At 60.0% G+C, this 459,674-nt stretch carries 409 protein-coding genes, 7 tRNA genes, 3 rRNA genes, 2 pseudogenes and 1 riboswitch (1 of these 422 running past the window's edge); of the genes and pseudogenes, 189 read left to right on the forward strand and 232 right to left on the reverse strand.

From position 1 onward, the window contains the following. The 5 genes from E4T63_RS24080 to E4T63_RS24100 form a co-directional block, all read left to right on the forward strand. Positions 1-2,970, forward strand: partial view of a sensor domain-containing protein gene (locus E4T63_RS24080; protein WP_135296600.1) — the 3' portion only. The gene continues 879 nt to the left of window position 1, outside the view; 2,970 of the gene's 3,849 nt are visible here — the last part of the coding sequence; the start codon falls outside the window, past its left edge; it ends in the stop codon at positions 2,968-2,970. Between the two features lie 350 nt (positions 2,971-3,320). Then, positions 3,321-4,574 carry a serine hydroxymethyltransferase gene (glyA, locus tag E4T63_RS24085; protein ID WP_003228394.1) on the forward strand — a complete coding sequence of 418 codons (1,254 nt, stop codon included), beginning with the start codon at positions 3,321-3,323 and terminating at the stop codon, positions 4,572-4,574. A 281-nt stretch (positions 4,575-4,855) separates the two neighbouring features. Beyond that, on the forward strand, positions 4,856-6,169 hold the full coding sequence (locus E4T63_RS24090; protein WP_007963773.1) for a C4-dicarboxylate transporter DctA: 1,314 nt from the start codon (positions 4,856-4,858) through the stop codon (positions 6,167-6,169). 84 nt (positions 6,170-6,253) lie between these two features. Continuing rightward, on the forward strand, positions 6,254-6,958 hold the full coding sequence (locus tag E4T63_RS24095) for a FadR/GntR family transcriptional regulator (RefSeq protein ID WP_135296601.1): 705 nt from the start codon (positions 6,254-6,256) through the stop codon (positions 6,956-6,958). 23 nt (positions 6,959-6,981) lie between these two features. Next, positions 6,982-7,692: a GntR family transcriptional regulator gene (locus E4T63_RS24100; RefSeq protein ID WP_135296602.1), complete on the forward strand. Its 711-nt coding sequence runs from the start codon at positions 6,982-6,984 to the stop codon at positions 7,690-7,692. Positions 7,693-7,808: 116 nt separating this feature from the next. Here E4T63_RS24100 and yjiA read toward each other — a convergent pair whose 3' ends face one another. The 3 genes from yjiA to E4T63_RS24120 all read right to left on the reverse strand — a co-directional run bounded on the left by yjiA (position 7,809) and on the right by E4T63_RS24120 (position 11,212). Further along, positions 7,809-8,780 carry a GTPase gene (gene yjiA / locus E4T63_RS24105; protein WP_135296603.1) on the reverse strand — a complete coding sequence of 324 codons (972 nt, stop codon included), beginning with the start codon at positions 8,778-8,780 and terminating at the stop codon, positions 7,809-7,811. Between the two features lie 152 nt (positions 8,781-8,932). Beyond that, positions 8,933-9,130: a YbdD/YjiX family protein gene (locus E4T63_RS24115; protein WP_003228401.1), complete on the reverse strand. Its 198-nt coding sequence runs from the start codon at positions 9,128-9,130 to the stop codon at positions 8,933-8,935. 15 nt (positions 9,131-9,145) lie between these two features. Then, a complete protein-coding gene (locus E4T63_RS24120; protein WP_007963766.1) occupies positions 9,146-11,212 on the reverse strand; it encodes a carbon starvation CstA family protein in 2,067 nt (688 codons plus the stop codon). Between the two features lie 159 nt (positions 11,213-11,371). On the opposite strand from E4T63_RS24120, the gene E4T63_RS24125 reads away from it, so the two are divergent. Continuing rightward, positions 11,372-11,740, forward strand: coding sequence for a PilZ domain-containing protein (locus E4T63_RS24125; RefSeq protein WP_098965715.1), 369 nt, complete (start codon positions 11,372-11,374; stop codon positions 11,738-11,740). Positions 11,741-11,889: 149 nt separating this feature from the next. Here the strand turns inward: E4T63_RS24125 and radA are convergent, their stop codons facing one another. The 3 genes from radA to katB are packed head-to-tail and all read right to left on the reverse strand — an operon-like array spanning position 11,890 to position 15,439. After that, complete coding sequence (gene radA, locus E4T63_RS24130) at positions 11,890-13,257, reverse strand: DNA repair protein RadA (protein WP_007963764.1); 1,368 nt, start codon at positions 13,255-13,257, stop codon at positions 11,890-11,892. Positions 13,258-13,300: 43 nt separating this feature from the next. Then, positions 13,301-13,837 (reverse strand): ankyrin repeat domain-containing protein, encoded by a 537-nt coding sequence (locus E4T63_RS24135; RefSeq protein ID WP_135296604.1) that lies wholly within the window; start codon positions 13,835-13,837, stop codon positions 13,301-13,303. A 60-nt stretch (positions 13,838-13,897) separates the two neighbouring features. Further along, positions 13,898-15,439, reverse strand: a complete 1,542-nt coding sequence (gene katB, locus E4T63_RS24140) for a catalase KatB (RefSeq protein WP_098965718.1) — start codon at positions 15,437-15,439, stop codon at positions 13,898-13,900. A 285-nt stretch (positions 15,440-15,724) separates the two neighbouring features. Here katB and mscL point away from each other — a divergent pair, with 285 nt between their 5' ends. Further along, complete coding sequence (gene mscL / locus E4T63_RS24145; protein ID WP_135296605.1) at positions 15,725-16,138, forward strand: large-conductance mechanosensitive channel protein MscL; 414 nt, start codon at positions 15,725-15,727, stop codon at positions 16,136-16,138. A gap of 42 nt (positions 16,139-16,180) precedes the next feature. On the opposite strand, the gene E4T63_RS24150 is transcribed toward mscL, so the two are convergent. Continuing rightward, positions 16,181-16,957, reverse strand: a complete 777-nt coding sequence (locus E4T63_RS24150; RefSeq protein ID WP_135296606.1) for a ferredoxin--NADP reductase — start codon at positions 16,955-16,957, stop codon at positions 16,181-16,183. Positions 16,958-17,289: 332 nt separating this feature from the next. On the opposite strand from E4T63_RS24150, the gene E4T63_RS24155 reads away from it, so the two are divergent. Then, entirely contained in the window at positions 17,290-18,018 is a 729-nt protein-coding gene (locus E4T63_RS24155) for a helix-turn-helix transcriptional regulator (protein ID WP_135296607.1), read from the forward strand. A gap of 151 nt (positions 18,019-18,169) precedes the next feature. Next, positions 18,170-19,294 carry a methyltransferase gene (locus E4T63_RS24160; RefSeq protein WP_135296608.1) on the forward strand — a complete coding sequence of 375 codons (1,125 nt, stop codon included), beginning with the start codon at positions 18,170-18,172 and terminating at the stop codon, positions 19,292-19,294. Between the two features lie 75 nt (positions 19,295-19,369). Here the strand turns inward: E4T63_RS24160 and E4T63_RS24165 are convergent, their stop codons facing one another. The 3 genes from E4T63_RS24165 to E4T63_RS24175 form a co-directional block, all read right to left on the reverse strand. Further along, a complete protein-coding gene (locus E4T63_RS24165; protein WP_135296609.1) occupies positions 19,370-19,537 on the reverse strand; it encodes a DUF2474 domain-containing protein in 168 nt (55 codons plus the stop codon). Positions 19,538-19,620: 83 nt separating this feature from the next. Further along, entirely contained in the window at positions 19,621-20,628 is a 1,008-nt protein-coding gene (gene cydB / locus E4T63_RS24170) for a cytochrome d ubiquinol oxidase subunit II (protein WP_007963753.1), read from the reverse strand. A gap of 3 nt (positions 20,629-20,631) precedes the next feature. After that, the gene (locus tag E4T63_RS24175) at positions 20,632-22,074 is read right to left on the reverse strand and encodes a cytochrome ubiquinol oxidase subunit I (RefSeq protein ID WP_027612845.1); all 1,443 of its coding nucleotides are present in this window, start codon (positions 22,072-22,074) and stop codon (positions 20,632-20,634) included. Between the two features lie 539 nt (positions 22,075-22,613). Between E4T63_RS24175 and E4T63_RS24180 the strand changes: the two genes are divergently transcribed. Continuing rightward, positions 22,614-23,852 (forward strand): MFS transporter, encoded by a 1,239-nt coding sequence (locus tag E4T63_RS24180; protein WP_007963751.1) that lies wholly within the window; start codon positions 22,614-22,616, stop codon positions 23,850-23,852. A 6-nt stretch (positions 23,853-23,858) separates the two neighbouring features. Here the strand turns inward: E4T63_RS24180 and E4T63_RS24185 are convergent, their stop codons facing one another. Together E4T63_RS24185 and E4T63_RS24190 are read right to left on the reverse strand one after the other, a co-directional pair. Further along, entirely contained in the window at positions 23,859-24,410 is a 552-nt protein-coding gene (locus E4T63_RS24185; RefSeq protein WP_135296610.1) for a DJ-1 family glyoxalase III, read from the reverse strand. Between the two features lie 66 nt (positions 24,411-24,476). Continuing rightward, positions 24,477-24,926 carry a DUF4879 domain-containing protein gene (locus E4T63_RS24190; protein ID WP_135296611.1) on the reverse strand — a complete coding sequence of 150 codons (450 nt, stop codon included), beginning with the start codon at positions 24,924-24,926 and terminating at the stop codon, positions 24,477-24,479. Between the two features lie 224 nt (positions 24,927-25,150). Between E4T63_RS24190 and E4T63_RS24195 the strand changes: the two genes are divergently transcribed. The 4 genes from E4T63_RS24195 to E4T63_RS24210 all read left to right on the forward strand — a co-directional run bounded on the left by E4T63_RS24195 (position 25,151) and on the right by E4T63_RS24210 (position 29,019). After that, entirely contained in the window at positions 25,151-26,446 is a 1,296-nt protein-coding gene (locus tag E4T63_RS24195) for an NCS2 family permease (protein ID WP_003228434.1), read from the forward strand. Then, complete coding sequence (gene trmA, locus E4T63_RS24200; protein ID WP_098965728.1) at positions 26,443-27,522, forward strand: tRNA (uridine(54)-C5)-methyltransferase TrmA; 1,080 nt, start codon at positions 26,443-26,445, stop codon at positions 27,520-27,522. Before E4T63_RS24195 ends, trmA begins: the two co-directional genes overlap by 4 nt. A 196-nt stretch (positions 27,523-27,718) precedes the next feature. Further along, positions 27,719-28,168, forward strand: coding sequence for a type II 3-dehydroquinate dehydratase (aroQ, locus tag E4T63_RS24205; protein WP_025108744.1), 450 nt, complete (start codon positions 27,719-27,721; stop codon positions 28,166-28,168). Further along, the gene (locus E4T63_RS24210) at positions 28,165-29,019 is read left to right on the forward strand and encodes a shikimate dehydrogenase (protein ID WP_135296612.1); all 855 of its coding nucleotides are present in this window, start codon (positions 28,165-28,167) and stop codon (positions 29,017-29,019) included. The genes aroQ and E4T63_RS24210 overlap by 4 nt, the downstream gene beginning before the upstream one ends. A gap of 117 nt (positions 29,020-29,136) precedes the next feature. Here the strand turns inward: E4T63_RS24210 and E4T63_RS24215 are convergent, their stop codons facing one another. Further along, positions 29,137-29,814, reverse strand: coding sequence for a TetR family transcriptional regulator (locus tag E4T63_RS24215; RefSeq protein ID WP_027612854.1), 678 nt, complete (start codon positions 29,812-29,814; stop codon positions 29,137-29,139). A gap of 102 nt (positions 29,815-29,916) precedes the next feature. Next, complete coding sequence (quiC, locus tag E4T63_RS24220; protein ID WP_098965733.1) at positions 29,917-31,818, reverse strand: 3-dehydroshikimate dehydratase QuiC; 1,902 nt, start codon at positions 31,816-31,818, stop codon at positions 29,917-29,919. Positions 31,819-32,087: 269 nt separating this feature from the next. Here quiC and E4T63_RS24225 point away from each other — a divergent pair, with 269 nt between their 5' ends. Continuing rightward, complete coding sequence (locus E4T63_RS24225; RefSeq protein ID WP_123588933.1) at positions 32,088-33,425, forward strand: MFS transporter; 1,338 nt, start codon at positions 32,088-32,090, stop codon at positions 33,423-33,425. 127 nt (positions 33,426-33,552) lie between these two features. On the opposite strand, the gene E4T63_RS24230 is transcribed toward E4T63_RS24225, so the two are convergent. The 4 genes from E4T63_RS24230 to E4T63_RS24245 all read right to left on the reverse strand — a co-directional run bounded on the left by E4T63_RS24230 (position 33,553) and on the right by E4T63_RS24245 (position 37,375). Continuing rightward, positions 33,553-34,431, reverse strand: a complete 879-nt coding sequence (locus E4T63_RS24230) for a DMT family transporter (RefSeq protein ID WP_134787382.1) — start codon at positions 34,429-34,431, stop codon at positions 33,553-33,555. Between the two features lie 64 nt (positions 34,432-34,495). Further along, complete coding sequence (locus E4T63_RS24235) at positions 34,496-35,311, reverse strand: sugar phosphate isomerase/epimerase family protein (RefSeq protein WP_135296613.1); 816 nt, start codon at positions 35,309-35,311, stop codon at positions 34,496-34,498. A gap of 2 nt (positions 35,312-35,313) precedes the next feature. Beyond that, positions 35,314-36,375 (reverse strand): Gfo/Idh/MocA family protein, encoded by a 1,062-nt coding sequence (locus E4T63_RS24240; RefSeq protein WP_135296614.1) that lies wholly within the window; start codon positions 36,373-36,375, stop codon positions 35,314-35,316. 223 nt (positions 36,376-36,598) lie between these two features. Next, entirely contained in the window at positions 36,599-37,375 is a 777-nt protein-coding gene (locus E4T63_RS24245; protein WP_135296615.1) for an IclR family transcriptional regulator, read from the reverse strand. Between the two features lie 176 nt (positions 37,376-37,551). Between E4T63_RS24245 and E4T63_RS24250 the strand changes: the two genes are divergently transcribed. The 4 genes from E4T63_RS24250 to E4T63_RS24265 all read left to right on the forward strand — a co-directional run bounded on the left by E4T63_RS24250 (position 37,552) and on the right by E4T63_RS24265 (position 42,139). Next, positions 37,552-39,291, forward strand: a complete 1,740-nt coding sequence (locus E4T63_RS24250; protein WP_135296616.1) for an FAD-dependent oxidoreductase — start codon at positions 37,552-37,554, stop codon at positions 39,289-39,291. Next, positions 39,275-40,108 carry an aldo/keto reductase gene (locus tag E4T63_RS24255; RefSeq protein WP_135296617.1) on the forward strand — a complete coding sequence of 278 codons (834 nt, stop codon included), beginning with the start codon at positions 39,275-39,277 and terminating at the stop codon, positions 40,106-40,108. Before E4T63_RS24250 ends, E4T63_RS24255 begins: the two co-directional genes overlap by 17 nt. Positions 40,109-40,297: 189 nt before the next feature. Continuing rightward, a complete protein-coding gene (gene ypfJ / locus E4T63_RS24260; RefSeq protein ID WP_135296618.1) occupies positions 40,298-41,188 on the forward strand; it encodes a KPN_02809 family neutral zinc metallopeptidase in 891 nt (296 codons plus the stop codon). After that, a complete protein-coding gene (locus E4T63_RS24265) occupies positions 41,189-42,139 on the forward strand; it encodes an alpha/beta fold hydrolase (protein WP_135296619.1) in 951 nt (316 codons plus the stop codon). Positions 42,140-42,256: 117 nt separating this feature from the next. Here the strand turns inward: E4T63_RS24265 and E4T63_RS24270 are convergent, their stop codons facing one another. From E4T63_RS24270 to E4T63_RS24280, 3 genes are all read right to left on the reverse strand, one after another. Beyond that, positions 42,257-42,850: an HAD family hydrolase gene (locus E4T63_RS24270; RefSeq protein ID WP_135296620.1), complete on the reverse strand. Its 594-nt coding sequence runs from the start codon at positions 42,848-42,850 to the stop codon at positions 42,257-42,259. Further along, entirely contained in the window at positions 42,847-43,716 is an 870-nt protein-coding gene (gene tesB, locus E4T63_RS24275; RefSeq protein WP_003228466.1) for an acyl-CoA thioesterase II, read from the reverse strand. The genes E4T63_RS24270 and tesB overlap by 4 nt, the downstream gene beginning before the upstream one ends. A 105-nt stretch (positions 43,717-43,821) precedes the next feature. Further along, positions 43,822-44,391 carry a GNAT family N-acetyltransferase gene (locus E4T63_RS24280; RefSeq protein ID WP_027612866.1) on the reverse strand — a complete coding sequence of 190 codons (570 nt, stop codon included), beginning with the start codon at positions 44,389-44,391 and terminating at the stop codon, positions 43,822-43,824. Between the two features lie 82 nt (positions 44,392-44,473). Here E4T63_RS24280 and E4T63_RS24285 point away from each other — a divergent pair, with 82 nt between their 5' ends. After that, positions 44,474-45,394 carry a histone deacetylase family protein gene (locus tag E4T63_RS24285; RefSeq protein ID WP_135296621.1) on the forward strand — a complete coding sequence of 307 codons (921 nt, stop codon included), beginning with the start codon at positions 44,474-44,476 and terminating at the stop codon, positions 45,392-45,394. Positions 45,395-45,675: 281 nt separating this feature from the next. Then, positions 45,676-46,923, forward strand: coding sequence for a TIGR03862 family flavoprotein (locus E4T63_RS24290; RefSeq protein WP_135296622.1), 1,248 nt, complete (start codon positions 45,676-45,678; stop codon positions 46,921-46,923). 187 nt (positions 46,924-47,110) lie between these two features. Here E4T63_RS24290 and E4T63_RS24295 read toward each other — a convergent pair whose 3' ends face one another. Continuing rightward, on the reverse strand, positions 47,111-48,448 hold the full coding sequence (locus tag E4T63_RS24295) for a DEAD/DEAH box helicase (protein WP_135296623.1): 1,338 nt from the start codon (positions 48,446-48,448) through the stop codon (positions 47,111-47,113). A 65-nt stretch (positions 48,449-48,513) separates the two neighbouring features. Continuing rightward, a complete protein-coding gene (gene yedA / locus E4T63_RS24300) occupies positions 48,514-49,455 on the reverse strand; it encodes a drug/metabolite exporter YedA (RefSeq protein ID WP_134787391.1) in 942 nt (313 codons plus the stop codon). Between the two features lie 163 nt (positions 49,456-49,618). Here yedA and E4T63_RS24305 point away from each other — a divergent pair, with 163 nt between their 5' ends. Next, on the forward strand, positions 49,619-50,071 hold the full coding sequence (locus tag E4T63_RS24305) for an Lrp/AsnC family transcriptional regulator (RefSeq protein WP_095139246.1): 453 nt from the start codon (positions 49,619-49,621) through the stop codon (positions 50,069-50,071). Between the two features lie 135 nt (positions 50,072-50,206). Here the strand turns inward: E4T63_RS24305 and E4T63_RS24315 are convergent, their stop codons facing one another. From E4T63_RS24315 to E4T63_RS24325, 3 genes are all read right to left on the reverse strand, one after another. After that, positions 50,207-50,812 carry a 3'-5' exonuclease gene (locus E4T63_RS24315; RefSeq protein ID WP_027612872.1) on the reverse strand — a complete coding sequence of 202 codons (606 nt, stop codon included), beginning with the start codon at positions 50,810-50,812 and terminating at the stop codon, positions 50,207-50,209. Between the two features lie 40 nt (positions 50,813-50,852). Beyond that, complete coding sequence (locus tag E4T63_RS24320) at positions 50,853-51,332, reverse strand: NYN domain-containing protein (protein ID WP_007963710.1); 480 nt, start codon at positions 51,330-51,332, stop codon at positions 50,853-50,855. 244 nt (positions 51,333-51,576) lie between these two features. Beyond that, positions 51,577-52,341, reverse strand: coding sequence for a DUF2076 domain-containing protein (locus E4T63_RS24325; protein ID WP_135296624.1), 765 nt, complete (start codon positions 52,339-52,341; stop codon positions 51,577-51,579). Positions 52,342-52,519: 178 nt separating this feature from the next. On the opposite strand from E4T63_RS24325, the gene E4T63_RS24330 reads away from it, so the two are divergent. Both E4T63_RS24330 and E4T63_RS24335 read left to right on the forward strand, forming a co-directional pair. After that, on the forward strand, positions 52,520-53,194 hold the full coding sequence (locus E4T63_RS24330) for a YciC family protein (RefSeq protein ID WP_098965757.1): 675 nt from the start codon (positions 52,520-52,522) through the stop codon (positions 53,192-53,194). A gap of 74 nt (positions 53,195-53,268) precedes the next feature. After that, a complete protein-coding gene (locus E4T63_RS24335; RefSeq protein WP_135296625.1) occupies positions 53,269-54,348 on the forward strand; it encodes an endonuclease/exonuclease/phosphatase family protein in 1,080 nt (359 codons plus the stop codon). Positions 54,349-54,509: 161 nt separating this feature from the next. Here E4T63_RS24335 and hrpB read toward each other — a convergent pair whose 3' ends face one another. Continuing rightward, positions 54,510-57,029: an ATP-dependent helicase HrpB gene (gene hrpB, locus E4T63_RS24340; protein WP_135296626.1), complete on the reverse strand. Its 2,520-nt coding sequence runs from the start codon at positions 57,027-57,029 to the stop codon at positions 54,510-54,512. Between the two features lie 363 nt (positions 57,030-57,392). Between hrpB and E4T63_RS24345 the strand changes: the two genes are divergently transcribed. Both E4T63_RS24345 and E4T63_RS24350 read left to right on the forward strand, forming a co-directional pair. Next, positions 57,393-57,812 (forward strand): hypothetical protein, encoded by a 420-nt coding sequence (locus E4T63_RS24345; protein WP_003228492.1) that lies wholly within the window; start codon positions 57,393-57,395, stop codon positions 57,810-57,812. Between the two features lie 9 nt (positions 57,813-57,821). Next, positions 57,822-58,730 carry a cation diffusion facilitator family transporter gene (locus E4T63_RS24350; RefSeq protein WP_134787396.1) on the forward strand — a complete coding sequence of 303 codons (909 nt, stop codon included), beginning with the start codon at positions 57,822-57,824 and terminating at the stop codon, positions 58,728-58,730. Here the strand turns inward: E4T63_RS24350 and E4T63_RS24355 are convergent. Then, positions 58,724-59,764 (reverse strand): DUF6515 family protein, encoded by a 1,041-nt coding sequence (locus E4T63_RS24355; RefSeq protein ID WP_135296627.1) that lies wholly within the window; start codon positions 59,762-59,764, stop codon positions 58,724-58,726. The two genes, E4T63_RS24350 and E4T63_RS24355, sit on opposite strands and share 7 nt — an antisense overlap. Before the next feature lie 454 nt (positions 59,765-60,218). Between E4T63_RS24355 and E4T63_RS24360 the strand changes: the two genes are divergently transcribed. Both E4T63_RS24360 and E4T63_RS24365 read left to right on the forward strand, forming a co-directional pair. After that, the gene (locus E4T63_RS24360; RefSeq protein WP_007909658.1) at positions 60,219-60,698 is read left to right on the forward strand and encodes an Lrp/AsnC family transcriptional regulator; all 480 of its coding nucleotides are present in this window, start codon (positions 60,219-60,221) and stop codon (positions 60,696-60,698) included. A 189-nt stretch (positions 60,699-60,887) separates the two neighbouring features. Beyond that, a complete protein-coding gene (locus E4T63_RS24365; protein ID WP_003228500.1) occupies positions 60,888-61,097 on the forward strand; it encodes a DUF2788 domain-containing protein in 210 nt (69 codons plus the stop codon). Here E4T63_RS24365 and E4T63_RS24370 read toward each other — a convergent pair. The 4 genes from E4T63_RS24370 to E4T63_RS24390 form a co-directional block, all read right to left on the reverse strand. Beyond that, complete coding sequence (locus E4T63_RS24370) at positions 61,092-61,727, reverse strand: pseudouridine synthase (protein WP_135296628.1); 636 nt, start codon at positions 61,725-61,727, stop codon at positions 61,092-61,094. The two genes, E4T63_RS24365 and E4T63_RS24370, sit on opposite strands and share 6 nt — an antisense overlap. 72 nt (positions 61,728-61,799) lie before the next feature. Next, positions 61,800-63,299, reverse strand: coding sequence for an AMP nucleosidase (gene amn, locus E4T63_RS24375; protein WP_167734182.1), 1,500 nt, complete (start codon positions 63,297-63,299; stop codon positions 61,800-61,802). 182 nt (positions 63,300-63,481) lie between these two features. Beyond that, complete coding sequence (locus tag E4T63_RS24385; RefSeq protein ID WP_115988826.1) at positions 63,482-65,131, reverse strand: acyl-CoA dehydrogenase family protein; 1,650 nt, start codon at positions 65,129-65,131, stop codon at positions 63,482-63,484. Positions 65,132-65,228: 97 nt separating this feature from the next. After that, the gene (locus E4T63_RS24390) at positions 65,229-67,583 is read right to left on the reverse strand and encodes a hybrid sensor histidine kinase/response regulator (RefSeq protein ID WP_135296629.1); all 2,355 of its coding nucleotides are present in this window, start codon (positions 67,581-67,583) and stop codon (positions 65,229-65,231) included. Between the two features lie 441 nt (positions 67,584-68,024). Between E4T63_RS24390 and E4T63_RS24395 the strand changes: the two genes are divergently transcribed. From E4T63_RS24395 to E4T63_RS24410, 4 genes are all read left to right on the forward strand, one after another. After that, complete coding sequence (locus tag E4T63_RS24395) at positions 68,025-68,822, forward strand: hydroxymethylpyrimidine/phosphomethylpyrimidine kinase (RefSeq protein ID WP_003228511.1); 798 nt, start codon at positions 68,025-68,027, stop codon at positions 68,820-68,822. Positions 68,823-68,840: 18 nt separating this feature from the next. Next, positions 68,841-69,464 carry a thiamine phosphate synthase gene (gene thiE / locus E4T63_RS24400; protein WP_007960555.1) on the forward strand — a complete coding sequence of 208 codons (624 nt, stop codon included), beginning with the start codon at positions 68,841-68,843 and terminating at the stop codon, positions 69,462-69,464. Between the two features lie 15 nt (positions 69,465-69,479). Next, positions 69,480-70,763 carry a glutamate-1-semialdehyde 2,1-aminomutase gene (gene hemL, locus E4T63_RS24405; protein ID WP_098965768.1) on the forward strand — a complete coding sequence of 428 codons (1,284 nt, stop codon included), beginning with the start codon at positions 69,480-69,482 and terminating at the stop codon, positions 70,761-70,763. A 225-nt stretch (positions 70,764-70,988) separates the two neighbouring features. Then, positions 70,989-71,543, forward strand: coding sequence for a tetratricopeptide repeat protein (locus E4T63_RS24410; protein ID WP_003228518.1), 555 nt, complete (start codon positions 70,989-70,991; stop codon positions 71,541-71,543). 166 nt (positions 71,544-71,709) lie between these two features. On the opposite strand, the gene E4T63_RS24415 is transcribed toward E4T63_RS24410, so the two are convergent. After that, complete coding sequence (locus tag E4T63_RS24415) at positions 71,710-72,039, reverse strand: DUF1820 family protein (protein WP_003185742.1); 330 nt, start codon at positions 72,037-72,039, stop codon at positions 71,710-71,712. 132 nt (positions 72,040-72,171) lie between these two features. On the opposite strand from E4T63_RS24415, the gene miaB reads away from it, so the two are divergent. From miaB to lnt, 5 genes are all read left to right on the forward strand, one after another. After that, positions 72,172-73,500: a tRNA (N6-isopentenyl adenosine(37)-C2)-methylthiotransferase MiaB gene (gene miaB / locus E4T63_RS24420; protein WP_064589373.1), complete on the forward strand. Its 1,329-nt coding sequence runs from the start codon at positions 72,172-72,174 to the stop codon at positions 73,498-73,500. Positions 73,501-73,784: 284 nt separating this feature from the next. Then, complete coding sequence (locus E4T63_RS24425; RefSeq protein WP_007960560.1) at positions 73,785-74,783, forward strand: PhoH family protein; 999 nt, start codon at positions 73,785-73,787, stop codon at positions 74,781-74,783. Continuing rightward, positions 74,776-75,270 carry an rRNA maturation RNase YbeY gene (ybeY, locus tag E4T63_RS24430; protein WP_135296630.1) on the forward strand — a complete coding sequence of 165 codons (495 nt, stop codon included), beginning with the start codon at positions 74,776-74,778 and terminating at the stop codon, positions 75,268-75,270. Before E4T63_RS24425 ends, ybeY begins: the two co-directional genes overlap by 8 nt. Before the next feature lie 5 nt (positions 75,271-75,275). Next, the gene (locus tag E4T63_RS24435; protein ID WP_027612886.1) at positions 75,276-76,115 is read left to right on the forward strand and encodes an HlyC/CorC family transporter; all 840 of its coding nucleotides are present in this window, start codon (positions 75,276-75,278) and stop codon (positions 76,113-76,115) included. Between the two features lie 17 nt (positions 76,116-76,132). Continuing rightward, positions 76,133-77,656, forward strand: coding sequence for an apolipoprotein N-acyltransferase (lnt, locus tag E4T63_RS24440; protein WP_096795276.1), 1,524 nt, complete (start codon positions 76,133-76,135; stop codon positions 77,654-77,656). 91 nt (positions 77,657-77,747) lie between these two features. Here the strand turns inward: lnt and E4T63_RS24445 are convergent, their stop codons facing one another. Further along, positions 77,748-78,527, reverse strand: a complete 780-nt coding sequence (locus E4T63_RS24445) for a YdcF family protein (protein ID WP_115988823.1) — start codon at positions 78,525-78,527, stop codon at positions 77,748-77,750. A gap of 105 nt (positions 78,528-78,632) precedes the next feature. Further along, positions 78,633-78,956, reverse strand: a complete 324-nt coding sequence (locus E4T63_RS24450) for a hypothetical protein (RefSeq protein WP_096796296.1) — start codon at positions 78,954-78,956, stop codon at positions 78,633-78,635. Positions 78,957-79,212: 256 nt separating this feature from the next. Here E4T63_RS24450 and leuS point away from each other — a divergent pair, with 256 nt between their 5' ends. The 5 genes from leuS (at position 79,213) to E4T63_RS24475 (ending at position 85,338) form a co-directional block, all read left to right on the forward strand. Further along, positions 79,213-81,819, forward strand: coding sequence for a leucine--tRNA ligase (leuS, locus tag E4T63_RS24455; protein WP_108183903.1), 2,607 nt, complete (start codon positions 79,213-79,215; stop codon positions 81,817-81,819). 88 nt (positions 81,820-81,907) lie between these two features. Continuing rightward, positions 81,908-82,513, forward strand: coding sequence for an LPS assembly lipoprotein LptE (lptE, locus tag E4T63_RS24460; RefSeq protein ID WP_007960576.1), 606 nt, complete (start codon positions 81,908-81,910; stop codon positions 82,511-82,513). 39 nt (positions 82,514-82,552) lie between these two features. Next, on the forward strand, positions 82,553-83,590 hold the full coding sequence (holA, locus tag E4T63_RS24465; protein ID WP_097089332.1) for a DNA polymerase III subunit delta: 1,038 nt from the start codon (positions 82,553-82,555) through the stop codon (positions 83,588-83,590). A gap of 199 nt (positions 83,591-83,789) precedes the next feature. Next, positions 83,790-83,954, forward strand: coding sequence for an alternative ribosome rescue factor ArfA (gene arfA, locus E4T63_RS24470; RefSeq protein ID WP_027612891.1), 165 nt, complete (start codon positions 83,790-83,792; stop codon positions 83,952-83,954). A gap of 61 nt (positions 83,955-84,015) precedes the next feature. Beyond that, positions 84,016-85,338, forward strand: coding sequence for a lytic murein transglycosylase (locus tag E4T63_RS24475; protein ID WP_135296631.1), 1,323 nt, complete (start codon positions 84,016-84,018; stop codon positions 85,336-85,338). A gap of 126 nt (positions 85,339-85,464) precedes the next feature. On the opposite strand, the gene E4T63_RS24480 is transcribed toward E4T63_RS24475, so the two are convergent. The 13 genes from E4T63_RS24480 to E4T63_RS24540 form a co-directional block, all read right to left on the reverse strand. Beyond that, positions 85,465-86,415, reverse strand: coding sequence for a S66 peptidase family protein (locus tag E4T63_RS24480; protein ID WP_135296632.1), 951 nt, complete (start codon positions 86,413-86,415; stop codon positions 85,465-85,467). A gap of 127 nt (positions 86,416-86,542) precedes the next feature. Beyond that, on the reverse strand, positions 86,543-87,541 hold the full coding sequence (lipA, locus tag E4T63_RS24485) for a lipoyl synthase (RefSeq protein ID WP_160768663.1): 999 nt from the start codon (positions 87,539-87,541) through the stop codon (positions 86,543-86,545). Between the two features lie 25 nt (positions 87,542-87,566). Further along, on the reverse strand, positions 87,567-88,214 hold the full coding sequence (lipB, locus tag E4T63_RS24490; RefSeq protein ID WP_098965778.1) for a lipoyl(octanoyl) transferase LipB: 648 nt from the start codon (positions 88,212-88,214) through the stop codon (positions 87,567-87,569). Next, positions 88,214-88,489, reverse strand: coding sequence for a DUF493 domain-containing protein (locus tag E4T63_RS24495; RefSeq protein ID WP_003215438.1), 276 nt, complete (start codon positions 88,487-88,489; stop codon positions 88,214-88,216). Before E4T63_RS24495 ends, lipB begins: the two co-directional genes overlap by 1 nt. Before the next feature lie 87 nt (positions 88,490-88,576). Next, positions 88,577-89,734: a D-alanyl-D-alanine carboxypeptidase family protein gene (locus E4T63_RS24500; RefSeq protein WP_003228546.1), complete on the reverse strand. Its 1,158-nt coding sequence runs from the start codon at positions 89,732-89,734 to the stop codon at positions 88,577-88,579. Positions 89,735-89,921: 187 nt separating this feature from the next. Further along, the gene (locus E4T63_RS24505; protein ID WP_007960588.1) at positions 89,922-90,932 is read right to left on the reverse strand and encodes a septal ring lytic transglycosylase RlpA family protein; all 1,011 of its coding nucleotides are present in this window, start codon (positions 90,930-90,932) and stop codon (positions 89,922-89,924) included. Next, complete coding sequence (gene mltB, locus E4T63_RS24510) at positions 90,932-91,942, reverse strand: lytic murein transglycosylase B (RefSeq protein ID WP_007960589.1); 1,011 nt, start codon at positions 91,940-91,942, stop codon at positions 90,932-90,934. The genes E4T63_RS24505 and mltB overlap by 1 nt, the downstream gene beginning before the upstream one ends. Before the next feature lie 17 nt (positions 91,943-91,959). Further along, on the reverse strand, positions 91,960-93,063 hold the full coding sequence (rodA, locus tag E4T63_RS24515) for a rod shape-determining protein RodA (RefSeq protein WP_166497270.1): 1,104 nt from the start codon (positions 93,061-93,063) through the stop codon (positions 91,960-91,962). A 31-nt stretch (positions 93,064-93,094) separates the two neighbouring features. Continuing rightward, positions 93,095-94,990: a penicillin-binding protein 2 gene (mrdA, locus tag E4T63_RS24520; RefSeq protein WP_096796302.1), complete on the reverse strand. Its 1,896-nt coding sequence runs from the start codon at positions 94,988-94,990 to the stop codon at positions 93,095-93,097. Between the two features lie 10 nt (positions 94,991-95,000). Next, on the reverse strand, positions 95,001-95,468 hold the full coding sequence (rlmH, locus tag E4T63_RS24525) for a 23S rRNA (pseudouridine(1915)-N(3))-methyltransferase RlmH (RefSeq protein WP_003185785.1): 468 nt from the start codon (positions 95,466-95,468) through the stop codon (positions 95,001-95,003). Positions 95,469-95,477: 9 nt separating this feature from the next. Next, positions 95,478-95,972: a ribosome silencing factor gene (gene rsfS / locus E4T63_RS24530; RefSeq protein ID WP_007960601.1), complete on the reverse strand. Its 495-nt coding sequence runs from the start codon at positions 95,970-95,972 to the stop codon at positions 95,478-95,480. A 72-nt stretch (positions 95,973-96,044) separates the two neighbouring features. Then, positions 96,045-96,767 (reverse strand): nicotinate-nucleotide adenylyltransferase, encoded by a 723-nt coding sequence (gene nadD / locus E4T63_RS24535; RefSeq protein ID WP_049827899.1) that lies wholly within the window; start codon positions 96,765-96,767, stop codon positions 96,045-96,047. After that, positions 96,736-98,007: a glutamate-5-semialdehyde dehydrogenase gene (locus E4T63_RS24540; RefSeq protein ID WP_095139181.1), complete on the reverse strand. Its 1,272-nt coding sequence runs from the start codon at positions 98,005-98,007 to the stop codon at positions 96,736-96,738. The genes nadD and E4T63_RS24540 overlap by 32 nt, the downstream gene beginning before the upstream one ends. Positions 98,008-98,184: 177 nt before the next feature. Here E4T63_RS24540 and E4T63_RS24545 point away from each other — a divergent pair, with 177 nt between their 5' ends. After that, a complete protein-coding gene (locus tag E4T63_RS24545; protein WP_096796304.1) occupies positions 98,185-98,883 on the forward strand; it encodes a DNA-3-methyladenine glycosylase in 699 nt (232 codons plus the stop codon). 189 nt (positions 98,884-99,072) lie between these two features. Beyond that, positions 99,073-100,389: a bifunctional DedA family/phosphatase PAP2 family protein gene (locus E4T63_RS24550; RefSeq protein WP_135296633.1), complete on the forward strand. Its 1,317-nt coding sequence runs from the start codon at positions 99,073-99,075 to the stop codon at positions 100,387-100,389. 3 nt (positions 100,390-100,392) lie between these two features. Here E4T63_RS24550 and E4T63_RS24555 read toward each other — a convergent pair whose 3' ends face one another. From E4T63_RS24555 to E4T63_RS24565, 3 genes are read right to left on the reverse strand one after another with little or no spacing between them, the layout of a single operon-like run. Further along, positions 100,393-100,983: an LON peptidase substrate-binding domain-containing protein gene (locus E4T63_RS24555; RefSeq protein WP_135296634.1), complete on the reverse strand. Its 591-nt coding sequence runs from the start codon at positions 100,981-100,983 to the stop codon at positions 100,393-100,395. A 10-nt stretch (positions 100,984-100,993) separates the two neighbouring features. After that, positions 100,994-101,710 (reverse strand): LrgB family protein, encoded by a 717-nt coding sequence (locus E4T63_RS24560; RefSeq protein WP_027612903.1) that lies wholly within the window; start codon positions 101,708-101,710, stop codon positions 100,994-100,996. Then, positions 101,710-102,072, reverse strand: a complete 363-nt coding sequence (locus tag E4T63_RS24565) for a CidA/LrgA family protein (RefSeq protein ID WP_095139173.1) — start codon at positions 102,070-102,072, stop codon at positions 101,710-101,712. Before E4T63_RS24565 ends, E4T63_RS24560 begins: the two co-directional genes overlap by 1 nt. A gap of 180 nt (positions 102,073-102,252) precedes the next feature. Here E4T63_RS24565 and E4T63_RS24570 point away from each other — a divergent pair, with 180 nt between their 5' ends. The 3 genes from E4T63_RS24570 (at position 102,253) to E4T63_RS24580 (ending at position 105,215) form a co-directional block, all read left to right on the forward strand. Continuing rightward, positions 102,253-102,708, forward strand: coding sequence for a MaoC family dehydratase (locus tag E4T63_RS24570; protein WP_003228575.1), 456 nt, complete (start codon positions 102,253-102,255; stop codon positions 102,706-102,708). Positions 102,709-102,818: 110 nt separating this feature from the next. Beyond that, positions 102,819-104,546, forward strand: coding sequence for a C13 family peptidase (locus tag E4T63_RS24575; RefSeq protein WP_135296635.1), 1,728 nt, complete (start codon positions 102,819-102,821; stop codon positions 104,544-104,546). Between the two features lie 27 nt (positions 104,547-104,573). Further along, positions 104,574-105,215, forward strand: a complete 642-nt coding sequence (locus tag E4T63_RS24580) for an oxidoreductase (RefSeq protein ID WP_007968134.1) — start codon at positions 104,574-104,576, stop codon at positions 105,213-105,215. 132 nt (positions 105,216-105,347) lie between these two features. Here E4T63_RS24580 and E4T63_RS24585 read toward each other — a convergent pair whose 3' ends face one another. From E4T63_RS24585 to E4T63_RS24600, 4 genes are all read right to left on the reverse strand, one after another. Beyond that, a complete protein-coding gene (locus tag E4T63_RS24585; protein ID WP_096796309.1) occupies positions 105,348-105,632 on the reverse strand; it encodes a YceK/YidQ family lipoprotein in 285 nt (94 codons plus the stop codon). After that, positions 105,625-106,272, reverse strand: a complete 648-nt coding sequence (ubiX, locus tag E4T63_RS24590) for a flavin prenyltransferase UbiX (protein WP_007968137.1) — start codon at positions 106,270-106,272, stop codon at positions 105,625-105,627. Before ubiX ends, E4T63_RS24585 begins: the two co-directional genes overlap by 8 nt. Further along, a complete protein-coding gene (gene mpl / locus E4T63_RS24595; protein ID WP_135296636.1) occupies positions 106,269-107,618 on the reverse strand; it encodes a UDP-N-acetylmuramate:L-alanyl-gamma-D-glutamyl-meso-diaminopimelate ligase in 1,350 nt (449 codons plus the stop codon). Before mpl ends, ubiX begins: the two co-directional genes overlap by 4 nt. Positions 107,619-107,775: 157 nt before the next feature. Further along, complete coding sequence (locus tag E4T63_RS24600; RefSeq protein ID WP_135296637.1) at positions 107,776-109,683, reverse strand: sigma-54-dependent Fis family transcriptional regulator; 1,908 nt, start codon at positions 109,681-109,683, stop codon at positions 107,776-107,778. A 479-nt stretch (positions 109,684-110,162) separates the two neighbouring features. Here E4T63_RS24600 and exaC point away from each other — a divergent pair, with 479 nt between their 5' ends. From exaC to E4T63_RS24650, 9 genes are all read left to right on the forward strand, one after another. Next, positions 110,163-111,683, forward strand: coding sequence for an acetaldehyde dehydrogenase ExaC (gene exaC, locus E4T63_RS24605; RefSeq protein WP_025108675.1), 1,521 nt, complete (start codon positions 110,163-110,165; stop codon positions 111,681-111,683). A 303-nt stretch (positions 111,684-111,986) separates the two neighbouring features. Beyond that, positions 111,987-113,357, forward strand: a complete 1,371-nt coding sequence (gene eat, locus E4T63_RS24610) for an ethanolamine permease (RefSeq protein ID WP_098965792.1) — start codon at positions 111,987-111,989, stop codon at positions 113,355-113,357. Between the two features lie 192 nt (positions 113,358-113,549). Next, positions 113,550-114,944, forward strand: a complete 1,395-nt coding sequence (locus tag E4T63_RS24620) for an ethanolamine ammonia-lyase subunit EutB (protein ID WP_096796313.1) — start codon at positions 113,550-113,552, stop codon at positions 114,942-114,944. 5 nt (positions 114,945-114,949) lie between these two features. After that, on the forward strand, positions 114,950-115,774 hold the full coding sequence (eutC, locus tag E4T63_RS24625; protein WP_098965793.1) for an ethanolamine ammonia-lyase subunit EutC: 825 nt from the start codon (positions 114,950-114,952) through the stop codon (positions 115,772-115,774). Between the two features lie 114 nt (positions 115,775-115,888). After that, positions 115,889-116,350 (forward strand): GNAT family N-acetyltransferase, encoded by a 462-nt coding sequence (locus E4T63_RS24630; protein ID WP_003228592.1) that lies wholly within the window; start codon positions 115,889-115,891, stop codon positions 116,348-116,350. Between the two features lie 346 nt (positions 116,351-116,696). Further along, positions 116,697-117,347 carry a DedA family protein gene (locus E4T63_RS24635; protein ID WP_003228594.1) on the forward strand — a complete coding sequence of 217 codons (651 nt, stop codon included), beginning with the start codon at positions 116,697-116,699 and terminating at the stop codon, positions 117,345-117,347. Positions 117,348-117,351: 4 nt separating this feature from the next. Beyond that, positions 117,352-118,164 (forward strand): zinc-dependent peptidase, encoded by an 813-nt coding sequence (locus tag E4T63_RS24640; protein ID WP_027612913.1) that lies wholly within the window; start codon positions 117,352-117,354, stop codon positions 118,162-118,164. Between the two features lie 112 nt (positions 118,165-118,276). After that, entirely contained in the window at positions 118,277-118,804 is a 528-nt protein-coding gene (gene ppa / locus E4T63_RS24645) for an inorganic diphosphatase (RefSeq protein ID WP_008052339.1), read from the forward strand. A gap of 223 nt (positions 118,805-119,027) precedes the next feature. Next, a complete protein-coding gene (locus E4T63_RS24650; RefSeq protein WP_027612915.1) occupies positions 119,028-119,774 on the forward strand; it encodes a S24 family peptidase in 747 nt (248 codons plus the stop codon). A 358-nt stretch (positions 119,775-120,132) separates the two neighbouring features. On the opposite strand, the gene E4T63_RS24655 is transcribed toward E4T63_RS24650, so the two are convergent. From E4T63_RS24655 to E4T63_RS24680, 6 genes are read right to left on the reverse strand one after another with little or no spacing between them, the layout of a single operon-like run. Continuing rightward, positions 120,133-121,056, reverse strand: a complete 924-nt coding sequence (locus tag E4T63_RS24655) for a hypothetical protein (protein WP_135296638.1) — start codon at positions 121,054-121,056, stop codon at positions 120,133-120,135. Further along, the gene (locus E4T63_RS24660; protein ID WP_135296639.1) at positions 121,049-121,813 is read right to left on the reverse strand and encodes a YaaW family protein; all 765 of its coding nucleotides are present in this window, start codon (positions 121,811-121,813) and stop codon (positions 121,049-121,051) included. Before E4T63_RS24660 ends, E4T63_RS24655 begins: the two co-directional genes overlap by 8 nt. A 54-nt stretch (positions 121,814-121,867) precedes the next feature. Beyond that, positions 121,868-125,278, reverse strand: coding sequence for a DEAD/DEAH box helicase family protein (locus E4T63_RS24665; protein ID WP_135296640.1), 3,411 nt, complete (start codon positions 125,276-125,278; stop codon positions 121,868-121,870). Between the two features lies 1 nt (position 125,279). After that, positions 125,280-126,110, reverse strand: a complete 831-nt coding sequence (locus E4T63_RS24670; protein ID WP_167797086.1) for a hypothetical protein — start codon at positions 126,108-126,110, stop codon at positions 125,280-125,282. A 3-nt stretch (positions 126,111-126,113) separates the two neighbouring features. Beyond that, complete coding sequence (locus tag E4T63_RS24675; protein WP_135296641.1) at positions 126,114-127,319, reverse strand: restriction endonuclease subunit S; 1,206 nt, start codon at positions 127,317-127,319, stop codon at positions 126,114-126,116. Next, the gene (locus E4T63_RS24680; RefSeq protein ID WP_135296642.1) at positions 127,316-128,854 is read right to left on the reverse strand and encodes a type I restriction-modification system subunit M; all 1,539 of its coding nucleotides are present in this window, start codon (positions 128,852-128,854) and stop codon (positions 127,316-127,318) included. Before E4T63_RS24680 ends, E4T63_RS24675 begins: the two co-directional genes overlap by 4 nt. Positions 128,855-129,141: 287 nt before the next feature. On the opposite strand from E4T63_RS24680, the gene E4T63_RS24685 reads away from it, so the two are divergent. The 6 genes from E4T63_RS24685 (at position 129,142) to E4T63_RS24710 (ending at position 133,736) form a co-directional block, all read left to right on the forward strand. After that, positions 129,142-130,062 (forward strand): restriction endonuclease, encoded by a 921-nt coding sequence (locus E4T63_RS24685; RefSeq protein WP_135296643.1) that lies wholly within the window; start codon positions 129,142-129,144, stop codon positions 130,060-130,062. Positions 130,063-130,247: 185 nt separating this feature from the next. Beyond that, the gene (locus E4T63_RS24690; protein ID WP_098965796.1) at positions 130,248-130,829 is read left to right on the forward strand and encodes a DarT ssDNA thymidine ADP-ribosyltransferase family protein; all 582 of its coding nucleotides are present in this window, start codon (positions 130,248-130,250) and stop codon (positions 130,827-130,829) included. Next, on the forward strand, positions 130,826-131,470 hold the full coding sequence (gene darT / locus E4T63_RS24695) for a type II toxin-antitoxin system toxin DNA ADP-ribosyl transferase DarT (protein WP_096796317.1): 645 nt from the start codon (positions 130,826-130,828) through the stop codon (positions 131,468-131,470). The genes E4T63_RS24690 and darT overlap by 4 nt, the downstream gene beginning before the upstream one ends. Continuing rightward, on the forward strand, positions 131,467-132,552 hold the full coding sequence (darG, locus tag E4T63_RS24700; RefSeq protein ID WP_135296644.1) for a type II toxin-antitoxin system antitoxin DNA ADP-ribosyl glycohydrolase DarG: 1,086 nt from the start codon (positions 131,467-131,469) through the stop codon (positions 132,550-132,552). Before darT ends, darG begins: the two co-directional genes overlap by 4 nt. A gap of 173 nt (positions 132,553-132,725) precedes the next feature. After that, positions 132,726-133,286, forward strand: a complete 561-nt coding sequence (locus E4T63_RS24705) for a hypothetical protein (RefSeq protein ID WP_135296645.1) — start codon at positions 132,726-132,728, stop codon at positions 133,284-133,286. Positions 133,287-133,301: 15 nt separating this feature from the next. Further along, the gene (locus E4T63_RS24710; RefSeq protein WP_135296646.1) at positions 133,302-133,736 is read left to right on the forward strand and encodes a hypothetical protein; all 435 of its coding nucleotides are present in this window, start codon (positions 133,302-133,304) and stop codon (positions 133,734-133,736) included. Positions 133,737-133,759: 23 nt separating this feature from the next. On the opposite strand, the gene E4T63_RS24715 is transcribed toward E4T63_RS24710, so the two are convergent. Genes E4T63_RS24715 through E4T63_RS24740 form a run of 6 tightly spaced genes read right to left on the reverse strand, consistent with a single transcriptional unit; the run spans position 133,760 to position 143,945 of the window. After that, a complete protein-coding gene (locus tag E4T63_RS24715) occupies positions 133,760-134,572 on the reverse strand; it encodes a YfaP family protein (RefSeq protein WP_041064922.1) in 813 nt (270 codons plus the stop codon). 3 nt (positions 134,573-134,575) lie between these two features. Further along, positions 134,576-136,195 (reverse strand): DUF2300 domain-containing protein, encoded by a 1,620-nt coding sequence (locus tag E4T63_RS24720; RefSeq protein WP_135296647.1) that lies wholly within the window; start codon positions 136,193-136,195, stop codon positions 134,576-134,578. 1 nt (position 136,196) lies between these two features. Next, positions 136,197-140,771, reverse strand: a complete 4,575-nt coding sequence (locus tag E4T63_RS24725; RefSeq protein WP_135296648.1) for an alpha-2-macroglobulin family protein — start codon at positions 140,769-140,771, stop codon at positions 136,197-136,199. Beyond that, positions 140,768-141,418 (reverse strand): DUF1175 domain-containing protein, encoded by a 651-nt coding sequence (locus tag E4T63_RS24730; RefSeq protein WP_135296953.1) that lies wholly within the window; start codon positions 141,416-141,418, stop codon positions 140,768-140,770. The genes E4T63_RS24725 and E4T63_RS24730 overlap by 4 nt, the downstream gene beginning before the upstream one ends. Further along, positions 141,403-143,115: a DUF2138 domain-containing protein gene (locus E4T63_RS24735; protein WP_135296649.1), complete on the reverse strand. Its 1,713-nt coding sequence runs from the start codon at positions 143,113-143,115 to the stop codon at positions 141,403-141,405. The genes E4T63_RS24730 and E4T63_RS24735 overlap by 16 nt, the downstream gene beginning before the upstream one ends. Before the next feature lie 38 nt (positions 143,116-143,153). Continuing rightward, positions 143,154-143,945: a YfaP family protein gene (locus E4T63_RS24740; RefSeq protein WP_135296650.1), complete on the reverse strand. Its 792-nt coding sequence runs from the start codon at positions 143,943-143,945 to the stop codon at positions 143,154-143,156. 281 nt (positions 143,946-144,226) lie between these two features. On the opposite strand from E4T63_RS24740, the gene E4T63_RS24745 reads away from it, so the two are divergent. The 5 genes and pseudogenes from E4T63_RS24745 to E4T63_RS24765 all read left to right on the forward strand — a co-directional run bounded on the left by E4T63_RS24745 (position 144,227) and on the right by E4T63_RS24765 (position 150,625). Beyond that, complete coding sequence (locus E4T63_RS24745) at positions 144,227-145,372, forward strand: Fic family protein (RefSeq protein ID WP_135296651.1); 1,146 nt, start codon at positions 144,227-144,229, stop codon at positions 145,370-145,372. 112 nt (positions 145,373-145,484) lie between these two features. Beyond that, entirely contained in the window at positions 145,485-145,727 is a 243-nt protein-coding gene (locus E4T63_RS24750; protein WP_003228627.1) for an exodeoxyribonuclease VII small subunit, read from the forward strand. Further along, positions 145,724-146,611: a (2E,6E)-farnesyl diphosphate synthase gene (gene ispA / locus E4T63_RS24755; RefSeq protein ID WP_135296652.1), complete on the forward strand. Its 888-nt coding sequence runs from the start codon at positions 145,724-145,726 to the stop codon at positions 146,609-146,611. Before E4T63_RS24750 ends, ispA begins: the two co-directional genes overlap by 4 nt. 91 nt (positions 146,612-146,702) lie before the next feature. Next, positions 146,703-148,601, forward strand: coding sequence for a 1-deoxy-D-xylulose-5-phosphate synthase (gene dxs, locus E4T63_RS24760; protein WP_135296653.1), 1,899 nt, complete (start codon positions 146,703-146,705; stop codon positions 148,599-148,601). 141 nt (positions 148,602-148,742) lie between these two features. Beyond that, positions 148,743-150,625 (forward strand): annotated as a pseudogene (locus tag E4T63_RS24765) (TonB-dependent receptor domain-containing protein). Positions 150,626-150,736: 111 nt separating this feature from the next. On the opposite strand, the gene E4T63_RS24770 reads toward E4T63_RS24765, so the two are convergent. The 12 genes from E4T63_RS24770 to nrdR form a co-directional block, all read right to left on the reverse strand. Next, a complete protein-coding gene (locus E4T63_RS24770) occupies positions 150,737-151,537 on the reverse strand; it encodes a cobalamin-binding protein (protein WP_135296654.1) in 801 nt (266 codons plus the stop codon). Next, on the reverse strand, positions 151,537-151,956 hold the full coding sequence (locus tag E4T63_RS24775; protein WP_135296655.1) for an MFS transporter: 420 nt from the start codon (positions 151,954-151,956) through the stop codon (positions 151,537-151,539). Before E4T63_RS24775 ends, E4T63_RS24770 begins: the two co-directional genes overlap by 1 nt. Continuing rightward, positions 151,953-152,570, reverse strand: a complete 618-nt coding sequence (gene ribA, locus E4T63_RS24780) for a GTP cyclohydrolase II (protein WP_027612931.1) — start codon at positions 152,568-152,570, stop codon at positions 151,953-151,955. Before ribA ends, E4T63_RS24775 begins: the two co-directional genes overlap by 4 nt. A gap of 238 nt (positions 152,571-152,808) precedes the next feature. Next, complete coding sequence (locus tag E4T63_RS24785; RefSeq protein ID WP_134787430.1) at positions 152,809-153,546, reverse strand: substrate-binding periplasmic protein; 738 nt, start codon at positions 153,544-153,546, stop codon at positions 152,809-152,811. A gap of 34 nt (positions 153,547-153,580) precedes the next feature. Continuing rightward, a complete protein-coding gene (locus tag E4T63_RS24790) occupies positions 153,581-154,084 on the reverse strand; it encodes a phosphatidylglycerophosphatase A family protein (RefSeq protein ID WP_007910933.1) in 504 nt (167 codons plus the stop codon). Then, positions 154,081-155,046 carry a thiamine-phosphate kinase gene (thiL, locus tag E4T63_RS24795; RefSeq protein WP_135296656.1) on the reverse strand — a complete coding sequence of 322 codons (966 nt, stop codon included), beginning with the start codon at positions 155,044-155,046 and terminating at the stop codon, positions 154,081-154,083. Before thiL ends, E4T63_RS24790 begins: the two co-directional genes overlap by 4 nt. 17 nt (positions 155,047-155,063) lie before the next feature. Further along, positions 155,064-155,564: a transcription antitermination factor NusB gene (gene nusB / locus E4T63_RS24800; protein WP_123588845.1), complete on the reverse strand. Its 501-nt coding sequence runs from the start codon at positions 155,562-155,564 to the stop codon at positions 155,064-155,066. Beyond that, a complete protein-coding gene (gene ribH, locus E4T63_RS24805) occupies positions 155,561-156,037 on the reverse strand; it encodes a 6,7-dimethyl-8-ribityllumazine synthase (protein ID WP_003228649.1) in 477 nt (158 codons plus the stop codon). Before ribH ends, nusB begins: the two co-directional genes overlap by 4 nt. A gap of 236 nt (positions 156,038-156,273) precedes the next feature. Next, positions 156,274-157,365: a bifunctional 3,4-dihydroxy-2-butanone-4-phosphate synthase/GTP cyclohydrolase II gene (ribBA, locus tag E4T63_RS24810; protein WP_003228650.1), complete on the reverse strand. Its 1,092-nt coding sequence runs from the start codon at positions 157,363-157,365 to the stop codon at positions 156,274-156,276. A 16-nt stretch (positions 157,366-157,381) separates the two neighbouring features. Further along, the gene (locus E4T63_RS24815; protein ID WP_098965821.1) at positions 157,382-158,047 is read right to left on the reverse strand and encodes a riboflavin synthase; all 666 of its coding nucleotides are present in this window, start codon (positions 158,045-158,047) and stop codon (positions 157,382-157,384) included. Positions 158,048-158,094: 47 nt separating this feature from the next. Further along, a complete protein-coding gene (ribD, locus tag E4T63_RS24820; protein ID WP_135296657.1) occupies positions 158,095-159,228 on the reverse strand; it encodes a bifunctional diaminohydroxyphosphoribosylaminopyrimidine deaminase/5-amino-6-(5-phosphoribosylamino)uracil reductase RibD in 1,134 nt (377 codons plus the stop codon). Beyond that, entirely contained in the window at positions 159,225-159,689 is a 465-nt protein-coding gene (nrdR, locus tag E4T63_RS24825) for a transcriptional regulator NrdR (protein ID WP_003228656.1), read from the reverse strand. Before nrdR ends, ribD begins: the two co-directional genes overlap by 4 nt. 127 nt (positions 159,690-159,816) lie before the next feature. On the opposite strand from nrdR, the gene E4T63_RS24830 reads away from it, so the two are divergent. From E4T63_RS24830 to trxA, 3 genes are all read left to right on the forward strand, one after another. Then, positions 159,817-160,281: a YbaY family lipoprotein gene (locus E4T63_RS24830; protein ID WP_098965824.1), complete on the forward strand. Its 465-nt coding sequence runs from the start codon at positions 159,817-159,819 to the stop codon at positions 160,279-160,281. Next, a complete protein-coding gene (locus tag E4T63_RS24835) occupies positions 160,278-160,934 on the forward strand; it encodes a class I SAM-dependent methyltransferase (RefSeq protein ID WP_135296658.1) in 657 nt (218 codons plus the stop codon). The genes E4T63_RS24830 and E4T63_RS24835 overlap by 4 nt, the downstream gene beginning before the upstream one ends. 185 nt (positions 160,935-161,119) lie before the next feature. Beyond that, a complete protein-coding gene (gene trxA / locus E4T63_RS24840) occupies positions 161,120-161,992 on the forward strand; it encodes a thioredoxin (protein ID WP_134787435.1) in 873 nt (290 codons plus the stop codon). A 4-nt stretch (positions 161,993-161,996) separates the two neighbouring features. On the opposite strand, the gene E4T63_RS24845 is transcribed toward trxA, so the two are convergent. Beyond that, positions 161,997-162,356, reverse strand: a complete 360-nt coding sequence (locus E4T63_RS24845) for a hypothetical protein (protein WP_115988796.1) — start codon at positions 162,354-162,356, stop codon at positions 161,997-161,999. A 135-nt stretch (positions 162,357-162,491) separates the two neighbouring features. On the opposite strand from E4T63_RS24845, the gene E4T63_RS24850 reads away from it, so the two are divergent. From E4T63_RS24850 to E4T63_RS24875, 5 genes are all read left to right on the forward strand, one after another. Further along, a complete protein-coding gene (locus E4T63_RS24850) occupies positions 162,492-163,094 on the forward strand; it encodes a DUF2796 domain-containing protein (RefSeq protein ID WP_134787437.1) in 603 nt (200 codons plus the stop codon). Positions 163,095-163,232: 138 nt separating this feature from the next. Further along, positions 163,233-163,943, forward strand: coding sequence for an ABC transporter ATP-binding protein (locus tag E4T63_RS24855; RefSeq protein ID WP_003228669.1), 711 nt, complete (start codon positions 163,233-163,235; stop codon positions 163,941-163,943). A gap of 1 nt (position 163,944) precedes the next feature. Continuing rightward, a complete protein-coding gene (locus E4T63_RS24860; RefSeq protein ID WP_027612941.1) occupies positions 163,945-165,210 on the forward strand; it encodes an ABC transporter permease in 1,266 nt (421 codons plus the stop codon). Positions 165,211-165,221: 11 nt separating this feature from the next. Then, positions 165,222-165,740 (forward strand): DUF3299 domain-containing protein, encoded by a 519-nt coding sequence (locus tag E4T63_RS24865; protein WP_003228673.1) that lies wholly within the window; start codon positions 165,222-165,224, stop codon positions 165,738-165,740. A gap of 224 nt (positions 165,741-165,964) precedes the next feature. Then, positions 165,965-166,663 (forward strand): OmpW/AlkL family protein, encoded by a 699-nt coding sequence (locus tag E4T63_RS24875; RefSeq protein WP_027612943.1) that lies wholly within the window; start codon positions 165,965-165,967, stop codon positions 166,661-166,663. A 183-nt stretch (positions 166,664-166,846) separates the two neighbouring features. On the opposite strand, the gene E4T63_RS24880 is transcribed toward E4T63_RS24875, so the two are convergent. Further along, positions 166,847-167,776 carry an NAD-dependent epimerase/dehydratase family protein gene (locus E4T63_RS24880; protein ID WP_134787439.1) on the reverse strand — a complete coding sequence of 310 codons (930 nt, stop codon included), beginning with the start codon at positions 167,774-167,776 and terminating at the stop codon, positions 166,847-166,849. Then, positions 167,769-168,653, reverse strand: coding sequence for a sugar nucleotide-binding protein (locus tag E4T63_RS24885; protein ID WP_041074483.1), 885 nt, complete (start codon positions 168,651-168,653; stop codon positions 167,769-167,771). The genes E4T63_RS24880 and E4T63_RS24885 overlap by 8 nt, the downstream gene beginning before the upstream one ends. Positions 168,654-168,950: 297 nt before the next feature. Between E4T63_RS24885 and E4T63_RS24890 the strand changes: the two genes are divergently transcribed. After that, on the forward strand, positions 168,951-173,252 hold the full coding sequence (locus E4T63_RS24890; protein ID WP_135296659.1) for a DEAD/DEAH box helicase: 4,302 nt from the start codon (positions 168,951-168,953) through the stop codon (positions 173,250-173,252). A 126-nt stretch (positions 173,253-173,378) separates the two neighbouring features. On the opposite strand, the gene E4T63_RS24895 is transcribed toward E4T63_RS24890, so the two are convergent. Continuing rightward, positions 173,379-175,472, reverse strand: a complete 2,094-nt coding sequence (locus E4T63_RS24895) for a mechanosensitive ion channel family protein (protein WP_135296660.1) — start codon at positions 175,470-175,472, stop codon at positions 173,379-173,381. Positions 175,473-175,811: 339 nt separating this feature from the next. On the opposite strand from E4T63_RS24895, the gene E4T63_RS24900 reads away from it, so the two are divergent. From E4T63_RS24900 to E4T63_RS24925, 5 genes are all read left to right on the forward strand, one after another. Beyond that, positions 175,812-177,017, forward strand: coding sequence for an MFS transporter (locus E4T63_RS24900; protein ID WP_134787442.1), 1,206 nt, complete (start codon positions 175,812-175,814; stop codon positions 177,015-177,017). 213 nt (positions 177,018-177,230) lie between these two features. Then, a complete protein-coding gene (locus E4T63_RS24910) occupies positions 177,231-178,157 on the forward strand; it encodes a DUF72 domain-containing protein (RefSeq protein ID WP_135296661.1) in 927 nt (308 codons plus the stop codon). Beyond that, positions 178,154-178,951, forward strand: a complete 798-nt coding sequence (locus tag E4T63_RS24915; RefSeq protein WP_134787445.1) for an endonuclease/exonuclease/phosphatase family protein — start codon at positions 178,154-178,156, stop codon at positions 178,949-178,951. The genes E4T63_RS24910 and E4T63_RS24915 overlap by 4 nt, the downstream gene beginning before the upstream one ends. Continuing rightward, entirely contained in the window at positions 178,948-180,222 is a 1,275-nt protein-coding gene (gene clsB, locus E4T63_RS24920; RefSeq protein ID WP_134787446.1) for a cardiolipin synthase ClsB, read from the forward strand. The genes E4T63_RS24915 and clsB overlap by 4 nt, the downstream gene beginning before the upstream one ends. Beyond that, positions 180,219-181,193 carry a lysylphosphatidylglycerol synthase domain-containing protein gene (locus E4T63_RS24925; RefSeq protein ID WP_027612952.1) on the forward strand — a complete coding sequence of 325 codons (975 nt, stop codon included), beginning with the start codon at positions 180,219-180,221 and terminating at the stop codon, positions 181,191-181,193. The genes clsB and E4T63_RS24925 overlap by 4 nt, the downstream gene beginning before the upstream one ends. A gap of 114 nt (positions 181,194-181,307) precedes the next feature. Here E4T63_RS24925 and E4T63_RS24930 read toward each other — a convergent pair whose 3' ends face one another. The 5 genes from E4T63_RS24930 to E4T63_RS24950 all read right to left on the reverse strand — a co-directional run bounded on the left by E4T63_RS24930 (position 181,308) and on the right by E4T63_RS24950 (position 186,496). Next, complete coding sequence (locus tag E4T63_RS24930; protein ID WP_027614239.1) at positions 181,308-182,066, reverse strand: alpha/beta hydrolase family protein; 759 nt, start codon at positions 182,064-182,066, stop codon at positions 181,308-181,310. Beyond that, positions 182,056-183,165 (reverse strand): DUF3182 family protein, encoded by a 1,110-nt coding sequence (locus E4T63_RS24935; protein ID WP_135296662.1) that lies wholly within the window; start codon positions 183,163-183,165, stop codon positions 182,056-182,058. Before E4T63_RS24935 ends, E4T63_RS24930 begins: the two co-directional genes overlap by 11 nt. Before the next feature lie 181 nt (positions 183,166-183,346). After that, positions 183,347-184,081 carry a TenA family transcriptional regulator gene (locus E4T63_RS24940; RefSeq protein WP_098965848.1) on the reverse strand — a complete coding sequence of 245 codons (735 nt, stop codon included), beginning with the start codon at positions 184,079-184,081 and terminating at the stop codon, positions 183,347-183,349. Positions 184,082-184,171: 90 nt separating this feature from the next. Beyond that, complete coding sequence (locus E4T63_RS24945) at positions 184,172-185,365, reverse strand: MFS transporter (protein ID WP_135296663.1); 1,194 nt, start codon at positions 185,363-185,365, stop codon at positions 184,172-184,174. Continuing rightward, positions 185,366-186,496, reverse strand: coding sequence for a ThiF family adenylyltransferase (locus E4T63_RS24950; protein WP_135296664.1), 1,131 nt, complete (start codon positions 186,494-186,496; stop codon positions 185,366-185,368). Positions 186,497-187,069: 573 nt separating this feature from the next. Here E4T63_RS24950 and E4T63_RS24955 point away from each other — a divergent pair. From E4T63_RS24955 to E4T63_RS24985, 6 genes are all read left to right on the forward strand, one after another. Then, positions 187,070-187,738 (forward strand): YjfI family protein, encoded by a 669-nt coding sequence (locus E4T63_RS24955; protein WP_098965854.1) that lies wholly within the window; start codon positions 187,070-187,072, stop codon positions 187,736-187,738. A 17-nt stretch (positions 187,739-187,755) separates the two neighbouring features. Next, complete coding sequence (locus E4T63_RS24960; RefSeq protein WP_007966153.1) at positions 187,756-188,454, forward strand: PspA/IM30 family protein; 699 nt, start codon at positions 187,756-187,758, stop codon at positions 188,452-188,454. Positions 188,455-188,649: 195 nt separating this feature from the next. After that, positions 188,650-189,300, forward strand: a complete 651-nt coding sequence (locus tag E4T63_RS24970; RefSeq protein ID WP_095139068.1) for a DUF2491 family protein — start codon at positions 188,650-188,652, stop codon at positions 189,298-189,300. A gap of 15 nt (positions 189,301-189,315) precedes the next feature. Beyond that, complete coding sequence (locus tag E4T63_RS24975) at positions 189,316-189,741, forward strand: DUF350 domain-containing protein (protein ID WP_027614247.1); 426 nt, start codon at positions 189,316-189,318, stop codon at positions 189,739-189,741. A 17-nt stretch (positions 189,742-189,758) separates the two neighbouring features. Further along, positions 189,759-190,430: a DUF1190 domain-containing protein gene (locus E4T63_RS24980; RefSeq protein ID WP_135296665.1), complete on the forward strand. Its 672-nt coding sequence runs from the start codon at positions 189,759-189,761 to the stop codon at positions 190,428-190,430. 2 nt (positions 190,431-190,432) lie between these two features. Continuing rightward, entirely contained in the window at positions 190,433-191,590 is a 1,158-nt protein-coding gene (locus E4T63_RS24985) for a glutathionylspermidine synthase family protein (protein ID WP_135296666.1), read from the forward strand. Positions 191,591-191,704: 114 nt separating this feature from the next. Here the strand turns inward: E4T63_RS24985 and E4T63_RS24990 are convergent, their stop codons facing one another. Continuing rightward, positions 191,705-192,223, reverse strand: coding sequence for a single-stranded DNA-binding protein (locus E4T63_RS24990; RefSeq protein ID WP_007966163.1), 519 nt, complete (start codon positions 192,221-192,223; stop codon positions 191,705-191,707). Between the two features lie 9 nt (positions 192,224-192,232). After that, complete coding sequence (locus E4T63_RS24995; RefSeq protein WP_135296667.1) at positions 192,233-193,630, reverse strand: MFS transporter; 1,398 nt, start codon at positions 193,628-193,630, stop codon at positions 192,233-192,235. Positions 193,631-193,821: 191 nt separating this feature from the next. Here E4T63_RS24995 and uvrA point away from each other — a divergent pair, with 191 nt between their 5' ends. Further along, the gene (gene uvrA / locus E4T63_RS25000; RefSeq protein ID WP_027614251.1) at positions 193,822-196,656 is read left to right on the forward strand and encodes an excinuclease ABC subunit UvrA; all 2,835 of its coding nucleotides are present in this window, start codon (positions 193,822-193,824) and stop codon (positions 196,654-196,656) included. A gap of 63 nt (positions 196,657-196,719) precedes the next feature. Here uvrA and bfr read toward each other — a convergent pair whose 3' ends face one another. From bfr to tyrS, 56 genes are all read right to left on the reverse strand, one after another. Then, positions 196,720-197,184, reverse strand: a complete 465-nt coding sequence (bfr, locus tag E4T63_RS25005; RefSeq protein WP_003228714.1) for a bacterioferritin — start codon at positions 197,182-197,184, stop codon at positions 196,720-196,722. A gap of 150 nt (positions 197,185-197,334) precedes the next feature. Beyond that, positions 197,335-198,789 carry a catalase gene (locus tag E4T63_RS25010; protein ID WP_098965863.1) on the reverse strand — a complete coding sequence of 485 codons (1,455 nt, stop codon included), beginning with the start codon at positions 198,787-198,789 and terminating at the stop codon, positions 197,335-197,337. A 239-nt stretch (positions 198,790-199,028) separates the two neighbouring features. Next, complete coding sequence (rplQ, locus tag E4T63_RS25015) at positions 199,029-199,415, reverse strand: 50S ribosomal protein L17 (RefSeq protein ID WP_003176402.1); 387 nt, start codon at positions 199,413-199,415, stop codon at positions 199,029-199,031. 42 nt (positions 199,416-199,457) lie between these two features. Beyond that, a complete protein-coding gene (locus E4T63_RS25020; protein WP_003186012.1) occupies positions 199,458-200,459 on the reverse strand; it encodes a DNA-directed RNA polymerase subunit alpha in 1,002 nt (333 codons plus the stop codon). 22 nt (positions 200,460-200,481) lie between these two features. After that, positions 200,482-201,102, reverse strand: a complete 621-nt coding sequence (gene rpsD / locus E4T63_RS25025) for a 30S ribosomal protein S4 (protein ID WP_003176404.1) — start codon at positions 201,100-201,102, stop codon at positions 200,482-200,484. Positions 201,103-201,120: 18 nt separating this feature from the next. Continuing rightward, entirely contained in the window at positions 201,121-201,510 is a 390-nt protein-coding gene (rpsK, locus tag E4T63_RS25030) for a 30S ribosomal protein S11 (RefSeq protein ID WP_002555466.1), read from the reverse strand. 30 nt (positions 201,511-201,540) lie between these two features. After that, positions 201,541-201,897 carry a 30S ribosomal protein S13 gene (gene rpsM / locus E4T63_RS25035; RefSeq protein WP_008374135.1) on the reverse strand — a complete coding sequence of 119 codons (357 nt, stop codon included), beginning with the start codon at positions 201,895-201,897 and terminating at the stop codon, positions 201,541-201,543. A gap of 130 nt (positions 201,898-202,027) precedes the next feature. Further along, positions 202,028-202,144 (reverse strand): 50S ribosomal protein L36, encoded by a 117-nt coding sequence (rpmJ, locus tag E4T63_RS25040; protein WP_002555468.1) that lies wholly within the window; start codon positions 202,142-202,144, stop codon positions 202,028-202,030. A gap of 27 nt (positions 202,145-202,171) precedes the next feature. After that, the gene (gene secY, locus E4T63_RS25045; protein WP_003228718.1) at positions 202,172-203,500 is read right to left on the reverse strand and encodes a preprotein translocase subunit SecY; all 1,329 of its coding nucleotides are present in this window, start codon (positions 203,498-203,500) and stop codon (positions 202,172-202,174) included. Continuing rightward, complete coding sequence (rplO, locus tag E4T63_RS25050) at positions 203,501-203,938, reverse strand: 50S ribosomal protein L15 (RefSeq protein WP_003228720.1); 438 nt, start codon at positions 203,936-203,938, stop codon at positions 203,501-203,503. 3 nt (positions 203,939-203,941) lie between these two features. Further along, positions 203,942-204,118: a 50S ribosomal protein L30 gene (rpmD, locus tag E4T63_RS25055; protein WP_003176408.1), complete on the reverse strand. Its 177-nt coding sequence runs from the start codon at positions 204,116-204,118 to the stop codon at positions 203,942-203,944. Between the two features lie 2 nt (positions 204,119-204,120). Next, on the reverse strand, positions 204,121-204,621 hold the full coding sequence (rpsE, locus tag E4T63_RS25060) for a 30S ribosomal protein S5 (RefSeq protein WP_003176409.1): 501 nt from the start codon (positions 204,619-204,621) through the stop codon (positions 204,121-204,123). A gap of 3 nt (positions 204,622-204,624) precedes the next feature. Next, the gene (gene rplR, locus E4T63_RS25065) at positions 204,625-204,975 is read right to left on the reverse strand and encodes a 50S ribosomal protein L18 (RefSeq protein WP_003186037.1); all 351 of its coding nucleotides are present in this window, start codon (positions 204,973-204,975) and stop codon (positions 204,625-204,627) included. Positions 204,976-204,985: 10 nt separating this feature from the next. After that, positions 204,986-205,519: a 50S ribosomal protein L6 gene (gene rplF, locus E4T63_RS25070; RefSeq protein ID WP_007966176.1), complete on the reverse strand. Its 534-nt coding sequence runs from the start codon at positions 205,517-205,519 to the stop codon at positions 204,986-204,988. Positions 205,520-205,531: 12 nt separating this feature from the next. Then, on the reverse strand, positions 205,532-205,924 hold the full coding sequence (gene rpsH, locus E4T63_RS25075) for a 30S ribosomal protein S8 (RefSeq protein ID WP_007966178.1): 393 nt from the start codon (positions 205,922-205,924) through the stop codon (positions 205,532-205,534). A gap of 209 nt (positions 205,925-206,133) precedes the next feature. Continuing rightward, positions 206,134-206,439 carry a 30S ribosomal protein S14 gene (gene rpsN / locus E4T63_RS25080; protein WP_003228726.1) on the reverse strand — a complete coding sequence of 102 codons (306 nt, stop codon included), beginning with the start codon at positions 206,437-206,439 and terminating at the stop codon, positions 206,134-206,136. A 13-nt stretch (positions 206,440-206,452) separates the two neighbouring features. After that, positions 206,453-206,992 carry a 50S ribosomal protein L5 gene (gene rplE, locus E4T63_RS25085; RefSeq protein WP_003210069.1) on the reverse strand — a complete coding sequence of 180 codons (540 nt, stop codon included), beginning with the start codon at positions 206,990-206,992 and terminating at the stop codon, positions 206,453-206,455. A 20-nt stretch (positions 206,993-207,012) separates the two neighbouring features. Further along, on the reverse strand, positions 207,013-207,327 hold the full coding sequence (gene rplX / locus E4T63_RS25090) for a 50S ribosomal protein L24 (protein WP_003186046.1): 315 nt from the start codon (positions 207,325-207,327) through the stop codon (positions 207,013-207,015). A gap of 11 nt (positions 207,328-207,338) precedes the next feature. After that, positions 207,339-207,707 carry a 50S ribosomal protein L14 gene (rplN, locus tag E4T63_RS25095; RefSeq protein ID WP_002555479.1) on the reverse strand — a complete coding sequence of 123 codons (369 nt, stop codon included), beginning with the start codon at positions 207,705-207,707 and terminating at the stop codon, positions 207,339-207,341. 23 nt (positions 207,708-207,730) lie between these two features. Continuing rightward, positions 207,731-207,997 carry a 30S ribosomal protein S17 gene (gene rpsQ, locus E4T63_RS25100; protein WP_003194644.1) on the reverse strand — a complete coding sequence of 89 codons (267 nt, stop codon included), beginning with the start codon at positions 207,995-207,997 and terminating at the stop codon, positions 207,731-207,733. 2 nt (positions 207,998-207,999) lie between these two features. Next, complete coding sequence (gene rpmC / locus E4T63_RS25105; RefSeq protein WP_002555481.1) at positions 208,000-208,191, reverse strand: 50S ribosomal protein L29; 192 nt, start codon at positions 208,189-208,191, stop codon at positions 208,000-208,002. Then, the gene (rplP, locus tag E4T63_RS25110; RefSeq protein ID WP_003228729.1) at positions 208,191-208,604 is read right to left on the reverse strand and encodes a 50S ribosomal protein L16; all 414 of its coding nucleotides are present in this window, start codon (positions 208,602-208,604) and stop codon (positions 208,191-208,193) included. Before rplP ends, rpmC begins: the two co-directional genes overlap by 1 nt. 12 nt (positions 208,605-208,616) lie before the next feature. Next, positions 208,617-209,303 (reverse strand): 30S ribosomal protein S3, encoded by a 687-nt coding sequence (gene rpsC / locus E4T63_RS25115; protein WP_003176422.1) that lies wholly within the window; start codon positions 209,301-209,303, stop codon positions 208,617-208,619. A 13-nt stretch (positions 209,304-209,316) separates the two neighbouring features. Then, a complete protein-coding gene (gene rplV / locus E4T63_RS25120; RefSeq protein WP_003103908.1) occupies positions 209,317-209,649 on the reverse strand; it encodes a 50S ribosomal protein L22 in 333 nt (110 codons plus the stop codon). 11 nt (positions 209,650-209,660) lie between these two features. Beyond that, a complete protein-coding gene (rpsS, locus tag E4T63_RS25125; RefSeq protein ID WP_003228731.1) occupies positions 209,661-209,936 on the reverse strand; it encodes a 30S ribosomal protein S19 in 276 nt (91 codons plus the stop codon). 16 nt (positions 209,937-209,952) lie between these two features. Continuing rightward, positions 209,953-210,777, reverse strand: coding sequence for a 50S ribosomal protein L2 (gene rplB / locus E4T63_RS25130; protein ID WP_003228734.1), 825 nt, complete (start codon positions 210,775-210,777; stop codon positions 209,953-209,955). Between the two features lie 14 nt (positions 210,778-210,791). After that, positions 210,792-211,091, reverse strand: a complete 300-nt coding sequence (gene rplW, locus E4T63_RS25135; protein WP_002555488.1) for a 50S ribosomal protein L23 — start codon at positions 211,089-211,091, stop codon at positions 210,792-210,794. Next, positions 211,088-211,690: a 50S ribosomal protein L4 gene (gene rplD, locus E4T63_RS25140; protein ID WP_135296668.1), complete on the reverse strand. Its 603-nt coding sequence runs from the start codon at positions 211,688-211,690 to the stop codon at positions 211,088-211,090. The genes rplW and rplD overlap by 4 nt, the downstream gene beginning before the upstream one ends. A gap of 12 nt (positions 211,691-211,702) precedes the next feature. Beyond that, positions 211,703-212,338, reverse strand: a complete 636-nt coding sequence (gene rplC, locus E4T63_RS25145; protein WP_003228738.1) for a 50S ribosomal protein L3 — start codon at positions 212,336-212,338, stop codon at positions 211,703-211,705. An 80-nt stretch (positions 212,339-212,418) separates the two neighbouring features. Beyond that, positions 212,419-212,730 carry a 30S ribosomal protein S10 gene (gene rpsJ / locus E4T63_RS25150; protein WP_003186070.1) on the reverse strand — a complete coding sequence of 104 codons (312 nt, stop codon included), beginning with the start codon at positions 212,728-212,730 and terminating at the stop codon, positions 212,419-212,421. A gap of 158 nt (positions 212,731-212,888) precedes the next feature. Next, positions 212,889-214,082: an elongation factor Tu gene (gene tuf / locus E4T63_RS25155; RefSeq protein WP_024014521.1), complete on the reverse strand. Its 1,194-nt coding sequence runs from the start codon at positions 214,080-214,082 to the stop codon at positions 212,889-212,891. Positions 214,083-214,113: 31 nt separating this feature from the next. Then, the gene (gene fusA / locus E4T63_RS25160) at positions 214,114-216,219 is read right to left on the reverse strand and encodes an elongation factor G (RefSeq protein ID WP_007962223.1); all 2,106 of its coding nucleotides are present in this window, start codon (positions 216,217-216,219) and stop codon (positions 214,114-214,116) included. A 30-nt stretch (positions 216,220-216,249) separates the two neighbouring features. Beyond that, positions 216,250-216,723: a 30S ribosomal protein S7 gene (gene rpsG, locus E4T63_RS25165; protein ID WP_003228745.1), complete on the reverse strand. Its 474-nt coding sequence runs from the start codon at positions 216,721-216,723 to the stop codon at positions 216,250-216,252. A 107-nt stretch (positions 216,724-216,830) separates the two neighbouring features. Next, positions 216,831-217,202: a 30S ribosomal protein S12 gene (gene rpsL / locus E4T63_RS25170; RefSeq protein ID WP_003186084.1), complete on the reverse strand. Its 372-nt coding sequence runs from the start codon at positions 217,200-217,202 to the stop codon at positions 216,831-216,833. Positions 217,203-217,417: 215 nt separating this feature from the next. Beyond that, the gene (gene rpoC, locus E4T63_RS25175; RefSeq protein WP_027614261.1) at positions 217,418-221,617 is read right to left on the reverse strand and encodes a DNA-directed RNA polymerase subunit beta'; all 4,200 of its coding nucleotides are present in this window, start codon (positions 221,615-221,617) and stop codon (positions 217,418-217,420) included. A gap of 63 nt (positions 221,618-221,680) precedes the next feature. After that, positions 221,681-225,754: a DNA-directed RNA polymerase subunit beta gene (gene rpoB, locus E4T63_RS25180; protein WP_098965865.1), complete on the reverse strand. Its 4,074-nt coding sequence runs from the start codon at positions 225,752-225,754 to the stop codon at positions 221,681-221,683. Between the two features lie 221 nt (positions 225,755-225,975). Further along, on the reverse strand, positions 225,976-226,341 hold the full coding sequence (gene rplL, locus E4T63_RS25185) for a 50S ribosomal protein L7/L12 (RefSeq protein ID WP_007962228.1): 366 nt from the start codon (positions 226,339-226,341) through the stop codon (positions 225,976-225,978). Between the two features lie 74 nt (positions 226,342-226,415). Continuing rightward, positions 226,416-226,916, reverse strand: a complete 501-nt coding sequence (rplJ, locus tag E4T63_RS25190) for a 50S ribosomal protein L10 (RefSeq protein WP_003228752.1) — start codon at positions 226,914-226,916, stop codon at positions 226,416-226,418. Between the two features lie 198 nt (positions 226,917-227,114). Next, complete coding sequence (rplA, locus tag E4T63_RS25195) at positions 227,115-227,810, reverse strand: 50S ribosomal protein L1 (RefSeq protein ID WP_003228754.1); 696 nt, start codon at positions 227,808-227,810, stop codon at positions 227,115-227,117. Continuing rightward, positions 227,810-228,241: a 50S ribosomal protein L11 gene (rplK, locus tag E4T63_RS25200; RefSeq protein WP_003228756.1), complete on the reverse strand. Its 432-nt coding sequence runs from the start codon at positions 228,239-228,241 to the stop codon at positions 227,810-227,812. Before rplK ends, rplA begins: the two co-directional genes overlap by 1 nt. Positions 228,242-228,358: 117 nt before the next feature. Further along, positions 228,359-228,892, reverse strand: coding sequence for a transcription termination/antitermination protein NusG (gene nusG / locus E4T63_RS25205; protein ID WP_025113545.1), 534 nt, complete (start codon positions 228,890-228,892; stop codon positions 228,359-228,361). A gap of 9 nt (positions 228,893-228,901) precedes the next feature. Next, the gene (secE, locus tag E4T63_RS25210) at positions 228,902-229,270 is read right to left on the reverse strand and encodes a preprotein translocase subunit SecE (RefSeq protein WP_041074957.1); all 369 of its coding nucleotides are present in this window, start codon (positions 229,268-229,270) and stop codon (positions 228,902-228,904) included. A gap of 45 nt (positions 229,271-229,315) precedes the next feature. Further along, positions 229,316-229,391: transfer RNA gene (locus tag E4T63_RS25215), tRNA-Trp, on the reverse strand. 53 nt (positions 229,392-229,444) lie between these two features. Then, positions 229,445-230,638 carry an elongation factor Tu gene (gene tuf / locus E4T63_RS25220; protein ID WP_135296669.1) on the reverse strand — a complete coding sequence of 398 codons (1,194 nt, stop codon included), beginning with the start codon at positions 230,636-230,638 and terminating at the stop codon, positions 229,445-229,447. Between the two features lie 84 nt (positions 230,639-230,722). Further along, positions 230,723-230,798 (reverse strand) — tRNA-Thr (locus E4T63_RS25225). 26 nt (positions 230,799-230,824) lie between these two features. Then, positions 230,825-230,898, reverse strand: a tRNA-Gly gene (locus tag E4T63_RS25230). A gap of 24 nt (positions 230,899-230,922) precedes the next feature. Beyond that, positions 230,923-231,007 (reverse strand) — tRNA-Tyr (locus E4T63_RS25235). 142 nt (positions 231,008-231,149) lie between these two features. Then, positions 231,150-231,587, reverse strand: coding sequence for a hypothetical protein (locus E4T63_RS25240; protein ID WP_027614313.1), 438 nt, complete (start codon positions 231,585-231,587; stop codon positions 231,150-231,152). A 7-nt stretch (positions 231,588-231,594) separates the two neighbouring features. After that, on the reverse strand, positions 231,595-232,344 hold the full coding sequence (locus E4T63_RS25245) for a pantothenate kinase (RefSeq protein WP_098965871.1): 750 nt from the start codon (positions 232,342-232,344) through the stop codon (positions 231,595-231,597). Further along, the gene (gene birA / locus E4T63_RS25250) at positions 232,334-233,287 is read right to left on the reverse strand and encodes a bifunctional biotin--[acetyl-CoA-carboxylase] ligase/biotin operon repressor BirA (protein ID WP_135296670.1); all 954 of its coding nucleotides are present in this window, start codon (positions 233,285-233,287) and stop codon (positions 232,334-232,336) included. Before birA ends, E4T63_RS25245 begins: the two co-directional genes overlap by 11 nt. A 132-nt stretch (positions 233,288-233,419) precedes the next feature. Continuing rightward, a 5S ribosomal RNA gene (gene rrf / locus E4T63_RS25255) occupies positions 233,420-233,535 on the reverse strand. A 154-nt stretch (positions 233,536-233,689) separates the two neighbouring features. Then, a 23S ribosomal RNA gene (locus E4T63_RS25260) occupies positions 233,690-236,581 on the reverse strand. A 247-nt stretch (positions 236,582-236,828) separates the two neighbouring features. After that, a tRNA-Ala gene (locus tag E4T63_RS25265) sits at positions 236,829-236,904 on the reverse strand. Positions 236,905-236,933: 29 nt separating this feature from the next. Continuing rightward, a tRNA-Ile gene (locus tag E4T63_RS25270) sits at positions 236,934-237,010 on the reverse strand. A gap of 81 nt (positions 237,011-237,091) precedes the next feature. After that, positions 237,092-238,628, reverse strand: a 16S ribosomal RNA gene (locus E4T63_RS25275). Together the 16S, 23S and 5S rRNA genes with 2 tRNA genes alongside form the textbook arrangement of a ribosomal RNA operon. 552 nt (positions 238,629-239,180) lie before the next feature. Continuing rightward, positions 239,181-240,380: a tyrosine--tRNA ligase gene (gene tyrS / locus E4T63_RS25285; protein ID WP_098965875.1), complete on the reverse strand. Its 1,200-nt coding sequence runs from the start codon at positions 240,378-240,380 to the stop codon at positions 239,181-239,183. A 212-nt stretch (positions 240,381-240,592) separates the two neighbouring features. On the opposite strand from tyrS, the gene E4T63_RS25295 reads away from it, so the two are divergent. Then, positions 240,593-242,017 carry a peptidoglycan DD-metalloendopeptidase family protein gene (locus E4T63_RS25295; protein ID WP_135296671.1) on the forward strand — a complete coding sequence of 475 codons (1,425 nt, stop codon included), beginning with the start codon at positions 240,593-240,595 and terminating at the stop codon, positions 242,015-242,017. Between the two features lie 3 nt (positions 242,018-242,020). After that, positions 242,021-243,112 carry an anhydro-N-acetylmuramic acid kinase gene (locus tag E4T63_RS25300; RefSeq protein WP_135296672.1) on the forward strand — a complete coding sequence of 364 codons (1,092 nt, stop codon included), beginning with the start codon at positions 242,021-242,023 and terminating at the stop codon, positions 243,110-243,112. Positions 243,113-243,187: 75 nt separating this feature from the next. On the opposite strand, the gene erpA is transcribed toward E4T63_RS25300, so the two are convergent. Both erpA and argC read right to left on the reverse strand, forming a co-directional pair. Beyond that, a complete protein-coding gene (erpA, locus tag E4T63_RS25305) occupies positions 243,188-243,538 on the reverse strand; it encodes an iron-sulfur cluster insertion protein ErpA (RefSeq protein WP_003228776.1) in 351 nt (116 codons plus the stop codon). A gap of 168 nt (positions 243,539-243,706) precedes the next feature. After that, positions 243,707-244,741, reverse strand: coding sequence for an N-acetyl-gamma-glutamyl-phosphate reductase (gene argC / locus E4T63_RS25310; protein WP_007966420.1), 1,035 nt, complete (start codon positions 244,739-244,741; stop codon positions 243,707-243,709). Between the two features lie 134 nt (positions 244,742-244,875). Here argC and hemJ point away from each other — a divergent pair, with 134 nt between their 5' ends. From hemJ to coq7, 6 genes are all read left to right on the forward strand, one after another. After that, on the forward strand, positions 244,876-245,304 hold the full coding sequence (gene hemJ / locus E4T63_RS25315; RefSeq protein WP_098965883.1) for a protoporphyrinogen oxidase HemJ: 429 nt from the start codon (positions 244,876-244,878) through the stop codon (positions 245,302-245,304). A 34-nt stretch (positions 245,305-245,338) separates the two neighbouring features. Continuing rightward, on the forward strand, positions 245,339-246,307 hold the full coding sequence (locus E4T63_RS25320; protein ID WP_135296673.1) for an NAD(P)H-dependent flavin oxidoreductase: 969 nt from the start codon (positions 245,339-245,341) through the stop codon (positions 246,305-246,307). A gap of 79 nt (positions 246,308-246,386) precedes the next feature. After that, on the forward strand, positions 246,387-247,334 hold the full coding sequence (locus E4T63_RS25325) for a DUF805 domain-containing protein (protein WP_135296674.1): 948 nt from the start codon (positions 246,387-246,389) through the stop codon (positions 247,332-247,334). A 61-nt stretch (positions 247,335-247,395) separates the two neighbouring features. Next, positions 247,396-248,184 (forward strand): SDR family NAD(P)-dependent oxidoreductase, encoded by a 789-nt coding sequence (locus E4T63_RS25330; RefSeq protein ID WP_027610739.1) that lies wholly within the window; start codon positions 247,396-247,398, stop codon positions 248,182-248,184. Positions 248,185-248,264: 80 nt separating this feature from the next. Beyond that, positions 248,265-248,603, forward strand: coding sequence for a histidine triad nucleotide-binding protein (locus tag E4T63_RS25335; RefSeq protein ID WP_003228789.1), 339 nt, complete (start codon positions 248,265-248,267; stop codon positions 248,601-248,603). 197 nt (positions 248,604-248,800) lie between these two features. Beyond that, positions 248,801-249,448: a 2-polyprenyl-3-methyl-6-methoxy-1,4-benzoquinone monooxygenase gene (gene coq7 / locus E4T63_RS25340; protein ID WP_027610738.1), complete on the forward strand. Its 648-nt coding sequence runs from the start codon at positions 248,801-248,803 to the stop codon at positions 249,446-249,448. Between the two features lie 116 nt (positions 249,449-249,564). On the opposite strand, the gene speD is transcribed toward coq7, so the two are convergent. Continuing rightward, positions 249,565-250,359, reverse strand: coding sequence for an adenosylmethionine decarboxylase (gene speD / locus E4T63_RS25345; RefSeq protein ID WP_027610737.1), 795 nt, complete (start codon positions 250,357-250,359; stop codon positions 249,565-249,567). A 237-nt stretch (positions 250,360-250,596) separates the two neighbouring features. Then, on the reverse strand, positions 250,597-251,019 hold the full coding sequence (locus E4T63_RS25350; RefSeq protein ID WP_003228794.1) for an OsmC family protein: 423 nt from the start codon (positions 251,017-251,019) through the stop codon (positions 250,597-250,599). A gap of 239 nt (positions 251,020-251,258) precedes the next feature. On the opposite strand from E4T63_RS25350, the gene crp reads away from it, so the two are divergent. After that, entirely contained in the window at positions 251,259-251,903 is a 645-nt protein-coding gene (gene crp, locus E4T63_RS25355; RefSeq protein WP_007966430.1) for a cAMP-activated global transcriptional regulator CRP, read from the forward strand. Between the two features lie 10 nt (positions 251,904-251,913). Here the strand turns inward: crp and E4T63_RS25360 are convergent, their stop codons facing one another. From E4T63_RS25360 to E4T63_RS25375, 4 genes are all read right to left on the reverse strand, one after another. Next, on the reverse strand, positions 251,914-252,615 hold the full coding sequence (locus E4T63_RS25360; RefSeq protein WP_098965890.1) for a lipoate--protein ligase family protein: 702 nt from the start codon (positions 252,613-252,615) through the stop codon (positions 251,914-251,916). 137 nt (positions 252,616-252,752) lie between these two features. Continuing rightward, positions 252,753-253,589 (reverse strand): indole-3-glycerol phosphate synthase TrpC, encoded by an 837-nt coding sequence (trpC, locus tag E4T63_RS25365; RefSeq protein WP_097089157.1) that lies wholly within the window; start codon positions 253,587-253,589, stop codon positions 252,753-252,755. Beyond that, entirely contained in the window at positions 253,586-254,635 is a 1,050-nt protein-coding gene (gene trpD / locus E4T63_RS25370) for an anthranilate phosphoribosyltransferase (protein ID WP_135296675.1), read from the reverse strand. Before trpD ends, trpC begins: the two co-directional genes overlap by 4 nt. 9 nt (positions 254,636-254,644) lie before the next feature. Further along, positions 254,645-255,238: an aminodeoxychorismate/anthranilate synthase component II gene (locus tag E4T63_RS25375; protein ID WP_047596412.1), complete on the reverse strand. Its 594-nt coding sequence runs from the start codon at positions 255,236-255,238 to the stop codon at positions 254,645-254,647. A gap of 407 nt (positions 255,239-255,645) precedes the next feature. Between E4T63_RS25375 and estP the strand changes: the two genes are divergently transcribed. Beyond that, positions 255,646-257,556, forward strand: coding sequence for an esterase EstP (estP, locus tag E4T63_RS25380; protein ID WP_134787463.1), 1,911 nt, complete (start codon positions 255,646-255,648; stop codon positions 257,554-257,556). Between the two features lie 173 nt (positions 257,557-257,729). On the opposite strand, the gene trpE is transcribed toward estP, so the two are convergent. The 10 genes from trpE to E4T63_RS25435 form a co-directional block, all read right to left on the reverse strand. Further along, positions 257,730-259,211 (reverse strand): anthranilate synthase component I, encoded by a 1,482-nt coding sequence (trpE, locus tag E4T63_RS25390; protein WP_098965895.1) that lies wholly within the window; start codon positions 259,209-259,211, stop codon positions 257,730-257,732. 71 nt (positions 259,212-259,282) lie between these two features. Further along, positions 259,283-260,101 carry a phosphoglycolate phosphatase gene (locus E4T63_RS25395; protein WP_095137402.1) on the reverse strand — a complete coding sequence of 273 codons (819 nt, stop codon included), beginning with the start codon at positions 260,099-260,101 and terminating at the stop codon, positions 259,283-259,285. Next, positions 260,098-260,772 (reverse strand): ribulose-phosphate 3-epimerase, encoded by a 675-nt coding sequence (gene rpe, locus E4T63_RS25400; protein WP_003228808.1) that lies wholly within the window; start codon positions 260,770-260,772, stop codon positions 260,098-260,100. The genes E4T63_RS25395 and rpe overlap by 4 nt, the downstream gene beginning before the upstream one ends. A gap of 80 nt (positions 260,773-260,852) precedes the next feature. After that, entirely contained in the window at positions 260,853-262,001 is a 1,149-nt protein-coding gene (locus E4T63_RS25405; protein WP_135296676.1) for an iron-containing alcohol dehydrogenase, read from the reverse strand. A 277-nt stretch (positions 262,002-262,278) separates the two neighbouring features. Continuing rightward, positions 262,279-263,103 (reverse strand): ABC transporter permease, encoded by an 825-nt coding sequence (locus E4T63_RS25410; protein WP_041070101.1) that lies wholly within the window; start codon positions 263,101-263,103, stop codon positions 262,279-262,281. 12 nt (positions 263,104-263,115) lie between these two features. After that, positions 263,116-264,363 carry an ABC transporter permease gene (locus E4T63_RS25415; protein WP_098965898.1) on the reverse strand — a complete coding sequence of 416 codons (1,248 nt, stop codon included), beginning with the start codon at positions 264,361-264,363 and terminating at the stop codon, positions 263,116-263,118. A 258-nt stretch (positions 264,364-264,621) separates the two neighbouring features. Beyond that, positions 264,622-265,665 carry an ABC transporter substrate-binding protein gene (locus E4T63_RS25420; RefSeq protein WP_027610727.1) on the reverse strand — a complete coding sequence of 348 codons (1,044 nt, stop codon included), beginning with the start codon at positions 265,663-265,665 and terminating at the stop codon, positions 264,622-264,624. A 48-nt stretch (positions 265,666-265,713) separates the two neighbouring features. Continuing rightward, positions 265,714-266,838, reverse strand: a complete 1,125-nt coding sequence (locus E4T63_RS25425) for an ABC transporter ATP-binding protein (RefSeq protein WP_007966453.1) — start codon at positions 266,836-266,838, stop codon at positions 265,714-265,716. Between the two features lie 349 nt (positions 266,839-267,187). Continuing rightward, on the reverse strand, positions 267,188-267,817 hold the full coding sequence (locus E4T63_RS25430) for a response regulator (RefSeq protein ID WP_003228820.1): 630 nt from the start codon (positions 267,815-267,817) through the stop codon (positions 267,188-267,190). A gap of 85 nt (positions 267,818-267,902) precedes the next feature. After that, positions 267,903-270,299: a PAS domain-containing sensor histidine kinase gene (locus E4T63_RS25435; RefSeq protein ID WP_135296677.1), complete on the reverse strand. Its 2,397-nt coding sequence runs from the start codon at positions 270,297-270,299 to the stop codon at positions 267,903-267,905. A 74-nt stretch (positions 270,300-270,373) separates the two neighbouring features. Here E4T63_RS25435 and E4T63_RS25440 point away from each other — a divergent pair, with 74 nt between their 5' ends. Then, positions 270,374-271,363: an alpha/beta hydrolase family protein gene (locus E4T63_RS25440; RefSeq protein WP_135296678.1), complete on the forward strand. Its 990-nt coding sequence runs from the start codon at positions 270,374-270,376 to the stop codon at positions 271,361-271,363. A 129-nt stretch (positions 271,364-271,492) separates the two neighbouring features. On the opposite strand, the gene E4T63_RS25445 is transcribed toward E4T63_RS25440, so the two are convergent. The 3 genes from E4T63_RS25445 to E4T63_RS25455 are packed head-to-tail and all read right to left on the reverse strand — an operon-like array spanning position 271,493 to position 273,949. Further along, entirely contained in the window at positions 271,493-272,260 is a 768-nt protein-coding gene (locus tag E4T63_RS25445; protein WP_135296679.1) for a TerB family tellurite resistance protein, read from the reverse strand. 1 nt (position 272,261) lies between these two features. Then, on the reverse strand, positions 272,262-272,933 hold the full coding sequence (gene murU, locus E4T63_RS25450) for an N-acetylmuramate alpha-1-phosphate uridylyltransferase MurU (protein ID WP_135296680.1): 672 nt from the start codon (positions 272,931-272,933) through the stop codon (positions 272,262-272,264). Further along, entirely contained in the window at positions 272,930-273,949 is a 1,020-nt protein-coding gene (locus E4T63_RS25455; RefSeq protein ID WP_135296681.1) for an aminoglycoside phosphotransferase family protein, read from the reverse strand. Before E4T63_RS25455 ends, murU begins: the two co-directional genes overlap by 4 nt. A 130-nt stretch (positions 273,950-274,079) precedes the next feature. Between E4T63_RS25455 and E4T63_RS25460 the strand changes: the two genes are divergently transcribed. The 11 genes from E4T63_RS25460 (at position 274,080) to E4T63_RS25510 (ending at position 288,167) form a co-directional block, all read left to right on the forward strand. Continuing rightward, positions 274,080-276,881: an LPS-assembly protein LptD gene (locus E4T63_RS25460; protein WP_135296682.1), complete on the forward strand. Its 2,802-nt coding sequence runs from the start codon at positions 274,080-274,082 to the stop codon at positions 276,879-276,881. Then, entirely contained in the window at positions 276,862-278,178 is a 1,317-nt protein-coding gene (locus E4T63_RS25465; protein WP_134787469.1) for a peptidylprolyl isomerase, read from the forward strand. The genes E4T63_RS25460 and E4T63_RS25465 overlap by 20 nt, the downstream gene beginning before the upstream one ends. Next, complete coding sequence (gene pdxA, locus E4T63_RS25470) at positions 278,175-279,164, forward strand: 4-hydroxythreonine-4-phosphate dehydrogenase PdxA (protein WP_135296683.1); 990 nt, start codon at positions 278,175-278,177, stop codon at positions 279,162-279,164. The genes E4T63_RS25465 and pdxA overlap by 4 nt, the downstream gene beginning before the upstream one ends. Continuing rightward, entirely contained in the window at positions 279,161-279,979 is an 819-nt protein-coding gene (gene rsmA / locus E4T63_RS25475; RefSeq protein ID WP_027610718.1) for a 16S rRNA (adenine(1518)-N(6)/adenine(1519)-N(6))-dimethyltransferase RsmA, read from the forward strand. The genes pdxA and rsmA overlap by 4 nt, the downstream gene beginning before the upstream one ends. 114 nt (positions 279,980-280,093) lie before the next feature. Beyond that, positions 280,094-280,474, forward strand: coding sequence for a Co2+/Mg2+ efflux protein ApaG (apaG, locus tag E4T63_RS25480; protein WP_134787470.1), 381 nt, complete (start codon positions 280,094-280,096; stop codon positions 280,472-280,474). Then, positions 280,474-281,355: a symmetrical bis(5'-nucleosyl)-tetraphosphatase gene (locus E4T63_RS25485; protein ID WP_135296684.1), complete on the forward strand. Its 882-nt coding sequence runs from the start codon at positions 280,474-280,476 to the stop codon at positions 281,353-281,355. The genes apaG and E4T63_RS25485 overlap by 1 nt, the downstream gene beginning before the upstream one ends. 33 nt (positions 281,356-281,388) lie before the next feature. Further along, positions 281,389-281,718 (forward strand): thiosulfate sulfurtransferase GlpE, encoded by a 330-nt coding sequence (gene glpE, locus E4T63_RS25490; protein WP_135296685.1) that lies wholly within the window; start codon positions 281,389-281,391, stop codon positions 281,716-281,718. Between the two features lie 294 nt (positions 281,719-282,012). Continuing rightward, positions 282,013-283,935 (forward strand): PrkA family serine protein kinase, encoded by a 1,923-nt coding sequence (locus E4T63_RS25495; RefSeq protein WP_003228848.1) that lies wholly within the window; start codon positions 282,013-282,015, stop codon positions 283,933-283,935. A 107-nt stretch (positions 283,936-284,042) separates the two neighbouring features. After that, positions 284,043-285,314: a YeaH/YhbH family protein gene (locus tag E4T63_RS25500; protein WP_003228849.1), complete on the forward strand. Its 1,272-nt coding sequence runs from the start codon at positions 284,043-284,045 to the stop codon at positions 285,312-285,314. Next, the gene (locus E4T63_RS25505) at positions 285,311-286,873 is read left to right on the forward strand and encodes a SpoVR family protein (RefSeq protein ID WP_027610714.1); all 1,563 of its coding nucleotides are present in this window, start codon (positions 285,311-285,313) and stop codon (positions 286,871-286,873) included. The genes E4T63_RS25500 and E4T63_RS25505 overlap by 4 nt, the downstream gene beginning before the upstream one ends. 64 nt (positions 286,874-286,937) lie before the next feature. Next, positions 286,938-288,167, forward strand: a complete 1,230-nt coding sequence (locus E4T63_RS25510; protein WP_135296686.1) for a multifunctional CCA addition/repair protein — start codon at positions 286,938-286,940, stop codon at positions 288,165-288,167. A gap of 80 nt (positions 288,168-288,247) precedes the next feature. On the opposite strand, the gene folK is transcribed toward E4T63_RS25510, so the two are convergent. Together folK and folB are read right to left on the reverse strand one after the other, a co-directional pair. Then, positions 288,248-288,766 carry a 2-amino-4-hydroxy-6-hydroxymethyldihydropteridine diphosphokinase gene (gene folK, locus E4T63_RS25515; RefSeq protein WP_097089125.1) on the reverse strand — a complete coding sequence of 173 codons (519 nt, stop codon included), beginning with the start codon at positions 288,764-288,766 and terminating at the stop codon, positions 288,248-288,250. Then, the gene (gene folB / locus E4T63_RS25520; protein WP_003228857.1) at positions 288,757-289,113 is read right to left on the reverse strand and encodes a dihydroneopterin aldolase; all 357 of its coding nucleotides are present in this window, start codon (positions 289,111-289,113) and stop codon (positions 288,757-288,759) included. The genes folK and folB overlap by 10 nt, the downstream gene beginning before the upstream one ends. Before the next feature lie 74 nt (positions 289,114-289,187). Between folB and plsY the strand changes: the two genes are divergently transcribed. After that, on the forward strand, positions 289,188-289,757 hold the full coding sequence (gene plsY / locus E4T63_RS25525) for a glycerol-3-phosphate 1-O-acyltransferase PlsY (protein WP_027610711.1): 570 nt from the start codon (positions 289,188-289,190) through the stop codon (positions 289,755-289,757). A gap of 35 nt (positions 289,758-289,792) precedes the next feature. Here plsY and tsaD read toward each other — a convergent pair whose 3' ends face one another. After that, positions 289,793-290,818, reverse strand: a complete 1,026-nt coding sequence (tsaD, locus tag E4T63_RS25530) for a tRNA (adenosine(37)-N6)-threonylcarbamoyltransferase complex transferase subunit TsaD (RefSeq protein ID WP_135296687.1) — start codon at positions 290,816-290,818, stop codon at positions 289,793-289,795. Positions 290,819-291,017: 199 nt separating this feature from the next. Here tsaD and rpsU point away from each other — a divergent pair, with 199 nt between their 5' ends. From rpsU to E4T63_RS25580, 9 genes and pseudogenes are all read left to right on the forward strand, one after another. Next, positions 291,018-291,233 (forward strand): 30S ribosomal protein S21, encoded by a 216-nt coding sequence (gene rpsU, locus E4T63_RS25535; RefSeq protein WP_002551877.1) that lies wholly within the window; start codon positions 291,018-291,020, stop codon positions 291,231-291,233. Positions 291,234-291,714: 481 nt separating this feature from the next. After that, complete coding sequence (gene dnaG, locus E4T63_RS25540) at positions 291,715-293,679, forward strand: DNA primase (protein ID WP_135296688.1); 1,965 nt, start codon at positions 291,715-291,717, stop codon at positions 293,677-293,679. Between the two features lie 67 nt (positions 293,680-293,746). Then, entirely contained in the window at positions 293,747-295,594 is a 1,848-nt protein-coding gene (gene rpoD / locus E4T63_RS25545; RefSeq protein WP_027610709.1) for an RNA polymerase sigma factor RpoD, read from the forward strand. Between the two features lie 126 nt (positions 295,595-295,720). Further along, complete coding sequence (locus tag E4T63_RS25550) at positions 295,721-299,467, forward strand: bifunctional diguanylate cyclase/phosphodiesterase (protein ID WP_135296689.1); 3,747 nt, start codon at positions 295,721-295,723, stop codon at positions 299,465-299,467. 15 nt (positions 299,468-299,482) lie between these two features. Next, positions 299,483-299,559 (forward strand) — tRNA-Ile (locus E4T63_RS25555). A gap of 126 nt (positions 299,560-299,685) precedes the next feature. Then, positions 299,686-300,388: pseudogene (locus E4T63_RS28580) on the forward strand (tyrosine-type recombinase/integrase); the annotation flags it as partial. A 383-nt stretch (positions 300,389-300,771) separates the two neighbouring features. Next, entirely contained in the window at positions 300,772-301,875 is a 1,104-nt protein-coding gene (locus E4T63_RS25570) for a DUF262 domain-containing protein (RefSeq protein WP_135296690.1), read from the forward strand. After that, the gene (locus tag E4T63_RS25575; RefSeq protein ID WP_135296691.1) at positions 301,862-302,599 is read left to right on the forward strand and encodes an MAE_28990/MAE_18760 family HEPN-like nuclease; all 738 of its coding nucleotides are present in this window, start codon (positions 301,862-301,864) and stop codon (positions 302,597-302,599) included. Before E4T63_RS25570 ends, E4T63_RS25575 begins: the two co-directional genes overlap by 14 nt. 51 nt (positions 302,600-302,650) lie before the next feature. Further along, a complete protein-coding gene (locus tag E4T63_RS25580; protein WP_245223406.1) occupies positions 302,651-303,064 on the forward strand; it encodes a very short patch repair endonuclease in 414 nt (137 codons plus the stop codon). Here the strand turns inward: E4T63_RS25580 and E4T63_RS25585 are convergent. Then, positions 303,000-304,070 (reverse strand): DNA cytosine methyltransferase, encoded by a 1,071-nt coding sequence (locus tag E4T63_RS25585; protein ID WP_135296692.1) that lies wholly within the window; start codon positions 304,068-304,070, stop codon positions 303,000-303,002. The two genes, E4T63_RS25580 and E4T63_RS25585, sit on opposite strands and share 65 nt — an antisense overlap. A 340-nt stretch (positions 304,071-304,410) precedes the next feature. Next, positions 304,411-304,971: an HNH endonuclease gene (locus tag E4T63_RS29115; protein WP_412103641.1), complete on the reverse strand. Its 561-nt coding sequence runs from the start codon at positions 304,969-304,971 to the stop codon at positions 304,411-304,413. A 475-nt stretch (positions 304,972-305,446) separates the two neighbouring features. Between E4T63_RS29115 and E4T63_RS25595 the strand changes: the two genes are divergently transcribed. The 11 genes from E4T63_RS25595 (at position 305,447) to E4T63_RS25645 (ending at position 317,276) form a co-directional block, all read left to right on the forward strand. Then, positions 305,447-306,187, forward strand: a complete 741-nt coding sequence (locus E4T63_RS25595) for a hypothetical protein (protein WP_135296694.1) — start codon at positions 305,447-305,449, stop codon at positions 306,185-306,187. 157 nt (positions 306,188-306,344) lie between these two features. Beyond that, the gene (locus tag E4T63_RS25600; RefSeq protein WP_025108603.1) at positions 306,345-306,806 is read left to right on the forward strand and encodes an Lrp/AsnC family transcriptional regulator; all 462 of its coding nucleotides are present in this window, start codon (positions 306,345-306,347) and stop codon (positions 306,804-306,806) included. A 207-nt stretch (positions 306,807-307,013) separates the two neighbouring features. Next, a complete protein-coding gene (locus E4T63_RS25605; RefSeq protein WP_098965925.1) occupies positions 307,014-308,696 on the forward strand; it encodes a flavin monoamine oxidase family protein in 1,683 nt (560 codons plus the stop codon). 12 nt (positions 308,697-308,708) lie between these two features. Next, positions 308,709-309,503: a carbon-nitrogen hydrolase family protein gene (locus E4T63_RS25610; RefSeq protein ID WP_041070017.1), complete on the forward strand. Its 795-nt coding sequence runs from the start codon at positions 308,709-308,711 to the stop codon at positions 309,501-309,503. Positions 309,504-309,551: 48 nt separating this feature from the next. Beyond that, positions 309,552-311,969, forward strand: a complete 2,418-nt coding sequence (gene pqqF / locus E4T63_RS25615) for a pyrroloquinoline quinone biosynthesis protein PqqF (protein WP_135296695.1) — start codon at positions 309,552-309,554, stop codon at positions 311,967-311,969. A 158-nt stretch (positions 311,970-312,127) separates the two neighbouring features. After that, a complete protein-coding gene (pqqA, locus tag E4T63_RS25620; RefSeq protein ID WP_003422658.1) occupies positions 312,128-312,202 on the forward strand; it encodes a pyrroloquinoline quinone precursor peptide PqqA in 75 nt (24 codons plus the stop codon). Positions 312,203-312,283: 81 nt separating this feature from the next. Then, positions 312,284-313,195, forward strand: coding sequence for a pyrroloquinoline quinone biosynthesis protein PqqB (gene pqqB / locus E4T63_RS25625; RefSeq protein ID WP_135296696.1), 912 nt, complete (start codon positions 312,284-312,286; stop codon positions 313,193-313,195). A 135-nt stretch (positions 313,196-313,330) separates the two neighbouring features. After that, complete coding sequence (gene pqqC / locus E4T63_RS25630; RefSeq protein WP_096796665.1) at positions 313,331-314,083, forward strand: pyrroloquinoline-quinone synthase PqqC; 753 nt, start codon at positions 313,331-313,333, stop codon at positions 314,081-314,083. Then, positions 314,080-314,355, forward strand: coding sequence for a pyrroloquinoline quinone biosynthesis peptide chaperone PqqD (gene pqqD / locus E4T63_RS25635; RefSeq protein WP_003228880.1), 276 nt, complete (start codon positions 314,080-314,082; stop codon positions 314,353-314,355). Before pqqC ends, pqqD begins: the two co-directional genes overlap by 4 nt. Further along, positions 314,327-315,499, forward strand: coding sequence for a pyrroloquinoline quinone biosynthesis protein PqqE (pqqE, locus tag E4T63_RS25640; protein ID WP_097089108.1), 1,173 nt, complete (start codon positions 314,327-314,329; stop codon positions 315,497-315,499). The genes pqqD and pqqE overlap by 29 nt, the downstream gene beginning before the upstream one ends. Then, the gene (locus tag E4T63_RS25645) at positions 315,465-317,276 is read left to right on the forward strand and encodes an alpha/beta hydrolase family protein (protein WP_135296697.1); all 1,812 of its coding nucleotides are present in this window, start codon (positions 315,465-315,467) and stop codon (positions 317,274-317,276) included. Before pqqE ends, E4T63_RS25645 begins: the two co-directional genes overlap by 35 nt. Before the next feature lie 136 nt (positions 317,277-317,412). Here the strand turns inward: E4T63_RS25645 and E4T63_RS25655 are convergent, their stop codons facing one another. Together E4T63_RS25655 and E4T63_RS25660 are read right to left on the reverse strand one after the other, a co-directional pair. Beyond that, complete coding sequence (locus E4T63_RS25655; RefSeq protein ID WP_003228885.1) at positions 317,413-317,571, reverse strand: YqaE/Pmp3 family membrane protein; 159 nt, start codon at positions 317,569-317,571, stop codon at positions 317,413-317,415. 196 nt (positions 317,572-317,767) lie between these two features. Then, entirely contained in the window at positions 317,768-319,051 is a 1,284-nt protein-coding gene (locus E4T63_RS25660; protein ID WP_135296699.1) for an aspartate aminotransferase family protein, read from the reverse strand. Positions 319,052-319,220: 169 nt separating this feature from the next. Here E4T63_RS25660 and E4T63_RS25665 point away from each other — a divergent pair, with 169 nt between their 5' ends. Next, complete coding sequence (locus E4T63_RS25665; protein WP_135296700.1) at positions 319,221-320,150, forward strand: LysR family transcriptional regulator; 930 nt, start codon at positions 319,221-319,223, stop codon at positions 320,148-320,150. A gap of 226 nt (positions 320,151-320,376) precedes the next feature. Here the strand turns inward: E4T63_RS25665 and E4T63_RS25670 are convergent, their stop codons facing one another. The 9 genes from E4T63_RS25670 to bioB all read right to left on the reverse strand — a co-directional run bounded on the left by E4T63_RS25670 (position 320,377) and on the right by bioB (position 330,914). Then, positions 320,377-322,155 carry an acyl-CoA dehydrogenase C-terminal domain-containing protein gene (locus E4T63_RS25670; protein WP_135296701.1) on the reverse strand — a complete coding sequence of 593 codons (1,779 nt, stop codon included), beginning with the start codon at positions 322,153-322,155 and terminating at the stop codon, positions 320,377-320,379. Between the two features lie 189 nt (positions 322,156-322,344). After that, positions 322,345-323,634: a GGDEF domain-containing protein gene (locus E4T63_RS25675; RefSeq protein ID WP_098965935.1), complete on the reverse strand. Its 1,290-nt coding sequence runs from the start codon at positions 323,632-323,634 to the stop codon at positions 322,345-322,347. A 193-nt stretch (positions 323,635-323,827) separates the two neighbouring features. Beyond that, positions 323,828-325,633 (reverse strand): phenylacyl-CoA dehydrogenase, encoded by a 1,806-nt coding sequence (locus E4T63_RS25680; RefSeq protein WP_095137437.1) that lies wholly within the window; start codon positions 325,631-325,633, stop codon positions 323,828-323,830. Positions 325,634-325,909: 276 nt separating this feature from the next. Further along, entirely contained in the window at positions 325,910-326,206 is a 297-nt protein-coding gene (locus tag E4T63_RS25685; protein ID WP_003228898.1) for a hypothetical protein, read from the reverse strand. Between the two features lie 109 nt (positions 326,207-326,315). Beyond that, on the reverse strand, positions 326,316-326,996 hold the full coding sequence (gene bioD / locus E4T63_RS25690; protein ID WP_135296702.1) for a dethiobiotin synthase: 681 nt from the start codon (positions 326,994-326,996) through the stop codon (positions 326,316-326,318). Continuing rightward, on the reverse strand, positions 326,993-327,805 hold the full coding sequence (gene bioC, locus E4T63_RS25695; RefSeq protein ID WP_098965937.1) for a malonyl-ACP O-methyltransferase BioC: 813 nt from the start codon (positions 327,803-327,805) through the stop codon (positions 326,993-326,995). The genes bioD and bioC overlap by 4 nt, the downstream gene beginning before the upstream one ends. Continuing rightward, positions 327,798-328,529: an alpha/beta fold hydrolase gene (locus E4T63_RS25700; RefSeq protein ID WP_135296703.1), complete on the reverse strand. Its 732-nt coding sequence runs from the start codon at positions 328,527-328,529 to the stop codon at positions 327,798-327,800. Before E4T63_RS25700 ends, bioC begins: the two co-directional genes overlap by 8 nt. Then, a complete protein-coding gene (gene bioF / locus E4T63_RS25705) occupies positions 328,522-329,700 on the reverse strand; it encodes an 8-amino-7-oxononanoate synthase (protein ID WP_135296704.1) in 1,179 nt (392 codons plus the stop codon). Before bioF ends, E4T63_RS25700 begins: the two co-directional genes overlap by 8 nt. 158 nt (positions 329,701-329,858) lie before the next feature. Then, entirely contained in the window at positions 329,859-330,914 is a 1,056-nt protein-coding gene (gene bioB / locus E4T63_RS25710; RefSeq protein WP_095137442.1) for a biotin synthase BioB, read from the reverse strand. Positions 330,915-331,005: 91 nt separating this feature from the next. Here bioB and E4T63_RS25715 point away from each other — a divergent pair, with 91 nt between their 5' ends. The 5 genes from E4T63_RS25715 to rarD all read left to right on the forward strand — a co-directional run bounded on the left by E4T63_RS25715 (position 331,006) and on the right by rarD (position 336,929). Next, a complete protein-coding gene (locus E4T63_RS25715; protein WP_135296705.1) occupies positions 331,006-331,740 on the forward strand; it encodes a ComF family protein in 735 nt (244 codons plus the stop codon). A 187-nt stretch (positions 331,741-331,927) separates the two neighbouring features. Then, entirely contained in the window at positions 331,928-332,692 is a 765-nt protein-coding gene (locus E4T63_RS25720; RefSeq protein WP_135296706.1) for a TOBE domain-containing protein, read from the forward strand. Between the two features lie 70 nt (positions 332,693-332,762). Continuing rightward, positions 332,763-334,664, forward strand: a complete 1,902-nt coding sequence (locus tag E4T63_RS25725; protein ID WP_135296707.1) for a PhoX family protein — start codon at positions 332,763-332,765, stop codon at positions 334,662-334,664. 209 nt (positions 334,665-334,873) lie between these two features. Further along, on the forward strand, positions 334,874-335,848 hold the full coding sequence (locus E4T63_RS25730; protein ID WP_135296708.1) for a serine/threonine protein kinase: 975 nt from the start codon (positions 334,874-334,876) through the stop codon (positions 335,846-335,848). Between the two features lie 193 nt (positions 335,849-336,041). Beyond that, positions 336,042-336,929, forward strand: coding sequence for an EamA family transporter RarD (gene rarD, locus E4T63_RS25735; protein WP_095137447.1), 888 nt, complete (start codon positions 336,042-336,044; stop codon positions 336,927-336,929). Between the two features lie 223 nt (positions 336,930-337,152). Here rarD and E4T63_RS25740 read toward each other — a convergent pair whose 3' ends face one another. Beyond that, positions 337,153-337,671: a glycine cleavage system protein R gene (locus E4T63_RS25740; RefSeq protein ID WP_095137448.1), complete on the reverse strand. Its 519-nt coding sequence runs from the start codon at positions 337,669-337,671 to the stop codon at positions 337,153-337,155. 649 nt (positions 337,672-338,320) lie between these two features. Between E4T63_RS25740 and E4T63_RS25745 the strand changes: the two genes are divergently transcribed. Beyond that, positions 338,321-340,498 carry a malate synthase G gene (locus tag E4T63_RS25745; protein ID WP_098965942.1) on the forward strand — a complete coding sequence of 726 codons (2,178 nt, stop codon included), beginning with the start codon at positions 338,321-338,323 and terminating at the stop codon, positions 340,496-340,498. 206 nt (positions 340,499-340,704) lie between these two features. On the opposite strand, the gene E4T63_RS25750 is transcribed toward E4T63_RS25745, so the two are convergent. After that, a complete protein-coding gene (locus E4T63_RS25750) occupies positions 340,705-341,151 on the reverse strand; it encodes a response regulator (protein WP_098965943.1) in 447 nt (148 codons plus the stop codon). Positions 341,152-341,410: 259 nt separating this feature from the next. Here E4T63_RS25750 and E4T63_RS25755 point away from each other — a divergent pair, with 259 nt between their 5' ends. The 8 genes from E4T63_RS25755 to E4T63_RS25790 all read left to right on the forward strand — a co-directional run bounded on the left by E4T63_RS25755 (position 341,411) and on the right by E4T63_RS25790 (position 350,695). Further along, a complete protein-coding gene (locus tag E4T63_RS25755) occupies positions 341,411-343,345 on the forward strand; it encodes a putative nucleotidyltransferase substrate binding domain-containing protein (protein ID WP_348631546.1) in 1,935 nt (644 codons plus the stop codon). Then, complete coding sequence (locus E4T63_RS25760; RefSeq protein WP_135296710.1) at positions 343,342-344,049, forward strand: 3'-5' exonuclease; 708 nt, start codon at positions 343,342-343,344, stop codon at positions 344,047-344,049. The genes E4T63_RS25755 and E4T63_RS25760 overlap by 4 nt, the downstream gene beginning before the upstream one ends. Before the next feature lie 288 nt (positions 344,050-344,337). Then, the gene (locus E4T63_RS25765) at positions 344,338-344,856 is read left to right on the forward strand and encodes an RNA polymerase sigma factor (RefSeq protein WP_096797587.1); all 519 of its coding nucleotides are present in this window, start codon (positions 344,338-344,340) and stop codon (positions 344,854-344,856) included. Further along, entirely contained in the window at positions 344,853-345,824 is a 972-nt protein-coding gene (locus E4T63_RS25770) for a FecR domain-containing protein (protein WP_135296711.1), read from the forward strand. The genes E4T63_RS25765 and E4T63_RS25770 overlap by 4 nt, the downstream gene beginning before the upstream one ends. A gap of 234 nt (positions 345,825-346,058) precedes the next feature. After that, entirely contained in the window at positions 346,059-348,497 is a 2,439-nt protein-coding gene (locus E4T63_RS25775; protein ID WP_098965950.1) for a TonB-dependent siderophore receptor, read from the forward strand. Positions 348,498-348,571: 74 nt separating this feature from the next. Next, positions 348,572-349,696, forward strand: coding sequence for a PepSY-associated TM helix domain-containing protein (locus tag E4T63_RS25780; protein WP_135296712.1), 1,125 nt, complete (start codon positions 348,572-348,574; stop codon positions 349,694-349,696). Further along, on the forward strand, positions 349,693-349,872 hold the full coding sequence (locus E4T63_RS25785; RefSeq protein ID WP_098965951.1) for a hypothetical protein: 180 nt from the start codon (positions 349,693-349,695) through the stop codon (positions 349,870-349,872). The genes E4T63_RS25780 and E4T63_RS25785 overlap by 4 nt, the downstream gene beginning before the upstream one ends. A 193-nt stretch (positions 349,873-350,065) precedes the next feature. Then, positions 350,066-350,695 (forward strand): glutathione S-transferase, encoded by a 630-nt coding sequence (locus E4T63_RS25790; RefSeq protein WP_135296713.1) that lies wholly within the window; start codon positions 350,066-350,068, stop codon positions 350,693-350,695. Positions 350,696-350,867: 172 nt separating this feature from the next. On the opposite strand, the gene creD is transcribed toward E4T63_RS25790, so the two are convergent. The 4 genes from creD to E4T63_RS25815 form a co-directional block, all read right to left on the reverse strand. Then, positions 350,868-352,238: a cell envelope integrity protein CreD gene (creD, locus tag E4T63_RS25800; RefSeq protein ID WP_135296715.1), complete on the reverse strand. Its 1,371-nt coding sequence runs from the start codon at positions 352,236-352,238 to the stop codon at positions 350,868-350,870. A 201-nt stretch (positions 352,239-352,439) separates the two neighbouring features. Then, complete coding sequence (gene creC, locus E4T63_RS25805) at positions 352,440-353,858, reverse strand: two-component system sensor histidine kinase CreC (protein ID WP_135296716.1); 1,419 nt, start codon at positions 353,856-353,858, stop codon at positions 352,440-352,442. Beyond that, on the reverse strand, positions 353,858-354,538 hold the full coding sequence (gene creB / locus E4T63_RS25810; protein WP_135296717.1) for a two-component system response regulator CreB: 681 nt from the start codon (positions 354,536-354,538) through the stop codon (positions 353,858-353,860). The genes creC and creB overlap by 1 nt, the downstream gene beginning before the upstream one ends. A 68-nt stretch (positions 354,539-354,606) precedes the next feature. Continuing rightward, a complete protein-coding gene (locus E4T63_RS25815) occupies positions 354,607-355,110 on the reverse strand; it encodes an ATP-dependent zinc protease family protein (protein ID WP_007962587.1) in 504 nt (167 codons plus the stop codon). Between the two features lie 309 nt (positions 355,111-355,419). Between E4T63_RS25815 and E4T63_RS25820 the strand changes: the two genes are divergently transcribed. Further along, the gene (locus tag E4T63_RS25820) at positions 355,420-356,307 is read left to right on the forward strand and encodes an acyltransferase (RefSeq protein ID WP_135296718.1); all 888 of its coding nucleotides are present in this window, start codon (positions 355,420-355,422) and stop codon (positions 356,305-356,307) included. Between the two features lies 1 nt (position 356,308). Here the strand turns inward: E4T63_RS25820 and E4T63_RS25825 are convergent, their stop codons facing one another. Continuing rightward, positions 356,309-356,866 (reverse strand): DUF2780 domain-containing protein, encoded by a 558-nt coding sequence (locus tag E4T63_RS25825; protein WP_135296719.1) that lies wholly within the window; start codon positions 356,864-356,866, stop codon positions 356,309-356,311. A gap of 148 nt (positions 356,867-357,014) precedes the next feature. Between E4T63_RS25825 and E4T63_RS25830 the strand changes: the two genes are divergently transcribed. Together E4T63_RS25830 and E4T63_RS25835 are read left to right on the forward strand one after the other, a co-directional pair. Next, complete coding sequence (locus E4T63_RS25830) at positions 357,015-357,650, forward strand: RNA polymerase sigma factor (protein WP_098965966.1); 636 nt, start codon at positions 357,015-357,017, stop codon at positions 357,648-357,650. Beyond that, positions 357,647-358,321, forward strand: a complete 675-nt coding sequence (locus E4T63_RS25835; protein WP_135296720.1) for an anti-sigma factor — start codon at positions 357,647-357,649, stop codon at positions 358,319-358,321. Before E4T63_RS25830 ends, E4T63_RS25835 begins: the two co-directional genes overlap by 4 nt. Positions 358,322-358,537: 216 nt before the next feature. Here the strand turns inward: E4T63_RS25835 and fdhA are convergent, their stop codons facing one another. The 8 genes from fdhA to E4T63_RS25880 form a co-directional block, all read right to left on the reverse strand. Further along, the gene (gene fdhA, locus E4T63_RS25840; protein WP_027610665.1) at positions 358,538-359,737 is read right to left on the reverse strand and encodes a formaldehyde dehydrogenase, glutathione-independent; all 1,200 of its coding nucleotides are present in this window, start codon (positions 359,735-359,737) and stop codon (positions 358,538-358,540) included. 204 nt (positions 359,738-359,941) lie between these two features. After that, positions 359,942-360,799, reverse strand: a complete 858-nt coding sequence (gene purU / locus E4T63_RS25845; protein WP_003228959.1) for a formyltetrahydrofolate deformylase — start codon at positions 360,797-360,799, stop codon at positions 359,942-359,944. A 216-nt stretch (positions 360,800-361,015) separates the two neighbouring features. Then, positions 361,016-361,648 carry a sarcosine oxidase subunit gamma gene (locus tag E4T63_RS25850; protein ID WP_134787505.1) on the reverse strand — a complete coding sequence of 211 codons (633 nt, stop codon included), beginning with the start codon at positions 361,646-361,648 and terminating at the stop codon, positions 361,016-361,018. Between the two features lie 160 nt (positions 361,649-361,808). Beyond that, positions 361,809-364,826, reverse strand: coding sequence for a sarcosine oxidase subunit alpha (locus tag E4T63_RS25855; protein ID WP_135296721.1), 3,018 nt, complete (start codon positions 364,824-364,826; stop codon positions 361,809-361,811). Further along, positions 364,823-365,152: a sarcosine oxidase subunit delta gene (locus tag E4T63_RS25860; protein ID WP_047596487.1), complete on the reverse strand. Its 330-nt coding sequence runs from the start codon at positions 365,150-365,152 to the stop codon at positions 364,823-364,825. The genes E4T63_RS25855 and E4T63_RS25860 overlap by 4 nt, the downstream gene beginning before the upstream one ends. A 14-nt stretch (positions 365,153-365,166) precedes the next feature. Further along, the gene (locus E4T63_RS25865; protein WP_003206307.1) at positions 365,167-366,417 is read right to left on the reverse strand and encodes a sarcosine oxidase subunit beta; all 1,251 of its coding nucleotides are present in this window, start codon (positions 366,415-366,417) and stop codon (positions 365,167-365,169) included. 20 nt (positions 366,418-366,437) lie between these two features. Next, complete coding sequence (glyA, locus tag E4T63_RS25870; RefSeq protein WP_135296722.1) at positions 366,438-367,691, reverse strand: serine hydroxymethyltransferase; 1,254 nt, start codon at positions 367,689-367,691, stop codon at positions 366,438-366,440. Positions 367,692-367,977: 286 nt separating this feature from the next. Further along, positions 367,978-368,688, reverse strand: coding sequence for a TraX family protein (locus E4T63_RS25880; RefSeq protein ID WP_135296723.1), 711 nt, complete (start codon positions 368,686-368,688; stop codon positions 367,978-367,980). Positions 368,689-368,814: 126 nt separating this feature from the next. Here E4T63_RS25880 and E4T63_RS25885 point away from each other — a divergent pair, with 126 nt between their 5' ends. Together E4T63_RS25885 and E4T63_RS25890 are read left to right on the forward strand one after the other, a co-directional pair. Beyond that, the gene (locus E4T63_RS25885; RefSeq protein ID WP_016772826.1) at positions 368,815-369,855 is read left to right on the forward strand and encodes a low specificity L-threonine aldolase; all 1,041 of its coding nucleotides are present in this window, start codon (positions 368,815-368,817) and stop codon (positions 369,853-369,855) included. A 164-nt stretch (positions 369,856-370,019) separates the two neighbouring features. After that, a complete protein-coding gene (locus E4T63_RS25890; protein ID WP_134787507.1) occupies positions 370,020-370,844 on the forward strand; it encodes an SDR family oxidoreductase in 825 nt (274 codons plus the stop codon). Between the two features lie 210 nt (positions 370,845-371,054). Here E4T63_RS25890 and gbcB read toward each other — a convergent pair whose 3' ends face one another. Next, positions 371,055-372,155: a glycine-betaine demethylase subunit GbcB gene (gene gbcB / locus E4T63_RS25895; protein ID WP_135296724.1), complete on the reverse strand. Its 1,101-nt coding sequence runs from the start codon at positions 372,153-372,155 to the stop codon at positions 371,055-371,057. 281 nt (positions 372,156-372,436) lie between these two features. Here gbcB and gbcA point away from each other — a divergent pair, with 281 nt between their 5' ends. After that, a complete protein-coding gene (gene gbcA / locus E4T63_RS25905) occupies positions 372,437-373,732 on the forward strand; it encodes a glycine-betaine demethylase subunit GbcA (RefSeq protein ID WP_135296725.1) in 1,296 nt (431 codons plus the stop codon). 122 nt (positions 373,733-373,854) lie between these two features. Here gbcA and E4T63_RS25910 read toward each other — a convergent pair whose 3' ends face one another. The 9 genes from E4T63_RS25910 to E4T63_RS25950 all read right to left on the reverse strand — a co-directional run bounded on the left by E4T63_RS25910 (position 373,855) and on the right by E4T63_RS25950 (position 389,580). Continuing rightward, on the reverse strand, positions 373,855-375,099 hold the full coding sequence (locus E4T63_RS25910) for a metallophosphoesterase family protein (protein WP_123588992.1): 1,245 nt from the start codon (positions 375,097-375,099) through the stop codon (positions 373,855-373,857). 25 nt (positions 375,100-375,124) lie between these two features. Then, positions 375,125-376,993: a hypothetical protein gene (locus tag E4T63_RS25915; protein WP_135296726.1), complete on the reverse strand. Its 1,869-nt coding sequence runs from the start codon at positions 376,991-376,993 to the stop codon at positions 375,125-375,127. 208 nt (positions 376,994-377,201) lie between these two features. Then, positions 377,202-380,654 (reverse strand): alpha/beta fold hydrolase, encoded by a 3,453-nt coding sequence (locus E4T63_RS25920; RefSeq protein ID WP_135296727.1) that lies wholly within the window; start codon positions 380,652-380,654, stop codon positions 377,202-377,204. A gap of 1,122 nt (positions 380,655-381,776) precedes the next feature. Continuing rightward, a complete protein-coding gene (locus tag E4T63_RS25925) occupies positions 381,777-382,547 on the reverse strand; it encodes an electron transfer flavoprotein subunit beta (protein ID WP_135296728.1) in 771 nt (256 codons plus the stop codon). 10 nt (positions 382,548-382,557) lie between these two features. Beyond that, positions 382,558-383,778, reverse strand: coding sequence for an electron transfer flavoprotein subunit alpha/FixB family protein (locus E4T63_RS25930; protein WP_135296729.1), 1,221 nt, complete (start codon positions 383,776-383,778; stop codon positions 382,558-382,560). Next, positions 383,778-385,727 (reverse strand): dimethylglycine demethylation protein DgcB, encoded by a 1,950-nt coding sequence (gene dgcB / locus E4T63_RS25935; protein ID WP_135296730.1) that lies wholly within the window; start codon positions 385,725-385,727, stop codon positions 383,778-383,780. Before dgcB ends, E4T63_RS25930 begins: the two co-directional genes overlap by 1 nt. A gap of 162 nt (positions 385,728-385,889) precedes the next feature. Next, entirely contained in the window at positions 385,890-387,950 is a 2,061-nt protein-coding gene (gene dgcA, locus E4T63_RS25940; protein ID WP_047596497.1) for a dimethylglycine demethylation protein DgcA, read from the reverse strand. Positions 387,951-387,965: 15 nt separating this feature from the next. Further along, a complete protein-coding gene (locus E4T63_RS25945) occupies positions 387,966-388,496 on the reverse strand; it encodes a DUF5943 domain-containing protein (protein ID WP_008083165.1) in 531 nt (176 codons plus the stop codon). Positions 388,497-388,602: 106 nt separating this feature from the next. Further along, positions 388,603-389,580, reverse strand: a complete 978-nt coding sequence (locus E4T63_RS25950; protein WP_007962626.1) for a dipeptidase — start codon at positions 389,578-389,580, stop codon at positions 388,603-388,605. Between the two features lie 234 nt (positions 389,581-389,814). Between E4T63_RS25950 and E4T63_RS25955 the strand changes: the two genes are divergently transcribed. The 4 genes from E4T63_RS25955 to E4T63_RS25970 all read left to right on the forward strand — a co-directional run bounded on the left by E4T63_RS25955 (position 389,815) and on the right by E4T63_RS25970 (position 391,435). Beyond that, a complete protein-coding gene (locus E4T63_RS25955) occupies positions 389,815-390,216 on the forward strand; it encodes a lysozyme inhibitor LprI family protein (RefSeq protein ID WP_098968461.1) in 402 nt (133 codons plus the stop codon). 212 nt (positions 390,217-390,428) lie between these two features. Further along, positions 390,429-390,683 (forward strand): type II toxin-antitoxin system RelE family toxin, encoded by a 255-nt coding sequence (locus E4T63_RS25960; protein WP_096795711.1) that lies wholly within the window; start codon positions 390,429-390,431, stop codon positions 390,681-390,683. Continuing rightward, the gene (locus E4T63_RS25965; RefSeq protein WP_096795712.1) at positions 390,667-390,990 is read left to right on the forward strand and encodes a helix-turn-helix domain-containing protein; all 324 of its coding nucleotides are present in this window, start codon (positions 390,667-390,669) and stop codon (positions 390,988-390,990) included. The genes E4T63_RS25960 and E4T63_RS25965 overlap by 17 nt, the downstream gene beginning before the upstream one ends. 28 nt (positions 390,991-391,018) lie before the next feature. After that, on the forward strand, positions 391,019-391,435 hold the full coding sequence (locus tag E4T63_RS25970) for a DUF3010 family protein (RefSeq protein ID WP_064589572.1): 417 nt from the start codon (positions 391,019-391,021) through the stop codon (positions 391,433-391,435). A 139-nt stretch (positions 391,436-391,574) separates the two neighbouring features. Here the strand turns inward: E4T63_RS25970 and E4T63_RS25975 are convergent, their stop codons facing one another. Continuing rightward, on the reverse strand, positions 391,575-392,519 hold the full coding sequence (locus tag E4T63_RS25975; RefSeq protein WP_095121415.1) for a GlxA family transcriptional regulator: 945 nt from the start codon (positions 392,517-392,519) through the stop codon (positions 391,575-391,577). A gap of 192 nt (positions 392,520-392,711) precedes the next feature. Here E4T63_RS25975 and E4T63_RS25980 point away from each other — a divergent pair, with 192 nt between their 5' ends. The 6 genes from E4T63_RS25980 (at position 392,712) to E4T63_RS26005 (ending at position 398,194) form a co-directional block, all read left to right on the forward strand. Continuing rightward, on the forward strand, positions 392,712-393,656 hold the full coding sequence (locus tag E4T63_RS25980) for a choline ABC transporter substrate-binding protein (RefSeq protein WP_027610646.1): 945 nt from the start codon (positions 392,712-392,714) through the stop codon (positions 393,654-393,656). Positions 393,657-393,774: 118 nt separating this feature from the next. After that, positions 393,775-394,662 carry a 3-keto-5-aminohexanoate cleavage protein gene (locus E4T63_RS25985; protein ID WP_086793588.1) on the forward strand — a complete coding sequence of 296 codons (888 nt, stop codon included), beginning with the start codon at positions 393,775-393,777 and terminating at the stop codon, positions 394,660-394,662. A gap of 142 nt (positions 394,663-394,804) precedes the next feature. Further along, positions 394,805-395,770, forward strand: a complete 966-nt coding sequence (locus E4T63_RS25990) for an L-carnitine dehydrogenase (protein WP_098965998.1) — start codon at positions 394,805-394,807, stop codon at positions 395,768-395,770. A gap of 127 nt (positions 395,771-395,897) precedes the next feature. After that, positions 395,898-396,374: a thioesterase family protein gene (locus tag E4T63_RS25995; RefSeq protein WP_135296731.1), complete on the forward strand. Its 477-nt coding sequence runs from the start codon at positions 395,898-395,900 to the stop codon at positions 396,372-396,374. A gap of 23 nt (positions 396,375-396,397) precedes the next feature. After that, positions 396,398-397,561 (forward strand): gamma-butyrobetaine dioxygenase, encoded by a 1,164-nt coding sequence (locus tag E4T63_RS26000; protein ID WP_135296732.1) that lies wholly within the window; start codon positions 396,398-396,400, stop codon positions 397,559-397,561. A 369-nt stretch (positions 397,562-397,930) separates the two neighbouring features. After that, positions 397,931-398,194 carry a hypothetical protein gene (locus tag E4T63_RS26005; RefSeq protein ID WP_103304375.1) on the forward strand — a complete coding sequence of 88 codons (264 nt, stop codon included), beginning with the start codon at positions 397,931-397,933 and terminating at the stop codon, positions 398,192-398,194. A gap of 153 nt (positions 398,195-398,347) precedes the next feature. Here E4T63_RS26005 and E4T63_RS26010 read toward each other — a convergent pair whose 3' ends face one another. After that, positions 398,348-399,451, reverse strand: a complete 1,104-nt coding sequence (locus tag E4T63_RS26010) for a GlxA family transcriptional regulator (RefSeq protein WP_007949927.1) — start codon at positions 399,449-399,451, stop codon at positions 398,348-398,350. Between the two features lie 550 nt (positions 399,452-400,001). Next, positions 400,002-401,378, reverse strand: coding sequence for an L-serine ammonia-lyase (locus E4T63_RS26015; RefSeq protein ID WP_103368833.1), 1,377 nt, complete (start codon positions 401,376-401,378; stop codon positions 400,002-400,004). Between the two features lie 436 nt (positions 401,379-401,814). On the opposite strand from E4T63_RS26015, the gene E4T63_RS26020 reads away from it, so the two are divergent. From E4T63_RS26020 to choV, 3 genes are all read left to right on the forward strand, one after another. Beyond that, positions 401,815-402,762, forward strand: a complete 948-nt coding sequence (locus E4T63_RS26020; protein WP_027610641.1) for a choline ABC transporter substrate-binding protein — start codon at positions 401,815-401,817, stop codon at positions 402,760-402,762. Between the two features lie 66 nt (positions 402,763-402,828). Continuing rightward, entirely contained in the window at positions 402,829-403,674 is an 846-nt protein-coding gene (choW, locus tag E4T63_RS26025; protein ID WP_007962645.1) for a choline ABC transporter permease subunit, read from the forward strand. Next, a complete protein-coding gene (choV, locus tag E4T63_RS26030; protein ID WP_007962646.1) occupies positions 403,671-404,849 on the forward strand; it encodes a choline ABC transporter ATP-binding protein in 1,179 nt (392 codons plus the stop codon). Before choW ends, choV begins: the two co-directional genes overlap by 4 nt. Before the next feature lie 199 nt (positions 404,850-405,048). On the opposite strand, the gene E4T63_RS26035 is transcribed toward choV, so the two are convergent. Beyond that, complete coding sequence (locus E4T63_RS26035) at positions 405,049-406,989, reverse strand: BCCT family transporter (protein ID WP_245223475.1); 1,941 nt, start codon at positions 406,987-406,989, stop codon at positions 405,049-405,051. Between the two features lie 485 nt (positions 406,990-407,474). Here E4T63_RS26035 and betI point away from each other — a divergent pair, with 485 nt between their 5' ends. From betI to yccS, 9 genes are all read left to right on the forward strand, one after another. Continuing rightward, on the forward strand, positions 407,475-408,068 hold the full coding sequence (betI, locus tag E4T63_RS26040) for a transcriptional regulator BetI (protein ID WP_025108530.1): 594 nt from the start codon (positions 407,475-407,477) through the stop codon (positions 408,066-408,068). 89 nt (positions 408,069-408,157) lie between these two features. After that, entirely contained in the window at positions 408,158-409,630 is a 1,473-nt protein-coding gene (gene betB / locus E4T63_RS26045) for a betaine-aldehyde dehydrogenase (protein ID WP_027610639.1), read from the forward strand. A gap of 236 nt (positions 409,631-409,866) precedes the next feature. After that, positions 409,867-411,570 (forward strand): choline dehydrogenase, encoded by a 1,704-nt coding sequence (gene betA, locus E4T63_RS26050; RefSeq protein ID WP_135296733.1) that lies wholly within the window; start codon positions 409,867-409,869, stop codon positions 411,568-411,570. Between the two features lie 271 nt (positions 411,571-411,841). Further along, a complete protein-coding gene (locus E4T63_RS26055) occupies positions 411,842-413,284 on the forward strand; it encodes a TldD/PmbA family protein (protein WP_135296734.1) in 1,443 nt (480 codons plus the stop codon). Then, positions 413,284-414,621, forward strand: a complete 1,338-nt coding sequence (locus E4T63_RS26060) for a TldD/PmbA family protein (RefSeq protein ID WP_134787519.1) — start codon at positions 413,284-413,286, stop codon at positions 414,619-414,621. The genes E4T63_RS26055 and E4T63_RS26060 overlap by 1 nt, the downstream gene beginning before the upstream one ends. A 202-nt stretch (positions 414,622-414,823) precedes the next feature. After that, on the forward strand, positions 414,824-416,263 hold the full coding sequence (mdtD, locus tag E4T63_RS26065) for a multidrug transporter subunit MdtD (protein ID WP_047596520.1): 1,440 nt from the start codon (positions 414,824-414,826) through the stop codon (positions 416,261-416,263). Between the two features lie 299 nt (positions 416,264-416,562). Then, positions 416,563-417,948, forward strand: a complete 1,386-nt coding sequence (gene dbpA / locus E4T63_RS26070) for an ATP-dependent RNA helicase DbpA (protein WP_007962660.1) — start codon at positions 416,563-416,565, stop codon at positions 417,946-417,948. Positions 417,949-418,100: 152 nt separating this feature from the next. Further along, a complete protein-coding gene (locus E4T63_RS26080) occupies positions 418,101-419,279 on the forward strand; it encodes an NAD(P)/FAD-dependent oxidoreductase (protein WP_135296735.1) in 1,179 nt (392 codons plus the stop codon). A 227-nt stretch (positions 419,280-419,506) separates the two neighbouring features. Beyond that, positions 419,507-421,699 carry a YccS family putative transporter gene (yccS, locus tag E4T63_RS26085; RefSeq protein WP_135296736.1) on the forward strand — a complete coding sequence of 731 codons (2,193 nt, stop codon included), beginning with the start codon at positions 419,507-419,509 and terminating at the stop codon, positions 421,697-421,699. Positions 421,700-421,811: 112 nt separating this feature from the next. Here yccS and E4T63_RS26090 read toward each other — a convergent pair whose 3' ends face one another. Next, positions 421,812-422,549, reverse strand: coding sequence for a substrate-binding periplasmic protein (locus E4T63_RS26090; protein WP_027610632.1), 738 nt, complete (start codon positions 422,547-422,549; stop codon positions 421,812-421,814). 256 nt (positions 422,550-422,805) lie between these two features. On the opposite strand from E4T63_RS26090, the gene E4T63_RS26095 reads away from it, so the two are divergent. After that, entirely contained in the window at positions 422,806-423,258 is a 453-nt protein-coding gene (locus E4T63_RS26095) for a GNAT family N-acetyltransferase (protein WP_135296737.1), read from the forward strand. A 116-nt stretch (positions 423,259-423,374) separates the two neighbouring features. Here E4T63_RS26095 and E4T63_RS26100 read toward each other — a convergent pair whose 3' ends face one another. From E4T63_RS26100 to E4T63_RS26110, 3 genes are read right to left on the reverse strand one after another with little or no spacing between them, the layout of a single operon-like run. Continuing rightward, complete coding sequence (locus E4T63_RS26100; protein ID WP_003229005.1) at positions 423,375-423,671, reverse strand: winged helix-turn-helix domain-containing protein; 297 nt, start codon at positions 423,669-423,671, stop codon at positions 423,375-423,377. A gap of 51 nt (positions 423,672-423,722) precedes the next feature. Continuing rightward, complete coding sequence (locus E4T63_RS26105) at positions 423,723-424,211, reverse strand: M48 metallopeptidase family protein (RefSeq protein ID WP_098966017.1); 489 nt, start codon at positions 424,209-424,211, stop codon at positions 423,723-423,725. Between the two features lie 43 nt (positions 424,212-424,254). Then, the gene (locus E4T63_RS26110) at positions 424,255-426,378 is read right to left on the reverse strand and encodes a putative bifunctional diguanylate cyclase/phosphodiesterase (RefSeq protein WP_135296738.1); all 2,124 of its coding nucleotides are present in this window, start codon (positions 426,376-426,378) and stop codon (positions 424,255-424,257) included. A gap of 335 nt (positions 426,379-426,713) precedes the next feature. Here E4T63_RS26110 and E4T63_RS26115 point away from each other — a divergent pair, with 335 nt between their 5' ends. Further along, positions 426,714-427,382, forward strand: a complete 669-nt coding sequence (locus tag E4T63_RS26115; protein WP_096795728.1) for a polysaccharide lyase family 7 protein — start codon at positions 426,714-426,716, stop codon at positions 427,380-427,382. Between the two features lie 219 nt (positions 427,383-427,601). On the opposite strand, the gene E4T63_RS26120 is transcribed toward E4T63_RS26115, so the two are convergent. The 7 genes from E4T63_RS26120 to tkt all read right to left on the reverse strand — a co-directional run bounded on the left by E4T63_RS26120 (position 427,602) and on the right by tkt (position 434,844). Beyond that, the gene (locus E4T63_RS26120) at positions 427,602-428,048 is read right to left on the reverse strand and encodes a hypothetical protein (RefSeq protein WP_127646195.1); all 447 of its coding nucleotides are present in this window, start codon (positions 428,046-428,048) and stop codon (positions 427,602-427,604) included. Between the two features lie 394 nt (positions 428,049-428,442). Beyond that, positions 428,443-429,507: a class II fructose-bisphosphate aldolase gene (gene fba, locus E4T63_RS26125; protein WP_003229012.1), complete on the reverse strand. Its 1,065-nt coding sequence runs from the start codon at positions 429,505-429,507 to the stop codon at positions 428,443-428,445. Positions 429,508-429,771: 264 nt separating this feature from the next. Then, a complete protein-coding gene (locus tag E4T63_RS26130; RefSeq protein ID WP_135296739.1) occupies positions 429,772-430,104 on the reverse strand; it encodes an MliC family protein in 333 nt (110 codons plus the stop codon). A gap of 57 nt (positions 430,105-430,161) precedes the next feature. Continuing rightward, the gene (locus tag E4T63_RS26135; protein ID WP_007961876.1) at positions 430,162-430,383 is read right to left on the reverse strand and encodes a hypothetical protein; all 222 of its coding nucleotides are present in this window, start codon (positions 430,381-430,383) and stop codon (positions 430,162-430,164) included. A gap of 34 nt (positions 430,384-430,417) precedes the next feature. Then, positions 430,418-431,581 (reverse strand): phosphoglycerate kinase, encoded by a 1,164-nt coding sequence (locus E4T63_RS26140; RefSeq protein ID WP_027610625.1) that lies wholly within the window; start codon positions 431,579-431,581, stop codon positions 430,418-430,420. Positions 431,582-431,607: 26 nt separating this feature from the next. Then, positions 431,608-432,666: an erythrose-4-phosphate dehydrogenase gene (gene epd / locus E4T63_RS26145; protein ID WP_135296740.1), complete on the reverse strand. Its 1,059-nt coding sequence runs from the start codon at positions 432,664-432,666 to the stop codon at positions 431,608-431,610. A 180-nt stretch (positions 432,667-432,846) separates the two neighbouring features. Continuing rightward, on the reverse strand, positions 432,847-434,844 hold the full coding sequence (tkt, locus tag E4T63_RS26150; RefSeq protein WP_135296741.1) for a transketolase: 1,998 nt from the start codon (positions 434,842-434,844) through the stop codon (positions 432,847-432,849). Positions 434,845-435,102: 258 nt separating this feature from the next. On the opposite strand from tkt, the gene E4T63_RS26155 reads away from it, so the two are divergent. The 4 genes from E4T63_RS26155 (at position 435,103) to E4T63_RS26170 (ending at position 439,710) form a co-directional block, all read left to right on the forward strand. Further along, positions 435,103-436,098: an ArsR/SmtB family transcription factor gene (locus E4T63_RS26155; RefSeq protein ID WP_047596542.1), complete on the forward strand. Its 996-nt coding sequence runs from the start codon at positions 435,103-435,105 to the stop codon at positions 436,096-436,098. Between the two features lie 18 nt (positions 436,099-436,116). Then, the gene (gene metK / locus E4T63_RS26160) at positions 436,117-437,307 is read left to right on the forward strand and encodes a methionine adenosyltransferase (RefSeq protein WP_027610621.1); all 1,191 of its coding nucleotides are present in this window, start codon (positions 436,117-436,119) and stop codon (positions 437,305-437,307) included. Between the two features lie 235 nt (positions 437,308-437,542). Then, complete coding sequence (ligB, locus tag E4T63_RS26165; protein WP_135296742.1) at positions 437,543-439,219, forward strand: NAD-dependent DNA ligase LigB; 1,677 nt, start codon at positions 437,543-437,545, stop codon at positions 439,217-439,219. A 95-nt stretch (positions 439,220-439,314) separates the two neighbouring features. Continuing rightward, the gene (locus E4T63_RS26170; protein ID WP_007961884.1) at positions 439,315-439,710 is read left to right on the forward strand and encodes a DUF1090 domain-containing protein; all 396 of its coding nucleotides are present in this window, start codon (positions 439,315-439,317) and stop codon (positions 439,708-439,710) included. Between the two features lie 126 nt (positions 439,711-439,836). Here the strand turns inward: E4T63_RS26170 and E4T63_RS26175 are convergent, their stop codons facing one another. Further along, complete coding sequence (locus E4T63_RS26175) at positions 439,837-440,286, reverse strand: c-type cytochrome (RefSeq protein WP_027610619.1); 450 nt, start codon at positions 440,284-440,286, stop codon at positions 439,837-439,839. 128 nt (positions 440,287-440,414) lie between these two features. Here E4T63_RS26175 and mltA point away from each other — a divergent pair, with 128 nt between their 5' ends. Continuing rightward, the gene (gene mltA / locus E4T63_RS26180; RefSeq protein WP_134784850.1) at positions 440,415-441,599 is read left to right on the forward strand and encodes a murein transglycosylase A; all 1,185 of its coding nucleotides are present in this window, start codon (positions 440,415-440,417) and stop codon (positions 441,597-441,599) included. A 140-nt stretch (positions 441,600-441,739) separates the two neighbouring features. Here the strand turns inward: mltA and E4T63_RS26185 are convergent, their stop codons facing one another. Both E4T63_RS26185 and E4T63_RS26190 read right to left on the reverse strand, forming a co-directional pair. Beyond that, positions 441,740-442,123, reverse strand: a complete 384-nt coding sequence (locus tag E4T63_RS26185; RefSeq protein WP_027610617.1) for an MAPEG family protein — start codon at positions 442,121-442,123, stop codon at positions 441,740-441,742. A 39-nt stretch (positions 442,124-442,162) separates the two neighbouring features. Continuing rightward, on the reverse strand, positions 442,163-442,996 hold the full coding sequence (locus tag E4T63_RS26190) for an EamA family transporter (protein ID WP_134784851.1): 834 nt from the start codon (positions 442,994-442,996) through the stop codon (positions 442,163-442,165). Between the two features lie 156 nt (positions 442,997-443,152). Here E4T63_RS26190 and E4T63_RS26195 point away from each other — a divergent pair, with 156 nt between their 5' ends. Continuing rightward, on the forward strand, positions 443,153-444,415 hold the full coding sequence (locus tag E4T63_RS26195) for a cation:proton antiporter (protein ID WP_135296743.1): 1,263 nt from the start codon (positions 443,153-443,155) through the stop codon (positions 444,413-444,415). 30 nt (positions 444,416-444,445) lie between these two features. On the opposite strand, the gene E4T63_RS26200 is transcribed toward E4T63_RS26195, so the two are convergent. Continuing rightward, positions 444,446-445,309 carry a LysR family transcriptional regulator gene (locus E4T63_RS26200; RefSeq protein ID WP_135296744.1) on the reverse strand — a complete coding sequence of 288 codons (864 nt, stop codon included), beginning with the start codon at positions 445,307-445,309 and terminating at the stop codon, positions 444,446-444,448. A 91-nt stretch (positions 445,310-445,400) separates the two neighbouring features. Here E4T63_RS26200 and E4T63_RS26205 point away from each other — a divergent pair, with 91 nt between their 5' ends. Together E4T63_RS26205 and E4T63_RS26210 are read left to right on the forward strand one after the other, a co-directional pair. Then, the gene (locus E4T63_RS26205) at positions 445,401-445,814 is read left to right on the forward strand and encodes a VOC family protein (protein WP_027610613.1); all 414 of its coding nucleotides are present in this window, start codon (positions 445,401-445,403) and stop codon (positions 445,812-445,814) included. Between the two features lie 39 nt (positions 445,815-445,853). Further along, on the forward strand, positions 445,854-447,143 hold the full coding sequence (locus E4T63_RS26210; protein WP_245223408.1) for a cation:dicarboxylate symporter family transporter: 1,290 nt from the start codon (positions 445,854-445,856) through the stop codon (positions 447,141-447,143). A gap of 2 nt (positions 447,144-447,145) precedes the next feature. Here the strand turns inward: E4T63_RS26210 and E4T63_RS26215 are convergent, their stop codons facing one another. Next, positions 447,146-448,042, reverse strand: a complete 897-nt coding sequence (locus E4T63_RS26215) for a formate/nitrite transporter family protein (RefSeq protein WP_134784854.1) — start codon at positions 448,040-448,042, stop codon at positions 447,146-447,148. A gap of 175 nt (positions 448,043-448,217) precedes the next feature. Continuing rightward, positions 448,218-448,625 (reverse strand): acyl-CoA thioesterase, encoded by a 408-nt coding sequence (locus E4T63_RS26220; RefSeq protein WP_095137509.1) that lies wholly within the window; start codon positions 448,623-448,625, stop codon positions 448,218-448,220. 196 nt (positions 448,626-448,821) lie between these two features. Then, positions 448,822-448,920, forward strand: a riboswitch (S-adenosyl-L-homocysteine riboswitch). 23 nt (positions 448,921-448,943) lie between these two features. Here E4T63_RS26220 and ahcY point away from each other — a divergent pair. The 4 genes from ahcY (at position 448,944) to E4T63_RS26245 (ending at position 454,408) form a co-directional block, all read left to right on the forward strand. Continuing rightward, positions 448,944-450,353 carry an adenosylhomocysteinase gene (ahcY, locus tag E4T63_RS26225; RefSeq protein ID WP_007959684.1) on the forward strand — a complete coding sequence of 470 codons (1,410 nt, stop codon included), beginning with the start codon at positions 448,944-448,946 and terminating at the stop codon, positions 450,351-450,353. A gap of 160 nt (positions 450,354-450,513) precedes the next feature. After that, positions 450,514-451,359, forward strand: a complete 846-nt coding sequence (gene metF / locus E4T63_RS26235) for a methylenetetrahydrofolate reductase [NAD(P)H] (protein WP_003229047.1) — start codon at positions 450,514-450,516, stop codon at positions 451,357-451,359. Positions 451,360-451,505: 146 nt separating this feature from the next. Then, a complete protein-coding gene (locus E4T63_RS26240; RefSeq protein ID WP_115988717.1) occupies positions 451,506-452,318 on the forward strand; it encodes a substrate-binding periplasmic protein in 813 nt (270 codons plus the stop codon). A 221-nt stretch (positions 452,319-452,539) separates the two neighbouring features. After that, on the forward strand, positions 452,540-454,408 hold the full coding sequence (locus tag E4T63_RS26245; protein ID WP_135296746.1) for a DEAD/DEAH box helicase: 1,869 nt from the start codon (positions 452,540-452,542) through the stop codon (positions 454,406-454,408). A 267-nt stretch (positions 454,409-454,675) separates the two neighbouring features. Here the strand turns inward: E4T63_RS26245 and E4T63_RS26250 are convergent, their stop codons facing one another. The 3 genes from E4T63_RS26250 to E4T63_RS26260 all read right to left on the reverse strand — a co-directional run bounded on the left by E4T63_RS26250 (position 454,676) and on the right by E4T63_RS26260 (position 457,985). Beyond that, on the reverse strand, positions 454,676-455,269 hold the full coding sequence (locus E4T63_RS26250) for a YceI family protein (protein WP_096795740.1): 594 nt from the start codon (positions 455,267-455,269) through the stop codon (positions 454,676-454,678). Between the two features lie 31 nt (positions 455,270-455,300). Next, positions 455,301-455,852 (reverse strand): cytochrome b, encoded by a 552-nt coding sequence (locus E4T63_RS26255; protein WP_047596555.1) that lies wholly within the window; start codon positions 455,850-455,852, stop codon positions 455,301-455,303. 345 nt (positions 455,853-456,197) lie between these two features. Continuing rightward, complete coding sequence (locus E4T63_RS26260; protein ID WP_098966037.1) at positions 456,198-457,985, reverse strand: flavin monoamine oxidase family protein; 1,788 nt, start codon at positions 457,983-457,985, stop codon at positions 456,198-456,200. Between the two features lie 224 nt (positions 457,986-458,209). Between E4T63_RS26260 and E4T63_RS26265 the strand changes: the two genes are divergently transcribed. After that, complete coding sequence (locus E4T63_RS26265; RefSeq protein WP_135296747.1) at positions 458,210-459,616, forward strand: adenosylmethionine--8-amino-7-oxononanoate transaminase; 1,407 nt, start codon at positions 458,210-458,212, stop codon at positions 459,614-459,616. Positions 459,617-459,674 lie beyond the last annotated feature (58 nt).

Consider the following 459,674-nt stretch of genomic DNA (forward strand, 5'->3'; position numbering starts at 1 on the left):
CGCCGGCGCTATCAGGACATTTTCGAAGGCACTGGCGTTGCGTTGTGCGTGCTCGACCTGTCCGGCCTCAAGCAGGTGTTCGACAAAGCACAGATCCAGACCAGCGACCAGCTCAAGGCCTGGCTCGACCAACCGGCCCAGCGCCAGCAACTGCTGCAGGAACTGCGCGTCACCGAGGTCAATCAGGTGGCGCTGCAACTGCTCAATGTCAATTCCTGCGAGCACGCCTGGCAGTTGCTGATCGATGGCCATCCGCACAGCCAGTGCGCCATCGGCAACCAGGTGCTCGACGCAGTTTTGCAGCAACAGAATCAACTGGAACTGGAAATCAGACTGCCGGACATCAACGGCCGCGATCAGCACCTGTGGATGGTCCTGCGCCTGCCCGAGGAGCTGCACGACTATAAAGCGGTGATTCTGAGCATCAACGACATCACCAGCCGCAAGCTGATCGAACTGTCGCTGCTGGAACGCGAAGGCTTCTGGTCGGACGTGGTGCGCACCGTGCCGGATCATCTGTACGTGCAGGACGTGATCAGCCAGCGGATGATTTTCAGCAACCACCACCTCGGCCAGACCCTCGGGTACAACCGCACCGAACTGCACCAGATGGGCGAGTATTTCTGGGAAATCCTCCTGCACCCGGAGGACGCCGACTATTACCACCGCTCGCGGCAGATGCAGCGGCACGCTGGGTACAGCCAGCTGTTGCAGTGCCAATTGCGCTTCCGCCATCGCGACGGCAAATGGCGGCGCTTCGATATTCGTGAGCAGGCGCTGGCCCGTGACAAACATGATCAGGTCACGCGGATCATCGGCGTGGCCAAGGACATCACCGAGCAGATCGAGGCCAGCGAATCGCTGCGCGACAGCGAGCAGCGCTACCGCATGCTCGCCGAAAGCATCAGCGATGTGATTTTCTCCACCGACAGCAAGCTGTCGTTGAACTACGTCAGCCCGTCGGTGCAGGCGGTGCTGGGTTACGACGCCGAGTGGATCTTCCAGAATGGCTGGCAATCGACGATCGCCAACCCGCAGCAGCTATCCGGCATCTACACCTTGATGGATCGGGTCAGCAAAGCACTCGACAAGCCTGAGCAACTCGCGCAACTGCGAAGCCAGGTACAGACGCAGATGTTCCTGTTCGACTGCCTGCGCGCCGACGGCCGCAAGATCCCGATCGAGCTGCGGCTGGTGCTGGTGTGGGACGAACACGGCGCGTTCGAAGGCGTGCTCGGCGTCGGTCGCGACATCAGCCAGCAGCGCCGCGCCGAGAAAGACTTGCGCATGGCCGCCACGGTATTCGAGCACTCGACCTCGGCGATCCTGATCACCGACCCGGCCGGTTACATCGTGCAGGCCAACGAAGCCTTCAGCCGGGTCAGCGGTTACGCGGTGTCGGAGGTGCTCGATCAGTTGCCGAACATGCTCACCGTCGACGAGCAACAGGACGCGCACCTGCGCTACGTGCTCAAGCAATTGCATCAGCACAGCACCTGGGAAGGCGAAGTCTGGCTCAAGCGCCGTAACGGCGAGCATTACCCGGCGTGGGTCGGCATCACGGCGGTACTCGACGATGAAGGCGATCTGGCCAGTTACGTGTGCTTCTTCAGCGACATCAGCGAGCGCAAGGCCAGCGAACAACGCATCCATCGTCTCGCTTACTACGACGCCCTGACCCACCTGCCGAACCGCACGCTGTTCCAGGATCGTCTGCACACCGCGCTGCAATCGGCCGAACGGCAGAAGTCGTGGGTGGTGCTGATGTTCCTCGACCTCGACCGCTTCAAACCGATCAACGACTCCCTCGGCCACGCGGCTGGCGACCGCATGTTGAAAGACATGGCCACGCGGTTGCTGGCCTGCGTCGACGATGACGACACCGTGGCGCGCATGGGCGGTGACGAGTTCACCTTGCTCCTGCAACACCGCTCCAGCCGCGAAATGGCGCTGAACCGAGCGATTCATGTGGCCGAGCAGATTCTCGCCAGCCTGGTGCGTCCATTTGTGCTGGAAGGTCGCGAGTTCTTCGTCACCGCCAGTATCGGCATCGCCCTGAGCCCGCAGGACGGCAACGAACTCAGCCAGTTGATGAAGAACGCCGACACCGCGATGTACCACGCCAAGGAGCGCGGCAAGAACAACTTCCAGTTTTATCAGGCCGACATGAACGCCAGTGCGCTGGAACGTCTGGAGCTGGAAAGCGACCTGCGTCATGCGCTGGAGCAGAACGAATTTGTCCTGTACTACCAGCCGCAATTCAGCGGCGACGGCAAACGCCTGACTGGCGCCGAAGCGCTGCTGCGTTGGCGTCATCCGCGTCGCGGGCTGGTGCCGCCGGGGGATTTCATTCCGGTGCTGGAAGAGCTGGGTCTGGTGGTCGACGTTGGCGACTGGGTCATCAGCGAAGCCTGCCGTCAGCTCAAGACCTGGCACCAGAACCGCGTGCGCGTGCCGAAGGTCTCGGTGAACATTTCGGCGCGGCAGTTCTCCGATGGCCAGCTCGGTACGCGCATCGCCACGATCCTGCGCGAAACCGGGCTGCCACCGGCGTGTCTGGAGCTGGAGCTGACCGAAAGTATCCTGATGCGCGAAGTCAGCGAAGCAATGCAGATTCTGGCCGGGCTGAAAAACCTGGGCCTGAGCATTGCGGTCGACGACTTCGGCACCGGTTATTCGTCGCTGAACTACCTCAAGCAATTTCCGATCGATGTGCTGAAGATCGACCGTACCTTCGTCGACGGCCTGCCGTCAGGCGAACAGGATGCGCAGATCGCTCGGGCGATCATCGCCATGGCCCACAGCCTCAATCTGGCGGTAATCGCCGAAGGCGTGGAAACCCATGAGCAACTGGACTTCCTGCGCGAACATGGCTGCGATGAGGTTCAGGGCTATCTGTTCGGACGGCCAATGCCGGCGAGCCGGTTTGAAGCGCAGTTCAGCAATGATGCGCTATTCATGTTCGACTGATTTTTTGCGGCACCGCCAATGACGCCTTCGCGAGCAAGCCCGCTCCCACATTTGACCCGGTTTCTTCAGGATATACGCGGTCCACTGTGGGAGCGGGCTTGCTCGCGAAAGGGTCGGTACAGACGCCGGAAAAATCTGCGGTGCAGCCATCCCCAGCAGGCTGGCTGTCACAGGGACTTGCCGTGGATCAGTATTCTCCGGTTGAAACGCGGCCATTGTGGAGCCAGCAAAAGCACCGCACATCTGTCATGAACGCCACTTGTCTGCGACATGATGTCGTTTCATATGCCATCCAAAACCCATTGGGTTAGAATGCCCCCCTTTTCTGCCCCCGATCCTTGAGGACCGCCATGTTCAGCCGTGATTTGACTATTGCCAAGTACGACGCCGATCTCTTTGCCGCCATGGAGCAAGAAGCTCAGCGCCAGGAAGAGCACATTGAGCTGATCGCTTCGGAAAACTACACCAGCCCTGCGGTGATGGAAGCTCAAGGCTCGGTACTGACCAACAAGTACGCTGAAGGCTACCCGGGCAAGCGCTACTACGGTGGTTGCGAGTACGTCGACGTTGTTGAACAACTGGCCATCGACCGCGCCAAAGAGCTGTTCGGCGCCGATTACGCCAACGTTCAGCCGCACGCCGGTTCCCAAGCCAACGCCGCTGTTTACCTGGCCCTGCTGCAAGGTGGTGACACCATCCTGGGCATGAGCCTGGCCCACGGTGGTCACCTGACTCACGGTGCCAGCGTTTCGTCCTCCGGCAAGCTGTACAACGCCGTGCAGTACGGCATCGACGCCAACGGCCTGATCGACTACGACGAAGTCGAGCGTCTGGCGGTTGAGCACAAGCCGAAAATGATCGTGGCCGGTTTCTCTGCCTACTCGCAGATCCTCGACTTCCCACGCTTCCGCGCCATCGCTGACAAAGTCGGTGCCTACCTGTTCGTCGACATGGCTCACGTGGCCGGTCTGGTCGCCGCTGGCGTCTACCCGAACCCGGTGCCATTCGCTGACGTGGTCACCACCACCACCCACAAGACCCTGCGCGGTCCTCGTGGCGGTCTGATCCTGGCGCGCGCCAACGCCGAGATCGAGAAGAAGCTGAACTCCGCGGTATTCCCGGGCGCCCAAGGTGGCCCGCTGGAGCACGTGATCGCCGCTAAAGCGATCTGCTTCAAGGAAGCGCTGCAGCCTGAGTTCAAGGCTTACCAGGAACAAGTGGTGAAGAACGCCCAGGCCATGGCCGAAGTGTTCATCGAGCGCGGTTTCGACGTGGTGTCCGGCGGTACCAAGAACCACCTGTTCCTGCTGTCGCTGATCAAGCAGGACATCTCCGGTAAAGACGCCGACGCCGCTCTGGGCAAAGCGTTCATCACCGTGAACAAGAACTCCGTGCCTAACGACCCACGCTCGCCATTCGTCACCTCCGGCCTGCGCTTCGGCACCCCGGCTGTGACCACTCGCGGCTTCAAAGAAGCAGAGTGCAAAGAGCTGGCCGGCTGGATCTGCGACATCCTGGCTGACCTGAACAACGAAGCGGTGATCGACGCCGTTCGTGAGAAAGTCAAAGCCATCTGCAAGAAACTGCCGGTGTACGGCGCGTAATCGCGACGTTAAATCCGCAGCATGAAAAACCGGCCAAGTGATTGGCCGGTTTTTTTTGTGCCCACATTTTTTTCAAACGCCTGAACCGCTCAAGAATGGGACTCACCGCACAACTGGTCAGACCGGTCATGCCAATTCGTCAATTTTCACTTGCGATCCGCAAAAATCCGCGCCTAGACTGCACCCGCACTGGACATACCGGTAAGACCACAATAATTAAGTTCTGAATCTGATGCGCCCAAAGGCGCACGGCAGCCAGGACACCGACCAGGATTCCTCCCATGCTCAGATGGTGCTCGCGTTCAATCTTCCTCCAAGTGGTTCTCGGACTGGTGCTCGGCATCGTCTGCGGGCTGACCCTTCCCGAATATTCCGCTCAGCTCAAACCACTGGGTGACGGCTTCATCAAACTGATCAAGATGCTTATCGGCCTGATCGTGTTCTGCGTGGTGGTCAGCGGCATCAGCGGCGCAGGTGATCTGAAGAAGGTCGGGCGCATCGGCCTCAAGTCGGTGATCTACTTTGAAGTGCTGACCACCATCGCGCTGGTGATCGGTCTGGTATTCGCCTTCAGCACCGGCATCGGCAGTGGCGCGAATATCCATCTGGAGCAGTTGTCCGCCGCCGACATGGGCGACATCGCCGAACGCGGCCAGCATATGCACACCACCACGCAGTTCCTGATGGACCTGATTCCGACCTCGGTGCTCGGAGCCTTCGCCGACAACAACATCCTGCAGGTACTGCTGTTCTCGGTGCTGTTCGGCAGCGCGCTGAATCTGGTGGGCGAAGCGGCTTCCGGGATCTCACGGCTGATCAACGAGCTGAGCCATGTGATCTTCCGGATCATGGGCATGATCGTACGCCTGGCGCCGATCGGCGTGTTCGGCGCCATCGCCTTCACCACCAGCAAGTACGGCCTCGATTCGCTGCAACACCTGGGCAGTCTGGTGGGCTTGTTTTACCTGACCTGCATGGCGTTCGTCAGCGTGATCCTCGGCGTGGTAATGCGCGCCTCGGGCCTGCGTCTGTGGCCCCTGCTCAAGTACCTGCGCGAAGAATTGCTGATCGTCATGGGCACCGCTTCTTCCGACGCCGTGCTGCCACAGATCATGCGCAAACTTGAACACCTGGGGATTGGCAGCTCGACCGTCGGGCTGGTGATTCCCACCGGCTATTCGTTCAACCTCGACGGTTTCTCGATCTACCTGACCCTGGCCATCGTGTTCATCGCCAACGCCACCGGCACGCCACTGGCGATGACCGATCTGCTGACGATTCTGCTGGTGTCGCTGATCACTTCCAAGGGCGCCCACGGCATTCCCGGCTCGGCGCTGGTGATTCTGGCGGCGACGCTGACGGCGATCCCGGCGATTCCGGTCGTGGGTCTGGTGCTGGTACTGGCGGTGGACTGGTTCATGGGCATCGGTCGGGCGCTGACCAACCTGATCGGCAACTGCGTCGCTACCGTGGCCATCGCCCGTTGGGAAAAGGACATCGACGTACAACGCGCAAACAAAGTACTCAGCGGTCAGCAGGGCTACACCTTTCAACCGCGTAAAACCGGAACTCCGGCGCACCAGCAAGAGTTCTGATTTTCAACCCCGCAGGAGCTGCCGCAGGCTGCGATCTTTTGATCCTGTTTGCGGCAGCCCCAACGGGCTTACGGAGCAAGACAAGTGATCACCACATCAACCGTCGTCAACTCAGTCGTAGAAAAACTGCGCGCCGCCCTCGCCCGTGGTCAGTGGCGCTCCGGCGACATGCTGCCGGGTCAGCGCGAACTGGCCGAACAACTGGGCATCAGCCGCCCAAGCCTGCGCGAAGCGGTGATCGTCCTGGAAACCCTTGGCCTGGTGCGTTCGATGCCGGGCAAAGGCGTGGTGGTGCTCGACGCCCAGCTCAGTGACAGCCAGAGTCACGACAGCGCGGTGGCCGGCGCCAGCCTCGAAGACGTGCTGCAACTGCGCTACACCCTAGAGCCATTCATCGTCGGTCTGGTCGCGCAGTCGATCAGCAGCAAGGAAGTCGGGCAATTGCGTCTGACCCTGATGGACATGCGCGAAGCCCTTGAAGCCGGTAACAGTGAAGCCGGGGTCAGCGCCTACATCGCCTTCCACGAGGAGCTGTTCACCCTGACCTCGAACCCGATCTTCCAGAGTGTGGTGCAGCAAACGAGCAATGCCCTCAAGCAAAGCGCCGAAGTGCTGCGCAATTCGCCTGAGCATCTGGCCGAACGCCTGGAAGAAAACGAAGCGGTGGTGCGCGCAATCCGCAGCAAGAACAGCGCTCAGGCCAGCGCCGAAATGCGTCGGCACATTCTGCGTGAAGGCCAGCGCATGGGCGTTGAATTGAACATTCCGGATGACAACCTCAGCCACTGATTGATTCACACTGGAGACCGGCCATGAACAGCCTTGCCACGTCGCCGCACACTCGTCAGATGTCGGCCCCCCTGCCCTTCTCCCACCTGCAGGCGTCGGCAGACGATCTGTACCCGCGGCTGTTCGACGCGATTCTGGACCGGCGAATCGACCCGGCCAGCCGCTTCACCGAAGACAGTCTCAAGCAGATGTTTGGCGTCAGCCGCGCCGATGTGCGCCGGGTGCTGACGCAGTTGTCCCATGAGCAGGTGATTGTGCTGCGCGCCAACCATCGGCCACGGGTCGCCACACCGGATGCCGAGCAGACCCGGCAAACCCTGCACGCCCGGCGCCTGACCGAAGTGACGCTGGTGCGTCTGGCTTGTCAGAATACGTCAGCGGAGGGTTTGAAACGGTTGCGCACGCTGGTCGAGCGTGAACGTCTGGCCGTGACACAGGAACGCCGTGCGGCGGCGATTCGTTTGTCCGGCGAGTTTCATCTGCAGTTGGCACAAATGGCGGGGAATGCACCGTTGGCGCATTTTCTTGGCAGTCTGGTGCCGTTGACGTCGCTGGCGATTGCGCGGTGTGATGGATCAACGCCCGGTTGCTGCGCGTGGCAGGAGCATCTGGCGATTGTCGAGGCGGTCGCGTCTGGGGATATGTCCATGGCTGAGCGACTGATGAATCAACACCTGGATCATCTTGAGCAGACCTTGCTGGGTACAGCCCTTGAGCATCGTGTCGCCGGTTAGATCGCCTTCGCGAGCAAGCCCGCTCCCACAGTGAATTGCATTCCTCCTGACAGAATGCGGCCTACTGTGGGAGCGGGCTTGCTCGCGAAGGCGTCAGCCCTGGCGCCGAAGAATCATCAGGCAGAAGTCACTCTGGCAAACCCGGCCCGGATCTTCTCTTCCGGCAAATCATCGGCAATAAACACAATCACACTTTCCCGCGCCTCACCCTCGGCCCACTCGGTGTCCCAGTCGAATCCGTAAAGTTTCAGTACGCCCTGAAACACCAAGCGCCGATCTTCACCCGCAATGTTCAGAACACCTTTGTAACGCAGCAATTGCTTGCCGTGCTCTTCCAGCAGCTCGTTCATGAACTCGCTGAGTTGATCGATATCCAGTGGCTGGTCTGTGCGCAGCACCAGGCTGGAGATACGGTCGATGGACGGCGCCTTGCTCACCGGACGCAGACTCACCCCGCCGCCGAGATCGGCATTGAGATTGAAGCCACGCACGTCGAGCAGTTCGGCCAGATCGATGTTGCCATGCTCGACCACGCGGATCGGCGCGCGACGATTGATCCGCGTCAGGCGTTCGCCCAGCGCGGTGAACGTGGCCTCATCCACCAGATCGGTCTTGCTCACCAGCAAGCGGTCGGCGAAACCGATCTGCGCCTGAGCAATGGTCTGGGTCAGGTGCTGGTCGGCATGGGCGGCATCCACGAGGGTGATGATGCCGTCGAGCAGATAACGCTCGCGCAGTTCCTCATCGATGAAAAAGGTCTGCGCCACCGGGGCCGGGTCGGCCAGACCGGTGCACTCGATCACCAAGCGATCGAAGGCGATTTCGCCGTTGTCCAGGCGTTCGAGCAGCAGGTACAAGGCCTTGGTCAGGTCAGTGTGGATGGTGCAGCAGACGCAGCCGTTGGCCAGGGTCATGACTTGCACCGGTTCGTCGCCGAGCAACTGGGTGTCGATGCCGGCGTCGCTGAATTCGTTCTCGATCACGGCGATCTTCAGGCCATGCTCGGCTTTGAGCAGATGGCGCAACAAGGTGGTCTTGCCGGCACCGAGGAAACCGCTGAGTACCGTTACGGGTATGGGAGAAGACAAAACACGATCTCCTGAAACAAACACAAAACAAATGTGGGAGCGAGCTTGCTCGCGAAGGGGTCGTGTCAGTCGACATCATTGCTCGATGACACACCGCTTTCGCGAGCAAGCCCGCTCCCACCGGGGGATTACCTCAACCGCAGGCTGTCAGCTCAACAGCACTTCGGCCCACCCTTGCCACCGTAACGCGCTTCCTGACGTTCGCGGAAGAACATCTCGTAGCTCATTACCGGTTTGTCCGGGTGTTTGGTTTGCATATGCTCGACGTAGGTGTCGTAGTCGGGCATGCCGACCATCAGGCGTGCGGCCTGACCGAGGTATTTGCCGAGGCGACTCAGGTCATTGAACATGGTGCAATCCTCTGGTTACGCGTCCGGCAGGGCCTGGAATGGCGATTCTTTATCCGTACGCTCTTTTTTGCCCCAGGCGGCGATGCCGACCTTGAGCGCATAGAACAGGATGCTGAAGACCACGAACAGGAACAGCGCAGTGAGCGTTGCGTTGGTGTAGGCGTTGAAGATCACGTGCTGCATCTGCTCGATACTCTTGGCCGGGGCAATGACTTGGCCGGCGGCCAAGGCATCGCTGTACTTCTTGGCCAGCGACAGGAAGCCGATCGCCGGGTTGGCGTCGAACAGCTTGATGAAGCCTGCAGTGGTGGTGCAGATCAGCAGCCAAGCGGCTGGCAGCAGGGTGACCCAGATGTAGCGCTGGCGCTTCATCTTGATCAGGACCACGGTGCCGAGCATCAGCGCGATACCGGCCAGCATCTGGTTGGAGATACCGAACAGCGGCCACAGGGTGTTGATGCCGCCCAGCGGATCGATCACGCCCTGATACAGCAACCAGCCCCACATCGCCACACAACCGGCGGTGGCGATCAGGTTGGCGGTCCACGATTCGGTACGTTTCAGCGCCGGAACGAAGGAGCCGAGCAGGTCCTGCAGCATGAAGCGCCCGGCACGGGTGCCGGCGTCTACAGCAGTCAGAATGAACAACGCTTCGAACAGGATCGCGAAGTGGTACCAGAACGCCATGGTGTTTTCACCCGGCAGGACACTGTGCAGGATCTGCGCGATGCCGACCGCCAGGGTCGGCGCGCCGCCGGCACGGGCGAGGATGGTGGTTTCGCCGATGTCGTGAGCCACGGCTTGCAGCGCCTCCGGCGTGATCGCGAAGCCCCAGCTGCTGACCATCTGCGCCACCGATGCGACGTCACCGCCGACCACGGCGGCCGGGCTGTTCATGGCGAAGTACACGCCCGGCTCGATCACCGAAGCGGCAACCATGGCCATGATCGCCACAAACGATTCCATCAGCATGCCGCCGTAACCGATGTAACGCGCGTTGGTTTCGTTATCCAGCAACTTCGGCGTGGTGCCCGAAGAGATCAGTGCGTGGAACCCGGACACCGCACCGCAAGCGATGGTGATGAACAGGAACGGGAACAGACCGCCCTTCCACACCGGCCCGGTGCCGTCGACGAACTGGGTCAGCGCCGGCATTTTCAGCTCGGGCATGGTTACCAGAATGCCGATCGCCAGAGCGATGATGGTGCCGATCTTGAGGAACGTCGACAGGTAGTCGCGCGGCGCCAGAATCAGCCACACCGGCAACACGGCGGCAACGAAGCCGTAACCGATCAGCATCCAGGTGATTTGCACACCGGTGAAGCTGAAGGCCTTGGCCCACACCGGATCAGCGGCAATCTGCCCACCGAGCCAGATCGAACCGAGCAGCAGCAACACGCCGATGACCGAGATCTCGCCGATGCGGCCCGGGCGGATGTAGCGCATGTAGATGCCCATGAACATCGCGATCGGGATGGTCGCCATCACGGTGAAGATGCCCCATGGGCTCTCCGCCAGTGCCTTGACCACGATCAGCGCCAGCACCGCGAGGATGATGATCATGATCAGGAAGCAGCCGAACAGGGCGATGGTGCCGGGGATGCGGCCCATTTCTTCACGCACCATGTCGCCCAGGGAACGGCCGTTGCGCCGGGTCGACATGAACAGGACCATGAAGTCCTGCACCGCGCCCGCCAGCACCACCCCGGCAATCAGCCACAGCGTGCCGGGCAGATAACCCATCTGCGCCGCCAGTACCGGGCCGACCAGAGGTCCTGCGCCGGCGATGGCCGCGAAGTGGTGACCGAAAAGAATGTGTTTGTTGGTCGGCACGTAGTCCAGGCCGTCGTTGTTGAGCACGGCGGGGGTGGCCCGACGCGGATCCAGTTGCATCACATTGTTGGCGATGAACAGGCTGTAGTAACGGTACGCAACCAGATAAATGGCCACGGCCGCGACCACGATCCACAAGGCGTTGATCGCCTCTCCTCGGCGCAATGCCACTACGCCCAGGGCGCACGCTCCTACGATTGCCAGCACTAGCCAGGGTAAGTGGCGTAGCAGGCTATTATTATTTTTCATTTTATTATTCCAGCCAGGGTGGACAAGAAAGACAGCCACCCCGAGTTTAGCGCTTACGGCGCCAAAGGCCATACCCCGACGTTGGTCTAGACGGCTCGTTGATTGGCAGCCACCCGCGAGTCGGGTCTATAGTCAGCGAACTCTCCCGAGGATTGCGCCATGAGCGAACACCCAGCCAATCGCCGTCGCTTCAAACGTATTGCGTTCGATGCCAGAACCGAGCTGAGTCAGGGCCACTTCATCTGGCCGGTGAAGTTGATCGACCTGTCGCTCAAGGGCTTGCTGATCGAGAAGCCGGAGCCGTGGCTGGGGGACAAGGAGCAGGATTTCTTCGTCGACATTCATCTGAGCGATGACGTGAATATTCAGATGGATGTGCATCTGGCCCACGAGGATCACGGGCAACTGGGGTTTAAATGCCGGCATATCAGTCTGGAATCGATCCAGCGCTTGCGGCGGTTGATCGAGCTGAATCTGGCGGATGAAACCGAGCTTGAGCGCGAATTGGGTGCCTTGATCGAAATCTAGCCGCCAAATCAACGTGGGAACACTCTTGTGGTGAGGGGATTTATCCCCGATGGGGCGCGGAGCGGCCCTGATAAATCTGGGTCTGCTGCGCAGCCCATCGGGGATAAATCCCCTCACTACAGGATTTCATTCAAACAAGGGAACGGCGTTTACTCGAATAATGCGTCGAGCGCCTGCTCCAGGCGGGTCACGGCAATGATCTGTAACCCCGGCGGCGCCTCCTTCGGCGCATTGCCCTTGGGCACGATCGCCCGTTTGAAGCCATGCTTGGCCGCTTCCTTCAAACGCTCCTGCCCACTCGGCACCGGACGCACTTCGCCGGACAAGCCCACTTCACCAAACACCAGCAGGTCATGCGGCAAAGGCCGGTTGCGCAGGCTCGACATCACCGCCGCCATCAATGCCAGATCCGATGCGGTCTCCAACACCTTCACCCCGCCGACCACGTTGAGGAACACGTCCTGGTCGTGAGTCGGAATACCACCGTGACGGTGCAATACCGCCAACAACATCGCCAATCGGTTCTGATCAAGGCCCAACGTCACGCGCCGTGGATTGGCCAGATGACTGTCATCCACCAGCGCCTGCACTTCCACCAGCATCGGCCGGGTGCCTTCCCAGGTGGCCATGACCACACTGCCCGGGACTTCTTCCTGGGCACGGGTGAGAAAAATCGCCGAAGGGTTGGAGACTTCTTTCAGGCCCTTGTCGGTCATGCCGAACACACCGAGTTCGTTGACCGCACCGAAACGGTTTTTCACCGCCCGCAACAGACGCAAACGGCCATCGGATTCGCCTTCGAAATACAGCACGGTATCGACCATGTGCTCCAGCACCCGCGGGCCGGCGAGCGCGCCTTCCTTGGTGACGTGACCGACGAGGAAGATCGCCGTGCCACTCTGCTTGGCATAACGCACCAGCAACGCCGCGCTCTCACGTACCTGCGAGACGCCACCCGGCGCTGATTGCAGCTGTTCGGTGAAAATGGTCTGGATCGAGTCGATCACCATCACCTTGGGTTTTTCCTGACGGGCGGTGGCAATGATGGTTTCGATGCAGGTTTCGGTCATCACCCGCAGTTGATCCTGGGGCAGCCCCAGACGCCGGGCGCGCATCGCCACCTGCTGCTGGGATTCTTCGCCGGTGACGTACAGCGCCGGCATGCTCTTGGCGAGGTTGCACAGGGTCTGTAACAGAATCGTCGACTTGCCGATGCCCGGGTCACCACCGATCAGCACCACCGAGCCGTCGACCAGACCGCCACCCAAAACCCGATCCAGCTCACCGGACGCGGTGGAGAAGCGCGGAATCTCCTCGATGCTGACTTCGGCCAGGGTCTTGATCTGCGCCTGCTGCCCGGCCCAGCCGGTACGCCCGGTGGGCGCCGTGGCCCCGCCGCTTTCGATCATGGTTTCGGTCAGGGTGTTCCAGGCGCCGCACTCGCCGCACTGGCCTGCCCACTTGGGAAAGGTTGCGCCGCACTCGGTGCAGCCGTACATGCGCTTGGCCTTGGCCATCTGGATCCCCCGGCAAAAACCGCGATGATAACGCAGCCACCGCTCAGCGCGGCGCGGCGGTGCGGATTTCGCCGTTGGCCAGACGCGCGGCGCTATTGCCCAGCGGGTCTTCGGCATTGAGATCGGCGCCTTTGGCCTTGAGCGCATCGAGCAGTTCGACACGCTTGAACAACCCGGCGTACATCGCCGCAGTCTGGCCTGCGCCGTTGCGCTGATCGGGGCTGCAATCGGTGGCCATCAGCCTTCGAGCAATCTGCATCTCGCCTTTGAAAATCGCGCCCATCAGCGCTGTGTTGCCACGTTGGTCCTGCGCGCAGGCATCAGCGCCCGCCGCCAGTAACCGGTCAACTGCTGCGCCCTGGCCGTGATACGCCGCCAGAATCAAAGCCGTGTAGCCCTTGCTGTCGCGGGTATCGAGGGAATAACCGGACTCGATAAAGGTCTCGAGCATCGGCACATCACCACGCCGGGCGGCATCGAAATAGTAATCCTGCAACTGCGCCTTGATCGCCTCGGGGTTCTGTTCGGCCAGCGCTGCAAATGACAGGCAACCGAGCAACAGTAAAAGAAAGGCACGCATAAACGCTCTCCTTGGGCAGAACGGGGCCTGAATCAGGCCCCGCGTTGCATGGCGTCGAGATCAGTCGACCAGTTTCGCTGCCAGCGCCTTGACCCGGCTCAGGTCACCCTTGGCCACTTTGGTCACACCGGTGCCGTATTCCGGATCTGCCTTATAAAGAAAGGACAGGATGATGTGCTTGCTCTCGTCATCGGTGGTCGCCAGCGAACCGCCGAAGCTGGCGATCAGGTCCTGACGCTCCTGCTGGCTGAACGAGCGATACAGATCCCCGGCCTGTTTGAAGTTCTGCTCACGCTGAATCTTCGCCTGCTGGGTGCTGCCCGACAGTGCCAGCTGGCTGTAACGCGCGCTTTGCGGCTCTTCACGCGGTTGCAGGCGGCTTGGCTGATAGTTCACGCCAGACTGCGTGGCTGCAAAGTTCATCGCACCGTCCTGATTGCCATTGTTGACCGCAACTTTTGGCGCGTTGATCGGCAACTGCAGGGCATTGGCTCCCAGACGATACATCTGCGTATCGGCATAAGAAAACACTCGACCTTGCAACAGACGATCTTCTGAAGGTTCGATACCCGGCACAACATTGGCCGGGGCCATGGCAACTTGTTCGGTTTCCTGGAACACATTGGCCGGATTACGGTTCAACACCATTTGTCCAACTTTTCGCTCAGGAACATTCGGCCAGATCTTGGTAGCGTCCAATGGATCGAAATCAAACTTGGACAAATCTTGCGGATTCAGCACTTGGATGTACAAGTCCCATTTCGGGAAATCACCCTTATTGATATGACTGACCAGATCATTAGTCATATGACTGTAATCTTTGCCCTGAACTTTCTCGACTTGTTCAGGTGTCAGGTTTTTGATGCCCTGCAAACTTTTCCAGTGGAACTTCACATAGTGCACTTCGCCTTTGGCGTTAACCAACTTGTAGGCATGCACGCCATTACCGTCCATTTCCCGATAACTGGCTGGAGTACCCGAATTGGAATACAGCTCGGTCAGCGTGCGAGTGGCTTCCGGCACGTGGGAGAAGAAGTCGAAACGACGCGAGTCATCGTCAAGGTTGGTGCGTGGATCGGGTTTGAACGCATGGACCATGTCCGGAAACTTGATCGCGTCGCGAATGAAGAAGGTCGGGAAGTTGTTGCCGACCAGGTCCCAGTTGCCATCAGCGGTGTAGAACTTGGTGGCAAAGCCCCGTGGATCGCGCAGGGTTTCCGGGGAGTGGTTACCGTGAACCACTGCGGAGAAGCGCACGAACACTGGCGTCACCTGCCCGGCAGCGAATACCTTGGCCTTGCTCAGGTCGCTGAGGTCGTTGGTCACGGTGAACGTGCCATGGGCACCGGTACCGCGGGCATGCACCACACGCTCGGGAATGCGCTCACGGTCGAAACGCTGGAGTTTCTGGATCAGTTGCACGTCTTGCAGCAGCACCGGGCCGTTGGCGCCGGCGGTTTGCGAGTTCTGATTGTCGCCCACCGCTGCACCATTATCCCGGGTCAGGGGCGCGGCGTGCACGGAGAAGGTCAACAGGCTGGCGGTGAGTACGCCGAGCGTACGGCGATGGGGAAAAGCCCCCAGTCCAAGGGTGGAATTCATATCAGGTTCCTCTGGTTCTTTTGGGCGCATCCAGGTGCGCCAACCAGAGGCTAGAGGGCTAAGTCCGCGAACATAAATAGAAAGTTCGTAACCCGACGATTGAAAATTTTGGCTTCCCGATCAGCGTGTTACGGCGTATTTCGCGCGCGATTAGTGGCACTTTGCAAACTAATTGCAGATTTATCGGTCGATAAAAACGGGCATTGTAAGAAGGTGTTTCGCGCAGGACGCGTTTGCTGATTTACACTGCGTACACCAACCTCATCTGTAACAAGGAAATAACCTATGGGCGTGCTTAGTGAGTTCAAGGCCTTCGCGGTCAAAGGCAATGTGGTCGACATGGCCGTCGGTATCATCATCGGTGCCGCCTTTGGCAAAATTGTTTCGTCGTTTGTCGGCGACGTGATCATGCCGCCAATCGGCCTGTTGATCGGAGGGGTGGACTTCAGTGATCTGGCCATCACGCTTAAAGCCGCCGGGGGCAACGCCCCTGCCGTGGTCATGGCTTACGGTAAATTCATCCAGAGCATTCTGGACTTCGTGATCGTCGCCTTCGCGATCTTCATGGGTGTCAAAGCCATCAACCGCCTTAAACGCGAAGAAGCCGTAGCCCCTTCCCTGCCACCGGTTCCGACCAAGGAAGAAGAGTTGCTCGGTGAGATCCGCGATCTGCTCAAGGCCCAGAACAACCGGCCTTGACTGCTTGATGAATAAAGAACGGCGCCTGATGGCGCCGTTTTTTTACCAGTAGTTTTCCACCGCCACCTGTCCCGGCCGCCGCGTCAGGCTCAGGCTCATGTGGCGTTTCTTCAGCAGTGCCCGGGTGTCGTCGATCATCTGCGGATTGCCGCACAGCATGACGCGCGAGTGCTCGGGGGCCAGTTCAACGCCGGCTTCATGCTCCAGCTCGCCGCTATCAATCAGGCTGGTAATACGGCCATGCAAGGCACCAGGAACCTTTTCTCGGGTAACGGTGGGAATGAACTGCAGTTTATGGGCGTGTTCTGCCAGGTACTCACGCTCGGACAGTTCTGCAATCAACGACTGATAGGCCAGTTCCCGCGCTTCGCGCACGCTGTACACCAGAATGATCCGCTCGAATCGCTCCCACACTTCGAAGTCCTGCAGAATCGACAGAAACGGCGCAACCCCGGTCCCGGTGGATAACAGCCACAAATCCCGACCGTCGACAAACCGATCCAGCGTCAGGTAACCAAAGGCCTGGCGTTCCACCAGCAGGGTATCGCCGACCTGCAAGCGACTAAGTTCACTGGTGAATTCGCCACCTGGCACCACGATGGAGAAGAACTCGAGAAACTCGTCGAAGGGTGAAGAGACCATCGAGTAAGCACGCCAGACCGTGCTGCCATCAGCCTTTGTCACCCCCAGGCGAGCGAATTGTCCCGCGCGAAACCTGAAGCCCGTATCGCGCGTGGTGCGCAGGGTAAACAGACTGGGGGTCAAAGGCTGCACGTCGAGCAAGGTCTGGGCAGTAAATTTATCTGCGCTGACAGTCATGGGGGCACTCCACGGAAAAGACCCTGACAGTCTCGCGCAAACTCAGAGCATAAACACCACTGCTTTTGTAGTGGTTTACCGTTCAGACCGCCCGAAAAAAATGAGAATTAAACCCAAATGCCGCTAATACAGTTTTATTCAAAGTCCGATTGAATGACAGGTTAAATCCAACGCGTTATTGATGACTAATAACCTTTCCAGCAACTAACCGCCCCCTCCAAGAGCAAAAAAATTCAACGCCATTTGTAAGACCTGTCCTACACTCGGTTGCGTGCAGGATCCGATTGGATCCATAAAAAAGCACCCTACGAACGACTCATGGAGAGTGAGTGATGGAAATGTGGAAGGAGTCGCAATTAAAGCAACTGACTTTCGCAAGAGAAATAGAGACCGCTTATCCGATCTTGCTGCGATTCGCTCAAAATATTGGCTTCAATTTTTGTGCCATCTCATTGACATCAAACAATCGGAACGCTGACTTAAAGACCTTGCAAATCAATAACTATCCGAAAGAGTGGAACCAACTTTATGAAAGACAAAACTACCGGAAAATCGATCCGGTAATAGCACACTGCAGTCGTTCAATGCTGCCGATTGTCTGGACCGAGGACGTGTTTTCGCAAACCTTGTCGCTGTGGGACGCCCAACAGAAACATGGATTGCGACACGGTTGGTCGCAGTCGTTCCACCACGAAGACAGCGGGCTGTGCAGCACCCTGAGCCTCGCCAGGAAAAACGGTCCATTAAGTCCGCTCGAGTTGTACGAGCATTTTGGCTATATGTTTTACGCGACCAGCCACCTGAGTGACCTGTTCGCCAAAACCTTGCCCAAACCGGTCAAAAAGCCCGCCCCCCCACGCCTTTCACCGCGAGAACTGGAAGTGCTCAAGCTATCGGCGCTCGGCAAGACGGCCTATGAGATTGCCAGGATCCTCTGCCTGAGCGAGCGGATGGTGAATTACCACGTGCAAAACGTGATTCTCAAACTGAACGTCTGCAACAAGATTTCTGCGGTCATTGCTGCCAAGAGTTGCGGCCTTCTCGACATGCCTGCCCACTAAAAGCTGCGAGTATTTCAACGGAAAAAAACGTACCATCTGCGACCTTCCTGAGTGATGACGTGAACCTTGACGTTGTATTTCACTCGGACGGTACCGCTGCGCGATGCCCTGGGCTGCGGGCCACCCGTTGAATAACCAGAGTTCCCGTACCATGCCCTTGCTCGAAACGCCCTTTGCCCAACTCGACCTGATCCGCCAGCCCGAGCAGCAGAATGAACCGCTGCAAGCGTTCGATGCGGCTGACGAATACCTGCTCAATCATCTGGCCGCGCAACAACCGACGGCAGACACTCGGGTATTGGTACTCAATGACAGCTTCGGAGCGCTGGCGGCGAGTCTGGCGGGCAAGGTTCAGGTCAGCAGCAGTGGCGACTCGTTTCTCGCATTCCAGGGCCTGGAAAAGAACCTGGTACGCAACGGCCTGGCATTTGATGCCGTGCGCGGAATTGCGGCCAGTGAGCCGTTGGTCGGGCCGTTCGACCGAGTGCTGATCCGCGTGCCCAAGACGCTGGCATTGCTGGAAGAGCAACTGATCCGCCTGCAAGGGCTACTGGCACCCGGCGCCGAAGTGGTGGCAGCGGCCATGGTCAAGCATTTGCCGCGCGCAGCCGGTGATCTGCTGGAGCGTTACATTGGCCCGGTACAGGCTTCACTGGCGGTGAAGAAAGCTCGCCTGTTGATCGCAACGCCTGAAGCCAAAGCTCCGGCGACCTCGCCCTACCCTTCGCGTTATCAACTGGACGAGCCGGCCATCGAATTGCTCAACCACGCCAACGTGTTTTGCCGTGAGGGCCTGGACATCGGCACCCGAGCTTTTCTCCCGCACCTGCCCAAGAACCTCGGCAGCGCCCGCGTCGCCGACCTCGGCTGCGGTAACGGCGTACTGGCCATCGCCAGCGCCCTGCACAACCCCGACGCGCACTACACGCTGGTCGACGAATCGTTCATGGCCGTGCAATCGGCCGCCGAGAACTGGCGCGCCGCGCTGGGCGAGCGCGAAGTGCTCGTGCGCGCTGGCGATGGTCTGGCCGGCCAGGCGCCGCAATCGCTGGACGTAGTGCTGTGCAATCCGCCGTTCCATCAACAACAGGTGGTCGGCGATTTCCTCGCCTGGCGCATGTTCCAGCAGGCCCGCGAGGCGCTGGTGGTGGGCGGTGCTTTGTACATCGTCGGCAACCGGCACCTGGGCTATCACAGCAAGCTGGCGCGGCTGTTCCGTGGCGTCGAGCAAGTGGCAGCCACACCGAAATTCGTGATTCTCAAAGCCCGCAAGTAAAGCGTCAGGCAAAAAAAACCCTCCGCAATGCGGAGGGTCATAAAACCGTGCCCAAGGGCAGCGGGACGGGATGTTTCAGTGTGTGGTCAGGCCGGCCGCGCTCATGAACAGGCGCATCAGGCTGGCGGCAATGAACAGCGCGCCGACGCTACCGATCCAGATCAGGGCCAACCAGCCGAGCCGCTGCCACAGCGGCTTTTTTTCGGCTTCTTCAATCTCGTGCAGGGAATGTTTGCTGTTCATTGCATCGTTCCTCTTGGGCGATGGCGTCGCTGAGGACGCCACCGCGAGCCGGCTTGCTCTCACAGGGTGAGCAAAGCGAGAGATCAGTGGTAACCGTCTTCATGGGTGACCTTGCCGCGGAACACGTAGTAGCTCCAGAAGGTGTAACCCAGGATGAACGGGATGATGAACAGCGTACCGACCAGCATGAAGCCCTGGCTTTGCGGCGGTGCGGCGGCGTCCCAGATCGAGATCGACGGCGGCACGATGTTCGGCCACAGGCTGATGCCCAGACCGCTGTAGCCGAGGAATATCAGCACCAGGGTCAGCAGGAACGGCATGTAGTTGGCATTGCGCGCCACCGCGCGGATCAGCCCGTACAGCGTCACCAGCACCAGAATCGGCACCGGCATGAACCAGAACAGGTTCGGCATGCTGAACCAGCGTGTCGCGATCTCGGGGTGAGCCAGCGGCGTCCACAGACTGACGATGCCGATCACCGCCAACAGCACGAACGCCAAGGGCCGCGCGAGGTTGTGCATCTGCTCCTGCAACTTGCCTTCGGTCTTCATGATCAGCCAGGTGCAACCGAGCAAGGCATAGGCCACCACCAGCGCGGCGCCGCAGAACAGGGTGAACGGTGTCAGCCAGTCCAGTGAACCGCCGGCGTATTGCCGATTGACCACCGGCAAACCGTCGATGAAGGCCCCGAGTGCCACGCCCTGGAAGAACGTCGCCGCCACCGAACCGCCGATGAACGCCTTGTCCCACAGGTGGCGCTTGTCGTCCTTGGCCTTGAAGCGGAACTCGAACGCAACACCGCGAAAAATCAGGCCGATCAGCATGAAGATCAACGGCAGGTACAGCGCCGACAGCACCACCGAATAGGCCAGCGGGAACGCGCCGAACAACGCCGCGCCGCCCAGTACCAGCCAGGTTTCATTGCCATCCCAAACCGGGGCGACGGTGTTCATCATTACATCACGGTCGGTCTTGCCCGGGATGAACGGGAAGAGAATCCCGATCCCCAGGTCGAAGCCGTCCATGACCACGTACATCATGATGCCGAAGATGATGATCACGGCCCAGATCAGCGGAAGATCAATACCCATGAGTCAAATCTCCTTTTCCAGGCTACGCTGCGAGTCGGCGTCGGTACCTTCATCATCGGCTGCGGACAACGGCCGAGCCGGAGTGCGTTTCTGGCCAGGACCACCTTCGTTGGTTTCCTTGCCTTCGTCGGTTTTCGGCCCTTTGCGCACCAGGCGCATCATGTAGCCAAGCCCCGCACCGAACAGCGCGAAATACACCACGACGAACATGATCAGGGTGATGCTCATCTGCATGAAACTGTGATTGGACGAGGCATCCGCCGTGCGCATCAGCCCGTAGACCACCCACGGCTGCCGACCGATTTCAGTGGTGAACCAGCCAGCGAGGATCGCGATCAGGCCGGACGGCCCCATCCACAACGCCAGATACAGGAACGGCCGCGACGTGTAGAGCGAATCGCGCTTGCGCAGCCACAGGCTCCACAGACCGGTGAAGATCATCAGGAAGCCGAGACCGACCATGACCCGGAACGACCAGAACACGATGGTCGAGTTCGGCCGGTCTTCAGGCGGGAACTCCTTGAGCGCCGGTACTTGCTTGTCCAGCGAGTGGGTCAGGATCAGGCTGCCGAGATACGGAATCTCCACGGCGAATTTGGTTTTCTCTTCCTTCATGTCCGGCCAGCCGAACAGGATCAACGGCGTCGCTTCGTTGCCTTTGTTTTCCCAGTGGCCTTCGATCGCGGCGATTTTTGCCGGCTGATGCTCAAGGGTGTTCAGCCCGTGGAAGTCACCGATAACCGCCTGGATTGGCGCGACGATCAGCGCCATCCACATTGCCATCGACAGCATGGTGCGGATCGCCGGGTTGTCCTTGCCGCGAAGCAGGTGCCAGGCCGCCGACGAGCCAACGAAGAACGCCGTGGCCACGAACGCAGCGGTCGCCATGTGCATCAGGCGATACGGGAACGACGGGTTGAACACGATGGCCAGCCAGTCGGTCGGGATCACCTGACCGTTGACGATCTCGAAGCCTTGCGGCGTCTGCATCCAGCTGTTGGAAGCGAGGATCCAGAATGTCGAGATCAGCGTGCCGATCGCCACCATTACCGTGGAGAAGAAGTGCAGTTTGCGTCCGACCTTGTTCCAGCCGAACAGCATCACCCCGAGGAAACCGGCCTCAAGGAAGAATGCCGTGAGCACCTCGTAGGTCAGCAACGGTCCGGTGACGGAACCGGCGAAGTCCGAGAAACGGCTCCAGTTGGTGCCGAACTGGTAAGCCATGACCAGACCGGAGACCACACCCATGCCGAAGTTGACGGCAAAGATTTTCGACCAGAAGTGGTAGAGATCCCGGTAAGTGTCGTTATGGGTTTTCAACCACAACCCTTCAAGCACCGCCAGGTAGCTCGCCAGACCAATGGTGATGGCCGGGAACAGGATGTGGAACGAGATGGTGAACGCGAACTGAATTCGGGCGAGATCGAGTGCCTCTAAACCGAACATAAGTCTTCCTCTGTCAGGTAATACCGGCATTGGGGCTTGTGGCCCCTGCCTACTGCCCCCACGGATATGGAGTGCGGCGAATTCTGATTCGTTCTTTTTTAACAGCCATCGCAACGCAGGGAGTCTGGCCAACGGGCCACCAGAGCATGGCCCGGGAGGGTCTTGATCTGGATCAAGCAACGTTAAAAGAGTAGTCCCATTTCCGACGAAGAACGGCGTGGTCGTTTGCCGCGTGACAAGTTGCCTCATTGCCTGGGCAACGTTCTGAAAGACACTCCTCAGAGCTGCACGACCTGTAGTGAGGGGATTCATCCCCGATGGGCGGCGAAGCAGCCCCACAGACATCCTGCCTTTTGGTGCATCGTCAATTTTTTACGACTGCTGCGCAGCCGATCGGGGATAAATCCCCTCACCACATTGGGGTGAGAGGTGCCAGGGAACGATAGATGTCTGGCTAACTAAATTTTTTGTCATAGCAACTTCCTGTTACAGACTGGTGATAACCTCGCGGTTCCCCCAAGAGCCAGACCTGCCTTCAGATGCCCAGCCAAGAGCCCCTGCTGTTACGTCACCATCGTCCTTTTCTTGCGTTCTGGTTCGCCCGAATCTTCACCGCCAGTGGCTTTCAGATGCTCACGGTGGCGATCGGCTGGAATCTGTATCAGTTGACCGGCAACGTGCTCGACCTGGGTCTGGTCGGTCTGGTCGAGTTCGCGCCTCGGGTGCTGTTCATGCTGCACACCGGGCATGTCGCCGACCGTTATGACCGGCGTCGGGTCGCGGCGATCTGTCAGTCGTTGCAGGCGTTGATTGCCCTGGCACTGGCCATCGGCAGTGCGACCGACCACGTCACCCGGGAAATGATCTTTATCCTCGCCTTCCTGCTCGGTGCGGCGCGCTCCTTCGAAATGCCGACGACCCAGGCGCTGCTGCCGAGCATCGTGCCCAGCGCCCTGTTTCCACGGGCGGTCGCCGCAGCACAGTCGGCTCAACAGTCAGCCACCATTGTCGCTCCGGCCCTCGGTGGCTTGCTTTACGCGTTTGGCAGTGTCTGGGTCTACGGCCCGACGGTATTGCTCTATGTCATCGCCTGCACCTTGATGCTCAACCTGCCCGCGCGACAGACGCCACTGAACAAAGGCAAAGCCACGCTGGATTCGTTGCTGGCGGGTATCCGCTTCATTCGCAGCCGCCCGGACATCCTCGGGGCGATCTCGCTGGATCTGTTCGCCGTGCTGCTCGGTGGTGCCACCGCGTTGCTGCCGGTGTTCGCCAAGGACATCCTGCTCACCGGCCCATGGGGCCTGGGCCTGCTGCGTTCGGCGCCGGCGGTTGGTGCGTTGGGGATGTCACTGTTTCTGGCGCGATTTGCCGTCGAGCGCAATGTTGGCCGGGTGATGTTCACCGCCGTTGGCGTGTTCGGCGTCGCAACCATCGCCTTCGGTCTGTCGACCTCGTTCTGGTTCTCGCTGGCGGTGCTGGTGGTGCTCGGCGCGGCGGACATGATCAGCATGGTGATCCGCGCCTCCTTCGTGCAGCTGGAAACTCCGGACGAAATGCGCGGCCGGGTCAGCGCAGTGAACGGCCTATTCATCGGCGCCTCGAACCAGTTGGGCGAATTCGAATCCGGCCTCACCGCGCACTGGTTCGGCACCGTCCCGGCGGTGGTGATGGGCGGAATCGGAACGCTGGTGGTCACCGGAACGTGGATCAAACTGTTCCCGACCCTGGCCAACCGCGACCGGATGCATGTGCCGGTGGAAGAGGCGAAGGTCTGACTCTCGTCAAACCAACATCTCCCCCGCCACTTTCGCCCGCAACGCCTTGCCGCCAAGCTGCTCCACCAGCGTCAGGGCAAACGCCAGTGCGCCACCGGAGCCTTGGGCGGTGATGCAATTGCCGTCGACCACCACCGGCTGATCAACAAACGTACAGCCCGACAATTGATGACTGGCACTCGGCAGGCAGGTCATGCGCCGCTGGCGTAATACGCCTGAGGCTTGCAGGGCGATGGCCGGGGCTTCGCCGATGGCGGCGAACAGGCGGCCGGCGCTGGCCTGGTCCCTGAGCAATTGCTGCAGCGGCTGATGCGCCGCGAGATGTTGGGCGCCGACGGCACCACCGGGCAGGACGATCAGGTCGAAGGTCTGCGCCAATACATCAACCAGCATGCCGTCCGCTGTCAGGCGCGTACCGCGCGTGCAGGTCAGCATGCGCCGGCCTTCGATGCTGGCCGCCACGACTTCGACGCCGGCGCGGCGCAGCACGTCGACCAGGGTCACGCTTTGCAGATCATCGATGCCCTCGGCGAGGGTAATCAGGGCTCTAAAGGTCATGGGCGCTATCCGCTGGGTGATCTTTAAAGCGTAGTCAGCTTTGCCCTGCCTGTTCGATGACAGCCGTTACTTGATGTAAAGCTGGGCCGACAGGGTGTTGCGTGGCGCGTTGATCGAGGTGTTACTGAAGGTGAAGGTGCCTTCCTGCTTGCCCGCCAGATCAAAGGTATACAGTGAGCCGACGGTGTTGCTGCCGGGCTTGCACTCAGTCAGGTTGCCGTTATCAAAGGCGCACACCGGCGCCCGGGTGCCGTTGACTTCAAAACCGTCCAGCGTGGCATGCGGCTGGTTCTGACCATAGCCGATTTCCAGCACGAACACCTTGATGCTCGGGCCGCTGTGATCGCATTGGGTTTGCGGCTGGTTATCGCCGATGTCTTCGAGGCCGCAAGCCGGCGACTGAACCTTGATCACCTTCACTTCAGTCAACGGTGGCGCCGAGGCTGCCAGCGCCGCCGTCGACCCGACCATCAGCCCGGCCATTACCCCCAAAGCCTTTATCCAGCGCTTGCCCATGTGATCGTATTTCCCCAAAAAATTCAGCGCGCAGTATGGCGCAGTTGGCCCTGTGGCAAAACTTCGACGACGTTCGGCACCAACAACCGCCATATTCCTCACGCTGCTGGTATGATGCGCGGCTTTTTCCGGCCCACCACAAATTCCCAGGCGCTTGCGACGGTCTGTGCTTTGCTGTTGAGGTCGATACATTCACGGCGCCGCGCGCGCCACGGGGAGCAGACATGCTGGAAAGGCTGTTTCAACTCAAGGCACACAACACCAACGTGCGTACCGAGATTCTGGCGGGCGTCACGACCTTCCTGGCCATGGCCTACATTCTGTTCGTCAACCCGAGCATCCTCGGCGAGACCGGCATGGACAAGGGCGCGGTGTTCGTCGCCACCTGTCTGGCAGCCGCCATCGGCTCGACCATCATGGGCCTGATCGCCAACTACCCGATCGCCCTCGCGCCTGGCATGGGCCTGAACGCCTTCTTCACTTACACCGTGGTCCTGCACATGGGCCACACCTGGCAAGTGGCGCTGGGCGCGGTGTTCATCTCGGCAGTGTGCTTCTTCCTGCTGTCGATCTTCCGCATCCGCGAATGGATCATCAACAGCATCCCGCTGCCCCTGCGCTCGGCGATTGCCGCCGGTATCGGCCTGTTCCTGGCGCTGATTGCCCTGCATAACGCGGGCATCGTGGTCAGCAACCCGGCGACCATGGTCGGCCTCGGTGACCTGAAAGCCCCGGCGCCGATCCTCGCCACCCTCGGCTTCGCCCTGATCGTCGCCCTCGAAGCACTGAAAGTGCGCGGCGCAGTGCTGATCGGCATTCTGGCGGTGACCATCATTTCCATCGCCATGGGCTTCACCCCGTTCGGCGGCGTGACCTCGATGCCACCTTCGCTGGCCCCGACCTTCATGCAACTGGACATCAAGGGCGCGCTGGATATCGGTCTGGTCAGCGTGATCTTCGCCTTCCTGTTCGTCGACCTGTTCGACAACTCCGGCACCCTGATCGGCGTCGCCAAGCGTGCCGGCCTGATGGGCAAGGACGGCCACATGCCGAAAATGGGTCGCGCACTGATCGCCGACAGCACCGCGGCGATGGCCGGCTCGCTGCTGGGTACTTCGACCACCACCAGCTACATCGAATCCGCGGCTGGCGTGAGCGCTGGCGGGCGTACCGGTCTGACGGCTGTAGTGGTAGCTATCCTGTTCCTGCTGGCGCTGTTCTTCTCGCCACTGGCGGCCAGCGTGCCAGCCTTCGCCACCGCACCAGCGCTGCTGTTCGTCGCCGTGCTGATGACTTCGGGCCTGGCGGAAATAGACTGGGAAGACATCACCGTCGCCGCACCGGTCGTGGTCACCGCGCTGGCCATGCCGTTCACCTACTCGATCGCCAACGGCATCGCCTTCGGTTTCATCTCCTGGACCGTGATCAAGCTGCTGTCGGGCCGCGCCCGTGAGCTGAACCCGGCGCTGGTGATTCTGTCGATTCTGTTTGTGATCAAGTTGGGTTGGTTCAACGCATGACTTTCGATTCCCAGGCCTACGCCACTCAGCTCGAAGACAAGGTCACGCGTTTGCGTGACCTGCTGGCCCCGTTCGATGCACCAGAGCCGACCGTGTTCGACTCGCCGCTGCAGAACTTCCGCCTGCGTGCGGAATTTCGCCTGTGGCGCGAGGCCGGCGAACGGCACTACGCGATGTTTTCTCAGGACGACAAACGCACGCCGATCCTCATCGAAGAGTTCCCGATTGCCAGCCTGCGCATCAACCAGTTGATGCCGCAGCTCAAGGCGGCATGGCAGGCCAGTTCGGCGCTGAGCCACAAGCTGTTCCAGGTGGAGTTCCTGACCACGTTGGCTGGCGATGCGATGATCACCCTGTGCTACCACCGTCCGCTGGACGAGCACTGGCATGCGGCCGCGTCGAAGTTGGCGGCTGATCTCAACGTCAGCGTCATCGGGCGTTCCAAGGGCAAGCGCGAAGTCATCGGCCACGATTACGTGGTGGAGAAACTCGAAGTCGGTGGTCGCACCTTCAGCTACCGCCAGCCGGAAGGCGCATTCACCCAGCCCAATGGCACGGTGAACCAGAAGATGCTGAACTGGGCATTCGAAGCGCTGGGCGATCGCAGCGATGATCTGCTGGAGCTGTACTGCGGCAACGGCAACTTCACCCTGCCGCTCGCCACCCGTGTGCGCAAAGTGCTGGCCACCGAGATCAGCAAGACCTCGGTCAACGCCGCACTGAGCAACCTCAGCGAAAACGCTGTGGATAACGTCACGCTGGTGCGCCTGTCCGCCGAAGAGCTGACCGAAGCGCTTAACGAAGTGCGCCCGTTCCGTCGCCTGCAAGGCATCGACCTGAAGAGCTACGAGTTCGGCAGCGTATTCGTCGACCCGCCGCGCGCCGGCATGGACCCGGACACCTGCGAGCTGACGCGGCGCTTCGACAATATCCTGTACATCTCCTGCAACCCGGAAACCCTGGCGGCCAACATCGCCCAACTGCACGACACGCACCGCATCACCCGCTGCGCGATGTTCGACCAGTTCCCGTGGACACATCACATGGAGTCGGGGGTGTTGCTGACCCGGCGTTGATGGCGAATGCCGGATACGAGAAAGCCGTCGTGATTGACGGCTTTTTTGTGGGTGATGTTTTGTTTTGTGCGATTAACGAACACTAAGCGCCAAGCGCAACGTTGCTCAATTGACCATGGTAACCATCTGGTACATTTTACCTCCACAGGCTGAAACCTTCGGCCCAAGCCAAAAACAATAAGTGGAGTTTGCCCCCATGCCCCCTATCGTTCTGGTGCTCAACGGCCCGAACCTGAACCTGCTCGGCACTCGTGAACCGGCGACCTACGGTCACGAAACCCTGGCTGATATTTCTGCTCTGTGCGGCCGCGCTGCCGAAGAATTCGGCCTGGCCGTGGAGTTTCGCCAGACCAATCACGAAGGCGAATTGCTCGACTGGATTCATGCGGCACGCGGCCGTTGCGCCGGGATCGTGATCAACCCGGCGGCGTGGACGCACACCTCGGTGGCGATCCGCGACGCGCTGGTGGCCAGTGAGTTGCCGGTGATCGAAGTGCACCTGTCCAACGTGCATGCGCGTGAGCCATTCCGCCACCACTCGTTTGTCTCGGCCATCGCCACGGCGGTGATGTGCGGCTTCGGCAGCCATGGCTATCGCCTGGCCCTGGAGCATTTCAGTCAGCGACTGAAGGGGCGCGCAGCATGACCCGTAAACCGGTAATACTGGCTGGCCTGATCGGTGCGGGTATTCAAGCCTCGCGCACGCCAGCACTGCATGAACACGAAGGCGATGCCCAAGGCCTGCGTTACCTCTATCGACTGATCGACCTCGATCAGTTGCAACTCGACAGCAACGCGCTGCCCGACTTGCTGCTGGCCGCCGAGCGTATGCACTACACCGGCCTGAACATCACCTTCCCGTGCAAGCAGGCGATCATCCCGTTGCTCGATGAATTGTCGCCGGAAGCCCGGGGCATCGGCGCGGTCAACACGGTGGTGCTCAAGGATGGCAAGCGCATCGGCCACAACACCGATTGCCTGGGTTTTGCCGAAGGTTTTCGTCGGGGCCTGAAGGATGCTGCGCGTGAACGTGTCGTCCAGATGGGCGCCGGCGGTGCGGGAGCGGCAGTGGCCCACGCGTTGTTGAGCGAAGGCGTACAGCAGCTGAGTATTTTCGATGTCGACCGCGAGCGCGCCGAGAGTCTGGCGAACAACCTCAACCAGCATTTCGGCGTCGGTCGCGCCGTCGCCGGGCGAGATCTGCCGGGCACGCTGAATCAGGCCGATGGTCTGGTGAATACCACGCCGATGGGCATGGCCAAACTGCCGGGGATGCCAGTGCCGGTGGAGTTGCTGCGCAAGGAATTGTGGGTGGCGGAGATCGTTTACTTCCCGCTGGAAACCGAACTGCTGCGCAACGCCCGCGCGCTGGGTTGCCGCACGCTGGACGGCGGCAACATGGCGGTGTTTCAAGCGGTGAAGGCGTTTGAATTGTTCAGCGGCGTGGTGCCGGATGCGCAGCGGATGCTTGCGCATTTTCAAAGCATGAACGGCTGAAGATAAACATCGATCCTGTGGGAGCGGGCTTGCTCGCGAAGGCTGTGTGTCAGGCGCTAGATGTATAGGCTGACACGCCGCTTTCGCGAGCAAGCCCGCTCCCACATTGGATAGGTGTCACGGCTGCAAGTAGCGCAACACCGACTCGCAGATCATCTCGCGATGACGCTGCTTGATGCTTTCGTCCGGCAAATCGATCTGAAAAATCTCCCCGAACGTATGGCGGTTCGAGACGCGGTAGAAACAGAACGAACTGATCAGCAAGTGCACATCCAGCGCGTCCAGCCCGGCGCGGAAGACACCCTCCTCGGCACCGCGACGCAAAATCTCGCCCAGTGAATCGAGGATCGTATTGTTCATCGCCTTGATCGTGTCCGAACGCTTCACGAACTCGGCGTTGTGGATATTTTCGATACAGACGATGCGCACGAAATCGACGTTGCGGTCGTGGTGATCAAAGGTGAACTCCACCAGTCGGCGGATCGCCACCACCGGCGGCAACTCGGCCAGGTGCAGGCGGTTTTCGGTGCTGCGGATGTCGCCGTAAAGTTTCTCCAGTACCTCGACGTACAACTGCTCCTTACTGCCGAAGTAGTAATAGATCATGCGTTTGGAGGTGTGGATACGCTCGGCGATCGCGTCGACGCGGGCGCCGGACAAGCCCTGCTGGACGAACTCGACGATCGCCTCCTGCAGGATGTTCTCGCGGGTTTTTTCCGGGTTGTTCTTGCGACTCTTGCGCGGCTCGATACCGGATTCGACGGGAGCGGCGGGGAGTTCTGAAGTCATTGTCATTGCGGGCTCACGGCCATCACTGCACAGGTTGGCGATTATGGGCCGCGCTGCACAGTGAAGGAAGCCACGCGGCTCGTGTTTAATCCCGCGTTTACGAAATTCCTACAACTTCGCCTGACGCACCGCACCGCTGCGTGATTTGGCCATCGCCGCCAGACGGACCGCAACGTTCGCCGCACCATAACCGGCATAGCCGTTTTTACGCTGGATGATCTCGAAGAAGAAGCGCCCCTCGAACGGCTCGGTGTACACGTGGAACAACTCGCCGCCCTGCGCGTCGCGGTCGTAGAGCACGTTGTAGTACGCCAGCTCGCTGAGGAACTCGTCGTCGAAATCGAAGCGCGCGGCGAGGTCGTCGTAATAGTTGAGCGGGATATCCAGCAACGGCACACCGGCTTCTTTGGCGCGGCTGACTTCGGCGAAGATGTCATCACAATCGAAGGCGATGTGATGCACACCGGAGCCGCGATAACTCGACAGCGCGTGGGAGATCGCGGTGTTGCGATTCTCGGAGATGTTCAGCGGTAGACGGATCGAGCTGTCGCGGCTGCGCAACGCCCGGCTTTTCACCAGACCGTACGGATCGGGCAGCACCACTTCATCGTCGGCCTCGAAATCCAGCAGGCTCTTGTAGAACAGCACCCAGCTGTCGAGGCTGTCGGCCGGCAGCGCCATGGCCATGTGATCGATGCGCTTGAGGCCGCCACGGGCCTGAGCGTTCGGCAGCAGATTGAAGTCGGTGCCATAAACGTCCGCCGCCTCATCCACCAGATAAATCAGGCTGCCGTCCGGCGCACGCACCGCTGCCAGTTCCAGTTCGTTGGGGCCGACCAGGCCGCGATAGGGCTGGCCCTTGTAGGCGACGGCGCGGGCCAGGGCGCTGGCGCTGTCCTTGACCCGCACGGCGGTGGCGCACAGCGACGGGCCGTGGGCTTCGAAGAAACTGTGGCCAAACGAATACGGTTCGGCGTTGAGGATCAGGTTGATATCGCCTTGGCGCAACAGGCTCACACTCTTGGAGCGGTGCTGCCCGGCCTTGACGAAGCCCAGGCGCTCCAGCCAGTTGCTCAGTTTGGCGCCGAGGCTTTCGTCGACGGCGAACTCGAGAAACTCGATGCCGTTGTACTCGCTGGCCGGCGGCGTTTCGAAGAGGATTTCACGGTTGGCCACTGGCGTTGCTTGCTGTTCCAGGCGCTGACGGGTTTTCTCTTCCAGATACAGCAGCGAACGCAGACCATCGGCGGCGTTGGCCCGTGGTGGCGCGGCGCGGAAGCCATCGTTGAAGATCTCCAGCGACAACGGCCCGGTGTAACCGCTCTGGATGATTGGCGCGAGGAACCCCGGCAGATCGAATTCGCCCTGCCCCGGGAAGCAACGGAAATGCCGGCTCCACTCCAGGACGTCCATGGCGAGGATCGGCGCGTCGGCCATTTGCACAAAGAAGATCTTGTCGCCAGGAATGTCGGCAATCGCGCTTGGATCACCTTTCAGCGACAAGGTGTGAAAGCTGTCGAGCAGCACGCCGAGTGCCGGGTGGTCGGCCTGGCGAACAATGTCCCAGACCTGTTGATAAGTATTGACGTGCCGGCCCCAGGCCAGCGCTTCATAGCCGATACGCAACCCGCGAGCGCCGGCACGTTCGGCCAGCAGCCGCAGATCATCGACGAGAATCTGCCGGTCGCCGACGCTGTCCGCCGAGGCGTTGCTGCAGACCAGCACCAGATCGGTGCCCAGCTCCTGCATCAGGTCGAATTTGCGCTCGGCCCGCTCCAGATTGCGCGCCAGCCGATCACGGCGGCAGCCTTCAAAATCGCGGAACGGCTGGAACAGGGTGATGGCGATCCCCAGGTCAGCGCACATCTGCCTGATTTCCCGCGGGCTGCCGTCGTAATACAGAAGATCGTTCTCGAAGATCTCGACGCCGTCGAACCCGGCGGCGGCAATGGCTTCGAGCTTTTCCGGCAGGGTGCCGCTCAGGGAAACGGTGGCAATGGAACGCTGCATGTTGCTACTCCCGGACTGCGCTGCAGTTTTTTTTACAGGGGATCATTTTTTATCGTGAGGAAATTATTGGCTGCATCGTCTTCAGCAGCAATTTAAAGTGTACCAGCCGGTTAGTTTTGCGTGCGATTATCGAACACTATGGCGTTTCGGCGAATTGACGATTTTTCGTCCACTGCCCACCATCGACTTCACATTGAGTCCGGAAATGAACCTTCGGTCGCAGTGCGTGCAAACAACACCACATAACAAATTCAAAAACGGGTGGAACAATGATTCCTTCACAGACTTCCCGCATGGCCCCGGCCATGAGCACTGCCACGGGTGGCATCGGCGACAAGATCCGCGGCGCCATGGCTGTCGGCAAGACCCGTTGGGGCATGCTGGCGCTGGTGTTTTTCGCCACGACCCTGAACTACATCGACCGCGCAGCCCTCGGCGTCATGCAGCCGATCCTCGCCAAGGAAATGAGCTGGACGGCGATGGATTACGCCAACATCAACTTCTGGTTTCAGGTCGGCTACGCGATTGGTTTCGTCCTGCAGGGACGCCTGATCGACCGGGTCGGCGTGAAACGCGTGTTCTTCTGCGCAGTGCTGCTCTGGAGCCTGGCTACCGGCGCCCACGGTCTGGCGACTTCGGCCGTCGGCTTCATGGTCTGCCGCTTCATCCTCGGCCTGACCGAAGCGGCCAACTACCCGGCCTGCGTGAAAACCACGCGCCTGTGGTTCCCCGCCGGTGAACGCGCCGTGGCCACCGGCATCTTCAACGCCGGGACCAACGTCGGCGCCATGTTCACGCCGATGCTGCTGCCGCTGATTCTGCACGTGTGGGGCTGGCAGGCGGCGTTCCTGTGCATGTCGGCACTGGGCGGGATCTGGTTGCTGTTCTGGGGCCTGAAGTACTTCAACCCGGAAGACCATCCAAGCGTTAAACAGTCCGAGCTTGAGTACATCCAGCAGGAAGTCGAACCGGAACAGGCCCGCGTACCGTTTTCACGCATCCTGCGCATGCGCGGCACCTGGGCGTTCGCCCTCGCCTATTCGCTGACCGCGCCGGTGTTCTGGTTCTACCTGTACTGGCTGCCGCCGTTTCTCAATCAGCAATACAACCTGGGTATCAACGTCACCCAGATGGGCATTCCGCTGATCATCATTTACGTCACCGCTGACTTCGGCAGCGTGGGCGGCGGGATTCTGTCTTCGTTCCTGATCGGTCGCGGCATGAACTCGATCAAAGCGCGGCTGCTGTCGATGTTCCTGTTCGCATGCTGCATCATCGGCGTGATCATGGCCGCCGGTTCGAGCAATCTGTGGGTCGCCGTCGCGGCAATCTCCCTGGCCATCGGCGCGCATCAGGCCTGGACCGCGAACATCTGGAGCCTGGTGATGGACTACACGCCCAAGCACATGATGAGCACGGTGTTCGGTTTCGGCGGTATGTGCGCAGCGATCGGCGGGATGTTCATGACCCAGATCGTCGGCCACATCCTGACCGTCACCCATAACAACTACACGGTGCTGTTCACGCTGATCCCGGCGATGTACTTCATTGCCCTGACCTGGATGTACTTCATGGCACCGCGCAAGATTCCAGACGTCACCGAATAACCTGCCTGCACCCCTCCCCCCTGTGGGAGCGGGCTTGCTCGCGAAAGCATTTAGTCAGTCACTGAAGATGTCGACTGATCCACCGCCTTCGCGAGCAAGCCCGCTCCCACAGGGTTATTTATCTCTCTCATCTGCGGCTCTGCTGCCAAGCCGCCGCCAGGCCGCTGCAGCAGATCACCGCAATGCCGATCACCGTCAACAGACTCGGCGTGTGGTTGAACACCACCCACCCCAACAACCCGGCAAACACGATCTGGCAATAACCGAACGGCGCCAGCAATGCCGGCGCGGCATGGCGGAACGCCTGGGTCAGAAACAGGTGCGCGGTCATCCCGCAGCTGCCCAGCGCCAGCATCAACACGGCGTGAGACAACGTTGGCACTTGCCAGAAGAACGGCACCAGCGCGCTCATCACCAAGGTGTTGCACAACCCGGCGAAGAAGTTGCTGGTGGTCGGGCTGTCGATTTCCGCGAGCTTGCGCGTCAGCAGTTGATAGAAGCAGAAAAACAACGCCGAGCAGAATGGCAGCAGCACCGCCGGAGTGAACAATTCACCTCCCGGATGGACGATGATCAGCACCCCGATAAAACCGCAGATCACCGCGATCCACTGCCCGCGCGTCACCCGCTCCTTGAGCAACGGCACCGACAGCGCCGTCACCAGCACCGGCGCGAGAAAGTTGACCGCCGTGGCCTCGGCCAGCGGGATATACAGCAGCGCCGTGGTGAAAAACAGACTGGTGCCGAGCAGGCACAGCGCCCGCGCCAACTGCCACAACGGCCGTTTGGTGCGCAGCACGCGCAACCCCGACTGTGGCAGGAAAATCCCCGCCATCAGCAAGGTGTGCACCAGATACCGCGCCCAGACCACCATGATGATCGGGTAGAAACCCGAGAGGTATTTCGACAGCGCATCGTGGCTGGAGAACAGGAAAGTCGCCACGACAATCAGCAAGATCCCCTTGAAGGGTTGGTTGACACCGGAGAGCGGGGTGCTGACGGTCATTGGATATCTCTGAAGGAAAAATGAACAGTGGCGGGGACGCTGGCGCTCCGCCACAAAAACTGACTTATAACTGCGCCAACAATTCCCGCGTCCTGTCGAGCGCCATCTGCGCTCGTTGCAATCCGCTGACGCCCTGCTCCAGCAGTTTTACCGTGGGGATCTCCAGGCTCAGTGGAATATTAGCTGGCAGACTGCGCAACAAACCGTGCAGGTCACAATCGCCCTCGCCGGGAAACCGCCGCTCATTGCGCGCCTGACGCAAGATCTCGGCCATGTCCGCCGGTCTCGGTCCCGCCACATCACACAATTGCGCATAACGCAGGCGCGCAGGTGCGACGTGGGCCAGATCCTCCAGCCGTGAACCGGAGCGATCGAAATGAAAGGCATCGACCAGCACCGCGGCGTTTTCCCGGTCGGCATTGGCAACGATGCGCAACGCCTGTTCGAGGTTGCACGCATCGGTCCAGGGCATGAACTCCAGATGCGGATGCAAACCGTAAGGCGCCGCCAGATCACATAGCGCGGCAAAGTTGTCGGTGAGCCGTTGCTCGTCAGGATCATTGCCGGCGACCAGTAATTCACTGGCGCCAAACTCCGCGCCGACGGCCAGCAGCTTCTCGAAATCGGCAACCACGGTGTGCGGTTTCAGACGCAGGATTTCCACATCGAGCACAGCGATGCCAGTGTCGCGCAAACGCGCCAACGTCTGACGCCGTAAGCCGCCATCGGCCACCAATGGAAAGTGATATTCCTCCGCCGTCGCCGGCTCCAGGCGCAGACCGACATGGCTGTAACCGGCACGCGCCGCCACCTCGACCATTTGCGGTGGCGACAATTCGAGTACGGTGAGACTGGCCAGAGACAGGATTCGTTCGTTCATGCTCAAGCCTCGACCGCTGCCGGGGAACAGGCACGGCCGCTGGCCGCCGCTTCACGAATCGCCTCGACCAGCGCCAGGGTTCGCGCGGCATCGGCGGCACTGACCAAGGGTTCGACCTCACGCCGCGCGACCTGCACAAAATGCTGCAGCTGCAACCGCAACGCGTCCCCTGCCTCACACTGTTCTTGCTGCGCGATCAGCGGTTCGTGCCAACCGGCATCGACTTGATCGGCAGCGTAATGCCAACGCTTGAGTTGCGGAATGCTCAGCGCCCCGGCGGTGCCCGCCAGCAGATAACACGGCTGATCGTCCTGACGCGGATAGACCGGGTTCTCCCCGGAGTTCAGCTCCCAACTCCACGGCGCGGCAACTGCATCGGAACCGCTCAGCGTGCCCAGTGCACCGCCGGCAAATTGCAATAACACCGCGACACTGTCTTCGTTGGCAAAACCCCGCACCGCGTTGTCGGTGACGGCCTGCACCGATTGCACTTCACCGCACAGATGACGCAGCAGATCGAGGTCGTGAATCAGATTGGTCAGCAACAGGCCCGCCCCCGGTTCACGGCGCCACGGGATCTCGAAATAACGGTCGGGTTTGCGTAACTGGAACAGTGCGGTAACCGTGGTCAGCCGCCCGAGCGCGCCGCTGCGCAACAACTCATGGGCGCGCACGATCAGCGGATTGTGCCGCCGATGATGGCCGACCAGCACCGGCACGCCACAGCGTTTGACCGCCGCCACCAGCTCACGCACCTCATCCAGGTGCACGCCGACCGGTTTCTCCAGCAACACCGGAACCCCGGCGGCGAGGCAATCCAGCGCCGTGCTGACGTGCTGATTATTCGGATTGGCCACGATCACCGCATCGGGCCGTACCTGCTCCAGCATCTGCCGGTGATCGGCGAAATACGCCACGCCCCACTGCGCCGCCAGCGCGGGAGCCTGCGGACCGGGATCGGCCACTGCGCACAACCGGGCTTCTTCTAGGGTTTGCAGGTGCTGGTAATGCTGCTGGCCCATGTTGCCAGCGCCAATCAGGGCGATACGAAGGGGCGAAGTCAAGGGGCGATCCTCTTGTGATTGTTGTTGGAAATGTCACTCCAGCAACAATTTAGAACCGCGTTCCACAATCAAACACCCAGTGATGGGAAAACCGTGCGGACACCGCACAACTTCGTACTTGATGCTCAACCTGTAGAGCTGCCGAAGGCTGCGATCTTTTGACTTTGATTTTCAAGATCAAAAGATCGCAGCCTGCGGCAGCTCCTACAGGGATCGGTGCGAGTCAGACGAACAATTCGGACGCCAGGCTCGCCGCCGACAATTCCTCCGTGAACTTCATCAGCAGCGGCGCCAATTCATGCAGCCGCGCGACGGGCATCCGTGCGCTCGGCCCGGCAATGCTCAGTACGCCGATTACTCGCCCGTCAACCGGATGCTTGACCACCGCGGCAATCGCCGAGGTGCCCACCGCCGAACTTTCCTCGACACAGGCATAACCCTGTTCCCGCGCCAGGCGCAGGCGCTCCAGCAGTTCGATATTGGAGCGCGGCGCATTCGGCCCGACGCCCACCGGTACTTCCGCGCCCTGGCGCTCGACCAGCGACAACGCCTCGGCATCGCTCATGCACGCCAGCCACGCGTGCCCGGAAGCGGTGTAGAACAGCGGCGCATCGCGACCCATATCCGGGTCATAACGCAGGCCCGTCCGTGCGCCCTGCGCCTTGGCGATCCAGGTCTGGCGCTCGCCATCAATCACCCCCAGACGCACCAGTTCGCCGGTTTCCTGCGCCAGTCGATCCAGCACCGGCTGCACGATGTCAGCACCGCTGCTCGACAGGTACTGAAACCCCATCGCCACCAGTTTGGTCGACAGGTGATAGCGCAGAGTGTCGGCATTCTGCCGCACGTAGCCCAGCCGAATCAGCTCCGCGAGCATCCGGTGCGTGGCACTTTTCGGGATGTCCAGTTGCTCGGCCAGGGTCTGCATCGGCAGCCCGCGCGGCTCACTGGTGAGGCTTTCCAGCACGCTGAAAACCCGTTCGATCTGACTGCCGGCCATGGGAAGGTCCAAGTGAAATTTTGCCGATTCTAGAAGACATCCGAGACAAAGCGAAATCCGGAACTGACTGTGCGATAACCGCCCACTTTACTGAACCATGCCTTGTTGCAGCTGCACATCATTGGTTAATTTCCGGAACCTGATTCCAATAAAACCCAGCTGCGGAGCTTTGCCTGATGCCTGCCGAACTTCCCGAAATCGACTGTGACGTTCTGGTCGTCGGCTCCGGTGCCGCCGGTTTATCCACAGCGGTCACTGCCGCATGGCACGGCCTGAAGGTCATCGTGGTTGAAAAAGATCCGGTGTTCGGCGGTGCCACCGCGTGGTCCGGCGGCTGGGCATGGGTGCCGTGCAATCCGCTGGCCCGACGCGCCGGCATTATCGAAGACGTCGAGCAGCCGCGCACGTACCTGCGCCATGAACTCGGCGAGCATTACGACCCGGCAATGGTCGACGCTTTCCTCACCGCCGGGCCGCACATGGTCGCGTTCTTCGAACAGCACACCGCTCTGCAATTTGCCGACGGCAACGCCATTGCCGACATTCATGGCGATACGCCCGGCGCGGGCACGGGCGGTCGCTCGGTGATCGCGGCGCCTTACGACGGACGAACAGTCGGACGCCTGCTCAGGCGCCTGCGTACAACAATGCGCGAAACGTCCTTCATGGGCATGCCGATCATGGCCGGCGCCGACCTTTCGGCGTTCCTCAATCTCACCCGTTCGCTGAAAGCCGCGTGGCATGTAACCCGTCGTTTTACCCGACACTTGCTCGATCTGGCGGTACACGGCCGGGCCATGCAATTGGTCAACGGGGTGGCATTGGTCGCAAGGCTGGCGAAGTCCGCCGAGGACCTTGGCGTTTTGTTATGGGAGTCGGCACCCGTGACCGAGCTGCTGCGTGATGAAGCAGGGGTTTGCGGCGCAGTGGTCAGCAGCGCCAAAGGCCCGATCCGCATTCATGCACGTAAAGCCGTGGTGCTGGCCGCCGGCGGATTCGCCAACGACGTCGAACGGCGCAAGGCCTTGTTTCCGCGCACGCCCACGGGTCATGAACACTGGGCACTGCCGCCGCTGGCGGTGAATGGCGATGGCCTGCGTCTGGGCGAAAGCGTCGGTGCCACGGTCAATACCGAGCTGGCGTCGCCCGTGGCCTGGGCGCCGGTCTCGCAAGTGCCGCATGCTGACGGCAGCATCGGCCATTTCCCACACATCATCGAACGCGGCAAACCGGGAATCATCGGCGTACTGCGCAACGGCCAGCGCTTCGTCAACGAGGCCAACGGTTACTACGACTACGTCAGCGCCATGGTTGCCGCCACGCCTGAAGGCGAAGAAGTCGCCTCGTGGCTGATCTGCAGCCGTGCCTTTCAACGGTGTTATGGCTTGGGCATGTCGCGGCCATTTCCCCTGCCGGTGTCAGGATTTATCCGCAGCGGCTATCTGAAAACCGGCAACACCCTTGAAGAATTGGCCAGCGCCTGCGGCATCGACCCCAGCGGGTTGCGCCAGACGGTGGAGGACTACAACCGCCATGCACGCCACGGCGAGGACCCGTCGTTCGGTCGCGGCGCAACGCCCTATAACCGCAAACAGGGCGATCCGGCGAACCTTCCCAACCCTTGCGTTGCCCCAATAGAGACAGGCCCCTTCTATGCCGTGAAAATCCAACCGGGCTGCTTCGGCACCTTTGCCGGGCTCAAGGTCAACCCGCAGGCGCAAGTGCTCGATGCCCATGCCCAGCCCATCGCCGGGCTCTACGCCGCCGGTGGCGACATGGCCAGCATCATGGGCGGGCACTATCCGGCAGGCGGGATCAACCTCGGCCCGGCGCTGACTTTCGGCTACATCGCCGCTCGGCATATCGCCGGCATCACTGCTTTCGAACAGGAGATCGACCATGCAGCACATCGTTAACGCCCAGGGTTTGAACATGCCGAAACTCGGCCTCGGCACCTGGCCGATGCTCGGCGACGAATGCACCCGTGCCGTCGAGCAGGCCCTGGAACTCGGCTACCGGCACATCGACACGGCAGCGGCCTACAACAACGAAGACGCGGTCGGACAAGCATTGGCGAATACACCGACACCCCGCGAGCAGATTCATGTCACCACCAAGGTCTGGTGGGATCAGTTGCAACCCGACGCCATGCGCCACTCGATGGAACGAAGCCTCAAGGCCTTGCGCAGCGAGTACGTCGACCTGTTCATGATCCATTGGCCGAGCACTGACTGGGACTTGCCGCGCACGCTTGAAACCCTCGCATCCTTCAAGGAGCAAGGTCTGGCTCGCAACATCGGCGTGGCGAATTTTCCGCTGCCGCTGCTGCGCACAGTCGTCGAGGAATACGGCATCCCTCTGTCAGCGATCCAGCTCGAGTACCACGTCCTGCTCGGCCAGAACGCCCTGCTCGACTATGCCCGCCAACACGATCTGGCACTGACGGCCTACACGCCATTGGCGCGTAACAAGGTCTCGGAGATTCCACAGATTCAGCAGATTGCCGAAAAACACGGTGTGCTGCCGACTCAGGTGGCATTGAAATGGCTGCTGGATCAGCCCAACGTCGCGGCGATTCCCAAAGCCAGCAGCCGGGCCAATCAACTGGCGAACCTGGCTTCGCTGCAGGTTGAGCTGGACGCTGAAGACCGCGCACTGATCGCCGCACTGCCGAAAAACCAGCGTCAGGTCAGCCCGGATTTCGCCCCGGTGTGGGATGCCTTTGATCGCTGACTTACAGTCCGAAAGGAGAAATCCGCCAACGGATTGAATTAGTCGCCCACGCGCTCGTCAATAACAGGCCCGCCCTCTCGACCCGAGGCCGGGCCTGTTTGCGTGTACGCCAATAGACGGACGACCGGACTGGCGCCACACTCTCACACCAGCAACACTCATCACCACGTACAGAAAGAGGATTACCACATGCTATGGAAAAAAGGCCGACGCAGTGACAACGTCGTCGATGCCCGTGGCGATGATAGCGGCGGCGGTGGTGGCATGCGGTTCGGTGGCGGCAAAGGCCTGAGCCTGGGGGCGATCCTGCTGATCGTCGGCATCGGCTGGATCACCGGACAGGATCCGTTGCAGATCCTCGGCCAGCTCACTGGGCAAATGACCGAGCAATCGGCACCGGCCTCGACGCAAACCCGCCAGGCGCCACCGGCCAACGACCAGCAAGCCGAATTCGTGCGTTCGATCCTTGGTGATACCGAAGACACCTGGGGCGCCATCTTCCAGCAGGCCGGGCGCCAATATAAGGACCCGACCCTGGTGCTGTTCAGCAACCGGGTGAATTCCGCTTGCGGGCTGGCGACTTCGGCGACCGGCCCGTTCTACTGCCCGGCGGATCAGAAAGTCTATCTGGACATGGCCTTCTTCCAGGAAATGGCCCAGCGCTTCAAGGCCGCCGGTGACTTCGCCCAGGCCTACGTGATCGCGCACGAAGTCGGCCACCATGTGCAGACGCTGCTCGGCGTCTCGGCAAAAATTCAGACGGCCCGTCAGCAGGGCCGGCAGATGCAGGGCGACGGCGGTTTGCTGGTGCGTCAGGAATTGCAGGCCGACTGCCTGGCCGGCGTCTGGGCCTACAACGCGCAGAAGCGTTTGAACTGGCTGGAGCCGGGCGATATCGAAGAGGCCTTGAATGCGGCCAACGCCATCGGTGATGATCGCCTGCAACAACAGGGTCAGGGCCGTGTGGTGCCGGACTCGTTTACCCATGGCACGTCGGCGCAAAGGGTGCGCTGGTTCAAAACCGGTTTCGCCCAGGGCCAAGTCGGCCAGTGCGATACCTTCGCGGCGAAAAACCTGTAAATGCGCAAATGGCTTCTGGCTTTACTGATCATCGGCGGTAACGCGCACGCGGCGGGCGTCGATGCCATCAGCCCCGGGCGCCTGCAATTCGAGGCCGGCGAAATGGCCGTCGGCATCAGCCCGGCACCGGAAAAAATCGAGCGGGTGCTGATCGTCATTCACGGTCGGCTGCGCAATGCCGAGACCTATCGCAAGAGTGCCGAGCGCGCCACCGAACTGGCCGGGCAAACCGCGCACACACTGGTGATCGCGCCGCAGTTTCTCAACGAAAGCGACGTCGCGCTGTACTCCCTGCCCAACACATTGCTGCGCTGGAAAGGCAACGAGTGGATGGGCGGCGGGTTATCCACAGGACCGAAGCCGCTGAGTTCCTACGCGGCACTTGACGCCATCGTTGCCCGGGTCAGCGACCGCAAGCAGTTTCCGGATGTGCAGCAGATCGTGATTTTCGGCCATTCCGGCGGCGGGCAAGTGGTGCAGCGCTACGCCCTGCTGGCCAAGGAGCAACCGGCGCTGAAGGCCAACGGCATTCGCCTGCGCTATGTGGTGGCCAATCCGTCGTCGTACGCGTATTTCAACGAACAGCGGCCGATGGCGTTCGATCACGCACAGTGCCCGGGTTTCAATCGCTGGAAGTACGGGTTGACCGACATGCCGGTGTACGCCGGTGGGCAAACGCCGATGCAGCTTGAGAGCAGCTACATCAAACGCGAGGTGATTTATCTGCTGGGGCAGCAGGACATAGACCCGCAACATCCGGCGCTGGACAAGAGTTGCGCCGCCGAGGCACAAGGCGCGTATCGGCTGGAACGCGGCAAGCTGTTTTTCGGCTACCTGCTGCGCCGGCATCCGGAAGGGGTCAATCAGCGGCTGGTTGAAGTGCCCGGGGTCGGGCATAACGGCGATGGGATGTTGACGTCGCCGGAGGGGCTGAAAGCGCTGTTTGATTAATGACTTGTGGTGACTGTTGAGGCGCCATCGCGAGCAGGCTCACTCCTACAGGGGAAACGCATTCCAATTGTAGGAGTGAGCCTGCTCGCGATGAGGCCAGATCAGACAATAAAGATCTCAGACCGAAAGCATCCGCCGCAACTCGACACAATCCTGCGCATGCCAATCCGTCAGCTCCGGCCACGGGTTGTCCGGCAGATTCACCAGCACCGTACGCGCCCCGGCCGCCCGCCCGCAATCCAGGTCAAAACGGTAATCCCCGACCATCACCATTTCGCTGGCCGGTACGTTCCAGGCTTCGGCCAGTTTCAGCAACCCGCCGGGATGCGGCTTGGGTGGCGCTTCATCGCGGCCCAGCACATCTTCCACGGCGAAGCAGTCGGCCAGGCCAATCGCTTCAAGTGTCACATGCGCCAGCTCGCGCGCATTGCGCGTCAGGATGCCGAGCCGATAACCGCGCCCGTGCAGGTCACGCACCAGCTCCACCGCACCGGCAGCCGGTTTCGAACCCAGCGCCAGATCGCGCTCATGCTCCAGCAACCACGCGTGTTTCGCCGCGGCTTCATCGGCGGGAAGCGCCGCGAGGTGGGTGAGAATGTCGTCCTCGGGCGGAATCGCCAGCGCCACGCGGATCGCCGCAAAGTCATGCACGGCGACGGTCAGGGTGCCGTCCATGTCGAACACCCAGTGCTTCACATCGCTCAGGCTCATGCCCAATCCTTGCGGTGACGAATCAGGCCTTCCTGGGTCACCGACGCCACCAGTTGCCCGGCGCGGTTGTACACGCTGCCACGGGAGAACCCCCGGGAATTGCCGGCCCACGGGCTGTCCATCGCGTAGAGCAACCAGTCATCGGCGCGCAGATCGTTGTGGAACCACAGCGCGTGATCGAGGCTGGCGACCTGCATGTCTTTCTGCCAGACCGACTTGCCGTGCGGCAGCATCGAGGTGGTCAGCAGACCGAAGTCCGAGGCGTAGGCCAGCAGGTACTTGTGCAGCGCCGGAATATCCGCCAGCGCACCGTCGGCACGGAACCACACGTATTTCACCGGATCGGCCGGCTGCGGGTTGTACGGATCCTTTTCGGTGACCGGGCGCACTTCGATCGGTTTCGGGCAAAGCAATTTTTCGCGCATGTGCTCGGGGATCAGGTGCGCGCGTTGCTGGGTCAGTTCCAGCTCCGACGGCAGGTTTTCCGGGCCGACCACCACCGGCATCTGGCTCTGGTGCTCAAAGCCTGCCTCGTCGTATTGAAACGAAGCGCTGCAGGTGAAGATCGGGTGGCCCTTCTGGATCGCTGTGACCCGTCGGGTGCTGAAGCTGCCGCCGTCACGCACGCGATCCACCGAATACACCACCGGCAACTTGGCATCGCCCGGACGCAGGAAATAACCGTGCATCGAATGCACGTGGCGCGCCTCTTCAACCGTCTGACTGGCCGCCGACAGCGACTGACCGAGTACCTGACCACCGAACAACTGACGGAAACCCAAGTCCTGGCTGCGGCCACGGAACAGGTTTTCCTCGATTGGCTCCAGGGTCAGCAGGTCGACCAGATCTTCCAACACTTGGCTCATTCAGACTCTCCTCACACAACGCTATGCCGCGCAGTCTTGGCTGCGGCGGCCCATTCAGGTTCTGGCGCGAGCCACTGTCGCGCCATTGTAAACGTCCGTGTCGGCTTAGCCATGCAGGGTTTGCAGCCATTGCTCCCTGGTAATTCGGTACAACAGATGCCGCCGCAACGGGTGATCGACGGCAAGTTTGGGGTGATCGAAATCATCGGCCGGATCGTGCTGCATGCCAATCGCCTGCATGACTTTCTCCGACGGCAGATTGCTCTGGGCGGTGAAAGACACGATTTCCTTCAGCCCCAGCCGATCAAAACCTGCGCGCAATGCCGTCCACGCCGCCTCACTGGCATAGCCCAGCCCCCAATGCTCGCGGGCCAGACGCCAGCCGATTTCCACCGCCGGGGTGAACGGCGCATCGAAACCGACCACACCCAGGCCAGTGAAACCGATGAACTCACCGCTGTCCTTGCGCTCCAGCGCCCACAGACCGAAACCGTGCTCGGCAAAATGCCCGCGCACCCGGCCGATCATCGACGCACTTTCGAGACGGCTGAGCGGGGCCGGAAAGTAACGCATCACCTGAGGATCGGCGCACATCGCCGCAAATTCCGGCAAATCCTCGTCGCGCCACTGACGCATCAGCAGGCGTGCGCTTTCGAGTTGCTGAATCGGCTCCATCATGCCCCTCCATTTCCATGCCGCAAGTCTACATCGCTGGTAGGATCGTTCACTCTTTCCATCGTTCCTACATGAAGTTGCCATGCCCCTGCCGCTGATCTACCACGAAGACTACAGCCCCGAGTTTCCGGCGGATCACCGCTTTCCGATGGACAAATTCCGCTTGCTGCGCGACCACCTGGTCGACAGCGGCCTGACCCGCGACGCCGACCTGCTGCGTCCCGAGATCTGCCCCAACGACATCCTCGCCTTGGCCCATGACCGTAGCTATATCGAACGCTACATGAGCGGCGAGTTGTCTCGCGAAGACCAGCGGCGCCTCGGCCTGCCGTGGAACGAAGCCTTGGCGCGGCGCACGGTGCGGGCGGTCGGCGGCTCGATTCTGGCGGCGAAAAAAGCCCTCGAGCATGGTCTGGCCTGTCACCTCGCCGGCGGCACCCATCACGCTCACTACGACTACCCGGCCGGGTTCTGCATCTTCAACGACCTGGCGATCATCAGCCATTACCTGCTGCAAAGCGGTCGGGTGAACCGTGTGCTGATCTTCGATTGCGACGTGCATCAGGGCGACGGCACCGCGCGGATCCTCCACGACACCCCGGAGGCAGTTACCGTTTCCCTGCACTGCGAAAAGAATTTTCCGGCACGCAAGGCCGAAAGCGACTGGGACATCCCACTGCCCAACGGCATGGGCGATGCCGACTATCTGCAGGTGGTGGATGACACCCTCAACTACCTGCTGCCGCTGTATCAACCGGACCTGGTGCTGTACGACGCCGGGGTCGATGTGCACAAGGACGACGCCCTCGGTTATCTGCAGCTGACAGACGAAGGCGTCGCCGCCCGCGATGAAAGCGTGATGCGCCATTGCCTGGGCCGCGACATCCCGGTAGTCGGCGTGATCGGCGGCGGCTACAGCAAGGATCGCCACGCCCTCGCCCGCCGCCACGGCATCCTGCATCACAGCGCGCAACGGGTCTGGACGTCACACGGTTGTCACTAAGCTGTGCTGCGTTACCCACAATCGCTGTGGAACGGCCTGTGGATAACCTGAGCGAAAGGGACTACAGCCCACAGCGAACATGGCGTACAGCGCGATGGTTATTTTTTGACCACATACTGAATTCACTTCGATCTCCTTGTAGGAGTGAGCCTGCTCGCGATGGCGGACCGACATTCAGCACTTATGTCGCCTGATCAACCGCCATCGCGAGCAGGCTCACTCCTACAAAGGTCTGCGCTGTTAGAATGCGCGCCTTATCCCGCCATACCGCAGCGCACGCCATGACCCAGAACTCCTCCTCCCACCCCGCTCACGTCGCCATCATCGGCGGTGGCCCCGCCGGCCTGATGGCCGCCGAAGTGCTGAGCCAGGCCGGCGTGCGCGTCGATCTGTACGACGGCATGCCCTCGGTGGGGCGCAAGTTCCTGCTGGCCGGGGTCGGCGGCATGAACATCACCCACTCCGAGCCTTACCCGGCATTCCTCGCGCGCTACGCCGAACGCGCGCCGCAGATCGCGCCGTTACTGCGCGGTTTCGACGCCGACGCGTTGTGCCGCTGGATTCATGAACTGGGCATCGAAACCTTTATCGGCAGCTCCGGCCGAGTGTTCCCCACCGACATGAAAGCCGCGCCGCTGCTGCGCGCCTGGCTCAAACGCCTGCGCGACAGCGGCGTGGTTATCCACACCCGCCATCGCTGGCTCGGCTGGGATGAACACGATGCGCTGCGCATCGCCAGCCCCGACGGCGAAATCACCGTCAAACCCGACGCCACCCTGCTCGCCCTCGGCGGTGGCAGTTGGTCGCGGCTGGGTTCGGATGGCGCGTGGATGCTGCCCCTGGAGCAAAAAGGCGTAGGACTGGCGCCGTTGCAGCCGAGCAATTGCGGATTCGAGGTGCAGGCCTGGAGCGAGTTCCTTGTCAGCAAATTCGCCGGCGCACCGCTGAAAAATGTCGCCATCGGTTTGAACGACGACGTGCCACGCTTGGGCGAATGCGTGATTACCGCAACCGGGGTCGAAGGCAGCCTGATCTATGCGCTGTCGGCACCGATTCGCGAGGCGATCAATACGCAGGGTTCAGCCACCGTGCGCATTGATCTGTTGCCCGGCCGACCTGTGGATAAATTGCAGGCAGCGTTGAGCAAGCCACGCGGTTCACGCTCGATGGCCAAGCATCTGCACAGTCAGGTCGGAATTGATGGGGTGAAAGCGGCGTTGTTGCGCGAGCTGACCGACGCAGCAACCTTCGCTGATCCGGCGTTGTTGGCGCGGGCGATCAAGGCGTTGCCGCTGACCTTGGTGAAAACCCGTCCGCTTGACGAAGCGATCAGCAGTGCCGGTGGCGTGACGTTCGAAGCGCTGGATGAACGTTTGATGCTCAAGGCGTTGCCGGGCGTATTTTGCGCGGGGGAAATGCTGGATTGGGAAGCGCCGACGGGCGGGTATCTGCTGACCGGGTGTTTTGCCAGCGGGCGGGCGGCGGGGATTGGAATGTTGCAGTGGCTCAAGTCCGAGGTGCCTGCCTGAACCCTCACCCCAACCCTCTCCCCGAGGGAGAGGGAGCCGACCGAGGTGTCTGGCGTAACACATCGACCTGAAAGACCGAGTCGATTGTGGATTCACAGCAGCAGAATCAGGTCGGCGTAGAATTCAAGCATCCTCCAATCAGTCCCCTCTCCCTCCGGGAGAGGGTTAGGATGAGGGGCTTTTGGCTTTAAGGCTTGCGCTTACGCGGCCCGGTATTGAACACCGGCACTTTACGCACAGGCTTGATCGACGGCTCCGGCGCCTGGGTGTCGCCACTGTCGACCCACTTGCCCAGATTGCGCTTGCCACCGCCGCCGGATGCTTTCGGCTTTTTCGGTTTCTTCGGCTTCTTGATCACCTGACCGCTGGCATCGGTATCCGGCACGCGGTGCTCAGGTTCGAAATCCGGCTCGTTCTGACGCTTCAAGGTCTGGCGGGTGAGCATCTCGATTGCCGAGAGCATGTTTACTTCATCCGCGCACACCAGCGAGATCGCCTCGCCCGTCGCGCCCGCACGGCCAGTACGACCGATGCGGTGGATGTAATCCTCGGCGACGATCGGCAGGTCGAAGTTGACCACCAGCGGCAAATCTTCGATATCCAGACCACGGGCAGCGACGTCGGTGGCCACCAGAATCTGCACTTCGCTGAGCTTGAAACGATCCAGCGCACGTTGACGGGTCGCCTGCGGTTTGTCGCCGTGGATACCGTCGGCGTTCACACCCAGGCCCTGGAGTTTTTCCACCAGCGCGTCCACTCCATTGCGGGTCTTGGCAAACACCAGCACCTGCTTCCACTTGTTCTTGCGCATCAGGTGCACGAACAGTTCCGGCTTGCGCTTCTTGTCCACCGTCACCACCCACTGCTTGACGGTGTTGGCCGCGACGTTGCGCGGGCTGACTTCGATGCTCAGCGGATCGTTGAGCATCTGCCCGGCCAGCAGGCGGATGTCGTCGGAGAAGGTCGCGGAGAACAGTAGCGTCTGGCGCTTCTTCGGCAACATGCGGTAAATGTTCGCCAGTTCTTCGGAGAAGCCCAGGTCGAGCATGCGGTCGGCTTCATCGAGCACCAGGGTTTGCAACTGATCGAGTTTCAACGCGTTCTGGCGGAACAGGTCGATCAGGCGACCAGGCGTGGCGACCAGCACATCAACGCCGCCGCGCAGCTTCATCATCTGCGGGTTGATGCTGACGCCGCCGTACACCGCATACGTGCGCAATGGCAGGTTTTCAGCGTATTGGCGCACCGACTCATGAACCTGCTCCGCCAGCTCGCGGGTCGGCACCAGAATCAGTGCACGCGCCGAATTGGCGGCCACTTTCGGTCCTTCCATGGCCAGCAACTGCAGCAGCGGCAAGGCGAAACCGGCGGTCTTGCCGGTGCCGGTCTGGGCCGCAGCCATCAGGTCGCGACCGGCCAGAACGGCCGGAATGGCTTGCGCCTGGACCGGCGTTGGAGTCTGGTAGCCGAGCTTCTCGAGGGAGCGCAGCAAGGGTTCGATCAGGCCAAGGGTGGCGAAAGTCATGGGAGTACCGTAGGAAAATTCAGCGCAATTGTGCGACACGAGTGTGCAATGGCGCGCAGTTTACCCTAATTCACACGTTGCTCTGCTGGAATGGCGGTCTTCGGCGGCTCCGCGACGAGCGGCTGCGCCGGCCGCCGCCACTGCGGCAGACCGATCAGCACCACGGCACTGATGATCACCAGCATCGCCAGCGCTTCTTCCATGCCGATGGTCTCGCCGACAAACACGATCCCCAGCAACACCGCCACCGCCGGGTTGACGTAGGCATAACTGGTGGCCGCCGCCGGACGCACGTGCTTGAGCAGGTACATGTAGGAATTGAAGGCGATGATCGAGCCGAAGAAGATCAGATAACCCAAGGCCAGCCAGCCTTCCATCGGCGGCAAGGCTTGCAGGTGTTCGCCGCTCACTGCGCTGCCGATCAACAGCACCACGCCACCCACCAGCATCTCCACGGCACTGGCCATTGCCCCTTGCGGCAGCGGCAGGTGTTTGCTCCACACCGAGCCGAACGCCCAAGTCGCCGCCGCAAAAATCAGCAGCGCCGCGCCCAGCGGGCTCGATTGCAGGTTGGAACCCATGTTGAGCATGGCGATGCCGACAATTCCCAACGCCACCCCGGCCCATTCGAGGCGCGTATTGCGCGCGCCCCAGAAATAGCCGCAGAGCAAGGTGAACAACGGCACCGTCGCCACCGCCAGTGCCGCCACGCCGGAAGCCACGCCAGTATGCTCGGCGACACTGACCGCGCCGTTACCGAAACTGAGCAGCAGAATCCCGATGATCCCCGCCGCTTTCCATTGCGCCCAGGTCGGCGCCGGTGCCCCGCGCCAGCGCAGGAAGGCGTACATCAGGCTGCCGGCAATCACGAAGCGCACCCCGCCGAGCATCAGTGGTGGCCAGTATTCGACGCCGAGGCGGATCACCAGATAGGTTGATCCCCAAATCACATACAGCGCGAAAAACGCGGCGATCAACGGCAAGGAAAAACGGCGCAAGGCAGGCATGGGCAGCTCGACAGTCAGAGGCAGGGTGTGAATTATTCTAGAAAGGCCCGCGAGCAAAAATAAGCTACAAAACCTGTTTATCGCGCCGGTACACTTTTGAAACAACGGAGATCGACGGGATAAACCACGATTTCGAAAGTCTGGCAATTTCAGGAGTCCGGCCTTGGACAAATACGACCGCATGCTGCTCAGCGCCCTGTTGGAAAACGGGCGTGCGTCCTACGCCGATCTGGCGCGCAAAGTGAACCTGTCCGCCCCGGCAGTGGCCGAGCGCGTGGCCAAGCTTGAAGCCGCCGGCGTGATCACCGGGTATCAGGCGAACATCGACCTGTCGAAAATCGGCTTGCCGATTCAGTGCATGATCGAATTGCGCCTGCACCAGAACGGCAGCCAGAAGGTCTACGACGAACTGGTGAAAATCCCGCAGCTGACCGAGTGCTTTCGGGTGACGGGCGATCCGTGCGTGATGATGAAAGGCGCGGTGGGCTCGATGACGGAGCTGGAAGAGTTGATCAATCGCGTGGCGAAGTTCGGCTTCAGCAAGACTTCGATTGTGTTGTCGAGCGCGATCGAGAAGCGGGTGCCGTTGAGTCATATAGAAGGCAACGGTAAGTAATCAGCAACTCAGAAGATCCAAATGTGGGAGCGGGCTTGCTCGCGAAGAGGGAGTGTCAGACAACATAGTTGCCGAATGACACACCGCTTTCGCGAGCAAGCCCGCTCCCACAGGGGATTTTGGGTGACTTCAAGATCAGCGGTAGCGCTGCAAGTGCTCGCTGACTTTGGCCGCCGGGACTTTCTGCAGCTTGCACAACAGGTCGTGATTCAGCTCACGCACCCCATGCTTGTGCCGCAGTTCTTCAGCCAGATGCGCCATCAGGTTGGCCGCCATCTCGGCATCCGCCATTGCCCTGTGCGCCTGGCCGGTGTGTGGCAGGCGGGCGAAAGTGGTGAGCGTGCCGAGCTTGTGATTCGGTGCCGCCGGCATCAGGCGGCGGGCCAGCAATAGCGAGCAGGCGAAATTCTGCAGACGGGTGCGTTTGATCCGCCCAAGCTCGAAGTCCCAGAACTTCTGGTCGAACGAGGCGTTGTGCGCGACCAGTGGCGTGCAACCGACGAATTCGTTGACCTCTTCCATGACCCGCTCGGCCGAGGGCGCGCTGCGCAGCATGGCGTTGCTGATGCCGGTCAGTTGTTCGATGAACGCAGGAACGCGCACGCCGGCGTTCATCAGGCTCTGGTAACGCTCGACGATACGGCCGTTTTCCAGCATGACCACGGCGATTTCCGTGGCGCGACAGCTGCTGTTCGGCGACAGGCCGGTGGTTTCAAAGTCGATGACTGCAATGCGTTCCAAACCGGGTTCAACTCCGTACAAATCAATTCTTGAGCAACGCTCAGTTTTTCAACAGCAGTGCGCCTTCAATCGGCACATAACGGCTGGCGGCGCGGATCAGCGAGTTGGCGGTCAGACCCGGCACGCCATAGGCCACTGCCTGTACGCCGTGCTTGCTGATGATGCGTTCGAGCAGCATGTCGAAGTCGCCGTCACCGGAGGCCAGGACGATTTCGTCGACGTGGTCGGCGGCGTCCATGATGTCGAGGGTGATGCCCACGTCCCAGTCGCCCTTGGCCGAGCCGTCGCTGCGCTGGATATAGGGTTTGAGCTTCACGGTGAAACCGAGGTTGCGCAGGATCTGCTGGAACTGCTGCTGCTTGCTGTCGCCACGGTCGATGGCGTAGGCATAGGCCTCGACGATCTGCCCTTGCTTGCTAATGTCAGCCCACAGCGCGGCGTAGTTGAAATGGCAACCATAGGCCTGACGCACGGTGTAGTAGAGGTTCTGCACATCGGCGAACACTGCGATTTTTTTCACCGGGATTCCTGTGAGCGCATAGCGCACGAAGCGGGATCAGGCGCCGGGCCCGAAAAAGGCGCTCAGTATGCCAGTCCACAGGAAGGTGGCGCGAATAATCAACCCACCACTCCGGACGGATGGTGGACTGTGGTGAGGGGATTTATCCCCGATGGAGTGCGCAGCAGTCCCATTTTCGGGGCCGCTGCGCTGCCCATCGGGGATAAATCCCCTCACCACAGGTTTGATACTGGCGACTGATCCGTCAGACGAACGAATCGTCGTCATCGAAGAACGACGAGTTGTCATCGCTGTAATCAGTATCAGTGAATCCGCCCTGGTCATTGCCAGAGAAACCGTTATCGGCCACACGCTGGTCATTGCCCCAATCGTTGCCGCTCTGGTCAGCCACTTGCGCCGGCTCTTCCTTGATCACTTCAACAATTTCTTCAGGCTGCTGGTTGTGATGGAACAGGCTGCTGATGCCCTGCGCCAGCATCACGCCACCGGCCACGCCAGCGGCGGTTTTCAGAGCGCCGCCGAGGAAGCTGCTGCCCGCAGCCGGAGCTGCTTGCTGCGCGTAGTTGGGCGGTGGTGCGGCATAGTTCTGTTGTGGCGCTGGCGCAGCGTAGTTCTGCTGCGGTGCCGGCTCACGCCAGCCGCCGGTAGAAGCCGGAGCGCTCTGGGTCGACGCTGGACGCGAGCTGCCGCCGCCGAAGATGCTCGACAGGAAACCACCGCCGCCGCTTGGCGCCGGGGCCGGGGCCGCACTCTGGGACTTGGCCGCTTGCAGTTCAGCCTGCAATTGCTGGACTTGCTGGGTCAGCTGCTTGTTCTGTTCGTCGAGGCTCTTGATGGCCGCCTCTTGCACCAGAATCGCCTGGGTCATGAAATAACCTGCCGCCGGCTGGCGGGTCAGGTGTTCCTTGATCCGCGCCTCGGCCTGGGCGTCGCGCGGGGCTGCCTCCGTTTCGGCCTGTTGCAGCCGGGAAAACAGTCCATCGATCAGGGTTTGCTCTTCGCTGTTCATGGCGACCTCGTAGATTGCCGGGGATAACGTTGCCCGTGTCCACTGTGGACATGGCGCACCTCTGTAATGGAGGCAGTGACAGGATGTTTCAACGACCTTTACCGAATGTTTACGTTTGTGTCCGCCCGCCCATCATCGGTTAAAGTGAGCCACTGTTTTCGACCTGCGATACCGACTGATGAATGCCTTCGATGTACTGCGCGACTCTCTGTATTTTTTCAAACGCCATCTGGCCAGCATCGTGCAGTTATGCCTGCCGCTGGTGATCTTCGAGGCGGCGCTGCAACAAGTGGTGGATCACGTCACCGACCCGGACAGTTTCTCCGCCGCCAGCGTGGTCGTCGGTCTGCTGGTGTATCCGCTGTACACCGCCGCGCTGATTCTGTTCCTCGATGCTCGCACCCGTGGCGAAGCCCCGCGCCATCTCGATCTGCTGGCGATGTCCGCGCGCCTGTGGCCGCGTTTCGCCTTGCTCACCGCGCTCAATACCTTGCTGATTCTGCTGGGGCTGTCGCTGTATTTCCTGCCGGGGCTGATGCTGATGGTCATGCTCGCATTCGCTGAATACCTGCTGGTGTTGCGCGGTATGGGGCCGTTGCAGGCGATGAAGGAAAGTCTGCGCCTGACCCGTGGGCATTTCTGGCGGATCCTGCTGTGCATTCTGTGTGTGATGGGGCCGTTGTGGCTGCTCAAGGGCGCGACCCTGGCGGCGTACCCCGACCCGCAGAATCCGCTGATCGCGGTAATGATCGACAGCGCGCACAGTTTCCTGCAACTGTTCACCAGTGTGGTGCTGTTCCGTCTGTTCATGCTGATCAGCGAATTGCCTGACAAACGTACCGGAGCGGTCTGACTTCGCGACCCTTGGGCCAAGGCTCTGCGGTCAGGTATGCTCGGAGCCACTTTTGTAACGCGATAAGCCGAGCCATGCCCCGTCTGCTGCGCTACACCCTGTTGCTGATTGTGCTCGCCGTCGCCCTGATCGGCGGGCTGCTCTACAACCTGACCTGGCGCCCCGGTGCGCGGGAGACCCTGCCCGTTACCTGCACCGGTACGCCGCCGACCCTGGTGCCGGGGCAAGCGCTGAAAGTCATGACCTGGAACGTGCAGTACCTCGCGGGCAAGCGCTACGTGTTCTGGAACGATCTCGCCCAAGGCTCCGATGAAGCGCCGTCCCCGGAAGACATGGCCTTCAGTCTCGACGAAGTGGCACGGGTGATCCGCGACGAACAACCCGACGTGGTGCTGCTGCAGGAACTGGATGACGGCGCCAAGGCCAGTGATTACCAGAATCAGCTCAAGCTGCTGCGGGAACGGGTCACCGACCTTTACCCGTGCAGCGCTCACGCCTTCGACTGGAAGGCCGATTTTGTCCCCGATCCGCACATCTTCGGCAGCGTTGGCCGGCAACTGGCGACCCTGAGCCGTTATCGCATCGAACACGCCGAGCGTCTGCAATTGCCGGTGCCGTCAGCGAATTTCATCTCCCGCCAGTTCGAACCCAAGGACGCCCTGCTCGCCACCAAACTGCCGCTGAGCGACGGCGGGCAACTGACGGTGTTCAACACCCATCTGGATCGCGCCCGCCAACCGGACGAGACCTTGCAGGCGCAAGTGACAGCGGTGACCAAGGTACTCGACAAGTACGAAAGCCAGGGCCTGCCGTGGCTGATCGGCGGTGATTTCAATCTGTTGCCGCTGGGCCAGTATCAACGCCTGCCCGCCGAGCAGCGCACGCCTTACTCGATCGACAGCGCCCTGCATCTGTTGTGGGACAAGTACCCGATGATCCCGACCAATAACGAAGCCAGCGGCATCGACCGCGCCCACTGGCTGACCCACTACCCCAACGACCCCGGCCTGAATGGCCCGGACCGCACGGTCGACTATCTCTTCTACAGCCCGAAGATCAAACGGGTCGAAGCGCGGGTGCGCCAGGACGATACGTTGCGCATTTCCGATCACTTGCCGGTGATTGCGCGGTTCCTGCTGCCCGCAGCCCCGTAGCCAGTTAACACGATATCCCCCTGTGGGAGCGGGCTTGCTCGTGAAAGCGCCGTGTCAGTTGATGCATCCGTGCCTGGCGCACCGCCTTCGCGAGCAAGCCCGCTCCCACAATAGATTGATGTCGTACCGTGATTGGTTGGCAGGCTGCGATGTTTTGCTCTTCAGGTGCCGCGCGGCTTGGCCCGCGCGGTCGCCTCGGCCACCAACGGATCATCCGGCCAATAATGCTTCGGATAGCGCCCCTTGAGATCCTTCTTCACCTCGGCATAGGTGCTGCGCCAGAAGTTGGCCAGATCCTGCGTCACCTGCACCGGCCGCCGTGCCGGGGACAACAGGTGCAGCTTGACCACTTGCCGGCCGCCGGCAATTCGTGGCGTCTCGGCGAGGCCGAACAGCTCCTGCAAACGCACCGCGAGAATCGGCGGAAATTCGCTGTAATCCAGACGAATCGATGAACCCGACGGCACACTGATGTGATGTGGCGCCAGCTCATCAAGCTTCTGCGGCAGCGGCCACGCCAGCAGATTGCGGACGATGCTCGACAGGTCCAGATTGGCGAAATGACTCAGTCGCGAGACCTTGCCCAAATAAGGCATTAACCAATGCTCGAGGGTTTTCAGCAACGTTGCGTCGCTGACATCCGGCCACTGGCTTTCGGCCTGAGCGTTCAGTTCCAGTTGCCGCAGCAACGCAACCCGCGCCTGCCACTGCCGTAGCTCCGGCGTCCACGGCAACAACTCCAGTCCCTTGCGCCGCACCAGATTGACCAGCGCCTGACTGCGCGCCGCTTCGTCGAGACCGGTCAACGGTTCGCGGCTGAGGATCAGTTCGCCAACCTTGAGCTGACGCTCGGCGCGCAGCACGCCTTCGCGCTCATCCCAGTCCAGTTGATCGACAGCGCGCACTTGCTCGGCGAGCACCGAATCGAACAGCGCCGGATCAAAATCCGCCGCCAGGTAAATCCGTTCCTCACGCTGGCCCTGACGACTGCCGAGATCGGCGATCACAATCCACGGCTCCTTCATCAGGCTGTCGGCTTCGGCGAACAGCGCAGCGCGACCATTGGCCAGACGATATTCGGCGCCACCGGCACGCCGCTGTTGGGCGACGCGATCCGGGTAGGCCAGCGCCAGCAGCGCACCGAGCCAGCGCGGGTGATCGGGATCGCTGACCGGCGCGCTGGCCTTGCCGCGCAGGTAACCGCGATATTGCCGCGCCAGTTGCCGCGCACGCTGCACGCCGCCCTGAGCACCGCGTGCCGCGCGTTCTTCGCCGGAGAGCAGCACCAAGCGGCTGTGCAGATCGGCCCCGGCGCCGCGCAAAATATCGCGCTCGCCGAGCAGTGCCGCTACGTCACAGGCCATGTGCGCCAGCCCCAGGGCCTGACCGCGCAGTAACAGATGGGCGATGCGCGGATGCGCAGGCAACTCGGCCATGGCCTGACCGTGGGACGTCAGCGCCTCGCCTTCGAGTGCGCCCAGGCGCTGCAACAAATCCTGCGCCTGGGCGTAGGCTGCTGCCGGCGGAATATCGAGCCAGACCAGTTCGCCCGGAGTCACGCCCCAGCGTCCAAGTTGCAGCGCCAGACTCGCCAGATCCGCCGACAGTATTTCCGCACTGCCGTAAGCGGCGAGCTGCTCGTGCTGATCCTGCGACCACAGGCGATAACACACCCCCGGCTCCAGACGTCCGGCCCGCCCCGCACGCTGGGTGGCGCTGGCCCTGGAAATGCGCTGAGTATCGAGGCGGGTCATGCCGCTGCCTGGGTCGAAACGCGGCACCCGCGCCAGCCCGGCGTCGATCACCACGCGCACGCCGTTGATGGTCAGGCTGGTCTCGGCGATGTTGGTCGCCAGCACCACTTTGCGCTGGCCGGCCGGCGCCGGGTCGATGGCAGCGCGTTGGGCATTCAGGTCCAGTTCACCGTGCAATGGGCAGAGCAATACGTCTTTACGCTCGCCGATGGCATCGCTCAGTTGCTGATGCACCCGACGGATTTCCGCCTGCCCCGGCAAAAACACCAGCAGGCTGCCAGTTTCATCGTGCAGGGCTTCGAGGACGGTCTGGGTCACGCGCTGGTCGATGTATTCGCCGGGCTGGAACGGCCGCCCCCAGCGCATCGTCACCGGGTACATGCGCCCTTCGCTGCGCAGGATCGGCGCGTCATCCAGCAACCCGGCCAGACGCTCGCCTTCCAGCGTGGCGGACATCAGCAAAATCTTCAGCGGCTGTTCAGCTCGGAACAGTTCACGACCGTTCAAACTCAGGGCCAAGGCCAGATCGGCATCAAGACTGCGTTCGTGAAATTCGTCGAAGATCAGCAGACCGACGCCTTCCAGCGCCGGATCATCCTGCAGACGCCGGGTGAGAATCCCCTCGGTGACCACTTCGATACGGGTATTGGGGCCGACCTTGCTGTCGAGACGGATGCGATAACCGACGGTTTCACCGACCTTCTCACCCAGTTCGCTGGCCAACCGTTCGGCAGCGGCTCGCGCGGCGAGACGCCGCGGTTCGAGCATCAGAATGGTCTGCCCGGCCAGCCACGCTTCATCGAGCAAGGCTAAAGGCACGCGGGTGGTTTTACCGGCGCCGGGCGGTGCTTCGAGCACGGCTTCGTGGCGTGTCGCCAAGGCTTCACGCAGGGCGGGTAAAACTTCATCGATCGGCAAAGAAATCATGCTGGCTCCCCAGGGCGTGCCCACAGTAAATTGCGAGTCGCGTTAAAGCTGTGAGCGTGCCAGGCAAGGCGCGGGACGCAGGTAAGGGTCGTTTCCTTGCCAAGTTCCGCAACGCAGCATGGCGCGTTCACAGCTTTAGCCCGGAGGGCCGAACCCCGCCAGGATTCATCAACCTTCACGAGGTGTCGATCTGGAGAAAACAACTTCAATCCTCAACATATTTCGGTAGGGGTGAGACGAGGCCGCAATTTACTGTGGGCGCGCCCTGCCGAGGGCGAGTATAACGGCGAACTGCCGGGCGTTTGTCAGGGTCTTAATTTCAAATGACGACGCTTCGTTTTCAAATGACTCAGGAGATTTTCCATGCGCTTACCTTCTCGCCTGATCGGCGGTGTACTGGTCGCCACCCTGCTCACGCAACTCACGGCTTGCGGTTCGATTTTCTACCCGGATCGTCGCGGTCAGATCGATGGCAAGATCGACCCGGCGATTGCCGTGCTCGACGCCGTGGGCCTGCTGTTCTACGTGATTCCAGGGCTGATCGCGTTCGCGGTCGACTTCACCACCGGCGCGATCTATTTCGAACCGGGCCACACCGCTCAGGTCGATCCGGCCAAGCTCAAACAGGCGGTCGGCCCGGACGGTCAGGTCGATAACCTCAAGTTGCAGGCTATTCTCGAAACAGAACTGGGCCGCAACCTGCCGCTGGACGATCCGCGCCTGATCCAGCACAAGGGCAGCACGCAACAACTGGCGATGTTTGGCCTGCAACCCGCCGCATAAGGAAATCACATGACCACCAGCCCCGAACACGCCCGCCTGCTGCGGCTGGCAACCCGCGCTTCGGTGGCGGTGGCCTGCACGCTGATCATCGCCAAAGCCATCGCCTGGTGGCTGAGCGGCTCGGTGAGCATGCTCGCCGGCCTCACCGACTCGGCGCTGGATGGCGTCACTTCGCTGCTCAATCTGCTGGCGGTGCATTACGCGCTGCGTCCGGCCGATGACGATCACCGTTACGGCCACGGCAAGGCCGAATCGCTGGCGGGCATGGCGCAAGCGCTGTTCATCGGCGGCAGTGCGGTGCTGATTGCGTTCCAGGCGTATGAACGCATCAAGCAACCGGAGCCGTTGGGCGCGCCTTGGCTGAGCATCGGCGTGATCGTGTTCTCGCTGCTGCTGACCGCCGCGTTGCTGACGCTGCAACATCGGGTGATCAAGCAGACCGGCTCCAACGCCGTGCGCGCCGACTCGCTGCATTACCGCTCGGACATGCTGCTCAACGGCAGCATTCTGATCGCGCTGATTCTCGCCGGCATGGGCTTTCATCAGCTCGATGCATGGTTCGGTCTGGGGATTGCCGGGTACATTTTGTGGAGTGCGATCCAGATCGCCCGGGAAAGTTTTTCGGTGCTGATGGATGAAGAGTTGCCGGCGGACGTCAGTCAGCACATGCTCGAACTGGCCTGCGGCGTACCCGGCGTACTGGGCGCGCATGATTTGCGCACGCGGATTTCAGGCAACCACTGGTTTGTGCAGTTGCATCTGGAGTTGCCAGGAGAGCTGACCTTGTCAGTGGCTCACGGCATCAGCGATCAGGCGGCGGATGCGATTCACGCCGCCTACCCACGAGCCGAAGTGCTGGTGCACGCCGACCCGCAGGAAGTGGTCAAGACCGAACGGGCGCAAACCCGGATTCAGTAAGACACCTGATAACCGCGACTGCTCAGGCAATTGCCCTGCGCCTGACGGTAAGCCTGCACCACTTCAGGCGCTGGTTGATAGGTCGCGGTACGCGGGTCGAAACCGCTCTGCTGCACAGCATATTGGTAGCACTGATAACCGTCCTGCTGCACCTGTTCCGGCGATTGACCGTTGGCCGGATAGGCCTCGACGTCATAGCCCTGGGATTGCGGCTGCGGTTGCGGCGGTTGCTGCGCCGGGGGTTCGACTACGACGTAATCCTGAGTGGCTTCCTGATACGCATAGTAGGAACCGGCAGCGAGGAACAGCAGCGCACCGCCGATCCACACTTCACGGGCATAGTCCGGCAGATACTGGGTGCGAATCCCTCGTGGCGGCTGCACGACGATGTAGCGCGGGCCTTGCGGGCGATACCAGTAGCCACCGGAATAGAAGTAGTCCTGACCACGATACGGCACGCGGTATTCGCGATCCGGGAAACGGTCGATCACATGCCCCGGGCGGTATTGCGGGCCTGGACCCCAACCGTTGCCATGCCCGTCCGGGCGACCCGGCCAGCGATTGTCATTGGGCCGGTTGCCGGTTTGCCATTGCTGGTTGTGGTAACCATTCTGCGGCCGCTCGTCGCGGTAGTAACCCTGACGCGGCTCCTGAGTCTGGCGCACGGTGTCGGGCCGTGGCTGGATCGGCAGGTTGTTCGACGGTGGCGCCTGATGCACCGGAGCAGGCTGATTGGGCGCGCGGTTCTGGTTCTGCCACTGGCCATTGTTGTGCTGCTGGCCGTTGTGCTCGAACTGACGGCTGTTGTCGCCCCGAATGATTTCATTGTTCTGCGGCCGCGGCTGATTTTGCGGCGGCGGATTGTTCTGCCCGTGGGGCTGATGATCGCCCCCATGGCCCTGGTTGTTTCCCTGATGCTCAGGGCCGCGTCCCCCATTAGGGCTGCGGCTCTCCGGATCGTCGGCGAGCGCTTGCGCACTGACGCTCACACACAGCAAACCAACACCGGCCAGACGCCAGATGCGCGACTTCATGCTTTTCCTCACTGCGGGTATTAAGAGGGCTTGTAGCTAAGACCGGGAATACGCACACCGGGTTCTGCGACAGGTTATCAGTCACGAAACTTATTTATTGAGGAAGGCTGTGCATCGAGGCACAAAAATCGCAGGCAAGAAAAAGGGAGACCCGTCGGCCTCCCTTTAGAGAACTTCGTCCTGGCTCGACGCTTTTGACGTCGGCTCACCTCACGCCGTCTTCTGGACAGTGTGCAGCTCGGGGGCCGGCCCAGCCCCGGTGGGGGTGGCGGCCGCGGCGGGCCTGATTGGGCGGGCCGCAGTGGACTGTGTTACCGAGCAGTGATTCTGGTGATAAGAATAGGCCGGGAGGCGCGACAGAGGATTGCTAAGATTGCTCAAATAAACACTGCTTGCGCAATTTTTAACCCTGGATAGATAATCCGCCGCAATAGTTACAACCAAGGACTGATTCATGAGCAAACTCGACCGTTACGACCTGAGTATTTTGGCGGAATTGCAGCGCGACGCCCGCATCTCCAACCAGGAACTGGCCGAGCGCATCGGTCTGTCACCCTCCCCCTGCTCGCGCCGGGTCAAGCAACTGGAGGACGACGGCTACATCTCGCGCCAGGTCGCCCTGCTCGATCGCAAGATGCTCGGCCTGAGCCTGACCGCCTACGTGCTGATCGGCATGGACCGGCACACACCGGAGCGTTTCGAGAATTTCGAAGCGGCGATCCGCACCCTGCCGCAAGTGCTGGAATGCAGCCTGGTGACGGGCGTGGATGCCGACTATCAGTTGAAAGTGGTGGTGCCGGACATGGACCACTATCAGAAGCTGTTGCTGGGGCATCTGACCCGGATTGAAGGGGTGACCAGCGTGCGTTCGAGTTTTGTGCTGAATCAGGTGCTCAACAGCACTGAACTGCCGCTGACCCATCTGCGCAGCTGACATCGCCTTCGCGAGCAAGCCCGCTCCCACAGGGAAATGCATTCCAAATGTGGGAGCGGGCTTGCTCGCGAAGAGGCCGGTACAGGCACCCCATAACCGCGGCACACCGACACAGGTCAATGCGCCCACAATCCCCCTCGGCGTATAATCGCCCAGCCCTTTCAGCCCTGTGCGCGCCGGAGATGCCCGATGGATCCTGCAGTATTCGAAGAGTGGATGATGACTGGCCTGGTCAGCATCCTGATCATTTTCATGGGTTTCATCGTCTGGGATCTGGCGAAGAAGTCCAAGGCCGGGCGTTTCGGCTCGTTCATTCTGTTCTTCGTGCTGGGCCTGGGCGTGGCCGCGTTCATCATCAAGAGTGTGGTGATCGGCCTGATCGAATCCGGCGCTCTATAACCGCGCCGGCACTTCCTTCCACTGGCCCTGATCGAGCCCTTCGAGCGTCCAATCGCCAATCCTGACCCGCACCAGCCGTAACGTCGGCAGCCCCACCGCTGCGGTCATACGTCGTACCTGACGGTTGCGCCCTTCACGAATCACCAACTCCAGCCAACTGGTCGGCACACTTTTGCGAAAGCGTACCGGCGGATTGCGTGGCCACAGTTCAGGTTCCTCCAGTTGCCGCGCCTCGGCAGGCAAAGTCTTGCCGTCATTCAGCTCGACACCTTCGCGCAGACGCTGCAACTGCTCGCCTGTCGGCACGCCTTCGACCTGCACCCAGTAAGTCTTCGCCAGTTTGTGTTTCGGATCAGCGATGCGCGCCTGCAACTGGCCGTCATTAGTCAGCAACAACAAGCCTTCGCTGTCGCGATCAAGGCGTCCGGCCGGATAGATACCGGGCACGTCAATGTAATCCTTGAGCGTCGCCCGCCCGCCTTCGTCGCTGAACTGCGTCAGCACATCGAATGGCTTGTTGAACAGGATCAGCTTCGGCTCGACCGGCGGCGCTTTGGCGACACGACGTGGAGCCGAGGAGGATGGCTTCGCACCGGGACGGCGGGAAGGTGGGCGCGGGGGACGGGACATGGGCAAAACAACATCTGGCGATCTGGGCTGACAATGCTAGTGCCCCGACCGCCAAATGACCACGACTAACCGTTAACGGAACGGCGGCTCGTCGAAGCTGCGCAGTTTGCGCGAGTGCAGCGAGTTGAGTTCGGTGCGCAGCAGATCCACCGCCGCGATGCCGATCTTCAAGTGTTGGCTGACCGCGCGCTCGTAGAACGCGTTGGCCGAACCCGGCAGCTTGATTTCACTGTGCAGCGGTTTGTCCGAAACGCACAGCAACGTGCCGTACGGCACCCGCAAGCGATAACCCTGGGCGGCGATGGTGCCGCTTTCCATGTCCACCGCCACGGCGCGGGACAGGTTGATCAGCGGACGTTCCTGCGCCCAGCGCAGTTCCCAGTTGCGGTCGTCGTAGGTCAGCACGGTGCCGGTGCGCAGGCGTTTTTTCAGCTCCTCGCCCTTCTCGCCGGTGATATTGGCCGCGGCTTGCTGCAGCGCCAGTTGCACTTCGGCCAGTGCCGGGATCGGAATGTTCGGCGGCACCACGCGGTCGAGAATCCCGTCGCGACGCATGTAGGCGTGAGCCAGCACGTAGTCGCCGATGGTCTGCGACTGCCGCAGCCCGCCGCAGTGACCGATCATCAGCCAGCAATGCGGGCGCAGCACCGCCAGGTGGTCGGTGATGTTCTTGGCGTTGGACGGGCCGACGCCGATGTTGACCAGGGTCACGCCATGGCCGTCGTTGGCGATCAGGTGATAGGCCGGCATCTGGTAGCGGTGCCAGACCACGCCGGCGGCAATCGCCGACGCTTCGCCGTGATCCATGCCCTTCTCGATGATCACGTTGCCCGGCAGGACCATGCGCACGAAACGCGGGTCGTTGCGCAGTTGTTCCAGGCCATGAACGATGAACTGGTCGACGTAGCGGTGATAGTTGGTCAGCAGAATCCACGGCTGCACATGGCGCCAGTCGCTGCCGGTGTAGTGCACCAGGCGACGCAGGGAAAAGTCGACGCGCGCGGCATCGAACAGCGCCAGTGGCAGCGGATCGGTGTTTTCCCAGTCGTAGAGACCGTCGGCAATGCCATCGGTGGCGGCGGACAGATCGGTACTCGGGAACACCCGCGCCAGCACCGCAGCGGTGACGCCGGAGCCGGCCAGTTCATCGCCCTGCTCGACTACGTACGGGTACGGAATATTCTGTTGGCTGACACCGACTTCCACGGTCACGGTGAAGTCGTGCATCAACGGCACCAGTTGTTCCAGCAGGTATTTGCGGAACGCCTTGGGATGGGTGACGGTGACGCTGTAGGTGCCCGGCAGTTGCACCTTGGCGTAGGCGCGGGTGGTCTGTGGGACTTCGCCCTGACACAGGTAGGTCAGACGCAGCTCGGGATAACGAAACAGGGCACGCTGTTCGGCGTCAGGCTCGACGCGATCCTTGAGGTAACGCTTGAGCGCCGAGTTCAGCGCAGTGGTGGCCCGCTCATGCAGCTCGGCCAGACGATCCACGGCTTGTTCGGCGGTTTGAACGACAATAAACGCTTCGGTCACGATCAGCTTCCTGTGTTCTGACTTGCAGAGCTTCATCTTGCCTGCAACATCGCGTCACGGGAACAGTGGCGTTGTGGCTGTACCCAAATCTTCCTGTCAATGGAGATCCCCTGTGGGAGCGGGCTTGCTCGCGAATGCGCTGTGTCAGTCGACCTATCCATTGACTGACACACCGCATTCGCGAGCAAGCCCGCTCCCACAAGGGGATTTGTGTTGGGTCAGAAACCCTGGGGGGTTGCGCGAGCGACGATGGCTTCGACGTCCAGCCCACGCGGCAATGCACCGTAGACCCGGCCGCCACCACTCAGGCGGCTGGCAATGAACGCGTCGCTGACCGCCGAATTACCGGCTTCCAGCAATAGCTTGGCCTGCAAACCGAGCGCGATGTCTTCGGTGAGTTGCCGCGCCCGATACTGAATATCGCTGGTGTCCTTGAACTGCGCCTGCAACTGCTGGATATGCGCAGCCAGACGTTTGTCGCCATGGCCATCGCCCAATTCGCTGAACAACACATCGAGCACACCCGGTTCTTTCGACAGCGCACGCAATACGTCCAGGCACTGCACATTGCCCGAGCCTTCCCACGTCGAGTTGACCGGCGCTTCGCGATACAGGCGCGGCAGAATGCTCTCCTCGACATACCCGGCACCGCCCATGCACTCGGCGGCTTCGTTGATCATTCCGGGGGCACGTTTGCAGATCCAGTATTTGCCCACCGCCGTCACCAGCCGGGCGAATTGCGCTTCATGGCGATCATCCAGATGATCCAGCGCCTTGCCCATGCGCAGGCTCAGCGCCAGTGCGGCCTCGCTTTCCAGCGCCAGATCGGCCAGCACGTTCTGCATCAACGGCTGTTCGCTGAGCAGTTTGCCGCCGACCTTGCGGTGCGCGCAGTGGTGGCTGGCCTGGGTCAGCGCCTGACGCATCAGCGAGCTGGAGCCGACCATGCAATCGAAACGGGTCATCGCCACCATCTCGATGATGGTCGGCACGCCGCGCCCCTCTTCGCCGACCATCCACGCCAAAGCGCCACGGAATTCCACTTCACTGGAGGCATTGGACTGGTTGCCGAGTTTGTTTTTCAGGCGCTGGATGTAGAACTGATTGCGCGTGTCGTCGGGGCGATGGCGCGGCAGCAGGAAGCAGGTCAGGCCCTTGTCGGTCTGCGCCAGCGTCAGGAACGCATCGCACATCGGCGCCGAGCAGAACCACTTGTGCCCGACCAGTTCATAGGCCTGCCCCGGGCCACTGGCACCCACCGGATAGGCCTTGGTGGTGTTGGCCCGCACATCGGTGCCGCCCTGTTTCTCGGTCATCGCCATGCCGATGGTCACGCCGGCCTTGTGCGCCATGCCGACGTTGCGCGGGTCATATTCGGTGGCGAGGATTTTCGGCAACCACTGTTCGGCCAGATCCGGCTGCAAGCGCATGGCCGGGACGCTGGCGAAGGTCATGGTCAACGGGCAACCGCTGCCTGCCTCGGCCTGGCTGTGCAGATAGCTCATCGAGGCGCGGGCGACATGTGCGCCGTCCTGCGGATGAGTCCAGGGTGATGAAGTCAGGCCATGTTCGATCGCGGTGCGCATCAGCTCGTGATAGGCCGGATGGAATTCCACCAGATCGATGCGATGACCGTAGCGGTCATGACTGACGAACACCGGTTTGTTCTGATTGGCAAGGAACCCGGCCGCCATCAGCGGCCCACCGGCCAGCGCACCGTAGGCATCGATCCGCGACTCGGCCCACCCAGCACCAAAGCGGCGCGACCACTCCTGCAATGGCAGGTCGATGCGGTAAAGGTTGGCGCCATCCAGCGACGGTGGCTGGTTGGTGACTTCGTGGGTTTCGGCGAACTGATGCAGGTTCATGACGGGGCTCCTTTGGTCAGCCAAGGGATTCAGTTAAGCACCGGCCCGTGGCTGATCAAAGTGTCATATGCGCCGAACTGTCGGCGCTTTCACCCTATTACGCGCTGAGCACCCGACGCTCCAGCGCCGTTTGCAGGTCTTCGAATTTCACCGGTTTGTTCAGGTAATCGATGCGCGTGCCCGGTGCGCAATGCTCGCGATCCGTGCCCATGGCCAGCATGAACACCGGCAGATTGGCGCAGCCGGGCAACGCATGAATCTGGCAGCACAACGACGCGCCTTCATGATTGGGCAACTGGCAATCAATCAGCACCGCGTCGAAGGTTTCCCGTTGCAGACAGTCCAGCGCCGCCGCGCCGTTGTCCGCCGTGCGTACGCGGAACCCCAATTTGAGCAGCATGCCGCGCATCACCAGTTGGTTGACGCTGTTGTCATCCACCAGCAACACCGTGCAATCCTGCGGCGCACGGCTGCGCTCGTGCAGCGCGTCCGCGGTTGGTGCCGCTTCGACTTCCGGCAGCTCGAACTCGACATCCAGTTGAAAACGGCTGCCGCTGCCAGGCTGGGAGCGGTGAGTCAGCTTGCCGCCGAGCAGTTCCACCAGTTGCCGACAGATCGCCAGCCCCACGCCCAGCCCGCCGTATTCGCGGGTCATCGAGCCATCAAGCTGGAAGAAGCGCTGATACATCGTCGCCTCGCCCAGATCGGTGAAACCGATGCCGGTGTCGATCACCGCAAACGACAACGCCAAGCGATTGCCCGCCGACGGTTTGCCGGTCACTCGCAGCGCCAGACCACCGACCCGGGTGAACTTGATCGCGTTGTCCAGCAGGCACTCCAGGCATTGCGCCAGTTTTGCGCTGTCGCCGTGCAAGCGATCCGGCAGGGTCGGCAGCACCTCGACTTTGAAGTCCAGCGACTTGCTCGCCGCGTTGCCGTCGAACTGCACGCGCAAGGCCTCGACCACCGCGCGCAGGCTGAAGCTGCCCGGCGTCGCCTTGAGCTTGCCGGCCTGCAGTTCGGTGAGGGTGAGGATGCCGTTGACCATGCGCATCATGTCCCGGGCGGAGCCGGCGGCGGTTTGCTGGTATTGCTCCAGTTCAGGCTCCAGCTCGACGGTCTGCATCAGTTCCAGCGAACCGATCACACCGTTCATCGGCGTGCGCAATTCGTGGGTCAGGGTCGCGAGGAATTCATCCTTGAGCTTGTTGCTGTGGGCCAGTTGCTGGTTGAGCACTTCGAGCTTCTGCCCGGCGTCGAACAGGGTCTGCGCCTGTTGCTCGCGCATCGCGTTGATGCGGTCGGCCAGCGCCAGCGACAGTAGCGCAACTTCGATCGCCGAACCGATCTGACTGGCGTACATGGTCAGGAACACGTTCGGCAGCAGGCCCAGCACCATCAGCGTATTGACGATGCCGCCGAGCAGGAATGCCGACCAGGCAATGATGAAATAACGCGCCACCCGCAAGCCGCCCCACCAGGCGAGAATCCCGGCGGCGAAGATCACCACGGTGAACACCAGCGCCAACAGGGTCGCCAGGCGCAGCGACAATGCGTAACTGGTCATCAGCGACAACCCGACCACCAGCGCGCCGAACGCGATCAGGCCGATCAGCAGATAGTCGAGCCAGCGGCTGTGGGTTCTGGTCTGCAGGAAACTGCGGGCGAACTGGCTGCCGAACAACCCGGCGCAACCGATGAAAAACGGTGTGGCGGCGTTGGCCCACCACGGATTGTCCGGCCAGAAATACTCGACCGCCGCGCCGTTTACCGACAGTTGATAAAGGCCGAACGAGGCGATGTAGAAGATGTAATAGAGGTAGCTGGTGTCGCGCACGCTCAGGTAGATGAACAGGTTGTAGACCAGCATCCCCAGAAGCACGCCATAGATGATCCCCAGCACATACAGGCGCACCGGCTGGTCTTCGAGATACGCGGTGCTCGACCATAACGTCACTGGTGCCTGGATCGAGCCTTCACTGGCCAGGCGCAGGTACACGGTGCGTTGTTGATCCGGCTTGAACTCAAGGTCGAACAGGTAGTTGTTCTGCCGGATCTCGCGACTGGCGAACGGCAAGGCGTCGCCGGTCTGCCGGATCAGGCGGTAGTCGCCATTGGCATCGGCCATATAAAGGTCGAGATGATCGAGCGGCGGATACGCCAGCTCCAGCAGCCAGGTGCGTTGGGCGGCCGGATTGTTCGGACGGTAATGCAGATCGATCTTCAGCCAGAACGCCGAGCGCGAGTAACCGGCGTTGAGCGTGGCTTTGTCGTGGGGTTTGAAATTGCCCGCCGCCGCTTGAGCACGGACGTCGGCGATGTTCGCCTGACCGCTCGGGTCTTCGAACACTTGCAAGGAGCGACCCAGGGGAAGGCTCTGGGTATTTTCGTCGAACTCGACGGCGCTTGCGAGGAGGGGCAAGCAGAACAGCAACATCAGCAAATAGCGCATTGAAGCCCCAGCGTGGCTCGTCCGGTTGTGTCAGGAAGCCCCCCATTCCCTTTGAGTAGACGTAAAACCGGTATTACCTGTTATTGGTTTGGATCCAGACTAGCATAGCCGTTGATGGCCATTGAGCACCATCGAAATTTTTCCTACAAAGGCTCTAGAACGGGCGTTTCAGAGCAAAGCAGCGGGCTAGAGCTGTTGAGTTGGTCAACTCAATCATTGCGATCCGCTTTTGTGGCGAGGGAGCTTGCTCCCGCTCGGCTGCGCAGCAGTCGTAAAACCTGTAAATGCGCGGTGCCTGAATAAATGCAGGGGGCTGCTTCGCAACCCAGCGGGAGCAAGCTCCCTCGCCACAATGGTGGCTGCAGTGTTGTCCGACAATCTGCTCGCAAACACCGTCAGGACTGAACCCCAAAATCAGGTTTGGTGGTAAGCTCGCGCACCATGAATATCTACAGCTCCCGCCCCGTTGTCCTCTGTCTCTCCGGCCACGACCCCAGTGGTGGCGCCGGCTTGCAGGCAGATATCGAAGCCCTGCTCGCGCAGGGTTGCCATGCGGCTCCGGCCGTCACCGCCCTGACCGTGCAAGACACCGTCAACGTCACTGACTTCCGCGTCCTCGACCGTGAGTGGGTACTGGCCCAGGCCAATGCCGTGCTCAACGACTCCGAAGTCGCTGCGGTCAAACTGGGCATGCTCGGCTCGCTGGAAATGGTCGACACCGTGGTCGAACTGCTCTCTGCGCACCCGCACTTGCCAGTGGTCTGCGACCCGGTGCTGCGTGCCGGCGGCGGCGGACGCCTGGGCAAGGACGAAGTCGGTTATGCGATGCGCGAGCGTCTGCTGCCGCTGTCGATAATTGCCACCCCCAACCTTCCCGAAGCGCGGATTCTCGCCGAACTGCCCGAAGGCACTGCGGACGAGTGCGCGGAAAAGCTCTTGCCGTTCGTCAAACACCTGCTGATCACCGGCGGCCATGGCGACGAAACTGAAATCCACAATCGCCTGTACAGCCGTGACGGCCTGCGTGAAACCTTCTATTGCCAGCGTTTGCCGGGCAGTTATCACGGTTCCGGCTGCACATTGGCCAGCGCCCTCGCCGGTCGGCTGGCCCAGGGTGAAAACCTCGCCAGCGCCGTGCGTACTGCACTGGATTACACCTGGCGCACCCTGCGCGATGCCGAACAACTGGGCAAAGGCCAGTTCGTGCCGCGTCGCCTGCCGCTGGATTTTTGCTCGTAACGTCGTGAGGTCTGCCTGATGAAACTCCGTGGCCTGTACGCCATCACCGATAGCCAATTGCTGGCGGGCAAGTTTCTGTCGTATGTGGAGGCGGCGCTGGAAGGCGGCGTCACCCTGCTGCAATACCGCGACAAAAGCAGCGACGAGGCCCGCCGTCTGCGCGAGGCCGAAGCGCTACGCGATCTGTGCGAACGCTACAAGACGCAGTTGATCATCAACGATGACGCCGAATTGGCCGCACGCCTCAACGTCGGCGTGCACCTGGGGCAGACCGACGGCCCGCTGTCGCCGACCCGCGCCCTGCTCGGCTCCAAAGCCATCATCGGTTCGACCTGCCACGCGCAACTCGAACTGGCCGAGCAAGCCGCCAAAGAAGGCGCGAGCTATGTCGCCTTCGGTCGCTTCTTCAATTCCAACACCAAACCCGGCGCGCCAAGCTGCAGCCTCGATCTGCTCGACGAGGCCAAACGCAAGCTGCATCTGCCGGTCTGCGCGATTGGCGGCATCACCCTCGACAACGCCGCGCCACTGGTGGCCCACGGGGTCGACCTGCTGGCGGTGGTCCACGGCTTGTTCGGTGCAGAGAGCACCGCCGAAGTGACCCGCCGCGCCCGCGCCTTCAACGAACTTCTGAAAATCTGATTTGAGAGTCCGAACATGTCTCGTTCCGAAACCCTGTTTGCCAATGCCCAGAAACACATTCCCGGTGGTGTGAACTCGCCGGTTCGCGCCTTCAAGAGCGTGGGCGGCACACCGCTGTTCTTCAAGCATGCCGAAGGCGCCTACGTCACCGACGAAGACGACAAGCGTTATGTGGATTACGTCGGTTCGTGGGGGCCGATGATCCTCGGCCACAGCCACCCGGACGTGCTCGATGCGGTGCGCAATCAACTGCAGCACGGCCTGTCCTACGGCGCGCCGACCGCGATGGAAACCGAGATGGCCGACCTGGTCTGCTCGCTGGTGCCGTCGATGGACATGGTGCGCATGGTCAGCTCCGGCACCGAAGCGACCATGAGTGCGATTCGTCTGGCCCGTGGTTACACCGGTCGTGACAGCATCATCAAGTTCGAAGGTTGCTACCACGGTCACTCCGACAGCCTGCTGGTCAAGGCCGGCTCCGGCGCTTTGACTCAAGGCGTGCCAAGCTCCGCCGGTGTACCGGCAGCGTTCGCCAAACACACCCTGACCCTGCCGTTCAACGACATCGACGCTGTGGAGAAGATGCTCGCCGAAGTTGGTCAGGACGTCGCCTGCATCATCGTCGAGCCAGTCGCTGGCAACATGAACTGCGTGCCGCCGGCACCGGGTTTTCTCGAAGGCCTGCGTTCGCTGTGCGACAAGCATGGCGTGGTGCTGATTTTCGACGAAGTGATGACCGGTTTCCGCGTTGCCCTCGGCGGCGCCCAGGCGCACTACGGCGTGACCCCGGATCTGACCACCTTCGGCAAGATCATCGGCGGCGGCATGCCGGTCGGCTGCTTCGGCGGCAAGCGTGAAATCATGGAGCGCATCGCGCCGCTGGGCCCGGTGTATCAGGCCGGCACCCTGTCGGGTAACCCACTGGCGATGGCCGCCGGTCTGACCACGCTGCGTCTGATCAGCCGTCCGGGTTTCCACGCCGAGCTGACCGACTACACCACGCGCCTGCTCGACGGTCTGCAACAACGCGCCGATGCCGCGGGCATTCCGTTCGTGACCACGCAAGCGGGTGGCATGTTCGGCCTGTATTTCAGCGGCGCCGACGACATCGTCACCTTTGAAGACGTGATGGCCAGCGACGCAGCACTGTTCGGTCGCTTCTTCCACCTGATGCTGGAAGGTGGCGTGTACCTGGCACCGAGTGCATTCGAAGCCGGTTTCACCTCGATCGCCCACGGCGAAACCGAGCTGAAAATCACTCTGGACGCTGCCGAACGTGCCTTCGCTGCACTGAAGTAATCGCCGTACCGCTGACGTTGGCCATGGCCAGCGTCAGCTTTCACCTACACCCAAGCTCTTTTTCCCACGCCTCTGCTAAAAATCCGCCAGAAAGTGGCCGATATATTCCCCGCGCAGCAGAAAAACGAGTAAAGACTTTGTAAGGTTGGCCCTGCTTATTTCATAATGCGCGCTTATTGGATCCCTCGATGGGTCCGCGTGCCCTTCAGAGGTAAGTCGATTCCCATGAACCGCACCGGCCGCACCCTTGCCTTGGGCTGCCTGTTGCTCCTTCAGCCCTTGCTCGCGCATGCACAAGCAGGCGGCAACTCGTTGTTGATCCCGGCGATGGGTCGTTGCACCCTCAATACTCAGCCGCAAGACGTCACGCAGGCACTGGCTGCCTGCCAGAAAGCGGCGGATGAAGGGGATGCGCAAGCGCAATACGAGTTGGGTGAGTTCTACTACGACGGCAAGAATGCGCCGCGCGACCTCAATCAAGCCCTGAGCTATTTCGAAAAGGCCTCGTTGCAAGGCCATGCTCAGGCACAGTTCAAGCTCGGCACCATGTTCTTCCACGGCGAAGGCGTGCAGGCCAACAACATTCAGGCGTACATCGTGCTGAAGATGGCCGCGGTCAACGGCGCCGAAGATGCGCTGGACACCGCCGACGAAGTCTCGGAAAAAATGTCCCGCGAAGACCTCGAAACCGCGACCCAGGTGCTCGGGCAAATTTTCCGTAAATACCTGATGGAACTGCAGAGCGCCGACGGGCGTACGCCGTTCTCGCCATTGCCATAAGCGCTTTTGTGGCGAGGGGATTTATCCCCGATGGGTTGCGTAGCAGCCCCAAAACCCTGCAATCAAGTTCCTTCTGACATACCTTGCTGAATGGACTTGCGCCTGCTTCGCAGTCGATCGGGGATAAATCCCCTCGCTACAAATCATTTCAAATCCAGATCCGGGCTTACTTCTCAGGCATCGGCATCGGAAACGGCATCACATTGCCGACCGCGCCACGGGCTTCGCTGATTTTCGGGGTGCCCAGACGCTCCACCTCGTCGATGCGCACGATCGAATGCATCGGCACAAAGCTGCGCACCACGCCTTCGAACTGCGCCTTGAGCTTCTCTTCGCTCGGATCGACGACCACTTGCGTGCGCTCGCCAAAGACGAACTCTTCCACTTCCAGAAAACCCCACAGATCACTTTGATAGATCTGCTTGGCGTACATTTCGAACACCTGGCCCTGGTTGAGGAAAATCACCTTATAGATTGGAGCTTCGCGTTTGGTCATGGCGGGGGATAACATCGGGGATAAAAATGAGGGCGCAAACTATAGCATAGCCACCGGACGCACAGCGGTAGGAACCTGAGGGCTTGTTCCCTATAATGCGCGGTTCTTTGAATCACGTGACGACCAAAATCCATGGCCAAGAAGCTTTACATCGAAACCCACGGTTGCCAGATGAACGAGTACGACAGCTCGCGCATGGTCGATCTGCTGGGCGAACATCAGGCCCTGGAAGTCACCGCCCGTGCCGAAGACGCCGACGTGATTCTGCTCAACACCTGTTCGATCCGCGAGCGTGCCCAGGATCGGGTGTACTCGCAGCTCGGCCGCTGGCGCGAACTGAAACTGGCCAACCCGGACATGGTGATCGCCGTCGGTGGTTGCGTGGCCAGCCAGGAAGGTGCGGCGATCCGTGATCGCGCGCCGTATGTCGACGTGGTCTTCGGCCCGCAGACCCTTCACCGTCTGCCGGAAATGATCGACGCCGCACGCAGCAGCAAGTTGCCGCAGGTCGACGTCTCGTTCCCGGAAATCGAAAAATTCGACCACCTGCCCGAGCCGCGCATCGACGGCCCGAGCGCCTACGTGTCGGTGATGGAAGGTTGCAGCAAGTACTGCACGTTCTGCGTGGTGCCCTACACCCGTGGCGAAGAAGTCAGCCGGCCGTTCGATGACGTGATTGCCGAGATCATTCACCTCGCCGAGAACGGCGTGCGTGAAGTGACCTTGCTCGGGCAGAACGTCAACGGTTATCGCGGTACGACTCATGACGGTCGCCTGGCCGATTTGGCCGAGCTGATCCGCGTGGTCGCCGCTGTCGACGGCATCGACCGCATCCGTTACACCACTTCGCACCCGCTGGAGTTCTCCGACAGCCTGATCCAGGCCCACGCCGAAGTGCCGGAGCTGGTCAAACACCTGCACTTGCCGGTGCAGTCGGGTTCCGACCGGATCCTCGCGGCGATGAAGCGCAACCACACCGCGCTGGAGTACAAATCCAAGCTGCGTAAACTGCGCGCTGCCGTGCCGGGGATCTGCATCAGTTCGGACTTCATCGTCGGCTTCCCCGGCGAAACCGAGAAAGACTTCGAACAGACCATGAAGCTGATTGCCGACGTCGGTTTCGACTTCTCCTACTCGTTCGTCTATAGCCAGCGCCCGGGCACCCCGGCGGCTGATCTGGCCGATGACACCCCGGAGGAGCTGAAGAAAGAACGCTTGAACGCCTTGCAGCATCGTTTGAATCAGCAAGGGTTCGAGATCAGCCGACAAATGGTCGGTTCGATCCAGCGCATTCTGGTCACCGACTACTCGAAGAAAGACCCGGGCGAGCTGCAAGGGCGTACCGAGAATAATCGTATCGTCAACTTCCGCTGCGATAATCCGACCCTGATCGGCCAGTTCGCCGACGTGCACATCGACGCGGCGCAACCGCACTCGCTGCGCGGCTCGCTGATCCAATAACACCGCGCGTCTTCTGTAGTAGGGCTGTTGTGGTGAGGGGATTTATCCCCGATGGTTGGCGCAGCCGACCCAAAGCTGAAGTTGTGGTGAATCTGCCATACCGAAAGCTCTGGTTTTGGGGCCGCTCCGCGGCCCATCGGGGATGAATCCCCTCGCCACAGATAACTCCACCCGCCACAGAAAGGCTTTCCAGACTCGCATCGATATTTAAGAGCTTTCGCACCCACGCCACTGGCGTTATCCTTGATTTCATCTTAATTGCCCCAGGGCGGCTAAATACGACCTTGAACGCACCCATAGAACCACATCGTTTTATCCTCGAGCCCTTTGAGGCTCGCCGCTTCGCCAATCTGTGCGGGCAATTCGACGAGCATCTGCGCTTGATCGAACAGCGCCTGGCCATCGAGATCCGCAACCGCGGAAACCAGTTCGAGCTGATCGGCGACCCCAAGCACACCACGTCTGCGGAAAACCTGCTGCGCCGCCTGTACCGCGAAACCAAGGGTACCGAGCTGTCGCCGGACATGGTGCACCTGTTCCTCCAGGAATCGGCCGTCGTCGAACTGGACAACCACGCCCCCGCCGAAGCCTCCGTCGCCCTGCGCACCAAGAAAGGCATGATTCGCCCACGCGGCTTGAATCAGCTGCGCTACGTGAAGGAAATCCTCGGCAACGACATCAACTTCGGCATCGGTCCGGCCGGTACCGGCAAGACCTATCTGGCTGTGGCTTGCGCCGTCGATGCCCTGGAGCGCGAGCAGATCCGCCGCATCCTGCTGGTACGTCCGGCGGTTGAAGCCGGTGAAAAACTCGGCTTCCTGCCCGGCGACCTGAGCCAGAAGATCGACCCGTACCTGCGCCCGCTGTACGACGCCCTCTACGAAATGCTCGGCTTCGAATACGTGGCCAAGCTGATCGAGCGCCAGGTGATCGAAGTCGCGCCGCTGGCCTACATGCGCGGTCGGACGCTGAACAACAGCTTCATCATTCTCGACGAAAGCCAGAACACCACCGTCGAGCAGATGAAAATGTTCCTGACCCGGATCGGCTTCGGCTCCACCGCGGTCATCACCGGCGACATCACCCAAGTCGACCTGCCGCGCGGCACCAAGTCCGGGCTGCATCATGTGATCGAAGTGCTCAAGGACGTTCCTGGCATCAGCTTCACCCACTTCCAGCCCAAAGACGTCGTGCGCCATCCGTTGGTGCAGCGGATCGTCGAGGCCTACGAGCGCTTCGAGACCCGTGCCGAAGCCGCCAGGGAAACCTCGCGCGATGCTTGAGCTGGATCTGCAAATCGCTACCGAAGCGAACGCCCCGAGTGAGGCCGACTTCCGCCAATGGTGCGAACTGGCCCTGCGCCAGCGCAGCGCCGACTCGGAAATGACCATTCGTCTGGTTGACGAGGAAGAAGGTCGTGAGCTGAATCACACCTGGCGCCATAAGGATTACGCGACCAACGTCCTGTCGTTCCCGGCCGAAGTCCCGGACGAGTTTCTCGACATCCCGCTGCTCGGCGATCTGGTGATCTGCGTGGCCGTGGTCGAGCGCGAAGCTGCCGAACAAGGCAAGGAACTCCAGGCCCATTGGGCACATCTAGTCATTCACGGCTGCTTGCATCTGCTCGGTTACGACCATATAGATGACGACGAAGCCGAAGAAATGGAAGCACTGGAACGCGAGTTGCTTGCCGAACTGGGCTATCCCGATCCGTACGCGGACGACGAAGCCGAAACATCCCCTATCGTTACAACAAAGGATTCAGAGTAATCGCTATGAGCGAAGATCGATCGAGCAACGGGCAGAAGTCATGGCTGGGTAAACTGACCCAGGCTTTTGCCCACGAGCCGAAGAACCGTCAGGAGCTGCTTGAGCTGCTGCGTGATGCACATCAGAACAAACTGCTGGACAGCGAAGCGCTGGCCATCGTCGAAGGCGCCATTCAAGTGGCTGACCTGCAAGTACGCGACATCATGGTGCCGCGCTCGCAGATGATCAGCATCAAGGCGAACCAGACACCCCGTGAATTCCTCCCGGCCGTGGTCGACTCGGCCCACTCGCGCTATCCGGTCATCGGCGAAAGCCACGACGACGTGATGGGCGTGCTGCTGGCCAAGGATCTGCTGCCGCTGATCCTCAAGGAGAACGGCGACAGCTTCAACATCAAGGACCTGCTGCGCCCGGCCACCTTCGTGCCGGAGTCCAAGCGTCTGAACGTGTTGCTGCGTGAATTCCGCGCCAACCACAACCACATGGCCATCGTCATCGACGAGTACGGCGGCGTGGCCGGTCTGGTGACGATTGAAGACGTGCTGGAACAGATCGTCGGCGACATCGAAGACGAGCACGACGTCGAAGAAGACAGCTACATCAAGCCGCTGCCCAGCGGTGACTTCCTGATCAAGGCCCTGACACCGATCGAGAACTTCAACGAGTTCTTCGACAGCGAATTCTCCGACGACGAGTTCGACACCGTCGGCGGTCTGGTGATGAGCGCGTTCGGGCACTTGCCAAAACGCAACGAAATCACTGAAATCGGCGCCTATCGTTTCCGCATCCTGAACGCCGACAGCCGTCGGATTCATTTGCTGCGACTGACCCCTATCGCCCGGTAAGAAATCTAAGGACTGAAATGCGCTGGACAACCCGCCCCGGCTGGCCCGGTAACCTGCTGGCCGTGGCGGCCGGTGCAATCACCACCTTCGCCCTCGCCCCGTTCAACATCTGGCCGCTGGCTTTGCTCGCGGTTGGGCTGTTCTACGCCGGCCTGCGCGAGCTGAAACCGCGTCAGGCGCTGGGCCGTGGCTGGTGTTTCGGTTTCGGCCTGTTCGGCGCCGGCACCAGTTGGATCTACTACAGCATCCACCACTTCGGTGGTGCCTCGGTGCTGCTGGCCGGGTTCCTGATGCTGCTGTTCACCGCAGCGATCGCCTTTTTCTTCGCCCTGCCCGCGTGGGTCTGGGCGCGCTGGTTGCGCCGCAACGAGGCACCGTTGGCCGATGCGCTGGCGTTTGCCGCGCTGTGGGTCGGCCAGGAAGCGTTTCGTGGCTGGTTCCTCACTGGTTTTCCGTGGCTCTACTCCGGCTACAGCCAGCTCGACGGCCCATTGGCCGGGCTCGCGCCGGTGGGCGGCATGTGGTTGGTGTCGTTCGTTCTGGCGCTGACTGCGGCGCTGATCTACAACGCACCGCGCCTGCTGCAAACCGGTCGTAAAGGCTTTATCGCGGCCGGTTTGCTGTTGCTGGTCGGGCCATGGGTGGCGGGTATTGCGCTCAAGGGCCACGCCTGGACCAGTCCGTCCGGCCCGGCACTGAGCGTCGCAGCGATTCAGGGCAACGTCGAACAAAGCATGAAATGGGATCCGGCGCAGCTCAACGCGCAACTGGCGCTGTATCGCGACCTGAGTTTTCGCTCGAAGCCGGTGGACCTGCTGATCTGGCCGGAAACCGCGGTACCGGTGCTCAAGGAGTCCGCCGAGGGCTACTTGAACATGATGGGCAACTTCGCCGCCGAGCGTAAATCGGCGCTGATCACCGGCGTGCCGATCCGCGAGACGGTCCGCCACGAAAAACGCTTCTTCAACGGCATTACCGTGGTCGGCGAAGGCGATGGTACCTACCTCAAGCAGAAATTGGTGCCGTTCGGCGAATACGTGCCGTTGCAGGATCTGCTGCGCGGGTTGATCGCGTTCTTTGACTTGCCGATGTCCGACTTCGCTCGCGGTCCGGCGGATCAGCCGTTGCTGCAGGCCAAGGGTTATCAGATCGCGCCATTCATCTGCTACGAAGTGGTGTATCCGGAATTCGCCGCTGGGCTGTCGGCACGCAGCGATCTGCTGCTGACGATCAGCAACGACACCTGGTTCGGCACCTCGATCGGCCCGCTGCAGCACCTGCAAATGGCGCAAATGCGCGCACTTGAGGCAGGCCGCTGGATGATCCGCGCTACAAACAACGGCGTGACCGGACTGATCAACCCGTTCGGGCAGATCACCGAGCAGATCCCGCAGTTCGAACAGGGCATTCTGTATGGCGAAGTGGTGCCGATGCACAACCTGACGCCGTACCTGCAATGGCGTTCATGGCCGCTGATCATCGTCTGTGTGCTGCTGTTTGGCTGGGCGCTGATGGCGAGCCGGATGTCGAAAACCCTTTAAAAAGCTTCGCGAGCAAGCCCGCTCCCACATTTGGAATGCAATTCAAATGTGGGAGCGGGCTTGCTCGCGAATGGACATCAGCAGCACCCAATCAATCAGGGTTGGCATCACCCCGGTAAAACAACGAATACCCCACCTGCCCCACCGCCTCATTCAGCAACTGCCCGCTCTGCCAGATCGACTTGAACTCCGGCAGCCAGCCACCAAACGGGCGCGCATTATCGGTCCCGAGAAACCCGACGGGCGCCGGCACCACTTCGAATCCTGCCTGCTGGAAACACCACACGGCGCGCGGCATGTGCCAGGCCTGCGTGACCACCACGACGCGCTTGATGCCTTGTGGCAACAAGATGTCGGCGCTGAATTTGGCGTTTTCCCAGGTGGTACGGCTCTCGCCTTCCTGCCAGCGCGTGGTCACGCCGAAATCATCGCGCAACGAATCGGCCATCAGCTTCGCCTCGGTCGGCGGCGTGCCGTAATGCAGGCCACCGCTGGTCAGAATCGGCAGCCCGGAGGCCTTGGCCAGTCGCGCGGCATAGCGCTGACGCTCCAGCCCCACGCCGGTTGGCTGGTCCTCGCCCCAGGCCAGATCGCCGCGCTCGCGCCCGGAACCCAGCACCACGATGGCATCAGCGCGCTGCGCCAATATCGACCACGACTCACGGGGCAGCGGCGGCTCACGCTCCAGCGCTTTGGCGCCCCATTGCACCACCACCGGCAGGCTCATCAGCCAGAAACCACCCAGGCCAAGGGCAAAACACAGGCCAGCCAGCCGTGGCCGGGAGCGACGCAGCCACCAGGCGAGCAGCAACAGCAGCAAAAGAATGCCGGGCGGCAAGAGCAGTTGTTTGATGAAATAACGAAAAGGCATCAGGGCATCTCCAGAGATGCCCGAAGCCTAAGAGTGTTAATGAAACGTTACAACCGATAGGTAGGATCCTGTTGGAAAAGATCCGTTACTTGACCTGCCATGCGATTACTTGGCCTGCACAGAACGAACCTTTACGGTGTCTCTGCCGGGCGCCTTGTCCTTGAGCCAGATGACCTTGGCTGAATGTGCTGCATCGAGCTGTTTCACTGCCTGCGACAGGTATCCATGCGATTCACGCTCACTGCGATCCAGATAGGCCTTGACCAGTTTGAACTCGGCGGGGCTCAAGCCACGCAATTCCAGTTCCACGGGGCGCTCATCGCGCAGCCGGCCAGCGGTTTTTGCAGCGTCGAGCGCCATGCCCAGACGATCCATCAACCGTTCATACAACTCGGGTTTCGTCACGTTTTTTTGCCGTTGCTCCACCATCCCTCACCTCATTGAAGATAAGACTCACTCCCCAATAAGAGCTTAGCTTCGCTGCACAAACCGGCTGAACGCCGCGACCAACGGCCCTCGCCACGGTTTTCCGGGGCCAGACAGCTGTAATCAGGGTTTCCCTAGGCCAAGCGCGGTCATGTATGCTACGGCGCTTCCTGTCATTCCACTTCCAGCCTGTCCGGAGCATCCCCCGGAGGGCGCGTTGAAGAGGATTAGGCCACCCCTATCCAGTACAAAAGTAGCCATGCACGAACAATATCAGCCCCGTGAAATCGAAGCCGCCGCCCAGTCGTTCTGGGACGAGCAAAAGTCCTTTGAAGTCAGTGAACAGCCAGGCAAGGAAACCTACTACTGCCTGTCGATGTTCCCTTACCCCAGCGGCAAGCTACACATGGGGCACGTGCGCAACTACACCATCGGCGACGTGATCTCCCGCTACCAGCGCATGCAAGGCAAGAACGTTCTGCAACCGATGGGTTGGGACGCCTTCGGCATGCCGGCGGAAAACGCCGCGATGAAGAACAACGTGGCACCCGCCAAGTGGACCTACGAAAACATCGCCTACATGAAGTCCCAGCTGCGCAGCCTGGGCCTGGCGGTGGACTGGTCCCGTGAAGTGACCACCTGCAAGCCGGATTACTACCGCTGGGAACAATGGCTGTTCACTCGCCTGTTCGAAAAAGGCGTGATCTACCGCAAGAACGGCACCGTGAACTGGGACCCGGTCGACCAGACCGTGCTGGCCAACGAACAGGTGATCGACGGGCGCGGCTGGCGCTCCGGCGCGCTGATCGAAAAGCGCGAAATCCCGATGTACTACTTCAAGATCACCGCTTACGCGGATGAACTGCTGGAGAGCCTCGACGAACTGACTGGCTGGCCGGAACAGGTCAAGACCATGCAGCGCAACTGGATCGGCAAGTCCCGCGGCATGGAAGTGCAGTTTCCGTACAACGTCGACTCGATCGGCGAAGCCGGCACCCTCAAGGTCTTCACCACCCGCCCGGACACCCTGATGGGCGCGACCTACGTTGCCGTGGCTGCCGAGCACCCGCTGGCGACCCAGGCCGCGCAGAACAACCCTGAGCTGCAAGCGTTCATCGCCGAATGCAAGGGCGGCAGCGTCGCTGAAGCCGACGTCGCCACTCAAGAGAAGAAAGGCCTGCCGACCGGCCTGTTCGTCGAGCACCCGCTGACCGGTGAAAAACTCCCGGTATGGGTCGCCAACTACGTGCTGATGCACTACGGCGACGGCGCCGTGATGGCAGTTCCGGCGCACGACGAGCGCGATTTCGAATTCGCCCACAAGTACAACCTGCCGGTGAAATCGGTGGTACGCACCAGCTCCGGCGACACCAACCCGGCTCCGTGGCAAGACGCCTACGGCGAGCACGGCACGCTGATCAACTCCGGCGAGTTCGACGGCCTGGACTTCACCGGCGCGTTCGACGCCATGGAAGTCGCCCTGATCAAGAAAAACCTCGGTGCCTCGCGCACTCAATTCCGCCTGCGCGACTGGGGCATCAGCCGTCAGCGCTACTGGGGCTGCCCGATCCCGATCATCCACTGCGCCACTTGCGGTGACGTGCCGGTCCCGGAAGACCAGTTGCCGGTGGTGCTGCCGGAAGACGTGGTGCCGGACGGCGCCGGTTCGCCGCTGGCGCGCATGCCGGAATTCTACGAGTGCAGCTGCCCGAAATGCGGCCAGCCTGCCAAGCGTGAAACCGACACCATGGACACCTTCGTCGAGTCCTCGTGGTACTACGCCCGTTACGCCTCGCCGCACTTCGAAGGTGGCCTGGTGGAAAAATCCGCGGCCGACCACTGGCTGCCGGTGGATCAGTACATCGGCGGTATCGAACACGCCATTCTTCACCTGCTGTACGCGCGCTTCTTCCACAAGCTGATGCGCGACGAAGGCCTGGTCAGTTCCAACGAGCCGTTCAAGAACCTGCTGACCCAGGGCATGGTGATCGCCGAGACTTACTACCGTCGCGAAGCCAACGGTGCCTACACCTGGTTCAATCCGGCGGACGTGGAACTGGAGCGTGACAGCAAGGCCAAGGTCATCAGCGCCAAACTGAAATCCGACGGCTTGCCGGTGGAAATCGGTGGCACCGAGAAAATGGCCAAGTCGAAGAACAACGGTGTCGACCCACAGTCGATGATCGATCAGTTTGGCGCCGACACCTGCCGCCTGTTCATGATGTTCGCTTCGCCGCCGGACATGAGCGCCGAATGGTCGGACTCCGGCGTTGAAGGCTCGCACCGCTTCCTCAAGCGCGTCTGGCGTCTGGCGCAGGCCCACGTCACTCAGGGCCTGCCGGGCAAGCTGGACATCGCCGGCCTGAACGACGAGCAGAAAGCCGTGCGCCGCGCCATCCACCTGGCCATCAAACAGGCCAGCCATGACGTCGGCCAGAACCACAAATTCAACACCGCCATCGCTCAGGTGATGACGCTGATGAACGTGCTGGAAAAAGCTGCGCAAGGCACCGAACAGGACCGCGCGCTGATTCACGAAGGTCTGGAAGCTGTCACGTTGTTGCTGGCTCCGATCACGCCGCACATCAGCCATGAGCTGTGGAATCAACTGGGCCACGCTGACCCGGTGATCGATGCCGGCTGGCCTGCGGTCGATGAAAGCGCACTGGTGCAGGACAGCCTGCAACTGGTCATTCAAGTGAACGGCAAGCTGCGTGGCCAGATCGAAATGCCGGCCAGCGCCACCCGCGAAGAAGTTGAAGCGGCGGCCCGCGCCAACGAAAACGTGCTGCGTTTCGTCGACGGTCTGACCATTCGCAAAGTGATCGTTGTACCAGGGAAACTGGTTAACATCGTCGCCAGCTAAATTGGATTGGGCGTCAGGTTCGCCTGACGCACTGTAAAACCTTTCGGGCCGCAGGGTCGGCCCACATGGTTTCAAGGGGAGCAACACAATGATCAAACGCAATCTGCTGGTGATGGGCCTCGCCGTTCTGCTGAGCGCCTGCGGTTTCCAGCTGCGTGGCACCGGCACCAACGAACTGTCGATCAAGGAGCTCGATCTGAGCGCCCGTAACGCGTATGGCGAGACCGTCACCCAGCTGCGTCAGGTGCTCGAGTCCAGCGGCGTCAAGGTCTACAGCGGTGCACCGTACAAGCTGTATCTGGCTGACGAACAGGAAAACCAGCGTATCCTCAGCTACGCCGGTGCCGGTCGTACGGGTGAGTACCAAGTGACCACCGTGCTGAACTACGACATCGTAGGCGAACACAATCTGAACCTGCTGAGCGACAAGCTTGAAGTGCAGAAAGTGTTCATCCACGACGGCAACAACCTCGTCGGCTCCGATCAGGAAGCCAACGACGCCCGTCGCGAAACCCGTCGCGAACTGGTTCAGCGCATGATGCTGCGCCTGCAACAGCTGACGCCGGGCCAACTGCAGCAATTACAGCAAGCGGCCAACGACCGTGCCCGGGCTGAAGCCGACGCGCTGAAGGCGGCACAGAAAGCTGAAGCGGAAACCCCGCGTCAGTCGCCGCTCGAACTGCCGCAGCAGTAAGACGTACGGGGCGCTCAGGCGCCCCGTTCGCCCTCTCTTATGAAGCTCGCTCCCGCTCAACTCGGCAAACACCTGCAAGGCGCGCTCGCGCCCGTCTATATCATCAGCGGCGATGACCCGCTGTTGTGCCAGGAAGCCGCCGACGCCATTCGCAGTGCTGCCCGCCAGCAAGGTTTCGACGAACGCCAGGTGTTCGCCGCCGACGCCAATTTCGATTGGGGGACCTTGTTGCAGGCCGGCGCCAGCATGTCGCTGTTCGCCGAAAAACGCCTACTGGAACTGCGCCTGCCTTCGGGCAAGCCCGGTGATAAGGGCGCTGCCGCGCTGATCGAATACTGCTCGCGCCCCGCTGAAGACACGGTGCTGCTGATCAGCTTGCCCAAGCTCGATGGCAGTGCGCAGAAAACCAAGTGGGGCAAGGCCCTGGTCGAAGGCCAGCAGACCCAGTTCATCCAGATCTGGCCGGTGGATGCCAACCAGTTGCCGAGCTGGATTCGCCAGCGTCTGTCGCAAGCCGGTTTGTCGGCCAGCCAGGACGCGGTCGAACTGATCGCCGCACGCGTCGAGGGCAACCTGCTCGCCGCCGCGCAGGAAATCGAAAAGCTCAAGTTGATGGCCGAAGGTGGGCAGATCACCGTCGAAACCGTGCAGGCCGCGGTGGCCGACAGTGCGCGCTTCGACGTGTTTGGCCTGACCGACGCCGTACTCAACGGCGAACCGGCCCACGCCTTGCGCATGCTTGAAGGCCTGCGCGGTGAAGGCGTCGAGCCACCGGTGATTCTCTGGGCACTGGCGCGGGAGTTGCGCCTGCTGGCCAATATTTCGCTGCAGTACAGCCAGGGCACGCCGCTGGACAAGTGCTTCAGCCAGGCGAAACCGCCAGTCTGGGACAAGCGCAAACCGCTGATGAGCAAAGCCCTGCAACGCTACTCGGCGCAACGCTGGGCGCAGTTGTTGCTCGAAGCCCAGCGCATCGATGCGCAGATCAAGGGTCAGGCCGCCGGTTCGCCGTGGATGAGCCTGAGCCGGTTGGCGCTGTTGATGTCCGGCCAGCGTCTGACTCTTCCCGCCGAATAAGACGTTCAACCGCATAACGCCCTTTCGCGAGCAAGCCCGCTCCCACAGTCGATCGCATTCACATGATAGAACTCGGTCGACTGTGGGAGCGGGCTTGCTCGCGAAGGCGTCAGAATATTCCTACGCAATAGAGGCTGGACAGACGCGCGGCTTCGGCAGATTATTCGCCCCGCAGCACCCACCTACCGAGAGAACCCTCATGAGCAAAAAGCCATCGAAACATGGCCCGAACAAGGCCAAATCCATCATCGCCCAACCCCTGTTCCGCAGTCGCCAGGAACGACCAACCAAGGGTAAAGGCAGCTACCGCCGCGAAGCCTTCCAGTCTAATAGCTGGGAGGCTTCTTACTTTCTGGCTGCCTGAAGCACAGCACCCCCTGGTCATGTTAAGGTCTGCACCTGATTCGTATCCCCTGGAACTGTGCATGCCCTTCAGTCTTTCCCGTCGTTGGCCCGTTCGCCAACTGATCGCTGCCTCCAGCTTCATTCTGCTTGTCGCCTGCGCGGAAAAACCTACCGCCGCCGATGCGCAACCCCTTCAAGCCGCCCCTGTCGCAACAGCCCCGGCAATCATCCCGCCGGTAGTGCCGTCCGCTGACCCGCTTGATCTTCAGCCAACCCAGACCTTTGCCGAATGGCAGGCGGGTTTCCGCAAGGATGCCTTGGCAGCCGGGATCCGCGCCGATCTGTTCGACCGCGCGTTTGCCAATGTCAGCTTCGATGCCAGTGTGATCAAAGCCGACCGCAGCCAGCCGGAGTTCTCTCGTCCGGTATGGGAATACCTCGACGGCGCCCTGTCGCCGCTGCGGGTGAGCAAGGGGCAGGCGCTGATCAGTCAGTACGCCGACATCCTGCAAAGCATCGAACAGCGTTATGGCGTGGATCGCCAGGCACTGGTGTCGGTATGGGGCATGGAAAGCAACTTCGGTCAGTTCCAGGGCAGCAAATCGGTGATCAACTCGCTGGCGACCCTGGCCTACGAAGGCCGTCGCCCGGGCTTCGCCCATGCGCAACTGATCGCTGCGCTGCAGATCCTGCAACAGGGCGACATCACGCCAGAAAAGATGCTTGGCTCGTGGGCGGGTGCGATGGGCCAGACCCAGTTCATTCCGACCACCTACAACACCCACGCCGTGGATTTCGACGGTGACGGCCGCCGCGACATCTGGGGCAGCCCGGCCGATGCCCTGGCCTCCACAGCGCATTACCTGCAAAGCTCCGGCTGGCAGCGTGGTCAGCCATGGGGCTTCGAGGTGCAACTGCCGAGTGGATTCAACTACACCCTGGCCGATGGCGCGATGCGCAAGACCGTTGCCGAATGGCGGCAACTGGGCGTGATCCTGCCTAATGGCGGTCAGGCCCCGGCCGGCTCGGAACAGCTGTCTGCCGCCCTGCTGCTGCCGGCCGGCTACCGTGGCCCGGCGTTCCTGATCCTCGATAACTTCCGGGCGATCCTCAAGTACAACAACTCATCGTCCTATGCACTGGCGGTCAGTCTGTTGTCCGAGCGCTTCAATGGCGCAGGCCTGATCAACGGCACCTGGCCGAAAGATGATCTGCCATTGAGCCGTACCGAGCGTATCGAATTGCAGAACCTGCTGAGCGCGCGCAATTACGATGCGGGCACGGCGGACGGGATTATCGGCGCCAATACCCGCAAGGCGATCCGCAGTGCCCAGCAGTCGTTTGGCTGGCCGGCGGACGGGTATCCGACGCATAAGCTGCTTGAGAGCCTGCGCAGCCAATAGAACGATAATCGTATGGCTGATGCCGCCTTCGCGAGCAAGCTCGCTCCCACATTTGATTTGTGTCTTACACAGAACCAGTGTGGGAGCGGGCTTGCTCGCGAAGACTGACTCACTGGCAACCAAACCCTAGCGTTTGATCACTACATCCTGTTCCAACATCAATTCCTTCTTCCCGGCATCCAAGCGAACCAGCGCCCCCATCGGCAGCGTCAGGTTCGGATCACAATGCCCGCTGCGCCACCCCGACAGCACCGGAATCCGTAACGGCTCGAAGGTCTGCTTGAGCAAGCGATTCAACGCCTCGACATCCACCCCGGCGACATCCCCCACCAGCACACCGCGCAATCTGGCCAGCTTGCCAGCCAGGCGCATCTGCGTGAGCAAACGGTCAATCCGATATAGCGGCTCGTTGACGTCTTCGATCAGCAGAATCACGCCCTCGACGTCAATCTCATAAGGTGTGCCCAGCGTCGAGGCAATCATCGCCAGATTGCCGCCAAGCAAACGCCCGTGAGCGATGCCAGGTTCGACCGTGGTCAATGGATAAGCCACCGGATGGCTCAACACACTCCCCGCCTTCAACTGACCGCGCAACATGGCGAAGAATGAGGTGACGGTAGGTGGCTCCTTGTCGCCCAGCAGGTCGGCATTGAGCAGCGGGCCATGGAAGGTCACGAACCCTGCGTAGCGACTGATCGCCAGATGCAGTGCGGTGATGTCGCTGTAGCCGACAAACGGCTTGGCGTGACGACTCAGCAAGTCGTAATCGATCCGGTCCAGCAGGCGCGGCGTGCCGTAACCACCGCGCAGGCAAATGATCGCGTCGACTTCAGGGTCGACGAAAGCGGCGTGCAGGTCGTTGAGGCGCACGTCATCGCTGCCGGCCAGATAGCCGTCCTTCTCGTAGACACCGGGGAACACCTTCAGTGCATAGCCGCGGGCACGCATCCACTGCACAGCCTTGTCAGTGTCCAGTGCACCGGGGCCGGCGGGGGCAATCACACCGATCAGTCCTTCGGACGGCAGCGCCGGCACAGGCTTATGCGGAAAAAGGGTGTGAGTCGGTCGAACGGTCATCCATGGGTCTCCCTGTGAATTCATGAACACACAGTAGTCAGGTACAGAGACAAACAAAAGAGTGCGCGGCAGGCCCAAACAAAAATACCCGCCGAAGCGGGTATTTTTCGAGGCTATCAGCGCCGGATCAGGAACCGAGCAGTTCAGCCTTGACCAGTTTCGCCTGCTCGTCGGCGTGATACGAGGAACGTACCAGCGGGCCGGAAGCAACGTTCTTGAAGCCCATCTTGTAACCTTCCTCGGCGAACCAGGCGAAGGTGTCCGGGTGCACGAAACGCTGCACCGGCAAGTGGCTGCGCGACGGTTGCAGGTACTGGCCGAGGGTCAGCATGTCAATGTCGTGTTCGCGCATGCGCTTCATGACTTCGATGACTTCTTCGTCGGTCTCGCCCAGACCCAGCATCAGGCCGGATTTGGTCGGGATGTGCGGCATCATCTGCTTGAAGCGTTGCAGCAGGGTCAGCGACCACTGGTAATCCGAACCCGGACGCGCAGCCTTGTACAGGCGCGGCACGGTTTCCAGGTTGTGGTTGAACACATCCGGCGGCTCGGCAGCGGTGATTTCCAAGGCGATGTCCATGCGGCCACGGTAGTCCGGGACCAGGGTTTCCAGCTGCACGTTCGGCGACAGCTTGCGGATCTCGCGGATGCAATCAGCAAAGTGCTGGGCACCGCCGTCACGCAGGTCGTCGCGGTCAACCGAGGTGATCACCACGTACTTGAGCTTGAGGTCGGCAATGGCGATCGCCAGGCTCTCCGGCTCGTTGACGTCCAGTGGTTTCGGACGACCGTGGCCAACGTCGCAGAACGGGCAACGACGGGTGCAGATGTCGCCCATGATCATGAAGGTCGCGGTGCCGCCGGAGAAGCACTCGCCCAGGTTCGGGCAGGAGGCTTCTTCGCAGACGCTGTGCAGCTTGTGCTTGCGCAGCAGACTCTTGATCCGGTCGACTTCCGGCGAAACCGGGATGCGCACGCGAATCCAGTCGGGTTTCTTCGGCAGTTCGGTGGTCGGAATGATCTTTACCGGGATGCGTGCAACCTTCTCGGCGCCGCGCAGCTTGACGCCGGCTTCAACCTTGGGACGCGGGGCCGGGCGCTCGGTCACGTCGAGCGTCGGGATCATGGTTTGCACTGCATCAGTAGTCATATCAGTCGATTCCGCCCGTCAGGGTCGTCTGCTCAGCATAGTCGAGGTGTTTGACGAGCTGCGCGCGCAGCCGGGCACTTACCTCGGCAAATTCAATCGATCCTGCGTGGTCGCTCAGCTGGGTCATTGCCAGCCCGGCATAGCCGCAGGGATTAATCCGTCGAAACGGCTCCAGGTTCATATCCACGTTCAGGGCCAGGCCATGAAAGGAGCAACCGTGGCGAATCCGCAAACCCAGAGAAGCGATTTTCGCTCCGTCGACGTAGACGCCGGGAGCATCTGGCTTGGCTACAGCGGTCACGCCGTAGCTGTCCAGCAATTCGATCAGGCAGTGTTCCATGCGCGTGACCAGATCACGTACGCCAAAGCCCAGCTTGCGCACGTCCAGCAACAGGTAGGCGACCAACTGGCCCGGGCCATGATAAGTCACCTGCCCGCCGCGATCGACCTGTACCACCGGGATATCGCCCGGCAGCAACAGGTGTTCGGCCTTGCCGGCCTGGCCCTGGGTGAACACCGGAGGGTGCTCGACCAGCCAGATTTCGTCGGCGGCATCGCTGCCGCGTTCGTTGGTGAAGCGTTGCATGGCGTGCCAGACCGGCTCGTAAGCCATCTGGCCGAGCTCGCGAAAGCCCAACGTGCCCGGCATCACAGCACCATGTGCACGAAGCCGGTAGCCCGCAGTTCGCTGTTGATGTTGTACAGCTGGTCCTGGTCGGTGGCGACGATGTGCAACTGAATCGTGGTGTATTTGCCGTTTGTGCTCTGGCGCTCATCCACACGGTCATGGTTGATCGTCGCGTGTTTCTTGACGATCTCGATGATCTTGTCCTTGTTGCCCACACCGGTGTCGCTGATCACCTTAACCGGGTAATCAACGTTGGGGAATTCGATCTTTGGCGCCTTTACTTCGGTATCGGTCATGGCGTAACGGCCTCGTAAGCGTAAGCCGTGGCGACGGGCATGCCCCCGCGCCGGATCAGCGCGGGGGCATGCAGGTGCACACTAAATTCAGTTGAACAAGCCGTAGAAGAATAGACGGATGCTATCCCACATGCGGCGGAAGATACCACCCTCCTCGACAGCGTCCAGAGCGATCAGGTCAGCGCTGTGCACTACCTTGTCGTCCAGTTTCACTTCGACTTTACCGATCACGTCGCCCTTGGCGATTGGCGCGGTCAGTTGCGGGTTCATGGTCATGCTGGCAGCGAGCTTTTTCAGCTGGCCTTTTGGCAGGGTCATGGTCAGGTCTTCAGCCAGGCCGGCCTTGACTTGACTGGTGGTGCCTTTCCACACCGGGGCCTGAGCCAGTTCGGTGCCCTTCTGGTAGAAGGTCTGGGTTTCGAAGAAACGGAAACCGTAGGTCAGCAGCTTCTGGGTTTCAGCGGCACGCGCCACTTCGCTGTTGGTGCCGAACACCACGGCGATCAGACGCTGGCCATCACGTACAGCCGAGGACACCATGCAGTAGCCGGCTTCGTCGGTGTGACCGGTTTTCAGACCGTCAACGGTCTTGTCGCGCCACAGCAGCAGGTTGCGGTTAGGCTGCTTGATGCCGTTCCAGAAGAACTCTTTCTGCGAGTAGATCGCGTAGTGAGCCGGGTCTTCATGGATGATCGCACGGGCCAGGATCGCCATGTCGTGAGCCGACGAGTAGTGCTCAGGGTTCGGCAGACCGGTCGGGTTCATGAAGTGCGAGTTGGTCATGCCCAGATCGGCGACCGTCTTGTTCATCAGGTCGGCGAACGCGTCTTCGCTGCCGGCGATGTGCTCGGACAGCGCCACGCTGGCGTCGTTGCCGGACTGGATGATGATGCCGTGCAGCAGGTCGCTGACGGTCACTTGCGAGCCGACTTTGATGAACATCCGCGAGCCGCCGGTACGCCAGGCGTTTTCGCTGACGGTCACCGGGTCGTTCTCACCGATCTGGCCACGACGGATTTCCAGCGTAGCGATGTACGCGGTCATCAGTTTGGTCAGGCTGGCTGGCGGCAGACGCTGGTCACCGTTGTTCTCCACCAGCACGTTGCCGCTGCTGGCGTCCATGAGCACGTAGGCTTTTGCAGCCAGTTGAGGTGGCGACGGCATCATCTCGGCCGCGAAAGCGGCTGGCGAGAGGAGCAGCGGGACTAGCAGACACAGGCGTTTGGCAAAGGTGGTGATGTTCATCCGTCTCTCGAAATCGCTAATGGAAACTTGCCCGAAGGCAAAACTATTCAGACAGCCTTCTAACGGGCCATCGCGTGTTCAGTTGCTCACTCCAGTCACCCTTGCCGGGCTTTTGTTCTTCGACGAGCCAACAACCTGGTTCACCCCCCAAAACCGCAAGTGAACCGTCAATCAAGTGCTACGTTTCTTACTCGGTGACCACGCTCGGCGAGCCGAGATTGGCCAGGCGCACGCTGTTCTGCACCTGCGCGATCTCACCCGGCGACCCGATCGGCCCCAGGCGTACCCGGTGCAGGGTCTGCTGATTGCGCACGATCGAGCTGATGAACACCGGAGCGCTCACCATCCCGCTGAGCTTCGACCTCAGGAGTTCTGCAGCGTCCGGGTTGGCGAACGCGCCCACCTGCAGATACTGGCCAGACGCTGGTGCAGAAGCGTTTTTTTTTGCGCTGATCTGTACAGGGACAGTATCAGAGGCATGTTGCTGCGGCGGCGGGGTCCACTGCTCGATGGTACCGGCCGACGCCGTGATCACCGGGGCGCTATTCTGCGCGACTTGCGGCTCGTTGAGCATCAGCGGCGCCGGACGGCCCTTGGCGGCCCACCATTGCTGCGGATCGATGCCCTCGACCTTGACCCGCGCGGTGCCGATTTCGGCATAACCGAGCTTCTTCGCGGCCGCGTAGGACAAGTCGATGATCCGGTCCGAATAGAACGGCCCGCGATCGTTGACCCGCAGGATCACGCTCTTGTTGTTGTCCAGGTTGGTCACCCGAACGTAACTTGGCAGTGGCAGAGTCTTGTGAGCGGCACTCATGCCGTACAGGTCATACACTTCGCCGTTGGCGGTGTTCTGCCCGTGGAACTTGGTGCCGTACCAGGACGCCGTGCCCGAGGCGACGTAGGTCTTGGATTCCTGCAACGGGAAATAGGTCTTGCCCAGCACGGTGTACGGGTTGGCCTTGTACGGGCCGGTGTGCAGGGTCGGCGTGGCGTCCGGGATCCGCGAAACATCGACATCCCACCACGGCGCGCCGTCTTTGTGCGCGCGGTTGATGTCCAGCCCCGGCTGCGCGCGTACGGCGGTGGACGAAGTCTTCTGGGTCGGCGCGCGGCTGGTCGAACAGCTGGCGACCAGCACCGCCAACGCAGCGAAAGCCACCAGCTTCAGGGGTTTATTGATAGGCAATGCCCGCATTACTTGACGCCCCGTGCTTTTACCAGCTCTTCAGACAGTTGATGTACGGCCATGGCGTACATCACGCTGCGGTTATAACGCGTGATCGCGTAGAAATTCTTCAGGCCCATCCAGTATTCAGGGCCGTTGTCGCCTTCGAGGCGAAATGCAGTAACCGGCATATCATCGCGCAGCGCATCATGACTTGACCAGCCCAACGCCCGCAACTCTCCGACCGTTTTCGTCGGCTCGATGCCGGTGGTCAGGCCTTCATCGACCTGCTCGCCGCGCACATCGGCGCGACTGACCACTGGTTCCCCGGCGACCCAGCCATGCCGTTTGAAGTAACTGGCCACGCTGCCGATCGCATCGTCCGGATTGGTCCAGATATTGATGTGACCGTCACCGTCGAAATCCACCGCATAGGCGCGAAAGCTGCTCGGCATGAATTGCGGCAGGCCCATCGCCCCGGCGTACGAGCCTTTGAGGGTCAATGGATCGACCTGTTCTTCACGGGCCAGCAGCAGGAACTCACGCAATTCCTTGCGGAAAAATTCGGCACGGGGAGGATAGTCGAAACCGAGCGTGGACAACGCATCAATCACCCGGTAATTGCCGGTATTACGTCCGAAAAAGGTCTCGACGCCAATGATCGACACGATGACTTGTGCCGGTACACCGTACTCCTGCTCGGCACGGGCCAGCACGGCCTCGTGCTGGCGCCAGAAGTCCACACCACGGGCGATGCGCGCGTCGGTGATGAACATCGGGCGATATTCTTTCCACTGCTTGACCCGCTCGGCGGGTTTGGAGATGGCGTCGAGAATCGCCTGCTTGCGCTGCGCCTCGCGGAACACCGCCATCAGTTGCTCGCCGGCAAAACCGTAGTCGCGGGTCATTTCACCGACGAATTCGGCCACCTGCGGTGAGCCTTCGTAATCGCCGGCCAGCGCTTCCTGCGCGCTGCCAAGGATGCCGACCAGGCCGACCCACGGCGCGTAACGAGTCGCCCAGCTGCGCATGACTTGCATTGAACTCTTCACCTTATTCAAACCTGTGCGATCCACTTGCGATGCGTATGAATCGACATCAAAACCCCAAACGCTGACAGCAGTGTCACCAGCGAAGTTCCTCCGTAGCTAATGAAGGGCAACGGCACCCCCACCACCGGCAACAGGCCACTGACCATACCGATGTTGACGAAAACATAAACAAAAAACGTCATGGTCAGCGCGCCGGCGAGCAATTTGCCAAACAGCGTCTGCGCCTGGGCGGTAATCACCAGGCCGCGACCGATTAGCAGCAGATAGATCAGCAGCAGCGCGCAGATGCCCACCAGACCGAACTCCTCGCCCAGTACGGCGATGATGAAGTCGGTGTGGCTTTCCGGCAAAAAGTCCAGGTGCGACTGGGTGCCCAGCAGCCAACCCTTGCCGAACACACCGCCGGAACCGATCGCGGCTTTCGACTGGATGATGTTCCAGCCGGTGCCGAGCGGATCGCTTTCCGGGTCGAGGAAGGTCAGGATCCGCTGCTTCTGGTAGTCGTGCATGATGAAGAACCACATGGCGATCGCCACCGGTACGGCGGCGGCCAGCACGCTGAGGATCCAGCGCCAGCGCAGCCCGCCCATGAACAGCACGAACGCGCCGCCGGCCAGAATCAGCAGTGACGTACCAAGGTCAGGCTGGCGCACGATCAGAATGAACGGCACGCCGATCAGCATCAGGCTGATGCCGACATGCTTGAGTTGCGGCGGTAGCGTGCGTTTGGACAGATACCAGGCAATCGTCGCCGGCATCAGAATCTTCATGAACTCCGAGGGCTGGAAGCGGATCACCCCGGGGATGTTGATCCAGCGCGTCGCGCCCATGGCGTTGTGGCCCATGATGTCCACCACCAACAGCAGCACCACGCCGATCACGTAACCGAGCGGTACCCAACGCGCCATGAACCGTGGTTCGAACTGGGCGATGACAATCATCGACACCAGGCCGATGCCGAACGAAGTGGCTTGTTTGCCCAGCAGATCCCAGCTTTTGCCACTGGCCGAATACAGCACGAACAGACTGCCCGCAGCGAGGATCAGCAGCAGGATCAACAGCGGGCCATCGATATGCAGGCGTTGCAGCAGCGTCGCCCGGCGACGCATCACATCCTCGCTAGAGAGCATGCGATCAAAATTATTCATCACGGGCCGTAGCCTCCGCACTGATAGGACCGGCGTATTCGGCCTTCAATCGACCCTCCTGATCCAGAAGCCAGGCATCCATGACCTGACGCACCACTGGCGCGGCGACACCGGAGCCGGACTCACCGTTCTCGACCATCACCGAAACCACTATTTTCGGGTTGTCGGCCGGGGCGAAACCAACGAACAAGGCGTGGTCGCGGTGGCGTTCCTGAACCTTGGAGCGGTCGTATTTTTCACCTTGTTTGATCGCGACGACCTGAGCGGTACCGGACTTGCCGGCGATGCGGTATTGCGCACCGATTGCTGCCTTGCGCGCAGTACCCCGGGCGCCGTGCATCACCTGCTGCATGCCGTGGTTGACCTTGGTCCAGTCCGACGGATCGCGCAGGACGATGTCCGGCATCGGGTTCTCGTCTACCGGTTTGGCGCCCTCAATGGTCTTGGCCAGGTGCGGCCGGTTCCAGATGCCTTTGTTGGCGACCAGCGCCGTGGCCTGTGCCAGTTGCAACGGTGTGGACTGCATATAACCCTGGCCAATCCCCAGAATCAGGGTTTCACCCGGGAACCACGCCTGCTTGCGCGTCGCACGCTTCCACTCGCGGGACGGCATCAGGCCGGGGGATTCTTCGAACATGTCCAGCGAGACCTTCTGGCCGATGCCGAACTTGTTCATGTAGGCCGACAACCGATCGATGCCCAGCTTGTGCGCCAGGTCATAGAAGTAGGTGTCGTTGGAACGCATGATCGCCGTGTCGAGATCGACGAAGCCGTCACCGGTGCGGTTCCAGTTGCGGTACTTGTGATCGTAGTTGGGCAGCATGTAGTAACCGGGGTCGAACACCCGGCTCGACGCTGTCACTACGCCAGAATCGAGACCGGCAATCGCCACCGCCGGCTTGATCGTCGAACCCGGCGGGTACAGGCCGCGCAGCACGCGGTTGAACAGCGGCCGGTCGATGGAATCGCGCAGTTCGGCATAGGCCTTGAAGCTGATGCCGGTGACGAACAGGTTCGGGTCGAAACTCGGCTGGCTGACCATCGCCAGCACTTCGCCAGTCTTCGGATCGAGCGCCACCACCGCGCCGCGACGCCCGCCCAGCGCGGCTTCGGCCGCTTCCTGCAGTTTGATGTCCAGGCTCAGGACGATGTCCTTGCCGGGAATCGGATCGGTACGCTTGAGCACGCGCAATACGCGGCCCCGAGCGTTGGTTTCGACTTCCTCGTAACCCACCTGGCCGTGCAGTTCCGGCTCGTAGAAACGCTCGATGCCGGTCTTGCCGATGTGGTGGGTGCCGCTGTAGTTGACCGGGTCGAGGGTCTTCAGCTCTTTCTCGTTGATGCGCCCCATGTAACCCACCGAGTGCGCAAAATGCGCGCCCTGCGGGTAGTGGCGCACCAGCTGCGCGACCACTTCCACCCCTGGCAGGCGGAACTGGTTCACCGCGATCCGGGCGATCTGCTCTTCGGTCAACTCGAACAGGATCGGCACCGGCTCGAATGGCCGACGCCCCTGACGCATGCGTTTCTCGAAGATCACCCGGTCCTCGGGCGTCAGCTGCAGCACTTCGACGATCACGTCGAGCACTTGCTGCCAGTCGCCGGAACGTTCGCGGGTCATGCTCAGGCTGAAGCTCGGGCGGTTGTCCGCCACCACCACGCCGTTGCGGTCGAAGATCAAGCCGCGGGTCGGCGGAATCGGCTGCACATGGACGCGGTTGTTTTCCGAGAGCGTCGAGTGGTACTCGTACTGGATCACCTGCAAGTAGTACAGCCGCGCAATCAGCACGCAGATCAACAGCATGACCGCAATGGCCCCGAACACGACGCGGCTACGCACCAGGCGGGCGTCCTTTTCGTGGTCCTTGATGCGGATCGGCTGAGACATGAGAGCAGGACTACTTGTGGTAAGGGTGACCGGACAGCACGGTCCAGGCACGGTACAGCTGTTCGCCGATCAGGATCCGCACCAGCGGGTGCGGCAAGGTCAGCGGCGACAACGACCAGCGCTGATCGGCGCGGGCGCAGACTTCCGGCGCCAGCCCTTCGGGGCCACCGACCATGAAATTGACCGTGCGCGAATCCAGCCGCCAACGGTCGAGTTCGACCGCCAGTTGCTCGGTGCTCCAGGGCTTGCCGTGGACTTCCAGCGTGACGATCCGCTCGTTCGGCCCGACCTTGGCCAGCATGGCTTCGCCTTCCTGGCGGATGAAACGGGCCACGTCGGCGTTCTTGCCACGGGTATTGAGCGGAATTTCCACCAGTTCCAGCGCCAGTTCGGACGGAAGACGCTTGGCATATTCATGCCAGCCTTCTTCCACCCACTTGGGCATGCGTGAACCGACGGCGATCAGTCGCAGTCGCACAGCAATCCCTTACAGCTGGTCTTTGTTGAGCTTGGTGAAATGCTCGTGGGTGTTTTCCGGGCTGTGGTGCTTGGCGTCTGCCGCACGGCTTTGCTCGGCACCGGCCCACAGGCGTTCCAGGTCGTAGAACTGACGCGCCGAGGCAGTCATCATGTGCACGATCACCAGGTCGAGGTCGAGCAGCACCCAGTCGCTGTCGCCCTTGCCTTCTTCGCCCAGCGGCTTGGCGCCCTGCTTTTTGACTTCTTCACGGACCTTGTCCAGCATCGCGTTGATCTGGCGATTGGACGTACCGGTGGCGATGATCATGTAGTCGGTGATGCTCTGCTTGTCGCGCACATCGATGATCTGGATGTCTTGTGCCTTGACGTCTTCCAGGGCTGCCACGGCAACCTTGACCAGCTCGTCGCCCTTGAGCGGCTCGTTGGTGTTGGCGACTTCCGGCAGCGGTGCGCTCTTGAACGTGCCTTTGCGCTTAACTTTGCTTACGTCTTTGTCAGTCATATAAAACTCGTTTTGCTCGTATATTCGGCGGCTTGGCGATACGTGGATTCGTATCAGTGAAGCACGCCTTGTTCAGTTCGACGCACGGTAAAGACCGTGCGCATCGATGTAGGCCAGGACCGCGTCGGGCACCAGGAAACGTACCGACTTACCGCTGGCCAGCAGTTGACGGATCTGGGTGGCGGAAACCGCGAGCGGTGTCTGCCAGACGAATGCAATCTGTCCGCTCGGCCCTTTCAGGGCCAGCGGGTCGCTCACCGAACGCGCTGCCAGCAGGTTGCGCAAGGCATCCGGCGGTTCGCTGTCGGCGTCCGGGCGCTGTAGCACCAGGATGTGGCAATGCTGGAGCAACTCTTCCCAGCGATGCCAAGTGGGCAGGCCGCAAAATGCGTCCCAGCCCAAAAGCAGAAAAACCTGGGTCTCGGCGGCCATTTCGGCACGCATCAACTCCAGGGTATCAATGGTGTAAGACGGCTTGTCCCGCTGCAATTCGCGGGCGTCCACCACCAGCGGCGGCACTCCGGCCACCGCGCACTCAACCATTGCCAACCGATCCTGCGCCGACACCTGCGGCGTATCGCGGTGCGGCGGCCGGGCGCTGGGCATCATGCGCAGCTCGTCGAGCAGCAGCGCTTCGGCGACTTCCAGCGCACCGCGCAAATGGCCGATGTGCACCGGGTCGAACGTGCCGCCCAGTACGCCGATGCGCCGGGGTCGGAGTTCGCCGTCAGGCAGCGGCGCTGTCAGGTCGAGGTCGGTCAAGTCAGACCGTCGCCTGGCCGCGCAACTGGCCATCACCGACCACGATGTACTTCTCGCAGGTCAGTCCTTCGAGGCCCACCGGGCCGCGGGCGTGCAGCTTATCAGTAGAAATGCCGATCTCGGCACCCAATCCGTATTCGAATCCATCGGCGAAGCAGGTCGGGGTGTTGATCATCACCGACGCCGAGTCGACTTCCGCGACGAAACGCCGGGTGTCGGCGAGGTTTTCACTGACGATCGAGTCGGTGTGATGCGAGCCGTAATGGTTGATGTGTTCGATGGCCTGATCCAGTCCGTCGACCACACGGATCGACAGGATCGGCGCCAGATACTCGGTGCTCCAGTCGTCTTCGCTGGCCGCCACCGCGTCGATGATCGCCCGGGTGCGTTCGCAGCCACGCAGCTCGACGCCTTTCTCGCGGAACTGGGCAGCCATCGACGGCAGGAAATCCTTCGCAACACTTTGATCAACCAGCAAGGTCTCCATCGCGCCGCAGATGCCATAACGGTAAGTCTTGGCATTGAAGGCGATGCGCTGGGCTTTGGCCAGATCGGCGTGCTCGCTGACAAATACGTGGCAGATGCCGTCCAGGTGTTTGATCACCGGCACCCGGGCATCACGGCTGATACGTTCGATCAGGCCACGGCCACCGCGCGGCACGATCACGTCGACATACTCGGGCATGCTGATCATCGCGCCGACGGCGGCACGGTCGGTGGTTTCGACCACTTGCACCACGGCTGCCGGCAATTCGGCCTCGGCCAGACCGCGCTGAATGCACGCGGCAATCGCCCGATTGGAATGAATCGCCTCGGAGCCACCGCGCAGGATGGTCGCGTTACCGGACTTCAGGCACAGGCTGGCGGCGTCGATGGTCACATTGGGCCGGGATTCGTAGATGATCCCGATCACACCCAGCGGTACGCGCATCTTGCCGACCTGAATCCCGGACGGGCGGAAGCTCATGTCACGGATCGCACCGACCGGATCGGGCAATGCTGCCACCTGACGCAGGCCGACGATCATGCCGTCGATGCGCGCCGGGGTCAGTTCCAGACGCTCCAGCAGTGCCGGCTCCAGACCGTTGGCGCGACCGGCGGCCAGATCCTGTTCATTGGCTGCGGCCAGCTCGGCGCGAGCAGCGTCCAGCGCATTGGCAGCAGCCTGCAAGGCGCGGTTTTTCTGCGCGGTGCTGGCACGGCCGATGACCCGGGAAGCTTCGCGGGCGGCGCGACCCAATCGGGTCATGTAGTCAAGAACGGACTCAGTCATGGTCTGCTGGGGTCTTGGCAAAGAGGAAAGCGGCAGATTATAGCTGTCGCGTCCCGGGACTAACAGCGGTGACAGGCGGATGGTCGAAATGGACTGCAATTTGCCGACGTTCAGCCGTAATTAAGCCGCGGATTGTTATCATCACGACCTCCTTCGCCTGGATAAACACCGTTTGCCATGTCCAACCTGACCGATCGCGCCATCGCCGAGCGCCTGCCACTGGGCCTCCCGGACGCTTTTTTCGACCGTGACGCGCAAGTGCTGGCCCGCGATCTGCTCGGCAAAGTCATCCGCCACCGGGTCGGCGATCTGTGGCTCAGCGCCCGGATCATCGAAACCGAAGCCTATTACTGCGCGGAAAAAGGCAGTCATGCATCGCTCGGCTACACGGAAAAACGTAAGGCTTTGTTTCTGGATGGCGGGCACATCTATATGTATTACGCCCGCGGTGGCGATTCGCTGAACTTCAGCGCTCAGGGGCCCGGCAATGCGGTGCTGATCAAGTCCGCTTACCCGTGGGTCGATGAGGTCAGCGGGCCGGCGAGTCTGGCGCAGATGCTGCTGAACAATCCCGATGCCCAAGGCCGGCCGCGTCCTTCGCAAAAGCTTTGCGCCGGGCAGACGCTGCTGTGCAAGGCGCTCGGGCTGAAGGTGCCGATGTGGGACGCCAAGCGTTTCGATCACGAGCTGATGCTGGTGGAAGACACAGGGCCGGCGCCGACCCAGATTATCCAGACCACCCGCCTGGGCATCCCCCATGGCCGCGACGAACACCTGATGTACCGCTTCGTCGACGCCGCGTATGCCCAGTGGTGCACGCGGAACCCGCTGCGCCGGGGCCAGGTCGAAGGTCGCGATTATTTTTTGCTGTCCTGAAGTGACACAGGTTTTGAACCTAATGCGCCCTTGTGGGAGCGGCTTGCTCGCGAAGAGGGCGTGTCAGATACGAGCTCGTTGATGACACACCGCATTCGCGAGCAAGCCCGCTCCCACAGGGGTACTGAGTGATTGCTGAAATTTTGTGCAGCCTTCGGGACTTATTGAAGATTTGATGGAGTTGTGTGTATGGGCCCATGGCTCGATAGCGTGACCGGGTGGCTCGCCGCCAATCCGCAGTGGCTGGCCGCTGCGGTATTTATCGTCGCTTGCGTAGAGTGCCTGGCAATTGCCGGGCTGATCGTGCCCGGCACGGTGTTGCTGTTTGCCGTGGCCGTACTCGCCGGTAGCGGCGCACTGTCGTTGAGTGAAACCCTGCTGCTGGGCTTTCTCGGCGGGATACTCGGCGATGTGATCTCGTACTTCCTCGGCCGCCATTTCCATCAGAACATCCGCCGCCTGCCGGGACTGCGCCACCATCCGGAATGGATGGCCGGGGCCGAAACCTACTTCCAGCGTTACGGCATCGCCAGCCTGCTGGTAGGGCGCTTCATCGGCCCGTTGCGGCCGATGTTGCCGATGGTTGCCGGGATGTGCGACATGCCCTTCCCGCGTTTCGCCGCCGTCAGCCTGCTGGCCGCCGCCGGCTGGAGCGTCGCCTACCTGCTGCCGGGTTGGGCCACCGGCGCGGCGATCCGTCTGCCGCTGCCGGAAGGTTTCTGGCTGCAGGCCGGCATCGTTGCCGCCAGTATTGCGGTGATGGTCGGCATGAGCGTCAACAGCAGCTTGCGCCAGCATCGCCGGGCGACGATCTGGATCAGCAGCATGAGCCTGTTGATTCTGATCGGCCTGTTTATTGGCTATCCGTATCTGCACGCCCTCGACCAGGGCGTGATGAGCCTGGTGCAGGAACATCGGCAGCCGATGCTCGATGAAATCGCAGTGACCTTCACCCTGATCGGTGAATTCCGCAATATGTTGATGTTCAGCGCCCTGCTCACCGGTCTGTTGCTGCTGTGCCGGCAATGGCGCCAGGCAATCTTTGCCGGTGGCGTGCTGCTGTGCACCGCGCTCCTCAATACCGTCACCAAACAGTTTTTCGCCCGGGTCCGCCCGGAAGTGCTGACCGATCCGCTGACCAGCTACAGCATGCCCAGCGGTCATGCCTCCGGTTCGTTCGCGCTGTTTCTGGTGCTGGCGGTTCTCGCCGGTCGCGGCCAACCGCCGCGCATGCGCCTGACCTGGCTGCTGCTCGGCTGTATTCCGGCGCTGTCGATTGCTTTGTCACGGGTTTATCTGGGGGCGCACTGGCCGACGGATATTCTGGCCGGCGCAATGCTGGCGGCATGCGTATGTGCGGCGGGCTTGTGGCTGAGTCAGCGCAAGGCGCCGCTCAATGCCATGCCGTTCAAGGTCTGGTGGCTGATTCTGCCGGCACTGCTGGTGCTGTTCAGCCTGTTCGTTCTGCGGCATCTGCCGGACACGATGTTGCGTTACGCCTACTGATACTCAGGCGAACAGCTCGCCCTGCAGCTCATCGAGCAGCGCCTGGATCGCATCCAGTCGCTGCTGCGGATCGTCGAGTTGCAGCAGATCGATCTTGTCTTCTTCGGCGAACGGCAGCAGATACGCCAGTTGATTGGCCAGCGACTGCTGCCCCAACGCTTCGGTGCCCATGTTCAACGCCTCGACCATCGGGTGCTCGGCCAAGGCCTTGAGCAGCGCCACCAGATCGGCGTCTTCGTCCTGCAGCGGTTGCTCCGGCTCATCGTCCAGCCACTCGACGTCGGCGAGGATCAACTGATCGCGCTGCACTTCCGTGCGCAACACCTGAAAACGCCGCCCACCCTGCACCCGGATCCCGAGCAGACCGTTGTCCTGTTGCTGGAAATCGGTGATCCGCGCTTCGCAGCCGACCAGGGCAAAGCCCTCTGGCGCAACGCCGACTTCATGGCCATCGAGGATGCACACCACGCCGAAACCGCCGGCCTGTTTCATGCAGCGGCCGATCATGTCCAGGTAGCGCGCCTCGAAGATCTGCAAGTCGAGGTTGCAGCCGGGGAACAGCACTGTGTTGAGCGGAAAAAGCGGCAGACTCATAGACATTTCCTTACACCACCATCGACACCGCCAACGGCAGGAACACCGCCGTGGCCACGCCCATCAGACTCATCGCCAGCGCCGCGAAGGCGCCGCACTCATCGCTTTCCTGCAACGCCACCGAAGTGCCGACCGCGTGTGCGGTCATGCCCAGCGCCATGCCACGCGCCTCAGGGCTGTGCACGCCGAGCCGGGTCAGCAACGCCGGACCGAAGATCGCGCCGATCACCCCAGTGATCAGCACGAACACCGCCGCCAGCGCCGCCACGCCACCGATCTGCTCGGCCACCAGCATGGCAATTGGCGAGGTCACCGACTTCGGCGCCATGGTCATCAGAATCATGTGCTCGGCACCGAACCACCAGCCGAGCAACACGCCCATGCCCGTGGCGACGACGCCGCCTATCACCAGCGTAGTAAAAATCGGCCAGAACAATTGGCGGATGCGTTTGAGGTTGAGATACAGCGGCACCGCCAGCGCCACCGTCGCCGGGCCCAGCAGAATGCTGAGGATTTCGGTGCTCTTGCGGTACTCGGCGTAGGTCAGGCCGCAGCCGACCAGCACGCCGATCACCACCAGCATCGAGACCAGCACCGGTTGCAGAAAGATCCAGCGGGTTTTCTCGAACGCCGCCAGTACCAGTTGATAGGCACCGAGGGTGATGCCGATGCCGAACAGCGGATGATGGATCACCGAAGCCCAGGCGCCTTGCCAATCGAAGAGCATCACGACTCCTCCGAGTGCGGCGCATGGCGCTTGACCAGGCGTTGCATCAGCACCCCGGCGAAGGCCATCGACAGGATCAACGACAACACCAGCGCGCCGACAATGGCCCAGAAGTCAGCGGCAATGTCGCTCGCATAAACCATCACGCCCACCGCCGGCGGCACCAGCAGCAGCGGCAGATAACGCAACAGACTGCCGGCCGCGAGGTTCAGCGGCTCGCCGACTTCACCGCGAATGATCAGGAACACCAGCAACAGCAGCAGACCGATGATCGGCCCCGGCAGCACCGGCAACAGCAAATGGTTGAGTGCCGTGCCGAGCAATTGGAACAGCACCAGCATGGTCAGGCCACGTAACAACATCAGACATCTCCCCCCGCAAGTCCTCGGCATTATAAGCACGGCAGCGCTATGGATCGGCATTCGCCAAAAGCATGGTCGGTTGACCGGAGCAAATCGCCATGTTGATCTACAGTGGTTCGCAGGGCGGTCAAATCCCCCACCTGAAAAACTATAAAACCGATGAACCCAAGGAGAGTCTCAATGCCCTATGTTCCCGTTGCAGAGCTCAAAGATTATGTCGGCAAGGAACTCGGACGTTCCGAATGGCTCACCATCGATCAGGAGCGCATCAACCTGTTCGCCGAAGCCACCGGGGATTATCAGTTCATCCATGTCGATCCGGTCAAAGCCGCGCAAACGCCTTTTGGCAGCACCATTGCCCACGGTTTCCTGTCGTTGTCGCTGATCCCGAAACTGATGGAAGACATCCTCGTGCTGCCGCAAGGCCTGAAGATGGTGGTCAATTACGGTCTGGACAGCGTGCGTTTCATCCAGCCGGTGAAGGTCAATTCAAAAGTGCGCCTGAAAGTCGATCTGGCCGAAGTGACCGAGAAAAAACCCGGTCAATGGCTGCTCAAGGCCACCGCGACGCTTGAGATAGAAGGCTCGGACAAACCGGCCTATATCGCCGAACCGTTGTCGCTCTGCTTCGTTTAAGTCACGGGATGCGAAACAGCGCACGCTGTTTCGCATCAGCGCTGTTTTCCCGGCTGTATAAGGTCACATAGCTGCGGCATACTCGGTCGCCTAATTGCCCGGATCCCGCTATGCGCCCACTCGCTTCTCTTGCACCCCTTGCCCTGACCCTGATGCTCACCGCGTGCGGCGACGGCGAATCGCTGTTGCCCCCGGATGCACGGCTGCCGGACGGCGGACGCTATCGCGGTGAACTGGTGAACGGCTTGCTGCAAGGCCAGGGCCGGGTCGACTACCCCAACGGCAGTTGGTACGCCGGGCAGTTCGACAAGGGCCAATGGCATGGCCAGGGCGAGTGGCACGGCAGCAACGGCGAGGTCTATCGCGGTCAGTTTCAGCAGGGTCTGTTCGATGGCCAGGGCAGCCTGACCACCAACGCCAGCAGTTACACCGGCGGTTTCAAGCAGGGCCGCCGCGATGGCGAAGGCACCCTCAAAGAAAACGCCATGACCTACCGTGGCGAGTTCAAGGCTGACCAGTATTCCGGGCTGGGCCGTCTGGAAATGGACGACGGCAGCTCCTATCAAGGCCAGTTCGCCCACGGCAAACCCAACGGCGAAGGCCAGCGCGGCGACTCTAGCGGCAATACCTTCAGCGGCCATTTCGTCAACGGCCAGCTCGAAGGCAATGGCACATTCAACAGTGCCGATGGCGACATCTATGTCGGCGGCTTCAAGAACAGCCAGCTGCACGGCAAGGGCCGCTACGAGAACGCCGACGGCGACGTGTGGCTCGGCCAGTTCAAGGAAGGCGCGCTGACCGGCAAGGGCGAACTGATCGGCGCCGACGGCAGCCATTACATCGGCTTCTTCAACGACTGGCGCTTCAGCGGTCAGGGCCGCTTGAACCTGTCTGACGGCAGCTTCTACATCGGCGGGTTCGACGGCGACAGCTACGCCGGACGCGGCACTCTGGTGCTGACTGACGGCACCGTGCTCAGCGGTACCTGGATCAACGGCCAGCGCGTACGTGACGCCGACGGCAAGCTGTTGCCCGACACCCTCGAACTCGGCCTTCTGGCCCAGGGCCGCCTACTCGATAACGCGCTGGCCGCCGTGCCCGCCTCGACGCCGGCAGTCGAGCTGTACACCCTGACCCTCGGTGGCGACGGCAAGCAAAGCGTGTTCCTGCGCGAGTCCGACTACGTCGCCAACATGCTCACCACACGTTTCGGTGCCTACGGCCAGATTCGTCTGGTCAACCACCGCGACCACCTCGTCGACCGGCCGATGGCCACTCGCGAGAACCTGCGCCGCGCCGCGCAGACTTTGGCTGAACGCAGCGGCCCGGAAGACCTGGTGTTCATCTACCTGACCAGCCACGGCACCGCCGAACACGAGCTGGTGCTCGATCAGCCGCGCATGGAGCTGGCCGATCTGCCCGCCGACGAACTCGCCGCCGTGCTCGCGCCACTGAAAAATCGCGACAAGGTGATCGTGATTTCATCGTGCTATTCCGGCGGTTTCATCCCCGCGCTGAAAGATGAGCGCACACTGATCATGACCGCCTCGCGTGCCGATCGCGTGTCGTTCGGTTGCTCGGAAGAAGCCAACTTCACCTACTTCGGCGACGCCCTGTTCGCTCAGGCCCTGAACCAGACCGACGATCTAGAGCAGGCTTTCAAACTGGCCAAGGCCACCGTCGCCGAGCGCGAACTGGCGGATAACTTCGAAGCCTCGGAGCCACAGATCTGGGCACCGAAAACCGTGCTGGCACACTGGCAACTGCTGCGTAAACAGCAGGCCAGAAAAGCGTTGCAGAGTGCTGCATTGAACGACGGAGCAACAAACAGCAACTAAGCTGAACAGTATCAAGGGAGAAACACTATGTACTTGACGCCTCAGCACGTATTGCTTGCCGGAGCCACCGGACTGACCGGTGAACATCTGCTCGACCGTTTGCTCAACGAGCCGACGATCACCCGCGTGCTCGCCCCGTCCCGTCGTCCATTGGCGGAGCATCCGCACCTGGAAAACCCGGTGGGCGACCCACAAGCGTTTCTGCCGCAACTCAGTGGTCGCGTCGATATCGCCTATTGCTGCCTCGGCACCACCATCAAACAGGCGGGTTCCGAAGCCGCGTTCCGCGCGGTGGATCTGGACATGGTGGTGGCCTTCGCCAAACGTGCGCGGGAGATGGGCGCGCGGCACCTGATCGTGATCAGCGCGCTGGGCGCCGATCCGAAATCGTCGATTTTCTACAACCGGGTCAAAGGCGAGATGGAGCAGGCGTTGCGCGCGCAGGACTGGCCGCAACTGACCATCTGCCGGCCATCGCTGTTGCTGGGTGATCGTACCGAACCGCGCTTGGGCGAACAGCTGGCGGCGCCGTTTTCCAAACTGATTCCCGGCAAGTACCGCGGCATCGAAGCCTGCCAACTGGCCCGGGCGATGTGGCGCCTGGCGCTGGAAGAACAGGATGGGGTGCGGATCGTCGAGTCGGATGAGTTGCGCAAGCTCGGCAAGTAAACACCGTACTTTGTGGCGAGGGGATTTAGCGAAACGTCGCACCGCCCCGATCGGCTGCGCAGCAGTCGTCGTTTTTCAGATTTTGGGGGCGCTGCGCACCCCATCGGGGATAAATCCCCTCGCCACACTCCCCTACAATCCGCCAGTCGCCTGAAACCCCACGCCAATCACCGTGAGCAACGACAACGGCAACAACAGCGTATCGAGCAACGCACTCGCCGGCAGGTCCACTCCCGGATAACTCGGCGCTTCAGCCCCGAAGCGATCCATCGCGCAGCACCCGCCATTCATCGCGTACAAATCCAGGCGTGTCCCGGAATACACCACCGGCGCCCCCGGCTTGGCGGCATCCAGCGTGCGCGCGGTGGCGCAGCCGGCCAGTTGCAGCGCCAGCGCAATCATCAACAGCTTATTCATCGCTGCTCAGATGATGCTCGCCCCAACGCGGCAGCATGTCCTGTGGAATGCCCAGCAGATTGAGAATCCGCGCCACGACGAAATCGATCAGGTCGTCGATGGTCTGCGGCTGGTGATAGAAACCCGGCGAGGCCGGCAGGATGGTCACGCCCATGTTCGACAACTTGAGCATGTGCTCCAGATGAATGCTCGAATACGGTGCCTCGCGCGGCACCAGAATCAACTGGCGCCGCTCCTTCAAGGTGACGTCCGCCGCGCGCTCGATCAAGTTGTTGCACGCGCCCGTGGCAATCGCCGACAAGGTACCCGTGGAACACGGCACCACGACCATCGCCGCCGGTGCGCCGGAGCCCGAAGCTACCGGCGACATCCAGTCTTCCTTGCCGTACACGCGGATCTGCCCGGCGGCCGCCCCGGTGTATTCGGTGAGGAACGCCTGCATCATCTGCGGCTTGGGCGGCAGCGTGACATCGGTCTCGGTGGCCATCACCAGTTGCGCAGCCTTGGAGATCAGGAAGTGCACTTCGCGATCTTCCCGTACCAGGCAGTCGAGAAGGCGCAATCCATACTGCGCGCCGGACGCGCCGGTCATCGCCAGCGTGATGCGTTCCGGGCCGCCGCTCTGGGCAAAAGTGTTCATTGCAGCGCCTCGGCGAGTTTGCCGTGCAGGCCGCCGAAACCGCCGTTGCTCATGATCACCACGTGAGTACCGGGCTGGGCCTGGCTCTTCACGCGTTCGATGATACCTTCCAGCGAATCGCTGACAATCGATGGCACGCTGCACAGCGCGGCGGTGGCGCCCAGATCCCAACCGAGGTTGGCCGGGGCGTACCAGATCACTTGATCGGCATCGACCACGCTGTCCGGCAGACCGTCACGGTGTGCGCCGAGCTTCATCGAGTTGGAGCGCGGCTCGATGATCGCGATCAGCGGTGCGTCGCCGATGCGCTTGCGCAAGCCATCAAGGGTGGTGGCGATCGCGGTCGGGTGGTGGGCGAAGTCGTCGTAGATGGTGATGCCGCGTACTTCGGCGACTTTCTCCATCCGGCGTTTGACGTTCTTGAATGCGCTCAAGCCGGCGATGCCCATCGACGGCACCACACCGACATGCCGCGCCGCAGCCAGCGCAGCCAGGGCGTTGGCGACGTTGTGCTGACCAGTCAGCTCCCATTCGACCGCGCCCTGGGACACGCCTTCGAACATTACTTCGAACGCCGAGCCATCGTCTTTCAGCAACTTGACCTGCCACTGACCGCCGACGCCGGTGGTCTGCACCGGGGTCCAGCAGCCCATTTCGATCACGCGCTGCAAGGCCGGTTCGGTGGTCGGGTGGATCACCAGACCTTCGCTCGGAATGGTCCGCACCAAGTGGTGGAACTGCCGCTCGATCGCCGGCAAATCGGGGAAGATGTCGGCGTGATCGAACTCAAGGTTGTTGAGGATCGCGGTGCGCGGGCGGTAGTGGACGAACTTCGAACGCTTGTCGAAAAACGCGCTGTCGTACTCGTCGGCCTCGATCACGAAGAAAGGCGTGCCGCCCAGACGTGCGGACACCGAGAAGTTCTGCGGCACGCCGCCGATCAGGAACCCCGGGCTCATGCCGGCATGTTCCAGCACCCAGGCGAGCATGCTGCTGGTGGTGGTCTTGCCGTGCGTGCCGGCAACCGCCAGCACCCAGCGCCCTTGCAGCACGTGATCGGCCAGCCACTGCGGGCCGGAGACGTACGGCAGGCCTTTGTTCAGCACATATTCCACCGCCGGGTTGCCGCGGGACATGGCGTTGCCGATCACCACCAGATCCGGTGCCGGATCGAGCTGGGCCGGGTCGTAGCCCTGGGTCAACTGAATGCCCTGGGCCTCAAGCTGCGTGCTCATCGGCGGATAGACGTTGGCGTCGGAGCCGGTCACGTGATGGCCCAGCTCTTTGGCCAGAACCGCCATCGAGCCCATGAAAGTCCCGCAGATACCCAGAATATGAATGTGCATAGTCGACCTCGTAAAACATGGCCGCAGGTTAGCGTAGGGTGGGAAAAATCGCACCTGGTGTTTCGCCTGCGCCGACGCCTTCGCGAGCAAGCCCGCTCCCACAAGGTTGGCGCTGATCCTGTGGGAGCGGGCTTGCTCGCGAATGGCGCGACGCGGTTTAACGGGAGATCGCGTGCTTACGAAGCTTTCTATAGAGGGTATTACGGCTGACCCCGAGCTGCTGCGCGGTCTGGGTCATGTGCCAGCGCGTTTGCTCCAGCACATCGAGCAACGCCAGACGTTCGGCATCTTCCAGCGGATGCTCGGATTCAACCGACTTCAGTTCCAGCGTTGGCCGCCCCTGCCGAATCATCGCCGGCAGATCCTCCAACCCGATTCGCCCTTCATCACACAATGCCGCCAATGTGCGCAGAACATTGCGCAACTGCCGAACGTTGCCCGGCCAGGTGAAGGCCAGCAACGCCTGGCGCGCCGGGTCGTCGATCACGATTGTTTCGCCGCCGGCCTCCTCGGCCAGCAGGAAATCCAGCAACTGCGATTTATCACTGCGTTCCCGCAACGCCGGTAGCGCAACTTCGAGGCCATTGAGCCGGTAATACAGATCTTCGCGGAAGCTGCCGCCTTCGACCCGTTCCAGCAGATTGCGGTGAGTGGCGCTGATGATCCGCACGTTGACCGCCTCAGGCTCGCCGCCGATCGGCACCACCTGCCGGTCTTCCAGCACTCGCAACAACCGGGTTTGCAGCGCCAGCGGCATGTCACCGATTTCATCGAGAAACAACGTGCCGCCATCGGCCTGCTGCAGCTTGCCGCGCATGCCGTCCTTGCGCGCGCCGGTGAAACTGCCGCCGCGATAACCGAACAGCTCGCTCTCGATCAGGCTTTCCGGGATCGCCGCGCAGTTGAGGGCGACGAAGGCTTTATTGGCGCGCTGGCTGGCGTGATGCACAGCCTTGGCAAAGGCTTCCTTGCCCGAGCCGGTTTCGCCATTGATCAGCAGCGGCACGTCGCGTTCGAATACCCGCAGCGCCTTGCGGAAATCCGCTTGCAGCGCCGCGTCGCCGAGGCAAATGCCCGCCAGCGCTTGCGGCTTGGCCACGACCGGAGCCGGCAGGATCGGCGCCGGCTTGCGCGATTCGCCGCGCAACAAGGCAAACAGATGCCGCCCGTCGCGGGTGCGCAGCGGCCAACTGGCGCTGGCATTGGCGCTGGCCCGACCGAGCAACTCGTCCAGCGAACAATCGAAAAATGCTTCCACCGGTTTGCCGAGCAAACCACCGCGAATATGCCCGAGCAGGTTCAGCGCGCTCTGGTTGACCGCGCTGATCCGCCCTTCCCCGTCAAACGCCAGCAGCCCTTCGCTGAACAAGCCGACGGATTCGGCCTGAAGATGGAAACGCAGCAGCCACTGGTTATCGAAGCAACGCAGGAAATAGCAGCTCTCGATCATCTTCGCCGACAGATTGACCAGCGCCATGGTGTGGAACTGGCTCTGCCGCGAAACGTCGTGGCGCGCCGAGGACACGTCGAGCACCGCCAGCAGTTCGCCGTGCGGGTCGAACACCGGGCTCGCCGAGCAGGTCAGGCCGGTGTGGCGGCCGCGAAAGTGTTCGTCCTGATGGATGGTCAGTGCCTGGCGCTCGACCAGACAGGTGCCAATGCCGTTGGTGCCTTCGCAGGCTTCGCTCCAGTCGGCGCCGAGCCAGAGGCCGGCACGTTCGAATATTTTGCGCTCGGCCGGTGCGGTGACGCAGTTGAGGATCACCCCGCGCGCGTCGGTCAACAGCACCGCATGACCGGCGCCCGACAGTTGTTGATGCAGGCTGCTCATTTCATTGCCGGCGATCTGCAACACCTGTTGCAGACGTTCGCGGCTTTCAAGCACGCGCCCGTGTTCGAGCACGGTGGGCGCCATGGTCAGGGCCGGATCGAGGTGATAGTCCTCAAGACAGCGCAGCCACGAGCGGGCAATCGACGGATCGGCCCCGGGCCCGTGCAGGTGCGGCTTGCCCTGACTGACGGTGAGCACCTGCTGGGCATGGCGACTCAAATGGTTATCGTGCATTTCTTATTATTCTCCCCGAGATCAGTGCCGCCTCTTTATTGGCTGGCACATACCTTGTGGTGAGGGGATTTATCCCCGATGGGTTGCGAAGCAGCCCCAATCAAACCAACGTGGCTTCTTAGATTCACCGCGTACACCGGATTTACGACTGCTGCGCAGCCGATCGGGGCGGTGCGACGTTTCGCTAAATCCCCTCGCCACAAGGGGTGCATCTGGGCGATTGGCAGTCAGCATCCTCCAGCCATCGGCGCATTGCAATGCTGGCAAGACCAGCCGGTCACTGGCTGTGCCAAAAGCGGTACAAACTGTCACCCCCTCTGTACCGAAACCATCACAGGCGCCGCCCGCCCGTCCGACAAAAAATACGCAAAGCCTTGATTTGCCTGCCCTGCACGGCAGTGGCCCGACCTTTGCTCTACGCTTATAGCAAGCGCACTTGCGCGTTTCTCTAATAAGTACAAAGCCAAGGAGAACAAATCATGCGTTACGCTCACCCCGGTACTGAAGGCGCCAAAGTCTCGTTCAAGAGCAAGTACGGTAACTACATCGGCGGCGAGTTCGTCGCGCCTGTCAAAGGTCAGTACTTCACCAACACCTCGCCAGTGAATGGCCAACCGATTGCCGAATTTCCTCGCTCCACTGCCGAAGACATCGACAAGGCACTGGACGCCGCCCACGCCGCTGCCGATGCGTGGGGCGCGACCTCCGTGCAGGCGCGCTCGCTGATCCTGCTGAAAATCGCCGACCGCATCGAACAGAACCTCGAACTGCTGGCGATCACCGAAACCTGGGACAACGGCAAAGCCATCCGCGAAACCCTCAACGCCGACATCCCGCTGGCAGCCGACCATTTCCGCTACTTCGCCGGTTGCCTGCGCGCGCAGGAAGGCAGCGCTGCCGAAATCGACGGCAACACCGTGGCCTATCACATCCATGAACCGCTGGGCGTGGTCGGGCAGATCATCCCGTGGAATTTCCCGCTGCTGATGGCCGCGTGGAAACTCGCTCCGGCACTGGCCGCCGGTAACTGCGTGGTGCTCAAGCCTGCCGAGCAGACTCCGCTGGGCATCTGCGTGCTGATGGAGCTGATCGGTGATCTGCTGCCACCGGGCGTGCTCAACGTGGTGCAAGGTTTCGGCAAAGAAGCCGGCGAAGCCCTGGCCACCAGCAAACGCATCGCCAAGATCGCCTTCACCGGCTCGACCCCGGTCGGCTCGCACATCATGAAATGCGCCGCCGAGAACATCATTCCATCGACCGTGGAACTGGGCGGCAAGTCGCCGAACATCTTCTTCGAAGACATCATGCAGGCCGAACCGACCTTCATCGAAAAAGCTGCCGAAGGCCTGGTGCTGGCGTTCTTCAACCAGGGCGAAGTCTGCACCTGCCCGTCCCGCGCGCTGGTGCAGGAGTCGATCTACGACGAATTCATGCAAGTGGTGATGAAGAAAGTCCTGCAAATCAAACGTGGCGATCCGCTGGACACCGACACCATGGTTGGCGCGCAGGCGTCCGAGCAGCAATTCGACAAGATTCTTTCGTACCTGGAAATCGCCAAGGGTGAAGGCGCTGAGCTGCTGACCGGCGGCAAGGTGGAAAAACTCGAGGGCAATCTGGCGACCGGCTATTACATCCAGCCAACCCTGCTCAAGGGCACCAACAAAATGCGCGTGTTCCAGGAAGAAATCTTCGGCCCGGTGGTGAGCATCACCACCTTCAAGGACGAAGCCGAAGCCCTGGCGATCGCCAACGACACCGAGTTCGGCCTCGGTGCCGGCCTGTGGACCCGCGACATCAACCGCGCCTACCGCATGGGCCGCGCGATCAAGGCCGGTCGTGTGTGGACCAACTGCTACCACCTGTACCCGGCGCACGCCGCGTTCGGCGGGTACAAGAAGTCCGGCGTCGGCCGTGAAACCCACAAGATGATGCTCGATCACTATCAGCAGACCAAAAACCTGCTGGTGAGCTACGACATCAATCCGTTGGGCTTCTTCTAAAACCCGGGGCGATACAGATATTTCTGTGTCGCCTGTTCAACCGCCTTCGCGAGCAAGCTCGCTCCCACAGGGATCTGAATTCGATCTCAATAATGGGTTCACCACATAAACCTGTGGGAGCTGGCTTGCCAGCGATGGCGTCCTAAATGACACGACACAAGGCCTGGCCGCTCTGGCACGGCCCTTGCGTACCCGTCATTCAGGTTTTGCACAAAAACTGCCGCTGCGTGAACAGCATCCATCCACCTCAACCACTGCACCCGAAAGTCCAACAGATCGAACAATAAAAAACAGAGAGGACTTATGACTTCCACCACACAGCTCAAACCCACACTCGGCACCCTGCATTTGTGGGGTATTGCCGTCGGCCTGGTGATTTCCGGCGAATACTTCGGCTGGAGTTACGGCTGGGGCACCGCGGGCACCCTCGGATTTCTGGTCACGGCGCTAATGGTCGCGACCATGTACACCTGCTTCATCTTCAGCTTCACCGAACTGACCACCGCGATTCCCCACGCGGGCGGACCGTTTGCCTACAGCCGCCGGGCGTTCGGCGAAAAAGGCGGGTTGATTGCCGGCATCGCCACGCTGATCGAATTCGTTTTTGCCCCACCGGCGATCGCCATGGCCATCGGCGCCTACCTCAACGTGCAGTACCCGGAGCTTGATCCGAAGGTCGCGGCGGTCGGCGCGTATTTCGTGTTCATGACCCTGAACATCCTAGGCGTCAGCATTGCCGCGACTTTTGAGCTGGTGGTCACTGTGCTGGCGGTCGCCGAACTGCTGGTATTCATGGGCGTGGTCGCGCCGGGCTTCAGCTTCAGCAACTTCGTGCTCAACGGCTGGTCGGGTGCCAACGAGTTCACCCTGGGCTCGATCCCCGGAATCTTTGCCGCGATCCCGTTCGCGATCTGGTTCTTCCTCGCCATCGAAGGCGCGGCCATGGCCGCCGAAGAAGCCAAGGACCCGAAACGCACGATTCCCAAGGCTTATGTCAGCGGCATTCTGACCCTGGTGTTCCTCGCCATCGGCGTGATGGTGATGGCCGGCGGCGTCGGCGACTGGCGTCAACTGTCGAACATCAATGACCCGCTGCCGCAGGCGATGAAAGCGGTGGTCGGCAACAACTCATCGTGGATGCACATGCTGGTGTGGATCGGCCTGTTCGGCCTGGTGGCGAGTTTCCACGGGATTATCCTCGGTTACTCGCGGCAGTTCTTCGCCCTCGCCCGCGCCGGTTATCTGCCGAAGAGCCTGGCCAAGCTGTCGCGCTTCCAGACCCCGCACCGGGCGATTCTCGCCGGTGGTGTGATCGGCATCGCGGCGATCTACAGCGACGGTCTGGTCAATCTGCAAGGCATGACCCTGACCGCAGCGATGATCACCATGTCGGTGTTCGGCGCGATCGTGATGTACATCATCAGCATGCTCAGCCTGTTCAAACTGCGCAAAACCGAACCGAACCTGGAACGCACCTTCCGCGCCCCGGGCTACCCGGTGGTGCCAGCAATTGCGCTGTTTCTGGCGGTGGTGTGCCTGGTGGCGATGGCGTGGTTCAACACGCTGATCGGCTGTGTGTTCCTTGGCTTCATGGCCGCTGGTTATCTGTACTTTCAGCTCACCGCCAAGCAACGCGCCGAAGCCCCGGCAGACGCTATGCTCGAAGGTATCTAGTTGCACCGGCACCGGGCCTGTCGCCCGGTGCCCGCTATATAGAAGTGCATGAAAATCCCCCTGTGGGAGCGGGCTTGCTCGCGAAGGCGTCGTGTCATCCAACAACGATGTCGTCTGACACGACGCTTTCGCGAGCAAGCCCGCTCCCACAGGGAGACCGAGTTACCCACAGAATCAGGAGGACACCGCCCCATGGCCGCATTTGCCCATTCCGTCGGCGCCCAGACCTACCGCTTCGACAGCCTCAAGGACGTCATGGCCAAGGCCAGCCCGGCGCGCTCCGGTGACTTTCTGGCCGGCGTTGCCGCGCTCAATGACGGCGAACGCGTGGCTGCACAAATGGCGCTGGCCGACATCCCGCTCACGCATTTTCTGCAGGAAGCGCTGATTCCCTACGAAGCCGATGAAGTCACCCGACTGATCATCGACACCCACGACAAACAAGCCTTCGCCGTGGTCAGCCACCTCACCGTCGGTGGTTTCCGCGACTGGCTGCTCAGCGACGCGGCAGACGAAACCAGCCTGCGCGCCCTCGCCCCCGGTCTGACCCCGGAAATGGTCGCCGCCGTGTCGAAAATCATGCGCGTGCAGGATCTGGTGCTGGTGGCGCAGAAGATCCGCGTGGTCACAAAATTTCGCGGCACCCTCGGCCTGCGCGGGCGCTTGTCGACCCGGCTGCAACCGAACCATCCGACCGACGAGCCCTCCGGCATCGCCGCGAGCATTCTCGACGGTCTGCTGTACGGCAATGGCGACGCGATGATCGGGATCAACCCGGCCACCGACAGCATCGCCTCGATCTGCGCGATGCTGGAAATGCTTGACGCGATCATCCAGCGCTACGACATCCCGACCCAGGCTTGCGTGCTGACCCACGTCACCACCTCGATCGAGGCGATCAACCGGGGTGTGCCGCTGGACCTGGTGTTCCAGTCGATCGCCGGCACCGAAGCGGCCAACGCCAGTTTCGGCATCAACCTCAATGTATTGCAGGAAGGCTATGACGCGGGGCTGAGCCTGAAGCGCGGCACCCTCGGGCAGAACCTGATGTATTTCGAAACCGGTCAGGGCAGCGCGCTGTCGGCCAACGCCCACCACGGTGTCGACCAGCAGACCTGCGAAACCCGGGCCTACGCCGTGGCGCGGCATTTCAAGCCGTTTCTGGTGAATACCGTGGTCGGCTTCATCGGCCCGGAATACCTCTATAATGGCAAACAGATCATCCGCGCCGGCCTCGAAGACCACTTCTGCGGCAAGTTACTCGGCGTGCCGATGGGCTGCGACATCTGCTACACCAACCATGCCGAAGCCGATCAGGACGACATGGACACCCTGCTGACCCTGCTCGGTGTGGCCGGAATCAACTTCATCATGGGCATCCCCGGCTCCGACGACATCATGCTCAACTACCAGACCACCTCGTTTCACGACGCGCTCTACGCGCGCCAGACCCTGGGCCTGAAACCGGCGCCGGAGTTCGAGCAATGGCTGGCGAACATGGGCATTTTCACCCAGGCGGACGGCAAGGTTCGCTTTGGCAACAACCTGCCGCCGGCCTTCCGCCAGGCGCTGGCGCAACTGGGATGAGTGTTATGGAAAAACCGCCTGTCGACCCGCAAAACCCGTGGCTGGAACTGCGCCGCCTGACCCCGGCGCGCATCGCTCTGGGCCGTACCGGCACCAGCCTGCCAACCAGCGCCCAGCTGGATTTCCAGTTCGCCCACGCCCAGGCGCGGGATGCGGTGCATCTGCCGTTCGATCATGCCGGGCTCAGCGCGCAACTGAGCGAGCGCGGGCGTGACAGTTTGTTGCTGCACAGCGCGGCGACCGATCGCAACAGCTACCTGCAACGCCCGGATCTGGGGCGCAAGCTCAGCGACACCTCGGCGCAGAGCCTGCGGGATTACGCGCAGGCCAACCCCGGCGGGGTCGATCTGGCGATTGTGGTGGCGGACGGCCTGTCGGCACTGGCGGTGCATCGGCATACCCTGCCGTTTCTGACCCGCCTGGAGGAGCAGATGAGCGCCGACGGCTGGTCGCTTGCCCCCGTGGTGTTGGTGGAGCAGGGTCGAGTGGCCATCGGTGACGAGATCGGTCAGTTGCTGGGTGCAAAAATGGTCGTGATGCTGATCGGAGAGCGCCCGGGCCTCAGCTCGCCCGACAGCCTGGGGTTATATTTCACCTACAATCCAAAGATCGGGCTGACCGACGCCTACCGCAATTGCATCTCCAACGTGCGGCTTGAGGGCTTGAGCTACGGCATGGCGGCGCATCGCTTGCTGTATCTGATGCGCGAAGCCTGCCGGCGGCAGCTGTCGGGGGTCAATCTGAAGGACGAAGCACAGGTGCAGACGCTGGAGTCGGACGCCGGTGCGGACATGAAGGGAAACTTCCTACTCGATCCGCCCACAACCTGAACCGTTTCCGCATTGCGTTTCTGCGCTGCTTTCAGGCAGGATCGATGCACGGCCGCAGGGTTTCCCATCGCCGTCAGAGCAGTTGAAGACAGCCACTTGAAGACGAGACCTATCATGCGGATTATTCAAGCGACCCTCGAACACCTGGATTTGCTGACCCCGTTGTTCGTCAAATATCGCGAGTTCTACGGTTCCCTGCCCTACCCGGATTCCTCCCGCGCGTTTCTCGAAAAACGTCTGCGTCGCAAGGAGTCGGTGATTTATCTGGCCCTGGCCGATGATGACGACAAGAAGCTCATGGGTTTCTGCCAGCTGTATCCAAGCTTTTCCTCGCTGTCGCTCAAGCGCGTGTGGATCCTCAACGACATCTATGTCGCCGAAGACGCCCGCCGCCAACTGGTGGCCGACAACCTGATCCGCACCGCGAAGAAAATGGCCAAGGAAACCCAGGCTGTGCGCATGCGCGTTTCCACCAGCAGCAACAACGAGGTGGCGCAGAAAACCTACGAATCCATTGGCTTCAAGGAAGACACCGAGTTCAAGAACTACGTGCTGCCGATCAGCGACGAGCTCTAGCACTCATCAAGGGCCTGTTGTGGCGAGGGAGCTTGCTCCCGCCGGGCTGCGAAGCGGCCCCACCTCAGTCATCTCAACAGGTCAGGCAAATCAAGGCTTGGGAGTGCTTCGCCCTCCAGCGGGAGCAAGCTCCCTCGCCACACCAACCTTGCCGCCACCATCAATGCCTGCCTGACATTTGTTCACACCCCGACATCCCTCGCTACAAAACCAACGCGCTTTTCACCTCTCAGACCGTATAATCCCGAGCTTTCCGGCTTGTAAGAAAAACTACACCTCGCTGTAGGCTTACACCCGAATCATCCGCACAGGCCTGCCGAGTCGGGCCGTCACCACAGGTGCCCCCATGGATTTCAACCCGCTCGACCTTATCCTGCATCTCGATGTGTACCTCGATTTGCTGGTCACCAACTACGGGCCGTGGATCTACGCGATTCTGTTCGCTGTCATCTTCTGTGAAACCGGTCTGGTGGTGATGCCGTTCCTGCCGGGTGATTCGCTGTTGTTCATCGCCGGTGCCGTGGCGGCGGGCGGTGGCATGGATCCGGTGCTGTTGGGCGGGCTGCTGATGCTCGCGGCGATCCTCGGCGACAGCACCAACTATGTGATTGGCCGAACGGCGGGCGAAAAACTCTTCAGCAACCCGAACTCGAAAATCTTCCGTCGCGACTACCTGCAAAAAACCCACGATTTCTACGACAAGCACGGCGGCAAAACCGTGACCCTGGCGCGCTTCCTGCCAATCATCCGTACATTTGCCCCGTTCGTCGCCGGCGTCGGGAAGATGCCCTACCCGCGTTTCTTCGCGTTCAGCGTGTTCGGCACCATCCTCTGGGTCGGCGGCCTGGTGACCCTGGGTTACTTCTTCGGCAACGTGCCGTTCATCAAGAAGAACCTGTCGTTGCTGGTGGTCGGCATCATCCTGCTGTCGCTGGTGCCGATGATCATCGGTGTGGTGCGCAGCCGTTTCGGCGGCGCGAAAGCCGAAACCCACTGATCCGATGTGGTCACTGAGCGCCTGGCGTCGCCGGCGCATTCTGGCCAGGCACCCGATTGCCGACGACCTATGGCAACGGGTGCGCCATCACCTGAGCTTTCTCGACGGCATCAGCGCCGCCGAAGACCAATGGTTGCGTGAAGCCAGCGTGCTGTTTCTCGAAGAAAAACACCTGACCGCCCTGCCCGGTGTCGAACTGCATCAGGAACAACGCCTGCTGCTCGCCGCCCAGGCCCAGTTGCCGTTGCTCAATCTGGGCGATTTGAACTGGTATCAGGGTTTCCACGAAATCGTCCTCTACCCCGACGACTTCCTCAGCCCGCAACGGCATCGCGATGCCAGCGGCGTCGAGCACGAGTGGGACGGCGAGCACAGCGGCGAAGCCTGGCAACAGGGGCCGATCATCCTCGCCTGGCCGGGGGTGATGGCCAGTGGTGGCTGGGAAGGCTACAACCTGGTGATCCACGAACTGGCGCACAAACTCGACATGCTCAACGGCGACGCCAACGGCCTGCCGCCGCTGCACGCCGACATGCGCGTCAGCGACTGGGCCGAGGTCATGCAACACGCCTACGATGACCTCAACCGCCAGCTCGACCGCAATCCCGATGCCGAAACCGCCATCGACCCGTACGCCGCGGAAAACCCGGCGGAGTTCTTTGCGGTCACCAGCGAATACTTCTTCAGCGCTCCGGATCTGCTGCACGCGGCTTATCCACAGGTCTACTTGCAACTGCAGCTTTTCTACCGGCAGGATCCGTTGGGCAGGCTGCGGCAACTTCAGGCCACAGACCCGGTCTATCAGGCGCACGAGTAAGCGCTGCACGACTTCTGGTACGTGGCGTCGACGTAGGAATATGCCTATAATCGCCGCCACTTTTTGGTCAATCCGGCCAAGTGTTTTTGGTCAACTACGGGGGCAACGCCCAATGAGCTACAGCAAGATTCCGGCTGGCAAAGACCTGCCGAACGACATCTACGTCGCGATCGAGATCCCGGCCAACCACGCGCCGATCAAATACGAAATCGACAAAGACAGCGATTGCCTGTTCGTTGACCGTTTCATGGCCACACCAATGTTCTACCCGGCCAACTACGGTTACATCCCGAACACCCTGGCTGACGACGGTGATCCCCTCGACGTGCTGGTCGTGACACCTTACCCGGTTGCTCCAGGCTCGGTGATTCGCGCACGTCCAGTCGGCATCCTGAACATGACCGACGACGGCGGCGGCGATGCCAAAGTCATCGCAGTCCCACACGACAAGCTGTCCCAGCTGTACGTCGACGTGAAGGAATACACCGACCTGCCACCGCTGCTGATCCAGCAGATCGAGCACTTCTTCGCGAACTACAAAGATCTCGAAAAAGGCAAGTGGGTCAAGATCGAAGGCTGGGCTGGCGCTGATGCCGCTCGCGACGCGATCACCAAGTCGGTTGCTGCCTACAAGGGCTAAGGGCCGGCTGGCTGCATGACGCTTGAAGAAAACCCCGGTTGATCCGGGGTTTTTTGTGCCTGAGAAACGCCGCTTTAAACAGTGTGTTTATTGCGGACTACAGAAAAGTTTCGAAGTGAGTGATTTCCCACAAGCACGTCTTACATCCAGTCGCAAAATACAGGCTTTTTTTGAACAGCCGGTTTATTCAAACCGCTCTGGCACGGCCGTAGACTCGGTGTTTATGAGAAAGAACACTAGCGGTCCAAGATTCAAGGCACTCCTGGAAGCAGCGAACATCACCACCACGGGATTCGCAAAGTTCTGGGGCACGGAAGCCCAAAACATTCATAACTGGTACACCCGGGGCGTCCCGGCGTATCGCATGGAGGAAGTTTCACGCCTGCTCTCGGTCAACAGCGAGTGGCTGAAAACCGGCGAAGGCAGCAAAGAGTCACCCCGCCTGCAAACGCCTGCCAGCAACGGCGACACCTTCGACGCGCAGTCCGTCAACGGCGTCTATTCCATCATCAACCCCAACGACATCGAACTGCCGTTTTTCAAGGAAACACCTCTCAGCGCCGGCGCCGACAAAACCCACGTCATCCTCGACCCCGAGCAGACCGTCCGCCTGCCCCGGGCCCATCTCGCCCAACTGGAAATCCGCCCAAGCGACGCCATCTGCGCGCACATGATCGGCAACAGCATGGCCGAGCGCATCGAAGACGGCTCCATCGTCGGCATCGACCGCGGCCTGACCCAGGTGGTCGACGGCGAAATCTACGCCATCGAACACGACGGCATGCTGCGCATCAAATACCTGCACCGCATGCCCGGCAACGCCCTGCGCCTGCGCAGCCACAACAGCGCCGAATACCCGGACGAAATCTTCCGCGCAGCGCAGATCGATGAGCAGCGCATACACATTCTGGGCTGGGTATTCTGGTGGTCGACCCTGGGTAAACGCCGGCCGGTGGTGCCGTTTCTCTGATCGGATACGGATCTTCAACCCTGCACCAAACCCTGTGGGAGCGAGCCTGCTCGCGAAGAGGCCCCGAAAATCAGTACAAATTACGAATTTTGCCCCCCGCGGTGGCTCTATTCCGCAGTTGAGGCTGGGAATCCCCGACAAAACTCAGTATCCTGCGCCCCACATTTGCGCATCGACCCGCTCCCGCGGCTCAGATGACGCCTGACGCGGCAGACCAACGTCTGACCAAGTCCCACAGCCGGACGCAGATCCGGGTGTACGTTTTGAAGGCTGACGCGGTTTACCAAAAATAAACCAAGCCAGTCCCCGAGAAGCCGGCCACAAGCCGGCTTTTTAATGCCTGCCTGAAAGCCCCCCCTCAGCGATTAGCGAGGTAGATCAACATTCCTTGCTGATCCAACTCTTCAGCCGATGGCAAATCAGACGGCAGCAGCTTGTTCTCGTGCATGAAATCAAGCTGCAGCACGTTCCCCTTCAATACTTGATGCACGTGTGTTGCCTGACTGGCTAGGTCGATCAAACTGGCGCTGGCCTGCTGGTCGTAGTTTCCGGGAACGAAACGTCGCAATGGATCGCTCAAAATCGCCGTAAGGGTCTTCCCAAACTCAGCGTGATCAGTGGTGAGTTTCTGAGCGACAGTGAGAGCAGCTTTTTGCTCACCCAGTTCCGACAGCGCCTGAATTCGACCCTGCCCTGAAGCCAACCATGAGCGATAGCTCATCGAAAGCTCAAAGGCACGTAGATACTCCTTGTTATCGGCTGTGAGCTTGCGAACCACACCATGAAAATAATTCTGGCCAACAGCGCATTGAGTTTCAGCTGTGGATAACTTCTCATGAACAAGTTTGGGCGAAACGTAATGCTGAAGATCAGCCAGCGTATTCATCGCTGCACTCACAGGTGCAAAGTTGGCGATCCACTGCTTGTCATCAAACCACTTCTGATTTCCCTTTACCTCATTTACAGCATCGCCAATAACGGAAAGTTGCCGCTCAATTCCCTGTAGCTTTCGATAAATCATGGCAAAGCCGACAGCACTCACAACCAGGTTGGCGACCTGAAGTCCCATCAACACTTGGCCTTGCATCATCAACTTCGACAACTGCCCATTGAGCACTTCTGATGGCGGCTCAGTACTGACAGAATCACCCTCTCTCAACCAGGCAACGACCTTTTTCGTGACCTTATCCCGGATCACACCGCCGACACGCTCAAGCTCACCAGACTGAAGTCCAGCCGCGAGCCACTCCGGCACTTTAAATACAACGCTCAAATCAATCATCGAAAGCGCCCTCAAATACCGAGCTCATCTGAGCACACATCATTTTCTGCCTGAGCATCGCGATATGCAGAACGCAGGGCACAGTCACTCGGAACGCGGGGCCAGCCAAATCAATGGCAGTCCAGATGCCGGTGAGGATCCATCCGATTGGCCCCATGAAAACAGCTAAACCACGGCCGAGCGCAGCGCTAGCTGCACCACCGGCCGCCAATGTGATGCCATAGCCCAAAAGCTGTTTGGCCATCGCACTGGCAATGATTGCCGACAATTGGTAGGTGACTACGCCTGCTGCCCTGGCTCCCAATAGAGTCAGGAGAGACGCGCCAGAGAGCAACGCACTCAGATCACTTTTACCAAGACCTGCCTCTTTGAGAATAGCTTCCATGTCCGCACGCTCTTGCCCTTCAGCTTTTTTCAGCGCGTCACGCAAAATTTTCTGAATCAGTTCTTCCTCGAGTTGAACCAGACTAAAGGAATCGATTTCTTTTACGCCAAATTTGCTGGCTACATCCTTCACAACCTCATGGTATTCCGGCCCCTCGCTGCGGAAGAGATTGACGAAACTATTGCCTCCGAACAAACGGATCTCATTGAGTATCAGACCGGTATAGCGTTGATGATTGGGGTTATGCGCTTTATAGAGTTCTTTCCCAGACAAGCTTTCGGTCGTACTGGCTTTAAGAATGTATTCGACCAGAGGTTTTAGATCCTCATTCGAAGCTTTTGCCATCACGTCTTTGGTTGAAATTGAAGTCATCGTGCAGCTCCTTTTAATCCTTTTAATCCATTTCTATAAATGCAGTGATGAGCCTTAAGCTACGCGGGCACCTGCCTCAATCTTTTGAAGCGCCGCAAACAACTCATCCACCTGTTTTGAGTCGAACAAGTCATCTGGCCCTTTAGGGGTGATATCGGTGAACGGCGATTTATAGAGCAGATTCGCATCCATCGCCCCATGTTCCGTGAGGTGCTGTATCACCAAATTGCTGAACTCGATCTGGCTGGCATTCAGTGCTCTTCCTGCCAAAAAAGCCGATAGCGCATCAGTTGCCGCGTCGCGATCCAATCCAACCAAGGAGCGAATGAACAGACCCAAGCCTTTAGCTTGTTCACGCGCTCGACTGATCTCGCCTGCACCCGCCCCGCTTTCAACCAACATCTGCTCAAGCGCTTCAAGATCCAGCGCAGTTAGCGGCTGATTCCGTCGCAGCTTCTGCAAGGACAAATGATCCTGATGCGCCCTCAGAAACGCACGGGCCTTGTCACGAAAACGCTCGAAACTTGCCGGGTTCACCATCGAAGGCATGATCACTTCGTCGATTTGGCCCAGCTCATCTTCAAAATCGGTATAGACGCGAACACCTCGTCCCTTTTCCAGCAACTTGATCAAGCTCCGTAGTTTGCGACGTGCCTGCTCGAGCATAGAAACCGTTACGTCTTCCCACCATTCCTGACTCGCCACGGCCTCGACCATCAGCAAATGCTCAGCAATTGCCGGGATGTTGCTTTGGCCCAACAGCGCCTCAGCCAGCTCCCGAACCTTTTCGCTCAAGTTGGCGAAGCCTGGCTCGGCATTGAGAACGCAAAGCTGCAGTCTCAGTAGCAAAAGGTCGAAACGTTTGGCTTCCTCATCCTCCTCCGCCAACTGAGTCGGTAGCCCGGACAGATGCTCGGCAAGCTCCTGCAGTTGGGTGTCACCGAGATCCTTCCAGATACTGGCAGCGGAGAACCGCTCAACCCAGTAACGCTTTGGTCGAACCACAAAGTTATCCAGCGTCATGGCACTGACTCGCTCGTGTAAACCACGGGCAATGTCATCACGCAGTTCATCGTCGCTATAGATGATGGAGTAGGTGCCGCAAGACTCTCTGGCATCAACACTCTTTCGGCGTCGATCCAGCGCCGCCAACACCTGCAAACGCGCTTTGAACAAACGCTGCCCCAGTGGCTCGCTCAACGTGCCCTCAGTTGGCTCAGGGTTCTGGTTGAAATATTCCAGGTTCTGGCAGAAATCAAAGATGAAGAAATCTTCTTTGTCCTGATCTGGCCCGAACAAGTCATCGCATAATCGCGTACCACGTCCAACCATTTGCCAGAACTTGGCTTTAGAGCGAACGATCTTGAAGAACACCAGATTGACCACTTCCGGCACATCAATCCCGGTGTCGAGCATGTCCACCGAAATGGCAATGTGCGGAGCTTTGTCCTTGATCGAGAAATCATCAATCAGGGATTGTGCGTAATCGGTTTTATAAGTCACCACCCGAGCGAAAGCACCCTTCTTGTCCGGATAGCTCGCGTCGAACCGCTCGGCAATAAACTGAGCATGAGCATCGTTCTTGGCGAAAATAATGGTCTTGCCCAACCGGTCGCCGCCCGCCACTTTGTGGCCACGCTCCATCAACGTTTGCAACACTTTGTCGACCGTGTCGGTATTGAACAACCAGCGGTTGACTGCATCAGCACTGACCTCGTCGGGGACTTCTTGCTCTTCGCCCCATTCGAGTTCGTCCCATTGATCCTTCTCGTCTTCAGGCAGCTCGTCGTAGCGGATCCCTTCGCGCTGGAACTTTAGCGGCACCGAAACCCCACGCGGCCTGACCAAATAGCGCTCGGCAATCGCGTCATCCAACGTGTATGCATCGGTCGGTACACCGCTTTCGAGGTTGAACAGGCTGTAGGTATTGCGGTCGATTTCATCTTTAGGCGTTGCGGTCAGTCCCACCAGCAACGCGTCGAAGTAGGAAAAAATCGCGCCGTACTTTTGGTACACCGAACGGTGCGCCTCATCGATGATGATCAGATCGAAATGACCGACACCGAAGCGCCGCTGCCCTTCCTGCTTCTCATCGATCAGGCCCATCATCGTTGGGTAGGTCGAGACGTAGACTCGTCCCTCGGTGTTCTTCTCAGTCACCAGATTGACCGGCGCCGCGTTGGGCAAAAATTTCTTGAACGCATTCGCAGCCTGATTGACCAAGGCCACTCGGTCTGCCAGAAACAGAATGCGTTTGGCCCAATTACAGCGCATCAGCAAATCGCTCAAAGCGATGACTGTCCGGGTCTTGCCGGCCCCGGTCGCCATGACCACCAACGCTTTGCGCTGGTGATCCTGCTCGAAGGTTTCACCAATACGGCGAATGGCCCGTTGCTGGTAGTGCCGCTCGACAATGAGCGGATCAATCGTCGCCTCGCCCAACTTCTTGCGGCTGCTACGACGTTGAATCAGCAGCGCCAATTCGGCCTTCTTGTGGAAGCCCTGAATGAGGCGTGGCGGGTAAAGCAAGTCATCCCACAGCCAGTGTTCGTAGCCATTGGTAAAATAGATCAGCGGGCGCTGGCCGAACATCGCCTCCAGGCAATCGGCGTACAACTTGGCCTGTTGCTGCCCCTTGCGGGCATCGTGCTGCGTACGCTTGGCTTCTATCAACGCCAGCGGTTTGCCGTCGTCACCCCACAGCACGTAATCGACAAAACCTTGTTCTTTGCTATTTGGCATACCCGCGACTTCGAACTCGCGATCACGGGCGGCATTCAGTGGCCAGCCTGCCTCGTGCAGCAACTGATCGATAAACAGGTCACGGGTTTGTGCTTCGTTGTAATCGTGGTTATCCGGCTGACTGGCGTTGGCGGCTTTTGCAGCGGCCACATCAGCACGTAGCTGGGCCAGTTCTTGATCCAGCGCGGCATTTTTCTTCTGTGCTTGCGCCAGCGCGGCGTCTCGTTGAGCCAGTTCGCGTTCAAGCTTTTGCAGTTGCGCCTGAGTTTGCGTGGCGGCGATTTGCGGCGGCTTGGGCAATAGCGCCGAGTCGAACTTTAATGCGCCATCCGGTTTGCCCGCCGCGCTGCGTGCGTAATGCCGTCCCAACCAATAAGCCACATGAAACAGTTCGCTCAGCACCGCTTTGGCGTCTTGCTCGCGCACTTGCCGGGCGCTGTGCACGGCATCGTTACCGCGCTTGCGGATGACTTCCATTTTGGCGTGGAGCATCGGCCCGGTCAGGGTCTTGAATGTTGGCTCAAACAGGAACGCCGACAAGTCGCTTTTGTACGGCTGTTTCAGGCTGCGATCAGCCTGAAACAGCCACGCCACCAGCAACTCCAGCGTGCGCCGGGCATAGAAGCAGGACGTGCGCGGATCCGCCAGCACATTGGCTTCAGCCTTCAGCGCCTCGGCATGCAGCCCGGGCCATTCAGCGCGCAAGAAGGCAAAGTTACTCATATCAACGTCCTTGAAATATGGCGGCAACGTCCAGCCGATCGGTCAGGTAGGGGGTGAATCCGGTGAATAGGATACAAAGTGCCAGCATATCGCGCATCTCTATATTGCCTTCAACGCTACCGGGCTTACCGCCATGGCGGATGCCGGGATAGTCGCAGGTGAAACCATAGAGGCTTTTCAGCGCTTGGCGAACCTTGGCGTGGGGCCAATGCGGGAGTTGGTCGCAGATGCTCGACAGTGCGTATTCATTGACCTGCGGATTGCTGCGGCCGAGGGCTTCCAGCAGATTGATCTGTTTTTGCAGGCAGGTTTTGATTCGCCCTTCACCGCCCCTGTCGTGCAGGTCGCGGAAGGCTTCGTCAAAATCTCTTTGCAGGGTATGCAGGTGCGGATGCTCAGCGTTGCTGTTGCGCAGGCCTTGAACCAGATTGGCGAACAGGCCGGGGACTGTCGGATACAACCGACAGGGGCGGCGCAGTTCGTAGTTGAGGTTGTAGGTGACGATGAAGTTGGCGAGGCGATTGAAATACGCATTGGCCAGTGCATCGCCGGCCAGTTCGTCGAGCACTTCATAGGCGGTTTGCAGGAAGCTCAGCAGGGATGATTCGTCGATCAGGTCATCGCCGCTGATCTGCCGGAAGGCTCGAACGCTTTGAGGTGGGTCATCGATGATCTCGGCCAGAGCGGCCATGGATGGGGGCGTTTTTAAGGCAGACATCAACGCCCGATACAACTCGCAGAACAGATCGGCCGGCGCCGATCCGTGCCGCGCCAAGGGGCTCCAGAGCTCGCGCCAGGTTCGGGACCAGACGGGGAGCGGGGAGACGCGCATGGGTTAGAGTTCGCCTCGGAAGGCGCGGTGTTGGAGAGAAGAATACAAAATATCGAGCTCAGATAACCGACGCATCTGAAGTTCTCTTAACTCCTTAATACTGATGACTTGCTGAGCGAATTTTTTCTGCAGCTCAACAGGAGGAACTAACACGCGAAATATTTCCGCAGTAGGAAAGTAAATAGTTTTATGCGTAGAACCGGTGCTGAGCAACCGAAGCCTCGAACGAGACATGAAAAGCGCATACATCAAGTAGAGAGGCTCTAAATTGCTGCCGCAGACCCAATTAAAAAAATCTTGAGATGTCGCCATCTCACACCCCATGACAGTGATAAAACCAATAGATGCCGTGCGAGAAAAACAAACAGTTCCCACTGGGAGCTTAACGGAGGAGGAATTATCTATTCCGAGTTGTGTGACCCGCTCGCTCGTTTCTCGGGCAACCGTTAAATCAAGCCTCCTAATATCCGTTAATGACAACCATGGTATATCACCACCCCAGTATTCTTCATTCTGCCGATCGGGAGTATGACCTGTCGCCAATCGTGCAACATCTGTCAATAACTCCCATTTCCAGCCATTAGGGTGCGCCTCAAGAGAATCCCCAATAGTTACAGGAGCTTGCTGCCCCCACCCGAACAACTCCACAAACGTGGAACTTATTAGAGCATCCAGCTCCGCGACAGAATTTTGAAGTTTCTCCCTAAGTAAATCGGCGCAATCAAGAACAGACGCGACTTCCCTCTGACCCATAAACTCCAAGTAAGGAATTTTTGAATTAAGCACGATACGATCGCTTATAGCCGGGTAACTAGCGCCACTCGCTTGCCTGACCATACTCTGGACAAATAGCTTTGTCTTTACCCAATGAAAGAGATATTGAGAATCGAGCACGCCTGGAATTGGACGCAAAACACAAAACCCGGTTGAGACAGTGGCCCCTGAGAGCTCTTCCGGAACAATCGCAACTGCATTTAAGTTTGGTCGAACCGTTGCAACTAGAACATCACCCGCTTTTACAACCTGTCTTGCTCGGCTAGGCGCCTCTCTGCAGGAAATTTCTTTTTGACCAACTATTTTTTTGCACTTTTGATCTATAGCGCCCAAATCAACATATACAAATTTATCTACATCCTTGGCAGTTTTTGGATTCCATGTCTTGACAGGTTCAAGCAAGCTCTCCAACTCAATTGACGGCAAGCCACTCATCTAAAAATCTCCCGCAAACTATGCATTCCTTGACTAATCTCAACTTCCAAGGCACTCAATCGCTCCAAAATCTCGTCTGGACTACGATGGACTATTTCCTCGCATTCAACTTCTTTATAGCGACTCAGACTTAAATCATACTTTTGAGAAACTATTTCCGATTTGGGGACGCAGAAGCTTTGGGCCGTTCGCGGACGTAGGAGTTCCTCTCCTTTCCGTTCACGCCAATGAACGAGAACATCAGGCAAGTTATTCTTAGCGCGCTCTTCATCAGTCAGCACAGCACTAGGCGAAACTCCTAACTTGTCATCAGTTAGAAGTGGAAGTCTTTTGTCATCAAGACTCATCCCATCAGCCTGCAGGTCGTAAAACCAGACGTTATCAGTACCGCCAGAGTTAGTTTTTGTAAATAGAAGAATAGAGGTCGCAACGCCAGCATAAGGTTTGAACACCCCACTGGGAAGTTTTACAATCCCATCCAGCTTATGATCTTCAATGATCATACGACGCAACTCTTTATGCGCCTTACTCGACCCGAACATCACACCATCAGGAACAATCACAGCCGCACGACCACCTGGCTTAAGCAATCGTAAAAACAACGCCAAAAACAGCAACTCGGTTTTCTTGGTTTTAACTATTTTCTGCAGGTCTTTCGCCGTGCTTTCGTAATCCAAACTTCCGGCAAACGGCGGGTTAGCAAGAATCAGACTGTAATGCTCGGCCTCCCCTGCCGTATTCTCCGCCAGAGAGTCGCGATAACGAATATCCGGGTTCTCCACCCCGTGCAACATCATGTTCATGCTGCCAATCCGCAACATGGTGTTATCGAAGTCGAAGCCATGGAACATGCCATGGTGGAAATGCTCACGCTGTGCAGCATCCAGCAGCAGGCTCGGATTCTTCTCACGCAAATATTCACCCGCCGCGACCAAAAAGCCGCAAGTACCACTGGCCGGATCGCAGATCACGTCGTTCGGCTGCGGCGCGGTGAGTTCAACCATCAACTGAATGATGTGTCGTGGTGTGCGGAACTGACCGTTCTGCCCGGCGCTGGCGATTTTGCCGAGCATGTATTCGTAGACGTCGCCCTTGGTGTCGCGATCATCCATCGGGATGTCGTCGAGCAAGTCCACCACTTTGGCTAGTAGTCCCGGCGTCGGAATGGTGAAGCGCGCATCACGCATGTGATGGCTGTAGGTGGAGTCATCGCTGCCGATGGTTTTCAGGAACGGGAACACGTGATCGGCGATGACTTCAAACATGTCCGCCGGGGCCAGGTTCTTGAAGTGCGACCAGCGGTAATCGTTGTAATTGCAGCCCCGCGCGTCGAGGCCTTCAGGGAAGATACGGCGCTCCATCGGCTGTTTCAGACGATTGGACTTGTTCTCTTCCAGGGTGTGCAACTCATCCAGACGACGCAGGAACAGCAAATAGGTCAGCTGCTCCATGACCTCCATCGGGTTGGAGATACCGCCCGACCAGAAGGCATTCCAGATAGCGTCGATTTTGCTTTTGAGTTCGCCGGTAATCACCGTGTGTTGCTCCATAGCTCACGCGCCCGATCAGCAGGCGCTAAAAAGTGGGGGATGATAGCGCCTGGGCAAAGCTTGCGTATGCCAGACGACGGAATTTATTGCGCAGGGATGTTCTGTAGGACAAAACCCTTTCCGGTCAGTCATTCAATGTGTGAGTGTGCTGGGACACAGCGGCTTACGCTTTCACGGCATCACCGCTTACTCTCGAAGGCATCCTCAGCGAGCGTTAATTTATACTCGCCCGCCGGTCAGTTCAAAAACACCCATCAGCACAGGGATGCGCCATGTCCGTTCCAACCTACGATCAGTTCATTGAGCCGATCCTGCGTTTTCTCGCCACAAAACCCGAGGGTGCAATTGCTCGGGACGCTCACGAAGCGGCAGCCAAAATGCTGCAACTAACAGAAGCGCAGCGTGAAGAGCTGATCGCGAGTGGTCAGGCCACCTACAAGAACCGATCAGGCTGGGCGCACGACCGTCTCAAGCGTGCCGGTCTTTCCAGCAGTGCCAAACGCGGCTACTGGAAATTGACCGATGCAGGCGTGCAGTACGCCAAGGAGCATGTATTTCCGCTGTCGGCCAAGGATGTGGAGCATTTAGCAATCGGCTACATGAATGTGAAGCTGAAAGTCGCGCCTGATGCCGAGCCACTCGATGACCAACCAAATGTGGAGCCAGATCTGGCCTCCGCCACCGAAAGCCCCGACGACCGACTGGAGCGAGCGCTAAAGGAATTGCGCGATGCCACGGCGGTCGACCTTTTGGATAACTTGCTGCAAGTCAGCCCCAACCGCTTCGAAGTGATCGTGCTGGATGTGCTTCATCGCCTGGGTTACGGCGCCAGTCGTAATGATCTGCAACGTGTCGGCGGTTCCGGTGATGCCGGCATCGACGGCATTATTTCGCTCGATAAATTGGGGCTGGAAAAAGTTTACGTTCAGGCCAAGCGCTGGCAGAACACGGTTGGCCGGCCTGAACTGCAGGCGTTCTACGGAGCGCTCGCGGGGCAAAAAGCCAAGCGAGGCGTTTTCATCACAACGTCCGGCTTCACGGCGCACGCTGTCGACTTCGCCAAATCGGTGGACGGGATTGTGTTGGTAGACGGCACGCGGCTGGTGCATCTGATGATGGATCATGAGGTGGGCGTGACATCGCGCTTGTTGCGGCTGCCGACGCTGGACCGCGATTACTTTGATGACGAGTGAGATCAACGGTCTTGCTGACGGATCCTGCTAACCAATTTCCATGTTGAGCTTGTGGCCAAAAATGATGGCACACTAGAATCACACCAACTGTTCTACCAACCCCCACGGATCGAGGGTTACATCAGCACGGGGCGAGGCCGGGACTGAATTCAGTTTAGGTTGATGTGCAGGTCAAGGAGACCACTATGTCGGACGTTAAAAGCATCAAGGATCAGAAGCTTCTCTACCATCTCACTTCAGTTGAAAACCTGGATGGGATTTTCAGGGATGGCTTGAAACCTCGCGCCGGCCTCTCGGGTTTCAAAGACGTCGCAGATGCTGAAATCCTGAAAAAGCGGCAGGCTCTGCAGCTCGACAACTACGTCCCCTTCCACTGGTTTGCGAAGAATCCATTTGACGGAAGCGTTCAGCGCAATAGGCCAGAGGCACAATTTGTGTTGATCTCGGTCTACAGATCAACAGCCAAGCAATACGGCTGGAAAGTCATTCCACGCCACCCGTTAGCGGGCGACTCAATACAGCTACTTGATTACGAACAGGGTTTCGAAGCCATCGAGTGGGATGTCATGAGCAGTCGCGATTACCTGGATCCTCATTGCAAAAGCATCTGCATGGCAGAGTGTCTCGCACCGGGGATTGTTAAACCTGATGCCTTCTTCAAAATCTTCACCCCCAGCGAAGAAGTTGATGCACTTTGCGTAGCTAAATTACAGGCGGCCGATGTTAATGTGCAGACCAGCGTGAACCAGAGAATGTTTTATCAATGATCTATACCAACCTGAATCCAGAGAAAGCTCTGATTTGGCGTATCGTCCATCGCGATAACCTGCCCTGGATTCTGGACAACGGTCTGCATTGCGCAAACTCGGAAGCAAAGGCACCTCAGTACGTGAATATCGGCAACGTCGACTTGATCGACAAACGCCGTTTCCGTCAGGTGCCTATCGCACCCGAAGGCGTACTGGCCGACTACGTGCCCTTCTATTTCACACCCTTCTCGGTGATGATGCAGAACATTCACTCTGGCTGGAGTGTTCAACAACGCGGCAATGACGAGATCGTGATTCTGGTCTCAAGCCTCTATCGCGTTGAAGAGCTTGGCCTACCGTTTGTCTTCACAAACGCTCATGCCTACCCGAGTTGGACAAACTACTACAGCGATCTGGCGAATCTCGACCAGATCGATTGGTCTATCCTTCAACGGCGCGACTTCAAGCGCGATCCTGACGACCCTCGCAAAATGGAGCGTTATCAGGCTGAGGCGCTGATCCACCAACATTTACCGATTACGGGACTACTGGGCATCATGTGCCACACCGATGCAATGAAAGTACGCATAGAAGCAGACGTGGCCGTTAGAGGCTTGACGTTGCCGGTCCATGCGCGTCCCAAATGGTATTTCCAATGATCAGATTCACCCAAGGCAACCTGCTGGAAGCCAAAACTGAAGCGCTCGTCAATACGGTGAATACCGTGGGCGTGATGGGTAAGGGCATCGCGCTGATGTTCAAAGAGCGCTTTGCGCAAAATTACCGCGTGTATGCAGCGGCATGTAAGGCCGGGGAAGTAGAAACCGGCAAGATGCACGTGACGGCCACCAATGAACTCGATGGCCCACGCTGGATCGTGAACTTCCCTACCAAACGCCATTGGCGTTCACCGTCGCAAATGGCGTGGATAACTGAAGGCTTGCATGATCTGCGTCGGTTTCTGCTTGAGAACGACGTGAAATCTGTCGCCGTCCCACCTCTCGGTGCTGGTAACGGCGGTTTGAAGTGGCCTGAAGTACGCGAGCAGATTATAGAAGTGCTGGGTGACCTGGATGTCGATGTATTAGTGTTCGAACCCTCTAATCAGTATCTGAATGTCGCTAAGCGCGATGGCGTTGAGCAACTCACTCCGGCACGCGCACTGATTGCTGAGTTGGTCCGGCGTTATTGGGTTCTGGGCATGGAATGCAGCCTGCTCGAAATTCAGAAACTGGCTTGGTTTCTTGAGCGTGCCATCGAGAAAATTCCAGGTACCGAGAATCCGCTAAACCTCAAATTTGTCGCTCATAAATTCGGTCCGTATGCCAATCGATTGGAGCATCTGCTCAACAATCTGGATGGCAGCTATCTACATTGCGACAAGCGCATCAGTGATGCAGGAATCACCGATGTCATTTGGTTTGATCAAGATCGCAAAGCCTTTTTGCAAACCTACCTCAAGACTGAAGCCAAGGAATACTCCCAGGCTTTAGAGCGAACGGCTGAATTGATCGACGGTTTTGAGTCACCTTTCGGCATGGAGTTGCTGGCCACCGTTGATTGGTTGCTGATTCGGGAAAGGATTGCTCCAACCGTTCCTGCGGTACGTAAAGCACTGAAGAACTGGGACGGTGGGTCAGGAGCTGCGGTGCGTAAAAACAAGTTATTCGATGATCAGGCACTGGGAATCGCGATCACTCGTCTGACATCCAGCAGTTTCAGCCCGGAACTAGCGGCCTGATATCGTTATGAAAGGGGGCAAGAAGTACTTGCCCCCTTACCGTCCCCAGACTGAAACGGACATTGCAATAAGCCATTAGCACATCCGCCCTAATTGCCCCGCGCCCAACCTCACCACTAAATTTCCATTCTGTTTTTGTGCATTACAAAAGCGCCAAGGAATGGAGCAACACCATGTCGTCTTTTTTCAAACTCAATCAATCCGCTGTTCTACTGACCGCACTCCTGACCGCTACCTCTTCAGCCTTGGCAGAGGAGCAGAAGCTCGTTGGTGACTGGTGGATCATTTACGGCAACGGCGTTCCCCACAAGAACATCATGTATGTGGCCGACAGCACTTCAGTCGTGCCGTCGAAACACACCAAGGGGGCCAAGTTGGTCGCCGTGACGCTGGTGTATGAGGAACCCGGCAAACCGATGATCGATGCCTACAACCTCGAAGTTCAGTGTTCGACGAACAAGGTCCGAATGCTCAATGGCCAGTCGGTTGATCGCATCGCCTACATGATGCGTAACCTCAAAGTTAACGACCAATGGCAGCAGCCGAAGGAGTTCTGGGTGCAGCGCACCAGCGAGTTTGTTTGCTCACCTGCCAAAAAGGACATGATCGCGCTGGGCAAGATGGAGTACCTGCAGATGATTCAGGGTCTGCAGCAGATGTTCTTCAAACTGGCGCCGATTCAGGAGAAAGGCCAGATGATGGACCACCTCGACTCGATCCTGGGCAACAAGTAAGCGGCGGGAATCACGATGAACCCATGGACTAAATCGTTATTGGCGCTGCTGATAACGCCCGCTGTTTTGCTGATCAATGGTTGCCACTTGATTGCCCAGTCGCGCTGGGAAGGACGCGATGTGCAGGAAGCGCTCGATCTGTTTGGCAAACCCGACTCGATGAAAAAACAGACCGGGGCCAACGGCGAGAATCTGGCTGTGCTCACCTGGTACAAATCGTCCAACTGGACTACCACGGAAGCGGCCGGTACCTCAATGAATCACACCGGCAACGGCATGGTTTACACCGAATACTACGAGACGGTCGGCCACAGCTCGGATTGCAAGCTCGAAGCCACCGTCAACAAGGCGAAAAAGATCGTGCTGTTCAGGATCGAGGACGGAAAGATCATCCACGGCAAGTGCATCAACGTGCCGTTCGTGCCTGGTTACATTCCGCCCGGTTTCTAGTGCAACCCTGAGCAGGCTGCTGCTCAGGGATAGCTGAACGATTTCACCAACGTCAGTTCACCCACCGCCCGCATCGGCACCACAAACGTCTCCATTTTCTCGCTCGGCGTGCCTTCCTCGGTAATCACCGTCACCTGCGCCGTGGTCAGCGGCTGCACCGCCTCCTCCCCGCCTTCATCATCCCCCCGATAACCTCCGCCGAAGTAGTTCACATACACCAGATATTGGCCCTTGATCGGTGCCGGCATGGCGAAGATTTCCGGGCCATAGCCGGTGGTGACGTCGACGTCGAGCGCGGCGCCATTGGGTGCGACGCGGTCGCCGTACCAGATGTGCGCGCCGTCGGGGGTGATCAGGTGCAGATCGAGGTCGGTGCCGTCGCTGTCCCAGGACAGCAGCACGCGCAGTTTGGCCGGGGTGGCGCCGCCGCTGGCGTTGAGGAACTGCGTGCGATGGCGTTGCTGGCCGTCGGGGCTGCGCACTTCGACGCTGTTGCTGCCGTTGGGGAAGGAGAACGGGCGGTCGAAGCGGCCACTGTCGTCGATTTTCAGCGGCATGCTGACGCCGTTGACGATCAGTCGGCCCGGTTCCTTGTTCTTGGGGGTGGCTTTGATTTCGCCGCTGATGCGCGCGGTGTTGGCCTGGCCGACCGGGGTGTTGACCGAAGAGGCTGGGTAGTTGACGGTCTGGCGGAAGTTTTCGCCTTCGCCCTCGGGCGCGCCGGTGCGCCAGCCGCCGACCGGGGTGTCGAGTTTGACGCTGTCAGCGGCCATTGCCATCGGCCATGCATTGAACGCGCAGAGCAACAGCAAGACCTGTGGATAACGGAGTGTCATGGTCTATTCCAGCAAGAGGTGACGGGCGAGCCCTTCGATGTAGGTTTCATCCTGGCCATTGGGATGTGCTTCAAAGGCCAGGTGCAGGTATTCGTGAGTCAGGTCGAGGCGATCCTGCAGCGTGAGCACGCCGCGCACGTAAATGCGCTGGCGTTCGCGATCGACAAACGGGCGGCCGAACGCCAGTTTGCACACGGCGAACGAGCTGACTTCGTTGTAGCCGGTTTCGCTTTCCAGCGTCGGACGCCAGCCGCGGCGCTGCTTTTGCAGCCAGTCCTGTGCGGCGGGCAGTGCTTCGCAGGAAGCAACCGGGTTGTCCCAACGGCTGAGGCTCGCGCGCGGATAGGCGTGCAGCAGAATCGCGTCGTAGCGCTGGCCGGCGTTGGCCTGCTCGACGGCTTGTTGCCAAGCGAGTTTGTCCGGGCCGGGTTGATCGGAGTGATAGGTGACGGTGCTGCCGGCCAGCACCAGATCCGCTGTCCATGCGGCGATGTTGCGCGACTCGGCGGAGGCCGGACGCGGAGCGACGCGCTGACGGTTGCTGCTGTCGTCGATGCTCAGGCAATCGCCGTTGCGCGTGGCGTTTTGCAGCAGATAGGTGCGGATCGCCACGGCCAAGGCTTTGGCCGCTTCGGCAGGTTCAGGTTTGGCTTCGCGTTCAAGAACACGGGCAACGTATTCTTCGCGATCAAGCCGGGCGACCAGTTTCTCGTTGAGCAGAAACAGTTCGCCGGCGCTGTGAATATCCAGCGCATTGCCGTTGGCGAACTCGACGCGGTAGTCGCCTTGCAACGGGCCGGAAGACACCACCCGATCCCCTGCCAGAACACGCGTCAGCGGATAGCGCGAGAACAGTCCGACCTCTACACAACGCCCTGCTTCCGCCGGCCACGAAGCAGGCAGGACCGTCGCCAGCGCCTGACCGTAATGGCGCAAAACCATCTGACTGGTGCCACGCCCACCGGCCCAGATCGGCGAGCCGTCCGCCGTCCAACCGGCGAAACCGCCCTGCCGCGATTGCGGATCCTGATCGCCGAGCCAGCTCCAGGTTTTCACCCGCAGGCGACCACCCAGTTCGCCGACGACATTGCCGTCCGCCGCATTCAGCACGACGTCGAGCAACACGCGGCGCATCTGCTCCTGCGCTGGCAGCACCGACAACACCTTCAGCAAGTCAGTCACGGAAACCCGAGTAGCCGGTTGCACGGTCGGCAAATCCAGCAACCACGACGGCGCCTGCCGCGCCTGCCAATAGGTGCGCCAATCGGCGGCAGTAATGCCCAATCTCGCCGGCTCAAAGTACAACCCGCAGGATTTGACCAACGCCTGATCACGCTCGATCTTGCCGCCCGCCGAGCAGCAATAAACCTCCTCCTTCGATTGCCCGCGACATTCATACGCTGGCTCGCGCGCGCCGGTATCCACCAGCCACGCGTAGACGAACAATTTCCAAAGACTGCCCAGCGGCGTATCCAGCGTCGACGGCAACGGCTCGCGGGCGATCAGTTGCGTGTGATTCAACGACAGCAACTCGCCCTTGTACGCCAGCCGCAGCGGCTCATCCTGCGCCGTCGCCAGCGCAGGCATCACACACATCAGCAGCCACAGCAGCGGCCGGTTCATGTCAGTTGACCGTGACCTGACCGAGGGCGGCTTTCGCTTCCCGGGCCTGATGCTGCGGCGCGTAGACCTGAGTGAAACGCACCGGCGGCAGGTTGAACTGACCCTTCTGCGAGAAGCGCACCAGATGGCGCAGGCGCAATTCGCCGCTCAGCGCATCCACCGGCACCGCGTAGGCCAATTGCCCCGGTTCGAAGCGCGCCTTTTCCAGCGCGGTCGGCTCGGTGCCGTCCTTGCCCTGCAACTTGATGCCCCAGGTGGTGCGCTCGACATCGGCGCCCGGTGGCAGCGGCACTTCGAGCATGCCGTAGCGCAGCGGTTTCGGCGCCTTGCTGGTGAGGATCACTTCGTCCAGATACAGGCTGTCGCTGGACAGCGGTTTGCTGCCGACCGGCTCCAATTTGAAAGTGAACGCTTCGTCGCCCGGCACCAGCCGCGACAAACGGCGGGTGATAGTCACGGCCATTGGATCGACGGCCGGTTGCTGGGTCTGGAAGCTCAGTGCCGCCCGCAGCGGTCGCTCCTGAGTACCGGACACCGACAACACATTCGGCACTGGCGTCGCACCCTGCCAGGTCCAGTAAATCTCGCCGGTGGCGCCGTAGTTTTTCTTCCAGCCTTCACCCGGCAGCAGCGCGATGGTCGGCGAGGCCTGAGCGATGCTGCGTTGCAACCAGCTCAGCGCCAGGGCGCGTTCGAGGGTCGATTGCTGTGGCAGCAGACGTTGCAGCAACGCTGTCGCACGGGCCTGATCGAACGCTTGCAGCGACAGGTTCAGCGCTTCGACAAACGGCTGCGAACTGACCGCCAGACGCTGTTGTGCCGCAGCGACCTGGCGATTGAACGCGTCGGGCAACGCAACTTTCGACTGAGTCGCCAGCGCCGCGGTCAATACCCGCGCCGCCGCCAGACCGAGCGCCGAATCCGGGTCGCTCATCACCAGGCTGTCTTCGCCGTCGTCCATCAGGGTTTCGGCATTGCCTTCACCAGCCTTCGCCAGATCGTCCATCAAGCCGCTGAGCAAAGTGTTCACCGGCAGATGCATCTGCTTGGCGAACGACAGGATCAGCGCCCGCTGCAGCAGTGGCGTGTTCGGCGCTTGCTTGGCGTAGACCTCCAGCACTCGCTGCCAGTGCTCCGGTGGCAAGGTCAGTTCCAGCACCTGACTGGCGTTCCAGTCGGCGTAGTAGGCGTAAGCGGTGAGGAACGCGTCCGGCTCGCCGTCGAAGCCCCACCAGGTGAAGCTCGCCGACGGCCCGGCCATTTGCACCAGACGCAGACGGCTGTTCTGCATGATCAGGCGCAGGCGATCGCGGATCTGTGGGCTCGACGCCAGCGACGGATAAGCGATGCTCAGCGGCAGCAAACGGCTGGCCGTCTGCTCGACGCCGCCGTACGGGTAGCTCAGCAGATCATCGAGCGCGGAACGGAACAGCGCTTGCGGACTGTCATCCAGACGCAGACGAATGTCGGTGGCGTCGGCCGGCAGGCTCAACGGGGTGTCGCCGCTGGCCACGTCGAGGCTCTGGGTTTGCGTGACTTGCCAGCCGTCACCGGTCGCGCTCAGGCGCACAGCCAGGGAGTCCGCGGTTTTGCCATCCTGCACCAGCTCGGCAGTCCACTCACCGGTCGCCAGCGCAAACGCTGGCAGCGGCACGTAGTTGATGCCGTTATTCAGGGTCACCGGCAGGCGTTGTTCGGCGCCAGCGTAATGGGTGACCAGCTCAGCCTTGACCGGTTTTTCCGCCTGGCTGAAGGCAAACACACCGAGTTGCGGCTGATCGCCCTTGCGGAATTTGCTCGGCCCGCTCCACTTCAGGTACAGCGGTTTTTCCGAACGGACGAACTGTTTTTTCTGCCCGACCTGGCCGTCGTCGGCGATGGCCCGGGCGGTAATGCGCCAGCGGGTCAGCGAGTCCGGCATCTTGAAGGTGAAACGGGTTTTGCCGTCGGCACCGGTGAGCAATTCCGGCTGCCACGCGGCGGTGTCGACGTCTTCACGACGTGGGCGCTCCAGCACTTTCACCCCACGTTCGCTGCGGTTGGCCTTGCCCGGCGCGCCGGGGCTGCCCGGCAACGCCACGTCGTAACTGATGAACGACAGGCTGGCGCTGGTGCGCACATTATTGCGACGCGGGTGGTAGAAGAACTGGTCGATGGTCGGCGCGACTTCCGGTTGCAGCGCGTAGACCATTTCATCGACAACACTCACCGTCAGATGCGCCGGAACTGCTTTACCGGCGAACTGCGTAGTCAGGTCGACGGTCACCGTGTCGCCCGGCAGATACACCTGTTTGTCGGTGCTGATCGCCACGTCGATTTGCGGGGCAATCACTTTGATCCCGGCGTTCTGGAAGCTGTACTGCCCGCCCTTGGTGTACAGCACCGAGAAGGTCAGGTTCGGCGCGAAATTGTCCTTCACCGGGATGCGTGCGCGGTATTGGGTGTCGCTGAGTTTTTCCAGTTTCAGCCAGTCGCCGCCCTTGGCCAGCAGCGCGGTGGCTTCGACCTTGTCGCGCTCCAGCGACAGCAATGCATCGCTGACCGGCTCAGGGAAGGTGATCAGTGCCAGCGCTTCATCGCCGGCCTTGTACTCGGGCTTGTCGAGGACGATTTCCACAGTGCCCGGCACCGCTTTGACACCGTCGCCGGTGACCGAATGGCCGGTGGCGCCGAGGACGCGACCGTGTTGATCTTTCAGCGTCAGGTTGTAAGTACCCGGACGCTCGAAGGCCAGACTAAAGCCTTTGTCAGTCGCCGCGAGTTTGCCTTCGCCAGTGCTCTGGTCTTCCAGACGCACCCAGCTGTAGCTGCTTGGGGTCACGGCTTTGCTCTGCTCGCTGCCGCCCTCGTTGGCGTAGCTGAACGCGACTTTGTCGTTGACTGCGCTGAAACGTTGCGGCGCACTCAGGCGGAAGCTCGCGGCGCCACGGTCGATGAGGATTTCCTTGGTGGTCTTGACCCGATACGCCGCGCCATCGCTGGCAAACACGGTGAGCATGTAACGGCTCGGTTTGTCGGCGGCCGGCAGGTCGAGGGTCGCGTTGCCCTTGCTGTCAGTGGTCAGTTCGGTGCTGGTCAACTCCACCGGGAATTGCCCGAGGTATTGCAGCTCATTGTCGACCATCGACAGTTGCTGGGCACGCAGGCTCAGGCTCAGTTTGGCGTTGGCCACCGGTTTGCCGTCCGGGTACAGCAGCACCAGACTGCCCTTCACCGGCTCGCCGGTGCGGTAATCCTGCTTGGCCAGATTCAGCGAAATTTCGAAGTGCGGCTTGATGTACTCGGCCACACGGAAAGCGCTGCTGTAGGCCTGATCCTTGTAGTTGAAGCGGATCTCGTAACCACCGGCCACAGCGTTATCCGGCAACTGGAAGCGGCCCTGGGTACCGGCCTTGGAATCGAGTTTCAGGTCGAGGCGTTGCAGCTCGGTGCCGGTGGCATCAAGCACACTGACGTTGACGTCAGCAGCGCCCGGCAGCACCGAATCCCGCGCATTCTTGAACTCGCGACCGACGATTTTCAGCGACACCCAATCCCCCGGGCGATACAGCGGTCGGTCGGTGAACGCATAGAGTTTGGTGTCGTAGATTTCGCTGTCGTAATAGAAGTTTTCCGAGACGAATACCCCGCCCTCTTCGTCCTCGCCAATGACGAACGAACGCTCGGGGCTGACGTGTTTCAGGCGCAGCAAACCATCGGCATCAGTGGCACCGCTGCTCATCACGCCGAGGCCGTCAGTCCACAGCACATTGACCTTCGGCACCGAACTGCCTTCGTGTTTGCGTGCGGCCCAGACCAGCAATTCATCGCCGGCAATTTTGCTCACCGCCACGGTGTTGGAAACGAACACCATGGTGGTCGCGCGGTACTTGCCGATCAGCGCTTCGACCAGGTACAGGCCCGGTTTCAGGTTGCCCAACGGGATGTACACGTTACCCGGCGCAACGCTGACGAACTCGCTGGAAGACCCGGCCAGGTTGACCCCGGCCGGCGGCTGAATCGGCTTGGCTTGCCACAGCGGATAACGGAACTGGCTGACCACCGGCAGACCCGGAATCAGCGCGAATTGCGGCTGCGCGTCGTACGGCGTCGGCGCGGTGATGGCGTTGCCCATCTTCAGTTCCGGCACTTCCTCGGTGACCTGCTTGCGCGACTCGTAGGAGAACGCGCGCTGCATCACCCGCCGCGATTTGCGGTACCAGTTGTCCCAGAGGTACGCGAGGGTGTTGGACAAGCCCTCGCCCTTGAACTGACCGTCGCTGACAACGCGGTGCAGGTTCTTCTGACGCTTGAGGAAATCCAGCGGCTTGTCGATGCGGTACACGCGAATGTCGGCGCCACCGTACGGCTCCATGCGGAAACGGCGGTAGTCGCGGCCCGGTGCTTCGAGACGCACCATCGCCTGCTCGTCGGCGGCGAAACTGCTGTCGGCCAGCAGGAAGAAGCTTTCACCGGCGACCGGCGTGTAGCCACTCGGCTCCACCGAATCTTCAGCGTTGACGGTCGCCAATGGCAGCAACAGCGCCAGCAGCAGGGGAATTCGAGCGCAGAGTCGCAGCATGCGGGCACCGGTCATTGGGAGAGAAAGTTCAGTCGATAGACGCCGATGAAGTTGGGGTTGGCTGCGTCGGGTATCCATCGGGTGTCCTTCCATGTCATGAGTTGCTGCAGGCTTGCCGAACGCATGCCGTTGTCAGTGGGGGTGGTCGTGCCGGTGTGATAGGCGATGTAGCGGCCCATCCAGATCATCAGGTGCTGGTCGTCGCCCTGATCGAAAAACATCAGGTCGCCGGGGCGTGCCTGGGACACGTCGCGGCTGACCAGATGGCTGTTGAACTGAATCAGTTTGATCGCGTTGACGTACGGCCCGACCTTGCCGCCGCCCTGCTGCCATTGCTGGGCGAGCTTGCGCTGCTCGTCGCTGAGCGTCAGCTCCGGCGGCAGGTAGCGATTGGACAGGCCATTGCTGCGCAGCCACTTGTCGTCGTGGACTTTCAGCGCTTCGTTGGCGGCGAAACGCACAAGGCCTGCGCAGTCCTGCTGATACCAGCGCGGGCTCGGGCCCTGGCTCAGTTGTTCCTGAGCGATGCGCACGAACCAGGCGCGGAACACCTGGGACTGCGCCGGATCCAGCGCCGGCGTTTCGACGGCTCGGGCGCCCGCGCTGAGCAGTAGCGCGAGCAGGCCGAGGCTGCGGATCAGTGTCGTCACAGCGCTTTCCATTCCAGCGGCAGCCATTGCCAGTGGCCGTCAGGCTCGCTGCCTTCGGGCAGGGTCAGGGCGTATTTGCCGTAGCCGCCGAGGGTGCGCAGTTTCGGAATCAGGTACGTTTGCGCGGCGTTGTAGAACACCGGCTCCATGTCCTGCGGCAGGCTGTCGAGGGTTTCCTGCTGCATCAGTTGCGCCATCGAATCCGGACCGAAGTAGATCGGCATCAGCACATCTTTCGGCAGCACGTCGGCCATCGGCGGGAAGCGCTTGTCGAGAGTACCGAGAGCCTTGTCCACCAGTTTGTCGTCGAGGGAAAACAGCAGCGTCGAACCGTGACGGGCGAGGCTGACTTTCATGAACGCTTTACCGCTGATCGCATCCGGATTCTCGGCAGTCTTGGCGGCGTACGGGCCGAAATTGGAGCTGACCTGACGCTGCCAGACATGACTCTGGCCTTCCTGTTTCTCGACCACCGGGAATGCGTGTTCATCGACATTCGTCTCGTAGGCGCCCACCATCGAACCGAACAACGTGCCCAGGTCGCCATCGAGCTTGCCGCTGTCCTCGTCCTTCAGGCTGGCAACCAGCAACGGCGTGTACAACCGCGAATCGGCGTACCAGCACAGGCCCGCCGCGCCAGCCACGTGTTCGGTGAGTTTCTGCGCCACCGCTTCGTCGGCGCCGAGTTTCACCAGCAGCGGTTTCTGCGGTTCGGCCGCTACCGGCAAGGTCACGCAGGCACTGGCGCCCAGCGGCATGGCTTGCCACACCGGTTTGAAATCGAAGTCCGGCTGGTTATCCAGTTCATCCATGGCCAGGTAGCTGTGCCAGCCCTTGTCGTCCATGTCGAAACGCAGCCCGGCGAAGTTCGGGATGAAGCGCTGATAGCCCATCGCAAGGACGCTGGAATTGACCGACAGACGCTGTTTGATCTCCGGCGCCTTGGCCGGCAGACCGAAAGCCTCGGGGAACAGTTTGTCGCCGTTGAGCAGCGCTGCCAGCGCTTGCGGCGAGACATGCCCGGACTCTTCCGATTCGCCACTGGCCGGGTCGTAATATTTGTTCGGGTTGGACAGCACCACCAGTTTGTCGCCGCGCGACGCGAACAGCAGCGATTTGCTGGCGTTGTAGCTGAGCTGGTACAGCGGTACTTCGTCACCGCCGACCTTGAGGCTGCCGAAGACGCTGAGTTGCGAATCGTCCAACGCCACTTTCGCCAACGGTTCGAGCAGTTTCGCCAGGCCGCCGCGGTCCATCACCAGCAGGAAATCCTTGAGCCGGCCATCCGCACCGCGCCACAACGCCACATCTGCCGGTTGATCGAAAAGCTGCTCGATCAGGCTGTCCTGCAGCTTCAGATCGTGTTCGTAGATGATCCGCCGCAGGCTACCGATCAGCCCCAGGCGGTCTGCGTGGGTTTCGTAATAGAAGACGAAATCCTCGGTGAGCGTGGCCTTGAGGAACGGCACCGTCAGCAGGTCCTTGGGCAACTGGCTCAAGGAGCGGGTTTCCAGCAGCGCATCCGGACGACTCAGGCCGAGCTTGTCGCTGGCAAGTGCCGCCGCCGGCACCTTGGGCTTGTGCAGCAGCCAGCCAAGACCACCGGCCACCCCGGCCACCAGGACCAGGCCGATCAGCAGCGCCGGCCAGCGCCGGGAAGGTTGGCCGGCAGGTGTCGGGACGGCCGGAGAAGCAGCGTTATCACTCATGTTCACAAAACCCGAAGTTCATCCGTGGTGCGGGATGCTTAATAGTTGAAAGTCTTGACCAGCAGCAGATCACCGATCGCCCGCAGGGGCACGATGAATGTTTCGCGTTTTTCGTCGACCGTGTTTTCGTTGAGCACCAGCGTGATTTGCGAGGTGATGACCTCGTTCTGATTGCTGGCCTCCTCGAAGTTATAGCCGCCGTCGCCGAAGTTGCCCCAATAGTTGACGTAAACCAGATAGGTGCCATGCAGCGGCGCGGTCATGGTGAACATTTCCGGGCCGGGGCCATCGACACCATCCGGGTCCAGACCGCCACCGTTGGTCAACGCCGTATGGGCGAAAAACGCGTGCTGGCCGTCCGGGGTGATGATGTGCAGGTCGAGCTCGGCCTTGGGATCGTCCCAGCCGAGCACCACTCGGATCTTCGCCGGGGTGCGCAGGTTGTTCGCTTCATAGAACTGCACGCGCTTGAGCGACTGCCCCTCGGCACTGCGCACTTCGACACTGTTGGAACCGGCGCCGAACGCATACGGCCGGGCGAATCGCCCGTCATCGTCGGTGTACAGATTCAATGGATTGCCGTTGACCGCCAGCGTGTGCGGCCCGCGCTGATTGCCAATGGCCTTGAGCTGGCCCTGAATCATCGTGCGATTGCGCTGAATGCCGCGATCGATCGGCGGCGTGGGATAGGCGACTTGCGGGTTTTCACTGCGGTCGAGCAGACCGTTATAACGCCAGCCACCGGATGGCTCAGACAGCTCGGCAGTCGGCGCCGCCCACAGCGCAGGCGCGCAAGCCAGACCGATCAGCAGCCAAAGAAATGAACGCATGTAATGCCTCCTGCCATGCCTGAACGAAACCTTGCACCCGATCCTCGGTACTTCACAGCGGTGGAAACTGCGTTTCGTCTGAAAGACCCCGTGACTAGCGGGTCGTAGAAGGCGCGAAGATTAGCGATTCGGCAGTTTTTTAACAATCGGATACATCTGGATTTGCGGTGGGAATCACGCCGTAAAGTAGACGGTGAGCCGAATAGCCGTCATATTCGGCTCACTAAATGAGCCGAATAGCATTTCTATTCGGCTCACGGCCCTATTACAGGCAGTAACCGATGACCACTCAATGGATCTGGCAGCAACCGAATTGGCCCGACTTCAACTGGCAGGCAGAACGTCTGGCGCCGCTGCTGCGTGAATGCGTTCAGGCACAAGGCCAATTGATGGGCATGGCTGGATCCGTGGGCAACTCCCTGAGCGCTCAGACCGAACTCGACGCACTGTTGCAAAACATCGTGACCTCTTCGGCCATTGAGGGTGAACAGTTGAATGTCGGCTCGGTGCGCTCGTCATTGGCTCGACGCCTGGGGCTGGAGTTGCCCGATAGCGATAAAGTCAGTCAACGGAGCGAAGGCCTGGCCCAACTGATGCTCGACGCCACCCGGCGCTTCGCTGAACCACTGACGCTGGAGCGATTACTGGAATGGCATCGATGGCTGTTTCCGGATCAGGAAAGCGACTTCACCGCAAGGTCGATGCATGTCGGTGCGCTTCGCGGTGACGAACCGATGCAGGTAGTTTCCGGTCGTCTCGACCGTCCCACTGTGCATTTCGAGGCCCCTGCGCGCCAAGGTCTCGAACGGCAGGTGGATAAATTTCTCACTTGGTTCGAGGCCAGCCAGCATCAAACAGCGCTGGATCCGTTGCTGCGTGCTGGCATTGCGCATTTCTGGTTTGTCACGCTGCATCCGTTTGATGACGGCAACGGTCGCCTGACTCGGACCATCACCGATCTGGCGCTGGCGCAAGGTGAAGCCCAGGCGATCCGCTTTTACGCGATGTCGGCCAGCATCCTCGATGACCGCAACGGCTACTACCGAGTACTCGAGGCCAGCCAAAAGGCGACGCTGGACGTCACCCAATGGCTCACCTGGTTTCTGCAGACTCTTTTACGCAGTCTGCAGCAAGCCATCGCGCGTATCGAAAGTGTGCTGGGTAAAACCCGCTTCTGGCAGGCGCACCGTGAATCCGAGCTTTCGGTGGAGCAGAGTACAGTGCTCAATCGCCTGCTCGACGGTGGAGAACGAGGCTTCGAGCACGGCATCAGCGCGGCACAGTATCAAGCGGTGGCCAAGGTCTCGAAAGCCACGGCAACCCGCCATCTGGCGGAACTGCTGGAAAAGGGCTGCCTGCAAAGAATGCCGGGGGGGGGACGGAGTACCCGCTACAAAATCAATTACCCGGGCGATTCCTCAAACTGACCACTGGCGTCTGTAGTGAGGGGATAAGGGTCGGCCGCGCCCCGCTCATTTGCCCATAAACCCCCTATCTGCTAGTGTCGCGCCGGTTTAACGTCAACCGGAAATCGCCGCCATGGCCCGCAAAAAAGCTGCACTGGATTTCGAACAGTCCCTCGCCGACCTGCAAACACTGGTCGAGCGTCTGGAGAACGGGGAATTGTCGCTGGAAGACTCGCTGACCGCTTTCGAGCAGGGCATCGGCCTGACCCGTGACTGCCAGGCAGCGCTGGCCCAGGCCGAGCAGAAGGTGCAAGTGCTGCTGGAGCGCGATGGCGAACTCGCCGAGGAACCCTTCGACGCGGAACAGCCAGAATGATTGCGGCGTATTCGGAGACCAGCCAGGCGCGGGTCAATGCAGCACTGGAAATCCTCTTCAAGGCTCCGCTGCCGGAGCTGTCGCGCCTGTATGAGGCGATGCACTACAGTGTGATGATCGGCGGCAAACGCGTACGTCCGCTACTCGCCTACGCTGCGTGCGAAGCGCTGGGCGGCAAGGCTGAGCAAGCCAACGGTGCGGCTTGCGCGGTGGAGCTGATCCACGCTTATTCGCTGGTGCACGACGATTTGCCGGCGATGGACGACGACGATCTGCGTCGCGGCCAGCCCACCACCCACAAGAAATTCGACGAAGCCTGCGCGATTCTCGCCGGTGACGGCTTGCAGAGCCTGGCCTTCAGCGCCCTGCTCGACCCGCGCCTGAGCAGCCTCGACGCTGACATCCGTCTGCAACAGGTCACGGCGCTGGCGCACGCGGCAGGCCCGGCGGGTATGGTCGGCGGTCAGGCCATCGACCTCGGCTCGGTCGGCCTGAAGCTGGATCAGCAAGCGCTGGAGCAAATGCACCGGCACAAGACCGGCGCGTTGATCGAAGTCAGCGTCAAGCTCGGCGCCCTGGCCAGCGGCCGCGCCGAGCAGGATCAACTCAAAGCCCTGCAGGCTTATGCACAGGCCATCGGTCTGGCCTTTCAGGTGCAGGACGACATTCTCGACGTCGAAAGCGATACCGAAACCCTCGGCAAACGCCAGGGCGCCGACATCGCCCGCGACAAACCGACCTACCCGGCCTTGCTGGGGCTGGACGCCGCCAAAGCCTACGCTCTGGAACTGCGCGATCAGGCCCTGCACGCGCTGCGACCGTTTGACGCGGCAGCCGAGCCTTTGCGCGACCTGGCCCGGTATATCGTCGAGCGGCGCAACTGAACGCCAACCTGCCAAAAAAGACCAACGCGTGGGCAGGGGGCGATGCATCAGGTAAACTGCCGCATCTTTTATACCTATAACGATTCGCCTGATGCCCACGACGTTTCATGAGATTCCCCGCAAGCGCCCGACCACGCCCCTGCTCGACCGCGCGAACACGCCGGACGGCCTGCGCCGGTTAGGCGAAGCCGAGCTGGAAACCCTGGCCGATGAGTTGCGCCTGGAATTGCTCTACACGGTCGGTCAGACCGGTGGGCATTTCGGGGCCGGCCTGGGCGTCATCGAGCTGACCATCGCGTTGCATTACGTCTTCGACACCCCGGATGACCGGTTGGTGTGGGACGTCGGTCATCAGGCGTATCCGCACAAGATCCTCACTGGTCGCCGCCAGCGCATGGAAACCCTGCGTCAGAAGGACGGCATCGCCGCCTTCCCGCGTCGCGCCGAGAGCGAGTACGACACCTTTGGCGTCGGCCACTCCAGCACCTCGATCAGCGCAGCGCTGGGCATGGCAATTGCCGCCCGCCTGCAAAACAGCGATCGCAAGGCGATTGCGGTGATCGGTGACGGCGCGCTGACTGCCGGCATGGCCTTCGAGGCGCTGAACCACGCGCCGGAAGTCAACGCCAACATGCTTGTGATCCTCAACGACAACGACATGTCGATCTCGCGCAACGTCGGTGGCCTGTCTAATTATCTGGCGAAGATTCTTTCCAGCCGTACTTACGCGAGCATGCGTGAGGGCAGCAAGAAAGTCCTGTCGCGCCTGCCCGGCGCCTGGGAAATCGCCCGTCGCACCGAAGAATATGCCAAAGGCATGCTGGTTCCCGGCACCCTGTTCGAAGAGCTGGGCTGGAACTACATCGGCCCGATCGACGGCCACGACCTGCCGACCCTGATCGCCACCCTGCGCAACATGCGCGATCTGAAGGGCCCGCAGTTCCTGCACATCGTCACCAAGAAAGGCAAAGGCTTCGCCCCGGCGGAAGTCGACCCGATCGGTTACCACGCGATCACCAAGCTCGAACCGCTCGACGCCCCGGCCGCTGCGCCGAAAAAGGCCGGCGGGCCGAAGTATTCGGCGGTGTTCGGCGAATGGCTGTGCGACATGGCCGCGGCTGATCCGCGCCTGGTCGGGATCACCCCGGCGATGAAGGAAGGCTCGGACCTGGTGGCGTTCAGCGAACGTTTCCCGCTGCGCTACTTCGACGTGGCGATTGCCGAACAGCACGCGGTGACGTTCGCCGCCGGCATGGCCTGCGAAGGCGCCAAACCGGTGGTGGCGATCTACTCGACGTTCCTGCAACGCGGTTACGACCAGTTGGTGCATGACGTCGCGGTGCAGAACCTCGACGTGCTGTTCGCCATCGACCGCGCCGGTCTGGTGGGCGAAGACGGCCCGACCCACGCCGGCAGCTTCGATCTGTCTTACCTGCGCTGCATTCCGGGCATGGTCATCATGACCCCAAGCGATGAAAACGAACTGCGCAAGATGCTCACCACCGGCCACCTGTACAACGGCCCGGCGGCGGTGCGCTACCCGCGTGGCACCGGCCCGAACGCGACCATCGACAAGGATCTCGAGCCGATCGAAATCGGCAAGGGCATCGTCCGCCGCCAGGGCAGCAAAGTCGCTTTGCTGGTGTTCGGCGTGCAACTGACCGAAGCGCTGAAAGTCGCCAAGAAGCTGGATGCGACCGTGGTCGACATGCGCTTCGTCAAGCCGCTGGATGAGGCACTGGTGCGCGAAATCGCCGGCAACCACGAATTGCTGGTGACGATCGAAGAGAACGCGGTCATGGGCGGTGCCGGTGGCGCGGTCAGCGAATTCCTGGCGCGCGAGAACATTCTCAAGTCGATGCTGCATCTGGGCTTGCCGGACATTTACGTCGAGCACGCGAAACCGGCGCAGATGCTGGCCGAGTGCGGGCTGGACGAAGCGGGAATCGAAGCTTCGATTCGTGAGCGTCTGGAACTGCTCAACAAGTAACACGCAATACCCATGTGGGAGCGGGCTTGCTCGCGAAGGCGCCGGTTCAGTCGATGATGAGTTGACTGAACCGGCGCCTTCGCGAGCAAGCCCGCTCCCACATTTGATTTGTGTACATCAGAAATATCCACTGGAACACCGATGAACCTCTCGCGCCTCGCCCTGCCCTTCTTCTGCTGCCAGCCACCAGCACCCTCGCCGACAGCTTCGAACGCGATCAGGCCCTGAAGCTGCCCGACACGCTGATCAGCGCCAACCGCCAGGTCGAAGCGCGCAACGACAGCAGCGCCGCCAACACCGTGTTCACCCGCGAAGACATCGACCGCCTGCAACCGGGCAGCGTCACCGATCTGCTGCAGCGGGTGCCGGGTGTGCAAGTAGCGCAGGCCGGTGGGCGCGGTAGCCTGCCGGGGATCTACATTCGCGGCACGCAATCGGCGCAGAGTCTGGTGCTGGTCGACGGCCAGCGCATCGGCAGTTCGACCTCCGGCGACAGCAACCTGCAGCACCTGAACATCGACCAGATCGAACGCGTGGAAGTGTTGCGCGGTTCGCGCTCGGTGATTTACGGCAGCGATGCGATTGGCGGGGTGATTCAGATTTTCACCCGGCGCGGCAACGAGCAAGGCCTGCAGCCGCGCTTGCACGTCGGCTTCGGCAGCAACCAGACCTGGGAACGCGGCCTCGGCCTGTCCGGTGGCGATGACAAGACCCGCTTCAACCTGGGCGCCAGCCTCGATGACACCGCTGGCCTCGACCGCACTCACGAGTCCTATCCCAGCGACGGCGATCACGATGCCTACCGCAATAAATCCGTCAGCCTGAGCCTCAGCCATGCGCTGACCGATGACATCGAGGTCGGCGCCAACCTGCTGGATAACCGCGGCAAAAGCGAGTTTGACAACCCGTTCGGCCGCTTCGACACGAGCACCTTCGAGTCGGTGCAACAGCAGCCCTACAGCGACTTCAACGTCAGCAGTGTCAGCGGCTACGTCGATGCGCGGGCCAACGAAATCTGGAAAACCCGCATCGAATTCGGTCACACCGAGAACCGCGAGAAGACCCTCGACAAGCTCAGCGACGAGCGCACGGTGTTCAACACCTATCGCGACTCGGTGAACTGGCAGAACGACCTGACCCTGGATGCGCGCAACAGCCTGATTCTCGGCGGCGACTGGTACGAAGACCGGGTCAACAGCAGCACCGCATTCAACGAAGACAGCCGCTGGAACCGCGCCGCGTTCATCCAGCATCGTTATCAGGCCGACAGCTTCTCCACCGAACTGGGCCTGCGTCACGACGACAACCAGCAGTTCGGCAGCCAGAACACCTGGAGCGGCACTTTTAGCCTGCCGCTGAACCCGGACAACGATCTGTTGCTGAGCTACAGCGAAGGCTTCCGCGCGCCGACCTTCAACGACCTGTACTACCCGGACTTCAGCAACCCGGATCTGAAGCCGGAAACCTCGAAAAGCTACGAGCTGCAATGGCGCAGTCAGTTGAGCGATTGCAGTCGGCTGGAGGCGTCGATTTACCGCACGGATCTGCAAGACGCGATCATCTTCGGCAGCAACTCACGCCCGGAGAACGTGGCCTCGGCGCGGATCAATGGCTTTGAAGCGGCGCTGAAACAGGAACTGTTCGGCTGGCAGAGCAATCTCGGTGTGGCGATTATCGACCCGCGTGATCGCGATACCGGGCACACCCTGGCGCGTCGTGCGCGGCGCACGATGAGTTGGGATCTGGATCGACAGTTTGACCGGTTGGGCGTCGGCGCGAGCTGGCAATTGGTCAGCGGCAGTTACGACGATCTGAACAACACCCAGCCGTTGGGTGGCTACGGCACGCTTGGACTGCGCAGCAACTGGGCGCTGAATCGCGAGATCAAACTGGATCTGAAGGTCGAGAATCTGCTGGACAAGAGTTACAGCCGTGCGCTGTACAGCTATGACGGCAACCAGTATGGCTATCGCGAGGAAGGTCGGGCGTGGGTGTTTGGGGTGACCTGGACACCGGGGCTTTGATCCGGAATTGACGCTGTTTTGACTGGCCTCTTCGCGAGCAAGCCCGCTCCCACAGGGGTAACGCATTCCAACTGTGGGAGCGGGCTTGCTCGCGAAGAATTCACCTCGGTCTCAGCGCTCAGGCGCGATCAATTGGCAGAGTTTGGCAGTGGCATCAATCATTTGGCCGCTTGGGCGCTCAAGGCCTTTATCGGTAACCAACAGTAGTTTCCCTTGCTTCACTGCGGCTACCTGCGGCCAGGCCTTCCACGCATCGAGCTGGGCCTGATCACCGGCCAGAATCACCTGCGGATTGCGCTGCAACACGGCTTCGATGCTGACCTGCGGCGCCGGCAAACTCAGATCGGCAAACACATTGCGTGCGCCGCAGACTTCGAGCGCATCGCTGATGATCTGCCCGCCACCGACGGTGTACAGCGGCTTGTCCCAGACTTGATAGAACACGGTCAGCGGCGTGTCCCGGCGATAGCGTTGGCGCAGGTCATCGAGCTTCTGGCGCAGATCCGCCGCCAGTGTCACACCACGTTCAGGCCGGCCGAGTTGCGCGGCAATGGCTTCGATCTGTGCAGAAAGCTGTTCGAGATTGTGCGGTTCGGCGACGTAGGTCGGGATGTTCAGGCGTTTGAGCTGATCGCGTTGCGCCGGGCCGACACTGCCGGGCCACAACAGCAACAAATCGGGCTTCAAACTGAGCAGACGCTCCATGTCCAGCTGACCGTAGCGGCCCACTGACGGGACATCCTTGAGCGCGGCAGGACGCTCGCCAGCATCGAGCACGCCAACCAGCAGATCAGCCGAGCCCAGCTCGATAACGATTTCAGACAGAGAAGGCGCGAGACTGACCACTCGCAGACTCGCCAGCACCGGGCCGGCGCAGGCCAGCAGCAGAACCGCCAGCCACAGACGACGCATCAGCCGAGTTGACGCGGGATGCGATAGAGGTAGAACAGCACCGCCGTGGACAGCGCCAGCAGCATCAGCGGTACGGCTTCGAGGCCGACGAACACCGCCAGCGCACCGATCCATGCCGGCAACGATGCCGCGAGCAATGCAATACGGCGCTGAGTGGCCAAAGCAATCCAGGCCGCCGGTTCATCAGGGGTGTCGAGGGCTTTCTGCGTGGCGATCAACGCGTGCTTGTAGCGGCCGAAAAACTTCAGACTGACAAACATCGAGGCCACGCCGGCAATGAACAACGGCATGGCCAGCACCGGCAGAATGCCTTCGCCCTGGCCGAACAGGCCATTCAGGACAAACAGGGGTACCAGCGCCAGCGCCAGGTATTTCCACCAGTCGACCGCCAGACGGCGGCGCACCTGACCGCGGGTCACGCGCGGTCGACCTCGCCCTGATGCTCGTTGCCCATCATGTGGTCGAGCTTGCTGGCCTTGGTCGCCAGGTACAGTTTGTTGTGCGGGTTGTGGCCGGTGTGCAGCGGCACGCGCTCGGCGACGACGATGCCCATGTCGGTCAGGGCTTTGACCTTGCGCGGGTTGTTGGTCATCAGACGCAGCGACTTCACACCCAGATGCTCGAGCATCGGCAGGCACATGGCGTAGTCACGCTGATCGGCGGCAAAGCCCAGACGCTCGTTGGCTTCAACGGTGTCGGCGCCGCCGTCCTGCAACTCGTAGGCGCGGATCTTGTTCAGCAGACCGATGCCGCGACCTTCCTGACGCAGGTACAGCAGCACGCCACGGCCTTCACGGGCGATGGCCTTGAGCGCCGCTTCGAGTTGCGAGCCGCAGTCGCAGCGCTGGCTGAACAGCGCATCACCGGTCAGGCACTCGGAGTGCAACCGGCCGAGAACCGGGGCACCGTCGGCGAAATCACCCAGGCTCAGCACAACGTGCTCGCGGCCGGTAGCCTCATCGAGAAAACCGTGCATGGTGAATTGCGCAAAAGGCGTTGGCAGCTTGGAAGCGGCGACAAAAACGACAGGCACCGGTGTGCTCCTGATCTAAAAGTCTGAAAATTCGCAGGCCGGCATTGTAACAGCAGGTTCCTGCAGACGCTTAGGCTGAATTATCGGGCATAACGATCAAAAAGTTTGATAACACCCGACTTGCCTGGCCCCCCTGTGGGAGCGGGCTTGCTCGCGAAGGCGTCGTGTCAGTCGGCAATAGGCTGGCGGAACCACCGTATTCGCGAGCAAGCCCGCTCCCACAGGGGGGACGGCCCTGTCAGTTCGGCTCGAACGGATACGGCTGCTTCCACTGTTCGAAAATTGGCTTCAGCTCGCCGCTCTTGACCAACTGCTCCATGCGCCGGTCGAACACTGCCATCAACATGCGCGCTTGCGGTGTGTTGGCGAAGCACAGGTACAGCGGCAGTTCGGCGATATGCGTCTTGCGAAACTGCGTCGGTTCCCTGGCCCGGCCAAGCACGTAATCGATTTCGGTCAAAGCATCGATGTAATAGTCGGCGCGGTTGTGGGTGAGCATCGAGAGGATCCCGGTACGTCGCACGACCTCGTTGAAGTTGCGCACGCCGGGTAGATAATTCTGATAGTCGTAACCACGAACCCAGGCCAGCCGATATTGACCGAGGGTTTCCGGGGTCGGTGCTGGATTACTCGCCAGGCCCAGGGCGTAGATGTGGTCGGTGTCGAAATTCCAGCGCGGATAGAGCAGGTCGCTGAATTCTTCATGATAAGAACCGACACAAGCATCGACCTCGCCACGCTGGGCCAGCCCAACTGAACGAGTGTACGGTTCGCTGCGAATGTCGAGTTTCACTCCCGCCGGTTCGAACACCTTGCGCAGCACGTCCCAGCCCAGGCCGTGGCCGTCGGCGGCGGTGTAGTCTTCCCAGTCTTCGCTGGCCAGATGGATGACCGACGGCGCGTGCGCGGTTTCCTGCGCACTGGCGACAGTGCCCAGCAAAGTCAGAAACACCAGCGCCAGCCAGCGTCGAGCCATCCCTAGTCTCCTCACTGAACCCGGACAATCCGGATCAGGCGAAAATCCACACCAGTCCCTGCATCGCCAGCCAGGCGAACACGCCGGCCAGCACGTCGTCGAGCATGATGCCGACGCCGCCATGGACATGCCGGTCGATCCAGCGAATCGGCCACGGCTTGAGAATGTCGAAGAAACGGAACACCAGAAAACCCGCGAGCAACCAGTACCAGCCCTCCGGCACCAGCCACAGGGTGATCCACATCCCGACCATTTCGTCCCAGACGATGCCTTCATGGTCGTGGACCCGCAGATCGTCGGCGACCTTGCCGCACAGCCAGAAGCCGAACAGCATGGTGATTCCGAGCATCAGCCAGTAACCCCAGTCGGGCAACATCTGCCACAACGGGATAAAGGGTAGCGCAACTAACGAACCCCACGTGCCCGGCGCTTTCGGCAAGGTGCCGGAGCCGAAGCCGAACGCGAGGAAATGCCAGGGATTGCGCCAGACCGACGGCGGAACGAATTCGGCCGGAACCTGTTTCGGGTGATCTGTCACGGTGTCTCCTGAAAATGTTGATAACCCCGGATTTGCGGGGTGATGTCGTGTCCTTCGCGATCCAGCAGGACCACACCCTGGCCCTGCGCCACACGCCCGATCACATGGATCGGCCAGCCATCGGCCAGCAGCGCCGGCAACTCGACGGACGGTAGCGTGAAGGCCAGCACATAGTCATCGCCGCCGCTCAACGCCGCCCGTTCGGCACCGCGCTGACCGAGAAACGCCACTAAAGCATCGGACAACGGTACGCGCTCGCGTTCAACCTCAAGCCGCACCTGCGAAGCCAGAGCGATATGGCCGCAATCGGCAAGCAGGCCATCGGAGATATCCAGGGCCGAGGTGGCCTTGCCGCGCAAGGCCTGACCGAGCCCGAGTTGCGGTTGCGGCGCCCAGTAATGACTGAGCAGCGGCTCGGCAATATCAGTGTCGGCTTCACGCTGGCCAAGCACCAGCGGCAAGGCACCGGCGGCATTGCCCAGTTCGCCGCCAACACAAAGCAGATCACCCGGTTGTGCGCCGCTGCGGGTCAAGGCCTGCCCGGCCGGCACCCGACCGAACACCGTGACCGTCAGGCTCAACGGCCCACGCGTGGTGTCGCCGCCGACCAGCGCGACGCTGCAGCACTGCGCCATGCGGTTCAAACCGCGGGCATAGGCTTGCAGCCAATCGGCGGTCACCGTCGGCACAGTCAGGGCAAGGGTAAAGGCAACGGGCGTGGCGCCCATGGCGGCCAGGTCGCTGACCGCAACGGCCAGCGAGCGCTGACCGAGCAGAAATGGATCGCAGGGATCGGCGAAGTGCACGCCGGCCACCAGCGTATCGGTGGAAATCGCCAGCTGTTCCCCGGGGGGAACCGCCAGCAAGGCGCAGTCGTCGCCGATCCCCAGGGCAACGCCCTCGCCGCCCTGCGCACAAGGCGCGACGGCGAAGAAATTGCGGATCAGCTCAAACTCGCCCATGAGGTCTCAAGCGCGTATCAGCGCTTGAACGCCTTCACTTCAGCTTCACGCAGGCGCGGAGCCAGCTTGTCGAGTACGCCGTTGACGAACTTGTGGCCGTCGGTCGAACCGAAGACTTTCGCCAGCTCGATACCTTCGTTGATCACAACGCGGTACGGCACATCGACGCGCTTGAGCAGCTCCCAGGTGGACAGGCGCAGAACCGCCAGTTCAACCGGGTCCAGCTCTTCGATTTCGATGTCCAGGCACGGCTTGAGCGCGGTGTCGATTTCAGTCTTGAACTGCGGAACCCCGTGCAGGATCTCGCGGAAGTAAGCGCCATCGACATCGGTGAAATCGTTATCAACGCGGAACTGCGCTTCGATCTCGTTCAGCGAAGCCTTGGCCATGTGCCACTGATACAGGGCCTGAGTCGCGAGCTGACGGGCTTCGCGACGCTTGACGCTTTTCGATGGCTTGCCGGCATCCGCAGGTTTCGGATCGCGCGGGTTGAAACGATCGCTATCGTCGCTAATCACTTGGCCTCCAACTGCGCCAGCAGGCTGACCATTTCCAGAGCGGACAGGGCAGCTTCAGCACCTTTGTTGCCGGCCTTGGTGCCGGAACGTTCGATGGCTTGCTCGATGGAATCAACGGTCAGGACGCCGAACGCGACCGGTACGCCGAACTCCATGGACACCTGGGCCAGACCCTTGGTGCACTCGCCTGCCACGTATTCGAAGTGTGGAGTGCCGCCACGAATGACCGCGCCGAGGGCGATGATGGCTGCGAACTCGCCTTTCTGGGCGACTTTCTGCGCAACCAGCGGGATTTCGAAGGCGCCAGGCGCGCGGATGATGGTGATGTCGCTTTCGCTCACGCCGTGGCGAACCAGGGCATCAACTGCACCGCTGACCAGGCTTTCAACCACGAAGCTGTTGAAACGGCCCACTACCAGAGCGTAGCGGCCTTTAGGGGCGATGAAGGTACCTTCGATGGTCTTCAGGGTCATTCGTCAGATCTCTTAAAGAGCCGGGACACGTTTCGTACGCATCCCTCAGTGATATTAGCCACAAATTCATGACCGGAAACACCGCATTGCTGTTCGACTACACCCCTGTGGCGAGGGGATTCATCCCCGATGGACTGCGCAGCAGTCCCAACCAAATAGGGCCGCTACGCAGCCCGTCGGGGATGAATCCCCTCACCACAAGGATCTACATCAACAATGCCGAATTCACCGGGTCATTATTCGGAGGGCACGTATTCTACAACTTCCAGATCGAAACCGGATATCGCATTAAATTTCATTGGCGCCGACATCAGGCGCATTTTGCGTACACCGAGGTCACGCAGGATCTGCGAGCCGGCACCGACGATGCTGTAAGTGGTCGGTTTTTTCACCGCCGCCTGCTCACCGGTTTCGCGGATATGCGCCAGCAGCACATCGCCGTCCAGCGGGTGACCGAGCAACAGCACCACACCGCTGCCGGCCTCGGCCACCGCAGCCATCGCGGCGCGCAGGCTCCAGCGGCCCGGTTGCTTGACCATCAGCAGGTCGCGCAGCGGATCCATGTTGTGCACTCGAACCAGGGTCGGTTCCTCGGCGCAAACAGTGCCCAGCGTGAGGGCCATGTGCACGTCGCCTTCCACCGAATCACGATAGGTCACCAGGTTGAATTGGCCCAGTTCGCTGTCCAGCGGCTGCTCGGCAATCCGCTGAACGGTACGTTCGTGGATCATCCGGTAGTGAATCAGGTCGGCGATGGTGCCGATCTTGATGTTGTGTTCGGCGGCGAACGCTTCCAGCTCGGCGCGACGGGACATGGTGCCGTCGTCGTTCATCACTTCGCAGATCACGCCGCTTGGCTCGAAACCGGCCATGCGCGCCAGGTCGCAGGCGGCTTCGGTGTGACCGGCACGGGCCAGCGTACCGCCAGCCTGGGCCATCAGCGGGAAGATGTGGCCCGGGCTGACGATGTCTTCAGCCTTGGCGTCTTTGGCCGCCGCCGCTTGCACGGTGCGCGCACGGTCGGCGGCGGAGATACCGGTGGTCACGCCTTCGGCAGCTTCGATCGACACGGTGAACTTGGTGCCGAAACCGGAACCGTTGCGCGGGGCCATCAACGGCAGCTTCAACAGCTCGCAACGCTCGCGGCTCATCGGCATGCAGATCAGGCCACGGGCGTGCTTGGCCATGAAGTTGATGTGCTCGGCCTTGCAGCATTCGGCGGCCATGATCAGGTCGCCTTCGTTCTCGCGGTCTTCGTCATCCATGAGGATGACCATCTTGCCTTGGCGGATGTCTTCAACCAGTTCTTCGATGCTATTGAGCGCCACAAGGCACCCCCTTCAGTCAGGATTTGAGATAGCCGTTGGCGGCCAGAAAGCTTTCAGTGATCGTGCCACCGGCGGTCGGCTCTGCCGCCTTGTCGCCCAGCAACAAACGCTCCAGATAACGCGCCAGCAGGTCGACTTCCAGGTTCACCCGGCGGCCTGGCTTGTAGGACGCCATGATGGTTTCGCTCAGGGTGTGCGGAATGATCGTCAGCATGAATTCGGCGCCATCGACCGCGTTCACGGTCAGGCTGGTGCCGTCGACGGTGATCGAGCCTTTATGGGCGATGTACTTGGCCAGCTCTTTTGGTGCGCGAATGCGAAATTCCACCGCACGAGCGTTGTCGCTGCGCGACACCACTTCGCCGACACCGTCGACGTGACCGCTGACCAGATGGCCGCCGAGACGGGTGGTCGGGGTCAGGGCTTTTTCCAGATTGACCGGGCTGCCGCTTTTCAGGTCATTCATGGCGGTGCAGTCGAGGGTTTCGCGGCTGACGTCGGCGGCAAAGCCGTTGCCCGGCAGCTCAACCGCCGTCAGGCACACGCCGTTGACCGCGATGCTGTCGCCGAGTTTGACGTCGCTCAGGTCGAGCTTGCCGGTTTCGACATGCACCCGCACATCACCGCCCTTTGGGGTCAGTGCGCGGATACTGCCGATGGATTCGATGATGCCGGTAAACATGGGGTTCTCCTTGAGAACGAAGCCAGCGCTAACGCGATGGCCGGGAATTATACGCTCGCCGAAACGACTGGCGTCGCAGTGACTCGCCAGTCATCGCCAACCGCGCGGATTTCAGTGATTTTCAGCTCGGGAGCGTCCTTCATATAGGTCAGCGGCCAGTCCAGCAACGGCCGCGCCGTGGAGCCGAGAAACTTGCCGGCAATGAAGATCACGAACTCATCGACCAGACCGAGCTGGGCGAACGCGCCAGCCAGACGCGGGCCGGCCTCGACCAGCACTTCGTTGACGCCACGGTTGGCCAGTTCGATCAGCAGTTGATGCAGATCGACCTGACCGTCGTCACCCGGCACGATCAGGCATTCCGGGCCATTGGCGTATTGTTCTTCGACTGCCATACAGGTCGCGACCAGCGCCGGGCCGGCCTTGAAGAACGGCGCGTCCAGCGGCACCCGCAGGCGCCCGTCGATCAGCACCCGCAGCGGCGGACGGCTCATGGCCCGTGCAGTTTGCTCGGCATCCAGACCCAGTTCGTCGGCGCGTACGGTCAGGCGAGCGCCGTCAGCCAGTACGGTGTCGGCGCCGGTCAGCACCACGGCCACCTGCGCGCGCAAACGCTGCACAGCGGAACGCGCAGCCGGGCCGGTGATCCATTGGCTCTCGCCGCTGTCCATCGCCGTGCGGCCGTCGAGGCTCATCGCCAGCTTGACCCGCACGAACGGCAAGCCGTGTTCCATGCGTTTCAGGAAACCTTGATTGAGCTGGCGCGCCTCGGCTTCGAGCACGCCGCTTTCGGTGGCGATCCCGGCATCGGTCAGACGCTGCAAGCCACGCCCGGCGACCTGCGGATTCGGATCGCGCATCGCAGCGACCACCCGAGCCACCCCGGCAGTCACCAGCGCATCGGCGCACGGCGGTGTGCGGCCATGGTGACTGCACGGCTCAAGGGTCACGTAAGCCGTGGCGCCCCGGGCCCGTTCACCGGCAGCGCGCAGGGCGTGGACCTCGGCGTGGGGTTCGCCGGCGCGCTCGTGAAAGCCTTCGCCGACAATCTGCCCGTCACGCACGATCACGCAGCCAACCCGTGGATTGGGGTGGGTGGTGTAGTGGCCCTTGCGCGCCAGTTCCAGCGCGCGCGCCATGAAGTGGGCGTCGAGGATCGCCTGCTCGGCGGCGCTGGTCATTCTTTCACCGGTTCGCGCGCGAGGCGGTCGATCTCTTCGCGGAACTCATTGAGATCCTGGAAGCGCCGGTACACCGAGGCGAAACGGATGTAGGCCACTTCATCGAGCTTTTGCAGCTCGGCCATCACCAGCTCGCCGACCACGAGGGATTTGACCTCGCGCTCGCCGGTGGCGCGCAGCTTGTGCTTGATGTGAACCAGAGAGGATTCGAGGCGCTCGACGCTCACCGGACGTTTCTCCAGCGCGCGTTGCATGCCGGCGCGGAGTTTTTCTTCGTCGAACGGTTGGCGGCTGCCGTCGGTTTTGATCAGGCGCGGCAACACCAGTTCGGCCGTCTCGAATGTCGTGAAACGTTCGCCGCAGGCCAGGCATTCACGCCGGCGGCGCACCTGTTCGCCCTCGGCGACCAGACGCGAGTCGATGACCTTGGTGTCGTTGGCACCGCAGAAGGGACAGTGCATGGTGGCTGGCAACAAAAAAAGGGAGGGCCATGGTAGCGCATCCCGGTGGCAAGACAAGCCATAGGGTTTGCGGTATACAGACTGCCATGATCGTTTGATCCACGGATTTCATTTTCTGGAGCTGCCAATGTCGCTACGACCGCTCGTTTTGCTCAGTCTTTTCGCCCTGCTGGTGGCCTGCGGCAGCGACAAGCCCAAACCGCAACCGCCAACACCGGGACCTGCACCACAACAGGCGCAGAAAAAAGCCCGCGAGGCCGCTGATCTTGGTCCGCTGCCGGCCTATCAACGGGAACTGAGCGGCACCCTGCAAGGCGTGCCGGCCGGGGCCGAAGTCGAACTGGCGCTGCTGGTGATCGATGAAAAGTCGCGCCCGCAACAACTGCTCGCCAGTTCCAGCCTGATCGGCAACAACCAGATTCTGCCGTTTCGCCTGCGCTTCAATCCGGAGTCATTTCCGGCCGGCGCACGGGTTGAGCTGCGCGGTCGTGCCACGCAGTCGGGCCAGTTGATCCTGCACCTGCCGTCGCAAACCATTACCCAGCCGACCACCCAGGCGCTGGGCCAGCTGCAATTTGTCAAAGCACCATGACCGTACCGCTCGACCTGCAACAGGCGTTGGGTGAATTGCTCGGTGATGCGCGGCTCAAGGCCTGTGCTTTACCGGGCACCGATTTGCAGCTTTGGCTGATCGACGGCGACAACATGGATCGTGAATTCAGCCCGGATGAAACCCGACGCATTCTCCACGAGCCGCCCTATTGGAGTTTCTGCTGGGCCAGCGGTCTGGCGGTGGCGCGTTATCTCGCGGAGTTCCCCGAGTGGGTGCGCGGCAAGCGGGTGCTGGATTTCGGCGCCGGCTCCGGCATCGCCGCGATTGCTGCAGTCAAGGCCGGGGCTTTGGAGGTGGTGGCCTGTGATCTGGATCCGCTGGCGATTGCTGCGTGCCGGGCCAACGCTGAACTCAATGATGTGCAGATGAGTTATTCGACGGACTTCTTTACCGAGGCTGATCGCTTCGATCTGATCCTGGTGGCGGACGTGCTCTACGACCGCGAGAACCTGCCGCTGCTCGACGCGTTTCTCAGCCGTGGCCGCGAGGCGCTGGTGGCGGATTCGCGGGTTCGGGATTTTCGCCATCCGTTGTATGAGCGAATCGAAATGCTTGAGGCAATGACCTTGCCGGATCTGGCGGAGCCGGAAGAATTTCGGCATGTGAGCCTGTACCACGCGCGGCGGAGCTAAAAAGCTTCGTCGGATCGCCGCCCGGAGCAAGCCCGCTCCCACATTTGGATTGCGTTCCCCCTGTGGGAGCGAGCTTGCTCGCGAAGGCGTCCTATCAGGCAACACATCTCTAAACCTGCCCCCGCTTCCGGCAACACCCCGCCAAGCCGTATAGTTGCCCCATCCACGCTTTTACGAGATCCCCCATGAGTCAGCAAACGCCGTACATCTTCGACGCCACGACTGCCGATTTCGACCAGTCGGTGATCGAAGCCTCCTTCAACAAACCGGTGCTGGTGGATTTCTGGGCCGAGTGGTGTGCGCCGTGCAAGGCGTTGATGCCGATGCTGCAAGGCATTGCCGAGAGCTATCAGGGTGAACTGCTGCTGGCCAAGGTCAACTGCGACATCGAGCAGGACATCGTCGCCCGCTTCGGTATCCGCAGCCTGCCGACTGTGGTGCTGTTCAAGGACGGTCAACCGGTGGACGGTTTTGCCGGTGCGCAACCGGAATCCGCAGTGCGCGCGTTGCTTGAGCCGCATGTGCAAATGCCGCCGCCGGCCGCCGCCGATCCGTTCGAACAGGCGCAGGCGCTGTTCGATGAAGGGCGTTTCGCTGACGCGGAAGCGGCGCTGGTGGTCATGCTCACCGAAGACAACAGCAACGCCAAGGCGCTGATCCTCTACGCCCGCTGCCTGACCGAACGCGGCGAACTGGGCGAGGCACAAACCGTGCTCGACGCGGTCAAGAGCGATGAGCACAAGGCTGCACTGGCCGGGGCCAAGGCGCAGATCAAGTTCCTGGGACTTGCCCGTGATCTGCCGGATGCTGCCGACCTCAAGGCGCGTCTGGCCAAAGATCCACAAGACGACGAAGCGGTGTATCACCTGGCGATCCAGCAACTGGCGCGTCAGCAATACGAGGCGGCGCTGGAGGCGTTGCTCAAGCTGTTCATCCGTAACCGTAGCTACGGCGAAGGGTTGCCGCACAAGACGTTGCTGCAGGTGTTCGAACTGCTGGGCAACGATCATCCGCTGGTGACCGCTTACCGGCGCAAGGTCTTCGCTGCGCTGTACTAAGCGCTCACTCGACCCAGCTATAGAGCGGCGTATCGCCGCCGCTCGCCACTTTCACCTGTGAACTGTGGCGCAAGCGCACCAGCAGGCGTTTGCCTGCGGCCGCGCTGCCGGTCAATCCCTCAAGCTGCTCCAGAAGATCCGGCCCGCTGAGCTGCCCGGCTTTGCGCAGCAGATCCTGCGCGACCTGCCACAACGCATCGTCCTGGTTCAGTGGCTTCACTGCCGGCGTGCTCAACGCCGCTTCAGGCTGATCACCCTGCGGCTGCGCGCCAAGGGCTGCGCCGAGCTTCACCCAATCGCTGTCATCCAGCTCCACCGTCAAATCCACCGGCGTCGCGCCAACGGTTCCGCGTATCCGCAACATCTGCTTCGCTCCTGCACATTTCTGACCTGCATGCTCCCACGGGACTTGTGCAACGCCAAGCGCACGGGCAAACTCTGCGGACTTTCGTTATAAGATTACATAACAAACTCTTCACTTTACTTTCCGGAGACCGCCATGCGTCGTCTGCTGCTCGCTTTGCCGTTTGCCCTGTTGCCGCTGGCCATCGCCCATGCCGCCGATGAACACGATCATGACCATGAGCACGGCAGCCTCGGCGCCCACGAACATGGCGTCGGCCGCTTGAACGCCGCACTCGACGGCCAGACCCTGGAGCTGGAACTGGAAAGCCCGGCGATGAACCTGGTGGGCTTCGAACACGCTGCCGCCAGCGACGCCGACAAGGCCAAAGTCGTGGCCGCACGTACCAAATTGGAAAACCCGCTGGCGCTGTTCAGCCTGCCAGCAGCCGCTGGTTGCAAAGTCACCAGCCAGGAACTGGAAAGCCCGCTGTTCGGCGACAAACCGGCTGCCGACGAGCATGACGATGATGACCACGACGAAGATGCCAAGGGTGGTGAAGCGCATCACCATGAACACAGCGAAATCCACGCGCACTATCAATTCAGTTGCGCTGCACCGGGGGCCTTGAAGACTCTGGATCTGGCGAACCTCTTCAATACCTTCCCGGCCACCCAGAAAATTCAGGTACAACTGATCGGCCCGAACGGCCAGCAAGGTACGGAAGTGACGGCCAAGGCTGCTGCCCTGAAATTCTGATCACACCGACAATCCCCTGTGGGAGCGGGCTTGCTCGCGAATGCGGTGGGTCAGTCAACATGGATTTGGCTGATCCACCGTATTCGCGAGCAAGCCCGCTCCCACAGGGTTAAGTGTTCACTCCTTGAAACTGGTGCCATGACCCAAGCACTCATCGAACTGTCCGACCTGGGCTTCAACTGGCCAGGTCACCCGCCGCTGCTGGACATCCCGGCGTTTCGCCTGGAACCGGGTGAAACCCTGTTCCTCAAGGGCCCCAGCGGCAGCGGCAAGACCACCCTGCTCGGCCTGCTGGGCGGGGTGCAGAAGCCCGGTCGCGGCAGCATTCGTCTACTCGGCCAGGAGCTGACCGAACTCGGTGCCGGCGCCCGCGACCGCTTTCGCGTCGATCACACCGGCTACATCTTCCAGCAGTTCAACCTGCTGCCGTTTCTTTCGGTACGCGAGAACGTCGAGTTGCCGTGCCACTTCTCCAGATTGCGTGCCGAGCGGGCGAAACAGCGTCACGGCAGCGTCGATCAGGCCGCCGCCACCCTGCTCGCCCACTTGGGCCTGAAAGATGAAAGCATCCTCGGTCGTCGCGCCGATTCGCTGTCGATCGGTCAGCAGCAACGGGTCGCCGCCGCTCGTGCCTTGATCGGCCAACCGGAACTGGTGATCGCCGACGAACCGACCTCGGCGCTGGATTACGACGCCCGGGAAAACTTCATTCGTCTGCTGTTCGCCGAATGCCGCGAAGCCGGCTCGAGCCTGTTGTTCGTCAGCCACGACCAGAGCCTGGCGCCGCTGTTCGACCGTCACCTGTCCCTGGCCGAGCTCAATCGCGCCGCCACGTCTGCCGAGGTCTGAGATGTATCTGTTTCGTCTGGCCATGGCCAGCCTGGCCAACCGCCGCTTTACCGCCCTGCTCACCGCGTTCGCCATTGCCCTGTCGGTGTGCCTGTTGCTCGCCGTCGAGCGCGTACGCACCGAGGCCAAGGCCAGTTTCGCCAGCACCATCAGCGGCACCGACCTGATCGTCGGCGCCCGCTCCGGTTCGGTGAACCTGCTGCTGTACTCGGTGTTCCGCATCGGCAACGCCACCAACAACATCCGTTGGGACAGCTTCGAACATTTCGCCAGCAACCCGAAAGTGAAGTGGGCGATCCCGATGTCCCTCGGCGACTCCCATCGCGGCTACCGGGTGATGGGCACCACCGAAGCCTATTTCGAGCATTACCAGTACGGGCGCCAGCAGCATCTGCAACTGGCTGATGGCCGGGCATTTGCCACCGACCCGTTCGAAGTGGTGCTCGGCGCCGAAGTGGCCGAGGCGCTGCATTACAAGCTCGGCGACCAACTGGTGCTGGCCCACGGGGTGGCGGCGATCAGTCTGGTCAAACACGACGACAAACCGTTCACTGTGGTCGGCATTCTCAAGCGCACCGGCACGCCGGTAGACCGCACGTTGCACATCAGCCTCGGCGGCATGGAGGCGATTCACATCGACTGGCACAACGGCGTGCCGGCGCGGGGCAACGGGCGGATCACCGCAGATCAGGCGCGCAACATGGACCTGACGCCCCAGGCGATCACCGCGTTCATGCTCGGCCTCAACAGCAAGATTTCCACCTTCGCCCTGCAACGCGAGATCAACGAATACCGTGGCGAGCCAATGCTGGCGATCCTGCCGGGCGTGGCGTTGCAGGAGTTGTGGAGCCTGATGAGCACTGCGGAAAAAGCCTTGTTCGTGGTCTCGCTGTTCGTGGTGCTGACCGGGTTGATCGGCATGCTCACGGCGATTCTCACCAGCCTCAACGAGCGTCGCCGCGAGATGGCGATTCTGCGTTCGGTCGGTGCGCGGCCGTGGCACATCGCAAGCCTGCTGGTGCTGGAAGCTTTCGCGCTGGCGCTGACCGGAGTGATCGCAGGACTGGCCTTGCTGTACATCGGCATCGCCGCCGCGCAGGGTTATGTGCAGGCCAATTACGGTTTGTATCTGCCGCTGGCGTGGCCGAGCGAGTATGAATGGACGCTGCTCGGTGGCATTCTGGCTGCCGCGCTGCTGATGGGCAGCGTGCCGGCCTGGCGCGCGTATCGCCAATCCCTGGCCGATGGCCTGTCGATCCGTTTATGAGGATGTTCACCATGCCCCGCGCCGTACTCGCGCTGCTGTTGCTGGTTGCCCTGCCCGTGTGGGCAGCGGCGCCGAAAGACCTGACCTGGTCGGAGATGATCCCGCCGGACGCCGCGCCGGAAGTGCCGAACATGACGCCGTTGCACGACATGTCGAAGATGAGTGACGCGCTGTCCGCCGAGTCGGCGCCGGCGGCGAAACAGGACATGCCCAACGCGCCGGTGGTGCAGAGTCTCGACGGGCAGAACATCCGCCTGCCGGGCTACATCGTGCCGCTGGAAGTCAACGAAGAGGGGCGCACCACCGATTTCCTGCTGGTGCCGTACTTCGGCGCCTGCATCCATGTGCCGCCACCGCCGTCGAACCAGATCGTGCATGTGAAAAGCGAGTTGGGCGTGAAGCTCGACGAGCTGTATCAGCCGTACTGGGTCGAGGGACCGTTGCAGGTCAAGGCTTCCACCAGCGAACTGGCCGATGCCGGGTATCAGATGGCGGCGGACAAGATTTATGTGTATGAGCTGCCGGAGTGAATCCCGGTAGTTTTTGTATTGTTTGATCCGGCCTCTTCGCGAGCAAGCCCGCTCCCACAGGTGACCGCGTTCCAAAGTGGGAGCGGGCTTGCTCGCGAAGGGGCCGGCCAAGGTTCCACAAAAAACCGCGGCATCACTGTTTCATTGAGCTGAGTCAAAAGACCGTATCAGTTGGCTTCATACCATAGGACATCAGAAACTTTTAACGTCCTTTTGGAGCCCCCATGAACAAGTCCTTGCTCAGCGCCTCGCTGTTTGCCCTCGCGCTCGCAGCCCCGCTCGCCCACGCTCACGAAGCCGGCGACATCATCGTTCGCGCCGGTGCGATCACCGTCAACCCGAAGGCCGACAGCTCCAATGTCAAGGTCGATCAGGGTCCGTTGAGCGGCACCAACCTGGGCGGCAAGGCGACCATGAGCAGCGACACCCAACTGGGTCTGAACTTCGCCTACATGCTGACCAACAACATCGGTATCGAGTTGCTGGCCGCCTCGCCGTTCGAGCATGACGTGAAAATCAAAGGCACTGCGCTGCCAGCCGCCAACGGCAAACTCGGCACCCTGAAACACCTGCCGCCCACCCTCAGCGTCGTGTACTACCCGCTGGATGCGAAATCGCCATTCCAGCCGTACATCGGCGGCGGCATCAACTACACCTGGATCTACGACGAGCACGTCGGCAGCGAAGCCCAGTCCAATGGCTTCAGCAACTTCAAGGCGAAAAACTCCTGGGGCCTGGCCTGGCAGGTCGGCGCCGACTACATGCTGACCGACAACATCATGCTCAACGCCCAGGTGCGCTACATCGACATCGATACTCGAGCCACCGTCGAGAACAACGCGGTGGCACCGGGCACCCGTGCCAAGGTCAATGTTGATGTCGATCCGTTTGTGTACATGGTGGGTCTGGGCTACAAGTTCTAAGGCAGATTCAACCAGGAACGTTCACGTGGTGGTGAATGAGGCTTTGGGTGAGCAGGCTTAGAACTGACGACGATCACTTCGTGATCGATCGGGGATAAATCCCCTCGCCACAGGATTAGCGACAAATTCCGGCCGTGAAAAAGGCGCCTGTAAAAAGGCGCCTTTTTCATGTCTGCGATAAACCTACTTGCCGAGCAACCGCGCCAGCCCCACACGCATCGGCGTCGGCTCTGGCAGCTTGAAGCGTTGCAGCAAACGCGCGTTATTCGCCCGCGAGTGACGGATGTCGCCGGAGCGCGCCGGGCCGTAGCTGACCGGGGGCAGTTCGCCGACCACTTCCTGCAGCGCTTGCAGCATCTGCTTGAGGTTCATCGCCTGATTCCAGCCGACGTTCATCGCCCCCACTTCCACTTCAGGCTTGTCGATTGCCTGCACCAGCACGTCGACCAGATCCTCGACATAGAGGAAATCACGGGTCTGCTCGCCATCGCCGAACACGGTGATCGGCAGGCCTTTCTGTGCCCGCTCGCTGAAAATGCTGATGACCCCGGAGTACGGCGAGGACGGATCCTGGCGCGGGCCGAAGATGTTGAAGAAGCGGAAGATCACCGGCTCCAGACCATGCTGACGACGGTAGAAATCGAAGTAGTGCTCGCCGGCCAGTTTGTCCGAGGCATATGGCGTCAGCGGGGCTTTTGGCGTCTCTTCGTCAATCGACTCGCCTTCACCGTTGTTGCCGTACACCGCTGCGCTCGAGGCGTAGAGCACGCGCTTGACCCCGGCCTGGCGCATGGCTTCGCAGACATTCAGGGTGCCGATGAAATTGCTCTGGTGCGTCTTCACCGGATCGTCCACCGACGCCTGCACCGAGGCCACCGCCGCCAGATGCGCGACGGCGCTGCAGCCTTGCATGACCTGCGCGACCAGCGCGGCATCGGCGACGTCACCGACGATCAGTTCGACCTTCGGGTTGTCCAGCGGCAGGTTGCCGCGTTTGCCGGTCGACAGATCATCGAGAATCCGCACCGAGTGGCCGGTGGCGAGCAACGCGTCAGTCAGGTGCGAGCCGATGAAACCGGCGCCGCCGGTGATTAAAACAGGGCCTTCAGCCATGACGATAAAACCTATCCAGTAAAGCCGGGAGTGCGGCGCGCCAGGCGCGGGGCTTGATCCCGAAAGTGTGCAGAATTTTCTTGCAGGCGAGTACCGCGTGTTGCGGCTCCTCGGCGGCGTCCGGCCGCGCGGCGTGGGCCTGAGCGGTCGGTGCTTCGATTGCCAGCGGATGCAGGCTGCGCGCTTCGGTCAGAATCGCCTGACCGAGCGCCAGCGGCGTGGTCGCTTCGTGGCCGGCGTAATGGTAAGTGCCCCACAGCGGCGCTGCGCAATCGAGTTGCTTGAGCACCGAAATGATCACCCGTGCCGCGTCATCCACCGGGGTCGGATTGCCCCGGCGGTCATCGGCCATGAGCAATTCGTCCGGTTGTTCGGCGCGGGCGAGGAAGCGCCCGAGGGTGCCTTCAGGACTGTCATCGAGCAGCCAGCCGAAGCGCAGCAACACGTGTTGCGGGCAAGTGGCGCGAACACTTTGCTCGATGCGCCACAGCGCCTGGCCGCGCAGGCCCAGCGGCACCGGCTCGTCCTTTTCGCTGTAGGCAGTCGCCCGCGAACCGTCGAACACCCGATAGCTGGAAGGCTGCACGAGGATGATGTTGTGGTGCTGGCACAGCTCGGCCAGCCGTTCGATGGCGCGTTCCTGCCCGGCCAGACGGCTTTCGCTGACGGTCTCGGCCTGGAACCAGTCGAAATAGTAGGCGAGGTTGATCAACGCATCCGGACGGGTATCGTCGAGCAGTTGCGTCAGGCTCGCGGCATCCCAGCCGTCTTCTGGCGGGCGGGGGGCGAGGAAACCGATGTCTTCTTCCGCACCGAGGCGAATCAGCGCCTGCCCAAGGGCATTTCCGCCGCCCAGTAACATAAGGCGCATTCGCATAGAGTCAGCAGGCCCAGTCTGATTGGAACGATGGCTTTAGCGACGGTGCTTGTGACACCCGTCGTCGATAATTGCCGGAATCGTTGCATTTTGCGGGTTTAGTGCGCAACCGTCACCCGTAAAGTGTAGATCCCTGGCATTTGTGGCGTTGCAGCAGGCCTCTTCGCGAGCAAGCCCGCTCCCACAGGGGAATGCGGTCAACTGTGGGAGCGGGCTTGCTCGCGAAGAGGCCCGGCCAAAAGCTGAATATCCCAGCGGTACTTGCATCTTGCCGCCCCCACCCGCATAACTTGAGCCATGAATCTGCCCATCCCCAAGGACGCCGCCCTGGCAGGCTTTCACCCCGCCGTCAGCGCCTGGTTCAGCAGCACTTTCCCGACGGTCACCGCCGCCCAGGCCCGCGCATGGCCGTTGATCCGCCAGCGCCGCTCGACGCTGATCGCCGCGCCCACCGGCTCCGGTAAAACCCTTACCGCGTTTCTCGCCGTGCTCGACGACCTCGTCCACCGGGGTCTGGAAAACCCCGAAGGCCTGCCCGACGCAACCCTCGTCGTCTACGTATCGCCGCTCAAGGCGTTGTCCAACGACATCCGCATCAACCTGCAGAACCCGCTGGCGGGAATCACCGAACAATTACGCCAGATGGGCCTGCCCGAACTGCAAATCACCACCGCTGTGCGCACCGGCGACACCCCGCAAAAAGACCGCGCCGCCATGCGCAAGCGCGCGCCGCACATTCTGGTGACCACCCCGGAATCGCTGTACGTGCTGCTTGGCTCCGAGTCCGGACGCAAAATGCTCGGCAGCACGCGCACGGTGATCATCGACGAGATTCACGCCATCGCTGCTGGCAAACGCGGCAGTCATCTGGCGCTGAGCCTCGAACGCCTGCAGGCGCTGTGTGCCGAACCCTTGACCCGCATCGGCTTGTCCGCCACGCAAAAGCCGATCGATGCCGTGGCACGGTTTCTGGTCGGCACCGATCGCCCCTGCGAAATCATCGACATCGGCCACGCCCGGCCACGGGATCTGGGCATCGAGGTGCCGCCGGTGCCGTTGTCGGCAGTGATGGCTAACGACGTCTGGGAGCTGGTTTATGACCGGCTCGCCGAACTGGCCCGCGAACACCGCACCACGCTGATTTTCGTCAATACCCGGCGCCTCGCCGAACGCCTGAGCCGACACCTCAGCGAACGTCTGGGCAAACACGCCGTCGCCGCGCACCACGGCAGTCTGGCCAAGGAATTCCGCCTCGACGCCGAACAGCGACTCAAGCGCGGCGAACTGCAAGTGCTGATCGCCACCGCTTCGCTGGAATTGGGCATCGATATCGGCGAAGTCGATCTGGTCTGCCAAATATCCTCGCCGCGTTCGATTGCCGGGTTTCTGCAAAGGGTCGGACGCTCCGGGCACCAAGTCGGCGGCACACCCAAGGGCCGCTTGTTCGCCACCACCCGCGACGACCTGATCGAGTGCGCCGCCCTGCTCGACTGCGTGCGCCGTGGCGAACTCGACACCCTGCACATCCCACAAGCGCCGCTGGATGTGCTGGCGCAGCAGATCATCGCCGAAGTCAGTTGCCGGGAATGGGCGGAAGACGCGCTGCTGGCGCTGTTCCGCAAAGCCTCGCCCTACCGCGATCTCGACGAAAAACACTATCAGGCGCTGCTGACGATGCTCGCCGAAGGCTACAACGGTCGTCAGGGCATTCGCAGCGCCTATCTGCATCGCGACGCCGTCAGCCGCACTCTGCGTGGCCGCCGTGGCGCGCAACTGACCGCCGTGACCAGTGGCGGCACCATCCCCGACAACGCCGACTACAGCGTGCTGCTCGAACCGCAGGGCCTGAACATCGGCAGCGTCAACGAAGACTTTGCCGTGGAAAGTATCGCGGGTGATGTGTTCCAGCTCGGCAACACCTCCTACCGCATCCTGCGGGTTGAAACCGGCAAGGTGCGGGTCGAGGATGCTCAGGGCCAGCCGCCGACCATTCCGTTCTGGCTCGGCGAAGCCCCGGGGCGCAGCGATGAATTGTCGGCGGCGGTGGCGCGGCTGCAAGCGACTCTCGACCTGTTGCTCGGCGCCAGCCCCGGCGATCTGCAACCGGCGCTCGACTGGCTGACCGCAACCCTCGGCCTGAACCGCGCCAGCGCCGAACAGCTGGTGGACTATCTCGCCCGCGCTCGCCTGACCCTCGGCGCCCTGCCCTCGCAGGACACGCTGCTGATGGAGCGTTTTTTCGACGAATCCGGCGGCACCCAGTTGATCATCCATTCACCGTTCGGCAGCCGCATCAACCGCGCTTGGGGCCTGGCCTTGCGCAAGCGTTTCTGCCGCACGTTCAACTTCGAATTGCAGGCTGCCGCCAGCGAAGACGCGATTGTCCTGTCGCTGTCCACCAGCCACAGTTTCGAACTGGATGACGTCTGGCGGTACCTGCACAGCAACAGCGCCGAGCACATCCTGATTCAGGCGATTCTCGACGCGCCATTGTTCGGTGTGCGCTGGCGCTGGAATGCCGGGGTGGCGCTGGCGCTGCCGCGTTTTACCGGCGGGCGCAAAGTCGCGCCGCAGTTGCAGCGGATGAAAAGCGAGGACCTGATTGCCAGCGTGTTCCCCGACCAGATCGCATGCCTGGAAAACCTCGCCGGCGAACGGGAGGTTCCCGAACATCCGCTGGTGGAACAGACCCTCGACGATTGCCTGCACGAGGCCATGGACAGCGACGGCTGGCTCAATCTGCTGCGGCGCATGGAGAGTGGCGAGGTGCGGTTGCTCAGCCGCGATCTGCCTGCGCCGTCACCGCTGGCGGCAGAAATTCTCAGCGCGCGGCCGTACAGCTTTCTCGACGATGCGCCGTTGGAAGAACGCCGCACCCAAGCGGTGATCAACCGGCGCTGGAGCGATCCGCAGTCCACTGATGATCTCGGTGCGCTGGACGCCGACGCCATCAACGCGGTGCGCGAAGAAGCATGGCCGACGCCGGCCAACGTCGATGAAATGCACGAGGCGCTGATGAGTCTGGCGTGCGTCAGCGAGGCCGAAGTGCAGGCCCACGAGCCTTGGCGCGAATGGCTGGATACCCTGACAGACAGTGGCCGCGCCTGCCGCCTGATGATCGATCCACAGCGCTGTTTGTGGCTGGCACGCGAACGCCTGATCTGCCTGTTGGCGCTTTATCCACAGGCCACGCTGCAACCGCAGCAAGAGGCCTTGCCCGGTTTCAACGAACCTTGGACGTTAGAGGAAGCGCTGGTCGAAGTGCTCCGCGCGCGACTGGGCGCATTTGGCCCGCTGCCGTTAGCCGCCATTGCCGAACCACTCGCGTTGCCGATACCGCAGGTCAATCAGGCCCTCGCGCAACTGGAGCGCGAAGGCTACGTGCTGCGCGGTAAATTCACCCCGGGCGCGACGGTTGAGGAATGGTGCGAACGGCATCTGCTGGCGCGCATTCATCGCTACACGGTCAAGCGTCTGCGCCGGGAAATCGAGCCAGTAGCACTGCAGGATTTCATGCGTTTTCTGTTCGACTGGCAGCATCTGTCCTCCGCTACGCGCGCTCAGGGCAACGTGGTGTTGCCGGCGATTGTCGGCCAGTTCGAAGGTTACCCGGCAGCGGCCTCCGCGTGGGACAGCGACATTCTCCCGGCACGCCTGAAAGACTATTCGCCGAGCTGGCTGGATGACCTGTGCCGCAACGGCAAACTGGTGTGGACGCGCCTCAGTGCCCGACAGAAAGTCAGCGGCACGGCGTTGCGCAGTACGCCGATTGTGCTGCTGCCGCGCAGTCAGGTCGGACTGTGGAGTGGATTGACCGAGCAAACGCCGGTCAGCGAACTGTCAGCGAAAACGCAAAAGGTTTATGAGGCGCTGAGTCAGCACGGCGCGCTGTTTTTCGATGAGCTGATCCATGAAGCGCACCTATTGCGCACCGAGCTGGAAATCGCCTTGCAGGAACTGGTCGGCGCCGGCCTGGTAAACGCTGACAGCTTCGCCGGTCTGCGCGCGCTGATCACCCCGGCGAGCAAGCGCCAACAACGCAGCAGTCGTCGCGGACGTGGAGCGTTTATCGGCGGCATGGACGATGCCGGGCGCTGGGCGTTGTTGCGGCGCGGGCCGCTCATGGAGAACAGCCAGAGCGCTTCGCCGGAAACCCTCGAACATGTCGCCATGACCTTGCTGCGCCGCTACGGCGTGGTGTTCTGGCGTCTGCTGGAGCGCGAAGCGGACTGGCTGCCGAGCTGGCGCGAATTGCTGCGCACGTTTCATCGGCTGGAGGCCCGTGGCGAGATTCGCGGCGGGCGCTTTGTCAGTGGTCTGGCGGGGGAACAGTTTGCCTTGCCGGAGGCGATTCCGTTGCTGCGCGAAGTTCGGCGGCGGGCGCATGACGGCAGTTTGATCGCGGTGTGCGGGGTGGATCCGTTGAATCTGGCGGGGACGTTGCTGCCGGGGGCGAAGGTGCCAGCGTTGGTGAGTAATCGGTTGGTGTATCGGGATGGCTTGCCGGTGGCAGCCGAGATTGCCGGCAAGCAGGTCTTCTGGACTGAGCTGGATCAGGTGGTCATGGAGCAGGTGCGTAGCAAGCTGATCCGGCATTGATGTCGACAGTTCCGGCCCTTTCGCGAGCAAGCTCGCTCCCACAGGGGATCTGCGTCGTTCACAAATCCAATGTGGGAGCGGGCTTGCCCGCGAAGAAGCCGGCAATCCCAGCACAAAATCCGGCGGTCAAGTACTCGACTTCTGCGGCACCTCGCTCGCCACCAACTCCCCCTCACCCTGTCGCTTGGGCAACAAAACCTGCTGTGGATAAGTTTGCGCGAAATGCACCTCGGGACTGTTATCCACAAGCTTTTTCAAACGCTGGTTGAACGCCCGGCTCACCGCATATTGCCCGCCCGACACGGTACGGAACTGCGCCGTGAGCACTACGCCGTTCAAGTCCATCCTGTCCACCCCGAACACATCCAGCGGCCCCTGCAGGTTGTACTTGAGGAACGGGTCTTCGCGGATCGAATCACCGGTCTCGCGGATCAGCTCGATGGCCTTGTCGACGTCGGTGTCGTAGGTGAACTGCACCGAGAAAAATGCATAGGCGAACTGCCGTGATTGATTGGTCACAGCCTTGATCTGGCCGAACGGCACCGAGTGCACAAACCCCTTGCCGTCACGCAGGCGCAGGGTGCGGATGGTCAGGCCCTCGACCGTACCGGCATGCCCGGAATCAAGCACCACCCAGTCGCCGATCGACAGCGTGTCCTCGATGATGATGAACAGCCCGGTGATCACGTCCTGCACCAGTTGCTGCGAACCGAAACCGATCGCCAGGCCGACCACCCCGGCACCGGCCAGCAGCGGCGCAACGTTGATCCCGAGGTTAGCCATGGTGGTGATCGCGCAGATCACCACCAGGATGATTTTGATCGCATTGCGCAGCAGCGGCAGGATGGTTTTCACCCGGGTGCTGGGCTGGCGCGATGAGCGCTTGCTGACTGGCGGTTTCAACGCTTCCTGAATCGCCGTGTCGAGCACCACCCACAGCAGCCAGGTGACGAGGAAGATCAGGCCGATGCTGCTCAACGCGTTGCTGATCGCGCGGCCGATCGTGCTGCTCTGGGCGAAATCGAGCAGTGAAACGCCCCAGATCCGCCCGAGAATGTCGATAAAGGCAATCGCAATGACGATCCGCAGCAGCGCGTGCAACAGGCTGAGAAAGCGCTCCTTGTAGGCGCTGCTGCGTTGGATCGCTTCGGCTTTGCGCGACTTGAACAGGTGCTGGAGGATGGTGCTGAGGAACACCGTGCCGATCAGCAGCACCGTGGTGAACAGCGCACAGCGCAGGGCCTTCTGATTGTCCTCACCGATGCCGATCAGATTGACCGCCGAAACCAGCACCATCAGCACGATCGGCCAGTACCAGAGCCCGGAAAAAATCCGCAGCGACTCCTGTAACGAAGGCTGTTTAAGACGTTGCGCCAGTGGCCGATTACGGATCAGGTGCGCCACCGGCCGGCGCAGGCGAATCACCAGCAGACCGAAGATGATCGAGGCTATCAACCCAGTGAACACCGCGACGCTGCTGGTGATGTTGCCACCCAACTGACGGGCGATCTGTGGGCTGGTCAACGCGTCACTGAGGGCGGCGAGAAAGCCAATCAGGAACAGCGGCTTCGGGCAGTAGTCGCGGATAATCCGCGCGGCCGGTCGTTTGTGCCCGACGTTGAACATCACCACCACGCACAACAGCATCGAGGTGGAGAAAATCCCGCTGCTGGTGGCATACGCCAGACACAACGCCAGCGCCCGACCCACCGAGGCTTGCAGAAAGTGGCTGACGTACAGCGTCAGCGGCAGACAGATCAGCGCCGGCACGGTGTACGGCAGCAGGTAACCCGCCAGATCCTGACTGCGCTGGCGGGTGCGCAGCCAACGACCCTGACTCAGCCGCTTGGCCAGCAGGCTGCCGAGCACCGTAAGCAACGCGAAGGCGCCAAGCCACACGCCGGACAGAGTCAGGAAATCCCCGGCGACGCTCCAGCCGGATCGGTTCGACGGCTGGTTAACCAGCTTGTCGACCTCATCCGCCGCGCGATCGGCACGCAGGCGCCAGGCGTCGACCAGATGCTCGTTGAGATCGAGTTTGTCCTGCACGTCGTCGATGCTCGAACTGATTGCGCCGAGCAGACCGCCCTGCACAATCGGCTCGGGTTTGGCCGGTTCTTCAGCAGCGGCCGGAACACCCGGCAGCGTGGCGGCTTCGAGTTCGCTGGCGCCGAGAAACAGCAGCGCTCCCAGCAAAATGGCGATCCTGAACTTGATCAAAACTCCGATCCCTCTTGGCTGAACCTGTAAGGAACTGATCGGTAATTGTCTGGCAAGTTCAAGAGCACCCTCACCCCAGCCCTCTCCCCGAGGGAGAGGGAGCCGACCGAGTTGTGCTCTCGAGCTACATCGACCTGAAATATCCAGCCGAACTCAATATTGAGTGCAACCGAGATCCGCTCCCTTCCCCCTCCCCCCCTTGGGGGAGAGGGTTGGGGTGAGGGGGAGCGCTTTTGACCTTTGCGTCCAAGGCAAATATCAAATGCCCAACCCTGTATTTTTCCGCACAACCCAAACCCCGACACTGCGCTCCATTCAAACCTCTACCGGAGTGCTGTCATGCCCATTGCCTTGCTCGCGCTGACCCTCAGCGCATTCGCCATCGGGACGACCGAGTTCGTCATCGTCGGCCTGTTACCCACCATTGGCGCCAATCTCGGCGTCAGCCTGCCGTCCGCCGGGCTGCTGGTCAGTCTGTATGCACTGGGCGTCGCCATTGGCGCGCCGGTGCTGACCGCCCTCACCGGCAAAGTCCCGCGCAAATTGTTGCTGCTGTCGCTGATGGTGTTGTTCACCCTCGGCAACCTGCTGGCCTGGCTGGCGCCGGGTTATGAATCGCTGGTGCTGGCGCGGATCGTCACGGGTCTGGCCCACGGGGTGTTCTTCTCCATCGGCTCGACCATCGCCACCAGCCTGGTGCCCAAGGAAAAGGCTGCCAGCGCGATTGCGATCATGTTCACCGGCCTCACTGTGGCGTTGGTCACCGGCGTACCGCTGGGCACATTCATCGGCCAGCATTTCGGCTGGCGCGAAACCTTCCTCGCCGTCTCGGCGTTGGGTGTGATCGCCTTCATTGGCAGCCTGCTGTATGTGCCGAACAACATCGCCCACAGCAAACCGGCGTCCTTGCTGCAGCAACTGCAAGTGCTGAAAAAACCGCGTCTGCTGCTGGTGTACGCCATGACCGCGATTGGTTACGGCGGCTCGTTCATCGCCTTCACCTTCCTCGCGCCGATCCTGCAGGACCTCTCCGGCTTCAGCGCCAGCACCGTCAGCCTGGTGTTGCTGGTGTACGGCGTGTCGGTGGCGGTCGGCAATATCTGGGGCGGCAAACTGGCAGACAAACGCGGGCCGATCAGCGCCCTGAAAATCATCTTCGCCCTGCTCGCGGCCGTGTTGTTCGTGCTGACCTTCACCGCCGCCAATCCATGGCTGGCGTTGGCGACAGTGCTGGTGTGGGGCGCGGTGGCGTTTGGCAACGTGCCGGGGTTGCAGGTGTATGTGGTGCGTCAGGCTGAACATCACACACCGCAGGCAGTGGACGTGGCATCGGGGCTGAACATTGCTGCGTTCAACCTCGGGATTGCCGGTGGGGCGTGGGGCGGCGGGTTGATCGTCGAACATCTGGGCCTGATTCACACGGCGTGGATCGGTGGGTTGGTGGTGTTGCTGGCGCTGGCGCTGACCGCGTGGAGCGGGCGACTGGATCGCCTCGGTCCGGCCTATGCCGAACCGGCTCAAGGCCGAGTATTCACGGGCCACTGAGTAACCCTGTGGGAGGGGGCTTGCTCCCGAAGTCGGTGTATCAGTCGCCATTGATGTTGACTGAACGACCGCCTTCGGGACCAAGCCCCCTCCCACATTAGCTTTGTGTTGCTCTCAGGGATGTACCGTCCGTAACGCCACCGAAACTTTCCCGAACCGCCCGCAGTCATCAACAGACACAGGCTGTACGAGGACTGACAACGGGAGGGCGGCATGGCAACGATTCACATCGGTATTTCCGGCTGGCGCTACGTTCCGTGGCGAGGGGATTTCTACCCGAAAGGACTGACGCAGAAGCGCGAATTGCAGTTCGCTTCGCGGGCGGTCAACAGCATCGAAATCAATGGATCGTTCTACGCCCTGCAACGGCCCGAACGTTATGCCCGGTGGTACAGCGAAACGCCCGACGACTTCGTGTTCAGCGTCAAGGCGCCGCGTTTCATCACCCACGTCCGGCGCTTGCGCGAGATCGAAAAACCGCTGGCGAATTTCTTCGCCTCCGGGGTGCTGGAGCTTAAGGAAAAGCTCGGGCCGATCCTCTGGCAGTTTCCGCCGAACTTCAAATTCGATCCTGAGCGCTTCGAACACTTCCTCTCATTGTTGCCCCACGATACTGCAGCGGCCGCCGCCCTCGCCCGCCAACACGATTCACATCTTCACGGCCACGCCAGCCTCAAAGCCTGGCGCAAAAAACCGCTGCGCCATGCCGTGGAAGTGCGCAATGACACGTTCATCGACCCCGACTTCGTGCGCTTGTTGAAACGCTACAACACCGCCCTGGTGATCGCCGACACCGCCGGCAAATGGCCGTACCGCGAAGACCTCACCAGCGATTTCGTCTACCTGCGCCTGCACGGTGCCGAAGAGCTGTACGCCAGCGGTTACACCGACGCCGCGTTGAACAAATGGGCTGAACGCATCGACGCCTGGCATCACGGCCGGCAACCCGGCGATGCGCATCTGATCGCGCCGCGCCTCAAGCCGCGGGCGCGTACATCCCGCGAAGTGTTCTGCTATTTCGACAACGACATCAAAGTCCGCGCGCCCTACGACGCGCGCAGTTTGCTCCACCGATTCGAGCTGGATAAAACGCTCGCCACCACCCCCGGTGAACCGGCTGCCGAAGGGGTGCTGGCATGAGTATTCCAGAGCCGGTCGGGTTCACCGACGAGCAGACCAGCGTTGAAGTGTCGGTGCGTCGTTTCACCGTGCTGACGGTCAACACACACAAGGGTTTCACTGCGCTCAACCGACGTTTCATCCTCCCGGAGTTGCGCGAAGCGGTGCGCAGCGTGGCCGCCGACGTGGTGTTTTTGCAGGAAGTCCACGGCACCCACGAGCATCATCCCAAGCGCTACAGCAACTGGCCGACGATGCCGCAATACGAGTTCCTCGCCGACAGTCTGTGGCCGCAGTTCGCCTACGGGCGCAACGCGGTGTACCCGGAGGGCGATCACGGCAATGCGTTGCTGTCGAAATTCCAGATCATCCGCCACGACAACCTCGACGTCTCGATCAGCGGCCACGAGAACCGCGGGCTGCTGCATTGCGTGCTGCGCCTGCCCGGCGATGGCGTCGAAGTGCATGCGATCTGCGTGCATCTGGGTCTGCGCGAAAGCCATCGTAATGCGCAATTGAAACTGCTCGGCGAGCGTCTGGCGGAGCTGCCGGTTGACGCGCCGGTGATCGTCGCCGGTGACTTCAACGACTGGCGCCAGCGCGCCGACGCGCTGCTTGAACCCTGCGGTCTGCGCGAGGTGTTCGCCGAGCATCACGGCAAACCGGCGCGCAGCTTTCCGGCGCGTCTGCCGACGCTGCGGCTCGATCGTATTTACGTACGCAACCTCAAGGCCAGCCAACCGAAAGTCCTGGCCAACCGGCCCTGGTCACACCTTTCCGACCACGTCCCGTTATCGGTGGAGATCGAACTATGAGCAGCGCACCGCTGGAGAAATCCGCCGTGGAACCGATCAGCATCAACCCGCCGGTACGCGAGCCCGGGCATGTCGATGTCGAGTACGGCTGGCAGGGCAATAACCGCGTCGAGTTGCTGGAAAACGGCGAGGAATATTTCCCACGGGTGTTCGACGCCATGCGTGCGGCGAAGAGTGAAATTCTGCTGGAGACTTTCATCGTTTTCGAAGATAAGGTCGGCGCAGAGTTGCAGCAGATCCTGATCGACGCCGCGCGGCGTGGCGTGCGCACCACTGTCAGCCTCGACGGTTTTGGTTGCGGCGAGTTGACCACCGGTTATCTCGCGGCACTGAGCGAAGCGGGCGTGCATCTGCAAATGTTTGACCCGGCGCCCAAGCACCTGGGCATTCGCACCAACTGGTTCCGCCGCCTGCACCGCAAGATTGTGGTGGTCGACGGACTGATCGCGTTCATTGGCGGGATCAACTTTTCCGGCGATCACCTGGCCGATTTCGGCCCCGAGGCGAAACAGGATTATGCGGTGCAGATTCAAGGGCCAGCGGTCGCTGACATCCATCATTTCGCCCTGCTGCAAAGTGGTCGTCCGGGACGCGCACGGTTCTGGTGGCAGCGCCGGCGTCAGCGCCGGGCGGACATGGCTTTCAACGATCACGACGGTCAGGTACGTCTGGTGTTTCGCGACAACGATCAGCATCACACCGACATCGAAGATGTGTACTTGCACGCATTGCGCCGGGCCAAACGCCGGGTGGTGATCGCCAACGCCTATTTCTTCCCCGGCTACCGCCTGCTGCGCGAGATCCGCAACGCCGCGCGCCGTGGCGTCGAGGTGCGGCTGATCCTGCAAGGTCAACCGGACATGCTGGTGGCCAAACTGGCGGCGCGCATGACCTACGACTACCTGCTCAAGGCCGGCGTGCAGATCCACGAATATTGCCAGCGCCCGCTGCACGGCAAAGTCGCGTTGGTGGATGAGGAATGGAGCACCGTCGGCTCGAGCAATCTCGACCCGCTGAGCCTGTCGCTGAACCTGGAAGCCAACGTGCTGATCCGCGATCGCGGGTTCAATCAGCATTTGTTTCAGCGCCTCGAAGACCTGAGCCAGAATCACTGCAAGGCCATGGACGCCAGCATGTCCCCGCGAGGACGGATCTGGCACATGACCGTGGGATTTCTGGTGTTTCACTTCCTGCGGCATTTCCCGTCAATGGCCGGTTGGTTGCCGGCGCACAAACCGCGGCTCAAGCCGTTTCGGGGGCGCACGTCATGAGCCATTCCCACGCACAGTCTGCGCCCGCCACTCACTCTCGCTGGAGTCGCTGGAAACGCCCACTAACGTTGCTGTTCTTCCTCGCGCTGATCGTGTTGCTGACGATGTTCGCCACCCGTATCGAATGGGCGGAAGTTCTGCAAACCCTGGCTGACTTCAAGGTGCGCACGCTGATCATTGCCGCCAGCCTGACCCTGCTGAGCTTTCTCACCTACGCCAGTTTCGACCTGATCGGCCGCACCTACATTCGCCAGGACCTGACCTGGAAACAGATCCTCCCGGTGGGGATCATCAGTTATGCGTTCAACCTCAATCTCAGCGCCTGGGTCGGCGGGATTGCCATGCGCTATCGGCTGTATTCGCGCCTGGGGGTGAGCAAAAGCAACATCGCCAAGATTCTCGGTCTGAGCCTGGCCACCAACTGGTTCGGTTACATGACGATTGCCGGCGTGGTGTTCAGCAGCGGCCTGGTGAGCATGCCGCCGGGCTGGAAAATCAGCAGCGCCGCGTTGCAGGGCATTGGCGTGCTGCTGTTGTTATTGAGTGCCGGTTACCTCGCCGCGTGCCAGTTCTCCAAGCGCCGCGAGTGGTCGATTCGCGGGGTGGAAATCAACCTGCCATCACTTCGCATGGCCGTGCTGCAGTTGCTGCTCGGTGCATTGAACTGGTCGCTGATGGCGGCAGTGATTTTCACTCTGCTGCCGAGCAAACTGGATTATCCGTTGGTGCTCGGCGTGCTGTTGATCAGCGCGATTGCCGGAGTCATCACGCACATTCCGGCGGGGCTTGGAGTGTTGGAAGCGGTGTTTGTCGCGCTGCTGCAGCACGAGGCTTCGCGGGGCAGTCTGGTGGCGGGGTTGCTGGCGTATCGGGCGATTTATTTTCTGTTGCCGTTGTTGATTACGGTGGTGATGTATTTGCTGGTGGAAGCCAAGGCCAAGGCGTTGCGGATCGAGAAGAAACCGTCCTGATTTTGTGGCTATGGCTGATGGCCCCTTCGCGAGCGAGCCCGCTCCCACAGGTAGAACGCATTCCAAATGTGGGAGCGGGCTTGCTCGCGAAGGCGTCCGAAGAGCCACAACAAATCATGTGGACTGGATGATGCTCAACCGCTCACCCACCACCATCTCGGTAATCCAGTCCACCAGAATCGAAGTATAGGCCTGCTGCGAAACCGGCTCGCTCAAGGCATGGTCGGCGCCATCGATGATCCGGTGCGTCAGCGAATGCGTCTGCTGACAGGCGGCACGGTAGCTCATGATCGTCGCGTGGGGCACGTAGTCGTCGGTTTCCGATTCCACCAGCAACACATCCCCGGTGAACTGCGAACAGGCGTGCAGCGCACGGTTGCTGTCTGCACGGACCAACGTCGCCCGGTAGTCGCGCAGGTCGGCCTTGTCCAGTTCACGCTTGGGCGTGTGCCATTGCTCGTCGCGATACAGCGCCGGTACCCGCAGCGCCAGCCAGCGCACCGGACGCAACGAGGTGAGGATCGAAGCCAGGTAACCGCCATAACTGGTGCCAACCACCGCAATCGCCGAGGTGTCGAGCGCCGGATGCGCCAGCAGGCGGTCGTAGGCTGCGAGCAGGTCACGCAGGTTGTCTTCGCGCGTCACCCGCGTCAGCGGAATGCCGGTGCCACCGGTGTGGCCGCGCAGGTCGAAGGTCAGGCATACACAACCAAGCCCGGCGATGCCCTTGGCGCGTTCAAGATCACGCTCCTGGCTACCGCCCCAGCCGTGCACAAACAACACGCCGGGGACTTTCGATTTGGGGCTGAGAAACGTCCCGCTCATCTGTTCATCATCAATGTCGATCTGAATGCTTTCGCTTCTAGCCGTCATAAGATTTGACCGTTACGTATTTGAGAAGGAAGTCGCTGTTCTCCGCTGGCCCGCGATAGATTTCGATGGCGTCCGCCGGCAGGCTTTGATCGCTATAGGATTCTACGGTCGACACGCGGATCGCGGGCATCTGCGGATCATTGACGAAGCTTTGCAACGCGGCCAATTCAGCGCTGCTGGCACCGCCCATGCGCCAGGATTGTTCGAGCACCCCGCTGCGGGGTTTGCCATTGCTGTCCAGGCCTTGGGCAATGTCATAGTTGCAGCGTGAGGCGTAGAAATCTGGATAAGCCTCATCCGCCGCCCGGTCGAAAATCTGCGCCTGCTTGATGGCCAGTCGCACGTCATCCGGCAAGTCCAGCGCCAGCAGATCTGCGTAGCCGCCCTGCACTACCAACAGATTCGAACCACCATAGACTTCTTCGCCATGGGCATCCTTGGTCAAGTATTGATCACCGCAGTAGCTAAGCACTTTGTCGCCGATGAATGACTGGCCAACGCTGTGGGTGAACACATTGCTCAAGTCCTGTTCGAGCACCACGCCATCGCGAAACAACGCTTCCGCTTCTGCACGGGCCAGTACTTCATCGAACGCGTCGAGGCTGTTGATAACTTCCTGGCCACGACCGGCACAGGCGTGAATCGGCTTCAGGCGGATCGGCCCGCTGTACAGCAAATGCTCGGCGGCGGGCCGCGCGTCTTCCAAGGCAAACACCGTCAAGCCATCAAGCACCACATCGCGCACGCGCTCGGAAAACAGCGGCGCCCAGCCTTGTGGCGCATGAGCCAGATGACTGCGCAAGCCGTGGCTGATGGCTTTGGTGCAAATGAAATCGTGTTCGACGTACCCGCCCCACAAATCGCCGGGACCCCTGATCCCCAGATTACGCGCGCTGGCCGGGCCAACAATGGTCTGGGTCGGCAGCCAATACAAATCGCGACCGCGATGTTTCTGCGGGTCAAAACTTCCGCCGAAGCTGAGTCCCAGAATCTGCGCCAGCCAGCGGGCAAGTGCCTTGTTGGTCTGCACTTCATGTTGCGGCGCCCCGGCCCGAACCGAATGGGCGACGACCACTTTCCTGCTCGACATCGGGGTCATGCGTCCCCCTTCAAGCCAATTGATGAATGTAATAAGAGAAGTGCAGAGATCAGGCCAATCGCCTGGGGCCAGGAATACCCTATGAATCAATCGCTTGGACCTAGGGTGGTGGCATCAGGCCTGTTTCAATCTGCACGACTGCCAGCGAATCCGCGGCAATTTGCACGAAACGGGTCGCCAGCTACTGCTGACTGACTTCCTTCCAGATGGCATCGAACATGACACAACGTTTGAGCATAGCCTGACGCCCGATTTGAATCGCAAGCCGCTTGGCTTCAGGCGTCTGGTGAGTCAGGCGTTGCAGAATTCCCAGCATGGTAATCGCGTGGTCCTCATCCTCTTCGATATGCAGACGAAAGAACTCCAGGCCTTCCTCACTGACATTCAGTCCCTCCAGTGCCAGCAGAATCGGTTTGTAAATCAGCGGCACAATGGCTTCGGCTCCCAGGCAGAGTGCTGCGAGGCCCTCGACAGGATTTTCACTGCGGCAAAGCTGCATGATGCAGTGGGTGAAATCCACTGTCTGAGGTAAAGGCGATTCTGCCAAGGGATGGGTGCCCAGGATCCGCAGCGACCTTTGAAACAACTCGGCATGCGTGAGCTTGTTGTCACCATCTATGCCCATTTCCTCTTGCATGTTTTCCAACAGTAATTTGATGTCGCCAAGGGACTCGAGGCGATTGAGGATTGCGCATAGAAAGCGGGTAAAGTTTCGCGAGTAGTAATGATGCTGGATCAGAAAGTAACGCATCCCCTTCAGGGAAACATGACCGTTTTGCATTGCTAGCAACAGTTCATGATTAACCAATCTATCTAACGCATCAGCGTCCAGCCATTGGTCCCATAATGTGCCTCCGGTCATGAAATTAATGACCTTCGCCCCATCGCCGCAATTCAACTCTTTATCTACTTCCAACTTTAAATTCCTTTTAATTCTTTATCAGCCATCCAGCCGATCGCAACTTTCCAGTTATTCCGAAACCCCGAAAAACTTACAAAACCGTATTCATTGTGCGTCGCTGTAAATGACCGGGCGCTCAAACCTGGCCAGAAAGTAAGCACATAGAGAGGCGAAAATGATGCACAGACCGCCTGACGCAAGAATCACAGCGCTGCTTGAGAAATGCAGTAACAGCCATCCACTTAGCAGGCTCGCCGGCGGAATCGCGAGGTAGGCAATGAGCCGTGTAACTCCTACCGTTCGCCCAAGAATGGTTTGCGGAACCACTTGCTGGCGATAGGTGAAAAAAGCGATGACCACCACGGATTGGCAACCGGTAGAAAGCGCCCAAAGTGCCGAAAGCGACCACGGATCGTTGGCCATCGCCCCCATCAGCGTGAACACCCCGGCCAGCAAACAGCTTCGACGGATAAGAATGCCGGCCGGATATCTCTTCACCAGAAACGCCCCCATAGCTGATCCGGCGACGGCACCTGCACCGATGAGCCCGTAGTAATAGCCCACATCACTCAATGGCACGGCCAGTAGCGTGGTGTAGACATAGACAAGGCTGGCACCGATCAAGGCAAAACCGAAATTGCAGAAAAAGAACAGCATGACAAACGAACACAGTTCTCGCTGCTGGATGACATACAACAGTCCGGCTTTGATTTCCGTGAATACCCGCGTGGTGGCCGGCGCAGGCTTACCCTGCTCTTTCAGCAAGAAGCAAAGCGGCAGGGATAGCGCAAATCCGACAATGCTGCCAATCAGCAACTGCTCCTTGGTACTGAAGGCCAGCAAGGCTGCAACGCCGATTGGTGCAACGATGCGAATGATGTTGTCACTGGCATTGACGATTGCATTGAATCGATGGAGTTTGGGCCCCTCGATCAGCGCAGGCGCAATACTCTGGAAGACCGGGTGGTGGGTGGCACCGACGCTTGCCAACAGAAAGCTCAGCAGTAACAGAGTAATACTCAAGCTGCTCCCGGACAGCGTAATCACGGCAGCATATATAAGGCAGCCGGTGACGATGTTGATCAGATCACCACCGATCAAAAAACGCCGTTTGCTGTAGCGATCACTCCACACACCGGCGAAGGGCGTGACCAGTATGTAGGGCGCCATCGCGGCGAAAAAAGCCAGCGACGTCCAGACTGGGGAGCCGGTCTGCTCATAAACATACAGCGGGATCAGAAACGCTATGGCCCATGAGCAGATGGACGTGATGGCATAGGACGCCAGGAGATTGAACATCTAGACAGTCTCCGCCTGCGCCGACCGTTGCGCGTCCGCGAGATGTCCACACACCGTGCAGTCCGGATTCTGTTGCCAGACTTCGGCGACGCTGACGTCCAGGTCGTCGAATGTGAATTCCTTTAGCTTGTTGGTCAATTGTGGCGGTTGGCAGCCGGTGATGATCTTGACCGTTTCGCTGACCATCATCCCGGCGGTGACAGCCACCAAAGTCACAAGAGCCGGGCCGGGATGCTCATAAGTGATGTCGTGCTGTTTGGCCATGGTCGAAACGCTGTTCACCAGGCTGCTCTTGTTACGCGCCGACGTCAGCCAGCAAGCGCCGCAGCCCGAGGAGCCAGGCACCACCGAATAAAACACCGAGCGCCGTACATCAAGCCCGCCTGAAATGAAGGGTACGCCCTGTTCAACACAGGCCTCATTCAGCCAGTCGGCCATGTAGTTCGCGGGTTTATCAGCGACACAAATCACAATATCGTGGCCGCGTACGATGCCGGCGACGTCTTGCGCCGACTGGAGGCGGGTTTCGTGAGCAGTAATGTCGAGGTGACTGTTGAATTCAAGCAACCTGCGCCTGGCCGTTGCAACCTTCGGCATGCCAACGTCGGTTTCCTTGTAAAGGATCTGCCGGTTCAAATTGCTCAACTCGATCGTGTCAAAATCGAGGATCGTCAGATGGTGGACACCCAGCGCTACCAGGTCGAACAGGATATGGGTGCCCAGACCGCCGCAGCCCAGTACGCAGACCCTGGCCGTGCGCAGTTTTTCCTGGTGGGTGAACTTGTTCTCGCCCACAGCCGCTATCGACCCGAAAAAGTCGATGTTGCGGGAAAATCTGATGCGATCATGATCCGAAAGAGAAGTAGTCTCAAAGGCATCCGGACTCTCGACCAGCCGGTATTTGATCAGATCTTGCGCGACGCTTCGGATTTCGTCCTGATCCACTGCGGGGTAACGGTCTGCCACTTGGGTAATCAACTCCTCAAAGGGTGTACGGCCATCAAGTGCCTTGATGAACTCCCAGACAGCACCGTGTAGGTCGGGGATTTTTGCGTATTGACCGTTAAAACGCAGAACTACCTGACCATCAAGTTTGAACGGAATAATCGTCGGTTTAAGACAAAGCTTCATATTCGAGCCTCGATCGCTATTAAAACAAGTTAGTAAAAGAACCAGGGCCGCGAAGGCCCCGGCTCTTACTGATCAGATCAGCCGATCTGAGAATCGCCAGCGGAAGATGCTTTTTCGAAAGTCATAATGATTTCCTCAAAAGTTGAAGGGCCGGTAGTCCAAGCTGTGTTCCACCGGAGTGAAGGTGTGCACACCCCAAAACTAGAATAAGTTCTTAGTGGTTGCGAACCGACCTTGTTTCTTAATATTACTCACAAAAAACAAACTTCCTACGCTCTTACGAAGGGCCGCTATTACTTCTTACGGAAACATGCAAAAACAATGTAGGAATTATCTTCAATATTTAAACAATAAAAAATCACAGCGAGAGAATTGAGAAACAAACTCGCCTTCCAGACAATAAACATCAGTGATTAATCAGAAACACACTCCCCACCCGGGACAACGCTTGCGACCACCACCTCATCGGCGATGTCGACATGCCGAAAAAATCTCACGCGTGAGCCATTGATGGCATTTTGAATTGGTTGTAGTGTGGCTCACGCGTGAGATGTTCATAACGGAGTCATTGCCATGAAAAGTCGCTCCCCCACCGTTGCATCAGAGAGCCCACAGGGAGAGCGCTCGAAACCGTCCGCGAAAAAGCCGTCGAGCTTCTACATGAAGCAGATGCGCGCGGGCCTGGCTGCCGCCGGTTATGTGAAACACGAAACTTGGGTACTTCCGGAAAACCGAAGCTTGCTCAAGCAGATGGAGCAACAGCTACGCCAACCGATTCTGGCTGGCTCATTCATGTCGGAGAATTACATGAGCGCAGGCAACAACTGGAACATCGATAGCCTCTTCAACGCCCTCAAGGCACTGGACGAGGTGGCTTCGCAGGAGATCACGCTGTCTCTGATCCAGAGCTCCGAACCCAGCATCAAGCTGGAAATGAACGAATTCGGCGGTCTGCCGATTCACATCGCCGTGGCCGGTCAGCAGATCATCGTCGACACCGTGCTGGTGGACATCGATTCGATCACTGACGTGCGCGCCTTCAACGACGCCGTGCTGCGCAGCCGGGAAATGTTCCCGCTGTCGTCGATCGGCATCGAGTCGATGCCCAATGGTCAGACCGTTTACAACATGTTTGGCGCCCTCAGCGCCGACTCGAGCCTGACAAACGTCGTCACCGAGGTGAAAACCCTGGTCGACAACGTGCAGCGCGCGAGCGAAGCCTTCGAACACTTCTTCAAGTAATCAACAGGGAATATCCAATGACTCAGTCCATCTGGAGCAAGTTGTTCACCGCGCTGCGCGGTGGCGCCAATGAAGTCGGCGAAGCGATCGTCGACCAACAGGCCCTGCGCATCCTCGACCAGGAAATCCGCGACGCCGACACCGCGCTGTCGAATGCCCGCCGTGAGCTGGTCACCATCATGGCCAAGCACAAGCTGGCCGCTGATCGCGTGAGCGAGTACGACGCCAAGATCAAGGACCTGGAGGCCAAGGCGGTTTCCGCGCTGAACGCCGGCCGTGAAGACCTGGCGATGGAAGTGGCCGAAGCGATTTCGACCCTGACCAACGACCTGACCGCCGAGAAAGCCCAGAGCGACGAGTTCGGCACCTACGCCGAAAACATGCGCAAGGACATCAGCAAGGCCGAGTCGCGGATCAAGAGCCTGCGCCAGCAAGTGGACATGGCCAAGGCCCGTGAAAGTGTGCAAAAGGCGCAGGTCAGCGCGTCCATCGCCAGCGGCGGTGCCAACGGCAAGCTGGAAACCGCCGTCGGCACGCTGAACCGTCTGCAGGCCAAGCAGCAGCAACGCGCTGCCGAGCTGAGCGCGGCGGACGAACTGGCTGACGCTTCGACCGGCAATGACCTGGAACGCAAACTGCGCGACGCCGGCATCACGCCGAACGAAGGCAGCGCCAATGCGATCCTCGAGCGTCTGAAGCAGAAGTCCGCGCAGTAAGCGTTTGCACAAAACCTGTGGGAGCGGTCTTGCTCGCGAAAGCGGTGTGTCAGTCGGTACCTTAGCTGCCTGACACACCGCCTTCGCGAGCAAACCGCTCCCACATGGTTTACGGCGTGTCGTTCGTCGCCCGGCCCGGTACACTGGCGGCGTTTTTTACGACGAACACCTCCACCCGCCTCAAGGAATGTACCCATGGGATGGTTCAAAGACTTGCTGGGCACCAGCAACTGGCAGACCGCTGCGCCAACGCCAACCGTTGCCAGTGGCCCACTCGGGATGGCACAAGGCAAAGGCGTGCGATTCGATTCGACTCTGGCCTTGCTGCTCGATGGCAGCACCTCGGTGCAGGTTCCGGCTGCAGAGGCAATCTGGAGCGCCGGCTGGATCGACCTCGGCCAATCCAACAAGCTGCATCGCTACTACCTCAATAACGAAGACTTCTGGCTGCAGATCCACGTCACCGGTGACGACCAGATCGAGTCGGTCACCCTGTTCAACTACCTCAGCTACGTGACCGTCAACAGTGACGCCGAGCTGCAGCGCCTCGCCGGCCCCGCAAGCCCGATCGGCCTGCCGATCTATACCCACGACGGCGTCCAGTACAGCCGCGAATGGGGCACCGAACAAGGCCAGACCGAACTCGTACCGATGACCGAACATGTGGTCAACCCGGACGAGAGCTACACCATCGAACACCACTCCATGCTTTACGCGCGCGAGACCGGCCTGACCGATCGCCGCGAACTGCTGCTGTTCTCCGTCGAACAGGACGAGGAAGGCACCGTCAGCCTGAGTACCTCGCTGGGCATTTCGCTGTACACGACTGATTTGAGCACCATTTAAAAAAGGAAGTTTTCCATGCTGGAAGTGCTGGCCGTTTCCCTGAACAAGACCGCACTGGTCGGTTTCGTCGTCTACCTGATCGGCGCCGTGCTGCTGTTCATGCTGTTTCAGTTCGTCTACACCCGCATCACGCCACACAAGGAGTTCGAGCTGATTCGCTCCGGCAACATCGCTGCCGCCATCGCTCTGGCGGGCGCGATCATCGGCTTCGCGATTCCGGCCAGCAACGTGATCGCGTTTTCGGTCAACGTTCTCGATTTCGTGCTGTGGGCGGTGATTGCTGCGGTGGTGCAGCTGCTGGCCTTTCTCGCCACGGGGCTGGTGCTCAAGGGCACGTCGCAGCGTATCGCCAACGGTGAAATCGCTTCGGGTATCTATGTGGCCGCAGTAGCCATCAGCGTCGGCATGCTTAACGCCGCGTGCATGACCCCGTCCAACTGATCGGCAGGAAGCCTTCGATGAAACGCAGCAAGTACGTTCAACTGTCCCTCGCCGCTTCGGTGGCGCTGGCGATTTCCGGCGAAGTTGCCGCGCAGGAGCAGCAACGCTTCCAATCTGTCGAGGAGTGCGTCGGCGCCGAAGTGGCCGCCGACGTCTGCTCCAACGCCTACGTCGCGGCATTGACCGAACATCGACGTATTGCGCCGGCCTACGATGACAAGGCCAAGTGCGACGCAGACTTTGCCGCCGACTGGTGCCAGAAAAACTCCGATGGCCGCTTCGTGCCGAAGCTCGGCGGTTTCAAGGTGCCGCAGAACGACGAGGCGCCACAGGACCTGAATGCGCTTGCCAATGCGCAGATGCCTGCCGGTGAAGCCGCCGCCCAGAACGTACAAAGCACTTCGCACTCGTCCGGCGGCAACGGTTGGCTGACGGGCTGGCTGATCGGCAATGCGATGAGCAACAACGCCAATCGCACGGTCTATCGCGATCGCGATACGCGCCAGACCTACAACACCTCGGCGCAGTACCGCAAAATCGAATCGGCACCGGCTACCCGCACCGACACCCGCTACGACAGCACCCGGAGCAAACCGGTCAACGTCGCTTCGTCGACGTCCCGCGGCGGCTTCGGCAGCCAGTCTTCCGCGCGCAGCGGTTGGGGCGGCTGGGGCAGTTCGAGCAGCTGACCATGAAGAAGATCCACTGCGCCGAGCGCCCCGACTGGAAACAGACGGCCGAAAGCCTCGGCTTTCTGTTCCACACCATCGACAACGAGCCGTACTGGGACGAAAGCGCCTACTACCAGTTCACGCTCGCGCAGATTGAAAACGATCTGGAGGATCCGACCACCGAACTGCACGAGATGTGCATGGACCTGGTCGACCGCGTGGTGCACAGCGAAGAGCTGCTGGATCGCCTGAGCATCCCGGCGCCGTACTACGACATGATCCGCACGTCCTGGCTGGAAGGTCATCCGCATCTGTACGGGCGTATGGACTTTTCCTACAGCGGCAACGGCCCGGCAAAGCTGCTGGAACTCAACTACGACACGCCGACCAGCCTTTATGAGGCAGCGGCGTTTCAGTGGGGCTGGCTGGAGCAGTGCATCGAGCGCGGGATGCTGCCGCGCCATGCCGACCAGTTCAACAGCATCGATACCAAGCTGCACCAGGCGTTTGCCGAGTTGCAGCTCAAGCGGCCGTTCTACTTTGCGTCGATGAAAGACTCGGTCGAGGACAAAGGCACGACTGACTACCTGCGCCTGATCGCGGAAAAGGTCGGCATCGAATCCCGGCACATCGACATCGAAGACATCGGCCTGACCGCCGAGGGTCGCTTCGTCGACCTTGAGGATCGCTGGATCCCGCACCTGTTCAAGCTGCATGCCTGGGAATTTATTTTCCACGAGCCATTCGGTGCAGCAATCGCCGAAAGCGATACGCAGTTCTTCGAACCGGCGTGGAAGTCGATCCTGTCGAACAAAGGCGCGCTGCCTTTGCTGTGGGAGCTACACAAGGGGCATCCGAATCTGCTCGCGGCGCACCTTGATACGAATCCGGCCAGTGCGGTGCCCAAGGGCTGGGTACGCAAACCGTACTTCTCCCGCGAAGGCGCCAACATTGAACTGCAAACGGCGGAAGGTCTGATCGTCAAAGAGGACGGGCCCTACACCGATGCGCCATTCATCCTGCAGGAATTTGCGCCATTGCCGAAGTTCGACGACAGCTACACGCTGATCGGCTCGTGGGTGATTGGTGATCAGGCGGCGGGGATCGGCGTGCGCGAAGACAACAGTCTGATCACCAAGGATTCAAGCCGGTTTCTGCCGCACCTGATCCTCGACTGAAACACACACCCGCTCCCACAGGAGATCAGTGGTAATCGCGGACCTTGCGCCACAAAAAAGGCCCGTCGTGTTGAACGACGGGCCTTTTTTATTCAGCGTGGATGCAGCAGCGAATCAGAACGGGATATCGTCATCGAAGCTGTCGAAATCCGGAGCCGGTTGCGGTGCAGCCTGCTGTGGAGCCGGGGCTGGACGCTGTTGCGGAGCCGACTGCTGCGGACGCGGAGCCTGTTGGCGTGGCGCCTGCTGCTGGTAGTTGTTGCCACCGCCTTGTTGGTCGCCCTGTTGTGGACGGCCGCCGAGCAGTTGCATGGTGCCTTGCATGTCGACCACGATTTCTGTGGTGTAACGCTTGATACCGTCTTTTTCCCACTCGCGGGTCTGCAGCTTGCCTTCGATGTACACCTGCGAACCTTTACGCAGGTACTCGCCGGCGATTTCCGCAACCTTGCCGAACATCGAAACACGGTGCCATTCGGTCTTCTCGACCTTTTGACCGGTTTGCTTGTCGGTCCACTGTTCGCTGGTTGCCAGACTCAGGTTGGTCACGGCGTTACCGTTAGGCAGGTAGCGAACTTCGGGATCCTGGCCGCAAGTGCCGACCAATATGACTTTGTTAACCCCACGGGCCATAACGTTCTCCTAGGCTTCGCAAGCAGCCCCGGCCGGGTTGTTCACCAGGCGTTCGAGGGTGTCGCGATCCACTAATTCTTTGTCCAGTTTGATGTAAACAGCCGCTTCATCAGCAACTATCACTGCATCTGTTACCCCTACGAGGGCCTTGAGGCGCTCGACCAGACCCGCTTCGCGGATCGCCTCGGGCGACAACGGCAAGCGCAGGCTCGTCACGTAGGGAGGTTCGCGCATGGTAACAGCAAAGGCCAGCCAGATGGCAGCCAGACCCGCACATCCAAGGAACACAACCGACAGACCGCCATGCTGAAACAGCCAGCCGCCAAGTATCCCGCCGAGCGCCGAACCGAGGAACTGGCTGGTGGAATACACGCCCATGGCCGTGCCCTTCCCGCCTGCCGGTGAAACCTTGCTGATCAGCGACGGCAACGAAGCTTCCAGCAGATTGAACGCGGTGAAGAACACCACCGTACCGATCACCAGAGCCCGCAAACTGTCACCGAACTGCCAGAAGAATAGCTCAGTGAGCATCAGCGTCAGGACGGCGCCGAGCAAAATTCGTTTCATTTTGCGTTTCTTCTCGCCATAGATGATGAACGGGATCATGGCGAAGAAAGAGATCAGTAGCGCAGTCAGATAAACCCACCAGTGCTGCTCCTTGGGCAGCCCGGCCTTTTCCACCAGCGCCAGCGGCAGGGCGACGAAGCTCGACATCAGCATCGCGTGCAACACAAAAATGCTCAAGTCCAGGCGCAGCAGATCCGGATGTTTGAGCGTCGGCATCAAGGCCTGACGCGCCACGCCAGACTCTCGATGGCTCAGCGGCCCGGTGGATTTCGGCACCATGAACATCACGATGACGATGCCGAACAGGGCCATGCCGCCAGTGGCGAGGAACAGTCCGGACAGGCCGAACGCGCGGGTCAGCAACGGCCCGACCACCATGGCCACGGCGAACGACAGACCGATGGTCATGCCGATCATGGCCATGGCTTTGGTACGGTGTTGTTCACGGGTCAGGTCGGAAAGCAGTGCCATGACCGCAGCGGAAATCGCCCCGGCGCCCTGCAGGATGCGTCCGGCAATCACGCCCCAGATCGAATCGGCCTGAGCCGCCAGCACACTGCCAAGGGCGAAGACCACCAGCCCGAGGAAAATCACCGGCCGCCGGCCGATACGGTCGGAAATGATCCCGAACGGAATCTGGAAAATCGCCTGGGTCAGGCCGTAAGCGCCAATCGCCAGCCCGATCAGGGCCGGGGTCGCTCCCGCCAGGTCCATGCCGTAGGTCGCCAGTACCGGCAACACCATGAACATGCCAAGCATACGGAAGGCGAACACCAGGGCCAGACCGCTCGCTGCGCGGGTCTCGCTGCCACTCATGCGTTCGCTGTGGGGATCGTGCATGGAAAAACCTCGTGTGAACCGGCGGCGATTCTACCAGTCCCATCGAAAGACGGGGTATATCGCGACGCTATGACGCGTATAGATGAAACTCTCTTCATGCAAGGTAAAAAACCCTTCGTTTGATAGTGTGCATCCATCCAGTATTTGCCCGTATACTCCTACGTTTTCGACGCCCGCCGAGCGAGGCCACTTTGGACAAGATCCTGATACGTGGGGCCCGTACCCACAACCTGAAGAACATCGACCTGACCCTGCCACGGGACAAACTGATCGTCATCACCGGCCTGTCCGGATCCGGCAAGTCGTCCCTGGCCTTCGACACGCTGTACGCCGAAGGTCAGCGCCGCTATGTCGAATCCCTGTCGGCCTACGCCCGACAGTTCCTGTCGATGATGGAAAAACCCGACGTCGACACCATTGAAGGTTTGTCGCCGGCGATCTCCATCGAACAGAAGTCGACCTCGCACAACCCGCGTTCCACGGTCGGCACCATCACCGAAATCTACGACTACCTCCGTCTGCTGTATGCACGCGTCGGTACGCCGCGCTGCCCGGATCACGATATTCCACTGGAGGCGCAGACCGTCAGCCAGATGGTCGATCTGGTGCTGGCACAACCGGAAGGCAGCAAGCTGATGTTGCTGGCGCCGGTTATTCGCGAACGCAAAGGTGAACACCTTTCGGTTTTTGAAGAGCTGCGTGCCCAAGGCTTCGTCCGCGCCCGGGTCAACGGCCGCATTTGCGAACTCGATGAACTGCCGAAACTGGATAAACAGAAGAAGCACTCGATCGATGTGATCGTCGACCGTTTCAAGGTCCGCGCCGACCTGCAGCAGCGTCTGGCCGAATCGTTCGAAACCGCACTGAAGCTGGCGGACGGCATTGCCTTGGTCGCGCCGATGGACGATGAGCCAGGTGAAGAGATGATCTTCTCCGCGCGCTTTGCCTGCCCGATCTGCGGCCATGCCATCAGCGAGCTTGAGCCGAAGCTGTTCTCCTTCAACAACCCGGCCGGTGCCTGCCCGACTTGTGATGGTCTGGGTGTGAAGCAGTTCTTCGACATCAAGCGTCTGGTCAATGGTGAACTGACTCTTGCCGAGGGCGCGATTCGCGGCTGGGACCGGCGCAACGTCTATTACTTCCAGATGCTCGGCTCACTGGCCTCGCACTACAAGTTCAGTCTTGAGAAGCCGTTCAACGAGCTGACCGCCGAACAGCAGAAACAGATCCTGCACGGCAGCGGCTCGCAGAATGTCGACTTCAAGTACCTCAATGACCGCGGCGACATCGTCAAACGTTCGCACCCGTTCGAAGGTATCGTGCCGAACCTTGAGCGTCGCTACCGCGAAACCGAATCGGCCAGCGTGCGCGAAGAGCTGGCCAAGTTTCTCAGCACCCAGGCTTGCCCGGATTGCCGCGGCACTCGTCTGCGCCGTGAAGCGCGGCACGTGTGGGTTGGCGAGAAAACCCTGCCGGCAGTGACCAACCTGCCGATTGGCGATGCCTGCGAATACTTCGGCGAGTTGAAGATGACAGGTCGGCGTGGCGAGATCGCCGACAAGATCCTCAAGGAGATCCGCGAGCGCCTGCAATTTCTGGTCAATGTCGGCCTCGACTATCTGTCGCTGGATCGCAGCGCCGACACCCTGTCCGGCGGCGAGGCGCAGCGCATTCGTCTGGCCAGCCAGATCGGCGCAGGTCTGGTCGGGGTGCTGTACATCCTCGACGAGCCGTCCATCGGCCTGCATCAGCGCGATAACGACCGGTTGCTCGGCACCCTCAAGCACCTGCGCGACATCGGCAACACGGTGATCGTGGTCGAGCACGACGAAGACGCGATTCGTCTGGCCGACTATGTGGTGGATATCGGGCCGGGCGCCGGGGTGCACGGCGGGCAGATCGTGGCTGAAGGCACGCCGGCCGAAGTCATGGCGCACCCGGATTCCCTGACCGGTAAATACCTGTCGGGGCGGGTGAAGATCGAAGTGCCGGCCAAACGCACGCCGCGTAACAAGAAGCTGACGCTGTCGCTCAAGGGCGCGCGCGGCAACAACCTGCGCAACGTCGATCTGGAAATCCCGATCGGTCTGCTGACCTGCGTGACCGGCGTTTCCGGCTCCGGCAAGTCGACGCTGATCAACAACACGCTGTTCCCATTGAGCGCTACTGCACTCAATGGTGCGACCACGCTGGAAGCGGCCGCACATGACAGCATCAAGGGCCTGGAACATCTCGACAAAGTCGTCGATATCGACCAAAGCCCGATCGGCCGCACGCCGCGTTCCAACCCGGCGACCTACACCGGGCTGTTCACGCCGATCCGCGAACTGTTCGCCGGCGTGCCCGAGTCACGCTCCCGAGGTTACGGCCCGGGGCGCTTCTCGTTCAACGTCAAGGGCGGTCGCTGCGAGGCGTGCCAGGGCGACGGCCTGATCAAAGTGGAAATGCACTTCCTGCCGGACATTTACGTGCCGTGCGATGTGTGCAAGAGCAAGCGCTACAACCGCGAAACCCTTGAGATCAAATACAAGGGCAAGAGCATCCACGAAACCCTCGAGATGACCATCGAGGAAGCCCGGGAGTTCTTCGACGCGGTACCGGCGCTGGCGCGCAAGCTGCAGACGTTGATGGATGTGGGCCTGTCGTACATCAAGCTCGGGCAGTCGGCAACCACGCTGTCCGGTGGTGAAGCGCAGCGGGTCAAGCTGTCACGCGAGCTGTCCAAGCGCGACACCGGCAAAACTCTGTATATCCTCGATGAGCCGACCACCGGCCTGCACTTTGCGGATATCCAGCAATTGCTCGACGTGCTGCATCGCTTGCGCGACCACGGCAATACCGTGGTGGTGATCGAGCACAACCTTGACGTGATCAAGACCGCCGACTGGCTGGTGGATCTGGGGCCGGAGGGCGGCTCCAAGGGTGGTCAGATCATCGCCACCGGTACGCCGGAGGAAGTGGCCGAGATGAAGCAATCTCACACTGGTCATTACCTCAAGCCATTGCTGATTCGCGATCGGGCTTGATCTCCGGGCATGAAAAAGCCCCTGTCACTTCAACCGTGACAGGGGCTTTTTTGTATCTGGCAATCAGGTGTGAGATTGCAGGTAATTCTCGAGACCGATGAGCTTGATCAGGCCCAACTGCTTTTCCAGCCAGTAGGTGTGATCTTCTTCAGTGTCGTTGAGCTGAACACGCAGGATTTCGCGACTGACATAATCCTTGTGCTGCTCGCACAACTCAATGCCTTTGCACAGAGCGGCGCGGACTTTGTACTCGAGACGCAGATCTGCTTCGAGCATCTCCGGGACGGTGGTGCCGACGTCGAGATCGTCCGGGCGCATGCGCGGTGTGCCTTCGAGCATCAGGATCCGGCGCATCAGTGCGTCGGCGTGACCGGCCTCTTCTTCCATCTCGTGGTTGATTCGTTCGTAGAGCTTGGTGAAACCCCAGTCCTCATACATCCGCGAGTGAACAAAATATTGGTCACGCGCGGCCAGTTCGCCGGTCAGCAACGTGTTGAGGTAATCGATTACGTCTGGGTGGCCTTGCATCGCCCTACATCTCCCTGCTTGAAAGTCTGTAGTTTGAACCAAGCTGACCGGAAGGTCACCCCGTTTCGCGCAATAAAAGCGAAGATATTCTGAGAAAACCAGCCTAAATAACGCAAAAACCGCCCCAATGAGGGCGGTTCTGCTTCTCGTTTAGACTTCGTTAAGCTGTACGTCGAGCAGCTTTGCGATTGCTTCTCCATACGCCGGATCGGCCTTATAGAAATGCTGCAACTGACGATCAACCACATCAGGTGAAACACCGCTCATGGCGCCTGCGATATTGCTGACCAGCAAGGCTTTCTGCTCGTCGCTCATCAGACGGAACAGCGCACCGGCGTGGCTGTAGTAATCGGTGTCTTCGCGATGATCGTAACGGTCAGCAGCACCGCTCAATGCCAGTGCAGGCTCGGCGTAGTGCGGAGCTTGCTTCGGTGATTCAATGTAGCTGTTCGGTTCGTAGTTAGGTGCTGCACCACCATTGCTGCCGAAGGCCATCGAGCCGTCGCGCTGGTACGTATTCACCGGGCTGCGCGGCGCATTCACCGGTAATTGTTGGTGGTTTGTGCCCACCCGATAGCGATGTGCATCGGCGTAGGCGAACACGCGGCCTTGCAGCATGCGATCCGGCGACAGACCGACACCTGGCACCATGTTGCTCGGACCGAATGCGGCTTGCTCGACCTCGGCAAAGTAGTTCAGCGGGTTGCGGTTCAGCTCCAGTTCGCCGACTTCGATCAGCGGAAACTCCTTTTGCGACCAGGTCTTGGTCACGTCGAACGGGTTCTCGTAGTGCGCTGCAGCCTGAGCCTCGGTCATGATCTGAATGCATACGCGCCATTTCGGGAAATCGCCACGCTCGATGGCTTCGAACAGATCACGCTGAGCGTAATCCGGATCGGTACCCGCCAGGCGCGCAGCATCGGCTGGTGCCAGGTTCTTGACGCCCTGCTTGGTTTTGTAGTGCCACTTCACCCAGTGACGCTCACCTTTGGCATTGATCAGGCTGTAGGTGTGGCTGCCGAAGCCGTGCATATGGCGATAGCCGTCGGGAATGCCACGATCCGAGAACAGAATGGTCACTTGATGCAGTGCTTCCGGCGAATGCGACCAGAAGTCCCACATCATCTGGGCGCTTTTCAGGTTGCTCTGCGGCAGACGTTTCTGCGTGTGGATAAAGTCGGGAAACTTCAGTGGATCACGAATGAAGAAAACAGGGGTGTTGTTGCCAACGATGTCCCAGTTGCCCTCTTCGGTGTAGAACTTGAGGGCGAACCCACGTGGATCACGTTCAGTGTCAGCCGAGCCACGTTCGCCGCCTACAGTGGAGAAGCGCAAGAACGTTGGCGTTTGCTTGCCCACGGCCTCAAACAGTTTGGCGCTGGTGTATTCGGTGATATCACGGGTCACGGTGAACGTACCGTAAGCACCCGAGCCCTTGGCGTGCACGCGGCGCTCAGGAATGTTTTCACGGTTGAAATGGGCAAGCTTCTCGATCAGATGAAAATCGTCGAGCAGCAGCGGGCCACGGGGGCCGGCGGAGCGAGAATTCTGGTTATCGGCGACAGGTGCGCCACTGGCGGTCGTAAGCGTTTTGATCTGGCTCATACGGTCTTCTTCCTCTGTCAGTCTTGAAACTGCCGGCTAATCGGCTTGCTGGGAAGTATTGATCATCGATGAGACACCTACAAATTCATTAACTTGCAGTCATCGATAGATAATTACTAATTATGTTTCCCTGCACATAGTGGCAACACAACAATGTCAGAAGCTTGTACGAACAGCGCATTTCTTGCGGGCACAAAAAACCGGGCACTAGGCCCGGTTTTTCGTTTCAGACTGACGTCTTACTCGGCGGATACAGCTTCGCCAGCAGTAGCACGATCAACCAACTCGACGTACGCCATAGGCGCGTTGTCGCCAGCGCGGAAGCCGCACTTGAGGATGCGCAGGTAGCCACCCTCACGGGTAGCGTAACGCTTGCCCAGGTCGTTGAAGAGCTTACCAACGATAGCTTTCGAACGAGTACGGTCGAAAGCCAGACGGCGGTTAGCCAGGCTGTCTGTCTTGGCCAGAGTGATCAGCGGCTCGGCAACGCGGCGCAGTTCTTTGGCTTTTGGCAGAGTAGTCTTGATCAGCTCGTGCTCGAACAACGACACCGCCATGTTCTGGAACATGGCCTTGCGGTGCGAGCTGGTGCGGCTCAGGTGACGCCCACTTTTACGATGACGCATGGTTCATTCCTTACCAAACACTACGTTCGGTGATTACGACGATCAGGCAGTCGCCTTGTCGTCCTTCTTAAGACTTGCAGGCGGCCAGTTGTCGAGGCGCATGCCGAGGGACAGACCGCGGGAGGCCAGAACGTCCTTGATTTCAGTCAAGGATTTCTTGCCCAGGTTCGGAGTCTTCAACAGCTCTACTTCGGTACGCTGAATCAGGTCGCCGATGTAGTAGATGTTTTCCGCCTTAAGGCAGTTAGCCGAACGTACAGTCAGTTCCAGATCGTCAACCGGGCGAAGCAGGATCGGATCGATCTCGTCTTCCTGCTCGACAACCACTGGCTCACTGTCACCTTTGAGGTCGACGAACGCAGCCAACTGCTGTTGCAGGATGGTTGCAGCGCGGCGGATAGCCTCTTCAGGATCCAGAGTACCGTTGGTTTCCAGATCAATAACCAGCTTGTCCAGGTTGGTACGCTGCTCGACACGGGCGTTTTCCACCACGTATGCGATACGGCGAACCGGGCTGAACGAAGAGTCGAGCTGCAAGCGACCAATGCTGCGGCTTTCGTCTTCATCGCTCTGACGCGAGTCGGCTGGTTCATAACCACGACCACGAGCTACGGTGAGCTTCATGTTCAGGGCGCCGTTAGACGCCAGGTTAGCGATTACGTGATCGGGGTTAACGATCTCGACATCATGATCCAGCTGAATATCGGCAGCGGTAACCACCCCCGAACCCTTCTTCGACAAGGTCAGCGTAACTTCGTCACGACCGTGCAGCTTGATGGCCAGACCTTTAAGGTTCAACAGGATTTCAATTACGTCTTCCTGTACACCTTCGATGGCGCTGTACTCGTGGAGCACACCGTCAATCTCGGCCTCGACTACTGCGCAGCCGGGCATTGAGGACAACAGGATGCGGCGCAGCGCGTTGCCCAGGGTGTGGCCAAAACCACGCTCGAGAGGCTCGAGAGTGATCTTGGCGCGGGTTGGACTGACAACCTGCACATCAATGTGGCGGGGTGTCAGGAACTCATTTACCGAAATCTGCATGGATGCACCTATTTTCTAGCCCTTACTTGGAGTAGAGCTCGACAATCAGGCTTTCGTTGATGTCGGCGGACAGATCACTGCGAGCAGGAACGTTCTTGAAAACGCCCGACTTCTTCTCAGTGTCTACTTCTACCCATTCTACGCGGCCACGTTGGGCACACAGATCGAGAGCTTGGACAATGCGAAGTTGGTTTTTTGCTTTCTCGCGAACTGCGACCACGTCACCAGCACGAACCTGATACGACGGAACGTTTACGGTCTGACCGTTAACGCTGATCGACTTGTGCGATACCAGCTGACGGGATTCGGCACGAGTCGAACCAAAGCCCATACGGTATACAACGTTGTCCAGACGGCATTCGAGCAGTTGCAGCAGGTTTTCACCGGTTGCACCTTTCTTGCCAGCAGCTTCTTTGTAGTAGCCGCTGAACTGACGCTCGAGAACGCCGTAGATACGACGGACCTTCTGCTTTTCACGCAGTTGGGTGCCGTAGTCGGACTGGCGACCGCGGCGTTGGCCGTGGATACCAGGTGCTGCTTCAATGTTGCACTTCGATTCGATCGCGCGCACGCCGCTCTTCAGGAAGAGATCGGTGCCTTCGCGACGAGCGAGTTTGCATTTTGGACCAATGTAACGAGCCATTCTTTACAATCTCCTGGATTACACGCGGCGCTTCTTCGGCGGACGGCACCCGTTGTGCGGGATTGGCGTCACGTCGGTGATGCTGGCGATCTTGTAGCCACAGCCGTTCAAAGCGCGGACTGCGGATTCACGACCTGGACCTGGACCCTTGACGTTAACGTCGAGGTTTTTCAGGCCGTATTCCAGCGCAGCTTGACCAGCACGCTCAGCAGCTACTTGAGCAGCGAACGGGGTGGACTTGCGGGAACCGCGGAAACCCGAACCACCGGAGGTAGCCCAGGAAAGAGCGTTACCTTGACGGTCGGTAATGGTCACGATGGTGTTGTTAAAAGAAGCATGGATGTGGGCGATGCCATCAACCACTGTCTTTTTAACTTTTTTACGAGGACGAGCAGCAGGTTTTGCCATGATTAAATTCCTGTCGATTCGCTGGGGCGATTACTTGCGGATCGGCTTACGCGGACCTTTACGGGTACGCGCGTTGGTCTTGGTACGCTGACCGCGTACTGGAAGACCGCGACGATGACGCAGACCGCGATAGCAACCGAGGTCCATCAAGCGCTTGATTTTCATGTTGATTTCGCGACGCAGGTCACCTTCAGTGGTGAACTTCGCCACTTCGCCACGCAGCTGTTCAATTTGCTCGTCGCTCAGATCTTTGATCTTTGCTGCTGGGTTTACCCCAGTGTCTGCACAGATTTTCTGCGCAGTAGTGCGACCGACACCATAGATGTAGGTCAGCGAGATAACAGTATGCTTGTTATCTGGAATGTTAACGCCTGCAATACGGGCCATTCAGTGGGACTCCAATTGACAGCTACCTACGCCCCGGAAGCCAAGAAATAGGGCGCGAGATAATATCGCTGTAATAACAAATAATCAACCCGGCAGCGCACTAGCTGCCGGGCTTGAAGCACAATCACACTCAGCCTTGGCGCTGTTTGTGACGCGGTTCCGCGCTGCAAATTACTCGAACAACACCTTCGCGGCGAATAATCTTGCAGTTACGGCACAGCTTTTTCACCGATGCACGAACTTTCATCACCAACTCCTCGAACCTTATGGGTACTCAGCGCAACATGCCGCTGCCGTAACCCTTCAGGTTGGCTTTCTTCATCAGGGATTCGTACTGGTGCGAAACGAGGTGCGATTGTACTTGGGACATGAAGTCCATCACAACCACGACCACGATCAGCAACGAGGTCCCGCCAAGGTAGAACGGAACGTTTGCTGCAACCACCAGGAATTGGGGCAACAGGCACACGGCCGTCATGTAAAGAGCACCGAACATGGTCAAGCGAGTCAGAACGCCATCAATATAGCGTGCAGACTGCTCACCTGGACGGATGCCCGGAATAAAGGCACCGGACTTCTTCAGGTTTTCCGCTACGTCTTTCGGATTGAACATCAACGCCGTATAGAAGAAGCAGAAGAAAATAATCCCTGCACTAAACAGCAGAATATTCAACGGCTGACCAGGAGCGATCGACTGCGAGATGTCCTGCAACCAGCCCATACCTTCAGACTGACCAAACCAGGCACCCAACGAAGCCGGGAACAGCAAAATGCTGCTCGCGAAAATAGCCGGAATAACACCGGCCATGTTCACCTTCAGCGGCAAGTGGCTTGTCTGCGCAGCAAAAACCTTGCGGCCCTGCTGACGCTTGGCGTAGTGAACAGCGATACGACGCTGGCCACGCTCAATGAACACCACGAAACCGATAATCGCTACTGCCAGCAAACCGATGGCAACCAAGGCGAAGATATTGATATCACCCTGACGCGCAGACTCGAAAGACTGCCCGATTGCTCTCGGAAGACCGGCGACGATACCCGAAAAAATCAACATCGAGATACCGTTGCCTACACCACGCTCAGTAATCTGCTCACCCAGCCACATCATGAACATCGCACCAGCCACAAAAGTGGATACCGCGACGAAATGGAAGCCAAAGTCACCAGTGAACGCAACGCCCTGCCCCGCCAGACCAATGGACATGCCAATAGCCTGAACGAGAGCGAGGACGACGGTGCCGTAGCGGGTGTACTGGCTGATCTTGCGACGGCCAGCTTCACCTTCCTTCTTCAACTGCTCCAGCTGCGGGCTGACGGCGGTCATCAGTTGCATGATGATCGATGCCGAAATGTACGGCATGATCCCCAGTGCAAAGATGCTCATCCGTTCCAGCGCGCCGCCGGAGAACATGTTGAACAAGCTAAGAATGGTCCCCTCATTCTGTCGAAACAGGTCTGCGAGTCGGTCCGGGTTGATACCTGGAACCGGGATGTGTGCGCCTATTCGGTAGACGATAATCGCCAGGAACAGAAAACGCAGACGAGCCCAGAGTTCAGACATACCGCCTTTGCCGAGCGCAGAGAGAGCACCTTGCTTAGCCATTTATTCCTCGAACTTGCCGCCAGCTGCTTCGATAGCCGCACGCGCACCTTTGGTGGCGCCGATTCCCTTGCCGATAGTGACAGCGCGAGTCACTTCACCGGACAGCATGATTTTCACACGCTGTACGTTGACGTTGATCACGTTGGCATCTTTCAGGGACTGCACGGTGACGATGTCGCCTTCCACTTTGGCCAGCTCGGACAGACGCACTTCTGCGCGGTCCATGGCTTTCAGGGAAACGAAACCGAACTTCGGCAGGCGACGATGCAGCGGCTGTTGACCGCCTTCAAAGCCTGGAGCAATAGTGCCACCGGAGCGGGAGGTTTGACCTTTGTGGCCACGGCCACCAGTCTTACCCAAACCGCTACCGATACCACGGCCCGGACGATGCTTTTCGCGACGGGAACCCGGCGCTGGACTCAGATCATTGAGTTTCATCGATTAACCCTCGACACGCAGCATGTAGTAAGCCTTGTTGATCATCCCGCGATTCTCGGGAGTATCCTGGACTTCTACAGTGTGACCGATGCGACGCAGACCCAGACCCTTAACGCACAGTTTGTGGTTAGGGATGCGGCCGGTCATGCTTTTGATCAGCGTAACTTTAACGGTAGCCATGATCAGAAGATCTCCTTGACAGTCAGACCACGCTTGGCAGCGATGGACTCAGGAGATTGCATGGCTTTCAGACCTTTGAAAGTGGCGTGAACCACGTTTACCGGGTTAGTCGAGCCGTAGCACTTGGCCAGAACGTTCTGAACGCCAGCAACTTCGAGGACAGCACGCATAGCGCCGCCAGCGATGATACCGGTACCTTCAGAAGCAGGCTGCATGTACACCTTCGAAGCGCCGTGAGCGGACTTCATTGCGTACTGCAGGGTAGTGCCGTTCAGGTCAACTTGAATCATGTTGCGGCGAGCAGCTTCCATTGCCTTCTGGATCGCAGCAGGCACTTCACGCGACTTGCCACGGCCGAAGCCAACACGCCCTTTACCATCACCAACCACGGTCAACGCGGTGAAAGTGAAGATACGGCCGCCTTTAACGGTTTTGGCTACGCGGTTAACTTGAACCAGCTTCTCAATGTAGCCTTCGTCGCGCTTTTGGTCGTTATTTGACATAACTTAGAACTCCAGCCCAGCTTCACGAGCAGCATCAGCCAGCGCTTTAACGCGGCCATGGTACTTGAAGCCAGAGCGGTCGAAAGCCACTTGCGAGACGCCAGCGGCCTTAGCACGCGTAGCGACCAGCTGGCCAACCTTTGTGGCCGCGTCGATGTTGCCAGTGGCGCCATCACGCAGTTCTTTATCCAAAGTCGAGGCGCTTGCCAGGACTTTGTTGCCGTCGGCCGAGATGACCTGGGCGTAGATGTGCTGCGACGAGCGGAACACGCAGAGACGCACGACTTCGAGTTCGTGCATTTTCAGGCGTGCTTTGCGAGCGCGACGCAGTCGAGTAACTTTTTTGTCGGTCATTTGCTATGCCCTACTTCTTCTTGGCTTCTTTACGACGGACGACTTCGTCCGCGTAGCGCACACCTTTGCCTTTGTACGGCTCTGGTGGACGGAAGTCGCGGATCTCAGCGGCCACTTGACCTACCAGCTGTTTATCGATGCCCTTGATCAGGATATCGGTCTGGCTAGGAGTCTCAGCGGTGATGCCTTGCGGCAGTTCGTAATCCACTGGGTGCGAGAAGCCAAGAGCCAGGTTCAGCACCTGACCTTTTGCTTGCGCTTTGTAACCAACACCGACCAGCTGGAGCTTGCGCTCGAAGCCTTGGCTTACGCCTTGGACCATGTTGTTTACCAACGCACGCGTGGTACCGGCCATTGCGCGAGTCTGTTGATCGCCATTGCGAGCAGCGAAACGCAGCTCACCGGCTTCTTCAACGATCTCAACGGACGAATGGATGTTCAGTTCAAGAGTACCCTTGGCACCCTTCACCGAAAGCTGTTGGCCTGCGAATTTTACTTCGACACCGGCTGGCAGCTTAACGGGGTTCTTAGCGACGCGAGACATGCTTATCCCCCCTTAGAACACAGTGCAAAGAACTTCGCCGCCGACACCGGCAGCGCGCGCAGCACGATCCGTCATCACACCTTTGTTGGTGGAGACGATAGACACGCCAAGACCGCCACGAACCTTCGGCAGATCTTCAACGGACTTGTACTGACGCAGGCCTGGACGACTAACGCGCTTCACTTCCTCGATGACCGGACGGCCTTCGAAGTATTTCAGCGAGATGGACAGCGACGGCTTAGCGTCGGTGGTGATCTGAAAATCCGCGATGTAACCTTCGTCCTTCAGGACTTTTGCTACAGCCACCTTCAACGTGGAAGACGGCATGCTTACGACAGACTTTTCAGCCATCTGGGCATTACGGATTCGAGTTAGCATGTCCGCTAACGGGTCCTGCATACTCATGGGCTAGACGCTCCTAATACAGAAAAATTAGCCTTGCGGCTACTACATGTCGCCGAGAAACTCCGGGCATGAAAAACACGGGCTCAGGCGAGCCGGTCATTCTAGACACACCCCAGAAATGAATCAAGCCCCAAAAGGGGCTTGATTCAGATTCAAGGCCACCGATGGTCAGGTTCTTGCGAACCCGACCATCAAGGCTTTGACTGCGATTACCAGCTGGCTTTAACCAGACCTGGAACGTCACCACGCATTGCCGCTTCACGCAGTTTGTTACGGCCCAGGCCGAACTTGCGGTAAACGCCGTGCGGACGACCAGTCAGGCGGCAACGGTTACGCATGCGCGAAGCGCTTGCGTCACGTGGTTGCTTCTGCAGAGCTACGGTAGCTTCCCAACGCGCTTCTGGACTTGCGTTCAGATCAACGATGATAGCTTTCAGCGCTGCACGCTTGGTGGCGTACTTGGCAACAGTGAGCTGACGCTTCAGCTCACGGTTTTTCATGCTCTTCTTGGCCATTTTCCTACTCCAATCAGTTGCGGAACGGGAATTTGAAAGCACGCAGCAGAGCGCGGCCTTCATCATCGTTCTTGGCAGTGGTGGTCAGGGTAATGTCCAGACCGCGGAGAGCATCGATCTTGTCGTAGTCGATTTCCGGGAAAATGATCTGCTCTTTCACGCCCATGCTGTAGTTGCCACGACCATCGAAGGACTTGGCATTCAGGCCGCGGAAGTCGCGAACCCGAGGCAGGGAGATCGACAGCAGACGATCCAGGAACTCGTACATACGCTCACGGCGCAGAGTCACTTTGACGCCGATCGGCCATCCTTCACGGACTTTAAAGCCAGCGATGGATTTACGAGCGTAGGTCACAACGACTTTTTGGCCGGTGATCTTTTCCAGGTCAGCAACAGCGTGCTCGATGACTTTTTTGTCGCCGATCGCTTCGCCCAGACCCATGTTCAGGGTGATTTTGGTAACGCGCGGAACTTCCATCACGTTCGAAAGCTTAAGTTCTTCCTTAAGTTTCGGAGCGATTTCCTTCCGGTAAATCTCTTTTAGTCGTGCCATGGTCTTCTACCTAGCAGTGTTCAAGCATCAACCGCTTTTTGGGTCGACTTGAAGACACGAATTTTCTTACCGTCTTCTACTTTGAAACCAACGCGGTCAGCCTTGTTGGTTTCGCCGTTGAAGATGGCGACGTTGGAAGCGTGCAGTGGCGCTTCTTTCTCGACGATACCGCCCTGTACGCCCGACATCGGGTTAGGCTTGGTATGACGCTTGACCAGGTTCAGACCACCAACAACCAGACGGTTGTCAGCAAGAACCTTCAGCACCTTACCGCGCTTACCTTTGTCTTTGCCGGCGATCACGATGATCTCGTCGTCACGACGAATCTTTTGCATGTCGGATCTCCTTACAGCACTTCTGGGGCGAGCGAGACGATCTTCATGAACTTCTCAGTACGAAGTTCACGGGTCACTGGCCCAAAGATACGGGTGCCGATCGGCTCTTGCTTGTTGTTCAGAAGAACAGCAGCGTTGCCATCAAAGCGGATAATGGAGCCATCAGCACGACGTACGCCGTGACGAGTGCGGACTACAACAGCAGTCATCACTTGGCCTTTTTTCACTTTACCGCGAGGAATTGCTTCCTTGACGGTAACTTTGATGATGTCACCGATACCAGCGTAACGACGATGGGAGCCACCCAGCACCTTGATGCACATAACGCGGCGAGCGCCGCTGTTATCGGCCACATCGAGCATGGATTGAGTCTGAATCATATAATTTCTCCGACCCCTAGCCCTTAGACTTCCACAGCGCGTTCGAGAACATCAACCAGCGCCCAAGACTTGGTCTTGGCCATCGGACGAGTTTCACGAATAGTGACTTTGTCGCCGATGTGGCACTGATTGGTTTCGTCGTGCGCGTGCAGCTTAGTCGAACGCTTAACGTATTTACCGTAGATCGGGTGCTTAACGCGACGCTCGATCAGAACGGTGATGGTTTTGTCCATCTTGTCGCTGACAACACGGCCAGTCAGCGTACGGACAGTTTTTTCGGCTTCAGCCATGATCACTTACCTGCCTGCTGGTTGAGCACAGTCTTCACGCGAGCGATGTCACGCTTAACTTGCGAGAGCAGATGAGACTGCCCCAACTGGCCAGTTGCTTTCTGCATACGCAGATTGAACTGGTCGCGCAGCAAGCCGAGCAGTTGCTCGTTCAACTGCTGTGCGGATTTTTCACGAAGTTCATTCGCTTTCATCACATCACCGTCCGTTTAACAAAGGAGGTGGCGAGCGGCAGCTTTGCAGCAGCCAGGGCGAAAGCCTCACGCGCCAGCTCTTCAGAAACACCCTCGATTTCATACAGGACTTTGCCTGGCTGAATCTGGGCAACCCAGTACTCCACGTTACCCTTACCTTTACCCATACGAACCTCGAGAGGTTTCTTGGAGATCGGCTTGTCCGGGAATACACGGATCCAGATCTTGCCACCACGTTTTACGTGACGGGTCAGAGCACGACGCGCTGACTCGATCTGACGAGCGGTGAGACGACCACGAGCAACAGACTTCAGCGCGAACTCGCCGAAGCTGACTTTGCTACCGCGCAGTGCCAGACCACGGTTGTGGCCGGTCATCTGCTTGCGGAACTTCGTACGCTTTGGTTGCAACATTTGGCGTACCCCTTACTTAGCAGCTTTTTTACGAGGCGCTGGTGCTTGTGGTTTCAGCTCTTCTTGGCGACCACCAATTACTTCGCCTTTGAAGATCCAAACCTTTACACCGATCACACCGTAGGTGGTGTGAGCTTCGTAGTTGGCATAGTCGATGTCGGCACGCAGGGTGTGCAGTGGCACACGACCTTCGCGATACCATTCAGTACGTGCGATTTCAGCACCGCCGAGACGACCGCTCACTTGGATTTTGATGCCTTTGGCACCAATGCGCATGGCGTTCTGTACTGCGCGCTTCATAGCGCGACGGAACATTACACGACGCTCCAGCTGCTGAGCTACGCTCTGCGCAACCAGCATACCGTCGAGCTCCGGCTTGCGGATCTCTTCGATATTGATGTGCACAGGCACACCCATTTGCTTGGTCAGGTCCTGACGCAGTTTCTCAACATCTTCACCTTTCTTCCCGATAACGATACCTGGACGAGCGGTGTGGATGGTGATGCGTGCAGTTTGGGCCGGACGATGGATATCGATACGGCTTACGGACGCGCTTTTTAGTTTGTCTTGGAGATACTCACGCACTTTCAGATCTGCGAACAAGTAGTCCGCATAAGTCCGACCGTCTGCGTACCAGACGGAGGTGTGCTCCTTGACGATTCCCAGGCGAATGCCAATGGGATGTACTTTCTGACCCATCTCTTCGACTCCGTTACTTGTCAGCAACCTTGACAGTGATATGGCAAGACCGCTTGACGATGCGATCAGCACGGCCTTTGGCACGTGGCATGATGCGCTTCAGCGAACGCCCTTCGTTGACGAAAACGGTGCTGACCTTCAGGTCATCAACGTCTGCGCCTTCGTTATGCTCGGCGTTGGCTACGGCCGACTCCAGCACTTTCTTCATGATCTCGGCGGCTTTCTTACTGCTGAAAGCCAACAGGTTGAGCGCTTCGCCCACCTTCTTCCCGCGGATCTGGTCGGCGACCAAGCGGGCTTTCTGGGCGGAGATTCGAGCGCCCGACAACTTAGCGGCTACTTCCATTTCCTTACCCCTTAACGCTTGGCTTTCTTGTCAGCCACGTGCCCACGATAAGTGCGGGTACCGGCGAACTCGCCCAGTTTATGGCCAACCATGTCTTCGTTCACGAGAACTGGGACGTGCTGACGGCCGTTGTGTACTGCGATGGTCAGACCGACCATTTGTGGCAGGATCATCGAACGACGCGACCAAGTCTTAATTGGTTTGCGATCGTTCTTTTCCGCCGCCACTTCGATCTTCTTCAGTAGGTGAAGATCAATAAAAGGACCTTTTTTCAGAGAACGTGGCACTGTCGTATCCCTCTATTTACTTGCGACGACGGACGATCATTTTGTCGGTACGCTTATTACCACGAGTCTTCGCGCCCTTAGTCGGGAAGCCCCATGGCGATACCGGATGACGACCACCAGAGGTACGACCTTCACCACCACCATGTGGGTGGTCAACCGGGTTCATGGCAACACCACGAACGGTTGGGCGAACGCCACGCCAGCGTTTGGCACCAGCTTTACCCAGCGAACGCAGGCTGTGCTCGGAGTTCGAGACTTCGCCCAGGGTCGCACGGCATTCAGCCAGGACTTTACGCATTTCACCGGAACGCAGACGCAGGGTAACGTACACGCCTTCACGAGCGATCAGCTGAGCCGAAGCACCAGCGGAACGAGCGATCTGCGCGCCTTTACCTGGCTTCAGTTCGATGCCGTGTACGGTAGAACCGACTGGAATGTTGCGCAGTTGCAGAGCGTTGCCTGGCTTGATTGGAGCCAGAGCGCCTGCGATCAGTTGGTCGCCAGCACTCACGCCTTTAGGGGCGATGATGTAGCGACGCTCGCCGTCTGCGTAGCAGAGCAGTGCGATGTGAGCAGTACGGTTTGGATCGTATTCGATACGCTCGACAGTGGCGACGATGCCATCTTTGTCGTTGCGACGGAAATCGACCATACGGTAATGCTGCTTATGACCACCACCGATGTGACGAGTGGTAATACGGCCATTGTTGTTACGACCACCAGTCTTCGATTTTTTCTCGAGCAGCGGTGCGTGAGGAGCGCCTTTATGCAGCTCCTGGTTGACCACCTTGACCACAAAACGGCGGCCAGGGGAAGTCGGTTTGCATTTAACGATTGCCATGATGCACCCCTTCCTTACTCAGCACTGCTGCTGAAATCGAGATCTTGGCCTGGCTGAAGGGAGATAACTGCCTTCTTCCAGTCATTACGCTTGCCCAGACCGCGAGCAGTGCGCTTGCTCTTACCCAGAACGTTCAGGGTAGTGACGCGCTCTACTTTCACGCTGAACAGGCTTTCGACGGCCTTCTTGATTTCCAGCTTGGTTGCATCAGTAGCAACCTTGAAAACGAACTGGCCTTTCTTGTCTGCCAGAACCGTAGCCTTCTCGGAAACGTGCGGGCCAAGCAGAACTTTAAATACGCGTTCCTGGTTCATCCCAGCAGCTCCTCGAATTTCTTCACGGCCGACACGGTGATCAACACCTTGTCGTATGCGATCAGACTAACTGGATCGGAACCTTGCACGTCACGTACATCTACGTGTGGCAGGTTACGAGCAGCCAGGTACAGGTTCTGATCAACAGCGTCCGACACGATGAGAACATCGGTCAGGCTCATGTTGTTCAGCTTGCCCAGCAGATCTTTGGTTTTCGGAGTTTCAACAGCGAAATCCTGAACCACGACCAGACGATCAGTACGCACCAGCTCAGCAAGGATGGAACGCATTGCTGCGCGATACATCTTCTTGTTCAGCTTCTGGGAGTGATCCTGTGGACGAGCTGCGAAAGTGGTACCGCCGCCACGCCAGATTGGGCTACGGATAGTACCGGCACGAGCACGGCCAGTACCTTTCTGACGCCATGGGCGCTTACCGCCACCACGAACGTCGGAACGGGTCTTTTGCTGCTTGCTACCTTGACGGCCGCCGGCCATGTAGGCCACGACTGCTTGGTGAACCAGCGCCTCGTTGAACTCGCCGCCAAATGTCAGTTCGGAAACTTCGATCGCTTGAGCGTCATTTACATTTAATTGCATGTCAGCTTCCCCTTAACCGCGAGCCTTGGCTGCTGGACGTACAACCAGGTTGCCGCCAGTAGCGCCAGGAACAGCGCCCTTGACCAACAACAGATTGCGTTCAGCGTCCACGCGCACTACTTCCAGGGACTGCACGGTCACGCGCTCAGCGCCCATATGACCGGACATTTTTTTGCCCTTGAATACACGACCAGGAGTCTGGCACTGGCCGATAGAGCCTGGGACGCGGTGGGATACGGAGTTACCGTGGGTGTTATCTTGCCCGCGGAAATTCCAACGCTTGATCGTACCCTGGAAGCCTTTACCCTTGGACTGACCGGTTACATCAACCAGTTGACCAGCGGCGAAGATTTCAGCGTTGATCAGATCGCCAGCCTGGTACTCGCCTTCTTCAAGACGGAATTCCATGGTGGTACGACCAGCGGCAACGTTCGCTTTAGCGAAGTGACCAGCTTGAGCTGCTGTTACACGCGAAGCACGACGCTCGCCGACAGTGACTTGCACTGCACGATAGCCATCGGTCTCTTCAGTTTTGAACTGGGTGACGCGATTCGGCTCGATCTCAATGACCGTGACCGGAATGGAGACACCTTCTTCGGTGAAAATACGGGTCATACCGCATTTACGACCGACTACACCAATAGTCATGTTGTAAACCTCATGAGTGTACGGGGCTTTCACCCGCTATGGCCGCCCATTTCAGAGCGTTACACGACCAAGACCGAGTCTTAGCCGAGGCTGATCTGCACTTCCACACCGGCCGCAAGATCAAGCTTCATAAGAGCATCAACGGTTTTATCCGTTGGCTGGACGATGTCCAGAACGCGCTTATGAGTGCGGATTTCGTACTGGTCACGCGCGTCTTTGTTGACGTGCGGGGAAACCAGAACGGTGAACCGCTCTTTACGGGTAGGCAGTGGAATTGGACCACGCACTTGAGCACCAGTACGTTTCGCGGTTTCCACGATTTCCTGGGTTGATTGGTCGATCAGGCGATGGTCGAAAGCCTTCAACCTGATACGGATTTGCTGATTTTGCATTGGATTTCAGACTCCGGCTGCTATTCCCACCGGGCGCAATACGCCCGTTAAAAGGAGGCGCAATTCTATAGACGCCCCAGATAGGTGTCAACCCAATAAAAAAGCCCCCGCTGAGCGGGGGCTTTTTCAATTCATCAAGCAGACTCTATAAAAGAGAATTACTCGATGATTTTGGCTACGACGCCAGCGCCGACGGTACGACCGCCTTCACGGATAGCGAAACGCAGACCATCTTCCATCGCGATGGTTTTGATCAGGGTAACAGTCATCTGAATGTTGTCACCTGGCATTACCATTTCAACGCCTTCTGGCAGTTCGCAGTTACCAGTCACGTCAGTAGTACGGAAGTAGAACTGTGGACGGTAGCCTTTGAAGAACGGAGTGTGACGACCGCCTTCTTCCTTGCTCAGAACGTAAACTTCTGCGGTGAACTTGGTGTGCGGCTTAACCGAACCCGGCTTAACCAGAACCTGACCACGCTCAACGTCGTCACGCTTGGTACCACGCAGCAGAACGCCGCAGTTCTCGCCAGCACGACCTTCGTCGAGCAGCTTGCGGAACATCTCAACACCGGTGCAGGTGGTGGTGGTGGTGTCACGCAGACCAACGATTTCCAGTGCATCTTGAACGCGAACGATACCGCGCTCGATACGACCAGTCACAACAGTACCGCGACCCGAGATCGAGAATACGTCTTCGATTGGCATCAGGAATGGCTTGTCGATCATACGAACTGGTTCTGGGATGTAGGTATCCAGAGTTTCAACCAGCTTACGAACGGCAGTGGTGCCCATTTCGTTGTCGTCTTTGCCTTCCAGCGCCATACGAGCCGAACCGATGATGATCGGAGTGTCGTCGCCTGGGAAGTCATAAGTGGACAGCAGGTCGCGAACTTCCATCTCAACCAGTTCCAGCAGCTCAGCGTCGTCTACCAGGTCAGCCTTGTTCAGGAAAACCACGATGTACGGAACGCCTACCTGACGGGACAGCAGGATGTGCTCACGGGTTTGTGGCATCGGACCATCAGCGGCCGAGCAAACCAGGATCGCGCCATCCATCTGGGCAGCACCGGTGATCATGTTCTTCACGTAGTCAGCGTGACCTGGGCAGTCAACGTGAGCGTAGTGACGAATAGTCGAGTTGTACTCAACGTGAGCGGTGTTGATGGTGATACCGCGAGCTTTTTCTTCTGGAGCGCTGTCGATCTTGTCGAATTCAACTACGGCCGAACCGAAAACTTCGGAGCAGACGCGAGTCAGAGCAGCGGTCAGAGTGGTTTTACCGTGGTCAACGTGACCGATGGTGCCAACGTTGACGTGCGGTAGGGAACGATCAAATTTTTCTTTAGCCACGACAATTAACTCCTAGCCTAAAGGGGCTGAATCAGCCTTGTTTTTTGGTTACGGATTCGACGATGTGCGACGGAGCCGTATCGTATTTTTTGAATTCCATAGAGTAGCTTGCGCGACCCTGAGACATGGAACGAACGTCGGTCGCATAACCGAACATCTCACCCAGTGGAACCTCGGCACGGATAACCTTGCCGGACACTGTGTCTTCCATACCCTGGATCATGCCGCGACGACGGTTAAGGTCGCCCATTACATCACCCATATAGTCTTCAGGCGTAACAACCTCTACCGCCATGATCGGCTCGAGCAACTCACCACCACCCTTCTGGGCCAGTTGCTTGGTCGCCATGGAAGCAGCCACTTTAAACGCCATCTCGTTGGAGTCGACGTCGTGGTAAGAACCATCGAACACGGTTGCCTTCAGGCCGATCAGCGGATAGCCGGCAACAACGCCGTTCTTCATCTGCTCTTCGATACCCTTCTGGATAGCCGGGATGTATTCCTTAGGAACCACACCACCTACAACTTCGTTCACGAATTGCAGACCTTCCTGACCTTCATCAGCAGGAGCAAAACGGATCCAGCAGTGACCGAACTGGCCGCGACCACCGGACTGACGAACGAACTTGCCTTCGATTTCACAATTCTTCGTGATGCGCTCACGATACGAAACCTGAGGCTTGCCGATGTTGGCTTCGACGTTGAACTCACGGCGCATCCGGTCAACCAGGATGTCCAGGTGCAGCTCGCCCATGCCGGAGATGATCGTTTGACCAGTCTCTTCATCAGTTTTAACACGGAAAGACGGGTCTTCCTGAGCCAGCTTGCCCAGTGCGATACCCATTTTTTCCTGGTCATCCTTGGTCTTAGGCTCTACGGCAACCGAAATAACCGGCTCCGGGAAGTCCATGCGAACCAGGATGATTGGCTTGTCAGCGTTGCAGAGGGTTTCACCAGTGGTGACGTCCTTCATGCCGATCAGGGCCGCGATGTCGCCAGCGCGCACTTCCTTGATCTCTTCACGGGCGTTTGCGTGCATTTGCACCATACGACCCACGCGCTCTTTCTTGCCTTTAACCGAGTTGATCACGCCGTCGCCGGAGTTCAACACGCCCGAGTAAACACGGACGAAGGTCAAGGTACCCACGAATGGGTCGGTAGCGATTTTGAACGCCAGTGCCGCGAACGGCTCGTCGTCACTTGCGTGACGCTCCATTTCCTCTTCCTCGTTATCAGGGTTCGAGCCCTTGATAGCTGGAATGTCGGTTGGAGCAGGCAGGAAGTCGATAACGGCGTCGAGAACCAGGGGAACGCCCTTGTTCTTGAACGACGAACCGCAAACTGCCAGAACGATTTCGCCAGCGATAGTGCGCTGACGCAGAGCGGCCTTGATCTCTTCGATCGACAGCTCTTCGCCTTCCAGGTACTTGTTCATCAGCTCTTCACTGGCTTCGGCCGCAGCCTCAACCATGTTGCTGCGCCACTCAGTAGCCAGCTCGAGCATGTCCGCAGGGATTTCCTTGCGAACAGGAACCATACCCTTGTCAGAGTCGTTCCAGTAAACAGCCTGCATGTTGATCAGGTCGATCTGGCCCTGGAAGTTGTCTTCCGAACCGATAGCCAGCTGAATCGGCACCGGAGTGTGACCCAGACGCTGTTTGATCTGACCGATCACGCGCAGGAAGTTGGCACCAGCACGGTCCATCTTGTTTACGTAAACAAGACGTGGAACGCCGTATTTGTTGGCTTGACGCCATACGGTTTCCGACTGCGGCTCAACACCCGAAGTACCGCAGAATACAACCACAGCGCCGTCGAGTACGCGCAGGGAACGTTCAACTTCAATGGTGAAGTCTACGTGGCCCGGGGTATCGATGACGTTGAAACGGTGCTCGTGCGGGTACTGCTTCTCGGAACCTTTCCAGAAGGCGGTAATGGCAGCAGAAGTAATGGTAATACCACGCTCCTGCTCCTGAACCATCCAGTCTGTGGTCGCGGCGCCGTCATGCACCTCGCCCATTTTGTGACTTTTGCCAGTGTAAAAAAGGACGCGCTCGGTGGTGGTGGTTTTACCAGCATCCACGTGAGCGACGATACCGATGTTACGGTAGCGACTAATCGGAGTAGTACGAGCCATAAAGCCCTCGCAAAATTAGTGAAGCTAAAATTAGAAGCGGTAGTGCGAGAAAGCTTTGTTGGCTTCGGCCATACGGTGCACGTCTTCACGCTTCTTAACAGCAGCACCTTTACCTTCAGCAGCATCCAGCAGTTCGCCAGCCAAGCGCAGAGCCATAGACTTCTCGCCACGCTTACGGGCGAAGTCTACCAACCAGCGCATTGCCAGAGCGTTACGGCGGGAAGGACGAACCTCGACCGGAACCTGGTAAGTAGCACCACCAACGCGGCGCGACTTCACTTCGACCAGCGGAGCGATGGCGTCGAGTGCTTTTTCGAAGAGTTCCAGGGGATCGGTGCCGGCCTTACGAGCCTTCACGGTTTCCAGGGCACCATAAACGATACGCTCGGCAACGGCTTTCTTGCCGCTTTCCATAACGTGGTTCATGAATTTGGCGAGGATCTGGCTTCCGTATTTCGGATCGTCCAGAATCTCACGCTTTGCTGCTACGCGACGTCTTGGCATGATAAGCCCTCAAGCGGTCTTCAGGTTAGTTCGGGACAGATCCAGTGGATGCAAGCCCGACCTTACTCTTATCGACTCAATAAAATGAAAATCTGCAAAACGACCGATTACTTCGGACGCTTGGTACCGTACTTCGAACGACCCTGGTTACGGCCTTTAACGCCGGAAGTATCCAAGGAGCCGCGAACGGTGTGGTAACGAACACCTGGCAAGTCTTTTACACGACCGCCGCGGATCAGTACCACGCTGTGCTCTTGCAGGTTGTGGCCTTCACCACCGATGTACGAGGAAACCTCGAAACCGTTGGTCAGACGCACACGGCATACTTTACGCAGTGCCGAGTTAGGTTTTTTCGGCGTAGTGGTGTACACACGGGTGCACACGCCACGACGTTGCGGGCAGTTCTGCAGCGCAGGTACGTCGGATTTCTCGACGATACGCTTACGCGGCTGACGTACCAGCTGGTTGATAGTTGCCATCTACTAGCTCCACTGTTGTCTTGCGACGCTATTGTCTTGCAAGAAAAGCAAAATGACAGGAACGGATTCCCGCCAAATTTAGGGGATCAAGAGTCTAAAGAGGATCTTGTCCCCAGTCAAGGCAAGGCCCCGACCTCCCCGCCCGTCGAACCTTGACAATTTGTCTCGATTCGACGAACGGAGCGATCAGGGCCTCAGCTTAGTTACCGCAGAACTCAGTTACCGCTCGAGTTCAGCGCTTCGGTCAGTGCAGCTTCCACTTCACTGGCGCTTACGCGCAACGGCTTGTCTGCATCACGACGACGCTTGCGCTCGCTGTGGTACGCCAGACCGGTACCGGCCGGGATCAGACGACCCACAACCACGTTTTCTTTCAGGCCGCGCAGGTAGTCGCGCTTGCCGGTGACTGCCGCTTCGGTCAGTACGCGAGTGGTTTCCTGGAAGGAAGCCGCCGAGATGAACGATTCGGTGGACAACGACGCCTTGGTGATACCCAGCAGAACGCGGGTGAACTTGGAGACAAACTTGTCTTCCGCGCTCAGACGCTCGTTCTCTACCAGAACGTGAGTCAGTTCCATCTGGTCGCCCTTGATGAAACTGGAATCGCCGGACTCGGAGATCTCAACTTTACGCAGCATCTGACGCAGGATGGTCTCGATGTGCTTGTCGTTGATCTTCACGCCTTGCAGACGGTAAACGTCCTGGATCTCGTTCACGATGTACTTGGCCAGCGCGCTCACACCCAGCAGACGCAGAATGTCGTGCGGATCGCTCGGACCGTCGGAGATAACTTCGCCGCGGTTTACCTGTTCGCCTTCGAACACGTTCAGGTGACGCCACTTCGGAATCAGCTCTTCGTACGGATCGCTACCGTCGTTCGGGGTAATGACCAGACGGCGCTTGCCTTTGGTCTCTTTACCGAACGCGATGGTGCCGCTGACTTCAGCCAGAATCGACGCTTCCTTCGGACGACGAGCTTCGAACAGGTCGGCAACACGCGGCAGACCACCGGTGATGTCGCGAGTTTTCGAAGTTTCTTGCGGGATACGAGCGATAACGTCACCGATCGCGATCTTCGCACCGTCCGCAACACCGACCAGGGCGTTGGCTGGCAGGAAGTACTGAGCGATAACGTCAGTGCCTGGCAGCAACAGATCCTTGCCGTTGTCGTCGACCATCTTCACTGCTGGACGGATTTCTTTGCCCGCAGCTGGACGATCTTTCGCGTCGAGTACTTCAATGTTGGTCATACCGGTCAATTCGTCAGTCTGACGCTTGATCGTGATGCCTTCTTCCATGCCCACGTAGGTCACGGTACCTTTCATTTCGGTAACGATCGGGTGAGTGTGCGGATCCCACTTGGCCACGATTGCGCCAGCGTCGACCTTGTCACCTTCTTTAACCGAAATCACAGCACCGTACGGCAGCTTGTAACGCTCACGCTCACGACCGAAGTCATCAGCGATTGCCAGCTCACCGGAGCGGGACACGGCAACCAGGTGGCCATCCACTCGCTCAACGTGTTTCAGGTTGTGCAGACGGACAGTACCGCCATTCTTCACCTGAACGCTGTCGGCTGCGGAAGTACGGCTTGCCGCACCACCGATGTGGAACGTACGCATCGTCAGCTGGGTACCCGGCTCACCGATGGACTGGGCAGCAATAACGCCGACCGCTTCACCGATGTTCACCTGGTGACCACGAGCCAGATCACGGCCGTAGCACTTGGCGCAAATGCCATAGCGGGTTTCGCAGCTGATCGGCGAACGCACGATCACTTCGTCGATGCTGTTCAGCTCGATGAACTCGACCCACTTCTCGTCTACCAGGGTACCGGCAGGAACGATAACGTCCTCGGTGCCTGGCTTGAATACGTCACGGGCAATAACACGACCCAATACGCGCTCACCCAACGGCTCTACAACGTCACCGCCTTCAATGTGCGGAGTCATCAACAGACCGTGTTCGGTGCCGCAATCGATCTCGGTTACAACCAGATCCTGCGCCACGTCTACCAGACGACGAGTCAGGTAACCGGAGTTCGCAGTTTTCAACGCGGTATCCGCCAGACCTTTACGAGCACCGTGAGTCGAGATGAAGTACTGAAGTACGCTCAGACCTTCACGGAAGTTCGCAGTAATCGGCGTTTCAATGATGGAACCGTCCGGCTTGGCCATCAGACCACGCATACCGGCCAGCTGACGAATCTGTGCTGCGGAACCCCGCGCACCCGAGTCGGCCATCATGTACATCGAGTTGAAGGACTCTTGGTCAACTTCATCGCCATGACGGTCGATGACTTTCTCTTTCGAGAGGTTGGCCATCATCGCCTTGGAAACTTCGTCGTTCGCCTTCGACCAAAGGTCGATCACTTTGTTGTACTTCTCGCCCTGGGTTACCAGGCCGGAGGCGTACTGGCTCTCGATCTCTTTCACTTCGTCGGTGGCTGCACCGATGATGCGGGCTTTTTCGTCCGGGATAACGAAGTCGTTAACGCCGATGGAAACGCCGGAGATGGTCGAGTAAGCGAAACCGGTGTACATCAACTGGTCAGCGAAGATCACGGTCTCTTTCAGACCAACCACGCGGTAGCACTGGTTGATCAGCTTGGAGATCGCCTTTTTCTTCATCGGCAGGTTGACGACATCGTACGACAGACCTTTTGGCACAACCTGGAACAGCAGCGCACGGCCGACAGTGGTGTCGACGATACGAGTGTTGCTCACGCTGTTGCCGTCACGGTCGTTGACGGTTTCGTTGATACGAACCTTGACCTTGGCGTGCAGTGCGGCTTCGCCGGCACGGAACACACGGTCAACTTCCTGCAGATCCGCGAACACACGACCTTCGCCCTTGGCGTTGATCGCTTCACGAGTCATGTAGTACAGACCCAATACAACGTCCTGCGACGGAACGATGATTGGCTCACCGTTGGCTGGCGACAGAATGTTGTTGGTCGACATCATCAACGCACGCGCTTCGAGCTGGGCTTCCAGCGTCAGCGGTACGTGCACGGCCATTTGGTCGCCGTCGAAGTCGGCGTTGTACGCGGCGCAGACCAGCGGGTGCAGCTGGATAGCCTTACCTTCGATCAGGACCGGTTCAAACGCCTGGATACCCAGACGGTGAAGGGTCGGTGCACGGTTGAGAAGAACCGGGTGTTCGCGAATCACTTCAGCGAGAACGTCCCAAACCTCTGGCAGTTCGCGCTCGACCATTTTCTTGGCCGCTTTGATGGTGGTCGCGAGACCACGCATTTCCAGCTTGCCGAAAATGAACGGTTTGAACAGCTCGAGAGCCATCTTCTTCGGCAGACCGCACTGGTGCAAACGCAGGGTCGGACCTACGGTAATTACCGAACGACCGGAGTAGTCAACGCGCTTACCGAGCAAGTTCTGACGGAAGCGACCCTGCTTACCCTTGATCATGTCAGCCAGGGATTTCAGAGGACGCTTGTTCGAACCGGTGATAGCGCGGCCACGACGACCGTTGTCGAGCAGTGCATCGACAGCTTCCTGCAACATACGCTTTTCGTTGCGCACGATGATGTCCGGAGCGGACAGATCCAGCAGGCGCTTCAAACGGTTGTTACGGTTAATCACTCGACGATACAGATCGTTGAGGTCGGAAGTCGCGAAACGACCGCCATCCAGCGGGACCAGTGGACGCAGATCTGGCGGCAGAACCGGCAGAACGGTCAGCACCATCCACTCTGGCAGGTTGCCGGAACCCTGGAAGGCTTCCATCAACTTCAGACGCTTGGACAGCTTCTTGATCTTGGTTTCCGAGTTGGTTTGCGGAATTTCTTCGCGCAGACGACCAATCTCGTGCTCCAGGTCGATAGCGTGCAGCAGTTCACGGACAGCTTCAGCACCCATGCGGGCGTCGAAGTCGTCACCGAACTCTTCCAGCGCTTCGAAGTACTGTTCGTCGTTCAGCAACTGACCTTTTTCAAGGGTGGTCATGCCTGGATCGATAACGACGTAGCTCTCGAAGTAGAGAACGCGTTCGATATCACGCAGGGTCATGTCCATCAGCAGGCCGATACGGGACGGCAGCGATTTCAGGAACCAGATGTGGGCAACCGGCGAAGCCAGTTCGATGTGCGCCATGCGCTCACGACGAACCTTGGCCAGCGCAACTTCAACGCCGCACTTCTCACAGATCACACCACGGTGCTTCAAGCGCTTGTACTTACCGCACAGGCACTCGTAATCCTTTACCGGGCCAAAGATCTTGGCGCAGAACAGACCGTCACGCTCAGGTTTGAACGTACGGTAGTTGATGGTTTCCGGCTTTTTAACTTCGCCGAACGACCACGAGCGGATCATCTCAGGCGAGGCCAATCCGATACGGATGGCGTCGAACTCTTCGACTTGACCCTGGTTTTTCAGCAAATTCAGTAGGTCTTTCAAGGCCTTTCCTCCTGGCGGAGCAGAGAGCGGGCAGTCCTGCCCCGCTCTCGATCGCGTCACGTGTTATTCGGTTTCCAGATCGATATCGATGCCGAGGGAACGAATTTCCTTGATCAACACGTTGAAGGACTCGGGCATGCCCGGCTCCATACGGTGATCGCCATCCACGATGTTTTTGTACATCTTGGTACGGCCGTTCACATCGTCCGACTTCACTGTGAGCATTTCTTGCAGAGTGTAAGCGGCACCGTATGCTTCCAGTGCCCAGACCTCCATCTCCCCGAAACGCTGACCACCGAACTGCGCCTTACCACCCAGCGGCTGCTGGGTAACCAGGCTGTACGAACCGGTAGAACGCGCGTGCATCTTGTCGTCTACCAAGTGGTTCAGCTTCAGCATGTACATGTAGCCAACGGTAACTGGACGCTCGAACTTGTTGCCGGTACGGCCGTCAGTCAGCTGCATCTGGCCGCTTTCCGGCAGGTCTGCCAGTTTCAGCATGGCCTTGATTTCGCTTTCCTTGGCACCGTCGAACACTGGAGTGGCCATTGGAACGCCGCCACGCAGGTTCTTCGCCAGATCCAGGATTTCCTGATCGGAGAAGCTATCCAGATCTTCGTTACGACCGCCGATCTGGTTGTAGATCTCGTCGAGGAAGGTACGCAGTTCAGCGACTTTACGCTGCTCTTCGACCATCCGGTTGATCTTCTCGCCCAGACCTTTGGCCGCGAGGCCCAGGTGGGTTTCAAGGATCTGACCAACGTTCATACGCGAAGGTACGCCCAACGGGTTGAGGACGACGTCGACCGGGGTGCCATTGGCATCGTGCGGCATGTCTTCAACCGGCATGATCACGGAGACCACACCTTTGTTACCGTGACGACCGGCCATCTTGTCGCCCGGCTGGATGCGACGACGGATTGCCAGGTAAACCTTGACGATTTTCAGCACGCCTGGAGCCAGGTCATCGCCCTGCTGCAGTTTGCGCTTCTTGTCTTCGAACTTGTCGTCCAGCAGACGGCGGCGATCAACGATGTAGGCCTGAGCCTTCTCGAGCTGCTCGTTCAGAGCATCTTCAGCCATGCGCAGTTTGAACCACTGACCATGCTCAAGACCGTCGAGAACTTCGTCGGTGATGTCCTGACCTTTCTTCAGACCGGCGCCGCCTTCAGCCTTGTGGCCTACCAGAGCGGAGCGCAGACGTTCGAAGGTCGCGCCTTCAACGATACGGAACTCTTCGTTCAGATCCTTGCGGATCTCGTCCAGCTGGGACTTCTCGATCGACAGTGCACGAGCATCACGCTCAACGCCGTCGCGGGTGAAGACCTGTACGTCGATGACAGTACCTTTGGTACCTGTAGGTACACGCAGGGAGGTGTCTTTAACGTCGCTGGCTTTTTCACCGAAGATCGCACGCAGCAGTTTTTCTTCCGGAGTCAGTTGGGTCTCGCCTTTCGGAGTGACCTTACCCACCAGGATGTCGCCTGCGCCGACTTCAGCACCTACGTAAACGATACCGGCTTCGTCCAGCTTGTTCAGTGCAGCTTCACCCACGTTCGGGATGTCTGCAGTGATTTCCTCTGGGCCAAGCTTGGTGTCACGGGCCACACAGGTCAGTTCCTGAATGTGGATCGTGGTGAAGCGATCTTCCTGAACCACACGCTCGGACAGGCAGATGGAGTCTTCGAAGTTGAAGCCGTTCCATGCCATGAACGCGATGCGCATGTTCTGACCCAGTGCCAGTTCACCCATGTCGGTGGACGGGCCGTCGGCCATGATGTCGCTACGCTGAACGCGATCACCCTTTCTCACCAGCGGACGCTGGTTGATGCAGGTGTTCTGGTTCGAGCGGGTGTATTTGGTCAGGTTGTAGATGTCGACACCAGCTTCACCGGTTTCAACTTCGTCATCGGCAACACGAACCACGATACGGCTGGCATCAACAGAGTCGATCACGCCGCCACGACGAGCCACGACGCAAACGCCGGAGTCGCGAGCCACGTTACGCTCCATGCCGGTACCTACCAGCGGCTTGTCAGCACGCAGGGTTGGTACAGCTTGACGCTGCATGTTCGAACCCATCAACGCACGGTTGGCGTCGTCGTGCTCGAGGAACGGAATCAGCGACGCTGCAACCGAAACTACCTGCTTCGGCGAAACGTCCATCAGGGTGACGTCTTCCGGCGCCTTGACGGTGAATTCGTTCAGGTGACGTACGGCTACCAGCTCGTCGATCAGGACTTTCTGGTCGTTCATGGTCGCCGAAGCCTGCGCGATCACGTGATCGGCTTCTTCAATGGCGGACAGGAACACGATCTCGTCAGTGACCACACCCTCTTTCACCACGCGGTACGGGCTTTCCAGGAAGCCGTACTGGTTGGTGCGGGCATAAGCAGCCAAGGAGTTGATCAGACCGATGTTCGGACCTTCCGGCGTTTCAATCGGGCATACACGACCGTAGTGAGTCGGGTGTACGTCACGAACTTCAAAGCCTGCGCGCTCACGAGTCAGACCGCCAGGGCCGAGTGCAGAGACACGACGCTTGTGGGTGATCTCGGACAGCGGGTTGTTCTGGTCCATGAACTGCGAGAGCTGGCTGGAACCGAAGAACTCTTTCACCGCCGCAGCCACTGGCTTGGCGTTGATCAGGTCTTGCGGCATCAGGCCTTCGCTTTCAGCCATCGACAGACGCTCTTTGACCGCACGCTCAACACGTACCAGGCCAACGCGGAACTGGTTCTCGGCCATTTCGCCTACGCAGCGAACACGACGGTTACCCAGGTGGTCGATGTCATCGACGATGCCTTTACCGTTACGGATGTCGACCAGAGTCTTCAGTACCGCGACGATGTCTTCCTTGCACAGCACGCCCGAACCTTCGATCTCGGTACGACCGATACGACGGTTGAACTTCATCCGGCCGACCGCAGACAGGTCATAGCGCTCAGGGCTGAAGAACAGGTTGTTGAACAGGGTTTCGGCAGCGTCTTTGGTTGGCGGCTCGCCTGGACGCATCATGCGATAGATCTCGACCAGCGCTTCCAATTGGTTGCTGGTGGAGTCGATCTTCAGCGTGTCGGAGATGAACGGACCGCAGTCGATGTCGTTGGTGTACAGAGTTTCGATGCGAACAACGCCGGCCTTGGCGATTTTCGCCAGGACTTCGGTCGACAGCTCGGTGTTGCACTCTGCCAGGATTTCGCCGGTAGCCGGATGCACGATGACCTTGGCGGTGGTGCGACCCAGGACGTAGTCCAGAGGCACGTCCAGCTCTTTGATCCCGGCCTTTTCCAACTGGTTGATGTGGCGGGCAGTAATACGACGGCCCTGCTCGACAATAACCTTGCCTTTATCGTCCTGGATATCGAGGACAGCCACTTCACCGCGCAGACGCTGAGGCACCAGTTCCAGGCTCAGGCCTTCGCCTTTAACGTGGAATACGTTGGTGGTGTAGAAAGCGTCCAGCACTTCTTCGGTGGTGTAGCCGAGCGCGCGCAGCAGCACCGAGGCCGGCAGCTTGCGACGACGGTCGATACGCACGAACACGCAGTCTTTCGGGTCGAACTCGAAGTCCAGCCACGAACCGCGGTAAGGAATGATGCGCGCGGAGTACAGCAGTTTACCGGAACTGTGCGTCTTGCCGCGGTCGTGGTCAAAGAACACGCCCGGGGAACGGTGCAGCTGGGAAACGATAACACGCTCGGTACCGTTGATTACGAAGGTACCGTTCTCAGTCATCAATGGGATTTCGCCCATGTAGACTTCTTGCTCTTTGATGTCCTTGATCGCTTTGTTCGACGACTCTTTGTCGAAAATGATCAGGCGCACTTTTACCCGCAAAGGTACGGCGAAAGTTACACCGCGCAATACGCATTCTTTGACATCAAATGCCGGTTCGCCCAGGCGATAACCGACGTACTCCAGCGCAGCATTGCCGGAGTAGCTGATGATCGGGAAAACGGATTTGAAGGCCGCATGCAGGCCCACGTCGCGGAACTGATCTTTAGTCGCTCCCGCTTGCAAGAATTCACGATACGAATCCAGCTGGATGGCCAGGAGGTACGGCACATCCATGACGTCCGGCAACTTGCTAAAGTCCTTGCGGATACGTTTTTTCTCAGTATATGAGTAAGCCATCAGCGTTCCCCAGCTTGGTCACCTGCTTGTTTGGCCCCTCCCGACGGGAGCAGCCAGAAAATCGTGCAAACCCCATGGTTTGCGCCACCGCATCGGGTGGTTACAGCGCCTTTATCAGCACCGACCCAGTCGGCTGCCAATAACGGAAAAAGGCCGGTGGCAAGAGCCACCAGCCATCAGCCTGTCGCTTGACGCTCGGGCTGGAGGAGCAAAGTCGATACTTATTTCAGCTCGACTTTAGCGCCTGCTTCTTCCAGCTTCTTCTTAGCGTCTTCAGCAGCTTCTTTCGAAACGCCTTCAGCTACAACCTGAGGAGCGCCGTCTACTTTCTCTTTGGCTTCTTTCAGGCCCAGACCGGTCAGTTCACGAACTGCCTTGATCACGTTAACCTTCTTCTCGCCAGCTTCCAGCAGAACAACGTTGAACTCGGTTTGCTCTTCAACAGCAGCAGCAGCTACAGCTGGGCCAGCCGAAGCAGCAGCAGCGGTAACACCGAAGGTTTCTTCCATCGCTTTGATCAGCTCAACGATTTCCACTACGGATTTCTGGCCGATTGCTTCGATGATTTGTTCGTTAGTCAGAGACATGACTCAATTCCTGAATTGGGGGACGGCCTACGCGACCATCGAAATAAACAAAAAACGCGAGAAGTTGACGAGCCTTAGGCTGCGGCAGCTTCTTTCTGGTCGCGAATTGCCGCCAGAGTACGAGCCAACTTGCTGGTAGCGCCTTGAATCACGCTCATCAGCTGAGAAATTGCTTCGTCACGGGTCGGCAGAGTTGCCAGTACGTCGATCTGATTAGCTGCGAGGAACTTGCCCTCGAACGCAGCTGCCTTGATCTCGAACTTGTCCTGACCCTTGGCAAACTCTTTGAAGATACGGGCAGCAGCGCCCGGATGTTCGTTCGAGAATGCAATCAGGGTCGGGCCGGTGAACACGTCGTTGAGAACACTGTATTCAGTGTCAGCAACAGCGCGCTTGAGCAGGGTGTTACGTACAACACGTACGTAAACGCCAGCTTCACGAGCCTCTTTACGGAGTCCGGTCATTGCGCCTACTGTTACGCCACGGGCATCAACCACGACAGCGGACAGAGCGACTTTGGCAGCCTCGTTGACTTCAGCGACGATGGCCTTCTTGTCTTCGAGATTAATTGCCACGGGTTTAACTCCTGCTTGTTACCGTTTCACTCGGTCGAAACCGAATGTCGTTTTGGTGTCTGATTCGGTAAGGAACCGGGAGCACCATCTGCGTAGGCTTGTGGTTTAAGGCTTGCGCCGCCTACGGTCTTGGATAGCCCCCGCCAGGCAGGGACCCCAATCTTTCAATTGGCGCGAATAATCGCACCAACCTTTGTCTTACGCGTCCAGCGAGCTCTGGTCGATAACCAGACCTGGGCCCATAGTGGTGCTCAGGGTAACGCGCTTGACGTAAATACCTTTCGAGGAAGCTGGTTTGATACGCTTCAGATCAGCGATCAGGGCTTCAACGTTTTCCTTCAGCTTGACGGCATCGAAGCCGATCTTGCCAACGGAGGTGTGGATGATGCCGTTTTTGTCGGTGCGATAACGAACCTGACCAGCCTTGGCGTTTTTAACCGCGGTAGCTACGTCTGGAGTTACGGTGCCGACTTTCGGGTTAGGCATCAGGCCACGTGGACCGAGGATCTGACCCAGTTGACCTACAACGCGCATGGCATCCGGGGATGCGATCACTACGTCGTAGTTCAGGTCGCCGCCTTTCATTTCGGCAGCCAGGTCGTCCATACCTACACGGTCAGCGCCGGCAGCCAGAGCGGCCTCAGCAGCTGGACCCTGGGTGAACACAGCAACGCGAACGGTCTTGCCAGTGCCGTGTGGCAGCACAGTAGCGCTACGAACAACCTGGTCGGATTTACGCGGGTCTACACCCAGGTTTACAGCAACGTCGAACGACTCGCTGAACTTGACAGTCGACAGCTCAGCCAGCAGAGCAGCAGCGTCTACAATGTTGTAGGCCTTGCCTGCTTCGATTTTGCCGGCGATAGCCTTTTGACGCTTGGTCAGCTTAGCCATTACACACCCTCCACGTTAAGGCCCATGCTACGAGCAGAACCGGCGATAGTACGCACGGCTGCATCCATATCAGCTGCAGTCAGATCCGCGTTTTTGGTTTTCGCGATTTCTTCCAGCTGAGCACGGGTAACAGTGCCAACCTTAACGGTGTTCGGACGAGCGGAACCGCTGGTCAGACCGGCCGCCTTCTTCAGCAGAACCGAAGCAGGGGTGGATTTGGTTTCGAAAGTGAAGCTACGGTCGCTGTAAACAGTGATGATCACTGGAGTCGGCAGACCTGCTTCAAGACCCTGAGTACGGGCGTTGAAAGCCTTGCAGAATTCCATGATGTTCACGCCGTGCTGACCCAGAGCAGGACCAACAGGTGGGCTTGGGTTAGCCTGAGCGGCCTTCACTTGCAGCTTGATGTAAGCGGTAATCTTCTTGGCCATGAGGCACTCCAATTACGGGTTCGAACGCCTCGAAAGGCTCCCCGGTTACTTGCGCGTTTATCCCAGTGACGACAAAACCCCACAGCCTAGGGCTGCGGGGTTGGGATGCTTGTTCAGCTAGACCTTTTCGACCTGACTGAACTCCAACTCTACCGGAGTAGAGCGACCGAAAATAAGCACTGCCACCTGGACACGGCTCTTTTCGTAGTTAACTTCTTCGACTGTGCCGTTAAAGTCAGCGAATGGACCGTCAGTAACGCGAACTACCTCACCCGGCTCAAACAGAGTCTTCGGCTTCGGCTTATCGCTACCATCAGCCACGCGACGCAGAATGGCTTCCGCCTCTTTGTCGGTGATTGGAGCAGGCTTGTCGGCGGTACCGCCAATGAATCCCATCACCCGAGGAGTATCCTTGACCAAGTGCCAAGTACCCTCATTCATATCCATCTGTACCAGCACATAGCCTGGGAAGAACTTGCGTTCGCTTTTGCGCTTCTGGCCATTACGCATTTCAACCACTTCTTCAGTGGGAACCAGAATTTCGCCGAAGCCATCTTCCATGCCAGCCAGCTTAACGCGCTCAATCAGCGAGCGCATGACATGCTTCTCGTAACCCGAGTAAGCATGCACAACGTACCAACGCTTAGCCACGGGACACCCTTAGCCGACAATCAAGGAAACAAGCCAACCGAGCAGGGAATCAACACCCCACAACAGCAACGCCATAACGATAACCACAGCAACAACGATCAACGTTGTCTGCGTGGTTTCCTGGCGAGTTGGCCATACGACTTTACGAATCTCGGTGCGCGCTTCCTTAACCAGTACAAAGAACGACTTGCCCTTTGCAGTCTGCAGGCCTACAAAGGCAGCTACAGCAGCAATTACGAGCAAAGCGAGTACACGGTACAGGATCGGCGAAGCAGCGTAATACTGATTGCCAACTACACCCACAACCACCAAAGCGGCTACCACAAGCCACTTGAGCAGATCGAAGCGAGAGCCTTGAGCTTCAGCCTTAGGAGTCATCTATGAAGATCCTGTGAAAAGAAAGCCAGACACACCGAGTGAATCTGGCAGGTCAGGAGGGAATCGAACCCCCAACCTACGGTTTTGGAGACCGTCGCTCTGCCAATTGAGCTACTGACCTAAAACAAAATCAGGCCGACCATTATGCCGGCCCGAAAAATACATTACAACCGCTTATTCGATGATTTTAGCTACGACGCCAGCGCCGACGGTACGACCGCCTTCACGGATAGCGAAACGCAGACCATCTTCCATCGCGATGGTTTTGATCAGGGTAACAGTCATCTGAATGTTGTCACCTGGCATTACCATTTCAATGCCTTCTGGCAGTTCGCAGTTACCAGTCACGTCAGTAGTACGGAAGTAGAACTGTGGACGGTAGCCTTTGAAGAACGGAGTGTGACGACCGCCTTCTTCCTTGCTCAGAACGTAAACTTCTGCGGTGAACTTGGTGTGCGGCTTAACCGAACCCGGCTTAACCAGAACCTGACCACGCTCAACGTCGTCACGCTTGGTACCACGCAGCAGAACGCCGCAGTTCTCGCCAGCACGACCTTCGTCGAGCAGCTTGCGGAACATCTCAACACCGGTGCAGGTTGTGGTAGTGGTGTCACGCAGACCAACGATTTCCAGTGCATCTTGAACGCGAACGATACCGCGCTCGATACGACCAGTCACAACAGTACCGCGACCCGAGATCGAGAATACGTCTTCGATTGGCATCAGGAATGGCTTGTCGATCATACGAACTGGTTCTGGGATGTAGCTGTCCAGAGTTTCAACCAGTTTCTTGACGGCAGTGGTGCCCATCTCGTTGTCGTCTTTGCCTTCCAGCGCCATACGAGCCGAACCGATGATGATTGGAGTGTCATCGCCCGGGAAGTCGTAGGTGGACAGCAGGTCGCGAACTTCCATCTCAACCAGTTCCAGCAGCTCAGCGTCGTCTACCAGGTCAGCCTTGTTCAGGAAAACCACGATGTACGGAACGCCTACCTGACGGGACAGCAGGATGTGCTCACGGGTTTGTGGCATCGGACCATCAGCGGCCGAGCAAACCAGGATAGCGCCGTCCATTTGAGCAGCACCGGTGATCATGTTCTTCACATAGTCAGCGTGACCTGGGCAGTCAACGTGAGCGTAGTGACGGATCAGCGAGTTGTACTCAACGTGTGCGGTGTTGATGGTGATACCGCGAGCTTTTTCTTCTGGAGCGCTGTCGATCTTGTCGAATTCAACTACGGCCGAACCGAAAACTTCGGAGCAGACGCGAGTCAGAGCAGCGGTCAGAGTGGTTTTACCGTGGTCAACGTGACCAATGGTCCCTACGTTGACGTGGGGCAGGGAACGATCAAATTTTTCCTTAGCCATCGATAACACCCTCAACAGAAGAATTAGACGAACGATATCTACCATTAAAACAAAGGCAGATATTTTCATATCTGCCTTGTTATATGGAGCTCTTGAGCGGATTTGAACCGCTGACCTCACCCTTACCAAGGGTGTGCTCTACCAACTGAGCTACAAGAGCGTAACACTTTGCACAACCTGCAAACTTGGAGCGGGTAGCGGGAATCGAACCCGCATCATCAGCTTGGAAGGCTGAGGTTCTACCACTAAACTATACCCGCGGAGCTTGCAGCTCACGCTAAAAATGGTGGAGGGGGAAGGATTCGAACCTTCGAAGTCGTAGACGTCAGATTTACAGTCTGATCCCTTTGGCCGCTCGGGAACCCCTCCTAAGCGAGCCGGCATTCTATACTATGCCGACCTTCTGTCAAGCATTTTCTCATTAAAAACCTGAGGTTAGCTGCGTTGACACCGCTCTACTTGGACAACCTGTTTAGGTGTTCGCTGTGGAGCGGGCGCCATTCTATGCAAACTATTCCAGCGGTGCAACCCCCTCACACAGCATTATTTTATGTTTTAACTCATTGAATTCCTTGGAAAGGTTCTGCAACTGCACATCCCCCAATAAACGCTGGCTCTCGGGCGCAATGCGTAACCAATATCCAGGCTCGGGAAGATCCTTTTGCGATGCCTGAACCTTCACACTCATGCCCGCTAGACGCATCTGTAGCGCGGAAAGGCTGCTTTCTTGAGTCAAACCACCCAAAAACAGACACTCCTGTCCGGCATGGCGCGCGCCTTGCACTCCCGCCGAGTCACCAGTCGCCTCACTCAATAAGCGAATATCTTGCTGGGACCCGCGGTACATGCTGAGAGGAGTGACATCTTTTGCACGCAAGGGCGCCTCCTGCTGATGCCAGACGTAATAGAACACATTGAGAACAACGAGCAGCAGGAACAACCAACGCATACAAACCTCAAGTTAAAGGACACGCCATCGCCAACCCTACAAATACCAGGTCAGGGACGATCCGAGCATCAGGCACGACGTCCGCCACCAATCCAGCATCGCCACCGGTAATAAAGACAGCAAAGCGCTCCCCCCAATAGGATCGAGCCATTTCCATCTGGGTCAGAACGAAACCTCTCAACATTAAAGAGCACCCTCGCTCCACCGCCTCGACGGTACTGCGCCCCGGAGCATGGCTCGTCAACGCTTTTTCGGCAGCCAAGTCCCCATAACGGATTTTCCGGGTATGCGTACGTAACTGGTTACGCATCAAGGGCATTCCTGGGCAAATGAATCCCCCAAGGTGCTCACCTTCGGCATTAATAAAGTCGGCCGTCACAGCAGTGCCAAAATCCAGAATCAGACAGGCGCCGGCAGCCAGATGAAAGCCACCGAGCATCGCCAACCAGCGATCCAGTCCCAAGCGTTCATAGTCGTCATAGCCATTCCTGACACCAGACATTTCACTGGCCGACTTGGCGCACACGACCGAGATGCAGAACGTCTGCTCGAGAATTCGGGTGAGCGCAGCAGTTTCTTCGCTGGTTCTTACGCTGACCAACCGACATTTGCGCAACGACAGGTTCTCAAATGCGCACAAGCTATCCACCAGAGCTTGATCCGAGTCGACAACACCTTCCGCGAAAAGACCGCCAGCAGCCGTATTCAATACGCGCCACTTGATAAAGCTATTCCCACAGTCGAGCTCAAGAATCATCACGCAACCTCAGACTGAGCTCACCACCACTAAATACTTTTTCCACGCCGCCCACCTTCAAGCGCAGCGCACCCTGGCTATCAATACCAAGCACTACGCCTTCTATATGACTAACGCCCGCAACCAAAGAAACCGGGCGACCTTGCCACATGTGATCCTTTTCCCATTCCTCCTGGAACGCAGAGAAACCATGGACCTGATGACGCTGGATATAACCGCGCAGTTGGTCGCTCAGCTCAGCCACCAAGACGTTGCGATCGCAGGCTTGACCCGTCTCGAGTCGAATTGACGTCCATTGCTGGTCAACTTCCTCAGCAACCTGCATGTTCACATTAATGCCTATACCCAGCACCACATGGCAAACATCTGCCGGATCCCCTACTAGCTCAAGAAGAATACCGGCGATTTTCTTGTTCCCGACCAGCACATCGTTGGGCCACTTCAATCCTGCGCCCGCCACCCCCAGCTTTCGCAGGGCATGCATAACAGCCAAACCGACCACCAGACTCAAGCCCTCAAGCTGGCGCATGCCACCTTCAATGCGCAGGACCAGGCTGTAGTAGAGATTTTCAGCAAAAGGGCTTACCCATTTGCGGCCTCGGCGACCGCGACCGGAAATCTGTCGTTCGGCCAATACCAGAAACGGCGCCGCTCGACCCTGATTGATCGCGCGAAGCGCCTCTGCGTTAGTGGAATCGATGGAATCAAAGACTGTAATCGGCCAAACCGCTGCTAAGGCACTAATCTTCAGGGGGTCGAGGAGCGTCAAGGGTGCAGCCAGTTGATAGCCTCTGCCCCGGACTTTGTTTATGGACAACCCGAGCTCAGCCTCAAGATGCTGAAGCTGCTTCCACACCGCACTTCGACTGATTCCCAGGGTAACCCCCAGAGCCTCGCCGGAATGGAATCGACCATCCTTTAATAGATTCAACAACGTCAGCATGCAGGTCTCGCCTCACAATGAGGTCCGAATAATAGCCATGAGCCGGGCGATTGCATAGAAATCAAGCGCACCACTTTCCTGCGGGCAAAACAAAACCCCAACTGCTTTCGCAATTGGGGTTTCGGAATTTAATCTTGACGATGACCTACTCTCACATGGGGAAACCCCACACTACCATCGGCGATGCATCGTTTCACTTCTGAGTTCGGGATGGGATCAGGTGGTTCCAACGCTCTATGGTCGTCAAGAAATTCGGGTACTGACTCGTGACCGGTTGGCCTCGCTTCAGCAAATCGGGTATGTGATACAGGTGTTTTGTGAGCATCGCGAACTTTCGGTTCATTGCGTCTTCACACACCGCAATCTGGTCTCTTTCGAGCATGCAGATTGCTTGGGTGTTATATGGTCAAGCCTCACGGGCAATTAGTATTGGTTAGCTCAACGCCTCACAGCGCTTACACACCCAACCTATCAACGTCGTAGTCTTCGACGGCCCTTCAGGGAACTCAAGGTTCCAGTGAGATCTCATCTTGAGGCAAGTTTCCCGCTTAGATGCTTTCAGCGGTTATCTTTCCCGAACATAGCTACCCGGCAATGCCACTGGCGTGACAACCGGAACACCAGAGGTTCGTCCACTCCGGTCCTCTCGTACTAGGAGCAGCCCCTCTCAAATCTCAAACGTCCACGGCAGATAGGGACCGAACTGTCTCACGACGTTCTAAACCCAGCTCGCGTACCACTTTAAATGGCGAACAGCCATACCCTTGGGACCGGCTTCAGCCCCAGGATGTGATGAGCCGACATCGAGGTGCCAAACACCGCCGTCGATATGAACTCTTGGGCGGTATCAGCCTGTTATCCCCGGAGTACCTTTTATCCGTTGAGCGATGGCCCTTCCATACAGAACCACCGGATCACTAAGACCTACTTTCGTACCTGCTCGACGTGTCTGTCTCGCAGTCAAGCGCGCTTTTGCCTTTATACTCTACGACCGATTTCCGACCGGTCTGAGCGCACCTTCGTACTCCTCCGTTACTCTTTAGGAGGAGACCGCCCCAGTCAAACTACCCACCATACACTGTCCTCGATCCGGATAACGGACCTGAGTTAGAACCTCAAAGTTGCCAGGGTGGTATTTCAAGGATGGCTCCACGCGAACTGGCGTCCACGCTTCAAAGCCTCCCACCTATCCTACACAAGCAAATTCAAAGTCCAGTGCAAAGCTATAGTAAAGGTTCACGGGGTCTTTCCGTCTAGCCGCGGATACACTGCATCTTCACAGCGATTTCAATTTCACTGAGTCTCGGGTGGAGACAGCGCCGCCATCGTTACGCCATTCGTGCAGGTCGGAACTTACCCGACAAGGAATTTCGCTACCTTAGGACCGTTATAGTTACGGCCGCCGTTTACCGGGGCTTCGATCAAGAGCTTCGCGTTAGCTAACCCCATCAATTAACCTTCCGGCACCGGGCAGGCGTCACACCCTATACGTCCACTTTCGTGTTTGCAGAGTGCTGTGTTTTTAATAAACAGTCGCAGCGGCCTGGTATCTTCGACCGGCATGAGCTTACGGAGCAAGTCCTTCACCCTCACCGGCGCACCTTCTCCCGAAGTTACGGTGCCATTTTGCCTAGTTCCTTCACCCGAGTTCTCTCAAGCGCCTTGGTATTCTCTACCCAACCACCTGTGTCGGTTTGGGGTACGGTTCCTGGTTATCTGAAGCTTAGAAGCTTTTCTTGGAAGCATGGCATCAACCACTTCGTCACCTAAAAGGTAACTCGTCATCAGCTCTCGGCCTTAAGATCCCGGATTTACCTAAGATCTCAGCCTACCACCTTAAACTTGGACAACCAACGCCAAGCTGGCCTAGCCTTCTCCGTCCCTCCATCGCAATAACCAGAAGTACAGGAATATTAACCTGTTTTCCATCGACTACGCTTTTCAGCCTCGCCTTAGGGACCGACTAACCCTGCGTCGATTAACGTTGCGCAGGAAACCTTGGTCTTTCGGCGTGGGTGTTTTTCACACCCATTGTCGTTACTCATGTCAGCATTCGCACTTCTGATACCTCCAGCAAGCTTCTCAACTCACCTTCACAGGCTTACAGAACGCTCCTCTACCGCATCACTTGCGTGATACCCGTAGCTTCGGTGTATGGTTTGAGCCCCGTTACATCTTCCGCGCAGGCCGACTCGACTAGTGAGCTATTACGCTTTCTTTAAAGGGTGGCTGCTTCTAAGCCAACCTCCTAGCTGTCTAAGCCTTCCCACATCGTTTCCCACTTAACCATAACTTTGGGACCTTAGCTGACGGTCTGGGTTGTTTCCCTTTTCACGACGGACGTTAGCACCCGCCGTGTGTCTCCCATGCTCGGCACTTGTAGGTATTCGGAGTTTGCATCGGTTTGGTAAGTCGGGATGACCCCCTAGCCGAAACAGTGCTCTACCCCCTACAGTGATACATGAGGCGCTACCTAAATAGCTTTCGAGGAGAACCAGCTATCTCCGAGCTTGATTAGCCTTTCACTCCGATCCACAGGTCATCCGCTAACTTTTCAACGGTAGTCGGTTCGGTCCTCCAGTCAGTGTTACCTAACCTTCAACCTGCCCATGGATAGATCGCCCGGTTTCGGGTCTATTCCCAGCGACTAGACGCCCTATTAAGACTCGCTTTCGCTACGCCTCCCCTATTCGGTTAAGCTCGCCACTGAAAATAAGTCGCTGACCCATTATACAAAAGGTACGCAGTCACCCAACAAAGTGGGCTCCCACTGCTTGTACGCATACGGTTTCAGGATCTATTTCACTCCCCTCTCCGGGGTTCTTTTCGCCTTTCCCTCACGGTACTAGTTCACTATCGGTCAGTCAGTAGTATTTAGCCTTGGAGGATGGTCCCCCCATATTCAGACAAAGTTTCTCGTGCTCCGTCCTACTCGATTTCATGACTAAGAGACTTTCGCGTACAGGGCTATCACCCACTATGGCCGCACTTTCCAGAGCGTTCCGCTAATCTCAAAGCCACTTAAGGGCTAGTCCCCGTTCGCTCGCCACTACTAAGGGAATCTCGGTTGATTTCTTTTCCTCAGGGTACTTAGATGTTTCAGTTCCCCTGGTTCGCCTCTTGCACCTATGTATTCAGTACAAGATAACCATCTTATGATGGCTGGGTTCCCCCATTCAGACATCTCCGGATCAAAGTCTGTTTGCCGACTCCCCGAAGCTTTTCGCAGGCTACCACGTCTTTCATCGCCTCTGACTGCCAAGGCATCCACCGTATGCGCTTCTTCACTTGACCATATAACCCCAAGCAATCTGGTTATACTGTGAAGACGACATTCGCCGAAAATTCGCAAAACTCTTAAGAGTCACTCACAAATTTTACCTTAGCCTGATCCGTTACCAGTGAAAGTAACGTTCAGTCTATCTTTCTATCACATACCCAAATTTTTAAAGAACGATCTAATCAAAAGACTAGAAATCAGCATTCACCATCACAGCGATGGAATGCTCATTTCTAAGCTTTCAAACTTCAGAAGCAGTGGTGGTGGAGCCAAGCGGGATCGAACCGCTGACCTCCTGCGTGCAAGGCAGGCGCTCTCCCAGCTGAGCTATGGCCCCGTATTTCTACAGGTTTCCCACACAAAAATTGGTGGGTCTGGGCAGATTCGAACTGCCGACCTCACCCTTATCAGGGGTGCGCTCTAACCAACTGAGCTACAGACCCAATTTCGGGCTGCTTCTATCGTCTTCTTCAATGAATCAAGCAATTCGTGTGGGAACTTATGGAGCAGCTGATGTCGTCGATTAAGGAGGTGATCCAGCCGCAGGTTCCCCTACGGCTACCTTGTTACGACTTCACCCCAGTCATGAATCACACCGTGGTAACCGTCCTCCCGAAGGTTAGACTAGCTACTTCTGGTGCAACCCACTCCCATGGTGTGACGGGCGGTGTGTACAAGGCCCGGGAACGTATTCACCGCGACATTCTGATTCGCGATTACTAGCGATTCCGACTTCACGCAGTCGAGTTGCAGACTGCGATCCGGACTACGATCGGTTTTGTGGGATTAGCTCCACCTCGCGGCTTGGCAACCCTCTGTACCGACCATTGTAGCACGTGTGTAGCCCAGGCCGTAAGGGCCATGATGACTTGACGTCATCCCCACCTTCCTCCGGTTTGTCACCGGCAGTCTCCTTAGAGTGCCCACCATTACGTGCTGGTAACTAAGGACAAGGGTTGCGCTCGTTACGGGACTTAACCCAACATCTCACGACACGAGCTGACGACAGCCATGCAGCACCTGTCTCAATGTTCCCGAAGGCACCAATCCATCTCTGGAAAGTTCATTGGATGTCAAGGCCTGGTAAGGTTCTTCGCGTTGCTTCGAATTAAACCACATGCTCCACCGCTTGTGCGGGCCCCCGTCAATTCATTTGAGTTTTAACCTTGCGGCCGTACTCCCCAGGCGGTCAACTTAATGCGTTAGCTGCGCCACTAAGAGCTCAAGGCTCCCAACGGCTAGTTGACATCGTTTACGGCGTGGACTACCAGGGTATCTAATCCTGTTTGCTCCCCACGCTTTCGCACCTCAGTGTCAGTATCAGTCCAGGTGGTCGCCTTCGCCACTGGTGTTCCTTCCTATATCTACGCATTTCACCGCTACACAGGAAATTCCACCACCCTCTACCATACTCTAGCTTGCCAGTTTTGGATGCAGTTCCCAGGTTGAGCCCGGGGATTTCACATCCAACTTAACAAACCACCTACGCGCGCTTTACGCCCAGTAATTCCGATTAACGCTTGCACCCTCTGTATTACCGCGGCTGCTGGCACAGAGTTAGCCGGTGCTTATTCTGTCGGTAACGTCAAAATTGCAGAGTATTAATCTACAACCCTTCCTCCCAACTTAAAGTGCTTTACAATCCGAAGACCTTCTTCACACACGCGGCATGGCTGGATCAGGCTTTCGCCCATTGTCCAATATTCCCCACTGCTGCCTCCCGTAGGAGTCTGGACCGTGTCTCAGTTCCAGTGTGACTGATCATCCTCTCAGACCAGTTACGGATCGTCGCCTTGGTGAGCCATTACCTCACCAACTAGCTAATCCGACCTAGGCTCATCTGATAGCGCAAGGCCCGAAGGTCCCCTGCTTTCTCCCGTAGGACGTATGCGGTATTAGCGTTCCTTTCGAAACGTTGTCCCCCACTACCAGGCAGATTCCTAGGCATTACTCACCCGTCCGCCGCTGAATCCAGGAGCAAGCTCCTTTCATCCGCTCGACTTGCATGTGTTAGGCCTGCCGCCAGCGTTCAATCTGAGCCATGATCAAACTCTTCAGTTCAAACATCTTTGGGTTTTTAAGAAACCCTAAACTTGGCTCAGCAATCGTTGGTTACATCTTTGATTTCTCGCGGAGTAACTTGTGATGCTGATAATCTTGTTGACTATCAGTCTGACTCCACAAGCACCCACACGAATTGCTTGATTCAGTTGTTAAAGAGCGGTTGGTTAAGATCTTTCATCTCAACCGAGGCGCGCATTCTACAGCAGCCTCATTTGCTGTCAAGTGATTATTTTCAGAAATTTTCGAAGTTTTCTTCAACAACTTCAACCACTTGCGCTTCCGATCTCTCGTTAGCGGGAGGCGAATTCTACAGCGTTACACGCTGCTGTCAACACCTGCTTTCTCCGCTTTCGACCGAGAAGATCGAACCGTCAAAAGAGCCAAACATCACCGCTCTTTCAACTCCTTCCAGGCTTCGATGAACTGAAGCAAGCCGCTGCCGAAAACTGCGTAACTCGTTGAATCTCAAGGAGTTTTCCGTTTCGACTGCGCCGGAAGTGGGGCGAATTATAGACTTCTAAAATTCGCCGTCAACCCCTAAATCCAACTTTATTCAGATTTCAACGTGATGCGTGCAAATGCCTTCTTGCCCGCCTGGCAAACGTGGGTCGCGCCCAGCACATATATAAAGGAGCGATCAACCACCTCACCATCCACACGCACACCACCGGAAGCCAACAAATCACGCGCAGCCGCCGAGTTCTTCACCAGCCCTGCCTTATTAAGGACGGCCGCAATCGGCATATCTTCAGCAGAGACCAGTTCGATCTCCGGCAGATCATCCGGCAGCTCACCATCCTTCATACGGTTACCAGCAGCGCGATGCGCATTGGCGGCAGCCTCCTCACCGTGGAAGCGCGCGACAATCTCTTCTGCCAGCTTGATCTTGATATCGCGCGGGTTAGCCCCTGCCTCTACATCCGCACGGAAGGCATCGATCTCATCCATCGAACGGAAGCTGAGCAGCTCAAAGTAACGCCACATCAGCGCATCCGGAATCGAAACCAGCTTGCCGTACATCACACCTGGCGCTTCCTGGATACCCACGTAGTTGCCCAACGACTTGGACATCTTCTTCACGCCATCCAGGCCCTCGAGCAACGGCATGGTCAGAATGCACTGAGCTTCCTGACCATAACCACGCTGCAGCTCACGCCCCATCAGCAAGTTGAACTTCTGATCGGTACCGCCCAGTTCGACATCCGCGCGCAGAGCAACCGAGTCATAACCCTGAACCAGCGGATAGAGGAACTCATGAATAGCGATCGGCTGATTGGTGGTGTAACGCTTATCGAAGTCATCACGCTCAAGCATACGTGCGACAGTGTATTGCGAAGTCAGACGAATAAAGTCCGCCGGCCCCATCTGATCCATCCAGGTGGAGTTGAACGCAACTTCGGTTTTCGCCGGATCCAGAATCTTGAACACCTGAGACTTGTAGGTCTCGGCGTTTTCCAAAACCTGCTCGCGAGTCAAAGGAGGACGCGTAGCGCTCTTGCCGCTTGGATCACCGATCATCCCGGTGAAGTCACCAATCAGGAAGATCACCTGATGCCCCAATTCCTGGAACTGGCGCAGCTTATTAATAAGCACGGTGTGACCCAAGTGCAGATCCGGGGCGGTTGGATCGAAACCAGCCTTGATACGCAGCGGCTGGCCGCGCTTGAGCTTCTCGATCAGCTCGGACTCGACCAATAGTTCTTCCGCACCACGTTTAATCAGCGCTAGCTGCTCTTCAACCGACTTCATAACAGACCCGCAAGGCTCAGATTCAAAGGGAACCAACCATACAAGATCGTGCACCAATTACAAGTTTTGCCCGGCGCACGGACACCAATCTGCAGACAGGGTGTCTGTAGACTTGCTTCGGGGATGATTTGGTTATATTTTATACAGTTATTTCATCTTCATCATGTCATTCATCTTTTCCAATTCATCTTTTTTCAAAGTCAAAATTACTTATGACCACTGAACCGTCTAAAGCGCCACCGCTTTACCCGAAGACCCACCTGCTTGCCGCAAGTGGAATCGCCGCCCTTCTCAGCCTGGCGCTCCTGGTATTTCCTTCCAGTGATGTTGAAGCAAAAAAGACGACCCTGAGCCTGGAACTGGAAAGTCCTGCTGAACAACTGACACAAGATCAAGACGCTGCTGACGCGATTCAAGCCACAAATGAGCCAGCAGTCTCACCTTTCGCCCAGATCGAAAACAGCACCGAAGAAACCCCGAAAACCGCTGAAGCCGCACCTGCCCCAGCTCCGGCTGCAGAGAAATCAAAAGCCCCGGGGCACCGCGAAGTCGTCGTCTCCAAAGGCGATACGCTCTCTACATTGTTCGAGAAAGTCGGTCTGCCAGCCGCTGCTGTGCACGAAGTGCTGGCCAGCGACAAACAAGCCAAACAGTTCAGCCAGCTCAAGCACGGCCAGAAGCTGGAGTTCGAATTGAACCCGGAAGGCCAACTGACCAGCCTGCACAGCAAGGTAAGCGACGTCGAAACCATTACCCTGACCAAGAATGACAAGGGCTACGCATTCAACCGCGTAACAGCCAAGCCGACCGTTCGCACGGCTTACGTGCACGGCGTGATCAATAGCTCCCTGTCACAATCCGCTGCCCGTGCAGGCCTGTCCCATAGCCTGACCATGGATATGGCCAGCGTCTTCGGCTACGACGTCGACTTCGCTCAGGACATCCGTCAAGGTGACGAATTCGACGTGATCTACGAGCAGAAAGTGGTCAACGGCAAGGCAGTGGGCACCGGCCCGATTCTGTCTGCACGCTTCACCAACCGCGGCAAGACCTACACCGCCGTGCGTTACACCAACAAACAAGGCAACAGCAGCTATTACACCGCTGATGGCAACAGCATGCGTAAGGCGTTCATCCGTACCCCGGTGGACTTCGCCCGCATCAGTTCGAAATTCTCCATGGGCCGCAAACACCCGATCCTCAACAAGATCCGCGCCCACAAAGGCGTCGATTACGCAGCGCCACGCGGTACGCCAATCAAGGCTGCCGGTGACGGTAAAGTGCTGCTGGCTGGTCGCCGCGGTGGCTACGGCAACACGGTGATCATCCAGCACGGCAACACCTACCGCACGCTGTATGGCCACATGCAAGGCTTCGCCAAAGGCGTGAAAACCGGCGGCAGCGTCAAGCAGGGCCAAGTGATCGGTTACATTGGTACCACCGGCCTGTCCACTGGACCGCACTTGCACTATGAGTTCCAGGTCAACGGCGTTCACGTCGACCCGCTGGGCCAGAAGCTGCCGATGGCAGATCCGATCGCCAAGTCCGAGCGCGCACGTTTCCTTGCGCAGAGCCAGCCGCTGATGGCGCGCATGGATCAAGAGAAGGCCACCATGCTGGCTTCGAGCAAGCGCTAAGCCATGGCTCTTTATATCGGCGTGATGTCCGGCACCAGTCTCGATGGGCTGGACATCGCCCTGATCGAGCAGACCTCGGCGATCAAACTGATCGCCACGCATTACATCCCCATGCCTGAAACCCTGCGCGCCGAGCTGCTTGGCTTGTGCGCCAGCGGCCCCGACGAGATTGCCCGCTCGGCGATCGCCCAGCAGCACTGGGTCAAACTCGCGGCACAGGGCATCCATACCCTCCTCGATCAGCAGCAACTAAAGCCTGAGGCCATTCGTGCAATCGGCAGCCATGGCCAGACCATTCGTCATGAGCCTGCTCGTGGCTTCACTGTGCAAATCGGCAATCCCGCACTCCTGACCGAGCTGACCGGCATTACCGTGGTCAGCGACTTCCGCAGCCGCGATGTGGCTGCTGGCGGTCAGGGTGCCCCGCTGGTACCAGCCTTCCATGAGGCTTTGTTCGAAGAGCGTAACGGTAACCGCGCAGTCCTGAATGTCGGCGGTTTCAGCAATCTCAGTCTGATAGAACCGACCAGGCCTGTAGCCGGTTTCGACTGCGGCCCTGGGAATGTGCTGATGGATGCCTGGATTCATCAGCAACGCGGCGAGAACTATGATCGCAACGGCCAGTGGGCAGCCACCGGCACGGTCGAGCCAGTCTTGCTGAAAGCTCTGCTCGGCGACCCGTTCTTCGTGACCAAAGGCCCGAAGAGCACTGGCCGGGAAGTGTTCAACCTGCCGTGGCTGGAGCACCACCTCTCAAGTTTGCCGAGCTTCGCTGCTGAAAACGTTCAGGCAACGCTGCTCGAACTGACGGCGCAGACCATCGTCGAGTCGCTGCAAAGCGCTCAATCCGATACGCGGGAAATGTTGGTCTGCGGCGGCGGCGCTCACAACGCTACGCTGATGAAACGCCTTGCCGACCTGCTGCCTAACGCCACCGTCGCCAGCACCGCCACTCACGGCGTCGATCCGGACTGGGTCGAGGCAATGGCCTTCGCCTGGCTAGCCCATTGCTGCCTCGAAGGCATTGCCGCCAATCGCCCGAGCGTCACCGGCGCCAAAGGCCTGCGGGTACTCGGCGCCATCTATCCCAACTGAATAAAACGCCAGCAACAAAAAACGCCGCAGAACCGTAAGGCTCTGCGGCGTTTTGTTGTGCGCAGCGGGGTGCGATCAGATCGAGAACGAAGAGCCGCAACCACAGGTCGTGGTGGCGTTCGGGTTCTTGATCACGAAGCGCGAACCTTCCAGACCTTCCTGATAGTCCACTTCGGCACCCGCCAGGTACTGGAAACTCATCGGATCGACCACCAGACTCACGCCTTCGCGCTCGACGATGGTGTCGTCCTCGGCCACATCCTCATCGAAGGTGAAGCCGTACTGAAACCCTGAACAACCGCCGCCCGTAACGAATACGCGCAGCTTCAAGCGATCATTCCCCTCTTCATCGACCAGGCTCTTCACCTTGTGCGCAGCACCTTGGGTGAATTGCAAAGCCGTGGGGGTGAAGGATTCGACGCTCATGCTGACTATCTCCCGGCGTTACGCCGCCATAATGCGTGATGACGCGCATTATCCGCTTGTCCTAGAAAATCGGTCAACTATTGTTACGGTATATCAATAAACCCGACCAACTGCCCAGAATGCAAAAAGGCCCGTTTGACGGGCCTTTTTGCTGTGTTGCCGAACGTGTTACGGCAGCATACCGGCGTGGGAGAGGCCGAAGCGCTCATCCAGGCCGAACAGAATGTTCATGTTCTGCACCGCCTGACCCGACGCGCCTTTGACCAGGTTGTCGATCACCGACAGCACCACCACCAGATCACCATCCTGCGGACGATGTACAGCGATGCGGCAGACGTTTGCGCCACGCACGCTGCGGGTTTCCGGATGGCTGCCGGCCGGCATCACGTCGACGAACGGCTCGTTGGCATAACGCTTTTCGAACAGTGCCTGCAGATCCACCGAACGATCAACCACGGTCGCGTAGAGCGTGGAATGAATGCCACGAATCATCGGGGTCAGGTGCGGGACGAAGGTCAGACCGACATCCTTACCGGCAGCGCGACGCAGACCCTGGCGAATTTCCGGCAGATGACGGTGACCTTTCACCGCATAAGCCTTCATGCTTTCCGACGTCTCGGAGTACAGCGAGCCTACAGACGCGCCGCGACCGGCACCGCTGACGCCGGATTTGCAGTCAGCGATCAGACGCGAAGTGTCAGCCAGACCCGCCTCAAGCAGCGGCAGGAAACCCAACTGCGTAGCGGTTGGATAGCAGCCGGGAACGGCGATCAGACGCGCCTTCTTGATCTGCTCGCGATTGACTTCCGGCAGGCCGTAGACCGCCTCGTCCAGCAACGCCGGCGCACCGTGTGGCTGGCCGTACCACTTGGCCCATTCTTCAGCGTCCTGCAGACGGAAGTCCGCGGACAGGTCGATAACCTTGGTGCCCGCAGCCAGCAGTTCACCGGCCAACGCATGGGCAACGCCGTGCGGTGTGGCGAAAAACACAACGTCGCACGCACCCAGGGTTTTGATGTCCGGCACGCTGAACGCCAGACCGTCGTAGTGGCCGCGCAGGTTCGGGTACATGTCAGCCACGGCCAGACCGGCCTCGGATCGGGAAGTGATCACCACCACTTCTGCCTGCGGATGCTGTGCCAACAGACGCAGCAGTTCGACACCGGTGTAACCCGTGCCGCCGACGATACCGACCTTGACCATAAACCTGCCCTCAACGAACCCACTGGAAAGCCGTCGATAATAGGGGCCGCGCGCCCCTGCGACAACCATCAAGGTGACGTGCGGACGCTCGAGCCTCTACTATCCCGGCTACCGTGAACCTGGGAATAACCAAAATGCTCTATCTGTGGATCAAAGCGTTTCACATCGTCAGTGTCGTGTGCTGGTTTGCCGGGCTGTTCTATCTGCCCCGGCTGTTCGTTTATCACGCGCAAAGTGAAGACGCGATCAGCAAGGAACGCTTCAGCGTCATGGAGCGCAAGCTGTATCGCGGCATCATGGGCCCGGCGATGATCGCCACGCTGATTTTCGGCGGCTGGCTCATCTACCTCAATCCGGGCATCTTCAGCATGGGCGGCTGGATTCACGCCAAGCTGACCCTGGTGGTGCTGCTGATCGGCTACCACCACATGTGCGGCGCGCAGGTAAAACGCTTCGCCCGTGGCGAGAACACCCGCAGCCATGTCTTTTATCGCTGGTTCAATGAAGTGCCGGTTCTGATATTGCTGGCTATCGTAATTCTGGTCGTGGTCAAGCCGTTCTAACTTCATAACAGCATCACACCTCGGGGGATTTCCAATGTCGTTGCCCGCTCTGCTCGAACAACGTCTGCGCTTGCCGGTAGTGGCGGCGCCGATGTTCCTGATCTCCAACCCGGAGCTGGTGCTCGCCTGCTGCCGTAACGGCGTGGTTGGCAGCTTCCCGGCGCTGAACCAGCGTGAAAGCAGCGGCTTCAAGGCCTGGCTGGAGCAGATTGAAGCGGGCCTGGCGACACTGGACAACCCGGCGCCGTATGCAGTGAACCTGATCGTGCACAACAGCAATCCACGCCTGCAGGCGGATCTGAACATCTGCGTCGAGCACAAGGTGCCGATTGTCATCACCAGCCTCGGCGCAGTGAAGGAACTGGTCGATGCCGTGCACAGCTATGGTGGACTGGTGTTCCACGACGTGACCACGCGCCGGCATGCCGAGAAAGCCGCCGAAGCCGGAGTCGACGGCTTGATCGCCGTCGCGGCGGGCGCCGGCGGCCATGCCGGCACCTGGAGTCCGTTTGCACTGATCGCCGAGATCCGTGAATTCTTCGATAAAACCCTGTTGCTTGCCGGATGTCTTAACCACGGCCATGAGATTTTGGCCGCACAGCTGCTCGGCGCGGATTTGGCCTACTTCGGTACGCGATTTATCGGCACCACCGAAAGTCATGCGCCTGACGCCTATAAGGACATGCTGCTGACGGCCAAGGCGGCGGACATCATTCATACTCCTGCAGTCTCCGGAGTACCGGCCAGCTTCATGCGTCAAAGCCTGGAGGCGGCGGGTTTCGACATGGCCGCGCTGCAAGGCAAGGGCGAGGTCAATTTCGGTGACAAGCTCAAACCGATCAACGATGAAGCCAAGGCCTGGAAGACCGTGTGGTCGGCCGGCCAGGGCGTGGGCCAGATCGACGACCTGCCGAGCGTCGACCAGTTGATCGCCCGGCTCGACGCGGAATATCGTCAGGCGCAGGAACGCGCGGCGCAATTGCCCAAACGCTGGCCGCGCTGAGAAAAATCAGGCCAGTGATCGACCGACTGGCCTTACACTTGCTGACTTTCAATTGATTCGCGACAAGGATGCCCCGACCATGAGCGAACCTCGTTACAAGATCGTTTTCGACGGTGCTCTGCAGCCCGGCGTCGATCTCACCACCGCCAAGCCCAATCTGGCGGCCCTGTTCAAAAGCGATGTTGCCGCCATCGAGCGCCTGTTCAACGGCAGCACCGTCGCCCTCAAACGCGACCTGACCCACAGCGATGCGCAGACTTATCTGCAAGCACTGAGCAAGACCGGGATCGATGCACGGATCGAAAGCGAAACGGCGATCGAACTGAGTCTGTCGGACGTGCATGAACAACCGGCGACTTTCAACGAACCCGCATCACCCTATGCGCCACCTCGGGCCAATGTCGGCGAAAACCTACCAGCATTCGCAGTGCTCAAGCCCTTCAGCGTCGAAGGCCGGATCGGTCGCCTGCGGTTTCTAGCCTGGACGATGGTACTGAGCCTGGTGACCCTGCCGATCGTGGGCATATTCGCCCTGCTCGCTCTCGGACTGGTCAGTGGCGACTCCACCACCGGCCTGATCATTGGCGGGATATTCGCGTTCTTCCTGTTCCTCGGCTTCATCATTGTCAGCATTCTGTTCAGCGTACAGCGCCTGCACGATATCGGCTGGTCCGGCTGGCTCTGGCTGCTGAACCTGGTGCCGTTCGTGGGCAGCTTCTTCCCGCTGGTGATCATGGTCGTGCCGGGCAACACCGGCGCCAACCGTTACGGCCCGCCACCGCCACCCAACAGCACCGCGGTCAAGGTGTTGTGCTCGCTGTGGATCGTGTTCTTTGCACTGGTATTTGCCGGCGGCATGCTGGGCGGCATCTCGGCCATTCAGCAGGAATACGAAAGCAACCTCGAGAGCAGCTATGAAAGCGGCTCGGTCACCACCGATGAAGTCGAGGTCGAGACTGAACCGGCGAATTCCGTGGACGATGCAGCCGAAGCGGCCCCGGCCCCTGTAGACTCTGCGAAAGAATGAACAACGCTCCCCGCCGTGACACCTGCGTCGCTGGCGCGGAGCTGTTGCGATGGAGAATTGCATGACCCGTTACGCTCTGATCACCGGCGCCTCCAGCGGCATCGGCCTGGCCATGGCCGAAGCGCTGGCCCGGCGCGGTCGCAGCCTGATTCTGGTGGCCCGCCAGCGTGATCAGCTGGAAAGTATCGCGATCGAACTGACCCAGCGCTTTGGCGTGGAGGTGTTGTTCCGCGCCTGCGACCTCGGCGAGCCATTGCGCTTGTCCGGCTTCCTGCTGGAACTGGAAGAAGGCGACCGGCAGATCGATCTGCTGGTCAATTGCGCCGGCATCGGCACCTGCGGCCCGTTCCTCGCCCAGGACTGGATGACCGAGCAGGACCTGATCGAAGTCAACATCCTCGCCCTCACCCGCCTGTGCCACGCCATTGGCAACAGCATGGCGCTGCAGGGCGGCGGACAGATCCTCAACGTCGCCTCGGTGGCGGCGTTCAATCCCGGCCCGTGGATGAGCACTTACTACGCCAGCAAGGCTTACGTATTGCACTTCTCCGAAGCGCTGCGGGTTGAACTGAAACAGAGCGCGGTCAAAGTCTCGGTACTTTGCCCCGGCCCGACCCGCACCGCATTCTTCCGCACCGCGCAGCTCAACAGCGACAAACTCAAGGACAGCAAACTGCTGATGAGTCCCGAGGAAGTCGCGCTGTACACCGTGCGTGCACTGGAGAAAAACCGCGCCATCATCATTCCGGGACGACGCAACCGCTGGCTGGCCTTCCTGCCACGCCTCGGCTCGCGCTGGCTCAATCGCACCATCGTCGGCATGGTCAACAAGGCTTACTGTCCGCGCTGAACTGTCCTACGGCAAAACACTGGGCGCGGTCATTTCCCATGAGTACACTCAGGCCAGCCCCCACAACGGAGAAAACAGCAGTGGATACTCTGTTCACCAAGATCATCAACCGGGAGATCCCGGCCAAGATCATTTACGAGGACGACCAGGTTCTGGCGTTCCACGACATCGCCCCTCAGGCACCGGTGCATTTTCTGGTGATCCCGAAGAAACCGGTGCGCACCCTCAACGACCTGACCGAAGACGACAAGGCACTGGCCGGGCACATTCTGTTCACTGCCCAGCGTCTGGCGCTGGAGCTGGGCTGCGAGGAAGGCTTCCGGGTGGTGATGAACTGCAATGAAAAAGGTGGCCAGACCGTCTATCACATTCATATGCACGTACTTGGTCAGCGCCAGATGAACTGGCCGCCGGGCTGATTCACTGCATCCGCCCCTGTAGGAGCGGGCTTGCTCGCGAAAGCGGAGTGTCTGACATTGATATTCTGAAGGTGCCGACGCCTTCGCGAGCAAGCCCGCTCCCACCAAAAGCATGACCGCGTGGCAAATGACCCAGCGCAAACCTTCCCCGGCCGATTCGGTTAAACTGGCGGTCGAGATTTTTCCCGGAGGTCAGCATGACTACCCAACGTCACTACTCGCCGATTGACCGTCTTCTGCTGCAAGCCGATGCCGCGATGCGTACCCTGCTGCCTTTCAGCGGCCAGCCGTACCGTCCGTCGCCTGCCATCGTGCAGCCGGATGTGCAGATGAGCGATGAAGACACCCGCCACGTCGCCGGCCTGATGCGCATCAACCACACCGGTGAAGTCTGCGCCCAGGCGCTGTATCAGGGGCAGGCGCTGACCGCCAAGTTGCCGCAGGTGCGTGCTGCCATGGAGCACGCCGCCGAAGAAGAAATCGATCACCTGGTGTGGTGCGAACAGCGCATCCATCAACTGGGCAGCCATACCAGCGTGCTCAATCCGCTGTTCTATGGAATGTCGTTCGGCATCGGCGCTGTAGCTGGTCTGATCAGTGACAAGGTCAGCCTTGGCTTCGTCGCGGCCACCGAGCATCAGGTGTGCAAACACTTGAACGAGCACCTGGAACAATTGCCGGCCGAGGACGAAAAGTCCCGGGCGATTCTGGAACAGATGCGCATTGATGAAGAGCATCACGCGGAGAGTGCACTGGATGCGGGTGGTTTCCGTTTTCCGGCGCCGGTGAAGTTCGGGATGAGTCTGTTGGCGAAGGTGATGACCAAGAGTACCTACAGGATCTGACTTCAGTGTTGTCTGGCAGGGCCCCTTCGCGAGCAAGCTCGCTCCCACAGGGTTCTGTTTCGGTAATAAAAAAGGCGACTACCGCACGGTAGTCGCCTTTTTTGTGCCCGGGAATCTTACGCCGGCATGTTGCGCGCGTAGAAGATTTCCAGCATTTCGTGTTTCACACGCTCGGTCACCTGAGCACGCTGCTCGGAGGACAGGTTGCTGGTGGCGTCGCCGAACAGGTAGTTATCCAGTTCGAAGTTCTTCAGCAGCATTTTGGTGTGGAACAGGTTTTCCTGGTACACGTTCACGTCGGTCATCTGGTACGCGTCGCGAGTGTCTTCGGAAAGGTAGTTCTGGATCGAGTTGATCTCGTGGTCGATGAAGTGCTTGTTGCCTTCAACGTCACGGGTGAAGCCGCGCACACGGTAATCCACAGTCACGATGTCCGAATCGAACTGGTGAATGAGGAAGTTGAGCGCTTTAAGCGGTGAAATGACACCACAGGTCGACACGTCGATGTCCACACGGAACGTCGCAATACCGGCGTCCGGATGGATTTCCGGATAGGTATGCACCGTGATGTGACTCTTGTCGAGGTGGGCAAGGATGATTTCGGGCAATGGACCCGGGGACTCTTCGATCTGGCTGTCAGTCGGGGTCACCGGCTCTTCCGAGATCAGAATCGTGACGCTGGCACCCTGAGGCTCATAGTTCTGACTCGCGATGTTCAGAATGTTGGCACCAATGATTTCGACAACTTCCGTGAGGATCTGCGTCAGGCGTTCGGCGTTGTACTCTTGATTGATGTACTCGACGTAAGCCTGCTGGTCTTGCGGGGTTTCCGCGTAGCAGATGTCATAGATGTTGAAGCTCAAGGTCTTTGTCAGGTTATTGAACCCGTGGAGCTTGAGTTTGCTTTTCACCGTTAAAAACTCTCTATGTATGCGGCGCAGCCGCGTGATCAAGCATGCCCGTCAAGTGCGAACAACGCACCTGCGTAGGACGGTTAACACCTCTTCGCGATGGCGATTTTGGTTATCTGTTCAGGCGGACGATCCGTCGGTTGACCGATCACTGCCCTGAAAAAAGTGGCGCATTATGCAGACGTCAGCGAGGGATCGCCAGAGTCTGCACTGCTTTTATGATAGTTGAATGTCGATTCAACCGAGCTCGACGATTTCATAATCGTGAGTGATCGCCACGCCGGCCGCGCCGAGCATGATCGAGGCCGAGCAATACTTCTCGGCAGACAGTTCGATGGCGCGCTTGACCTGGGCTTCTTTCAGGCCACGGCCCTTGACCACGAAGTGCATGTGGATCTTGGTGAACACCTTCGGATCTTCGGTCGCGCGCTCGGCTTCGAGGAACGCTTCGCAGCTTTCAACCGCCTGACGCGACTTCTTCAGGATGCTGACCACGTCGAAGTTGCTGCAACCGCCAACGCCCAGCAGGAGCATTTCCATCGGGCGAACACCCAGATTACGACCACCGGCGTCCGGCGGTCCGTCCATGACCACAACATGTCCGCTACCGGATTCGCCGAGGAACATGGCTTCGCCAGCCCATTGGATGCGTGCCTTCATCGCCAAGACTCCACTGTAGAAAAAAGGGTCGCCAGCTTAGCACAGGCCTTTGCTCTGGCAGCGCCCGGCGTTCCTAGGACGGATGCCTCAGCTGCGTAGGTAATTTCTCGAATTTTCGACGAAGTGTCTGGTAAGCTGGCGCCAATTCGCTGGCGCCAATTGTCAGCCTGTGTAGCGACCGCCTTCAACGCCTCATAAAAAAATCAAACATCACCGTGCAGTCTTTTCGGGATACAACCATGGTTGCTATTACCCCCACACCCAAAATCAAGAACCTCGACAAGCTGTTGATGCATTGCCAGCGCCGTCGCCATGCGGCCAAGAGCAACATCATCTGCGCCGGCGATCGCTCGGACACGCTGTACTTCATCATCAAAGGTTCGGTCACCATCTTGATCGAAGATGACGACGGCCGCGAAATGATCATCGCCTACCTCAACGCCGGGGACTTCTTCGGCGAGCTGGGTCTGTTCGAACAGGCAGGCCAGGAACAGCAACGCAGCGCATGGGTGCGGGCCAAGGTCGAATGCGAAATCGCCGAAATCAGCTACGTGAAGTTCCGCGAACTGTCGCAGCAGGATCCAGACATTCTTTACGTCCTCAGCGGACAAATCGCCCAACGTCTGCGCAATACCACGCGCAAGGTCGGCGACCTGGCGTTCTTCGACGTTACCGGTCGCGTGGCCCGCTGCCTGCTGGAGCTGTGTAAGCAGCCCGACGCGATGACCCACCCGGACGGCATGCAGATCAAGGTGACCCGTCAGGAAATCGGCCGGATTGTCGGTTGTTCGCGGGAGATGGTCGGTCGCGTGCTCAAGGATCTTGAAGAACGCAACCTGGTCGATGTGAAAGGCAAGACCATGGTGGTCTTCGGCACGCGCTAAGCGCACAAAATCAGGCGCTGTAGACCTGCGCCAGCATCAGACGAAACAGCTCATCCAGACGCGCCAAAGCCGTTGGCGCGACGAACTTCTCATGCAGGGCGATGTGGCTTTCGGCGCGCACCCGCTGCTCCAGACCGCAAGCCTCGTTGAAGCGATTGACCGCTGCAACCATCGACTCGCGCTCGTTATCCATCAGCATCGCCCCGTGCACCAGCCCCACCGGACGCTGCCCGCCCTGACTCTGGCGCCAGCGCTGAGCGGTGCCGACCATCTTGCGGCCGTCGAGATTGACGTTGAAACGACCGTCGCAGAACGCGCCGTCGATTTCGCCCAACGACGACACACCACCCAACTCATCGAGCAATTCACAGATCGGATCACACAGGCGCCGGTAACCGGTTTCGATGCGGTTCAGATCGCCCTCGCTGCGGGGCGGGGCGTAAACCAATGCGATGTTGATGGTTGAAGCGGATTGCGGGACCGGTTCACCGCCGGTTTCCCGCAGCAAGACTGGCCAGCCGGCAGCAGCGGAGACTTCACAGGCGTGGTCAAAACCGGGCAGACGATTGAGCCGGCGCGGCATGACCAGAGCGCAATCGCTCGGTTGCCAGAACAGCAGGCCGAATTCGGCGTCGCCGGCGCAGATCGAGGCCAACAGGTCTTGCTCGGCCTTGAGGCCGGCTTCGATGGTCAGGGGGGTTGGCAGCGACATGGAGAACTCCGGCAGATCGTAAATCTTCGGGAAATTTGAAGGCCCTTTCGCGAGCAAGCCCGCTCCCACAGGGGGAAATGCATTCCAAATGTGGGAGCGGGCTTGCTCGCGAAGGGGTCGACTCGGTCTAACGGCAATCAGTCGAGAGTCGAACCACTGACCGGAACGCCACGCTCCGGGAAGAACAGGCGCTGCAGTTCGGTGCCCGGGCTTTCCGCGCGCATGAACGCTTCGCCCACCAGGAACGCATAAACGTCGCTGATTTCCATCAACTCGACATCGGCACGGTTGAGGATGCCGCTCTCGGTAATCACCATACGGTCGCGCGGGATGCGCGGCAGCAGGTCGAGGGTGGTTTCCAGGCTGACGTCGAAGGTGTGCAGGTTGCGGTTGTTGACCCCGACCAGCGGCGTGTCGAGGGTTTTCAGTGCGCGTTCCAGCTCATCGCCATCGTGCACTTCCACCAGCACATCGAGACCCACGCCTTTGGCCACCGAGGCCAGCTCAGCCATTTTCACGTCGTCCAGTGCGGAGACGATCAACAGCACGCAGTCGGCGCCCAGCGCGCGGGCTTCGACGATCTGGTACGGATCGATCATGAAGTCCTTGCGGATCACCGGCAATTTGCACGCGGCGCGGGCCTGTTGCAGGTAGGCATCGGCGCCCTGGAAGTAGTCGATATCAGTCAGTACGGACAGACAGGTCGCACCGCCCTTCTCGTAGCTCTTGGCAATGTCGGCAGGCACGAAGTTCTCGCGGATCACGCCTTTGCTCGGCGAAGCCTTTTTGATTTCGGCGATCACCGCCGGTTGCTTCTTCTTGGCCTGCGCCAGCAATGCCTGGGCAAAACCACGGGGTGCATCGGCCGCCTTGGCCAGACTTTCCAGCTCGCTCAGGCTGACGCGAGCGCTACGCTCGGCGACTTCCTGGACTTTGCGCGCCAGAATGTTTTCCAGAACCGTCGGTACACTCATCCCTCATTCTCCACTTTGAATACCGCGGTAAAGGCACCCAACTCCTCGAGTTTTTCCCGAGCAAGACCGGTGTGCAGAGCATCGTGCGCAAGTGCCACGCCTTCTTTGAGACTGGTCGACAGGTCAGCCGCGTACAGCGCCGCACCGGCATTGAGCACAATCATTTCGGCAGCTTTCTGGCCGTTCTCGGTCTTGCGCTTGCCCAGCGCATCGCGAATCAGCGCCAACGACGCTTCCGGGCCTTCGACCGAGAGGCCGTGCAGGCTCTGGCTCTTCATGCCCAGATCTTCCGGCTCGACCCAATATTCGGTGATTTCGTTGTTCTTCAGTTCAGCGACGAAGGTCGGCGCGGCGAGACTGAACTCGTCCAGACCGTCCTTCGAATGCACCACCAGTACGTGCTTGCTGCCCAGGCGCTGCAAGACTTCGGCCAATGGCCGGCACAGCGCGGGCGTAAACACGCCCACCACCTGATGTTTGACACCGGCCGGATTCGTAAGCGGGCCGAGCATGTTGAACAGCGTACGCAGGCCGAGATCGCGACGCGGGCCAGCGGCGTACTTCATGGCTTTGTGATGAGTCTGGGCAAACATGAAACCGATGCCGACGTTGTCGATGCAACGGGCGACCTGTACCGGCGTCAGGTTCAGGTAGATGCCGGCTGCTTCGAGCAAGTCGGCGCTGCCGCTCTTGCCCGATACCGCGCGGTTGCCGTGCTTGGCCACGGTACAACCGGCTGCCGCGACGACAAACGCGGACGCCGTCGACACGTTGAAAATGTTCGCACCGTCACCGCCAGTGCCGACCACATCGACCACGCCGTCGAGGGTCTTGAGTTCGACCTGATCGGCCAGCTCACGCATCACCGAAACGGCGCCGACGATTTCATCGATGCTCTCGCTCTTCATGCGCATGGCCATCATGAATGCGCCGATCTGCGCCTCGGTGCATTGACCGGTCATGATTTCGCGCATCACGTCGCGCATTTCTTCGGTGCTGAGGTCGAGGTGTTCGACGATACGGCTCAGGGCTGTCTTGATATTCATGGGAAGTCCTTAGCGCGTGCCGCCGGTTTGTTTGAGGAAGTTGGCAAACAGTTCATGGCCCTGCTCGGTCAGGATCGACTCAGGGTGGAACTGTACGCCCTCAATGTTCAGGGTCTTGTGCCGCAGGCCCATGATTTCGTCGACTGAACCATCATCGTGCTGCGTCCACGCGGTCAGCTCAAGGCACTCGGGCAAAGTATCGTGCTTGACGATCAGCGAGTGGTAGCGGGTAACCGTCAGCGGATGATTCAGACCGGCGAAAACGCCCTTGTCCTCATGGAATACCGGGCTAGTCTTACCGTGCATCACCTGACGGGCACGCACGACATCGCCGCCGAACGCTTGGCCAATCGATTGATGGCCGAGGCAGACGCCGAGGATCGGCAGTTTGCCGGCGAAATGCTTGATGGCTTCGATGGAAATGCCGGCTTCGGTCGGCGTGCACGGGCCTGGCGAGACCACGATGCGCTCGGGGTTGAGCGCTTCGATTTCGGCGACGGTCAGTTCGTCGTTGCGCACGACTTTGACCTCGGCACCCAGCTCGCCGAGGTACTGCACAACGTTGTAAGTAAAGGAGTCGTAGTTGTCGATCATCAGCAACATGGCGTTTCGAACCTCTTGAATTCTGACTTGAAGACAGCCTTCGAATGACTTGCCCGCAGGGCGCTGCACGATGTCGGACGCGCAGGTGGCGTCGGCACAGCGGCATTTCAAACGGGCAAGGAAGGCAAAGCGATACAGATCCGGCCGGGCCGGCAGAAAAGATTCAGGCGCGCCAACGCCAACGGGCGTGTGCCTTGATGACTTGATCCAGAAGTTTGCTGACGATCAACACGGGGAAGGTCTCGTTCATACGTTCCGGCACAGTAACTTAGCTGGACGGAGCGTGCAATATGGCGGGGCTGACGGGGGACAAAACTAAGGGAGGCTTCGCGACCGATGGCAAAACGCCGGGAGTTTTTGGTACTGTCGTTTCGTTCACCTACAACAATAAATAAACGGACTTGCTCATGATCAAACAGACGTTGTTTGTACCGCTCGCCGGTTGCCTGCTCGCCATGGCTTGCGCCCAGGCGTACGCAGCACCCGCGCCCTACTCTAACTTCATCGTCTTCGGCGACAGCCTGAACGATGCCGGGACCTTCAAGGACAGCGGCGGCCCGGCCGGCGCCACGCAGCGCTACACCAACCGCACCGGTCCGCTGTACAAGGACGGTACCGGAGAAAACCGTGACCTCAACGCCACCCAGATCATCGGCGGCAAACTCGGTTTCAACCCCGACCAGACCGCCTCCTCGTCCTCGGCCGTGCGCGCCGGTGAAGGTCTGGCCGATGGCAACAACTGGGCGGTGGGCGGTTACCGTACCGACCAGATCCTCGACTCGATCACCACCCAGTCCGCCACCGGCGAACGCACCCGCAGCGGTTACCTGCCGTCGAACGGCTTCCGTGCCGACCCGAACGCGCTGTATTACCTGTCGGGGGGCGGCAACGATTTCCTTCAAGGCCGCGTACTCAGTCTCGATCAGGCCAGCGCCGCAGCCGATCGCCTGGCCGACAGCGCCCGCACGCTGCAAGGCGCCGGCGCCAAATACATCATGGTCTGGCTGCTGCCGGACATCGGCCTGACCCCGGCCATCAACGGCTCGCCGCTGCAGGGTTTCACCTCGCAGCTCAGCGCCCAGTTCAACACCGAGCTGGTCAAGCAGTTGCAGGGCATCAACGCCGAAATCATCCCGCTGAACATCCCGGTGCTGCTCAAAGAAGCGTTCGCCAACCCGGCGCAGTTCGGCCTCGCGACCGACCAGAACCTGACGGCCACCTGCTTCAGCGGCAACAGTTGCACCGAGAACGCCCGATACGGCATCAACAGCGCTACGCCGGATCCGACCAAGCTGATCTACAACGACGCAGTGCACCCGACCGAAGCCGGCCAGCGCTTGATTGCCGACTACGCCTACTCGCTGCTCGCCGCCCCTTGGGAGCTGACCCTGCTGCCGGAAATGGCCCAGGGTTCGTTGCGCGCGCATCAGGATGAACTGCGCAATCAATGGCTGGCCGATTGGGAAAACTGGCAAGCCGTGGGCCAATGGCGCGCCATCGTTGCCGGCGGCGGTCAACATCAGGACTTCGACGGCCAACACAGCGCCGCCAGTGCCGACGGCAACGGCTACAACCTGAACATCGGCGGCAGCTATCGCGTCAACGAAGCCTGGCGCGTCGGTTTGGCCGCAGGTTTCTATAACCAGAAACTCGAAGCCGGCGACGCCGACTCGGAATACAAACTCAACTCCTACATGGGCACCGCGTTCGCCCAGTATCAGCAAAACCGCTGGTGGGGCGATCTGGCGATGACCGCCGGCAAACTCGACTACGACAGCCTCAAGCGTAAATTCCAGCTTGGGGTCAACGAGCGCGGAGAGAAAGGCGATACCGACGGTTACGTGCTGGCGATCAGCGGCCGCCTCGGCTACGACATCGCGCAGCAGGCCAGCAGCCCGTGGCACCTGTCGCCGTTCGTCAGCGCCGACTTTGGCAAGACCGAAGTCGATGGCTACTCGGAAAAAGGCGCGGATTCCACAGCGCTGACCTTCGATGACCAGTCGCGCAACTCGCGGCGTCTGGGCGTGGGTATCCAGGGCAAGTACCAGATCACCGCGCAGACTGAAGTGTTCGGTGAGTTCGCTCACGAACGTGAGTACAACGACGACCGCCAGGATCTGACCATCAACCTCAACAGCCTGCCGGGCAACCGTTTCACGCTCGAAGGCTACGAGCCGCAGACCAACCTCAATCGCCTGAACCTGGGCGTGAGCCATAAGCTCACGCAGGATTTGGCGTTGCGCGCCAGCTACAACGTGCGCAAGGATGATGACTTTACCCAGCAGGGGGTGAACGTCGGGGTCAGTCTCGATTTCTGATCTGCTGGCATAAAAAACGCGGCGCCCTCACAGGCGCCGCGTTTTTTTATGGCTGATCACAACACAATGTGGGAGCGGGCTTGCTCGCGAAAGCGGTGTATCAGCCGACATCCATTTTGAATGCCAGCCCGTATTCGCGAGCAAGCCCGCTCCCACAGGGGGATTGTGTGGACTCAGCTTTCCGGAGTCTGCTCAGCCAGGGCCACGGCGCGGAACATCGCGCGGCGTTTGTTCAGGGTTTCTTCCCATTCCAGCGCCGGCACCGAGTCGGCAACAATACCGCCACCGGCCTGCACGTGCAGTTCGCCGTTTTTGATCACCGCGGTACGAATCGCAATCGCGGTGTCCATGTTGCCGTTCCAGGCGAAGTAACCGACCGCACCGCCATATACGCCACGCTTGACCGGCTCCAGTTCGTCGATGATTTCCATCGCACGGATCTTCGGCGCGCCGGACAAGGTGCCCGCCGGCAGAATCGCCCGCAGCGCGTCCATCGCGGTCAGCCCGGCCTTCAACTGGCCGGTGACGTTGGAGACGATGTGCATCACGTTGGAATAACGCTCGATGACCATTTTCTCGGTGAGCTTCACCGAACCGATTTCCGAAACCCGGCCAGTGTCGTTACGACCCAGATCGATCAGCATCAAGTGCTCGGCGATCTCCTTGTCGTCCGACAGCAGATCCTCTTCCAGCGCCAGATCCGCCTCTTCGGTGGCTCCGCGTGGACGAGTGCCGGCAATCGGGCGCACGGTGATCAAATTGTCTTCGACCCGCACCAGCACTTCCGGCGAACTGCCGACGACGTGGAAGTCGCCGAAGTTGAAGAAGTACATGTACGGCGTCGGGTTGAAGCAACGCAGGGCACGATACAGATCGATCGGCGCCGCCTTGAAGTCGATCGACATGCGCTGCGACGGCACGACCTGCATGCAATCGCCCGCGAGGATGTACTCCTTGATGGTGTCGACGGCTTTTTCGTAGTCGCTCTGGGTGAAACTGGAGCGAAACAGCGGATCAGCCGCTTGTTGCTTGCTGAAATCCAGGCCACGGCGCGGGGTGATCGGCTGGCGCAGTTTCTCCAGCAGTGCCTGCAATTGCGCCTGGCCTTGCTCGTAAGCATCGGCTTGCGCCGGGTCGGCCAGAACAATCGCGTGCATCTTGCCGGCGAGGTTGTCGAACACCACCACGGCATCGGAAACCATCAGCAGAATGTCCGGCACGCCCAGTGGATCCGGGTTCGGGCATTTGCCCAGACGTTTCTCGACATAGCGCACGCAGTCGTAACCGAAGTAGCCGACCAGCCCCCCATTGAAACGCGGCAGACCGGCGATGGTCGGCACGTTGTAGCGGGCCTTGAAGGTTTCGACGAAAGCCAGCGGGTCTTCGACGTCATGGCTTTCGGTCTCGACGCCATCGACGGTGATGCTCACGTGATGGTCGTGCACCCGCAGCACAGTGCGGCACGGCAGGCCGATGATCGAGTAACGACCCCATTTCTCGCCGCCCTGCACCGATTCGAGCAGGTAGGAGTTTGGCTGGTCGGCCAGTTTCAGGTAGATCGACAGCGGGGTGTCGAAGTCGGCCAGGGTTTCGCAGGCCAACGGAATGCGGTTGTAGCCGTCAGCGGCCAGGCGCAGGAATTCTTCGCGGATCATGGGGTGCCTCGTGGTGTGAGGGGCAAATCAGTCAGGTGTGCAAACGCGCCGGCAAGCCGGCCAGGCATCAGTCAGGCGCGCCAACGCCAGCGGGCCAGGGCCTTGATGACTTTCATCCAGAGTTTGCGGGTGACCACCACGATGGCGTTTCCAGAATGGGATTGAGCAGCGTCGGGCAACGTTATCTCAGCGGCTGTACCGAGGCAACCGGGAATTAGCTTGCGCAGATCGTCGATCACCAGTGCCGGGGATTCCTCGGCAATCGGTCGACCGTGGTTGTAGCCGTAGCTCAGCGCCACGCACTTGACCCCCGCCGCTTTCGCCGCCAGCACGTCGCTGCGCGAATCGCCGACGAACAGCGATTGCGAGGCCGGGATGTTGGCCATTTTCATCACGAAGAACAGTGCCGCCGGGTCGGGTTTCTTTTGCGGTAGCGTATCGCCACCGATGATCCACTTGAAGTAGCGGCCGATCTTCATCTGATCCAGCAGCGGCGCGACAAAACGCTCCGGCTTGTTGGTGATCAATGCCATGGCCACGCCCTGTTTGTGCAGCCATTTGAGAGTGTCGCGTACGCCGGGATAGACCACGGTCAGCTCATGACTGGCGCCATAGGCCTCCATGAACACTTCCAGCGCGTGCTCGGCCTCGACGTCATCCACCGCCGAATGATCGATGCCACCGGCCAGCGCCCGGCGCACCAGCACCGGTGCGCCATTGCCGACCCACTCGCGTACCGCCTCGATACCGGCAGGCTTGCGGCCGAGGGAGAGCAGCATGGTGTCCACCGCCGCCGCCAGGTCGGGAACCGAGTCGATCAACGTGCCATCCAGATCGAACATCACCAACCGTGGCAGTTGCCCCGGGAACAGCTGCTCAAAACCGCTCATGGGCGCGCCAGCGCCAGTTCGGAACGCATCTTGTCGATGACTTCCTGATAGTTCGGTGCATTGAAGATCGCCGAACCGGCCACAAAGGTGTCAGCGCCAGCGGCCGCGATTTCACGGATGTTGTTGACGTTGACGCCGCCGTCGATTTCCAGACGAATGTCGCGGCCCGAGGCATCGATGATCGCCCGCGCTTCGCGCAGTTTGTCGAGGGTGCCAGGAATGAACTTCTGCCCGCCGAAGCCCGGGTTGACGCTCATCAGCAAGACCATGTCGACCTTGTCGATCACGTACTTGAGCACGTCCAGCGGGGTCGCCGGGTTGAACACCAAGCCGGATTTGCAGCCGCCTTCACGGATCAGTTGCAGCGAACGATCGACGTGCAGCGTGGCTTCCGGGTGGAAAGTGATGTAGGTCGCGCCGGCCTCGATGAAGTCGCCAACGATGCGATCCACCGGGCTGACCATCAGGTGCGCGTCGATCGGCGCGGTGATGCCGTACTTGCGCAGTGCCGCGCAAACCATCGGGCCGATGGTCAGGTTCGGCACGTAGTGGTTGTCCATGACATCGAAGTGGACGAAGTCGGCACCGGCGGCCAGAACGTTGTCCACTTCCTCGCCGAGGCGGGCGAAGTCGGCGGAGAGAATCGACGGAGCAATTACGAAGGGCTGCATGACGCACCTTTTCTGAGCTAAATCACGATGGCGCGCATTGTATACCTCAAGTTTCCGTGCGCGCACCGTGACCGCGATGATCAGTACGCCGCTCGGTAGATCTTCTCGATATCCGCAGCGCTGAGCTTGCGCGGGTTGTTGCGCATCAAACGCTCGATTCCCGCGGCCTCCACGGCCATGGCCGGGATCGCCTCTTCCGGCACACCGAAACTGCGCAGCCCGCCAGGAATTTCCACCGCAGCGCACAGGTCGGTCATCGCCTGCACGGCTTTGTCCGCCGCCTCGGTGACGCTCAGATGAACGGTCTTCACCCCCATGGCTTCGGCGATATCCTGCATGCGCTCGACGCAGGCCATCTTGTTCCAGGTCATGACATACGGCAGCAACAACGCGTTACTGACGCCATGGGCGATGTTGAAGCGCCCGCCCAACGGATAGGCCAACGCATGCACCGCGCCGACTCCGGCATTGCCGAACGCCATCCCGGCCATCAGGCTGGCGGTGGCCATGTCCTCACGGGCCTGCAGATTGGCGCCATTGGCATAGGCCTTGGGCAGCGACTTGGCAATCAACCTGATTGCGCCGAGCGCCAGCGAATCGGTGATCGGCGAAGCGTTGACCGACAGATAGGATTCGATGGCATGCACCAGCGCATCAACACCACTGGCGGCGGTGACGCTGCGCGGGCAGGTCAGGGTCATTTGCGGGCTGACCAGCGCCACGTCCGGCAACAGGTAGTCGCTGACGATGCCTTTCTTCAGTTGCGCGACCTTGTCGGAGAGGATGGCGACGTTGGTCACTTCCGAGCCGGTGCCGGCGGTGGTCGGGATGGCGATCAGCGGCGGGCCTTTGCGCGGCACCTGATCGACGCCGAACAGGTCTTCCAGCGCGCCGTGATAGCCGGCGTACGCGGCAACGCTCTTGGCGATGTCGATGGCACTGCCGCCGCCCAGGCCGATCAAGCCGTCATGCCCGCCCTCGCGATACACGCGCATGCAATCTTCGACGATGGCGATTTCCGGGTCCGGTAGCACCCGGTCGAAGATCTCGTACTCGCGCCCGCCCAATTGGCACAGCGCCAGCTCCACGGTGCCGGACTTGACCAGCGCGGCGTCGGTGACAATCAGCGGGTTGTCGATATCGAGGCGGGTGAGTTCGGCGGCCAGTTGCTCGATGGCCCCGGCGCCGGTGATCAGTTTGTGAGCGATTTTGAACTGGGACAGACTCATCGTGCGCAGCCTCTTATAGATGTGGGAGCTGAGCACAAGCGTAGCTGAGGGTTTGGGGTTGTCTGGTATTCAGTTGGTGAATAATCAAGAGCAAAAGCCCCTCACCCTAACCCTCTCCCGGAGGGAGAGGGGACTGACCGAGCTGCACTCTCGAAGTCCATCGACGTGCAATACCGAGTCGAACTCAGATTCTGAACAGCATGAAGATCTGCTCCCTTCCCCCCTCGCCCCCTTGGGGGAGAGGGCTGGGGTGAGGGGGTGGCTTTTGATCTGGGCGTCAGACCTGCGCGGTACGCAGTTTCTCGCTACGGCCACGCAGCCATTCCAGCGTCAGTAACAAAATCACCGAAAAAGCGATCAGCAAGGTGGCCGCCGCCGCAATCGTCGGGCTGAGGTTCTCGCGGATCCCGCTGAACATCTGCCGTGGCAAGGTCGCTTGCTCGGGGCCGGCGAGGAACAGCGTCACCACCACTTCATCGAACGAAGTGGCAAAGGCAAACAGCGCCCCGGAAATCACCCCCGGCGCAATTAACGGCAGAGTCACCCGACGGAACGTGGTCAATGGCGAAGCGCCAAGGCTGGCCGCCGCCCGCACCAGATTGTGGTTGAACCCCTGCAACGTCGCCGACACGGTGATGATCACGAACGGCACACCGAGCACCGCGTGCACCACGATCAACGAGAAGAAGCTATTGCCCAGTCCCAGCGGTGCGAAGAACAGATAACTCGCCACACCAATGATCACCACCGGCACCACCATCGGCGAAATCACCAGCGCCATCACCAACGCCTTGCCGGGGAAGTCGCCACGGGTCAGGCCGATCGCGGCCAGCGTACCGAAGACCATCGCCAGCACGGTCGCCGCGGGGGCGACGATGATGCTGTTCTTCAGCGAACGCATCCATTCCGCCGAGGCGAAGAAGTCCTGGTACCAATGCAGGGAAAAGCCCTGCAGCGGATACACCAGGAAACTGCCCGAGTTGAACGACAGCGGCACGATGACCAGCACCGGCAGAATCAGGAACAGCAGGATCAGGCCGCAGAGGATCCGCAAGCTGTAGAACCACACCCGTTCGATGGGCGACATGTAAGGACTCAGCATTTCAAATTCCCCTTAGCTCAGACGCAGGCGACTGGCGCCCACCAGCCAGCTGTAGATCAGATAAAGCACCACGGTCGCCAGCAGCAACAGGCCGCCCAGTGCAGTGGCCATGCCCCAGTTGATGCTGGTGTTGGTGTAGAACGCGACGAAGTAACTGACCATCTGATCGTTCGGGCTGCCGAGCAGCGCCGGGGTGATGTAGTAGCCGATGGCGAGGATGAACACCAACAGGCAACCGGCACCGACGCCGGCATAAGTCTGCGGGAAATATACCCGCCAGAAACTGGCGAACGGATGGCAGCCCAACGAGATGGCGGCGCGCATGTAGGTTGGCGAGATGCCTTTCATCACGCTGTAGATCGGCAGGATCATGAACGGCAGCAGGATGTGCACCATCGAGATGTAGACCCCGGTGCGGTTGAACACCAGCTCCAGCGGCTTATCAATGATGCCCATCGCCATCAGTGCGCTGTTGATCAGTCCACCCGATTGCAGCAACACGATCCACGCCGCGACCCGCACCAGAATCGAGGTCCAGAACGGCAGCAGCACCAGAATCATCAGCAGGTTGCTCTGCCGCGATGGCAGGTTCGCCAGCAGGTAAGCCAGTGGATAGGCGAGGAACAGGCAGATCACGGTGATGATCAGGCCCATCCAGAACGTGCGGGCGAAGATGTCGAGGTAGATCGCCTGATCCGGGGTGGCCGGGGCCAGTTCGCCGAGATCATCGATACGGTGATCCACCGCCGCCAGCAGGTAGTAAGGCGTGATGCTGCTGGTGTTGCGTTTGACCGCTTGCCAGTAGGCCGGATCGCCCCAACGCTCATCGAGCGCTTCGAGGGCTTCTTTATAGGAGGCCGGTTCGCTGGCGAAGGGCAGCGCCCGGGCGGTTTTGGTCAGCAGGCTGCGATAGCCGGCCAACTCCATGTTCAAGCGCTTGGACAGATCGCCCAGCGTCTGGTTTTTGCGGGCTTCGGCGAGATCTTCGCCGGCCGCTTTGTACACCGGTTCAGCCGGCAAGCCGCGGCCGTCCCAACTGGCGATGGCCGCCACGGTGCGCGGCATGCCGCCGACCACTTCCGGGTTGCCGACGCTTTTGTAGAGCAGCGCCACGATCGGCACCAGAAACACCAGCAACAGAAACAGTACCAGCGGCGCAATCAACGCCTGGGCCTTCCAGCGGTTGACCCGCTCGGCGCGCTTGAGCTTCTGCTTCAAGGTGGGGCTGGCGCCCTCGTTCAGGGGAACGGCGATGGCCATGACGTACTCCGCAAATCTTTGATCGTTACAGAGGTGGCGAACCACCTCTGTTGTGTTGAAACACCACAGGTCTCAGAGGAGTTTTTGTGGCGAGGGGATTTATCCCCGATCGGCTGCGCAGCAGTCGTAAAACCTGAGAATCCGGTTTATCTGACACACCGAGCGGGTATGGCTTCGGGGGCTGCTTCGCAACCCATCGGGGATAAATCCCCTCACCACACAAGCTCCTTCGCCACAAAGTCTTCCTTCAGACTGTGGTTATTTCGCAGCCCAGGAATTGAAGCGCTGCTCCAGTTGCTCGCCGTTATCAGCCCAGAAGCTGACGTCGATCTGCACCTGGTTGGCGATGTTTTCCGGGGTGGTCGGCATGTCTTTCAGCACGTCCTTGCTCAGCAGCGGTACGGCTTGGGTGTTGGCCGGGCCGTAGGCGATGTTTTCCGAGTAGGTCTTCTGTTGCTGCGGCTGAACCGAGTAGGCGATGAATTTCTTCGCCGCTTCGGCGCGCTTGGCGTCCAGACCTTTCGGGATGGCCCACGCATCGAAGTCGTAGATGCCGCCATTCCACACCACTTTCAGGTTGGATTCTTTCTGCACGGCGGCGATGCGACCGTTGTAGGCCGAGCTCATGACCACGTCACCGGAAGCAAGGTATTGCGGCGGTTGTGCACCGGCCTCCCACCACTGAATGCTTGGCTTGAGTTCATCGAGTTTCTTGAACGCGCGATCCTGCCCTCCCTTGCTCGCCAGCTCTTTATAAACGTCCTTCGGTGCAACACCGTCGGCCATCAGCGCGAATTCCAGGGTGTACTTGGCGCCTTTGCGCAGGCCACGCTTGCCCGGGAATTTCTTGGTGTCCCAGAAATCGGCCCAACTGGTTGGCGCGGTTTTCAGCTTGTCGGCGTTGTACGCGAGCACGGTCGACCAGACGAAGAAGCCCACGCCGCATGGCTGAATCGCGCCTTTGACGTAGTCTTCAGTCTTGCCGAACAGCGCCGGGTCGAGCTGTTCGAACATGTCTTCATCGCAACCACGGGACAGCTCTGGCGATTCAACTTCCACCAGATCCCACGACACGCTCTTGGTGTCGACCATGGCTTTGACCTTGGCCATTTCGCCGTTGTACTCGCCGGCAACGATCTTGCCGTTGCCCGCCGCTTCCCATGGTGCGTAGAAGGCTTTGACTTGCGCCGCCTTGTTCGCCCCGCCAAACGACACCACAGTCAGATCGGGACCGGCGGCCATTGCGCTGGCCGCACCCATCAGGCCCAGGGTCAGGGCGGTGAACTTCAGGGATCTCAACATTTATTGTTCTCTCCACGTGCAGGGTTGGTGTTGGTATTGCCGGGGCGCTTAGTGCGCCTCTAGAAGAGGATCGAGTGCGCGAACGTGCTCGACCTGCCAGCCAAGCGGAACCACGTCGCCGACCGCGAGCGCTGGATCGAGCTCGGCAATCGGTTGTTTCACGAAGAAGTCGGTCTTGCCGCAGACTTCCAGGCGAACCCGGACGTGGTCGCCCAGATAGATGAATTCCGCCACCCTCCCTGAGAAGCGGTTGACGCATTGGTCGCTCGAACCATTGAGGCTGACGCGCTCCGGGCGGATCGACAGGGTCACCGGTTCGCCGGTCTGGCCGACGTTGACCGCCAGCGCCTCGACCTTCTCGCCCCGGCCCAACTCGACCACGCAACGCTCGCCGCTCTGGCTGAGCAGTCGGCCGTTGAGGCGGTTGTTCTCGCCGATGAAGTTGGCGACGAAGGTGTTTTTCGGTTCTTCGTAAAGCGTGCGCGGCGGGGCGATCTGCTGGATCTCGCCCTGATGAAACACGGCGACGCGGTCGGACATGGTCAGCGCTTCACCCTGGTCGTGGGTCACGTAGACCACGGTCACGCCGAGGCGCTGGTGCAGGTGCTTGATCTCCATCTGCATGTGTTCGCGCAGTTGCTTGTCGAGTGCGCCCAGCGGTTCGTCCATCAGCACCAGTTGCGGTTCGAACACCAGCGCCCGCGCCAGCGCCACACGCTGCTGCTGACCGCCGGAGAGTTGTGCCGGATAGCGCGAAGCGAACGCGTCAAGCTGGACCATGCTCAGGACCTTCTTGACCTTGTCGCTGACGTCGCTCTTGTTCAGGCCACGTACGGTCAGCGGAAAGGCCAGGTTCTCGGCCACGGTCATGTGCGGGAACAGCGCGTAGTTCTGGAACACCATGCCGATGTCACGCTTGTGCGGCGGCACGTTGTTGATTGCACGGCCGGCCAGGAGGATTTCGCCAGCGGTCGGGGTTTCGAACCCGGCGAGCATCATCAGGCTGGTGGTCTTGCCCGAGCCGGACGGTCCGAGCAGGGTCAGGAACTCGCCTTTGCGAATGTCCAGGTTGAGGTCTTTGACGATCAGGTTCTCGCCGTCGTAGCTCTTCTGCACTCCACGAAAGCTGACCAGCACGTCACTGGCCCCTGCGTTTGAATCGACCTGGCTCATACCCACACCTTTGTTATTGGTAACTGCTGTGGATTAAGCCTAGTGGCTGGCGCCAGCCACGCAAATCGGGGCGCAGGAGAGAATCGCCTCAGCCGGATGGAAGGTTGGGGGTAGGGATTGCCCTACAAGGATGGCGCGTTTTGGCAAGCGAGCGACGAGCGCCATGCTGCGAGCCGCAAGAACAAGCAAAAGCGCGTGTCGCTGATGGATATGCCCACAATGGCAGGCCAGATGGAGATTCCCTGTGGGAGCGGGCTTGCTCGCGAATGCGGTATGTCAGTCAATGAATGATTGGATGACCCACCGCATTCGCGAGCAAGCCCGCTCCCACATTAGAAATATGGCGTTCTCAGAGGAGTTTGTGCTCCATCGCGTATTTGACCAGCTCGGCCAGCGAGGTGATGTTGAGCTTCTGCATCAGCCGCGCCTTGTGGGTGCTGATGGTCTTGCTGCTCAGCGCCAGTTGTTGGGCGATGTCGTTGACGTTGGCGCCTTGGGCCAGGCGCTCGAACACCGAGAACTCACGCTCGGACAGCAGCGAATGCAACGGACGCGTGTCGGTCAGGCCGACTTCGAAGACCATGCGGTCGGCCAGTTCCGGGTCGATGTAGCGCCCGCCGGCCGCCACCTTGCGAATCGCCGTCAGCAGCAATGCCGGATCGCTGTCCTTGGTCGCATAGCCGGCGGCGCCGACCTTCAGTGCACGGGCGGCCATTTGCGCCTCGTCGTGCATCGACAGCACCAAAATCGCCGGTGGATTGTTCAGCGCGCGAATCCGCGGAATCGCCTCCAACCCATTGACGCCAGGCATCGAGATGTCCAGCAACACCACTTCACACGGCACGCTGCGTAGGGTTTCGAGCAACTGCTCGCCATTGCTCGCCTCCCCCACCACTTGCAGATCCTTGGCCAGGCCGATCAATTGCTTGATGCCTTCACGGACGATGGTGTGGTCTTCGGCTACCAGTACACGGATCAAATTTTTTCTCCAGATTTCAGGTACACACCAAACCCTGTGGGAGCGAGCCTGCTCGCGATAGCGTCAGCGCAAACACCACAAACCTTCAAACCTCATTCACCGGCACCCACACATGCAGACTGGTGCCCTCCCCCGGCTCACTCTCCAGTACCAGCCGCCCTCCCATGATCAAAACCCGCTCGCGCATACCGACCAAACCAAAGGACGTCGGCCGATCCGCCGCAGCGACAAAGCCTACGCCATCGTCGCTGACCGTCAGACACAACTCATCGCCTTCCAGCGCCAGTGTCAGCTCCACAGTATGCGCCTGAGCATGGCGCATGACGTTGGTCAGCGCCTCCTGCAGGATTCGGAACAGCCCGATCGCCTTGGCATCGCTGAGCGCCGGCAGATTGTCCGGCACCTGCACCAGACACGGAATCTGCGTACGCGCCTCGAAGCGCCGCGCCTGCCACTCGATCGCCGAGGCGATCCCGGCATCGAGGATCGGCGGGCGCAGCGCCGTCGCCACATCGCGCACCAACTGGAACAACTGGGCGATCAGGCGCTTCATGCTGTTCAAGCGCTCGTGCAGCCCCGGGTCGAGCTGCGCATAGGCCAGCTCGCACATCGAGGTTTCCAGCTTCAGCACCGTGAGCATCTGCCCCAGTTCATCGTGCACTTCCCGGGCGATCCGCGCCTTCTCTTCTTCGCGCACGCTTTCCAGGTGCGCCGACAATTCGCGCAGTTGCTCGCGGGAGGCGGCCAGCTCCAGCTCGATGCGCTTGCTTTCGCTGATGTCCCAGACGATGCCGTCCCAGACATAGGCGCCATCCTCCAGCTGTCGGGTGATTGCCTTGATCTCGGCCCAGCGCTGCTCGCCCTGACGGGTGAGGATGCGACCCTGCCACGACCAGTCACTGTCAGTGTCCAGCGCTTGATCCTGAGTCTGGTGGTAACTGGCCCTGTCGTCCGGGTGCACCAGACTGCGCAAGCCCATGTCGCGATGGGCGATGGCGGCCGGCGCATAGCCGACCAGACTCTCGCTGCCCTCGCTGATGTAGGCGAAATCGATCTGACCGGTCACCGGCGCCCGCTCCAGGCGGAACACCAGCCCCGGAACGTTGGCGGCGATGCCTTGCAGGCGCGCTTCACTTTCCTGCAACGCGGCCAGGGCGCGGCGGCGCTCGGTGACGTCGGTGAGATAAACCACCAGATACTCGCTGTCGCGAAAACGCAGAAAACTCAGCGAGACGTCCGCCGGCAGGATGCCGCCATCGGCGCGCACGCAACTGGTTTCAAAACTCAGCGGCCCTTCTTCACTGGCCCGCGCGCGTTTCCACAGGTTGAGCCAGCGATCCATGTGCAGGCCGGGTTCGAAGTCGATCAGCGGCCGTTCGATCAGCGCGCCCTGTGGATAACCGAGCATGTGTTCCGCAGCGCGGTTGGCGTAGCGCACATGGCTATCCCAGTTGACCCAGAGAATGCCGACGGTGCTTTGATCGATGGAAAACTGGGTCAGGCGCAAGGCTTCTTCGCTGGCCGCGCGCAGGGCGATGTCTTCACGTGCAGCCAGCAGACGCTGTTCGAGGCTGTGTTGCTGGCGTCGTTGCCAGAACACGATGGCCAGGCAACTGAGCAGCAACACCGCGAACAGCAGACTGAGGTTCTGCCAGAACCCCGGCGATTCCGTCAGCCGTGGGTACTTGGGTTGCAGCCATTGGTTGTGCAGGCGCTCCAGATCCTTGGCCGGGATCGCTCGCAAGGCGCTTTCGATGATCCCGGCCAATTGCGGCCAGTCGCGCCGCGTGGCAACCCGCAACAGCTGCGGCAAGCCGATATCGCCGACCACCACCAGCCCGGCGAACTCAGGTTCGGCGGACAACCGCCCGAGTTGCGCTTCATCTATCACGGCGTAGGACGCTTGTTGAGTCAGCAACAGTTGCAGCGCCTGACGCTCCAGCGGCACGCCTTGCAGATTCAGGTGCGGATAATTGCTGCGCAAATAATCGGCGGTGACGCTGGGCATGCGCACCGCGACGCGGGACAGGCTGTCGAGCTTTTCCAGCTCGACCACGCCGCCGCTCTTCTGGTCGCTGACCACCAGTTGCGGCACACGCATGTAAGGATCGGAAAACAGCCACAGGCGCAGCGCACCCGGGGTCTGGGTCAGGCCCGGGGCGATGTCGATTTCACCTTCGCGGGCGGCCTCCTCCAGTTGCGCCAGGTCCTGAAAATTGCGCCAGCTCAGCTCGACGTTCAGCGTCTTGGCCAGCGCCTTCATCAATTCGACATTGGCCCCGGACAGTCGCTGCAAGCGCCGGTCGTATTGCGCGTACGGCGCCTGCAATACCAGGCCAACGCGCAGCTCACGGTGTTGCGCCAGCCATTGCTGCTCGCAGGGCGTCAACAGCGCTGCATGCGCCGCCGGCGCAGACGCCGCCCAGCCCATCAAGGGAAAACACAACCAGCCGATAACCCACAGGCAGCAAAAACGCATCATTGAAGTCTCTTGCACTGACAAATTCTGACCAACCCATTAGGCTGCCGGGATACTTTTCTGGCCTGGAATAACCGATGCCCTCTGTCTACCGCCTGGCAATGCCAGCATTGTGCCTGTCGCTGATCCTGCCTTGTGCGTTTTCCGTCGAGGCCGCCGATCCGGCGCCCGCCTCCACCGCCGAGCAACCGGCCGCCGAAAAACCGGCCGAACGCCAGCCACTGCTTGAGCGTAGTCAGGAAGAAGCCGCGGCACTCGAACGCAAAGTCCCGGCACAAGAACAGCAGCAATTGCAGGCCGGCGCCGATACTTTCCTCGCCCTGTGGAAACCGGCCAACACTGCCGAGCCCAAAGGTGCGGTGATTATCGTCCCCGGCGCCGGCGAAACCGCTGACTGGCCGCAAGTGATCGGCCCACTGCGCAGCAAATTGCCCGATGTCGAGTGGAGCAGCCTGAGTATCACCCTGCCGGATCTGCAAAGCGATGTCATCGCACCGCGGGTGATTGCGCCCTCTGCCGCGCCGAAAGCCCCGGAAAGTGGCAGCAAGGATTCCACCACTGCGCAACCGATCGAACAGGCGGCGGGCGGTGAAGCGGAAGTGGCGGATCAGGTGGTCGCCGAAACGACTGAAGAACAATCCAAGGCTGATGCCGAGCGGATCTTTGCGCGGATCGATGCGGCGATCGCCTACGCCGAGCAGCAAAGCGCACGCCGGGTCGTGGTCCTCGGTCACGGTACGGGCGCGTACTGGGCAGCGCGCTTTCTCAGCGAGCGGCAGAGTTCCCAGGTCGAGAAACTGGTGATGGTCGATGCGCAAACGCCGAGCAAGGCCAAGCCACAGCTGGCCGAGCTGACGCCGACCCTGAAGTTGCCGACCGCCGACATTTTCTACATGGACAAGGCTCTGGATCGCAACGCGGCGCTGGAGCGCATGCAGGCCAGCAAGCGTTTGAAGACTTCGACCTTCAGCCAGGTGGCGCTCAAGGCGTTACCGGATAAAAAGGCTGAGCAGGAACAAATGTTCCGGCGGGTGCGTGGCTGGTTGAATCCGCAGAAGACTGACTGATAGATCGAGTGGCCCCATTCGCGAGCAAGCCCGCTCCCACCCTGATCGCATTCCATCTGTAGGAATGCGATCAGGGTGGGAGCGGGCTTGCTCGCGAAGAGGCCCTCATCAACAACTCACCTCTAACGATCAGCGAAAATCCCGTCGCGCTCGAATCAACGTAAACGCGTTGTGCAGCTCGCGGGTTTTCTCGGTCGCGTCACGCACCTGCTCCGGCGTTGCGCCGCTGCCGGCGATCTTGTCCGGGTGATGACGGCTGAGCAGCCGGCGATAGGCACGCTTGATCTGCGCCGGCTCGCTGGTCGCCGACACCCCGAGCAGGCGCATCGCTTCCTGATAACTCACCGCCGCACTGACAATCGGCCGTTTATTGGGCTCGTAATCATTGGCCAGCGCCTGAATCTGGTGGGTTGTCCAACCCAGCCACTTGCCCCACTGCGCCAACAATTCACGCTCACTGACGCCCGCACGACCGTCGGCCCAGACCATCCGCCAGCAGGCGCGCAACACGCCCTCGGCGGCATGCGGCTGAGTACTCAGGCGGCGCAGATAACCGCGCAGGCGGTCGCAGCCGGACTTGCCGCGATTGAACGCAGCAATCGCCCGCCGCCGCGCCGGCTCGCTCATTTCCAGGGCGTTCATTTCATGGCGCGCCTGCTGGATATGGCCGTCCGTCACTCGCCCGTCACTCTTGGCCAGACGCCCGAGCAACACGAACAGCAATTCGTCGTTGCGCAACATCGGCCGTCCGCCGAGTTTTTCCCGCAAGTGCCCCCAGCTTTGCAGATGCAGGCGCCGATCCAGCGCCTGTCCCAACAATGCCCCAAGCATGGCCCCCGGAATGCTGGCAATCGCAAAACCCGCTCCGGCTCCAATCAGAGTCCCTGGCCACAACATATCAACGACTCGCTTCTATCAATGCTTCAGCTTCGGCCAGACGCTCATGCGTACCGACATCCACCCAGTGACCTTTCAGACGCTCACCGCTGACCTGTCCGTCAGCCATGGCTTTGCGCAGCAGTGGTGCGAGCTTGAATGCGCCGTCCGCGCAGCCATCGAACAACTGCGGATGGAGCACGGCGATGCCGCTGTAGGTCAGGGTTTGCGCGCCTTGCTGGCCATCCTGTACCCGGCCGTCAGTCAGAGTGAAATCGCCCGTCGGATGATGAGCCGGGTTGTCCGCCAGTACGAGATGCGCCAGACCGTTGATCGGTTGATGCAGCACGCTGAAGTCGTAATCGGTCCAGATATCGCCGTTGACCACCAGGAACGCATCGTCACCGAGTAACGGCAAGGCGCGGAAAATGCCGCCGCCGGTTTCCAGCGGCTCACCTTCCGGCGAGTACTGGATGCTCAAACCGAACTGCGAACCGTCGCCCAGGTAATCCTCGATCTGCTGACCGAGCCAGGCATGGTTGATCACGATCTCGCTGAAACCAGCCGCCGCCAGCGCGCGCAGGTGATATTCGATCAACGGCACGCCGCCGGCACGCACCAGCGGTTTGGGGGTGGTCAGGGTCAGCGGGCGCATACGCTCGCCCTTGCCTGCCGCCAGAATCATCGCTTTCATGCGCTCACTCCGCCACGCAGACTGGCGAGCAATGCCTGCAGGTCAGCCAGTTCAGGACGGCGCGCGATCACCGCTTCTATATAGGCGAAGAAACGCGGCACGTCGGCCAGGTAGCGCGGCTTGCCATCGCGATGGCAGATCCGCGCAAAAATGCCGATGACTTTCAGGTGGCGTTGTACGCCCATCAGGTCGCTGGCGCGCAGGAAGTCTTCGAAGTCAGCCTGCACCGGGATGTCCAGCGCCGCGGCTTGCTGCCAGTAACTTTCCAGCCAGCCGCGCACGCGTTCTTCAGGCCAGCTGAGGAAAGCGTCCTTGAACAGGCAGGTCACGTCGTAGGTGACCGGGCCGTAGACCGCATCCTGAAAATCCAGTACGCCCGGATTCGGCTCGCTGAGCATCAGATTGCGCGGCATGTAGTCGCGGTGCACCAGCACTTTCGGCTGGGCCAGGGCGCTGTCGATCAGCAGATCGCTGACGGCTTGCCATTGTTGCTGCTGTGCCGCGTCGAACTCGATGCCGAGTTCGCGCTTTACGTACCACTCGGGGAACAGTTCCAGCTCGCGGCGCAGCAGCGCCACGTCGTAACTCGGCAGCGGTGCGACCATCGGCAATTGCTGAAAAGCCAACAGTGCCTGCAGGGCATCGCTGAACAAAGCGTCGGCATTTTCGCTGTCGATCACGTCCAGATAGGTCTTGTTGCCCAGGTCATTGAGCAAAAGAAATCCGCGTTCGAGGTCTTCTGCATAAATTTTCGGCACGTTAATTCCGGATTTCGCCAGCAAAAAGGCGATATCCACGAACGGTTTGCAGTTTTCCTGGGGTGGCGGCGCGTCCATCACGACGAAGCTGCGCCCCTCTCCTTCCCAGCGGAAATAACGGCGGAAACTCGCGTCACTGCTGGCCGCGGTCAACGTGGCCGGGGGCACGGCGCCCCAGCCCTGATCTGCAAACAGGATTGCCAACTGCTCATCGAGCCAAACTTTCAGGTGTTGCAAGCGTACATCTTGGTCAGGCATTGCAAGGGTCTCCGACGGCGCTAGCCGTCAAGCGGGTCATGCTTTATTATCCAGCATCTTTTTCAGACCATCGAGAGGCGTGCGGCCCACACCGCGGGCAGATGGCACGCAGGAAGCCCGGACTAATAAGATGGCATTGAAATCCCCCGCGTTTCGTAAAAAATTTCCGTTGTTGGTAACCGGCAGTCTGCTGGCTATGCAACCTCTGGCCAGTCAATTCGTTGTTGCCGCCGAGCAGTATGACTGCGCCGTCTCGGCAACGGGTGGCTGGGCGTGTGCGCCCAAGACGCCGGCAGCTGCATTGCCGCCGCGTCCGGTGCATGACGGCAGCGCTGTCAGCGCCGCCGGCGAAGCCCCGGCCCAGAACGGTTCCACATCCGACACCGGCGCCAAGCCTGTGCTGGTCACCGAAGCCAAGGGCCGCGGTCTGAAATCCCGTAGCGAAGACTACAGTCACCTCGACTGGGTTCCGCGCGAGAAGCTCACCGCCGCCCAATTGGCCGAGACCGGTCCTTACTGCTCTGGTTCCTATATCGAACCAATTCGTCCTGGCATGAATGACAAGACGAATAAAAGTGACGCACCGACCTTTATCGGCGCCAAGGCCTCGCGCTACAACACCGAAGATCAGGTGGGTACGCTGGCCGGCGACGTGGTCCTGCGTCAGGGCAGCATGCAGGTCGAGTCCGACGAGGCCAGCCTGTACCAGGCCGAGAGCCGCGCCGAACTCAACGGCGACGTGCGCATCCGCGACAATGGCGCGCTGATCGTCGGCGACCACGCCGATGTACAGCTCGACACCGGTGAAGCCAAGGTCGACAACGCCGAATACGTGATGCACAAATCGCGCATCCGCGGTAACGCGCTGTACGCCAAGCGCGCCGAGAACGCGATCATTCGCTTGAAGGACGGCACGTACACCACGTGCGAACCGAACAGCAACGCCTGGCAGCTCAAGGGCAACAACATCACCCTGAACCCTGCCACCGGCTTCGGTACCGCGACCAATGTGACACTGCGGGTCAAGGACATTCCGATCCTGTACACGCCGTACATCTACTTCCCGATCGACGACCGTCGCCAATCGGGCTTCCTGCCGCCGACCATCGGCACCGGCAGCGATACCGGCTTCATGCTGGTCACTCCGTACTACTTCAACCTGGCGCCGAACTACGATGCCACGTTGTACCCGCGTTACATGAGCAAACGCGGCATGCTGGTCGAAGGCGAGTTCCGTTACCTGACCAAGTCCAGCGAAGGCCAGTTTGGTGCGGCGTATCTGAACGACGAAGATACCGATCGCAGCAAGCAGACCGACTACGAAAAAAATCGCTACATGTACAACTGGCAGCACAAGGGCGGTCTCGACTCCCGTGTGATGACTCAGGTCGACTACACCAAGATCAGCGATCCGTATTACTTCCAGGATCTGACCACTGATCAGATCGGCGTGAAGAGCGCTGACTTCGTGAACCAGCAGGGTTCGGTGACTTACCGAGGCGACAGCTATACCGCGCGCCTGAACGCTCAGCAGTACCAACTGGCTACTGTTTCGAACATCACGCCGTACGGCCGTCTGCCGCAGATCACTTTCAACGGGCAACTGCCGTATCACCCGGAAGGTTTGAACTTCGATTACGAGACCGAGATTGTTCGGTTTGATCGTGATCTGAAAACCGGAACCTTCACTCAGGAAGACGGGATAACGACAGAGAGACGACTGGATACCAATATATTCGGCCTTGCTCGTGCAAACGGCGACCGATTGAATCTGAAACCAGGCGTCAGCCTGCCAATGAACTGGACCTATGGCTTCCTGAAACCATCGCTAAAGTATCAGTACACTCAGTATCAGTTGGATCTGGATGGTCAGGGCAAACGAGACATTGCGACACAAAACGCCGAGCAAGACAAACTCAACGGCACCTTCGACAGCAACCAGAACCGTGGCGTACCGATCGCCAGCGTCGACAGCGGTCTGTACTTCGACCGCAACACGTCGTACTTCGGCAAGAACTATCGCCAGACCCTGGAACCGCGGCTGTTCTACCTGTATGTACCCAAGGTTGATCAGGAAGACATTCCGGTATTCGACACCAGTGAATACACCTTCAACTACGCGTCGCTGTTCCGTGACAACCGCTTCTCCGGCTCCGACCGCGTCGGCGACGAGAACAAGCTGTCGCTGGGTGTGACCAGCCGCTGGATCGAAGACAACGGTTTCGAGCGTCAGCGTATCAGCGTCGGTCAGGCCTACTACTTCAAGGATCGTGAAGTACAACTGCCAGGCATCGCGTTCAACGATCGTAAAGATGCCCAGTCCGACGTATCGCCATACGCGCTGGAATACGAATACCGCTGGAACCGCGATTGGCGCACCACTGCCGACTACAACTGGGATCCGGACAGCCGCAGCCCGCGTTCCGGCAGCGCGATGTTCCATTACCAGCCTGAAGACAACCCGAACAAGGTGGTCAACGTCGGTTATCGCTATCGCAACGACCAGGTTCGTTACGACCAGAACACCGGTAAATGGTCGGTGGGTGGTGGCGACTACGGCACGCCGGGCCAGCCTGGCTACGTGAAGGACTACTACAAGATCCAGCAGCATGACTTCTCGGTCATCTGGCCGATCGTTCCGCAGTGGAGCGCGATCAGCCGCTGGCAGTACGACTACAACCGCAACCGTACGCTGGAAGCCTTCGGTGGTTTCGAATACGACAACTGCTGCTGGAAACTGCGCCTGATCAACCGTTACTGGGTTTCCTACGACGAATTCAGTCAGGAAGCTCCGCAAAACGAAAAAGGCGACCACGGCGTCTTCCTCCAAATTGTTCTGAAGGGACTCGGCGGCCTGACTGGCGCCAAGGTAGAGAGCTTCCTCGACAAAGGCATCCAAGGTTATCGTCAACGTGAAGACCAAGCTTTCTGATTCTCTGCGCCCGCTGCTGCTGGGCGCGCTGTTCCTGGGTACTGCGGCCAACGCCGCAGTACAGTCCATCGATAAAGTGGTCGCGATCGTTGATAACGACGTGGTCATGCAGAGCCAACTGGACCAGCGCGTCCACGAAGTTCAGCAGACCATCGCCAAGCGTGGCGGCGGCATGCCGCCTCCAGGCGTGCTGGATCAGCAGGTGCTCGAGCGCCTGATCGTCGAAAACCTGCAACTGCAGATCGGCGAGCGTTCCGGCATCCGCATTACCGATGAAGAGCTGAACCAGGCGGTCGGTACGATTGCCCAGCGCAACAACATGACCGTGGATCAATTCCGCGCCGCCCTGGCACACGACGGTTTGTCCTATGACGACGCCCGTGACCAGATCAAGCGCGAGATGATCATCAGCCGTGTGCGTCAGCGTCGTGTGGCAGAGCGCATTCAGGTCTCCGAGCAGGAAGTGAAGAACTTCCTCGCCTCCGACCTGGGCAAGATGCAGCTGTCCGAAGAATTGCACCTGGCCAACATCCTGATCCCGACGCCGGAAAGCGCCAACTCTGATGCGATTCAGAGCGCTTACCGTCAGGCGATGGACGTTTACCAGAAGCTCAAGCAAGGCGCTGACTTCGGTCAGATGGCCGTTGCCAAATCCGGCAGCGACAACGCCCTGGAAGGCGGCGACATGGGCTGGCGTAAAGCTGCGCAACTGCCACCGCCGTTCGATCGTGAGCTGAGCAGCATGGCCGTTGGCGACATCACTCAGCCTGCACGTACCCCGGGTGGTTTCATCATCCTCAAGTTGCTGGCCAAACGTGGTGGCGAAGCGCAGATGCGTGATGAGGTGCATGTGCGCCACATCCTGGTCAAGCCAAGCCCGATCCGTGACGAAGCCAAGACCAAGGCCCTGGTGCAGTCGCTGTACGAGCGCATCCTGGCCGGTGAAGACTTCGCTGAACTGGCGAAGAACTACTCCGAAGACCCGGGTTCGGCACTCAACGGTGGCGACCTGAACTGGATCGACCCGAACGCACTGGTACCGGAATTCCGCGAAGTGATGGCCAAGACCCCACAAGGTCAGCTGTCCAAGCCGTTCCAGACCCAGTACGGCTGGCACGTACTGGAAGTCCTTGGCCGCCGCGCCACCGACAGCACCGCACAGGCCCGCGAGCAACAAGCGATGACCGTTCTGCGTAACAAAAAGTACGATGAAGAGCTGCAAAACTGGCTGCGTCAGATTCGTGAAGAAGCCTACGTAGAAATCAAACTCCCTGGTGCAGACCAGGCAGCGCAGTGAAACCCAAGCGTTTCGCGCTGACACCCGGCGAACCAGCCGGCATCGGTCCCGACCTGTGCCTGCTGCTCGCCTCGCAAGCCCAGCCACACCCCCTGATTGCCATCACCAGCCGCGACCTGCTCACCGAGCGGGCCGCGCAGCTGGGGCTGGCCGTCACTTTGCTGGAAGTGGCACCCGGTCAATGGCCGGATGCGCCAGCAGCGGCTGGCAGCCTGTACGTCTGGGACACCCCGCTGAGCGCTCCCGTGGTTGCCGGGCAACTGGACCAGGCTAATGCTGCCTTCGTTCTGGAAACCCTGACCCGCGCCGGCAACGGCTGCCTGAACGGCGACTTCGCCGGGATGATCACCGCCCCTGTACACAAGGGCGTGATCAACGAATCCGGCATCCCGTTCTCCGGACACACGGAATTTCTCGCCGACCTGACCCACACCGCCCAAGTGGTGATGATGCTCGCTACTCGCGGTTTGCGCGTAGCCCTGGTCACCACTCACCTGCCCCTGCGCGAGATTGCCGATGCAATTACGCCGGAACGGCTGGAGCGGGTCACGCGGATTCTGCACGCCGACCTGCAAGACAAATTCGGCATCGCCCGGCCACGCATCCTGGTCTGTGGGCTCAACCCGCACGCCGGTGAAGGCGGACACCTGGGCCATGAAGAAATCGACATCATCGAACCTACCTTAGAGCGCCTGCGCGGCGAGGGCATGGACCTTCGTGGCCCGCTGCCTGCCGACACTCTGTTTACCCCCAAATATCTGGAGCACTGCGACGCAGTGCTGGCGATGTACCACGACCAGGGCCTGCCCGTGCTGAAGTACAAAGGCTTCGGCGCCGCAGTCAACATTACCCTTGGCCTGCCGATCATCCGCACCTCGGTCGATCACGGCACCGCCCTGGATCTGGCCGGCAGCGGCAAGATCGACACCGGCAGCCTGCAGGTCGCCCTGGAAACCGCCTACCAGATGGCCGAGACCCGTTTATGACCGAGCAATACCAACACAAGGCGCGCAAACGCTTTGGCCAGAACTTCCTGCACGATGCCGGCGTCATCGACCGCATCCTGCGCTCCATCAGCGCCAAATCCGGCGACCGCATGCTGGAAATCGGCCCGGGCCAGGGCGCGCTGACCGCTGGCCTGCTCAACTCCGGTGCGCAGCTCGACGTGGTGGAACTGGACAAGGACCTGATCCCGATCCTCAACCAGCAGTTTGCCGGCAAGAGCAACTTCAACCTGCATCAGGGCGATGCGCTGAAGTTCGACTTCAACACCCTCAACGCTGCGCCGAACAGCCTGCGCGTGGTCGGCAACCTGCCGTACAACATCTCAACGCCGCTGATTTTCCACCTGCTGAACAACGCCGGCATCATTCGCGACATGCACTTCATGCTGCAGAAGGAAGTGGTCGAGCGCCTGGCCGCAGGCCCGGGTGGCGGGGACTGGGGTCGTCTGTCGATCATGGTTCAGTATCACTGCCGTGTGGAACACCTGTTCAACGTCGGCCCGGGCGCTTTCAACCCGCCGCCAAAGGTCGACTCGGCCATCGTCCGCCTGGTGCCGCATGCGGTACTGCCGCACCCGGCCAAGGATCATCGCCTGCTTGAGCGTGTCGTTCGCGAAGCCTTCAACCAGCGTCGCAAGACCCTGCGCAACACCCTCAAGCAATTGATGACCGCTGCCGAGATCGAAGCCGCCGGTGTCGATGGCAGCCTGCGCCCCGAGCAACTGGACCTGGCCGCATTCGTGCGCCTGGCCGACAAGCTCGCCGAGCAGGTTCCTGCCGCCCCCGCCGCCGACTGACTGGCGATGTACGCTATCGGGCAGGACGCCACTCTGGTTTACTGCCCGATACTTGCCTAGACTGATTCCCCATCAGCTACGCCTCGCGTTCCGCTTTGCTTAAGGCCCTTTTGCATGTCCGATTCTCGTTATCAGGTCGACGTCAGTGTCGTTACCCGCTACCTGGCAGACCAATCGCAACCCGAGCACAACCGCTTCGCCTTCGCCTACACCATCACCGTGCAAAACAATGGCGCGCTCCCGGCCAAGCTGTTGTCGCGGCATTGGGTGATCACCGACGGTGACGGGCATGTCGAAGAAGTGCGCGGCGCCGGTGTCGTCGGCCAGCAACCGCTGATCGACACAGGCAAGAGCCACACTTACAGCAGCGGCACAGTGATGACCACCAAGGTCGGCACCATGCAGGGCTCTTATGAAATGGTCGCCGACGACGGCAAGCATTTCGACGCGATCATCAAGCCTTTCCGCCTCGCTGTACCCGGAGCCTTGCACTGATGACGACGTACGCCGTCGGCGACCTGCAAGGCTGCCTCGAACCGCTCAAATGTCTGCTCAAGCAAGTGGCTTTCGACCCGAAGCTCGATCGGCTGTGGCTGGTCGGCGACCTGGTCAACCGCGGCCCGCAATCGCTGGAGACCCTGCGTTTTCTCTACGGCATGCGCGATTCGCTGGTTTGCGTACTGGGTAACCATGACCTGCACCTGCTCGCTGCGGCCAACAACATTGAGCGCCTGAAGAAGTCCGATACCCTGCGCGAGATCATTGAAGCCCCCGACGCAGCCAATCTGCTCGAGTGGCTGCGCCAGCAGAAACTCATGCACTACGACGAACAACGCGAAGTAGCCATGGTGCACGCAGGCATCCCACCGCAGTGGTCCTTGCGCAAGGCCCTGAAGTACGCGGCCGAGGCCGAAGCGGCACTGCGTGACGACAACCTGTTTCCGCTTTACCTGGACGGCATGTACGGCAATGAGCCGGCAAAATGGCACAGCGAGCTCACGGGCGTGACCCGCCTGCGCGTCATCACCAACTATTTCACCCGCATGCGCTTCTGCACCGCCGAGGGCAAGCTCGACCTCAAGAGCAAGGAAGGCCTGGATACTGCCCCGCCGGGCTATAAGCCATGGTTCCAGCACAAAGAGCGCAAGACCCGCGGCCTGCGCATCATTTTCGGCCACTGGGCCGCGCTGGAAGGCGATGTCCGTGAACCGGGCATCTCGGCACTGGACACCGGTTGTGTCTGGGGCGGCAGCCTGACCCTGATGAACGTCGACAGCGGCGAGCGCGTGTCATGCAAATGCGATGAACACGGCGGGCTTGCGCCATCAGTCGCACCACTTATCCCCGAAACTCCGCCAGTCAGCGCCCCGCGTTAGACTGCGCACTCTGCCGAGCTACAGGAACCCGCCATGAGCGAATTCAAACGAATCCCCCCGGAACAGGCCCATGCCCTGCGTGAGCAAGGCGCAGTCGTGGTCGATGTCCGTGATCCTGCAACTTTTGCCGCCCTGCATATCAGCGGTTCGAAGCATCTGGACAACCACTCGCTGCACGCCTTCATTCAAGGCGCCGACCTCGATGCACCGACCGTTGTCGTCTGCTACCACGGCAATTCCAGCCAGGGCGCGGCCGCCTACCTGATCAGTCAGGGTTTCTCCGACGTCTACAGCATGGACGGTGGCTTTGAGTTGTGGCGTACGACTTATCCGTCGGAAACCGCGCAAGGCACCGCCGAATAATTTTTTTGTCACGTGCAGGCCCCGGCTGCCGTGGGCCTGCGCGGGGCAGACGAACGGTCTGCCACAACTAATTACGTATCTCGCCTTTACCTCCCGAATTCCCAACTATCCTTAAGCCCAGGCCATCCAAAACAGGGGAGAGCCGGTACACCGGCGCACGGGTCATCGGGAGTGACTTTCAAGGTTGTCGACCGCGAAAGTGTTCTGGGGGGTAAACAGGCAGCCACCACGGCTGCTTGCCAGCATCGACTGAGTGATCCGGCGTCGGCTCCACGTATCGAGCGAGGTGACGTCATGAGTATCTTTAGCCACTTCCAACAACGCTTCGAGTCCACACGCCAGGAAGAACTCTCGCTGCAGGAGTACCTGGAGCTGTGCAAAAAGGACCGCAGCGCTTACGTTTCCGCCGCCGAGCGTCTATTGATGGCCATCGGCGAACCCGAGCTGCTCGACACGTCGACCAACTCGCGGCTGTCGCGGATCTTCTCCAACAAGGTGATTCGTCGCTATCCGGCCTTTGAAGACTTCCACGGGATGGAAGAATGCATCGACCAGATCGTCTCGTATTTCCGCCATGCCGCCCAAGGCCTGGAAGAGAAGAAACAGATCCTCTACCTGCTCGGCCCCGTCGGTGGCGGTAAATCGTCCCTGGCCGAGAAGCTGAAACAGCTGATGGAAAAAGTGCCCTTCTACGCGATCAAGGGCTCGCCGGTATTCGAATCCCCGCTGGGTCTGTTCAACGCCACCGAAGATGGCGCGATCCTCGAGGAAGACTTCGGCATCCCGCGGCGCTACCTGAACACCATCATGTCGCCGTGGGCGACCAAACGCCTGGCCGAATTCGGTGGCGACATCAGCCAGTTCCGTGTGGTCAAACTGTATCCGTCGATCCTCAACCAGATCGCCGTGGCCAAGACCGAACCGGGTGACGAGAACAACCAGGACATCTCGGCGCTGGTCGGTAAGGTCGACATCCGCAAACTCGAGGAATACCCACAGAACGACGCCGACGCCTACAGCTACTCCGGTGCGCTGTGCCGGGCCAACCAGGGCCTGATGGAATTCGTCGAAATGTTCAAGGCACCGATCAAGGTGCTGCACCCATTGCTGACCGCCACGCAGGAAGGCAACTACAACAGTACCGAAGGGCTGGGGGCGATTCCGTTCACCGGGATCCTGCTCGCGCACTCCAACGAATCGGAGTGGCACACCTTCCGCAACAACAAGAACAACGAAGCGTTCATCGACCGGATCTACATCGTCAAAGTGCCGTACTGCCTGCGGGTCAGCGACGAGGTGAAGATTTACGACAAATTGCTGTTCAACAGTTCGCTGGCCAAAGCCCACTGCGCCCCCGACACTCTGAAGATGCTGGCGCAGTTCACCGTGCTGTCGCGCCTCAAGGAACCGGAAAACTCCAACATCTATTCGAAGATGCGCGTCTACGACGGGGAAAACCTGAAAGACACCGATCCGAAGGCCAAGTCGATTCAGGAATACCGCGACTCGGCGGGCGTCGACGAAGGCATGAACGGTCTCTCGACCCGTTTCGCGTTCAAGATTCTGTCCAAGGTGTTCAACTTCGATCCGCATGAAATCGCCGCCAACCCGGTGCACCTGTTGTATGTGCTGGAACAACAGATCGAGCAGGAACAGTTCCAGGCCGAGACCCGCGAGCGCTATCTACGCTACCTCAAGGAATACCTCGCGCCGCGTTATATCGAGTTCATCGGCAAGGAGATCCAGACCGCTTATCTGGAGTCTTACAGCGAATACGGGCAGAACATCTTCGACCGCTACGTGCTGTATGCGGACTTCTGGATCCAGGATCAGGAATACCGCGATCCGGAGACCGGCGAGATTCTCAACCGTGTCGCCCTGAACGAAGAGCTGGAGAAAATCGAGAAACCGGCGGGCATCAGCAATCCGAAGGATTTCCGCAACGAAATCGTCAACTTCGTGTTGCGCGCCCGAGCCAACAACAACGGCAAGAACCCGACCTGGCTCAGCTACGAGAAACTGCGGGTGGTCATCGAGAAGAAAATGTTCTCGAACACCGAAGACCTGCTGCCAGTCATCAGCTTCAATGCCAAGGCGAGCAAAGAGGATCAACAGAAACACAACGACTTCGTTACTCGAATGGTCGAACGCGGCTACACCGACAAACAGGTAAGACTTCTGTCCGAATGGTACCTACGGGTCCGGAAATCGCAGTAAAACAGCTACAAGCTTCAAGCTACGAGCTGCAAGAAAAAAGCATGTGAACGCTGTGCTTCTACTTGCGGCTCGCAGCTCACAACTTGAAGCTGCCCGGAGGGCCACGTATGAGCTATGTGATCGACCGACGTCTCAATGGCAAGAACAAGAGCACGGTGAACCGCCAGCGCTTCCTGCGGCGTTACCGTGATCACATCAAGAAGGCTGTCGAAGAGGCAGTCAGCCGCCGTTCCATCACTGACATGGAACACGGCGAACAGATCAGCATTCCCGGTCGCGATATCGACGAACCGGTGCTTCACCACGGTCGCGGCGGCAAGCAGACCGTGGTTCATCCCGGCAACAAGGAATTCACTGCCGGCGAACACATCGCCAGGCCTCCGGGGGGCGGCGGTGGACGCGGTCCCGGCAAGGCTGGCAATTCCGGCGAGGGCATGGACGAATTCGTTTTCCAGATCACCCAGGAAGAATTCCTCGAGTTCATGTTCGAGGACCTTGAACTGCCGAATCTGGTCAAGCGCAACCTCAGTGGTACCGACACCTTCAAGACCGTGCGCGCGGGGATCAGTAACGAAGGCAACCCGTCGCGGATCAATATCATCCGCACCCTGCGCTCGGCCCACGCCCGGCGCATTGCGCTGTCCGGCAGCAGCCGTGCCAAACTGCGCGAGGCCAAAGAGGAACTGGCGCGATTAAAGCGCGAAGAGCCGGACAACTTCGGCGATATTCAGGAACTCGAAGCGGAAATCGAGAAACTCAGCGCGCGCATTCACCGCGTGCCGTTCCTCGATACTTTCGACTTGAAATACAACCTGCTGATCAAGCAACCCAACCCCAGCTCGAAAGCGGTGATGTTCTGCCTGATGGACGTGTCCGGCTCGATGACCCAGGCGACCAAGGACATCGCCAAACGCTTTTTCATCCTGCTGTACCTGTTCCTCAAGCGGAACTACGACAAGATCGACGTAGTGTTCATCCGCCATCACACCAGCGCCCGGGAAGTGGACGAGGAAGAGTTCTTCTACTCGCGGGAAACCGGCGGCACCATCGTCTCCAGCGCCCTGAAGCTGATGCAGGAGATCATGGCCGAGCGCTACCCGAGCAACGAATGGAACATCTACGCCGCGCAGGCTTCCGACGGCGACAACTGGAACGATGACTCGCCGATCTGCCGCGACATCCTGATCAATCAGATCATGCCGTTTGTGCAGTACTACACTTATGTGGAGATCACCCCGCGCGAACACCAGGCCCTCTGGTACGAATACGAACGCATCGCCGAAGCCTTTTCCGACACGTTTGCCCAGCAGCAACTGGTCTCGGCCGGGGATATCTATCCGGTCTTCCGTGAACTCTTCCAGCGCAGGTTAGTGACATGACCGCCAAAGAGCAGAAACGCCAACCCATTTCCACCGGCTCCGAATGGACGTTCGAGCTGATCCAGGCCTACGACCGCGAAATCGCCCGGATTGCGGCCGGCTATGCCCTGGACACCTATCCCAACCAGATCGAAGTGATCACCGCCGAACAGATGATGGACGCCTATGCCTCGGTCGGCATGCCACTGGGCTATCACCACTGGTCCTACGGCAAACACTTCCTCAGCACCGAGAAATCCTACAGCCGCGGCCAGATGGGGCTGGCCTACGAGATCGTGATCAACTCGGATCCGTGCATTGCCTATCTGATGGAAGAAAACACCATCTGCATGCAGGCGCTGGTGGTGGCACACGCGTGCTATGGCCATAACAGTTTCTTCAAGGGCAATTACCTGTTCCGCACCTGGACCGATGCCAGTTCGATCATCGATTACCTGGTGTTCGCCAAGCAGTACATCATGCAATGCGAGGAGCGCCACGGTATCGATGCGGTGGAGGACCTGCTCGACTCCTGCCATGCGCTGATGAATTACGGGGTCGATCGCTACAAGCGTCCCTACCCGATTTCCGCCGAGGAAGAACGCCGGCGGCAGAAGGATCGCGAAGAGCACTTGCAGAAGCAGATCAACGATCTGTGGCGCACCATCCCCAAAGGCGCGGACAAGTACAGCGACAAGGACAACGCCCGGTTCCCGGCCGAGCCGCAGGAAAACATCCTGTATTTCATCGAGAAGCACGCGCCGTTGCTGGAGCCGTGGCAACGGGAGATCGTGCGGATCGTGCGCAAGATCGCCCAGTATTTTTATCCACAGCGTCAGACTCAGGTGATGAACGAGGGCTGGGCCACCTTCTGGCACTACACCCTGATGAACGACCTGTACGACGAGGGCCTGGTGACTGACGGGTTCATGATGGAATTCCTCACCTCGCACACCAGCGTGGTGTTCCAGCCAGGCTTCGACAGCCCTTACTACAACGGGATCAACCCCTACGCATTGGGTTTTGCGATGTATCGCGACATCCGCCGCATGTGCGAAAACCCCACCGAGGAAGACCGGCGCTGGTTTCCGGACATCGCCGGTTCCGACTGGCTGTCGAGCATCAAATTCGCCATGAGCAGTTTCAAGGATGAGAGCTTCATCCTCCAGTACCTGTCACCGAAAGTGATCCGCGACCTGAAGCTCTTCAGCATCCTCGATGACGACCAGAAGGACGATTTGCTGGTCCCGGCGATCCACGACGAAACCGGTTACCGGATCATCCGCGAAACCCTGGCCGCGCAGTACAACCTCGGCAACCGCGAACCGAACGTGCAGATCTACAGCATCGACCGCCGCGGCGACCGCTCGCTGACCCTGCGTCACCAGCAACATGACCGCAAACCCTTGGGCGATTCCACCGACGAGGTACTGAAACATCTGCACCGGTTGTGGGGCTTCGACATTCACCTGGAAACCCTTCAGGGCGACCAGATCATGAAAACTCACCACGTACCGCCGCGAAGTGAACACAGCGAGGGTGATTACGGTCGACTCGACCTGGCCGTGATTCATCTCTAGATGCGGTTCTGACCTCCGAAAGTCCGACACAAGGGTTATCCTGTCGGGCTAACGGAGGTTTTTTATGCAGATTTTCAAGGTTGGCGGTGCGGTACGCGATCGCTTGCTGGGTATACCGGTCACCGACGTTGATCGGGTGGTGGTGGGCGCGACCACTGAGGAAATGCTCGCCCAGGGCTTTCGCCCCGTGGGTGCGGATTTTCCGGTATTCCTTCACCCGAAAACCGGCGAGGAATACGCCCTTGCCCGCACCGAACGCAAAAGCGGTCGCGGTTATGGCGGGTTCACTTTTCACGCAAGCCCCGAAGTCACTCTGGAAGAAGACCTGATCCGTCGTGATCTGACCATCAATGCGATAGCTGAGGACGACCAGCAAAACCTCACCGATCCCTATCATGGGCAACGCGATCTCGAAGCGCGGATCCTGCGCCACGTTTCCCCCGCATTCGCCGAAGATCCGCTCCGCGTGCTGCGCGTTGCGCGCTTTGCTGCCCGTTATGCCAGTCTTGGCTTCACTGTCGCACCAGAAACACTGGAACTGATGCGCCAGCTCAGCGAGTCCGGCGAACTGCAGGCGCTGACCGCCGAACGCAGCTGGAAAGAAATCTCCCGCGCACTGATGGAAGATCAGCCGCAGGTATTCATCCAGGTGCTGCGCGATTGCGGCGCACTGAAAGAACTGATGCCGGAAGTCGACGCGCTGTTTGGCGTGCCACAACCGGAAGTGCATCACCCGGAAATCGACACCGGCCTGCACACTCTCAGCGTTCTGGAGCAATCAGCTCTGCACAAACAACCGCTGACGGTACGCTGGGCTTGCCTGCTGCATGACCTCGGCAAAGGCCTGACGCCGGAAGAAGAGTGGCCACGACATATCGCCCATGAACACACTGGGTTTAAGCTGATCAAAGCGGTCAACGAACGCTTCAAGGCACCGAAGGATTGTCAGGAGTTGGCCTTGCTTGTCGGCAAGTACCACACCCACTGTCATCGGGCGCTGGAATTGAAGGCCTCAACATTGCTGGAGCTGTTGCAGAGCTTTGATGTGTATCGACGACCGCAGCGGTTTGAAGAGTTTGTCGGCGCATGCGAAATGGACGCCCGAGGCCGTAAAGGGCTGGAGCAGAGAAGTTATCCACAGGCCGATTATTTACGCGGCGCTGCCCAGGCTGCGCGGGAAGTCGCGGTGCAGCCGTTACTGGAGAAGGGATTCAAAGGCCCGGAACTGGGCGAAGCGCTGAAGCGAGAACGACTGAAGGCGCTAAAAGCCTACAAAGACAAGGCGTCAGCCTGAAAAGCTTCGCGAGCAAGCCCGCTCCCACAAGGGGAATGCATTCCAAATGTGTGGGCTTGCTCGCAAAAGCGGCCGTTGATTCAACGTAAATCCGAAGACGTCAGTTGCTGCCCACGCCACTCAAAGGCCACCGGCGCCAACACCTGATCAATCTGCGCCTCGGCCCACAACGTCGCGAAGCTTTTCCCCACACCCGGATGCACCCGATCCGGCGCAATCAGCGACAGCGGCCACAGCACAAAGGCGTTTTTCAGGATTTCGGCACGCGGCAGAATCAAGCCGTCGAAGTTACCGGTCAGATCGCCGTACAACAGCACGTCGATATCCAGCGGTAAACCCTTGCGATCCGGTGCATAGCGACCGTTATCGGCTTCGATGAATTTCAGGCGCCGATCCAGCTCCATCAAGGGCAGATCGGTAAACGCCGAGACCACGAAGTTGAAGAAAGGCCCGCTCTTGATCCCCACCGGCTGACTCTCGAACACCGCCGAACAGCGGATATCCACCAGAAACGTCGCCAAAGCGTCGAGCCCGGCGCGCAAATGGGTTTCGCGCTCGATATTGCTACCGAGCCCGAGGTACACCTGAGTCAGCGACATCCGCGCTCGATCTCCACACCCACGCCACCCTTGGCCGCCGGCACTGCGCCAGGCTTGGTCAGCTTGAGGCGAACCCAGGTGATCTTGAACTCGGCCATCAATACTTCCACCAGACGCTCGGCAAAGGTCTCGACCAGTTGATACTGGGATTGCTCGGCAAAGGCCTGGATACGCGTTGAAACGCTGGCGTAATCGAGCGCCAGGGTCAGGTCGTCACCCGCGGCGGCCGGGCGATTGTCCCAGGCGAAGCTCAGATCAAGACGCAGGCACTGTCGAATGCCCCGCTCCCAGTCGTAAGCACCGATCACGGTGTCGACTTCCAGGCCCTCGATAAACACTCTGTCCAAGCACTTTTCTCCGCTGCACGACAAGGGCGCAATGCGCCGTTAGAATCAGGGCGTCCTCGCCCGGAATAGTTAGCATGTTTTGGTTACTGGCGACTCTCGCCTACCTGCTCGGCTCTCTGTCCTTCGCCATTTTGCTCAGCCGCCTGACCGGAAACCCGGATCCGCGAATGAGTGGCTCGGGTAATGCCGGCGCCACCAACATGCTGCGCCTGGTCGGTCGCAAACTGGCGATCCTGACCCTGCTCGGTGATCTGTGCAAAGGCCTGGTACCGGTGCTGATCGCAGCGGCCGCTGGCCTTTCGTTGCAGGATCAGGCCTGGATCGGCGTGTGCGCCGTTATCGGTCACCTGTTCCCGCTGTATTTCCGTTTTCGCGGCGGCAAAGGCGTCGCCACGGCTGCCGGCATGCTGCTGGGCCTGTATCCACCCGCCGCGCTGCTGGCGGTGTGCGCCTGGCTGCTGACGTTCTACCTGACCCGTACCAGCTCGCTGGCGGCGCTGATCGCCACGCCCCTGACCTTGCCCTTACTCGCGTGGCAAGAACCGGAAGCGCTGCTGCCGATGAGCGCGTTGACATTGCTGATCGTCTGGCGCCACCGCGGCAATCTACGCGACCTGTTTGCCGGGCGCGAACGGCATTTTTAAATACCGCTCAGCCACACCGCCAATCGCACCGCCAATCACAGTGCCGACAACTGCTCCATCGGCCAGCGCGCCTGCACGCTGATCGCCAGACTTTCCTGCTGACCAGCCTGCAAACGCTGACAACCGGCAAACGCGATCATCGCGCCATTGTCTGTGCAGAACTCCGGGCGGGCGTAGAACACATCGCCCTGCATGTCGCCGAGCATCTTTTCCAGCGAAGCGCGCAAGGCCTTGTTGGCGCTGACGCCGCCAGCGATCACCAGACGCTTCATGCCCGCGTGTTTCAGGGCGCGCTTGCACTTGATGGTCAAAGTCTCCACCACGGCCTGCTGGAACGCCAGCGCGATGTCGCAACGGGCTTGCTCGCTGTCGTCCCCGGCGTTGACGCATTGCTGCCAGGTGTTGAGGGCAAAGGTCTTCAAGCCGCTGAAGCTGAAATCCAGGCCCGGGCGATCACACATCGGACGCGGGAAGGTGAAACGTCCTGCGACGCCCTTCTCGGCCAGCTTGGCGATTTCCGGCCCGCCCGGATAATTGAGGCCCATCATTTTCGCGGTTTTGTCGAACGCTTCGCCGGCGGCATCGTCGAGGGTCTCGCCGAGCAGGCTGTATTGGCCAATGCCATCGACCTGAACCAGCTGCGTATGCCCCCCGGAAACCAACAAAGCGACGAACGGGAATTTCGGCGGTTTTGGCTCCAGCATCGGCGCCAGCAAGTGGCCTTCCATATGGTGCACACCGAGTGCCGGAATGCCCCAGGCAAATGCCAGCGCCTGAGCGCACGAGGCACCGACCAGCAGCGCCCCGACCAGGCCCGGGCCCGCGGTGTAGGCGATCGCATCAATCTCGGTCGGCACGCAGTCAGCCTCGGCCAACACCTGACGAATCAAGGGCAGCATGCGTTTGACATGGTCACGCGAGGCCAGCTCCGGCACCACGCCGCCATAGACGCGGTGCAGGTCGATCTGGCTGAACAGCGCGTCGGCCAGCAGGCCGCGTTCACTGTCGTATAATGCGACGCCGGTTTCGTCGCAGGAGGTTTCTAATCCCAGTACTAGCATGGGTTTGCGCCTTGTTTAGGCTGAATTCGAAGGCGCGCATAATAGTCGCCATGCGATGCCCCGACTAGCGGTTTTCGATCAGAGGCTTTGCATTCCGAGCGATGAGGGGTTAACATCCGCAACCCTTAAAAACCGACGTCTTCAAGTGCTCTTTTGCCGCGAGGATGTTGACCCCGGTAATGAATGAAGGTAGCTCTGGATGCCAGCCGTCAAAGTTAAAGAGAACGAACCCTTCGACGTAGCTCTGCGTCGTTTCAAGCGCTCCTGCGAAAAAGCCGGTGTACTGGCTGAAGTTCGTAGCCGCGAATTTTACGAGAAGCCAACTTCTGAGCGTAAGCGCAAAGCAGCAGCCGCTGTTAAGCGTCACGCCAAGAAAGTTCAGCGCGAACAGCGCCGCGCCGTTCGTCTGTACTAATACACAGACGATCGTAGCAAGCTTCTTGCCTAAGCCCGGCCCTCAGCCGGGCTAATGGCATTTGCGTAAAACGCTTGATGCTTCACCGTCGAAGCCGCACACGCGACCGAGACAAATCTGCTTCACGCGTCAGACCTGGCTCTTTTGCCAGCGGTGCACGTCTTTTCTGACGAGCCTTTCAAGGCTACTGACGAGCACACCCACTGATTCCTCTTACGACGATCAGCCCAAGGCACCTGCATGCGTGCCCGCTTTATTGAGCTATCCGGGGCCATTTATCGGCCGTCAGCGGATTCAGCGCAACACTTTCAAATAGTCGAAAACTGATGAGTACTAACGTCAGTGGTTTTTCGGCAGATACACTTCCCGACAGCGATCACGCAACCGAACCCGGTCGAGCCGCCCATTTTGTGCGCCTCACTCAAGACCTGCGTCCGGCCGCCCTTCGCATCGGACTCATTACAGCGCAGACGAGAACGCCATGGCCGGGCTGATTCCCCAGAGCTTTATTGACGACCTCCTGAACCGCACCGACATCGTCGACGTGGTCAGCTCGCGTGTGCAACTGAAAAAGGCCGGCAAGAACTACACCGCCTGCTGCCCGTTCCATAAAGAGAAAACCCCATCGTTCAGCGTCAGCCCGGACAAGCAGTTCTATTACTGCTTCGGTTGCGGCGCCGGTGGCAACGCCCTCGGCTTTCTCATGGACCACGACAACCTGGATTTCCCCCAGGCGGTTGAGGACCTGGCCAAAGCCGCCGGCATGGAAATCCCCCGCGAAGAAAGTGGCCGCCCGCACAAACCGCGGCAGCCAACCGATTCGCCGCTGTACCCGCTGCTCACCGCCGCCGCCGATTTCTACCGCCAGGCGCTCAAGAGTCATCCGGCGCGCAAGGCTGCGGTGGATTATCTCAAGGGCCGCGGACTGACCGGCGAGATCGCCCGGGACTTCGGTCTCGGCTTCGCGCCGCCGGGCTGGGACAACTTGTTCAAGCATTTGAGCAGCGACACTTTGCAGCAGAAGGCCATGATCGACGCCGGACTGCTGATCGAGAACGCCGAAACCGGCAAACGCTATGACCGCTTCCGCGATCGCGTGATGTTCCCGATCCGCGATACCCGCGGCCGCATCATCGCTTTCGGTGGCCGGGTACTCGGCGACGACAAGCCGAAATACCTGAACTCGCCGGAAACCCCGGTCTTTCATAAAGGCCAGGAACTCTACGGCCTCTATGAAGCACGCAAGAACAACCGCAACCTCGACGAAATCATCGTCGTCGAGGGTTACATGGACGTCATCGCCCTCGCCCAGCAAGGTTTGCGCAATGCCGTCGCGACCCTGGGCACTGCAACCAGCGAAGAACACCTCAAGCGTCTGTTTCGGGTAGTGCCGAACGTTTTGTTCTGCTTCGACGGTGACCAGGCCGGCCGCAACGCCGCATGGCGCGCACTGGAAGCAACATTGCCGTGCCTGCAGGACGGGCGCCGCGCGCGCTTTCTGTTTTTGCCCGAAGGCGAAGACCCGGACACCCTGGTTCGCGCCGAAGGCACTGATGCCTTCAAGGCCCGCATCAACCAACATGCGCAACCGCTGGCCGATTATTTCTTCCAGCAACTGACCGAGGAAGCCGATCCGCGCTCGCTCGAAGGCAAGGCCCATATGGCCACCCTCGCCGCGCCGCTGATCGACAAAGTGCCGGGCGCCAACCTGCGCATCCTGATGCGCCAGCGCTTGAGCGAAATTACCGGTCTGAGCAGCGAAACCGTCAGCCAGCTGGCGCAAAGCGCGCCGCAGGAAGCGCCGCCCGCCTACGATCCGGGCATCGATTACGACGCAATGCCGGATTACAGCGACTACCATCAGCCGCAGGCACAAGACATGTATGTGCCGCAGCAGGAGTGGACGCCGAAGAAACCCGGCGCCGGCGGCAAGAAATGGGACAAGAAACCCTGGGACAAGAACGGCAAGCGTGGCGGCGATCGCGATCAACAACGCCCGCGCACGCCGATTGGCGTCGAATCACCGACCCTGACCGCGCTGCGAACATTGCTGCATCACCCGCAACTGGCCGAGCGCGTCGAGGACGCCGGGCACATTGCGGACGAAAATCAGACCAACGCACAGTTGCTTGTGGCGCTGCTCGAAGCCGTACAGAAGAATCCCAAGCTAAACTCATTTCAGTTGATCGCGCGATGGCACGGCACTGAACAGGGTCGCTTGTTGAAAGCGCTGGCGGAAAAGGAGTGGCTGATTGACGGAGAAAACCTTGAACAACAGTTTTTCGACACCATTACTAGCTTGTCAGCCCGCCAACGCGAGCGAAATCTGGAACAGTTGCTCAGGAAAGCGCGTCAAAGCGAACTGAGCGCCGAAGAGAAAAATCAACTGCGCGACCTTTTAAGTCGCAATGTTTCCGCATCAAACCCGACCTCAACTGGCGCGTGAGGTCATAGCTCAGGTATAATCCTCGGCTTGTTTTTTGCCCGCCAAGACCTTCAGTGGATAGGGTGTTATGTCCGGAAAAGCGCAACAGCAGTCTCGTATTATTGAGTTGATCAAACTGGGTCGTGAGCAGAAGTATCTGACTTACGCCGAGGTCAACGACCACCTGCCCGAGGATATTTCAGATCCGGAGCAGGTGGAAGACATCATCCGCATGATTAACGACATGGGGATCCCCGTACACGAGAGTGCTCCGGATGCGGACGCCCTTATGTTGGCCGACGCCGATACCGACGAGGCCGCTGCGGAAGAAGCAGCCGCTGCGTTGGCAGCGGTGGAGACCGATATCGGTCGCACCACTGACCCGGTGCGCATGTACATGCGTGAAATGGGTACGGTCGAGCTTCTGACTCGTGAAGGCGAAATCGAAATCGCCAAACGTATCGAAGAAGGCATCCGTGAAGTGATGAGCGCGATCGCGCACTTCCCTGGCACGGTTGACCACATTCTCTCCGAGTACACTCGCGTCACCACCGAGGGTGGTCGCCTGTCCGACGTTCTGAGCGGTTACATCGACCCGGACGACGGCATTGCGCCGCCGGCCGCCGAAGTGCCGCCGCCGATCGACGCGAAAGCCGCCAAGGCTGACGACGATACCGACGACGATGACGCCGAATCTTCGGATGACGAAGAAGAAGCCGAAAGCGGTCCGGATCCGGTCATCGCGGCCCAGCGTTTTGGCGCTGTGTCCGATCAGATGGAAATCACCCGCAAGGCCCTGAAAAAGCACGGTCGTCACAACAAGGCAGCGATTGCCGAGTTGCTGGCCCTGGCTGAGCTGTTCATGCCGATCAAACTGGTGCCGAAGCAATTCGAAGCCCTGGTCGAGCGTGTTCGCAGCGCCCTGGATCGTCTGCGTCAGCAAGAGCGCGCGATCATGCAACTGTGTGTACGTGATGCACGTATGCCACGCGCAGATTTCCTGCGTCAGTTCCCGGGCAATGAAGTCGACGAAAGCTGGTCCGACGCCCTGGCCAAAGGCAAGAGCAAATACGCCGAAGCCATTGGTCGCGTACAGCCGGACATCATCCGTTGCCAGCAGAAACTGATCGCGCTGGAAACCGAGACCGGTCTGACCATCGCCGAAATCAAGGACATCAACCGTCGCATGTCGATCGGTGAGGCCAAGGCCCGCCGCGCGAAGAAAGAGATGGTTGAAGCCAACTTGCGTCTGGTGATCTCGATCGCCAAGAAGTACACCAACCGCGGCCTGCAATTCCTCGATCTGATCCAGGAAGGCAACATCGGTCTGATGAAAGCGGTGGACAAGTTCGAATACCGTCGTGGTTACAAGTTCTCGACTTATGCCACCTGGTGGATCCGTCAGGCGATCACTCGCTCGATCGCCGACCAGGCCCGCACCATCCGTATTCCGGTGCACATGATCGAGACGATCAACAAGCTCAACCGCATTTCCCGCCAGATGCTGCAGGAAATGGGTCGCGAACCGACCCCGGAAGAGCTGGGCGAACGCATGGAAATGCCTGAGGACAAGATCCGCAAGGTATTGAAGATCGCTAAAGAGCCGATCTCCATGGAAACCCCGATCGGTGATGACGAAGACTCTCATCTGGGTGACTTCATCGAAGACTCGACCATGCAGTCGCCAATCGATGTTGCAACCGTTGAAAGCCTGAAAGAAGCGACCCGCGAAGTGCTGTCCGGCCTCACTGCCCGTGAAGCCAAGGTCCTGCGCATGCGCTTCGGTATCGACATGAACACCGACCACACGCTCGAAGAAGTGGGCAAACAGTTTGACGTAACGCGTGAGCGGATCCGTCAGATCGAAGCCAAGGCGCTGCGCAAGCTGCGCCACCCGACGCGAAGCGAGCATCTGCGCTCCTTCCTCGACGAGTGATACCAGAACCCCCGGCCCAGGCCGGGGGTTTTGTTTATGCGGCAGATTAAATCCCTCGCACCGCCCCTCCCCGGCATACCCCGTCTACACTCGAAACAATGAATCCCGTGCCATAACGAGACGGTTATGCCCAGACTGGCGCCCGTGCTTTTCTTGCTGTCACTGATGATCTGGACCGCAACGGCTGACGCGCTGACTCTGACCGATGAAGAACGTAGCTGGCTGGCGGCTCACCCGGACTTGCGCCTGGGTGTCGATGCATCGTGGCCGCCGTTCGAGTTCCGCGATGAACAGAATCGCTATCAAGGCCTGGCCGCCGACTATATCGACGTGATCCGCCAGCGCCTGTCGATCAAACTCAATCCGGTCGAGCCATCGAGCTGGACCGAAGTGCTGGCGCAGGTGAAAACCGGCAAGATCGACCTGCTGCCAGGAATCATGTCCACGCCGGAGCGCCAGAACTATCTGTCGTTTACCCGCCCCTACCTCGATTTCCCGATCGTGATCCTCGCCCACATCGGCGGCGCTCAGCCGCGCAAAATCGAGGACCTGTACGGTCTGAAGATCGCCGTGGTGGAAAATTACGCCCCCCACGAACTCCTGCGCACCCACCATCCCGACCTGAATCTGGTGGCCATGCCCAATGTCAGCTCGGCCTTGCAGGCTCTGGCTACCGACGAGGTAGACGCCGTGGTCGGCGACCTTGCCTCCAGCGTCTGGAGTCTGCGCCAGCTCAAGCTCGACGGTTTATACGTCAGCGGCGAAACCCCGTATCGCTATCAGTTGGCAATGGGCGTACCCCGCGACAACAAAATGCTGGTGGGTATTCTGGACAAAGTCCTGGCGGACATGAGCCCCGAGGAAATCAGCAGCATTCAGGAACATTGGGTCGGTAATGTTCTGGACCATCGGACATTCTGGTCGGATCTTCTGATCTATGGCCTTCCGGGCCTGTTGCTGCTGGTCAGCATTCTGGCGGTGGTCATTCGCATCAATCGCCGCTTGAGTTCGGAAATCGCCCGCCGCGTCGACCTAGAACAGGAATTGCGCAGCAGCGAATATCATTACCGCGGATTGGTCGAGAGCCTTTCGGCCATCGCCTGGGAAGCGCGCATGAGCGACTTCACCTACAGCTATGTGTCGCCCCATGCCGAAGATCTGCTCGGTTATCCACAGGCGCACTGGCTGATTCCGGGCTTCTGGCGCAACATCATTCACCCCGCCGACCTGACCCGCGCCCAGGCCATTTGCGATGAGGCGGTACGCGACGGACGCGATCACACCCTCGACTATCGGGTGATCACCGCTGACGGGCGCTGCCTGTGGGTGCGTGACATTGTCAGTCTGATTGAACATGGCCATGAGCCTGTGATGCGCGGGCTGATGATCGACATCAGCGAAACCAAGCGCACTGAGGAGGCGCTGCGGCTTTCGGAGCAGAAGTTCGCGTCGGTGTTCCAGCAATGCCCGGATATCCTCGTGATCGCGCGGTTGTCCGACGGCTGTCTGCTGGAGGTCAACGAAGCCTTTGAAGAGCAGATTGGCCTGAAGGCGGAAGACGTGGTCGGCCAGACCGCCACTGAACTGAATATCTGGGGCATCCCCGGGGTCGGGCCCGGGCTGTTACAGCGCTTGCAGGCCGGCAGCATCCGCAACCTGGAGATGCCCTTTCGCCGCAACAACGGCCAGGTGTTCACCGGTCTGATCTCCGCCGAGCCCTTCGACCTCGATACCACTCCGGCGCTGGTGGTGGTCGTGCGCGACATCACCCAGCTCAAGGAAACCCAGCAGCAACTGCAAACCTCCGAAGAGAAGTTCGCCAAGGCCTTTCACGCCTCGCCGGACGGCTTGCTGCTGTCGCGTCAGAGCGATGGCTTGCTGCTGGAGGTCAACGAGGGTTTCAGTCGCATCACCGGATTCAACAGCGCGATGTCGGTGGATCGCTCGGCGCTGGATCTGGGGATCTGGGTCAACCTCAACGAACGCAAGCAGATGCTCGACCTGCTGCACCGCGACGGCTTCGTACGCGATTTCACCTGCCATATCCGCCGCAGCGACGGGCAAATCCGACTGTGCGAAGTATCCAGCCGTCCGCTGCCGATCGGTGAAGAAGACTGCATGTTGACCATTGCCCGGGACATCACCGAGCGCCATTTGATGCAGGAAAAACTGCAGCAGGCCGCCACCGTATTCGAGAGCACCGCCGAAGGCGTGTTGATCACCGACACCCAGCAGCACATCAGCGCGGTCAACCGTGCGTTCACCGAAATCACCGGCTACAGCGAAAGCGAAGCCCTCGGTCACACACCGCGTCTGCTCGCCTCGGGACTGCATGACAGCGCGTTTTATGCGGCAATGTGGCACCAGTTGACTGCTGAGGGACACTGGCAGGGCGAGATTTCCAACCGGCGCAAGAACGGCGAGTTGTATCCGAGCTGGCTGACCATCAGCGCCGTACGCAACCGCGACAAGTTCATCACCCACTTCGTCGCGGTGTTCGCCGATATCTCCAGCCTCAAACACGCACAAGCCAAGCTCGATTATCAGGCGCACCACGACCCGCTCACCGGCCTGCCGAATCGTACCCTGTTCGAAAGTCGCCTGCTCACCGCGCTGAACAGTCAGCAGGAAAACGGTGGTCAGGGCGCGGTGCTGTTCCTCGATCTCGACCGCTTCAAGCACATCAACGACAGCCTCGGCCACCCGGTCGGCGACCTGCTGCTCAAGGGCATCGCCGTGCGTTTGAAAGAACAATTGCGCGACATCGATACCGTCGCGCGCCTGGGCGGCGATGAATTCATCATCCTCCTGCCAGGCCTGCAACAGGCCAGCGACGCCGACCACATCGCCACCAAACTGCTCAATTGCTTCGGCGCCCCGTTCCAGGCCGGTGAGCACGAGTTCTTCATCAGCGCCAGCATCGGCACCAGCCTCTATCCACGGGATGGCTGCGATGTCGCCACCTTGGTGAAAAACGCCGACGCGGCGATGTACCGCTCCAAGGCCAAGGGCCGCAACCGCGTCGAAAGTTACACTCGCGACCTCACTGCCCAGGCCAGCGAGCGCGTGGCACTGGAGCACGAACTGCGCCGGGCCATCGAGCGCGAAGAGTTGTTCCTCTACTACCAACCGAAAATCAGCCTCGACGACCATCGCCTGGTCGGTGCCGAAGCGCTGATTCGCTGGCGTCACCCGACCTTCGGGGAAGTGCCGCCGGAGCACTTCATCCCGCTGGCTGAAGAGAACGGCATGATCCTGCAGATAGGTGATTGGGTGCTCGAAACCGCCTGTCGGCAGATGTTCGAGTGGAATCAGATCTACGACAGCCTTGGCCCGCTGTCGGTCAACCTGGCCGGCGCGCAACTGCGGCAACCGAATCTGCTCGGGCGCATCGAACAACTGCTCAGGGACAACCGTCTGCAGCCGGATTTACTGCAACTGGAAATTACCGAAAACTTCATCATGAGCCAGGCCGAGGAGGCCTTGGCGGTGCTGCACCAGCTCAAACACTTGGGCGTACAACTGGCGATCGACGACTTCGGCACCGGTTATTCTTCGCTCAGTTACCTCAAACGCCTGCCGCTGGACATCCTCAAGATCGACCAGTCCTTTGTTCGCGGACTGCCCGATGACCCGCACGACGCGGCGATTGTCCGCGCGATCATCGCTCTGGGCCGGAGCATGCAATTCACCGTGATCGCCGAAGGCGTCGAGACCCAGGCCCAGCAACAATTCCTCGCCGCCGAAGGTTGCGAACAGATCCAGGGCTACATCGTCAGCCTGCCGCTGCCCCCGGAAGAATTCGCCGCAACGTTTCTTCGTGTAACCGTATCGGATTATTCGGATAGCACAGCCGCCAAACCGTCGCTATAATCCGCGGCCTACTGAGGGCCTATAGCTCAGTTGGTTAGAGCAGAGGACTCATAATCCTTTGGTCCACGGTTCAAGTCCGTGTGGGCCCACCAACTCCAAAGCCGCGCATTGCGCGGCTTTCGCGTTTCTGGCGGAACCATCGCGGATACAGTCCTATGGTCTAAAGGTACAAATTAGGTACAGTGCGGCTTCGCTTGCACGCCTTTGGAGTCCTTCAGATGGCCACAATCGTCAAAACCCCTGCCGGCACCTGGAAGGCCGTCATCCGCAAAACCGGATGGCCGACCAACGCCAAAACCTTCCGCACCAAACGCGACGCCGAAGACTGGTCACGACGCACCGAAGACGAATGGTGCGCGGCGAGTATATCCAACGCAGCGGCTCCGAGCGGCTGACGCTCGAAAAGGTGCGCCAGCAATACCTACGTGAAGTGAGCCCTACCAAGAAGCCCACACCGCAGAGAGCGGAAGCAACCAAGGCGCAGCAACTGATACGGCACCTGGGGAAGTATTCCCTCGCGGCGTTATCGTCCGAAGTAATCGCCAACTATCGCGATACCCGACTGGGCTCACTCACCAACCGCGGCAATCCCACGAGTAACAACACCGTGCGGCTGGAGCTAGCTTTACTGAGCCATCTGTTCACGGTTGCGATTCAAGAGTGGGGCCTTGGATTGACCTTTAACCCAGTGCTCAATATTCGTAAGCCGAGCCCAGGCGAAGGTCGTGACCGTCGTCTATCCCCTGAGGAGGAACGACGACTACTGGCAGCCGTGAACAACCACAGCAACCCAATCTTGGGTGGATCGTCCGTATCGCTCTGGAAACGGGAATGCGCTCTTCGGAAATCACAGGCCTACGTCGCCACCAAGTCGATCTCAAAAGACGCGTGGTCCGCCTCTCAGATACCAAGAACGACAGCGAAAATCACCTCATAACGCACCCCGGTAGGTAAGCCAGCCCCCCCCCGACTAAGGTAGCTCCTCCACTTGCCCAGCGCGATGCCATAATGACATCTAATAGATGGTTCAACGGATTGGGTATCGATGAAAGCAGAATGGAATGACACCCCGCAGTGCCTTACTGCGGTAACCGCCAGTCAACGGGAGACGCCAACGCCAGCTCTGCTGCTCTACTCGGCTATCGCCGCCCCCTCCTCTCTGCCGAAGCTATCGATTCCCAACCGGTGTATGCTAAAAAACCGTTGATCCGAACACGGCGACGAGGGGTTATTCAAATAATGCGCCAAGACAAACCAAATATATATTACCAAAATCTTATTAATTCAGAGAGCAAGGAATCTTAATGGCTAAGCAAGGAGAAATGTTCGCACTTATAAGTGACGACCAAAAAGCGGAAGCTGAAAAGCAAATAATCGAAAGACAAAAAGAAACAGACTTCGACATCAGGGAGTACCCTATTGAAGTAATTGTGTCGAAATATATAGACAAGCTAGAAGAAACCGACAAGGCAGAATTGTTCATCCCTGACTATCAGAGAGAGTTAGTTTGGAGCGAGGAACAGCAAGGTCGATTCATTGAGTCAATACTTCTCAACCTCCCTATTCCATATTTGTATGTTGCAGACGTACACACGGGAGAAAACGAGGGACGCCTAGAAATTGTCGACGGTTCACAACGAATCAGGACTTTGGTTCGTTTCTTAACCAATGAATTCAAGCTCGACGACCTGAAGATGCTGCCAATGCTGAATGGCTTTCACTTCAAAGATTTCCCAGTCTCTCGCCAGCTCAGATTCAGACGCAAGACCATGCGAATGATTGAGCTGATGGAGGTTGATGAAGAAGCTCGTCGTCAACTCTTCGACCGGCTAAATACCGGCGGTACTAAACTGAAAGATATGGAACAAAGATTCGGCTCACAAGACGGGCCGTTCACTGACTTTGTTCGGGACGTCGCTTCTAACCTAAGATTCAGACAGCTTTGTCCGATTAGTGACGTCAGAATCAATCACCGCGACTATGAAGAAATGGTGCTCAGATTTTACGCATACCTTCATAGATACAAGGATTTCAACAAACGTGTGGACGAGTTCTTGGATGGGTACCTCGACCATATGAACACCAACGGCTTCAACCGAGATGATTTGATAGCAACCTTCGAAAGCATGCTGGACTTCGTTCAGCGATTCTTCCCACACGGATTCAAGAAAGCACCAAATAACTCGTCTGTGCCTCGAATTCGCTTCGAATCAATCTCGGTTGGCGTCGCTCTAGCTCAGCAAGAAGCCCCAGGACTGGCTCCTGCATCTATGGCGTGGCTTGCGAGCGATGAGTTCAAAATACTGACTCGTTCTGACGCGAGCAATTCAAGACCTAAAGTGCTAAACCGTATCCACTTTGTAAGGGATAACTTGCTGGGACGAGAGGTCGAGTATGACCAACAGTGAAGTATTAGTGGTTGAGCTGTATGACCTTTTTCGACAACGGTGCGCGGAAGTCAGTAGATATATAGACTTTATAGAGGCCATCGCAAACAACAGATCCGTCGCCTTAGCCGGCGAGGTAAATGGGGTACTGGCTCCAATAGAGGGGGCTGAACTTTCTCGCGAGCTGACTAAAACTCTACGAGCAAACACGTACCTACTACTCTACAACTTGGTCGAAGCGACCATGACTAATGCCATAGATGCAATACACAAAACTGTAGATGGTGACAATCTTGGCTTCGACCAGCTAAGTAGTAATCTACAAAACATAGCTTTAAGCCACTTCAAGCGTGCTATCAAGGACAATCATAGCTCTGCCCTTGATGGGAGAACTCACCCCATCGAAATTGCCATAACGCGTCTGGGCTACGATAGAGAAAAGATATTTTCTGGAAATGTCGACTGTGCAGAAATCAGGACAACAGCTAAGAAATATGGTTTTCAAACTGCAGACCCAAACTTGAACGGGCGCCAAACACTGCGCCAATTAAAAGACGTGAGAGATAAGAGAAATGCATTGGCGCATGGCAGACTATCCTTCGAACAATGCGGCCAAGACACATCACCAGAATATCTTTCGAAGGTTCATTATCAAACCACGGTTTATCTCAGATCGGTACTATGGTCAGTTTCGTTCTATCTGAGAGAGAAGAAATATGCGGCACCACCTGCACTACAGGCTTGAGAGGAAGTAACACTGAAAGAAATTAACCATCAATGCATACGCTCGAAAATCATGAAATCAGTCGGGCGGATGCATACTCGGCCTGAAATGAAGGTTAGACAGCTACTTCATAGGATGGGGCTTCGCTTTAGGCTGCACCAAAAAACGCTCCCTGGAAGCCCAGATATAGTCCTGCCAAAGCACAAGACCGCAATTTTTGTGCATGGCTGTTTCTGGCATCGCCACCCTAGTTGCAGGTACGCAACAACACCGAAAACGCGACAGGACTACTGGCTACCCAAATTCGATGCCAACGTAGAAAGAGATGCTAGAAAAGCCGCCCAGCTTGAAGCGCTGGGCTGGCGAGTTCTGATGGTGTGGGAATGTGAAACGAAGGACCAATGCACTCTTGAAGAAAGACTTAGGGGAGAATTTTCGCTACTTTCTCCCTTGAGTCCAGTTCCTCAAGATGGCGCTGAATACTGAGACCAATAACCTCCCCGAGCCTAACAGGAACGGCGTTTCCAATCATACGCCCCACCGCCTTGAAGGTAATTTTCTCAGGCGGCATAAACTGATAAGTCTCAGGAAAGGATTGCAGGGTGGCGGCCTCCCGAAGCGAGATTGCGCGATGCTGTTCCGTGTCGTAGTGGCCGAAACGACCGTTACCAAATCCATAGCACAGAGTCGTCATGGTCGGCCCCGGCGCATCATGGCGCATCCGACCATAAACACTCGGATAGGTCTTGCCGGACGCCTTACGATGACAATCGGCACGTAGCCACTCAGGCCAATCTTTCCATGTGCCGCCCGGCGTTGAACGCTTGATGCGCTCAAGGTTCGTTGGGGTCAGCGTCGCTGCCCGGTGCAGCGGGTCACTAGGGTCGCATTCTCCCGCAGCAAGTTTGGGGAGATGACCAATAGCTTCTTGGGCCGTCACAGGCTTGCCAGCATGAGTCTTCGGAATCATCGCAATAGGGCCAAGCCTCGAAGCCAGCAACACATGGCGGCGGCGTTGTTGGGGAAGGCCATAATCCACGCAATGGATCGTACCCGCCCAGATATGGTAGCCCTCGTCCTGTAGTCCTTGCACGAAGTCAAGATAGACCTTGTGCTTGGTCACGTCAGGTACGTTTTCCATAGTGACCAGCTCGGGCTTGATTCCCTTGATGAGCTTTTCGAAGGAATACAGAAGCGGCCACTTGCGATCCGTGCTGGTATCTCGACCCTGGTTGTAACTCGAAAAAGGTTGGCAAGGGGCGCAGCCTGCCAGGAGTTTGATTCGGCTAGGGCGATACCAAGAGGCAACATCCTCTACCTTGGCAATATCTACACTTTCCGCGACGAACTCGGCACCATTGTTCGTCTTATAGGCATATTCGCAGTTGAGATCGATGTCGTAGCCAGCGCGTACACTGATGCCGGTCTTGAGCAGACCCGCGGTCAGTCCTCCCGCACCACAAAAAAGGTCAACGGCGTCAATATCATGCATGGAAATAGCCTCCTAACGGACGTCATTGTATCCGGTTCAGGGCAAAAGATCGAGGTCGAATACTGAAAATTTATACATGCTTTTTGGCAACCTCAAACACAACACTCCTCCTCCGATTCTCAAACAGATCTTTTGATCAGGTCCCACGCCTCATTGTTGAGTTTGTACCTCTTCGCCATCGCTGGATTCTTCAGACGGAGCCGCCCCCAACAGAAACTGGGCGATTGAAGATCCACAGTGGGTGTCAAGGAACTCGTACAGCGCCTAGGCGCTGGTGCTGCTACAGCAGCCTCCAAGCTATCACCCCGGAGAAATGCTGCAGAATACCTATTTCGGAATATCAATGATTTGCCCGTATGAGAGCCGCTAGAATACTCGGCGGCGACGTTCGCCAGACCTCATGAGCGATTCTGAGCCGGCTATACTTTCCACACTCCACGAACTCACGCATGTGCTCGCACTGTTGCAGACGCATGAAGAAAAATAGCATGTGATCGTCAATGTAGTAGAACTCGTCGTGATAAAGCCCCTGAGCGTGCGCAGACCTAATCAAGCAATCGAAATAGACGAGCGAATCTTCCAGGTTATCGCCACCTTCCGCACCCATCGGCAAGCGCATATTTGGCCGGCCATTGAATGTAGAGTGCTGCCGTTCATGACACTCGTGACAAAGCGTGATGCCGTTACCTGGCTGGAACCAGCCGAACGGGTATACCGATCTACGAAAGATGTGGTGAGCCTGAACACGATCGTCCGAGACACAAACAACGCATTGATAGCCGTCTCTAGCCTTGATGAAGCGGCTCCACAGCCTGAGGCACCAGCTATCCGACCGGCCTCGCTTCACAGCCAGTATCAATCTCATTTGTTTATCGATGAGGTCTAGTCGATCCGGTCTCATGACATCTCCCCCTGCTCACTGACTGACAGGGGCATTCTGCCACTGCAAGATCGCCCTCATCCATAAACCATGAAGTAGGCTGACGCTGCCCCATCTACATGAGCCTATTTCAGATCAAGCCAATGATTTTCCGGGAATTCTCGCTATAAAATCAGTACGTATGAGGTACAGTGCTCAGCTTAAGTCAGCTTCTCCAAATTACGCTCAACACCAGTAACGACGGGGCCTTCAGCTATGCCAACCTTCGTTCACCTACGAACGATTTCTCTAGACATACCAGCTCGCCCAGCAACTCATAATCCTTTGGTCCACGGTTCAAGTCCGTGTGGGCCCACCAAACATACAAAGGCTTATGCTTGATGGCATAGGCCTTTTTTGTTTTTGTGTCTCGTCAGCCACTCAGTCGACCCCATCCACCTGGATGTGAGTGGTGCCTGCGGGTCATACGTAAAATCAAATCGCAACGGAGCATGCAATGAGCGTAATGGAAAAGGAACTTCCAGAAATACACATCGACGATACCATCAAAGTTCTTGAACACTTGAGTACATGCAGACCCCTGAAGGCATCTGCACGGCTTAGCAGACTCGAAGTGAATGCGGAGAAATTTGCCAATTGGTGTCTCATTCTCGGCGGTGCCGGGATGGCCGTCGCGGCCTGCATGGCCTACTGGCATACGTCGCAGACTCCGTTGCCGGAAGAGGCCAAATATCTGGCTCTCTATCTTGTGTTCTTCTCGACAATATCTACTTTGCTGTCACTGCTTACACCCATGGCGGCACTGGTCTACGCGCTTTTCCGATGGGAGACCATCACCTTGAAAAGCATGATTGCCGATGTCAGACACGAGAATGCGTTGGTAGATTCACTTGAACCTCATTCGGAAGTGGCACTTCTAGATGCAAAGTATTGGCTCGAACTCAGAATCAATCGAGCAGAAGCGCGTGTCGCCCTGTTTTTTGGAGAAAAAGCTGCAGCCCTTGCTCTGCTGGGAACGGCCTACGTCTGCGCGGAAAAATTCGGCGGTTTCCCCTGGATCAGTAAGACCTTGTTGGCCGGACCTGTGAGCGGAAACTGGGGTGATAGCGCCTTATTGATGATCATTGCCTTGGTACTCGGTCTTTCAATAGGAGCGGTATTGCTCAAACGCGTAAATCTCCGATACCGCTTCCAGATCGAACTTATCGATCAAGCCTTACGCAGAATGGCCAGATAACGGTCAATCCAACGCATAAAAATCCGCGCAATTACGCGGATTTTTCTGTCCACTCTTCGCGCCCCGTTGGCCAATCATTCGATTACCGCCCACAAGCGTCTCGTCGGTTGAGCCTGTAACATGCTCGCTCCAAGATCCGCGCCCTATGGAGCCTTCCTTGCCCGACATCCGCCCGCCCGTGCTCGATGAAATCGACCGGCAGCTAATCGCCGCCCTGCAAATCAACGCTCGCGAGAGCGTGGCCATGCTTGCCCGCCAATTGGGCATTGCGCGCACCACAGTGACGTCGCGACTGGCGCGTCTGGAAAAGGCCAAGGTGATCACCGGTTATGGCGTACGTTTGGGGCAGCGCGTGGTCGATGGCGGGTTGCAGGCGTATGTCGGGATCAAGGTGCAGCCGCGTTCCGGCAAAGAGGTATTGCGCCGGTTGAGCGCGATGGCGCAGGTGCAGCAGTTGTGCGCGGTGAGTGGCGAATTTGATTATGTGGCGTGGTTGCGCACCGACTCGCCGGAGCAACTGGATCAGTTGCTGGATCAGATTGGCGGGGTGGATGGGGTTGAGAAGACCACGACTTCGATCATTTTGAGCAGCAAGATTGATCGGGGGCAGCCGGTTTGAGCGCTGGTGAGCTTGATGGCCTCATCGCGAGCAGGCTCACTCCTACATTTGGTCGGAATGCAGTCATTAATCGTCATATTGATCAATTAACTGGCAAAACGACGACACTTTGCGTCTTATTAACGTGTTCTACGCTCCCTAGAATGGCTGGCATCTTTTCCTATACTCAGACGCGCATCCTGCGTCGGGTCGCCAGCAAGGTCAGCCATGAACAAGAACAATCGCCATCCTGCAGACGGTAAGAAACCCGTCACCATTTTCGGCCCGGACTTTCCGTTCGCCTTCGACGACTGGATCGAACACCCGGCCGGTCTCGGCAGCATTCCTGAACACCATCACGGCGCTGAAGTGGCGATTGTCGGCGCCGGTATCGCGGGTCTGGTGGCCGCCTACGAACTGATGAAGCTCGGCTTGAAACCGGTGGTGTACGAGGCCTCGAAACTGGGTGGCCGCCTGCGTTCGCAAGCGTTCAACGGCACCGACGGCATCGTCGCGGAACTGGGTGGCATGCGTTTCCCGGTGTCCTCAACTGCGTTTTATCACTACGTCGACAAGCTCGGTCTCGAGACCAAACCTTTCCCGAACCCGCTGACACCGGCCTCCGGCAGCACAGTGATCGATCTCGAAGGCAAAACCCATTACGCACAAAGCCTGAAGGATCTTCCTGCACTGTTCCAGGAAGTGGCTGACGCCTGGGCGGATGCACTGGAGGCTGGCTCGCAGTTCGCTGATATCCAGCAAGCGATCCGTGAGCGCGACGTACCACGCCTCAAAGAACTGTGGAATAAACTCGTTCCGCTGTGGGACGACCGCACGTTCTACGACTTCGTGGCCACTTCCAAAGCCTTCGCCAAACTGTCATTCCATCACCGCGAAGTGTTCGGTCAGGTCGGCTTCGGTACCGGCGGCTGGGACTCGGACTTCCCCAATTCGATGCTGGAAATCTTCCGCGTGGTGATGACCAACTGCGACGATCACCAGCATCTGGTGGTTGGCGGTGTGGAACAAGTGCCGCAAGGCATCTGGCGGCATGTGCCGGAGCGCTGCGTGCACTGGCCGGAAGGCACCAGCCTGAAATCCCTGCACCGTGGCGCGCCACGTTCCGGCGTGAAGAAAATCGCTCACGCCCCGGATGGCCGCTTTGCCGTCACCGACAACAACGGCGACACCCGCGAATACGCTGCCGTGCTGACCACCTGTCAGAGCTGGCTGCTGACCACCCAGATCGAATGCGACGAAACCCTGTTCTCGCAGAAGATGTGGATGGCGCTGGACCGCACGCGCTACATGCAATCGTCGAAGACCTTCGTGATGGTCGACCGGCCATTCTGGAAGGACAAGGATCCAGAAACCGGCCGCGACCTGATGAGCATGACCCTCACCGATCGCCTGACCCGCGGCACCTATCTGTTCGACAACGGTGACGACAAGCCGGGGGTGATCTGCCTGTCCTACTCGTGGATGAGCGACGCGCTGAAGATGCTGCCGCACCCGGTGGAAAAACGCGTAGAGCTGGCGTTGAACGCGCTGAAGAAGATCTACCCGAAAGTCGATATCGCCGCGCGGATCATCGGCGATCCGATCACCGTGTCGTGGGAAGCCGACCCGTACTTCCTCGGCGCATTCAAAGGCGCCCTGCCCGGCCACTATCGCTACAACCAGCGCATGTACGCGCACTTCATGCAGGACGACATGCCGGCGGAGCAGCGGGGGATTTTCATCGCCGGTGACGACGTGTCGTGGACCCCGGCGTGGGTCGAAGGCGCGGTGCAAACTTCACTCAACGCGGTGTGGGGCATCATGAAACACTTCGGCGGTTCGACACATAAAGAGAACCCGGGCCCGGGTGATGTGTTCAAAGACATCGGCCCTATCGCCCTGCCCGAGTAAGAGGAATCCCCGATGCGTGTAGCCCTTTACCAATGTCCACCGCTGCCCCTGGAACCCGCCGCCAATTTGCATCGCCTGCAGCAACTGGCGATGGAGGCCAAGGGTGCGGACCTGCTGGTGCTGCCGGAGATGTTCCTGACCGGCTACAACATCGGCGCCGAGGCAGTCAGTACGCTGGCCGAGGTCTACAACGGTGAATGGGCGCAACAGATCGGTCGAATCGCCAAAGCCGCCGGGCTGGCGATCGCTTACGGATACCCCGAGCGCACGGCCGACGGGCAGATCTACAACGCCGTGCAGTTGATCGACGCGCACGGCGAGCGCCTGTGCAATTACCGCAAGACCCATCTGTTCGGCGATCTCGATCGATCGATGTTCAGCCCCGGCGAAGATGATTTTCCGGTGGTTGAACTCAACGGCTGGAAGCTCGGCTTTCTGATCTGCTACGACCTGGAGTTTCCGGAGAACGCGCGACGTCTGGCCTTGGCCGGTGCCGAGCTGATTCTGGTGCCGACGGCAAACATGATTCCGTTCGATTTCGTCGCTGACGTTACCGTGCGTTCCCGTGCCTTCGAAAACCAGTGTTACGTGGCGTACGCCAATTATTGCGGGCAGGAAGGCGAGATCCACTATTGCGGACAAAGCAGCATCGCCGCGCCGGACGGCAGCCGTATCGCCCAGGCCGGACTTGATGAAGCGTTGATCGTCGGTGAGCTGGATCGACAGTTGATGGCCGATTCCCGCGCCGCCAATCGCTACCTCAACGACCGTCGTCCCGAGCTTTACCATGCGTTGAACAAGCGCTGACCCCACCCAATCCGCTAGCATTGGCACTTCACTGTTCTGGAAGTGCCCATGCCTGCGCCGACTCACCCCCGCCCCCACACTGAAACCCTGCCAAACGGCTTGCGCGTGACCCTGCGTCAGGTGCCCGGCTTGAAGCGCAGCGCCGCTGCGTTGCGGGTGGCGGCCGGTAGCCATGATGTGCCACTGGAGTGGCCGGGGCTGGCGCATTTTCTTGAGCATTTGCTGTTTCTCGGCACTGAGCGTTTTCCTGCGAGTCAGGCGCTGATGGCCTACGTGCAAAGTCACGGTGGCCAAGTGAATGCCAGTACCCGTGAACGCACCACCGACTTTTTCTTCGAACTGCCGACCTCGGCCTTCAGTGCCGGGCTCGAGCGCCTGTCAGACATGCTCGCCCAGCCGCGTGTGAATCCGCACGATCAGTTGCGCGAACGCGAAGTGCTGGACGCGGAATTTGTCGCGTGGTCGCAAGATCCCACGGCTCAGCAGGAACTGGCGCTGTACGAGGGATTGCCGGCCACACATCCGCTGCGCGGGTTTCATGCGGGAAATCGCGACAGCCTGAAAGTTGAGTTACCAGCGTTTCAACAGGCGCTGAAAGATTTCCACCGGCAGTTTTATCGCACCGGACAAATGACGCTGAGCCTGGTCGGGCCGCAGAGCATCGAGGAATTGCGCGTACTGGCGCAGCAGTTCGCCGCCGTGCTGCCGGTTGGGGATAAGGTCGAGCAAGCAGCGCCGCTGCCATTGGCGGTAAAAAGTTATCAACAGGTCGGCGAGCGAAGCGGCAATCTGTTGTTCGCTTTCGAAGCGCTGCCCGACTCGTCCGCCGAAGCGCTGGCGTTTCTCTGCCATTGGCTGAACAGCGCCAAGCCCGGCGGGCTGCTCGCCCATTTGCAGCAACAACGCCTCGCGGACGGTTTGAAAGCCGTGCCGCCGTATCAGTTCGCCGGGCAAGCGCTGCTGCATCTGCAATTCACCACCCCAGCCGAATCCTTCAGCGCCATTCGTGAACAGTTTCTGGACTGGTTGAGCTTCTTTGCCGCGCAACAGGACTGGGCAGCGTTGCGCGAGGAATACACCAAGCTGCGTGAGCGTCAGCAGCAAATCAGCGGCGCCCTGCAACTGGCGCGGCTCGACAGTGAACAACACGAAAACGGTCTGTCGGAAAACGGCGTGGTTGCGCTCAAACAGATCCTGCGCGACATCGGCGTTGTGGATAACTTCAGCGACCATTGGCACCTGCCTGCCGCCAATCCTTTTCTAGGCTCCAACGAGCCTCTGGCCAACGCCGGCCTGATTCGCGGCCAGACCAGCGCCCATCGTGGCTTGCGGACTTTCGCTCAGGATCGCTCGCGCGGTCGGCGTGAGCGTTCGCCGATGCAGTTCAGCCAGGCGTTGCCGGATCATAGCGACCACGGCGCGATTTACTTGCGTTGGCAAACGCAGGCGGCGGCCGGCACAGATCTGCAAGGCAAGCTGCGACGCAGTCTGCGGGAAACGCAGGAAGACGCGCGGCAGGCCGGCGTCGAGTTGGCGTTCAGTGCCACCGGCACTCAGTGGCTGCTGAAACTGACGGGCTTGCAGGAGCCGATGCCCAGTGTCCTGGAGCACGCGCTGAAATGTCTGACGCAAATTGACGCCGATTCAGCGAGCGCAGAGGCAGAAACACCGTTGATACCGATCCGCCAGTTGCTCAAGGCGTTGCCTGAATATTGTCTGTCATCGGCCGTCGAGTCGCACGACGTCAAACAGCTGTGGACAACTTCGCGCTGGGACGGACTGGCCCTTGGCCTCAACACACAGACGCAATCGGCCATGGGCCTGGCCCTGAGCCGCATCCCCGGCACACCGGACAATCAATTGCCGGCAGCGCCGACGATCAATACGCAACATCTGTGGAGCCACATCGACACCGCGTCCAGCGAACATGCTTTGCTAATGTTCTGCCCGAGCGCCAGTCGCGAGATCGCCGACGAAGCCGCCTGGCGCTTGCTCGCGCAGCTGTGTCAGACACCGTTCTATCAACGCCTGCGAGTCGAATTGCAATTGGGCTACGCAGTGTTCAGCGCCTTGCGACAGATGCATGGCCAGAGTGGATTGCTGTTCGGTGTGCAGTCGCCGAATACTGCGCCAGTTGAGCTGCTCGGCCATATCCAGCAGTTCCTCGAGGGCATTCCTGCGCTGATCGAAAACCTCGATGAAGAGGACTTCAACCAGCAACGCCAGTCACTCGCAGATCAGTTCGCTGAGAATCATCTGTCCGACAAGGACGCCGCCGAGCTGCTGTGGCAGGCCAAGCTCGCCGGCCACTCGTCGGATTATCTGGCGCAACTGCACACAGCCATTGGTCAACTGAAACGCTCAACATTGCTGGAGGCAGCGCAGCGGTTGCTCAACGCCAAGGGCGGCTGGCGCTGCCTGGCCAGCGCATCGTCACCCGGCGCGCCGTGGCAAGCGACAAAATGATCATTACCAAGGCTGCAAGGAGCTTTCTCAAAGATTCACGGGCAATACCGTTGAAATTTTGAGTAACATAGCAGCCTAACTATTTGGAACATCCCGGCGCGGCCATGGACTATAACTATGGACAGCGCTATCCCACCCACCCAATGAGGAGTCACCCTATGTCCTGGACAAAACCGGCTTACACCGACCTGCGTATCGGCTTCGAAGTCACCATGTACTTCGCCAGCCGCTGAGTTCTGCCTACGCAGACTTGCAGTGCAACGCCTCGGCTCGCCGGGGCGTTTTATTTTCAGCGTTGAAAGATGGGAGCGTTCATGTTCGTCCAGATTCTGGGTTCGGCCGCCGGTGGCGGATTTCCGCAGTGGAACTGCAACTGCGTCAATTGCGCAGGCTTTCGCGACGGCAGCCTGAATGCCAAGGCCCGCACCCAATCGTCCATCGCGATTTCCGATGATGGCGTGAACTGGGTGCTGTGCAATGCTTCGCCGGACATCCGCGCGCAACTGCAGAGCTTCGCCCCGATGCAACCGGGCCGTGCACTGCGCGACACCGGCATCAGCGCGATCATCCTGATGGACAGCCAGATCGACCACACCACCGGCCTGCTCAGCCTGCGCGAAGGCTGCCCGCATCAGGTCTGGTGCACGGACATGGTTCACGAAGATTTGAGCACCGGTTTCCCGCTGTTCAAGATGCTTACCCACTGGAACGGCGGTTTGAGCTGGAATCGCATCGAGCTCGACCAGAGCTTCACTGTCGCTGCCTGCCCGAACCTGCGCTTCACCCCGCTGCCGTTGCGCAGCGCCGCGCCACCGTATTCGCCGCACCGTTTCGACCCGCACCCGGGCGACAACATCGGCCTGATCGTCGAAGACATGAACACCGGCGGCAAACTGTTCTATGCACCGGGACTCGGCAAGGTCGACGCACCGCTGCTGGAAATCATGGCCGCCAGTGATTGCCTGCTGGTGGACGGAACGCTGTGGGATGACGATGAAATGCAGCGCCGTGGCGTCGGCACCCGCACCGGTCGCGAGATGGGCCACCTGGCGCAGAACGGCCCCGGCGGCATGCTCGAAGTGCTGGAGCAGTTGCCCGAGCAGCGCAAGGTGCTTATCCACATCAACAACACCAACCCGATTCTCGATGAAGATTCGCCGGAGCGCGCGGAGCTGGCGCGGCGTAATGTTGAAGTGGCTTATGACGGCATGAGTATTGTGCTGTAGCGGATGGCCCCATCGCTGGCAAGCCAGCTCCCACAGGATTCTGTGGCGTTCACAAACCCTGTGGGAGCGAGCTTGCTCGCGAAGACGTCCGAACAGACACCCAGTATTCCAACGGTTGTTCCCCGGAGAACCGCAATGACCGACACCCCGCTGTCCCCCAGCGAATTCGAAGCCGCCCTGCGCGCCAAAGGCGCCTACTACCACATCTACCACCCGTATCACGTGGCGATGTACGAAGGCCGTGCCACCCGCGAGCAGATTCAGGGCTGGGTCGCCAACCGCTTCTACTATCAGGTGAACATCCCCCTGAAAGACGCGGCGATCCTCGCCAATTGCCCGGATCGCGAGATTCGCCGCGAGTGGATTCAACGCCTGCTCGACCACGATGGCGCCCCCGGTGAAGACGGTGGCATTGAAGCCTGGCTGCGTCTCGGTCAGGCGGTCGGCCTCGACCCGGATCAGCTGCGCTCCCAGGAACTGGTGCTGCCCGGCGTGCGTTTCGCCGTCGACGCTTACGTCAACTTCGCCCGCCGCGCCAGTTGGCAGGAAGCCGCCAGCAGCTCGCTGACCGAACTGTTCGCGCCGCAGATCCACCAGTCGCGTCTCGACAGCTGGCCGCAGCATTACCCGTGGATCGACCCGGCCGGTTACGAATATTTCCGCACTCGCCTGGGTCAAGCGCGGCGCGATGTCGAGCACGGTCTGGCGATCACGCTCGAGCACTACAAGACCCGCGAGGGTCAGGAGCGCATGCTGGAAATTCTCCAGTTCAAACTGGACATTCTTTGGAGCATGCTCGATGCCATGAGCATGGCTTACGAACTGAACCGCCCGCCCTATCACAGCGTCACCGAGCAGCGGGTCTGGCACAAAGGAATCACCTTATGAGTTTTGATCGCAGCAAGATCCCGACCTGGCGTCCCGGCTACCGTTTTCAGTACGAACCGGCGCAAAAAGGTCACGTGCTGCTCTACCCCGAGGGCATGATCAAGCTCAACGACAGCGCCGCGCTGATCGGCGGTTTGATCGACGGTGAACGCGATGTCGCGGCGATCATCGCCAAACTCGACGAGCAGTTCCCCGGCGTGCCCGAGCTCGGTGAAGACATCGAGCAATTCATGGAGGTTGCCCGTGCGCAGCACTGGATCGAACTTGCCTGAGGCATCGGTGCAAGTACCGCCAAAACCTGAAGTCGGCCTGCCGCTGTGGTTGCTCGCCGAGCTGACTTACCGCTGCCCGCTGCAATGCCCGTACTGCTCCAATCCGCTGGATTTCGCCGAGCAGGGCAAAGAGCTGAGCACCGAGCAGTGGATCAAGGTGTTCCGCGAAGCGCGGGAGATGGGCGCGGCGCAACTGGGCTTTTCCGGTGGCGAACCGCTGGTACGTCAAGACCTCGCCGAACTGATCCGTGAAGCGCGACAGTTGGGTTTCTACACCAACCTGATCACTTCCGGCATCGGCCTCACCGAGCAGAAGATCAGCGACTTCAAAAAGGCTGGTCTCGATCACATCCAGATCAGTTTCCAGGCCAGCGACGAGCAAGTGAACAACCTGCTCGCCGGCTCGAAAAAAGCCTTCGCGCAGAAACTGGAAATGGCTCGTGCAGTGAAGGCCCACGGCTATCCGATGGTGCTGAACTTCGTCACCCACCGGCACAACATCGACAAGATCGACCGCATCATCGAGCTGTGTATTGCGCTCGAAGCGGACTTCGTCGAACTCGCCACCTGCCAGTTCTACGGCTGGGCACAGCTCAACCGTGTCGGCCTGTTGCCGACCAAAGAGCAACTGGTGCGCGCCGAACGCATCACCAACGAATACCGCGCCAAACTGGAAGCCGAAGGGCATCCGTGCAAGCTGATTTTCGTCACCCCGGACTACTACGAAGAACGCCCGAAAGCCTGCATGAACGGCTGGGGCAGCATCTTTCTGACGGTTACCCCGGACGGCACTGCCCTGCCCTGTCATGGCGCCCGACAGCTGCCGGTACAATTTCCCAACGTGCGCGACCACAGCATGCAGCATATCTGGTACGACTCGTTCGGCTTCAACCGCTTTCGCGGTTACGACTGGATGCCCGAGCCGTGCCGCTCGTGCGACGAGAAGGAACAGGACTTCGGCGGCTGCCGCTGTCAGGCGTTCATGCTCACGGGGGACGCGAGCAATGCCGACCCGGTGTGCAGCAAGTCCGACCATCACGGCGTGATTCTCAAGGCCCGCGAAGAAGCCGAGACCGCCACTCAGACCATCGAACAACTGGCCTTCCGTAATGAACGAAACTCACGCCTCATCGCCAAGGGCTGAGCCTTTCAGCGCCGCCCAGGCTGTCGCCGCCGGAATGGATTTCGCCGAACTGCAACTCGGTGCCCACGGTTTGTTCTGGAATGAATATCGCCCCGAAGATGCTGCGTGCCGGATCTGGCACTGGCGCGACGGCGCGGCGAAATGTCTGACGCCGGATGGCTTCAGCGTGCGTAGCCGGGTGTACGAATATGGCGGTGGCGCGTTTTGTCTGACGCCGGACGGGGTGGTTTTCGTCAATGAGGCGGATCAGCAGTTGTATCGGCAGGCGCTGGATGGCGCGCCCGAGGTGCTGACTTCTGGCGAGTGTCGTTATGGCGATCTGCATTTTGCGTTCGGCCAAGTGCTGGCGGTCGAGGAACTGCGCGACCAGCATCGGCTGGTAGCGATTGATCTGGCTGATGGCACGCGGCATTTGCTGGCGGAAGGTGCTGACTTTTACGCTGCGCCGACCATCAGCCCGGACGGTTCGCGACTGGCCTGGATCGAGTGGAGTCGGCCGCATCAGCCTTGGACATCCACCCGATTGATGGTTGCCGAGCGTCTGGCTGAGGGTGGCTTCGGCGCACCGCATTGCGTGGCGGGGGCTGACCTTGAAGAGTCGATCCAGCAACCGCGATTTGACGCGAAAGGACGCCTGTTGTGCCTGACTGATCGCGGCGGATTCTGGCAGCCGTGGGGCGAAACGTCCGACGGTTTGCAGCGACTGCCCTGTGCCGAAGCCGATCATGCGCCCGCCCCGTGGCAGATGGGTGGCAGTACCTGGTTGCCGGTAGGCGATTCGTTTCTGGCAAGTTGGAGCGAAGGCGGTTTTGGTCGCCTGGCGCTCGACGGCGAAGACTTTACCGGCGACTACAGCCGCTTTCGGCATCTGGCGCTGGATCAGCAATTCATCTACTGCATCGCCGCCTCGCCCATCAGTCCTTCGGCCGTGATCGCTATTGATCGCACCACCCACTCGGTGCAAGTGCTGGCCGGGGGTGTTGCACCTTTGCCAGCGGAGCGCATCAGCCGTCCGCAGACCTTGCGCTACCCGAGCGGCAGCGGTGAGGCTCACGGCTTCTTTTATCCGGCGATGAACGATGAAGTGCGACCGCCACTGATGGTGTTCATCCACGGCGGTCCGACCTCGGCCTGCTACCCGATGCTCGACCCGCGCATTCAGTACTGGACGCAGCGTGGTTTCGCCGTCGCCGACCTCAACTATCGCGGCAGCAGCGGTTACGGTCGCGAATATCGTCAGGCGTTGCATCTGAGTTGGGGTGAGGTGGATGTCGAGGACGCCTGCGCAGTGGTGGCATATCTGGCCGAGCAAGGTCTGATCGACGGCGAGCGCGCGTTTATCCGCGGCGGCAGCGCCGGGGGTTACACCACGTTATGCGCGTTGGCGTTTCAGCAGGTGTTCCGCGCGGGCGCCAGCCTCTATGGCGTCAGCGACCCGGTGGCACTCGCCCGGGCGACCCACAAGTTTGAAGGTGATTATCTCGACTGGCTGATCGGCGATCCCGGACAGGATGCCGAGCGCTACGCCGCCCGCACGCCGCTACTGCATGCGAGCAACATCCGTGTGCCGGTGATTTTCTTCCAGGGTGAACTGGATGCGGTGGTGGTGCCGCAACAGACCCGCGACATGGTCGCGGCGCTGGAGCAAAACGGCATCCCGGTCGAGGCGCATTACTACGCCGAGGAGCGCCATGGCTTTCGCCGCGCGGTGAATCAAGCGCATGCGCTGGAGCAGGAGTGGAAGTTTTATCGGCGGGTGATGGGGTTGGCGGACTAAGCGCCGCATTTACATTTCAAAATAGCGGTGCCCCTATCGCGAGCAGGCTCACTCCTACAGTTGACCGTGTTCACAACACAAATCCCCTGTGGGAGTGAGCCTGCTCGCGACGGCTTTTTATCTGACTCGGCAATACTCAGCGCTTGGCGATGATGTACACCGCATGCACGATCCCCGGGATATAGCCGCACAGCGTCAGCAGAATGTTCAGCCAGAACGCCCCGCCGAACCCGACCTGCAGAAACACACCCAGTGGCGGCAATAGAATAGCGATGATGATACGAATGAAGTCCATGGGTCAGCTCCTGAATGGGGGTTGGCTCACATGAGCCATACAAGCTAATCGACCTGCGCCGTTCTTCAGGGTTCAGTGCAAACGCCATTTGATCGCCACCATCGGGCACAAAAAAACGCCCCACGCCAAAAGAATCAGGCGTGAGGCGTGCGTTATACCGCGAGACGGTTCTTCAAATCGGGTAGGAAACTTCAGCTCAGACGGCAATCCCTTTGCGGCATTGCAGTTGCGCGGTACGCACTCGCGAGAAGGCGCGGGCCAGGCGCAGGAGCATTTCGTCGATGTTGGCCTTGCTGACGGTGAGTGCCGGGGTGAAACGCAGGCAGTTGGCTTGCGGCGCGTTGAGCAGCAGGCCTTCGTGCAAGGCGGCATTGACTACGGCATCAGCGGAATCCTCTGACAGGCTCAGTCCCCAGAACAGGCCTTGACCACGCGGTTCGCCATGCCCGTAGCGGTGCGCCAATCGAGCTAGACCTTCGCGCAGGTGCTGGCCGAGGTCTTTGACCTGCTCGAGAAATACCCGATCCTGCACGCTATCAAGCACCACCAGACCGGCCGCTGTCATCAGCGCATTGCCGTGATGAGTGCCGCCCAGTTCACCGGCGTCAAAACAGCAGGCCTTGCCACGGGCCAATAACGCCGCCAGAGGAACACCACCGCCGAGGCCTTTGCCGAGCACAACGATATCGGCGCGCACGCCGTAGGACTGTTCGGCGAGCAATGTGCCGCAGCGCCCGATGCCGGTCTGCACTTCGTCGAGGATCAGCAAAATGCCCAATTCTCGGCACAGACGCTCGACGCCTTTGAGGTAATGCTCGGTGGCCGGAATCACCCCGGCATCGCTCTGGATCGGTTCGAGCATGATCGCCACGGTTTGCGCATCGACAGCCGCATGCAGCGCCGGCAAATCGTTGAACGGCACCAGATCGAAACCCGGCAGCAACGGTGCGAAGCGGTTGTGCAGGTTGCAACTGTCCGAGGCGGAAATCGTTGCCAGGCTGCGGCCATGGCAACCCTGCTTCGCAACAATGATCCGCGAGGCGCCGCCACGATGCAGTTGGCCCCATTTGCGCGCCAGTTTGATCGCTGCCTCACAGGCCTCGCTGCCGCTGTTGAGCAGGTAAGCCTGATCGCTGGAAGTGCTGGCGCACAGGCGTTCGGCAAGGCTGAGCATGCCGCGGTTGTGCAGATTGAAACCGGGATTGATCAGCGCCTGGGCCTGACTGGCGATGGCTTTGACCAGCGCCGAAGGGCTGTGGCCGAGGCTGTTGGCGCCGCCGGCCTGGGAGAAGTCGAGATAAGCGCGGTCGTTGCTGTCCCACAACCAGGATCCCTGGCCACGCACGAAGACCTGCGCCGGTCGCTCGACGCTGGGCATCAGTCGCTCGGCATTCAGGCTATCGCCTGCCTGGGGTGGACCGGCCTCGAAAGCGAGGTCATCGAGACTCGGCGTCTGACGCCGCAGACTGAACAGATTCATTGCAAAAAACCTCGCTTGAGGTTTTTTGAACCGCCTATGCAAACCCTATCGAAGCAAACGCTATTCATCGCGCTCTCTGGCCCTGTAAGCCTTGTGATTGCGGTTAGACTAGGCTCACTGACGGCTTCGGGCCATTTCGATTTACCAGCATTTTCGATAAGCATTACTTATGGATTTCAAACAACTGCGTTATTTCGTCGCGGTCTACGAAGAGGGCCATGTCGGTCGGGCCGCCGAACGCCTGTCGATTTCGCAACCGGCGCTGTCGCAGCAGATTCGCCAGCTCGAACAGAACCTCGACGTCACGCTGTTCGAACGCAGCAGCAAACGCCTGTTGCCGACCCTTGCCGCGCACACGCTGTACAACCACGCCCTGCCGCTGCTCGACGGTTTGCAGCGGGCGCGGGAAGCGCTGGGCAACTTCAAGGGGCAGGCCTTGCGCACGCTGGCGATCGGCGTACTGCAAACCGTGCACACCAGCCTTGTGCCGCAAATGCTCGAACGGGTGCGCAAGGCGCAGCCGCATCTTGTGGTGCAGATCTATGAACTGACGGGGCTGGAGATCGAGCGCCGTTTGCTCAACGGCTCACTGGACATCGGCATCAGCTACCTGCCGCCGCGCCAACCGGGGCTGCATGGCGTGATGCTGTACGAGGACGAACTGACGCTGGTCATCCCGGCGGATCACCCGCTGCGTGAATTCAAGAAGGTCTCGATGCGGCAGGCAGCGGAATTGCCGATGTTGCTGCTGGGCGAAGAGTTTCAGATCCGACAGATCTGGCAGGCGCAACTGACCAGCCTGGGTCGGCGCCCGCAAGTGCAGGCCGAGCTGAACAATATGCTGGGGATTCTCGACAGTCTACCGCACACCAAACTGGCGACGGTGCTGCCCGGGCGTTCACAGAAGGAATACGACGATGAGGATCTGTTGTGGAAGCCGTTGAGCGAACCACGGGTGCCGCTGAAGGTTGGACTGGTGTGTCGCGATGTGCAGCGCCAGCAGGCGTCTTTGGCGTTACTGCGCACGTTGCTGGAAGAAGTGATTCAGCGTGAAGACAAACCGCTGAAAGCCGCGCCGCCACTGGATCCGCTGGCCTGATACTTTTCTTCAGGCAAAAGAAAACCCCGCCGAAGCGGGGCTTTGCAGACTGTTTCCCTGACATCCATTTCACTCCGCCACCCTGGCAGAATCCTACGTGTCCGTGTTGTTGCTTTGCGCTTCCTGCGCGACGTCCATGAGTTGTAGATTAGCTGTGGATCCAATCTACGCCTATGGGAGAACAGCAGCACGTCATGTAAGAGAATGCTTACATGACGTTACATCATCAGAACTGCTCAGCATTCAGCAGGAACAGCGATTCGCTACCCGCCTTCACCGATGCGCTCAGCGAGTGGATACGCGGCAGCAGACGGGCGAAATAGAAGCGCGCGGTGCCTAGCTTGCTGGCGTAGAAATCGTCCTGGGCTTCTTTGCCCAGCGCGGCTTTCGCCATCAGTGCCCACATGTAGGCATAAGCGGTGTAGCCGAACGCTTGCAGATATTCGACCGAGGCTGCGCCGATTTCGTTCGGATTGGTTTTCGCCCGATCCAGCAGCCACGCCGTCAGCTCGTCGAGGGTGCTGACGGCATCGTTGAGCGGCTTGGTGAATTCGCCGAGGTCAGTGCTGGCGGTTGCGGTGAAGTGGCGGATCTCGTCAGCGAACAGCTTGTAGAACGCGCCGCCGCTGCCGACGATCTTGCGCCCGACCAGGTCCAGTGCCTGAATGCCGTTGGTACCTTCGTAGATCTGGGTGATGCGCACGTCACGCACCAGTTGCTCCTGGCCCCACTCGCGGATGTAGCCGTGGCCGCCGAAAATCTGCTGGCCGTGCACGGTGGTTTCCAGGCCCAGGTCGGTGAGGAATGCCTTGGCCACCGGAGTCAACAGTGCGACCAGGTCTTCTGCGCGCTTGCGAGTGGTCGAGTCTTCGCTGAACTTGGCGGTGTCGAGTTGCATCGCCACGTACGTGGAGAAGGCGCGACCGCCCTCGTTCGAGGCTTTCATGGTCAGCAGCATGCGACGCACGTCCGGGTGAACGATGATCGGGTCGGCAACCTTGTCCTTGTTCTGCGCGCCGGTCGGCGAACGGCTCTGCAGACGATCGCGCGCATATTCGACGGCGTTCTGATAGGAACGCTCACCGCTGGCCAGACCTTGAATACCGACGCCCAGACGCTCGTAGTTCATCATGGTGAACATCGCCGCCAGGCCCTTGTTCGGCTCGCCGACCAGATAGCCCACAGCTTCGTCGAAGTTCATCACGCAGGTCGCGGATGCCTGGATGCCCATCTTGTGTTCGATCGAACCGCAGTTCGCCGGGTTGCGCGCGCCCAAGCTGCCATCGGCATTGACCATAAACTTCGGCACCAGGAACAGCGAAATGCCTTTCGGGCCAGCAGGTGCGTCCGGCAGTTTCGCCAGCACCAGGTGGATGATGTTCTCGGTCAGGTCGTGCTCACCGCCGGTGATGAAGATCTTGGTGCCGCTGACCTTGTAGGAACCGTCGGCCTGCGGTTCGGCCTTGGTGCGGATGATGCCCAGGTCGGTGCCGGCGTGCGGCTCGGTCAGGCACATGGAACCGGCCCAGATCCCGGCGTACATGTTCGGCAGGTAAGCGGCCTTCAGCTCTTCGCTGGCGTGGGCGTTGATCGACAGGCAGGCGCCGGCGGTCAGCATCGGATACAGACCGAACGACAGGCTGGCGGAGTTGACCATCTCTTCTACTTGAGCCGAAACGGCCTTGGGCATGCCCATGCCGCCGTAGGCCGGATCGCCACCGACACCGACCCAGCCGCCTTCAGCGTAAGTCTGATAGGCCTGTGGGAAACCGGCCGGGGTGCTGACGGCACCGTCCTTCCAGTGGCAGCCTTCTTCGTCGGCCGCACGGCTCAGGGGGGCGATGCTTTTGCTGGTGACCTTGCCGGCTTCTTCGAGAATGGCTTCTACGGTTTCTGCATCGACAGTCTCGGCCAAGGCCGGCAGTTCGGCCCAGAGTTTGGCGACTTCGAATACTTCATTGAGGACGAAGCGCATATCGCGCAGCGGCGCTTTGTAGTCAGCCATGGCAAACCTCGCAAGATCTAAACAGGTGATTCGTGGAAGAGTGTTTTCGTTGAGGCCGAGTGTACCTCAACAACTTTTGCGACACATAGGGTCAACCGGTGACTGATTTGTTATTTTTGGTCACCAGCATTCAGAGATAAAAGAAAGCCCGCAATCAGCGGGCTCTTGAGTGATGACGTGTGGCTTGAGTCAGCCAGCGGCGCTGTCCATCCGCACCGCGCCGCGACGGTTCTGTCCGAACGCCATGACGCAGTTACGCCCGGCGCCCTTAGCGCTGTACAACGCCTGGTCGGCAGACTTGAGGACTTCTTCCGGCGTCCGTTGCTCGACGCGCTCGGCGACGCCGATACTGACCGTGACCGAAACACTGGAAGCACCGCTGCCGCTACGACGCTGACGACCTTGCTGATCGTCCTGCGGACGGCTCTCCTGGTTGCGCAACTGGATGTTGTAGGAGGCAATCGACTCGCGGATGACTTCCAGGTGCGGCATGCACTCCTCGAGGGTTTTGCCCGCAAACACCAAGGCGAATTCTTCACCCCCATAGCGATACGCCCTACCGCCACCGCTGATTTTCGACAGCTTGCTGGCGACCAGCCGTAGCACTTGGTCACCGACGTCGTGACCGTGGGTGTCGTTGAATTTCTTGAAGTGATCGACGTCGCTCATCGCCAGCACATAGTTGCGCCCCAGGCGCTGCATCCGTTCATTGAGCGCACGACGCCCCGGCAGACCGGTGAGTTCATCGCGGAAGGCCATTTGATAGGCCTCATGCGCCACGGCAGCGGCAATCATCAGCATCACCTGACTGCACATGATGTTCAGGGTGAACGGCAGGATGAAAGTTTTCGGCAGCATCCAGAACACCCCGAGCAGGCCGACCAATTGCGCCGCGTGCAGTGGACGCGGATTGCGCCAGTATTGCCAGGCCAGCAACAGGAACGCCGAGAGGAATACCGGATAGGACATCTGGATCAGGCTCATCCAGGCGCCGTGGAGCGCCGGCCAGCGGATTTCCGAGAGCCACATCAGCAGCGCCTGCGGATAACTTTGTTCAAGCCCCAAAGCAACACTGCCAAAGGCCAGCAACACGGCGAACCGCGCGACCATGTCCTGGAACAGATGCGTACGTTCCTGCCACGCGGCGAACAGCCCGAACAGCAACGGCAGCAGTAGGCAGACCAGGTGAAACACCACGGCGGCGTCTTCGCGCACCTTGCCATTGTCGCGGTAATAGTCGGTCTGGGTGTCGAGCAAAAAGTAAGCGATGTACACCGTGAGCATCAGAAACAGCTCGCGCTGACGTCGGTAAACCGCACAGTAAGCGCCGCCCAACAGCAGCACCAGGGTCGGCAACACGTTGAACAGCGAAGTGAAGAATACGTTGAGGTCTTTGACGTACGCAGCCGCCAACCCCGCGAGCAACAACAGCAGTGAAGGTAGGAAATGGCTGAAACGTACAGCAGAAGAACGCGGCAAGGGTAAAGCTCCGACCCGTCATATCAAAGAGATGGCATTGTGCCTGCAATGTGGCCAGTTAAGCACACACAATGTGATCCAGATCACACGCAGTCTCTTTAACGGCAGAAAACCCCGGTTTCTGAGCGATTCAGCAACAAAAAAACCGCTGCCCCCCGAAGGAGCAGCGGTTTTCGTCAGACCGCGTTGAGGCTTAGTAGCCCAGGGCGAAGTCTTCTTCTTTCATGTCCATCAGGTTGTTGGCGCCTGACAGCATGGTGGCCACGTGGGTACGGGTACGTGGCAGGATGCGCTGGAAGTAGAAGCGCGCGGTTTGCAGCTTGGCGGTGTAGAACGCAGCGTCGCCGGTACCTTCTGCCAGCTTCTCGGCGGCCAGACGTGCCATGTCGGCCCAGAAGTAGGCCAGGCAGGCGTAACCGGAGTACATCAGGTAGTCCACGGAGGCCGCGCCGACTTCTTCGCGATCTTTCATGGCAGCCATACCGACCTTCATGGTCAGCTCGCCCCATTCCTTATTCAGTGCAGCCAGCGGCGCAACGAATTCTTTGACGGCTTCGTTGCCTTCGTTGTTCTGGCAGAACTTGTGGACGATCTTGGTGAAGCCTTTCAGGGCCTCGCCTTGAGTCATCAGCACTTTACGGCCCAGCAGGTCGAGTGCCTGGATACCGGTGGTGCCTTCGTACAGCATCGAAATGCGGCTGTCGCGAACGTTCTGCTCCATGCCCCACTCGGCGATGAAGCCGTGGCCACCGTAGATCTGCACGCCGTGGTTGGCGGCTTCGAAACCGACTTCGGTCATGAACGCCTTGGCGATCGGCGTCATGAACGCCAGCAGTGCGTCGGCTTTCTTCTTCTCTTCTTCGTCGACGCCGTATTTGACGATGTCGACCTGTTTAGCGGTGAAGTACACCATCGCGCGGTTGCCTTCGGCGAAGGCCTTCATGGTCAGCAGCATGCGACGTACGTCAGGGTGCACGATGATCGGGTCAGCGGCCTTGTCCGGCGCTTTCGGGCCAGTCAGGGAGCGCATTTGCAGACGATCGCGAGCGTATTTCAGGCCACCCTGGAAGCCGATTTCGGCGTGGGCCAGACCTTGCAGCGCGGTACCCAGACGTGCGGTGTTCATGAAGGTGAACATGCAGTTCAGGCCTTTGTTCGCCGGGCCGATCAGGAAACCGGTGGCACCGTCGAAGTTCATCACGCAAGTGGCGTTGCCGTGGATGCCCATCTTGTGTTCCAGCGAACCGCAGCTCACTGCGTTGCGCGCACCGATAGTGCCATCGGCGTTCGGCAGGAACTTGGGAACGATGAACAGGGAAATGCCTTTGGTGCCAGCCGGAGCGTCCGGCAGGCGGGCCAGTACGATGTGGACGATGTTGTCGGCCATGTCGTGTTCACCGGCCGAGATGAAGATCTTGGTCCCGGAAACCTTGTAGGAGCCATCAGCCTGAGGCTCGGCCTTGGTGCGCAGCATGCCCAGGTCGGTGCCGCAGTGCGGTTCGGTCAGGCACATGGTGCCGGTCCATTCGCCGGAAACCAGTTTGGTCAAATAGGCTTCTTGCTGCTCAGGGGTACCGTGCTCGGAGATGGTGTTCATCGCGCCGTGGGACAAGCCTGGGTACATGCCCCACGACCAGTTGGCTTCACCGACCATTTCGCTTACGGCCAGACCCAGCGACTCCGGCAGGCCTTGACCGCCGTGCTCGACGTCGTGCGCCAGGCTTGGCCAGCCGCCTTCGACGAATTGCTTGTAGGCCTCTTTAAAGCCAGTCGGGGTTTTCACACCGGACTCGCTCCAGGTGCAGCCTTCGAGGTCGCCCACGCGGTTCAGCGGTGCCAGTACCTGCTCACAAAACTTGGCGCCTTCTTCAAGAATGGCGTCAACCATGTCCGGCGTTGCTTCGGAGCAAGCTGGAAGGCTCTGATAGTGCGCTTCGTAGCCGAGCAGTTCGTCACGAACGAAGCGAATATCACGCAAGGGGGCCTTGTAGTCAGGCATAGCGATAAACCTCTGCTGATGTAACCGGGAATGAACGACCGCGTTGATTTGTTGTGACGGTCAAACAGTTGTTTGAAACATACGTTTACGCCGAAATCTTGTCAAGCGTCGATCTTTTGCCGTTCATCATGACTTTTTTCAAATGCCGGACACGGCAAACCGCCATGGACTGCAAAGCGCCACGGGCAATGAAAAAAGATTAGTTGAGGGAGAAGGACTTACAACGAAAAACGCCGCGACGAGGCGCGGCGTTCAGCAGGCAGGAGGCGCGAAAATTCAGGCAAACGTATCGATGATCGTACCGAGCATTTCATCGGAAGCCTTGGCGACCTTGGTGCCCAGCTCTACCTGAAACTTGCCCTGGGCCATTTCGGCCATGGCGCTGCCCGGATCCATTTGCTGACTGCGGTCGATACCGCGCAGACGATCGACCTGCGCCTCGGAAGACTGGCTGGTGACCGAACGCTCGATGGTGTTGTTGGCGATCTGGCTGGCGGCCTGATCGACACGGTTCTGACCGGTCTGAATCGTGCTCAAACCCGCATAAAAAGCTGTGTTACCGGAGATTTCCATGGGAGTTCTCATCCTTGGGAAGGATCAATGGCTGTCATTGAAGCAGAGGCGCCAGAAAAACACCCGTCAAAAATACTGATAGCACAGTGCCTTGTCATAGCCAAAAACATTAATCCAGCAGATCGAGTTGCAGATGATCAGCCACCGCCTCGGCGCTAAGCGACTTCAGTTTCGGTACCCGCCCCAGACAAGGCGCGGGAATCCGCTCGGCCAGCGTCGCCAGATTCTCCTCCAGCCGCGAGGTTTTCGGATCAATGATATTCGCCACCCAACCCGCCAGTTGCAGGCCATCGCGAGCAATTGCCTCGGCCGTCAGCAACGCATGGCTGATGCAGCCCAGGCGCACACCCACCACCAGAATCACCGGCAGCTTCAACGCGATGGCCAGATCCGACAGATTGTCCTGATCGGCCAACGGCACCCGCCAGCCACCCGCCCCTTCGATCAACGTGAAATCGGCATTCAGCGCCAGAATTTCGCGCATCGGCGCCAGCAACGATTGCACGGTCAGCGCGACGCCGGCCTCACGCGCGGCCAGATGCGGCGCGATGGCCGGCTCGAATGCCACCGGATTGACCTGTTGATAAGTCAGCGGCACCGAACACTCGGCCAGCAGCGCCAGCGCATCGGCATTGCGCAAACCCTTGGGGGTGACCTCGCAGCCCGAGGCAACCGGTTTCCCCGCCGCCGTACTCAGCCCTGCCGAGCTCGCAGCATGCAGCAACCCGGCAGCCACGGTAGTCTTGCCGACATCGGTGTCAGTCCCGGTGATGAAATAGGCTGCGCTCATAAGGGTTTCTCCAACACGGCGTAGACCACCTGGTAAGTCGCCGGCAATCCCTGCGCCTGACGGAACTGCTCGTAAGCCTCGATCAACCCAAGAATCCGCGCGCGTCCGGTCAAGCCACCCGGCCGACCGGGGTTCAGATTGTGCGCGCCGAGTGCCTTGAGTTCGTGAGTCAGGCTGCGCACATCCGGGTAGTGCAACACATGCGCCTGATTCTGCAGACTCACCGTACGCAAGCCGCTGGCGGCACACAACTGCTCATAACGGGCGAATTCGCGGAAGCGGTTGACGTGCACCAGACCATCGACCTGCCGCCAGCTGTCGCGCAACTCGTACAACGTCCCTACACAAAGACTAGCAAACGCAAAAATCCCACCGGGTTTCAGTACGCGAAAAGCCTCACTGAGCACCGATTCGAAGTCCGCACACCACTGCACCGCAAGGCTGGAAAAGATCAGCTCACAGGTCGAATCCTGCAACGGCAGACGTTCCGCATCGCCAGCGATGAAATACTGCGCACCACCCAAAGGACGGGCGTGATTGAGCATGCCCTCGGCGATATCCAGTGCCAAACCATGATCCTCGACAAATCGCTCGGCCATTGCGCGAGTGAAATACCCGGTGCCGCAGCCCAGATCCAGCCAGCGTGCCGGCACAAAACCCGCTGGCAAGCGCGCGAGCAACTGCGAACCGACATCACGCTGCAGCTCGGCAACGCTGTCGTAGCTGGCCGCCGCACGGGAGAAAGAGGCCGCGACCTGGCGCTTGTCAGGCAAGCCGCCAGGCAGCGCAACAAGAGACAAATCAGTCATCACCGCACTCGTGTAGAAAGGCCTGGATCGCTCCCGCCACGCCATGGGGGTCTTCCAGAAGAAATGCATGACTGGCCTGTTCGATCAGACCAATTTCGATATCCGGCAACAGGGCGAACAACGACGCCGCCGCTTCCGCAGGCACCAGGCCGTCCTGCCCGGCGAACAGGTGCAACTGCGGGCCGCGAAACGCCTGCAACGCTTCGCGCGTGTCGATCTGCGCCAGCAGTTCAAGCCCGGCCATCAACGCTTGCGGCGAAGTGGCCGGCGCGCCACCCAGCAGCAGCCGCGACATGCCGCGCGGGTCCGGCGCGCCCTGAGCACACAACAACGAGAACCGTTTTAGGGTCATCCGCGGGTCGGTCTGGCAACTGGCGAGAAATGCATCGAACGTCTCGCCCGGCATCGCACTCGGCCAATGCTCATGGGCGACAAATGAAGGATTGCTCGCCAGCGTCAGCAGACCGCAGCAACGCTCGCCGCGCCGTGCTGCCAGTTCAGAGGCAAGCATGCCACCCAGCGACCAACCGCCCAGCCACACGTCTTGAGGAATACGTTCATCGAGTTCGTCGAGCCAGTCCTGCAAGTCGCTGGAATCGAATTCCGGCAACGGCTCGATCTCGACATGCAGATGCTCGTCAAGCCCTTGCAAAGCGGCGGCCAGAGGCTCCAGCGGCGAAACACCGAGGCCCCAGCCGGGCAGCAGAATCAGGCGATCACGCATGGCTTGGCTCCGGCGGCAGTTGGGCAAAGCAATCGGCCAGTCCTTCTAACAATAGCTGCACCTGCGCCTCGCTGTGAGCGGCGGTCAGGGTCACGCGCAGGCGTGCACTTCCTGCCGGGACGGTAGGCGGACGGATTGCCGTGACCATCAAGCCGCGTTCGCGCAGCAGCTGCGACAGGCGCACGGCGCGACCGGCATCGCCGATCAGGATCGGCTGGATCGGGGTGAAGCTGTCCATCAGTTGCAGACCGATCTGCTCGGCCCCTCGACGAAATTGGCGGATCAGCAGGTTAAGGTGCTCACGCCGCCAATGCTCGGTGCGCAGTAATTCCAGACTTTTCAGCGTCGCACAGGCCAGCGCCGGTGGCTGGCTGGTGGTGTAGATGTAGGGCCGGGCGAACTGGATCAGGCTTTCGATCAGCTCTTCACTGCCGGCGACGAAAGCACCCGCCGTACCGAACGCCTTGCCGAGGGTGCCAACCAACACCGGCACATCGTCCTGACTCAAACCGAAATGCTCGACGATCCCGCCGCCATTGGCACCGAGCGGGCCGAAGCCATGGGCATCATCAACCATCAGCCACGCGCCCTTGGCCTTGGCCTCGCGGGCCAGCACCGGCAGATCGGCGAGATCGCCGTCCATGCTGAACACGCCGTCGGTGACCACCAGCGTGTTGCCGGTGGCTTTCTCCAGGCGCTTGGCCAGGCTGTCGGCGTCGTTGTGCAGATAACGATTGAAACGCGCGCCGGACAACAGACCGGCATCCAGCAACGAGGCGTGATTGAGGCGGTCTTCCAACACCGTATCGCCCTGCCCCACCAATGCCGTGACCGCACCGAGGTTGGCCATGTAGCCAGTGGTGAACAGCAAAGCACGTGGCCGGCCAGTGAGATCGGCGAGGGCTTCTTCCAGGGCGTGATGCGGGCCGCTGTGACCGATCACCAGATGCGACGCGCCGCCGCCCACGCCCCAGCGCCCGGCACCAGCGCGCCAGGCTTCGATCACCTTCGGATGATTGGCCAGGCCAAGGTAATCGTTATTACAGAACGCCAGCAACGGCTGGCCGTCGACTACCACTTCAGGCCCCTGCGGGGACTCGAGCAACGGACGCTGGCGATAAAGATTTTCGGCACGGCGGGCAGCAAGGCGTGCGGCGAGATCGAAAGACATGCAGGCCTCGACTTTCAAGTGACACAGATTCCCTGTGGAAGCGGGCTTGCTCGCGAAGGCGGTCTGACATTCAACGTAATGTCGACCGCACTGACGCTTTCGCGAGCAAGCCCGCTCCCACAGGGGTTTTGCATTCCTTCAGAGAAATCCGCGCAGGTTTAGACCGCCGCGTTATAGAACTGCTCGCTGCTCTTCTGCTCCACCAGCGCCTGCTCGATCGCGGCCTGATGCACTTCATCGGCATGCTCTTCGCGCGCTTCCGGTTGAATGCCCAGACGCGCGAACAGTTGCATGTCCTTGTCGGCCTGCGGGTTGGCAGTGGTCAGCAGTTTGTCACCGTAGAAAATCGAGTTGGCACCGGCGAAAAACGCCAGGGCCTGCATCTGCTCGTTCATCGCTTCGCGGCCGGCGGACAGGCGTACGTGGGATTGCGGCATAAGGATGCGCGCGACAGCGAGCATGCGGATGAAGTCGAACGGGTCGATGTCTTCGGCGTTTTCCAGCGGCGTGCCGGCGACCTTCACCAGCATGTTGATCGGCACCGACTCCGGATGTTCCGGCAGGTTGGCCAACTGGATCAGCAGGTTGGCGCGGTCGTCCAGCGACTCGCCCATGCCGAGAATGCCGCCGGAGCAGATCTTCATCCCCGACTCACGCACGTAGGCCAGCGTCTGCAAGCGTTCGCTGTAGGTGCGGGTGGTGATGATGCTGCCGTAGAACTCAGGCGAGGTGTCGAGGTTGTGGTTGTAGTAATCGAGGCCAGCCTTGGCCAGCGCCTCGGTCTGTTCCTGATCGAGACGACCGAGGGTCATGCAGGTTTCCAGGCCCATGGCCTTCACGCCTTCAACCATCTTCAGCACATACGGCATGTCTTTGGCCGACGGGTGCTTCCACGCGGCCCCCATGCAGAAACGGGTCGAGCCGATGGCCTTGGCGCGGGCAGCCTCTTCGAGGACTTTTTGCACTTCCATCAGCTTTTCTTTTTCCAGGCCGGTGTTGTAGTGACCGGACTGTGGGCAGTACTTGCAGTCTTCCGGGCAGGCGCCGGTCTTGATCGACAGCAGCGTGGAAACCTGCACGCGATTGGCGTTGAAATGGGCACGGTGCACCGTCTGCGCCTGGAACAGCAAGTCGTTGAATGGCTGTACGAAGAGCGCTTTGACTTCGGCTAAAGACCAGTCGTGACGCAGGGTGGCAGAGGTGCTGGCGCTCATGGGCAGTTCCTTGGTTATGCTTGGCTGGCGGCTGCGGGAACGGAATACCCACAGGCGCGACACGGATGTTCGGCATATTTAAGGAAGAGTCATGCGCTGTCAACCACGAGACGAAGCACAGGTTTACATCTGTTTAAAAAACGTACAAAGCTGTTTGTTGTGCGATGAACCCGCAGAAGCAGAAGTGCCAATCTGCGTCGCCTGCGAAACCGATCTGCCCTGGCTCGGCGACCATTGCCAGACCTGCGCCTTGCCGCTGCCCAGCGCTGGCCTGACCTGCGGCGGATGCCTGCTAGAGCCGCCGGTGTTCGAACAGGTGGTGGTGCCGTGGCGCTATGACTTCCCGGTGGACAGTTTGATTACGCGTTTTAAACACAACGCGAAATGGCCGTTTGGTCACCTGCTCGCCGACGTTGCCGGACAATACCTGCAACATCGCTTCGATGAAGGTTTGCCGCGGCCCGATGTGTTGTTGCCGGTGCCGTTGGCGGGGAGACGTCTGCGTCAACGCGGGTTCAATCAAGCGGCAATGCTGGGGCGATGGTTAAGCCAACAGCTGGATCTGCCTTTTGAGGAACATGCTCTACGGCGGATCCACGACACCAGCGCCCAACAGGACCTCGACGCCAAGGCGCGCAAGCGCAATTTGCGTCACGCCTTCGCCCTGACCCCTGACGCAAAGGTGAAAGGTCGGCACTTCGCATTGATCGATGACGTGCTGACCACCGGCGCCACGGCCCAGGCACTGGCGCGACTGCTGCGGGATGCAGGGGCGTCGAGAGTTGACGTGTATTGCCTGGCGCGCACGCCAAAACCCGGAAGCTGAAACCGACACAATCCCTTGTAGGAGTGAGCCTGCTCGCGATAGCGCAATCACTGCCAACATTGATGCTGACTGTTCCACCGCCATCGCGAGCAGGCTCACTCCTACAAGGGCACTGTGTTTGGCTTGACTGATGCGTCGCAAGCCGCCAACTTCACTCTCCACCGCCACTGTGAAAAAGCCCCCACCAATGTCCCTGCCCACCCTGTTGTCCCAGCACATCGTCCGCCGTCCGCAGCGCATCGCCCTGCTGCAACACATTGCCGAACAGGGCTCGATCACCCGCGCCGCGAAAAGCGCCGGGCTCAGTTACAAAGCGGCGTGGGATGCGATTGATGAACTGAACAACCTGGCGCAGAAACCGCTGGTGGAGCGCGCGGTCGGCGGCAAGGGCGGCGGCGGCGCCAGGTTGTCCAGCGAAGGCGAACGGGTGTTGCGCCTTTATCAAAAACTGCAGGCCTTGCAGGCACAAGTGCTGGAGGCCGCTGAGGACGCCAGCGATCTGGATCTGCTCGGGCGATTGATGCTCAGAACCAGCGCGCGCAACCAGCTGCACGGCAAAGTCGTCGCCATCGAGGGTCAGGGCCGCAATGACCTGATCCGCCTCGAACTGGCCGAAGGCCTGTGGATCAACGCGCAGATCACCCACGACAGCACCGTGCACCTGGAACTGCATCCGGGTACCGAAGTGGTGGCACTGATCAAGGCTGGCTGGCTTGAACTGCTGGCCCCGGAGCAAGTTGCAACATCTGGACACAATCTTCTGCAAGGCACTATCGAAGCCATTCTCGATGCCGAGGACGGCCCCAGCGAAGTGCGCATCGCCCTGCCCAACGGCCAGACGCTCTGCGCTCTGGCGGAGCCGCTGCAGCTTCGCACCCGCGGGCTGAGTGTCGAGCAACCGGTGCAGGTGCAGTTCTCGCCGTCCAACGTACTGATCGGCACGCCGCTGTAATCAGGCGCTGCAACGAAAGCGTAATCGACGCTCATTAAGGTGGCTGCCAAAACCAAGCAGGGAGCCTGATGTGAGCCTATTAGAAGAAAACCAATCGACTGATCTGGAAAAAATGGTCGGCCTCAGCCGTCGCGGTTTCATCAGCGCCGGGGCACTGTGCGGCGCCGCCATGTTCCTCGGCGGCAACCTGCTGAGCCGCAGCGCGCTGGCCACCGGCATCAGCGCCGGCAACAGCCGCCTGCTCGGTTTCGAGAGCATTCCCGCCGCGACCACCGATGGCATCAGCCTGCCCAAGGGCTACAAGTCCTCGGTGCTGATCAGTTGGGGTCAGCCATTGCACAAGAACGGCCCGGCGTTCGACCCGAGCGGCAATGGCACCGCCGCCGCCCAGGAAGTGCAATTCGGCGACAACAACGACGGCATGAGCCTGTTCGAATTCCCCGACGACCGAAACCGTGCGTTGATGGCGATCAACAACGAATACACCAACTACCGCTACCTCTACCCGCACGGCGGCATGCCGCAGTCGGCCGAAGACGTGCGCAAGGCGCTGGCCTGTGAAGGCGTGTCGGTGATCGAAGTGCAGCGCAGGAACGGCCAATGGCAGTTCGTCCAGGGCTCGCGCTACAACCGTCGCATCCATGGCAACTCGCCGCTGCGCATCAGTGGCCCGGCGGCCGGCCACGATCTGATGAAAACGGCTGCCGACAAACACGGCAAGAAAGTCCTCGGCACCTTCCAGAACTGCGCCAACGGCAAGACGCCGTGGGGCACCTATCTGACCTGCGAAGAAAACTTTACCGACTGCTTTGGCAGCAGCAACGCCCAGCAGCAGTTCGACCCGGCGCAGAAACGCTACGGTGTCACGGCCGCCAGCCGCGAGATCAACTGGCACCCGTTCGACCCGCGCTTCGACATGGCCAAGAACCCCAACGAACTCAACCGTCACGGCTGGGTGGTCGAGATCGATCCGTTCGATCCGCAATCGACCCCGGTCAAGCGCACCGCACTCGGTCGCTTCAAGCATGAAAACGCCGCACTGGCCGAGACCGATGACGGTCGCGCCGTGGTGTACATGGGCGACGACGAGCGTGGCGAGTTCATCTACAAGTTTATCAGCCGCGACCGCATCAACCACCGCAACGCCAAAGCCAACCGCGACATCCTCGACCACGGCACGCTGTATGTGGCCAAGTTCGACGCCGGTGACGGCAACCCTGATCACCCGAAAGGCCAAGGCCAGTGGATCGAACTGACCCACGGCAAGAACGGCATCGACGCCAGCAGCGGTTTCGCCGATCAGGCCGAAGTGCTGATCCACGCCCGCCTCGCCGCCAGTGTGGTCGGCGCCACGCGTATGGACCGCCCGGAATGGATCGTCGTCAGCCCGAAGGACGGCCAGGTTTATTGCACCCTGACCAACAACGCCAAGCGCGGCGAAGACGGGCAGCCGGTGGGCGGGCCGAACCCGCGCGCGAAGAACGTCTACGGGCAGATCCTGCGCTGGCGCACCGACCGCGACGATCATGCGGCGAAAACCTTCGCCTGGGACCTGTTTGTGGTCGCAGGCAACCCGGGCGTGCACGCCGGTACGCCGAAGGGCGGTTCGTCGAACATCACCCCGCAGAACATGTTCAACAGCCCGGACGGTTTGGGCTTCGACAAGGCCGGGCGCTTGTGGATTCTGACTGACGGCGACTCGAGCAACGCCGGGGACTTTGCCGGGATGGGCAACAACCAGATGCTCTGCGCCGATCCGAAGACCGGCGAAATTCGCCGGTTCATGGTCGGGCCGATTGGCTGTGAAGTGACCGGGATCAGCTTCTCGCCGGACCAGAAAACCCTGTTTGTCGGGATTCAGCATCCAGGCGAGAACGGCGGTTCGACCTTCCCCGAGCATCTGCCGAATGGCAAGCCGCGTTCATCGGTGATGGCGATTACCCGTGAGGATGGCGGGATCGTCGGCGCCTGATAAATCGCTTTCGCGAGCAGACTCGCTCCCACATTGGATCGGCTGAGTGCATGAGATGGTCGGCACACCGGAGATCCACTGTGGGAGGGGGCTTGCTCCCGAAGAGGCCCTTCCAGGCAGCCCACTATTCAAGGCAAAACCCTCAACCTCCACAGTCTGCGCTACCATGCTGGGCCGGACGCGGCAGCCTGCTGCGCGCAGGAGTCAGCATGGCCCACCCGTTTGAAACCCTCACACCCGATCTCGTGCTCGATGCCGTCGAAAGCATCGGGTTTCTCAGTGACGCACGCATTCTGGCGCTCAACAGCTACGAAAATCGCGTCTATCAGGTCGGTATCGAAGACTCCGAACCGCTGATCGCCAAGTTCTACCGTCCGCAGCGCTGGACCAACGAAGCCATCCTCGAAGAACACCAGTTCACCTTCGAACTGGCCGACGTCGAAATCCCGGTGGTGGCGCCGCTGATCCACAACGGCCAGACCCTGCACGAACACGCGGGTTTCCGCTTCACCCTGTTCCCCCGTCGTGGCGGTCGCGCGCCGGAGCCGGGCAACCTTGATCAGCTGTACCGCCTCGGCCAGTTACTCGGGCGCATTCATGCGGTCGGCGCGACCAAGCCGTTCGAACACCGTGAAGCACTCGGCGTGCAGAACTTCGGCCATGCCTCGCTGGCGACGTTGCTTGAAGGCAACTTCATCCCCAAGAGCCTGCTGCCGGCCTACGAGTCAGTGGCCCGCGACCTGCTCAAGCGGGTCGAAGACGTCTACGCCGCCACGCCGCACCAGAACATCCGCATGCATGGCGACTGTCACCCCGGCAACATGATGTGCCGCGATGAAATGTTCCACATTGTCGACCTCGACGACTGCCGCATGGGCCCGGCCGTGCAGGACATCTGGATGATGCTCGCCGGCGACCGTCAGGAATGCCTCGGGCAACTGTCGGAACTGATGGACGGCTACAACGAATTCCACGACTTCGATCCCCGTGAACTGGCGCTGATCGAACCGCTGCGCGCCCTGCGCCTGATGCACTACAGCGCCTGGCTGGCGCGGCGCTGGGACGACCCGGCATTCCCGCACAATTTTCCGTGGTTTGGTACGGAGCGGTATTGGGGCGATCAGGTGCTGGCGTTGCGTGAACAACTGTCCGCGCTGAATGAAGAGCCACTGAAACTCTTCTGATTCACCACAAACCTTTGTGGGAGGGGGCTTGCTCGCGAAGGCGGTGTGTCAGGCAATTATTCTGCTGCTGATACACCGCATTCGCGAGCAAGCCCGCTCCCACATTTGGCCAGTATTCACAAATTCAAAACTCATTTGCCAACAAATCTCCTTACAATCCCTGCTTTGTCAGCTGCCTAAGCAAGGATTCTGCATGCAAGCCGCCAACCCGCGTCGCGGGTACATTCTGGGCCTGAGTGCCTACATCATCTGGGGCCTGTTCCCGATCTACTTCAAGGCCATCGCCGAAGTCCCCGCTGTCGAGATCATCATTCACCGCGTGTTGTGGTCGGCACTGTTCGGTGCGCTGTTGCTGATGGTGTGGAAGCATCCGGGCTGGTTACGCGAGTTGCTCGACAACCCCAAGCGCTTGGCGATCCTCGCCCTGAGCGGCACCCTGATCGCGGCCAACTGGCTGACCTATGTGTGGTCGGTGAACAACGGGCGCATGCTCGAAGCGAGCCTCGGTTACTACATCAACCCGCTGGTGAACGTGCTGTTGGGGATGCTGATTCTCGGCGAACGCCTGCGGCGCATGCAGTGGATTGCGGTGGGGCTGGCAGCCGTCGGCGTGGCGCAGCAGGTGTGGCAGGTCGGCAGTCTGCCGTGGGTATCGCTGGTGCTGGCGCTGACCTTCGGTTTTTACGGTCTGATCCGCAAACAGGCGCCGGTCAAGGCCTTGCCGGGGCTGGTGGTGGAAACCTGGATGCTGGTGCCGATCGCTGTGGCCTGGCTGCTGTTCAACCAGACCGCCACCAGCGCACAACCCGAGTTTTGGACCACCTCGCAAGCCTGGTGGCTGGTCGCGGCGGGGCCGGTGACGCTCATCCCGCTGGTGTGTTTCAACGCGGCCACCCGTCATCTGCCCTACACCACCATCGGTTTCCTCCAGTACACCGCGCCAACCCTGGTGCTGCTGCAAGCGGTGTTGCTGTTTGGTGAGCACTTGTCGTCGAGCACGCTGATCGCGTTCATCTTCATCTGGGCCGGTCTGGCCGTGTACAGCGTCGATGCGGTGATCAGTTTGCGTCGGCGCAGCTGATCAAAAAACGCACAAAGCTTCGCAGGCCACGGTTCTCGTGGCCTGCAACGTTCCTTCCCAAGGTTATCCACAGCGTGATCCCCGCCGTTTGTGCGCAAGTCACTGAATGCTGGCGGTTTTTTGATCAGCATGCTGCAAGCCATGGCCGACGTGGCGTTGCGCCCGGTCTCTACAGGTTATCCACAGGCAGGTGCACGTTAAAACTGGATAACCCTGGCGGCGCTTAAAGATCTGTGCGTAACACCAGTTCGACCATCAGATCATCCGCCAGGGTTTCCAGCCGCGATTGCAGCACGTCCAGCGACAGGGTCAACGGCACCGCGAGAATTGCTTCGGCGTGGAATAACGGCTCGCTGCTCATCGGTGCCGGGCGCACCTCGGTCACCAGCCGTTCGAGGTTCACCCCCTGCTCGCTGAGCAACCGGGTGATGTCGCGCACGATGCCCGGGCGGTCATTGCCCACCAACTCCATGGCGATCGGTTTCCAGGTGCAGGACTGCTCGATACCACTCTCCGCGATCAGCACGCGAATGCCCTGTGCCGACAGCGCTTGTAGGGAATCGACTAATTCGTCGTAAGCCTCCGCCGGTACGCCCACTCGCAGAATCCCGGCGAACTGCCCGGCCATCCGTGACATGCGGCTTTCCAGCCAGTTGCCGCCGTGCTCGGCGATGCATTGGGCGATGCGCTCGACCTGCCCCGGCTTGTCCGGAGCAAACACAGTGAGTACGAGATGGTCCATGGCGCCGCCCTCTTGTCATGACTTTTGTTATAGAAAGGCAAGTATAGGCAAGGGGTTTGATTCAGCCCGGGCAGCAATTTGTGCGAGTGACCTGTGTCTTGGTTTTGGATGCAACCTGTGGCGAGGGGATTTATCCCCGATCGGTTGCGCAGCAGCCGTAAACCCTGTCAGCTCGGTCTACCTGTCAGCGCGCAGGGGGCGGCTTCGCCACCCATCGGGGATAAATCCCCTCGCCACAGAATGTGCACCGCAGGGGGATGCCATAGCAGGCAGAAAGGATTTATGTGTACAACTTTTTATATTTAGCTGGAACAATCCGATGGTTTTTTGAGAACATCCCGTTCCGCGACGTGACCGCAATGCGTCATGAGGTCGCAGAACGACGTTATTAGTCTGATTTTCACAAGCGCAACGCATCATGTAGTATGCCTCGGCGCGCACTACATAACGCTGGATCGATGTCTGCCCAAGGCATGTTCGCAACCCTGAAAGCCCCGTCAGCAAGGCCCCCAAGCCGTTGATTGGTCCCAGCCCAGCCGCCAGCAATGGCATGTACTGGTCGGAAGGTTTGTGGTTTAAATGGCCAGAGGCTTCATTGTCAAAATTGAAGAGCTGAAAAGCGAAATAGCTGAGCAGAGTGAGGCAAGCAATGACTGAACACGTTCAAGTCGGTGGCCTGCAGGTCGCCAAAGTCCTGTTCGACTTCGTGAACAACGAAGCCATTCCCGGTACCGGCCTCACCGCCGAAAAATTCTGGGAAGGTGCCGACAAGGTCATTCATGACCTGGCGCCGAAGAACAAAGCCCTACTCGCCAAACGCGATGACTTCCAGGCTCGCCTTGATGCCTGGCACCAGGAACATGCCGGCCAGGCGCACGACGCCGTGGCTTACAAAGCCTTCCTGCAAGAAATCGGTTATCTGCTGCCAGAAGCGGCTGATTTCCAGGCAACGACGCAAAACGTCGATGATGAAATCGCCCGTACCGCCGGCCCGCAACTCGTGGTGCCGGTGATGAACGCACGCTTCGCCCTCAATGCCTCGAACGCCCGCTGGGGTTCGCTGTACGACGCCCTCTACGGCACCGACGCGATCAGCGAAGACGGTGGCGCGGAAAAAGGCAAAGGCTACAACAAGGTGCGTGGCGACAAAGTCATCGCCTTCGCCCGTGCGTTCCTCGACGAAGCGGCACCCCTGGCCGCTGGCTCCCACGTCGATTCGACGGCTTACAAGATCGTTGACGGCAAACTGCTGGTCACCCTCAAGGGCGGCAGCAACACCGGCCTGCGTGACGATGCTCAACTGATCGGCTTCCAGGGTTCGGCAGAAGCGCCGATCGCGATACTGCTGAAGAACCACGGCCTGCATTTCGAAATCCAGATCGACGCCAGCACCCCGGTCGGCCAGACCGATGCCGCCGGCGTCAAAGACATCCTGATGGAAGCGGCACTGACCACCATCATGGACTGCGAAGACTCCGTGGCTGCCGTCGATGCCGACGACAAAGTGGTGATCTACCGCAACTGGCTCGGCCTGATGAAGGGCGATCTGTCCGAAGAAGTCGCCAAGGGCGGCCAGACCTTCACCCGCACCATGAACCCGGATCGCACCTACACCAAGGTCGATGGCAGTGAACTGACCCTGCACGGTCGCTCACTGCTGTTCGTGCGTAACGTCGGTCACCTCATGACCATCGACGCGATCCTGGACAAGGACGGCAACGAAGTGCCGGAAGGCATTCTCGACGGTCTGGTGACCTGTCTGGCGGCGATGCACAACCTCAACGGCAACACCTCGCGCAAGAACACCCGCACCGGCTCGGTCTACATCGTCAAACCGAAGATGCACGGCCCGGAAGAAGCGGCGTTCACCAACGAGTTGTTCGGTCGCATCGAAGATGTGCTGGGCCTCAAGCGCAACACCCTGAAAGTCGGGATCATGGACGAGGAGCGCCGCACCACGGTCAACCTCAAAGCCTGCATCAAGGCTGCCAGCGAGCGCGTGGTGTTCATCAACACCGGTTTCCTCGACCGTACCGGCGACGAAATCCACACCTCCATGGAAGCCGGCCCGATGGTGCGCAAGGCCGACATGAAGGCCGAAAAGTGGATCGGCGCCTACGAGAACTGGAACGTCGATATCGGTCTGAGCACCGGCCTGCAAGGTCGTGCACAAATCGGTAAAGGCATGTGGGCGATGCCCGATCTGATGGCGGCGATGCTCGAACAGAAAATCGCTCACCCGCTGGCCGGTGCCAACACCGCCTGGGTGCCATCGCCGACCGCGGCTGCGCTGCACGCGCTGCATTACCACAAGGTCGACGTGTTCGCCCGTCAGGCCGAACTGGCCAAGCGTGCCCGTGCTTCGGTGGACGACATCCTGACCATTCCGCTGGCGGTCAACCCAAGCTGGACGCCTGAGCAGATCAAGAACGAACTGGACAACAACGCCCAGGGCATTCTCGGTTACGTGGTGCGCTGGATCGACCAGGGCGTGGGTTGCTCGAAAGTGCCGGACATCAATGACGTCGGCCTGATGGAAGACCGTGCAACGCTGCGCATCTCCAGCCAGCACATCGCCAACTGGCTGCGGCACGGTATCGTCACCGAAGCGCAAGTGATGGAAAGCCTCAAGCGCATGGCGCCAGTGGTCGATCGGCAAAACGCCAACGACCCGCTGTACCGTCCGCTGGCACCGAACTTCGACAGCAACATCGCCTTCCAGGCAGCAGTCGAACTGGTGATCGAAGGCACCAAACAGCCGAACGGCTACACCGAGCCGGTTCTGCACCGTCGTCGTCGCGAGTTCAAGAAGGCCAACGGCCTGTAACCTGCGCTGACTGCCGGACATGAAAAAGCCCTGATCTTGCGATCAGGGCTTTTTTGTTGGCCTATAAAAATCTCCGGACCACTGGAGATCCCTTGTGGGAGCGGGCTTGCTCGCGAAGACGGACTCACATTCAACATTAACTTCGACAGAAAGGACGCATTCGCGAGCAAGCCCGCTCCCACAGGGGGGGCGGTGTAGCTTGAGAGTCAGGGATCAATGCCCAATTCGTGTTTGACCAGGCCCAGCAACTTCACCGTATCAATCGGCTTGAGCAGAAAGTCCACCACGCTCAGGTGCATCGCGGCGATGGCGTCTTTCACATCGGCATCGCCGGAAACAATGATGATCGGCAACGCCGCCCGCTCCGACTCACGCACCTGCCGAATCAAATCCAGCCCACCGACATTGCCCATACGCAAATCAGTGATCACCAGCCCGATCGAAGGTTTTTCGTCGAGCATCTTCAGCGCGGTTTCGCCGCTGGCCGCGGTCATGCAACGAATGCCATCCAACGCGAGTATCTCCGACAACAGCTCCCGGGCGTCCTTGTCGTCATCGACGATCAGTACACGCTGCGGCGGCAAGTCGGGTTCGAGCATTACTGCGCTGAGCGCTTCACGCTCGGCGTCGCTCAAAATATCGTGGTCGGACATGGCATTCTCTACGTTTTCAATTCAGTCACCTGGCACAGTCGTCAGACATCGCTAAGCAGAGCTTCAATGTGCACTTCGTCGGATTTTTTTCCAAGTGGCTGGCGGGGGAATTTCCGACTGTTTTTGTAGGGCACTTCCCAAATGTGCCCAACGGCAGCTCAAACCTAGACTTACGTCCAATGGGCACCCCGCGCGCAGGGGCCGACCATGGCTGCAACGATCCGACAACAACAATTCAAAAAAGACTGCGGTAATGGTTATGAGTAAAGCGGACGCCTTCACCCAAGCAGGGAAAACCGCGGTGTTGCAGAACATTCAGGGCACCCTGCAATTCCTCCAGCGCTTCCCGCCCTTCAATCAGATGGAACACGCCCACCTGGCTTTTCTGGTGGAACAATGTCAGCTGCGCTTCTATGGCCAGGGCGAAAGCATCATCAAGCCCGCCGACGGGCCGGTCGAATATTTCTACATCGTCAAACAGGGCCGAGTGGTCGGCGAACGCCAGCACATCACCCGGCCCGGCACCGAAACCACCTTCGAGATCACCACCGGTGAATGCTTCCCGCTGGCCGCGCTGATTGGCGAACGGGCGACCCGTACCGAACATCTGGCCAGCGAAGACACCTTCTGCCTGCAACTGAACAAACCGGCGTTCATCAAGCTGTTCGCCCTGTCTAACAGCTTCCGCGATTTCGCTTTGCGCGGGGTCAGCAGCCTGCTCGATCAGGTCAACCAGCAAGTCCAGCAGAAAGCCGTGGAAACCCTCGGCACCCAGTATTCGCTGAACACCCGCCTCGGCGAATTGGCGATGCGCCATCCGGTGACTTGCAGCCCCGACACGCCGTTGCGCGAAGCGGTGAAGCTGATGCACGAGCAACAGGTCGGCAGCATCGTCGCGGTGGATGAACACAAGGCGCCGCTGGGGATTTTCACCCTGCGTGACCTGCGCGAAGTGGTCGCCAATGGCAGCGGTGATTTCAGCGAAACCATCGAGCGCCACATGACCTGTTCGCCGTTTTTTCTGTCGCCGGATCACAGCGCTTTCGACGCGGCGATTGCCATGACCGAACGGCACATCGCCCACGTTTGTCTGGTCAAGGATCAGCGTCTGTGTGGCGTGGTCTCCGAGCGTGATCTGTTCTCGCTGCAACGGGTCGACCTGGTGCACCTGGCCCGGACCATCCGCAGTGCCCAGCGCCTCGAACAACTGGTGAGCCTGCGCGGCGAGATCGGCCAACTGGTCGAACGCATGCTTGCCCACGGTGCGTCTTCGACGCAGATCACCCACATCATCACCCTGCTCAACGACCACACCGTGTGCCGGGTGATCGAGCTGACCCTCGCCGAAAAAGGCGACCCCGGCGTACCGTTCAGCTGGCTGTGTTTCGGCAGCGAGGGCCGGCGCGAACAGACGCTGCACACCGATCAGGACAACGGCATTCTGTTCGAAGCGCGGGACGCGGCGCACGCGGCGGAGATTCGCGGCAAGCTGCTGCCGATCGCCCAGCAGATCAACCAGAGCCTGGCGCAGTGCGGCTTCAGCCTGTGCAAGGGCAACATCATGGCCGGCAACCCTGAGCTGTGCCTGTCCCGAGCAGAATGGGCGCGACGCTTTGCAGCATTTATCCGCGAGACGACGCCGGAGAACCTGCTCGGTTCGAGTATCTATTTCGACCTGCGGGTGGTCTGGGGCGACGAAAAAGGCTGCGCGCAACTGCGCCGGGGGATTCTCGATCAGGTCGGCGACAACCGTTTGTTCCAGCGCATGCTGGCCGAGAACGCCCTGCGCAATCGCCCGCCGGTGGGGCGTTTCCGCGAGTTTGTGCTGGCGCGCAAGAACGGCGAGAAAGCCACCCTCGACCTCAAGGTTCAGGGCCTGACGCCCTTCGTCGACGGCGCACGACTGTTGGCGCTGGCGCATGGCATCGAAACCAACAACACTCTGGAGCGCCTGCGTCATCTGGTCGAGAAAGAAGTCATCGAACGGCTCGACGGCGCGGCATATGAAGAGGCTTACCACTTCATCCAGCAGACGCGCATGCAGCAACACCAGATCCAGACCCGTGAGAATCTGCCATGGTCGAACCGGGTCGATCCCGACAGCCTCAATCATCTGGACCGACGCATCCTGCGTGAATCCCTGCGCCAGGCCCAGCGCCTGCAAAGCAGCCTGGCCTTGCGGTATCAGCTATGAGCCTGTTTTCGTGGCTGCGGCCGGCCAGCCCACTGCTGTCGGCAGACCTGCAACAACGTCTGGCGAAGTTGCCGGCGATCAGCGAACTGAAAGAATGCAGCCTGCGCGAGCAGCGTTGGGTGGTGCTCGATCTGGAAACCACCGGGCTGAACCTGAACAAGGATCGCGTGCTGTCGATCGGCGCGGTGGTGATCGAAGACGGCGCAATCGACTTCAGCCAGCAGTTCGAGCGCACCCTGCAATGTCGGGAGCTGAAACTCAGCCCGAGCGTGTTGATTCATGGCCTGGGGCCGAATGCGATTGCTGCCGGCAGCGACCCGGCCGAGGCGTTGCTGGAATTGATGGAATTCATCGGCGACAGCCCGGTGCTGGCGTTTCATGCGCCCTTCGATCAGCACATGCTTGGGCGCGCGCTGCGGGAACACCTGGGTTACAAGCTGCAGAATGTGTTTCTGGATGTCGCGGACATGGCGCCGCTGCTGTGTCCGCAGGCTAATATCCGCGAGGCCGGGCTGGACGAATGGATCGACTGGTTCAGGCTTGAGGTGTTCGAGCGGCACAACGCGAGTGCCGATGCACTGGCCACGGCAGAGCTGGCGTTGATTCTGTTCAGCCGGGCGCGGCAGCAGCAGATTCATAGCCCGTTGAACCTGCAGCAGCGTTTGAGTCAGTGGAAACGTCGTCAGCAGGCGCCGTCCTTCTAAAAGCCCCCTCACCCCAGCCCTCTCCCAGAGGGAGAGGGAGCTGACCTTATTGTCTGGCGTTATACATCGACCTGAAAAACCAGATCGATTATGGATTCAGCAAAGCACTTTCCGGTCGGTGCAGCTCCAGAATATTCCCTGATCGGTCCCCTCTCCCCCGGGAGAGGGTTAGGGTGAGGGGCAGCTCTTGTGCACCCACCCGACCAGTGGCCAATTGCTAACCATTCCCACCTCTGCGAGAATCGCGAACAATTCTCGTTGGTTAACATTTCCCAATCGGTGCGTCTGGTGTCGTCAGTCCCAAGCCCTCACAGTGAACTCGTCGGTGCGTTGTATCGCGACCATCGCGGTTGGCTGCTGAGCTGGTTGCGGCGCAATGTGGCTTGCCCGCAACGGGCCGAAGACCTGAGCCAGGATACCTTCGTGCGTCTGCTCGGTCGCGAGCAACTGCTGACGCCGCGCGAACCCCGGGCGTTTCTGGTGGCGATCGCCAAGGGCCTGCTGTTCGACTACTTCCGCCGCGCCGCGCTGGAGCAGGCCTACCTCACTGAATTGATGCTGATCCCCGAAGGCGAACAGCCTTCGGTGGAAGAACAGCAACTGATCCTCGAAGACCTCAAGGCCATCGACCGCCTGCTCGGCAAACTGTCGACCAAGGCCCGCGCCGCTTTCCTGTATAACCGCCTCGACGGCCTCGGCCACGCCGAAATCGCCGAGAAGCTTGGCGTCTCGGTGCCCCGCGTGCGGCAGTACCTCGCGCAAGGCATTCGCCAGTGCTACATCGCCCTGTACGGTGAGCCGACATGAACCCGGCCAGTTCCAAACCGGTCTCGGCTCAGGTGCTGGACGCGGCGATTGCCTGGCAGTTGTCGCTGGATTCCGGCAGTCCGCTGGAGCGCGAGGAGTTCGCCAAGTGGCACGCGGCCCATGAAGAACACGCCCGCGCCTGGCGCCAACTGGGCATGCTCGATCAGCGCTTCAGCGTCGCCAACGGCCCGGCCCGCGCGGCCTTGCTGCAATCGCGCGAAGGCATTCGGCGGCGCGTGCGCAAGCTCGGCAGCGGATTGGCCAGCGTGGTGGCGCTCGTCGGTCTGGCGTTGTTTGCCGGGGATCGCTACTTGCCGCTGGATTACTGGCTCGCCGATCAACGCACCGCCACCGGTGAGCAGCGCACGGTGCGCCTGGCCGATGGCACCGTGCTCAACCTCAACACCCACAGCGCGGTGGATGTGCGTTTCGATGCCAGGCAGCGGCTGATCGTGTTGCAGGCAGGCGAGATCATGGTCGAGACCGGTCACGGCGATGCGCGGCCGTTCATTGTCGAGACGCGCGAAGGCAGCATGCGCGCGTTGGGCACACGGTTTCTGGTCAAGCGTGAAGACCAAGGTACGCGCCTGAGCGTCCTGCAATCGGCGGTGGCGGCGCATCCGCAAAGTCATTCTGAAGAGCAGATCCTGCGTGAAGGCCAGCAAGTGCTGATCCGCAATGACGGCCTCGACACGGTCGCCGCGCTCACGCCCGGCGCCGATGCCTGGACCCGCGGCATGCTGGTGGTGGATAACGCGCGGCTGGAAGACCTGGTGCATGAACTGGGTCGTTATCGCCGAGGGCATCTGGGCGTGACGCCGGAAGTCGCTGACCTGCGCATCACCGGCAGCTTCCCGCTGCACGACACCGACAAGGCCTTGAGTGCGCTGCTGCCGACCCTGCCGGTGCAGATCGAGCAGCACACGCCGTATTGGGTCACGGTGGCGAAGGCTGATACCAAGCCTTAAAAAATTCGTTGTCAGGGAAATAGCTATCGCGAGCAGGCTCACTCCTACAGTAGGAATGCGTTCCCCCTGTAGGAGTGAGCCTGCTCGCGATAGGGCCACCCGCAGCACTCGAAAATTCCGAATCGGCCGCCCCACTCCCAGTTAATCGAAATTATTTTCATCCAGCCCTATCACTTTTCAATTCTCGTCCGGCACACAGGCAATTGAGAAATATTTCCATTCAGGAGCCTTCGCATGTCCCGTTCGCTAGACACCTTGTTGCGCCCCAGTCTGTTGGCCATCGCCATTGCCCTCAGCGCGCCGCTGCTCAGCAGCGCGTTGCTCGCTGCTGAACAGGCCTCTAGCGTGCGTGCCTACAACCTGCCAGCGGCGCCGCTGTCGACCACCCTGAACCAGATCGCCAGCCAGGGCGGCCTCGCGCTGTCGCTGAATCCGTCGCTGGCCGCCGGCAAGACCTCTGCGCCGGTCAGCGGTCAGTACGACGCCGCCGGTGCTCTGCGCGCGGCGCTGCAAGGCACCGGTCTGCAACTGGAACAAAGCAGTACCGGCACCTACACCCTGGTGGCAGTGCCGGAAGGGACATTGGCGCTGCCGGAAACCGCAGTGATCGGCGTGGAAAATCTGGAAACCGCCTGGGGCCCGGTCGAAGGCTACACCGCTACCCGCACCGCCGCCGGCAGCAAGACCGACACCGCGCTGGTCGAAGCGCCGCGCTCGATCTCGGTCGCCACGCGTCAGCAAATGGACGACCGCAGCGTGCACAGCCTCGATGACGCCGTACGCTACATGCCGGGCATCACCGCCAGCAGCTACGGCAGCGACACCCGTATCGACTGGCTACGGGTGCGCGGTTTCGAGCCGACTCAGTTCCTCGACGGCCTGCCGCTGCCCAAGGGCGTATACGCCAACCCAAAGCCTGAAACCTGGAACCTCGACCGCCTCGCGCTGCTGCGCGGCCCGGCCTCTTCCGTCTACGGCCAGACGCCGCCGGGCGGTCTGCTGGACATGGTCAGCCGGCGCCCGAGCTCGGAAGCCAGCAGCGAAATCCAGTTGCAGTACGGCAGCGACAACCATCGTCAGATCAACTTCGCCAGCACCGGCAAGATCGACGACGCCGGGCAGTTTCTCTACGGCATCAGCGGTGTGGTGCGCGACAGCGACACGCAGATCGATCACATCGAGAACAAGCGCTATAACATCGCGCCGAGCCTGACCTGGAACATCGATGACGACACCAAATTCACCCTGCTGACCCAGTTCACCCGCGACGATACCGGTGTCACCAGCCAGTTCTACCCGATTCAGGGCACCAAGATCGACATGCCGTTCGGCAAGATTTCCCATCACAAGAACCTCGGTGATCCGGACTACGATTTCTACGACCGCACCTACTACGCGCTCGGTTATGCCTTCGAGCATCGCCTCAACGACGTCTGGCAGTTCAAGCAGAACCTGCGCTACACCAAGTCGGATCTGTCGTTCCAGACCGTGACCGTCAACAGTTACAACCCATCGTTCGCCGGCTTCACCGTGGATGCTCAGGGCAATGTCGGTCGCGGCACCACCAACGTTGATGAAGACATCAGCCAGTTCGCCGTGGACAACAACTTCCAGGCCGACTTCGCCACTGGAGACATCCGCCATACGCTGTTGCTCGGTCTGGATCACCAGCGCAGCAACACCAACTACACGTCGATCTTCGGCACCGCGCCGGACATTAACGTCAACAATCCGATCTACGGTCAGCCGATCACCCGTCCAGCACGTTCTTCGGCGTTCTATGACTATGACCAGAAGACCTACCAGACCGGCCTGTACGTGCAGGACCAGATGGCCCTCGACCAGTGGCGCCTGACCCTCGGCGGACGTGAAGACTGGGTGCACACCGGCACGCAGTTCATCAACAAGGGCGACGCCACCAACACCCAGCGCGACAAGGCGTTCAGCGGCAACGCGGCGCTCAGCTACGTGTTCGACTCGGGCTTCGTGCCGTACCTGTCGTACGCCGAATCCTTCCAGCCAACCAGCGGCGCCGATGCCACCTCCACCGGTTCGCTCAAGCCGACCGAAGGCAAGCAATGGGAACTGGGCATCAAGTACCAGCCGCCGGGCAGCAAGACTCTGCTGAGCGCTGCGGTGTATGACCTGACCCAGAAGAACGTCGCGGTCAACAGCATCGTCAACAACGTGACCATCACCAGCCAGACCGGTGAAGTGAAGGTCAAAGGCCTGGAGCTGGAAGCGGTTTCCGACGTCACCGATAACCTGAAAGTCATCGCCGCCTACACCCTGGCCAAGTCCGAAGTGCAGAAAGGCGTGGACAAGGGCAATCGCCTGCAACTGATGCCTAACCAGCAAGCTTCGCTGTGGACCGACTACACCTGGCACAGCGGCGTACTCGACGGTTTCGGCATCGGCGGTGGCGTGCGTTACACCGGCAACACTTACGGCGACAAGGCCAACACCTGGCTGGGCAAGGCGGACGCCTACACCGTGTTCGACGCCTCGGTGCATTACGACCTCGGTCGCCTGGACAACAGCCTCAAAGGTGCGTCGCTGGCAATTAACGCCACCAACCTGTTCGACAAGGACTACATCTCCACCTGCGACGGCTACTACTGCTACTACGGTGACCAGCGCAGCGTCATCGCCAGCGCCACTTACAAGTGGTAAGCGCGTGAGCTGAACCAGGTTCTGTCACCAGGCCGTCCCCCGTGGACGGCTTCGGTGTTTTTGAAGGTCATGAAATGAAAAGTAAAACAATTCGCCGTTGGTCGTTCATCCACACCTGGACCAGCCTGATCTGCACCGTGTTTCTGCTGCTGTTGGCATTGACCGGTCTGCCGCTGATCTTTCATCACGAAATCGAGCACCTGCTCGGCGATGCCCCGCAAGTGCGCGAGATGCCGGTCGACACGCCGCGCCTGAACCTGGCGCAACTGGTCGAGGCCGCAGAAAAACATCGCCCAGGTGAAGTGGTGCAGTACTTCGGTTTCGAAGACGACGAACCGAACGCCGTGCTGACGATCATGGCGAAAACCGCCGGCACCGAACCGAACTCGTCGCACACCTTCATGCTCGATGCGCGCACCGGTGAAGCGTTGGAAACCCCGTCGGCCAATGGCGGGCTGATGCTGTTCATCTTGCGCCTGCACGTCGACATGTTTGCCGGACTGCCGGGCAAGTTGCTGCTGGCGTTCATGGGTCTGCTGTTCGTGGTCGCGATCATCTCGGGCACGGTGCTCTACCTGCCGTTCATGCGCCGCTTGCAGTTCGGCACCGTGCGTCAGGACAAGTCCACCCGCCTGCGCTGGCTCGACCTGCACAACCTGATCGGCGTCGTTACCCTGACCTGGGCGCTGGTGGTCGGTGTCACCGGCGTGATCAGTGCCTGTGCCGATCTGATCATCGCCGCGTGGCGCAACGACACGCTGAGCGCCATGGTCGCGCCCTACCGCGATGCCCCGCCGCTGACCCGCCTGGCACCGGCCACCCGCCTGCTCGACATCGCCCGCGACGTGGCGCCGGGAATGAACCCGGATTTCATCGCTTTCCCCGGCACGCGGTTTTCCAGCGAGCATCATTATTCAGTCTTCATGAAGGGCGGCACGCACCTGACCTCGCACCTGCTGACGCCGGTGCTGATCGACGCCAGCACCCTACAGGTCACCGCTGTGGCCGAGCGCCCGTGGTACATGGACGCCATGGGCATGTCCCAGCCGCTGCACTTCGGCGACTACGGCGGCATGCCGATGAAGATCCTCTGGGCAACCCTCGACGTGCTGACCATCATCGTCCTCGGCAGTGGCGTGTATCTGTGGGTGGTGCGGCGTAAAGCGGCAAAACCGTTGCCGCTGGAGGCTGCTGCATGAAGCCGCGTCAGTCGAGTTTCTGGAAAGTGTTCAGCACGCCGCTGGTGATTGCGCTGCTGAGTGCGGCGGGGTTGTTTTCGGCGTTGCTGGGGGACGGGATCTGGGATGCGTTGAGTTGGGTCGGGCTGGGTGTTCCCGCATTTCTGGCCATAAGAGGCTTGCTGCCGCGCGAGTGATTTTTGTGCTGCCTGACAGGGCCTCTTCGCGAGCAAGCCCGCTCCCACAGGGGATTTGTGAACGAAACAGATCCAGTGTGGGAGCGGGCTTGCTCGCGAAGGCGGCCTGATGAACACCAGCAAATCCCTCGCCAGCCGTTCTGTATCTGACTAGGCTAATCTCCTGCTCTTCGATGACCACCGAGGTTTGCCAATGTCCGCCCCCAGCATGACCCTGTTTCACAACACGCTCTCCCCGTTCGTGCGCAAAGTGATGGTGCTGTTGCACGAGACCGGCCAGCAGGATCGCGTCGCCCTGCAAGACTGCGTCCTCACCCCGGTCAGCCCGGACGCTGCGCTCAACGCCGACAACCCGCTGGGCAAGATTCCCGCCCTGCGTCTGGCCGACGGCAGCGTGATTCATGACAGCCGCGTGATCCTCGAATACCTCGACCAGCAACACGTCGGCAATCCGCTGATCCCTCGCGAAGGAGCGGCCCGTTGGCGGCGTCTGACCCTGGCCTCGCTGGCCGACGGGATCATGGACGCCTCGGTGATGGTGCGTTACGAACTGGTGCTGCGCGCCCCGGAAAAGCACTGGGACGAATGGCTCGACGCCCAGCGCGAGAAGATTCGTCGCGCCCTGGCCTATCTGGAAAGTGACGCCATCGCCGAGCTGACCAGCCATTTCGACGTGGCGGCGATCAGCGTCGCTTGTGCACTGGGTTACATCGATCTGCGTCATCCGGATCTGGACTGGCGCAGCGCCAATCCGCAACTGGCCAACTGGTATTTCGACGTTAGCCAGCGACCGTCCATGGTTGCCACGATGCCCAAGCCTTAAGGCTGCGGCGCCTGTTCCGCCCTCTTCGCGAGCAAGCCCGCTCCCACATTGGAATGCGTACTCCTGTGGGAGCGGGCTTGCTCGCGAAGGCACCACCTCGTTTCCACAGGCAGAAACCCGACAATCCGCGTCACCAATTCTTCCTTCCAGCGCTGCTCCTCTCGCAACCCGCTCATTGCATCGCCTCCACATCAAACGCCAGCGGCTTGGCCGGTTTTTGCCCGATCCCGTACCAGTCGAGTTTGCGCGTCAGCACCATGAACACCCCGAGCAGACCGAACAACAGCAGCGAACCCATCAGCAGCGCGTAATCCTCGGCGCTCAGCAGGCCATACAGCAGGCCATACAACGCCGCCAATCCCGCAGAAAAACTCAGGCCATGACGCACGCTGTGCAGCACGTGGCAGACGTAAAACCCGATCAACAGCACACAGCCACTGGCCGACAGCAGATACGCCAGGGCAAAGCCGATGTGCTCCGACAACGACAGCAGCAACAGATAGAAGAACGCCAGCGCCACACCGACCAATGCGTATTGCACCGGGTGCACCGCCAGACTCTTGAGCACCTCGAACAGGAAGAAACCGGCGAACGTCAGAACGATAAACAACAGCGCATATTTGATCGCCCGATCACTCTTCAGGTACTGATCCACCGGATCGATGAAGCTCACACCAAAGCTGCGCCCGTTGAACGCCTCGCAGTCATTGCCCAGCACGCAGCGGTTCATCGCTTCCTGCAGGTTGGTGGAGAAAAACGTGGTCTGCCAATCGGCGCTGAAACCCTGGTCGCTGATCTCGCGTTTGCCCGGCAGGAAGTTGCCGACAAAACTGGGGTGCGGCCAGTTGGCGGCAAGACTGACGTGACTGCTTTTGCCCACCGGCAACACCTGCAACGAACCGGTGCCTTGCAGACGCAGGTCGAAACCGAAGGTCAGCTCCGTGGCGTTGCGGGTATCCAGCGCTGGCAACGTCACCCGCACGCCTTCGCCGAGCCAGCCGACTTGGGTACCTGGTACGAAGTCCAAGCGCTGGCCATCGAGTTCCAGTTTCAGGGCGTTTTCGATGCCGCGAATATCGCTGATGCCCACTGCCAGAAACGGCGCGTCGAACTGGTAATCGGCAAAGTCTTCCTTGATCCCCAACTGCGCCGGCAACGAGAAATGCCCGTTGATGCGATTGTCGGCATGGAACAGTCGCGCTTCGTAGATACCGCGATTGCGCAGCTCGGTCTGCACCTGACCGTCGAGCTCGAAGCGCTCCGGGAGAAAGTACAGCCGACCGCGTTCTTCGCCCAGTTCTTCGTAGCGCTGACTGGTTTTCTCGTTGGTCTTCCAGGTGCGCACCACTTTGCGATACGGCACCACCATCACCGGCCCGCTCAGTTGCTGGCTGTAGCTGGAGCTGCGGGCGATGTCTTCGAGCACGCCGTCGCGCAGTTGCTGGCGATCATCGATGATACCGTCAATCATCAGCAGCGGTATCAGCAACAGCAGGATCAACAGGGCAATCGCCCCGAGCTTTATGGTCAGATTCTTGTTCATGGGACTCTCCCTGTTTGGATGGGCAGAGTCTGCTGTTGATGTATGAGGGGAATGTGGGGGGAATATGGAGATTGTGTGGAGACTGCACCGGCCCCTTCGCGAGCAAGCCCGCTCCCACAGTTGATCTTTGGTGTGACCAAGACCTGTGTTTCACCCCCCCCCTGTGGGAGCGGGCTTGCTCGCGAAGGCAGCGACTCGGTTTCAGGACAAGCGCAATGTCACTTCCACACCGCTCTCGACGTTGCGGATATGCATCGACCCACCATGCAACTTCACCACTTCTTCAACGAAGTTCAGCCCCAACCCGGTGCTCTTGCGCCCAGTGTCCGGGCGCGGCAGCGAATAAAATCGCTCGCTCAGGCGTGGCAAGGCGTAATCGGGAATCGCCGCTGCTTCGTTGAACAAGCGCAACTCGACCTGCTCCCCCACGCGCTCGGCACTGAAGCGCAGCAGCCCGGCGACCGGGGTGAAATCCAGCGCATTCTCCAGCAGATTGCCCAACGCCTGACGCAACAGAAACGGCTCGCCGATCAGCAGCAGATCTGGCGCAATCGTCTGCTCGACCTTGAGCCGCCGGCCTTCGATGCGCGCTGCCTGCGCCCGCAACAATTCATCAACCAATGCCGCCAGCGGCACCGCCACGCGCTCCTCAAGACCCTGCCGCTGTTCCACCTGAGCCAGATTCAACAGCCGCTCGATCAACTGCTGCATCCGCGCGCTTTCGCTGTCGATGTTGCCGACAAAGCGCAAGCGCTGAATCGCTGGCATCTCGTCCTGCAGCAATTCCGCCGCACCGCGTATCGCCGCCAGCGGGCTTTTCAATTCATGGGTCAGGGTGTGCACGTAGCGCTCGACGTAAGCCTTGCCTTCGAGCTGGGTGCGCATCTGTTCCACCGCCGTCGCCAGTTGCTCCAGTTCGCCGCCACGGTAATGCGGCACTTCCACTCGCCGGCCTTCGCTCACCGCCTGCGCATACCCGGTCAAACGGTGCAGCGCGCGGCTCAGCCACCACGACAGCAAAGCGCCGAACAGCAGACCGAGGCCGATCAGCCCGGCGCCGTAAAACAGCAGGCGCCGCTCGGTACGATCAACATAAGGCTGCAATGAGCTGTTGGGTTTGGCCACGGTAACCACGCCGATGATCCGGCCGTTGTCGCGGATCGGCGCGCCGACGTGCATCACCGAGGAGTTCGCATCATTCGGATCGCTGCGGCTCGAACGAGCGCCGTACTCACCACGCAAAGTCAGGTAGACGTCGTTCCAGCGCGAGTAATCCTGCCCGACCGCCACGCCGCTGGAATCCAGTACCACGATGCCTTTGGCGTCGGTGACGTAGATGCGGTGGTTGACCTGATTTTTCGGCAAACCCCAAATGGTCGCCTGCGGCTGGCGTTCACCGTAGGCACGCAACAATTCGGGCCAGCGGTTTTCGCTGAGCGTGCCGGCCTTGAAATCATCACGCAGGATCTCCGCCATCAGGTTGGCGGTGTCGACCAGAGTCTCTTCGGTGGACTGGCGCACGCCCGGGCGGATTTCTTCCATCACCGTGTTGAGCACGAAGTAACCGGTCAGGCCGACAAACAGCACATACACCAGAAAAATCCGCAGCCCCAACGACATCAGCTGTGCCCCGGGCTGTAGCTGTAACCGAGGCCGCGATGGGTCTGGATCGGCTCGGCATCGGCCCGCACCAGGCGCAATTTGGCGCGCACGCTTTTGATGTGGCTGTCGATGCTGCGCTCGTAACCGGCGTCGGCGGCAACCCCCAGCGCATCGAGCAATTGCTCGCGGCTGAACACCCGCTGCGGTTGTTCGAGCAGGCATTGCAACAGGCGAAACTCATGACGGGTCAGGCTCAACGGCTGTCCCCGATAGACGATCTGCACACGCTCGGCATCGATGCGAAACAGCGCCGAGGACGCTTCAACCGCAGGACGCGGCGCCATGCGCTTGAGAATCGCCCGTACCCGCGCGGCGACTTCCCGTGGGCTGAACGGCTTGACCACGTAATCGTCGGCGCCGATCTCCAGCCCCACCACCCGATCGATCTCGGCGTCCCGGGCACTGAGGAACAGCACCGGCACTTCACTGAAGCGCCGCAGCTGTTTGCAGGTTTCGAAACCGCTGATGTCCGGCAGGCCGATATCGAGAATGATCAAGTCAGCCGGGGTCTGCCGTTGAAACTCCAGCGCCGCCGCGCCGAGGCTCAGCCACGTGGTGGCGAACCCCTCGCCCTGCAGGGCAAAAATCAGCGTGTCGGCAATCGCCGCTTCGTCTTCGACAATCAGGATATGAGGCATGGCGTCCGAGCCCATGGGTTAAGTGCGCGAACGGTGCCCCAAGCCTGACGTTACGTCAATGAGACCACTTAGCAGTCCGGCTTGTCGGCGGTGAAACGCCGCGCCGGGTTCACTGCCGCGCCGAACTCGCGCAAGGCCTTGGCACCGATCAGCAGCGGGTAGTTGAAGTTGCTGCGGTCGGTCAGGTTGACCTCAACGGTGCGCTTGACGTTGCCCAGGCACAGTTCCAGATCGACCACAGGGCGCTTGGCGACTTCAGTGCTGTCACCCTCGTCCTCTTCATCCGAGCGGCTCTTGATCTTGCTGATCCGCGCGACCTTGTGTTCGTAGACCTTGTTGCTGGCATCCTTGGTGCCGAGGCGGAAACGCACCCAGTTCTCGCCGTCGCGGGTGAAAGTCTCGATGTCCTTGGCCGACAGCGAGGCGGTCAGCGCGCCGGTGTCCATCTTGGCCTTGAGAACCTCACCACCGATTTCCGGCAGCGCGATGTATTCGTAACGCCCGTACAGGGTCGGCTCGGCGGCCATGACCGGCAGGGCGACGAGGGCAAACAGTGCAAGGAGGGATTTCACGTAGAGGGCTTCCTTGGAAAATGAGGGCGTCAGACGCGAGATTTTAGACAGCCGGCGAGCAATTGGTTCGCTTGAGTCCGCCTTCGCGAGCAAGCCCGCTCCCACAGGGGATCCGGGATCTGTTGGAGATGGCATGCACACTGAAGATCCACTGTGGGAGCGGGCTTGCTCGCGAAGAGCCCAGCCCTGCCAACACAGTAATCAGCGCCAGCATAGCCAGCCAAAAGTGAAACATTCGTCACCATCGATTTGGCCTCTCACCCGAAGCCACTTATCATGGCGCGCCCATCCGCCTTCATAGAGTTGCTTATGCGCCGCCTGCTCACCGGCTGTTTCGTCACCCTGCTGCTGTTGCTCAACACCCTGATCCTGATCGGGCCGTTGTTGGTCTTTGCCCTGCTCAAACTGATTGCGCCGGGGCGCTGGCGCGACTACGCCTCGTGGGCGGTGATGTGGATTGCCGAGACCTGGGCGGAAATCGACAAGCTGATTTTTCGCCTGTGCATCCCCACCCAATGGGATATTCGCGGCGGCGCAGACCTGCGTGGTGACACCTCGTACCTGGTGGTCAGCAACCACCAGTCGTGGGTCGACATTCCGGCGCTGATCCAGACTCTCAACCGGCGCACGCCGTTCTTCAAGTTCTTCCTCAAGAAAGAACTGATCTGGGTACCGTTCCTCGGTCTGGCGTGGTGGGCGCTGGATTACCCGTTCATGAAGCGCTACACCAAGGCGTTCCTCGCTAGGCACCCGGAACTGGCGGGCAAGGATCTGGAAATCACCAAACAGGCCTGCGAGCTGTTCAAACGCCAGCCGGTGACGGTGGTGAATTATCTGGAAGGCACCCGCTACACCGCGGCGAAAAGCGCGCAGCAGCAGTCACCGTTCAAGCATCTGCTCAAACCCAAGGCGGGAGGTGTGGCGTTTGTTCTGGCGGCGATGGGGGAACAGCTGGATGCGCTGCTTGACGTGACCGTGGTTTATCCACAGCAGAAGATTCCGGGGTTCTGGGATCTGATCAGCGGCAGCGTGCCGCGGGTGATTGTCGACATCCAGACCCGCGAACTCGACCCGGCACTGTCGCAGGGCGATTACGAGAACGATCCGCAGTTTCGCCAGCAGGTCCAGAACTGGGTCAACCAGCTCTGGACCGAGAAGGATCAGCGCATCAGCGAACTGCGCGGCGAGCGCGGCTGAATCAGCTACCGGTGCCGGCGCCCCAGATGCTGCCCAGACTCTGCAGCAGCGGGCCGCCGACGCCCTGATCACCCAGGTACTTGAGCAACACCGGGGCAAACTGGCCGACCATGCCGCTGTCCATGCCCAACGCACCGAAGGCATTGTTCAGGTCGTTGGTGTCCTTGACGTTGCCCAGCGCGTTTTCCAGCCCGGCCGACTTGCCCGACGAACCCAGCAAACCACTCAACGCCGCCAGGTTGCCGCTGCCGCCCGACAGTTTGTCGATGCCCGGCACTTCTTTGGCCAGCTGCGAATAATCGGTGCTGCTCAACTGATTCTTGGCCAGGCCGAGCATGGCGCTGGTGCCACCGACGGCTTGCTGAGGCGTAACACCGAGACCGGTAACGGCTTGCAGCAAACCGGCGGTTTCCGAGGTCGGAGCGGCGGCGGTGGCAGCGTTGCCACCCTGCATGCTTGCAGCCGCTTTGGTCACGTCGTCCAGACTGAAGCCGGCAAACACCGGGCTCGCTGCAAGGGTCATCAGTGAAGCCAAGGCAATACCGCGTGAAATCTTCATTCAGACATCCTCTTGCGCTGTGGTAACCGCCCGTCTATGAGCGGCAAAACTGCCGGTTTGACCGGGTTTCAGCCAGCATGTTCCTCGCCGACGCATCCATTTTCAGCATAGCCACGTATATAAAACGTGAAACCGCGGATAACCCGAGATGAATGGCACAAGCGCCGTCGCTGAACTAGCCTGTGAACAGCCCGAGCAGCGCCCTCGTCGCCCGCCCATTGCCTGGAGAGCCGTCATTTCCATCGCCGACCCCGATCAGTTGCGCCAGCTGTTGGCCCAGTGCTCACTGGGCGACCGCGGTGCATTCGAAACGCTCTATCGCAGCGTTGGCCCACGCCTGCACGGCGTGGCCCTGCGCTTCATGGGCCGGGCGGATCTGGCCGAGGACGTGCTGCAGGAAAGCTTCGTGCGCATCTGGAATAACGCCTCGCGCTACGAAGCCCACTTGTCGGCGCCGCTGACCTGGATGATCAACATCACTCGCAATCAGGCCATCGACCAATTACGCAAACAGCGCGAACGGCCGCTGACCGACTTCGAACAGGACACCCTGCCGGACGATGGCCCTTCAGCCCACGACCTGTTGAACAGCAGCCGCGAAGCCAGCGCGCTGCACCGTTGCCTGGACACCCTTGACGGCATGCAGCGCCAGTCGATCAGCGTCGCCTACTTCCAGGGCCTTTCCTGCTCGGAACTCGCCGAACACCTGGCGGCACCGCTGGGCTCGGTGAAGTCGTGGATTCGTCGCGGCATGGAGCGTCTGCGCAGGTGCCTTGAATCATGAACTACCAGACCCCCGCCTTGCGCCGCGCCCTCGCTGCCGATTACGCCATTGGCCTGATGTCGTCGGCGGCGCGTCGGCGCTTTGAACAATTGCTGCTGGATGACGCAGCACTGCGAACCGAGTTGGCGCAGTGGCAGGAGAGCCTCGCCAGCCTTACCGAAACGCTGCCGGAGCAACCGGTGCCAGATCGGGTGTGGCAAGGCATCACCGCGCGGATCGAGCCGCAAGTACTGCACGTCCCGGAAAAACGTCCGTTCTGGAACTGGCTGCGGGTTACCGCCGCACTCTGCTCGATCGTGGTCCTGGTATTCCTCGGCTCGCTGTACAACCGCGACGACGCCCGCTACCGCGCCACCTTGCTGAGCGCCGACACGCAGCCGGCACTGAAGGTCGAGGCGCATGCGGATTATCTGCAATTCGAACCGCTGACATTGGCGGCAGTCGGGCCAGATCGCAGCCTGGAACTGTGGGCGATACCGGCGGACGGCAAGCCGATTTCGCTGGGGGTGATTCCTGCAGGCGGCAAAGGCAAGGTTGAACTGAGCGCGGCGCAGAAAGTCTTGATCGGCCAGCCGATTGCGCTGGCGGTGAGTCTGGAACCGAAGGGTGGCTCGCCGACCGGGCAGCCGACCGGTCCTGTGCTTTACCAGGGCGCGTTAGCGGCTCTCTGACTCTGGCACCACAAACCTTTTGTGGCGAGGGAGCTTGCTCCCGCTGGGCTGCGAAGCGGCCCAAATCTTGTGTGGGTAATTTTCCTGAGACGCCGCATGTGTGGATTTTACGACGGCTTCGCCGCCGAGCGGGAGCAAGCTCCCTCGCCACAGGTTTCGTGCTCATCCCCATAAAAAACGGCGACCTTGAGGTCGCCGTTTTGCATTGCCTGAAACTTACGCCGCACTGAACAACCGATGCGGATCGATCACAAACTTCTTCGGCACACCGGCATCGAACTCGCCGTAACCTTCCGGCGCCTGATCGAGGCTGATGACCTGCACGCCAACCACTTCGGCGATATTGATGCGGTCCCACATGATCGCCTGCATCAGTTGGCGGTTGTACTTCATCACCGGGGTCTGGCCGGTGTGGAAGCTGTGGGATTTGGCCCAGCCCAGACCGAAGCGGATGCTCAGGCTGCCCATTTTCGCGGCGGCGTCCACGGCACCCGGATCCTCGGTCACGTACAGGCCCGGGATACCGATCTTGCCGGCCACACGCACCACGCCCATCAGCGAGTTGAGCACAGTGGCCGGTGCTTCGGCTTTCACCCCGTCATGCCCGTGGCCGCGTGCTTCGAAGCCCACGCAGTCCACCGCGCAATCGACTTCCGGCTCGCCCAGCAGTGCGGCGATCTGTTCGTGCAGCGGCGTGTCCTTGGACAGGTCGACCACTTCAAAACCCTGAGCCTTGGCGTGCGCCAGGCGGATGGTGTTGACGTCGCCGATGATCACCACCGCCGCCCCCAGCAGACGCGCCGAGGCTGCAGCGGCCAGACCGACCGGGCCGGCGCCGGCGATGTAAACGGTGCTGCCCGGGCCAACGCCCGCCGTCACTGCGCCGTGATAACCGGTCGGGAGGATGTCGGAGAGGCAGGTCAGGTCGCGGATTTTCTCCATGGCCTTGTCGCGATCCGGCAGTTTCAGCAGGTTGAAGTCAGCGTAAGGCACCAGCACGTATTCGGCCTGGCCGCCGGTCCAGTCGCCCATGTCGACATAACCGTAGGCACCGCCGGCACGGGCCGGGTTGACGGTCAGGCAGACGCCGGTGTGTTGCTCCTTGCAGGAACGGCAGCGCCCACAAGCCACGTTGAACGGTACGGAGACCAGGTCGCCGATTTTCAGGTTCTCGACGTCGGAACCCTTTTCGATCACTTCGCCGGTGATTTCATGGCCCAGCACCAGACCGGTCTGCGCCGTGGTACGGCCGCGCACCATGTGCTGGTCGGAGCCACAAATGTTGGTGGACACCACACGCAGAATCACCCCGTGCTCGATCTTCCTGCCACGCGGGTCCTGCATTTTCGGATAGTCGATTTTCTGTACTTCGACCTTGCCAGCGCCGAGATACACCACACCACGATTGCCAGACATGCTTTCACCTCGCTGTTGTTTTTATGGAACTGCGTTGCCCAGGCAGGCAGCGCGTTAAGTGCTCGGGTACAGATGCTGATTGTTGTGTTGCCTGTTATGGCCTCTTCGCGAGCAAGCCCGCTCCCACAGTTGATCTTGGGTGTGACAGAGACCTGTGTTTCGACACAAATCCCTTGTGGGAGCGGGCTTGCTCGCGAAAGCGATCTAAAGAACGACCGTGCGATTGGCGTTCAAAAACACCCTTCTTTCGATGTGATAACCAACCGCCCGGGCCAAAGTCAGGCCCTCGATATCCCGCCCCTTGGCAATCAGATCCTCCGGGTAATGACTGTGATCCACCGCCTCGACACCCTGGGCAATGATCGGCCCTTCATCGAGGTCGTTGTTGATGTAATGCGCCGTGGCGCCGACCAGCTTCACGCCTTTGTTGTAGGCCTGGTGATACGGCTTGGCGCCCTTGAACCCCGGCAGCAGCGAGTGGTGAATGTTGATCGCCTTGCCATCGAGCTTGCGGCACAGCTCCGGTGACAGCACCTGCATGTAGCGGGCGAGGATCACCAGTTCGGCGCCGGACTCTTCGATCACCTGCCACACCTGACGCTCCTGCGCCGGTTTGTCGTTGGGGTCGAGGGGGAAATGGTAGTAGGGAATCTGGTGCCAGTCGGCCAGCGGCTTGAGGTCCGGATGGTTGGACACCACCGCCGCCACGTCCATCGACAACTGGCCGATGCGCTGGCGGTAAAGCAAATCGTTGAGGCAGTGATCGGCCTTGGAAACCATGATCACCACTTTTGGCCGGTAGTTCGGCGCGGTCAGCTCGAAGACCATGCCGAACGCCTGACCGCGCTCGGCAAGGCCGGCGCGGAAGGATTGTTCGTCGAAACCGTCAGGCTGACGGAATTCCACGCGAATGAAGAAACGGCCCGAGAGCCGGTCATCGAACGAATGGTGCTCGGTGACGTAGCAACCCTGCTCGAACAGAAAACGCGTCACCGCGTCCACCGTGCCGAGCACGCTGGGGCAGTCGGCGGTCAGAATCCATGTGTCTGGGGCGCGGCTCATGGTGCGGTGACTCCTGTTCTTTTGTGCGCGGTGTCTGGGGGATTTTTGCCCCTCACCCTAGCCCTCTCCCGGAGGTAGAGGGGACTGACCGAGGTGTTCTTTCGAGCTACGCCGACCTGAAATATCGCGGCGAACTCAGGCTCGAAAACCACACAAATCTGCTCCCTTCCCCCCTCTCCCCCCTGGGGGAGAGGGCTGGGGTGAGGGGGTAAGCTTTTAGGCTTGTACGCTCAACCCGTACTCGGCCGACGCATCCTGCAACCACAACCACCAGTAGTCCGAGAAGCTGCGGCGGATCAGCAGTTCCCAGGTGTCTTCGGCGGTATGGCGAATCATCAGCTGCGACTTGGCGAACACCGTGCCCACCGCTTTGCCGACCGGGAAGTTGTTCGGGTGCACGTCGTAGCTGGTGGATTTCATCAGCACCTGACGCACGTTCGGCCCGCTCAGTTCGAGCACTTGCTGGCCGCCGCTGACGTTGACGATCGCGATGTGCAGGTCGCCCAGCGCTTCGCGCAGTTTCTGCTCGGCGGCGAATTCTTCACCGCTTGGCACGATCAGCAGCCACTCGCCCGGGCCCATCCATTGCAGGCTGGTTTCGCCTTTGACGATGACGCTCAGGGCGCCCGGCAACTCAATGCCGAGGGCCTTGTGCACGCCGGCTGCGAACGCTGCATCGTGGCCATCGCCACGAATGGTCAGGTGACCGAGGAGTTTCTTTTCACGCACGATGACGCCGGCGTTCTTGCGACCCTTGCCGACCAGGCTGGCGAGGTCGGCATGGTGCAGCGACGACTCGGCCTTGGCCCCGGTGGTCGGGCGTTGTTGGTACACGTTGGCTGTGGTCATAAAGCACCTTCCTTAATTCTGACTTGAACCCTTTGCAAGCAGATCTACCGCTATCGCGAGCAGGCTCACTCCTACAAGGGGTACGCGATCACCTGTAGGAGTGAGCCTGCTCGCGATGAAGTCACCGCGGTGCGACTGGCACTCCACAGGAGCCGAACCCTCAAATATTCTGCCGATCACCCTTCGGATCGAAGAACACCGAAGACACAATCTCCGCCTCGATCACGCTGCCATCGGCCAGCGGCGCGAACACCCGCTCGCCCATGCGCTTCAGACCGCCCTTGACCACGCCCATGGCAAACGAATAGCCGAGGGAGTTGTGCGCGTAGCTGGAGGTCACGTGGCCGACCATGGTCATCGGGATCGCCTGCTTGGTGTTGAACACCAGTTGCGCACCTTCCGGCAGCCAGACGTTCGGGTCGATCGGCTTCAGGCCCACCAGTTGTTTACGCTGATCCTTCACGCAGTCTTCTCGGTTCATGCCGCGCTGGCCGATCCACGAGAACGGTTTGGTGCGACCGACGCACCAGCCCATGTTCAGGTCGTCCGGGGTCATCGAGCCGTCAGTGTCCTGACCGACAATGATGAAACCCTTCTCGGCGCGCAGCACGTGCATGGTTTCAGTGCCGTACGGCGTCAGGTTGTACTGCTTGCCAGCCTCGACGATTTTCTCCAGCACGCCCATCGCGTAGTCGGCCTGCACGTTGACTTCGTACGACAGCTCACCGGTGAACGAGATACGGAACACCCGCGCCGGCACACCGCCGACCAGACCTTCTTTCCAGGTCATGAACGGGAAGGCTTCGTTGCTCAGATCGATGTCGGTCACGGCGCTGAGCAGCTTGCGGCTGTTCGGCCCGGACAGGGTCATGGTCGCCCAATGGTCGGTGACGGAAGTGAAGTACACCTTCATCTCCGGCCATTCGGTCTGGTGGTACAGCTCCAGCCATTGCAGCACGCGAGCCGCGCCGCCCGTGGTGGTGGTCATGACGAAATGGTTGTCGGCCAGACACGCCGTCACGCCGTCGTCGAAGACCATGCCGTCCTCTTTGCACATCAGGCCGTAACGGGCCTTGCCCACGTCGAGCTTGGTCCAGGCGTTGGTGTAAACGCGGTTGAGGAACTCGCGGGCATCCGGGCCTTGAATATCGATCTTGCCGAGGGTCGAGGCGTCGAGCAGGCCGACGCTGTCGCGCACGGCTTTGCATTCGCGCTTCACCGCGGCGTGCATGTCTTCACCGTTTTTTGGGAAGTACCACGGACGTTTCCACTGGCCGACGTCTTCAAACTCGGCGCCGTTTTTCAGGTGCCATTGATGCAGTGCGGTGTAGCGCACCGGTTCGAAAATGTGCCCACAGTGACGACCGGCTACCGCGCCGAACGTTACCGGCGTGTAGTTCGGGCGGAACATCGTGGTGCCCATCTGCGGGATGGTCACGTTCAGCGAGCGGGCGGCGATGGCCAGACCGTTGACGTTGCCGAGCTTGCCCTGATCGGTGCCGAAGCCCAGCGCGGTGTAGCGTTTGACGTGCTCGACCGACTCGAAACCTTCGCGGGTCGCCAGTTCGATGGCGGCGGCGGTGACGTCGTTCTGCAGGTCGACGAATTGTTTCGGCGCACGCGAGGTGCCCTTCTCGTGCGGCACCTGGAACAGCGCCAGGGTCGCCTCTTCGAGACGGCTCAGAGCCTTGGGCAGCGTGCCTTCGACCACCCCGAAACCGGCTTCACTGGCAGCGCGAGCGCCCCCTTCGAAACCATCGGCCAGCGAATCTCCGAGGCCGTAAACGCCGTTGATGCCGCCGACGCACACACGCTTCTGCGGTGCTTCGCCCGGTACGAAACCGAGGATGTCTTCACGCCAGATCGGCTTGCCACCGAGGTGCGAAGCCAAGTGCACAACCGGGCTGTAACCGCCGGAACTGGCGATCACGTCGCAGTCGAGCCATTCACCCGGGCTGGTCACGGTGTGCGCTTTGACGTCAATCGCGGCGATGCGGGCAGCGGTGACGCGCTTGCTGCCACGGGCCTCGATCACGGCGCTGCCGGTGAGGATGCGAATGCCTTTGGCGCGGGCTTCTTCCACCAGCGCACCCCGCGGATTGCTCCGCGCATCGGCGATGGCCACCACTTGCAGGCTGGCGTCGAGCCAGTCCAGCGCCACGCGGTAGGCGTGATCGTTGTTGGTGCTCAGCACCAGCTTCTTGCCCGGTGCCACGCCGTAACGGCGCACGTAAGTCGAGACCGCACCGGCAAGCATGTTGCCCGGCACGTCGTTGTTGCCGTAGACCAGCGGACGCTCGTGGGCGCCGGTCGCCAGCACTACACGCTTGGCGCGGACACGGTGGATGCGCTGACGCACCTGACCGATCGGCGCACGGTCACCGAGGTGATCGGTGAGGCGTTCGTGGATGGTCAGGAAGTTGTGGTCGTGGTAGCCGTTGACCGTGGCGCGCGGCAACAGCAGCACGTCCGGGGTGTTTTTCAATTCAGCGATAACGCTGGCCACCCACTCGATCGCCGGTTTGCCATCGAGGCTTTCGCGGGAATCGAGCAGACTGCCGCCGAACTCTTCCTGCTCATCGGCGAGGATCACCCGCGCACCGCTGCGCGCAGCCGCCAGGGCCGCGGCGAGACCGGCAGGGCCGGCGCCGACGATCAGCACGTCGCAGTGCTGGTTCATGTAGTCGTAGGTGTCCGGATCGACTTCGGTCGGCGAACGGCCCAGACCGGCAGCCTTGCGAATGTACTTCTCGTAGGTCATCCAGAACGATTGCGGGTACATGAAGGTTTTGTAATAGAAACCCGGCGGCATCAGCTTGCCGCCGACCTTGCCGAGAATCCCCATCATGTCGTTGTTGACGCTCGGCCAGCCGTTGGTGCTGGTGGCGACCAGGCCTTGGTACAGCGCCTGTTGCGTGGCGCGCACGTTGGGAATCTGCGTGGCTTCGGTGGCCCCGATCTGCAGCACGGCGTTCGGCTCTTCGGCACCGGCGGCGAAGATCCCGCGTGGACGCGAATACTTGAAGCTGCGGCCGATGATGTCGACGCCGTTGGCGATCAGTGCCGAGGCCAGCGAGTCGCCCTCGAAGCCTTTGTAGCTCTGACCGTTGAAGGTGAAGCTCAGCACTTTGTTGCGGTCGATCCGTCCACCGTTGGACAGGCGATTGGTCTGGCTCATACCTTCTCTCCCAGCGCCGTCGTGGCTGTTTTCGCCGAATCAGCCTTGTCGGTGAATTGCGGCTTGGTGCCGATCTTGTAGGTTTCGAGAATCTCGTAGGTCACGGTGTCGCGGGTGACGTTGAAGTACTGGCGGCAACCGGCGACGTGATCCCACAGCTCGTGGTGCAGACCACGCGGGTTGTCGCGGAAGAACATGTAGTCGCCCCACTCTTCATCGGTGCAGGCGTTCGGATCCAGCGGACGCGGAATGTGCGCCTGACCGGATGCATGGAATTCCTCTTCGGAGCGCAGTTCGCCGCAGTGAGGACAGAAGATATGCAACATGGGGATTTCTCCTGTTAGTGGGCGACGGCAGCAGCGCCGTGTTCGTCGATGAGGGCGCCGTTGTGGAAACGGTCGATGGAAAACGGTGCAGCCAACGGGTGCATTTCACCCTTGGCGAGGCTGGCGGCAAACACGTTGCCCGAGCCAGGAGTGGCCTTGAAGCCACCGGTGCCCCAACCGCAGTTGAAGAACATGTTCGGTACCGGGGTTTTCGAAATGATCGGGCAAGCGTCCGGGGTGGTGTCGACGATGCCGCCCCACTGGCGGTTCATGCGCACCCGCGACAGCACCGGGAACATCTCGACGATCGCCTGGATGGTGTGCTCGATCACCGGGTACGAACCGCGCTGGCCGTAACCGTTGTAACCGTCGATACCGGCGCCGATCACCAGGTCGCCCTTGTCGGACTGGCTGATGTAACCGTGCACGGCGTTGGACATGATCACGCTGTCGATAATCGGTTTGATCGGCTCGGACACCAGCGCTTGCAGCGGGTGGGATTCAATCGGCAGACGGAAACCGGCGAGCTTGGCCATGTGCCCGGAGTTACCGGCGGTGACCACACCGACACGCTTGGCGCCGATGAAACCCTTGTTGGTTTCGACGCCGATGCACACACCGTTTTCCTTGCGGAAACCGATCACTTCGGTCTGCTGGATCAGATCCACGCCCAAGGCGTCGGCGGCACGGGCAAAACCCCAGGCCACGGCGTCGTGACGAGCGACGCCACCACGACGCTGAACGGTCGCGCCCATCACCGGGTAGCGGGTGTTTTTCGAGCAGTCGAGGTATGGAATCTCGTCGGCCACTTGCTTGGCATTGAGCAGTTCGCCATCGACGCCGTTGAGGCGGTTGGCGCTGACCCGACGCTCGGAATCACGGATGTCCTGCAGGGTGTGGCAAAGGTTGTAGACACCGCGCTGGGAGAACATCACGTTGTAGTTGAGATCCTGCGACAGACCTTCCCACAATTTCATCGCGTGTTCGTACAGGTGCGCCGACTCGTCCCACAGGTAGTTGGAGCGCACGATGGTGGTGTTGCGCGCGGTGTTACCGCCGCCCAGCCAGCCCTTCTCGACCACAGCGACGTTGGTGATGCCGTGCTCTTTTGCCAGGTAGTAGGCGGTCGCCAGACCGTGCCCGCCACCGCCGACGATGACTACGTCGTAGACCTTCTTCGGCGTCGGCGTGCGCCACATGCGCTGCCAGTTCTCGTGGTGGCTGAGGGAGTGTTTGAAGAGGCCGAAGCCCGAATAGCGTTGCATAGTCATTTACTCCAAACCGCTCAGCGATAAACCGGGTAGTCGGCGCACAGTGCCGCGACGTTCTTGGCCACATTCGCTTCAACGTCGGCGTCACCGAGGTTGTCGAGGATGTCGCAGATCCAGCCGGCCAGCACTTCGCACTGGGCGACCTTGAAGCCGCGGGTGGTGACGGCCGGGGTGCCGATACGCAGGCCCGAGGTCACGAACGGCGACTGCGGGTCGTTCGGCACGGCGTTCTTGTTGACGGTGATGTGCGCACGGCCGAGGGCAGCGTCAGCATCTTTGCCGGTCAGGCCCTGACGGATCAGGCTGACCAGGAACAGGTGGTTGTCGGTACCGCCGGACACTACATCGTAGCCACGTTTGATAAACACGCTGGCCATCGCCTTGGCGTTGTCGATCACTTGCTGCTGATAGGCCTTGAAGCCTGGCTCCAGCGCTTCCTTGAAGCACACCGCTTTACCGGCGATGACGTGCATCAACGGGCCGCCCTGGGCCCCGGGGAATACCGCGGCGTTGAGCTTCTTCTCGATCTCTTCGTTGGACTTGGCCAGGATCAGCCCGCCACGCGGACCGCGCAGGGTTTTGTGGGTAGTGGTGGTGACCACGTCGGCGTACGGCAGCGGGTTCGGGTACAGGCCAGCAGCGACCAGACCGGCAACGTGGGCCATGTCGACGAACAGCAGCGCACCGACCTTGTCGGCGATCTGGCGGAAGCGCGGGAAGTCCAGGGTCTTGGAGTAGGCGGAGAACCCGGCAACGATCATCTTCGGCTTGCACTCGACGGCCAGACGCTCGACTTCGTCGTAATCGATCAGCCCGGTGTCGGTGTTGATCCCGTACTGCACCGCGTTGTACAGCTTGCCCGAGGACGACACTTTCGCACCGTGGGTCAGGTGGCCGCCGTGGGCCAAGCTCATGCCGAGGATGGTGTCGCCCGGCTGGATCAGCGCCAGGTACACGGCGCTGTTGGCCGAAGAACCGGAGTGCGGCTGGACGTTGGCGTAACCGGCGCCGAACAGTTGCTTGGCACGTTCGATGGCCAGCGCTTCGACTTTATCCACATGCTCGCAGCCGCCGTAGTAGCGCTTGCCCGGATAACCTTCGGCGTATTTGTTGGTCAGGCCACTGCCCTGCGCTTGCATGACGCGTTTGCTGGTGTAGTTCTCCGACGCGATCAGCTCGATGTGATCTTCCTGACGTTGCTCCTCGGCATTCATCGCCGCCAGCAGTGCATCGTCGTAACCCTGGATCTGGTCTTGCTTGCTGAACATCGCGTCTCTCCCAGCGGCATCTGTGCGCCATTCGTCTCGGTAAGGCACTGGCAATCAAGGCAGTGCCCTTTGATGCCGATGGTATGACCGGCGCAGACAGCTCAAATGCCTGCGGACGCCACGCAAAGGTGCGTTTACGACATGGCCTGAAATGGTTGGTCGGACACATCATCCAAAACTGCGGAGATCCCCTGTGGGAGCGGGCTTGCTCGCGAAGAGGTCGTGTCAGTCGACATCAATACCGCCTGACACACCGCTTTCGCGAGCAAGCCCGCTCCCACAGGGGTCAGGTGTATGCCGTGCGGATGGCGAGCAACAGGAGGAAATGCAGGGGGTAGAGTGCGTACGCCCAGCGGCGCATGGGCAGGGGATGGGTAGACCCGAAGTGTCGCAACAGGAACATGCCGAGCAATGGCGCACCCAGACACGCCGCGATGCCGATTACCGCGACGACGTTACCGAATACGGCAGCCTCATACAGCACCCGCCACTGATTCCCCGCCAGACACACCAGCCCCGGCAGCAGGCCGAAATACCCGGGGCGACGGATCACCCACAGCAGCGCCAGCGGCAGCAACACGCCAAACACGCCGAACATCAGCCATTGCGACAACAGCGCCGCCAGCAGCAAGGCACCGACGCCCAACAGTCGTGACAGCAGCGTCCGGTCCTGCCAGCCCCGCGCCACCAGCAACCCCAGCGCTAGGGTGGGCATCACGTTCAAGGTGTCGGGATCAGGAATGTACAAGCGGTAGGGAATTTCGCTGAGCGCACTGAACAGCAGCAACCAGCCCAGATAGCGCCACTCGGTCTTCTGCGCACCGGCCCTGGCAAGATTCGCCGCCATCGCCAGGCAGAACCACGGGAACGCCAGACGTCCCGGCACATACAGCCAATCGGCGCTGATCCCGACATATCGCAGGTGATCGAGCAGCATGCTCAGCAGCGCCAGCCACTTGAGCAGATCCAGCGCGCCGTCGCGTTTAGTCACGTGCATAATCGGGTAACAAACTGGTAATTTTCTGACAGCGACATCCCGTGTGCTCCCCGGAAGATCTTCGGTAAAGTGCGCATCCTCATTGACCACGAGCCTTCACAAGAGTCTCGACCACGGAAGCCGGCCATGACCGACAAGAGCCAACAATTCGCCAGCGACAACTACTCCGGTATCTGCCCTGAAGCCTGGGCCGCCATGGAACAGGCCAACCACGGCCACCAGCGCGCTTATGGCGACGATGAATGGACCGCACGTGCGGCCGACCATTTCCGCAAGCTGTTCGAAACCGACTGCGAAGTGTTTTTCGCCTTCAACGGCACCGCCGCCAACTCGCTGGCGCTGTCGTCGCTGTGCCAGAGTTACCACAGCGTGATCTGCTCGGAAACCGCCCACGTCGAAACCGACGAATGCGGCGCCCCGGAATTTTTCTCCAACGGCTCGAAACTGCTGATCGCCGGCACCGAAAACGGCAAGATCACCCCGCAGTCGATCCGTGAAGTCGCGCTCAAGCGCCAGGACATCCACTACCCGAAACCGCGCGTCGTGACCCTGACTCAGGCCACTGAAGTCGGCAGCGTCTACACCCCGGAAGAAGTCCGCGCCATCAGCGCCACCTGCAAGGAGCTGGGCCTGCACCTGCACATGGACGGCGCACGTTTCTCCAACGCCTGCGCGTTCCTTGGCTGCTCGCCGGCCGACCTGACCTGGAAGGCTGGCGTCGATGTGCTGTGCTTCGGCGGTACGAAAAACGGCATGGCAGTGGGTGAAGCGATCCTGTTCTTCAACCACAAACTGGCCGAAGACTTCGATTACCGCTGCAAGCAGGCCGGGCAACTGGCGTCGAAAATGCGCTTCCTTTCGGCACCGTGGGTCGGCATCCTCGAAAACGACGCCTGGCTCAAATACGCCCGCCACGCCAACCACTGCGCGCAACTGCTGGCCGAGCTGGTCAGCGACATTCCGGGCGTGGAACTGATGTTCCCGGTGCAGGCCAACGGCGTATTCCTGCAACTCTCGGAACCGGCCATCGCCGCGCTGACCGCGAAAAACTGGCGCTTCTACACCTTCATCGGCAAGGGCGGCGCACGTTTCATGTGCTCGTGGGACACCGAAGAAGAACGCGTACGCGAACTGGCCCGCGACATCCGCGAAGTGATGTCCGCCTGATTCCCCTGTAGGAGCTGCCGCAGGCTGCGATCTTTTGATTTTGATCTTAAAAACAAGATCAAAAGATCGCGGCCTGCGGCAGCTCCTACAGGGATGGCGATGACTCTTGGTCTACATTGTCTGTCGAGCCCTCCGCTCACATAACAAGAAGCAGGAGCATCGGCATGTCGCTACAAGGCAAAACTCTGTTCATCACCGGCGCCAGCCGTGGCATCGGCCGTGAGATTGCACTGCGGGCCGCGAAGGACGGGGCCAATATCGCGATTGCGGCCAAAAGCGCCGAAGCCCATCCCAAACTGCCCGGCACCATCCACAGCGTAGCCAAGGAAGTCGAAGCCGCTGGCGGCAAGGCATTGGCCCTGCAAGTCGATGTGCGTGATGAAGACGCGGTGCGCAATGCGCTGGCCCAGGCCAACGAGCATTTCGGCGGCATCGATGCGCTGGTCAATAACGCCGGGGCGATCAAGTTGACTGGCGTGCAGCACATCGAACTCAAGCGTTTCGACCTGATGCACCAGATCAACACCCGCGCGGTACTGCTGTGCAGCCAGGCCGCCCTGCCCTATCTGAAGAAATCCGCCGGACACATTCTCAACTTGTCGCCACCGCTGAACATGGCGAACAAGTGGTTTGCCCAGTTCAGCCCCTACACCGTGACCAAATACGGCATGAGCATGCTGACGATCGGGATGAGCGAGGAGTTCGCCAGTTACGGCATCAGCGTCAATTCATTGTGGCCACAGACCATGATTGCCACCGCCGCCATCGAATTTCAGCTGGGCAACCGCGAGTCGTTCAAGCATGCGCGCACGCCGGCGATCATGGCGGATGCAGCGCATGTGATCCTGGGAAGCAGCGCACGACAGATCACTGGACGACTGCTTATCGACGAAGAAATTTTGCGTGAGCACGGCGTGACTGAGTTCAAGCATTACCGGTTCGAACCGGGGAGTGATGCGGCGTTGATGACGGATTTGTTTATCGACTGAAAAGCCCCTCACCCTAACCCTCTCCCGGAGGGAGAGGGGACTGATTGGGGGATATTTGAGAATTACCCCGACCTGAATCTGCTTTACCGAATCCATAATCGATAAGGTCTTTCAGGGTCGATGTATAGCGCCAGACACCTCGGTCGGCCCCCTCTCCCTCTGGGAGAGGGCTGGGGTGAGGGGCAAGCCGTACGCAAAATTCGCCCCAGCTCAGAATTCGATTCTGACGTCGCCCTTCGGCACGCTGCAGCACGACAAGATAAACCCTTCCGCCTCGTCGTCCTCGGTAATCCCGCCGTTGTGCTCCATCTCTACTTCGCCCCCAAGCTTCATCACCTTGCACGTGCCGCAGATCCCCATGCCGCAAGCTTTCGGGATCATCAGGCCAAGCTTGGCCGCCGCCGCGTGCACGGTTTCGCCCGGGGCCACGCGAATGCTTTTGCCGGACGCGGTGAATTCGACCTGATGCAGATCCGCTGCATCGATTTCCGGAGCCTCGGCTGCCTGCTCGGCTTGCTCCACCGCATCGGCACGAGCTTCCGGTGGCGTGGCACCGAAGGATTCCTCGTGATAACGCGACATGTCGTAACCGGCCACTTCCAGCAGGCGCTTGACCGCGTTCATGTACGGCGTCGGGCCGCAGCAGAACACTTCGCGCTCAAGGAAGTCCGGCACCATCAGTTCGAGCATCTTGTGATTGAGGTAGCCGCGATAACCGGCCCACGGCTCGCCCAGCCCGTGTTTCTCGCAGATCAGGTGCAGGCTGAAGTTGTCGATTCGCGACGCCATGTGTTCCAGCTCGCGGTGGTAAATGATGTCTTTCGGCGAGCGCGCGCTGTGGATAAAGGTCATGTCGACGTTGGCGTTGGTGTCGTAGAACCAGCGCGCCATCGACATGCACGGGGTGATCCCCACGCCCCCGCTGAGATACAGCACTTTCGGACTCGGGAAGTCGATGGCGTTGAACAGCCCGACCGGGCCGTGCACTGCCAGCTCCTGGCCTTCATGCAGGGTGTCGTGCAGCCAGTTGGAGACCTTGCCCCCCGGTACACGCTTGATGGTCACCGAGAAGCTGTACGGCACCGACGGCGAACTGGAAATGGTGTACGAGCGCATGATCGGCTGGCCGTCGATTTCCAGCTCCAGGGTCACGAACTGCCCGGGCTTGAAGAAGAACAGGATCGGCTGGTCGGCCATGAAACAGAAGGTGCGCACGTCCCAGGTTTCCTGGATGACTTTGACGCAACGGACGATGTGTCGGCCATTGGCCCAGGTCTGGGTGGTGACCGGATTCAGGAAGCTGTTGGACATGCTGTTCTCCACGGCCGACTGTCGGCCTTCATGTGGCGATTCTGCGTATAGCGTGAACCGTCCGTTTACCTATCCGCGACATCGGCATACTTATCGCGACCAGCCCCCAACCGCCGGGGGTTGCGCGTCGGGAACAGATTGCACCATGTCGCCCATGGATAAGGTTCCGGGCAGCGTCGGCCCCACACTCGCCCCACACCAAGACGAATTCTTTACACCTTGCGTAGCAACCCTGATCAGCCACTTTCGCGGCCACGCAGATGGCCTTGAGGAATACATCGATGGACGTCACCGCAAAAATCAGCCTGGGCGATCCGCTGGAACCCGCACGCAAGGCCACCGCACAGATGCTGCAGGAGCGCGAGCGCACTTTCTCGCTGCCGCAGCCGTTCTACAGCGACGAACGCCTGTTCGATATCGACATGCAGGAGATCTTCCAGAAAGAGTGGTTGATCGCCGGCATGACTTGCGAGATCCCGGCCAAGGGCAACTACCTGACCCTGCAGGTCGGCAAGAACCCGATCATCGTCATTCGTGGCGCCGACGGTGTGGTGCATGCCTTTCATAACGTCTGCCGCCACCGTGGCTCGCGCCTGTGCACCAGCGAAAAGGGCAAGGTCGCCAAGCTGGTCTGCCACTACCACCAGTGGACCTACGAACTGGACGGACGCCTGCTGTTCGCCGGCACCGAGATGGGCGCCGACTTCGACATGAAGCAGTACGGCCTCAAACCGGTGAACGTGAAGACTGCCGGCGGCTACATCTTCATCAGCCTGGCGGAGTATCCGCCGGCCATCGATGACTTCCTGTCGACGCTGAACCACTACATGGAACCGTACGATATGGAGAACACCAAGGTGGCGATCACCACCACCTTGATGGAAAAGGCCAACTGGAAACTGGTGCTGGAAAACAACCGCGAGTGCTACCACTGCAACGCGTCGCACCCGGAACTGCTGAAAACCCTGCTGGAATGGGACGACGTCACCGACCCGCGCGCCGATCAGGCGTTCAAGGATCACGTCGCCGCCTCCGCCGCTGCCTGGGAAGCCGAGAAGATCCCTTATGCCCACGCCAGTTTCGGCCTGCGCAACCGCATCGTGCGCATGCCGCTGCTCAAGGGCACCGTATCTATGACCCTGGACGGCAAACAGGGCTGCGCCAAACTGATGGGCCGGATCAAGAACCCGGATCTCGGTTCGATGCGCATCCTGCACCTGCCGCACTCGTGGAACCACTGCATGGGCGACCACATCATCGTCTTCACCGTATGGCCGATCAGCGCCCAGGAAACCATGGTCACCACCAAATGGCTGGTGCACAAGGATGCGGTCGAAGGCGTGGATTACGACGTCGAGCGCATGCGCCAGGTGTGGGACGCGACCAACGATCAAGACCGGCGTCTGGCCGAAGAGAACCAGCGCGGGATCAACTCCACCGCTTATCAGCCGGGGCCGTACTCCAAGACTTACGAGTTTGGCGTGGTCAACTTCGTGGACTGGTACAGCGAGCGGATGCTGAGCAACCTTGGGGCGGAACCTGCGCCGTACCTCAAGGGCGTGCCGGTTCAGGGCTAAAAGCAAAAGCTTCGCGAGCAAGCTCGCTCCCACAGGGACTGGCGGTGTACACAAATTCTGTTATCACCGCCGACCACTGTGGGAGCGAGCTTGCTCGCGAAGAGGCCGGCCCTGTCACCGCCTCACTTCGATGACCACCTCACACTGCCATCCTCGCCAATAAACTCCTCAAAAATATCCTCCCCCACCAACCTGATTTTCGCGTAGCCATTCAACACCCGCAGCGGATACGCCGGGTCGTTGGCATCCTGCGTCTCCGACCACAACACCCGCGAATGCCCGTCCAGCTCGCTGGCATTGCCATAGGGAATCGCCCCGTGCCCGGCGCAACGCGCATGCAGGCCGCCCTGTTGCGCGTAAACGATGCCGTTGTGCAGATGCCCCCAGTACCAATAGTCCGGCTCGCGCCCCAGGGCATCGCATACCGGTTGATACAGCGCGGTCTGATGGTGTCCGGAAATATCGAAGCCCTGATGATGACTGAGCACCATGATCTTTTTGCGCTTGGGCAAGGCTTTCATCCAAGTGATCTGCGGCTCGTTGAGCGTGCCGTCCATGTACAGGTTCATCGCGTCCGAGGCATACGCCGAATCCAGCCCGACCACCAGCCAGTCGTCGTTGATCAAGGCGAAATAACTGGTGCCCTGCTGCCCCGGAAAGCGCTTGGCCAGTTCCTTGAAATAGCCGTGGGCGCCGCTGTACATCTCGTGGTTGGAGTTGAGGGTGAACGAGCCGTGGCTGCCCATCGGCCAACCGGCCATGTCGACGTCTTCCTGCGAATGGCTGCCGGCGTAGTAAACATCGCCCAGATGGATGGTGAAATCCGCTTGCGCCAGTTGCATCTGGTTGGCGACTGAAACTGCCGGCGCATGACTGTCGAAGGGGCCGGTGCCCCAGTCGCCGGCAATCGCCAAAGTCACGTCGCGCTCCATCTGCACCACCGCCGGGTCAGTGCCGAAGGTCGCGTGATGGCGCAGGTTTTCAATCCACTTGAGCAGCGCTTCGCTCCACAGCAGGTCGAGCAATTCCCACTTGCGACAGCCGAGCAGGCTGCCGTCCTGCAACACCCGGGTTGCCAGTTGATCGGGCGATTGCGGCAACGGTGTGGCATTGCCGATACGCAGGATCGACAACCCGTGGGACAACTCCCACGGCACCGCCGGCTCGTCGCCCGGCAACTCACCGTTTTTCAGCACGTACTGCGCCTGATCGTGACCGCGCTGCAGCAGCTTGATGATCGCCTGAAACTCCTGCGGTTCCAGCTCGCTGATGAGCTTCATCCAGGCCATTTCCATGCGCGTGAACAAGCCGTGAATGCGCAGTTTGACCTTGTCGTACTCGTGTTCCCAATGACTGACCAGTGACATGGCGTAATCCTCTATCCGTAAGGGTTCACAGGGTTTTCATGAATTCGATCAACGCACGTTTGTCGTCGTCCGACAGCGTGGTGCCATACAGGTGACCGCTGTTGTGGTTGCCCTCCAGTCGGGTGTCGTATTTGAAATCCGCCGAGGCTTTGGCCTGAGCGCCCGTGGTGACGAAACCGACGTTGACCGGGTCGTAGACGTCGGAGCCGGTGATGAACACCACCGGACGTTTTTCCGGCGGTTGCAGCAGATCCCACAGGGTCGGCACCGAACCGTTGTGCAGGTAAGGCGCGCGCAGCCAGATACCGTCAGTCGGCGTGTTGCTGTAGCTCTGGGTCTTGCGATACGCGCCGAAGTCGAACGGCGGTTTCTTGAAGGTATGGAACGCCGTCACCAGACCGGTGGTGAACGAATCGAGCCGATGTGGATCGGTGCCGAGCTGGTCGATGTTGGTGGTCACTTGCCCGGTGTCGGCGCGTCCGAAGTCGTGGCACGCGGCGCAATTTGCATCCCAGATCGGCTTGCCTTGCGCGACTTTCGCCTGATCCAGCGCCCACGGCCACGCCGGCGCCTTGTGCCCGAGCAGCCAGTTGGTCACTCGGTTGAAGCTCGGCGGCAGCACCGACTCCGGCGTTGCGCCCACGGCCATCGCGGCGGCGTAGTTGCGCTCGTGGATCTTGTTGTTATTGCCGTCCCAGTGCAGGTACATCGATTCCCGCGGCTTCTGGTTCCACACTTGCGGCAGATCGACGGTGCCGATGGTCGAGTCATCCGGGAAGCCGAACACCACCATTTTCGTCGGGTTGAAGGTGTCGGTGCGGCCCGGGCCCTGTTGCGGCCGCAGCTTCTGCCAGGCGTAGGCCTGTTTCTGCTTGAGCAAAGCGCTCTTCGCCATCGGAATAATCAGATAGCGGTTGTAGAGCTTCTCGAAAAAGCCCAGCTGGAATTTGCCGTTGATCGCCGCCATCACCGCGTCGGTGGTGAATTTCGGGTCGCTGGCGCAATCGTAGGCGAACCACTGGAAGGCCTGCAGTTGCAGGGTGTTGGCCGGCGCGCTCGGCACGTTGACCGCAACGTCGCTGGCATTGGCCCGGTAGGAGCCGGTGTGACACAGCGCGCAGTTCGGTTCCACGGTCGGGTAACCGATCTGCCGCTTGGCCATGCCGATCGGCAGGTCCTTGCCGTTTTCATAGAGAAAGCCGAAGACTTCCCAGCCGCCGGGTTTGGGCAGTTTTTCCGGGCACATCTGCGGCAGCACGGCGAACAGGTAATACGGGATCCGCGCCTCGATACCGAGGCCGATGGCGGCGTATTTGTAGTGGTCTTCGTCGGAGGCGTATTCCTGCTCCGGCACCACCCGCAGCATCTGGTACCAGGTCTGGTAACCGATGAAACCGAGCAGCGCCAGCACGACCAAGGTACCGACCTTGAAGGCATGACTCTGCCATTGCCGCGCCCAGGCCGCGCGCCACTCGCGCCAGCCGTCGCACAGCAGCGCCCATGGCCGGTTCGCGGGCGTGGTGCCGAGGTACAGCAGAATGCCGAGGATCAGGAAGAAGCTCAGATCGCCCATCAGCATCGGCACGAACACCGAACCCTGAATACTCGTATTGATCAGGTAAATCCAGAACACCACGGCGATCAGCCGCGTCAGCACGCACAGCCAGGAATGCACCACATAGCGCGGCGCGTTGAAGCCCGACGGCATGTAAAACACGCTGATGCCCACCAGCAGCATCCCGGCGTTTTCCAGCCACGGGTCGGAGAGTTGCGGCGGCAGACCGACCACCGATGTCAGCAACCCCGGCGCAAACAGCGCCGGGATCGCGAACACCATGTTCATTGCAATGCCGATCCAGATGAAGCGTTGAAACCAGCGGATGTAGGTATCCATGTCATCCATTTCCTTCTGACCACCAACCAGCGATGTCCCCTGTGGTGAGGGGATTTATCCCCGATGGGTCGCGAAGCGGCCCCAAACCCTGCCGGCGCGGTCTGTCAGGATGATCGCGCACTCAGGTTTTACGACTGCTGCGCAGCCGATCGGGGATAAATCCCCTCGCCACAGAGAATCTCCTCAACACAGAAATCAGTAATCGATCTCAGCCGAGGGCCGTTTTCTCCAGGTGTTCAAGGATGAGCGGATACACATCCACCACCGCGTTCTTGCCGAACATGCAGTCGATGTGGCCGTAACCCGGCACTACGTGCCGGCTGTAGCGCTCCGGCCCGTGGACTTCGCAGACTCGCTGGTAGGTCTTGAGCGTGCTTTCCGGCAGATAGCACTGGTTCTCCGCGCCGCTGATAAAGCAGATCGGCATCGTCAGCCGCTCGAAGTGCGGCATGTACACATCGTTGCCCTTGAAATCCACCAGGTGCCCTTTGCGCACGATCAGCGCCAGGTGCTCGAAGGTCTCGATGTTCGATTCGCCGAACAGTTCGTGCAGGTTGTCGTGCAGGGTTTCGTTGAGGGTGTCGTGGCGATACAGCGAGGCGTACATGAAAGTGATGCGGTGGCACACCGGGTTGGTGCAATAACCCTGCGCCTCGATTCGCGCGTAGCCGTTGAGGGCTTTGTCATAGAGTCGGTTGAACCAGTTCTCCTTGCTGTCGGCGTAAGCGGTCATCGATTTGATGCCGATCGCATCGAGCATCCCCGGCAGGTGCAGACCGGCCTTCAACCCGGTAGCGGTGGCGACCACGGTGTCAGCGGCAATCTGCGAGCAGACCACCGAACGCACCCCTTGCAGCCCCGCCAGCAACGACATGAAGAACGTCGTCGCGCCGTAGCAATGCACCACGCACTGCACGTCCTTGGCCTTGGTCGCTTGTTGAATCTGCGCGATGGCAGCCTTGAAGTCGTACTGGGCGATCTGGTCGCCATTCCACTCTTTCTTGCTCGCCGGCAGCAGAATGCTCACCCGGAAATCCAGCAGCCACACGTCATAGTCGTGCTTGCACAGGTACTCCAGCAGGTTGGTCTGGATGGTGTCGGTGGAAAAGATATTCGAGCCGACGCCCAGGCCATGCACCAGCATCACCGGGCCTTTGCTACCGGCCTGATAACGGGTCAGGCGCAGCTCGACGCCGTCCTCGGTGGGGAAGAAATGCACCGCCGGGATCGGCGCATCCAGTGGCCGTTTCAAGCGTGGCGGCGCGTCGGGGTTGAAGTAGATATCGCCAGCGAAGACCCCGCCGTAACTCTCCCAGAGAATTCCGGCGAAGAACTTGCCGAAGCGCGCCAGGCCTTCGATGCGCTCGCGCTCGTTGCGCGCGTTGAGCACTTTCATGGTGGTCATCTGCTTGGCGAAATCGGTCGGATGAATGTGCATCACCCCGGAGCCGATCACCTCGCCCGACTTGTCCGGCCCGCGATACAGCGTCACGTACAGAGTGCTGGTGTCGTGCCAGATGTTCAGCACGCCGTTGTCTTCCGGCACGGTTTTGAAGGCGCTGAAGAAGTAGTCGCTGCCGTCCTCGGCGGTCAGTTTCATGTCGTATTTCATGTGCCGCGTGTCGACCTGCTGCTCGAATTGCTCGAACAGATTGAACACGCCGTTGCTGGCGGTCAGCGGTTGCGGCGACAGCGCCGGGGCATTGACCGTACCGACAATGGTCGCGGCGTGCTCCGGTTCCTTGATCATCCGGTTGAGGTCGTTGGCGGTGATGGTCAGGGTGAAGTCGATTGGCGAGTTGTCCGCCTCGCCGCGTTTGGCCGCCGCTTCGTAGACTTTCAGATCGGTGCTTTGCGCGGCGGTGAAGGCGCGGGAGAAATAGCCTTTCATGGTTTCGGTGAACTGCACGCCGAGGGTCGGCGGCGCTACCTGTTTGCGCGGTGCCGACGGCAGCGTGTAGTCGATCTTCCAGCCACGGTCGGCGGCCAGCAGGCCCATGTTGCGTTCACTCACGGCGGAGATGGTCAGCAGCGGATTGACCGCCAGCGAGGTCGGGATCACCGCGCCGTCGGTCACGTACAGACTGGCGTAAACATCGGTGCCGGCCGCGCCGCTGAACACCTGGCCCTTGTGATTGACCACGCCTTGCGTCGCGTCTTCGCCCATCACGCAACCGCCCAGCGGATGCACAGAAACGATGCTGTGCTTGAGCAGCCTGGTCCAGATCGGGTTCTCGACCCAGACCCCGCCCAACGCCTTGGTGCTCTGGTACAGACGCTCATTGCCGAGTTTGAAGTTTTCCTGCTCGCCGACACCCGGCCAGTCGATGCGCAACTGGTCCTTGTTGTCGAGAATCATCCGGCCCTGACCGCTGTCGTGGCTCATGATCAGGTAGGTCTGCATGTTGTGCAGCGCGCCGTAATACGGGCCACGCAGGAAGCTCTCGGCCTCGCGCTCCTTGTAGCCGAGCTTGCCGCTGAAACTGTCGTCCGTGGCCTTGCCGATCATCTCGGCAAACCCGGCCATCGCCGGCACCATCGGCCGGCCGAGGGCGCCGGGGATCGAGCCTTCCTCGATGACCATGCGGCTGCGCCAGTCACCTTCGGTGCGCATGTCGATGATCGAGGTGATGCACGGGCCGACCGGGTGCAGTTCCTTGGCCGAATGCGCACCGAAACCGATGCCGTTGATGGTCTGCTCGCAGTTGTGGCCGAAACCGAGGATGTCGCCGTTACCGCTCATGTTCTCGCCGAGCTGACCGGACATCACCAGACCCTTGTCCCGCGAACGCAGCAGAATTTCGGTAGAGCCGAGGGTGCCGGCGGAAACCACGACGATATCGGCCTTCACGAACAGCGTCGGCGCGTCGAATTTCTCGCGCCCGCTGTCGAGGTACTGGAAGTGCACGATCCAGCCATCGCCGTCGCGCTCCAGATGCCGCACCTCAGCCTGGCAGAAAATCTCCGCGCCATGGTTCCAGGCATCCGGCAGATAGTTCATCAGCGTGGTGTTCTTGGCCTTGTTGTTACAGCCCGAGACGCAGTCGCCGCACTGGTTGCACGGCAGTTGCTCGACGCCGACGTGGTTGAGGTTGTTCGGCAGTTTGTCGAAGGTCACGTTGATCGGTGGCTTGTAGAAATGCGCGCCTTGCTTGAGGTAGTCCGCAGACTTTTTGTTGGCGTCGAGCTTGGGCAGGTTCGGCGCGTTGTTCGGGTACGGATTGGGCTTGAGCATTTCCCGGGCGCGGGCGTAACCGTCCTTGAGCAGCGTATCGCGATGATCGCGTACCGCCTGCGGCCAGCGTGGATCCTCGAACACCCCGGGTTCCGGCTCCAGGGCAACGTTGGCGTTGATCAGCGATGTACCGCCGAGGCCGCAGCCGACCACCACGTTCTGCTGGGCATTCACATGCAGGTCGAACAGCCCGGTGCGCGAGCCGATGTGGCCGTCCGGGTCATGCACCTGCAACTCTTCGGTCGCGGCGATCATGGTGTTGGGGTATTCACCGGGCTGGATTTCCCGCCCGCGTTCGAGCAGGCACACCTGCTTGCCGGCCCGGGACAGGCGCGACGCAGCAATGCCGCCGCCATAACCGGAGCCGATGACGATCACGTCGTAGTGTTCCTTGATCTCGCTGATGGGCGTTGCGATGCGTGTCATGAGGGTGTTCCTCTCTCAGGCAGATGGGGCAACTCTGCGGTTGCCTGCAATCAATGGGCGAACGGGCACCTGGCCTCCGGGTCGAGCCCGGCGACAGCACAGCGGTTAAAGCAGGAGGTCGCTACAGACGAGCGCGTTGATTGGCCGCACGACGTAACGTGCGCTTGCGTGGCGAGGGGGGATGGCGGTGTGGGCGGCTATCCATCATGCGTTCTCCCAGAACCTGATGTGGATAAGTGACGGCTGTCCTTGTGCCATTGCAGTGAAGACAGCGCAGGAATCGAAGTCAAGGCAACGCTTTAGAACTGTATGAAATCTGATCAATTGCCGTTTGGACTATGCCCGGCGGGGCCTGCAGGGTTTGGCGAACAAGTTATCCACATAGCCATGCACAGCAAATGGGGGTAACTGTGGATGAATGGAAAAATAACTGCCTGATTTGTGAAGAAAAATCGTGACTTATCCAGAAGGATGGTTTGCAGGAGTGATTGGCTGTTTTTTGATCAAATATCTACACGTCACGTTTCACATGGCCTGTAGAGGGTGGCGAACACGTTATCCACAGAAGCGCCAACAGAGTTCGGGGGTAACTTTGTGGCTGCTGTGGAAAAGTGCTGAGGACTGTGGGAAATCGGGCGTAGCGCAGGGATTATCAGCCTGAAACGCTTCATCGATCATTTATTGATCAAATCCCTGCAAGCCACGGTTTATATACCTTGCAGCGAACAGCGAACATCTTGTCCACAGAAGCGCCAACAGAGATTGGGGGCAACTCTTGAAGTTATTCAGGAGAAAAAGCCCGGTAAAACCGTGACTTAGGCTGGTGTTTTTTGAGCTGGGGCTTGGAGGGCTTGATTGGCGTGGGATACAGGGATGGGCGAACACGTTATCCACAGATCCGCCAACAGGGATTGTGGGTAAACACTACCCCTCACCCCAGCCCTCTCCCAAAGGGAGACGGAGCCGACCGCATCGCCTGTTCAAACTCCACCGACCTGAACGAACATTGTGATCTCAGGCTTGGCCAGACCAAGGTCACTGCGCAATCGCAGGTCGATGTAATTAGCCAATACCACTCGGTCGGTCCCCTCTCCCTCCGGGAGAGGGCTAGGGTGAGGGGCTTCAGCGAACAACCCCTTCTTCAATCAGGAGTTTGAGGATCGCTTCAGCGCCGGCCTGCGCGGTGACGCCTTTAAGCACTTGTCCACCGCCGCCACTGGCTTTGGCGGTGGCAGCTTTCATGCGGTCCGCACCGCTCTTGGCCTTGATCACCTTCAAACGTTTCGGCCGTGGCTTGGCCGGTTGCAGTGTGGAGACGGCCAGCAGTTCATCGTCCAGCACCTCAACGTCTTCGGCATTCAACACCCCGCGTCGCGCCGGACCGTAGGCACTCTGCCGAGGTTTGGGCGCGGCGTTATCCACAGTCGCCAGAAACGGCAGCTTCACCTTCAACCGGCGCCGCTGCCCACGGGGCAAGGCTTGCAGCACCAGCGCCGAACCATCATTGATCGACTCGACCTGCGCCAGCCCCACCACCAGCGGCCAGCCCAGCCCTTCGGCGAGCAAGAACGGCAACATGCCCGAGCCTTCGCCGGTTTCCGCCTGAGTGCCGGTCAGCACTACCTGGGCGCCGGCATCACGCAGATACGCGGTCAGCGCCGGCAAGGCGTCGGCGCCAGCGGGTTGCTCCAGCACATGCAGCTGTTCCAGGCCCATGCCCAGATAGGCGCGCAGTGCCGGTTCCGCGACATCCCCGGCATGCAGCACTTGCAGGTTATCCCCAGCCAGTTGCAGGCCCAGTTCTACGGCGCGCGCGTCCTGTTCGGCGCGGCGTGGCCGGCCCGAGGTCGGGTGGGCACCGATGGAAACCAGACTGATGATCTTTGTGCTCATAACCCGTTCCTTAAGCCGCATCGCGCTTGGCTTCGTTGCGGTAAGCCGCTACCGCCGCGATCAACGCCTGAAGAATTTCCGCGCTCTCGCCAATCACCGACAGGTCGGCGCGTTTGATCATGTCGCAACCGGGGTCGAGGTTGATCGCCACCACCTTGTCGCAGGCACCGATGCCTTGCAGGTGCTGGATCGCCCCGGAGATACCCACAGCCACATAAACCCGTGCGGTGACCCAGGTGCCGGACGCACCGACCTGCCGATCACGCGCCATGAAGCCATCGTCCACCGCGACCCGCGAGGCGCCTTCGGTGGCGCCGAGTGCCGCAGCGGTCTGGTGGAATAACGCCCAGTCCTTGACCCCGTTGCCGCCGGAGAAAATGAATTCGGCCTCGGCCATCGGAATCGCCGCCGGATCGACCGCCACCGCGCCAAGATCCTCGATCCGCGACAGGCTGCGCGCAATCGTTGTGGATAACTCCACTGGCAAGGCTTCGTGACGGGTTTCGCTGACCGGTTCCGCGCATTCGGCTGCGGCCAGAATCAAGCGTGCGACCGGTCGCGCCAGGTCTTGCAGGCCTGCGCCAGCGCGACCGATACACTCCTGATCCTTGACCTGCCAGACCCGCGTTGCCGGACGTTCGCCCAGTGCCGCGGCAAAACGCCGACCGAGTTCACCACCACCGCTGCGGCTGTCCGGCAGCAGCCAGTGGCGCGGATTGAACTGGTTATCCACAGCCCGCAGGCCTTGCACCCGTTGCTCCGGTGCATAACCGCTGAATTGGTCGCCCTCCAGCACCAGCAAGCGATCGACGCCGGCCGTGGCGAAGGCGTTCTCTTTGTGCTCGCCAAACACCACCGCCAGCACCGCGCCGTCGTTGCCGGCCAGTTGATGAGCCAGGCCGAGCAAGTCGCGGTCGTGGCTGCTCAGGCGGCCGCCGACCATGTCCGGCACCACGCTGATGTAGAACGCCGGGGCTGGCACCTCATGCAGCGGCAACTGCACTTCAACCGTGGCCGAGCGTTTGACCGCCCCGCCCTGTTGCGCGCCGCTGCGATCGATACGCTTGATGCCGTTGGGGCCGATGAATCCGATGCCGTGCAGGTTCTTGCGGATGACGCCATTGGGGCCCATCCAGCTGTGTTGCGCCGGTTGCATCGCCGCGTGCAACGGGTGCAGGCGGTTACGCGCAATCCATTCGGCGCGCGGGTCGCGGCGGATAATGTCGCTCATCAGTGGGCCTCCGCAGGTTCACGTTTGGCCGGTGCAGTCGGCTTGTTCGGCGCGGCGTCTTCGAGCAGCGCGTCGGCCACCAGTTCGGCGATGTCCTTGATCAACGGACGCGGTTCGACCACGCCTTCGAGCATCGCCGTGCACTGTGGACAACCCACCGCCACCAGCTCGGCGCCGGTCTCGCGGATGTCGTCCATGCGCATGTCGGGGATCCGCTGCTTGCCGGGAATGTCGGTGATCGGCGCACCGCCACCGCCGCCGCAGCAGCGCGAACGGAAGCCGGAACGTTGCATCTCTTTGACCTCGATGCCGAGGGCGCGCAGCACTTTGCGCGGTGCCTCGTACTCGCCGTTGTAGCGACCGAGGTAGCACGGGTCGTGGTAGGTCACGCTGTTGCCTTTGTGCTGACCAAGGTTCAGCGCACCGGCCTGGATGATTTCCGCCATGTAGGTGCTGTGGTGCTGCACCAGGTAGTTGCCGTCGAACGCGCCGTACTCGTTTTTCAGCACATGGAAGCTATGCGGATCGCAGGTGACGATGCGGTTGAAGCTGTATTTGGCCAGGGTCTGGATATTGCGTTTGGCGAGCAGCTGGAAGGTCGCTTCGTCGCCTAAACGCCGGGCCACGTCACCGCTGTCACGTTCTTCGAGGCCGAGTACGGCGAAGTCGACCTTCGCGGCTTTCAGCACTTTGACGAACGCACGCAAGGTGCGCTGGTTACGCATGTCGAAGGCACCGTCGCCGACCCAGAACAGCACGTCGGTGGATTTCTTTTCGCTAAGCAGAGTGAGGTTCAGATCCGCCGCCCAGTTCATCCGCCCGCCCGGAGCGAAACCGCCGGGGTTGTCAGTGGCGATCAGGTTTTCCAGGACCTCGGCCCCCTTGTTCGGGGTCGCGCCTTTTTCCAGCGTCAGATGGCGGCGCATGTCGACGATGGCGTCGACGTGCTCGATCATCATTGGGCATTCCTCGACGCAGGCGCGGCAGGTGGTGCACGACCACAGGGTTTCGGCATCGACCAGACCATTGACGATCGGTTGATGCGGATTGCCGCTGTGCTCACCGATTGGCTTACCCGGATAAGGGCTACCGGCAAACTTCGCGTCAGTGCCGCCAGCCAGGCCGACGACCATGTCCTGAATCAGCTTTTTCGGGTTCAGCGGCTGGCCGGCAGCGAAGGCCGGGCACGCCGCTTCGCACTTGCCGCACTGCACGCAGGCGTCAAAACCGAGCAACTGGTTCCAGGTGAAATCCTTGGGTTTTTCCACACCGAGCGGCGCGCTTGGATCATTCAGATCCAGCGGTTTCAAACCGGTGGAACGACCGCCGCCAAAGCGCTCGGCGCGGCGGTGCCAGGCCAGGTGCAGGGCGCCGGCGAAGGCGTGCTTCATCGGCCCGCCCCAAGTCATGCCGAAGAACAGCTCCGACACGCCCCACAAAACGCCGAGCCCGAGAATGGCCGCGAGCAGCCAGCCGCCGAAGTTTTCCGGGAGGATCCCGGCCACCGGCAGGGTCACCAGGAAGAACGAGGCGGAGAAAGCCAGCAGGCTTTTCGGCAGGCGCATCCACGGGCCTTTCGACAACCGTGCCGGCGGGTTGAGCCGGCGCCGGTAAACGAAGAGCGCACCGACGAACATCACCGCCGTCATCAGCAGCAGCGCATAGCCGAGGATACGGTTATGCAGGCCGAAACCGTGCACCAGAATCGCCAGCACGATCGACGCCACCGCACCGCCCGCCGTGGCGACGTGGGTGTTGGCGATGTATTTGTCCCGCGCCACCACGTGGTGCAAGTCGACCATGTAACGCTTGGGCATGGCCAACAGGCCGCCGATCAGATCGACCTTCGAGGCCCGGCCCCGACGCCACATGGCCACCCGCCGCAACGCACCCAGCACCGCAAGGGCCAGAGCTGCGAACAACAGGATTGGAAGAAGGGTGTTCAACATGGTGAAGCTCCCAAAGACCTCGGGTCTTGCAGGTCGAGTTGCCTTACTCGGTCACTGTGGGAGCGAGCTTGCTCGCGAAGGCGGACTGACATTCAACATCGATGTCGACTGATCCACCGCTTTCGCGAGCAAGCTCGCTCCCACAGGGTTGTGTGCAAGCCTTTAGAAGTCTTTACACAGTCTGAGCGCGTCGTAGATGGCGGCGTGGGTATTACGCTGCGCCACGCAGTCGCCGATGCGGAACAGCAAGTAGCCGTCACCGGTGCTGCTCAACGATGGCTGCGGCTGGATCGCGAACAACGCTTCGACGTCGATCTGGCCCTTGTTGCGCGAACCCTCTTTGAGCGCGTAGTAGATTTCCTCATCCGGACGCACGCCGTTTTCCACCACCACCTGATCGACCACCCGCTCCTCTTTGGCGCCGGTGTATTCGTTCTCCAGCACCGCCACCAGCTTGTCGCCTTCGCGGTAGACCTTTTCCAGCATCATGTCGCCGGTCATGATCACTTCTTTCGGGTACATGCTGCGGTAGTAAGTCGGGAACGATGTACCGCCGATGGCCACGCCCGGTTTGATGTCGTCGGTAACGATCTCGACCTGGCTGCCCTTGTCGGCGAGGAAGTCGGCGACCGACATCCCGGTGAACTCGCAAATGGTGTCGTAGACCAGCACGTTCTTGCCCGGCGCGACCTTGCCGTCGAGCACGTCCCAGCTGCTGACTACCAACCCTTCGGCGGCGCCCCAGTGTTCGTTCTGCTCAAGGAACGGATGCCCACCGACCGCCAGCACCACCACGTCCGGACGCAGATCCATAATGGTTGCCGCATCGGCCGCAGTGCCCAGACGCAGGTCGACTTTCAGCCGCGCCAGCTCCAGCTGGAACCAGCGGGTGATGCCGGCGATCTGGTCGCGCTGCGGCGCTTTCGACGCGGTAGTGATCTGCCCACCGATGAATTCTTTCTTCTCGAACAGGGTCACGTCGTGGCCACGCTCGGCAGAGACGCGTGCTGCTTCCATCCCGGCCGGACCGGCACCAACGATCACCACTTTGCGTTTGACGCCTGTGGACTTTTCGATGATGTGCGGCACGCCCATGTATTCACGGGAGGTCGCGGCGTTCTGGATGCACAGCACGTCCAGACCTTGATACTGACGGTCGATGCAGTAGTTGGCGCCGACGCACTGTTTGATCTGGTCGATCTGGCCCATCTTGATCTTGGCAATCAGGTGCGGGTCGGCGATGTGCGCACGGGTCATGCCGACCATGTCGACGTAACCGCCTTCAAGGATGCGCGTGGCCTGGTTCGGGTCCTTGATGTTCTGCGCGTGCAGCACCGGCACCTTGACCACTTCCTTGATCCCGGCCGCCAGATGCAGGAACGGCTCCGGCGGATAGCTCATGTTCGGAATCACGTTGGCCAGGGTGTTGTGGGTGTCGCAACCCGAGCCGACGACGCCGATGAAATCGAGCATCCCGGTGTCGTCGTAATACTTGGCGATCTGCTTCATGTCCTCGTGGGACAAACCGTCCGGGTGGAACTCGTCACCGCAGATACGCATGCCCACGCAGAAGTCGTCACCGACCTCGGCGCGCACGGCTTTCAGCACTTCCAGACCGAACTTCATCCGGCCTTCGAAGCTGCCACCCCATTCATCGGTACGCTTGTTGACGCGCGGGCTCCAGAACTGGTCGATCATGTGCTGGTGCACGGCCGACAGCTCGACGCCGTCCAGACCACCGGCTTTGGCGCGGCGCGCCGCCTGGGCGTAATTGCCGATCACCCGCCAGATCTCTTCCGGCTCGATAGTCTTGCAGGTCGCACGGTGCACCGGTTCACGGATACCCGACGGCGACATCAGGGTCGGCCAGTGGAAACCGTCCCAACGTGAGCGTCGGCCCATGTGGGTAATCTGGATCATGATCTTGGCGCCGTGCTTGTGCATGGCGTCGGCCAGGTTCTGGAAGTGCGGAATGATCCGGTCGGTGGACAGATTGACCGAACTCCACCATTGCTGCGGACTGTCGATGGCGACCACCGACGAACCGCCGCAGATCGCCAGGCCAATGCCGCCCTTGGCTTTCTCTTCGTAGTATTTGACGTAGCGCTCGGTGGTCATGCCACCGTCGGTCGCGTAGACCTCGGCGTGCGCGGTGCTGAGCACGCGGTTGCGGATGGTCAGTTTGCCGATCTGGATCGGCTGGAACATTGCTTCGAAAGCCATGGCGGGTTCCTCGACTTACAACGGCTTGACGGTGAACAGGCCGTCGTCGTGGCCTTCTTCGGAGCCACCGTAGACTTGCTCGGCAACCGTACGAATCTTGCTGCCGCGCGCCTCAAGAATCTGATCCATGGCGCCGGCAAACCAGCCGGTGAACATGTAGTCAACCTTGCGCCCGACCTTGCCGTACACATAGACGAATGCCGAGTGTTCGAGCTTGACGCTGGCGGTGCCTTTGTCGAGGTCGATGTCCTGAATCTTGAACAGGCCCCAGCCGCGTTGTGACAGGCGCTTCATGTAGTGCTCGAACACCGCGACGCCTTCCAGGCCGTGACATTCGGCTTCTTTTTCACACCAGTGCCAGGCGGACTTGTAGCCAGCCTTGTAGAGGATCTCGGCGTAGGCTTCGGCGCCCAGCACTTCCTCGATGCCCATGTGGTTGTTGACGAAGAAGTGACGCGGCACGTAGAGCATCGGCAGGGCGTCGGAGGTCCAGACACCGGTCTCGCTGTCGACTTCGATTGGCAATTGCGGGGCGATCTTGGCCATGGAAACTTAACTCCAGAAAAATTTAGATTCAGTGTTGGCCGCAGCCCTCACCCCAGCCCTCTCCCCGAGGGAGAGGGGGCAGCTCGGCGGCGGTCTTGAGTAAGCGTTACTCGCCCCAGACGTCTTTGAGGACGTTGACCCAGTTCTCGCCCATGATCTTGCGCACCACACGCTCGGAGTGGCCGCGCTTGAGCAGGGTTTCGGTCAGGTTCGGGAACTCGCCGACGGTGCGGATGCCCAGCGGGTTGATGATCTTGCCGAAGCTGGTCAGACGACGGGCGTAGCCCTTGTCGTGGGTCAGGTATTCGAAGAAGTCCTGGCCGTGACCCTGGGTGAAGTCGGTGCCGATGCCGATGGCGTCTTCGCCGACAATGTTCATGGTGTATTCGATGGCTTCGGCGTAATCGTCGATGGTTGAATCGATGCCCTTGGCGAGGAACGGCGCGAACATGGTCACGCCGACAAAACCGCCGTGGTCAGCAATGAACTTCAGTTCAGCATCGGACTTGTTGCGTGGGTGCTCTTTCAGACCCGACGGCAGGCAGTGGGAATAGCAGACTGGTTTTTTCGATTCGAGGATGACTTCTTCGGACGTCTTGGAGCCGACGTGGGACAGGTCGCACATGACGCCGACGCGGTTCATCTCGGCGACGATTTCGCGGCCGAAGCCCGACAGGCCGCCGTCACGCTCGTAGCAACCGGTGCCGACCAGGTTCTGGGTGTTGTAGCACATCTGCACGATGCCGACGCCGAGCTGTTTGAACACCTCGACATAGCCGATCTGGTCTTCGAACGCGTGGGCGTTCTGGAAGCCGAAAAGGATGCCGGTCTTGCCCTGCTCCTTGGCGCGGCGGATGTCGGCGGTGGTGCGCACCGGCATCACCAGGTCACTGTTTTCGCGGATCAGCTTCTGGCTGGCGGCAATATTGTTCACGGTCGCCTGAAAGCCTTCCCACACCGACACAGTGCAGTTGGCCGCCGTCAGACCGCCCTTGCGCATGTCTTCGAACAGCTCGCGGTTCCATTTGGCAATGATCAGACCGTCGATAACGATGCTGTCGGCGTGTAATTCGGCTGGGCTCATCAGGCGTCCCCTTATTGGCGATTCATGCGCCGAATCGTCTGCCGGCGCTTTGGGGCCAGCATATGCCTCGGTGCCGGGGCGACCGGGTGCAAAAACGACAGGGGAATTGCCGAAAGCGTCAATCCGCGACAAAGGGTCGCCAGGCGTCCCGATCAGCTACCTGTTCAAGCCCGCCAGCTTGAGCCAGAATCTGGCGCATCTTGGATACACCACTGGATTAGAGCGGCGACAACCATGAAATCGATCTTCCTGGCCCTGGCACTGATTGCGACCGGCGTACACGCCGCCGAAGAGACCGACAACAACCCGTGCGACGCGGTGGAAAACGACGTCCAGACCCTGGAATGCTCGACCTACAGCCGCAGCACCGCCGAAGACCTGCTCAAGGACAATTACGCCAGCCTCAACGAGCGCATGCAGGCCACATACGGCAAAAACGCCGCGCAACTGGCCGACATCACCGCCAAACTGAAAACCGCCCAGCAACAATGGCTGAAAACCCGCGACGCCGATTGCGCCGTGGAAGCCTTCCCGGCCACCGAAGGCAGCAAAGCGTTCAAGATTGCGCAGAATGACTGTGTGGCACGGATGAGTGACGAACGGTCGGAGTTTTTGGAGTCGATTGGGCAGGAATGATCCTGAATGTTCCGCTGAAAGCTGGAACTGCCTCCAGCTTTCAGCCGCACTATCCCCTCTTCCTACAAAGTACTCCGACCTCGCCTACACAAATTTCTTGAACGCCCGAAGCTGCGGGCCTTTCACGCAACATGCTGTCAACGATTGTTGATTGGCCTCCGAAGAAACATAAGCAAAGATTCGCGAATCTTATAAAAGACTTATATTCTTCCATGAACAGCATCCACTGGACACGAAAGGCCGTTAAGCAACTCTTGAAATTGCACTCTGTGCATCAGGTAAAGGTTCGAGATGCCGTTACGTCGCTCGCCGACATGCCTGATGTGGGCAATGTCAAAGCACTGATTGGCCATGACTACGCCTACCGCCTGCGCGTCGGCAATTATCGAGTCATGTTTGACTGGGATGGCGCAATCAAAGTGATCAGTATTCAAGAGGTCAAGAAACGCGATGAACGCACCTACTGACATCCAAATCATCAACGACGCTGAAGGCAACCCAGCCTTCGTCGTCATCCCTTACGCGCAGTACATTGCGCAGAAAAAGCAGCCCGACCTGATTCCCCATGAAGTCGTCAGTCGGATGGTCGACGGGGCGACACCGATCCGTGCCTGGCGTGAATATCTCAACTTGACTCAGGAAGAAGTCGCCAAACGCATGGGTATTTCACAACCGGCGTTTGCTCAGCAGGAAACAGTCGCCAAGCCTCGCAAGGCCACACGCGAGAAAATTGCCGCAGCGTTCGGCATCACCGCCAATCAGCTTGAGTTGTAGGCTGCCCTCTTTATTCAAAGGAATTCCCATGAACATCTGCGGCATCGAAATCAAAGGCAGCGAAGCGATCATCGCCGTGGCCTCCCTTGACGGGGCAACGCTGAGCCATGTGGCGCTCAACACCAAGAAAATCGCCCTCGACGATGATGACGAGGCAGCCAACGTCAAACGCTTCGCGGCGCAGGTCGCTTCGTTTGTGCGCGAGCATTCGATTGATCGGATTGCGATCAAGAAGCGCAGCAAGAAGGGCGAGTTTGCCGGTGGGCCGACCACGTTCAAGATCGAGGGGGTGTTTCAGTTGCTGGATGGGTGTGAGGTGACGCTATTGTCGCCGCAGACGATCAATGCGCAGGCCAAGAAGCACAATTTCGAGCTGCCGGGGACGTTGAACAAGTATCAGCATGAGGCTTACAAGGCGGCGTGTTCGGCGTTGGTGAAGAAGTAACCTTTTCTTCAGACACTGAAGATCAAAAATGTGGGAGCGGGCTTGCTCGCGAATGCGGTGGATCAGTCAACTCATGTTTCGACTGACACTCCGCTTTCGCGAGCAAGCCCGCTCCCACATTGGTTTTGTGTGCATCCATTCAAGCTTGGGCGGTACGGCGGTCTTCGCGGGGACAGCGAGCGAACCTCGCTCGATAACTGCGGGTGAAATACGACGGCGATTCAAACCCGCAGGCGATACTGACTTCGAGCACGCTCATATCGGTCTGGCGCAACAGCTGCCGGGCCTTTTCCAATCGCAGACGCAGATAAAAATTGCTCGGCGTATCGTTCAGATGCAGCCGAAACAAGCGCTCCAGCTGCCGCCGCGTGACCTTGATCGATTCCGCCAGTTGCAGCGTGGTCAGCGGTGGTTCGCTGTGTTGCTCCATCTCGCCAATCACTTGCACCAACTTCTTGTTGCTGATGCCGTAGCGCGTGGCGACTTCCATGCGCTGGTGGTCCTTGCGCGGACGAATCCGCCCCAGCACGAATTGTTCGCTGACCTGAATCGCCAGTTGCGGGCCGTGGGCCTGGGCGATCAGATCGAGCATCAAGTCGATGGACGCCGTGCCGCCCGCCGAGGTGATACGCCGCCGGTCAATCTCGAACAGTTCCTGAGTCACGCTGAGCTGTGGATAAGACTCCTTGAACGCATCGATGGCTTCCCAGTGCAGGGTCAGGCGATGGCCGTCGAGCAGGCCGGCTTCGGCGAGGACGAAACTGCCGGTGTCGATGGCACCGAGGGTCACGCCTTCGTTGTCCAGGCGGCGCAGCCAGTGCTCAAGGGTTGGCGTGGCGAACTTCAGCGGTTCGAATCCGGCCACCACTAACAGCGTCGCACCTTTCTTCAGCGGCTCCAGCGCCGCGTCGGCGTTGACCGACATGCCATTGCTCGCCAGCACTGCCCCGCCATCGGCGCTGAGCACGTGCCAGCGGTACAGCTCGCCACGAAAGCGGTTGGCCACCCGCAGCGGTTCGATCGCGGAGATAAAGCCGATGGCGGAAAACCCCGGCATCAGCAGAAAGTAGAAATCCTGGGACATGGGCGCACTCGGTTAGCGGGTAGCGTGGATCGTTGATACGCCGATTGTCGTCAGCGTTCAAGCGCACAGGTCGCTACAGTGCAAATGCCAGTCGCCGCAGTGCGCTTTCACGGGGCCGTTGCTGCGTAACTTGGCATCACCGGCACGCCAGATGCCGGAACTCACAATAAACGACCTGCCGAGGAACCCGACATGAAACGACTGATCAGCAGCTGTGTTCTTGCACTCAGCGGTACCGCTTTCTTGAGCGCCAGCGTCATGGCGGCCGAACCCGCCTCGTGCCAGAACGTGCGCATGGGCGTGGTCAACTGGACCGACGTGATCGCCACCAGTGCCATGACCCAGGTCCTGCTCGACGGCCTCGGCTACAGCACCAAACAAACCAGCGCCTCCCAGCAAATCATCTTCGCCGGGATCCGCGATCAGCGTCTGGACCTGTTCCTCGGTTACTGGAACCCGCTGATGACCCAGACCATCACCCCGTTCGTCGATGCCAACCAGGTCAAAGTCCTGCCGGCACCAAGCCTGAAGGACGCCCGCGCCACCCTCGCCGTGCCGACTTATCTGGCCGACAAGGGCCTGAAAACCTTCGCCGACATCGCCAAATTCGAGAAAGAACTGGGCGGCAAGATCTACGGCATCGAGCCGGGTTCGGGCGCCAACACGCAGATCAAGGCGATGATCGCCAAGAACCAGTTCGGCCTCGGCAAATTCCAGCTGGTCGAGTCCAGCGAAGCCGGGATGCTCGCCGCCGTTGACCGCGCCGTACGCCGCAAGGAAGCCGTGGTGTTCTTCGGCTGGGCGCCGCACCCGATGAACGTCAACGTCAAGATGACTTACCTCACTGGCAGCGAAGACGCCCTCGGCCCGAACGAAGGCATGGCCACGGTGTGGACGGTCACCGCGCCGAAATACGCCGAACAGTGCCCGAACATCGGTCGCCTGCTGAGCAACCTGACCTTCACCGCCGAAGACGAGAGCCGGATGATGCAGCCACTGCTCGATCACAAGGACGCCTTCGAGTCGGCCAAGCAATGGCTCAAGGATCACCCCGAAGACAAGCAGCGCTGGCTGGAAGGTGTGACCACCTTCGACGGCAAACCGGCCGCTGAAAACCTGCAACTGACCAGTAAATAACCCCCGTTTGAAAAGCCCCTCACCCTAACCCTCTCCCCAGGGAGAGGGGACTGACCGACGCTTCGCAGCCCCGAAAAGGGCTGCGAACAGACCCATCACGCCTGAAGGAAACCGCACCATGAACCATGACGTCATCATCACCTGCGCACTCACCGGTGCTGGCGACACGACCGCCAAAAGCCCCCACGTGCCGGTCACCCCGAAACAGATCGCCGCGGCTGCCGTGGAAGCGGCCAAGGCCGGCGCCACCGTTGTGCATTGCCATGTGCGTGACCCGCAGACCGGCAAGTTCAGCCGTGACGTGGCGCTGTACCGCGAAGTGATGGAGCGCATCCGTGAGGCCGACGTCGACATCATCGTCAACCTCACCGCCGGCATGGGCGGCGACCTCGAAATCGGCGCTGGCGAGCACCCGATGGAGTTCGGCCCGAACACCGACCTGGTCGGCCCGCTGACCCGTCTGGCCCACGTTGAAGAACTGCTGCCGGAAATCTGCACCCTCGATTGCGGCACGCTGAACTTTGGCGACGGCGACACCATTTACGTCTCGACCCCGGCGCAACTGCGCGCCGGCGCCAAGCGCATCACCGAGCTGGGGGTGAAGGCCGAACTGGAAATTTTCGACACCGGCCACCTGTGGTTCGCCAAGCAGATGATCAAGGAAGGCTTGCTCGACAACCCGCTGTTCCAGCTGTGCCTGGGCATCCCGTGGGGTGCGCCGGCCGACACCACCACCATGAAAGCCATGGTCGACAACCTGCCGGCCGATGCGGTGTGGGCCGGGTTCGGCATCGGCCGCATGCAGATGCCAATGGCTGCGCAAGCGGTGCTGCTCGGCGGCAACGTGCGGGTCGGCCTGGAAGACAACCTGTGGCTGGACAAGGGCGTGCTGGCGACCAACGGCCAACTGGTCGAACGCGCCAGCGAGATCCTCAGCCGCCTCGGCGCTCGCGTGCTGACCCCGGCTGAGGGCCGCAAGAAGATGGGCCTGACCCAGCGCGGCTAAATCATCACTCATTTCCCCCCTGTGGGAGCGGGCTTGCTCGCGAAGGCGGTGGCTCTGCCCATAAAGATGCGTGGGATGTACCGGCCTCTTCGCGAGCAAGCCCGCTCCCACAGGGTTCTGCGAATTCTTTCAGGAAATCACCATGAGCTTTATCACCGACATCAAAACCTTCGCCGCCCTCGGCAGCGGTGTCATCGGCAGCGGCTGGGTCGCGCGTGCCCTCGCCCATGGCCTCGACGTGGTGGCCTGGGATCCGGCGCCTGGCGCTGAAGCCGCGCTGCGCAAACGCGTGGCCAATGCCTGGGGCGCGTTGGAGAAAAACGGTCTGGCGCCCGGTGCTTCGCAGGATCGTCTGCGTTTTGTCGCGACCATCGAAGAATGCGTGCGCGATGCCGATTTCATTCAGGAAAGCGCCCCGGAACGCCTCAAGCTGAAACTCGATCTGCACAGCAAAATCAGCGCAGCGGCCAAGCCTAATGCCTTGATCGGATCGAGCACTTCCGGCCTGTTGCCGAGCGAGTTCTACGAGAGCTCGACCCACCCGGAACGCTGCGTGGTCGGCCATCCGTTCAATCCGGTTTACCTGTTGCCGCTGGTGGAAGTGGTCGGTGGCAAGAACACCGCACCGGAAGCTATACAAGCGGCAATGAAAGTCTACGAATCACTCGGCATGCGTCCGCTGCATGTGCGCAAGGAAGTACCGGGATTCATCGCTGACCGTCTGCTCGAAGCGCTGTGGCGTGAGGCGCTGCACCTGGTCAACGACGGCGTGGCGACGACTGGCGAGATCGACGACGCGATCCGCTTTGGCGCCGGTCTGCGCTGGTCATTCATGGGTACCTTCCTGACCTACACCCTCGCGGGTGGCGATGCCGGAATGCGCCACTTCATGTCGCAGTTCGGCCCGGCGTTGCAGTTGCCGTGGACCTATCTGCCGGCACCGGAACTGACCGACAAGCTGATCGACGATGTGGTCGATGGCACCAGCGACCAGCTCGGCCGCCACAGCATTTCCGCGCTGGAGCGCTATCGTGATGATTGCCTGCTGGCGGTGCTGGAGGCGGTGAGGACCACCAAGGAGAAGCACGGAATGAGTTTCAGCGAGTAATCCTTGCTCAGCAGTTCCGGCCCCTTCGCGAGCAAGCCCGCTCCCACAGGTGAGCGCATTCCAATGTGGGAGCGGGCTTGCTCGCGAAGACGGCAGCCCAGTCACTATTAATGTTGGATCTGACATCATGCCCACTCTCACCACCTACCAAACCACCATCATCCCCGACTGGGTCGACTACAACGGCCATCTGCGCGACGCCTTCTACCTGCTGATTTTCAGCTACGCCACCGACGCGCTGATGGACCGTCTCGGCATGGACAGCAACAACCGCGAAGCCAGCGGCCACTCGCTGTTTACCCTTGAACTGCACCTGAATTACCTGCACGAAGTGAAGCTCGACGCCGAGGTCGAGGTGCGCACGCAGATCATCGGTCACGACAGCAAACGCCTGCACCTCTATCACAGCCTGCACCTGGCCGGCGACGACAAGGAACTGGCCGGTAACGAGCAGATGCTGTTGCACGTCGATCTCGCCGGCCCACGTTCCGCGCCGTTCACCCCGGACACCTTGGGCCGCCTGCAAGCCATCGCCGCCGAGCAAGTCGATCTGCCCGCCCCGGCTTACATCGGCCGCGTCATCGCTCTGCCACCCGCCCGTTAATCCCTCCCACGCAAGGAGCCGCCATGCACACCGCTGCCGCTGTTGCCGATTTCCGTACTTATCCGTTGATCAGCGCGCTGAGCGGCGTGCAGAATCTGGCGGATCGCGTTTCACTTGCCTGGGCCGACGGCCGCGTCAGCCCGTTCCATCACGTCTGGCTGCGAGATAACTGCCCGTGCGAGCAGTGCGTCTACAACGTCACCCGTGAGCAGGTATTCGAGATCGTCGATGCCGCGCCGGATCTGGCCCCAGCCAACGCGCACATCGACAGCGACGGCTGTCTGCAGATCGACTGGCAGGATGGCCATCGCAGTCGCTTCGATCCGGGCTGGCTGCGTGCGCACGCCTATGACGACGAGTCCCGCGCCGAACGTCTGGCCGCCAAACCCAAGGCTTACCTGTGGCGCAGCGATTTGCAGCTACCGGTATTCGAATATTCAGCGCTGATGAACGACAACGGCGCGCTGCTGCAATGGCTGATCGCAGTGCGCGACATCGGCCTGACGCAAGTACGCGGCGTGCCCACCGAGCCGGGTTCGCTGAAGCTGATCGCGCAGCGCATTTCGTTCATCCGCGAGAGCAACTTCGGCGTGCTGTTCAACGTGCAGTCCAAGGCCGATGCCGACAGCAACGCCTACACCGCTTTCAACCTGCCGTTGCACACCGACTTGCCGACTCGCGAACTGCAACCGGGTCTGCAATTTCTGCATTGCCTGGTGAATGATGCCGAGGGTGGCGAGAGTATTTTTGTCGACGGTTTTGCGATTGCCGACGCGTTGCGTCAGGAAGCACCGGAGCTGTTTCAGGCGCTGTGCGAAATCCCCGTGGAATTCCGCAACAAGGATCGCCACAGCGACTATCGCTGCCTGGCGCCGATCATTGCGCTGGATGCGCTGGGCCGGGTTGCGGAGGTGCGCATGGCGAACTTTCTGCGCGGTGCATTCGATACATCGGTGGAGCAGATGCCGCTGCTGTACCGGGCCTATCGGCGCTTGATTGCGATGACCCGCGAGCCACGATTTCGGCTGATGCAGCGACTCAATCCGGGGGAGCTGTGGTGCTTCGATAACCGCCGCACGCTGCATGCGCGCAATGCGTTTGATCCAGCGACCGGGGCGCGGCATTTCCAGGGTTGCTACATCGATCGGGATGAGTTGTTGTCGCGGATTCTGGTGTTGCAAAGGTAAACCGCGTCATCGTTCTTCGCGAGCAAGCCCGCTCCCACACTGGAATGCATTTCAAATGTGGGAGCGGGCTTGCTCGCGAAGGCGTCAGCGCCAACCACATCCCTCTCCCGGATTCACAGGCAAAAAAAGCCCCGATACAAGCCGTGACAGGATCGGGGCAGAGGGTACTGTTGAGGAGCTGCCAGTCGAGGGTGACCAAACCGTCTGTAGCGAGCTGAGGTCAGTGTGCCGACTCCCCCGGGCACTGAGTTAGCCGAAAACGACCTGTTCATAGCCGTCGCGGCCACTGTGACAAATCGCCCTTGCCGTGCCTCCACATGCCCACCAGAATCGAGTCACGACCTCCGTTGCCGAAGAAGGAAGCGCGCCATGATGTATGCCGATTTGATCGATCAGGAAGACTTGTTGGGCCAGCTCAAGGCATTGGGTTTTCAAGTGCCGAGCGGTTCGACCGCCGAGCAGGCCTGTGAGTGTGCTGTGCGTGGTCTGGACAATGTTCGCGCGTTTGAATTGCGCAAGATGGTCAAGGACATGTACACCAGCGGCGCCAGTATCCAGCCTGCGGTGCGCCAGGCGATCGACAAACAGTTGTTGCCGGCGTTGGCGCAATACCAACAGACCCACAGCGCCTGACGAGCAACTGTGGCGAGGGAGCTTGCTCCCGCTGGGCCGCGAAGCGGCCCCAAACCGGCAGATGCTCTATTCCAGATAAATCGCATTCGCAGGTTTAACGAGCGCTTCGCGCCCGAGCGGGAGCAAGCTCCCTCGCCACAAAAACTTTCCGGTCTACAGCCTTACGCTGGCAAACGTCGACTCATTACGCGCCTGACTCAACGCCGACATCGGTCCCGATAGCGGCGACATCACGATCGCCTGCGGCAGCGGCAGCATCGCCACTTGCTGGGTGGTGTTGGAGCCTACGCGTTCGTCACGCGGCGGAATGCCGAAGTATTCGCGGTAGCACTTGGAGAAGTGCGGCGTCGACACGAAACCACACACCGACGCCACTTCGATGATCGACATCGGCGTCTGCTTGAGCAACTGCCGCGCGCGGATCAGGCGCAGCTTCAAGTAGTAGCGCGACGGCGAGCAGTGCAGGTATTTCTGGAACAGCCGCTCCAGCTGTCGACGCGACACGGCGACGTACACCGCCAGTTCGTCGAGGTCGATCGGCTCTTCCAGATTGGCTTCCATCAGCGCGACGATTTCCTGCAGCTTCGGCTGGTTGGTGCCGAGCATATGCTTGAGCGGCACACGCTGATGATCCTGCTCGTTGCGGATGCGTTCGTAGACGAACATTTCCGAGATCGCGGCGGACAGCTCACGCCCATGATCGCGGCTGATCAGGTGCAGCATCATGTCCAATGGCGCGGTGCCGCCGGAGCTGGTGAAACGGTTACGGTCGAGGGTGAACAGGCGAGTGCTCATCGCCACACGCGGGAAAGCTTCCTGCATCGCCGCCAGACATTCCCAGTGCACGCTGCAATCGAACCCGTCGAGCAGACCGGCGCAAGCCAAAGCCCAACTGCCGGTGCACACCGCGCCCAGACGCTTGGACTGACGGGCCTGGCTTTGCAGCCACGAGACGTGTTCACGGGTCACGGTGCGTTGAATGCCGATCCCGCCGCAGACGATCACGGTGTCCAGGGGCGGAGCTTTGTGCATGGAGGCATCGGGGGTGATTTGCAGACCGTCACTGGCCCACACCTGGCCGCCATCGACGGTGAGGGTGCTCCAGCGATACAGCTCACGACCGGACAATTGGTTGGCCATGCGCAGGGGCTCGACTGCGGAGGCCAGAGAAATCAGCGTGAAATTGTCCAGCAGCAGAAAGCCGATGGATTGAGGCGCACGGTTCTGGGGTTGGGCCCCGGAGTTGAACGACGTCATCGCGGTATCTCCTCACACAAAGCGGGTGATGGCCTCAGGCGGAGGCTCTTGTTATTGCCGGCGTTCTCGCGTGGGAGACGGGCTTTGTTATGACAGAGCAATTGCCATGCCTAAAATTGAATGGCTGTTCAATAACTCCTGAAAACGACGTCGCGACGTGTCTATTCAAGACGTCGGACACACGGTGTTTCGAAGTGCCATCAGCGGCGCCGAGAGCCCTGCCCCGCTGCCTGTGAGCAGATCGGTAGCACTTGTGGGAACGGGCTTGCGCGCAGTTGTTTCAGAGTGTCACCGCAAGCACGGGTGACGGACGGCAGGGAGTGCGAATGGCGCACTGCGAGTGGGAAAAGCTCTTATCTGATTGCGACGCGCTAAAAGGTGGCGCCTGCGGTTATGTGTGTTCCGTTAGCGAGCAGTTTTGACTGGTCTGGCCTCTTCGCGAGCAAGCCCGCTCCCACAATGGATCTACAGTGAACACAGAATTTGTGAACACCCGGTTCCAATGTGGGAGCGAGCTTGCTCGCGAAGAATTCAACTCGGTCTTGCTGACTCAGCACTCAACCGCGCTAACGGCCAAACCACCCCGCGAGGTCTCTTTATATTTGTCATGCATATCGGCGCCGGTATCACGCATGGTGCGGATCACCCGGTCCAGCGAGATGAAGTGCTGACCATCACCACGCAGGGCCATCTGCGCCGCGTTGATCGCCTTCACAGCGGCAATTGCGTTGCGCTCGATGCACGGCACCTGCACCAGGCCGCCGACCGGATCACAGGTCAGGCCGAGGTTATGTTCCAGGCCGATTTCCGCCGCGTTGCACAGTTGCTCCGGAGTGGCACCGAGGATCTCCGCCAACCCCGCCGCCGCCATCGCGCAGGCCGAACCAACCTCGCCCTGGCAACCGACTTCGGCACCAGAGATCGAGGCGTTCTTCTTGCACAGAATCCCCACCGCCGCCGCGCCCAGGAAGTAATCGACCACATTGGCGTCGGTGACCGCTTCGCTGAACTTCATAAAGTAGTGCAACACCGCCGGGATGATCCCCGCCGCGCCATTGGTCGGCGCCGTGACCATGCGCCCGCCGGCAGCGTTTTCTTCATTGACCGCGAGGGCATACAGGTTGACCCACTCCATGGCACTGAGGGTCGAGCCGATCACGTTGGGCTTGTTCAACTCCTGCAGGCTGCGATGCAACTTGGCCGCGCGCCGGCGCACATTGAGACCGCCGGGAAGGATGCCTTCGTGCTTGAGGCCCTGCTCGACGCAATCCTGCATCGCCCGCCACAGCTTCATCAGCCCGGCACGGATTTCCTCTTCGCTGCGCCAGACCTTTTCGTTGGCCATCATCAGTTCGGCGACACGCAGGTTGTTCTTTTGGCACAGCTGCAGCAGTTCCACCGCGCTGGAAAAGTCGTAAGGCAATTCGGTGCGATCCAGATCGACCACACCGCTGGATGCCTGCGCCTGATCCACGACAAAACCGCCACCGACCGAATAGTAGGTGTCGCGATGAATCTCGCCGTGATCGCCTTCGGCAACCAGAGTCATGGCGTTGGGATGGAACGGCAGGTTTTCGTCGATCAGGCGCATGTCGCGGGCCCAGACAAACGGCACCGACAGACGACCATCCAATAACAGCGTGTGAGTTTCGCGCAGCGCCTGAATACGCGGGCCGATCTGCGACGGGTCGATTGCGTCCGGCCACTCGCCCATCAAGCCCATGATCACTGCATTGTCGCTGCCGTGGCCGATACCGGTAGCCGACAGTGAGCCGAACAGTTGCACTTCTATACGCCGTACCTGCTCCAGCAGGTGCCGGTCGCGCAGCGCTTCGACAAACAGGGCGGCGGCGCGCATCGGGCCGACGGTGTGGGAACTGGACGGGCCGATGCCGATTTTGAACAGGTCGAAAACGCTGATAGCCATTGCTGCAGAGCTCCTGAGGATGCCGTTCCCGGGCGTTAAGCGCCCGCTGGCGGAGCTGCTACGCTCAAGCTGCGATCCGCCGGAATGCCCGCATCATCAGGCTTTTGTCAGGTCGCTCGGCGTCTGACACCGACGCACTCATGCCCAGCAACGCCGTGCCGGTTTCCTCCCGTGTTTTCGCCGTTTTTATGCGGTTCAGATGGCCAAACGGGGCGGAAAAAAGCTGTAAACGACGTCACTGACACTGGATGCGACCATCCCTGTACTGGATACGACCCACCCTGTAGGCGTCAGATTTTCACTGGTACATGATCGTTATGACTCGATTGCAAGGCGCCGTGGTAGAGCTGTCTCCAGAACGCCATCCAACCGCAACCTATAAGTGCGGTGGTCCACAGTCGGAACACTGCCAAAAAAAACACCAAGGAGTCCATCCATGAAAGGTTCCCCGTCGTTGTTGTTGGCCGCCATGCTGAGTCTGCCGTTACTGGCGCAAGCTGCAGAACCGGCGCAGTGCAGTACCGTAAATTTCTCCGATGTCGGCTGGACCGACATCACCGCCACCACCGCCACCACTTCGGTGGTGCTCGACGCCCTCGGCTACAAGACCAAGACCACCATGATCTCCGTGCCCGTGACCTACAAGTCGCTGGCCGACGGCAAGAATATGGACGTGTTCCTCGGTAACTGGATGCCGACCATGGAAAACGACATCAAGGCCTACCGCGATGCCGGCACCGTCGAAGTGGTGCGCACCAATCTCAAAGGTGCCAAGTACACCCTCGCCGTACCGCAAGCCCTGTACGACAAGGGACTGCATGACTTCGCCGACATCGCCAAATTCAAGAAAGAGCTCGATGGCAAGATCTACGGCATCGAGCCTGGCAACGACGGCAACCGCCTGATCCAGAGCATGATCGACAAGGACGCTTTCGGTTTGAAAACCGCCGGCTTCAAGGTCGTCGAATCGTCCGAAGCGGGCATGCTCTCGCAGGTCGACCGCGCGCAGAAACGCGACACCGCCGTGGTCTTCCTCGGCTGGGCGCCGCACCCGATGAACAAGCGCTTCAAGATTCAATACCTGACCGGCGGCGATGACTTCTTCGGCCCCGATTTCGGTGCTGCCACCGTGGCGACCAACACCCGCAAGGGCTACACCACCGAATGCAGCAACGTCGGTCAGTTGCTGAAGAACCTGGAGTTCACCGTCGACATGGAAAGTACCCTGATGGGCAACATCCTCGACGACAAGATGAAGCCTGAAGCGGCCGCCAAGGCCTGGCTGAAAAAGAACCCTCAGGTGCTCGATACCTGGCTCGCTGGCGTGACCACCATTGACGGTAAACCAGGCCTGGAGGCCGTGAAAGCCAAGCTCGCACAGTAATTGCCTTACGCCGGGCGAGTTCGCTCGCCCGGGCTGTTTATTCCTTGCATGCGGACGTTCACTACCATGCTGATTGATCAGAAAATCCCTTTAGGCCAGTACATCGCGGGCTTCGTTGAATGGTTGACGCAACACGGCGCCAGCACCTTCGACGCAATCGCCGTGACACTGGAAACGATGATCCACGGCGTGACGTTTGCGCTGACCTGGTTCAATCCCTTTGTCTTGATCGGCCTCATCGCCCTGCTCGCGCATTTCATCCAGCGCAAATGGGGGCTGACTGTTTTTGTGATTGCCTCGTTCCTGCTGATCCTCAACCTGGGGTACTGGCAGGAAACCATGGAAACCCTCGCCCAGGTCATGTTCGCGACCCTGGTCTGCGTGGTCATCGGCGTGCCGTTGGGCATCGTCGCCGCCCACAAGCCGATGTTCTACACTTTAATGCGTCCGGTACTCGATCTGATGCAGACCGTACCGACCTTCGTTTACCTCATTCCTACCCTGACCCTCTTCGGGCTGGGTGTGGTGCCGGGCCTGATCTCCACGGTGGTGTTCGCCATCGCTGCGCCGATCCGCCTGACCTACCTGGGCATCCGCGATGTCCCGCAAGAACTGATGGACGCCGGCAAGGCCTTCGGCTGCTCGCGTCGCCAATTGCTCTCACGGATCGAACTGCCTCACGCCATGCCGAGCATCGCTGCCGGCATCACCCAGTGCATCATGCTGTCGCTGTCGATGGTGGTGATCGCGGCACTGGTAGGCGCCGACGGACTCGGCAAACCGGTGGTCAACGCACTGAACACTGCTGATATCGCCCTGGGCTTCGAAGCGGGCCTGGCGATCGTACTGCTGGCGATCATGCTCGACCGTATCTGCAAACAACCCGACGCCAAAGTAGGGGGTGACGCATGAGCATAATTCGCTTCGATAACGTTGACGTGATCTTCACCAAGGATCCGCGCGAAGCACTGAAACTTCTCGATCAAGGTTTGACCCGCAGCGAGATCCTGAAAAAGACCGGGCAGATCGTCGGCGTGGAAAAGGCCAGTCTGGACATCAACAAGGGCGAGATCTGCGTACTGATGGGCCTGTCCGGCTCCGGCAAGTCAAGCCTGCTGCGCTGCATCAACGGCCTCAACACCGTGAGTCGCGGCAAGCTGTTCGTCGAGCACGAAGGCAAGCAGATCGACATCGCTTCCTGCACCCCGGCCGAACTGAAAATGATGCGCACCAAACGCATCGCCATGGTGTTCCAGAAGTTCGCCCTGATGCCGTGGCTGACGGTGCGCGAGAACATCAGCTTCGGTCTGGAAATGCAGGGCCGACCGGAAAAGGAACGGCGCAAGCTGGTCGACGACAAGCTCGAACTGGTCGGCCTGACTCAATGGCGCAACAAGAAGCCCGATGAACTCTCCGGCGGCATGCAGCAGCGTGTGGGCCTGGCCCGGGCGCTGGCGATGGATGCCGATATTCTGCTGATGGACGAACCGTTCTCGGCACTCGACCCGCTGATCCGTCAGGGCCTGCAGGATGAACTGCTGGAATTGCAACGCAAGCTGAGCAAGACCATCGTTTTTGTGAGTCACGATCTCGACGAGGCACTCAAACTGGGTAGCCGCATCGCGATCATGAAGGACGGCCGGATCATCCAGTACAGCGTGCCGGAAGAGATCGTACTGAACCCGGCGGACGACTATGTGCGCACCTTCGTGGCCCACACCAATCCGCTCAACGTCCTGTGTGGCCGCAGCCTGATGCGCACGCTGGACAACTGCAAACGCATCAACGGTTCGGTATGCCTCGACCCGGGTGGCGATTCGTGGCTGGACCTGGCCGAAGGCAACACGATCAAGGGTGCGCGGCAGAACGGTTCGGTACTGAACCTGCAGAACTGGGCACCGGGGCAAGCAGTGGAAGCGCTGGAGCGCAAGCCGACACTGGTGGACTCGAACATCGGCATGCGCGATGCGCTGCAGATTCGCTACCAGACCGGCAACAAACTGGTGCTGCACGACAACAACCATGTGGTGGGGATTCTGGGCGACAGCGAGCTGTATCACGCGTTGCTGGGCAAGAACCTGGGGTAAGAACCACAGACACAAAAACGCCGCGAGAGGATCGCGGCGTTTTTGTTTATCGGAATACAGGGCGTTCAGCGTTGGAGCTGATGGCCCCTTCGCGAGCAAGCCCGCTCCCACAGTTAAAATGCATTCCAATGTGGGAGCGGGCTTGCTCGCGAAGAATGCGGCACGGTGCTTCAGACAGAAACACCGCACCACCTACAACTTAGCTATACACCCGGCCAAGGAGCTGCCGATGGCTTTCAAACTGATCGAGCACATCGCGTGTGATCTGATCCTGCGTGAAGCCCATCAGGTCGTAGTCCTGGCTGCCGTTGTGCAAATACACCTCGGCGCGGTAGTAACGCTGGCGAGCTTCATCGGACTGGGCCGATTCGGTCGGGGTCGCCAGATAGCCGTCCAGGCTCACTTCGTAGACGAAAGGGTTACCCTCTTCCATCTCGACGCGCACGCCCATGCAGCGCTTGGATTTGCCCAGCAGCGTCTGCACTTCCAGACCCTGCGCACGCATTTGTGCGGCAGCGTCTTCCAGCGCCGGGCTGACCTGCTTGTCCATGAAACGCTGCACCACCGATTGGCTCGGTTGCAGATCCAGCTGCGTCAGACGCTCGCTGAAACCACGACGACCGCGCTCAGCCAGTTGCGCCTGCTCCTGTTCGATCTGCACGTCCTGACGCATCGCCTTGTGCAAGCCGAACATGAAGAACACCAGCACCACCGAGAACGGCAGACCGGCCAGCACCACCATGGTTTGCATGGCTTCGAAGTTACCGGCGAACAGCAGACCGATGGTCACCAGCGTGATCACCACCGACCAGAAGATCCGCAGCCAGTGCGGCGCATCTTCATCAACGTTGCCGCCCTTGCAGGACAGATTCGCCATCATCACCGCGCCGGAGTCGGCCGGGGTCAGGAACAGCACGAAACCGACGAAGATCGACACACCGATGACGACTTTCGACGCCGGGTAGTGTTCCAGCAACTGGTAGATCGCCATCGACGGTTGTTCCAGCGCCGTCTTGCCGAGTTCCACCGCCCCCTGGTTCATCACCAGATCCAGTGCCGAGTTACCGAAGATCGACAGCCACGCCAGGGTGAAACCCAACGGGATCAGCAGTACGCCAGCGACCAGCTCACGCACGGTACGACCACGGGAAATACGCGCGATGAACATGCCGACGAATGGTGCCCAGGAAATCCACCAGGCCCAGTAGAACAGGGTCCACAGGCCCAGCCAGCGGTCGGACTTGGCGTTGTCGCCTTCGTAGACGTACAGGTCGAAGGTCTTCAGCACCACGCCGTTGAGGTAGTCACCGATGTTCTGCACGAAGCCGTTGAGCAGGTGCAGGGTCGGGCCGAACAGCAGGACAAAAATCAGCAGGCCGCTGAACAGCACGATGTTCAGGTTGGACAGACGACGAATGCCATTTTCCACGCCGGACACGGCAGCGATGGTCGCCACGGTGCTCATCACGATGATCACGATCAGAAGATTGGTGTTGCTGTGTTCCATGCCGAACAGGTTTTCCAGACCCGAGGACACCTGCAGCGAGCCGATCCCCAGATTGGTCACCAGACCCAGCAGGGTCACGAACATGCCGAAGCCGTCCACTGCATGACCGGCGGCGCCCTTGACCCAACGCTCGCCGACCAGCGGATACAGCGCCGAACGCAGGGCCAGCGGCTGGTTATGACGGTAGGCAAAGTACGCCACGGCCAGACCGACCAGTGCGTAGATCGCCCAGCCGTGCAGGCCCCAGTGCAGGAAAGTCAGTTGCACCGCCTGACGCGCGGCCAGGTTGGTGGCCGCTGCGCCTTCCGGCGGATTGAAGTAATGGTCCAGCGGCTCGGAGGCGCCGAAGTACAGCAGCGAAATACCGATACCCGACGAGAACAGCATCCCCGCCCAGGCGCCGTAGCTGAAATCCGGGGTGTCGTCCTTGCTGCCCAGTTTGAGTTTGCCGTAGGAGGAAAACGCCAGGCCCACCACAAACACCAGGTAGGCGGCGATCACCACCATGTAGTACCAGCCGAAGCTGCGCGACAACCAGGCCTGAGCGATACCCAACAATCTGCCGGCCTCTTGCGGGGCGATGATCAGAATGGCGGTCAACAACAGAATCAACGCGGTAGAGGTGTAAAACACCCAACCGTTGACCGTCACCTTCTCGGGCGGGGTCTTTATAAGAGAGGCAGAACTCATGGCACAAATGCTCCAGGCAGTGCGAGAGAAGAACACAAGGCAACACGGAACCCGACCAATCGGTTAGTTGGCAGCCGACCGGCGGGTGATATAAAGACACCCCGAAAAAAGCCCGAACCTGCCGAAATGGCGTTGCGAATCGCTTTCGTGGCCAAAGCTGTGCGGACGTTCATCCGAAACCTGGCCCCGAGCGTCTTGCCCATTCAACACGTCCATCGAACAGCGAACCGCGCCATGCCCCACGCAGGTTTCAAGCATTTTCGGATGTCGTTTTATCGCCATTTACAAGCAGAAAAAATCTGTAGGCAGCGACGATTTGTCGCAGATCTTATTCTTTGTTGATTGAACGTTCAATCAAAACAAAATAGACTGGCCCTCAATCCGATAGGCGTTTATCGCCCGTCGGAAGGCCTAAGGAGATGTGCAAGATGCCCAAGGTCGGTATGCAACCCATCCGCCGCCAACAACTGATCGAAGCCACGTTGCAGGCGGTCGATCAGGTCGGTATGGGGGACGCCAGCATTGCGCTGATCGCCCGTTTGGCCGGTGTCTCGAATGGCATCATCAGTCACTATTTTCAGGACAAGAACGGCCTGATTGCCGCCACGATGCGGTATCTGATGAATGTCCTCAGCGAGAACGTCACCGCGCGCCGACAGGCGCTGGCAGACAGCAGCCCACGGGCGCATCTGCAGGTGATCATCGAAGGCAACTTCGACGCCAGCCAGGTCAATGGCCCGGCAATGAAAACCTGGCTGGCCTTCTGGGCCACCAGCATGCACCAGCCGTCTTTGCACAGGTTGCAGCGGATCAACGATCACCGTCTGTATTCCAACCTGTGCTGCGAGTTCCGCCGTGTGTTGCCGCTCGAAGATGCGCGCAGCGCCGCGCGTGGACTGGCAGCGTTGATCGACGGCTTGTGGTTGCGCGGCGCGCTGTCGGGAGACGCTTTCGACACGGCGCAGGCGCAACAGATCGCTTACGAATACATGGATTTCCAATTGGCCAAGCAGGTGAGTTAGAGCACACAGAAAACGCTCGGCCCCTGAACCGCCATCGCAGCACCACCGCGATGGTCAACGCCAACCACTAATGCACTTGCGAGGACACTATGGCCCGTTTCGAACTGCAAAAACTCTACATCGATGGCGCGTACTCCGACGCTGGCAGCGATGCCACTTTCGAAGCCATCAACCCGGCGAACGGTGAAGTCCTCGCCCAAGTGCAACGTGCGACCAAGGAAGACGTCGAGCGTGCTGTGGTCAGCGCTGAAAAGGGCCAGAAAATCTGGGCCGCGATGACCGCCATGGAGCGTTCGCGCATCCTGCGTCGCGCCGTCGACATCCTGCGCGAGCGCAACGATGAGCTGGCTGCTCTGGAAACCCTGGACACCGGTAAAGCCTTCTCCGAAACCAAATACGTCGACATCGTCACCGGCGCCGACGTGCTGGAATACTACGCAGGCCTGGTGCCGGCGATCGAAGGCGAGCAGATTCCGCTGCGCGACACTTCCTTCGTCTACACCCGTCGCGAGCCACTGGGCGTGGTCGCCGGTATCGGCGCGTGGAACTACCCGATCCAGATCGCGCTGTGGAAATCCGCACCGGCCCTGGCTGCTGGTAACGCGATGATCTTCAAGCCAAGCGAAGTCACCTCGCTGACCACCCTGAAACTGGCCGAAATCTACACCGAAGCCGGCCTGCCAAACGGCGTGTTCAACGTGCTGACCGGCAGCGGCCGTGAAGTCGGCACCTGGCTGACCGAGCACCCGCGCATCGAGAAAGTCTCCTTCACCGGCGGCACCGACACCGGCAAGAAAGTCATGGCCAGCGCTTCGGCTTCGTCGCTGAAAGACGTGACCATGGAACTGGGCGGCAAGTCGCCGCTGATCATCTGCGACGACGCCGACCTGGATCGCGCCGCCGACACCGCGATGATGGCCAACTTCTACAGCTCCGGTCAGGTCTGCACCAACGGTACTCGCGTATTCGTACCGAGCCACCTGAAAGCCGCGTTCGAAGCCAAGATTGTCGAGCGCGTCGCGCGCATCCGCATCGGCAACCCGGAAGACGAAAACACCAACTTCGGTCCACTGGTCAGCTTCGCCCACATGGAAAGCGTGCTGGGTTACATCGCCAAGGGTAAAGAAGAAGGTGCCCGCGTGCTGTGCGGCGGCGAGCGTCTGACCGACGGCGAATTCGCCAAAGGCGCCTTCGTCGCGCCGACCGTGTTCACCGACTGCACCGACGAAATGACCATCGTTCGTGAAGAAATCTTTGGCCCGGTGATGGCGATCCTCTCCTACGAGACCGAAGAAGAAGTGATCCGCCGCGCCAACGACACCGACTTCGGCCTGGCCGCCGGTATCGTCACCAAAGACCTGAACCGCGCGCACCGCGTGATTCATCAACTGGAAGCCGGTATCTGCTGGATCAACGCCTGGGGCGAGTCCGACGCGAAGATGCCGGTTGGCGGTTACAAGCAGTCGGGCGTGGGCCGTGAAAACGGCATCAGCTCGCTGACCAACTACACACGCATCAAATCGGTACAGGTCGAGCTGGGCGATTACGTCTCGGTGTTCTGATCTGACGCAGAGTCTGGATGGGGCCTTTGTGGTGAGGGGATTTATCCCCGACGGGCTGCGAAGCAGCCCCCATCCAGACCCTGCAACTCTCCAGACAGAACTCATTCGCTGGCTTTACGACTGCTGCGCAGCCGGTCGGGGATAAATCCCCTCTCCACAGGGGATTTTCTCCTCACCACAGGTTTTGCAGTGTTCCGGCGATCTTGACCTGACCACATCTAAAGAGGGTGCATTCAATGTCCCAAGAATTCGATTACATCATCATCGGTGCCGGCTCGGCCGGTAACACCCTGGCGACCCGTCTGACTGAAGACGAAGGCGTCACCGTTCTGCTGCTCGAAGCAGGCGGCCCGGACTACCGTTTCGACTTCCGCACGCAAATGCCGGCTGCACTGGCATTCCCGCTGCAAGGTCGTCGCTACAACTGGGCGTACGAAACCGATCCGGAGCCACACATGGACGGCCGCCGGATGGAGTGCGGTCGCGGCAAAGGCCTCGGCGGCTCCTCGCTGATCAACGGCATGTGCTACATCCGTGGCAACGCGATGGACTACGACGGCTGGGCGAAGCTGCCAGGTCTGGAAGACTGGTCGTACCTCGACTGCCTGCCGTACTTCCGTAAAGCGGAAACCCGCGATATCGGCCCGAACGACTACCACGGTGGCGACGGCCCGGTCAGCGTGACCACGCCGAAGGCGGGCAACAACCCGCTGTTCCACGCCATGGTTGAAGCCGGCGTGCAGGCCGGTTACCCGCGCACCGAAGACTTGAACGGCTACCAGCAGGAAGGCTTCGGCCCGATGGACCGCACCGTGACGCCGAACGGCCGTCGTGCTTCCACCGCCCGTGGCTACCTCGACGTCGCCAAAAAGCGCTCGACCCTGACCATCGTCACCCACGCCCTGACCGACAAGATTCTGTTCGAAGGCAAGCGTGCGGTCGGCGTGCGTTACCTGGTCGGTTCGGCAGAAGAGCGTGTTGAAGCCAAAGCGCGCAAAGAAGTCCTGCTGTGCTCCGGCGCCATCGCTTCGCCGCAGATTCTGCAGCGCTCCGGTGTCGGCCCGGCAAAACTGCTAGAGAGCCTCGACGTCCCGGTGGTCCACGACCTGCCGGGCGTCGGTGAAAACCTGCAGGATCACCTTGAGCTGTACCTGCAATACGCCTGCACCCAACCGGTCTCGCTGTACCCGTCGCTGCTCTGGTACAACCAGCCGGCCATCGGTGCCGAGTGGCTGTTCAACGGCACCGGCATCGGCGCCAGCAACCAGTTCGAAGCCGGCGGTTTCATCCGTTCGCGTCCGGAATTCGAGTGGCCGAACATCCAGTACCACTTCCTGCCGGTAGCGATTAACTACAACGGCAGCAATGGTGTGAAAGAGCACGGCTTCCAGGCACACATGGGTTCCATGCGTTCGCCGAGTCGTGGCCGCATCCAGTTGAAGTCCAAGGATCCGCGTCAGCACCCGAGCATCCTGTTCAACTACATGGCCACCGAGCAGGACTGGCAGGAGTTCCGTGACGGCATCCGCCTGACCCGCGAAATCATGCAACAGCCTGCGCTGGACGCTTTCCGTGGCCGCGAAATCAGCCCGGGCATCGAAGTGCAAACCGATGAGCAACTGGACAAGTTCATCCGCGAGCACGCCGAAACCGCGTTCCACCCGTCCTGCTCGTGCAAGATGGGCACCGACGAGATGGCGGTTGTGGATGGCGAAGGTCGCGTGCACGGTATGCAGAGCCTGCGTGTGGTCGACGCTTCGATCATGCCGATCATCACCACCGGTAACCTGAACGCGCCGACGATCATGATCGCCGAGAAAATCGCCGACAAGATCCGTGGCCGCAAGCCTCTGCCGCGTAGCAATGCTGCCTACTACGTTGCTGGCGGTGCGCCAGTGAAGGGCAAGCCGATGCGTGATATCACCCCGGCTGCTCAGTAAGACGTAATACCGAGGCGCTACCTTCGTCGGAACGCCGCCCGGAGACAAGCTCGCTCCCACATTGGAATGCATTTCAAAGGTGGGAGCGAGCTTGCTCGCGAAGGGGCCCTCACATTCAGCACAAATTCCCCTGCTGCACAGTAAATCCTCCTACACCCCCTCTTCACTTGATCCTACCCCCACGCAGGCCTACTCTAGACCTCGCGCAATCGTTTCCCCCCTCCCCGCCGAATCGCTTCACCCCGCAACTCCATAACAAGGAGGTTCCCGAATGTTCGATTTCCACCCCCAGCTCAAGCAGCGCTTCGCTGCCTTGCGCACGGGCGCCGAGTTTTTTTCCCTGCGGTATGTACGCGAGTCCGGCCAGTACCTGTCGGTGCGCAAGAACGTCGCCGAGCCGCCAAGCCTGAGCCGCGACGAAGGCGCGATGCTCACTGTGCGCGTCAACGGCGTCGAGGCTTACGCGGCGACCAACGACCTGTCGCAGCAAGGCCTGCAAGCCGCCCTTGAGCGCGCCGAACAGCAGGCCCGGCGACTGAAGCCGCACGCCTTGCTCGACCTGCGCAACCAGCCGGTGTCGAGCGATCGCGCTGATTACTTTTCGCCCAATCTTGAGCAACCCTTCCCGTCCCTGAGCGAATGCTTCGAGCTGCTCGGCGCGGAATCCGCCTCGGTGCCAAAGGATGAGCGCCTGGTGAACTGGGAAGCGAGCATCGGCATCACCCACGTCGAGCAGATCTACCTGAGCAGCGCCGGTGCCGAATTGCGCCAGGCCCAGCGCTTCGTCTATCCGAGCCTGGATGTCACCGCCTACGACGGCCACGACAGCCAGACCCGCTCCCTCGGCCGCGAGAACTTCGGCCAGCAGGGCGGCGCGGACGTGATCAGCCGTTGCGGCCTGGTCGGCGCCGGCCCGAAAGTGGCCGATCAGGCCCTGCAACTGCTGCTCGCGCCGAACACCCCGCAAGGGCCGCGCGATCTGTTGCTGATGCCTGACCAGATGATGCTGCAGATCCACGAGTCGATCGGGCACCCGCTGGAGCTCGACCGCATCCTCGGTGACGAGCGCAATTACGCCGGCACCAGCTTCGTCAAAACCAGCGACTTCGGCAGCCTGCAATACGGCTCGAAGCTGCTCAACGTGACCTTCGACCCGGACATTCCCGAAGAGCTGGCCAGCTACGGCCACGATGACGACGGGACCAAGGCCAGCAAACAATTCCTGATTCGCGAAGGCTTGCTGCTGCGGCCACTGGGGGGCGCGCTGTCGCAGTTCCGCGCCGGTCTCGACGGCGTTGCCAACAGCCGCGCCTGCGGCTGGAACCGGCCGCCGATCGACCGCATGGCCAACCTCAACATCGAGCCGGGCGATCAGTCGCTGACGCAACTGATCAGCGGCATCGAGCATGGCATTCTGATGAGCACCAACCGTTCGTGGTCGATTGACGACGCGCGCAACAAATTCCAGTTCGGTTGCGAGTGGGGTCAGTTGATCGAGAACGGTGAACTTAAAGGTGTGGTGAAAAATCCGAACTACCGGGGCATATCCGCGCACTTCTGGAAGAGTCTGCGCGCGGTCGGCGATGCCGGCACCCGTAGGGTGCTGGGCACGCCAAACTGCGGCAAGGGCGAGCCGAACCAGGTGATCCGCGTCGGCCACGCTTCACCGGCCTGCGTATTCAGCAACGTTGATGTGTTTGGGGGAGACGCCTGATGAGCATTTCGAAGAGTCAGTCCGACGCCTTCAAGGTCATGGTCAATTGGCTGCGCGACAGCGTGCGCGAGCCGGAACAATTCACCCTCAGCTATGCCGCCGAATCCTCGGCGTTCGTGCGTTTCAATCACGCCAAGGTGCGTCAGGCCGGCCAGGTGCAGCAAGCCGACGTCGGGCTGAAGCTGATCAACGACGGGCGTCACGCCGATCTGCACATCACCCTGTCCGGTGATCAGGAAGCCGATCTGCAACGCCTCGCCGAAGGCCTGCAACAACTGCGCGAAACCCTGCCGCTGCTGCCACAGGATCCGTACCTGCTGCTCAACCACAACGGCTGGCAGAGCAACAACGTGCAGGAACATCCGCTGCCGGACACCGAGCAGGTAGTCGAGGAAATCTGCACCGCTGCTGAAGGTCTGGATCTGGTCGGATTCTATGCTGCCGGCCCGATCAGCCGCGGTTTCGCCAGTTCCTCGGGGGCGTTCGGCTGGCATCAGGCCAACAGCTTCAACTTCGACTTCAGCCTGTTCCACGACAACGGCGAAGCAGTGAAAGCCAGCTACGCCGGGCACGAGTGGAGCAGCGAAGGCTTCACCCGACGCTTCCAGCAGGCCCGCGAGCAACTGGCGTTCCTTGGTCGACCGTTACGCACCCTCGCACCGGGGCAATACCGCGCGTACCTGGCGCCGGCCGCGCTGGAAGAAATCATGGGCATGCTCAGCTGGGGCGGCTTCTCGGCGCAGTCGATTGCCAGCAAAAGCAGCCCGCTGCAGAAGCTGTATGTCGGCGATCAGACGTTCAGTCCGCTGGTCTCGCTGGATGAGCAAGTCAGCGGTTCGTTGAGCCCGGCATTCTCCGGCGAGGGTTATCCGCGCAGCGATCTGCGGCTGATTGTCGAAGGCAAGGCCGGCGATCAACTGGTCGGTTCGCGCAGTGCCGCCGAGTACGGCCTGACCGCCAACGGCGCCAGCGGCGGTGAAATGCCAAGTGCGCTGAACATGGCCGCCGGTGATCTGTCACAGGCAGAGATCCTCAAGCAGTTGGGCACCGGGCTGTACATCAGCAATCTGTGGTACCTGAACTACTCGGATCAACCGGCGGCGCGCCTGACCGGCATGACCCGCTTCGCAACTTTCTGGGTCGAGAACGGCGAGATTCAGGCGCCGGTCAGCACCATGCGCTTCGACGACAGCGCCTACAGTCTGCTGGGTTCGCAGCTGGAAGCATTGACCGCCGAGCGTGAGTTGCTGCTGTCGGCGAGCACGTATAGCCAGCGCAATACCTCGTCGGCGTTGTTGCCGGGGGCGCTGGTGAGCCGACTGACCTTGACCCTGTAAACGCAAACCTCCAGCACACCTTGGGATCAAGTACTGGAGTGAACCCTGTGGCGAGGGGATTTATCCCCGATGGGTCGCGTAGCGGCCCCGCTTTTAAAATCAAATGCAGGGGACTGCTGCGCAGTCCATCGGGGATAAATCCCCTCACCACAGAGTTTCATGCACAACAAGCCATTTGGATTAACCACCCACAAGAGGTTCCATGCCCACTCGCCCGCCTCTCGACGCCATCACCGCCCGCTGGTTGCCGTGGGTCGTCGCCATTGCTTTCTTCATGCAGTCCCTCGACGGGACCATCCTCAACACCGCCCTGCCGGCCATGGCCCGGGATCTGGCCGAAGACCCGTTGCGCATGCAAGGTGTGGTCATCGCCTACATGCTCACCGTGGCCTTGCTGATTCCGGCCTCCGGCTGGATCGCCGATCGCTTCGGCACCAAGAAGATCTTCTTCGGCGCGATCCTGCTGTTCAGTTTCGGCTCGCTGCTCTGCGCGTTATCGAGCAGCCTGAGCATGCTGGTCGGCGCGCGGGTGATCCAGGGTCTGGGCGGCGCATTGATGTTGCCGGTCGGACGGCTGGTGGTGCTGCGCGCCTACCCGCGTTCGGAGCTGGTGCGGATCATGGGTTTCATCACCATTCCCGGCCTGCTCGGCCCGCTGATCGGCCCGACCATGGGCGGCTGGATGGTGCAATACCTGACGTGGCACTGGATTTTCCTGATCAACCTGCCGGTCGGTGTTCTCGGCTGCTACGCGGTGTGGAAATTCATCCCCGACCTGCGCGGTACTGAACGCACGCGCTTCGATAGCCTCGGTTTCCTGCTGTTTGGCGCGGCGATGATCCTGATCACCATCGCCATGGAAGGTCTGGGCGAATTGCACTTGCCGCACCTGCGGGTGATGCTGCTGCTGTTCGGCGGTCTGGCCTGTCTGGCGGCGTACTGGCTGCGCGCCGGGCGCGTCGAAAATCCGCTGTTCGCCCCTTCACTGTTTAAGACGCGGACTTTCGCGGTGGGGATCATCGGCAACCTGTTCGCCCGTCTGGGCAGCGGCGCCCTGCCGTTTCTGGTGCCATTGCTGCTACAGGTGGCGCTGGGTTATTCGCCATCGCAAGCCGGGATGAGCATGTTGCCGCTGGCTGCAGCGGCGATGTTTGCCAAGTGGATGGCGCGACCACTGATCGAACGCCTCGGCTATCGCATCGTACTCACCGGCAACACCCTCGCGCTGGGGATCATGCTGGCGAGCATGGGTCTGGTCAGCGAGCAGACGCCTTATTGGCTGCTGCTGTGCCTGCTGGCGGTGCTCGGCGCGATCAACTCGCTGCAATTCACCGCGATGAACACCGTGACCCTGATCGACCTCGACGACGCCAGCGCCAGCAGCGGCAACAGTTTGCTGTCGGTGGTGGCGCAATTGTCGCTGAGTCTGGGCGTGGCCTGTGCCGGTGCGTTGCTTGGTGGCTTCACGGCGGAGATCGGCAACGATGGCGTCGAGACCGTGCTGGGTGCGTTCCAGCTGACCTTTGTTACCGTCGGAATCATGGCGATGCTGGCAGCGACGATCTTCTCGCAACTGTCGAAAGAGGACGGTCGCCGGGTCAAACGCCCGGATGAACATCCGGATGAGCACATTGAACACTAGGCAGTGTCATGTCTTGTGAATGCTTTTGTGGTGAGGGGATTTATCCCCGATGGGGTGCGAAGCAGCCCCATAATCTGCCGCCTCAGTACATCTGGCTGATCGCGTTCAACCTTTTCAGGGGGTGCTGCGCACCCCATCGGGGATAAATCCCCTCGCCACAAAGGCTCCCTCGCCACAGGTTTATCTTCATTCAAGGAAAGCCTGGGGGAATGAAATCAGGCACTGTTCGTCCAGAACTTTCGAGGAAAGTGGCACGGGGCTGCTACACTGCGCGACATTTTGTTTTGCAGGCCAGTCCCGTGACCACCATCGCCACCGCTTTTAATACTCTGCCGCTGTCCGCCGCCATGCTGGCTAACCTCGAATCCCTCGGTTATGCCCAGATGACGCCGATACAGGCGCAGAGCTTGCCGGTGATCCTCAAGGGGATGGACCTGATCGCCCAGGCCAAGACCGGCAGCGGCAAGACCGCCGCGTTCGGCATCGGCCTGCTCAACCCGATCAACCCGCGCTACTTCGGTTGCCAGGCACTGGTGATCTGCCCGACCCGTGAGCTGGCCGACCAGGTCGCCAAGGAAGTCCGCCGTCTGGCCCGTGCCGAAGACAACATCAAGGTCCTGACCCTGTGCGGCGGCGTGTCGTTCGGCCCGCAGATCGCTTCGCTGGAGCACGGCGCGCACATCATCGTCGGCACCCCGGGGCGTATCCAGCAACACCTGCGCAAGGGTTCGCTGGTGCTCGACGGTCTGAACACGCTGATCCTCGACGAAGCCGACCGCATGCTCGACATGGGCTTTTACGACGCCATCGAAGACATCATCGAAAAGACCCCGGCACGCCGTCAGACCCTGCTGTTCTCCGCCACGTACCCGGTGGGCATCAAGCAACTGGCGTCGAAATTCATGCGCGATCCGCAGACGGTGAAAGCCGAGGCGTTCCACGACGACACGCAGATCGAGCAGCGTTTCTACGAGATTTCCCCGGAAGAGCGCATGAGCGCAGTGACCAAAGTCCTGCACCACTTCCGCCCGGCTTCCTGCGTGGCGTTCTGCTTCACCAAGCAGCAGGTGCAGGAAACCGTTGACCACCTGACCTCCAAAGGCATTTCCGCCGTCGGCCTGCACGGCGATCTGGAACAGCGTGATCGCGATCAGGTGCTGGCGATGTTCGCCAACCGCAGTACGTCGGTCCTGGTCGCCACCGACGTCGCCGCTCGTGGTCTGGACATCGACGCGTTGGACATGGTGATCAACGTCGAACTGGCCCGCGACTCGGAAATCCACATTCACCGCGTTGGCCGTACCGGTCGTGCCGGCGAGAAAGGCATTGCGGTCAGCCTCGTTGCGCCGTCCGAAGCGCATCGCGCGCAAGCCATCGAACAGCTGCAGAAAGCTCCGCTGAACTGGGATCAGGTCGATAACCTCAAGTCCCAGGGCGGCGCCCCGCTGCAGCCACCGATGAGCACCCTGTGCATCGCCGGCGGGCGTAAAGACAAGGTGCGTCCGGGCGACATCCTCGGCGCACTGACTGGCGACGCCGGCATCCCCGGCGCCCAGGTCGGCAAGATCGCGATCTTCGACTTCCAGTCGTATGTCGCCGTTGAACGCACCGTGGTCATGCAGGCGCTGCAGCGCTTGAACAACGGCAAGATCAAGGGCCGTTCGCTGCGCGTGCGGGTTTTGTAAACGGTCTACCATCCAAAGTAGATCCCTGTGGGAGCGGGCTTGCTCGCGAATGCGGTGTATCAGGCGACTTATGTGTCAACTGACATACCGCATTCGCGAGCAAGCCCGCTCCCACAGTTTGTTTTGTAGCGACCTACCAAGAGGACACCGTTTTGCGCTCTACCGAAGTCGTGATCATTGGCGCTGGCGCCGCAGGGTTGATGTGTGCACTGACCGCCGCCGGGCGTGGGCGTCAGGTGTTGCTGCTCGATCATGCGAACAAGGCCGGCAAGAAAATCCTGATGTCCGGTGGTGGCCGCTGCAATTTCACCAACATGTACACCGAACCGGGCAATTTCCTCTCGGGTAACCCGCATTTCTGCAAATCGGCACTGGCGCGCTACACCCAGTGGGATTTCATCGGCATGGTCGCCAAGCACGGCGTGCCGTATCACGAGAAGAAACTCGGTCAGTTGTTCTGCGATAACAAATCCAGCGACATCCTCGGCATGCTGCTCGACGAGTGCGATCAGGTCGGCGTCGAGCTGCACCTGGATACCTCGATCCAGACCATCGAGAAGGTCGAAAGCGGCTACCTGCTCGACACCACCCTCGGCCAGATTCAGTGCCAGTCGCTGGTAATCGCCACCGGCGGGCTGTCGATCCCGACGCTGGGCGCCACCGGTTTCGGTTATCAGGTCGCCAAGCAGTTTGGCCATGAACTGCTGCCGACTCGCGCCGGACTCGTGCCGTTCACCATCACTGATCAGCTCAAGGAACTGTGCACCGAGCTGTCCGGTACTTCGGTGGATTGTCTGGTCAGCTGCAACGACCAGAGCTTTCGCGAGAATATTCTGTTCACTCACCGTGGCCTCAGCGGCCCGGCGATTCTGCAGATCTCGTCGTTCTGGGAGCCGGGCGACACCGTGGAGATCAACCTGCTGCCGGATCACGACACCGCGGCATGGCTGCAACAGCAAGTGGCCGAACGCCCGAACAGTGAACTGAAAACCCTGCTCGGCGAGATCTTCACCAAGAAGATGGCCAACCTGCTGGCGGACAACTGGTTCGTTTCCAAACCGATGAAGCAATACACCCACGCCGAACTGGCGCAGATCGCCGACAAGCTCGGCAGCTGGAAAGTCGTCCCGGCCGGCACCGAAGGCTATCGCACCGCCGAGGTCACGCTGGGTGGCGTCGATACCCGCGAAGTGTCGTCCAAGACCATGGAGTCGCTGAAAAGCCCGGGGCTGTATTTTGTCGGCGAAGTGCTCGACGTCACCGGGCATCTGGGCGGTTTCAACTTCCAGTGGGCCTGGGCCTCGGGTTACGCGGCCGCGCAGTACGTCTGATCCAACACAAATCAAAAACTGTGGGAGCGGGCTTGCTCGCGAATGCGCTGGATCAGTCGACATACATGTTGAATGACACACCGCTTTCGGGAGCAAGCCCCCTCCCACAGTTGTTATGCGTGATGCAGTAAGGAACACTTTTTGCTGTCAGATGTGATCGGCGCCATTGCGTCGGCGTCATTACTGGCTCAATTTAGCGGCATCGCCTCGGAAGGCCTTCGCACTTCATGTCCTCGACCTCGTTTCGTCAGTCTTTGCGGCGCCTGTGGGCGCTGGATAAATTCAGCTACAGCGTGCGGGTGTTCATCGCCCTGACCGGCAGCATGGCGCTGTGTTGGTATCAGGATGAAATGGGCCTGTTGATCCCGTTGTTCCTCGGGATCATCGCCAGCGCCCTGGCCGAGACCGACGACAGTTGGCAGGGGCGCCTCAACGCCCTCGCCGTGACGCTGGTGTGTTTCAGTATCGCCGCGCTGTCGGTGGAACTGCTCTTCCCCTACCCCATCGTGTTCGCCATCGCCTTGGCCTTGGCCAGCTTCGGCCTGACCATGCTCGGCGCACTCGGCGAGCGTTATGGCGCGATTGCCTCGGCGACGTTGATCCTGTCGGTCTACACCATGATCGGCGTGGATCAGCGCGGCGGCGCGGTCACCGATTTCTGGCACGAACCGATGCTGCTGGTGGCGGGTGCCGCGTGGTACGGCCTGCTGTCGGTGCTGTGGCAGGCGATGTTTTCCAACCAGCCGGTGCAGCAGAGTCTGGCGCGGCTGTTCCGTGAACTGGGTTTCTACCTGAAGCTGAAAGCCTCGCTGTTCGAGCCGATCCGCCAACTGGACGTCGAAGGCCGACGGCTGGAACTGGCGCAGCAAAACGGTCGCGTGGTCGCCGCGCTGAACAGTGCCAAGGAAATCATTCTGCACCGGGTCGGCAACGGTCGCCCGGGGTCGAAAGTCAGCCGCTATCTGAAGCTGTATTTCCTCGCCCAGGACATCCACGAACGCGCCAGCTCTTCGCACTATCCGTACAACGCGCTGGCCGATGCGTTCTTCCACAGCGACGTGCTGTTCCGCTGCCAGCGTTTGTTGCGCCAGCAGGGCAAGGCCTGCCGCGCGCTGGCCGAATCGATCCAGATGCGCCAGCCGTTCGTCTACGACGCCAGTTTTGCCGAAGCACTGACTGACCTCGATGCCTCCCTTGAACACCTGCGCATCCAGAGCAATCCGGCGTGGCGCGGCCTCCTGCGTTCGCTGCGCGCACTGGCAGCCAACCTCGGCACCCTCGACCGTTTGCTCAGCGACGCGAGCAACCCGGATGCCTTGGCGGACGCCACCGACAGCAGCCTGCTCGACCGCTCGCCGCGCAACCTCAAGGACGTGTGGATTCGCCTGCGTACGCAACTGACACCGACTTCCCTGCTGTTCCGTCACGCCCTGCGCCTGCCGCTGGCGCTGAGTATCGGCTACGGCATGGTGCATCTGATTCACCCGTCGCAGGGTTACTGGATCATCCTCACCACGCTGTTCGTCTGCCAACCGAACTACGGCGCGACCCGGCGCAAGCTCGGTCAGCGGATTCTCGGCACCGCCATCGGCCTGACCGTGGCGTGGGCGCTGTTCGATCTGTTCCCCAGCCCGCTGGTGCAGTCGTGCTTCGCGATCGCCGCCGGGGTGGTGTTCTTTACCAACCGCACCACGCGCTACACGGTGGCGACCGCCGCGATCACCATCATGGTGCTGTTCTGCTTCAACCAGATCGGCGATGGCTACGGGCTGTTCCTGCCGCGCCTGTTCGATACCCTACTCGGCAGCCTGATCGCCGGCCTGACGGTGTTCCTGTTCCTGCCGGACTGGCAGGGTCGGCGCCTGAATAAAGTGCTGGCCAACACCCTGACCTGCAACAGCATCTATCTGCGCCAGATCATGCAGCAATACGCCGCCGGCAAGAGCGACGACCTCGCCTATCGCCTGGCCCGACGCAACGCGCACAACGCTGATGCGGCGCTGTCGACAACGCTGGCGAACATGCTCATGGAGCCGGGGCATTTCCGTAAGGAAGCGGACGTCGGTTTCCGTTTTCTGGTGCTGTCGCACACCTTATTGAGTTATCTGTCAGGGCTCGGCGCACACAGGGAAACTCAATTGCCAGCCGATGTGCGTGAGCAGTTGATTGAAGGCGCCGGGGTGAAACTGGCGACGAGCATCGACGACATCGCCCAAGGCCTGGCGAACAAGCAACCGGTGGCGATTCAGAGTGACGAAGAAGAAGCGCTGGCCAATGAGCTGGAGCAGATGCCCGACGAGATCGATGAAGGACAGCGACTGGTGCAGACGCAACTGGCGTTGATCTGCCGGCAGCTGGGGCCGCTGCGGACGTTGGCGGCGCATTTGATCAAAGACACCAGTGAGGTCAGCGGCGGCTGATCAGACGCCATCGCGAGCAGGCTCACTCCTACAAGGGAACGCATTTCAAACTGTAGGAGTGAGCCTGCTCGCGATAGGGCCATCAGCCACTTAACAAATTCTGGATCAGCTCTCACATCCCATGCTGGCGCAGCAACTTGTCATAACTGCCATCCGCCTTCATCGCCGCAATCGCCTTATCAAACCCGGCCACAATCTGCTCATGCTGCGGATTCTTCAGGCTTACCAGAATATGCAGGCTGTTCTCGCTCAACGGCTTGGGCAGAAACTCCACGGCGTTGCGCACTTTGGCTGATTCGCGGGCCAGGTAATAGCGCGCGACGTATTCATCTTCCAGAGTCAGCTTGACCCGGTCCGCCGCGAGCATGCGCACGGCCATTGCGAAGTTATGCACAGGGACTTTCTCCAGTGCAGTATCGGCATCGAAGGCCTGCGAGTAGGCATAACCGCGCACCACCGCCACCGGGTAGGTGTGCAGTTGTTCCAGGCTGCCGTACTCCAGCGGCGTGTCCTTGCGCTTGAGAAAGCGGATGCGGTTGAGCAGGTATTCGCCAGAGAACTGGCCGATTTTGGTCCGTTCGTCGTTGTACCAGGCGTTGACCAGCACGTCGTATCGTCCTTCGCCCACCCCCAGCAGTGCCCGCGCCCAAGGTACCTGTTCATAGTCGCTGGCATAACCGGCCCGCGCCAGCGCGGTGCTGACGATGTCGGTGGCCAGACCACCGTTGACCAGCGTGTCGTCGGTAAAGGGCGGCCAGATATCAAACACCAGTCGCAACTTCTCCGCTGAGGCGGTTTGGGCCAGCAAGAGCAATCCGATCAAAGCAAAGGCTCGATGCAGTCGCGGCATGCTTGAAAATCCTTAGCGGGCGGGCTGCCCAGCGTGTTTTCAGTCAAAACCCCAAGGCCCCTTACCGGCGAAACCCAGGCCCTAACAGTAGCTCATTGAAGCCAGTGCACAGCGCTTTCCAGCAGATTACACAAAGCAGCCGCTATCGCGAGAAAGGAATGATGGCATTTTGACCTTTGTCACAGACTGTTCCGCCATACAGACATCCGGCGCCAGTGCCCTTAGTATCGGGCGACGGAGTTCAAGGAGTCGGAAGATGACAATCGAGTGGGTCTGCAAGCATCACAGTGATCTGGGCAAAGAAGAGTTGTACGCACTGCTGAAGCTACGCTCGGAGGTGTTCGTGGTCGAACAGAAATGCGCCTACCCGGACCTCGACGGCCAGGATCTGGGCGGCGACACCCATCACCTCATGGGTTGGGAAGATGATCAGTTGATGGCCTATCTGCGCCTGCTTGATCCCGAGTCCCAGGGCGGTGACGTGGTGATTGGCCGCGTGATCATCGCGCCGCAGGGCCGTGGCAAAGGGCTGGGGCATGTGATGATGGAACACGCACTGAAACAGGCCGGGAAGCATTGGCCGCAGGTGCCGATCTATCTGTCGGCGCAGGCGCATTTGCAGGGATATTACGGCAGGTACGGGTTTGTGGTGGCGGGTGAGGAGTATCTGGAGGATGACATTCCGCACATAGGCATGCGTCGTCCTTGAGGGCCCCTTCGCGAGCAAGCCCGCTCCCACATTTTGATCGCATTCCATCTGAAGGAACTCGGTCTACTGTGGGAGCGGGCTTGCTCGCGAAGGCGTCAGCTCAGGCACTGCGAAACTCAGGGATACTCCAGCACAGCCTTGATCTGCCGCAGATTACGCTCGATCCACCCGCGATCAATCGCCCCCCATTCACGAATCCGATAGCGCCCGGCATGATTGCGCGCGCCCTCTTCCTGCTCGAATTCACAGACGATGTCCAGATCCGCCAGCGCGGCGATCGTGTCCTGCGCCGTGCGCCGGGGCATGCCGGTCACTTCGGTCAGCGCCGGGACGCTTGGGGCCAGGCCGCTGTCGATCAGGTAGGCCACGTACAGGCGCCGGTAAAAGCTGCTTTTGGTCTTGCTGACGTCCATGCATGGGCTCCGTTAATTAAAAGATCAAAAGATCGCAGCCTTCGGCAGCTCCTACAAATCGCGCCACGTCAGGTATACCCGCAGATCGAACTCGATCTGGTGATACCCCGGCAGCATGTGTTCGCACAATTTATAGAAGGCCTTGTTGTGATCCGACTCCTTGAAGTGCGCCAGTTCATGCACGACGATCATCTTCAGGAACTCGGGGGCCGCCTCCTTGAACAACGAGGCGATGCGAATCTCTTTCTTGGCCTTGAGCTTGCCGCCCTGCACCCTTGAAACCGTGGTGTGCAGGCCCAGCGCGCGGTGCGTCAGGTCGAGGCGGTTGTCGAACAGCACCTTGTCGATGGCCGGCGCGTTGCGCAGGTATTCCTGCTTCAGGTCCAGCGCGTAGCTGTACAGCGCCTTGTCGCTCTGCACATCGTGACGCCCCGGATAGCGTTGGCTCAGGTAGTCACCCAGACGCTGTTCGGCGATCAGTTGGCGCACCTGATCCTGCAATTGCGCGGGATAGGCCTGGAGGTATTTCAACGCAGTCATGGGCACGGCAATACGGTTCGAAAAGAGCGCCAGTGTAGCGAATTCAAACCGGCAGCGCGCTCCAGTCGAAGGGCTCGGCGAAGCTGGCGGCGTCTTCGGAGGTCAGCGGACGCGCCACCAGGAAACCCTGCACATATTCGCAGCCATGCGCTTGCAGCCATTGATACTGTTCGATGGTTTCCACGCCTTCGGCGATCACCAGCAAGCCGTACTGTTTACACAGATTGATCACGTTGCTGACCAGCGCCGCGTCGCGCGTCGAATCCGGCAGCCGCGCAATCAGGTGTCGATCAAGCTTGAGCGTGTCCAGCTCCAGATCACGCAGATGCGCCAGCGAGCACGGCCCTGAACCGAAATCATCCAGCGCCACCCGCACCCCGAGATTGCGTAGCAGGCGCAGCTGTTTGCGGGTCTCGTCGGGGTTGTGCATCAGCGCGTCTTCGGTGATTTCCACCTCCAGTTGCCGTGGCTCCAGCGCGTGCCGCTCAAGCACCTGACGCAATTCGGTGACCAGGTTCGGCAGCCCGAACTGGGTGTTGCTCAAACTCACGCCAAGCACCAGATCCTCGGCGAACAGGGTTTCCCAAGCTTTGCGCTGGCCGGCGCCGCGATGATAGATCCAGCTGCCGAGCCGACTGATCAGCCGTGCCTCTTCCAGCAACGGCAGGAATAGCCCCGGCGGCACATCGCCAACGCTCGGATGCTGCCAGCGCAGCAGCGCCTCGAAACCGCGGATCTGCCCGCTGTCGATCGCCACTTGCGGCTGATACACAAGATTGAAATCGCGGTTCTCGATGGCGTTGCGCACGCTCTCTTCAAGCATCAGCCGAGAGCGGGCGCGGCCGTTCATTTCGTGATCGTAAAAACGATACTGCTGACGCCCGGCGCGCTTCGCCTCATACATGGCAATGTCGGAGGCGCGCAGCAAGCCGTCGAGGTTAGAACCGCAGTCCGGGTAAGTGGCGATGCCGATACTCGCGCCGAGGGCGATGTCCAGTCCTTCGATCTGCTGACAGACCGATACCCGCTCGATGAGTTTCTCGGCAATCTTCGCCGCCTGCTCGGGGAACTCCAGATCGAGCAACGCCGTGAACTCGTCACCGCCCATGCGCGCGAGAATATCGAACGGCCGCAGGCAGGCTTTCAATTGCTCGGAGACCCAGCGCAGCACCCGGTCGCCAGCATCGTGGCCGAGGGAATCGTTGACCCGCTTGAAACCATCGAGGTCGAGATACAGCAGCACCCAACTGCTGTCGCTGCGTTCACCGCGCAGCAGCAGGTTTTCCACCGTCTGATAAAAGCCCCGGCGATTGAGCAGACCGGTCAACGGATCGGTGACCGCCTGAAATTCCAGCTGCTGATGCAGGTGACGCACCACTGACATGTCCAGCACCGTCACCACCATCGCCCGCTGCTCGGCGGGCAACGGCGCACAGGACAACGCCACCGGCACTTGCTGCCCCGGCGCCGTGCGCAACAGCGCGTCGTGCAGACGCAAAGTCTCACCGCGTTTATAACCGGCCAACAATTCGGAATTGGCCCACAGCGGGATGTGCGGTTTCTGCAGGAAATCGAGAAACTCCTTGCCCTCCAGCTCCTTCACCGGCGCATTCAGCAGCCGCGAAATCGCCGGGTTAGCGAAGCGGATCAAACCGTCCTCGCCGAGCACCAGAATGCCTTCCGCCGCGTTATCCAGCACCGAGGCATTGAAGGCCCGCGCGACCTCCAGATCATGACTCAGGCGCTGCAAGGCGCGGCGGTTGCGCTGGTGTTCGAGCAACGCCTGGACTTTCGGTTTGAGGATCTGCGGATCGAACGGTTTGAACAGGTAATCCACCGCGCCACTGGCGTAGCCCTTGATCACGGCGTCCTGGGACTGTTCGTTGGCGGTGAGGAAAATGATCGGCGTGAGGCGTGTGCGCTGACTGCCGCGCATCAGCCGCGCGACTTCAAAACCGTCCATGCCTGGCATCTGCACGTCCAGCAGCACCAGATCGACGTCGTGTTCAAGCAGCAGATTGAGTGCCTCAAAGCCGGAGGCGGCGGTCATAACGTGCCAATCCTGACGCTGCAGCAACGCGCGCATGCTGATCAGGTTTTCAGGGTAATCATCAACGATCAAAAGGACAGAGCTGCCTTCACCTGGCTGGGGTTGCGCGCATTCCATGCTGCTTCTCTTGTCGGGACATCTCTTGTCGGACTATCGGCCGGTTTCTCGTGAAAACCGTACAGTTACTGAGCCATCACTCTAGTCGCGGATCTGCGAAAGCAGAAGCTGTCACGCCGCCATCATTTAGCCAAAGCGGCGACTTACCGACTAACGGTCACCCCTGCAGCCCCCGAAAACCGGCACAGATGGCATTTCGACAGGATGTTGACGCCAATCATCTGCCAAACGGGCGTTAACAAAAAACTCCTCTACGCTTATAACTGCCGCCCGAAAAGGCGCGGGCTAGAGCTTCTGGCACTCGCGTTCAGGATGAATTGAGTGGAAGAACCGACATGATCGATCTCGCAACCTGGAACCTCAGCGTTCCCGTCGGCAGTCCGCCGTACACCGTCGAAACCTCCAAACTGGTGAATGGCTTCAAGGATCAGTACTTCCATTCCGACACCGGCACGCTGTTTTTCTGGTCACCGGTAACCGGGTCAAAAACCGAAAACGCCATCTACCCGCGCACCGAACTGCGCGAAACCTTCAGCAACGGCACCCTGCGCAACTGGTATTATCCGGACGCCGACAACACCCTGCGCGCAACCCTCGCGGTGAACAAGGTGCCCAGCTCGGGCAAGATCGTCATCGGCCAGATCCACGCGTATGAAAGCCAGAAGCCGATGGTGAAACTCGAATACCAGTACAAGACCAAAACTGAAACCGGCAACCTGGTGATCAAGGTGCGCATGCACCCCGATGACGATGAAAGCCGCGTCATCACCCTCGCCACCGGCATCAAACTCGACCGCGAATTCAACTACCTGATCCACCTCAGCCCCGGCGGTGCACTGGGCGTGAGCGCAGCGGGTTATCAGTGGGATTCACAAATCAGCGCGACGTGGCGCAACAAGCCGCTGTACTTCAAGGCGGGGGTGTATGTGCAGGACAACACCGGGTATACCAGTGAGGGTGGGCAGGTGACGTTTACCAAGCTGGATATTGATCACGACAAGTGACATCAGCGACCTCGATACTTACACAAAATCCTGTGGGAGCGGGCTTGCTCGCGAATGCGGAGTGTCATTCAACATCAATGCTGCTGACCCACCGTATACGCGAGCAAGCCCGCTCCCACAGGGGATCAATTGCGTGATGAATATCAGGGGGGTCTAGTCTTGAAATGGTTTAAACCTATTTCAGGACTAGACACTTGGATTCTCCTTTCCCGCCCTTTCCTACGAAGCAGAAGTAGGGAAATTTACAAAAAACTCACCATCCGAAACTGCGAACCCCTTATTCCCTGGTTCCTTATGAAACCTAAATTTTCCTTTAATAACTCCAGAGCTATTTTTTTCCAGTACGAATAATCCAGATTGAGGCCTCCATGCAGGGGCATATCGCGCGTCGCATACAAAATCAATTACATTGGGGAAGTCTGGAAAATAGTGATATGTACCTGGAATAAGATCCTTGGAGAATAAAAATAAAATATTTTCTGAATGATGTTCAGTATGGCTACTTGTATGCACATAAATGTTGTCAGAGTAATCTCCATAAAGATGGGTAGATTTATACTCAGTTTTCTCTTCGCCACTTTCGCCATCCTTGCCGTACAAGATACAGCTGACCTCGCCACTGAGCTCATGCTTTTTAAATTTCTCACGGACATCAATGCTTGACATATCAATCTCTCCATTAAATAGAAGGAACAAAATCAGTAAAGGGAGGGATAAATATATTTATCGTTACTTCCTTTCTGATTGCATTGAGACGATAGGCTGCAATGAATTTTAAATCACCTGTCAGAAATGACAGTTCTTTATGCGATTTCGAAATAAGCAAAATAATTTACGCAGTCGTTAACGAAATTTATTTTTCTCTCAAAAATAACTATGCATTCGCCCACATCTCGTGCGGGGAAAATGTCACACATATCGGGCTTATCGAGAGAAAATTTAAAAATCTTTTTTAACGACATTTTTAGCCGCCAGCCGTTAACTTGTTCACAATGAAAAACTCACACAAAAAAACCCGCCACTCGGCGGGTTTTTCATTTACGCGATCAAACGCCCAGGCTTAGTTCACCTTGGCGTTCAACTCACCCTTCAGATAACGCTGGAACATCGCTTCCAGCGAGATCGGCTTGATCTTCGAAGCGTTACCGGCAGTACCGAACGCTTCATAACGTGCGATACACACATCACGCATTGCCGTCACAGTCGCGCCGAAGAATTTACGTGGGTCGAATTCGCTCGGGTTGGTGGCCATCAGGCGACGCATTGCGCCAGTGGATGCCAGGCGCAGGTCGGTGTCGATGTTGACCTTGCGTACGCCGTACTTGATGCCTTCGACGATTTCTTCAACCGGTACGCCGTAGGTTTCTTTAATGTCGCCGCCGTACTGGTTGATGATCGCCAGCCACTCTTGCGGAACCGAGGAAGAACCGTGCATCACCAGGTGGGTGTTCGGGATGCGCTTGTGGATTTCCTTGATGCGGTCGATCGCCAGCACGTCGCCGGTAGGTGGCTTGGTGAACTTGTAGGCGCCGTGGCTGGTGCCGATGGCGATGGCCAGGGCATCGACCTGGGTCTTCTTGACGAAGTCAGCGGCTTCTTCCGGGTCGGTCAGCATCTGGCTGTGATCCAGAACGCCTTCAGCGCCGATGCCGTCTTCTTCACCGGCCATGCCGGTTTCCAGCGAACCCAGGCAGCCCAGCTCGCCTTCTACCGAAACGCCGCAGGCGTGAGCCATGGCGACGGTTTGTTGGGTAACGCGGACGTTGTATTCGTAGTCGGTCGGGGTCTTGCCGTCTTCGCCCAGGGAGCCGTCCATCATCACCGAGCTGAAGCCCAGTTGAATGGAGCGCTGGCAGACGTCAGGGCTGGTGCCGTGGTCCTGGTGCATGCACACCGGGATGTGCGGGAATTCTTCGATCGCGGCCAGGATCAGGTGACGCAGGAACGGCGCGCCGGCGTATTTGCGAGCGCCGGCCGAAGCCTGGACGATCACCGGGGAGTCAGTCTTGTCAGCGGCTTCCATGATGGCGCGCATCTGCTCAAGGTTGTTGACGTTGAAAGCTGGAACGCCGTAGCCGAACTCGGCTGCGTGGTCCAGCATCTGGCGCATGCTGATAAGTGCCATTGTGTGTGTCTCTCCCGGTTGAGGGTCGTTAATCGTGCCAGCCTGCCGGAGCGGCGGCGGCTATTCAAGTGATTGCAGATCGGGGGTCGAAGCCCGGTCTGGTGATTCGGTGTTACCAAAATCTTGTGAACAACAGAGAACCCCTGTGGGAGCGGGCTTGCTCGCGAATGCGGTTTAACATTCACCATTACCGCAAGCTGATCCACCGCTTTCGCGAGCAAGCCCGCTCCCACCTTGGGATCTGTGTGAATCAATTCAATCGTCTTACTCGGCCTTGCAGCCGCGGCCGATCAGGTCATTGGTGGCTACCCAGTACACCAGGCCTTCGTCACCCTTGACGTGAAACGCCAGCATGCCGTCGCTGTACAGCACGCCCGAGGCGCCCGGCTCTTCTTTCAGGCGATAGACCTGATCACCGCCGCCCAGTCGAACATCGACTTCCTTCTGGCTGGCATCGGCGTAACGCCACAGCACTTTGGCCTGGCTGTCGCAGGTCCAGGTGGTCCAGCTGTCCGCAGGTGCGGACGACTGAAACAGGTTCATCTGCGCGCAACCGCCCAACAATGCCAACGCCGCAATGGCGATCAAGCCTTTCATCCGTGTTCCTCGACTGACAGCCAACGCCGCCAGCCCTGAGTTAAAGAGTCAGACCGGTCAAGGACAACCATGTTCCTTGGCCGGGGTTTGCGTCTCGTATTTGTCCAGACCGTCCGGCCCCGAGCGCTTGTTCAGCACCGGGTTGGTTTCGGCCTGCCAGTCGGCCTGATAGCAGCCTTTCTGTGCCGCATCCGGCGCAGGTGTCGCCTCGGCCTTCGGGTTACTCCCGCAGGCCGCCAGCGTACCGGTCAGCAACAACAGCGCTAACGACTTGACCATCTGAACACTCCTTTGCCTGGCCAAACGGGCGGCCTCAGGCCTTGGCCCGACTTTCCAGGACTTCAACGGCTGGCAGCACCTTGCCTTCGACGAATTCGAGGAACGCGCCACCACCGGTGGAAATGTAGGAGATTTGCTCGGCCACGCCATATTTATCGATGGCCGCCAGGGTGTCGCCACCGCCGGCGATGGAGAACGCGGCGCTGTCGGCGATGGCTTGGGCCAGCACTTTGGTGCCGTTGCCGAACTGGTCGAATTCGAACACGCCGACCGGGCCGTTCCACAGAATGGTTTTCGACGATTTCAGCAGTTCGGCGAAGTTGGCTGCGGTTTGCGGGCCGATGTCCAGAATCATGTCGTCAGCGGCAACGTCAGCAATCAGCTTGACGGTGGCTTCGGCGCTTTCAGCGAATTCCTTGGCAACCACCACGTCCACCGGCAGCGGCACACTGACCTTGGCGGCGATGGCACGCGCGGTGTCCAGCAGGTCCGGCTCGTACAGCGACTTGCCGACCGGGTGACCGGCGGCAGCCAGGAAAGTGTTGGCGATGCCGCCACCGACGATCAGCTGATCGCAGATCTGGCTCAGACTGTTGAGTACGTCGAGTTTGGTCGACACCTTGGAGCCGGCAACGATCGCAGCCATTGGCTTGGCCGGTGCGCCCAGCGCCTTGCCCAGTGCGTCCAGCTCAGCGGCCAGCAACGGGCCGGCAGCGGCGACTTTGGCGAACTTGGCCACGCCGTGGGTCGAACCCTCTGCGCGGTGCGCGGTGCCGAAGGCGTCCATCACGAACACGTCGCACAGGGCGGCGTATTGCTGGGCCAGCTCGTCAGCGTTCTTTTTCTCGCCCTTGTTGAAGCGCACGTTTTCGAACAGCACGATGTCGCCGGCCTTGACGTCAACGCCGCCCAGGTAATCGGCCACCAGCGGCACGTCGCGGCCCAGGGCCTTGCTCAGGTAGTCAGCGACTGGCTTGAGGCTGTTCTCGGCGGAGAACTCGCCTTCGGTCGGACGGCCCAGGTGTGAGCACACCATCACCGCCGCACCTTTTTCCAGGGCCAGCTTGATGGTCGGCAGCGAAGCCAGGATACGCGCATCGCTGGTGACAACACCGTCCTTGACTGGGACGTTGAGGTCTTCGCGAATCAATACGCGCTTACCTTGCAGATCGAGGTCGGACATCTTCAACACGGTCATGGGTCGCACTTCCTGAGTAGCTGTTCTTAGAGAGCAGGTTTTTTTGAAATCGCTGTTTGCAGATAGTGGTCTGCAACGTCCAGCATTCGGTTGGCAAAACCCCATTCGTTGTCGAACCAGGCCAGGATGTTCACCAGTTTGGGGCCGGAAACACGGGTCTGACTGGCATCGACGATGGCCGAATGTGGGTCATGGTTGAAATCACAACTGGCGTGCGGCAACTCGGTGTAGGCCAGCAGCCCCTTGAGCGGGCCGTTGGTGGCGGCTTCGCGCAGGATCCGGTTGACCTCGTTGGCATCGGTCGCGGTGGCGGTCTGCATCGTGATGTCGAGGCAGGACACGTTGACCGTCGGCACGCGTACGGCTTTGGCCTGAATTCGCCCGGCAAGTTCCGGCAGCAGGCGCTCGATGCCACGCGCCAGACCAGTGGACACCGGGATCACCGACTGGAACGCCGAACGGGTGCGGCGCAGGTCTTCGTGGTGATAGGCGTCGATCACCGGTTGGTCGTTCATCGCCGAGTGAATCGTGGTGATCGACACGTAATCCAGGCCGATCGCCTTGTCCAGCAGACGCAACAGCGGCACGCCGCAGTTGGTGGTACAGGAGGCGTTGGACACCAGCAGTTCATCGCCGGTCAGGCAATCCTGATTGACGCCGAAGACGATGGTGGCGTCGACATCCGCCTCGCTGGCCATCGGTTGCGAGAACAGCACGCGTGGCGCGCCGGCATTGAGGAAACGCTGGCCGTCTTCACGGGTGTGGTAAGCGCCGGAGCACTCCAGCACCAGGTCGACGCCCAGCGCCGCCCAGTCAATGCCTTCGGGGGTGGCACTGCGCAGGACCTTCACGCAGTCGCCATTAATATGCAGACAATCGCCTTCTACTCGCACTTCGCCGGGAAAGCGGCCGTGGGTGGAGTCGAAACGTGTCAGGTATTCGATGCTGGCCATGTCCGCCAGATCGTTGATCGCGACAATTTCAAACCCGGCCTTCTCGCCACGCTCAAACAACGCACGCAAGACGCAACGACCAATCCGGCCGTAGCCGTTGAGTGCAACTTTGTAGGGACGCGGTTGAGGCATGGGGTTCTCGATTACCGTTTGATTCCGTTATTGCAGTGGTGTCTGAACCACCGATTTCGCGAGCAAGCCCGCTCCCACATTGGATCAGGGTTGTGAACACTGTGTGTGTCACACAACAAATCCCCCTGTGGGAGCGGGCTTGCTCGCGAAGGCGTCAGTCCAGACGACGCAACTTCTGGATCAGTCTTCCAGCAGCTCTTCAGCCTGACCCAGGATGTTTTCCAGGGTGAAGCCGAACTCTTCGAACAGTGCCGAAGCCGGAGCCGATTCGCCGTAGGTGGTCATGCCGATCACGCGACCTTCCAGACCCACGTACTTGAACCAGAAGTCGGCGTGGGCCGCTTCGATCGCGATACGTGCGCTGACCTGCAACGGCAGAACCGATTGCTTGTAGCCGGCGTCCTGAGCGTCGAACACGCTGGTGCAAGGCATGGAAACCACGCGCACCTTGCGGCCTTGCTCGGTCAGTTTGTCGTAGGCCTGAACGGCCAGACCGACTTCCGAACCGGTGGAAATCAGGATCAGCTCAGGCTCGCCTGCGCAGTCCTTCAACACGTAACCACCGCGGCTGATGTCGGCGATCTGACCGGCATCGCGTTCCTGGTGCTGCAGGTTCTGACGCGAGAAGATCAGCGCCGAAGGGCCGTCCTTACGCTCCAGCGCATTTTTCCAGGCCACCGCCGATTCAACGGCATCGGCTGGACGCCAGGTGTCGAGGTTCGGCGTGGTCCGCAGGCTGGTCAGTTGCTCGATCGGCTGGTGCGTCGGGCCGTCTTCGCCCAGACCGATGGAGTCGTGGGTGTAGACGTGGATCACACGCTTCTTCATCAGCGCCGACATGCGTACTGCGTTGCGCGCATATTCCATGAACATCAGGAAGGTCGCGCCGTAAGGCACCAGGCCGCCGTGCAGGGACACGCCGTTCATGATCGCGGTCATGCCGAATTCGCGCACGCCGTAGTACATGTAGTTGCCGCTGGCGTCTTCAGCGCTGACGCCTTTGCAACCTTTCCACAGGGTCAGGTTGGAACCGGCCAGGTCAGCTGAACCGCCGAGCAGTTCCGGCAGCAGCGGGCCGAACGCGTTCAGGGTGTTCTGGCTGGCTTTACGGCTGGCGATGGTTTCGCCTTTGGCCGCCACTTCAGCGATGTAGGCCGAGGCTTTTTCCGCGAAGTCCGCCGGCAGTTCGCCGCTCAGACGACGGATCAGCTCGTTGGCTTCGGTCGGGAACGCCGCGGAGTAGGCAGCGAAACGCTGATCCCACTCGGCTTCGGCGGCGCGACCTTTTTCCTTGGCATCCCACTCGGCATAGATGTCGGCCGGGATTTCGAACGGGCCGTAGTTCCAGTTCAGCGCCTGACGGGTCAGGGCGATTTCCGCGTCACCCAGTGGGGCGCCGTGGCAATCTTCCTTACCCTGCTTGTTCGGCGAACCGAAACCGATGGTGGTCTTGCAGCAGATCAGGGTCGGCAGCGGGCTCTTGCGCGCGGTTTCGATGGCGGTCTTGATCTCTTCCGGATCGTGACCGTCGACGTTGCGGATCACCTGCCAATTGTAGGATTCGAAACGCTTCGGGGTGTCATCGGTGAACCAGCCTTCGACTTCACCGTCGATGGAGATGCCGTTGTCATCGTAGAAGGCGATCAGCTTGCCCAAGCCCAGCGTACCGGCCAGGGAAGCGACTTCGTGGGAAATGCCTTCCATCATGCAGCCATCACCGAGGAACACGTAGGTGTGGTGATCAACGATGTTGTGGCCAGGACGGTTGAACTGCGCACCCAGGACTTTTTCCGCCAAGGCGAAACCGACGGCGTTGGCCAGACCCTGACCCAGCGGGCCGGTGGTGGTCTCGACGCCCGGGGTGTAACCGAATTCCGGGTGACCCGGGGTGCGGCTGTGCAGTTGACGGAACTGCTTGAGGTCGTCGATCGACAGGTCGTAACCGGTCAGGTGCAGCAGCGAGTAGATCAACATCGAGCCGTGGCCGTTGGACAGCACTAAGCGGTCACGGTCGGCGAACGACGGGTTGCTCGGGTTGTGCTTGAGGTAGTCGCGCCAAAGTACTTCGGCGATATCTGCCATACCCATAGGGGCACCGGGATGGCCGCTGTTGGCTTTTTGCACGGCATCCATGCTGAGGGCACGAATGGCGTTGGCACGCTCACGACGGCTAGGCATCGCTGATCTCCTGGGTGTGAATAGATTGAAACGGAAAAAAGGAGGGCATTTTCCCTCACCGGAGCGCCTCGGGGCAATGACAGATAGTCATCCGAGGGCGTTTTTCCCGTGCTGGACGGCGGTTTCGTCTGGTGAAACCTTTCCGCTGTTCGTTTGTAGAGTTAACCAGCCAGTGAGAAGTGCCATCTATCGAGCAATATCAAAACTTTTTGATATTGACCTTGCAGCGATTTCCCACCGTCTCTAGACTGCTGCCCCATGAACTTACGCGTGCCTTCCATTCGCCATGACGATTGCGACGAGCTGGCGGCCCTGTGCAAGGCCGGTGGCGATCCGCTGCGTCTGAATGTATTGCGCGCGCTGGCCAACGACTCGTTCGGCGTACTGGAGCTGGCGCAGATTTTCGGTATCGGTCAGTCCGGCATGAGCCACCACCTCAAGGTGCTGGCCCAGGCCGATCTGGTGGCGACACGCCGCGAAGGTAACGCGATTTTCTATCGCCGCGCCCTGCCCCACACCGAATTGCTGGGCGGCAAGTTGCACGCCGCATTGTTAGAAGAAGTCGACAATCTGGCGCTGCCGGACGACGTGCAGGCACGCATCGCCCAGGTCCACGGACAACGCGAAGCCGCCAGCCAGGACTTTTTCGCCCGGGTCGCGGAGAAATTCCGCGCCCAGCAAGACTTGATCGCAGGCCTGCCGCAGTACCGTGACAGTGTGCTGGCCCTGCTCGACAAACTGAACTTCAATGGTGCTGCCACGGCCATTGAAGTCGGCCCCGGCGATGGTGCTTTCCTGCCGGAACTGGCCCGCCGCTTCGGCACCGTAACCGCGCTGGACAACAGCCCGGCGATGCTCGAACTGGCGCGTCAGGTATGTGAACGTGAACGGCTGGCTAACGTCAGCCTGCAATTGGCCGATGCATTGAATGGCACCAGCCTTCAGGCCGATTGCGTGGTACTGAACATGGTGTTGCACCATTTCGCCGCGCCGGCCGAAGCGCTCAAGCACATGGCCGGCCTGCTGCAACCGGGCGGTAGCCTGCTCGTGACAGAGTTATGTAGCCACAACCAGAGTTGGGCCAGGGAGGCCTGCGGTGATCTGTGGTTGGGGTTTGAACAGGACGATTTGGCCCGTTGGGCCACCGCTGCGGGACTCGTTCCCGGGGACAGCCTCTATGTAGGCTTACGTAATGGTTTCCAGATCCAGGTTCGCCACTTTCAGCGACCGGCTGGCGACACTCACCATCGGTAAATTCAGGAAAACATCGAGATGAGCGAATACTCCCTCTTCACCTCCGAGTCCGTGTCTGAAGGACATCCGGACAAAATCGCCGACCAGATTTCCGATGCGGTGCTGGACGCCATTATCGCCCAGGACAAACACGCACGCGTTGCCGTGGAAACCCTGGTCAAGACTGGCGTTGCCATCGTGGCCGGTGAAGTGACCACCAGCGCCTGGGTTGACCTGGAGCAGATCGTTCGTGACGTGATCTGCGACATCGGCTACACCAGTTCCGAAGTCGGCTTCGACGGCGCGACCTGCGGCGTGATGAACATCATCGGCAAGCAGTCCCCTGACATCAACCAGGGCGTTGACCGTGCCAAGCCTGAAGATCAGGGCGCTGGCGACCAAGGCCTGATGTTCGGCTACGCCAGCAACGAAACCGACGTGCTGATGCCAGCGCCGATCACCTTCTCGCACCAGCTGGTGCAGCGCCAGGCCGAAGCCCGCAAATCGGGTCTGCTGCCGTGGCTGCGTCCGGACGCCAAGTCGCAAGTGACGTGCCGTTACGAAGGCGGCAAGGTTGTCGGTATCGACGCCGTTGTTCTGTCGACCCAGCACAACCCTGAAGTGTCGTACAAAGACCTGCGCGAAGGCGTGATGGAGCTGATCGTCAAGCACGTGCTGCCTGCCGAACTGCTGAGCAAAGACACCCAGTTCCACATCAACCCGACCGGCCAGTTCATCATTGGCGGCCCGGTAGGTGACTGCGGTCTGACCGGTCGCAAGATCATCGTCGACAGCTACGGCGGCATGGCCCGTCACGGCGGTGGCGCGTTCTCCGGTAAAGATCCATCGAAGGTTGACCGTTCGGCGGCCTACGCAGGCCGTTATGTTGCCAAGAACATCGTCGCTGCCGGCCTGGCCGAGCGTTGCGAGATCCAGGTGTCCTACGCCATCGGTGTCGCTCAGCCGACTTCGATTTCGCTGAACACCTTCGGTACCGGCAAGATCAGCGATGACAAGATCATCAAACTGGTGCGTGAAGTATTCGACCTGCGTCCATACGCGATCACCACCATGCTCGACCTGCTGCACCCGATGTACCAGGAAACTGCAGCCTACGGCCACTTCGGTCGTGCTCCGCAGACCAAGACTGTTGGCGAAGACACCTTCTCCACCTTCACCTGGGAAAAAACCGACCGCGCCGACGCTCTGCGTTCTGCCGCTGGTCTGTAAGCCCTCCCCGGCTGCAAAAAAAGCCCCGCACGGTTCGCGCCGTGCGGGGCTTTTTCATGCCTGGAATCCCCTTCCAATATCTATAAAGAACCCTGTGGGAGCGGGCTTGCCCGCGAAGAGGCCGGCCCATGCGCCCCCTGTATGGGCACGGAAACACGATGCAAAACACCCACCCGGTGCCTCTCTGAATCCTCGCCTAGCCTTAAAGCATTCCCCCTGAGCAAGGACGCTCAAAATGCTTGCCACGCTGCGCCTGTTTTCAGTTCTTTTGCTGAGTTTCACCCCTCTGATCGCCCATGCAGCCTGCCCAGACTGGCCATTCGGCAAAGCGCAAGTTGAAATCTCGGCTCTGCAACAGCAGATCGACCAATGGGACGACGCCTACCACCGCGAAGGCCGCTCGCTGATTGCCGACGAACTCTACGATCAATCGCGCGTGCGGCTCATCGAATGGCGCCAGTGCTTCCAGCAGCCCGCAGCGCCCGAACCGTTGCGCAGCGCGTCTGGCTCCGTCGCGCATCCAATCGCCCACACCGGTCTGGACAAGCTTCACCAAGCCGCCGCCGTTCAAGCATGGTTAAAGGATCGGCAGGATGTCTGGGTACAACCCAAGGTCGATGGTGTAGCGGTCACGCTGATTTACCGTCGCGGCCTGTTGCAGCAGGCGATCAGTCGCGGCGACGGGATCAGCGGTCAGGACTGGACAGCGTCGGCGCAAAAGATCGCTGCCATTCCGCAACAACTGACCCAACCGCTGGACCTGCTGGTGCAGGGCGAGCTCTATTGGCGCCTGAATCAGCATGTGCAAGCCAGCGCCGGCAGCGTCAACGCCCGCGCCACCGTTGCCGGGCTGATGAGCCGTAAAACCTTGAGCGCAGAACAGGCGTCCGGGATCGGTCTGTTCGTCTGGGACTGGCCGCAGGGCCCGGCGAATCTGCCTGAAAGAATATCGACGCTAGCGACGCTGGGCTTCGCCACGACAGCGCCATTCAGTCAGGTCATCGCCAACTTTACCGACGCGCAAAAATGGCGCGAGCACTGGTATCGATCGCCCCTGCCGTTCGCTACTGACGGCATCGTCCTGCGCCAGAGCCAGCGTCCACCGGCTGAGCGCTGGCAGGCGAGCGCGCCCTACTGGGCTATCGCCTGGAAATACCCGTTTGCCCGAGCGCTGGCCGAAGTGCGCAAAGTGAATTTCAAAGTCGGCCGCAGCGGACGCATCACGCCAGTATTGGAGTTGTCGCCGGTGATGCTCGATGACCGCGAGATCAGACGCGTCAGTGCCGGGTCACTCAAGCGCTGGCAGACGCTGGATATCCGCCCCGGCGATCAAGTGGCAATCAGCCTGGCCGGGTTGACGATTCCACGACTCGACAGTGTGGTGTTGCGTACCTCCGAACGGGCCGCCCTCGACATTCCCGACACGCGCGACTTCCACGCCCTGAGCTGCTGGCAACCGACACCCGGTTGCGAAAGCCAGTTTCTCGCGCGCCTGACCTGGCTCAGTGGCAAGCAGGGGCTGGCGCTGCAGAATGTCGGGCGCGGCACCTGGGAGAAACTTCTGGAAACAGGCCGCCTGAACAACCTGCTGGATTGGTTGACCCTCGACGAGCCAGAGCTTGCTAACATTGCCGGCTTCGGCGAACGCAGCAGCACACGTCTGATCAACAGTTTTCACAGCGCCCGCCAACGGCCGTTCACCCAGTGGCTCAAAGCATTGGGTTTACCGCCGACGGGGCAGGCACAACTGGCCGACTCGTGGCAGGCGCTGGCACAACGCGACACCGAACAATGGCAGGCAGAAGCCGGAATCGGCCCGGGCCGCGCGGCGCAATTGAGCGCATTCTTCCGCGACCCGCAGGTGCTGGCCTTGAGTGACACATTACGCGCCGCCGGAATCGACGGTTTCTGATCACGCAATCCCCCGGCAGCCGGGAACCCAAGGGCCGTCAGACGCTCAAACAGCGCAGTGCCCCCGACCCGACTGCCTTTGCACATGGAGCTTTTATGAAATTTCTTGCACCGCTTGCCTTGCTGACTCTCTGTGGTGTTCTGGCCGCGCCTGTGATGGCTGACGAAGATGCACCGGGCCTGACCGGTTGCGCCGCGAAGAAGCAGGGCATCATCAATCAGCTCGAGCAGGCGAAATCCCGGGGCAACACCGATCAGCAGGCCGGTCTGCAAACCGCTCTGGATGAAGTGACGAAGAACTGCACCGATGCCGGCCTGAAGAAAGAACGCGAAAACAAGGTGCTGGAAGCCAAGCACGAAGTGAGCAAGCGTCAGGCGGATCTCGACAAGGCGATGAAGAAAGGCGATCCGGAGAAGATTAACAAGCGCAAGGACAAGCTCGCCGAGTCGCGCAAGGAACTGCAGGATGCGCTGGATCAGATCGACAAGTAACCGTTAATGCGGGGAATTTGATGCCCTCTTCGCGAGCAAGCCCGCTCCCACATTTGATTTGTGAACGACACAGATCCAGTGTGGGAGCGGGCTTGCTCGCGAAGGCGTCAGCTCAAACAACAGAAATCAATGATCGCGAAACTCTTTATGGCAAGCGCTGCAGGCATCTTCAACTTTCTGCACCGCAGGCCCGAGGTTACTGGCCTTGTACGGCTGAACCTTGCTGGCGATCACCAGTTCACCGGTGGCCGCCTCAAGGTTACGGGCCAATTCCTGAAAGCGGGCCTGACGCAGCCAGACATCATCCTTGGCGCTGGTGTGATCTTCTTCACGAACCTGCGGGAAATGCTTCCACGGTTCATGCGACAACGCATCGAGCTTCACCGCGCCTTCGGCGAATTTCGGCCCGTCGAACGGAATACGTCCACGCAACATGCCGCCCAGGTCTTCGCCGGTCTTGAGCATTTGTTTGAAGATCGCCTTGCGTTGCCCCAGCGGAGAATTCGGATCGACGCCGCCACAGGCGGACAAGGTCAGACAGGCCAGCAATACAACAGAAATTCTTTTAAGAGTCATGGTGGCTTCAGGTCACGGAATTCGGCGGCCAGTATCCTCGCGTCGCCGACAAACACCAATAGCCCTATTAAAAATACGGGTTGCCGGAGCGCATGGAGCACTTGGGCAACCGGCACAGGAATCACTCCATGAACAGCCGTTTCAAGGCCTGGCGTCACCCACTGATCGCAACCCTGCCACTGCTGGCAATCCTTGCCGGCTGTACGGGTGGCGACACTGCCAAACCGAAAACCCATGCCTTGGCCACTTATTCCAGCGCCACTTGGGAAGCCTTGCCGGCGGTGTCCGACAGCGATCTGGTGGCCGGTTTCAGTTCATGGCGCAGCGCCTGCACCCGACTCAAGGCTGATCCGGTCTGGGGCGGCACCTGCGCGGCAGCCGCCAACGTGCCGCAAAGCGCCAACGAGATTCGCGCGTTCCTCAAGCAGAACCTCGACGTGTTCGGACTGCGCGCCGAGCATGACAACCCCAACGGTCTGATCACCGGTTACTACGAACCGGTCTACCCCGGCAGCCTGACGCCCACCGAGGTGGCGAACGTGCCGGTGTACGGCGTGCCGGAAGACATGATCATCGTCTCGCTGGACAGCATTTACCCGGAACTGAAGGGCAAGCGCCTGCGTGGCCGTCTCGAAGGCCGAGTGGTCAAGCCGTATGACGACGCGGCGACCATCGAGTCCAAAGGCGTCAAAGCGCCGGTAGTGGCGTACCTGACCGATCCAATGAACCTGCAGTTTTTGCAGATCCAGGGCTCGGGGCGGATTCAGACGCCGGATGGCAAACAACTGCGCATCGCCTACGCCGACCAGAACGGCCATCCGTACCGGCCGATCGGTCGCTGGCTGGTCGAGCAAGGCGAGCTGAAGAAAGAAGACGTGACCATGAGCGCGATCAGCAACTGGGCCAAGGCCAACCCGTCGCGCATCCCGGAACTGCTGGGCAGCAACCCGAGCTACGTGTTCTTCACCCGCAACCCGGACAGCAACGAAGGCCCACGCGGCTCGCTGAACGTGCCGTTAACGGCAGGTTACAGCGCAGCGGTGGATCGCAAGGTGATTCCGTTGGGAAGCCTGCTGTGGCTGTCGACCACCCGCCCGGACGGCAGCGCTTTGGTTCGCCCGGTCGCGGCGCAGGACACCGGTGGCGCGATTGCCGGCGAGGTGCGTGCGGATCTGTTCTGGGGCACCGGCGATGCTGCCGGGCAACTGGCCGGCGACATGAAACAGCAGGGACAGATCTGGATGCTCTGGCCTAAAGGTGTGGCGTTGCCGCGAGTGCCGCAGGTGGCCGATACGGTTAAGGACAAGCCTTAAGCGCCTCGGCGCCAGAGCTACCGCCTTCGCGGGCAAGCCTGCTCCCACAGGGTTCTTTGGTGTACACAGGATTTGTGCTCGCCATTGATACCTGTGGGAGCGGGCTTGCTCGCGAAGAGGCCAGCTGCAACACCCGAGAATCAGACCGACACAAAGAAGAACGCAGCAATCAGCCCCATCCCGACAAACCACACCAGCGACCGCAAGATCGCCCAATCCGCCAGGTAGCAGATGATGTACAGCAGGCGACTGGTGATAAACAGCACCGCCAGCACATTCACTGTCACCAGCTGCGCCGTGCCCACCAGATGGGCAACGATCACCGCTGCCGCAAACGCCGGCATCACCTCGAAGCTGTTCAACTGCGCCGCATGCGCCCGTCGGGCGACGCCGCCCACGCTATCGAGAAAATCCCGAGGATCATGATTGTCACTGAGCCTGAAACCGCCCGAGACCTTGGCCACAATCGTGCACACATACGGCAGGAAAATCGCGATCAACACACACCACAGAGCCACCGTCATAAAGCCGTCCTTTTTTCGAGTGTTGGAAATGGCGGGCGGTCAGAACTTCATCACCAGCATGCCGATCAATACCAGCCCACAGGCTAAGAGCCGCGGCCTGCCGAAAGGTTCTTTCAGGTAGCGCATGCCGAACAGCACCACCAGGATCACGCTGATCTCACGCAAGGCCGCCGCCTCGGCAATCGAGCCCAACTGCATCGCCCACAGCACCAGAGCGTAGCTGAACAACACGCAGAACCCGACCGCCAGGCCCAGCTTCCATTGCTCGCGCCAGAACACCAGAAACGCCGGGCGTTTCGCCACCCACGCCAGCAACGGAAACGGCCAGGCGCTGAACAGCGTGACCCAGACCAGGTAATCCAGTGGATGCGACCAGCGCCTCAAGGCCTGACCATCGATGTAGGTGTAGCAACCGATGCACAAGCCGATCAGCGCCACCACCGGTAGCATCGACCAAGGGAGATGTTTGCCACCACCGCCCTGCCAGAGCAGGCAGGCCATGCCCAGCGGAATCAGCATGATCCCGAGGATCTGCTGCGTGGTGAGCACTTCGCCGGCGAAGATCAGGGTCAGCGCCAGCACCACCAACGGCGACAAGCCACGCATCAGCGGGTAGACCAACCCGAGGTCGCCGACCCGATAAGCTTGAATCAGCAGATAGCGATACAACAGCTCGAACGCCGCCGAAGCCAGAATCCACGGCCAGATTTCCACCGGCGGCAGGCTGATGAATGGAAATGCCAGCGCCACGAACAGCAGCGCCACCGTGTCCATGCACGCCACCACCAGCAACCGTTCGGCACTGAACTTGATCAGGGTATTCCACGTCGCATGCAACAGCGCCGCCATTAACACCAGAACTGTCGCCGCCACGTTCCACTCCTTGATTTTTTTGTTGACCCTACACCAATGTCTGCGGCTGACCAACCGAGGGGGGCATGATTGTGTCCCCACCCCGAAACAGCCCATCCAACCTTTGCACCGAAGAATCGGGGCGCTGTCTTTCCACCCCCATCCAATGGAGCCCGGATGCTAGAACTTGTCGCCGCTTTTATCTGCCTCACCACCCTTCTCACCTTCGTCAATTACCGCTTCATCGGCCTGCCGCCGACCATCGGCGTGATGGTCACCGCGCTGATGTTCTCCCTGTTGCTGCAAGGCCTGAGCGTGCTCGGCTATCCCGGCCTCGAAGAGCGCGTGCAGCAACTGATCGGCCAGATCGACTTCGGCGATCTGCTGATGAACTGGATGCTGTCGTTCCTGCTGTTCGCCGGCGCCCTGCACGTCAACCTGAACGACCTGCGCAGCTATCGCTGGCCGATCGGCCTGCTGGCGACGTTCGGCGTGCTGATTGCCACCGCCGTGATCGGCAGCCTCGCCTATTACATTTTTGCCCTGTTCGGCTGGCACGTGAGCTTCCTCTACTGCCTGCTGTTCGGCGCGCTGATTTCGCCTACAGACCCGATCGCAGTGCTCGGCGTACTGCGTACCGCCAATGCTTCGAAACCGCTGAAAACCACCATCGTCGGCGAGTCGCTGTTCAATGACGGCACTGCGGTGGTGGTGTTCACCGTGCTGTTGGGCATCGCCCAACTGGGTGAGACGCCGACCCTCAGCGCCACGGCCATGCTGTTCGTGCACGAAGCCATTGGCGGTGTGCTGTTCGGCGGGCTGATCGGTTATGGGGTGTACCGGATGATCAAGAGCGTCCAGCAGCATCAGATCACGGTGATGCTGACCCTGGCGCTGGTGATCGGCGGTTCGGCGATGGCCACCGAGCTGCACGTCTCGGCACCGATTGCGATGGTGGTCGCCGGTCTGATCATCGGCAACCTGGGGCGCAACCTGGCGATGAACGACATGACCCGCAAGTACCTCGACGGCTTCTGGGAGCTGCTCGATGACATGCTCAATGCGCTGCTGTTCGCACTGATCGGCATGGAGCTGCTGTTGCTGCCGTTCAACTGGGCGCACGTGGCGGCGGCCGGCTTGCTGGCCTTGGCGATTCTGCTGTCGCGCCTGCTCACCGTGGCCCCGGCCATTGTCCTGCTGCGGCGCTGGCGCACAGTGCCGCGCGGCACCATCCGCATTCTGACCTGGGGTGGTTTGCGCGGCGGGGTCTCGGTGGCACTGGCGCTGGCCCTGCCGCTGGGCCCGGAGCGCGATTTGCTGCTGAGCATCACCTACATCGTGGTGCTGTCGTCAATCCTGTTGCAGGGCCTGACCATCGGCAAACTGGTCAAGCACGCCACCCGTGACGAGCCGACGACCGTGGCTGAACCCGCACACTGATGTATCACCGCAGCGCCGTCGTGAACCTCCTCACGACGGACCGCACAGCAAATCAAGCAGATGTCGCATCGCCAATGGGCGGTGCGGCGTCGAGCCATGCATCACCACCAACTCGCGCGCATGACGCTGCCCGTCCTCGACCGGTAACACGTACATCCCTTCCAGCATCATCCCGGCCCACTGCGGCACCAGCGATACCCCCATCCCCTGCGCGACCAGCATGACGATCGTTTCCAGCGCATCCAGTTCGCACAGCACGTTGGGCTCGATGGCCTGTTCATCGAGGTAGCGCTGAGCAATCTGCCCACCCCACGAGCGTGCGTCATAACGAATGAACGGATGAACGCGCAACAGCGTTTCCAGCGACTGCCCGGCGTACGCGGCTGGAGCCACCAGAATCAGCGGCTCTACCTTGAGTACGACCAGTGCCAATGCCTTGGGCGGCTGGAATGGAGGCCTGACCAGAATCGCTGCGTCCAACTCCCCTGCAAGCACCTTCTCGTAAAGACTTTTCGAGTCACCCGGGGTGATCTTCAGCTTCAAATCAGGTGCTGTAAGCGCCAATCGTTCGATCAAGGTGGGTAACACGCCGGTCAGCGCTGTGGAAATTGCACCGATTGTCAGTTCACCGGCCACCCCATCGGGATGCAGATCGCTCTGTAGATCCTGGGCCAATTCGATGATCGCCCTGATTTTCGGCAGAATCAGCAGGCACTGGTCCGAGGGCCGGGCAGCGTGCGCGGTACGCAGCAGTAACGTGCAACCCAGCAATCTTTCGAGCGCCTGCACGCGCTGACTGATAGCCGCCGCAGTGCGACTCTCGCGCCGTGCCGCTGCCGCAATCGAACCGGTCTCGACCACCGCCACCAGACTTTTCAGAAACCGTACATCCATAAGTTTTCCTTTCGCTCAGAACAAGGCGAAGTCGTTATGCCCCGCCGCACGGTCTGTTTACCCTGAGCGCTCCTTCACTTGGGGACATCGCATGAACAGACCTTTTCACGCTGCATATCATGTTTGCGACCTGGAACAGGCGCGGACTTTTTATCGAGATGTGTTGGGCTGCACCGAAGGCCGCAGTACCGAGACATGGGTCGACTTCGACTTTTTCGGCAATCAGCTCTCGCTTCATGTGGGCACGCCCTTCACCACGACCCGTACCGGCCAGGTTGGCGATCACAAAGTATTGATGCCGCACATTGGCGTCGTCCTGCCGTTGGAGGAGTGGCTGGAGCTGGCCGATCGTTTGAGCCGCCTCGGCACAACGTTTGAAATCCCTCCGGTGATCCGCTTCGCCGGCGAACCCGGCGAGCAGCGCACGATGTTCTTTCTCGATCCCAGCGGCAATCCGATCGAGGTCAAGGGTTTCAAGGACTTCGACGGTCTCTTCGCACACTGAGCTTCACCCCAACAAACACAACAACAAAAGGGGCACATCATGACTACCAGGAAACCCACCAGTCTGGTCACCCGCATCATGCTCGGGCTGGCAGCCGGAATAATCGTCGGCATCCTTCTCAACCAGTTTCCCGAACACAAGATCTGGTTCATCGACAATCTGCTGCAACCGGCCGGTGACCTGTTCATCAGGCTGATGAAAATGATCGTTGTACCGTTGGTCTTTGCGTGCATGGTCGTCGGCATCGCCGGGGCAGGCAGCACCAGGGCATTGGGCCGGGTCGGGATAAAGACGCTGGTTTATTTCTTTACCATCACCAGCATTGCCATCGTCTTCGGACTGATCGTCGGCAATGTTTTTCAGCCCGGCGCCGGCGCGGACTTCAGCAGCACCCTGCAATCACCGGCCATTGGTCTGGCGAATACGGGAGAAACACAGAACCTGGGCCGGACTCTGGTGAACATCGTGCCGGACAACATCGTCCTGGCCATGTCTCAGGGCAAGCTGCTCTCCGTGCTGTTTTTCGCCATCCTGTTCGGCTGTGCCCTGTCGATGCTGCCCGAGCCGCAGAAGGCGCCATTGATCGCCGTGATTCAGGCGGTATCGGACACCATGTTCAAGGTCACGCATCTGGTCATGCACTATTCACCCATCGGCATCTTCGGCCTGATCGGGGTCACCGTGGCCAGCTTCGGCCTCAGTGCATTACTGCCGCTGGCGAAGCTGATCGGCATCACTTACGTTGCGGTGTTGCTCTTCGCGTTGGGCGTGCTGGGGCTGGTGGCGCGGATGGCCGGCATTCGCTTTTTCCACCTGATTCGGGAAATACGCAGTGAATTGATACTGGCTTACAGCAGTGCTGCGTCGGCCACGGTGATGCCACAACTGATCGAGAAAATGGAGAAGTATGGCGCTCCGCGCCCGATCACCAGCATGGTCATTCCACTGGGGTACTCGTTCAACCTTGATGGCGCCTCGCTGTTCGCGGGACTGGGCACGCTGTTTATCGCCCAGGCGTACGGGATTGATCTGGGTCTGGCGGATCAGGCCATGCTGGTGCTGATCATGGTGTTGACGTCAAAGGGCGCGGCGGGAGTGCCGGGTTTCATGTTCATCATCCTCACAGCGACCCTGACCACCGCCGGTTTGCCAGTGGAAGGCGTGGCAATCATCGCCGGCGTCTACCGCTTGATGGACATGCCGGTCACCGCGCTCAATGTGTTGGGCAATGCACTGGCACCGCTGGTCATCGCGCGCTGGGAGGGACAGCTCAAGGCACCTGAAAGCGAACCGACGACAGAACCGGTCAGCCCGCCGTTCAAGGCCTGAAACTATCGGGGCTTGCTGTCGGATTCATCTTCGCGGGGTTTGCCGGAGTTCGGTTTATCCGTCTTGGGCGCCCCGCTCTCGCTGCGGATCTGCGCATGGCTGATCAGGGCGAAGATGAAACTGCCGCCGATGATGTTCCCCGCCAGCGTCGGCCCGGCAAACACCATCCAGAAATCACTCCACGGCAGCTCGCCGGCAAATACCAGATACGACACTTCCGCCGAACCGACCACGATGTGGGTGAAGTCGCCCAGCGCCATCAGGTAGGTGATGAGGATGATGATCCACATCTTCGCGCTCTCCATGGACGGGATCATCCAGACCATGGTGGCGATCATCCAGCCGGAAACGATGCCCTTGGCAAACATCTGACTGGCGTGGTTTTCCATGACCTTGCGGCCGATTTCAAGGAAGGCGTGATCGGTCTTGGCGTCGAAGATCGGCAGCTCGAGCATCACGTACGCCACCAGAATCGTCCCGCACAAATTGCCGAACAGGACCACGCCCCACAGGCGGATCAGCCGGCCGAAATTGGCCAGGGTCGGTTTGCTCATCACCGGGAGGACGGCGGTCAGGGTGTTTTCGGTGAACAGTTGCTGGCGAGCGAGGATCACCGCGAGGAAACCGGCGCAGTAGCCGAAACTGGCGATCACCTTGAATTCCTCGCCCTCGGGCAGACGCGAATTGAGCAGGCCCATGCCCATCAGCGACAGGCCCATGGTCAGCCCGGCGGCGAGCGCCGACCACCACAGCGCGGCAATGCTGCGCTCCAGTTCCTGATCACCTTGAGTGCGGATGATTTCATGCAGAACCGCCGCGCGGGGCGGCTGGTTTTTCTCGACTTCGTGTTGTTCATCGGTCGAGAGGTTGGGGGTCTTGCCGTCTGTAGGGTTGCTCATGGCGCGGGAACCGTGGGGGGTGGTGTTTACCTACGACCCCGGCGGTTCATGGCTGTTCAGTGGCCAGATGATTCTTCGCTGGCTGAACAACCGCCTTCGCGAGCAAGCCCGCTCCCACAGGTACAACGCAATCCATGTGGGAGCGGGCTTGCTCGCGAAGGGCGCGCCGCCGATGTTAGTTGCTGACCAGTTCATCTTCCTTGAACTGGTCTTTGACGTACTTGATCTCGGTGCGACCGTGCGGCGCCGGCAGGCCGTCTTCGCCGAGGTTGACGAAGACCATCTTCTCGACCGTGAGGATGCTCTTGCGGGTGATCTTGTTGCGCACTTCACAGGTCAGGGTGATCGAGGTACGACCGAACTCGGTGGCGGTGATGCCCAGTTCGATGATGTCGCCCTGGCGCGAGGCGCTGACGAAATTGATCTCGGAAATGTACTTGGTCACCACGCGCTGATTGCCCAACTGGACGATCGCGTAAATCGCCGCTTCTTCGTCGATCCAGCGCAGCAGGCTGCCGCCGAACAGGGTGCCGTTGGGGTTCAGGTCTTCGGGTTTTACCCATTTGCGGGTGTGGAAATTCATGTTCACTCCTGAGCGTTTGCCGAAAGATGGCGCCATCTTGGCAGACCGGGCGGTCAGGCTCCATGAGCCTTCTACTATGGTCGCTATTAGCGATCTTCATCTGGCCGACAGAAACCCTTTGGAAGATCAGTCTAGACGGCTATAATCGCCCCCGTTTCAAAACGGTAACCTTCACTTGCTACCGTTTTCCCGCCACCTGTCCGAGGGGCGCTGCAGCAGGATCAACCTGTCAGGCTCGGATGGGGCGTTGACTGGCCACGGCCGGACACTAAACGCACAACGGCGCCCATTCGCATACATTACGAATGGAGGCTCTTCATGAGCGCTGTTATCACGCCTGCAGATTTTAACGATTACAAAGTTGCCGACATGTCCCTGGCTGCCTGGGGCCGTCGCGAAACCATCATCGCCGAGTCGGAAATGCCGGCCCTGATGGGTCTGCGCCGCAAGTACGCCTCCGAGCAGCCGCTCAAGGGCGCGAAAATCCTCGGCTGCATCCACATGACCATTCAGACTGCCGTGCTGATCGAAACCCTGGTTGCCCTGGGTGCCGAAGTACGCTGGTCTTCCTGCAACATTTTCTCGACTCAGGATCAGGCCGCTGCGTCCATCGCTGCCGCCGGCATCCCGGTTTTCGCCTGGAAAGGCGAGACTGAAGAAGAGTACGAGTGGTGCCTGGAGCAGACCATCCTGAAAGATGGCCAGCCATGGGACGCCAACATGATCCTCGACGACGGCGGCGACCTGACTCAGCTGCTGCACGACAAGTACCCACAAGTACTGGATCGCGTTCACGGCGTGACCGAAGAAACCACCACTGGCGTTCACCGACTGCTGGACATGCTGGCCAAGGGCGAGCTGAAGATCCCGGCGATCAACGTCAACGACTCGGTGACCAAGTCCAAGAACGACAACAAGTACGGCTGCCGTCACAGCCTGAACGATGCGATCAAGCGCGGCACCGACCACCTGCTGTCCGGCAAGCAAGCGCTGGTCATCGGTTACGGTGACGTGGGCAAGGGTTCGGCCCAGTCCCTGCGTCAGGAAGGCATGATCGTCAAGGTCTCCGAAGTTGACCCGATCTGCGCCATGCAGGCCTGCATGGACGGTTTCGAACTGGTTTCGCCGTTCATCGACGGGATCAACGACGGCACCGAAGCGAGCATCGACAAAGCGCTGCTGGGCAAGATCGACCTGATCGTGACCACCACTGGTAACGTCAATGTTTGCGACGCGAACATGCTCAAAGCCCTGAAGAAGCGCGCTGTTGTCTGCAACATCGGCCACTTCGACAACGAAATCGACACCGCTTTCATGCGCAAGAACTGGGCATGGGAAGAAGTGAAGCCACAGGTCCACAAGATCCACCGTACCGGCCCGGGCGCTTTCGACGCGCAGAACGACGACTACCTGATCCTGCTGGCCGAAGGCCGTCTGGTGAACCTGGGCAACGCCACTGGTCACCCGAGCCGCATCATGGACGGTTCGTTCGCCAACCAGGTACTGGCGCAGATCTTCCTGTTCGGCCAGAAGTACGCCGACCTGTCGCCAGCCCAGAAAGCCGAGCGTCTGACCGTTGAAGTACTGCCGAAGAAACTCGACGAAGAAGTGGCCCTGGAAATGGTTCGCGGCTTCGGTGGCGTGGTCACTCAACTGACCAAGCAACAGGCTGACTACATCGGCGTGACCGTCGAAGGCCCGTTCAAGCCGCACGCTTACCGCTACTGATTGACGCGGCGGCCTGCTCTCCCTGTGGGAGCGGGCTTGCTCGCGAAAGCGGTCTGTCATTCAGCATTGATGTTGCCTGACCCGCCGCTTTCGCGAGCAAGCCCGCTCCCACATGGGCGTCGCAAGCCTCACAGGCTTCGTGTTTCCAAGGGTATTTCCCATGTCCCAAGACCGTCGCTACAGCTTCGAGTTCTTCCCGACCAAGACCGATGCTGGGCATGAAAAACTGCTCAACGTTGCCCGTCAGCTGGCAACGTACAACCCCGACTTCTTTTCCTGCACCTACGGCGCTGGTGGTTCGACCCGTGATCGCACCCTCAACACCGTTCTGCAACTGGAAAGCGAAGTCAAAGTACCGGCCGCACCGCACCTGTCGTGCGTCGGCGACAGCAAGGACGACCTGCGCGGCCTGCTGAACGAGTACAAGGCGGCCGGCATCAAGCGCATCGTGGCCCTGCGTGGCGACCTGCCATCCGGCATGGGCATGACCAGCGGCGAGCTGCGTCACGCCAACGAACTGGTGGAATTCATTCGTGAAGAAACCGGTGATCATTTCCACATCGAAGTTGCCGCTTACCCGGAGATGCATCCGCAAGCGCGCAATTACGAAGACGATCTCGCCAACTTCGTGCGCAAGGCCCGCGCCGGCGCCGACAGCGCGATCACCCAGTACTTCTTCAACGCCGACAGTTACTTCTACTTCGTCGACCGTTTGCAGGCGCTGGGCGTGGATATTCCAGTCGTGCCGGGGATCATGCCGATCACCAACTACAGCAAGCTGGCGCGGTTCTCCGATGCCTGCGGTGCGGAAATCCCGCGCTGGATCCGCAAGCAACTGGAAGCCTACGGCGATGACAGCCAGAGCATTCAGCGCTTCGGCGAGCAAGTTGTAAGCGAAATGTGCGAACGCCTGTTGCAGGGCGGCGCACCGGGGCTGCACTTCTATTCCATGAACCAGGCTGAACCTAGTCTGGCGATCTGGAATAACCTGAAGTTGCCGCGCTAAGCATTAAAAGAAAGATCAAAAGATCGCAGCCTTCGGCAGCTCCTACAGGGGCGTCGTTGCTGCGATTTTTTGCTTTTGAATCCCCGAATTAGAGCTTGTGCAGGCACTTTCTGGCTCTTTCGCGTTTCTCGTCGTAATCTCAAGCCATGCCTTTTTTCGCGCAGTTACTCACCGTGCTGGTTTTTGCTTGCCTGAGCTTTGCCGCTCGGGGCGAGAAGCTGCGTATTGTCACCGAGCCGTGGGCGCCTTATGTCTACGAGGAGGGCGGCAAGAACCTCGGGCTGGACTACGAAACCACCGCCATCGTGTTCAAGCGTCTGGGAATCGAAGTCGAGTGGCAGTTCCTGCCGTGGAAACGTTGTCTGTCGATGCTCGAAACCGGCCAGGCCGATGGCGCGCTGGATATTTTTCACAGCGACGAGCGTGATGCCACTCTGCTCTACCCCATCGAACCGCTGTCGGACGTCGAGTTCGTGATGTTCTACGCCAACGACCGTCCCCATCCGTTCCGCCAGCTCGAAGACCTCAAAGGCCTGACCATCGGCACTTCGCCGGGCTATCTGTACAGTCCGGACTTCAGCCAGTCGACACTGTTCACCCGCGAGCCGGCACCGACCCACGAGGCCAACTTCGGCAAACTGTTGCGCGGACGTATCGACTTGCTGATCACCGATCGCCGCGTGGGCCAGCATTTGCTCGATCAACTGAATATTCGCGATCAAATCACCGAAAATCCCACGGTCATCAGCCGTCAGAGCCAATATCTGGCCGTTCGACGCAATGCCGGGATGGATCTGCTGGTGGCGCGTTTCGGTGCCGAACTCAAGCGTTTCAAGCGCGAACCGGCCTACGCCGAGCTCAGCGCACGCTACGGCGCCGCCCCGGTCGACGCCGTGCCGCTGGGCAACGCCTCGGCCAGCCGCAAAACCGTTGAGCAGCAGGAAAGCAGCGCGCAGTGATTGCTCTGTTATACTCCGGCGTTCCCGCCAGGCTCACGCCCGGACGCCCGGAACCGTAACAGGCCTCTCGACCCGCTACAGCGCAGCTTTCAGCCCGCGCGAGCGCTCCTGACGTGCCTTCGGAACCGCAGCAGGACCGGACGGGATCGCGTCCTCTTAAACGCGATTCGCGCCAGGCAAGACTCCCATTGGGCCAAGCCCTAACTAAAACAGGATTACTCATGTCCTTTGCTTCCCTCGGTCTCTCCGAGGCTTTAGTCCGTGCCATCGAAGATGCGGGCTATACCGAGCCTACTCCGGTGCAACAGCGGGCCATTCCCGCCGTGTTGCAAGGTCGCGACCTGATGGTTGCGGCACAGACAGGTACCGGTAAAACCGGCGGTTTCGCCCTTCCGATCCTGGAGCGGTTGTTCCCCAACGGTCACCCGGACAAATCCCAGCGTCATGGCCCGCGCCAACCGCGCGTACTGGTCCTGACCCCGACCCGCGAACTCGCGGCCCAGGTTCACGAGAGCTTCAAGATCTACGCCCGTGACCTGAAATTCGTCAGCGCCTGCATCTTCGGTGGCGTCGGCATGAACCCGCAAGTCCAGGCCATGTCCCGTGGCGTTGACGTGCTCGTCGCCTGCCCGGGTCGTCTGCTCGACCTCGCAGGCCAGGGCAGTGTCGATCTGTCCCACGTCGAAATCCTCGTCCTCGACGAAGCCGACCGCATGCTCGACATGGGCTTCGTTCACGACGTGAAGAAAGTCCTCGCACGCCTGCCGGCCAAGCGTCAGAACCTGCTGTTCTCGGCGACGTTCTCCAAAGACATCACCGATCTTGCCGGCAAACTGCTGCACAACCCGGAACGCATCGAAGTCACCCCGCCGAACACCACGGTCGAGCGCATCGAGCAACGCGTGTTCCGTCTGCCGGCCAGCCACAAGCGTGCCCTGCTGGCGCACCTGATCACCGCCGGCGCCTGGGAACAGGTACTGGTGTTCACCCGCACCAAGCACGGCGCCAACCGTCTGGCCGAGTACCTGGACAAGCACGGCCTGCCGGCTGTGGCGATCCACGGCAACAAGAGCCAGAACGCCCGCACCAAAGCCCTGGCCGATTTCAAGGCCGGTGAAGTGCGCATCCTGGTCGCGACCGACATCGCCGCGCGCGGTCTGGACATCGATCAGTTGCCACACGTGGTCAACTTCGAGCTGCCAAACGTCGATGAAGACTACGTGCACCGTATCGGCCGTACTGGCCGCGCCGGTCGTTCGGGCGAGGCGATCTCGCTGGTGGCCCCGGACGAAGAAAAACTGCTGAAAAGCATCGAACGCATGACCAAGCAGAAAATCGCCGATGGCGACCTGATGGGCTTCGATGCCAGCACCATCGAGGCCGAGAAGCCTGAAGTGCGCGAGCGCCCGGACATGCGCAACCCGCGCAACTCCCGTGGCCCGCGCGGCGACGGTCCGAATGGCGGCGGCGGTGGCGGCGGTCGTAAAGACAAAGGCAAAGACAAGGGCAAGGAAAAACCCGCCGGCGAACGCGGCGAGCGCCCTGCCCGTCAGCAGAAACCACGTGAAGGCACCCCGGCCCGCGAACAGCGTCCGAGCCAGCCACCACGCGCGGCGGCTGATCGTGCACCGGACGAGTTCCTCGACGACGATATCGATAACTTCGGTAACCGCGTTGATTACGTGCCGAAAGCTGCTCCTGCCGGTGGCCGTGGTCGCCGTCCAGGCGCGCCAGCTCAGGGCGCAGGTGCAGGCGCTCCACGCGGCGGTCAGTCGCAAGGTCGCCAGAACGGCCCGCGTAACAGCAACGGTTCGAGCACCGGCACCCCGCCGGGCAAACGCAACGGCCCGCGCAACGGTGCTCCGCGTGACGGCCAGGGCCGTCGCGACGAGTCCTCGTCGCGCAACCGCCGCCCGGCTCGCGACGATCAGCAACGCGCCGAACCGGCCGTGCAGAACCCGCGCAGCACCGGGCCGAAGATCATGCACAAGGAATCGAAAGCCGACCGCTTCCCGACGCCTGAGCAGCTCGATCAACTGCCGACCCGCCCGCGCGGCGAAAAACCAGCACTGCTGACCCGCAATCGCTGAGTTATCGCGGCAATGAAAAATGCCCCGGTTCGAAAGAGCCGGGGCATTTTTCATGAGCAAGCCAATATCCCTGAATCACCACATCACCTGTGGGAGCGGGCTTGCTCGCGAATGCGGTATGTCTGTAACGGAAGTATCGACTGGCCCGCCGCATTCGCGAGCAAGCCCGCTCCCACAGTGGATCTGCGGTGATATCAGTGCATGTGACGGACAATAAAAAACGCCCCCGGCCTTACGACCGGGGGCGTTTTTGTATAGCGGCGAAAATTACTTCGCTTTCACACCTTCGAACGAGATGTACAGGTCGACCTTGTCGGACTGTGGACCCAGATCCATCATCTTGCCGAAATCAGAGCGCTTGATGCTGGTTGTGCCTTCAAAGCCGGCACGGTAGCCGCCCCATGGATCCTTGCCTTCGCCCAGGAACACAGCCTTGACCACGATTGGCTTGGTCACGCCGTGCAGGGTCAGGTCGCCGGTCACGTCGGCAGTGTCTTTGCCATCGGCGTTCTTGCCGGTGGATTTGACGCTGGTGGAGACGAACTTGGCGTCAGCGTATTTGCCCACGTCCAGGAAGTCTTTGCTGGAGATGTGCTTGTCGCGCTCGGCGTGGTTGGTGAACACGCTGGCGGTTTTCACGTTGAATTCGATTTTGCTGTCTTCAGGCTTGGCGGCGTCGAAGCTGAACTTGCCGTCGATGTCCTTGAAGGTACCGGTGATGTAGCTGTAGCCCAGGTGGCTGATCTTGAAGTCGACGAAAGCGTGCTGGCCTTCCTTGTCGACGGTGTAATCAGCAGCCATCACGTTCGCGGACAGTACGGCCGAACCGATTGCCAGAGCGGCCAGAGTCTTTTTCAACATGCTTTCTTTTCCTTTGAGTCGAGGTTGAATTTCAGGCTTTGCGACCGAGCATTCGAGTGAGGGTCGCATCACGATCGATAAAGTGGTGCTTCAATGCTGCCAACGCATGGAGACCGGAAAAAATTACCAGCGCCCATGCCAGCCAGAGATGAATCACCCCAGCGGTGTCTGCCTGATCCGGTAGCCCGGAAACCAGTGCAGGAACTTCAAACAGGCCAAACACCGGGATCCCGACACCGTCTGCGGTGGAAATCAGGTAACCGGCAAGCATCACAGCGAACAGCCCGACGTACAGAAACCCGTGGCCGAATTTGGCGCCGATGCGGGTCATGCGGCTGTAGCTTTGCAGCGTCGGTGGCGGTGGGCTGATAAAGCGCCACAACACCCGCAACACCATCACACCCAGCAGCACCAGACCGATGCTCTTGTGCAGATCCGGCGCGTCTTTGCGCCAGCTGCTGTAGTAATCCAGCCCCACCATCCACAGACCCAGCGCGAACAGTCCGAAGACCGCCAGCGCCACGCCCCAGTGCATGAAGATGCTGACCCAACCATAGCGTGAAGCAGAGTTACGTAGCTGCATTGCCCAAATCCTGTGAGAACTGCGAACCAAGACTAGCGAGTTATCTATCGAATTAAAGCGGAAAATTTTGCTTTGAAATATCGAGAAATACGATCAAGAGTCTTGAACATGGTAGTTAAGGAAAGATTAAAGGGGAAAGTGTGGGGCAGAAGGCTGGGTACAGATCCAAAGTCAGTGCTGCCTGAACCGGCCTCTTCGCGAGCAAGCTCGCTCCCACAGGGGATCGCATTCCAGCTGAGGGATCACGGTCGAATAATGTGGGAGCGAGCTTGCTCGCGAAGGCGGTTTGGCAGGCCAAAAAAAAGCGCGGCATGAGAGCCGCGCTTTTTCATTCACCGCAAAGCCTTACTGCGCTTTGCTATCGGTGTTTGCCGCCGGAGCCGGGGTTGTAGCCGGCTTGGCCGCAGGCTTCTTCGCCGGCTCAGCCTTTTTCGCCGCCGGTTTGGCCGGGGCCTTTTTCGCCTCGGTTTTCGCTGCAGGCTTTTTCGCTGCAGGCTTGGCTGGCGCTTTCTTCGCCGGTTCGGCTTTCACCGGAGCGGCTGGTTTCGGCGCTTCCACCGGAGCTGGCGCAGGTGCCGGAGCCGGTGCAGGCGCTGGAGTGACCGGTGCTGGAGCCGGCTCAGGCGCCTTCACAGGTTCTGGCTTCTTCTCGTCATCCGAACCGCCAAACAGGTTGCTGAAGAAGTTGCCCTTCTTCGCCGCCACGGCACCCGCCGCGCCTGCCGCTGCTGCGGCCGGAACCACTTTGACCGGCTCAAACGACTTGCCGGCGGCCAGGTCTTCAACCTGACTGGCCGCACGCTGACCAGTGCGCAGCGCGCCTTCCAGAGTGCCCGGATACAGGGTGTCGGTGTGTTCGCCGGCAAACGCTACGCGTTGCAGTGGGCGCTCCCACATGCGCCAGAACTTGCTGATCTGGCCCGGGCCGTAAGCCAGGTAGGCGCCGCCCATCGACGGGTCAGTGCTGTAGCGACGGATTTCATAGCCGGTGAACGAGCCACGGGCCTGTGGATAAAACGCGTGCAGACGGATCAGCACCTGATCGACCATCTGCTTGTCGCCGAACGCCTGCATCACGCGGGCATTGTCGCCGGACAGGTTGATCACCACGTTGGCGCCACCCTTCAGCGCCGGCTCGATCCAGAGCATGCCCAGACCTGCGTTGCTGTAGATCTCGCCGGACATGCGCGCCTTGCTTTCCCACACCGGCGTCTTGAACTTCAACATGATCTGGTCGCGCCAGCCGTAGTTGGTGCCCTTGATCGCGGCCAGGTGCTGAGCGTCCAGTGCCGGGGTCAGCGCAATCTTGTTCAGCGCACGCAGCGGCACGGCCAGCACCACGTAGTCAGCCTGGTAGCCGACACTGCCGACCTTGACGGTCACGCCGTCCTTGTCCTGAGTGATCGCGGAAACCGGCGAGTTGGTCTTGATGGTCTTGATCTGCTTGACGAACGCCTGGGCCAGTACCTGGCTGCCGCCGACCAGACGCGAGGCGCGCAGGTCACGGTCAGAGACGCCACGGTAGACGCGGTTCTGCTGGGCGAAATACAGCAGCGACAGACGCGAAGGCTCGTCGTAGTGGGTGCGGATGTCCTGGTTGATCAACTGACGCGCGGTGGCCGGCAGGTTCTGCTTGTCGAGCCAGCTCGACACGTTGATCTGGTCCAGCGCATGCAGGGTGTTGGTCGCGGCCGGGTTCTGCGGGTCGTCGATCGAGCGCGCCAGATCGTCGAGGGTTTTCTGGTAGCGCTTCAAGGCATCGGCGGTAGCAGGCTGCTTGGTCGCCAGATCGGCAGCGGAGAAATATTCACCGTCGATCAGATAACCCGGGGTACGCACAAATTCAGGGGCTGGCGTGGTGCTCAGCTTGAAGGTCGAGACGTATTTGTTCAGCACCGGCTGGGTCTTGTCGTTGCCGATCCACTCGCTGGTGGCCATGCCCGAGCGACCGCCCAGGCTCGGTTTGGCTTCCAGCAGCGTGACCTGCCAGCCCTTGTTTTGCAGCTCGTAAGCTGCGGTCAGGCCCGACAGGCCGCCGCCGATCACGATTGCGGTTTTATCCTTGGCCAGCGCCGTAACGCTGAACAGCCCCAACATCACCAGCGCACAGGCGCGCAGCCAACCGACAGACATTCAGCGAACTCCGGAAATACACGTAGGAAAAAAGCAGTTTTGCGGGTCAGACGACCCAAAGAACCGCGAAGAATACGTCAGCCATCAAAACGCCGCCAGCGACGTCTATCGGCCCATACAAAGTAGCTCAATCGACGCAATGGGTTGTCCCGGCGCGATGCATTGCATAGGCTTGCGCGATTGTTTGCCCGCGCCTGACGCGAGCCGCCTCGAGGAGACTGTAAATGGGCCTGAATAACCAGTGGATGCAACGCGACCTCGCGGTGCTGTGGCATCCCTGCACCCAGATGAAAGACCACGAACAGCTGCCGCTGATCCCGATCAAGCGCGGCGAAGGCGTCTGGCTCGAAGACTTCGAAGGCAAGCGCTACCTCGATGCCGTCAGCTCCTGGTGGGTCAACGTGTTCGGCCACGCCAACCCGCGCATCAACCAGCGCATCAAGGATCAGGTCGATCAGCTGGAGCACGTGATTCTGGCCGGTTTCAGCCATCAACCGGTGATCGAACTGTCCGAGCGTCTGGTGAAGATGACCCCGGAAGGCCTGAACCGGGTGTTCTACGCCGATAATGGTTCGTCCTGCATCGAAGTCGCGCTGAAAATGAGCTTTCACTACTGGCTCAACCGCGGCCAGCCGAACAAGAAACGCTTCGTCACCCTGACCAACAGCTACCACGGCGAAACCATGGCAGCGATGGCAGTCGGCGACGTGCCGCTGTTCACCGAAACCTACAAAGCGCTGCTGATGGACACCATCAAGGTGCCAAGCCCGGATTGCTATCTGCGCCCCGAAGGCATGAGCTGGGAACAACATTCGCGCAACATGTTCACTGCCATGGAACAAACCTTGGCAGAACATCATGACAGCGTGGCGGCAGTCATCGTCGAGCCGTTGATTCAGGGCGCCGGCGGCATGCGCATGTATCACCCGGTCTATCTCAAACTGCTGCGCGAAGCCTGCGACCGCTACGGCGTGCACCTGATCCACGACGAAATCGCCGTCGGCTTCGGCCGCACCGGCACCATGTTCGCCTGTGAGCAGGCCGGCATCCGCCCGGACTTCCTCTGCCTGTCCAAGGCCCTGACCGGCGGCTACCTGCCACTGGCGGCGTGCCTGACCACCGACGAGGTCTACAGCGCGTTCTACGACGACTACCCGACCCTGCGCGCCTTCCTCCATTCGCACAGCTACACCGGTAACCCGCTGGCCTGTGCGGCGGCGCTGGCGACCCTGGATATCTTCGAGCAGGACAACGTCATCGAGAACAACCAGGCCCTGGCCCGGCGCATGGCCTCGGCCACTGCGCATCTGGTCGATCACCCGAATGTCAGCGAAGTGCGGCAGACCGGCATGGTGCTGGCGATCGAAATGGTCAAGGATAAAGCCACCAAAGAGGCCTACCCTTGGCAGGAACGTCGCGGTTTGAAGGTGTTCCAGCATGCGCTGGAGCGTGGCGCGCTGCTGCGTCCGCTGGGCAGCGTGGTGTATTTCCTGCCGCCGTACGTGATTACCCCGGAGCAGATCGACTTCCTCGCCGAAGTCGCCAGCGAAGGCATCGACATCGCCACCCGTGACAGCGTCAGCGTGGCCGTGCCAAAAGATTTCCACCCGGGGTTCCGCGATCCGGGCTGATTGAAAATTTGTGGCGCCTGAACTGCCGCTTTCGCGAGCAGGCTCGCTCCCACCCTGG

The sequence above is a fragment of the Pseudomonas fluorescens genome (assembly GCF_004683905.1).
GTDB classification, from domain to species: Bacteria; Pseudomonadota; Gammaproteobacteria; order Pseudomonadales; family Pseudomonadaceae; genus Aquipseudomonas; species Aquipseudomonas putida_A.

Excerpts from the sequence above, each read along its gene's own strand:
- glyA (WP_003228394.1), top strand. The coding sequence starts at position 3,321 with ATGTTCAGCCGTGATTTGACTATTGCCAAGTACGACGCCGATCTCTTT.
- E4T63_RS24090 (WP_007963773.1), top strand. The coding sequence starts at position 4,856 with ATGCTCAGATGGTGCTCGCGTTCAATCTTCCTCCAAGTGGTTCTCGGA.
- E4T63_RS24100 (WP_135296602.1), top strand. The coding sequence starts at position 6,982 with ATGAACAGCCTTGCCACGTCGCCGCACACTCGTCAGATGTCGGCCCCC.
- E4T63_RS24115 (WP_003228401.1), bottom strand. The coding sequence starts at position 9,130 with ATGTTCAATGACCTGAGTCGCCTCGGCAAATACCTCGGTCAGGCCGCA.
- E4T63_RS24120 (WP_007963766.1), bottom strand. The coding sequence starts at position 11,212 with ATGAAAAATAATAATAGCCTGCTACGCCACTTACCCTGGCTAGTGCTG.
- E4T63_RS24125 (WP_098965715.1), top strand. The coding sequence starts at position 11,372 with ATGAGCGAACACCCAGCCAATCGCCGTCGCTTCAAACGTATTGCGTTC.
- radA (WP_007963764.1), bottom strand. The coding sequence starts at position 13,257 with ATGGCCAAGGCCAAGCGCATGTACGGCTGCACCGAGTGCGGCGCAACC.
- E4T63_RS24135 (WP_135296604.1), bottom strand. The coding sequence starts at position 13,837 with ATGCGTGCCTTTCTTTTACTGTTGCTCGGTTGCCTGTCATTTGCAGCG.
- katB (WP_098965718.1), bottom strand. The coding sequence starts at position 15,439 with ATGAATTCCACCCTTGGACTGGGGGCTTTTCCCCATCGCCGTACGCTC.
- mscL (WP_135296605.1), top strand. The coding sequence starts at position 15,725 with ATGGGCGTGCTTAGTGAGTTCAAGGCCTTCGCGGTCAAAGGCAATGTG.
- E4T63_RS24150 (WP_135296606.1), bottom strand. The coding sequence starts at position 16,957 with ATGACTGTCAGCGCAGATAAATTTACTGCCCAGACCTTGCTCGACGTG.
- E4T63_RS24155 (WP_135296607.1), top strand. The coding sequence starts at position 17,290 with ATGGAAATGTGGAAGGAGTCGCAATTAAAGCAACTGACTTTCGCAAGA.
- E4T63_RS24160 (WP_135296608.1), top strand. The coding sequence starts at position 18,170 with ATGCCCTTGCTCGAAACGCCCTTTGCCCAACTCGACCTGATCCGCCAG.
- E4T63_RS24165 (WP_135296609.1), bottom strand. The coding sequence starts at position 19,537 with ATGAACAGCAAACATTCCCTGCACGAGATTGAAGAAGCCGAAAAAAAG.
- cydB (WP_007963753.1), bottom strand. The coding sequence starts at position 20,628 with ATGGGTATTGATCTTCCGCTGATCTGGGCCGTGATCATCATCTTCGGC.
- E4T63_RS24175 (WP_027612845.1), bottom strand. The coding sequence starts at position 22,074 with ATGTTCGGTTTAGAGGCACTCGATCTCGCCCGAATTCAGTTCGCGTTC.
- E4T63_RS24180 (WP_007963751.1), top strand. The coding sequence starts at position 22,614 with ATGCCCAGCCAAGAGCCCCTGCTGTTACGTCACCATCGTCCTTTTCTT.
- E4T63_RS24185 (WP_135296610.1), bottom strand. The coding sequence starts at position 24,410 with ATGACCTTTAGAGCCCTGATTACCCTCGCCGAGGGCATCGATGATCTG.
- E4T63_RS24190 (WP_135296611.1), bottom strand. The coding sequence starts at position 24,926 with ATGGGCAAGCGCTGGATAAAGGCTTTGGGGGTAATGGCCGGGCTGATG.
- E4T63_RS24195 (WP_003228434.1), top strand. The coding sequence starts at position 25,151 with ATGCTGGAAAGGCTGTTTCAACTCAAGGCACACAACACCAACGTGCGT.
- trmA (WP_098965728.1), top strand. The coding sequence starts at position 26,443 with ATGACTTTCGATTCCCAGGCCTACGCCACTCAGCTCGAAGACAAGGTC.
- aroQ (WP_025108744.1), top strand. The coding sequence starts at position 27,719 with ATGCCCCCTATCGTTCTGGTGCTCAACGGCCCGAACCTGAACCTGCTC.
- E4T63_RS24210 (WP_135296612.1), top strand. The coding sequence starts at position 28,165 with ATGACCCGTAAACCGGTAATACTGGCTGGCCTGATCGGTGCGGGTATT.
- E4T63_RS24215 (WP_027612854.1), bottom strand. The coding sequence starts at position 29,814 with ATGACAATGACTTCAGAACTCCCCGCCGCTCCCGTCGAATCCGGTATC.
- quiC (WP_098965733.1), bottom strand. The coding sequence starts at position 31,818 with ATGCAGCGTTCCATTGCCACCGTTTCCCTGAGCGGCACCCTGCCGGAA.
- E4T63_RS24225 (WP_123588933.1), top strand. The coding sequence starts at position 32,088 with ATGATTCCTTCACAGACTTCCCGCATGGCCCCGGCCATGAGCACTGCC.
- E4T63_RS24230 (WP_134787382.1), bottom strand. The coding sequence starts at position 34,431 with ATGACCGTCAGCACCCCGCTCTCCGGTGTCAACCAACCCTTCAAGGGG.
- E4T63_RS24235 (WP_135296613.1), bottom strand. The coding sequence starts at position 35,311 with ATGAACGAACGAATCCTGTCTCTGGCCAGTCTCACCGTACTCGAATTG.
- E4T63_RS24245 (WP_135296615.1), bottom strand. The coding sequence starts at position 37,375 with ATGGCCGGCAGTCAGATCGAACGGGTTTTCAGCGTGCTGGAAAGCCTC.
- E4T63_RS24250 (WP_135296616.1), top strand. The coding sequence starts at position 37,552 with ATGCCTGCCGAACTTCCCGAAATCGACTGTGACGTTCTGGTCGTCGGC.
- E4T63_RS24255 (WP_135296617.1), top strand. The coding sequence starts at position 39,275 with ATGCAGCACATCGTTAACGCCCAGGGTTTGAACATGCCGAAACTCGGC.
- ypfJ (WP_135296618.1), top strand. The coding sequence starts at position 40,298 with ATGCTATGGAAAAAAGGCCGACGCAGTGACAACGTCGTCGATGCCCGT.
- E4T63_RS24265 (WP_135296619.1), top strand. The coding sequence starts at position 41,189 with ATGCGCAAATGGCTTCTGGCTTTACTGATCATCGGCGGTAACGCGCAC.
- E4T63_RS24270 (WP_135296620.1), bottom strand. The coding sequence starts at position 42,850 with ATGAGCCTGAGCGATGTGAAGCACTGGGTGTTCGACATGGACGGCACC.
- tesB (WP_003228466.1), bottom strand. The coding sequence starts at position 43,716 with ATGAGCCAAGTGTTGGAAGATCTGGTCGACCTGCTGACCCTGGAGCCA.
- E4T63_RS24280 (WP_027612866.1), bottom strand. The coding sequence starts at position 44,391 with ATGGAGCCGATTCAGCAACTCGAAAGCGCACGCCTGCTGATGCGTCAG.
- E4T63_RS24285 (WP_135296621.1), top strand. The coding sequence starts at position 44,474 with ATGCCCCTGCCGCTGATCTACCACGAAGACTACAGCCCCGAGTTTCCG.
- E4T63_RS24290 (WP_135296622.1), top strand. The coding sequence starts at position 45,676 with ATGACCCAGAACTCCTCCTCCCACCCCGCTCACGTCGCCATCATCGGC.
- E4T63_RS24295 (WP_135296623.1), bottom strand. The coding sequence starts at position 48,448 with ATGACTTTCGCCACCCTTGGCCTGATCGAACCCTTGCTGCGCTCCCTC.
- yedA (WP_134787391.1), bottom strand. The coding sequence starts at position 49,455 with ATGCCTGCCTTGCGCCGTTTTTCCTTGCCGTTGATCGCCGCGTTTTTC.
- E4T63_RS24325 (WP_135296624.1), bottom strand. The coding sequence starts at position 52,341 with ATGAACAGCGAAGAGCAAACCCTGATCGATGGACTGTTTTCCCGGCTG.
- E4T63_RS24330 (WP_098965757.1), top strand. The coding sequence starts at position 52,520 with ATGAATGCCTTCGATGTACTGCGCGACTCTCTGTATTTTTTCAAACGC.
- E4T63_RS24335 (WP_135296625.1), top strand. The coding sequence starts at position 53,269 with ATGCCCCGTCTGCTGCGCTACACCCTGTTGCTGATTGTGCTCGCCGTC.
- hrpB (WP_135296626.1), bottom strand. The coding sequence starts at position 57,029 with ATGATTTCTTTGCCGATCGATGAAGTTTTACCCGCCCTGCGTGAAGCC.
- E4T63_RS24345 (WP_003228492.1), top strand. The coding sequence starts at position 57,393 with ATGCGCTTACCTTCTCGCCTGATCGGCGGTGTACTGGTCGCCACCCTG.
- E4T63_RS24350 (WP_134787396.1), top strand. The coding sequence starts at position 57,822 with ATGACCACCAGCCCCGAACACGCCCGCCTGCTGCGGCTGGCAACCCGC.
- E4T63_RS24355 (WP_135296627.1), bottom strand. The coding sequence starts at position 59,764 with ATGAAGTCGCGCATCTGGCGTCTGGCCGGTGTTGGTTTGCTGTGTGTG.
- E4T63_RS24360 (WP_007909658.1), top strand. The coding sequence starts at position 60,219 with ATGAGCAAACTCGACCGTTACGACCTGAGTATTTTGGCGGAATTGCAG.
- E4T63_RS24365 (WP_003228500.1), top strand. The coding sequence starts at position 60,888 with ATGGATCCTGCAGTATTCGAAGAGTGGATGATGACTGGCCTGGTCAGC.
- E4T63_RS24370 (WP_135296628.1), bottom strand. The coding sequence starts at position 61,727 with ATGTCCCGTCCCCCGCGCCCACCTTCCCGCCGTCCCGGTGCGAAGCCA.
- amn (WP_167734182.1), bottom strand. The coding sequence starts at position 63,299 with ATGAAGCTCTGCAAGTCAGAACACAGGAAGCTGATCGTGACCGAAGCG.
- E4T63_RS24385 (WP_115988826.1), bottom strand. The coding sequence starts at position 65,131 with ATGAACCTGCATCAGTTCGCCGAAACCCACGAAGTCACCAACCAGCCA.
- E4T63_RS24390 (WP_135296629.1), bottom strand. The coding sequence starts at position 67,583 with ATGCGCTATTTGCTGATGTTGCTGTTCTGCTTGCCCCTCCTCGCAAGC.
- E4T63_RS24395 (WP_003228511.1), top strand. The coding sequence starts at position 68,025 with ATGAATATCTACAGCTCCCGCCCCGTTGTCCTCTGTCTCTCCGGCCAC.
- thiE (WP_007960555.1), top strand. The coding sequence starts at position 68,841 with ATGAAACTCCGTGGCCTGTACGCCATCACCGATAGCCAATTGCTGGCG.
- hemL (WP_098965768.1), top strand. The coding sequence starts at position 69,480 with ATGTCTCGTTCCGAAACCCTGTTTGCCAATGCCCAGAAACACATTCCC.
- E4T63_RS24410 (WP_003228518.1), top strand. The coding sequence starts at position 70,989 with ATGAACCGCACCGGCCGCACCCTTGCCTTGGGCTGCCTGTTGCTCCTT.
- E4T63_RS24415 (WP_003185742.1), bottom strand. The coding sequence starts at position 72,039 with ATGACCAAACGCGAAGCTCCAATCTATAAGGTGATTTTCCTCAACCAG.
- miaB (WP_064589373.1), top strand. The coding sequence starts at position 72,172 with ATGGCCAAGAAGCTTTACATCGAAACCCACGGTTGCCAGATGAACGAG.
- ybeY (WP_135296630.1), top strand. The coding sequence starts at position 74,776 with ATGCTTGAGCTGGATCTGCAAATCGCTACCGAAGCGAACGCCCCGAGT.
- E4T63_RS24435 (WP_027612886.1), top strand. The coding sequence starts at position 75,276 with ATGAGCGAAGATCGATCGAGCAACGGGCAGAAGTCATGGCTGGGTAAA.
- lnt (WP_096795276.1), top strand. The coding sequence starts at position 76,133 with ATGCGCTGGACAACCCGCCCCGGCTGGCCCGGTAACCTGCTGGCCGTG.
- E4T63_RS24445 (WP_115988823.1), bottom strand. The coding sequence starts at position 78,527 with ATGCCTTTTCGTTATTTCATCAAACAACTGCTCTTGCCGCCCGGCATT.
- E4T63_RS24450 (WP_096796296.1), bottom strand. The coding sequence starts at position 78,956 with ATGGTGGAGCAACGGCAAAAAAACGTGACGAAACCCGAGTTGTATGAA.
- leuS (WP_108183903.1), top strand. The coding sequence starts at position 79,213 with ATGCACGAACAATATCAGCCCCGTGAAATCGAAGCCGCCGCCCAGTCG.
- lptE (WP_007960576.1), top strand. The coding sequence starts at position 81,908 with ATGATCAAACGCAATCTGCTGGTGATGGGCCTCGCCGTTCTGCTGAGC.
- holA (WP_097089332.1), top strand. The coding sequence starts at position 82,553 with ATGAAGCTCGCTCCCGCTCAACTCGGCAAACACCTGCAAGGCGCGCTC.
- arfA (WP_027612891.1), top strand. The coding sequence starts at position 83,790 with ATGAGCAAAAAGCCATCGAAACATGGCCCGAACAAGGCCAAATCCATC.
- E4T63_RS24475 (WP_135296631.1), top strand. The coding sequence starts at position 84,016 with ATGCCCTTCAGTCTTTCCCGTCGTTGGCCCGTTCGCCAACTGATCGCT.
- E4T63_RS24480 (WP_135296632.1), bottom strand. The coding sequence starts at position 86,415 with ATGACCGTTCGACCGACTCACACCCTTTTTCCGCATAAGCCTGTGCCG.
- lipA (WP_160768663.1), bottom strand. The coding sequence starts at position 87,541 with ATGATCCCGACGCTCGACGTGACCGAGCGCCCGGCCCCGCGTCCCAAG.
- lipB (WP_098965778.1), bottom strand. The coding sequence starts at position 88,214 with ATGCCGGGCACGTTGGGCTTTCGCGAGCTCGGCCAGATGGCTTACGAG.
- E4T63_RS24495 (WP_003215438.1), bottom strand. The coding sequence starts at position 88,489 with ATGACCGATACCGAAGTAAAGGCGCCAAAGATCGAATTCCCCAACGTT.
- E4T63_RS24500 (WP_003228546.1), bottom strand. The coding sequence starts at position 89,734 with ATGAACATCACCACCTTTGCCAAACGCCTGTGTCTGCTAGTCCCGCTG.
- E4T63_RS24505 (WP_007960588.1), bottom strand. The coding sequence starts at position 90,932 with ATGCGGGCATTGCCTATCAATAAACCCCTGAAGCTGGTGGCTTTCGCT.
- mltB (WP_007960589.1), bottom strand. The coding sequence starts at position 91,942 with ATGCAAGTCATGCGCAGCTGGGCGACTCGTTACGCGCCGTGGGTCGGC.
- rodA (WP_166497270.1), bottom strand. The coding sequence starts at position 93,063 with ATGCGTCGCCGGGCGACGCTGCTGCAACGCCTGCATATCGATGGCCCG.
- mrdA (WP_096796302.1), bottom strand. The coding sequence starts at position 94,990 with ATGTCTCAGCCGATCCGCATCAAGGACCACGAAAAGGACGCCCGCCTG.
- rsfS (WP_007960601.1), bottom strand. The coding sequence starts at position 95,972 with ATGACTGACAAAGACGTAAGCAAAGTTAAGCGCAAAGGCACGTTCAAG.
- nadD (WP_049827899.1), bottom strand. The coding sequence starts at position 96,767 with ATGGCCAGTTGCGCGGCCAGGCGACGGTCTGACTTGACCGACCTCGAC.
- E4T63_RS24540 (WP_095139181.1), bottom strand. The coding sequence starts at position 98,007 with ATGACTGAGTCCGTTCTTGACTACATGACCCGATTGGGTCGCGCCGCC.
- E4T63_RS24545 (WP_096796304.1), top strand. The coding sequence starts at position 98,185 with ATGTCCAACCTGACCGATCGCGCCATCGCCGAGCGCCTGCCACTGGGC.
- E4T63_RS24550 (WP_135296633.1), top strand. The coding sequence starts at position 99,073 with ATGGGCCCATGGCTCGATAGCGTGACCGGGTGGCTCGCCGCCAATCCG.
- E4T63_RS24555 (WP_135296634.1), bottom strand. The coding sequence starts at position 100,983 with ATGAGTCTGCCGCTTTTTCCGCTCAACACAGTGCTGTTCCCCGGCTGC.
- E4T63_RS24560 (WP_027612903.1), bottom strand. The coding sequence starts at position 101,710 with ATGCTCTTCGATTGGCAAGGCGCCTGGGCTTCGGTGATCCATCATCCG.
- E4T63_RS24565 (WP_095139173.1), bottom strand. The coding sequence starts at position 102,072 with ATGTTGTTACGTGGCCTGACCATGCTGGTGCTGTTCCAATTGCTCGGC.
- E4T63_RS24570 (WP_003228575.1), top strand. The coding sequence starts at position 102,253 with ATGCCCTATGTTCCCGTTGCAGAGCTCAAAGATTATGTCGGCAAGGAA.
- E4T63_RS24575 (WP_135296635.1), top strand. The coding sequence starts at position 102,819 with ATGCGCCCACTCGCTTCTCTTGCACCCCTTGCCCTGACCCTGATGCTC.
- E4T63_RS24580 (WP_007968134.1), top strand. The coding sequence starts at position 104,574 with ATGTACTTGACGCCTCAGCACGTATTGCTTGCCGGAGCCACCGGACTG.
- E4T63_RS24585 (WP_096796309.1), bottom strand. The coding sequence starts at position 105,632 with ATGAATAAGCTGTTGATGATTGCGCTGGCGCTGCAACTGGCCGGCTGC.
- ubiX (WP_007968137.1), bottom strand. The coding sequence starts at position 106,272 with ATGAACACTTTTGCCCAGAGCGGCGGCCCGGAACGCATCACGCTGGCG.
- mpl (WP_135296636.1), bottom strand. The coding sequence starts at position 107,618 with ATGCACATTCATATTCTGGGTATCTGCGGGACTTTCATGGGCTCGATG.
- E4T63_RS24600 (WP_135296637.1), bottom strand. The coding sequence starts at position 109,683 with ATGCACGATAACCATTTGAGTCGCCATGCCCAGCAGGTGCTCACCGTC.
- exaC (WP_025108675.1), top strand. The coding sequence starts at position 110,163 with ATGCGTTACGCTCACCCCGGTACTGAAGGCGCCAAAGTCTCGTTCAAG.
- eat (WP_098965792.1), top strand. The coding sequence starts at position 111,987 with ATGACTTCCACCACACAGCTCAAACCCACACTCGGCACCCTGCATTTG.
- E4T63_RS24620 (WP_096796313.1), top strand. The coding sequence starts at position 113,550 with ATGGCCGCATTTGCCCATTCCGTCGGCGCCCAGACCTACCGCTTCGAC.
- eutC (WP_098965793.1), top strand. The coding sequence starts at position 114,950 with ATGGAAAAACCGCCTGTCGACCCGCAAAACCCGTGGCTGGAACTGCGC.
- E4T63_RS24630 (WP_003228592.1), top strand. The coding sequence starts at position 115,889 with ATGCGGATTATTCAAGCGACCCTCGAACACCTGGATTTGCTGACCCCG.
- E4T63_RS24635 (WP_003228594.1), top strand. The coding sequence starts at position 116,697 with ATGGATTTCAACCCGCTCGACCTTATCCTGCATCTCGATGTGTACCTC.
- E4T63_RS24640 (WP_027612913.1), top strand. The coding sequence starts at position 117,352 with ATGTGGTCACTGAGCGCCTGGCGTCGCCGGCGCATTCTGGCCAGGCAC.
- ppa (WP_008052339.1), top strand. The coding sequence starts at position 118,277 with ATGAGCTACAGCAAGATTCCGGCTGGCAAAGACCTGCCGAACGACATC.
- E4T63_RS24650 (WP_027612915.1), top strand. The coding sequence starts at position 119,028 with ATGAGAAAGAACACTAGCGGTCCAAGATTCAAGGCACTCCTGGAAGCA.
- E4T63_RS24655 (WP_135296638.1), bottom strand. The coding sequence starts at position 121,056 with ATGATTGATTTGAGCGTTGTATTTAAAGTGCCGGAGTGGCTCGCGGCT.
- E4T63_RS24660 (WP_135296639.1), bottom strand. The coding sequence starts at position 121,813 with ATGACTTCAATTTCAACCAAAGACGTGATGGCAAAAGCTTCGAATGAG.
- E4T63_RS24665 (WP_135296640.1), bottom strand. The coding sequence starts at position 125,278 with ATGAGTAACTTTGCCTTCTTGCGCGCTGAATGGCCCGGGCTGCATGCC.
- E4T63_RS24670 (WP_167797086.1), bottom strand. The coding sequence starts at position 126,110 with ATGCGCGTCTCCCCGCTCCCCGTCTGGTCCCGAACCTGGCGCGAGCTC.
- E4T63_RS24675 (WP_135296641.1), bottom strand. The coding sequence starts at position 127,319 with ATGAGTGGCTTGCCGTCAATTGAGTTGGAGAGCTTGCTTGAACCTGTC.
- E4T63_RS24685 (WP_135296643.1), top strand. The coding sequence starts at position 129,142 with ATGTCCGTTCCAACCTACGATCAGTTCATTGAGCCGATCCTGCGTTTT.
- E4T63_RS24690 (WP_098965796.1), top strand. The coding sequence starts at position 130,248 with ATGTCGGACGTTAAAAGCATCAAGGATCAGAAGCTTCTCTACCATCTC.
- darT (WP_096796317.1), top strand. The coding sequence starts at position 130,826 with ATGATCTATACCAACCTGAATCCAGAGAAAGCTCTGATTTGGCGTATC.
- darG (WP_135296644.1), top strand. The coding sequence starts at position 131,467 with ATGATCAGATTCACCCAAGGCAACCTGCTGGAAGCCAAAACTGAAGCG.
- E4T63_RS24705 (WP_135296645.1), top strand. The coding sequence starts at position 132,726 with ATGTCGTCTTTTTTCAAACTCAATCAATCCGCTGTTCTACTGACCGCA.
- E4T63_RS24710 (WP_135296646.1), top strand. The coding sequence starts at position 133,302 with ATGAACCCATGGACTAAATCGTTATTGGCGCTGCTGATAACGCCCGCT.
- E4T63_RS24715 (WP_041064922.1), bottom strand. The coding sequence starts at position 134,572 with ATGACACTCCGTTATCCACAGGTCTTGCTGTTGCTCTGCGCGTTCAAT.
- E4T63_RS24720 (WP_135296647.1), bottom strand. The coding sequence starts at position 136,195 with ATGAACCGGCCGCTGCTGTGGCTGCTGATGTGTGTGATGCCTGCGCTG.
- E4T63_RS24725 (WP_135296648.1), bottom strand. The coding sequence starts at position 140,771 with ATGACCGGTGCCCGCATGCTGCGACTCTGCGCTCGAATTCCCCTGCTG.
- E4T63_RS24730 (WP_135296953.1), bottom strand. The coding sequence starts at position 141,418 with ATGGAAAGCGCTGTGACGACACTGATCCGCAGCCTCGGCCTGCTCGCG.
- E4T63_RS24735 (WP_135296649.1), bottom strand. The coding sequence starts at position 143,115 with ATGAGTGATAACGCTGCTTCTCCGGCCGTCCCGACACCTGCCGGCCAA.
- E4T63_RS24740 (WP_135296650.1), bottom strand. The coding sequence starts at position 143,945 with ATGCGTTCATTTCTTTGGCTGCTGATCGGTCTGGCTTGCGCGCCTGCG.
- E4T63_RS24745 (WP_135296651.1), top strand. The coding sequence starts at position 144,227 with ATGACCACTCAATGGATCTGGCAGCAACCGAATTGGCCCGACTTCAAC.
- E4T63_RS24750 (WP_003228627.1), top strand. The coding sequence starts at position 145,485 with ATGGCCCGCAAAAAAGCTGCACTGGATTTCGAACAGTCCCTCGCCGAC.
- ispA (WP_135296652.1), top strand. The coding sequence starts at position 145,724 with ATGATTGCGGCGTATTCGGAGACCAGCCAGGCGCGGGTCAATGCAGCA.
- dxs (WP_135296653.1), top strand. The coding sequence starts at position 146,703 with ATGCCCACGACGTTTCATGAGATTCCCCGCAAGCGCCCGACCACGCCC.
- E4T63_RS24770 (WP_135296654.1), bottom strand. The coding sequence starts at position 151,537 with ATGCGTCGTCTGTGGCTGGCGGTTCTGCTGCTGGCCTGCGCCGGCCCG.
- E4T63_RS24785 (WP_134787430.1), bottom strand. The coding sequence starts at position 153,546 with ATGGCTCGACGCTGGCTGGCGCTGGTGTTTCTGACTTTGCTGGGCACT.
- thiL (WP_135296656.1), bottom strand. The coding sequence starts at position 155,046 with ATGGGCGAGTTTGAGCTGATCCGCAATTTCTTCGCCGTCGCGCCTTGT.
- ribH (WP_003228649.1), bottom strand. The coding sequence starts at position 156,037 with ATGACCCTGAAGACCATCGAAGGTACCTTCATCGCCCCTAAAGGCCGC.
- E4T63_RS24815 (WP_098965821.1), bottom strand. The coding sequence starts at position 158,047 with ATGTTTACCGGCATCATCGAATCCATCGGCAGTATCCGCGCACTGACC.
- ribD (WP_135296657.1), bottom strand. The coding sequence starts at position 159,228 with ATGACCAGCGCCGCCGAGCAGGCGATCCTCGACGCCCACTTCATGGCG.
- nrdR (WP_003228656.1), bottom strand. The coding sequence starts at position 159,689 with ATGCACTGTCCCTTCTGCGGTGCCAACGACACCAAGGTCATCGACTCG.
- E4T63_RS24830 (WP_098965824.1), top strand. The coding sequence starts at position 159,817 with ATGTCGCTACGACCGCTCGTTTTGCTCAGTCTTTTCGCCCTGCTGGTG.
- E4T63_RS24835 (WP_135296658.1), top strand. The coding sequence starts at position 160,278 with ATGACCGTACCGCTCGACCTGCAACAGGCGTTGGGTGAATTGCTCGGT.
- trxA (WP_134787435.1), top strand. The coding sequence starts at position 161,120 with ATGAGTCAGCAAACGCCGTACATCTTCGACGCCACGACTGCCGATTTC.
- E4T63_RS24845 (WP_115988796.1), bottom strand. The coding sequence starts at position 162,356 with ATGTTGCGGATACGCGGAACCGTTGGCGCGACGCCGGTGGATTTGACG.
- E4T63_RS24850 (WP_134787437.1), top strand. The coding sequence starts at position 162,492 with ATGCGTCGTCTGCTGCTCGCTTTGCCGTTTGCCCTGTTGCCGCTGGCC.
- E4T63_RS24855 (WP_003228669.1), top strand. The coding sequence starts at position 163,233 with ATGACCCAAGCACTCATCGAACTGTCCGACCTGGGCTTCAACTGGCCA.
- E4T63_RS24860 (WP_027612941.1), top strand. The coding sequence starts at position 163,945 with ATGTATCTGTTTCGTCTGGCCATGGCCAGCCTGGCCAACCGCCGCTTT.
- E4T63_RS24865 (WP_003228673.1), top strand. The coding sequence starts at position 165,222 with ATGCCCCGCGCCGTACTCGCGCTGCTGTTGCTGGTTGCCCTGCCCGTG.
- E4T63_RS24875 (WP_027612943.1), top strand. The coding sequence starts at position 165,965 with ATGAACAAGTCCTTGCTCAGCGCCTCGCTGTTTGCCCTCGCGCTCGCA.
- E4T63_RS24880 (WP_134787439.1), bottom strand. The coding sequence starts at position 167,776 with ATGGCTGAAGGCCCTGTTTTAATCACCGGCGGCGCCGGTTTCATCGGC.
- E4T63_RS24885 (WP_041074483.1), bottom strand. The coding sequence starts at position 168,653 with ATGCGAATGCGCCTTATGTTACTGGGCGGCGGAAATGCCCTTGGGCAG.
- E4T63_RS24890 (WP_135296659.1), top strand. The coding sequence starts at position 168,951 with ATGAATCTGCCCATCCCCAAGGACGCCGCCCTGGCAGGCTTTCACCCC.
- E4T63_RS24900 (WP_134787442.1), top strand. The coding sequence starts at position 175,812 with ATGCCCATTGCCTTGCTCGCGCTGACCCTCAGCGCATTCGCCATCGGG.
- E4T63_RS24910 (WP_135296661.1), top strand. The coding sequence starts at position 177,231 with ATGGCAACGATTCACATCGGTATTTCCGGCTGGCGCTACGTTCCGTGG.
- E4T63_RS24915 (WP_134787445.1), top strand. The coding sequence starts at position 178,154 with ATGAGTATTCCAGAGCCGGTCGGGTTCACCGACGAGCAGACCAGCGTT.
- clsB (WP_134787446.1), top strand. The coding sequence starts at position 178,948 with ATGAGCAGCGCACCGCTGGAGAAATCCGCCGTGGAACCGATCAGCATC.
- E4T63_RS24925 (WP_027612952.1), top strand. The coding sequence starts at position 180,219 with ATGAGCCATTCCCACGCACAGTCTGCGCCCGCCACTCACTCTCGCTGG.
- E4T63_RS24930 (WP_027614239.1), bottom strand. The coding sequence starts at position 182,066 with ATGACGGCTAGAAGCGAAAGCATTCAGATCGACATTGATGATGAACAG.
- E4T63_RS24935 (WP_135296662.1), bottom strand. The coding sequence starts at position 183,165 with ATGACCCCGATGTCGAGCAGGAAAGTGGTCGTCGCCCATTCGGTTCGG.
- E4T63_RS24945 (WP_135296663.1), bottom strand. The coding sequence starts at position 185,365 with ATGTTCAATCTCCTGGCGTCCTATGCCATCACGTCCATCTGCTCATGG.
- E4T63_RS24950 (WP_135296664.1), bottom strand. The coding sequence starts at position 186,496 with ATGAAGCTTTGTCTTAAACCGACGATTATTCCGTTCAAACTTGATGGT.
- E4T63_RS24955 (WP_098965854.1), top strand. The coding sequence starts at position 187,070 with ATGAAAAGTCGCTCCCCCACCGTTGCATCAGAGAGCCCACAGGGAGAG.
- E4T63_RS24960 (WP_007966153.1), top strand. The coding sequence starts at position 187,756 with ATGACTCAGTCCATCTGGAGCAAGTTGTTCACCGCGCTGCGCGGTGGC.
- E4T63_RS24970 (WP_095139068.1), top strand. The coding sequence starts at position 188,650 with ATGGGATGGTTCAAAGACTTGCTGGGCACCAGCAACTGGCAGACCGCT.
- E4T63_RS24975 (WP_027614247.1), top strand. The coding sequence starts at position 189,316 with ATGCTGGAAGTGCTGGCCGTTTCCCTGAACAAGACCGCACTGGTCGGT.
- E4T63_RS24980 (WP_135296665.1), top strand. The coding sequence starts at position 189,759 with ATGAAACGCAGCAAGTACGTTCAACTGTCCCTCGCCGCTTCGGTGGCG.
- E4T63_RS24985 (WP_135296666.1), top strand. The coding sequence starts at position 190,433 with ATGAAGAAGATCCACTGCGCCGAGCGCCCCGACTGGAAACAGACGGCC.
- E4T63_RS24990 (WP_007966163.1), bottom strand. The coding sequence starts at position 192,223 with ATGGCCCGTGGGGTTAACAAAGTCATATTGGTCGGCACTTGCGGCCAG.
- E4T63_RS24995 (WP_135296667.1), bottom strand. The coding sequence starts at position 193,630 with ATGCACGATCCCCACAGCGAACGCATGAGTGGCAGCGAGACCCGCGCA.
- bfr (WP_003228714.1), bottom strand. The coding sequence starts at position 197,184 with ATGCAAGGCCACCCAGACGTAATCGATTACCTCAACACGTTGCTGACC.
- E4T63_RS25010 (WP_098965863.1), bottom strand. The coding sequence starts at position 198,789 with ATGAGCCAGATCAAAACGCTTACGACCGCCAGTGGCGCACCTGTCGCC.
- rplQ (WP_003176402.1), bottom strand. The coding sequence starts at position 199,415 with ATGCGTCATCGTAAAAGTGGGCGTCACCTGAGCCGCACCAGCTCGCAC.
- E4T63_RS25020 (WP_003186012.1), bottom strand. The coding sequence starts at position 200,459 with ATGCAGATTTCGGTAAATGAGTTCCTGACACCCCGCCACATTGATGTG.
- rpsD (WP_003176404.1), bottom strand. The coding sequence starts at position 201,102 with ATGGCTCGTTACATTGGTCCAAAATGCAAACTCGCTCGTCGCGAAGGC.
- rpsK (WP_002555466.1), bottom strand. The coding sequence starts at position 201,510 with ATGGCAAAACCTGCTGCTCGTCCTCGTAAAAAAGTTAAAAAGACAGTG.
- rpsM (WP_008374135.1), bottom strand. The coding sequence starts at position 201,897 with ATGGCCCGTATTGCAGGCGTTAACATTCCAGATAACAAGCATACTGTT.
- rpmJ (WP_002555468.1), bottom strand. The coding sequence starts at position 202,144 with ATGAAAGTTCGTGCATCGGTGAAAAAGCTGTGCCGTAACTGCAAGATT.
- secY (WP_003228718.1), bottom strand. The coding sequence starts at position 203,500 with ATGGCTAAGCAAGGTGCTCTCTCTGCGCTCGGCAAAGGCGGTATGTCT.
- rplO (WP_003228720.1), bottom strand. The coding sequence starts at position 203,938 with ATGAAACTCAATGATCTGAGTCCAGCGCCGGGTTCCCGTCGCGAAAAG.
- rpmD (WP_003176408.1), bottom strand. The coding sequence starts at position 204,118 with ATGGCTACCGTTAAAGTTACGCTGATCAAAAGCATGACCGGCCGCATC.
- rpsE (WP_003176409.1), bottom strand. The coding sequence starts at position 204,621 with ATGTCAAATAACGACCAAAAGCGCGACGAAGGCTACATTGAGAAGCTG.
- rplR (WP_003186037.1), bottom strand. The coding sequence starts at position 204,975 with ATGACCGACAAAAAAGTTACTCGACTGCGTCGCGCTCGCAAAGCACGC.
- rplF (WP_007966176.1), bottom strand. The coding sequence starts at position 205,519 with ATGTCTCGCGTCGCTAAGAACCCCGTTAAGCTGCCAGCCGGTGTCGAA.
- rpsH (WP_007966178.1), bottom strand. The coding sequence starts at position 205,924 with ATGAGTATGCAGGACCCGTTAGCGGACATGCTAACTCGAATCCGTAAT.
- rpsN (WP_003228726.1), bottom strand. The coding sequence starts at position 206,439 with ATGGCCAAGAAGAGCATGAAAAACCGTGAGCTGAAGCGTCAGCTCACT.
- rplE (WP_003210069.1), bottom strand. The coding sequence starts at position 206,992 with ATGGCACGACTAAAAGAGATTTACCGGAAGGAAATCGCTCCGAAACTT.
- rplX (WP_003186046.1), bottom strand. The coding sequence starts at position 207,327 with ATGCAAAAGATTCGTCGTGACGACGAGATCATCGTGATCGCCGGCAAA.
- rplN (WP_002555479.1), bottom strand. The coding sequence starts at position 207,707 with ATGATTCAGACTCAATCCATGCTCGATGTGGCCGATAACAGCGGCGCT.
- rpsQ (WP_003194644.1), bottom strand. The coding sequence starts at position 207,997 with ATGGCTGAAGCCGAAAAAACTGTCCGTACGCTGACTGGCCGTGTTGTC.
- rpmC (WP_002555481.1), bottom strand. The coding sequence starts at position 208,191 with ATGAAAGCGAATGAACTTCGTGAAAAATCCGCACAGCAGTTGAACGAG.
- rplP (WP_003228729.1), bottom strand. The coding sequence starts at position 208,604 with ATGTTGCAACCAAAGCGTACGAAGTTCCGCAAGCAGATGACCGGCCAC.
- rpsC (WP_003176422.1), bottom strand. The coding sequence starts at position 209,303 with ATGGGTCAGAAAGTACATCCCATTGGCATTCGCCTGGGAATCGTCAAG.
- rplV (WP_003103908.1), bottom strand. The coding sequence starts at position 209,649 with ATGGAAGTAGCCGCTAAGTTGTCGGGCGCTCGAATCTCCGCCCAGAAA.
- rplB (WP_003228734.1), bottom strand. The coding sequence starts at position 210,777 with ATGGCAATCGTTAAATGCAAACCGACTTCCCCTGGCCGCCGTTTTGTG.
- rplW (WP_002555488.1), bottom strand. The coding sequence starts at position 211,091 with ATGAACCAGGAACGCGTATTTAAAGTTCTGCTTGGCCCGCACGTTTCC.
- rplD (WP_135296668.1), bottom strand. The coding sequence starts at position 211,690 with ATGCAATTAAATGTAAATGACGCTCAAGCGATCGAAGTTTCCGAACTG.
- rplC (WP_003228738.1), bottom strand. The coding sequence starts at position 212,338 with ATGACTATTGGTGTAGTCGGTCGTAAATGCGGTATGACCCGTATTTTC.
- rpsJ (WP_003186070.1), bottom strand. The coding sequence starts at position 212,730 with ATGCAAAATCAGCAAATCCGTATCAGGTTGAAGGCTTTCGACCATCGC.
- fusA (WP_007962223.1), bottom strand. The coding sequence starts at position 216,219 with ATGGCTCGTACTACTCCGATTAGTCGCTACCGTAACATCGGTATCGTC.
- rpsG (WP_003228745.1), bottom strand. The coding sequence starts at position 216,723 with ATGCCAAGACGTCGCGTAGCAGCAAAGCGTGAGATTCTGGACGATCCG.
- rpsL (WP_003186084.1), bottom strand. The coding sequence starts at position 217,202 with ATGGCAACTATCAACCAGCTGGTACGTCAGCCGCGTAAGCGTATCGTC.
- rpoB (WP_098965865.1), bottom strand. The coding sequence starts at position 225,754 with ATGGCTTACTCATATACTGAGAAAAAACGTATCCGCAAGGACTTTAGC.
- rplL (WP_007962228.1), bottom strand. The coding sequence starts at position 226,341 with ATGTCTCTGACTAACGAACAAATCATCGAAGCAATCGGCCAGAAATCC.
- rplA (WP_003228754.1), bottom strand. The coding sequence starts at position 227,810 with ATGGCTAAGCTGACCAAGCGTCAAAAGGCTATCGCCGGCAAAATCGAA.
- rplK (WP_003228756.1), bottom strand. The coding sequence starts at position 228,241 with ATGGCCAAGAAGATTACCGCTTACATCAAGCTGCAAGTGAAGGCCGCT.
- secE (WP_041074957.1), bottom strand. The coding sequence starts at position 229,270 with ATGACTCCTAAGGCTGAAGCTCAAGGCTCTCGCTTCGATCTGCTCAAG.
- tuf (WP_135296669.1), bottom strand. The coding sequence starts at position 230,638 with ATGGCTAAGGAAAAATTTGATCGTTCCCTGCCCCACGTCAACGTAGGG.
- E4T63_RS25240 (WP_027614313.1), bottom strand. The coding sequence starts at position 231,587 with ATGCGTTGGTTGTTCCTGCTGCTCGTTGTTCTCAATGTGTTCTATTAC.
- E4T63_RS25245 (WP_098965871.1), bottom strand. The coding sequence starts at position 232,344 with ATGATTCTTGAGCTCGACTGTGGGAATAGCTTTATCAAGTGGCGCGTA.
- birA (WP_135296670.1), bottom strand. The coding sequence starts at position 233,287 with ATGCTGACGTTGTTGAATCTATTAAAGGATGGTCGATTCCATTCCGGC.
- tyrS (WP_098965875.1), bottom strand. The coding sequence starts at position 240,380 with ATGAAGTCGGTTGAAGAGCAGCTAGCGCTGATTAAACGTGGTGCGGAA.
- E4T63_RS25295 (WP_135296671.1), top strand. The coding sequence starts at position 240,593 with ATGACCACTGAACCGTCTAAAGCGCCACCGCTTTACCCGAAGACCCAC.
- E4T63_RS25300 (WP_135296672.1), top strand. The coding sequence starts at position 242,021 with ATGGCTCTTTATATCGGCGTGATGTCCGGCACCAGTCTCGATGGGCTG.
- erpA (WP_003228776.1), bottom strand. The coding sequence starts at position 243,538 with ATGAGCGTCGAATCCTTCACCCCCACGGCTTTGCAATTCACCCAAGGT.
- argC (WP_007966420.1), bottom strand. The coding sequence starts at position 244,741 with ATGGTCAAGGTCGGTATCGTCGGCGGCACGGGTTACACCGGTGTCGAA.
- hemJ (WP_098965883.1), top strand. The coding sequence starts at position 244,876 with ATGCTCTATCTGTGGATCAAAGCGTTTCACATCGTCAGTGTCGTGTGC.
- E4T63_RS25320 (WP_135296673.1), top strand. The coding sequence starts at position 245,339 with ATGTCGTTGCCCGCTCTGCTCGAACAACGTCTGCGCTTGCCGGTAGTG.
- E4T63_RS25325 (WP_135296674.1), top strand. The coding sequence starts at position 246,387 with ATGAGCGAACCTCGTTACAAGATCGTTTTCGACGGTGCTCTGCAGCCC.
- E4T63_RS25330 (WP_027610739.1), top strand. The coding sequence starts at position 247,396 with ATGACCCGTTACGCTCTGATCACCGGCGCCTCCAGCGGCATCGGCCTG.
- coq7 (WP_027610738.1), top strand. The coding sequence starts at position 248,801 with ATGACTACCCAACGTCACTACTCGCCGATTGACCGTCTTCTGCTGCAA.
- E4T63_RS25350 (WP_003228794.1), bottom strand. The coding sequence starts at position 251,019 with ATGAAGGCACGCATCCAATGGGCTGGCGAAGCCATGTTCCTCGGCGAA.
- crp (WP_007966430.1), top strand. The coding sequence starts at position 251,259 with ATGGTTGCTATTACCCCCACACCCAAAATCAAGAACCTCGACAAGCTG.
- E4T63_RS25360 (WP_098965890.1), bottom strand. The coding sequence starts at position 252,615 with ATGTCGCTGCCAACCCCCCTGACCATCGAAGCCGGCCTCAAGGCCGAG.
- trpC (WP_097089157.1), bottom strand. The coding sequence starts at position 253,589 with ATGAGTGTACCGACGGTTCTGGAAAACATTCTGGCGCGCAAAGTCCAG.
- trpD (WP_135296675.1), bottom strand. The coding sequence starts at position 254,635 with ATGAATATCAAGACAGCCCTGAGCCGTATCGTCGAACACCTCGACCTC.
- E4T63_RS25375 (WP_047596412.1), bottom strand. The coding sequence starts at position 255,238 with ATGTTGCTGATGATCGACAACTACGACTCCTTTACTTACAACGTTGTG.
- estP (WP_134787463.1), top strand. The coding sequence starts at position 255,646 with ATGATCAAACAGACGTTGTTTGTACCGCTCGCCGGTTGCCTGCTCGCC.
- trpE (WP_098965895.1), bottom strand. The coding sequence starts at position 259,211 with ATGATCCGCGAAGAATTCCTGCGCCTGGCCGCTGACGGCTACAACCGC.
- E4T63_RS25395 (WP_095137402.1), bottom strand. The coding sequence starts at position 260,101 with ATGAGCGGTTTTGAGCAGCTGTTCCCGGGGCAACTGCCACGGTTGGTG.
- rpe (WP_003228808.1), bottom strand. The coding sequence starts at position 260,772 with ATGCAGCCCTTCGTAATTGCTCCGTCGATTCTCTCCGCCGACTTCGCC.
- E4T63_RS25405 (WP_135296676.1), bottom strand. The coding sequence starts at position 262,001 with ATGAGTCTGTCCCAGTTCAAAATCGCTCACAAACTGATCACCGGCGCC.
- E4T63_RS25410 (WP_041070101.1), bottom strand. The coding sequence starts at position 263,103 with ATGCTGAGTCCTTACATGTCGCCCATCGAACGGGTGTGGTTCTACAGC.
- E4T63_RS25415 (WP_098965898.1), bottom strand. The coding sequence starts at position 264,363 with ATGGCCATCGCCGTTCCCCTGAACGAGGGCGCCAGCCCCACCTTGAAG.
- E4T63_RS25420 (WP_027610727.1), bottom strand. The coding sequence starts at position 265,665 with ATGTTGAGATCCCTGAAGTTCACCGCCCTGACCCTGGGCCTGATGGGT.
- E4T63_RS25425 (WP_007966453.1), bottom strand. The coding sequence starts at position 266,838 with ATGAGCCAGGTCGATTCAAACGCAGGGGCCAGTGACGTGCTGGTCAGC.
- E4T63_RS25435 (WP_135296677.1), bottom strand. The coding sequence starts at position 270,299 with ATGATGCGTTTTTGCTGCCTGTGGGTTATCGGCTGGTTGTGTTTTCCC.
- E4T63_RS25440 (WP_135296678.1), top strand. The coding sequence starts at position 270,374 with ATGCCCTCTGTCTACCGCCTGGCAATGCCAGCATTGTGCCTGTCGCTG.
- E4T63_RS25445 (WP_135296679.1), bottom strand. The coding sequence starts at position 272,260 with ATGTTGTGGCCAGGGACTCTGATTGGAGCCGGAGCGGGTTTTGCGATT.
- murU (WP_135296680.1), bottom strand. The coding sequence starts at position 272,933 with ATGAAAGCGATGATTCTGGCGGCAGGCAAGGGCGAGCGTATGCGCCCG.
- E4T63_RS25455 (WP_135296681.1), bottom strand. The coding sequence starts at position 273,949 with ATGCCTGACCAAGATGTACGCTTGCAACACCTGAAAGTTTGGCTCGAT.
- E4T63_RS25460 (WP_135296682.1), top strand. The coding sequence starts at position 274,080 with ATGGCATTGAAATCCCCCGCGTTTCGTAAAAAATTTCCGTTGTTGGTA.
- rsmA (WP_027610718.1), top strand. The coding sequence starts at position 279,161 with ATGACCGAGCAATACCAACACAAGGCGCGCAAACGCTTTGGCCAGAAC.
- apaG (WP_134787470.1), top strand. The coding sequence starts at position 280,094 with ATGTCCGATTCTCGTTATCAGGTCGACGTCAGTGTCGTTACCCGCTAC.
- E4T63_RS25485 (WP_135296684.1), top strand. The coding sequence starts at position 280,474 with ATGACGACGTACGCCGTCGGCGACCTGCAAGGCTGCCTCGAACCGCTC.
- glpE (WP_135296685.1), top strand. The coding sequence starts at position 281,389 with ATGAGCGAATTCAAACGAATCCCCCCGGAACAGGCCCATGCCCTGCGT.
- E4T63_RS25495 (WP_003228848.1), top strand. The coding sequence starts at position 282,013 with ATGAGTATCTTTAGCCACTTCCAACAACGCTTCGAGTCCACACGCCAG.
- E4T63_RS25500 (WP_003228849.1), top strand. The coding sequence starts at position 284,043 with ATGAGCTATGTGATCGACCGACGTCTCAATGGCAAGAACAAGAGCACG.
- E4T63_RS25505 (WP_027610714.1), top strand. The coding sequence starts at position 285,311 with ATGACCGCCAAAGAGCAGAAACGCCAACCCATTTCCACCGGCTCCGAA.
- E4T63_RS25510 (WP_135296686.1), top strand. The coding sequence starts at position 286,938 with ATGCAGATTTTCAAGGTTGGCGGTGCGGTACGCGATCGCTTGCTGGGT.
- folK (WP_097089125.1), bottom strand. The coding sequence starts at position 288,766 with ATGTCGCTGACTCAGGTGTACCTCGGGCTCGGTAGCAATATCGAGCGC.
- plsY (WP_027610711.1), top strand. The coding sequence starts at position 289,188 with ATGTTTTGGTTACTGGCGACTCTCGCCTACCTGCTCGGCTCTCTGTCC.
- tsaD (WP_135296687.1), bottom strand. The coding sequence starts at position 290,818 with ATGCTAGTACTGGGATTAGAAACCTCCTGCGACGAAACCGGCGTCGCA.
- rpsU (WP_002551877.1), top strand. The coding sequence starts at position 291,018 with ATGCCAGCCGTCAAAGTTAAAGAGAACGAACCCTTCGACGTAGCTCTG.
- dnaG (WP_135296688.1), top strand. The coding sequence starts at position 291,715 with ATGGCCGGGCTGATTCCCCAGAGCTTTATTGACGACCTCCTGAACCGC.
- rpoD (WP_027610709.1), top strand. The coding sequence starts at position 293,747 with ATGTCCGGAAAAGCGCAACAGCAGTCTCGTATTATTGAGTTGATCAAA.
- E4T63_RS25550 (WP_135296689.1), top strand. The coding sequence starts at position 295,721 with ATGCCCAGACTGGCGCCCGTGCTTTTCTTGCTGTCACTGATGATCTGG.
- E4T63_RS25570 (WP_135296690.1), top strand. The coding sequence starts at position 300,772 with ATGGCTAAGCAAGGAGAAATGTTCGCACTTATAAGTGACGACCAAAAA.
- E4T63_RS25575 (WP_135296691.1), top strand. The coding sequence starts at position 301,862 with ATGACCAACAGTGAAGTATTAGTGGTTGAGCTGTATGACCTTTTTCGA.
- E4T63_RS25580 (WP_245223406.1), top strand. The coding sequence starts at position 302,651 with ATGAAATCAGTCGGGCGGATGCATACTCGGCCTGAAATGAAGGTTAGA.
- E4T63_RS25585 (WP_135296692.1), bottom strand. The coding sequence starts at position 304,070 with ATGCATGATATTGACGCCGTTGACCTTTTTTGTGGTGCGGGAGGACTG.
- E4T63_RS29115 (WP_412103641.1), bottom strand. The coding sequence starts at position 304,971 with ATGAGACCGGATCGACTAGACCTCATCGATAAACAAATGAGATTGATA.
- E4T63_RS25595 (WP_135296694.1), top strand. The coding sequence starts at position 305,447 with ATGAGCGTAATGGAAAAGGAACTTCCAGAAATACACATCGACGATACC.
- E4T63_RS25605 (WP_098965925.1), top strand. The coding sequence starts at position 307,014 with ATGAACAAGAACAATCGCCATCCTGCAGACGGTAAGAAACCCGTCACC.
- E4T63_RS25610 (WP_041070017.1), top strand. The coding sequence starts at position 308,709 with ATGCGTGTAGCCCTTTACCAATGTCCACCGCTGCCCCTGGAACCCGCC.
- pqqF (WP_135296695.1), top strand. The coding sequence starts at position 309,552 with ATGCCTGCGCCGACTCACCCCCGCCCCCACACTGAAACCCTGCCAAAC.
- pqqB (WP_135296696.1), top strand. The coding sequence starts at position 312,284 with ATGTTCGTCCAGATTCTGGGTTCGGCCGCCGGTGGCGGATTTCCGCAG.
- pqqC (WP_096796665.1), top strand. The coding sequence starts at position 313,331 with ATGACCGACACCCCGCTGTCCCCCAGCGAATTCGAAGCCGCCCTGCGC.
- pqqD (WP_003228880.1), top strand. The coding sequence starts at position 314,080 with ATGAGTTTTGATCGCAGCAAGATCCCGACCTGGCGTCCCGGCTACCGT.
- E4T63_RS25645 (WP_135296697.1), top strand. The coding sequence starts at position 315,465 with ATGAACGAAACTCACGCCTCATCGCCAAGGGCTGAGCCTTTCAGCGCC.
- E4T63_RS25655 (WP_003228885.1), bottom strand. The coding sequence starts at position 317,571 with ATGGACTTCATTCGTATCATCATCGCTATTCTATTGCCGCCACTGGGT.
- E4T63_RS25660 (WP_135296699.1), bottom strand. The coding sequence starts at position 319,051 with ATGAATCTGTTCAGTCTGCGGCGTCAGACGCCGAGTCTCGATGACCTC.
- E4T63_RS25665 (WP_135296700.1), top strand. The coding sequence starts at position 319,221 with ATGGATTTCAAACAACTGCGTTATTTCGTCGCGGTCTACGAAGAGGGC.
- E4T63_RS25670 (WP_135296701.1), bottom strand. The coding sequence starts at position 322,155 with ATGGCTGACTACAAAGCGCCGCTGCGCGATATGCGCTTCGTCCTCAAT.
- E4T63_RS25680 (WP_095137437.1), bottom strand. The coding sequence starts at position 325,633 with ATGCCTGACTACAAGGCCCCCTTGCGTGATATTCGCTTCGTTCGTGAC.
- E4T63_RS25685 (WP_003228898.1), bottom strand. The coding sequence starts at position 326,206 with ATGGAAATCTCCGGTAACACAGCTTTTTATGCGGGTTTGAGCACGATT.
- bioD (WP_135296702.1), bottom strand. The coding sequence starts at position 326,996 with ATGAGCGCAGCCTATTTCATCACCGGGACTGACACCGATGTCGGCAAG.
- bioC (WP_098965937.1), bottom strand. The coding sequence starts at position 327,805 with ATGACTGATTTGTCTCTTGTTGCGCTGCCTGGCGGCTTGCCTGACAAG.
- E4T63_RS25700 (WP_135296703.1), bottom strand. The coding sequence starts at position 328,529 with ATGCGTGATCGCCTGATTCTGCTGCCCGGCTGGGGCCTCGGTGTTTCG.
- bioF (WP_135296704.1), bottom strand. The coding sequence starts at position 329,700 with ATGTCTTTCGATCTCGCCGCACGCCTTGCTGCCCGCCGTGCCGAAAAT.
- bioB (WP_095137442.1), bottom strand. The coding sequence starts at position 330,914 with ATGAGCGCCAGCACCTCTGCCACCCTGCGTCACGACTGGTCTTTAGCC.
- E4T63_RS25715 (WP_135296705.1), top strand. The coding sequence starts at position 331,006 with ATGCGCTGTCAACCACGAGACGAAGCACAGGTTTACATCTGTTTAAAA.
- E4T63_RS25720 (WP_135296706.1), top strand. The coding sequence starts at position 331,928 with ATGTCCCTGCCCACCCTGTTGTCCCAGCACATCGTCCGCCGTCCGCAG.
- E4T63_RS25730 (WP_135296708.1), top strand. The coding sequence starts at position 334,874 with ATGGCCCACCCGTTTGAAACCCTCACACCCGATCTCGTGCTCGATGCC.
- rarD (WP_095137447.1), top strand. The coding sequence starts at position 336,042 with ATGCAAGCCGCCAACCCGCGTCGCGGGTACATTCTGGGCCTGAGTGCC.
- E4T63_RS25740 (WP_095137448.1), bottom strand. The coding sequence starts at position 337,671 with ATGGACCATCTCGTACTCACTGTGTTTGCTCCGGACAAGCCGGGGCAG.
- E4T63_RS25745 (WP_098965942.1), top strand. The coding sequence starts at position 338,321 with ATGACTGAACACGTTCAAGTCGGTGGCCTGCAGGTCGCCAAAGTCCTG.
- E4T63_RS25750 (WP_098965943.1), bottom strand. The coding sequence starts at position 341,151 with ATGTCCGACCACGATATTTTGAGCGACGCCGAGCGTGAAGCGCTCAGC.
- E4T63_RS25755 (WP_348631546.1), top strand. The coding sequence starts at position 341,411 with ATGAGTAAAGCGGACGCCTTCACCCAAGCAGGGAAAACCGCGGTGTTG.
- E4T63_RS25760 (WP_135296710.1), top strand. The coding sequence starts at position 343,342 with ATGAGCCTGTTTTCGTGGCTGCGGCCGGCCAGCCCACTGCTGTCGGCA.
- E4T63_RS25770 (WP_135296711.1), top strand. The coding sequence starts at position 344,853 with ATGAACCCGGCCAGTTCCAAACCGGTCTCGGCTCAGGTGCTGGACGCG.
- E4T63_RS25775 (WP_098965950.1), top strand. The coding sequence starts at position 346,059 with ATGTCCCGTTCGCTAGACACCTTGTTGCGCCCCAGTCTGTTGGCCATC.
- E4T63_RS25780 (WP_135296712.1), top strand. The coding sequence starts at position 348,572 with ATGAAAAGTAAAACAATTCGCCGTTGGTCGTTCATCCACACCTGGACC.
- E4T63_RS25785 (WP_098965951.1), top strand. The coding sequence starts at position 349,693 with ATGAAGCCGCGTCAGTCGAGTTTCTGGAAAGTGTTCAGCACGCCGCTG.
- E4T63_RS25790 (WP_135296713.1), top strand. The coding sequence starts at position 350,066 with ATGTCCGCCCCCAGCATGACCCTGTTTCACAACACGCTCTCCCCGTTC.
- creD (WP_135296715.1), bottom strand. The coding sequence starts at position 352,238 with ATGAACAAGAATCTGACCATAAAGCTCGGGGCGATTGCCCTGTTGATC.
- creC (WP_135296716.1), bottom strand. The coding sequence starts at position 353,858 with ATGTCGTTGGGGCTGCGGATTTTTCTGGTGTATGTGCTGTTTGTCGGC.
- creB (WP_135296717.1), bottom strand. The coding sequence starts at position 354,538 with ATGCCTCATATCCTGATTGTCGAAGACGAAGCGGCGATTGCCGACACG.
- E4T63_RS25820 (WP_135296718.1), top strand. The coding sequence starts at position 355,420 with ATGCGCCGCCTGCTCACCGGCTGTTTCGTCACCCTGCTGCTGTTGCTC.
- E4T63_RS25825 (WP_135296719.1), bottom strand. The coding sequence starts at position 356,866 with ATGAAGATTTCACGCGGTATTGCCTTGGCTTCACTGATGACCCTTGCA.
- E4T63_RS25830 (WP_098965966.1), top strand. The coding sequence starts at position 357,015 with ATGAATGGCACAAGCGCCGTCGCTGAACTAGCCTGTGAACAGCCCGAG.
- E4T63_RS25835 (WP_135296720.1), top strand. The coding sequence starts at position 357,647 with ATGAACTACCAGACCCCCGCCTTGCGCCGCGCCCTCGCTGCCGATTAC.
- fdhA (WP_027610665.1), bottom strand. The coding sequence starts at position 359,737 with ATGTCTGGCAATCGTGGTGTGGTGTATCTCGGCGCTGGCAAGGTCGAA.
- purU (WP_003228959.1), bottom strand. The coding sequence starts at position 360,799 with ATGAGCCGCGCCCCAGACACATGGATTCTGACCGCCGACTGCCCCAGC.
- E4T63_RS25850 (WP_134787505.1), bottom strand. The coding sequence starts at position 361,648 with ATGACCACAGCCAACGTGTACCAACAACGCCCGACCACCGGGGCCAAG.
- E4T63_RS25855 (WP_135296721.1), bottom strand. The coding sequence starts at position 364,826 with ATGAGCCAGACCAATCGCCTGTCCAACGGTGGACGGATCGACCGCAAC.
- E4T63_RS25860 (WP_047596487.1), bottom strand. The coding sequence starts at position 365,152 with ATGTTGCATATCTTCTGTCCTCACTGCGGCGAACTGCGCTCCGAAGAG.
- E4T63_RS25865 (WP_003206307.1), bottom strand. The coding sequence starts at position 366,417 with ATGCAACGCTATTCGGGCTTCGGCCTCTTCAAACACTCCCTCAGCCAC.
- glyA (WP_135296722.1), bottom strand. The coding sequence starts at position 367,691 with ATGTTCAGCAAGCAAGACCAGATCCAGGGTTACGACGATGCACTGCTG.
- E4T63_RS25880 (WP_135296723.1), bottom strand. The coding sequence starts at position 368,688 with ATGCACGTGACTAAACGCGACGGCGCGCTGGATCTGCTCAAGTGGCTG.
- E4T63_RS25885 (WP_016772826.1), top strand. The coding sequence starts at position 368,815 with ATGACCGACAAGAGCCAACAATTCGCCAGCGACAACTACTCCGGTATC.
- E4T63_RS25890 (WP_134787507.1), top strand. The coding sequence starts at position 370,020 with ATGTCGCTACAAGGCAAAACTCTGTTCATCACCGGCGCCAGCCGTGGC.
- gbcB (WP_135296724.1), bottom strand. The coding sequence starts at position 372,155 with ATGTCCAACAGCTTCCTGAATCCGGTCACCACCCAGACCTGGGCCAAT.
- gbcA (WP_135296725.1), top strand. The coding sequence starts at position 372,437 with ATGGACGTCACCGCAAAAATCAGCCTGGGCGATCCGCTGGAACCCGCA.
- E4T63_RS25910 (WP_123588992.1), bottom strand. The coding sequence starts at position 375,099 with ATGTCACTGGTCAGTCATTGGGAACACGAGTACGACAAGGTCAAACTG.
- E4T63_RS25915 (WP_135296726.1), bottom strand. The coding sequence starts at position 376,993 with ATGGATACCTACATCCGCTGGTTTCAACGCTTCATCTGGATCGGCATT.
- E4T63_RS25920 (WP_135296727.1), bottom strand. The coding sequence starts at position 380,654 with ATGACACGCATCGCAACGCCCATCAGCGAGATCAAGGAACACTACGAC.
- E4T63_RS25925 (WP_135296728.1), bottom strand. The coding sequence starts at position 382,547 with ATGAGCACAAAGATCATCAGTCTGGTTTCCATCGGTGCCCACCCGACC.
- E4T63_RS25930 (WP_135296729.1), bottom strand. The coding sequence starts at position 383,778 with ATGAGCGACATTATCCGCCGCGACCCGCGCGCCGAATGGATTGCGCGT.
- dgcB (WP_135296730.1), bottom strand. The coding sequence starts at position 385,727 with ATGTTGAACACCCTTCTTCCAATCCTGTTGTTCGCAGCTCTGGCCCTT.
- dgcA (WP_047596497.1), bottom strand. The coding sequence starts at position 387,950 with ATGGCTTTCGAAGCAATGTTCCAGCCGATCCAGATCGGCAAACTGACC.
- E4T63_RS25945 (WP_008083165.1), bottom strand. The coding sequence starts at position 388,496 with ATGGCCAAGATCGCCCCGCAATTGCCAATCGAAGTCGACAGCGAGACC.
- E4T63_RS25950 (WP_007962626.1), bottom strand. The coding sequence starts at position 389,580 with ATGAGCCCAGCCGAATTACACGCCGACAGCATCGTTATCGACGGTCTG.
- E4T63_RS25955 (WP_098968461.1), top strand. The coding sequence starts at position 389,815 with ATGAAATCGATCTTCCTGGCCCTGGCACTGATTGCGACCGGCGTACAC.
- E4T63_RS25960 (WP_096795711.1), top strand. The coding sequence starts at position 390,429 with ATGAACAGCATCCACTGGACACGAAAGGCCGTTAAGCAACTCTTGAAA.
- E4T63_RS25965 (WP_096795712.1), top strand. The coding sequence starts at position 390,667 with ATGAACGCACCTACTGACATCCAAATCATCAACGACGCTGAAGGCAAC.
- E4T63_RS25970 (WP_064589572.1), top strand. The coding sequence starts at position 391,019 with ATGAACATCTGCGGCATCGAAATCAAAGGCAGCGAAGCGATCATCGCC.
- E4T63_RS25975 (WP_095121415.1), bottom strand. The coding sequence starts at position 392,519 with ATGTCCCAGGATTTCTACTTTCTGCTGATGCCGGGGTTTTCCGCCATC.
- E4T63_RS25980 (WP_027610646.1), top strand. The coding sequence starts at position 392,712 with ATGAAACGACTGATCAGCAGCTGTGTTCTTGCACTCAGCGGTACCGCT.
- E4T63_RS25985 (WP_086793588.1), top strand. The coding sequence starts at position 393,775 with ATGAACCATGACGTCATCATCACCTGCGCACTCACCGGTGCTGGCGAC.
- E4T63_RS25990 (WP_098965998.1), top strand. The coding sequence starts at position 394,805 with ATGAGCTTTATCACCGACATCAAAACCTTCGCCGCCCTCGGCAGCGGT.
- E4T63_RS25995 (WP_135296731.1), top strand. The coding sequence starts at position 395,898 with ATGCCCACTCTCACCACCTACCAAACCACCATCATCCCCGACTGGGTC.
- E4T63_RS26000 (WP_135296732.1), top strand. The coding sequence starts at position 396,398 with ATGCACACCGCTGCCGCTGTTGCCGATTTCCGTACTTATCCGTTGATC.
- E4T63_RS26005 (WP_103304375.1), top strand. The coding sequence starts at position 397,931 with ATGATGTATGCCGATTTGATCGATCAGGAAGACTTGTTGGGCCAGCTC.
- E4T63_RS26010 (WP_007949927.1), bottom strand. The coding sequence starts at position 399,451 with ATGACGTCGTTCAACTCCGGGGCCCAACCCCAGAACCGTGCGCCTCAA.
- E4T63_RS26015 (WP_103368833.1), bottom strand. The coding sequence starts at position 401,378 with ATGGCTATCAGCGTTTTCGACCTGTTCAAAATCGGCATCGGCCCGTCC.
- E4T63_RS26020 (WP_027610641.1), top strand. The coding sequence starts at position 401,815 with ATGAAAGGTTCCCCGTCGTTGTTGTTGGCCGCCATGCTGAGTCTGCCG.
- choW (WP_007962645.1), top strand. The coding sequence starts at position 402,829 with ATGCTGATTGATCAGAAAATCCCTTTAGGCCAGTACATCGCGGGCTTC.
- choV (WP_007962646.1), top strand. The coding sequence starts at position 403,671 with ATGAGCATAATTCGCTTCGATAACGTTGACGTGATCTTCACCAAGGAT.
- betI (WP_025108530.1), top strand. The coding sequence starts at position 407,475 with ATGCCCAAGGTCGGTATGCAACCCATCCGCCGCCAACAACTGATCGAA.
- betB (WP_027610639.1), top strand. The coding sequence starts at position 408,158 with ATGGCCCGTTTCGAACTGCAAAAACTCTACATCGATGGCGCGTACTCC.
- betA (WP_135296733.1), top strand. The coding sequence starts at position 409,867 with ATGTCCCAAGAATTCGATTACATCATCATCGGTGCCGGCTCGGCCGGT.
- E4T63_RS26055 (WP_135296734.1), top strand. The coding sequence starts at position 411,842 with ATGTTCGATTTCCACCCCCAGCTCAAGCAGCGCTTCGCTGCCTTGCGC.
- E4T63_RS26060 (WP_134787519.1), top strand. The coding sequence starts at position 413,284 with ATGAGCATTTCGAAGAGTCAGTCCGACGCCTTCAAGGTCATGGTCAAT.
- mdtD (WP_047596520.1), top strand. The coding sequence starts at position 414,824 with ATGCCCACTCGCCCGCCTCTCGACGCCATCACCGCCCGCTGGTTGCCG.
- yccS (WP_135296736.1), top strand. The coding sequence starts at position 419,507 with ATGTCCTCGACCTCGTTTCGTCAGTCTTTGCGGCGCCTGTGGGCGCTG.
- E4T63_RS26090 (WP_027610632.1), bottom strand. The coding sequence starts at position 422,549 with ATGCCGCGACTGCATCGAGCCTTTGCTTTGATCGGATTGCTCTTGCTG.
- E4T63_RS26095 (WP_135296737.1), top strand. The coding sequence starts at position 422,806 with ATGACAATCGAGTGGGTCTGCAAGCATCACAGTGATCTGGGCAAAGAA.
- E4T63_RS26100 (WP_003229005.1), bottom strand. The coding sequence starts at position 423,671 with ATGGACGTCAGCAAGACCAAAAGCAGCTTTTACCGGCGCCTGTACGTG.
- E4T63_RS26105 (WP_098966017.1), bottom strand. The coding sequence starts at position 424,211 with ATGACTGCGTTGAAATACCTCCAGGCCTATCCCGCGCAATTGCAGGAT.
- E4T63_RS26110 (WP_135296738.1), bottom strand. The coding sequence starts at position 426,378 with ATGGAATGCGCGCAACCCCAGCCAGGTGAAGGCAGCTCTGTCCTTTTG.
- E4T63_RS26115 (WP_096795728.1), top strand. The coding sequence starts at position 426,714 with ATGATCGATCTCGCAACCTGGAACCTCAGCGTTCCCGTCGGCAGTCCG.
- E4T63_RS26120 (WP_127646195.1), bottom strand. The coding sequence starts at position 428,048 with ATGTCAAGCATTGATGTCCGTGAGAAATTTAAAAAGCATGAGCTCAGT.
- fba (WP_003229012.1), bottom strand. The coding sequence starts at position 429,507 with ATGGCACTTATCAGCATGCGCCAGATGCTGGACCACGCAGCCGAGTTC.
- E4T63_RS26130 (WP_135296739.1), bottom strand. The coding sequence starts at position 430,104 with ATGAAAGGCTTGATCGCCATTGCGGCGTTGGCATTGTTGGGCGGTTGC.
- E4T63_RS26135 (WP_007961876.1), bottom strand. The coding sequence starts at position 430,383 with ATGGTCAAGTCGTTAGCGCTGTTGTTGCTGACCGGTACGCTGGCGGCC.
- E4T63_RS26140 (WP_027610625.1), bottom strand. The coding sequence starts at position 431,581 with ATGACCGTGTTGAAGATGTCCGACCTCGATCTGCAAGGTAAGCGCGTA.
- epd (WP_135296740.1), bottom strand. The coding sequence starts at position 432,666 with ATGCCTCAACCGCGTCCCTACAAAGTTGCACTCAACGGCTACGGCCGG.
- tkt (WP_135296741.1), bottom strand. The coding sequence starts at position 434,844 with ATGCCTAGCCGTCGTGAGCGTGCCAACGCCATTCGTGCCCTCAGCATG.
- E4T63_RS26155 (WP_047596542.1), top strand. The coding sequence starts at position 435,103 with ATGAACTTACGCGTGCCTTCCATTCGCCATGACGATTGCGACGAGCTG.
- metK (WP_027610621.1), top strand. The coding sequence starts at position 436,117 with ATGAGCGAATACTCCCTCTTCACCTCCGAGTCCGTGTCTGAAGGACAT.
- ligB (WP_135296742.1), top strand. The coding sequence starts at position 437,543 with ATGCTTGCCACGCTGCGCCTGTTTTCAGTTCTTTTGCTGAGTTTCACC.
- E4T63_RS26170 (WP_007961884.1), top strand. The coding sequence starts at position 439,315 with ATGAAATTTCTTGCACCGCTTGCCTTGCTGACTCTCTGTGGTGTTCTG.
- E4T63_RS26175 (WP_027610619.1), bottom strand. The coding sequence starts at position 440,286 with ATGACTCTTAAAAGAATTTCTGTTGTATTGCTGGCCTGTCTGACCTTG.
- mltA (WP_134784850.1), top strand. The coding sequence starts at position 440,415 with ATGAACAGCCGTTTCAAGGCCTGGCGTCACCCACTGATCGCAACCCTG.
- E4T63_RS26185 (WP_027610617.1), bottom strand. The coding sequence starts at position 442,123 with ATGACGGTGGCTCTGTGGTGTGTGTTGATCGCGATTTTCCTGCCGTAT.
- E4T63_RS26195 (WP_135296743.1), top strand. The coding sequence starts at position 443,153 with ATGCTAGAACTTGTCGCCGCTTTTATCTGCCTCACCACCCTTCTCACC.
- E4T63_RS26200 (WP_135296744.1), bottom strand. The coding sequence starts at position 445,309 with ATGGATGTACGGTTTCTGAAAAGTCTGGTGGCGGTGGTCGAGACCGGT.
- E4T63_RS26205 (WP_027610613.1), top strand. The coding sequence starts at position 445,401 with ATGAACAGACCTTTTCACGCTGCATATCATGTTTGCGACCTGGAACAG.
- E4T63_RS26210 (WP_245223408.1), top strand. The coding sequence starts at position 445,854 with ATGACTACCAGGAAACCCACCAGTCTGGTCACCCGCATCATGCTCGGG.
- E4T63_RS26215 (WP_134784854.1), bottom strand. The coding sequence starts at position 448,042 with ATGAGCAACCCTACAGACGGCAAGACCCCCAACCTCTCGACCGATGAA.
- E4T63_RS26220 (WP_095137509.1), bottom strand. The coding sequence starts at position 448,625 with ATGAATTTCCACACCCGCAAATGGGTAAAACCCGAAGACCTGAACCCC.
- ahcY (WP_007959684.1), top strand. The coding sequence starts at position 448,944 with ATGAGCGCTGTTATCACGCCTGCAGATTTTAACGATTACAAAGTTGCC.
- metF (WP_003229047.1), top strand. The coding sequence starts at position 450,514 with ATGTCCCAAGACCGTCGCTACAGCTTCGAGTTCTTCCCGACCAAGACC.
- E4T63_RS26240 (WP_115988717.1), top strand. The coding sequence starts at position 451,506 with ATGCCTTTTTTCGCGCAGTTACTCACCGTGCTGGTTTTTGCTTGCCTG.
- E4T63_RS26245 (WP_135296746.1), top strand. The coding sequence starts at position 452,540 with ATGTCCTTTGCTTCCCTCGGTCTCTCCGAGGCTTTAGTCCGTGCCATC.
- E4T63_RS26250 (WP_096795740.1), bottom strand. The coding sequence starts at position 455,269 with ATGTTGAAAAAGACTCTGGCCGCTCTGGCAATCGGTTCGGCCGTACTG.
- E4T63_RS26255 (WP_047596555.1), bottom strand. The coding sequence starts at position 455,852 with ATGCAGCTACGTAACTCTGCTTCACGCTATGGTTGGGTCAGCATCTTC.
- E4T63_RS26260 (WP_098966037.1), bottom strand. The coding sequence starts at position 457,985 with ATGTCTGTCGGTTGGCTGCGCGCCTGTGCGCTGGTGATGTTGGGGCTG.
- E4T63_RS26265 (WP_135296747.1), top strand. The coding sequence starts at position 458,210 with ATGGGCCTGAATAACCAGTGGATGCAACGCGACCTCGCGGTGCTGTGG.